We start from the raw sequence: 458,056 nt of genomic DNA, 5'->3' as shown, positions 1-458,056 counted from the left end.
CGGGCGAAGACCTCGCGGGCCAGGCCGTACCAGCTCGTCCGGCCGCTCGCCGTGCCGTGGTAGACCCCGGCCGGGGCGGCGTTGCGGAGTGCGGCGGCGCCGAGGTCGGCGAGCCGCTCCGCGAGCGCGTACGACCAGGTGGGCTGGCCGAGCTGGTCGTCGACCACGTCGAGGTGCGGACGTTCGGCCGCGAGCCGGAGCATGGTGCTGACGAAGTTGGGGCCGTGTGCGCCGTACAGCCACGCGGTGCGTACCAGGTAGCCCGTCCGGGGCAGTAGCCGGGCCACGGCGAGTTCGCCGGCCAGCTTGCTGCGCCCGTAGGCGTTCACCGGTGCGGTCGGTGCGTCCTCCGGGTAGGGCCGGTCGGCGTCCCCGGCGAAGACGTAGTCGGTGGAGACGTGCAGCAGCCGGGCGCCGGTCTCGGCGCAGGCCGCCGCCAGGTTCGCCGTCCCGGCGCCGTTGACCTCGGTGGCCGCCGCCTCGTGCCGCTCCGCCCCGTCCACATCGGTCCAGCCGGCCGCGTTGACCACGATCTGGTGCCCGGTCACCGCCGACCGGACCGCGGCCGGGTCGGTCAGGTCGACCTGCGCCCGGGGCGCGGCGGTGACCCGGCCCGGATGCCGGGCGGAAAGCACCGCCACCAGGTCCCGGCCGAGCATCCCGCCGGCCCCGGTAACCAGCCAGGCCGGCGGCTCGGCACCGCACCGACCGGTCACGGCACCGCCGGCCCGGGGCAGCCCTTCCCGGACCCCGCACGACACCGCCAAGCCCCCCGGTCCGCTCGCCGACGGCGACGCGCGCCGTTCACCGGCCGATCTCCGTGTCGTTGATCCGCGCCTTCAGCGGCGCCCACCAGTGCCGGTTTTCCCGGTACCAGGCGACGGTCTCGGCGAGTCCGCGGTCGAGGTCGACGCTGGGGGCGTACCCGAGTTCTTCGCTGATCTTCGTGATGTCGAGCGAGTAGCGGCGGTCGTGGCCCATCCGGTCGGCGACCGGCCGGACCCGGTCCCAGCTGGTGCCGCAGGCGGCGAGCAGCCGGCCGGTCAGCTCCCGGTTGGTCAGCTCGGTGCCGCCGCCGATGTGGTAGACCTCGCCCGGCCGCCCCTTGTCCTGCACCAGGGCGACCCCGACACAGTGGTCGTGCACGTGCAGCCAGTCCCGGACGTTGCCGCCGTCGCCGTAGAGCGGCACCGTGCCGCCGTCGAGCAGGTTGGTGACGAAGAGCGGGACCATCTTCTCCGGGAACTGGTACGGCCCGTAGTTGTTCGAGCAGCGGGTCAGCACCACGTCCATCCCGTAGGTGCGGTGGTAGGCCAACGCCAGCAGGTCGGAGCCGGCCTTGGCGGCCGAGTACGGCGAGTTCGGCGCCAGCGGCGTCGTCTCGGTCCAGGAGCCCTGCTCGATCGAGCCGTAGACCTCGTCGGTGGAGACGTGCACGAACCGGCCGGTACGGTGTCGCAGTGCCGACTCCAGCAGGGTCTGCGTGCCGAGCACGTTCGTGGTGACGAACGGCGCCGCCCGGTGGATGGAACGGTCGACGTGCGACTCGGCCGCGAAGTGCACGACCACGTCGTGCCCCGGGGTCACCTCGTCGACGACGGCCGGGTCGCAGATATCCCCGACCACCACCCGCAGCCGGGGATCGGTGCGTACCGGATCGAGATTGGCGAGGTTTCCGGAGTAGGTGAGCTTGTCGAGCACGGTGACCGCGCTCGGCGCGAGGCGGGGACCGGTGCCGGTCAGCAGCATGCGCACGTATTCAGAACCGATGAATCCGGCTCCACCGGTCACGAGAATCCTCATGAATCGGGAAGTCTACGCGCCGCTCGCCCGGCACGCCCGCGACGGCGAGTGTCAGTGAATTGACTACAAGACCCGGCCGCCCCCGGTAACCTGCGCGAATGCGCGGAATCCTGCTGGCCGGCGGCACCGGTTCGCGGCTGTGGCCGATCACCCAGGCGGTCTCGAAACAACTAATGCCCATTTTCGACAAACCGATGATCTATTACCCGCTCTCCACGTTGGTCATGGCGGGAATACGGGAAATCCTCATCATCACCACTCCGGGCGACCAGGCGCAGTTCCGGCAACTGCTGCGGGACGGCTCACAGTGGGGCCTCCGGCTGGAATTCGCCGTGCAGCCGTCCCCGGACGGAATCGCCCAGGCGTTCCTGCTCGGCGAGGAGTTTCTGGCCGGTGCCCCGGTCGCGCTGATCCTCGGCGACAACATCTTCTACGGCACCGGGCTGGGGCGGAGCCTGGCCCGCAACGGCAACCCGGACGGCGGCCGGATCTTCGCCTATCCGGTGGCGAACTGCGAGGGCTACGGAATCGTCGAGTTCGACCCGGACGGGCGGGCACTCTCGATCGAGGAGAAGCCGGAGAAACCCAAATCCCGGTACGCCGTCCCCGGCCTCTACTTCTACGCCAACGACGTGGTGGAGATCGCCAAGGGGCTGAAGCCGAGCGACCGGGGCGAGTTGGAGATCACCGCGGTGAACCAGACCTACCTGGCGGCGGGCCGGCTCCAGGTCACCGCCCTGGACCGGGGGACCGCCTGGCTGGACACCGGCACCTTCAACTCGCTGGTGCAGGCCGGCGAGTTCGTCCGGGTGGTGGAGGAGCGGCAGGGCCTCAAGGTGGGCTGCATCGAGGAGGTGGCCTGGCGCAGCGGCCTCATCTCCGACGACCAGCTCCGCGACCTGGCCCGCCCGCTGTGCCGCAGCGGCTACGGCGAGTACCTCTACGGCATCCTCGACGATCCCGGCCGCTGACCGGCCGGCGGCGGGTTCGTGGCGGTTCCGCGGACATCGCCGGGCCCCGACACTGACCAACCCGGGCTCCGGGCGACTAATCTCCAAGCATGGAGCGGCGAATCTTCGGCCTTGAAACCGAGTACGGTGTCACCTGCACCTACCGCGGCCAACGGCGGCTGTCCCCGGACGAGGTCGCCCGTTACCTCTTCCGCCGGGTGGTCTCCTGGGGGCGCTCGAGCAACGTGTTCCTGCGCAACGGTGCCCGGCTCTACCTCGACGTCGGATCCCACCCCGAGTACGCCACCCCCGAGTGCGACTCCGTCGCCGACCTGGTCGCGCACGACCGGGCCGGCGAGCGGATCCTGGAGGGTCTGCTGGTCGACGCCGAGAAGCGGCTGCACGACGAGGGCATCGCGGGCGAGATCTACCTGTTCAAGAACAACACCGACTCGGCCGGCAACTCGTACGGCTGCCACGAGAACTACCTGGTCTCCCGGCACGGGGAGTTCGGCCGGCTGGCCGACGTACTGATCCCGTTCCTGGTCACCCGGCAGCTCATCTGCGGTGCCGGCAAGGTGCTGCAGACCCCGCGTGGCGCCGTCTACTGCCTCTCCCAGCGGGCCGAGCACATCTGGGAGGGCGTCTCCTCGGCGACCACCCGGAGCCGGCCGATCATCAACACCCGGGACGAGCCGCACGCCGACGCCGAGCGCTACCGGCGACTGCACGTCATCGTCGGCGACTCCAACATGAACGAGGTCACCACCCTGCTCAAGGTCGGCAGCGCGGACATCGTGCTGCGCATGATCGAGGCCGGGGTGGTGATGCGCGACCTGTCGCTGGAGAACCCGATCCGGGCGATCCGGGAGGTGTCGCACGACGTCACCGGCCGGCGCAAGGTCCGGCTCGCCTCCAACAAGGAGATAAGCGCGCTGGAGATCCAGCAGGAATACCTGGCGAAGGCGACCGAGTTCGTCGAGCGGCGGGGCGGGGACCAGACCGCCAAGCGGGTGGTCGAACTCTGGGGCAGGGTGCTGAGCGCGGTCGAGAGCGGCAACCTGGACCCGGTCTCCCGGGAGATCGACTGGGTGACCAAGCTCCAGCTCATCGAGCGCTACCAGCGCAAGAACGACCTGCCGCTGTCGCACCCGAGGATCGCCCAGATGGATCTCGCCTACCACGACCTGCGCCGGGGACGCGGCCTCTACGGGCTGCTGGAGCGGCGCAAGCAGGTGGACCGGATCGCCACCGACCCGGAGATCTTCGAGGCGAAGGAAACCCCGCCGCAGACCACCCGGGCCCGGCTGCGCGGCGAGTTCATCCGGCACGCCCAGGAGAAGCGCCGGGACTTCACCGTCGACTGGGTACACCTGAAGCTGAACGACCAGGCCCAGCGCACGGTGCTCTGCAAGGACCCGTTCCGGGCGTACGACGAGCGGGTCGAGCGGCTGATCGCCAGCATGTGAGGCCGGGCGGTTAGGCTAGGCGCCGCTATGACGCATCCAGAGGGTCGCCACCACGACGACGAGCACCGCCGCCCCGAGTCGATCCGGCAGAACCGGTACGAGCGGCGGCGGGCGAAGATCCGGGAGGAGATCGAGCGCAACCGGCGGGGCGAGTACACCGTGCCCACCTGGGTGCTCACGCTCGCGCTCGTCCTGGTCGTGGCCGGCTGGCTGGCGCTGGTTTTCCTGAGCTGACCGCCGGCCGGACAGGATTCGGCAGGTCGGGCGCGGGCGGGGCCGGGGCGGCGGGGCGCGACGGGCGGGTTCAGCGCAGCCCGGCGGCGTACCGGCCGGCGGCGGCCGCGGCCAGGAAGTAGGCGTGCTCCTCGGCCAGCGCCCGGCCCATCGTCGACAATCGGACCGGACTGGCCCGCAGCGCCTCGTCGAGCCCGTGCACCGGCACCCGGACGAGCCGGTGCCGCCCGACCAGCCGGGCCAGCGCCGGTTCGACGAGCGCGGCCAGCTTCGCCGGCAACTCGGCCGGGAGGACCAGGTCGGCGGCGGCCAGCGCCACCCTGCCGTAAGCGGTCAGGCTGTGGTGCGACAGCCCCCGGTGCCGGTCCCGAGGGTCGGCGCCGGAGATCCGCAGCGAGCCGACCGGACGGCCGCCGAGCGCGGCGACCGCGTTGACCGCCTCGCCGACGGCGACCCCGGAGAAGCCCCACCGGGTACCGGTGCCCAGGTTTCCCGGTCCCTGCGCGACGATCGCCACGTCGGCCCGGAGCACGTGCCGGGCGGCGAGCAGCCCGCTGTGCAGGTTTGTCGCCTCCAGGTCGCCGCCGAACGCCTGCCCCACGGTGACCGTCCCGGCGAGCTGCCCGCGCAGCCCGTCGATGGTGCGGGAGAACCAGGCCGGCAGGGCACCGCCGTCGGTCATCAGGTAGCCGATCCGGGCGTCCGGCGCGTCGGCCCGGATCCCGGCCACGATCGCCGGCAGCGCGGAGTGCAGGTCGGCGGTGACCACCGGCAGCCCGCCGAGGTCGTCGGCGTCGACGAGCGCGGCCCGGTGCGGGGACGCCTCCTCGTCGACGCCGAGCAGGATCGGTTGCAGCGGCGTGTAGCGGGCCTTGACCAGGTGCCCGGCGTCCCGGCTGTCGACCGTCTCGGACGGGTCCGCCGGCAGCCGGTCCGGCAGCGCCACCACCAGGGCGTACCCGCCGGTGCCGAGTCCCATCAGCAGCGCGCCGACGTTCAGCAGCACCCGGTCGCCCGGCTCGGGGTCGCCGACCAGTGCCGGGTACGCCAGCGCGCGTGCCGGCGCGCCGTCGGCCTGCCGGACGTCGAGTTCGACGGCACCGTGCCAGCGCCGCCGGACCGCCGTGACCGTGCCGGACCGCCATCGCACCATGGCCGGCAGGGTAACCGGCTACGGCCGGCCGCTCCGGGTCGGGTCGAGAAAGACGTACCGGATCTGCGGGAAGCGGGCGACCAGCCGGCGCTCGACCTCCTCGGCGTCGGCCTCGATCTCGGCTCCGGGTCGAACCGGGGCACGGTGCCGCGCGGGTACCCGGTTCGTGATCCGACACTGCTAGCGTCTGTGTCGTGTCGCGGACCCGTACCGAACGCCTGGTCAACCTGGTGATCTGTCTGCTCTCCACCCGGCGGTTCCTGACCGCCGCCCAGATCGCCGCGACCGTGCCCGGCTACGAGCACGATCCGGACGATCCCCGGGACCACGAGGCCTTCCAGCGCAAGTTCGAGCGGGACAAGGCCGAGCTGCGCGAGCTGGGCGTACCGCTGGAGACCGGTACGGCCAGCGCCTTCGACGCGGAGCCGGGCTACCGGATCGCGCACCGGGAGTACGCGCTGCCGGACATCCCGCTGGAGCCCGACGAAGCGGCCGCGGTGGGAATCGCCGCCCGGCTCTGGCGGCACGCCGGGCTCGCCGCGGCGGCCTCGTCCGGGCTGGCCAAGCTGCGGGCCGCCGGAGTCGACGTCGACCCGCAGGCCACCCTCGGGGTGGAGCCGGTGGTCACCGTCGACCCGGCGTTCGGGCCGCTGACCGTCGCGGCCCGGGAGCGGCGCACGGTCGGCTTCGACTACCGGGTACCCGACGGGGACGCGCCCACCAGCCGCCGCCTGCAACCCTGGGGCGTGGTCTGCTGGCGGGCCCGGTGGTATGTCGTCGGTCACGACCTGGACCGGGACGCACCCCGCTGCTTCCGGCTCTCCCGGATCGTCGGCGGTGCGGTGAAGCTGACCGGCCGGCCCGGCGCCTTCGCGCCGCCGGTCGGGGTCGACCTGATCAGCCACGTCGCGAAGTGGTCCGGTCCGGTGGAACGCTCCGGCCGGGCCACCGTGCTCGTCGCACCGGGCCGGGCGGCCGGACTGCGCCGGTGGGCCCGGGAGGTGACGAGCGGACCTGACGGAGACCGCCTCGTGCTGCCGTACGCCGACGCCGAGTCGCTCGCCGGTAGGCTCGTCGGCTACGGTCCCGATGTCCGGGTGCTCGAACCGCCGGAGATTCGGGACGCCGTGATCCAGCGGCTCAAGGAGATCACCGCCCGGCACGACGAGCTGGCGACCGCCAGGTCGTCGGGGTGACCCGGAGCGGACCGGGGTAGGGGCCCGGGGGGAACTGACCAGAGGGGGGAGCCGGCGTGACTCGTCCGGCGCAACGGTCCGGCGCTGCGGCGCGGACCTCGGCCGACCGACTGGCCCGACTGCTGAACCTGGTGCCGTACCTGCTGGCCCGGCCGGGGATCGAGATGTCCGAGGCGGCGGCCGACCTCGGGGTGACCGAGCGGCAGCTCCGGGAGGACCTGGAACTGCTCTGGGTTTGCGGTCTGCCCGGGTACGGGCCCGGTGACCTGATCGACATGGCCTTCGACGGCGACCGGGTCACCATCACGTACGACGCGGGGATCGACCGCCCGCTGCGGCTCACCCCGGACGAGGCGCTGGCCCTGGTGGTGGCGCTGCGGATGCTGGCCGAGACGCCCGGGATGGCCAACCGGGACGCGATCGAACGCGCCCTCGCCAAGATCGAGAATGCCGCCGGTGAACTCGCCGACGCGCCGGTCGCGGTCCGGATGCCCGGGGACAGCGACCGGGTGGCCGCGCTGCACGGCGCGGTGCAGCGGGGCCGGGCACTGCGGATCACCTACTACGCCGCGACCCGGGACGAGACGACCGAACGCACCGTCGACCCGATCCGGGTGCTGATGGTCGGCGGGCTGGCCTACCTGGAGGCGTGGTGCCGGCGGGCGGAGTCGATGCGGCTGTTCCGGGCCGACCGGATCGACGCGCTCGACGAGCTGGACGAACCGGCCGCGCCGCCGCCGCAGGCCCGGCTGCACGACGTGAGCGCGGGCATCTTCCGGCCCGACGGGGACCTGCCGCTGGTGACCCTGCGGGTCGGCCGGTCCAGCCGGTGGATCACCGAGTACTACCCGTGCGAGCGGGTCGAGCCCGATCCGGGCAGTGCCGACGCCGACGGGGCCGGCCGGGAGTGGCTGGTCTCGCTCCGGGTCACCGACCTCGACTGGGCCCGTCGGCTGGTGCTCGGGCTCGGGCCGGACGTCACGGTGGTCGCCCCGATGGAACTCGCCGAACAGGTACGGGAGCGGGCCGCCGCCGCGCTCGACGCATACGCGACGCTGCCGTCGGCCGGCGCACCGCGAGCGGCTGCCCCGGAGCAGGTCGGCGCACCGGTCCCCGGCGCCAGTCCGGCGGCCACCGCCGGAAGCCACTAGGCTGGCCGCCGTGGTGAAGTGGATCGTGCTCGCGGCCGTCGTGGTCGGGCTCGTGGTGCTGGGCTTGGCGGTCCGCCGGGTGCTGACCCGGCTGCCCCGACTGCAACGGGCCGCGTTGCGCCTGCAAAAGCGGCAGGACCAGGTTGAGGATCTCCAGCGGGTCGCGCTGGCCGTGCAGGAGCGGGCCGAGACCATGCAGCAGCAGGTGGAGACGATCCAGGAGCGGGTCGTACTGATCCGCGCCAAGCGCGGCGCCGAGGAGTAGTCCGGCCCCGGCAGATGCCCGCGGAGCCGCCCGTCGATCCCTGCTCAGGGCTGTCGATCACGCGGTTGACGGATGACCGGCATTGGTCAAGACTTCACCCGCCGGCCGGAAAGCCACCAGCCTGGCGGGTGGCACTCCTCCCCGACGGACGTACGATGGGCCAGGACACACCCTTTGCTGGACAAACATCGAACTGGAGCTTCCATGGGCGCCCTCAAGCCGTGGCACATCTTCGTCCTCGTGGCTGTGCTGGTCCTGCTGTTCGGCGCGAAGCGGCTTCCGGACGCGGCCCGGTCACTCGGCCGCTCGCTGCGGATCATCAAGGCGGAGACGAAGAGCCTCTCCGAAGACGACAAGGACCTGGCCGAGAAGGCCGACGCGCAGGCAGGACGGCAGCCACTGCCCGGTGACCCGGTCCAGCCGACCAGCGTGCACCAGCCCGGTTACCAGCCGCCCGCGGCCCCGGTCAACGACCCGGTGCAGCGCGTCCGCGACAACTGACCGGGGCAGCCACCCGTGGCCTTCGCCCTGCTGCGCCGGCGCGGCCCGAGCAACTTCGAGCGAGCCGCCGACGGCTCGATGACGCTCATCGAGCACATCCGTGAGCTGCGTAACCGGCTGTTCAAGGCATCCCTGGGCATCGTGGTCGGCTTCGGGCTCGGCATCTGGCTGGCCCGGCCGGTCCGCCGGCTCCTTTCCGAGCCCTACTGCGAGCTTCCGGGTTCAAAGACCGCCGAAGGTGAGTGCAACTTCGTCCAGCTGGGCGTCCCTGACGTCTTCCTGCTCGATCTCAAGATCGCGCTATGGCTCGGGCTGATTCTCGCCGCGCCCGTCTGGCTCTATCAACTCTGGGCATTCATCGCCCCCGGGCTACACCGGCACGAGCGTCGATACGCCTACGTCTTCACCTCACTGGCGGCGCCGCTCTTCGCTGCCGGCGCGGTGTTGGCGTTCTTCGTCGTGTCGAAGGGTCTCGAGTTCCTGATCGAGCTCAGCGGCGACGACATCAACACCACGCTCGAGGTCACCCGCTACATCGGTTTTGTCACGAACATGATCCTGATGTTCGGGGTGGCGTTCGAGTTCCCGCTCATCGTCCTGATGCTCAACTTCGTGGGGCTGGTCAGCGGCCGGAAGATGCTCGGCTGGTGGCGGATCGCCGTCTTCGTCTTCTTCCTGTTCGCGGCGATCGTCACGCCCACCCCGGACCCGTTCGGGATGACCGCGCTGGCCATCTGTCTCTGTGCGCTCTACTTCGCGGCGGTCGGGGTGGCGATGCTCAACGACCGGCGCCGGGGACGCGGCAAGGAGATCTACGCCGGGCTGGACGACGACGAGGTCTCCCCGCTCGACCTGGCCTCGGAACCGGTCATCGCCGGCGAACGGGTCGAGGCCGTGACCCCGCTGGCCGCACCGGACCCGGTCGCCGCGCCGCGACCGATCGACCGGCGCTTCGACGACATGACCTGAGCCGACCTGCGCTGTCGCCCGGCGGCGAGGCAGGCGGTACGGTGCTCGCCGTGACCGCCGACGATCAGCCTTCCTGCCCTGCCGCCGGCCGGCTGGGCGACGGCCACCTCGCGGTACTGGCCAACCCGACCGCCGGGCGGGGCCGCTTCCGAGGGCTGCTGCCGGCCGTACTCGACCGGCTCGGCACGGTGGGGCGGCCGGTGCGGCTGCTCGAGGCCGGCAGTGTCGCGGAGGCGACCGCAGTCTGCCGGGCGGCGGTCGCGGAGGGCGCCGCCGCCCTGTTGACGGTCGGTGGCGACGGCACCGTCCACCTGGCGCTCCAGGCGGTCGCCGGTACCGAGGTCGCCTTCGGCCCGGTCCCGGCGGGCACCGGCAACGACTTCGCCGTCGGCACCGGTTACCCGGCCGACCCGCTCGGCGCGGTCGAGGTGATCGCCGCCGCGATCGCCGCCGGCCGGACCCGCCCGGCCGACCTGGCCCGGATGACCGGCCCGGACGGCACCCGGCGGTGGTACGGCGCGGTGCTGGCGGCCGGCTTCGACGCGCTGGTGAACGAGCGGGCCAACCGGATGTCCTGGCCTCGCGGTCCGCGCCGCTACGACCTCGCCATCCTGGTCGAGCTGGCCCGGCTGCGGCCCCGCCGCTACCTGCTCCGGCTGGACGGGGTGACCCGGGAACTGGACGGGGTGCTGGTGGCGGTCGGCAACTGCCCCAGCTACGGCGGGGGGATGCGGATCTGCCCGACGGCCGACCCGACCGACGGGCTGCTCGACGTGGTCTACGCCGGCCGGATCGGCCGGGCGACGCTGACCCGGATCAAACCCCGGGTCTACCGGGGCACCCACCTGGACCATCCGATGGTGCACACCCAGCGGGTCCGGACGGTCGAACTCGTCGCCGACGGCATCGTCGGGTACGCCGACGGCGAGCGCGCGTTGCCGCTCCCGGTGACCGTGACCGCTGTCCCCGGCGCCGTACGCCTGCTGCGCTGACCCCTCGCCAGCGGCGCTGCCGGCGGGTGCCGCTGGCCCGGGGGATAACCGCGCGAGAGACTGTCGAGCTGCCCCGCCTGTGCTACCGCCGTCGGTCCAGCCCGTTCTTGGCCGACCTCGGTGTGGCCGGATCCCGCGTCGGCCGGATCCCCGTCGGCCGGTGTCGGTGTTGACCGGCGCCCGGTCCGGCCTCGCACCGCCCGGGTCCGGCACCTGAACGGCCCTGCGGCACGCCCGGCGCGATGTTCACCGCCAGCCACAACCCGGCCGCCTACAACGGGCCCTGCGGCACGGCCCCGTCCAGCGGTCAACGGGCGTTCGTGACCGCCAGGTCCACCGCCGCGGTCAGCCCGTTGACCTGTCCCGGCTCGGCGGCCGGAAGCACCAGCACCGCGCAACCGGCGCGTACCGCTCCGGCGTCGGCGGGGGTGTCGCCGACCATCAGGGTCCGCTCCGGGTCGACGCCGAGCAGGCCGCAGGCCCGGTAGAAGATCGCCGGGTCCGGCTTGCAGCGCCCGACCTCGTAGGAGAGTACGAACGCGTCCACCAGTTCCGTCAGCTCCCAGGCCTGGAAGAGCGGCCGGAGGTCGAATCCGATGTTGCTGACCACCGCCACCGGCACCCCGGCGGTACGCAGTGCGCGCAGGGTCACCGCGGTGTCGGCGTACGGGAGCCAGCCGTCGGGCACCAGGAGGCGGTCGTAGAGGGCCTCGGCGAGCCCGCTGACGCCGCTGTCGACCGTGTCGGCCAGCCCCACGAAGGCGGCCCGGTGGGCGGGACCGTAGAGGTCACGTTCCGCCCACACCTCGGCCAGGTGCGGGGGTACCCGGTTCGGCAGTGGCCCGCCGGCCCGACCGGCGGTGACCAGGCGGTCGGCCAGTACGGTGGCCCGGCCCCGGTCGAGGGTCGTCCCGCAGGCCGCCGCGGCGGCCGTCACCCAGGCCACCGGCTCCTCCACCTGGGCCAGCGTGCCGTGGAAGTCGAAGAGCACCGCGTCCACCGGACGGCGCGGCGGGGCTCCGGGGGCGGGACCGTCGGTCCCGCTCGACGTACGGGGCTTGGGCGGTTCGGCATGATCCGGCACGTCGTGCACCCTACCGACCGGCTCCCGGGGGCCCGTCCTACGGCCTGCCGGCGTGCGACCTCCCGGTACGCACTAATCTTGGATTCATGTCGAGCCCCGCCGAGCGGTACGCCGCGGCGCGCCGCCGGGCCGCGCAGGCCAGCATGTTCCCCGCGCTTGACGAGTTCGCCCAGCAACTCGGGTTCGATCTCGACGACTTCCAGCGGGAGGCGTGCCAGGCGCTGGAGCGGGGCAGCGGGGTCCTGGTCTGCGCCCCGACCGGCGCCGGCAAGACGGTCGTCGGCGAGTTCGCCGTACACCTCGCGCTGCGTGCCGGGGAGGAACCGGACGCACCGACCCGGAAGTGCTTCTACACCACACCGATCAAGGCGCTGTCGAACCAGAAGTACCACGACCTGGTGGACCGGTACGGCTCAGCGCAGGTGGGGCTGCTGACCGGGGACAACGCGATCAACGGCGACGCGCCGGTGGTGGTGATGACCACCGAGGTGCTGCGCAACATGCTCTACGCGGGCTCGTCCAGCCTGACCGGGCTGGCGTACGTGGTGATGGACGAGGTGCACTATCTCGCCGACCGGTTCCGGGGCGGGGTCTGGGAAGAGGTGATCATCCACCTGCCGGAGTCGGTGACCCTGGTCTCGCTCTCCGCGACCGTCTCCAACGCCGAGGAGTTCGCCGACTGGCTGATCACGGTGCGCGGCGAGACCGAGGTGGTGGTCAGCGAACACCGCCCGGTGCCGCTCTGGCAGCACATGCTCGTCAACCGCCGGATGTTCGACCTGTTCCACGACGCCGACGCGGCCCGCAAGCACGACGTGCACCCGGAACTGCTCCGCTACACCCGGGAGATGCTGCGCCGGCTCGAACTCGGCGACGGGCGTACCCACGGGCCGGGATGGGGACGGGGCGGTCCCCGGGGGCCGCGCTGGCGCGGGCCGCTGCGGGCCGACATCGTCGAGCGACTGGACCGGGAGGGGCTGCTGCCGGCGATCCTGTTCATCTTCAGCCGGGCCGGCTGCGACGCGGCCGTGCAGCAGTGCCTGGCCGCCGGGCTGCGGCTGACCAGCCCGGACGAGCGGGCCGAGATCCGCCGGGTGGTGGAGAGCCGGATCACCAGCGTGCCCGGCGAGGACCTCGCCGTACTCGGCTACTGGGAGTGGCTCGACGGACTGGAGCGCGGGCTGGCCGCCCACCACGCCGGGATGCTGCCGGCGTTCAAAGAGGTGGTGGAGGAGCTGTTCGTGCGCGGGCTGGTGAAGGCGGTCTTCGCCACCGAGACGCTGGCGCTGGGCATCAACATGCCGGCCCGGTGCGTGGTGCTGGAACGGCTGGTGAAGTTCAACGGCGAGGCGCACGTCGACCTGACGCCGGGGGAGTACACCCAGCTCACCGGCCGGGCCGGGCGGCGGGGGATCGACGTCGAGGGGCACGCCGTCGTGGTCTGGTCGCCGGAGGTCGATCCCCGGCACGTGGCGGGGCTCGCGTCGACGCGTACCTATCCGCTGCGGTCGAGCTTCCGGCCGTCGTACAACATGGCGGTGAACCTGGTCGGGTCGGTGGGTGCGGCGCCCGCGCGGGAGCTGCTGGAGTCGTCGTTCGCGCAGTTCCAGGCGGACCGCTCGGTGGTCGGGCTGGCCCGGCAGGTGCAGCGCAACGTCGAGACCATCGAGGCGTACGGCGCCGAGGTGCGCTGCCACCACGGCGACTTCGACGAGTACTTCGGGCTGCGGCTGGCGATCGCCGACCGCGAGCAGGCGCTGGCCCGGCAGGGGCAGTCGCAGCGCCGGGCCGCCACCCTGGCCGCGCTGGAGCGGCTGCGGGTCGGTGACGTGATCCGGGTGCCGTCCGGCCGCCGGGCCGGGCTGGCGGTGGTGCTCGATCCCGGTGTCGGCGGCTTCGGCGAGCCCCGCCCGCTGGTGCTGACCCAGGACCGCTGGGCCGGCCGGATCACCCCCGGCGACTTCACCACCCCGGCCGAGGTGCTGGCCCGGATCCGGGTACCGAAGCACTTCAACCACCGCTCGCCGGCGGCCCGGCGGGACCTGGCGGCGGCGGTCAGCGGCACCGGCCTGGACCGGCACGCCCGGCGCGGCGGCCGGTCCCGGGGTGGTGCCGGCGAGGACGAGCGGCTAAGCCAGCTCCGGGCCGAACTGCGCCGGCATCCCTGCCACGGCTGCCCCGATCGGGAGGAGCACGCCCGCTGGGCGGAGCGCCGCCGTCGCCTGGAGCGGGACACCGCCGAGCTGCGGCAGCGGGTCTCCGGGCGTACCGGATCGTTGACCCGGACCTTCGACCGGGTCTGCGGCATCCTCACCGCCCGTGGCTACCTCTCGGAGACCGGCGAGGTGACCGACGCCGGGCGGATGCTCGGCCGGATCTGGACCGAGGCGGACCTGCTGGTGGCGGAGTGCCTGCGGCGCGGGGTCTGGGACGGCCTCTCCCCGGCCGAGCTGGCCGCCGCCGTCTCGGTGGTGGTCTACGAGGCGCGCCGGGACACCGACGAGCGGGCCTCGGTGCCCCGGGGGCCGGTCTCGGACGCGGTCGGCGAGACCCTGAAGATCTGGGCCGAGCTGGAGTCCGACGAGGCGGCGCGGGGGCTGGAGGTGACCCGGGAGCCGGATCTCGGCTTCGTCTGGCCGGTCTACCGGTGGGCCCGGGGCGAGGTGCTGGCGAAGGTGCTGGCCAGCGGGCACAACCTGGACGGCGACATGCCGGCCGGCGACTTCGTCCGGTGGTCCCGGCAGGTGGTGGACCTGCTCGGGCAGGTCGCGGACGCCACGGGCGCGTCGGTGGAGCTGCGCGGCACGGCGCGGCAGGCGATGGCGACCATCAACCGGGGCGTACTGGCCTACCACGGCGCTACCTGACCGGCGATCGGGCCGGGATCGGGTGTCTCGAACCGCCGTCGGGTGGCTCCGGGCCGGGACCGGGTGGCTTCGGGCCGGCGTCGGGTGATCGAGCCGGCGTCGGCTGTTCAGGCAGCCGGTCGCTCCGGTCAGCCCAACCGGCACTCCTCCGGTGATGATCTTTCCGGTCACCCTTCCCACGGCCGTCGGCCGGCAGATGCGCCCGAACGCACCGTTGTGGCTGCTCCGACCGCAAGTGATCATCATCCCGGCGCGGAACCGCCGTGCGACGGCGCGAGGAGACCACCGAGATGGCGAGCATCGACCACTTCCAGTACGGCTGGGTGACGCCCGTGCTGAGCTACGGCCTCGCCGTACTCGGTTCGTTCCTGGGACTGCTCTGCGCGGTACGGGTCCGCGAGGCGCGTACTCCCGGGCGCCGGGTCTGGTGGCTGGCGCTGGCCTCCTGGGCGATCGGCGGCACCGCGATCTGGACGATGCACTTCACCGCGATGCTCGGGTTCAGCGTGGCCGGCAACCCGATCCGGTACGACGTGCCGCTCACCGTGGCCAGCGCCCTGGTGGCGATCGGCACCGTCGGGCTCGGCCTGTTCGTGGCGGTGTACTCCGGACAGGTCGCCTGGCCCCGGATCCTGCTCGGCGGCATCTTCGCCGGCCTCGGGGTGGCCGCCATGCACTACTTGGGGATGACGGCGTTGCGGATGCGCGGCCGGGTCGACTACCAGACCTCGCTGGTGGTGGTGTCGGTGTTGATCGCGGTGGTCGCGGCGAGCGCCGCACTCTGGCTGGCCGTCACCGTACGCTCCACCCGGGCGGTGACCGGTGCCGCCTTCGTGATGGGCTGCGCGGTCAGCGGCATGCACTACACCGGGATGGCGGCGATGGCCGTGCACCACCAGCCGGCCGCGCCGGCACCGACCGGGGCCAGCGGGGCGAACCTGCTGCTGCCGATCATGCTGATCGTGGTCTTCGTGGCGTTCGTGCTCTTCTACGCGCTGCTGGCCAGCCCGACGGAGGAGGACCGGGCCGCCTCGGCGTACCTGGCCGACCGGGCCGCCGAGCGGCTCGCGGCCGACCGGGCTGCCGAGCTGCGTGCCCAGGGACTTCCCGCCGAGGGCGCTGTGCGGCGCTCCGCCCCGAGCACCGACCCGGGCCGGCCCTTCAGGACCCGCCAGCCCTTCTGAGCCGGCACCCGCCAGCCCGGCCAGGGCCGCGACGGCCGGTGCTCCAGACCCGGAACGCCCGCTCCAGCGCACCGCCGGCCGCGGTCCAGCGTCGCGACCGTCATTCGCCTCGTTCCTCCCGCCGGCGTCGGGCCACGGGGCGCCGGGACGGCTCCGAGACCCGGCGGACCGGGCGGGGACGTTCCGGCTCCTCGGGAGGCTGCGGGCGGCGGGCCCGTCCCGGCCGGCGTCGACGCGGCTCCTCCTCCGGCTCCTCCTCCTCGTCGTACTCGTCGTACTCGTCTTCCGGGTACTCGTCGTACTCCTCGTCGCGCGGGCGGCGGCGCTGCGCGGGTCGGCGGCGGCCGGCGGGCCGCTCCTCGCGTTCCTGCCCGGCCGGCTGCTCTTCCTCCTCCTCCCGCCGCTCCTGCTCGTCGCGCAGGGCCGTCTCGTGGTCCCGCACCACCTGGGAGTCCTCGATCTCGCCCCGCCAGCCCTCGACGGCGTCCGGGTCGAGGACCGTCTGCGTCATGACGTGCCGGACGAAGTGCTTCAGTTCCAGCCGCACCCGGCGGCCCTGGGCCCGCCAGAGGTTGCCGGTGTGCTCGAAGAACCCCTGCGGGTGGTACTCCAGCACGACCAGGATGCGGGTCAGGTCGGGGGTGAGCGCGTGGAAGCTGACGGTGCCGTCGACCGAGCCCTTCTCGCCCTTCGAACGCCAGTGGATCAGCCGGTCCGGGATCTGCCGGATTATCGTCGACTCCCAGGTCCGGTGCGACCACAACACCTGCGCCTTCCAGGTCAGCTTCTCGTCGCTGTCCGCGTCGACGGTCTCGACCTTCTTCATGAAGCTCGGGAAGTCGCCGAACTGCGTCCACTGGTTGTACGCGACCCGGACCGGTACGCCGACCTCGATCGACTCGACGATGTTGGTGACCTTGAGCTTCTTCGAGCCGCCCTTGCCGCCGCCCTTGCCGCTCCTGCCGAGAGCTGACATCACCCTCTCCTTACCGCCGGCCAGGCCGGCCTGGAACATGGCCTTCACCGGGTGCTGCCCCTCGGCGAGTTTCTGGGCGCCGGTGGCCGCGGCGACGAGGCCGGGGCCGCCGCCCTGCCGGGCGTACTCGTTGAGGCGCCCGGTCGCACCGGTGACCTTCTCCGTCAGGGCCGCCGCCGCGCGCTCACCGATCGCCGAGGCGAGGTTGCGCAGCTCACCCCCGAGCTGGTCACGGGCCCTGGTGGCGAGACCACCGGGCTTGACGTCCTCGGCCATGGTCACCGCCCCCGCCGGCTGCCGGCGTTCCCGCGTTCCGGCTCCGGCGCGGCTGCCTGCTGGTTCTCGTCCCGGCTCCGGGCGCTGCGCTGCGGCTGGTCCTGGCCTGACTCTTCGGGCTGGTCGCCGTCTGCGTCGGCGGCGGAGGAACGGCGGCGCAGGGCGTCCGCGCCGCCGCGCAACCGGCCGCTCAGGGCGTCGATGCGGCTTCCGGCGGCGGCAGTCGCGGCGGCCCGGCTGGCCGAGACGAGCGGGCTGCCGAGGCGGCTGAGGCCGCTCAACTGGGGGGACGACTGAAGGAGTTGCTGGCCCTGCTTCAGCAGGCCGCCCGGACCACGGCTGGCCCGCCCGGCCGCCACGGCGGTAGCCAGGACGAGAGCGCTCCGGAGCTTCTTCCGCCGACCGAGAAGATAACCGAAACCCACCGCGAGTCCGATTCGCACTCCGCTATTCATTCTTTCTCCTCAACTCCCCGGTAGGTGGTAACACCCCTTTTGGGGAGGCCGGGAACCGACTACCAGGGATCAGCGCGACAGCGGCCACCACCTGCGACGTTCCGCTCCGGTGGATTGGCGGGCAGTACCCTCGGACAATTCCGCGAAACGTCGGGGCGCAATTCCTGGGACAGGTCGCCGGCGCGGCGCCGAGGGATGCGCCCGAGGACGCGGGCGGAATCGTCGCCACGGGCACGTCGCCACCGGCTACCGAGCCGGGAGTGTCTCGGCGCGGACGGTCGTCGCCGACGATGTAAAACCGTGCGGGGCAGCTCAGGCGGGCACGCTGTTGCCGGCGAGGGCGTCCACCAGCCGGCGGCACGGTCCGGCGAGGTTCCACTGCTCGGCCAGCGCGAGCAACCTGTCGGTGTCGACCGGCGCGGTCGGCAGGGTCGGGGAAAGCGGCGGCAGTGGCACGTCCAGAGCCACCCGGACCACCTTCGGCGCGACCGCGAGGTAGTCCCGGGCCGCGTTCAGCTTGGTCCGCAGCCCGGGGGCGAAGCCGGACGAGGGGTCGTCCAGTGCGGCGAGGATGCCGTCCAGGTCGCCGTACCGCTCGACGAGCCGGGCGGCGGTCTTGTCACCGACCCCGGCCACCCCGGGCAGGCCGTCGCTCGGGTCGCCCCGCAACGCGGCGAAGTCGGCGTAACCGGCGGCCGGCACGCCGTACTTCGCCCGTACGGCGGCGTCGTCGCAGTCCTCCAGTTTCGCCACGCCCCGCCCGCAGTAGAGCAGCCGGACCGGACGGCTGTCGTCGACGAGCTGGAACAGGTCCCGGTCGCCGGAGACCACCTCCACCGGTGCCGGTGCCGTCGCGGCGAGCGTGCCGAGCACGTCGTCGGCCTCGTAGCCGTCCACCCCGATCGCCGGGATGCCGATCGCGGCGAGCAGCTCGACGATCAGCGGCACCTGTGGGGAGAGGGTGTCCGGCACCACCTCGCCGCCCTCCGGCGCCACCCGGTGCGCCTTGTACGACGGCAGCAGCGCCACCCGCCAGGCCGGGCGCCAGTCGTAGTCCAGCGCGCAGACCAGCCGGTCCGGCCGGCGGGTGCGGATCAGGGTCGCCAGCATGTCGAGGAAGCCCCGGACGGCGTTCACCGGGCTGCCGTCCGGCGCCTTCGCGGCCGACTCCGGGATGCCGAAGTAGGCCCGGAAGTAGAGGCTCGGGGCGTCGACGAGGAGCAGGGGGCGGCTGTCGGTCACCCGGACAGCCTGGCACAACCCCCGGACATCCCGGCGCAGCCCCACCCGCCCGGCCACGGTCCCGCGGCCGGGCGGGGTCATCGGGCAGCTCCCGCGGCGCGCCGCGGCCATCGGGCAGCTCCCGCTTCCGATGCGCTCCGGGGCGTGATTCCACCCGAACGACCGTTAAGCTATTCCGGTGGGTGACGAAGAACTCTATCCGCCGGACCGGCTGACGGCGGCCCAGCGGGCCACCGCGGACGCCGGGCTGGACGCCCTGCTCATTCCGCCCGGCTCCGACCTGCGCTACCTGACCGGCTACCACGCACACGCCCTGGAGCGGCTCACCTGCCTGGTGTTGCCGGCGACCGGTGCACCCACCCTGGTCGTGCCGACCCTGGAGCGTCCGGCCGCCGAGGCGTCCCCGGCACCCCGCGCCGGGGTGCGAATCGTGGACCATCCGGACGGCAGCGACCCGTACCCGCTGGTGGTGCGCGCCCTGGGCGGGCCGGTCGGTGCGGTCGGGCTCGGCGACCGGATGTGGGCCGAGCAGGTCCTCGCGCTCCGGGCTGCGCTGCCCGGAGGCACCCAGCGGCTGGCCGGCGAGGTGCTGCGCGGGCTGCGGCTGCGCAAGTCGCCGGCCGAGGTGGCGGCGCTGCGCTCCGCCGGCGCCGCGATCGACGCGGTACACGCCCGGATGGCGCAGTGGCTGCGTCCCGGCCGGACCGAGGCGCAGGTCGCCGCCGACATCTCGATGGCGATCCGGGAAACGGGCCACGCCAGCGCCGACTTCGCGATCGTCGCCGCCGGCCCGAACGGCGCCAGCCCGCACCACGGCACCTCCGACCGGACGATCGAGGTCGGCGAGCCGGTGGTGGTCGACATCGGCGGCACCATGCCGTCCGGCTACTGCTCCGACTCCACCCGCTGCTACGTGCTCGGCACACCGCCGCCGGAGTACGTCGACTACTACGAGGTGCTGCACGCCGCCCAGCGGGCCGCGGTCGGTGCGGTACGCCCCGGCGTCAGCGCGGCGGCGGTGGACGCGGTCGCCCGGGACGTCATCACCGAGGCCGGCTACGGCGCCGCCTTCCTGCACCGCACCGGGCACGGGATCGGGCTGGACGGACACGAGGACCCGTACCTGGTCGGCGGCAACGCGCTGCCGCTCGAACCGGGAATGGCGTTCTCGGTCGAGCCGGGGATCTATCTGGCCGGGCGGCACGGCGCCCGGATCGAGGACATCGTGGTCTGCACCCCGGACGGGGTAGAGCGGCTGAACACCATTCCCGGGGAGTTGGTGCGGCTATGACGGTCGACCGGATCCTGCCCAGCGACGAGGCGTACGAACTGCTCGACCTCGTCACCGAACTCGCCGACCGGGAAGTCGCACCCCGGGCGGCCGACTTCGAGCAGCGCGGCGAGTTCCCGCGCGAGCTGCTGCGTACCCTCGGCCGGGCCGGACTGCTCGGCCTGCCCTACCCGGAGGAGTACGGCGGCGCCGCCCAGCCGTACGAGGTCTACCTCCAGGTGCTGGAGGTCCTGGCGAGCCGCTGGCTGGCGGTGGCCGAGGCGGTGAGCGTGCACACCCTCTCCTGCTTCCCGGTGGCCGGCTACGGCGGCGAGCAGGTACGCAAGCTGCTGCCGGACATGCTCGGCGGCGAGCTGCTCGGCGCGTACTGCCTCTCCGAGCCGCAGGGCGGTTCCGACGCGGCGGCGCTGGCCACCCGGGCGCGGCGGGACGGCGACGACTACCTCGTCTCCGGCACCAAGGCGTGGATCACGCACGCCGGCAACGCCGACTTCTACAACGTCTTCTGCCGCACCGGCGGTCCCGGCGCCCGGGGCATCTCCTGCCTGCTCGCCGACGCCGGCACCGCCGGGATCGTGCCGCAGACCCCGGAGCGGACCATGGGGCTGCGCGCCTCGCCGATCGCCCAGATCGCCTTCGACGACGCCCGGGTCCCGGCCGAGCGGCTGGTCGGCGCCGAGGGGGAGGGGTTCCGGATCGCCATGTCGGCGCTGGACAGCGGTCGGCTGGGCATCGCCGCCTGTGCCGTCGGGCTGGCCCAGGCGGCACTGGACTACGCCGTCGGGTACGCCCGGCAGCGGGAGCAGTTCGGCCAGCCGGTCATCGACTTCCAGGGGCTGGGCTTCCTGCTGGCCGACCTGGCGACCCAGGTGTCGGCGGCCCGCTCGCTGACCCTGGCCGCGGCCCGGCTCCGGGACGCCGGCCGGCCGTACTCGATCGAGGCGGCCAAGGCGAAGCTCTTCGCCACCGACACCGCGATGCGGGTGACCACCGACGCCGTGCAGGTGCTCGGCGGCGCCGGCTACGTGGCCGACCACCCGGTCGAGCGGTACATGCGGGAGGCGAAGGTGTTGCAGATCGTCGAGGGGACCAACCAGATCCAACGCCTGGTGATAGCCCGCTCGCTGGCCCGCTGAGCGCTGTCGGGGCCGTCCGCCGGCGCGTCCGGCGGTGCCGCCGCCGGCTGTCGTGCCGGGGCCGCCAGCTGTCGACCTGATGACGTGCCGCGCCGACGCGACCGGTTCGGAGTCGTCCGGGCCGGGCTTTACCGGTAGGTTGCACGCCGTGGAGGAGACCGATCGGGCGATCGTGGCGGCGCTGGCCGCCGACGGCCGGCTGTCGTACACGGATCTGGCCGAGCGGGTGGGGCTGTCGGTCTCCGCGGTGCACCAGCGGGTCCGCCGGCTGGAGCAACGCGGTGTGATCAAGGGGTACGCGGCGCGGATCGCGTTCGAGGCGATCGACCTGCCGCTGAGCGCTTTCGTGGCGATCCGGCCGCTGGATCCGTCGCAGCCCGACGACGCGCCGGAGCGGCTGGCCCACCTGCCGGAGATCGACTCGTGCTACTCGGTGGCGGGGGAGGACTTCTACCTGCTGCTGGTCCGGGTGGCCAGTCCGGTGGACCTGGAACGGGTGCTCCAGGAGATCCGCACGGCGGCCAACGTCACCACCCGGACGACCGTGGTGCTCTCCATCCCGTACGAGAGCCGCCCGCCGAAGCTGCCGGCGACGTCGAAGGTCAGTTCGGACCCGGCGTCGACCCGGTTGCGGGCGTTGCCGCCCGACCCGGCGAGTTCCAGCGCAGGATGACCGGGCGGCCGTGCTCGTAGCCGAGCGTGGAGACCGTCGCGGTGTCCAGGCGCAGCCGGCCGCCGTCACCGGCCGGTAGCCCGATCCAGCGCGCCCCGGCCACCCGCAGGCTGTGCCCGTGCGCGACCAGAGCCACGTCACCGCTGTCCAGCAGCTCGGCGGCCCGGGCCAACACCCTGTCCAGCCGGGCACCGACCTGCTCCGGGGACTCCCCGCCGGGGCAGCCGTCGGTCCAGAGCAGCCAGTCCGGGCGGTCCCGGCGGATCTGCTGGGTGGTCAGCCCCTCGTATTCGCCGTAGTTCCACTCGCGGAGGTCGTCGGCCACCTCGCTGACGGTCAGCCCGGCGAGTTCCGCGGTGCGCAGCGCCCGCCGCCGGGGGCTGGCGAGCACGGCGGCGAAGGAACGCCCGCCGAGTTCTCCGGCGATCCCGCTGGCCTGCCGCTCGCCGTCCGGGGTCAGCTCCAGATCGGTGTACGAGGTGTGCCGGTGGCTGGCACTCCAGCTGGTCTCCCCGTGCCGGACGAGGACGATCTCCGCCATCGCCCGATCCTAGCCGTGCTCAGGACACCTCCGGTCTCACGACTGGGTCCGGGTCCACTGCTGGTTCGTCCCGCTGCCGCAGCTGTACTGGGTGACGTCGGTGCCGTCGGTGGTGCCGCCGCTGACCACGTCGAGGCACTTGCCGCTGTGCCGGGCCCGGAGCTGGTGGTAGCTGCCGGTGGCCACCCACTGCCACTGCTGGTTGCTGCCTGCGCCGCAGCCGTACTGGATGATGTTGGCGCCGTCGGCCGTCGAGGCGGCGGCGACGTCGAGGCACTTGCCGCTGTTCTGGTTGACGATCCGGAAGTATCCGCCGCCGGCGTCCTGGAACTCCCACCGCTGGTTCCCGCCGCCGTTCCAGGCGTACTGCTTGACCTCGGCGTTGTCGGCCGTGGAGTTGCTCACCACGTCGAGGACCTTCCCGCTGTGCCGGGCGGTGATCCGGTAGTAGGGCGGCGACTGGCCGGTGACGGTGCCGGTGGCGGTGTCGATCGTGATCGACGGATACCAGCTCAGGCTCATGCTGGTGCTGGACGGGAAGCTGATCGGCAGCCAGACGTACTGGGAGTCGTTCACCGGTCCGCCCCAGGCGCCCGCCCAGCGGTCGCCCAGGTAGAGGTAGCTGGTGGTGGAGCTGCCCTGGACCGGCAGCACGTAGGTCGGCTGGGACCGGAAGGTGGTCGAGTCGCCGACGTTGGTCCAGCCGCTCCACGGGCCGGTGATGCTGGCCGCGGTGGCGTACCTGGCCTGGTTGGGGTTCCAGCCGGTCGCCGCGGAGGTCAGCAGGAAGTAGGTGCTGCCGCGCCTGAACATCGCCGGTGCCTCGCGGTGGGCGTCGTTCCAGAAGTTGCCGACCAGGGTGGCGATGTTGAGGAAGTCCGGCGTGAGCCGGTAGATGTGCAGGTCGTAGTTCTCGTCGGCGGCCGAGATCATGTATGCGGTGCCGTTGTCGTTGTAGAGCGTGATGTCCCGGGACATGTGCTGGCCGAGCGGCCGGAAGCTGCCGTGGTAGGTGTAGTTGCCGTCCACGGTGGCGGCGGAGGCGACGGCGGCGCGGGCCTCGTTGTAGTTGGAGCCGTTCTCCTTGTGCATCCACATCACGTACCGGCCGGTGCTGGCGTTGTAGATCACCTTCGGCCGTTCGATGTTGGCGACCTGCAACTCGGCGGCCGACGCCTGGGTGAGTACGTTGTTGCGGAACTCCCAGTCGCGCAGGTTGGTGGAGCGGTACACGGAGACGGCCCGGAAGGTGTTGTCCGGGTTGCGGTTCTCGCCGAACCAGTAGTAGTGGTCACCGACCTTGAGCACCCCGCCGCCGTGCGCCTGGAGCAGGTTGCCGCCGGTGTCCCGGAACTGGGTGCCGTTGGTGATGGTGACCGGCGCCGCCTGGACGGGCGTCTGCGTCCCCGTCACCGCCACCAGGACGGCCGCCGCGCCGACGACCAGCGACATGCCGAGCGATCCGAGCCGGCTCTTCGTTCGCACCGCCGCCGTCCTTCCTGCCGGGGTGGACACCGTCTCATAGAAGTCAGTCGATGTCGAGCGCGCATGGAGTTTCCGCCCCTACAAGCTAGCGTCCTAGGATGCCGTACGCGATGTGCCCGCAGTGACAGCCAACCGAAGCGCTGCCGGCATCGAAGTGGGGCTGCCCGGAAGATCCGTTTAGCGGCGGTGCGCCTAGATTAGGCAGGTTTCATGGCAGCCCTGCCGGGCAAGCGACCTGCGAGCAGCCGCCGCGAGCGGAGGCATCGAGTGAGGAGTGCGACATGAGTGCCATGGACAAGATGCGCAACAAGGCGGAGGAGTTGAAGGGCGCCGCCAAGGAGCGGATGGGCGACCGGACCGACAACGAGCAGATGCGTGGCGAGGGCGCCTCCGAGCAGATGCGGGCCAAGGCGAAGCAGGCCGGCTCCAACGTGAAGGATGCCGGCCGCAACGCCAGGGAGACGTTCGACCGTTGAGGTCGTCCGTCGACCCGTCCTCAGTGATCCGTCTGAGCGCCGTGCCGGGCCCACCAGGCCCGGCCGGCCTCGGGCAGACTGTCGATCGGGTCGTAGTAGGCGTACCGCCGGTCGAGCGCGGCGAGGTCGTCGGACTCGATCGACGTACGGTAGTTCTTGGTCCAGTACGAGATGCCGCGTTCCCGGTCGTACTCGGTGACCATGTGCACCCAGCGCTTGCCGACGAACGGCACGTCACAGACGATCCGCGGGGTGGCGTAGCCGGGCAGGTAGCCCATCATGTCGTGCTGGAGCCGCTGGGCGTGCCAGACCGGCACCCGCCAGTGCTCCGCGTTCGGGATCATGTCGCACATGTAGAAGTAGTACGGCAGGATTCCCGCCTCCCCCTGGAGTGCGAAGCAGAGGTCGAGCAGGTCGGCGGCGGTCGCGTTGACGCCGCGCATCAGCACACCCTGGTTCCGGACGTCTCGGACGCCGACCTCCAGGGCGGTCTGCGCGGCGCGGGCGACCAGTGGGGTGAGCGACTGGACGTGGTTGACGTGGGTGTGGATGGCGAGGTTGACGCCGCGCCGGGCGGCGGTCCGGGCGACCCGTTCGAGTCCCTCCACCACCTCGGGCTGGAGCCAGTGCTGGGGTAGTCCGGCAAGCGCCTTGGTGGCCAGCCGGATGTCCCGGATCGTCTCGATCTGGAGCAGCCGCATCAGGTACGACTCCAGGTTCCGCCACGGCACGTTGGCCACGTCGCCGCCGGAGACGACCACGTCCCGTACGCCGGGGTGGGCGCGCAGGTAGTCGATGTGCGCGTCGTACCTGTCGACGGGCTTGAGGCTGAGCCGGAGCTTGTGCACGGTCGGGGTGGAGTTGCCGACCAGATCCATCCGGGTGCAGTGCCCGCAGTACTGGGGGCAGGTGGAGAGCAGTTCGGCGAGCACTTTGGTGGGGTAGCGGTGGGTGAGCCCCTCGGCGACCCACATGTCGTGTTCATGCAGCGAGTCGCGGGTGGCGTACGGGTGGGAGGGCCAGTCGGTGCGCCGGTCGCCGGCGAGCGGCAGCATGTACCGGCGGATCGGGTCGGCCCGGAAGGCGTCGGTGCCGACCGGGCCGTCCGGCATCATCGTGTTGAGCATCTGTGGCGGGACCAGCATCGACATGGTGGCCTGGGTGGCCTGGTCGGTGCCGAGGTCGGCGTAGCAGTCGTCGTCGACGCCGTCGCCGAGGACGGCACGGAGCTGTTTGACGTTCTTGACGCAGTTGGCCCGCTGCCACTGCGCGGACTCCCACTGTTCGCGGGTTACGTGCCGCCAGCCGGGGAAGCGGGTCCAGTCGGGCTCGACCAGGGCGCGGCGGCGGTATTCGTACGGCTGGCCGGTGCCGGGCCGCTCGGTCGGGTCCGGGTGCGCCGGTCCGGCGGGGTCGCGGGGGGCGAGCACGGCGGTTGCCGGTTCGACCTGGGTCACGGCGCCTCCTCCAGTCTTTCGGGTACCGGTCGTTCGGAGGCCGGTGGGGCCTCGATCTGACCTTGACCTCGAACGCTACTGGAAGATTTCCCGTCGAGGAAATATCCTGCCGTAAGTTTTCCCGTCACCGGTGGGTCTGAAGGGCTGATGCCCCGCCGCACGGGATGCCCCGCCCGAAGAAGATCGGGCGGGACGGGCGGGGCGTCGGGGGGAGGCGGGGTGCGGAGAACCCGGGAGAACGCGGCGGCGGCGACCTCGGCGGTCGGGCTGCACCGGGTCCGGGAGCCGGCCGGGGTGCTGCCCCAGGCGGCGTACCGGCTGGACGCCGGGGGCGAGATCGGCGCCGACGAGGTGCGGATCCGGATCGAGCGGCTGAACCTGGACGCGGCGAGCTTCCGGCAGTTGTCGGAGAAGCACGGCGGGGACGGCGCGGCGGTCCGGGCCGAGGTGCTGGGCATCATCCGCGAGCGCGGCAAGATGCACAATCCGGTCACCGGTTCCGGCGGCATGCTGGTCGGCACGGTCGCCGAGGTGGGGCCGGAGTCGCCGCTGCTGGTGAGGCCCGGTGACCGGGTCGCGACGCTTGTCTCGCTCACCCTGACCCCGCTGGCGGTCACCGACGAGCTGGCCGGCTGGGACGGCCGCTCCGAGCAGGTGCCGTGCGCCGGGCACGCGATCCTGTTCGCCCGTTCGATCGTGGCGGTACTCCCGGACGACCTCGACCCCCGGTTGAGCCTTTCGGTCTTCGACGTCTGCGGCGCGCCGGCGCTGACCGCCCGCACGGTGCGCGGATATCCGGCGCCCCGGGTGGCGGTGCTCGGCGGGGCCGGCAAGAGCGGCTCGCTGGCCCTGGCCGCCGCCCGGCAGGCGGGGGCCGCCCGGACGGTCGGGGTGGTGCCGGTGCCGGTCGAGCGGGACCGGCTGGTCGCCGCCGGCCTGGCCGACGAGGTGGTCCTCGCCGACGCCCGGGACCCGGTGGCGCTGGCGGCGGCGGTGACGGGTGCGCTGGGTGCTCCGGCGGACGTGACTGTGGTCTGCGTGGACGTGCCCGGCTGCGAGCACGGGGCGATCCTGGCCACCGCCGACGGCGGGACGGTGGTCTTCTTCTCGATGGCGACGAGTTTCGCCGCGGCGGCGCTCGGTGCCGAGGGGTTGGCCGCGGACGTGACGATGCTGATCGGCAACGGTTACCTGCCGGGGCACGCCGACTACGCGCTGTCGTTGCTGCGTACGGTGCCGGGCGTGCGGGCGCTGTTCGCCGACCGGCTGGCGGCAGACTGATGCCATGACGAACCCCTCGACTGCGGTGCCGAATCCCTCGACGCTCTACCGTGGCGGCCGGTTGTACTCCCCGGCGGATCCGCAGGCCACCGCGCTGCTGGTCCGGGACGGCCGGATCGACTGGCTCGGCGCGGACGCCGACGCCCCGGCCGCCGACCGGGTGCTGGACCTCGACGGCGCGCTGGTGACCCCGGCGTTCGTGGACGCGCACGTGCACGCCACCGACACCGGGCTGGCGCTGTCCGGGCTGGACCTGTCCGGGGCGCGTTCGGCGGCGGACGTCTGCGCGGCGGTCGCCGGGTTCGCGGCCGGGTTGCCGGTCGACGCGGTGGTGCTCGGGCACGGCTGGGACGAGTCGGCCTGGCCGGACCGGCGGGTGCCGGAGGCGGCGGAGCTGGACCGGGCGGCCGGCGGCCGGCGGGTGTACCTGTCCCAGGCGTCGATCCACTCGGCGCTCTGTTCGTCGGCGCTGCTGGCGGCGGTGCCGCGGGTTCCCGGGGTGCCGGGCTTCGACGCCTCGGGGTGGCTGCGCCGGGAGGCCCACCACGTGGTGCGGGAGTTGGCGCTCGGGTCGGTGACCGGTGCGCAGCGGCGGGCGGCGCAGCGGGTGGCGTTGCGCCGGGCGGCGTCGCTGGGGATCGCGGCGGTGCACGAGTGCGGTGGTCCGGAGATCTCCGGCGAGGCGGATTTCATGGCCGTACTGGGGTTGTCCGGTGTGGACGGCCCGGAGGTGTACGGCTACTGGGGTGAGCTGATGGGCGCGGCCCGGGCCCGGGAGCTGGGTGCGGTCGGCGCGGGTGGCGACCTGTTCGCGGACGGGGCGCTGGGTGCGCGTACGGCGTTCCTGTCGGTGCCGTACGAAGACGGTGCGCCGGGGGCGTGCGGGCACGGCTACCTGACCTCGGAGCAGGTGCGGGATCATCTGCTGGACTGTGCCGGGCACGGGATGCAGGGCGGGTTCCACGCGATCGGGGACGCGGCGGTCGACACGGTGCTGGCCGGGTTCGCGGCTGCGGCGCGGGTGCTCGGGGTGGAGCGGTTGCGGGCGGCCCGGCACCGGGTCGAGCATGCCGAGATCGTCGACAAGCGGATGATCGCCGGTTTCGTCGAGTACGGGATCGTGGCGAGCATGCAGCCGGCGTTCGACCGGTTGTGGGGTGGCGAGCGGCAGATGTACGCGTCCCGGCTGGGGGTGCGGCGGTCGCTGGAGTCGAATCCGATGGGTGCGATGCACGGGGTCGGGGTGACGCTGGCGTTCGGTTCGGATTCGCCGGTGACGCCGTTGGACCCGTGGGGTTCGGTGCGGGCGGCGATGGCGCATTTCAACCCGGCGCAGCGGATGGGCGCCCGGGCGGCGTTCGCGGCGCACACCCGGGGCGGCTGGCTGGCGGTGCCGGGGGATGCGGCGGGCCGGGATCCCCGGCTGACCGAGGGGTCGCTGGTGCCGGGCGCGGCGGCGACGTTCGCGGTCTGGTCGACGCCGGCCGGGGTGGACGGCGGGCTGCCGGTGCTGGTGTCGGCGAGCCCGGAGGAGCGCGGCCCGGAGGATCCGACGCCGCTGCCGACGTGTCGCCGGACGGTGCTGCGCGGCTCGGTCATCTACGGCGAGGAGGACGCGTCGTGACGCGACACTGGGGGTTGGTCGATGGCGTCGGTTAGCGCGGCGGCGGGCACGCGGGTGCCGGTTCGGGTTGCCGGGTCGGTGCCGGATCCGGTCGGCAAGCTGGCGCTGGATCCGGTGTTGGTGGCCCGGGCGCGGGAGCTGGCCCGCCGGGCCGGGCAGCCGGTGGTGGAGTTGGCCCGGTGCCACACGACGGTGTCGGTGGAGCGGGCGGTGCTGCGGCTGGCCGGGGTGACCGGTGCGGACCCGGACGGGATTCCGTGGGTGAACCGGCTGCTCGACGCGGTGGTGGTGGACGTCGGGCTGCGGCACGGGGTGGCGGTGCCGGTCTTCGACGCGCTGCTGCGGGAGCTCGGTTCGGCGCCGGCCACTGCGGACGTCGGTGCGGCGCTGACGTTGCTGGCCCAGAAGGCGGCGGCCGGGTCGGTCCGGTTCGAGGTGCCGGCGGGCCGGCGGGCCCGGTCGGCCCGGGCGGCGGCGCGCCGGGCGGTCGGCGCGGGTCTGGGCCGGATCGACCGCCGTCGGGTGGAACGGGACCGGATGGTACGCCGGCACGGCGATCCGGCCCAGCGGCCGTGGATCTATCTGATCGTGGCGACCGGGGACATCTACGAGGACATCCCGCAGGCGCAGGCGGCGGCGCGGGCCGGGGCGGACGTGATCGCGGTGATCCGGTCGACGGGGCAGTCCCTGCTGGACTACGTGCCGGAGGGGGCGACCCGGGAGGGTTTCGCGGGGACGTACGCGACGCAGCAGAACTTCCGGCTGATGCGGGCGGCCCTGGACGAGTCCTCCAGGGAGTTGGGCCGGTACGTCCGGTTGACCAACTACGCCTCCGGGTTGTGCATGCCGGAGATGGCGGTGCTGGCCGGCCTGGAGCGGCTGGACATGATGCTCAACGACTCGATGTACGGGATCCTGTTCCGGGACATCAACCCGGTGCGGACCTTCGTGGACCAGCGGTTCTCCCGGCAGGTGCACGCCCGGGCGGGGATCGTCATCAACACCGGTGAGGACAACTACCTGACCACGGCGGACGCGGTCGACGAGGCGCACACGGTGACGGTGTCGCAGCTGCTCAACGAGTACTTCGCGCACGAGGCGGGGTTGCCGGACGCGCAGTTGGGGCTGGGGCACGCGTTCGAGATCGACCCGGACCTGCCGGAGTCGTTCCGGCTGGAGCTGGCGCACGCGCTGCTGGCCCGGGAGCTGTTCCCGGACGCGCCGTTGAAGTGGATGCCGCCGACCCGGCACATGACCGGGGACGTGTTCCGGGGGAACCTGCTGGACGGCTTCTTCAACCTGGTGGGTGCGATGACCGGGCAGGGCATCCTGCTGGTCGGGATGATGACCGAGGCGGTGGTGACGCCGTGGTTGTCGGACCGGGACATCGCCCTGCAGAACGTCCGGTACGTGCTGGGGGCGGCCGGCGGGCTGCACGAGGACTTCGTGCCGGCGCCGGGCGGGTTCATCCAGCGGCGGGCGGCGACGGTGCTCGGCGAGGCGGTGACGTTGTTGGAGCGGATCGTCGACGGTGGGCTGTTGCCGGCGATCGCGGACGGCACGTTCGGGATCACGAAGCGGCCGGCGGACCGGGGGCGGGGCCTTTCCGGGGTGGCGGCGCACGCCGACGACTACTACAACCCGGCGACGGAGTTGCTGGAGGCGGGATCGTGAGCGCGGGCGGGTCCGGTGCCGAGGTGCCGTCCGACGGCGCGCGGCGGGGTGCCGGCGGTCCGGTGGTGCGGCCGTACGGGGACGCGACCGGGGACGGGATGGTGCAGGTGTCGTTCACCCTGCCGGTGCCGCACGACAAGCGGGCCGAGGGCGCGGCGCTGCAACTGGCGGCGAAGATGGGGCTGGAGCCGGCGATGCTGGTGCACGCCCGGCAGATGGGGGACGGCTTCACCTTCTTCGTCGTCTACGGCCGGGTGAACCATCTGGTGGACCTGGCGGCGGTGCGGGTGGTGGAGCGGGACTATCCGCTGTTGTCGGCGAAGGAGGTGAACGCGCTGGTCCGGCGGCGGCTGCGCCGCAAGTTGTCGGTGGTCGGGGCGTGCATCGGCACCGACGCGCACACCGTGGGGATCGACGCGATCCTGAACGTGAAGGGGATCGCCGGGGAGAAGGGCCTGGAGTACTACCGGGAGCTGCGGGTGACGAATCTCGGTGCCCAGGTGAGTGTGCCGGAGCTGGTGGCGGCGGCCCGGGCGGAGCGGGCGGACGCGGTGCTGGTGTCGCAGGTGGTGACGCAGCGGGACGCGCACCTGCACAACACCCGGGAGATGTCGGCGGCGTTCCGGGAGGCGATGCCGGCGGGCCGGCGGCCGCTGCTGGTGGTCGGGGGCCCGCGGTTCGACGAGTTGATGGCCGGTGAGCTGGGGGTGGACCGGATCTTCGGCCGGGGCACCACGCCGGGTGAGGTGGCCAGCTATCTGGTGCACCGGCTGGTGGGCGCCGCCGAGGATCGGCGGGCGTCCGGGGTGCCGGCCGGTGGTCGGGACCGGTCGGTGGGCCGGGAGACGGAAGGGGTGGCCGGATGACCGGGGTGGACGGGGTTCCGGATCCGCGGTTGGGGCTGACGGTGCTGCACCGGCGGTACGTGCCGTACTCGCACGCGCACTATGCCGGGAACCTGGTCGACGGGGCGTACGCGCTGGGGTTGTTCGGTGACGTGGCGACCGAGGTGTGTATCCGGACCGACGGTGACGAGGGGTTGTTCGCCGGGTACGCGGACGTGCGGTTCGCCGCGCCGATCCGGGCCGGTGACGTGCTGGAGGTGGCGGCGACGGTGGTCCGGGTCGGTAGCCGCAGCCGCACGTTGGAGCTGGAGTGCCGGGTGGTGTGCCGGGGGCGGCCGGACCGGGGCGGGTCGGCGGCCGAGGTGCTCGATCCGCCGGTGGTGGCGGTGACCGCCGTCGGGACGGTGGTGGTTCCGCCGGCCGGCGCGCCGGTCGAGGGCGGGCCCCGGTAGCGGTGGTCTCGTACGCGGTCTGCGCGGACGTCGGCTCCACCTGGACGAAGGTGGCGGTGCTGGACCTGGCCGACGGCACGCTGCTGGGCTCGGCCTCCGGTCGGACCACGGTCGGCACCGACGTGCTGCACGGCCTGGACGCGGCGGTGGCGCGGGCGACCGCCGGGCTTCCCGGTGCCGCCGCCGCGCCGTGGTACGTCTGCTCGTCGGCCGGGGGTGGGCTGCGGCTGGCGGTGCTCGGCTACGAGGAGCTGGTCACGGCGCGGGCCGGGCACCAGGTCGGGTTGTCGGCCGGGGCGCGGGTGGTGCACGTCGGTGCGGGTCGGCTCGACGGGGCCGGGTTGACGGCGCTGCGGGCGGCCCGGCCGGACGTGGTGCTGCTGGTCGGCGGGACCGACGGCGGCGACGCCGAGGTGCTGACCGCGAACGCGGGCCGGCTGGCCCGGGCCCGTTTCAGGGTGCCGGTGGTGGTGGCCGGGAACGCGGTCGCCGCCCCGGCGGTCGGTGAGCTGCTGGCCGGGCGGGGTGTGCCGGTGACAGTGGCCGGCAACGTGCTGCCGTCGATCGGCGTACTGGCGCCGCAGCCGGCCCGGGCGGCGATTCGGGAGGTGTTCCTGCGGCACGTCATCGGCGGCAAGCGGCTGTCCCGGGGGAACCGGTTCGCCGGGCTGGTCCGGGCGGCCACCCCGGACGCGGTGTTGACCGGGGTGGAGGTGCTGGCCGACCGGCTCGGCGGTGACCTGCTGGTCGTCGACGTCGGCGGTGCGACCACGGACGTGTACTCGGTGCTGGTGCCGGACGAGCGGGATTCGGGTCCGGGGCGGCCGGCGGCCGGGACGCTGTGGCGGGCCCGGACCGTGGAGGGTGATCTGGGGGTGCGGTGGAGCGCGCCCGGGGTGGTCCGGGCCGCGGCGGCGGAGCGGCTGCTGTCGCCGGGCGAGGAGGAGCCGTTGGCGGCGGTGGCGGGCACGCTGGCGGCCGATCCGGGTCGGCTGGTGGGTGGGGGACCGGAGCGGGTGGCGGAGCGGCGGATCGCGGCGCTGGCGGCCGTGCTGGCGGTGCGCCGGCACGCCCGGGGTGGTGGTGCGGCCGGGCAGCCGGGGCGGGACCTGCGTGAGGTGCGGCTGCTCGTCGGTTCCGGCGGGGTGTTCCGGCATGCCGGGTCGGGCGCGGCCGGGCTGCTGGACGGGTTGTTGACCGACTATCCGGGCGGCTGGGCGCTGCCCCGGTCGGCCCGTACGGTGGTCGACGTCACATACGTGCTGGCGGCGGCGGGGCTGTTGGCGGCGGCGCATCCGGGTGCCGCCGGCGGGTTGCTGCACCGGCACCTGCTGGCCGGTTGATCCGGCGGCCCGGGGGTTTCCGGCGGGCGAACGGAAGGCGAACCGGAGGTGGCCCGGCGCGGCGGCTCCGACACGCCGCATCCAACTCCGACGACTGGCCCGGGGGCGGTTGACAGTGCCCGGGGGGTACCACGTACCGTCTTTGAGTCCTACAACGGGAAGTGGCTGTTGTTCGCTTCGTCCCTTCGTCCGCTGGCCGAGCGGCATGTGAACGTGTCGTCGCAACGGCCAGGTCCAGCGGGCGGGGGTCGGCGGGGCGGCGCGAACCGGCTGCGGTTACCGGTGCTCGGGCAGGGTGGTGCAGACGGCCAGTAGACAACGGCCCGACGGGAACAGCCAGTTCACGTCCGGTCGGTCCGAAGGTCGAGCTGCGGGCCCTACCACACCGGCCGGGGAGGGCCTGGGAGCATCGGGGCGCGGCCTGTCGGCCGCGCCCCGATTTTCGTTTCCCGCCGAGCCTCGTCCCGTCCCGTCGATCTTCCTGGGTGCCGGCGGCGGTGTGGGTGCCGGTTCGGGTGGCCGGCCGGTAGCCTTCCGCAGGTGGTGTCAGCGGCGTCGGAGCCGGTGGCCTTCGAGGAAGACGTGAGGCGCGCGTGACGGTGACGGCCGAGCTGACGGAGAGCGCCGAGAGTGGCCGGCGGCCCGCCGGGCCGGCCGGGCGGCCGCTGCCGCTCTGGCTGGCGGTGCCGGCGGCGGTCGGCGCCGGGCTGGTGCTGCTGCTGGCGTTCCCGCCGTACGGGGCGTGGTGGCTGGCCCCGGTCGGGGTGGCGCTGCTGTCGGCGGCGGTGCACCGGCGGCGGTTGCGGGCCGGGTTCGGGCTCGGCACGCTGGCCGGGCTGGCGCTGTTCCTGCCGATGCTGAGCTGGACCAACCTGTACACCGGTAACGTGCCGTGGCTGCTGTTGTCCGGGTTGCAGGCGGCCTATCTGGGGCTGCTGGGGCTGGCGCTGGCGTTCACCGGGCCGCTGGTGGACCGGTTCCGCTGGTCGTGGCCGCTGGTGACCGGGGTGTCGTGGGTGGCGCAGGAGGCGCTGCGGGACCGGACTCCGTTCGGCGGCTTCCCGTGGGGGCGGCTGGCGTTCAGCCAGGGTGACTCGCCGCTGCTGCGGCTGGCCGCGTACGGGGGTGCTCCGCTCGTCACCTTCGCGGTGGCGTTGGCCGGTGGGCTGCTGGTGGCGGCGGTGTGGCGGCCGTGGCGGGGTTCGGCGCAGGACGGCACGCGGGTGTTGCCGTCGGCCGGCCGGGGGGTCGGGTTCGCCGCCGGGGCGGTCGCGCTGGTGGCCGGCGGGCTGCTGGTGCCGCTGGCCGGTACCGGGCCGGAGACCGCCGAGGTGGCGATCGTGCAGGGCAACGTGCCCCGGATGGGGCTGGACTTCAACGCGCAGCGGCGGGCGGTGCTGGACAACCACGTCGAGGCGACGATCGAGCTGGGCCGGCGGGTCGCGGCCGATGAGGCGCGGCGGCCGGACCTGGTGGTCTGGCCGGAGAACTCCAGCGACGTCGACCCGACCCGGGACGCGCGGGCGGGGCGGCGGATCTCGGAGGCGGCGGACGCGGTCGGCGCCCCGATCCTGGTCGGCGCGGTGCTGCTCGGCCCGGACGAGGGGCAGGTGCGCAACGCGGGGCTGGTGTGGCTGCCGGGTTCCGGCCTGGACGGGTCGCAGATGTATGTCAAGCGGCATCCGGTGCCGTTCGCCGAGTACGTGCCGTTGCGTGACGTGGCCCGGCTGGTCAGCAAGGAGGTCGACCGGGTACGCAACGACTTCGTCGCCGGCACCGAGCCGGGTGTGCTGCGGGTCGGCGGGGTGCGGCTCGGTGACGTGATCTGTTTCGAGGTCGCCTACGACGAGGTGGTCCGGGACACCGTGACCGGTGGGGCGCAGGTGCTCGTGGTGCAGACGAACAACGCCACCTTCGACGTCGCCGAGGCGGAGCAGCAGTTGGCGATGGTGCGGCTGCGGGCGGTGGAGCACGGCCGGGAGGCGTTGATGGCGTCGACGGTCGGTGTTTCCGGGTTCGTGGGGGCCGATGGGCGGGTAACCGGGGCGACCGGGTTCAACACCGCGGCGGTGGTGACCCGGCAGATGCACCTCGGGGAGACCCGTACGGTCGCCACCCGGGTCGGCCTGTGGCCGGAGGTGGCGCTGCTGGCCCTGGCGGCGGCGCTGGCCGGCGCGGCGCTGACCCGCCGGCGTCCGCTCCCCGGGGTCGGTGCGGCGACGGCCGGCGACCCGGCGGATGCGGAGGAGCGGTGAACGATGCGACGGACGGGCACGGGGGCGGCTATCCGGGCGTCGGCCGGGTGCTGGTGGTGGTCCCCACCTACAACGAGGCCGACAACGTCGGGGTGATCGTCGAGCGGGTGCACCGGGCGGCGCCGCAGGTGCGGGTGCTGATCGTCGACGACAACAGCCCGGACGGCACGGGCGCGGTCGCGGACCGGATGGCGGCGGCGGACTCCCGGGTGCACGTGCTGCACCGGCCCGGCAAGCAGGGCCTCGGCGCGGCGTACGTGGCCGGGTTCGGCTGGGCTGCCGAGCACGGGTACGACGCGGTGGTGGAGATGGACGCCGACGGTTCGCACGCCCCGGAGGAGCTGCCCCGGTTGTTGGACGCGGCCCGGGACGCGGACGTGGTGATCGGTTCCCGCTGGACGACGGGCGGCCAGGTGGTGGCCTGGCCGTGGCACCGGCAGCTGCTGTCCCGGGGCGGCAACCTCTACACCCGGGTGGCGTTGGGGATGCCGTTGTCGGACGCGACCGGCGGTTTCCGGGTGTACCGGGTGCCGGCGCTGGCCCGGCTGGACCTCGACTCGGTCGCCTCGCAGGGGTACTCGTTCCAGGTGGAGCTCGCCTGGCGGGCGCACCGGGCCGGGCTGCGTACGGTGGAGGTGCCGATCACGTTCGCCGAGCGGGAGCGGGGGGCGAGCAAGATGAGTCCGGTGATCGTCGGCGAGGCGTTGTGGCGGGTCACGCTCTGGTCGGTGACGGACCGCCGGGCGGCGTCGGGCCGGTCGGCGGAGGTCCGTGGCGACCAGCGGCTCCGCTGGCCCTGACCGGCGGCGTGTCATGCTGGACGTACGGGGTTGTGGGCCCGACATCCGGATGGGGTGACATGCGCCGAGGGTTGAGGTTCGTGCCGCTGGCACTGCTGCTGACCGGGATCGTGGAGGTCGCGGTCTTCGTGCTGCTCGGGCGGTGGATCGGGTTCGGTTGGGCGATCCTGCTGGTGCTCGCCGCCTCGCTGGCGGGGATGGTCCTGCTGCGCCGGGAGGGGCTGCGGGCCTGGCGGGGGTTCCGGGCCGCCGTCGAGGCGGGCCGGCCGCCGGGCAGCCAGGTCAGCGACGGGCTGGTCGGGTTGCTCGCCGGGTTGCTGCTGGTGATTCCGGGCCTGGTCACCGGGTTGGCCGGGGTGTTGCTGACGGTGCCGCTGGTGCGCCGGGCGGTGCGGGGGCAGGTGCAGGGGGTCGCCGAGCGGCGGGTTTCCGGCCAGGTCGCCGGGGACCTGTTCGGGCCGCGTCGGGTGCGGGTCCGGCGGGGTGAGCCGCGCCCGGACGCTGGTCCGCCGCCCGCCGAGCCAGGGCCGCCGCCACCGGCCGCCGCTGGTGGGGCGATCGAGGGCGAGATCGTCGAGCCGCGCCGCCCCTGAGGTCTCTGCCCCCGTCCGGGGCGCGTCAACAGAGACGGCACGCCCCCACGGCGTGCGGGCCGTGGGGGCGGTGGGCGTCGCGGGTGTGCTGTTCGGGTCAGGCCCGGCCGCGCCGGGTGCGGACCTCTTCGAGCCGTTCGGCGAGGATGCTCTCCAGTTCGGCGATGGAGCGGCGCTCCAGCAGCATGTCCCAGTGGGTACGCGGCGGCTTGGCCTTCTTCTGCTCAGGCTCGCTGCCGTCGACCAGCCGGGCGACGCTGCCGTCGAACTTGCATTCCCAGGTCATCGGCACTTCGGCATCGACGGCGAAGGGTACTTCGAACTGGTGGCCCTTGGCGCAGAGGTACTCTCGGGTCTGTCGCGGGGCAAGCTCGGTGTTGCGGTCGGATTCGTAGCTGACTGCTCCCAGACGGCTCCCGCGCAGCATGCGCTCGCCCATGATCGGCTTTCCCCTCGGTCGTGATGGTGGTTCTTATCGGTGTAACGACAGGTGCCGGGTGGGCGATTCCCGCCGCCGGCAGAAACGTACAAGTGGTCAAACGCTCCGAGCGTAGCCGGATCTCCTCGGTGGTGATCGAGATCACCCGCGTAGGTGGTGAATTGCCGCGATATGTCGTCTGACGTCCGCGCCGGCGTACGCCCGCCCGTCGGGTGGTCACGGTTCGGCGGGCGGTCCGCCGGTTGCCGGGCTGCCGGTCGAGCTGCCGGCGACGGTCCGGGCGCTCAGCCCGGCCAGCGCGGCGGCGAGGTCGCTGACCTGGGTGGAGAGCTGGGCGGCCCGTTCCCGGGCCGCGTCCCGGTCGGCCTGCGCCGCCGACAGGCGTACCGCCAGCTCGCCGAGCCGGGCCTCGGCGGCGGCCGTGGCGTCCCGGGCGGCCCGCAGGTCGGTCCGGGTGCGTTCCAGCTCAATGGTGGCGGTGGCGGCCGTGTCGCGGGCCTGTTCGGCGTCCGCCGCGGCCCGCTGCGCCTCGGCCCGGAAGCTGGCCGCCTCCGTCGCGGAGTTCCGGGCGGCGGTCCGGGCCTGCTCCGCCGCCGTCCGGAACCGGTCCGCCTGGTCGAGCGCCTCGGCGGCCGACCGGGTCGCCCGGGCCGACTCGGCGCGGGCCGCGTCGCGGTCCCGGGTCAGCTCGGCCAGTTCGCGGGTCAGTTCGGCCAGCCGGCGTCGGTCGGCCTCCGCCTCGGTGCGCAGCGCCCGCAGGTCGCGCCGGGCCGCGTCGCGGTCCTGCTCGGCCTGGGTACGCAGCGCGGTGGCGGCGCTTTCCGCCTGCTGGGCCGCGTCCCGGGCGGCGAGCGCGGCGGCGGTCTCGGCACCGGCCCGCTCGGCGGCCCGGGCGGCCCGTTCGGACTCCTCCCGGGCGGCGGTCCGGTCGGCGACGGCCGCGCTGGCGGCCTGCTGGGCCTGGTGCAGGGTGACCGCCGCCGCCTCGGCCTCCCGGCGGGCCTCGTCCCGTTCGGTCTGGGCCGCCGCGATCTGGCTGGCCGCCTCGGCCCGCACCTCGGCGAGTCGGCGTTCCACCCCCACCGGGGAGAGTTCGGCGTGCAGGGCCTCGGCGAGTGCCTCGGTGACCTGGTCGAGCCGGTCGACCACCTCCCAGGTGCGGGCCACCTGACCGGCCAGCCCCGGCGCGTTGCGGTGCCGCATCCGCTGGTTGCGGGAGGCCCGCTGGCAGGTGCCGTCGTTGTCCCGGCAGTACCGGAACGGCCGGCCCGCCGCCGCCCGCTGCGGCACCGGCCGTCCACAGTGGGCACAGGGCCGGGTCTCCGCCGGCGGCTCGGGGGTGGGGTTCCGCACGTCCATCGCCGGGGAAGTCTAGTGCGCGGCGCCTGCGGCAGCGGCGACCCACTCCTTCGGCCACCAGTGACCGCCGGGACCGACAGCGGACGCCTACAGCTGCGTCCGTGCCTCCTCCACCCAACGGAGGACGCCCTTGGCACCGCAGTCCTCGGCGACCGCGCCCGCCTCCTCGACCAGTGCCAACGCGTCGTCGCGGTGCCCCTCACCAGCGGTCAGGTAGGCCAGCGCAAGCAATCCCGCGGCGACGCCGGGTGCGAACCCGATCTCCCGGCGAAGCCGTACGGATTCCGTCAACCGCTCACGCGCCGCATCACCGGCGCCGGCGGCCATGTCCGCGAAGCCGAGGTGCCGAACGGCGTACGAGAGTGTCAACTTGTCACCGGCCCGCGTCGCCAGCTCGTACGACCGTGCGAGAGCCGGAACCGCGCCGTCGTTGTCCCCCCTGACCACCTGGTGGAACGTGCCGACCCAGAACAGTGCCTCGGCCTCGCCGCGCACGTCACCGAGCTGTTCGTACAGCTGCGCCGCACGCTCGAACAAGGCCAGCTCGTGCGGATCTTCGGTGCCGTCCTCAAGAAACCGCGCGTGAAGGATCCGGCCGCGGGCCAGGGCGAGATCTGCCTCGACTCCGTCCAGTTCCCGCTCGGCGATCCCCAGCGCGTCGGCGTCGCCGCCGAAAACGGCCCGTTCGTAGAGCAGCCGGGCGTGTTCGATCCGTTCTTCACCGCTCATCGCCGGCCGCTCCCTGCCCGACTGTGGATCGTGCCTCACCCGCGGGTCCTTGATGGTCACCTGTGCCACCGGAGCCTAGAGGGCCGGCGGCCATGCCGCAGGCCGGGGGTAAATGCGGTGCCCGGCGTGACCGGAGCGGTGATACTGGCGTCCCGGCCCGGTCCGCGATGCCGGCCGAAGCGGACGGTGCGACCCGGTGGAGGACGGATGACGCCGCAGCATCCCGACTGGTGGCTCTACGAGCTGGCGTACGCCGGCCCGGAGCACCTCGACCCGACCTACGTCGACGGCTACGACCGCAAGGCCGGCCACGACCCGCGGCCCGACCTGGAGATCCTGCGCCGCTATGGGCTGGACGGCGACGCCACTCTCGTCGACCTCGGCGCCGAGCCGTTCCAGGGTCCTGGTGAACCGGTTGATGGCCTGGCTTCGGTGGTTGAGCCGGTAGTTGCGGGCGGTGTGGAGCAGACCGGCGAGCATGACCGGGGTCCCGCCGAAGGAGATGGCGAGGAGTCGGCGGGCGTTGTGGCTTGCGGTCATCTGTTCGGCTCGGGTCATCGGCGCCGATGCCGGATCGTCCGGTGTCGCGTCGGGATGGCGGCAGCAGGTCGGGCGCGTCGAGTACCATGAGGACGTAGCCGCGCAGGACGGCCGCTTCCGGTGTGGCCGGCCCCAGCCCTATCGCCATACGGCGCCACCTGGATTCGGTCACGCCGTTCATCGTCGTTCCGGTGCGTCAGTGAAGTACTCATCGGGTCGGTACAGGGGATGGCCGGACCACGCCCGGCGGCAGGCGGGTCTCATCGTCAAAGCGCGTGGTGGTCAAAACCTCGTTTGTCAAGCCAATCGCATTCCACAAATTCGCGCCGCGTAGGTCTGCGCCACGCAAATCCGCGTCGCGTAGGTCCGCACCGCGCAGGTCCGTGTCGCGCAGGTCCGTGTCGCGCAGATCCGCGCCGGACAGGTCCGCGTAGCGCAGATCCGCGCGGGACAGACCCGCGTCGTGTAGGTCAGCGCGGGACAGGTCCGCGTAGCGCAGGTCTGCGTTGAACAGGTACGCGCGGGACAGGTCGGCTGCGGGCATGTGGATGCCCTGGAGCCCGAGGAGTGTGCCGGTCAAATCCAGGCGTACGTTTTCGGTGGCGTCTGGTTCGGGGCGCCGGGCCAGTACGGTTACCGCCGCACGGACATCTGGCCGCGACGGGAGCACCTCCCCTAAGGTCAGCGGTCGTGGCCGGGGGGCGGCGATGCGTACGAACGCGCACAGCACTTCGATCACTGCCGGCTCATCGGGCGGGGAGTCGCGCATCAGTCGCTCCAGGGCGTAGATGCCGCCCAGGCGAATGGCCAGCTTGTCGTCGCCGGCTTGGCCGAGTTGGTCGATGGCGCGGCTGAATCGCTCGGTGACCTGGCCGCGTTCGGCGAGGCGTACCTGTTCGCGGTTGGCGTTGGTCGCCTCGGCGGTGTAGTCGAGCGAGCGGGCGGTGAACAGCAGCGCGGCCACTGCGGTGATTGCCGTGACGCCTTGGAAGACGGTGTGTATGCCGTCGCGGATTTTGGCCCACCTGCCGGGTTGGTCGGCCCTGGCCGTTGGGGTGGGACGGATCTGGCGCCTGCCGGTGCCCTTGACTCGCCATCGGCGGGACGGCGGGTTGGGCGGATGCCAGGGGGAGGGGCGGCCAGATCTCCAGCCGGCACGGGCGGCGGCAAGCCGATCACGCAGGGTTGGCATGGCGTCCATTTGACCGCCCCGGTGCAACTCGCAGCCAACGGCCCCGGTGATTGCCGGGTTGGCCGCCGCCGGTCCCGTGCCGGCACGTCACGCGTGACAGACGCGTGAGTCACGGTACCCCTGCCCTACCCAACCCTGCCCCCTCCCTTCGGGAGGAGGGGGCAGGGTGGTGCCGGCTACTTGGCCAGCAGGACGGCTGCCGACACGATGTGCCGGGTGGCCGCCTCCACGTCCGCCCGTACCGCCCGTTCGTCGCTGTCGCCGTTGACCGCTTGGTGTAGGTGGCAGACGGCGGCGTGCATCCGTTGCCAGCCCAGCGCCCACACCGAGGCCGGCAGCCCGCCCCGGTTGGTGTCGGCTTCCGGGATCCCGGCCAATGCCCTGTAGAGGCCGATGAGGTGGCCCATGGCGTGAGTGTTGGGCGGGCGGCCGGCACCGACCCAGGAGGCGATGTCGAGCAGCCCTGGCCCGTTGTGGGCCATGGCCAGGTCAAGCAGCCGCGCGCCACGGCTGCCGATGTGGACCGCAGACGGGTGCAGTTGGCCGTGGCATACACCGAAGGGTGGGATGTCGGCGCCGCAGGCGCGGCGGGCCGCCACCGCCACCAGCGCGTTCAATGCCCGGTGGAGGATCGCGTGGTTGTCGAGCCGGTCGCGGTGGCGCAGATGGTCGACGAGTGTCAAGGCCCGGCCCGGCAGGGCTGCCAGCGTTGGCCGGTCCAGCACCGGCAGTCCGTGTGCCGGCCCGCCCTTGTGGAGCCTGGCCACCACTGTTGCCCCGTCCACCGGCCTTGCCGCCCGCAGCGTGCCGCCCAGGTCCTCCAGCAGGATGCCGAGTACACCGTTCCGGACGGTGGCCGCCTCCATACGCGGCACCGGCACTCCCCGGGCGGCGGCCAACGCCAGAGCCCGGTCCTCTCCGGGGAACGGGGGCCGGGGTCGGGTGTACTTGAGGATCCTGGTCCGCTGTCCGCCCAGGTACAGGCGCTCCACCCCCGACAACCGGTGGACCCGAACCGGCTCCCGACGGCGGGGCCGTGCAAGGCCGGCGACCGCGCACAGGTCCACGGCCAGCCCGTCTACCAGGAGTGGATCCCATCGGTGAGCGGTCACCGGCCGGCCCGCCGTCAGTACCTCAGCAGCAGACGGATGTCCGGTTTGTCAATGATCCTGGCCGCCTCTTCCGGCACCGCCATGCCGGCCGGGTAGGCGGCGACGTCGGGGTCAGCGTCACGGTCCCGGTCCCATGCGTGGATCTGGTCGACCACACGCCCGGCGAGTGTGTCAGCGGCGGGTCCGTGGCCGATCGCGCCGAGCTGCCACCGCCCCTGCTCGGTTTCGGAGCGGCGGATGGCCAGGTAGGCCAGCGAGCCGCCGTCGATGATGGCCGGGGACCGCACCGGGATCGCCGGTGTGCACAGGCCGGCGTCGACAGCGGCGCGGTCGGCCTGGATCCGGACGGTGCCGGCCTCGGCCACGCTCAGGTGAAGCCACACCCGGTCGAAGGACTCCTGGCCGTGCACGGTGACATCCGACCAGCGGGCCGAACGCTGCCCGTCCAGCACCCCGGAAAGGGCATCGACGTCGACGTTTTGGTCGATGTCGTAGTGCAGGGTCACCAGGCCGTCCGGGTCGATGGTGGTGTTGCGCTCACCGGTCTGGCCGAGCATCGGCACGAACCCGCACAGGAACATCCAGTCCGACTCCCACCGGTCCTCGCGTTTGATGAACGAGATCGCCCTGGTGGTGCCGCGCCAGCGCAGCGGCACGACGAGCCGGCCGCCGACGACAAGCTGATCCCACCAGGCCCGGGGCAAATCCCAGGCCCCGACTGTGACGATGATCCGGTCGTAGGGCCCGCCTTGGGCCGCCCCCCGCGCCCCGTCGCCGATAAGGACGGTGACCGCGTTGAACCCGGTGGAGTCCAGGTTCCGGCGGGCGTTCGCGGTCACATCGGCGTTGATGTCGATCGTGGTGACGTGGCCGTCCCGGCCGGTGAGGGTGGACAGCAGGGCGGCGTTGTAGCCGGTGCCGGCGCCAACCTCCATGATCTTCTGCCGTGGGCGCACCTGGAGGGCGTTGAGCATGGCGGAGACGATGTGCGGGTCGGAGGCGCAGCTCAGACTCGTGCCGTCCGGGAAGCGGTGGGTGATCACCGCCGACTCGTCGTAGGCCTCGGCGAGCGGGGCCTGCGGCACGTACCGGTGCCGCTCCACCGCCAGCATCGCGTCTACCACGGTCGGGGCCAGGGCCATCCGGGTGCGGAGACGGTCAACCATCCGGGCTCGCAGCACCTCGGGAGGGGTGTCGGTGGCGGTGTCGTTCATGATGTCCTCTCGTTTCGACAATCTTGAGTCTGGCGTTCACCTGTCGGTGGGCGGCGTTCAGATGAGCAGCAGGCAGCCATCCCAGGTGGTGTGTCCGCCGGGTGTCGTGGCGGTGGCCTCGGCGACCAGTTCGGCGCCGACCGCGCCGTCCAGGAATCCATCGGCGGGTGCGCCGTGGCCGCCCAGACGGTGCCCCAGCCTGCCGATCATGTCCCGGGCCGCGTCGGAAAGCTCGACGGTGCCGGAATCTGAGGCCATGCGGCGGGCTGTCTGGGCCAGTCCCGCCCAGCCGTGGCAGAGCCCCACCTCGGCGAGTTGGGAAAGCTGCTGCTCGTCGGCCAGGCAGCCAAGAAAGGCCTCCTGCGCGGACCGGGCCCGGCCGCTGTCACCGACAGCGATTGCGGCCAGTTGCAGGGCACGGGTGATGCCGGGAGTGCCGTAGCACCACGACGGCCGTCGCGGACCGGTGGCAGTGCAGACCCCGGCCCGCAGCTCCTCGCCGCTGATCGCCTCCGGCCACCAGGCGTTGCGTCCGTGGCCGGTACGCCACCGGTCCAGCCAGCCGCAGATCGTCAGGATGGCCTCAGTCTGTCCGTCAACGACGACGCCACCCCTCATCGTCACCGACAGTAGCGCCAGGGGGCCGGTGACACCGTGTGCCATGCCGAACCCGGCATGGCCGTCCGCCCAACGTGGCAACTGGCGTACGTCGGGGCTGCCGGACGCCCACCACCCCGGCACCTCCTGACCCCCGACTCTGACGGGCTGGGTGAGCCGGACCAGGTACGCGAGGACCTGCCGCAGCAGGTCGGGGTCCCGGCCACGGCGCATCAGGTAGACACCGAGGCCGGTGAGGCCGCCGATCAGGTCATACTCCCGTGCCGAAGGCGGCAGCCCCTGGTCTATGCGCCGGTGGGCGGCGTCCAGGCGAGCGTGGATCAGGGTGGTGACGGCCCGGTCGAGGGTGGCAAGTGCCGTCCGGTAACCGGGATGACCGGCGGCATGCAGCACGTACGCGACCGCCGGGGCCCCGTAGAACAGTCCGGCAACGTCAGGATGGGCCTGCACGGGCTCGCTGACCATGGCCCTCACCAGCTGGTGCGCCGGCTCCCAGCCGACCCCGCCGGCACGGGCACGTTCGATGAGCGGGAGGGCGGCACCAGGGGCGCCGTCGGCCAGAGACTGCCTCCACCCGGCCACCGGTCCGGCTGAAGCGCCTACAGCCAGGCCATCATTCGATAGGCCGTTCACCGACCACCACCCCCGCTCGCCTGCCGGGCCAGGCCAACCTGCCGGGCCAGACGCAGACACACCGCCTCGTCGCCGCGGTCGATGAGCCGGGCCCTGTTGTGGTGCATGTGCAGCAGCGCCGACAGCACCCGGTCGACGTCGGCGTCACCGGGCAGAGCCTGCCGGTACCGGGCCACCGCTCCACGGCGGCCCTCCCAGGCCGCCGCCAGCGGATCCGGCAGCATTCCGCCATCAGGGAGGCGGCCGCCCGCCGACCAGCCGGCAACCTGGCTTGCCACCAGCCGGTCAGCGGAGGCGGCGACCCGGGCGGCCAGCCGGTCGACAAGCCATCCCGCCGACCGGGCCGGATCGTCGTGAAACGCGTCCGCGATCTCCACCATCCCGACCGCCGCCAACGCGAGAGGGCTGATCACACGCGGGGGCAGGAGCCTCATCCCCAAGACCACCGCGGCGGAGTCGGCGGCGAAGACATCCTCGGCGGCACGCAACGCCCGCCCGTGGCCGTACCGGCCCACCTCCGGCCGGTACGTGTCCACAGCCAGACCGGAGGCCACACCCTGGTCGCAGAGGTGCTGCCCCCACCGGCCCACCGCGTTCACCGCCACGGCACGCTGGTGGCCGTCAGTCACCCGCAGCCGCAGCCGCAGATGGTCGGTCTCCTCAGGATTTCGGTAGCGGGCGAACCAGTACACCGGATCCTGGCCGAGGTCGGCAAGCAGCGCCGGCAGGTGGACGCCGATGATGTCATCCAGCCTCTCCGGGTGGGAGTACACCTGCACATACAGCCAGGACGCCAGTGGTGACCCCGGTATGTGGACACCACTGGTGTTGCTGACCAGTGGAAGCGACCCGGTGACGAGGTCAGGTGCCGGCCCGGCGGCGGCGAGGAACGGCATCACGATCTCGTGGGCACGCCCGCCCATCCACGCCGAATCCGCCCGTGACGGCGCCTGCGTCAGCACAGCGGTGCCCCGGGCGTGGAGGCGCTCCCGTAGCAGCGTCAAGTGGGCATCCACCGTCAGGTCCAGCCGCAGCGGACGGTCCTCGTCATGCAGGTCGACGGTGTCCGGGCATCGCCACCGCCGGCGCCAGGCGTTGAAGGCCAAGTTCCACCCCTGGCCCTCACCGGCAACCGTCACGTCCTGGGCGGTGACCTGCCACCGGGCCGGGGACAGGATCGCCCGCCGATACCGGACTCGGGGCAGGAACGGCAGCCCGGCCCCGTGCGGCCCCCATTCGAAGGCGGTGAGCGCGGCCCGGAAGCCACGCGTGAGGGTGGCCAGGAACCGGACGATGGGCGGCACCTGCTTCTCCAACGCCAGGGCGTGCAACACCTGCGGCTCGACGAGCCGACGCCGGGAGATGCTGACCAGGTGCAGCCCGTCGACCGCCGCCACGATCCCGAGATCGTTGAGCGTGATGACGGCCGGGTCATGGTCGGCGCGGTGCTCGCCGACCGACAGCACATCAGGCAGCCAGGCAGGCAGCCTGGAGACGTTCTCCGAGTGCGGGTACAGCGGCGGGCTCGACAGCTGCACACTCAACGCCCCGACGACACCGGCCGGGGTGGCCGCATAGACGCCGTGAAGGTTGGCCTGGGAGACCGTCGGACCGAACCGGGACGTGAGTGTGCCCAGGGACCAGGCCGGACGGACGGTGAACGTGTAGTCGCCGCCCTGCACCGCCTGAGCGCTGCCGGCGTGCACCGTGGCGGCGAGTTCCAGATGCGGCGGAATCCTTAGCGGGTCGACGCCGTCCCCTCCCACGATGTCGCCGATAATCTCGTCGGTGACGACGATCTCGTCCCGGCCGTCGTTGACCGCCTCCCACGCCAGCCGCAGCAGCTCGCCGTCCCGGCGGAGTACCCGCTCCTGACCGGTGGGGTAGACGCTGCCCGGGTAGCCGGCCGGGAATCCCAGACCGGCATCGGGGTGCACGGCCTGCAGCACAGGCACGACGGCGCCGATGCCGTACCTGTCACAGAACCGGCGGGACCAGTCATCCCAGACCGGGTTCGGCCCTGGCTGGCGGGTCAACCGGACCAGCGCACCGGCCGCGTACGCCATCTCCTGGACCAGCCCGGCGGGGACCGTCACCTGGCAGTCAAGGTGCAGGTCTCCGGCGAACACCGTCCGTCCCCCGGATGACACCTGCCTGCCCTGTTCGGTCACCGTCTGCCGGAGCCGGACCCGCTCGGCCGGGCCGGCGGCGTCGGCGTTGTGGGTCTGGACCGCCCGCGCCATCTCACCGAGTGCCTTGGTGATGTCGTCGACGAGGCCACGGTGGGGCTCCAACGCGGCTAGCAGGTAGCCGAGGGGGTCGGTGACTGTCATCGGTGCCCGCAGGCTGGTGATCAGCACACCGTGGGCGATCAGGGTCGTCAGGGTCTGGTCGATCACCGTGGCAGGGGCGGCCGGGAACGCCCCGGCGACCTTGGCGGCCAGCACGCTGACGGTGACCGGGCTGGCCGCCAGGTGGGCCGCCAGGCGGACGACGGCGGTGTTGCGTACCGTCACCCGTCCTGGCGGCCGGGGCACCTCGATGCGGGGGCCACGGTCCACCGCCAGGTCCGACCATGCCACGGCCAGGTGGGGGAGTAGGTCTGTCTTCCTCTCCAGCCGCCCGATGACGTCATCCAGCCACAGGGTGTCAGGCCTGATCATCAGCCGGTGGTCATCGCCCCACACCACCCGCGCACCGTCACCGACATGAATAGGGGCTACTCCGGCGAACAGTCCGAACGGGGTGGGGCGGCCCATGGCCCGCAGCAGGTAGCGGAGAACGGACAGCGCGGCCCGCCGTACCTTGCTGGGATCCTCCACCTGCCCGTGCACGACCCTGTCCACCAGGTCGGCGAACGGGACGCTGGCATGGCGGACCGCGTCGGCGAATCCCGGTAGCGCCCACACACGGCCCAGCCATGCCTGGCAGGAGTCGGGGTCGGGCAGGGCCGGCCAGTCGACGGCGGTGGGGTGCAAAGCGGCGGCGCGGAGCATGCCGCCACCGGCGTGCCGGTACAACACTGGTTCATTCCCGTCCACGGTCCACTCCTGTGCTCGGCTGCGCGGGAGGGCGGGGCGCCGGGGGCTCTGACCGGCACCCCGCCCTGGCTGCTGCTGGTCAGCTACTGGCGCAGGAGGAGGCGCAGGTGGAGGCGCAGCCGTCGTCGGTGGCGCAGGCCCGGCCCGTGTTGCCGTCGGCCACGTCGGTGGTCACCTGCACGTCCAGGTCGAAGTCCGAGAGGTCGTCCATGAGGGTCCTTCCTGTGTGGTGATGGTGTTGGGGACGCCGCTCACCCCACCACATGAACAACCACCCACGTAACCTCATCGAGGGGTCCCCATCACGGGGGGTTACCTGCTGTGGGTGTCGGCGCTATAGTCAGCCGACCGCCCGCGCGCCCAAGGGAAGCCTGTGGACACCTGGACTCCCCGCCCTCTTCCCCGCCCTCTTCCCCGCACGCTCCTGGCGGACCCCACACTGGTGCGTGCCCTTTCCACTCGCACCTTCAGCACCGTCTTCGCCGCCGCCAAGGCTGCCGGGCTCAGCTACAAAGCCATCGCCTCGGCCACCGGGATCAAGGCCGACAGGGTCAGCCAGATCGCACACGGCAACGCCTCCATAACCAGCATCGATATCATTGAGCGAGTAGCCGACGGCCTGCGCATCCCAGGCCACATGCTGGGGCTTGCTAAGCGATCCTGGGAGGGCAAGGCCACCACCGACCCGCCGACCGCGAAGGAGGCAGAGCCCATGCAACGCCGTCAACTCCTACGCGGCGCACTCACCGCCGGCCTGGCCGCCTCATCCCTCACACCGATCACCGACGTGCTGACAGCTGCCAGCCAGACCCTCACCGACACCGACGTGCCCGACCTGGCCCACCTGCAGGCAGTCACCGAGCAGCACAGCTACGGCTACGGCGGCCGTGCCCCCGCCGATGTCCTCGTCGACCTCGTCGCCGACTTCGCCGACGTCACCCCCCTCATGCGGCGCCCGCAGCGCACGGCCACCCGCACCGAACTGTGCCGGATCATGGGCCAGCTCGGAGGCATGGTCGGCGTCGTTCTGCATGACCTCAGCGACCGCCGCAACGCCTACGCCTGGTTCGACACCGCCGCCCGCGCCGCAGAGGAGGCCGGCGACCGCCACCTGCACACGTGGATCATCGCCCGCAAGGCGATGGTGCCCATCAACTTCGGCGCCCCAGTGGCGGCGGTCGACCTCGCCGAAAGGGCCAGACACACCGCAGGGACCGCCGACAGCGCCGCGGCCACCCTGGCCGCCGCGGTCGCCGCCCGTGCCTACGCCCTGGCCGGGCGCAGCGAGGACGCCCAGGACGCCCTACGCGACGCCGACCGCCTCGCCGACGCGCTGCCGGGCGAAGAACGCGCCGACACGTGGTTCGGTCACTGCGAGCAGAAGCACGGAGTGCATCTCTCCCACGCCCTGACCACCCTCGGACTGACCAGGCGTGCCAACGAGGTTCAGGAGCACGCCCTGAACCTGTCCAGTCCTACCAGCACACTCACCCGCACCCTCCTGCGCCTGGACGCGGCGGCCTGCCGACACCACGACGGCAACACCCTGGAGGCGTGCGAGGCGGCCGTTGACGCGCTTACCGACGCACCGGCACGCTTCCGTACCGGGTTGGCCCACCGCCGCGCCACCGATCTTCATAACCGGGTGCCCGCCAAGCTCCGCAACGCTCCGCCCGCGCGAGCCCTCGCGGCGGCTCTGGCTGTGTAAACCGCCCACGTACCCGTCGAGTCCACGACACCGTCACCGGCAGCCACCGACGTCCGCTCACGTATCCGACGATCAGCATGCGGCCGCAGTCCGCGCCCGATCGACACGCCACCTGTACAGGTCGGAGTGGCGGGCGGGGCGGTGGCAACCGAGACGGCGAGAGGCATGACCAGCACCCAGCCCCGCCGGTGACCGTCTATCAGCGCAGGCCAGCCGCCCAAGGTAGCGTGAGATCAACTTACGGACCTTTGCCTTCAAACCGGATCAATCCCTTCACAGCGAGGGCACCGGTCGTGGCGGATTCGCTAAGCCGGTCGCTGCTGCCGGCCCCGTAGCACGTGGGTGTCGAGATGCGCGATGATGCTCTCTGACGCGCCGGCTGTTGCAGAGTGTGCGCCGCCGCCTGCTCGACGTCACGGACGGGCTTGCGCGTCCAGCATCTGTCGTGAGTGATCGTCGTAAGGAGCCCTGTGAGCACCCTCGGTGGTTTCATCTGGTCGATCGCCGACCAGCTTCGGGGCCCCTACCGCCCCAACCAGTACGGCAACGTGATCCTCCCGCTCACAATCCTGCGACGCCTCGACTGCATCCTTGAGCCCGACCGGGAGACTGTGCGCGCGCTGGCGGCGAAGTACGACAACCCCGTCCGGCTCAAGATCGAGATCAAGAAGGCAACCGGCAGGCCGTTCTACAACACCTCGAACTACTCCTTCGCCAACCTGCTGGCTGACGCTGATGGGCTGGCCGACAACCTGGCCGATTACATCGACCGGTTCTCGCCCGATGTCGACGTGTTCCAATACTTCGACTTCAAGAAGGAAATTCTCGCCCTGGAGAAGGCGGAGCTGCTGCGCGAGGTCATCAAGTCCTTCCAGGCCATCGACCTGCACCCAGAGGTCGTCTCCAACGCCGACATGGGCGATGCGTTCGAGTACATCATCCGCAAGTTCAACGAGGCCGCGAACGAGACCTCCGGTGATCATTACACCCCACGGGACGCGATCCGGCTGCTGGTCGACCTGCTCTTCGCCGAGAAGGACGCCGAGCTGGCCGAGGCCGACATCGTCCGCTCGCTGTACGACCCCACAGCGGGCACCGGCGGCATGCTCGCCCTGGCCGAGGAGCACCTGCTCGCACACAACCCCGACGCAGGGCTGAGCCTGTACGGCCAGGAGTACAACCCGCAGTCGTACGCGATCTGCAAGTCCGACCTGCTGGCCAAGGGGCACGACGCGACCAACATCGCCTTCGGCAACACCCTCACCGACGACGCGTTCAAGGGCCGCCAGTTCGACTTCTGCATGTCCAACCCGCCGTACGGCGTCGACTGGAAGCAGTACGCCAAGGCGGTCACGAAGGAGCGCGACGAAGCCGGCCCCTACGGCCGGTTCGCTCCTGGCCTCCCGGCGACATCGGACGGGCAGATGCTCTTCCTGCTCCACCTGGCCCACAAGATGCGGAAGCCGGAGGACGGCGGCGGCCGAGCCGGCATCGTGATGAACGGCTCGCCGCTGTTCAACGGCGCCGCCGAGTCCGGCCCCTCCAACATCCGCAAGTGGCTGCTGGAGAACGACCTGGTCGATGCCATCGTCGCGCTGCCGACGAACATGTTCTTCAACACCGGCATCGTCACCTACATCTGGATCCTCGACAACGCCAAGCATCCCGACCGCAAGGGCCTGCTCCAGCTCATCGACGGCACGTCCTTCTGGACCAAGATGCGCAAGAACCTCGGCGCCAAGGGCCGCGAGATCAGCGACGCCGACCGCGCCAAGGTGGTGAAGTTGTACGCCGACTTCACCGACGCCGATCCGGACTACTCCAAGGTGCTGCGCACCGACGAGTTCGGCTACTGGGCCGTCACCGTCGAATGCCCCCTTCACGACGAGGACGGCAACCCCGTCGTCGACCGCAAGGGCAAGCCCAAATCGGACACCAAGAAGCGTGACACCGAGAACGTGCCGTTCACCTACGGCGGCTCGACCGCCGGTGCGGCCGGCAAGATCGAGGTCATCCGGGCCTACTTCGAGGCCGAGGTGAAGCCGCACGTTCCTGACGCCTGGATCGACTGGACAAAGGTCAAAACCGGCTACGAGATCCCCTTCACCCGCCACTTCTACAAGTACGTCCCACCCCGCCCCCTCGCCGAGATCGACGCCGACCTGGAGAAGCAGGTCGCCAAGATCCTCGACCTGCTGCGCGAGGTCGAGGGATGAGCAAGCGTTACACCGAGTACGTCGACTCGGGCGTGCCCTGGCTTGGCGATATTCCCACAGGCTGGACGATGAGGCCATTGTGGTCGATGTTCGAGCGGATCAAAGACACAGGGCACCCCGATGAACAGATGCTCTCGGTGTTCCGCGACTACGGTGTCGTTGCGAAGGACTCCAGGGACAACATCAACAAGACCGCCGAGAACCGGAACATCTATCAGCTCGTTCACCCCGGATGGCTGGTCACAAACCGGATGAAGGCTTGGCAAGGATCAGTCGGCATATCCGGGTTGCAAGGAATTGTTTCGGGACACTACATCTGCTTCGCTCCTCGACACGATGCAGACTCTCGATACCTGAATTGGCTCTTCCGGAGCCCCACCTACGCAGCCGGCTACGCCTTGCAGTCTCGGGGCGTTAGGATCGGCCAGGCCGAGATTGACAATGATCTCTACCGGGCCATGCCCGTTCTCCTTCCCCAGATCGAGGAGCAGCGCGCCATCGCCGATTACCTCGACCGCGAGACCGCCCGCATCGACACGCTCATCGAGGAGCAGCAGCGCCTGATCGAGATGCTCCGCGAGCGGCGGGTCGCGACGATCGCAGAGGCGTTGGACGGCTACGAAATGACCCGCCTCCGGCGGCTCGTCAACCACAAGAGGCCCATGACCTACGGGATTCTGCAGTGCGGCGAGCCGGTCGATGGAGGGGTTGCCTACGTCGGACCCTCGGACATCATCGGTGAGGGCGTATCACCGGAGCGGGATGCCCTACGGACGACAACGCCTGAGATCGCGAGCGCTTATCAGAGGTCAGTTCTCGCTGGCGGAGACGTTGTCGTTTCGATTGGACCGGCGTACGGGAAGGTCGCCGTTGTGTCGGACGACCTGACGGGTGCGAATCTGACGCAAGATACGGTGCGGGTGGCGCTACGGCCGGACCTGGTGGACACGCGGTTCGTTGTTTGGGCCCTGCTGTCACGGCAAACCTCCGAATACTGGGACTACCAGATTATGGGGGCGACGTTCCGCCGCCTGAATCTCGGCACGTTGGCACGGACGCCAATCCCACTACCGTCGATCGATGCGCAGCGAAGTATCGCTGCGTATCTCGACCAGCAGACTGCAAAAATCGACGTAACTAATCAGGTCGGTCGGTTCGGGCCGGTTTGATCTTGGCGGGGTTGTTGGGCAGGATGTCCGGGTGCCGGAGATGCCGTCCATCGTGGAGTTGCTGGAGCGGCTCGTCGCGTTGGAGAAGGCCGTCGCGGAGCGGGATGCCCGGATCGCGGTCCTGGAAGCGGAGAATGCCGAGTTGCGGCGTCGTCTGGGTCAGTCTCCGCGGAACTCGAACATGCCGCCCTCGGCGCAGGGGTTGGACAAGCCCGCGCCGAAGTCGTTGCGGGGCCGGTCCGGGCGCCGCTCGGGTGGCCAGGACGGCCATCCGGGTCGTACGTTGCGGCAGGTCGAGAGCCCGGACGAGACCGTTGTTCATGAGCCGGTCGCGTGTGGCGGGTGCGGCGGCGGGCTGGCCGGCGCGCCGCTGGCCGCGGTGACCCGCCGTCAGGTGTTCGAGATTCCCTCGGTCGTAGCCCGGGTCACCGAGCACCGGCTGAACATTCGCCGGTGCGGGTGTGGTGCGGTGACCTGCGCGGACGGCCCGGCCGGGGTGGACGCGCCGGTGCAGTACGGGCCGAGGCTGGCCGCGATCGTGGTGTATCTGCTGGTCGCGCAGTTCGGGGCGCAGAAACGCGTCGCCCAGGCCGTCGGGGATCTGTTCGGGGTGCCGATCTCGCAGGGCAGCGTCGCGGCGTTGACCGCCCGCGCCGCCCGCCGGCTCGAGGGTGACTTTCTGGCCGCGATCCGCACCGCGCTGACGGCGGCACCGCTGGTGCATTTCGACGAGACCGGGTTCCGGGTCGCAGGCAAACTGCACTGGGTTCACTCCGCATCGACAGGTAAGTACAGCCTGCTCTACGTGCACCCGAAACGCGGCCGGGACGCCATCGACGCCGGCGGGGTCCTGCCCGCTTTCACCGGGATCGCCGTGCACGACGCCTGGGCACCTTATGACTGCTACCCACAGGCCACCCACGCCCTGTGCTGCGCCCATCTGCTGCGGGAACTGGTAGCCGCCGCCGAGCTCGACCCGTCGGCAACCTGGGCCGCGCAAGGCATCGACGCCCTGCTGGCCCTCAAGAAGGCCACGGACGATGCTGTGGCAGCCGGCCACGATCGCATCGATCCCGAGATTCTGGCCGCGGGGGTCGCCTCGTTCCGCCACGCCGCTCTGGTCGGGGTCAAGGACCACACCGGCCAAACCACAGCGATCGGCAAGAAACTGGCCGCGCTGGCCCGCCGGATGACCGAACGCATCGACGACTACCTCCGATTCGCGCACCAGCCAGGACACTGCCCGTTCGACAACAACGCCGCCGAACGGGAAGTCCGCATGGTCAAAATCCGGCAGAAAATCTCCGGCGCGATGCGCACCCTGACCGGCGCGGAGCAGTTCTGCCACCTGCGCTCATATCTCGCCACCGCCGCCAAACACGGCATCAATCTCTACGACGCCCTCGTCCAGCTAACATCGGGCCGACCCTGGATCCCCGCAATCAACTGATGACCTGAGTAGTCACAAATCGACAATCTCATTGCGGAGACGGAGCTGTTCATCGAACTCTCCAAGGAGCGGCGGGCGGCGTTGATTACGGCGGCGGTGACGGGGCAGATCGACGTACGAGAGATGGTGTGATGGCCGACCACCACGAGGTCGTCTTCGAGTCCGAGATCTGCGCATACCTGGAAGCCCACGGGTGGCTGTACTCGGCGAGCGACACCGGCTACGACCGGGAGCGGGCGCTCTTCCCCGAGGACCTGTTCGCGTGGCTGGAGGCGACTCAGTCGGCGGCGTACGCGAAGGCTCTGAAGGCTGCGGGGTCGCAGGCGAAGTTCCTCGACGTGCTGACCACGGCGCTCGACAAGCCTCTCGAACACGGCGGCGGGACGCTGAACATCCTGCGCAACGGGGTGCAGTACATCAGTGGTGGCCGGTTGAAGATGGCGCAGTTCCGTCCCGAGACCAGCCTGAACGCGACCACCACCGAGCAGTACGCGGCGATGCGGGTGCGGGTGATGCGGCAGGTGCACTTCTCCACCGCCGACCGACGCAGCATCGACCTGGTCTTCTTCGTCAACGGGCTCCCGGTGGCCACCGTCGAGCTGAAGACCGACTTCACCCAGTCTCTCGACGAGGCGATCAACCAGTACCGCAAGCATCGGCATCCGCTGACCAACGGGCGGCCGGAGCCGCTGTTGTCGTTCGGGCATCGGGCGCTGGTGCACTTCGCGGTCTCCAACGATCGGGCCGCGATGACCACCAGGTTGGAGGGCGACAAGACGCAGTTCCTGCCCTTCGACATGGGGTACGAGAGTGGCGCGGGGAACCCGCCGGGTGAGGGCGGGCGGTCGGCGACGGCGTACCTGTGGGAGCGGGTCTGGGAGAAGGACGCCTGGCTCACCATCATCGGCCGGCTGATGATCGTGGAGACCAGGGAGGAGTGGGACGTCGCGACCGGGACATCGGTACGCCGTACGAGCATGCTCTTCCCTCGGTTCCACCAGTGGGAGGCCGTGACGAAGATCGTGGCAGCGGTGCGCGAGGAGGGGGTGGGACATCGCTACCTGATCGAGCACTCGGCAGGGTCGGGGAAGACGAACACCATCGCCTGGACCGCGCACCGACTGGCACGGCTGCACATCAACGACGAGAAGGTCTTCGACTCGGTGATCGTGGTGGTGGACCGCAACGTGCTCGACGGGCAGCTCCAGGAGGCGATCCGGCAGATCGACGGGTCGGGGAAGATCGTGGCCACGATCAGCCCGGAGGACGTCCGCAAGGCGGGAGCGAAGTCGAAATCCGGGCTGCTGGCGACCGCGTTGAAGAACGGCGAGCTGATCATCGCGGTGACGGTGCAGACCTTCCCGCACGCCCTCGACGAGATCCGGGCCAACAGGAGCCTGAAAGGTAAGCGGTTCGCGGTGATCGCCGACGAGGCGCACTCCTCGCAGTCCGGCCAGATCTCCGCCAAGCTGAGGGCCGTGCTGACCGCAGAGGAGATCAAGGAGATCGAGGACGGCGGCGAGGTCGACGTCGAGGCGATCCTGGCCGCGGAGATGACCGAGCGGGCCGAGTCGAAGCACATCTCCTACTTCGCGTTCACGGCGACGCCGAAGAACAAGACCCTGGAGCTGTTCGGCCGCAGGGGTCCTGACGGAACGCCGGTCGAGTTCCACCTCTACTCGATGCGGCAGGCGATCGAGGAGGGCTACATCCTCGACGTGCTCAGGGGCTACCAGTCCTACGACACCGCGTTGAAGATCGCCGGCCGAGCCGAGAGCGGCGACGGCGACGAGGTGGTGGAGGAGACCGCAGCGCGCAAGGGGCTGATGCGGTGGGTGAAGCTGCACCCGACCAACATCAGCCAGAAAGTGCAGATCATCGTCGAGCACTTCCATGCCAACGTCGCCCACCTGCTGGAGGGCAAGGCGAAGGCGATGGTCGTGACCGACTCGCGCAAGGCCGCGGTGAAGTACAAGAAGGCGATCGACGCCTACATCGCCAAGCGGGCCGCCAAGGACCCCTCGTACAGCTACCGCACCCTGGTCGTCTTCTCCAACTCGGTGACCATGGCCGAGGACGAGAAGTGGGCTTCGGACTGGGGGCCGCAGCCGAGCAAGGACGACGAGTTCACCGAGGCCAACCTCAACCCCGGCGCTGGCGCGGACCTGGCCGCCGCGTTCAAGGGCGGGACGTACAAGATCATGTTGGTCGCCAACAAGTTCCAGACAGGGTTCGACCAGCCGTTGCTCTCGGCGATGTACGTCGACAGAAAGCTGTCCGGGGTCACCGCCGTGCAGACGCTGTCCCGGCTCAACCGCACCCATCGCACTGCGGGTGGGGAGCAGAAGCACAAGACGTTCGTCATCGACTTCGTGAACAAGCCGGAGGACATCCGGACCGCGTTCGAGCCGTACTTCACAAACGCCACCCTGGAGACCGAGACCGACCCGTACATCGTCGTCCACCTCGCCAACAAGCTCGCCCAGGCCGGGATCTACACGCCTGAGCAGGTGCGCGAGGTCGCCGAACTGTGGTACGCCCGCAAAGGCAACAACGCGCTCTCGGCCGCGATCAGCCCGGCCAAGAACGACTTCGCCCGCCGGTACGCGGCGGCGATCGAGGCCGACGACAAGGTCGCCCTCAACACCCTCGACCTGTTCCGCAAGGACGTCTCCACCTACGTCCGGCTCTACGACTTCATGAGCCAGATAGTCGACTACGGCGACCCGTACATGGAGATGTTGTCGATCTTCCTGCGGCTCCTGGAGAAGGTCATCGCCGAATCCTCCTGGGCCGCGGAGGTCGACCTGTCCGACGTGGTCCTCGTCGGGGTCAAGCACACCAAGGCGACCGGAGTCGACATCTCGCTGACCGGTGACGGCCAGCTCAAGGGCATCGGCGCCGCCGGCACCGGCGCACGAAAGGAGCCGAAGTACGTCGCACTACAGGTCGTCATCGACAAGATGAACGACCTGTTCGGCGCCGAGTCGTTCGCCGAGTCCCAGGTCCGTGAGTTCGTGCAGGGACTGTTGCAGCGGCTGCTCGCCCACCCGGACCTGGTCAACCAGACCAAGGTGAACTCGAAGAAGCAGTTCATGGAGTCGCAGGACTTCCAGGCGGCGGTCACCGAGGCGGTCGTCGACAACCAGGAGGCCCACAACACCATGGCCGACTACTTCTTCAGCGACGGCCCTGGCATCAGCGCTGTCATCATGGCGCTCGCCGACGCCTTCTACGAGGCAGCGATCGATCAGCAGGAGGAGATGTGATCAGCCGGATCCCGTGGGGCCGAGCGGGGTGCAGGTTGGGCAGGTACAACAACCGCGTAACCGCCGCCGGCAGCGTCGGCGGGTGCCTTCCGTAATCAGATCGCCATGGACAGGTCAGGGCGACAGGATGGGTGGATGGCAGGCCCAAGAGATGCGGCGCTGGGGAACGAGAGCGGCTGGTTCGCGGTTCGATGCGTCTTCCGGGTGGGGGTTGACTCGGCGAGTCAGTTGTATGAGGAGCGCCTGACGTTGTGGCGAGCGCAGGGTTTCGACCAGGCCATTGCCTTGGCGGAGGACGAGGCGTTCGGGTACGCGGGTGAGCAGACCGGCATGGACTTTGTGGGACTTTCCCAGGCGTATCGGCTTTTTGATGAGCCGGGTCACGGGGCGGAGGTCTTTTCGTTGGTCCGGGCGAGCGAACTGGAGGCGCCGGCGTACCTGACGCGGTTCTTCGATACGGGCCAGGAGAGACAGGGCGACATTGTCGCCGGTGCGTGATTGGGCAGCGGGACAACTAGCGGATGATCGTGTCGCTTTCATTCCCTGCCAGCGTCCGTGAGAGGTCGTCGTTGAGCGGCGGTGCGGTAGACGACCCGGAGTTGCTGCGAAATAACGCCGAGGTACCGCCACACGTCGAGGCTGAACTGGCGCCGGAATGACCGTTGGGCTGAGGCCCCGGGTGCCAGGTTGGCGGTCACAGCTTTGTGAGACGGTCGCAGTTCGCCCAGGTCAGGTGTCGGGTGTCCGCGCCGGCATTGCGCGTCGCGCACAAAGGACGTGCGGCGTTGCGATCGCCGGGCGAGAACGTAACTTCATACCCCTGAGCGGGACAATTCCCGACCGACGCCACGGAGGAATTACATGTTTGACCCCAAGCACGTCATCGCCGAAATCGGCCGCGACCCGCAGAATGCCGGTCAGGTCATCGAGCGGCTGGAGTTGACCGACGGCAACCTGCGAAGCCTCAGTGACCGGCTCGGGATTCCCTCCCGGTCCCGGGCATCCCGGGGTGACTTGATGGCTGGGCTGTCCGCGTACTTCGACAGCCAGCAGCCGATGGACGCGCCGGTACTCGCAGAGCGGAATGCGGCATCGGCAAAGCAGGCCACGGACAGGGCTATTGCGTGTTTGGTCGAGTGGCCGTTGAACTGGGGATTCCCGGGGTGGGCGGACCCTTGCGGGGTTGAGGAAGGCGGGTGAGGCCTGTAGGTGATCATGGAGTTCTCGACGCTCCCGGACACCTTGAGGACCTCACCCGCGATGTCAGCATGCCCGATTCAGGTACTGTCCGCAGTTCGCACCCCCACCGACTCGCCACCGCGCCTTGTCACCGAGGGTGAAGAAGCTGGGCTCCAGCACTCGTTGGCCACCATCGCGGACCCCCGGTCCCCGCGTGGGGCGCGTTACCCGCTCGTCGGGCTACTGACCGTCGCGGTGTGCGCCGTGACCGCCGGCGCATCATCGTTCGCGGCCATCGCGGACTGGCTGCACGACCTCGATGACCTCGCCAGGGCCCGGCTCGGGTTCATCCGCGCCGTCCCGGCCGCGACCACGATCTGGCGGCTGCTGACCAGGTTGGACGCTGACCTGCTGGCCACCGTGCTCGCCGACTGGCTGCGTACCCGCGTCCCGCCTCCGGTCACGCCCCGACCTCGGCGGTACCGGATCGTCATCGCCATCGACGGCAAGACCATGCGCGGCGCCCGCCGCGCCGATGGCAGCCGGGTCCACCTGCTGTCCGCGCTGGACACCAGCACCGGCATCGTGCTCGCTCAGGTCACCGTGGCCGCGAAAAGCAACGAAATCCCCGCGTTCACCCCACTGCTGGACGCGGTCGAACAGGTTCTGGGTAGCCTGGACGGCCTCATCTTCGTGGCCGACGCCCTCCATACACAGACCAGCCACGCGACCGAGGTCGCCGCTCGCGGCGCCGACCTGCTCATCCCGGTCAAAGGTAACCAGCCGACCGTGTTTGCCCAGCTCAAGGCCTTGCCCTGGGCCCAGGTCCCGGTGGGTGACCGACGCCGCGAAACCGGTCACGGCCGGCGGGAGACCCGCACGGTCAAGGCGCTCACCGTAGCCACCCCCGGCGGTCTGCTGTTCCCTCACGCCGAGCAGGCCGTCCGGATCACCCGCACCCGCACCCTCAAGGGCAAGACCACCAGGGAAACCGCCTACTACACCATCTCCCTCCCCGCCGAGCACGCCCAACCCGCGGACCTGCAGTCCTGGGCCCGAAACGAGTGGCTGATCGAGAATCAGGTCCATCATGTCCGCGACGTCACGTTCCGTGAAGACCTCCACCAAGCCAGAACCGGCACCGGCCCCGCAATCATGGCGACGCTACGTAACACCGCGGCCAGTTACCACCGCACCAACGGCGATACCAACATCGCCCGCGCCACCAGACGCGCCGACCGTCGCCCGCACGACCTCATCACTGCAATGACCAGCAGCTACCCCAGAACGCAATGACCCTGAGGCCACGGAGGTGTCGTCCGGGAAGCCGGCCGGGCCATCCAGGCGGGCTGCCGCCAAGGCAACCAGGCCGGCCCGGACGACCGCCGCGAAGCCGGCCAAGACGGCCGGCGTGAAGGAGAACCCGTCGAGTAAGGCGACCATCGCCAAGGCCACCAACGGTATGCAGACCGCTCCGGCCAAGGCGACCGCTCCAACCAAGCGGGCCACTACGGCGACCAGCGGCAAGCAGGCGGCGCCCACCAGGGCCGGGGCCAGCACCGCCGACGCCGTCACGCTGACCCCGCCGGCAAGCGGTGACTACCTGCTGCTTGCCCCCGGCGTCGGGGCCACCAAGTCGATCCTGTTCCGGGTGGACACCGCCACCGTCAAGGTCGACGGGACCGTCAACGTCACCGGCAAGCAGTTCCTGATCAAGCATCGGTCCCTTTCCCACCGCCGCCGGGAGGTCGCCCTGGTCAAGCCCGACGACTTCCAGGTGGTCATCGCCGCAGGCGAGCCTGTCGACGGTGAAGCACTGGTGATCGCCGCCCGGCCGGAACGGTTCGGCCCCGGTGGCACCGAGGCCCGCAAGGGCAGCGGCGCCAAGGCCGACGCCACCACCACCGGCACCACCCTGGCCGGCAAGAGTTACGTCCTGGCCCGGTTCGGTGCCACCGTGGCTGTCATCGTTGACGGTCAGCGTCGGGAGGAACCGTTCGGCGACGAGCATCAGGCCCGGCGCGGGTACATCAACCTGCTCGGCACGCTGGAGAGCGACCTCGCCGTGGTGTAGGCGTCGAGTATCCCGGCACCCCGACCGGTGTGGTCGGGGTGCCGTTTCCGGCTCCACCCGCCTTACACCGTGACAGTCGGAGGGCCGATCCACAGGAGAGCACCATGCCTGAACGGTTACCCATGGCCGACTGTTCTCGCCGACTTGTTCGGGCCCCACTGCTCCATCGATTCCTGGACCCGCCACGTCGATTCCAGAAACCTGCGGCCCCACATGGGCGTCGATGGCTGGCGGCGTTATCGCGGCCCCACCGGTTCGCGTCGCTCAGCGCCGAGTTGCTGCCGCGCCGGTCTTCGACCGGCTTGCCACCGAATCGCCGCCCCAAGGCGTCGCTGGTCGGAGCGCAGCTCCACGGCGTTGGCGGGTTGGTGGCGGGTTGGTGGGGCTCCTCCGGCCGAAGTACGACCGTTCCGGCTTCTGGGACTGGTGGAGCCAACTGGAACTGGAGTTTCCATCGAGACATGGACACATTCCGTGGCTGGAGGGTCCAGAACTTGCTGGAGAGGTGGGGCCCGAAAGGCCCGGAGAGAACAGCCGACATCAGCCAGGGGAAGGGCTGAACAGGGCGACGATCAACACCTACCTGAAGCGGGCCCGCCGCAACCGCCGCGCCGGCCGCTCCCGACCGGATGACCTGCCCGATCCTGATGCCGCGTTGGGCCGCACACCGGGCTGGTACCGGGACACCTACCTGGCCTGGAAGGCTACCCGGCCCGGCCGGGGTTCCGGCGGTGGACGCCCGGCCAAGGGAGCGGGCAGCCGTCCCACTGACGGTCAGCGGTTGCACCTGGGCTACGTGTGAGGGCCGTCTGTCGGGGTACGGCCTGGAGTGCAGAGCTACGTACAGCTGATCTTGCAGAGGTGCGCACCGTTTGTCCGTCGTCAGCGGGTGACTGAGGGTGAGGCTGCTCGGGTCGTGATCGGACCGGCGTGGGGCGGCTGGCGGTGGGGGCGTTGGATGAACAGCGGTGGCTGGATGTGCGTCGGTTCCGGGCGTTGCACGAGGCTGGTGCGAATGTTTCGGAGATCGCTCGTGAGACGGGCCTGAACTGGCGGACGGTGAAGAAGTACCTGGCTGCTGGTGGCGGCGAGGTGGTGCCGCCGGTTGCGGCGAGGCCGGCTCGTGGGCAGCTGATCGATGTGTTCGCGCATGTGGTCGATGCGTGGTTGCGGGCGGAGTTGCTGCTCAAGGGCACGGTGATCCATGAACGTCTGGTCGAGCAGTACGGGTTCACCGGTAACTACCAGCGGGTGAAGTTGTATCTGCAGCAGGCCCGTCCGCGGATCGCGGCGGAGTTGGGGATCAGCCCGGATCAGCTGGCCGGGCTGCATCGGCGGTTCGAGGTCGTTCCGGGTGCGCAGGCCCAGGTGGACTGGGGCGACGAAGGCGACATCCTGGCTCACGTCGGGATCCCGAAGGTGTACTCGTTCCACATGGTGCTGTCGTACTCGCGGGATCCGTTCTGCTGCTTCACCACCAGCCAGGACCTGGCCGCGTTCTGGGAGTGTCACCGGCGGGCGTTCGCGCACTTCGGCGGGGTTCCCGGTGCGATCGTCTACGACCGGACCAAGACCGTGGTCCGCCGGCACGTCGCTCCGGGCCTGGCGGTGCCGCTGCACCCGGAAGCGGTCGCCTTCGCCGGGCACTACGACTTCGACATCGATGTGCTGGCCGCCTACCGGCCGACTGGCAAAGGGCGGGTCGAACGGCAGGTCACCATCGTCCGTGATCATGTCCTGGCCGGGCGGGCGTTCTCGTCGCTGGCCGAGCTCGACGCCACGTTCGTGGCCTGGGTTCCGCAGCGGCGGGCCGTGCGGCACCGCACCCACGGTGAGATCATCGGCGTGCGGGCGGTCCGGGACCACGCCGCGCTGCGACCGATCCCGGCCAGGGCGTATGTGGTCGCCGACCGGCATCTGCGGCACGTTGGCAAGGACTGCCTGGTCGCCTACGCCGGCAACCTCTACTCCGTGCCGGCCCGGCGGGTCCGCCACCGCCAGCTCGTGGAGATCCGGGCGACCGCCGCCACCATCGCCATCCACGCCACCGTCGACGGCCTGGACGGCGCCACGCTGCTGGCCACGCACCAGCGGGCCGTCGGCCGCGGCGCCCGCGTCGTCGACGAAACCCACTGGGACGGTCTTCCCGACGGGCACACCCGTGCCGTCACCACCGGCGACCCCGACGGCGGGCAGTCGACCACACGCCGACCGGCCCGCCACAACGGCGGCCAGGGACCGCTGCAAGCCCTACTCAACCGGGCCGCCGCCGCCCAGATCGCCGTCGAGGCCCGGCCGCTGTCGGTCTATGAGCAGATCGCTGCCGCCAGCCCGTTTACCCACCGCCCACACCTGAAGGACGCCTCGAAGTGAGTGAGCTGGTCACCAACCGCATCCACGCCAGCGCCACCAAGCTCGGCCTGCCTCACCTGGCCAAGACGCTGCGGGAACTCACCGGCCGAGCCGACACCGAGGCCATGGGCTACCTGGAGTTCCTCGACCTCGTACTGGAAGAGGAACTCGCCGTCCGCGACGAACGCCGCTTCCGCGCCGGGCTGCGCCTGTCGAAACTGCCGCACCACAAAACCCTCGACGACTACGACTTCAGCTTCCAACCCGACCTGGACCCCCGCAAAGTTCGTGACCTCGCGACCCTCGCGTTCGTGCAGGCCAAAGCCAACGTCGCTCTCCTCGGCCCACCCGGCGTCGGCAAGACCCACATCGCCGTGTCCCTCGCGGTCGCCGCCTGCCGAGCCGGATTCACCGTCTACTTCACCACCCTCGACGACATGGTCCGCCACCTCACCGCCGCCGACGCGATCGGCCGACTCGCCCGCAAGCTGCAAACCTACCTACGCCCCACCGTCCTGGTCATCGACGAAGTGGGCTACCAACCCCTCGAACGGCCCGAGGCCAACCTCGTCTTCCAGGTGATCTCCAAACGCTACGAGAAAGGCTCCACCCTGCTCACCTCGAACAAGGGCTTCGGCGAATGGGGCCAGGCCTTCGGCGACGAGGTCCTGGCCACCGCCATCCTCGACCGACTCCTGCACCACTGCGACGTCGTCCCGATCAACGGCCCCAGCTACCGACTCAAGAACCGCCTCACCGCCATCGAGAACGTCGCCTAATGCCCACCCCGGCCACCCCGAACGACCCCGCGGCCACCGGCGACACCCACCACCGCGACCTGCTACAACTCCTGCTCCAGATCTGCGAGGACTTCCTCGCCAACACCGGGCCGGCGACCCACCACGAGGTCGACACCCTCCTACGCGCCCGCGGCATCACCGGCGGACCCGGATGGCTGATCGACATGCTCGGCCTCACACGCCTGCGCCTGCAAGACGCAACCCACCGTGACGAACAAGGCGTCCACCACGACACCTGACCTCTGCAAGATCAGCCTACTCACCTCTGCACTCCAACGAGTACCCCGACAGGCCGTCGGGTGTGCCGTCGCGGCCCTCAACGGTTCGTCCGGACGCGCCTCCCACGTTAGCTGCGGAGGGTGACGGCGCGTACCGTCGATCTCACGCGCCGACCTCGTGCAGGAGGAGCAACCACATGCGACCGACAGTTGGACCGACGCTCGGCGAGAACGTGGCCCGGATCCGCCGCCAGCGACAACTCACCCAGGAACAGTTGGCCGCAGCCTCCGGCCTGAGCATGGACACGATTGGCAAGCTGGAGCGGGGTGCACGCACCACAGCCCGCATGAACACCATCGGCGCCCTGGCCAGAGCTCTCAAGGTGTCCACGTCCAGCCTCCTCGGGGACGGGTCGGCGGCGGTCACCCGCCGCGAACCCGGGTATGCCTCCCTGGGGCTGCTGGATCTACGCAGGGCGCTGACCCCGGTTGCCGGAGCCGACGGCAGGCTCCTCGACGAGCAGGCCGACAGCGGGCCGCCGAACCTGGAACGGGCACGACTGTCAGTGGAGGCGGCCAACGAGGCCTACCACCGCAACGACTTCGGCACCACCGCCGCCGCCCTGCCCGGCCTGCTGGCCGAGGTGCGGACGCTGGTCGCCGACACCGACGGCGACGACCAGCTGGCCGCCCACGTGGTGGCCTCGCAGGCCTACCACCTGGCCGGGCGGCTGCTCATCCAGTTGCGGGTCCACGACCTGGCCTACGTGGCGGTCACCGCCGCCCGGCAACAGGCCGCCCAGTCAGGTGACGTGCCGGCAGTCGCCGCCGCCGCGTGGCCGATGTGCTGGCTGCTGCTACGTCAGGGCCGGCTCGCCGAAGCGGAAGGGCTGGCAACGTCAACTGCCGATGAGGTGGAGCCCAGACACATCAGCCGCGCCTCCACCGCCGAGGTCGAAGCGTGGAGCTGGATGCTGCTTGAGGCGGCGGCGGCGATGTCCCGGGACGGCCGAGACGACGATGCTACCCGGGCACTGGACATGGCCTCGGTGGCCGCCACCCGCATCGACAACATCGACGGGCAAGGGGTTGGGGCGGCCAAGGTGGCCATGGCCCGGGTGGAGGCGGCGGCAATCGCCGGCGACCCGCGACGGGTCCTGCAGCTGTCGGAGCGGATCACCGTCGGCCGGCCGGCGTATGCGTCCTGCTGGCAGCGACACCGGCTGGATGTGGCCTGGGCCCACGCCGAGCTGGCCCAGTGGCCGGCCGCCACCGGGGTCCTGGTCGATCTCGGCGACCGGGCCCCGACGTGGCTTCGCCACCAGCGGTACGCCCAGGACATCGTTGGGAGGATCTCCACCGGCCGTAAGCGGGCCCACGGCGACAAGCTGGCCCAGTTGGCGACTCTGGTGGGTATGAAGTCCTGACCTCGGGAACCTGGACGCCACGTCCGAGATCCCGCTGATCGGCCCCATTTCCGTACGTCCTGCCTCTACAACTGTCTGCCGTTGGTCCGCAACGATCGGCAGTGAGGCGTTCGGTTGCGTGATCCATTCGTCACAGCCGGCCGTCTCACGGCCGGACCTCGCACGCCCGCCCCGGAGGTGCGGGGCCGGCCCAGGATCTGGGCGTCGCCCCCGACACGGTTTCCCGACGGTGGCGCCCATCGAACGGGCGCGGCCGGCGCCGGGGAGGGCCCGGCCGCCCCCTCGGCGGTGTGGAGGCGTGGACGTGGACGTGCGGTTGTGGTGGACGCTGTGGAGCGAGCCTTCGAGCGGACACTCCGTGACGCGGCTCCTGATCGCCCCGGTGCCGCCTTCCGTCGGCGTCGTCGTCACCGCCGGTAAGGCGGCTCGAGCCGGATGGGATGTCGCCACCCCCTGGCACGGAGAGCCGATCCTCACCGTCGGCCAGCTCAACGGCTACCACACCTTCCGGCTCCGCCAGCAGCCGTATCCGTCCAGACCCGCCACCGGCCCCTGTCAGGCATCGAACGGTGCGGGCCGGTCATGAACCGACCCTCCGGCCGTGGCAAGCGGGTGGGACAACACCTGCCCGGCTGGCTGCCGCGCACCGGGCTGAGGCCGGATTGTCCCGACTACGGCAGCGAACAGGGCCGGCGTCACCAGCCTCCAGATGTCCCTGTACCGGTATCGGATCGCCGCACAACCACCGGCTGCTCAACGGGGCCGTGCCGGCCGGTGGCAGCCACTCTCCGACTCCTGGCGGCCCAGGCTGCCTCAAGCCGGCGGTGACGGGGCGGATGTGGACCTGCCGCCGTCGATGACGGCGAAGCCTGCCTCTGCCGGTGGCCTGGGGGAACCCGAACCCCCGGGGCGCCACCGCCGCCATCCAGGGAGGACAACCCTTGCTCACGTTCCGTCTGGACTCGTCCGATCCGCCGACCGCTCCGGTCTGGAGCCATGACCGGTGGCGGATAGGCGAGCACGGCTTCGTCGAACCGCTGAACAACCCGGCCTTGGCCGACTTCGCCGTCCTCGCCGACGGCCAGGTGTTTTTCGGCGTCTTCGAACGCCACGGGCCGCCCCCACCGCAGAGCCCGTGCGCCATCGCCGACGTCCGCTGGTGGCTGTCCCTGGCCTGGGAGCAGGCCGTCGAGTACACGCTGGTGCAGGTCGGCTGGTCCGGGATCCGGGTGCAGGCCGGCCCGTTCGGCACCGCACCCGTCCATGTGGCCCGTGACGGCACCGTCCTCTACGGCTCCTGGGATGTGACCGCGCTGGGACCCCTGTGCCGGCCGGACCGGCTGTGCGACCGGCAGGTGACCCGTCTGTTGACGGGCCGGCACCGGTACACCGCCGAGACGGTGTTCGACGGGGTGCTGCGGGTGACCGAGCGGGCCGAGGTCGTCTTCGACGGCCAGCGTCTGAGCGTCAGCTACCCCCGTCCGGCGCCCAAACCCACGCCGGTCCTGCCGGGTGGACCGGGCGAGGACTCCGACGTCCTCGACGCCATGGACGAGCTACTGGCCCAGACGGTGACGCGGCGGGCGGTATCCGACAACGTCGGGGTGGAGTTGTCGGGCGGAATCTCCTCGGCGGTGGTGGCCGGGGCGGTGGCCCGGCCCTGGGGGCAGGTGATCTCCGTTGGTCTGGTGGTGCCGGGGGCGGCCGGGACAGCCCAGATTCAGCGGAGGCTCCGCTACGTCACCCGGTTCCGGCTGCGGGATCTGGGGTTGACCGCCGGTGACCATCGGCCGTTCCTGCCCGGGGGCCGCCGTGAGCGGGTGCATGATCCGGCCGGCCCGCGTGAGGTGGAGGCCTTGGCGGCGTTGGCGGGGCGGGCCAGCCAGTACGGGGTGAAGCTGCTGTATACCGGCACCGGCGGCAACGCACTGCTTGGCGCGGATGACGGGTTGGGCGGGGATGAGCCGCTGCCGGGGTGGCTGGGGTGGCGGGCCGGCCAGACGTTGGACGGGTTGGGGGAGGGGGTGGCCCCGCCGAGCATGGTGGCGGGGGCGGCGTTGATGGCCGCGGCTGCCCGTAACCCCGTCTGGCTGGCCGAGGGGATCTGGCCGGTGGCCCCGCTGGCCGACCCGCGTCTGCCGTCGTTCGTGCGCGGGTTGGCGCCCCGGTGGCGTGAGGACCGGTATCTGTTCCGGCAGCGGTTGTCGGCGTACGGGGTGCCGGGGGAAGGGCCGGATCCGGATGTCGGGGGAGTGTCCTCGGCGCTGGTGGGGGCCGGGATGTCGGGGTACTCGTTGGAGTGCAGAGGTGAGTACGGCTGATCTTGCAGAGGTCAGGTGTCGTGGTGGACGCCTTGTTCGTCACGGTGGGTTGCGTCTTGCAGGCGCAGGCGTGTGAGGCCGAGCATGTCGATCAGCCATCCGGGTCCGCCGGTGATGCCGCGGGCGCGTAGGAGGGTGTCGACCTCGTGGTGGGTCGCCGGCCCGGTGTTGGCGAGGAAGTCCTCGCAGATCTGGAGCAGGAGTTGTAGCAGGTCGCGGTGGTGGGTGTCGCCGGTGGCCGCGGGGTCGTTCGGGGTGGCCGGGGTGGGCATTAGGCGACGTTCTCGATGGCGGTGAGGCGGTTCTTGAGTCGGTAGCTGGGGCCGTTGATCGGGACGACGTCGCAGTGGTGCAGGAGTCGGTCGAGGATGGCGGTGGCCAGGACCTCGTCGCCGAAGGCCTGGCCCCATTCGCCGAAGCCCTTGTTCGAGGTGAGCAGGGTGGAGCCTTTCTCGTAGCGTTTGGAGATCACCTGGAAGACGAGGTTGGCCTCGGGCCGTTCGAGGGGTTGGTAGCCCACTTCGTCGATGACCAGGACGGTGGGGCGTAGGTAGGTTTGCAGCTTGCGGGCGAGTCGGCCGATCGCGTCGGCGGCGGTGAGGTGGCGGACCATGTCGTCGAGGGTGGTGAAGTAGACGGTGAATCCGGCTCGGCAGGCGGCGACCGCGAGGGACACGGCGATGTGGGTCTTGCCGACGCCGGGTGGGCCGAGGAGAGCGACGTTGGCTTTGGCCTGCACGAACGCGAGGGTCGCGAGGTCACGAACTTTGCGGGGGTCCAGGTCGGGTTGGAAGCTGAAGTCGTAGTCGTCGAGGGTTTTGTGGTGCGGCAGTTTCGACAGGCGCAGCCCGGCGCGGAAGCGGCGTTCGTCGCGGACGGCGAGTTCCTCTTCCAGTACGAGGTCGAGGAACTCCAGGTAGCCCATGGCCTCGGTGTCGGCTCGGCCGGTGAGTTCCCGCAGCGTCTTGGCCAGGTGAGGCAGGCCGAGCTTGGTGGCGCTGGCGTGGATGCGGTTGGTGACCAGCTCACTCACTTCGAGGCGTCCTTCAGGTGTGGGCGGTGGGTAAACGGGCTGGCGGCAGCGATCTGCTCATAGACCGACAGCGGCCGGGCCTCGACGGCGATCTGGGCGGCGGCGGCCCGGTTGAGTAGGGCTTGCAGCGGTCCCTGGCCGCCGTTGTGGCGGGCCGGTCGGCGTGTGGTCGACTGCCCGCCGTCGGGGTCGCCGGTGGTGACGGCACGGGTGTGCCCGTCGGGAAGACCGTCCCAGTGGGTTTCGTCGACGACGCGGGCGCCGCGGCCGACGGCCCGCTGGTGCGTGGCCAGCAGCGTGGCGCCGTCCAGGCCGTCGACGGTGGCGTGGATGGCGATGGTGGCGGCGGTCGCCCGGATCTCCACGAGCTGGCGGTGGCGGACCCGCCGGGCCGGCACGGAGTAGAGGTTGCCGGCGTAGGCGACCAGGCAGTCCTTGCCAACGTGCCGCAGATGCCGGTCGGCGACCACATACGCCCTGGCCGGGATCGGTCGCAGCGCGGCGTGGTCCCGGACCGCCCGCACGCCGATGATCTCACCGTGGGTGCGATGCCGCACGGCCCGCCGCTGCGGAACCCAGGCCACGAACGTGGCGTCGAGCTCGGCCAGCGACGAGAACGCCCGCCCGGCCAGGACATGATCACGGACGATGGTGACCTGCCGTTCGACCCGCCCTTTGCCAGTCGGCCGGTAGGCGGCCAGCACATCGATGTCGAAGTCGTAGTGCCCGGCGAAGGCGACCGCTTCCGGGTGCAGCGGCACCGCCAGGCCCGGAGCGACGTGCCGGCGGACCACGGTCTTGGTCCGGTCGTAGACGATCGCACCGGGAACCCCGCCGAAGTGCGCGAACGCCCGCCGGTGACACTCCCAGAACGCGGCCAGGTCCTGGCTGGTGGTGAAGCAGCAGAACGGATCCCGCGAGTACGACAGCACCATGTGGAACGAGTACACCTTCGGGATCCCGACGTGAGCCAGGATGTCGCCTTCGTCGCCCCAGTCCACCTGGGCCTGCGCACCCGGAACGACCTCGAACCGCCGATGCAGCCCGGCCAGCTGATCCGGGCTGATCCCCAACTCCGCCGCGATCCGCGGACGGGCCTGCTGCAGATACAACTTCACCCGCTGGTAGTTACCGGTGAACCCGTACTGCTCGACCAGACGTTCATGGATCACCGTGCCCTTGAGCAGCAACTCCGCCCGCAACCACGCATCGACCACATGCGCGAACACATCGATCAGCTGCCCACGAGCCGGCCTCGCCGCAACCGGCGGCACCACCTCGCCGCCACCAGCAGCCAGGTACTTCTTCACCGTCCGCCAGTTCAGGCCCGTCTCACGAGCGATCTCCGAAACATTCGCACCAGCCTCGTGCAACGCCCGGAACCGACGCACATCCAGCCACCGCTGTTCATCCAACGCCCCCACCGCCAGCCGCCCCACGCCGGTCCGATCACGACCCGAGCAGCCTCACCCTCAGTCACCCGCTGACGACGGACAAACGGTGCGCACCTCTGCAAGATCAGCTGTACGTAGCTCTGCACTCCAGGCCGTACCCCGACACCTACCACGTCAGCGACGCCGACACCGGCCGCTTCCACGTCCGGGAAGTGCGCCCTGCGGCGCGCGACACACCCGACGTGCCCCCGTTCGGACCCGTCAACCCCTGACCAGGACAAGGCCACGGCGCGGTAGTTGCACCAGCGTCGGGCCGCTACGGCCTGAGTCCATTCCCGTCCTCGTTGGAGGACGTCACTGTCCCCACCAGCATCATTTTGGCCAGGGCCACTCCACGGGCAGTGCGGCGGGCTCTGGTGGAAGTTGTGGTCCCGGTCGTTCCTCAACTCCAGCCGCGCCGGGTGATCCTCGAAGGCTCGCAGGGCGTGCCGCTGGCTGGTGGCCCGCACACCGCGCGGCGGCAGCGCGTACACGATGGCCACCATCCCGGGCGCGGCGAACGTGCCGTCCGGGGGCGGGGCCTGGGCGTGACGCCGTCGCCGGCGGCGAGGCGCCGTAGCGTGGACGGCCGGCCTTCCCGGGGGCCGGCACCCCCTGGTGCCGACGGTCCGGTCCGGCTCGGCAGTGGTGTCGACGACGTCCGCCGGCCCTCTCCTGGACAGGCCGGCGGCCACCTTGAGACAGTGCTCGGGGCGGCCGGTGTGGGACCGGCAACCGCCGCCAGGCCCAGCGGCAACGTACTGGCCCGCGTACGCGCACTCGGTGCAGAACCCTAGATCAGCGGCCCGGTCCACCGCAGGTGACACGTACGCGGACCGGGGCTCGGGCACGCGGACGTGGGTGCGTTCAGGTATTCTCACGGGGAGCTGCCCTCGCGTGCAGGCATGCGAGGGCTCCCCAGATGGGAACCGCTTCACGGCGGGCCTCTCTGGTGAAGGCGGCGGCTCCGGGATCAGATTGGCGTCGGTCCCCGGGGTCGCCGGTTTCGTTTCCGGCTCATCCTCAAAGTCTGCTAGTGATTGCTAGCTGCTGCCACCCTAACCGATCTGTCTACCCCACGGGGGAGCGGCACGGCCACAGACGCCGGGCCGCCACGCCGGACGGTTCGCACCAGCACCGATCGCCACAGCCCCGGAACCGATGACGGCCTGCCTCCGTGCCGGAGGACCGTTGACACGGGTCACCGCTGTCGGCGCATGTCCGCTGTGAGTTGCCGGCCCCGTGCCCGCCCGGCGGCGCGCGGCACCGACAGTTGCCCGACACGCCGGCCCCCGCAGGCGGGCCGCAGTTGGACCCCTACCCGCCGTCAGCGCTATCGTGGCAACCGCATCTCCGTTCATTCGTCTGGCGGGTTGCGCTGTGGTCCCAGGGAGGCAACTTCCTGGGTGCCTCACCCGGGGGTAGTGCCCCGGGGTGTCTGGAAGCCCGGACGGCCAGGAGTAGTGGCCCGGCCCCGGGACATGAAGCGGCCCCGTCCGAAACGCGTTCGGGAGGGGCCGCTTCACTGTCTCCGCGACCCGGCTCGTCTCGTTCACGACACCGCCCCAGCCCGACCGCCGCCACCGGCCAGCCCACCCAGTGCCCGGGGGCGTGGACGTCACACGCCAGGCCGCTACCCGTCCACGCCTGCACTCAGCGCCGCACCAACGTCAACACCCGCAGCTCACCCGTATCGCTCCCGGCGCAATGGGTGCCCGGGACGGCGGGCCCGCTGGTCGTGTGCGCCGTGGCCGTGGGAGGAAACTGACCGCACTGCCGATCACACCGGTGGCCCCGGCACTGCTGACGCTGCTGCCGGGCACCGGCCAGAACCCCCAGCCGGTAGGCCTCGGTCACCGGCCCGACCTTGCGCATCAGACCGGTCATCACCGCGGACGTGATCGCCGAGGCCAGAAAGATCCCGTACAGCTCAGGCAGGAGTTTCCAACCACTGGTGATAGCGCCGATGAGGTCAAGTCCGAGTCCGGTGATGGACACGGCAAGGACCGCTGGCCAGATCGTGGTCTGGGTGGGCCACCGCAGCAAGGCTCACTCTCCCCGTGTTGATGAACATGGGGGCCTGGGGACTGGTCGTGAGGGTGATCGGTGGCGTCGCGCGGACCGCCGAGGAGTGCCGCGCACGGTGCGGCCGACCCTCATGGCAGCAGCCATCCACCCCGACATGTCCCCCTGCCCCAAGCCACACCATGCGCGTCCCGGTCCACAGCGACCGACAACGCACCGTTTCGAGGAGTGAGCATACGGTGATCCACAATGACTCCGTCAACCACACTGGACGTTAAGTTTCCGAAACCGTCCAATCTGGTTGACGCCGGGGAAGGCATGCGAAAAGCTGGACGGCGATGTCGACGCCACCACCCCACACCTTCGCCCACCACCTCCGGGCACTGTTCGCCGAACGCACCAACCCCAGAACCGGCGAGCCCTACACCAACGCCGAGGTGGCCAAGAGTGCCGGGCTGTCCAAAACCCAGATCGGCAACCTCCTCAAGGGCGACGGCAACCCCACCTACACCACCATCCAGGCCCTGGCCACGTTCTTCGGCGTCAACCCCGACTACTTCTTCGGCGGCGACGCCGGCCCCGACCCGGAACTACGCGCCGCCATGCAGGACCTCGGCGTGCGCCGGATCGCCCACCGCTCCATCGGCATCTCCGAAGGCAGCCAAGAAATGGTCCTGGGAATCCTGGAACGGATACGGCAACTGGAACGAGGCCCCACCCCGGCCCCAGGGACCGACGCGGACTCCTGACACACCGGCAACCAACGCCCCAGAACACCCACGCATCGCCCCGTCGCCGGCCGCCCACTCCTGGCCCGACCCCCTGGACAACCCACAGCGGGAGCAGAAGCCGCACATGCCCATCGATGACCTCCGGCGGTCCATAAGCCCGCTGGTGGAGACGTTCGCGCTGCCGAGGCCCTGGGACCTCCTCGGCTTCCTTGACACGGTAGGCAAAGCCACCGGACGCCCGATCCTGCTCCTGCCCACCGACACCTCCGGCGGGATCTGCGGCATGTGGGTGGAAACCGAACAGGCCGACTACATCGCATACGAGGAACGCACATCACTGCCGCACCAGCAACAGATCATCCTCCACGAACTCGGACACATCCTGGGCCGGCACCCCGGCAAACCCCTGGACTCAAGCTGGGTGTCCGGCGGAAGACGAACCCCCTACAACGACTACCAGGAACAGTGGGCGGAAACCTTCGCCGACGAACTGCTGCTGCGCCTCGGCCGTGAACGCCCCGCCCCCGCCGACCCCGCCACGGCCCGCATCGTGGCCAGCCTCGACCCGGAGGATCCTGATGTTCAGCAGCATCGCGTTCGCCCTCATCGGCGCCGCTGGGCTCTACGTCACCTATGGTCTGGCCACACGCCCCGCTAGCCGCACACCCGCCCGCGCCTGGATGGCCGCCGCCCTGCTCCTGGCATTCACCGGCATCGTCGCCTGGTGGCTCTACGACCCGATCACCGACCTCACCGCAGTACCCAACCTCGCCCGGCTCCTGTTCCACCTCATCGCCGGCATCGCCTCCACCGGCGCCGCCATGTGCATGCTCCGCCACTGGGTATACCCGCCCGACACCGCGCGACGAGCCGTGCGCCGCCAACAGTGGATCTCCGGCACCCTCGCCATGATCATGGTCATCGCGTTCTTCACCAGCGTCGCCGACACCGAACACGAACCCGGTCCCTGGCAGGACCGGTACGGCCACCTGCCACTGGTCATCGTCTACATCATCACGTTCAACACCGCGCTCGGCTGGCTGCTCTTCGAACTCGGCCGCCTCTCCTGGCGATACGCCCAACAGATCCAAGGCCGTCGCCGCACACGTGTCAGTCTGCGCCTGTTCGCCCTCGCCGGCTGGATCGGCATGGTGTACGTGGTCACCCAGATCGCCAACGTCGCCGCCACCGCCATCGACAAACCACTACCGCAGACGATCTACCACACCACCGTCCTCATCTCCCAGAACGTGTGCGTCGTCCTCATCGCCGCCGCCGCCGTCATCCCCGGCATCGGCGCCGCCACCACCAGATCCCGCCGCGCCATCGCCGCCGCCCGCCTGGAACCCCTCTGGCAGGCATTCCGCAAAGTTTTCCCGTACCTGCTCAAGCCGCCACCGAAAAACCTCATCGACGCCATCTGGACCGGTCTGAGGGCAACCGACGACTACCCGCTGCACCGCATGATCATCGAAATCCGCGACGGATACCTCGAACTGCGCCCCTGGTATGACGAGGAGGTCTCCGCCATCAGCAGGCACCTGGCCGACCAGGCCGGGCTACGTGGTAGGAAGGCAGCCGCGGTCGTCGAAGCGGCAACGGTACTGGCGGCACTACAAGCCAAAGCCGCCGGCCGGCAGCCGGCCGGCACCGGGCAGGTAGAGGTCGGGGCCGAGGACATGAAAGGTGAGGCACGGTGGCTGTCACAGGTAGCTCGGGCGTGCGCGAAGTCGACGGTGGTACGGCAGGTCCTGGACGGACTCAACCAGCCATCATGGGTGGAAACCCAACTACAGGCACTGGGAATCAGCCGAACCGGCATCGCCTCCTGAGAGCCGCCCGGGTCGCCACCGAAGTCCTCGCACCCGCCGTCCTCGCGGCGGCCATGCCCGTCATCGTCGCCGTCACCGCCGCCCCGACACTGACCGCAGGCCTTGGCTGGGGAGCCCTGGCCGCCCTGTTCTCGGCGGTGATCCCGTTCGGTGCGATCCTCGTCGGAGTAAGGCGCGGCAAGCTCACCGACCACCACGTGGGCCGCCGCGAACAGCGGCGCACCCCGATGCTGATCGGGCTGGCGTCAGTACTGGCCAGCCTGATCCTGTTCGCCGTCACCGGAGCGCCACGGCAACTGACCGCCATGGTCTCGGTGATGCTGGCCGTCCTCCTCATGATCACCATGGTCAACCTGCGCTGGAAGCTCTCCGCGCACGCCGCCGTGTCCGCCGGCAGCGCCACCGTGCTAACGATCATCTTCGGCTGGGTCCTGGCCCCCGCGTGGCTGGCCGTCGCCGCCGTCAGCTGGTCCCGGGTACACCTGCACGACCACACCATTGCCCAGGTCATCGCCGGAGCGGCCATCGGCACCACCACCGCCGCGGCGGTCTTCCTCGCCCTCACCTAACGCAACCGGCGATGCCCGGCGGCGGCCCCCCGGCCGTACGATCACCGGAGGGCCCATCGGACGCCAGGCAGCGCGAAGGAGTCTGCCGTCCCAGGTGCTCGCTCAGCCAATGGCAAGACCTGGTCAGGAGCCTTGGGGGGGCCCGAGCGCGCGGAGCGCGGCCACGAGATCGGGCGGAACAGTGAAGTGCGTCGCCTTCACCCCGTGGTCGTAGCCTGTCTGGAACGGGTACTCCACTTCCTCGGGAACGTGGCCTTGCTCGATGAGAGAGGCCGTGATGCGGTTAGTGGGACGTGTCAGTCCGCGCAGCGTGCGATCCGGTGGGAACTCGGCGATCGCATACACCTGATCCCGCTCCAGCCGACCGTGCTGCTGCGCTGCGGTTCGGATCAGAGCCGCCCGCATCGGGTAAAGGTTGTCGAGCACCGTCATCAACCTCTGAGCCGCCCGCACCGACCAGCCTCGAACCTCGCCTGGCACCCGCTCAGACCGATCATCGGCCACGATCCGCACCTCGGGACGTTCCCGCCGCCGAGGTCGTGCCGGGAGGTTGCGTCGCAGGAAGGAGGTATCGGCCGCGTCAGTCCCCGCGCCGCCCTCAACCTGCTCCTCGCCCGAAGGCCGGGGTGGGGCTTGTACCGGTTGATACCGCAACTGGACCAGCCGGTCTTCCAGAAACAGGCTGATCGTCGGTAACAAGATCTCTCTCGCGTCGGCGGCACGTCGACGTTCCTGCTCGGGCACGGACAACAACCAGGCCTCGAGCGCGCCGGGGAGACCGAACGACAGCCGGAAAGCGTCAGGATCCGCCGTGGGGGTGATGGTCCAATCTCCACGATCCCCTTCTCGCCCGAAGCGAATGTCCACCGGGATGTAGGTGCCGTGCTCTGCGATGAAAGCCTCGAAGTCCTCCATGCTGTCGGGGCGCATGGCCAGGATGAACGGCGCTGCGGGGAAGCCCAGGATCAGCCCTTCACCGGTAGCGGAGTCCTGCAGCTCGGCGGTCACCCGGGCCGCCCAGGAGGCCAGGGTATCCGCGGGCAGGCCGCCGTCTCCACCTTGAGAGGGCTCTCCGGCCACAGTCATCTCGGCTCCTGCGCTGCTGAATGCGGTTCGCAGCGCCAGCCGTACCTGCCGGACGGGAAAAGTCGTGAGATTCGCGGCCAAAGCCTCGGCGAGGACCAGCCTCGCGGCCCTTTCCACGGTGGCGATGAGGGGTTCGAACGCGGGCCCGGATAGGTCGACGAGGGAGATCTGTTGGGCGAGCGCGTAACCTTGCGCCTCCCGCTTGAAACCGGCGGCCGAGAACAACGCGTACCGGTACTGGTACCGGCGTAACGGATGCCGGTACGTTGCCGACAGTTCGGTCGAGTACTGCTGGTTGACGTCGTCGATGACGCCGTGGGCGTTGCGCACCTCCGCCAGGCCGACCTTCGATCCCCGGTTCTTCGCCTCGACGAACAGCCGAACAGGGAGGGAGAACGGTGTCGGCATCAACAGATCACCCAACACGTCAGCCTGGTGATCGGCGCCTCGGCCCCGAACGAGCAGACCGTGTCCCGCCTGACGCAGGGCTTGTCCGTCAGCGTCCGAGTCCTGCAGGAGCCGGTATCCGTTCGCGCTGAGCAGGAAGGCGATCGCCTCCTCGAGAAGATACCCGGCCAAGGCATCGACAGAGATCAGTGCCATGAGCTGATCCTCGCATGTGGAGGTCGACGCGGGGGCGCCCGACCTCCTGGGCGGGCACCGTCGCGGCGACACCGACGCCGACTATGCCCGAAGGTCGGCGGCCGGTGCCGACGTCACCCTCAGCGGCATCCTCCTGAGGCAGGTCATCCCGTGCCGGAACCGGCCATTGGGGGCTGGCGAGTGACGGGCACGCCATTCCCTCACCCGCCAGTTCACGCCTGCCTGTCCACACGTTGCGGTGGCTGGTCCGCACGCCAGCCAACCTGGCGGGCTGGCAGACGCACGCGGTGTTCCCCGCCGACCTGCATAGGCATTCCTGGTCCGTCGGTGCGGGATCGGGGTTGCGACAGCTTGACCAGGTCAGGCACCCTGGACCCGCGATGTTGACGGACGGCTATGGATCACGTGCCCTGTGTTCCCGGCGCTGGTCCGAGTAGGCAGTGGCGGAAGGGGCGGTTCGTGCTTCGGATGTACGGGGATCCGGACGAGTTGGACCGGCTGGCGGGTCGGCTGCGTCAACGCGCGGGGGAGGTCCGTGAGCGGGCCGCCGATCATGAACGTCAGGGACACACGGCGCGGTGGGTGTCGGTGTCGGCGCAGGTGTACCGGGATCGGGTCACACAGGACCGGAGGCGGGCGGACCAGACCGCCGACGAACTGGACCGGGTCGCGGACGCCGTCGTGGCGCACGCGCAGGACGTCCGGGAGCTGATCGCCCGGATCGCGCGAATCGAGGAACAGGTCACCGGCTGGTTCGACTCCGCCGCCCAGCGACTCCGAGACCTGGCGCCGCTGGCGGGGGGCCCGTTACTCAAGGCGGCGGTGGAGGCGCCGTGGGCGGGCTGGTCGGTTCAGCCCGGCAACCTGCCCGCCTCGGGGGACCGGCGGTGGTTGGAGGTCGGCGAGTTCATGCGGGGCAAGGGCGTGCTCTGAGTGGATTCGGCCAACGAGGGGCCGCTGGCTCGCCGGCTGGTGTTGTCCGCGCAGGAGTGGTCACTGCTCATACGGCAGGCCGGGATGCGGCCCCCACCGGGACTGCCGGTCGTCGACCTCGATGACGCACAGGTGCCGCAGGTCGAGGCCCGCCTGGCCGCCAGGAACGTGGTGACGGCAGACGGGAGCGATCCGCCACTGTGGCGGCCCGTCGAGCCGGTCGCGGTCAACCTCGCGGCGTTCCTTGCCGCTCAGGCGCTGATCCAGGTGGAGGCGTCGGTCGCCGACCGGTGGACACGGGCGCTGTTCGCGGTAGCCGGCCACGCGGGCGCCGGCCTGGTCGCGTTAGCCGATGGCGCCGTTGAGCTGTCGATGTTCGAGGCGGTGACGCTCGGCCCGGAGTTGGTCCGGGTGGTGCCGGCGGTGCGCGACCTGGTCGGGGCGCAGTCGGCGCGGATCGGTCACGCGCTCGGCGGCGGCACGGTCGGATCGTCGGTGTCGGGGCGGTTGCCGGTGGAGGCGTTGCTGGAATACGGGCCAGCCGGTGAGTTGGCGGGAACGGCGGGCCGGCATCGGGTGGTGGGAGGCGCTGCAACTCACGGCGGCGCAGGCGCGGCTGGCCGAGCAGGTGACCAGCCGGGCCACGGGTGTGCTGCGGGTTGTGGTCTCCGGCCGCGTCGGCAACGGGGCCGGCCTGGCGCAGGTGGTGTGGCTGGCTACCGACCAGGGCTGGCTCGGGCTACGCCCGGACCCGGACGGTTCCGGACGGCGGATGGTGACGGTGCTGCCGGTGGCCCGGGAGGAGTTCGGAATGTGGCTGGCCCCGCACCTGGGACAACTGTTGGAGGGTGGCGATGGGTGACCCGGAGTTCCAGGTCAGCGGCGGCGCCGGTGGGACCGGCGCCCGGTATGAGGACATCGGCGTGCTCGCCGCCCACAGCGACGACCTGGCCCGGGACCTGGCCGGGATCAGCGTCCAGGGTCACAACATGCTCGTCGACCCGGACCTGGTCGCCTCTGCGGTCCTCAACCCCGGCGGGTTCGCGAAGATCGAGGCGGGGCTGCTCAACGCGCTGGACGGCCCGGACGGGCTGTCGGCGCTGTCGCTGGGCTTCGGCGAGCGGGCGATCGCACTGCGGACGGTCGTCACCTCCTACCAGGCCGTCGACGAGGCCCAGGCCCGGGCGATCGACACCCTGCGCTGGGCCGCCGGCTACGGCCTCGGCGGCGCACTCCAAGCCGGTGTGCTCGCGCCCGGACTGGCACTGCCGCTGGTCGCACCGCTCGGCGTCGCGGGTGCCGTGTTCGGCGACGACATCGACTGGGACCAGTTGATGACCGAGCATCCCGGCATCGTCGACAACCTCGTCGGCCTCGGCCCCGGACTGATCAGCAGCCTGCCCGGAACACCGATGGTCTCCGACGTACCGGGGGCGGCGGACCTGCTCGGGCAACTCTACGAAGACGGCACCCACCAGACCGTCGAGCGGGGCGTCGACGACACCCACGACTCGATGCGGTTCCCGCCACGGGACTTCGCGGACCTGATCGACGGCCTCGACTGGCGCAACCGCGAGGCCAACGCGGGCCAGCCCGACCAGATCGACGTCCGGGTGATCACGAACCCGGACGGCAGCCGGGCCTACGTCGTCGACATCCCCGGCACCAAGGAGTGGAACCACCCGTTCCAGCAGGGCTATTGCGTGTTTGGTCGAGTGGCCGTTGAACTGGGGATTCCCGGGGTGGGCGGACCCTTGCGGGGTTGAGGAAGGCGGGTGAGGCCTGTAGGTGATCATGGAGTTCTCGACGCTCCCGGACACCTTGAGGACCTCACCCGCGATGTCAGCATGCCCGATTCAGGTACTGTCCGCAGTTCGCACCCCCACCGACTCGCCACCGCGCCTTGTCACCGAGGGTGAAGAAGCTGGGCTCCAGCACTCGTTGGCCACCATCGCGGACCCCCGGTCCCCGCGTGGGGCGCGTTACCCGCTCGTCGGGCTACTGACCGTCGCGGTGTGCGCCGTGACCGCCGGCGCATCATCGTTCGCGGCCATCGCGGACTGGCTGCACGACCTCGATGACCTCGCCAGGGCCCGGCTCGGGTTCATCCGCGCCGTCCCGGCCGCGACCACGATCTGGCGGCTGCTGACCAGGTTGGACGCTGACCTGCTGGCCACCGTGCTCGCCGACTGGCTGCGTACCCGCGTCCCGCCTCCGGTCACGCCCCGACCTCGGCGGTACCGGATCGTCATCGCCATCGACGGCAAGACCATGCGCGGCGCCCGCCGCGCCGATGGCAGCCGGGTCCACCTGCTGTCCGCGCTGGACACCAGCACCGGCATCGTGCTCGCTCAGGTCACCGTGGCCGCGAAAAGCAACGAAATCCCCGCGTTCACCCCACTGCTGGACGCGGTCGAACAGGTTCTGGGTAGCCTGGACGGCCTCATCTTCGTGGCCGACGCCCTCCATACACAGACCAGCCACGCGACCGAGGTCGCCGCTCGCGGCGCCGACCTGCTCATCCCGGTCAAAGGTAACCAGCCGACCGTGTTTGCCCAGCTCAAGGCCTTGCCCTGGGCCCAGGTCCCGGTGGGTGACCGACGCCGCGAAACCGGTCACGGCCGGCGGGAGACCCGCACGGTCAAGGCGCTCACCGTAGCCACCCCCGGCGGTCTGCTGTTCCCTCACGCCGAGCAGGCCGTCCGGATCACCCGCACCCGCACCCTCAAGGGCAAGACCACCAGGGAAACCGCCTACTACACCATCTCCCTCCCCGCCGAGCACGCCCAACCCGCGGACCTGCAGTCCTGGGCCCGAAACGAGTGGCTGATCGAGAATCAGGTCCATCATGTCCGCGACGTCACGTTCCGTGAAGACCTCCACCAAGCCAGAACCGGCACCGGCCCCGCAATCATGGCGACGCTACGTAACACCGCGGCCAGTTACCACCGCACCAACGGCGATACCAACATCGCCCGCGCCACCAGACGCGCCGACCGTCGCCCGCACGACCTCATCACTGCAATGACCAGCAGCTACCCCAGAACGCAATGACCCTGCCCGTTCCAGGGCGACAGCCCCTACCTACACGACACCGGCACCAACGTCCACGTCCTCGGCGGCGACACCACCACCCGACAACACGCGATCGCCGACGCGCTACGGATGGCCGGCGCCAGCACCGACGACCCCGTCATGCTCGTCGGCCACAGTCAGGGCGGAATGGTCGCCGCCCAGGCTGCCCACGACACCGGTACCGGCGCCTTCCCGTACAACGTCACCCACGTCGTCACCGCCGGCTCACCCATCGGCGCCGTCGACGTATCGCCGAACGTGCAGGTCCTGTCATTGGAGAACGGCCACGACCTGGTGCCGCACCTGGACGCCCGCGACAACCCCGACCAGGCCAACCGCACCACGGTCACCTTCGACAGCCAACTCGGCTCCGCCGGAGCGAACCACAACACCCGCGAGGCGTACCTGCCGGCGGCCCAGGCACTGGACCACAGCAACGACCCGTCAGTGCAGGCCTTCCGCGACAGCGCGGGCGCGTTTCTCGGCGGCGACAGTGTCGAGTCGAAGGTGTATGAGTTGAACCGGATCCACTGACGCGGCCGGACAGTGAAGGAGCGGGCATGCGGCACACGACTACGCGATCGGCCAGACGTACCACCACAGCAATCCTGGCCGCGCTGGCGGTGCTGACACTCGGGTCAGGCTGCAACGTCAACGACTCACCCCAGGAACGGGAGGAGTCCAACGCCATCGCCGCCGACATTCAGGAGACGCTGGCGCAGCGACCCGACGTAGTACAAGTCAAGGTCAACTACCAGAACAACTTCAACGCCTCAGCCCAGGCCAGCGTCACGATCACCGTCACCCCCGGAAGTGACGTGGAGCCGGTGATCGAGGAAGCGACCCGCCTGATATGGCTCAGCAAACTCCACCCGCTCAGCATCATCAGCATCGCCGCCAACGAGGCCGAAGCCCAACAACGCGGCGTCGACCGGGACATCGACCCCAACGGCACCGACAAGGCCGAACTCGAAAGGAAATACGGGCCACGCCCGCCGCGGTAACGGCGGTTGGGGGAGAGCAGCGGGCGTCGCCGTCGCCGCTTGGTCCAGGCCTCGTCTGGTTGGATGGGATGGCTTTATCTGGCTGTGCTGGTGGTCTTGGAGATGACCAGGTCAACCGTCTCCCTGAAGGCCCGGTGCTGGCTGGTCCACATCCGCAGGAGGGCGACCTTGTCCGCGTCACCCAGGACCGTCGAATCCAGAATCTCCGCCACGTCCTGGTGCCCGTGGTGCTCTGCCGGCACCCCTGCCCGCTCAAGCAGACCGCTACTTCGAGATCGCCTCTTGCCGCGCCCGTCCGCGTCCTTCTCCTTGCCTGAGGGGCGGGTGCCGGTCCGGTAGAGGTGGTCCAGGGTGCCGACCGGCCATTCCAGTGCCTCATCCCATACGGGCCGTAGCCGGGCCGGGACGGCGGTGGAGCCACTCTCCACGTTGGTTACCGTGCGTGTGCTCACGGGTGCCGCTATCCGAGCGGCCAGCTCGCCCTGGGTGAGTCCCATTTCCTCGCGGCGGGCGGCGACCGCCGTGCCGGCGGCGATGAGGTTGCGGTGGGCGTGGGACTCCTCGGCCCCGGCAATCTCCTCTACGGGCTGGCTGGGCTGCTCTTCGTTGTCCGCCCATCCCAGGTCGTCTGTGGCGGTGGGGTCGATCTTGCCGGTGTGGTAGGCCCGGTTGATGGTGCCGGCGGGCCACTCCAGGGCTCTGTCCCAGGCCGGGCGCAGTCTGGGGAGGATGGCGGTGGCCCCGGTCTCGACGTTGGTGAGGGTGCGCGGGCTGACCGACGCTTCGATGCGCGCGGCGAGTTCCCCTTGGGTGAGGCCCAGTTCGGCGCGGCGGGCGGCGATTGCCAGGCCGACGCGGCGGGCGTACGGGGGCCGTTGGTTCGCCACTTCACTCTCCATCGATGCGTTCGCGGAAACGACTAGCAGTTAGACGCAGGGTAGCGGAAGGTCCGCCTCTGACTTGATATCTGTCTGGTCACGGCGAGGACGAGGACACCGCGCCGATTCCGAATGCTGCTGGTCGTTGCCAGTAGTGGGTTTCGACCTTTGCTAGTGTTTGCTAGTCTATTCCGCATGGACGCCACTACCAGGCAGGCCCGAAAGGGCCCGCAGGGGATCAGCGCCCGCACGGAGGAGATGGCAAACCTGCGTACCCGCGCCGGACTGTCACTGACCGACCTGGCCGACCGGGCCGGGATCTCCCTGGGACACATGAGCAACGTCGCCCACGGGCGGCGGCGCATCAGCCCCCGGGGAGCAGCCCGGGTGGCCACCGTGCTCAACGTCGACATCCCCGACGTGTTCCACACCTGACCGGGCCCAGACACCCGAGGCACGCCGGCCCCAGCGCCCACTACCGCCGGGGCCGGCACCACACCCAAGGAGCAACAACCCAGTGAGTACGACCCTGCCCGAAACCGTGGACGGCGCCACCCCGTGCGCCGCCCCCGGCTGCGGCGCCCCCCTCAACCAGCACCCACGCACACCGGTACCGGGCATCCCCACCACCGGCCCGTTCCGGGTCGCAGACCAGTACGCCGGCAACGTCACCTGCGCCTACCGGCTCCACCTGTACCAGCGCGGCACCACCACCGTCACCGTCGAACTCAAGGGCTGCGGCTGCCCACGCGGAGAAGCCTGCCCCTGCCTGGCACAGGAACTCGAAGCACGGCGGCAACTACGTGTTCTCTCCGGGCCTTTCGGGCCCCACCTCTCCAGCAAGTTCTGGACCCTCCAGCCACGGAATGTGTCCATGTCTCGATGGAAACTCCAGTTCCAGTTGGCTCCACCAGTCCCAGAAGCCGGAACGGTCGTACTTCGGCCGGAGGAGCCCCACCAACCCGCCACCAACCCGCCAACGCCGTGGAGCTGCGCTCCGACCAGCGACGCCTTGGGGCGGCGATTCGGTGGCAAGCCGGTCGAAGACCGGCGCGGCAGCAACTCGGCGCTGAGCGACGCGAACCGGTGGGGCCGCGATAACGCCGCCAGCCATCGACGCCCATGTGGGGCCGCAGGTTTCTGGAATCGACGTGGCGGGTCCAGGAATCGATGGAGCAGTGGGGCCCGAACAAGTCGGCGAGAACAACTACGGGCAGCCGGCCAGACCGGGACAGGACCACGACCCCTTGGCGGCCCCATCCTGCGGGGCCAGCGGTGACCCACTACGCCCCCGCCCGCCGGGAGCAGATGTTCGGCCGGATCGCCATCCAAGGTCCGCCCGGATCCGGCAAGACCCCGCTGGCCCTCACCCTGGCCACCGCCCTTGCCGGACAAGCCCCCGTGGCCGTCATCGACACCGACGGCCGGGCCGCCGAGTACGCCGACCGGTTCACATTCCTCCACACCACCCCGCTTGAGGCCGATCCCGCCGACCTGCCCACCCTGGTAGCCGAGGCCAACCACGCCGGCGCCGGCGCCCTGATCATCGACTCCTACTCCCTGTACTGGTCGGGGCCGGGCGGGGCGCTGGACCGGGTGGACCGCCACAGTGACCGCCGTACCGGCTGGGCCGAGTACCGGCCCATCGAAGCCGCCATCCGGATAGCGCTGCGGACCTTCCCAGGCCACGTGCTGGCCACCCTGCGGGTCAAGACCGAACACGTACCCGAGTACACCGCCACCGAGGCAGGCGACCGGGGCCGGGCCACCACCCGGCGGCTCGGCCTCAAACCCGACCACCGGGAAGGCGTCGAGCACGACTTCCTGACCGTCGGAGACCTGGACACCGACCACGTACTCACGATCACCAAATCCGCGTGCGAGGACCTGGCCGACCGCCGGTTCCACCGCCCCGGCCCGGAACTGGCCGACACCATGGCCGCCTGGCTGGGCCAGGGCATCCCGGTACCCGACCTGCGCGACATCCGCGCCGTGATCGAGAACCCGGCCACCGACACCGCCACCCTCAGGGCAATCCGCGACGACCCCGCCATGGCCGGGTGGATGCCCGCGCCACTCATCGACGAAGACGGCAACCCCCTAACCCTGCGCGACCTGATCAACCGGATCGGCAAACGACGGCTGGCCGAGGAACGAGAAGCACAGAAGGCCGCGCAGACCAGCACCGACCAGACGAACACCGACCCGGCGGCCACTACCCGCCAGACGGAGGAGACACCATGACCACCATCAACGACACCGACCGCGTCGCCAAGGTCGAACAGATCGCATGGCTTGAGGCGATGGCCGCTGAAGCCGGCCGCCGCGCCGAACTTCTCCGAGCCGAACTGGCCGCCGACGCCAAGTCCCTGCTGCTCGACACCGGCATGGCCAAAGTCTGGGACATCCCGGGCCTTGCCACCCTCACCACCGCCATCACCCGACCCAGCGCCACCCTGGACGACCCGAACGCCATGGTCGACTGGCTGATCCTGCGCCACCCCGACCAGGTGATCAAGGTCCCCAACCCCGACTACGTCAAGGCCGCCCGCCGCACCGCCCAACTCATCGACGGCAAGGTCTGCGGGCCGGACGGCAACCCGATCCCCGGACTGGCCTGGAAAGCCGGCGGCCAGTTCCACAACATCCAGATCAAGGTGGCCGCCCCCTTCCGGGAGGTCATGACCGCCCTGGCCATGGAAGCGCTCAACGCCACCGCCGTCAACCCGGCCGCCACCCCGACCACCGCCCAGGCCACCCGATGACCGCCCCAGAACAAGCCACCCCCCACCCGCAGATCGCCCGACAGATCCGCCAAATCGTGATCAGGGCCGCCAACGGCGACCAGCACGGGGCCATCAACGCCCTGGTCACCCTCAACAACGAGCACGGGCCAACAGCCGTCTACAACCTGTGCCGCACCCTGGCCGAGGCCACCCGACGCGTCACCTACGCAATCGCCGGCATCAGCGCCGACGGCGACGGATGCACCATGGTGGCAGTCCTCGGCCCCGACGACCACGTGATCGAACCCGACCAGGCACCCACCGAAGCACAACCCGTCATCTGGGCGGCCCGATTCCTGGCCGCCTACAGCAACGGCGACAACGCCACCGTGGCCGCCCTGTTCCACAGCAGCCGGGAAAGCAGCTTCACCGACACCGGCACCCTGGACCGCCACCTGACCGAAGTCGTCGCCCTACTCGACCTCGGCACGGGCGCCATCCAGGCAGGCTACGTCCACTTCACCGGCAACACCCCATGAACCGGGCCGCACCCACCCTCACCCGGGCCGCCGACCTCATCCGCACCCACGGCCACCACCCGGCCGGCATCGGCAACGGCGGCTACAGCATCCCCGCCGCGATCACCACGGCGGCCGCCGGCACCGACAACCCCCAGCAGGCCAACAACAGCGCCACCCGCTACGTGTTGACCGTCCTGGGCCACCACCCCGACCAGTACGGCCCTCACAGCGCCCGCCGACGCATCCACAGCGACGCGGCGCACCTCGGCGTCGACTGGGCGGTCGCCGTCTGCCAGCAGGCCGCCGCCCTGGCCACCACACAGGAACCCGACACCCCGGCCGCCACCACTACCGGCCGCCACTGACCGACACCCGGGCGGGCGCCACCCACGGCGCCCGCGCGGGCACCGCCAGACGACACAGGAGACACCCCGACATGGCAACACGCACGATCATCGCCGTACTCCTCTGGGCACTGCTCGCCTCGCTCCTGGGCCTCCTCTACGTGGCCCTGCTCGTCGACGGCGCCAGGACCCGCACCCGCAGCTCCCAGGAGCGGGAGGCCAAGGCCAACCAGCGGGCCGAGGACGCCACCGCCCACGCCATCCGGTCCAGCCAGCAAGCCGCCCAGGCAAGCCAGGCCCTGACCCAAGCCCTGGCCGTCATCGACGGCCACCTGCTCAACTGCCCCACCCACCTCGCCGAATGCCCAGACCACATGAACAAGGCGATCCGCCGCCTCATCACCGGCGACCCCCGATGACCGGTCTCAACTACGGCCGCCTGGTTCACCGTCTGCGCCGGGCACCCGCCCACGGCACCCCGATCCCCGGTCCCGACCTGGCCGCCATCGCCGACGAACTCGGCCGCCTGGCCGCACAGGCCCGCGCCAACCTCCCCCGTCACCACCGAGGGGCACACAGGCGCACTGCCGCCCACGCCACCCCCCGGCCGGCCACCGCCCCCGACACCCGAGGCACCTGGCGTGCCCGAGCACCACGCACCGCCGGCTGGGCCACCACACCAAGCGGTTGATCGGATCGTTGCCGGCGTAGCTGTAGCCGTTCCACTGCTGCGGATCCGACAGGTCCTGCACCGGTCGACGCTGATGAACCGACCGATCGTCGGGTCGTACTCGCGGACGCCGAGGTGCGTCAGACCTGTGGTGGAGTCCTGAGTGCCTGACAAACCCCTTCTCCGTCGGCCACCGCCCAGCCGGCGGCTGGGCACCCCGGGGTCCACCGAACGGTGTCGACCGACGATGCCTGATGCCACCCGCCCGTGCGCACACATGACTTTCCGGCTGATGGGCTGGGCAAGGCGGTGCCCTACGGGGTCTACTCAAAGGCCGTCTGATCGGACTGGCCATCCAAGTCTTTCGATAAGAAGAGCAGTCGGCCACCCCGACCCGGCCAGGCGCCATCAGGGATACCAACGTACACAGACGCTTCTATCCTAACCGAACCGTCCCGCAAAGCATCGAGCTCGAAAATCATCTCGTCTATGTCCTCATCGACACCCGCATTCTGCTCATGCACAGCGAAGTGCAGGGTAATTTTATCTTCATGAATTTGTACCGAGACAGCTCTTACGTATTCGGAAATCAAGCCAAGGGATGCCTGTAGCGCATCAAGCACCACCTCATTTTCATATTCGAGCCGAGACGCCATGACCCTCACTCCATCAGGAAGCCGACCAGTTTGGGTTTATAGGGACAACACTAGGACTCTTCGTCCCCTTAATCATGAAGATATTCGTTGGTTGGTCGGTATAGCCAGAGCGGGGGTTATTGTTGAATCCAGTCACTTCGTTATACCGGACCACGATATTGCCATTAGCGGTCCGACCAAGAACGGTGGCGCCACCGGAGTGGTATGCATCTAGAACCTCCTGCGCCTCGCCGTGCGTTCTAAAATATCCCCCTCCATTGTGCAATGGATCGCCCGCCACATGACGACTCTGCTTCTGTCGGCTAATAGTCGTCGATACGCCACAACCGCTCGGGTTCGTATTATGCACGAGGACGGGCGTGTTGCCGGCGAGCACATAGTACGTGTGGATGTCGTCGACCGTGAGGTTGTAGGCGGCCGCCAAGGTCGCGGTTGTGTTCAGCAGGCCGACGACGGGCACGGTTGCACCTGTGGCGGTCAGGAGCAGGTCGCCCTGGTCGAGGTGTTGGGCGTCTTGCCACTGTTGGTCGGTGTGGTTCCAGAAGGGGTGGTCTTCGGTGGTTGTGATCGTGGTGCCGTTGACCAGCTTGAGGTCTACGAGTTGGTCCCCGTGCACCCAGATGTGGGTTACTTCACGCGGCCCGTGCTCGCGGGTTTCTGGATCGGTTGCGAGGACGAGGTCGCCGACCTTGATGTCTTCGATACGTTTGGTGCTGCCGTCGGCCATGAGGATCTGGGTGTCTGCCGCGAAGCTGCGGAAGCAGCTGCCTCCTGGCCGGGAACGGCCGCGGCCCTTACCGCCGGCGGGAGCCGATTGCAGGCTCTCGAACAGGTTGAAGAACGGATCTGAGGCTACGCGTTGCTCGTAGTAGCCCAAGCCATCGATCTGCCCGACCCACTCCGTGTTTTCGAGAGCCCACTGCGAGCACCAGTCGGCGTGTTCCTGGCAAATCCTAAAGCCTACGTAGTATTCCTTGTCCCCAAGGCCAAGCCCGGCACCGTCGATGGACCACTTGTTGATCGCGTCCTCGAGTGCCTTGCGGTCCGGCGCCCCGATTACCTTGTCCCCGAGGATGATAGCCGGCTTCTTTTTCGGCGGCGGTTTCGGGGCAGTGGGCTTTTTCTTGGCTACGCCCCACTTATTGGTCTTCGGGTTCTTGGCGAGTTTGGTTCCCTTGCCGCCGCCGCTGCTCCAGTAGCGGTCCTCCTCGTAGCCGCCGTTGGTGGCGAGGGGTCGGTATCCGTCGGGGTCGCTGAGGGTGCTGGGGTTGTTGTTGGCGTAGCTGTAGCCGTGCATCTGTTGGGGGTCGGTCAGGTCCATGACCGGGTCGATGCTGATGAAGCGGCCGAGGGTGGGGTCGTATTCGCGGGCGCCGAGGTGGACCAGGCTGGTGTCGTCGTTGGTGCCGCCGACGAAGCCTTTCGTGCCGAGCCAGGGGGTTGGGGTGGTGCCGCGGTCTTCGCCGTAGGGCATGGTGCGGCGGCGTTGGCAGGCCAAGGTGCCGGCGTCGATCTGGAGCTGGCCGGTGCCCTGGTGGTTGTTGACGGTCCACTTGAGTCCGGTGACGTCGCGGACGGCGTAGCCGTTGTAGTAGCGGGTGCCGTCGGGTTGGCCGCTGCCGGTGGCGAGGGCGAGTTCGGTGCCGCCGAGGTAGAGGGTGGTCTTGCCTGGTGCCCGGGAGATGAGCCGGTTGCCGTCGGCGTCATACAGGTAGCTGGTGGTCTGCCCGTTTTCGGTCAGGGTGGCGAGGTGGCCCTCGGGGTCCCAGGTGAGGGTTTGGCTGTTGCCGGTCTCGGTGGTGCGGGTGAGGGTGTTACCGGCGGTGTCGTAGGTGAAGGCCCGGGTGGGAGTGCCGGCTTTGGGACCGGTCGCGGTCACGCCGGTGACGGTGTGCGGGCGGGGTTGTCCCGCTGCGGGGGTGGTGTAGGTCCAGGTGGTGTCGCCGGCGGGGTCCTTGTCGGTCTGGGTGAGCCGGTTGCCCACCTTGTCGAAGGTCCACTTCCGCCAGTACGGGTCCGCGCCCGCGCGTTGTGGGGTGGCGCAGGTCCAGGATGCTTCGGTCCACGCCTCGGTCAACCGTTGCAGGTGGTCGTAGGTGAAGCACTCGACCTGGTCGCGGGTGCCGTTGGTCTTGCCGGCGATGGCGGCGATCAGCCCGTTGTCCCGGTAGCCGTACTCGGTGGTGTACTTGTCGTCCCAGTTGCCGGGGCTGGTTTGGTTTTCCGTGTCGACCTGGATGTTGGTCAGGCGACGGTGTCCGGTGTCGTGCTGGGTGGTGACCCGGACCCGCTTGTCAGCGTTGCCGAGGTAGGTGCGGTACGCGAGGCCGTCGTAGGCGTATTCGACGTCAGCGAGGTAGGTCTGCTGGGCGGAGCTCATCGAGTCGAGCAGGCCCTGGTTGAGGTAGTTGTAGGTCAGAGTCTCGGCGGGCAGCCCTCCGACGCCGGGGTGGGTGACGGTCGCGACCGCACCGTTGACCTTGTAGGTCATTCCCGTGGTGTAGCTGCCGGCGAGGGCTCCGTTGCTGGTTGACGCGGGAATGGAGACCGTCGAGGACAGCGGCCGGTAGCCGTCGTCGTACGAGCCGACGCTGGTGGTGTAGGCCAGCCCGTCCGTGTCGTATCGGGTGGCGCTGCTCAGCTGGCCTTTGGCGGCGGTGTCGTAGGTCCACTGGGCCGCCAACCGTCCGGTGGGGCTGTCCTCCCGGATCTCGGTGTGGCGGTCGAGGTTGTCGTAGTGGTGGTAGTGCTTCTTGCCCCGCCCGTCCGTCGTCGCCTTCACGGTGCCGGTGCTGTGGTACTCGGTGAGTGTGGTGCCCGCGTCCGGGTCGGCCGCCTGGGTCTTGCGACCGAGCAGGTCGTAGTCGTAGCTCCAGGTGTTGCCGGCAGGATCGGTGACTGAGGTCAACTCGCCGCGCAGGTTGTAGTCATACCCGGTGTGGTCGTAATCACCGTCGAGGTCCGAGGTGTGGTACTGGCGCTTCTCCACGACCTGTCCGCGATCGTCGACGATCGCTCGGGTCGGGAACCCGCCCGCCGGTGGTACGACGGTGGTGGAATTCCAGGTGTAGGAGGTGGTGGTTTTCCAGGAGTACTGCCCCAGTGACCAACTTTCGGCCTCTGTCTGCCGACCACGGCCGTCATAGGTGTAGCGGGTCTGCCGCTCGATCGCCGAGTCTGCCGCCGTCACCAGGGTCGACGTCGGTCCGGAGTTGGTATTCCAGAAAGCGGACTCCTTCACCGTCAGGCCCCGCTCGTCGAACACCCGCTCGGTGATGATCCGCTTGCTATCCGCCGCGACCGTCTGGGTCTGGCGATGCTGCGACAGCCCGCCGTAGATGTCGTACGACTCGATCTGGTTCCCGTTCGGGCCCAACGCCCTCGTCCGGATCCAGGACGGCGCTGTCTGGGACACGGTGTATGTGTAGGCCGCATCCGGAGTGCCCGTGGTATTGCCCGGCCTGGTGACGGTCAACAACCGGCCCAACGGGTCGTAGGTACCGGTGGTCACTTTGGTGTTGGGGTCAGTCACCGTCAACGGCAGACCACGGGAGACATCGAGAGTGGTCGTCGTGGTGTGCAGGGCCGCGTTGGTGACCGCTACCTGGGTGTTCAGCCGGTCCGCGTTCTCGGTGTAGATGGTCGTGGTGGTTCGGTTCAGGGCATCGGTGGACGAGGTGATCTGACCATGCGGGTTGTAGACCACGTTTTGTGACGCGATCTGCCAACCACCATCGACGTAATTCTCGGTCTTGGTCACGTTGCCCCGGCCCGGCGCCCCACCATGGGCCAGACCGTCGTAGTAGTAGCGGGTGTCGCCCAGCAGGGCGCCCGGGGTCTCCGCGCAGCCCTCCGCCCGATCCGTCCGCTGCTTGACGAACTCGTACTTGTACCCGGTAGCGTTGTCGGCGTACGCGTACGTGGTACAGGTCTCGTCACCGTCGGCGGAATTGCCTTCGTCGGAGACCGTGAGGACCCGCCCGTACGTGGAGTCGAAGCCGGTATCGACCCGGGCTCGTTGCGACCAGGCGCCGTCGACCCACTCCCACCGGGTCTCGACCTTCGTCCGGGTGATGTATGACTTGTGGACGTTCGGCACCGCCCAATCCGTCGACAACGTCCGGGTGCCGGTGGTGACAGCCCACGGATCATGCTTGAGAATCTGCACCACGGTGCCGCCGGCACGATCGTAGATCCGCTCGTTGAGCAGATGTCCACGCCGATACTCGGTATCCCATGCCGCTCCGCCACCAACTACTGAGTCGAACGGAGTGACGCTCACCGAGCGGGTTCCGGTATCGATGACGTCACCATCCAGGCCGCGCAGATACAGGTAATCTGTCTGGGACCTGGTACCGGCGGTCGGGTTACCCTTCCTCACGGTGACGTTGGTGTAGCCCGCCCACTCCGACCAGGACCGCTTGGGCAACGACGCCCCCCACACCGCCGCGCCCTTCGACAGCCCCCACAGCACGCTGCTGGAGGAGTTCTCCGTCGAATAGCCGTATTCGGTGGTGATCGGCGGGGAGCCACCGACCAGGTCGGATTCGACGATCTTGGCCGTGATCCGCTTGTGCCACCATGACCAGCCGGTCTCACCCGACGGGTTGGTGTAGTACTGCGCGAAGCAGCGCTTGGAGTTCTGGTCGGGATCCGGGAACGTACCACCGAACGTGCACCCGGTGTCATTGCCCGCATAGGTGACGTCGACCTGGCCGCCCGTCTCCGTCTGCAGCCTTGTGATGCGGTACTTCTCGTGCGACTTCATCGTGCCGGCCGGATCGTAGTCCGCCCGGTTCTGGGTCTTCGTACCAAAGGCCAACAGCTTCGGCAGAGTCACCGACCCGCCACTCTTGCCGCTGTGTTCGATATTGGACAGCCACAGCACCGGCGACGGCGCCGTCGGGAAAGAGTGCCCTATCACCCACTCGTCCACCGGTGAGTACGTCCCACTCTTCAGCACCTGGGTCGTGACCTTCGACACCCGCTTGCTTGACCAGAACGTCGGCGCCAGGTTATTCGCGCACGGCGCGGTCAGGCATTCGAGATCCCACGGCGTATCCGGCCAGTTCGTCTCGTTCCGCGTACCACAGGAACTGGTCACACAGCGGTCGGAGTTGGTGAACACCACCCGCGCCGGCGCCGTCACAGACGAGCCATCAGAGGTATGGGTCCCGTATTCGATTCGATTCAGGTGCACCGCACGGTGGTAGGCCACCGTCGTCGACGCCGAGTTCATCAACCCGGTACGCACCGTATCCCGGTCGTACCAGTACGAGATCTCGTTGCCGTTACGGTCCACGACGTAGTCGAGCATCCACCGCCACGCCTGCTGACACCGAGACGCGGACGCCGACGACGAACTGAAACACGGCTCACCCGAATGGTTGGCGAACACCGGCACCACCGGAGCGGAGTTGGTGTTCCCCTTGCCGTTCGGCAGAGTCTGCCGACCGAACCAGTACTGCGTCCCGTCCGCCGTGGTGATTTTCCAGTGCTCACCGTTGTCATCGCCGTTCGAGGCACCGGTCAACAACTCGACCTTCGACCCGTCATCGTCGGCCAGCCGCCACTTGCCGTCACTGGCCAGCACGATCTCACCAACCGTGCCATTAAGCGTGACCTGCGCGTTCGGCTGCCGCCAACACAGGTCCGCCGTAGCGGCCAGCGCCGTCCAGTGCGGCGACAGTGCCGGCTCCGAATCGTCGGCGCACGGCCGGTAGGTCCGCTCGATGAAGCCAGGAGTGTAATTCCAACCCTCACCAAACGTCGACGGCTGGGTGTTCGATCCCGCCGTCTGCCCATCCACCGCCCCCGAGCTGTACGCCAGACCCACCTCCGGCACCAGACCACCCGGCACCGACGGCGCCGCCATCGGATACGAGTACGTGAAATCACCCGAGTTACCGCTGACCGCCCACGTCGAGGACTCCTCCAAGTCCGACTTCGAAAAGTCCCCCGTCTCAGTGGAAGAGCCACTGGCAGCCAACACCACCAGTCGATCAACGTCTCTGGCCGGTGCCCCGGCACCCGCCGTCTGGTCCTCTCCGGTCGCCGCGGCGGGCCTGGCAGGCAACTCGACCTCAGCGGTGATCACACCAGCCTCACCGTCATTGACGGAGTCAAGCCAACCGACCTGCCCACACTGCTCAACCTCTGGGCTGGCCAACACACACGCCGGCATCGTCGCCAGACGCAGCCGCCACGCCCAGTCACCCCCATACGCATGCGCGAAAGCCGAATAATCCACCCGAAGCTCCACCCGGCCACCGGTGCCGCCATCAACGCGCTCGACCTTCAACGCCAGCGGCACCCCCGCACGCCCGGCCACCTTTCGATCGAGAAGTTCGACCCGCACCCTGCCCGGCAACTCCGACGCGCCCGCCGCATCCGCCAACCCCCGACTCGACAGGACATCCAGATCGACATCGTCCACCGCCGTCACCGTCACCGGCAGACCACCCGGCTCCACCGACCCCGGCAGACGTCGCGACCGGTCAGATGACAGCGGCAGGTCCACCACCGCAGAGCCCCGGGACGGCCACTCCACCGACTCACCCTTGTAAACCGGCATCGCCGGCAACGGCTTCGGCTTCGTCGCCGCCGACGACACCCGCACCGGACGCTCCCGCCCACCCGGCTCCGCCGCCAACGCCGCCGGCACCGCCGGCACCACACCCACCAACGAAGCCAGCAACGACCCCACAAGCAACGACGACAGAAAACGGGCGCGACGGCGCGCAGAAGCCTTACGGTGCGTAGACACGCGAACCCCCGTGGGCCAGATGATCAGCAGGTTCCACGAGTATCGATGCGATCACAGTCCGTGTCAATATTCACAGGCAACGTTCAACGCTTGTTCAGGCCACTTTGGACAGCGGAGGGCGAGCGCGAGCTTCTGGCCGACGCGAAATCCATCGTTGAACGCGTGGATCACGTCCCAGACGTCGTCCTCGGGCACCTTCAGCAGGTGGCCGAGGCCCGGCCCCGGCTGGCCCTGGGCGGACATCAGCACCACGATGGCCCGCCGCAGCCTCACCGGTCCTTCCCGGCCCGAGTAATCCATGGCAACCGCTGCCCGTCGGCCAGCGACACCTGCCGGACGAACACCCCCGCTGCCGCCCGCTCGCACCGGTTTTCGAGGTCGCCTGGGCGGATTTCCCCGCTCGTCCGCACCCCTTCCGTATCCGGGTGCGCCTGCTTAAGAGGGTCTGTGGATCAGCGTCCTGATAGACCCCCTACACCTGTGCCGCCAGGGGAGCCACCAGCCCCGCGCGCAGGTCGACGTCACCCGTCCGCGCCGCCAACCCAATAAGGCCCCGGGGGAGGGCTGAAGCGGTACCCAGAGGATGCGGCTTCACGGCGGACCGGACCACGCGGGCCGCCGCCTCGGATCGCGTCATCGCCCAGTGATCCGACCGCAGGGTCCCGTCGACTGACCATCCACTGTGATCCTGCGGTCGGGTAGAGCCGCCGAGACCATCGATCGGGTCGAAGGCGATGACTTCAAGCTAGCGTCCTAGGATGCGCTACGCATTGTGCCAACAGCCTCATCAGGAAAGGCAGTCTCAGCACCAACCTGAAAAAAGGGGTCGAGATCGATCAACTCGGCGAACCAACGCAACGAGGAGCGGCTAGGCGGCAGAGACAAGCAAGCACCAGCAATGACTCGCAAACATAGGAGACGATAGGACACGATCACCATCAGCGAACACGGGGGATGTCGTGCGGGGAGAACTGCTGTTGACGGTGGGCCGACTGCGGGCCGGCTGGCGGGCGCTCTCCGGCGCCTCCACCTTGGACCGCCCAGGGCCGCGACCTGGGGCCACGATGTCGGATGAGCGGCGGGCGGCGCTAGACGCTCGGGCGGTGTATGAGCGGGGGCACAGGTATCGGTGGCTGCGCGACGGGCTGGCCCCGTCGGCGTCGATGCCGGCACCGGCATCGGTGGATCTGCTGGACGTGCGGACGACGCTGGACGCGTCGGTCACCCGGGCCGCCGATCAGGCAGTCCGGTCGGTATCGGGCAGGGGGTGGCCTGCCCCGGCCGGTGGGCTGGCGGTGCGGGTGGTGACCGGGCTGGGTGTGCTGGCGGGGGTGGCCCGGTCGGTGCCGGGAGCGTTGCCGGGGGCGGTGGTGGCCGGGCTGGTCGATGACCTAGCGCCGGTGCTCGGAGCAGTGGAGTTGGCAGCAGGGCTTACGCCGGTGTGGGTGCCGGTGTCAGTAGTGGAGTGTCCGGTGTGCGCGTTGCGGTCGCTGCGGGTGCGTCAGGAGTCCACGGAGGCCCGGGAGTGGGTGGCGGAGTGTGCGTCCCGGGAGTGTGTGTGTAGGGGAGTGGGGTGCCCGTGCGGGGTGCTGGCCCGGGTGCGGGGGCGGCGGCATGTCTGGGCGCGGGATGAGTGGTCGACGCTGGCGACGTTGACGGCGTAGGGGCCTCTCGTTACCTTCGTGACCACAGTGTGCGCTACCACTACAGCGCGCATCTATCGCCACACTGCGGGATTCACTACCCCGCGCCAGACGAACGGAGAGCACCACCCATGAGCAGCGACATCAGGTATGCCCGCAAGGCCAGCAGCCGCTCCCTCAACTTCCATGCGGTGGCCGGGTCCGACGGTGCCCCACACGCACGGTGCAAGCAGACGATCTTGCTGGATGCCTCCGATCTGCGCACCGATGTGCAGGTGGAGGCCAGCACCTACGCCCAGTTCTGTGCGAGCTGCCGGGCCCGGCTACGGGCCGACCGGCAGACGGCCGAGGCGGCTGAGGCTGTCTCCCGGGAGGCCGGCCGGCCGGCGGCGGCTGGTCGAGGACTGCCACGAGGAGGCCCTGGTCGAGGACGGCCGCCGGGCTTACCGGGAGTACGAAACGCGCCGGGCGGCGCTGCGGGCCGCTGACGGCTCCCCGACGTTCGAGCAGGCCCGGCTGATCGTGTCGGTGATCAACCGTGGCGGCAACTGGGTGGGTGCCGGGCCGTGGGACGTGGCCCGGCGGTGTGAGGCCGCCGGCTGGTTCGACGCGGACGGGGACGTGACCGACTCTGGTCGCCGTGCCGTTGGTGGGGAACGGACGGTCACGGTGGACGTTTCGGCGGGGGGACATGGTGGCGTTTCGTGTCTGTGGCTGCCGGGCTCGGGTGATGGACCCGGGCCTGCCGGTCTGGGGTTGCGGACAGGTGTTGCGGGTGGAGGCGACCGGGGTCTGTGACCTGTGTCGGCGGCTGAACCTGCGTGCCGTCGGCGAGGCCGAGGGGGTCGGGGCCTGGCGGATGGAGCGGTTGGAGTCTGGCTCGGGGACTGTCGTCACGGGGTGACCGGCGCAATCCCGCGCCCGACGAGCCGCCTCGTGGAGCGGGTTTGCGCTGGTCAGGGCGGATAACAGATTCGCCCTTGTGGTCGTAGCGACCACGAGTTACAGTAGTGACCACAGCGCGCGGGAGTCACTGCCCCGCACGGAAGCCAGACGAAACGAGATCGGAGAACCATGAGCACGTTCGGCACCACCCTGGCCGACATGAGCCCCCAGACCTTGTCCAGCGCCTACCACTGGGCCCTGGACAAGGTCCGGGGCGGGCACAGCCCGGCCGGCATCCTGCTGGCCCCGGAACTGGAGATCGCACGGCGGCTGGCCGACCTGGAGCCCCACGACCTCTACAGGATGGGGCAGCGGGGACAGCGAAGCCTGCCGGAGGTGGGCGACTATCCGGCAGAACTGGTACTGGCCGCCATCACCCGCCAGGGCGGCAGCGACGCACTGCTGCTCGGCCTGTGCACCGACCGGCTTGAGTACGGCGTGGTCTACCCCGGGCTGCCCGACCACGGCCCGTGCGCGCTGCCCCGGGTGGCCACGCTGCGCCTGCACCTGATCGACAGCAACGGCAAGGACCGGCCGGCGCCGTCGGCCCCCGAGGACGTACGTCACCTGTGCCGCCGCCACGCCTGAACCTGCGTCAGCGGCGCAACGGCTACGACCCGTACGACACGCTCTGACCCACCCGCGCCCCCGGGCCGGTCCGGCCGGCCCGGGGGCGCACCCCTGACACAGCAAAGGCCCGGCCCCACTGTGCCGAGCTCCCGGGCGTCCCGGGTCGGTTGGCTCCGGCACCCTGCCCTCACCAGCAATAAACCCATGGTCCCAAAGACCACCTCCTACAGTCGCGACCACAGCGAGCGGGAGTCACTGCCCCGCACACAAGCCAGACGAACGGAGCACCCGTGATCCAGGCAACCCCCATCAACCCGCCGGCAACCGCCATCGACCCCCACCTCTGCGGTATGAGCGCCACCTACCTGTGCCGGGCATACAACAGCCTCAACGCCCTGACCAAGGACGGGGTGCCCTACCTGGACCGGCCCTTCAACGCGGTCCGGGTGGAGATCTCCCGCCGCATGCGGGGGATGAACCCCGACACCCTGGAAAGCCTGCGCGCCCACGCCTTCTCCACCATCGAGCGGGGCCAGCAGGTGCCGGCCACCCACTACCCGCTGGAACTCATCGAGGACGAGATTTTCCGCCGTGCCGAGACGGACGCCAACGAAACCGGCCCCACCGACCAGGTGTTCCAGCCCGGCGCTAGCGTCATCGTCTACCGGGGTCAGGACGGCAACGCCCACCAGTTGACCGCCAACATCGTCCACCGGACCAGCCGGGCACTGACCGTACTCACCCCCCAGGGGTGGCGGATGCCTATCGGCACCGCCGACGTGATCACCGTGGACGGCGCCCCGCTGTCCTGACACCCGCGTCCCGGACCGGCCACTACCGGCCGGGGCGCCCACCAACATCACCCGGGCGGCCTCACTACCCGCCCGGTACCGCCAGACGAGCACAGGAGACACCATGAGCGAGCACCACAACCCGGACCGGGCCCGGGACTACCAGCGCGCCGCCGACCACGCCGCCCGCCGGGCCGGACGCCACCGGACGGGACCAGACGCGGAACTGGCCCGCTGGGCCGATGAGATCACCGCCGCCCTGCACCGCCGAAACGCCGAGATCTCCCAGGCCGGGGGAGTGGCCCCGTTTCCGGCCCTGTTCGACCTTGCCGGCAACCTGGTGGCGGCAAAACTGACCCCGGCAAGCCGCTACCCGGGGCGGTTCGCCTGGGCTCTACTTGCCGGCGACCACCCGCAGAGCGCGGTCACCGGATGGGTAGGTGCCCACCCCAAGCGGCCCACCACCCTGCCGAACAAGGGCTACCGGGAGGGTGTCGTCCTGGCCCCGGCACGGGCCAAGCTGTGGGCGCCCCCGGGGGCGCGGGGGCCGGAATCCGCCCACCTGGTCAGGGTGGTCGACGAGCGGACCGACGGCGGCTTCTCGCGCCGGGTGACGGTGATCAACCACGGGCTGGGACCCCTTGCCCCTCCAGTGCCGGCAGGCCAGAGCCTGCCGCCGGTGGAGGAGTTGACCGTCTGGGACGTAACCAGCCTGGCGGCGGCGATCCTGGCCCGTTACCCGGACGCCAGCGCCGAGGACATGAGGGGTGTCCGCGCGGCGGTGATCGTGACCGTGACCTACGCCGAGGGGCGGACGGTCCAGATCAGCGCCGGCCCCGGTCTGGTGTGGCCGGACCGCAGCGTAGCCACCGCCGAGCAGTGGCCGGAGATCATGGCCCCGCGCCTGCGGGAGGGGATCAATGCCTGGGAGACGGCCGAGCGTACGGCCCGCCGAGTGCTGGCCGACCGGGCCTCACGAACCGGTCTGCCGCTCTGGTTCGTCCGGCACTGACACACCCGCCCCGGGGCCGGCACCGTGCCGGCCCCGGGGCGGTCCCCCAAGGACCCAACTGGTCGTCCGACCCTTCACGGTTGTGGTGGGATCGACCACGGGTTATGTCATTGACCACAGTGATCGGGGATCACTACCCCGGACCAGACGAAAACGGAAGCATCATGAGCGACAACGTCACCAACGACACCGACCAGGCCCACAAGCACGAGAACTGCCCAGTGTGCGGCCGCCGCCTACCCGAGCCCGGCACGCTCTTCATGGGCGCCTGCGGCACCTGTCTGTGGGGCACCGAGGACGGGGGTGGAGTTCCGTGCCGAGACTGCGGAACCACCCTGGACCCGTCGGCCAGGGGGAACTGCTGCCGGGTCTGCGCACCGGACCTGACCATGCCCGAGGGGCGGGTCTACTGGATGACCGTGCAGCCCGGCTACGTGGTCCAGGGCCTGTATGAGTACCTGTCCGGGATGGCCGCCGACGACCACCCGGTGGACCCGGAGGAGATGGCGGCCATCAAGAAGGTGCTCTACATGCGAGACCTGATGCCGGTCGAGACCGACCCGGAAGAGGAAGTGCGGCGCTGGAGGTCGATGTCTCCCCGGCTCCACTGACCGCCCCGGGCGCCCCGGCCATCCGATCGGGGCACCCGCTTGTGGTCAAAAAGACCATCTGATACGGTATTGACCACATTGGGCGGGATCCACTACCCCGCGCGGACGCCAGACGAACGGAGCACCACCGGCATGAACACCCTGTTCAACATCCCCCCACCGACCGGCCAGAGCGACCTCCTGGACCTGCTCACCCCCGCCCCCACCTACTCCTGCAACGGCTGCGGACGCACGCTCCCCGAGCCCCCCACCATGTGGAACAACCGATGCGGCCGGTGCCACCGGGGCACCCCCGACCGCCAGCCCACCCCCTGCAAGCACTGCGGCCCACTCACCGGCACCCCCGACCCCTGCTGCCAGCGATCCCTGGCCACCGCCGAGGAGCCGTACGTCGAACAGGCCCGGACCAGCGCCAACCCGGCAACCGTGGCCCACCCAACCGAGATCACCACCACCGGCCGCTGGCAGCAACAGTTCCCCGAGTTCTACACCACCACCCCCACCGCCGACCTCATCGACATCCACGCCACCGCCGTCCGGGACGCCCACGACCTGGCCCGACGCGTCCCCGACGTGGAACCCGACCCCCACTCCACCGACCCCGCCAAGGTCTGGGCCCACAACGCCGGCCACCACATCACCCGCTGCAACCACCTGGCCGCCGTCGTCGCCGACGTGGCCACCGAACGGGACATCCACCTACCCAACCCGCCCACCAGCCAGTAATCCAACCCGCCCCGCGCCCGGCCACCACACCAGGTGGCCGGGCACCGGCTTCCAGGAAGGACAACCACCATGCCGAGCAACCCCATCGACAAAGACCCGGCCGTCATCGCCGCCCGGCAACAAGCCACCCACCGCGCCGAGACAGCAGCCCGGATCGACCAACTCACCACCGACATGGCCCACACCATCAGCCAGCTACCCGAGGCCACCACCGCCACCACCGACCCCGCCCAGGCCCTCCGGTTGGCATCCACCCTGGCCCAACTCGCCCGCACCGCCGCACAAGCCAGCGACCAAGCCCTCATCCTGGCCCGAGCCCTCCCAGAAGGGCAGCGGCCATCCTGGGAGGAACTGGCCCAAGCCGTCGGAGACTCCGACCGCCACAACACCCGCCGCCGATACGTACGACTCACCGATACCAACCAGCCACCACCCCGCAAACGCGCCACCCGATAACCACCACCGCACCCACGCCCGGCAACCAGCCGCGCACCACCCGCGCCCAGGCCCGGCACCCCACACGCGACGGCCCCGCCGACCCGACAGCAGCCCGCACAACCCCGCCACCACCAGACGCGGTTGGCCCGTCTCATGGGTTGGCACAACAACCACGACCCGCCTCCGGTGGAGAGCGGCCGACGCTGGCGGCGGTAAATCGGCTGTCCCCGCCCGGCCACGGCGGCGATACTGGCGCCTCGCCCCGGGCAGCAGGTACCGGACGGGCCGGGGCGCGGACGGAGGAGACGGATGGACGGGCGGCGCCCCGACTGGTGGCTCGACGAGCTGGCGTACGCCGGCCCGGAGCACCTCGACCCGACCTACGTCGACGGCTACGACCGCAAGGCCGGCCACGACCCGGGGTCCGACCTGGAGATCCTGCGCCGGCACGGGCTGCACGGCGACGCCACGCTCGTCGACCTCGGCGCCGGCACCGGCCGGCTCACCCTGGCCGCCGCGCCGCTGTGCCGGCGGGTGGTGGCGGTGGACGTCTCGGCGGCGATGCTGGCCCGGCTGCGGGCCGACGCCGCGCGCGCCGGCCTGGCCAACGTCGAGGTGGTCCGGGCCGGGTTCCTCGGCTACCACCACCAGGGACCACCGGCCGACCTGGTCTACAGCCGGCACGCGCTGCACCAGTTGCCGGACTTCTGGAAGGCGGTCGCGTTGACCCAGGTCGCCGACCTGCTCCGGCCGGGCGGGGTGCTGCTGCTGCGCGACCTCGTCTACACCTTCGAGCCGGGGCAGGTGGCGCAACAGTTCGAGACCTGGCTGGCCGGGGCGGCCGGGTCGAGTGCCGACGGCTGGACCCGGGCCGAACTGGCCACCCACATCCGCACCGAGTACAGCACCTTCAACTGGCTGCTGGAACCGATGCTGGAACGGGCCGGTTTCCGGATCGTCGAGGCGACGCCGAGCCGGGACCCGGCCACCTACGCCGGATACGTCTGCGTCCGGGACTGACGTCCGCCGGAGCGCCGGGCGGCGGTGCCGCCGAGTGGTGTCCGAGCTCGGCCGGGCGGGGTCACGACAGTACGGCGCCGCGGTTGGCCGCGAGCCAGGCCGTGCCGAAGTCCACCAGGGACCGCTGCGACATCAGCCGCCCGGTCGCCTCGCCGACCCGGCCGACCGACACCGCACCGGTCGCGTCGAACGCCGCGCCGAGCCGCGCGAAGTCGGTCTCGTCCGCGACCACCTCGTCCCAGGTCAGCCACTGGCGGACGCCGTACCGGCCGAGCACGGACGCCCCGGCGGTACTGCGTGGCGGTGCCTCCTGCCGCGTCTCGGCCAGGTGCAGCGAGGTGTTCGAGCCGTGATCGCAGCCGAGCAGGAGCACCCTGCCGTCAAGCCGGTTGACCGCACCGAGCGGTGACCGCTCGCCGTGCGGGTCGTCGAGCGGATGGGAGCCGACGATCTCGTCGGCGTGCCGGCCCAGCGCGGCGCAGGAGACCTGCGGGTGGCTGCTGCGCACCGCGTCGGGCCAGCTGCGCACCGTCTCGGCGACGACGCCCATCCACCGGCTCGGCGTACGGGCCGGGTCGAAGCCCGGCATCCGGTCCCGGATCTCCGCCCACCAGGCGGGCGGGACCGGCGGGTTGCGCCAGCCGGCGGGATCGCTGTTGTCCGGGGTGTGGGTGGGCACGACGAGCGTCCCGTCGGGGCCGAGCACGTCCAGCAACGCCTGCACGACCGCCTGCGGCCCGCCGGCGACGAACCCCAGGCTGCGCATCGACGAGTGCAGCAGGACGACGTCGCCCGCCGTGAGGCCGAGTCGGCGCAGGTCGGACGCGAGCGAGTGGACCGTGTGCGGCGACGTCTGCTCCACGCGGGCAGTGTAGACGCCGGCGGTTACGGCTCACTCGGGGCGCGGTCGTCGTCCGAGTGGACGGTCCCGCTCGTCGTCCGCCGCGACCGGGGCGGCGGCTCGCCGGACACACCGTGCGGCACCAGCCGGTCCCGCGACGGCTCACCCTTACGATCTGCGCCGACGACGGCTCCGGGGAGTTCCTGGACCGGCTCGCCGAAGAGGAGTCCGAGGTGGGCGTCGAGGACGGCGACCGCCTTCTCACCGGTGTAGTGCCGACCGAGGACGTGGATGCCGAGTCCGTCGACCAGGGCGAGCAGCGCGGTGGCGGCGTGGGCCGGATCGATCCGGGCCGCCCTGTCACTGCCGGCCTGCACCGCGCGGATCTGGTCGGCGACGAAGGCCCGCAGCTGGCCGGCGTTGCCGCGCAGCCCTTCGGCGATGGCCGGCTTGACGGCGGCGTAGGCGAGGAAGGCGAGCGTGACGTGGCCTTCGAGTCGGCGGGGCTCGTCCAGCGGCAGGATCTGGACCATCAGCGTCCGGACGAGTTCGGCGGGGCCGAGCGCCCGGCCGGCGGCGGACGCCTCGGCGGTGATCCGCCGCTCCGCGTCCCGCATCACCATCTCGAGGGCGAAGGTCATCATCTCGTCCTTGGTGCGGAAGTAGTGCTGCACCATGCCGGTGGAGACCCCGGCCTCAGCCGCCACGTGCCGGAGGCTGACCGCCTCCAGGCCCTGGCTGGCGGCGAGCCGCATCAGGGCGTCGGCGAGCTGCCGGCGGCGGGCGGCGTGGTCGGCTCTCCTGGGCACCCGGCCACTTTACATTGCAGTCGTATTGACGTGGGGTCCCCACTTCGGTTACATTGCAGTCGTATTGAAAAGGTGGAGGGGAGTCCTCGGGTGAACGTGATCACGCTGGCGGAGACCGCCGCCGGCCGGACGGAACTGGTCGGCGGCAAGGCGGCCGGGCTCGGCGAGCTGATCAGGAGCGGCGAGCGGGTGCCGGACGGCTTCTGCCTGACCACCACCGCCTACGAGCGGGGTGTGATCCCCGAGCGCGAGGTGGCCGAGGCGTACGCGGCGCTCGGCGGTGGAGCGGTCGCGGTGCGGTCCAGCGCCACCGCCGAGGACCTGCCGTTCGCGAGCTTCGCCGGAATGCAGGCGACCCTGCTCGACGTCACCGGCGTCGACGCGCTGCACGACGCCATCGGCAAGTGCTGGAACTCGCTGCACGGCGAGCGGGCCGTCGCGTACCGGAAAGCCAACGACGTCGACCAGGAGACCGTCCGGATGGCGGTGGTGGTGCAACGCATGGTCGACGCCGCCGTCGCCGGAGTGTTGTTCACCGCCAACCCGGTCACCGGCCGCCGCACCGAGATGGTGGTCGACGCCGCACCCGGGCCCGGCACCGGCGTGGTCGACGGCACCGCCGACGCTGACCACTACGTCCTCGACGGCAGCGGGTACGACGACCGGGGCTGTCTCACCCCGGCCCAGCTCGCCGAACTGCACCGGGCCGGCGAGCGGATCGCGGCCCATTTCGGCACCCCGCAGGACATCGAGTGGGCGTTCGACGGCGACGGCACACTCTGGCTGCTCCAGTCCCGGCCGATCACCACGCTCTTCCCGCTGCCACCGCCGACCGACCGGCCACAGCCCCGGATCTACCTGGAGTTCGGGCACGTGCAGGGGATGCTCCGCCCGGTCACCCCGATGGGGATGTCCGCGCTGCGGGTGATCCTGGCCGGCATCCTCGGCTCGTTCGGCATCCGCGCCGAACTGGTCGACATCGGCGGCCGCCTCTACGCCGACCTGACCGACCTGGTCCGCGACCCGGCGACCCGTAAGCGGCTGGTGAAACTGATGGCGGTGGACTTCGGCCCGCGTGCCCAGGCGGTCGTCACGCACATCCTGACCGATCCGCGGTTCGCACCCGTGCCCGGCCGCCGGTCCCGCTCCGGAGGGTTCGGCCCGGCGCTGCGCACCGCGCCGCGCGCCGTCGCCGGGATCGTCGCCGCGCTGGCCCGCCCCGAGGTGGCCCGGGTCCGGCTCTTCGCGGAGATCGACCAGCTCCGGCAGCGGGCCGCCGCCGGGCCGGCCGAGCTGCGTACTGCCGCCGAGCGGCTGGACTTCGTCGAGGCCCAGGACCCGTCGACCCGGTACGACCGGATCATCTGGCCGGTCGTCGCCGGCATCCTGACCGCCGCCCTGCCGGCGGAACTGCTGAAAGGCGTCGCCAGCCAGGCCGAACTGAACACGGTGCTCGGCGGAATGCCGCACAACGTCACCATCGAGATGGACCTGGCGCTGTGGCGCCTCGCCGAGCGGGCCGGCGCGCACCGCGAACTGCTCGGCACGACACCGCCGGCCGAACTCGCCGAACGGTACCGGGCCGGCACGCTGCCGGAGATCGGCCTGGCGGCGTTCCTCGACAGCTACGGGCACCGGGCCGCCGCCGAGGTCGACCTCGGGGTGCCCCGGTGGGCCGAGGACCCCACCCCGGTCTTCGCCGCGATCGCCAACTACCTGCGGGTCGCCGACCCCGAACAGGCCCCCGACCGGCGGTTCGCCCGGGCCGCCGCCGAAGCCGAGGCGACACTCGCCGAACTCGTCTCCCGGGCCCGTCGCCGCCGGCCCGTCCGGGGCCGGCTGGCCGGGTTCCTGCTGCGCCGGGCGCGGGTGCTGGCCGGGCTGCGCGAGGCGGGCAAGTTCGCCGGGCTGTACCCGCTGCGGGAGAGCCGGCGGCAACTGCTGCTGGCCGGTGCCGAACTCGTCGACGACGGGCGGCTCGACAGCGCCGACGACATCATGTTCCTGACCCTGGCCGAGGCGCGGGCCGCCGTACGGGACGGGGTCGACCAGCGGGCGCTGGTCGCGCGGCGCCGGGAGACGTACCGGCGGGAGCTGCGCCGCCGGCACGTGCCGGTCGCGCTGCTCTCCGACGGCACCGACGTGGAGGCGGCGCTCGCCCCGACCGCCGCGACCGCGGCCGACGCGCTGCGCGGGGTGGGTGCGGCGGCGGGCACCGTGACCGGCCCGGCCCGGGTGGTGCTCGACCCGGCGACCGCACGGGTCGAGCCGGGCGAGATCCTGGTCGCCCCGACCACCGACCCCGGCTGGAGCCGCTGTTCCTGACCGCCGGAGGGCTGGTGACCGAGACCGGGGCACCGATGGCGCACGGCCCGACGGTGGCCCGCGAGTACGGCATCCCCGCCGTCATCTGCGTCCCCGGCGCCACCGATACGATCAGGACCGGTCAGGTGATCACCGTCGACGGCGCCGCCGGAACGGTGACGGTGCACCGGGAAGGCTAGGCCGGACACCGTCGGTGTCCGGCAACCCGCCGCCGGCCGGTCCGGACGGCGGGCAGGTCGGGTCTGTGCGGGCAGGTCGGGTCCGGACGCGGGTGGGCGGCCCGCACCCGGGGGAGGGGGTCGACCCTGGACGAGGCGCCGACGACCGTGCGGCAACCGCAGCGCCCGACGCGGCGGTGGCGGGGCGTCGACCCGCGCGGCCGGTCGGCCTGGCGACGCGGGTGGCCCACCGCCGCCACGGCACTGCTGGTCGGCCTGCTGCTGACCGGTCACGCCCTGCTGCCCAACCGGTTCGGCCGGCTGGGCAGCCTGCTGGAGACGTTCCTGCCCTGGCTCGGCGTCGCCGTCCCGGCACTGCTGGTGCCGGCGCTGCTGCGCCGCTCGGCAGCCGCCCTGGTCGCGCTGGTGCTGCCCGGCGGCGCCTGGCTCGGGCTCTTCGGCGCCGGGCTGCTCCCCGCCGAGCGGGCCGGCGGGGACGTCACGGTGGTCCAGCACAACGTCGGCGACACCAACCCCGACCCGGCGGGCACGGCCGCCGCGCTACGCCGGATCCGGCCCGACCTGATCGGGATGCAGGAGCTGACCCCGGCGGCGCTGCCGGCGTACTCGGCCGTGCTGGATCCGGTCTATCCGTACCGGTCGGTGCACGGCACCGTCGCGCTCTGGTCCCGCCATCCACTGCTCGACGACCGGCCGGTGTGGATCAGACCGGCCGGATTCGACCCGAACTGGAACCGGGGACTGCGGGCCACCGTACGGCTGCCCGGTGGAGACGCCGCCGTGTACGTGGCACACCTGCCGTCGGTACGGCTCGGCCTGCCGGACGGGTTCGGCAGCGCGCCGCGCGACGAGAGCGTCCGGCTGCTGGCCGGGGCGCTCGCCGCCGAGCGACAGAGCACGGTGATCCTGCTCGGTGACCTGAACAGCACCGTGCACGACCGGGGGCTCGCGCCGGTCCGCGAGCTGCTGCCGTCGGCCGGCCCGGCCCTGCCGTTCAGTTGGCCGGCGGCGCTGCCGGTGGCCCGGATCGACCAGGTGATGTCCCGGTCGGCGACCGTGACCGGCCTGTGGACCCTGCCGGCCACCGGCAGCGACCACCTGCCGGTGGCCGCCCGTCTGCGGCTTTGACCACGACCGGTCGGGGTCAGCCGGCCCCGGGCCTGTAGCAGCAGGAGGACGGCGACGAGACGGTCGGCACGCATGCCAGCAGCCTGCCGGAAAAAGTGCGCAAGCGGTGAGCACTTTTGTGCGGAGCATGGGTGGGGTCAACCGATCGGAAGGAACCACCATGTTGCGTGGACTCAGCACCGTCAGCCTCTTCGCCGACGACGTCGTCGCCGCCCGGGACTGGTACGCGGAACTGCTCGGCGTCGAGGCGTACTTCGTGCGCCCGGTCGACGGGCCACCGGCGTACGTCGAGTTCCGGGTCGGCGACCACCAGCACGAACTCGGCATCGTCGACAGCCGGTACGCCCCGTACAGCCACCCGGACCGGTCCGGCGGTGCGGTGGCCTACTGGCACGTCGACGACGTGCGGGCCGGTTTCGACCGGCTGCTGTCACTCGGCGCCACCGTGCACGACAGGCCGGTCGAGCGCGGCCCCGGCTTCGTCACCGCCTCGGTGTTCGACCCGTTCGGCAACACCCTTGGGGTGATGTACAACCAGCACTACCTGGAGATGCTCCCACCCCGGACCGGCGACGACCGGTGACCGGGGGTGCCCCCCGGGATCACCGGTGAAGGCGTCGGACTCGGCCGCGACGGCGGGCCGGTTCAGTCCGACCAGCCGAGATGCCGGACCACCTCCCTGGCGATGTCGGGCACCGTCCGGCCGTCCGTGTCGACGCGCAGGTCGCCGACTGCCGCGCCCTCCAGGGCCTCGGCGTCGGCGGCCGCCTCGGCGGCGATCTGCCGCAGCCGGGCCGCCGACTGTCCCTTCAGGGCGTCACCGGGATCAGCGGGCCCTGCCCGCGCCCCCCGGAGGACGGCCCGCTCGGCCAGCGAGTTCCGGCCGGCGTGCAGCCGGCACACGGTGATCCGCACTCGCCCCCGAGGCGTGGGCGCCGCAGAAGGTGGAGTTCTGCCACCTGGTCGGCAAACCGGTCGAGGCCGCCGACGCGCTCGCGCAGGCCGACGACGAGCTGCACACCGTACTGGCCGACCTGGAGACCCATCTGGCCAAGGGCAACCCGGGCGAGGTCCGGCTCACCGACGACGGTGAGTTGATCATCCCGCCGCTGACCGCGGAGGAACGCGCTGACCAGCGCGATCAAGGAGTACGGGGCGCTGCCCCGCACCGTCTACGGCGCCCGGTATCTGGCCGACGAAACCTATCGGAGGCGCATCGCCCGGCAGCTGAACAAGGGCGAGTGCGTCGTGGAGCGCCGGCAAACGTGTCACCGGCCGCAAACGAGGGTGATCGCCCTAGTCAGCGTGCTGGCAGCCCGACGGTTGAGCCCGGCCCGCAGGTCCGGGTTGGGTACGGCACGATGCGCCGCACGCTACCCGCGCCGGTGGTAGGAGTTGGCGACGTTACTCAGGCTGGAGATGCCAGCGCCAGCACCCGCGATAAATGGATCTTGACGGAGCCGGCCGTCCGTTTCCGCTGTCGGTTGCCCGCTCATAGGAAGACCTTCGCGTCGGCAGGCAGCCCCAGCTCGCGAGCCACGGCGCTGGTGTGCCATTCCGGCGCTGCGAGCACCTGGCTGGCCAGCATTGCGGTCCGGGCCCACGCCACGTAATCCATCTGATGCGTGAGGCGGCCGGGTTCCTCGGTCGCGACCCGCACCTGCGCCATGTGTTGCGTGGTCTGTGTGAAGCGGGCAGCTTCTTCGGGCGAGACGAGATCCCGCCCGGGTACGCCGCGCCGCGCGGACTCGTGGCAGGCCAGGAGGAACAGCCCGCCGCACAGCCCCACGAGCGTGTCTACGACCGAGTACTCGTGCCAGGTCGTCGCGAACTGCGTGATGTCGTAGTCGTCCGTGGACGGCGTCATCTTCCGCTCTTCGTACAGGTCGAGCCCGGCGGTCAGTGCTGCCGCGCACAGGTTCGTCACCGCGGTGAAGGCTACAGCGAACGGGCGCGTCGACAGCAGGCCCACGCCGCGGCGCGCGTTGCCCGGGTACCTGCCGACGTTGGTCCCGAAGTAGCCTGCTACCGGGCCGATGGCGCGCGCGAGGGCGTCCACCAGCGCGAGCACCTCGTGCGGCGCACCTCGTCCCATGGCCGCGAGGTCGAACGCCGGGTCACGCAGCCGCTCGTACACGTCGGTGCCCTCGTATGCCTTCAGATTCCTGACGGGCAGCCAACCGACCGTGCCCTCGTCGAACCGCACCGACGCGAACTGCTGGCCGTGGTAGTCGGTCGTTTGGCTCTGTGGCGCCTCGTGGAGGGCGACCACGTGGCCGCGACCCCCTTCTCTGAAGGTGTAGAACTGCACGCGGGTGCCGGGGTGCACGGGCCTCGGCGGTTTGGGAGTGGACTGGAACCGCCGGATCGCCTCCTCAAACTCGTCGTCGGGTGGGGCGGAGGGATCGTGATCGGGATCGTTCTCATCGTCGGCGTAGACCGGCCAGTAGTGGGCGAACCCGTGGCGCATCGCCATACGCAGGTACTCCGCGATCGAATCCGCAACGTCGCCAGCATTCTGCCTGTCGTCGTCAGCGAAGACGATGCGTACGTCGTCGTCGCCGCTGCGCAGCAGCCACACCGTGCCCTCGGGCGTGATCTCGTCGAGTAACAGCGCCGTACAGTCCTCACCGAACTGCGTACTGTTCTCATCGTCGCCCCGGAAGCGGTCCCATTCCGAGGTCGGCGCGATGCGGATGCACCCTCCGCCCGGCGGCTCGATGAACTCCCACTCGACGTGCACCCCGTCCATCTCCGCATGGAAGGCGACCAGTTCCTCCGGGATGCCCTCCCCGGCCCGCAGCGCGGCGAGCTTCTCCGGCGCGGCCGGCCCCCCGACCTCCGCCACCTCGACGCGGATATCGGGGCGGCACTGAAGCTCCGTAATGAACTCGCGCAGCTCCACAACCGCATCCCTGACCGTCGGGGTCCCGCCGGCCGGTCCGCTATGCCCGCCGTACGGCGTCGAAGATTCCATGCGACTGCTCACCCCTCGGATATGGATGCTCCTCGCGAGCGCGAAGGAATGCGACCCTACCGCCTGAGCATGAAGCGCGGGGCCCTGTCTTCAACCTCCGACGCCACACCACCACACCTCGCGATGGGGAGGAGCCCGATCGCGCTCCTCCCCATCGGTCCAGACGAGAAGTCCGTGACGTGCCGTCGCTGGTCTGGTCCGTGGATCGCGCTCCCGCCGTGCTCCACACGCTGGCAACCACCGCTCACATCGCGTTCCTCGTCGGCTACCGCCGTCTCCTGGAAACGGACCGCCTAAGCCAGCGCCGTGTACCCCAGCCCGTCGTCCTCGCGGAGGTTCGGGTCGGCGCCGAATTTCAGCAGCACTCGAATCACGTCCAGATGTCATGCGCAGCGGCGGCGCACATTGGTAAGCCCTCCCCGCCCAGCGGTTGGTCCGGCGGCCGGTCGAGCGCACTCTCCACATCAGGTCGCGCGCCGGCCTTCAGTACCCTGAACCGATGCGTGGTACAGCGGCGTCGTGCCCTACCGGTCCGGCATTGCGGGGCTGGCCCGCGTCGAGATGCGGGTCGCGTTCCCCGCGCTGGTCAACCGGTTCCGCACGCTGCGCCTGGCCGTACCCCCGGAGGAGGTTGCCCTGCGGCCGGAGACCGCGGACATCTACGGGGTGAAGAGCCTCCCGGTCACCTGGGACGCGTGACCGATGCGGGTCACCGTGGACGCCGAACGCTGTATCGGCCCCGGCATGTGCGCCCTGACGGCCGGGGAGGTGTTCGACCAGCACCAGGAGGACGGCACGGCGATCGTGCTGCGACCCGAACCGCCCGCCGAGGTGCAGGACTCGGTCCGCGAGGCCGTCGGCCTGTGCCCGGCCGCCGCGATCATCTTGTCGCCCGATGGCGGCCGGTAGCCCGGTTCGACTTCCGCCGGTGGTCGACACGGTGCTGGCCGGGTTCGCGGCTCCGGCGCGGTGGAGCCGGCCGGGCCGCTTGGCCCGCCCGGCTCCACCCGCGCTACTCCCCGGCCAGCACCGTGAAGGTGAATCCGGTACTCATCGGGCGGCGCAACGGGATGTCGCACTTGACCCGGCGCAGTACCTCCGGCCTGCTGAGGCCGAGACCCTGCGCGATGAGCCGGTCCGGACGCACCGGCACCGGATCTTCGAAGACGACTTCCACCTGGACCGGCCACTCCTGGTCGAGCTGTGCCGACGGGGTGTCCAGCCGCCATGCCCCCGTCCAGTCCAGACTGAAGCGGCGGTGTCGGGCGAAGAACGGATCCAACAGCTTGGACGCCACCAGATCCGGATCGTTGAGGTGATATTTGTGCAGCTCCGTCGGATCGAGGGAGCGGACCGGCACCCGCTCGTGCACGGTGAGCTTGCTCGTCCGATCGCAGGTCACGCAGCGGACCAGCAGCCACACGTCCAGCAGCTTGCCGTTGGCGTTGACGCGGAACCTGCCCTCGCCGGCGGTGGCCGACGCCGAACGGCAGTCCACGCAGCGCAACGAAAGTAGCGGCAGCCCGGTCCGCCGAACGACCCAGGGCAGCACGATATGAGGTTGTGCAGACATGACCATCTCTCTGGGCCTGACACGAGGCCGATTACGCGCGGCCTTAAGCGCTGTACGACCGGGCGCACGACGGCAGCCCGGCGGGCCGACGGGGCGCGTCGGCTACAGCTGAGTGGAAGAAGGTGTCAGGTCTAGAGAGCAGGCGGGGTCACGCGGGTCTCGTCCTCTGTCTTCGCCGGGATGGACTTGGCGGCAACTTACCGGAGCGCTGAGCGAGGGCTCAACCAGGTTTTCGACCGGCGTCCCCCGGGGGACTGTACAAATAACGGCTGATCGACCGATCAAGGGAGAGACGCCAGATGACAACCGAGATCACCTCGGGGCAGGAGCCGGCCGCGAGGCCGGCGGATGCGGTCACGGATGAGCAGTTGATCGCGATGCTGGTCGATCGGGCTCGTGGTGACGGGCTGAAGCTGACCGGTGAGGGTGGGCTGTTGCAGCAGCTCACCAAGCGGGTCCTGGAGTCGGCGTTGGACGGTGAGATCACCGATCACGTCGGCTATGACAAGCACGACCCTGCTGGTCGTGGCAGTGGGAACACTCGTAACGGTAGCCGGACCAAGACCGTGCTCACCGACGTCGGGCCGGTCGAGGTCCGCGTTCCGCGAGACGCGGCGGGCACGTTCGAGCCGCAGATCGTGCGCAAACGGCAACGCCGCCTGACCGGCGTCGACGACATGGTCCTGTCGTTGTCGGCCAAGGGGTTGACCCACGGCGAAATTGCCGCGCACCTGGCCGAGGTTTACGGGGCTGAGGTGTCCAAGCAGACCATCTCCACCATCACCGACAAGGTCATGGACGGCATGGCCGAGTGGCAGAACCGGCCCCTCGACAGGGTCTACCCGGTCGTGTTCATCGACGCCATCAACGTCAAGATCCGCGATGGGCAGGGCGCGAACCGGCCGATCTACCTCGCGATGGCGGTCACCGTTGACGGACACCGCGACATCCTCGGTATCTGGGCCGGTGACGGCGGCGAGGGCGCCAAGCACTGGCTGCACGTGCTGACGGAGCTGAAGAACCGCGGCGTCGCCGACGTGCTGATGCTTGTCTGTGACGGGCTCGAGGGCCTGCCCGAGGCGGTGGAGACCGTGTGGCCGCGCACAATCGTGCAGACGTGCGTGGTGCATCTGCTGCGCAACTCGTTCCGCTACGCGGCGAGGCAGGACTGGGACAAGATCGCCAAAGCGCTCAAGCCCGTCTACACCGCGCCGACGGAGGACGCCGCGACCGAACGGTTCCTCGAGTTCGCCGAGGCGTGGGGCCGCAAGTATCCGGCGATCGTGAAGCTGTGGGAGAACGCCTGGGCCGAGTTCGTGCCCTTCCTCGCCTTCGACGTCGAGATCCGCAAGGTCATCTGCTCCACCAACGCGATCGAGTCGGTCAACGCCCGCATCCGCAAGGCCGTGCGAGCTCGCGGCCACTTCCCCAACGAGCAAGCCGCCTTGAAGTGTGTCTACATGGCCTTGATGAGCCTCGACCCGACCGGCACCGGGCGCCGGCGCTGGACCATGCGCTGGAAAGCACCCCTGAACGCCTTCCAGATCGCCTTCGAGGGCCGGCTCACCCCGGCCAACAACTGACCACCTCAACAACCAAGATCAGCCGTTCACTTGACACTCCCATGACCGCAATCAGACCACCACCGTGCGGGCCGCAATCGACGCGTTCCTCGCCTCACCCCGCTGCACGGCCCGCACCACCCGCCGCTCGTACGGCGGCACCCTCGACCGTTGCCGGCGAGCTCGGCGCCGACCGGCCGCTGTCGAGCACGACCGGCGACCAGTTCGGCGACGCGCTCACCGCCCTATGGGGCAACTCGGCGCCGTCCACTTGGAACCAGCGCCGCGCCGCGGTCGCCTCGTTCCTCGCCTGGGCGGCCCGCAACGGTTACCCCGCACCCGCGCTGCCGGCCGGCGTCGAGCGGCGCAGCGAAATCCACGACCACACCCGCGCCGTCGACCGGGCCGCGGTCGAGCGGCTGCTGACCCGCCGGGACATCCCGCTGCGGGAGAAGACGCTGTGGCGGATGCTCTACGAGACCGCCGGTCGCGCCATCGAGATCCTCGGCATCGACATCGAGGACCTGGAACTGGACGCCCGCCGCGCCAAGGTCACCTCCAAAGGCGGCGACACCGAGTATGTGTACTGGGCCTCCGGAACCGCGCACCTGCTGCCCCGGCTCATCCGCGGCCGCACTCGCGGCCCGGTCTTCCTCTCCGAACGCCGCCCCGGCCCCGCACGCCGTCCGCCGGCCAAGGACATCTGCCCGCACACCGGTCGGGCCCGGCTCGGCTACGACCGCGCCCGGATCCTGCTCGACCAGTACACCCGCGCCCCCACCACGCCGGGACTGGATCTCCACCAACTCCGGCACTCGGCGGCCACCCACCTCGGCGAGGTTAATACCACCCTGCACCTGATCATGGCCAAGGGTCGCTGGCGTAACCCGCGCACCGCCGCCCGCTACGTCAAACCCGGCGCCGTCGCGGTCGCCGAGGCAACCGAGCTACTCGACATCACCCCACCCCGCCGGTCATAACCGTAGGCACACGCCGATACCACAGTGCCCTCGCGTGAACCCGGTTCTAGATCAAATTTTTGATCCCTGGTCGCGCGTTCGTTAGCAACGCCCCCAGCCGGGGTGCTCGTAAGAAACGTGTCACGAGCCGCAAACGAGGGATGCTCGTCCTGGTCAGGACCGCTGAGAGCGCTTCGGTCGATGCCTCTCTGCGAGGTCCGGGTTGGGTGCGCGAGGATGTCCGGCCATGGCGCGATCGCTGGATCTCGATGACCTTGTCGAGTACTGGACGCTACTGCGAGTACTGAACGCTACTGGACGACGAGCGGGGACCTGATCGCGGGCAAGCGCGGGCCGCCCAGGCTCGGTTTGCGTTCTTCACCGACCGGCCCGCCGAGGCCGTGCCGAAGACAGCCAGCGCTGAGATCCCGCTGACTCATGAGTCACTCCGGACGCTGCCAGGCAGGCGAACAGATCCTCCAAGCCACCGCCCTGTTTGACAGGCCCGGCCTCGCTCCGCGGGCTACCCGGCCAGCTCGGCGGCGAGCCGGACCGCCTCCCGGCGCACTGTTCCGCACCGGGTTTGATGGAGACATCGAAACCTGGGAGAAGATTTAGCTATGCCCGCACCGAAGAAGTACAGCGATGAGCTGCGTGAGCGTGCTACCCGGTTGGCGGTCGAGGCCCGTCGGGATCCAGCCAGCGCGGTAGGGGCGATCCGGCGGATCGCTGGCCAGCTCGGGGTGCACCCGGAGGCGTTGCGTGGGTGGGTGAAGAAGGCCGAGACCGACGTCGGTGACCGTCCGGGCGTCACCAGCAGCGACGCGGAACGCCTCGCCGCTTTGGAACGAGAAGTGCGTGAGCTGCGGCGGGCCAACCAGATCCTGCGCTCCGCGGCGAGTTTCTTCGCGGCGGAGCTGGACCGTCCGTCGCGATGAGGGTCGACTTCGTCGACTCCCAGAAGGCCGAACACGGTGTCCAGCCGGTCCTGCGGGCGCTGCAAGGTACGCCAGCCGAGATCGCACCGTCGACCTACTACGCCGCCAAGACCCGCCCGGCCTCGGCCCGATCACGGCGTGACGAGGAGTTGACCGCGCTGATCGAGCAGGTCCACGCGGCCAACTACGGCGTGTACGGGGCTCGCAAGATCTGGCACGAGCTGCGGCGCCAGGGTGTCGAGGTGGCCCGGTGCACGGTCGAGCGGCTGATGCGCGAGTCCGGGCTACGTGGGCTGTTGCGCGACAAAGCACCGCGTACGACCCGACCGGCAGCCGAGACCGGCCGTCCGGGTGACCTGGTCAAGCGTGACTTCACCGCGCGACATCCGAACCAGCTGTGGGTCGCGGATCTGACCTACGTGCGCACCAGCGTGGGCTGGGTGTACGCCGCGTTCGTCCTCGACGTGTACTCCCGCATGATCGTCGGCTGGCAGGTGTCCACGTCGCTCTACACGGATCTGGCTCTCGACGCGCTGAAGATGGCGATCTGGCGCCGTGAGAGTCAGGGCGCTGACCTGCGTGAACTGGTCCACCATTCGGACCGGGGAGTCCAATATCGAGCGATTCGCTACACCCAACGACTCGCCGAGGCCGGCACTGTCGCCTCGGTCGGCTCCAAGGGCGACTCGTTCGACAACGCGATGGCCGAGGCGTTCAACTCCCTCTACAAGGCCGAACTCGTCCGCAACAAGGGCCCCTGGCGCGGCCTCGACGACCTGGAGATGGCCACCGTCGAGTACACCGACTGGTACAACAACCGCAGGCTCCACGGCGAACTCGGCCACATCCCACCCGCCGAACACGAAGCGCTACACGCGATGACCCACCCGGTCACCGCACCCCTGAAAACCAACTAACCAACTCTCCATCAAACCCGGGGCTTGACACACTCCTCGCTGCCGTCGGTCGTGGCGCGGTCGCGTAGCAGCCGAAGGGTCGCAGCATCGTCGGGCCAGCCGCTCTTGACCGCGGACAGCGCGGACTGTCGCACGTAGACGTCATCGTCCGTGGTGGCCAGCTCGTGTAGTAGGGCCGCCGCACGTGGGTCGGATGACCATTCCTCGCCAAGCTTCCATGCCACCATCATCCGGTCGACGTTCTCCGTGCTGTTGGTAGCGAGTTCCCGCAGCGCGGGCCAGGTCCGGGGATCGTCGCGCCAGCCGGCCAGCAGCGCCTCAACGGCGCCATTCCGCAAATGCCAGTCGTCACCAGTGGTGGCCAGCCGGTGCACCAGCGGCAAGCTGTCCGGGTCGGTGCTCCAGCCGTCAGCGATAGTCCGCAGTGCCGCTGTCCGGACCGACGTGTCCGGGTCGGTGTCGGCGACCTGGCGCAACCACGGCAACAACCGGGGATCTCCCGCCCATCCGAGGCCGATCGCCTCGATCGCGGCCTTCCGCACGTCGTTGGCCTCGTCGGCGGCGCGCTCACGCAGCCACGGCAAGGTGCCCGCGTCCTCCAGCCAGCCGGACGCGACCGCGAGCACCGCCGCGCTGCGAACCTCGGAGCTGCGGTCCTCGGCGCCTCGGGCACACAACCATGGCAGGGTGTCCGGATGGATGGCACCGGCCGTCGCGACAGCCTTGACCGCGGCCGACCGCACCCACATGACCTCGTCATGGATGGCACGGCGACGCAACAACGGCAGGGTGCGTGGGTCCGCAGGCCAGCGCTCCGCCAGGACCTCCACGGCAGTGGCCCGGACGACCCAGTTGCTGTCAACAGTCGCGGACTCACGCAGCCACGGCAGCGTCCGCGGGTCGTCGGACCACCCGTCGGCGACCGCTCGGACTGCATCACACTGTATGTCCTCGGATGGATCGCTGAGGACGCATCCGTAGACCAGCGGCAGCACGTCAGCGTCACCGGCCCACCCGGCCGCGAGCGCTTTCACCGCCGCCACTCGTACGTCCTCGTCGTCGTGCTCGACGAGCTGACCCAGCCACGGCAGAACCAGCGCGGCGTCCACCGGTGCCGGACCGGCGAGCTGCACCACTTCGTTCATCGCGTCGCACTGTTCCATGTGGATAGTATCGCCGAGGTTTGATCGCCGGGCTGTCCCGCTCGATCATTCAGCTATCGTGGCTCGATCTCATCGACAGCGCCCGAGGATATCCGATGACAACGATGTACCTGATCCACTTCGACGCCTGCCGTGGGAACACGCTCCAGGGCCGAATCCAGCTGATCAACCCGGACGCGTTCTTCTTTCCCGCCGGGCCCGAGTTCCCGCTGCAGCTGATCCTCGAAGCCTGGCAGAACATGAAGCACGGCTACTTCTGGGACGAGGACCAACTGTACGTCTCGCGTGAGGAGGGCGTCACGATCGCCGACCGGGTGACATTGACCGACGAGCTCACCGAGCTGTGGGAGCTCACCCTCGGCCGGAAAATCGACATCACCACAGAGGAGGACGAACAGCTGAGGTGCTCCTATGACCGATGCCAGCCGCTGATCGCAAGGAAATATCTCGTCCGCTTCAGCGCGTGGGGCAGCAGCGACGGGAAGCCGTACATCATGACCAAGCCAGATCCCGACGAGTTCTGCTGGCGCGCCGCACAGATCATTGCCTCCTACCAGCTCGGCGAGCCACAGCACCTGCCACCGGGTGTGGACCCTCGGTACATGCCGGAGGATGAGAAGCACCGCGCGCTAAGAGTGCCGTCGGAGCTTCAGCCCAACGCCGGATTCACCGTGACCGTCCACGATTCCCGCTACCTTGAGCACGTGGGCGCACCGATGCGGTTCGAGACCGCGTTCACCGGGTGGTGACTCGGATCCGCGCTCTACCCGCGACGCTGGCTGGCCGGGTTGACTGGCTCGCGGATCAGTCGAGGGTCGAACCGGTAGCGCCGCGAGGGGTCAACCGGGTTCTTGACGGTTCTTGACGCGGCTCGGGCATCGGGTTTGGTTCTCGTGCCCACACGATCCGGCTCCGCTGGCGCGTTCCAGTTCGGACAGCGGCGTAGATTGAGTCGGGGCTGACCGGAAAGGCCATCTCGTCGAGAGCCATCTGCCCCGTCCATCGATTAAGGCGAAGACTGTGACGGCACCCGCTGATGTCCCCGCCACCGAGCCGGCCCGCGCGCCACGGCGGCACGGCGCGGTCAGGCATCGACGACCTCAGCCCGCACGTCCTGCGGCACACCTTCGCCACCGACCTGCTGCGCGGTGACGCGGACCTCGTGCTCGTCTCCGAGTTGCTTGGGCACGCCTCGGTCAACACCACCCGGATCTACACGCTGTCCACCGAGGCCGACCGCGACCGGGCCGTCGAGCTGTTGCGCACCGACCGGTAACAGGCTCAGGATCGCGGTGAACCGCTGAGCGCGAGGCGGCTGGTCATGTCGAGCTTGACTTCCCCGTACGGGGCGACGTGGGTCCAGAACAGTGGGGTCAGGCCGCGCAGGTCGGCGTCGGTGAGCTGGGCGGCCCACTCGTCGTCAGCGAGGACGTCTTGGACCATGAGGGTGTTGATGTAGACCAGCGCGGCCTGCAGCACGCGCAGGCAAAGCACGGAGAGTTCCTGCTCGTCGCGGCGGTTGGTGGCGATGTCGCCGCCCTTGCCGTAGAAGATGACGCTGTTGGCCCGGTTCCACGACTCGACGACGTTGAGGCCCTCGTTGATCTCGCGTTGCAGGTCGCGGTTACGCAGGTAGCGGGCGACGAAGATGGTGCGCTGGGCGCGGCCGACCTCGATTATCGCCTGGTAGGTGGGGTGGATCGCGTTGGTCCGGGTGAAGCGGCGCAGGATCGCCTCCGTGGAAGCGGTGCCGGACCGGATCGCGGTCGCGGTCGCGTATTTGATCATCTGGTCGTACTGCTCGGCGATGATGTCCCACCGGATCGGCCGCGACAGCGCTGGCATGAGCCGTGGATAGGCGTCGGGTTCGCCGGCGGCCGGGCGGTAGAGCCGGACCTTGTTGATCCGCTTGATCCTGGGGAGCAGGTCGAAGCCGAGCAGGCGGGTGATGCCGAAACCGACCTCGGACTGGCCGTGGGAGTCGACGTAGTTGCCCTCGACCTCCATGGTCGTGCCGTGCCGCATCGCGCCCTCGACCATCGCGGCGACCTCAGACGCGGTGCAGGAGATGAGCTGGGAGCGGATGGCCATGCTCTTGCGCTCGACGTGCCAGTAGATGAGCACACCACGGCCGCCGTAGCGGGAGTGCCACTCGGTGAAGATGTTCTGGTCAAACGCGCCGAAGTGCGTCGAGTCGCTGGCCACGGCGGTGGAGCCGGCGCCCCAGACGGTCTTCACCCGGGCCGCGAAGGTGGCGTTGGCGATCTCGGTCGCGATCGTTCGGGCGACCTCGACGGTCAGGTACCGGCGCCGCACATAGCGGATGTCGTCCTCGCCGTGCCCGTGCTGGGCGCTCCCGGCGATCGCCCGGATCCCGGTATTGGTGCCGTACGCGTAGATCGCCAGCAACAACCGTTCCGCGAGCACCTCAGGCGCGAGTTCGCCGCGCCCGGCAGTGCCGGTCACACCGGCGAGGCAGCCGGTGCGCAGCACCGCTTCCTTGAGCATGTCGATCAGCGGAACCGTGCCCCACCGGGTGCGGACCTCGTTCTTGAGACGGCGCAGGTTTCGCGGTTCCGGCGCGGCGTCCAGATCGGTCAGCTTGATCGCCCCGTTCTTGCCCCGGTCGGCGATCTCCAGCCAGGCCAGCTTCGGCAGGCCGGCGTCGAGCGCGGCCAGCTCGTCGCGCATCTCCTCGCGCAACTGGTCGCTGAACGCGGTCGGGTCGAGCGGTTTGCGCAGGGCGGCGTAGCGGGCGTCACGGTGGGCCTCGAAGTCGTGCGGGAGGTCCTGGTCGGGGTTGCGCCACTTGTCGGCGCCGACGACCCAGATCTCCTTGCAGCGCAGTTGCTCGCGCAGCGCTTGGAAGGTGCAGATCTCGTACACGCTGCGGACCACCCGCCGGCCGGCCTTGCCTGCGTCCTTGAACACCAGGGTGGTCCAGTCGCCGAGCACGCCCTTGTGGGAGGGCACGCTCTCCCCGGCCGGGTAGTAGGTGAGCCGGGCGTCGGCGTGCCGTTTGACCAGGTCCAGGGCATCGAGGACCGGCCGGTGGGTGGCGTTGTTCGACCTGAACTCGAGCATCTCGAGCAGCTCGACAAGGCCGCGCCGGTAGTGGTTGGAGTAGGACGCCTTCAGCGTGGTCTGCACGGTCCGCCGGTAGACCGGGCCCTTGGTCTTGAACTCGTGGACCAACTCCCGCAGCGTCTGCTCGCCGCCGGATACCGCCGGGTAGACGACCTCGCGTACGGCGTCGTCGGGCCGGTCGAGCGATGCCTCGGCGATCGCGAACAGTAGGTTCTCCTTGCCCGTGACCCGCTTGAGCGCGTTGACCAGTTCCTCGGTGACCTTCCGGTCCGCGCGGGCGCCGATCCGGTGAACCGTGGAGATCAGCAGCTCGACCAGGATGTCGGTGATCTCCCGCAGCCGGGTATGCAGCAGCGCCGCGAGCAGGGTCAATGTCAGCGGCTCAGGGTGATCGCGCAGGTGCGACGGGGACTCCACCAACGCGCGGGCACGCCACGAGGCGAGCACCCGTGGGGCGACGTCGGCGAACAGGTCGCCCGGCAGGCCGATCGCCCGGGCCGCGCGCAGCTTGCGCATCTCGGTGAGCATCGACTCCAAGCTCACGTTGCCCGGCACCGACTTGATCAGCGCCAGCACCGACTCCTCGCCGGTGTCGTCGTCCGGGACCTCGACCGCAACCAGGGCGCGCAGCCGATCGGCGACGTCGGCGGGAAGCCTGGCCGCGATCCGCGCGGTCAGCGTTTGCTCGGCCCGGTGCAGCGCCGAGCGCACGATCCGGTCGATCCGCCCAGCCGCGGGCGGCTCAATCCGCTCCGTCCGGCACCGCCCGAGCAACTCGTCGCGGACCAACTCCGGGCGCCGCTCGGCCTCGCACACGTTCGAGGTGAGCCACTCAGTCAGCTTGTCCGCGTCAGCGACCACGCACTCCCGGAAGCCCAGATGGGCCCGGATCTGCGCCCGGTGGTACTCGATCGTGCGGCCCGACCACTCGTACAGCCCGAACACGCCCTTATCGACGCCAACCTGCCGAGCCACGAACTCGACCGCTTCGCCCGGCAGCTCGCTACGGCCGCGCGGAAACCGGCCGACCCGGATGTAGAACTTCAACACCAGCGCGAACCCGAGCCTCGTCGGCCCGCGCTTGCCCGCGATCAACTCTCGCTCGTCATCCAGCAACGTCCAGTGTTCGATCAGCTCATCGAGATCCAACGATCGCGCCATAGCCGGACATCATGTCGTACCAGGCCCCAGGCTCAGGGCCACCCCTCGGCGGGGCCGCACCCCACCCTCCTGACCAGCGCGATCACTCTCGTTTGCGGCTGGTGACACGTTTCTTACCAGCACCCCCAGCCGGCGCGCATCCCCGTCCCGCCGATCCGAGGAACCGGCCAGCTCCCCGCCGCTCTACCCGCACTTCTGCACCCGGACGTCCGTGCTCGAGGTTCTCCCGGGCTGACTGTCAGCACCGCAAGTCCGAATTATTACTGGATTGCCAATACTGGTAATTCAGTAATCGCCCGACACGAGAGTGGAGGAGCGCCGCGCCGCTTGTAAGCGGCGCGCACCATAATGACAGTTATGAGGCGTAACGAGTCAGCCTGGTGTAGCGCAGCCGTCCCGCGCCGACACCGGCCACTCGCGGTGGCCTGCCCGGGGTAGAGGCCCCGGCCGGCTCCGGCAGTGCCACCAGCCGGACCACGCGGCGCTGCGCGGCCTGCTGCACGCGGTCGCCCCCGGCAGCACGCTGCTCTTCGCCACCCACACCCGCGCCGATCTGGTCGCGCGCCCGGACAAGGGCTTCGACCCCGCCGACTACTACCAGGCCGAGGAGATCGCCCGACTACTCGGCCCCGCCTGGAAGGTGCTGGCCAACGAGACCCGCTCCCGCACGAGCCCGCCCCCGCCGGCACCCGGCACACCCGCGACAGCGTGCTGCGGGCACTGCGCCTGACCTGGGCTGCCGCACGCCCGTGCCGAACCGTCCGGGGGCGTCTTCGTCCGGCGAGCCGAACGTCAGTCCGTCGTGCGGCCGTACCGGGCGCGGCCCTCGGCGACCTGGCGGGCCTGCCGTTCGCGCCACCGCTTCTGCGTCTCGCTGTTGCACCGTCGGCAGACCTCGCGAAAGCGGCCGGTGCGGCTGTCGATCTCACGGTCGTGCCCGTTGCGGCACCGGGGCCGCTGCCTGCGGTCACGACAGTTCTCGGCATGGCTGAGCTGACGCAGGTGGGTCGGCTCGATACAGTCCGGCACACCGCAGACGCGGTCGACCTCCAGCCCGGGGTCGTAGTCACCGACGAATACGACGTACGCGGCGATGTGCGCCCATGCCCGGCCCGCGACCTTCTGCGGTACGCCCCGCCGGCTACCGTAGCCGCGTACGACGAGGCAGCCGCCCTCGGCGCGGGTCGAGCGGTCCAACAGGTACGCCCGGAGTGTTTCCTCGGTGAAGTGGCGGGACAGGCCGCGGACCTGGGAGAGCACGTCGGGAGGATAGCGGGCGCCGCCGACGGTGACGTGCTGGCGGGCGCGCCTCGACACGAACCCGCCTACCAGCTGGGAGTCTTCCGCACATGCCGTCTTCCGAGATCGTGCCCCGCCGGTCGGGCGGTCCCATGTCGGCAGCCGCGGGGTCCGCCGATTTCACCGAAGCCTGGCTGGACAACCGGCGGCTGTCCGCGCACACCCGCGACGCGTACCGGCGGGACGTCGCGGGCTGGCTGGGTTGGTGCGGGAACCGGGCGCTCGACCCGCTGCGGGCCACGTTCCTCGACGTCAACACGTACGCCCGCGAACTGGAGGAGACGCTGGGGCTGCGCAGTGGTCGCCCGCTCACCCCGAGTACCGTCGCCCGCCGGCTCTCCGCGCTGTCCAGCTGGTACGAGTTCCTGGTCAGGTTGCACGCGGTCGACGCCAATCCGGTGGCCGGCGCCGACCGCCCCCGGGTCGACCGGGACCATTCCGGCACCGTCGGGTTGACCTCCGACGAGGTCGATGCGCTGCTGGCGGCCGCCGGGGCCGACACCGGACCGACCGCCGTCCGGAACCGGGCCACCATCAGTCTGCTGGCCGACCTGGGGCTGCGGGTCGGCGAGTTGATCTCGTTGGACCTGGCCGACCTGGGTACCGAGCGTGGGCATCGCAGCATCCGCTTCGTCGGCAAGGGCGGCAAGATGCGCCGTCGCGCCCTCACCCCGGGCACGGCGTACGCGGTGGACGCCTACCTGGCTGCCCGGGCCGCCGCCCAGGGGCGGACCGTGCCGGAGTTGACCGGTCCACTGCTGGTCACCGCGACCGGCGCCCGACTGGACCGGAAATCGGTGTTCCGGCTGGTCCGCCGGCTCGCCCGGGTGGCCGGCATCCCCGCGTGGGCGCGACTGTCGCCGCACTCGCTGCGGCACGCGTTCGCCACCACCGCCCGGAGCGAGGGGGTGTCCCTGGAGGACGTGCAGGACGCGATGGGGCACGCCGACCCGCGGACCACCCGCCGGTACGACCGGGACCGGCACAACCTCGACCGCGATCCCGCGTACGTGATCTGGGCGGCCCGGTCCCGTCGGCGCCACTGACGCCGCCGGGACCGGCGCAGTAGGTTGATCACGTGGAACAGGAGATCCGACTCCGGTACGCGTCGTCGTTCGGTGCGGCCGCGACCGCGTACGCCGAGCACCGCCCGGACTACGCGCAGGCCGCGGTGCGCTGGGCGCTGGAGCCCGCGCCCGGCCGACGGGTGCTCGACCTGGGCGCCGGGACCGGCAAGCTCGCCGCCACGGTGTCGCCGGGCTGGCCCGGGTCAGCGGCAGCGCGGCGGTCGGCCCGCGTGACACGCCGGCCAGCTGGCGTGCCGAGACGGCCGGCATGCACCTGCCCAGGACGGGCGGGCCGGCGCGGTTCGGCGCACCGGAGCAGACCGGGTTCCCGCACGGGCAGCGCCGTACCGCCGACTCGCTCGTCGCGACGCTTGGCACCAGGGCGGGGATGCTGGTCATGCCGGAACGGCAGCGGACGGCAACGCTCGACCGGATCCGCACCTTCCTGGCGGCTACGCCGGAGACCGCGGCCGGCGAGTTCACCCTCCCCATGCTGACCTGTGTGCTGCGCGTCCGGCGGCTCTGAACGAGGCCGCACCGGCCGGGAGGCCGGTGAGCTGGGCGTAGCCCACCTGATCGGCGTTCACCCGCGGGCCGATCTCGGGGAAGTTGCCGGCGGGCGGCGGTCTACCGGTCGTCCGGGATCCGGGCGAGGAAGAACTTCCGGACGTCCTCGGCGAGCAGTTCCGGCACCTCCATCGCGGCGAAGTGGCCGCCCCGGTCGAATTCCGACCAGTGCCGGATGTCGAAGAGCCGCTCGGCCAGCGGCCGTACCGGCTGGGTGATGTCGTGGGCGAAGACCGCGACGCCGACCGGTACCGGGCACGGTTGCAGCCGGCGGGGTGTCTCGCGGTGCAGTCGGGCCGAGGAGGCGGCGGTGGCGGTCAGCCAGTAGAGCGAGACGTCGGTGAGCATCCGGTCGTCGCTGACCGGGGTGCGCGGGTCCGTCCACTGCGCGAAACGCTCGGCGATCCAGGCCAGTTGGCCGACCGGCGAGTCGGTGAGCGCGTAGCCGACGGTCTGCGGGGTGCTGGCCTGTAGGGCCTGGTACGGCGGGCGGTTCGCCATCAGCTGCCTGATCTTGTCCAGCCGGGCCTCGTCGGTCTCGGACAGGGCGAGGTCGGCGTCCGGGAGCGGCCGGGTCGGCAGGTAGTTGACGTGTACTCCGACGACCCGCTCGGGTGCCACCGCACCGAGCGCCGTCGAGATGCCCGAGCCGAAGTCGCCACCCTGTGCCCCGTACCGCTGGTAGCCGAGCCGGCGCATCAGCTCGGCCCAGGCCCGCGCGATCCGGCCGATGTCCCAGCCGCGTTCGTGGGTCGGCCCGGAGAATCCGTATCCCGGGATGGACGGGATGACCAGGTGGAAGTCGCGGGACAGCGGCTCGATCACGTCGAGGAACTCCAGGAACGAGCCGGGCCAGCCGTGGGTGAGGACCAGCGCGAGCGCGTCCGGCTTCGGGGACCGGACGTGGACGAAGTGGATGTTCTGGTTGTCGATCTCGGTGGTGAAGTGGGGGAGTGTGTTGAGTTCGGCCTCGTGCTCGCGCCAGTCGTAGCCGGTGCGCCAGTACTCGGCCAGGTCCTTGAGCCGGGCCAGTGGGAAGCCGTAGTCCCATCCGGCGTCGGCCACCTCGTTGGGCCAGCGGGTGCGGGCGAGCCGGTCGGCCAGGTCGTCGAGATCGGTCTGGGGGATGTGGACGCGAAACGGCTTGATCATGGTTGCGCTCCCGGAGGACAGGGCTACCGCCAAAAAACGTTAGGATGACTAACGTTAGACGTCCGAACGATATCATGCTCGTTGGTGCTGCCAACGATCTGTCGGGTTCCTCACCCGGCGGACCTGGTGCCCCGGGCACGGTCGGCCGACGACAGGACGTGCGCGTTGACCGCGGTCACGAGGTGACCCAGTTCGCCGATCTCGACCACGGCCACCCCGGCACCGCGCAGGGTCTCCACGCCGTCGCAGTCGGCGAAGAGCAGCGGCTCCCGCAGGGCCAGTACCACCCGCCCGATGCCGGCGTCGAGCAGCAGCTCGGTGCAGGGATCCGGCCGCGACCTGCGGACGGTGCAGGGCTCCATCGAGGTGTAGATCGTCGCCCGGTTCAGTTCCGGTCCGGTGCGGCCGGACAGCTTCGCCAGGGCGGCCTCCTCCGCGTGGTAGTGCGGGTCGGTCTCGCCGGTGTAACCGGTAGCCAGCGCGGTCCCGTGCCCGTCGACGATGATCGCACCGACGGCGTAGTGGCTGGGCGACGGCGGCGAGAGCCGGGACAGCGCGATGGCCGACCTCAACCATCGCCGGTCCTGTTCGGTGCCGCCGTCCATACCCCCGCCCCATCGCCCCGGTCCGGGCCACTCCGCCTCCGGTCACCTCCGCCCTCCGTACGCTACGGCTCGGCGGATCCGGACAGGCGAAGCGGTACGCCGCCGAGCCGGCGGGCCGCCAACCCATCCGGGTCATCGCGGACCTCCCCGGCTGCCGGGCATTGTCCGCGAGCACGGTCACCCTGGCGTCCGGTCGTACTTCCGGCCGGTGCGTCGGATCCGCGGACCGCCACCAGCCTGCGGTATTACGCCCGTGGACGGATGCCGGCCCGGCCGGCCGATGGCTAGTCTCGCCGCGTGGACGCCACCGCACACCCGCTCCGGCCACCGCTGCGACACCGCCTGCCGAGGGCGGTACGCACGGCGCTGGTCTGCTCCGCCCTCGTCGCGTTCCCGCTCGTCCTGCTACTCACCGTGACGTTCGTCTCAGGCGGTCCCCTAGCCTTCTACAGCGCGCTGGACACCGTTCCCCGGTACGCACTGCCGGCGCTGGCGATGGCACTGCCGGCCGTCCTGCTGCGGCGGGCACCACTTGTCACCCTCGCCCTGATGCTGCTCGGCTCGGTGACGATGACGTTGGCGATCCACTCGCACCCGGACTACCTGAGCGACCTGCGGTACCTGCAACTGCTGGCGGTCGACCTGGTCGTCGGGTTCGTCGCGGCGACCAGGTCGCGCCGGGGATCGGTGACCGTGGCGGTGCTGGCGCTCTGTGCCGAGATCCTGATCGGCTACCTCCGGCCAGTCGACGACAGCCCGGTCTTCCAACCGGAGATCCCGCTGCTGGCGATGCTGGCCAGCTGGATGATCGGGAACTCGGTCCGGGCCCGGCGGCGGTACGCCGAGGCGCTGCGGTCCCAGGCCACCGCCCAGGCGGTCACCGCCGAACGCCTGCGGATCGCCCGCGAACTGCACGACATGGTGGCGCACAGCATCGGCATCATCGCCATCCAGGCCGGGGTGGGCAGCCGGGTGATCCACTCACAGCCCGCCGAGGCCGGTGCCGCGCTCTCGGCGATCGAGACGACCAGCCGGGAAACCCTGGCCGGGCTGCGCCGGGTACTCGGCCGGCTGCGCCAGGCCGACCCGGCCGGGCCGGCGTCCCGGGAACCGGCGCCCGGACTCGCCGACCTCGACCGGCTGGCGACGGGAACGGCGGAGGCGGGGGTGCGGGTCGAGGTGTGCCGGCACGGAGAGCCACGCCCGCTGCCCGCCGAGATCGAGCTGTCGGCGTACCGGATCGTGCAGGAGGCGGTGACGAACGTCGTCCGGCACGCCGGTGTGCCGGACTGCCGGGTCACCCTCGACTACCGGGCCGAGGACCTCGTCGTCGAGGTGCTGGACGAGGGGCGGGGCGGGCCGGTCGCCGCCACCGGCTACGGGATCACCGGCATGCGGGAGCGGGTAGCGCTGCTGCACGGCGACTTCGAGGCCGGCCCGGTCGCCGGTGCTGGTTTCCGGGTGCTGGCCCGGCTGCCGCTGCCGGAGGCCGCGTCGACCCCGGCGGTGCCGGGATGAGCGTCCGGGTGGTGCTCGCCGACGACCAGCCGCTGGTCCGGTCGGGTCTGCGGGTGCTGATGGCGGACACCGGCGACCTGACCGTGGTCGGCGAGGCGGGCACCGGCGCCGAGGCGGTCGAGCTGGCCCGGGACGTCCGGCCGGACGTGGTGCTGATGGACATCCGGATGCCCGGCACGGACGGAATCGAGGCGACCCGGCAGATCGTCGCCGCCGGCGGGCCGACCCGGGTGCTGGTGTTGACCACCTTCGACGAGGACGAGCACGTCTACGGTGCGCTGCGGGCCGGTGCCAGCGGTTTCCTGGTCAAGGACATGGCGGTGGACGACATCCTCGGGGCGATCCGGGTCGTCGCCGCCGGTGACGCGCTGATCGCACCGGCCGTGACCCGCCGGCTGATCGGGGACTTCGTCGGGGCCGGCGCGCGGGCCGCCCGCCCGGTACGTCCGGTCGCCGGCATCACCGAGCGGGAGCGGGAGGTGCTGGTGCTGATCGGGCAGGGCCGGTCGAACAGCGAGATCGCCGACGAGCTGTTCATCACGATGGCGACCACCAAGTCGCACGTGGCCCGGCTGCTGACCAAGCTCGGCGCCCGGGACCGGGTCCAGCTCGTGATCATCGCGTACGAGTCCGGGCTGGTGGCGCCGGCCCGCTGACCGGCGTGTCGCGGCACCCGGGCGTACCATCGGCGGTTATGGCGGACAAGGTCACGCTGAGCCTGGACCCGGACACTCTCGCCCGGGCCCGTGCCGCGGCGGAGCGGGACGGGCTGGCCCTGGCGGCCTGGGTCGACCGTGCGGTCCGCAGGGAGGCGCTGCGCGCCGCCGCCCGGGAGCACGAGGCGTGGCTCGCGGCCCATCCGGAGGTGCGCGACGAGCTCGACGCCTTCGACCGGTACGCCGACCGGGTCGACGCGGGCTGGTCCGACCTGGCCGGCGCCGCGTGAACCGGGGCGAGATCTGGACCGTCGGCGACCGTACCCAGCAGGCGAGGCACCGGGTGGTGGTGCTTTCCGGCGAGGGGCACAACGACCGGCCGTCCGCCGCACCGTACTGCGCTCCTATCGTCCGGCAGCGCGGCAGCAGTGATCTGCCGCCGTTCGCGGTGCCGCTGGCCGAGACGGATCCGGTGGCCGGGGTCGTGGTGGTCAACCGGCTGCGCCGGATTCCGTCCTCGGTCGCGGTGGAGCGGGTCGGGATGGCGACCGGGGCGAGCATGTCCCGGATCAACGAGGCCCTGCGGGACCTGTTCGAACTCTGACGCGACGCGCGACTTGGAACCCTGAGGCGACGCCGTGTGGGCGGGCGGTCGTGGACGTGCCCGGCCCGGTCAGGGCGCCGGCGGTCGCTCGGCGACGAGCATGACCCGGCGCAGCAGGTCGGACAGGGTACGCCGCTCGTCGGCGGTGAGCGCGCCGAGCAGCCTGTACTCCTCGTGGCCGAGGATGTCCATCGCGCCGAGCCAGGCGCCCCGGCCCTGCTCGGTCAGCTCGATGTCGACCCGGCGGCGGTCGGTCTGTGACGGTGTCCGCCGGACGTAGCCGCGGGCGACCAGGGCGTCGATCCGGGCGGTGACCGAGGGCGGCGCCAGGTTGAGGTCGTCGGCGAGTTCGGAGGGGACTGCCCGGCCGTGCCGGCCGGCGAGCGCGTGCAGGGTGTCGAACTCGGAGCGCTGGAGGTCGAAGTCGACCAGCGACTTCTCCCGGACCCGGCGCAGATGGCTGGCCAGCAGCTTGGCTCGGGTGACCGCGCCTTCCACCTCTGGGTCGAGGTCGGGGAGCACGGGCCGCCAGCGGGCGACGTGTCCGTCGGTCCAGTCCTCCTGGTGCGCCACGTCGACGATCCTACGTCGAAGCGGAATTATTCGTTGACGAATAATTCGAGTCCAAAATAACATGCGGTCGTGCCACATCCCCTCCGGCTCCGCGCCTTCCAGTTGCTCTTCGTCGGCCGTACGCTCTCCGCGCTCGGCGACGCCGTCGTGCCGGCGGCGCTCGCCCTCGCCGTACTGCGGGCCACCGGTTCCAGTTCCGCGCTGGCCCTGGTGCTCGGTTGCGCGATGGTGCCGAAGCTGCTGCTGTTGCCGCTCGGCGGAGTGGCCGCCGACCGGTTCGACCCCCGGGTGGTGGCGCTCGGCGCCGACCTGCTCCGCTGCGTCGTGCAGCTCTTCGTCGGGGTCGAACTGCTCGGCGGCGATCCGAGCCTGCTCTCGATCGCCGTCGCATCGGCGATCGGCGGGGTGGCGTCCGCCTTCGGGATGCCGACCACCTCGCCGCTGGTCGCCGGAGTCGTCGAGGCGGCGGGCCGGCAGCGGGCCAACGCCGCGCTGGGCGCCGCCCGCAGCGCCACCGGCCTGGCCGGACCGGCGCTGGCCGGCGTCCTGATCTGGGCCGCCGGGCCCGGCTGGGCGTTCGTGCTCGACGGCGCCAGCTTCGCGGTCAGCGCCGCGCTGCTCGCCGTGCTCCGGGTACGCCGGATCGAGGTGGCCCGCCGCCCGCTCCTGGCCGACCTGCGGGAGGGCTGGTCCGAGGTCCGCTCCCGGGACTGGTACTGGAGCAGCCTGGTGGCGCACGCGGTCTGGAACGGGGTGGCGGCGATGCTGGCCACCCTCGGCCCGGTGGTGGCGGTGGCCCGGCTGGGCGGCGAGGGGGTCTGGGTGCTCGTCCTCCAGGCCGGTGCCGTCGGCCTGCTGGCCGGCTCCCTGCTGGCCGGACGGGCCCGGCCGCGCCGGCCGATCCTGGTGGCCAACCTCGGCCTGGCCACCTACGCGCTGCCCCTGGTGCTGTTCGCGGTGGCCGCTCCGGCCTGGACGGTGGTGCTGGGGTACGGCATCGCGCTGGCCGCCCTCGGCTTCCTCAACCCGGTCTGGGAGACCGTCGTCCAGACGGAGATCCCGCCGCACGTGCTCGCCCGGGTCACCTCCTACGACTGGCTGCTCTCGCTCGCCGCGATGCCCCTCGGGTACGCGCTCGCGCCGCTCGCCGCCGACGCCTGGTCCCCGGCGGTGCCGCTCGCACTCGGCGCCGTCGCGGTCGCGGTGGCCTGCCTCGGCACCGCCGCGTTCCCCGGAGTACGCCGCCTCGGCAGCGACAGCATCGGCGGCAGCAGCGGCAGTGAGGCCGTCGCCGGGTCGGAGGCCGTCCCAGGACCACGGGCCGTGCCGGGACCGGAGGCCATCCCGCCGTCCGGACCGGTCACCGCCGCCCGTTGAGCACGACCCGCCCACGCCAAGCCCGGCAGCCGGCCCGGGCTGCCGGGACGGGAGCCCAACGGCTGCCGAGGACCCCGAGGGCTGCCGAAAACTGGTGGACGTCGCGGCGAGACTGACCGGGTGGAAGAGATGCCGATCCGGGACTGGACGATCCGCCCCGAGCCCGTGCACAGCCCGGTGGCGGGTGCGTTGCTGCGGGACTACTACGCCGAGATCGTCAGCCGCTACCACCGCCGGCCCGTCGACGACACCGAGCTCGACCAGGTGCTGGCCGAGGAGTCGAGTGCCGACCTGGCGCCGCCGACCGGGCTGTTCCTGGTCGGCTGGTACGACGGGGAGCCGGCCGGTTGTGCCGGTGTGCGGCTGGGCGCCCTGCCGTACGCCGAGGTGACCCGGGTCTTCGTCCGGCCGGCCGCGCGACGGCGCGGGGGCGCGGTGCGGCTGCTCGCCGCACTGGAGGAGGTGGCCGCGGCGCACGGGGCGACCACGATGCGGCTGGACACCCGGACCGACCTGGTGGAGGCGCGTGCGCTGTACGCCCGGCAGGGCTACCGGGAGGTGCCGCCGTACACCGAGGACCCGTACGCCGACCACTGGTTCGAGAAGCACCTGCCGGCGGCGACCGGTGTGCGCGTCGACCCGGTCGACGTGCCGATCCCTCGGGGTTGACGACGGAGCCATCCGCGCGGTAATAAAGAAGAGAACTTGAGTCCCCAAGACTCAACTTGAACCTTCGGCGTTGGAGAACCGAGGAGGATTGAGGATGTTGATGCGTACCGACCCGTTCCGTGAGATCGACCGGATCGCCGAGCACTTCTTCGGCACCAGCAGCCGGCCGGCGGTCATGCACCTGGACGCCTACCGCGACGGCGACTACTTCTACGCCGCCTTCGACCTGCCCGGCGTCGACCCGGAGAGCATCGAGTGCACCGTGGAACGCAACGTGCTCACCGTCCGGGCCGAGCGGCGCCGGCCCACCGGCGACAAGGTCGAACTCGTCGCCGCGGAACGTCCGATGGGGGTCTTCACCCGCCAACTCTTCCTCGGCGACACGCTCGACACCGAGAAGCTGGAAGCGGGCTACGAGGCCGGGGTGCTGACCCTGCGCATCCCGGTGGCCGAGCGGGCCAAGCCGCGCCGGGTCGAGGTGACCGTCAGCGGAGCCGGCCCCCGGCAGATCAAGTCCTGACGCACCGATCCGCCACCCGTTCGACGCGCGCCCGGCTGCCCGACCCGGGGCGCGCGTCGAACGGGTGGCGAGACTTATCCCGGTTTTTCCGAGAGTTGGAGATCTCCGGCGCGTCTGTCGGGCCTCCGGCAACCGGTCTGAAAAACTCTCTCATGTGTCCCGATCCACCCTGGTTCGCCGGGCGGCGACCCGGCCGACGCAGCTCTCCGCCCCGGCCGACTTCACCGAGGCCTGGCTGCGCAACCGCCGGTTGTCCGAGCACACCCGGGCCGCCTACCGGCGGGACATCGCCGGCTGGCTCGGCTGGTGCGCCCAGCGCGACCTCGACCCGCTCGGCGCCACCTTCCTGGACGTCAACGGCTACGCCCGGGAGCTGGAGTCCAGCGTCGACCCGCGCAGCGCACGCCCACTCACCGCGGCCACCGTGGCCCGGAAGCTCTCCGCACTGTCCAGCTGGTACACCTTCCTCGGCAAACTCGGCGCGGTACCGGCCAACCCGGTCTCCGGCGCCGACCGCCCCCGGGTCGACCGCGACCACTCCGGCACCGTCGGCCTGACCTCGGACGAGGTCGACGCACTGCTCGCCGCGGCCGAGGCCGACGCCGGTCCCAACGCGCCGCGCAACCGGGTGGTGCTGGCCCTGCTGGCCGACCTCGGACTGCGGGTCGGCGAACTGGTCGCGCTCGACCTGACCGATCTGGGCCAGGAGCGGGGACACCGCAGCGTGCGCTTCGTCGGTAAGGGCGGCCGGGCCCGCCGCCGGGCCCTGACCCCCGGTTCGGCGTACGCGGTGGACGCCTACCTGGCCGCCCGCGCGGCCGGAGCAGGCCGGCCGGTGGAGCAGTTGACCGGAGCGCTGCTGGTCACCGCCACCGGCAACCGGCTCGACCGGCACGCCGTGTTCCGGCTGGTCCGGCGGCTGGCCCGGGTGGCCGGCATCCCGGCCTGGGAACGGCTCTCCCCGCACTCGCTGCGGCACGCCTTCGCCACCACCGCCCGCGCCGAGGGGGTGCCGCTGGAGGACGTGCAGGACGCGATGGGGCACGCCGACCCGCGCACCACCCGCCGGTACGACCGGGACCGGCACAACCTCGACCGCGATCCCGCGTACGCGATCTGGGCGGCCCGGGCCCGCCGCCGGGGCTGAGCCGGGAACACCGTCAGCAGAGCAGGTCCAGCTCGTGGTGCGCGTCCGCCGCGATGTCGGCGCCACGCAGCCAGCGCCGCGCCCAGAGCCGGGCGGCCACCTCCGCCGTCTCGTCGCCACCGGCCGCCTGCTCGACCAGCAGGGCGGTGGCCAGCGCGTACGCCATCCGCAGCGCCAGCCCGCGCGCCCCGGCGAATACCGCGACCGACTCCGGGGTCACCTCGACGAGCGAGGCACGCAGTTGCGTGGTCGTGTCGGCGAGCGCGTCGGCCAGTGCCGGGTGCAGCCGCCGGGCGGTGTCGGTGGCGGCGTCCAGCCGGGCCAGCAGCGGCGTACCGGCGTCGTCGCGCAGGACCGCCCGGAGCACGTCCAGGGCCAGCACGTTCGTGGTGCCCTCCCAGATCGGCAGCACCTGGGCGTCCCGCAGCAGCCGGGGGACACCGGTGTCCTCGACGTAGCCGGCGCCGCCGAAACACTCGACGTACTCGCTGGCCGAGGAGACCGCCAGCCGTCCGGTGGCGAGTTTGGCCAGCGGCGCCACGATGCGCAGCTCGGTCTCGGCCGCCGGATCCGCACCCACCTCGACCCGGCCGAGCAGTGCGAACGCGTGCCCGGCCAGGACGAACGCCCCGGCGGCGTCCACCGCCAGGGTGCCCAGGGTGGCCCGGTGCAGCGGAGTGTCGATCAGCCGACCACCGGCCACCCGACGTGCCTCGGCATACGCCCGGGCGTAGTCGAGTCCCCGGCGCATCCCGCCCGCCGCGGCGGCCGCGTTGTGCAGCCGGGTCACCACCACCAGGGTCATCGCCCGGCTCAACCCCGGCCCGGCCGGGTCACCCAGCGGCCAGGCGTACGCGTCGTGCAGGCCGATCTCGGCGGTCGGCAGCGCCCGGGTGCCGAGCTTCTCCTTCAGCCGGTGCACGGTGACCCCCGGGGCCGGGCGGTCCGGATCGGCGCCCGGCCCGGCCAGCGGCGAGCCGGCGGCGTAGCGGGGGACCAGGAACGGCACCAGCACCCGGCTGCCCCGGCCGGCACCCTCCGGGCGGGCCAGCGCGACCGCCAGCTCGGCGTCGGCGGCCGAGCAGAACCACTTCTCGCCGGTGAGCCGCCACGAACCGTCGGCGGCGGGGCGGCCGACGGTGGTGGACCGGGCCAGGTCGGAGCCGCCCTGCGACTCGGTCATCCACTGCCCGCTGTGCACGACCCGGGCCGGTTCGGTGGCGGTCAGCCGGGGCAGCCAGGCGTCCCGGACCGCCGGGTCGACCTCGGGGCGGGCGAGCAGCGCGGCGGCGCCGTCGCTCATCGCCACCGGGCAGGAGAAGGTGGCCGACTCCGGACCGTACAGGTGCAGCAGGGCGTGCTGGACGACCCGGGCCGCCGCTCCCCAGGTGCTCCGGGACCGCGGCAGGTAGGGGAGCGCCACCACGGCGTGCCGGGCCGCCGCCACGCGCTGCGCCTGCCAGCCGGCGGAGGTCTCGATCCGGTCGATCCGGTCCCCCCACGGGCCGCAGCGGACCAGGGTCGGCGGGTGCGCCTCGGCGTCGGCGTGCGCGGCCCGCAACAGCCCGGTGACGTCGGTGGCGAGCGCGGCCAGCCGGTCGGCGGCGGCGGCGTGCCCGTCCGGGCCGAGCTGGCGGTCCAGCCAGGACCGCAGCAGCCGGTCACCGAAGTACGGGTCGGCGGGGGCCGGAACCACCTGCACGTAACGCGACATCTTCGTCGTCCTCGGGGGCGGGGGGGCCGGCCGGTGGGCCGGCGGGGCTGGCGGATGGGACCGACCGTAGACCACGACGGCCGCTCCCATCGAGCCGATCCTGGCCGACCGGCCGGGGGCACAAGCGATCCTGGTGGCACGTATGACGGCACGGCCGAGCCTGGTGGCACGGCTGGCCGCGCGGCCGGGATTCCCAGGCCGGCCGGGAGCGCGGGCAGGGCCCGGCAGCCGGGTTCGCACCCGCCGGACGCGCCGGCTATCTACCGTCGGTGGCATGGGCTACGAGCTGCCCGGCGGACGCGGGGCTCGGCGACCGCGTCGGCTGCGGGGCGTGCTGTCGGTGGTCGCGGCCGGCCTCTTCGTCTGCTGCGTGGGCGCGGCCGGGCTGGGCGCCTGGAACTACCAGCACGTCCGGCAGTCCTCCGGGGCGGCCCGGGACGCGGCGGAGGCGTTCCTACAGGACGTGACGAGCGGTGACGCGGGTGGCGCCTACGACCGGCTCTGCGGCGACACCCGGGAGCGGTGGAGCCGGGAGGAATTCGAGCGGCGGCTCTCCGTGCCGCCGACGATCAGCCGGTACGCCGTCGACGACGTCCGGATCGCCAGCGACCAGGGCCGGCTCCGGGCGACCGCGACGGCGAAACTGACCCGGCGGTCCGGTGCGGTGGACCGCCGGGAGATGCCGATGGTCAAGGACGGCGACGAGTGGCGGATCTGCGGCGACCCGTTCTGACGCCCCCCGCGGGCACGGGCGCGGACCTCAGCGGTGCAGGCCCAGGTCGCCGGAGCGGAAGTGGCGCCGGCAGAGCACCTGGTAGCGCACCTCGGCCGCCTCGACGGTGTCCCCGATGACCACCTGTTCGCCCTGCCGGACCACCGTGCCGTCGACCACCCGGGCGTTGAGCTGGCCCGGACGGCCACACCAGCAGAGCACCTCGACCTGGATCCGGGTCACCTCGTCGGCGAGTTCGAACAGCCGCTGCGCGGCCGGGAAGAGACAGGACCGGAAGTCGCTGGCCAGACCGAACGCGAAGACGTCGACGTCGTAGCGGTCGACCAGTTCGGCCATCTGCTCCACGTGCCGCACCGTGTAGAAGCACGCCTCGTCGCAGATCAGGTAGTCGAGCCGGTCGCCCTCGGCCCACCTGCCCTTCACCAGGGCACAGAGGTCGAGTTCGTCGGTGACCTCGATCGCCTCGTGCGCCAGCCCGATCCGGGTGGTGATCTGCGGGCCGAGGGACCGGTCGATCCTGGTCAGCACCAGCCCGCGCCGGCCCTGCCGGGCGTGGTTGTAGTTCATCTGCAACGCCATCGTCGACTTGCCACAGTCCATCGGACCCCAGAAGAACTTGAGGGCGGCACCCTGACGCAACCGGCCGTCACCGGCGGCGAAACACGCCTGCGCGAGCGCGGAACCGTCGCCGGTCGAGGGGGTACGGCTGCTGCGGCTGTCGTCGGTCACGGTCGGGGAGCCTAGGCCACCAGGCGTTTCCGGTTCGACCCGCCGTGTCGTTGACCACTGTGTCGCCCCGCCCCGCGGCATCCGTCCGCCCCGCGACACCCATCCCGGCCGCGCCACCGCCCGACGCGTGGCGGCCCGGCCGTGCGGCTCGGTCCGGAGACCTACGTGCTGCTCAGCTCGGTCCGGGCTCGACGGCCGAAGGGCGGGCGGCGGCCCGGGTCCGCTCGTCGGCCGACAGCGCCGGCACGAGATGCCGCTCGACGAGGCTGCGCAGGTCGGCGGCGAGCGCCTGGTCGTGTTGCACCAGGTCGCGCCAGCGCTGCTGCCAGTCGCCGGCCAGGGAGCGCTCCAGGGCCGGGTCGTCGGCCTGACGGGCGGCGAGGACCTCGGCGCGTACCTCGGTCAGCTCGGTGGCCACGTCGTCGGCCTCGGCCGGCCGGATCCGGCGCCAGAACGCCACCACCTCGGCCCGGGCCGCCGGCCAGCCGGCACCGGCCATCGCGCCGACCAGGGCCGTACCGGCCGTCGTCTCGATCGGCTCCATCGGCGTACCTCCCGCGCGCAAGACTGCCCCGGGCCCCACCCTAGGACAGATCGGGCGCCCCGGAGGGTCACCGGCCGGGTACGCGCCGTCGAGGAGTCGGGACCGGACCGCGACGGCGTTCGCCCGGCGGCTTCCGCCCAGTACGAGCGGCCGACGGTCAGAGCCGTTCCGGCGGGGTGTTGCCGGCGGCCACGATCGCCCGGCGGATCGGCACCGACGCCAGCAGGACGAACCCGACCACGAAGAAGGCCAGCAGGGAGATGATCGCCACCCGGTAGCTCTCGGTCATCCCGTACGCCAGCCCGAACAGCAGCGGCCCGAGCCAACTGGTGCCCTTGTCGGAGATCTCGTACAGCCCGAAGTACTCGGCCTCCCTGCCCTTCGGGATCAGCTGGCTGAACAGCGACCGGCTCAGCGCCTGGCTGCCGCCGAGCACGATGCCGATCCCGCCGCCGAGCAGCACGAACGGCAGCGCCTGGTTGGCCGGCAGCCGGAACGCGACCGCCAGCACCACCGTCCAGAGCACCAGGCTGACCAGGATGGTCTTCCAGGCGCCGATCCGCTTCGCCAGCGCACCCATGCCGAGCGCGCCGAAGAAGGCGAGGAACTGCACCATCAGGATGGTCGGCACCAGTACGTCGTCGGAGAGCTTCAGCTCCTCGGTGCCGTAGACCGCCGACAGCGAGATCACCGTCTGGATGCCGTCGTTGTAGACCAGGTAGGCGACCAGGAACAACAACGTCAACGGGTACGCCTTGAGGCTGCGCAGGGTGTGCCAGAGCTGGCGGAACCCGTCGAGGAGCACCGGCCCCTGCGCCGGGCCGGCGACCGGCGGCCGGTTGCGCAGTCGGATCAGCGGGATCGTGGTGAACACCGCCCACCAGACGCCCGCCGAGACCATGCTGTACCGGGCCACCTCGCCGGTGTCCAGCCCGAGCGAGTCCTTGAACAGCACCGCCGCCACGTTTATCGCCAGCAGCAGGCCGCCGCCGATGTAGCCGATCGCCCAGCCGATGCTGGAGACGCTGTCCCGCTCCTCCGGCCCGGCGATCTGCGGCAGGAACGAGTAGTAGACGACGATGCTGGCCCCGTAGAAGATGTTGGCGACCACGAGCAGCGCGGCGCCGAGCAGGTAGCGGTCGCCGGTCAGGAACAGCAGCCCGATGGTGGCCGCCGAGCCGATGTAGGCGAAGAGGGCCAGCATCTCCTTCTTGCGCGACGACCGGTCGGCGACCGCACCGACCAGCGGGAGTACGAAGACGGTCAGGAAGACCGACAGCGACACCATGTACGGGAAGAGCGAGCCGGGTGCGATCTCGATGCCGAGCAGGCTGATCCGCTCGCCCCGGCACGGGTCGTCGGAGGCGCAGCCGGCGGCCGACTTCGCGATCGACGTCAGGTACGGGCCGAGGAAGACGGTGATCACCGTCGTGTAGAACGCCGAGTTCGCCCAGTCGTAGAAGTACCAGCCGACCCGCTCCTGCCGGGTGCTGGGTGGCGCGTCGGGCGCTGTCGCGGGGATCGTCTCGGCCATGTCGGTCCTCGTGTCAGGGGTCGGGCAGCCCGGGTCCGGCCGACCTACCGATCGGACGGCCAGTGGCCACGGCTCTGGTACGCCGCGCGCAGCACGTCGACGTGATCGGTCATGATGCCATCCACACCGAGGTCGAGTAACTCGTTCATTTCGGTGACGTCGTCGATGGTCCAGACGTGCACCTGGAGGCCGAGCCGGTGCACGTGGTCGACGAACCGCCGGTCGACCACCCTGACCCCCCGGTAGCGGACCGGCACCTGGGCGGCGACCACCGTCGGCGGCAGCACCAGCCGCCGGTTGGCCAGCGAGGCGAGCCGCAGCCGGGCCACCCCGCGCAGGCCGAGCGAGGTGGCGATCGTCGGCCCGGCCAGGAGCCGCAGCCGGGCCAGCCGGGCGTCGCTGAACGAGGCGAGCAGCACCCGGTCGCCGGCAGCCGACCGCTCGACGGTACGCACGGTCGCCGCGACCGCCCCGTCGGCCTTCACGTCGACGTTGAACCGGATCTGCGGCCAGGCGCCGAGCACCTCGTCGAGCCGGGGCACCGCCGCCGCCCCGCCGACCCGGATCGTCTTCAGGTCCGCCCAGCGCAGCCCGGCGATCCGGCCGTGTTCGCCGGTCATCCGGTGCAGGGTCGCGTCGTGGAAGACCACCGGCACCTCGTCGAGGGTGGCGTGCACGTCGGTCTCGACGTACCGGTAGCCGAGGCCGACCGCCCGGGCGAACGCCTCGGCGGTGTTCTCGTCCCCGCGCGCGGCCCCGCCCCGGTGGGCGAACGCCAGCGGTGTCGGCGCGTCGAGGTAGGCGAAGTTCCGGATCACGGTGCGAGTATGCCCGCCCCGGTTGACCGTCCGGTGACCGGTGGGCGGCGCCTTTCCCCGCCGGACGGGAACTCTTCCGGGCGGTCTTTCCCCGCCTGGAGGGAACCCGTCCGCGCAGTAGGGTGCTGGCCATGCGGCTGCTCGCCATCGACTTCGGCACCTCGAACACCGTCGCCGTGGCCCGGGGCGCCGACGGCCGGGCCCGGCCGCTGCTCTTCGACGGGACCCCGCTGCTGCCGTCGGCGGTCTGCCTCGATCCGGCCGGCACGCCACTGACCGGCCGGGACGCCTTCCGGGCGGCCCGGCTCGACCCGGCCCGGTTCGAGCCGGCACCGAAGCGGCGGATCGACGACGGGGCCGTGCTGCTCGGCGATCGGGAGATGCCGGTGACCGAGCTGGTCGGCGTGGTGCTGCGGCGGGTCGCGGTCGAGGCGTACCGGCAGCTCGGCGGGGTGGACGAGGTCCGGCTCACCCATCCGGCCCGGTGGGGGGAGCGCCGTCGCGGGGTGCTGGCCGACGCGGCGCGGGCCGCCGGACTGCCGCCGCCCCGGCTGGTCGCCGAGCCGGTCGCGGCCGCCGCCTACTATCCGGCGGTACTCGGCGCGGCGGTGCCGCCCGGCCGGGCGCTGGCCGTCTACGACCTGGGCGGCGGCACCTTCGACGCCGCCGTGGTCCGCCGCGGCACCGCCGGCTTCGACGTGCTGGCCGAGTCGGGCCTGACCGACCTCGGCGGGCTGGACTTCGACCAGGCGCTCGTCGAGCACCTCGGCCGGGGCTACGCCGGTGGCCGGACCGAGCTGTGGCAGGGCCTGCTGGGCCCGACCGACCCGGGGCGGCGCCGGGCCAGGGAACTGCTCTACGACGACGTCCGGGCCGCCAAGGAGCTGCTCTCCCGGGCCGCCAGCGCCGACCTGCACCTGCCGGCGCTGGACCTGCGGGCACACCTGACTCGGGACGAACTGGAGTCGCTGATCCGCCGGCAGCTCCAGCAGACCGTCGGCTGCCTGGCCGGCACGATCGCCGCGGCCCGGCTGGACCCGGCCGACCTGGCCGGGATCTTCCTGGTCGGCGGTTCCAGTCGGATCCCGCTGGCCGCCAGGCTGATCCACGCCGAGCTGGGCGTCGCGCCGACCACCCTGGAGCAGCCGGAGACGGTGGTCGCCGAGGGCGCCCTCCGGCTCGACGACCCGCCGGCACTGCCCGGCACGCCGGCACCGCCGCGGATCCGGGCGGTGCCGGTACCGGCCGCTCCGCTGCCCGCGCCGGCCGCCGCGCCGGTCGGGGCCGGTGCGGCGGCCCGAGTGGTACCGGCCCGGTCCGACAACCCCGCCCCGCTCCGGTCCGGTCCGGCGGCACCGGTCCGCCTCGGTCTGCCCGGGGCGGAACCGGCGGAACCGGCCGGCCGGTTCTGGACCGGCACGTCCGGGCTGGTCTGGACCTGGGCGCTCGCCCTGCTGGTGGTCGTCGCACTCGTCGTACTGGTCGCCGTGGTCGCCACCGGTCCCGGCTGACCTCGGGGCCCGGCCGGGATCCGGCTGACCGGGGTTCGGCCCGGGGCCGGCGCCCCGGCTCGGGTCGGCGGCCGGGAGCCGTCCGTGTGCCGGCCGGCCCCGGCCGCCGGCCGGGTCAGGCCGGGGACTCGGCGCGGTCGCCGGCCCACCGGGTGTGGAAGGACCCCTCGGCGTCGACCCGCTGGTAGGTGTGCGCCCCGAAGTTGTCCCGCAGGCCCTGGATCAGCGCGGCCGGCAGCCGGTTCCGGCGCAGGCCGTCGTAGTAGGACAGCGAGGAGCCGAAGGCCGGGGCGGGCACGCCGGCCTGGGCGGCGTAACTGACCACCCGCCGCCAGCTGGCGACGCTGTCCGCGACGCCTCGCACGAAGTACGGCGCCACCAGCAGGGTCGGCAGGTCCGGGTCGGCGTCGTACGCCTCCCGGATGCGGTTGAGGAACCGGGCCCGGATGATGCAGCCGCCCCGCCAGATGGTGGCCAGCGCCGCCGGGTCGACGTCCCAGCCGTACTCCTGGCTGCCGGCCCGGATCTGGTCGAAGCCCTGCGCGTACGCGACGATCTTCGACGCGTACAGCGCCTTGCGGACGTCCTCGACGAAGGCGTCCCGGTCGACGTCACCGGTCGGCGCCTCGCCACCCGCGTCCGCGTACGCCCGGGCCGCCGCGTCCCGCTGGTCGGCGTGCCCGGACAGCGAACGGGCGAACGTCGCCTCGGCGATCCCGGTGATCGGCACCCCCAGGTCGAGCGCGCTCTGCACCGTCCACCGGCCGGTGCCCTTCTGCTCGGCCCGGTCCTGCACGACGTCGACGAAAGCCCTGCCGGTGCGGGCGTCGACGTGTCCGAGCACGTCGGCGGTGATCTCGATCAGGAACGACTCCAGGTCGCCCTCGTTCCAGCCGGCGAAGATCTTGCCGATCTCGGCCGGAGTGGCGTCGAGCCGCTCCCGGAGCAGGTCGTACGCCTCGGCGATGAGCTGCATGTCGGCGTACTCGATGCCGTTGTGCACCATCTTGACGAAGTGCCCGGCGCCGTCCGGCCCGACGTGGGCGCAGCACGGCACCCCGTCCACCTGGGCGGCGATCGACTCGAAGATCGGCCCGAGCTTCCGGTACGCCTCGACGGAACCGCCCGGCATGATGCTCGGCCCGAGCAGCGCACCCTCCTCGCCGCCGGAGACGCCGGTGCCGACGAAGTGCAGCCCGTGCTCGCGCAGCGTCTCCTCCCGGCGCCGGGTGTCGGCGAAGTGCGCGTTGCCGGCGTCGATCACGATGTCGTCGGCTTCGAGCAGCGGGACCAGCTCGTCGATGACGGCGTCGGTGGGTGCGCCCGCCTTCACCATCACGATGACGGCACGGGGCCGCTCCAGGGATGCGACGAAGTCGGCCAGCGACTCGCTCGGCACGAACGTCCCCTCGTCACCGTGCTCGGCGACCAGGCTCCGGGTCCGCTCCGGCGACCGGTTGTGCACCGCCACCCGGTGACCGTGCCGGGCCAGGTTGCGGGCCAGGTTGCGGCCCATCACCGCGAGCCCGGTCACCCCGATCTGGGCCGTGGCGCGGGTGCCACCACTCGTCGTCTCCGCCATCTGTCGCTCACTTCCGTCTGGGCCTTGCGAAAGCTTCGGCCGGTGCCAGTTCCCGTGCCGGCGTCGGAGGAGCGCACGGACCGGCACAGCAGGGCGGCAGGCCGGGTGTTCCTCAGCGCTCGTCCGGCAACCAGAACCGGGCAAGCGTACTCGTCGCCGGGTCGTCGGAGGCGGTCAGCGCCGTCCAGGCGTCGCCGTCGGCCGGCAACTCCTCGCCGGCGTACCCGGCGAGCCCGGCCGGGTCGACACTTCCGGCGTCCGCTGCGGGCGGCGGTGGCACGGCGGCGTCGACCGGCTGGCCGAGCAGGGCCGGATCGGCCCACGGGAAGCCGTCGACCGGCTCCGGCGGTTCGCCGAACTCGGCCGGTTCGGCCGGTGCCCACCAGGCCGGCCCGCTCTCGGCGTACGGGTGCAGGTCCGGGTCGGCGCCGACCGGCGGGTCGGCCGCACCGAAACCGGCCTCGGCGGGCACCTCCGGATCGCCGGCCGGCCCGAACCCGGACTCCTGCGCCGGGTACGGGTCGGTCTCGGCGTACGGGTCGCCGGCCGGCCCGACGGGCAGGTCCTCGTAACCGAGCGGCAACGACGGGTCGCCGCCCGCCCCGGGCAGTCCGGGATCCGCCTCGCCGAACCCCGGTCCGGGGTCCGCGTCGCCGAATCCCTGCACCGGATAGTCGACGTCGGAGGAGCCCGGACCCGGCTCGCCGAGGTCCGTCTCGTCCGGGCCGCCGTCCCGCGGCCCGTCGAAGTCCGGCTGGTCGGCGGACCAGCCGCCCCAGTAGTCAGTCATCGTCCCGCCCTCGCGCACCGGTGGCCGGGGCCAGCGTCCGGGCCCGCACCAGCACCTCGTCGACCTGTTTGACCCGGGCCCGGACGGTCTCCCGGGCCGCCTGGGTGGCGGCCCGGCGCCGGGCCCGTACGGCGGTGTCCTCGGCCGCCGCCGCGTCGATTTCGGCGATCCGCTCGTCGAGTTGCCGCAGCCGCCGCTCGATCGCGTCGTCCAGGGCCAGGGTCAGGGCGTACTGGAGGTCGGTGAACCGGTTGGTGATCTCGTCCGACAGCGCGGCCCGGGCGTCGGCGACCACCTCCCGCAGCCAGATCCGGGCCTGCTGCCGGTCGGTCTGCACCCGGCGCCGGTACAGCACGAAGCCGCCTGCGGCGAGTCCCAGGCCGAGCCCGGCGAACGGTATCAGCAGGCTGCCGCCGACCAGCGCGCCCGCGCCGAGCGCCGACGCGCCGGCCATCGCGCTCCGGCCGGCCAGGAACGCCATCGACCCGGCCGACATGGCGATCATCATGTTGTCCGGCCCGCCGCCGTCCCGGCGGGGCTTGCCGGCCAGCGCGTGCCGCAGCGTCGCGTTCAGCCGGCCGAGCACGAACCGCAGCTCGTCGGGCTGGAACACCTCGGCGAGGACCCGGGCGCCCACCTGCCGGAACCGCACCTCCAGGTCGTCGGAGAGCCGGACCGACAGCGCGTGCAGCGCTTCGTCGACCCGCTGCGGCAGCCCCTTCAGCTCCTCGCCCCGGGCCCGGTCGATCCGGTTCAGGAACTCCGTCTGGAGGCCGCCGACATAGCCGCGCAGCAGCCCGGTCGCCTCCACCCGGGCCCGCTGCGTCTCGGTACTCAACGCCAGCGACCACTGCCGCGACTCGGTACGCTTGCGCGCCGCCAGCGCCGCCCGGTCCTGCTTGATCCGGTGCCTGTCGGCCGGGTCGGGGTCGGCGGCCCGCAGCCGGTCACCGAGTTCCAGGTCGTACCGGACCAGTTCGCTGCGTACCGTGCGCAGGAGGTTCGCCTGCCGCAGCAGGTGACCCCGGCCGGCGACCCCGATCAGGGCATGCTGCAACTGCGCGATCCGGGACTGCCGGATCAGTTCGCCGGCCGCCTCCGCCGGCATCGTCCGGGCCAGCTCCGCCAGCCGGGCCGAGACCGGGAACCACGACGCGCCGCCGAACCGGGGTGCGTGGGCCTGCAACTGTGCCCGGTTGTCGGCCAGGATCGTCCGCCAGCCCGGGTACGCGTCGGTCTTGGTCAGCGCGAAGACCACCAGGTTGACCCGCTTGCTCGCCTCGACGAGGAAGTCGAGTTCCGGCTGGGCGAACGGGGCGGCGGCGTCGACGACGAAGAGCAACGCGGTGGCCCGGGCCGCCGCGTCCAGGGCGATCTGGGCATGTGCCGGATCCAGCCCGCCGGTCCCCGGCGTGTCGACCAGACTCAGGTACTGCAACAGCGGCGCCGGGTGCGTCACCTCGATGTGCCGGGGCGGGCGCTGGTCGTCCGGCAGCCGGCCCAGCGGGGTGGCCCAGTCACGCAGGTCCGCCACCCGCAGCGGCACCGGCTCGGCCCGACCCGGCAGGAACGCCCGCGCACCCGGCTGCGGACCGGGCACCAGCTCCAGATAACAGCAGGTGGCGGCGGCGACGTCCACCGGCGACAGCCCCGGCACCCCGACCAGCGCGTTGACCAGGGAACTCTTGCCCCGCTTCGTCTCGCCGACCACCACCACCGAGGGGCGGGTCACCACCTGGCGGCGCAGCGTGTCGACCTCGGCGGCGGCGTCCGGGGCGACCTTGCGCAGGAACGCCAGCCCACCGTCGACGGCACCGGACAACGCCGCGCCGAGCGCCGCCTCCGGGTCCCCGCCGCCGCGTGCGGCCGGCGCGGCGGCCCCGCCGTCCCCGGCGGCGGTACGGCCGGCGGTCACCGGGGAAGCCCCTCGGCGCGTACCCGCTGGGAGAGCAGGAAGAAGCCGCGGTGGGCCACCTGCGCCACCCGGGACTGTGCCGGGCTCGCCCCGGCGACCGCGTACACCCGCCACCGGGTGGCGGCCTCCAGCGCGGCCCGGGTCAACTGCTCGGTGGCGGCGGCCGGCAGGCTCAGGATCCAGCGCGGGTCGGTGGAGAGCGCCAGCCGGGTCAGCTCCTGCTCCATCGGCTCCGGCAGCTCCACCGAGCCGGAACTGACCAGCTGGGCCACCTCCAGCAGCCGGAGACGGTGGTACTCCGGCTGCTGCAACACCTGCTCGATCGCGTCCCGCAGCAGCTCCCGCTCCTGCGGGTGCGGAGCGTGGCTGGCCAGCTTCTCCAGGGTGGAGAGTCCCCAGCCGGCCTTGATCGCGTCGGTGCGCCAGCGGAACGCCTGGTCGAGGGTGTTGCGCAGCCGGGGGAACCCGGACGCGGCGAAGAGCAGCCGCACCAGCTCACCGCTGGCCAGCTGCGGCCGGGTGGCGAACTGGGCGATCGCGAAACCGATGCCGTAGAGGTCGAGCAGCCGCAGCAGCCGCTCCCGCTGCTCGCGGGGAACCGGGCAGTCCCGGGAGGTGAACAGGTCCACCGAGGCGAGCAGCAGCACCCGTTCGGCGACCGGCAGCCCGGCCAGCGTCCGCAGCGCCTCGCAGTCGGCGGCGGTCAGCCGGCCGGCCTCGGTCGTCTCGGCCAGCAGCCCGACCACCGGCACCACCTCGGAGACCACCCGGCGCAACACCCCGGTCTGGTCGGCGGCCAGCGGGCCGGCCACCGGCCACGGGTCGGCCGCCCCGCCGACCAGCTTGTCCACCTTGTTGAACAGCCCCAACGAGTTGATCGGATTGCTGGCCAGCCGGGCCGAGACCGACCGGAACGCCTCCAGCGCGGCCACGTCGTCGTCCCGGACCGACTGGGTGAAGACGTAGACGATCGCCTCGGCGCCGGCGATCGCGCCGGCGGAGTCGTCGTCGATGTTGTCGTCGACCGGGGCGGTGGCGGCCTCGAAGAGCAGCCGGCGGGCACCCGCGCTGACCGAGGTGTTCGTCGAGGCGAGCCCGGGGGTGTCCAGTACGGTCAGCTCCCGCAGGTGGTCACTGGTGAGCGTGACGTCCACGTAGGAGATCTCGGCACGCGGCACGCCGAGCCGCTGCGGGATCATGCCGGAGTCGTCCAGCGGCAGGCTGAGCCGGCTGCCGTCCCGGCGGACCACGTCGACCCGGTCGGCGGTGCCGTAGCGGAACTGGGTGACGACCCGGGTGCACTCGCCGACCTCGGTCGGCGCCACCCGCCGGCCGATCAGCGCGTTGACGAGCGTCGACTTGCCGGCCTTGAGTCGTCCGGCGATCGCCACCCGCAGCGGCTCGTCGAGCCGGCGACGTACCCCCGACACCCGGGTCCCGGTCGCCGCACCGAGTCGCGGACCGACCTCGTCGCAGAGGCCGGCGACCCGGGCGCTGAGCGGACCTGCTCCCATCGCTCGTCAGCCGGCGGTGCGGTCGGCGACAATGGCAGGAACCCGGCGGTGGCGCACGCTCATCTCGTCTGCTTTCTTTCCGACACGACGGCGGGGCGGGCCGCCCCTGCCGGACATCACACTACGAATATCCTGCCGGCGCAGGATCCCATGTTCGTGCCACCGTCGGCGCACGGTGGTGCGGCGTCGACCCGGGCGGGGGAGGACCAGTGCGGCACGCGTCGGTCGGGGATCTGCCCGACCAGTTCCGGCCCGCGGGGCCGCCGGAGGCCCGGCGTGTCGAGGGCGGCGCCGACGTGCCCGCCCCGGGCACCGCCGGGGCAGACGTCGTCGCGGTCGGCTCCGGGCTGCTCACCAGCCCCGGCCTGGTGGTGCTGCACAGTGGACCCGGCGGCGGGCGGAGCACCGCGCTGCACCGGCTCGGCGCCGCCTTCCGGGGACCGGTCTTCGCCGGTGGCGGCCTGGCCAGCCTGCCCGGCGAGCCGGCGTTGGCGCTGGCCCGCGCGGTCCGGGTCCGGCTGCCCGGCCACGACCCAGCGCTGCTCGCCGAGGCGGTCCGCTCCCGGGTACGCGCCGGCCTGCTGCTCCTGGACGATCTCCAGTGGGTCGATCCGGCCACCCTCGCCGCCCTGGTGCCGCTGGCGGCGCACTGCCGGATCGCGGTCGCGCTGCGTACCCCGCACCGGCTGCCGGACGCGGCGGTGGCGGCGCTGCGCTCCGTCGCGTCCGGCTGGCTGGCGGTGCCGCCGCTGTCCCCGGCGTCGGCGACCGCGCTGGCCGGGCGGATCGGCCCTGGGCTCGGCCCGGCGACCGTCGCCGAGCTGGTCCGGCGGGCCGGCGGGGTCCCGCTGGCGGTGGTCACCCTGACCCGCCAGGCCGCCGCCCAGCGGCCCGCCCCGGCCTGGCCGGTGCCGCCGCCCCGACCCGGCGGTGCCGGGCAGCGGCGACCGGAGCCGGCGGACCGCGACGTCGAGCAGGTTGGCTACGCCGTGGCGGCGGTCCTGGCCGACCTCACCCGGCCGGCCCGGACGACGATGGCCGCGCTCGGGCTGCTCGGCCGGCCGGCACCGGCGAGCGTGCTCGGCACCGGGGTCGAGGAGCTGCACGCCGCCGGGCTGGTGACCGTCGGGCAGGGCGGCGCCGGGCTGGTCGCCCCGGTGTCGCCGTACGTCGCCGAGGTCGCCGCCGGGCTGCTCGACGAGGCCGGCCGGCAGGGACTGCACCGCCGGCTCGCCGAGCTGGTACCCGCCGACGAGGCGGTCCGGCACCTGGCGGCGGCCGGGGACGGCGCGGCGGCGTACCGGCAGGCGCTGGCGGTGGCGGCGGACGTCGACAGCGCCGGGGCCCGCGCCGACCTGCTGCTGCTGGCCTGCACGCTGCCCGGCGTCGAGCCGTCCCCGGCGGTCCGGCTCGACGCCGCCCGGGCGGCGTTGGCCTGCGGCCGGCCCCGGTCCGCGGCCCGGGTACTGACCACCGTCAGCCCGCTCGGCGTCGACGCGGAACTGCTCCGGGCGGAGGCGCTGGTGCAGCTCGGTGACCTGGCCGGCGCCAGCTCGACGGTGGCCCGGATCCCGGACTCGGCCACCGGTGACCAGCTCGCCGCCCGGGACCGGGTGGTGCTGCTCGCCCAGCTCGACGCCGATCCGGCCGGAGCGGCCCGTACCGCCGCCCGGATCACCGCCCGGCACGGTGCCGAACCGGCGCATCCGGGCCTGCGGGCCGCGCTGGCGGCGGTCGGCGCCGCGAACCGGGCGGCCGGCTGGGAACCGGCGCTCGCCTCGGCCGCCGCGACGGCGGGTGCGGCCGGTGACCCGCTCTCCGCCCGGTGGAGTGCCTGGCTGCTGGTCGAGACGCTGCTCGCCGACGGCCGGCTCGGCGAGGCCGGGCGGGCCGCCCGGGCAGCCGAGCTGGCCTGCGCGGCCGACCTCGCCTACAGCTGGCAGACCCGGTTCCTGGCCGCCCGGCTCTGGTGCGCGGCGCTGCGCGGCGGCCGGCCCAGCTCCGAATCCGACCAGCCCCTCGGCCCCGGCGAGCCCGCTTCCGGCCCCGACCAGTCCACCTCCGGCCAGGACCAGTCGCCGCAGCCCGATCGGCACCTCGACCCCGACCAGGTGTTCGGGTCCGACGAGGCGCTGCGCCGGGCCGGTGACCTGACCGACCGGACCCTGCCTGCCGTGGCCCGCGGCTACGCGGTCGCCGCCGCCAGCCTCGTCGAGGCCGACGGCGGCCTGCTCGGCCCGGCCCGGTCCCGGCTGGCGGCGACCACCACCGGTGGCTCCGCCGGAGCCGACGCGCTGCTCGACTGGGTCCGCCGGGAGGCGGCCTGGCTCGACGGCCAACCGGACCAGGCCGCCGGATCACCGACCGGCGGCCCGCCGCTGGTCGACGGGCTGCGGCAGATCACCGCCCGGTGGGCCGGCTACGACGGTGCCGGCGGTAGCGCCGGTTCGCCCGACGGGGCGGTGACCGCCGTCGGGTCCGGCCCGGCACCGGTGCGCCAGACGCTGGCCGCCTGGGACACCCCGGGCGGCGACCCGGCCGGTTTCACCCGGGCCGCCGACGGCTGGCGGGACCTGGCGGCCCGGGAGGAGGTGCGCTGCCTGCTCGCCGCCGGGCTGCACGAGCCGGACCCGGCCCGTGGCGTCCCGGCACTGCTGGCCGCCGAGGAACGCGCCGAGCGGGCCGGACTGGTGGTGCTGCTTGGCCGGATCCGTCGGGCGCTGCGCCGGCACGCCGTACGCCGCGACGTCCGGGGGGCCCGGGCGGACGGCGACCTCACCGACCGGGAACGTGAGGTGCTCCGGCTGGTCGCCGCCGGCGAGCCGACCCGACGCATCGCCGGCCGGCTGGGTATATCCGCCGAGACGGTGGAGACCCATGTCCGGTCCGGGATGCGCAAACTGGGCGCCCGCACCCGTACCGAGGCTGCGGCCCTCGCCCTGGAGGTGCTGTGACTGGTGCTGGAGGTGAGCGATGACCGACCCGCCGCGCTACGTCGTACCGTCGGCGACGGAGGCCACCACGGTGCTGCGCCGGTTGGCCCGGGACGGGTGGTCGACCCGGGAGGGCTTCGCCGTCGCCGAGCCGGGCTGGGACCTGGCCGCGGCCCGGCTGGTGCTGTTCGGGCGGGTGCCCGACGCCGAGACGGTCCGGCTCGCGGTGCTGGCCGCCGCCCGGGGCGCTGGACTGGTGGCCATCGTGGATTCGGCCGGCGAGCTGGGCCGGGCGCTGGTCGACGACCTGAGCCGGCTCGGTCCGGTGCACCGGGACCCCGACGACCTGCCGGAGTCCGACGCCGAGTCGGCGGTGGACCGGCTGATCCCGGAGCAGCGGGCGCTGCTGGAACGACTCGCCGACGGCGAGACCATCGCGGCCGCCGCGGCGGCGGAGTTCCTGTCGCTGCGTACCGCGAACCGGCGGATCGCCCAGGCCCGCGAGGCGCTCGGGGTGCGGACCACCCGCGAGGCGGTCCTCGCCTACCTGCGGCAACGCCGCTCCGCCGACTGACCCGACTGCGCGATTCCAGGCTGCCACCCAGCGGGCGGCGGGGGAGCTGCCGGGTTACCGTTACGGCATGTCCCAGGAGGCGTGGACTCTGATCCTGGTGCTGGGTGGCATCGTGGCGGTCGCCACGCTGGCCGGCGCCGTCGTACTCGTGATCAGGGTGCTGCGTACCCGCAAGCTGCTCGGCGAGCTGGGTGCCGGCGGCAAGGTGGCGTTCTACGGCGCGTTGGCCTACACGGTGCTGCCGGTCGACCTGCTGCCCGATCCGATCTACCTCGACGACATCGGCGTACTGACCGGTGCCCTGCTCTACCTGACCCGGCTGGTGCAGAAACGCCGGACGGCCCGCGCCGGGTCGGTGACCTCCGCCCCCGTTGGCGACGTGCGGCAGTTGCCTTCCGGTAGACCTGACGGGGCGGCTACCCGGCACTGACCTGACGGACCGTCGGCGGTCCGCGACCGGACGGTCGCGGTGTCAGGGGCGTCGAGCCGTCAGGACGTCGAGCCGTCGGGGCGGCTGCGCCGGTGCTGCCGGCGGGTCTCCGTCGGTCGGGTCGCGTCGACGTGCCGGGGCAGGCCGGGTTCGTCCGGGCGCAGCGGCACCAGGGCGACGGTGAGCGCCTCGATGATCTTCTCGGTGGCCCGGGCGGCGGCGCCGGGGCTGGTCGGGTCGATGCCGGCCAGGTCGACGGGCGGGCCGAAGTGCACCCGGATCACCGGTCGGCGCAGGATCGCCCTGGCGACCGCCCGGAGCATCCCGGCCGGTGCCGTGTACGGGAGGACCTCGTGGGCGCCCCACTGGGCGACCGGCACCACTGTGGCGCCGCTGGCGAAGGCGAGCCGGGCCGTGCCGGTCTTGCCCCGTTCGGGCCACATGCCGGGGTCGAGCCCTATCCGCCCCTCGGGATAGACGAGCACCACCGAGCCGCGGGTGACCGCCGCCGCGGCCTGCTCCAGGGCGACTCCGACGCTCGGGGTACGCCGGTCGACCCGGATGTGTCCGCTGGCCCGCATCGCGGCGCCGACGACCGGGGCCCGGAACACTCCGCCGGTGGCCATGATCCGGGGGGCGATCCGGCGTACCCGGCAGGCGGCGGTCAGCACCACCGGGTCGAACGGGTTGATGTGGTTGGCGGCCAGGATCAGCGGGCCGTGCCGCAGCTCGTCCGGCACGTCGCCGCTGACCCGCAGCCGGGCGAGCAGCCCGACCACGCCTCGGGCGAGTACCTGGAGGAAGAGCCAGAAGCGAGGGGCGCGCCAGGGTCGGGCGGTGGTGGTCTCCATCAGCGCTCGATCGTCGCACGGGCGGGCCGTCCCGGACGGCCGGGGCCGAGGGCGTGGCCGTCCGGGGACGTGATCCACCTCCCAGCGCGAGTGTCTACGACGGCAGGTAGTATTTACTACGTCCGGTAGTAAATACCTGGGGGGATTCCGTGGACGCGCTCGACGTCGCCCGATGGCAGTTCGGTGTCACCACCGTCTACCACTTCCTCTTCGTGCCGCTGACCATCGGGCTGTCGGTACTCGTCGCGATCCTGCAGACCCGCTGGCACCGTACGGGGGAGCAGCGCTACCTGCGGCTGACCAAGTTCTACGGCAAGCTCTTCCTGATCAACTTCGCCATGGGCGTGGTCACCGGCATCGTGCAGGAGTTCCAGTTCGGGATGAACTGGAGCGACTACTCCCGCTTCGTCGGCGACGTCTTCGGCGCCCCGCTGGCGATCGAGGCCCTGCTCGCGTTCTTCCTCGAATCCACCTTCCTCGGCCTCTGGATCTTCGGCTGGGACCGGCTGCCCCGGCGGATTCACCTGGCGACCATCTGGGCCGCCGCGCTCGGCTCGACCCTCAGCGCGTACTTCATCCTGGCCGCGAACTCCTGGATGCAGAACCCGGTCGGCTACCGGATCAACCCCGACACCGGCCGCGCCGAACTCACCGACATCGTCGCCGTACTCACCAACAAGGTCACCCTGGTCACCTTCCCGCACACCATCGCCGGCTGCTTCCTGGTCGCCGGGTCGCTGATGGTCGCGGTCGCCGTCTGGCACCTGCGCCGCCCCGCCGGAGAGGCCACCGCCGACGACACCGGCCGGGCCGGCGCGGCGGAGGACCGGGTCGACGCCGCGGCGGGGGAGGACCGCGCCGCGTTCCGGTTCGCCGCCCGGTTCGGCGCCTGGGTCACCCTCGCCGCCGCGGTCGCCGTAGTGATCACCGGCGACCTGCAAGGCAAGATCATGACGCAGGTGCAGCCGATGAAGATGGCCGCCGCCGAGGCGCTCTACGACACCGAGGCACCCGCCTCGCTCTCCGTGTTCACCGTCGGCAGCCTGGACGGCAGCCGGGAACTCTTCGCCCTCAAGATCCCGTACCTGCTCTCGGTGCTCGGCACCGGTGACCCGAACGGCGAGGTCCGGGGGATCAACGACCTCCAGGCCCAGTACGTCGCCGAGTACGGCCCCGGCAGCTACACCCCGGTCATCCCGGTCACCTACTGGAGCTTCCGATTCATGATCGGCTTCGGGTTGGCCGCCGCCGCGATCGCCGCCCTGGTGCTCTGGACGCACCGCCGCGACCGCACCCCGAACTCCCGCTGGCTGCTCCGGGCCGGCCTGGTCATGCCGGTCCTGCCACTGGCCGCGAACTGCTTCGGCTGGATCTTCACGGAGATGGGCCGGCAGCCGTGGGTCGTCTTCGGCGAGATGCTCACCCGCGACGGCGTCTCCCGCAGCGTCTCCCTGGCCGAGGTGCTCACCTCGTTCACCGCCTTCACCCTGGTCTACGCCACCCTCGCCGTCGTCGAGGTCCGGCTGTTGATCCGGTACGCCCGCGCCGGCCTGCCCGACACCAGCCCACCGCCGCAGCCCGAAGCCGACACCGACACCGACACCGACGACGAGAACCGCCCGCTCGCCTTCGCCTACTGACCCCTGCCGACAGCCAGCCAGCCGACAACCCACACCCGACCGGAGTCCACCGTGGACCTGCCCACCGTCTGGTTCCTGCTCATCGCCGTCCTCTTCACCGGCTACTTCGTCCTGGAGGGCTTCGACTTCGGCGTCGGCATCCTACTGCCGGTGCTCGGCCGCGACGACCGGGAACGCCGGGTGCTGATCAACACCATCGGGCCGGTCTGGGACGGCAACGAGGTCTGGCTGATCACCGCCGTCGGCGGCCTCTTCGCCGCCTTCCCGGCCTGGTACGCCAGCCTGCTCTCCGGCTTCTACCTGCCGTTCCTGCTCGTCCTGCTCGCCCTGATCTTCCGGGGGGTCGCCTTCGAGTACCGCCACAAGCGCCCCGAACCGCGCTGGAAGGCCCGCTGGGACCTCGCCATCTTCCTCGGCTCCCTGCTCCCGGCCGCCCTCTGGGGAGTGGTGCTCGGCAACCTGCTGCGCGGCGTACCGCTGGACGCCCGGGGCGACCACACCGGCGGGCTGCTCGACCTGCTCCACCCGTACGCGCTGCTCGGCGGGGCGACCACGACGGCGCTGTTCGTCACGCACGGCGCCGTCTTCCTGGCGCTGAAGACCACCGGTGAGATCCGGGTCCGGGCCGGCCGGCTCGCCGCCCGGGCCGCCGGGGTCACCGCCGCCGTCACCGCCGCGTTCCTGGCCGCCAGCCTCACCCTCCGGCACACCCCGGCCGCCGTCGCGCTCGCCGCCGCCGCCGGAATCGCCCTGGCCGGCACCCTGGCCGCCACCCGGGTACGCCGGGAGGGCTGGGCCTTCACCGGCACCGCCGCCGCGATCGGGCTGACCGTCGCCACCGCATTCGCCGCGCTCTTCCCGACCGTGCTGCCCTCCACCGCCGACCCGGCCGGCACCCTCACCATCCACAACGCCGCCTCCAGCCCCTACACCCTCACCATGATGACCTGGGTGGCCGCCCTGTTCACCCCCGTCGTCCTCGGCTACCAGGGCTGGACCTACGGGGTGTTCCGCAAGCGGATCGGGGTCGGCAACATCCCCCGCTGACCGGCACCCGCCGGCATCAGCCGGGACTTGAGACTTCCCGGGAACCAGAGCAGCCCCGCACAGGCGGCACCGTCACCAAAGCCTCACCGTGGACTTCAATGAAACAATTGAAGCGAAAGGCTCACACAGGGCATCGACTTCTGGTTACCCGCACGGAGGCCCCGATGGGACAGCTCCCGATCCGGATCATCCGGGTCGCCGACACCACCCGGATCACGCCACGGATGGCCCGGATCACCTTCACCGGCGACGACCTCGCCGACCTGCGCCTCGACGGCCCCGACCAACAGGTGAAGCTCTACTTCCCCAGACCCGGGCAACACCGCCCCCGGCTCCCCGAACCCGACCCCGACCTCTGGCGCTGGTACGCCGGCTTCGCCGAGATCCCCGAACCCGTGCGCCCGTGGACCCGCAGCTACACCATCCGGGCACACCACCCGCACGGCAACCTGATCGACATCGACTTCGCCCTGCACCGCAACGCCGGCCCGGCCACCCGCTGGGCCGCCTCCGCGGCCCCCGGCGACATCCTCGGCATGTTCGGCCCGTCGGCGGTCTTCGCCCGCCCGGTCCCGCTCGGCGGCACCGACTGGATGCTGCTGGCCGGCGACGAGTCGGCCCTGCCGGCGATCGGCACCATCGTCGAGGCGCTGCCCGCCGGCACCCGCGCGCACGCCTTCGTCGAGATCCCGGACCGGGCCGAAGAGCAGCACTTCGACACCCGGGCCGAGGTCACCGTGCACTGGTCGCACCGCGACGGGACGCCCACCGTCCGGCTGCTCGACGCCGTCCGGGCCGCCACCTTCCCGGCCGGCACGGTGCACGCCTGGCTGGCCGGCGAGGCCGGCACCGTACGCGCCCTGCGCCGGCACCTCGTCGACGACCGGGGACTGCCGAAACGGTCGGTCGACTTCACCGGCTACTGGCGGCGGAACCTGACCCAGGACGACGACCCGACCGAAGCCGACCTCGCCGAAGCCCGCGAACGCTCCTCCGGTGGCGCCGAAGCCGGAGCGGCTACGACGCCCGGCTGAACGGCCACCCCCGGCACTCCGAACCGGCAACGACGACGCCGGGCTGAACCAGTCGGCCCGTGTCCCGGCGTCGAACGCCGCCGCCGGCGGGTGCCGGCCCCACCCGGGCCGGCACCCGCCCACCCGGCACCCGGTCGGGATCAGCCCAGGTCGACCGTCGGATACAGCGGATGGTCCGCCAGCAGGTCGGCGGCCTGCCCGGCGACCCGCTTCGCCACCGCCTGATCCAGCACGTACCGCGCCTTGGACGGGGTGCCGTCCGGCCCGGTCCCCGGCCGGGTCTCGGTCAACACCGTGTGCAGCAGCCCGGCGATCTCGTCCATCTCCGCCGTGCCGAGCCCCCGGCTCGTCAACGCCGGAGTGCCGAGCCGGATCCCCGAGGTGTACCAGGCGCCGTTCGGGTCCCGGGGCACCGAGTTCCGGTTCGTCACGATGCCGGCGTCCAGCAGTGCCGCCTCCGCCTGCCGCCCGGTCAGCCCGTACGCCGACACGTCCAGCAGCAGCAGGTGGTTGTCGGTACCCCCGGTCACCAGCCGTACGCCCCGGCGCGACAGCCCCTCCGCCAACGCCACCGCGTTGGTCAAGGCCCTTGACGCCTGATCTTGTAAAAAACGGCGGTAGCCGGCTGCGCTCCTTGTCAACCGGCCCGGTAAGTGATCATGGGTGAGTTTGCGTATGTTTCCGTGGCATGTCGGAAGATGAGGAAGATTTCCTAACCGCCGCGCAGATCGAGCTCTACGGAAAGTTCGGCGCACCGCCGAGCGACATGGAGCTGGAGCGGTTCTTCTTCCTTGACGACGGGGACCGGAAGCTGGTCGCCAAGCGGCGTGACGATGCAACAAGGCTCGGGTTCGCGCTCCAGCTGACAACGGTTCGTTTCCTCGGTACCTTCCTGGCCAATCCCATCGACGTCCCGGTGGCGGTCATGGAGTACGTGGCCGCCCAGCTGGGGATTGAGGATGCGTCGGTGGCGAAGGCGTACCTCAGGCGGGACAAGACGCGCCTGGAGCACCGGTGGGAGATCCAGCATGTCGATGGCTGGCATGACTTCGCTGATTTTCGTGAGGCATTGAAGCTGCATGTGGATCGCCGGTCGTGGACGACCGGCGATGGCCGTAACACCATCTTCGACTGCGCGGTGGAGTGGCTGCGCAACCGGCAGGTGCTGCTCCCGGCGGTGAGCACCCTGGAAAGGCTGGTCGGTGAGGTGGTGACCGCGGTGGACAAGCGGCTGTTCGACACGCTGCTAGGTCTGATCACCGCTGAGCAGGCCAGGCTGCTGCTGAAGTTGCTCGACGTGCCCGAGGGTGAGCGGGTCTCGCCGCTGGAGCGGTTGCGGACCGGACAGAAGGACACCACGGCCAAGGCACTGGTCGCCGCGTTGTTGCGGGTCGCCGCGGTGGCCGGTATCGGACTGGGCGAGGTGGATCTATCGGTGGTGCCGCTGCGGCGGGTGATCGAGCTGTCCAGGTACGGGCGGGAGGCCACCGCGACCACCCTGCGGGACAAGACCTACGCCCGCAAGCTGGGCATTCTGCTGACGACGGTGGTGTGGCTGGAGGCCAAATCCACCGACGACGCCCTCGAACTGTTCGACGTCATCATGACCAACGAGTTGTTGGCGCGGGCCGAGCGGCAGTCAGCGGCGGAGAAGGTCAAGCGTTATCCGCGGGTCAGCAAAGACGCCAGCAAGCTGGCCGCCGCGGTCGCGGTGATGCTGGAGGCCGAGCAGGAGTCCCGGGTTCCACAGATCAGATGGTTGGCTAGTCCGCGAGAAGGCGGGTTGAGCTGGGGAAACGTGGGTTGGGCGGGTGGCGGGGCGTGTCACTAGGCCGGAGTGTTCGTGCTGGTCAGGAGGTTGCGGGGATGGCCTCGAAGACGCGGCGGGGCTCGGGCAGTCCGAGGGCGGTCAGGATCTTCCTCTGGCCGGTGGTGAGTTCGGTTCGCTGGCGGAAGGAGCCGGCCGGGCCGGTGAAGGTGCCCAGGTGTAGGCGTTGGAGTTCGCCGCGGACTTCGGGCCAGGTCTGTCCGGTGCGGGTCTCGGTGATGCGGATGAGCAGCAGGGCGAGCCAGCAGAGCAGGACGTGGGCGCGGATGCGGTCCTCGGCTCGGTGGTAGACCGGCCGCAGGTCGATGATCGACTTCATGTCCCGCCAACCGCGTTCCACTTCCAGTAGTTGCTTGTAGCCCAGAGCGATGTCCTCGGTCGACAGCTTCGGGTCGGAGCAGCGCAGCAGGAACTTGCCGTCCAGGTTGGCCTCGGCCTCGACGGCCTTCTTGTCGATGCGTAGCAGCCCGCCGGGGGTGGTGCGCAGGTAGCGCTTCAGGCCGGGCTTGGTGGAGATGACGCCGCGTAGTTCGGCGCGCTTGTCTCGGCCGAGCTTGTCGGAGCCGTCGATCATCTCGTTCAGGATCACGACCATGCGGGCCCTGATCGCGGCGTCGCGGACGGCGGCCTCGGGGTTGAAGCAGATCACGAACCGGTCGTCGGCCAGGTCACCGGACAGTCGCACTTCCTTGACCTGCAGGTTGTCCGCGACGTGTCGGTAGCGGCCCTGCCGCGACAGCGCGGCGTCGGCCTCGGGGGTGCCGCCGCGCAGCTTCTCCCCGAGGATGTAGTGCCCGCCGGCCTTTTGCAGGTAGCGCCGGTTCTGCTCGGAGGTGAAACCGCGGTCGGCGACCCACACGATCCGCGACAGCGACCAGTCGCGCATGTCGTCCTTCACCTGCCGTATCAGGGCGCTGTCTGACGTATTGCCAGGCCAGGCCCAACATCTGACCGGGATGCCGTTGCGGGTGACGGCCATCCCGACCACGATCTGCGGCAGGTCGCCCCGGGAGTCCTTCGACTTGCCCCAGGTCCGGAACCCGGTCTCCTTCACCGCCGGTTCGCCGTCGCCGACCGGCATGCCCCGCTCGTCGCGGGCCACCGGCACGTCGGCGTCGGCGGTCTCGAAGTAGGTGGAGGTGGTGTCGAAGAACAGCAGGTCCACCTCCAGGTTCAGCAGGTCGGCGGTGTTGTCGAACACGATCCGCCCCAGTACCGGCTCGGCGTTGATCAGCCAGTCCATCGCCCGGTAGCAGGACTCGTCGACCACGGGCAGGTCCAGGCCGTCGATCACCACGTCGTGCTCGATCCAGCGGGTCGCGGCCAGCTTGGACGACGGTGCGAGGGCGCGGTTGGCCACGAGCGCGAACAAGATCCGCTCAACCCGCGGCTCCATCCGCGTGTCGGTCAGCAGCCGCCGCACCGCCGCGTCGACCCCTAGAGCACGCCACAGTCCGTCCAACGCGTACGCCCCGCCCAACGCGCGGGAGTCGATGAACCGCAGGTCCGCCGAGGTGGTCGCCGCCAACGCCTGGCCCGGCTCCAACAGCCGGCACAGCGCCGCGACCAGCCGCCGGATCCCCGCGACGTCCAACTGGTCCTCTCGGCCGAAGGAGTACAGCACCTTCGTCCGCGACACCTTCGCCACCGGGTCCCACTCGTTGTGGGCCAGTTGCAGACAGCCCACCGCCTGACCGTCCGCCATCCGCCGGGTCGAACGCTTCACATACACGATCAGCGACCCTAGCGATCCGGCCGCTAGTAGATCAAAAGGAAGTCCCACGTCACAACAGATGATCACGCCAACCGTGTCACTAGGGATTTTCGGACTTTCCACTAGACCGCAACGCTCTGACCAGCGAGAGGACCGGCGGACGTGTCACAGGACCCCGATTATCTGTGGAACCCGGGTCGGTGGTGCGCGTCGATGATCTACTCTCGGGCTTTCGATCGCTACGAGCAGGACCGAGGTGGCATGAGTTACGCGGCGCTGATCCGGCCGGTGATCGACCGGGTGTACGTAGGGGTTCGGAGTACCGGGCGAGAGCGCATACAGGCGGTCTACGACCAGTATCAGGTTCGGCCCGGTTTTGAGAGCAGTTTCTACTTCGGGTTGCTGGCCAGGCCCATGGCCGCTGACAGTTTCGCAGCGGCAACCACCTACTCCGGGTCCGACATGACCGACGAGCTCGAACAGGGCATAGCAGAGGTCGATGCCAACGGCGCCTGGCGGCTGACCGAGCGCGGCCGAGATGTCGCGCTGGCGGTGCAGCGTGCCTACGGGGACTGGGCCGCGGAATTCTGGGATCGAAAGCTGATCGATACGATGCCCGGCCTGGCCGTGGTTCCCCGGCTAGCAGACCTCGTTGGTCGTCTCCTGAAAGCGGGCCGCGCAACCGGTGGCCCGGCCTTTCGAGCGATGGCTCCGGTGCACGAGCCAGCGAACGCCTCTGCCCCGCTGCGTCTGACCTCGCGGCTCGGCGCGCTGCGCCATCACCGGGGTGACGCGCACCGAGCGGCCTGGACCGCAGCCGGACTCACTCTCGCCCAGTTGCAGGCGATGCCCCCGAACGACCCGCGGCGGCAGACCATCGAGGACGAAACCAACCGGCGAGACGAACCCATCTACGAGGCACTGTCACCCCGGGAAAAAGACGAGTTACTCGCTGGACTGGGGGCCCTCCCCGGCTGACACGGCTACTCGCCGACGCACGGTACATCTTCCAATGCAGGCACTCGTCAACCGAGGTCAGGCGCGCACATCTGCCGCAATCCGCTCGTAACCCGCTGTCGAAGCTGGCGACTCTCCGTGTGTGTCCGAGGCCCGTTCAGTGGCCCGATCTTGATCGGGTCTTGGCCTGCAGCGCCGAGACGTCAACCTGATCTTGGCCAGAAACGAAGGAATTTGAGACGGTCGCCCGGCGATCACCAAGACCACCGAAACTGCGTCCACAACCCGTCTCACAACATCGGTCGTGACACTGGACTTGTGAGACGGGTTCTGCGACAGTAACCGCCGTAGCGAGCACCCATCACAACCTTGTCGGCCTGGCCCGCGTGTCCACCGACGGCCAAGACCTCCAACTCCAACGCGACGCCCTCTCCGAGGCCGGCTGCGGCCGCATCTTCGAGGAGAAAATCTCCACCCGCGCCACCGACCGCCCCGGCCTCGCCGCGGCACTGGACTACCTCCGACCCGGCGACACGCTATGCGTCTGGAAACTCGACCGCCTCGGCCGCTCGGTCAAAGACGTCCTGACCATCGCCGAGGACCTACACGAACGCGGCATCGGCGTGCGCATCCTCACCGGCACACTCGCCGGCAGCTACCACCCCACCGGGGAAGGCAAGTTCTTCTTCACCATGATGGCCGCCTTCGCCGAACTCGAACGACACATGATCCACCAACGGACCGTGGCCGGCCTGGCCGCCGCCCGCGCCCAAGGCCGCACCGGTGGCCGACCCATCGTCATGGACCCAGACAAGCTGGCCGCCGCCCGAGCCCGCCACGCCAACGGGGAAAGCCCCACCCAGATCGCCAAGGCCCTCGGCGTCTCCCGAGCCAGCGTGTACCGGCACCTGCCGCTCCAAGACAACGCCAGATGACCGACTACTCCTGACCTGCGGACAACGACACAGAGGGCTCAGGCTCACCAAACCGGCCCGGGGCTGGCTGACACCTGACACCACCGTCCAATCCTGATTCCAAGTCGTCCTCGGCCAGCAGCCGGTGAGGGTCGTCGCCGGGCAAGAGAAATGCGGTCAGCTACCGCCGTTTTTTACAAGATCAGGCGTCAAGGGCCGTCAACACCTGTTCCGCGTACGCGGCGAACTCCGGCCGCCGGGCCTCCGCCAACGCGACCGCCTTGCCCGCCATCACGTGCGGCAGCGGTCCACCGAGCACCATCGGGCAGCCCCGGTCGACCTGGCCGGCCAGCTCCGGCCCGCACAACACCATTCCGCCGCGCGGACCCCGCAGCGACTTGTGCGTCGTCGACGTCACCAGGTGGGCGTGCGGCACCGGGTCGAAGTCACCGGCGAACACCTTCCCGGCGACCAGGCCGGCGAAGTGCGCCATGTCGACCATCAGCGTCGCGCCGACCTCGTCGGCGATCTCCCGCATCAGCCGGAAGTTCACCCGCCGCGGATACGCCGAATACAGAGCTTGAAAGGCTGACGTTCGGGTCGTCACGGTGGTTCGGGGTCGAGGGTCATGCCGGTGTTGGCGAAGAAGCCGGCGAGGAGATCGGTCTGGTGCTGGCAGGCTCGTAGTCGTTGTCTGACCAGGTCGGCGAGGTGGTCGACGCCGTTGGCGGCGATGTTGGTCAGGCCGCGTTTCATCCAGCGCCAGACACCCTCGGTGGGGTTGAGGTCGGGTGCGTAGGCGGGTAGCCGGATCACGGTCAGCCAGGTCCGGGCGGCGATCAGGGCGTGCATGCGGCGGCTGACGTGCACGTTGAGGTTGTCCCAGATCAGCACGATCGGCGCCTGGAGGCGTCGGTGGGCCTGGTCGAGGAAGGCGATGTAGTCGTCCTTGCTGAAGCTGCCGCGTTCGCCGGCGCGGCCTCGGTGTAGCCGGGTGCGCCACATGAGCCGGCCTCGTTGTCCGGGCTTGAGGCAGACCAGGCCGGCGATCGAGATCCGGCCGGAGCCCTTGCCGGACACCTTGACGACGGGTGTGTGTCCGCGTCGGGCCCAGGTCCTGCTCACCGGTGGGCGGAGGACCTGTCCTGCCTCGTCCTGGAAGCAGATCCAGGCGCCGCGGGCTGCGGCTAATCTCTTACCGACGGCCACCGCCTACGGTGCCAGGTCGCGATCGCCTCCGGGTCACGTTCGACCGCCCGACGGGTCGGGACCTGCTGGCTGTAGCCCAGGCGGTGCAGTAGATAGGACACCCCGCGCAGGGTGTAGCCGACCGCGAAACGGCGTTCGATGACCTCGGCGACCCGGGCCAGCGTCCACCGGGCGTCGGGCCAGCCGTGGGCCAGAGGACCTTCATCGAGCATCTCCGTGAGTTCTTTGCGCTGCTCGGCGGAGAGTTTGCAGTCCGAGCCGCCCGGCCCGGTCGATGCCAGGGCGTTCGTTCCGCCGGCTACCCACCTACGTCGCCACTCACGGACGGACTTCTCGGAAACCCGCAGTTCAGAAGCGATCTTCGTCGTCGTTTTGGACTCCTCGAACATCGTCGCGGCCTGGATCCGGACCTTCTCACGCCGGACCCGGGCTGCCGCGTTCATGCCACCACCAGCCGGATACCTCATCACCCCGACCTACCCAAACCATCGACGCAGATCACGCGAACACGTCGAAGGACGTCAGCCTTTCAACCTCTGTAGCCGGCCATCAGGATCAGCGGCCGGAACTGGTGGGCGATCCGGCGCACCTCGGCGTAGTCCAGCAACCCGGGTCGGTGCCGTAACTGCGCTGGTCGAACATCTTGCCGGAGATGTTCGGCCGGAACCCGTGCGTCAGGTGCCCGCCCGCGTCCAACGACATGCCCAGCATCCGCTGGTCGCCCAGCTCCCGCCGGAGCACCGCCCAGTCGGCCTCGGTCAGCTCGTTGACCTGCCGGACCCCGGCCCGGCGCAGGGCCGGCGCCTCCACCCGGTCGGCGAGCACCGCCCAGAACGCCACCAGGTTCGCGTCGATCCCGGAGTGCGGCTGCACGTACGCGTGCGCCGCCCCGAACAGCTCCCGGGCATGTTCGGCCGCCACCGACTCCACCGTGTCGACGTTGCGGCAGCCGGCGTAGAACCGGCGCCCGACCGTGCCCTCGGCGTACTTGTCGCTGAACCAGTTGCCCATCGCCAGCAGTACCGCCGGGGAGGCGTACCGATCGCGTCGGCGATCCGGGGCTCCACCGCACGCACCACGTCGAGCGCCGCGCGGAACGCGACCGACTTGGTGCCGAGCGGGGACACCTGTGCCGAACCGGGCTGGGCAACGGGCTGGGACAGCTGATCTGCCATGCGAACCTCCTGGGCGGGAAAATCGGCCCAGGCGCACGGCACACGTCACTCGACGGGACCGCTTCCCGATGGTTGACCCCATCCCGAGCACGCCAGTCACGGTCCGGGCCGAGCGTACCAACCCGCCCGGTCCCGGGCGACCCGCCGCACCGGACCGGCGACGATCCGCCCCCGCGCCCCTCGCCGGATCGCGGCCGGCGGCCCGGCCCGCAGCCGCGGCCGGCTCCGCACCCCGGCCCGGGGCGCGGCTCAGCCCGCGTCGCGCAGTTCCGCCAGCCGCGCCTCGATCTCCGCCAGCTCGGCCCGCAGCTTCTCCGCCTGCTGCTCGGCCTCCCGCCGCTCCACCGCCATGATCTGCTCGACCGCCTCGTGCACCCCGGGTACGTCGATCAGCGCGATCATCTTCAACGCCTCGGCCGGCTTGATCATGTACGGCTTGGCCAGCGACTTCGTACCCTGAGCCGCCGCCAGCGTCCACTCGCCGTCGGCGTACGTCAACGTCACCGTCAGGCCGGCCGGACCCTTCGGTTTCGTCGCCTTGGCCGCCCGCCGGACCGGCTTCGGCTCGCCCTCGCCGCCCGCCGGGCTGGCCGGGGGCGTGTCCACTGCGGTCACTGCTGCCTCCTTGCGGGGTACCGGAACCGGCTCCCGGACAATCTTGAACTCTGGTTCGGCGACCGGCTCCGGCTCGGACCGGGCCGGCGCCCGCCGCCCCGTCGCACCCTTCGGCGCGATCGCCAGGTCGGTCGGGGAGAACGGCAACTCGTCGCGGCCGAACCGGACCACCACCCACTCCTCGGAGACCTCCGGATCGGTCAACTCCACCACCTGACCGAGCTGACCGGCGATCTGCCCAGCAGCCTCGGTGAACACCACCTTCGGCTTGCGACCGCCCGCCAACGCGTCCCTGATCTGCTGCAACTCCTCGGTGGACAACCCCTGGTCGGCGGTACGCGCGGCAGCCATCGAACCCCTCTTCCGTACACCTGTTTGATTTCTGACTTACTACCAGGCCGGCCCGACAACGTCGAGACGGACACACCGATCCGAGATCAACAGAACCGGGGGAGCGTACCGGCCGGCCCCGATCCGCCCCGACCGGCCCGCGCCTGGCAGGATCGCCTGCTACCGGACCCCCGGGGCACCGGACGGCCCGACGACGCGACGCGACGAGCGAGGGAGACGACGCGTGACTCCACTGACGGTGGTGACCGGCGGCAGCCGGGGGATCGGCGCCGCGACCGTGCGCCAGCTCGCCGCCGAAGGGCACGACCTGGTCTTCTGCTACCGAAGCGACGGCACCGCCGCCGACGAGGTGGTCCGGGACGTCACCGCCGCCGGACGCCGCTGCCTCGCCGTCCGCGCCGACACCACCGACCCCGACCAGGTGACCCGGCTCTTCGACCGGGCCGGCGAACTCGGCGAGCTGACCGGCCTGGTCAACAACGCCGGCGTCACCAGCCCGATCGGCCCGTTCACCGAGCTCACCGTCGACGACCTGCGGCACGTCGTCGACGTCAACCTGATCGGGTACGTCCTCTGCGCCCAACAGGCCGCCCGCCGGATGCGTCCCGGCGGCGCCATCGTCAACGTCTCCTCCGGCGCCGCCACCCTCGGCAGCCCCGGCGAGTACGTGCACTACGCCGCGGTCAAGGCCGCCACCGACACCCTGACCGTCGGCCTGGCCAAGGAACTCGGCCCGCGCGGCATCCGGGTCAACGCCGTCGCCCCCGGCATCATCCGCACCGAGATCCACGCCCGCTCCGGTCAACCGGACCGGCCGGACCAGGCCGCCGCCGCCATCCCGCTGGGCCGGGCCGGCGAACCCGACGAGGTCGCCGCCGCGATCACCTGGCTGCTCGGCCCCGGCGCCAGCTACACCACCGGCACCGTGCTCCGCGTCGCCGGTGGCCGCTGACCGGCCAGCCGGAATCCCGCGGTTCGGACAGAACGCGGAAACGGCACCGGACAGCAGGTCACAGGTACAAACCCGACGACCGGCAGCCGCCACCTGGGCAACCCCTGCCACGACATGGCACCATCGCCCAGGTGACCAGCACCTCCGCCGAACAGCACCTGCGGCACCTGGCCCGGCTGCGCCGCGTCCGCGACCGCATCGACCGGGAGCACGCACGGCCGCTGGACGTCGAGGCGCTGGCCCGGGGCGTGAACATGTCCGCCGGCCACCTCAGCCGCCAGTTCCGGCAGGCCTACGGGGAGTCGCCCTACTCGTACCTGATGACCCGGCGCATCGAGCGCGCGATGGCGCTGCTGCGCCGCGGCGACCTCAGCGTCACCGAAGTCTGTTTCACGGTCGGCTGCTCCTCCCTGGGCACCTTCAGCACCCGCTTCACCGAACTGGTCGGCATGCCGCCGAGCACCTACCGGGCCCGGGTGGCGGACGGGACCGGCGAATTGCCGTCCTGCCTGGCCAAACAGGTGACCAGACCGATCAGGAATCGAGAAGCGGGGCCCGTGCGGCCACAACTAGCGTGACCGGCATGGACATCACCATTCACTCGGCCTTCCTTCCGCAGACAGACCCGGACGCCGCCCTGGGCTTCTACCGCGACGTCCTCGGCTTCGAGGTCCGCAACGACGTCGGATACTCCGGAATGCGGTGGATCACCGTCGGCCCCGTCGAACAGCCGGGCACCTCCATCGTGCTGCACCCGCCGGCCGCCGACCCCGGCATCACCGACGACGAGCGGCGCACCATCCTCGAACTGATCGCCAAGGGCACCTACACTGCCATCACCCTGGCCACCCACGACCTCGACGGCGTCTTCGACCGGCTCCAGGCCAGCGGCGCCGACGTCGTCCAGGAGCCGACCGACCAGCCGTACGGCATCCGCGACTGCGCCTTCCGGGACCCCACCGGCAACCTGATCCGGATCAACCAGATCGGCTGACCGGGGCGTCCAGGACGACCACCACCGATCCCGACCGCAGAGCCCGATGGAGATTCGATAAGCATGGCCACCGAGACCGGGGCGTCGGCCCCGTACGCCGCCGACAGTCACGACCTGATCCGGGTACAGGGCGCCCGGGAGAACAACCTCAAGGACGTCGACGTCGAGATCCCGAAGCGCCGGCTGACGGTCTTCACCGGCGTCTCCGGCTCCGGCAAGAGCTCACTCGTGTTCGGCACCATCGCCGCCGAGTCACAGCGGCTGATCAACGAAACCTACAGCGCCTTCCTACAGGGCTTCATGCCGTCGCTGTCCCGACCCGAGGTCGACCTGCTCGACGGGCTGACGACGGCGATCATCGTCGACCAGGAACGGATGGGCGCCAACCCCCGCTCCACGGTCGGCACCGCGACCGACGCCAACGCCATGCTGCGGATCCTCTTCAGCCGGCTCGGGGACCCGCACATCGGCTCGCCGAACGCGTACTCGTTCAACGTCCCCTCGGTGAAGGCCAGCGGTGCGATCACCGTGGAACGCGGCGCCGGCAAGACCAAGACGGAGAAGGCGACCTTCACCCGGCTCGGCGGCATGTGCCCGCGCTGCGAGGGGATGGGCTCGGTCACCGACTTCGACCTGACCGCGCTCTACGACGACAGTCTCTCCCTCAACGAGGGCGCCCTCACCATCCCCGGCTACAGCATGGACGGCTGGTACGGCCGCATCTACCGCGGCTGCGGCTTCTTCGACCCGGACAAGCCAATCAGCAAGTACACCAAGCGGGAACTGCACGACCTGCTGCACAAGGAACCCACCAAGATCAAGGTGGACGGGATCAACCTGACCTACGAAGGACTGATCCCCAAGATCCAGAAGTCGTTCCTGTCCAAGGACGTCGACGCACTCCAACCGCACATCCGCGCCTTCGTCGACCGGGCGATCACCTTCACCACCTGCCCCGAATGCGCCGGCACCCGGCTGAGCAAGGAAGCCCGCTCCTCGAAGATCAAGGGTAAGAACATCGCCGACGTCTGCGCCATGCAGATCAGCGACCTGGCCGACTGGATCCGCGACCTCGACGAACCATCGGTCGCCCCGCTCCTCGCCGGCCTGCAACACCTGCTCGACTCCTTCGCCGAGATCGGACTCGGATACCTCTCCCTCGACCGCCCCTCCGGCACACTGTCCGGGGGAGAGGCGCAACGCACCAAGATGATCCGCCACCTCGGCAGCGCCCTCACCGACGTCACCTACGTCTTCGACGAACCGACGATCGGACTGCACCCGCACGACATCCAACGGATGAACGACCTACTGCTGCGCCTGCGGGACAAGGGCAACACCGTACTCGTCGTGGAACACAAACCCGAGACGATCGCCATCGCCGACCACGTCGTCGACCTCGGCCCCGGCGCCGGCACCAACGGCGGCACCGTCTGCTTCGAAGGCACCGTCGACGGACTACGCCGCAGCGACACCGTCACCGGCCGACACCTCGACGACCGCGCCACCCTCAAGAAAACCGTACGCACCCCCACCGGCAAACTGGAGATCCGCGGCGCCGCCACCCACAACCTGCGCGACGTCGACGTCGACATCCCGACCGGAGTGCTCTGCGTCGTCACCGGCGTCGCCGGCTCCGGCAAGAGCTCACTCATCCACGGCTCCGTCGCCGGCCGCGACGGGGTCATCTCGATCGACCAGGTCGCCATCCGCGGCTCACGGCGCAGCAACCCGGCCACCTACACCGGACTGCTAGACCCGATCCGCAAGGCGTTCGCCAAGACCAACGGCGTCAAGCCGGCCCTGTTCAGCGCCAACTCCGAAGGCGCCTGCCCCACCTGCAACGGCGCCGGGGTGATCTACACCGACCTCGGCGTCATGGCCACCGTCGAATCCACCTGCGAGGAATGCGAAGGCAGGCGGTTCCAGGCCTCCGTACTCGAATACACCCTCGGCGGCCGCAACATCGCCGAAGTACTCGCGATGTCGGTCACCGAAGCCGAGGAGTTCTTCGGCACCGGCGACGCGAAGACACCCGCCGCGCACAGCATCCTCGACCGGCTCGCCGACGTCGGACTCGGCTACCTCAGCCTCGGCCAACCCCTCACCACCCTCTCCGGCGGCGAGCGGCAGCGGCTCAAACTCGCCACCCACATGGGCAGCAAGGGCGGCACCTACATCCTCGACGAACCGACCACCGGCCTGCACCTCGCCGACGTCGAACAACTGCTCGGCCTGCTCGACCGGCTCGTCGACTCCGGCAAGTCGGTGATCGTCATCGAACACCACCAGGCGGTCATGGCGCACGCCGACTGGATCGTCGACCTCGGCCCCGGCGCCGGCCACGACGGCGGCCAGGTCGTCTTCGAAGGCACCCCCGCCGACCTGGTCGCCGCCCGTACCACCCTCACCGGCCAGCACCTCGCCGCCTACGTCGGCCGCTGACCGCCGTCACCCCGGACGATCCCCGTCCGGGCACCGCCGTTCGCGGTGCCCGGACGGGCCCCCGTCGCCGTGCCGGTCGCGGCCGGCACCGGCACCGGCACCGGCGGAGCCGACCGGGTGCGCAGCGAGTCATCCCCCTTCTGCCGACCGGTCCCCGTCCGCTGTCCCGTCCCCATCCGGGTCCCGGTCGCGCTGTACCGCCTCCGCGATGCGCCTGATCCGGCGCAGCCGGGCGTCCCAGGCGGTCCCCACCTCGGCGAGCTGGGCGACAGCACGGGCGAGCTGGGCCTGGTCGACCCGGAACTGCCGCTCCCGGCCGACGGTGCTGGCCCGCACCAGACCCACCCGGTCGAGGACGACCAGATGCTTCGCCACCGCCTGCCGGGTCACCGGCAACCGCTCGCTCAGGCTGGTCGCCGTCCCGCCGCCCGCACTGAGCAGCAGGTCGAGCATCCGACGCCGGATCGGGTCGCCGACCGCCGACCAGAGGTCGTCGTCCACCCTCACCGTCGGGCGCCCGCACCGACCCGTGCCGCGTACACCGGCAGTCGCGGCAGGTAGAAGTCCCAGCCGGTGACATGATCGGCGTACTCGGCGGCGGCCTTCGCCTCGTCCCAGCCGCGCTCCCGGAAGCCGCTCTCGGTCATCCGCAGCCGCGTCCCACCATCCGCCGGCTCCAGTTCGAAGACGACCAGCAGCGAATTGCCCGGCACGGCACGCTGCCCCTCGTCGTGCGTCCACCGGAAGGAGAAGAGCCGCGGCGGTACGGCGTCGACGACCGCGAACTGCACCCAGGTCCCGTCCGGCGAGAAGTCCCCGAAGCCGATCCGGCCCGCACCGCCGGGCACCGCCGGGTACTCCGCCTCGTCCGGCCACCACTCGCGCAGATGCTCGGGACTGCTGACCACGTCGAAGACGACCTCGGGTGCCGCGTCGACGTGGATCTCCCGCTCGATCGTTCCGAACTCCATGTCTGCCACCTTTCCGCAACGTTTGGTTGCACATCACGCTAGCCGATCCACTCAGCGACGCGCAACCGCCGGTTGCATAACAGGGCCGCACGAAAGCCACCGCCACAGGGGGGAGCACACGTGTTCGACGCCGAACGGCGCACCCATGAGGACCCTCGGCGGCACGCGGGACACGAGGCCACCGAGAGGCCGCCGGCAATCCCGACGGTGGTCGCCACTGGTCGGCGACGTGCGTCCAGGCGGCGCGACCGAAGCGACAGCGGCCGTCGAGTCGGAGGCTGTCGTCGGGGCGGCCGAGCCGCCGGGAAGCCCTCGCTCGACAGCGATAACGCGAGGTCGATAATGTACATTATGTCAACCTGCCAACTTCGGGCCGCCCCGACCGGGGCACGGCGGGCGGGAAATCGGTGGCGGCGCCGGATGGTCGGAGCGACGCTTCGCGGTATGGCCGAGACCTTCTTCGACGAGTGGATCGCGCAGCGGTACGAGACGCTCTGGCCGGAGCTGTTCGACCCCGCCGTCGTCGACCCGGCCGTCGATTTCCTGGCCGAGCTGGCCGGCACCGGTCCGGCGCTCGAATTCGGCGTCGGCACCGGGCGCCTCGCGGTGCCGCTTACCCGCCGGGGCGTGCCCGTGCACGGGATCGAGCTGTCCCGCGCCATGGTCGACCAGCTCCGGTCCCATCCCGGCGGCGGAGACGTCGGTGTCACCGTCGGCGACCTGGCCACCGCCCGGGTCGACGCGACGTTCCGCGTCGTGTACCTGGTGCGCAACACGATCACGAACCTGACCAGCCAGGACGAGCAGGTGGCGGCGTTCGGCAACGCCGCCCGGCACCTGGAGCCCAGCGGCTGTTTCGTGGTGGAGAACTACATCCCGGGGATTCGCCAGTTGCCTCCCGGTGAGACCGTACGGGTCTTCACCGCCACGCCGACCCACCTCGGTTTCGAGGAGTACGACCTGACGGCGCAGCTGGCGTACTCGCGCCACTACTGGGTGCTGGACGAGCGGCTGCGTACGTTCTCCTCGCCCCACCGCTACGTCTGGCCCGCCGAACTCGACCTGATGGCGAGGCTGGCCGGGTTGCGGCTGGTCGGGCGCTGGAGCGACTGGCACCGTACGCCGTTCACCGGCGAGAGTCGCGCGCACGTCTCGGTCTGGCAGAAGTCGCCCCACGATCGCCCCGACGACAGCCGCGCGCCGCTGGAGTGACCGCGCTCCGTACCGGCCGCAGCGACCCCGGGTGGGACACCCCCTCTCTCCCACCCGGAGATCGTCGCCCGTCGCGACCGATCAAGATCGCCTATCGCTCGATCGTCCTAAATCATGCATAATATTCGTTATGCAGGACAAAGAGGACTTTCTACTACTCCCCCTGGTCGAACAGTTCCTGATCTCCCGAGCCACCCGCAAGCCGTCCCCGCACACGCTGGCCGCGTACCGCCGGGATCTGCTGGCGGTCGCCCGGTTGGTCGCCGACGGCCTGGCCACTCCCCTCCCCCTGCCGGCGCTGCCGGTCAGTGCCCTGACCGCCCGGTCGCTGCGCGCGGCGTTCGCGAGGTTCGCCGCTCCCCGGGCCGCCGCGTCGATCTACCGGGCCTGGTCCACCTGGAACGGCTTCTTCGACTTCCTGGTGGCCGAGCAGGTGCTCGGCGGCAACCCGATGCCGGCCGTCGACAAGCCCCGGGTGCCTCCTGCCCCACCGAAACCGCTGCGCGGCGAACGCACGCCGGAGCAGTTGTTGGACGGGGTGGCCCGGCCCGACCGGCGGCAGCGTGATCCGTGGCCGGAGCGGGACCTCGCGGTGCTGGCCCTGGCACTCTGCGCCGGGCTGCGCCTGGCCGAGCTGCTGGCATTGCGCACGGGTTCGCTGGTCGGCCGGGACGGTGAGCGCCGGATCGAGGTGACCGGCAAGGGCAGCCGGTCCCGGCTGATTCCGGTGGAGCCGGAACTCGACCGGGTGGTCGTGGACTACCTGGAGAGCCGGCGTCGCCGGTTCGGCGCCCGTACCGTCGGGCCGGACTCGGTGCTGCTGGTGGACCGGCAGGGGGCGCCGCTGCGCCGAGGTGGCCTGCAGTATCTGGTGGAGTCCTGCTATCGGCGGGCCGGGATCACCGACCGGGTGCCGCCGGGAGCGCGGCTGCACGCGCTGCGGCACACCTTCGCGACCCGGTTGGCGGAGGACGGGGCGAGCGCGCCGGAGATCATGCGTCTGTTGGGGCATGCGAGTCTGGCGACGAGTCAGAGCTACATCGAGGTGACTGCCGAGCAGGAGCGGGCGGCGGTGCGGGCGAACCGGACCAACCGTTCGCTGGGTCGGCTGCTGTCGTCGCGGACGGCGTGAGCGGTTTCCGGATCGAGGTGGGGTTCACCCGGTCCGGTTCGGGAAGACCCGGGCGAGGCCGAAGGTGGCGATGCCGGCCACCACCACGGTGAGTAGGCCGACGCGCAGGCTGGTGAGGTCGGCGATGAAGCCGACCAGTGGTGGGGACAGCAGCAGGCCCACGCGCAGTAGCCAGCTGACGATGGTCAGGCCGGCCCCGTGGGGTATTCCCGGTAGTTCGTCGGCGGCGTGCATGGCGGCGGGCACGAGGGTGGCGAACCCGAGGCCGGCGAGGGCGAATCCGGCCAGCGCCGTGCCCACCGAGGGTACTGCGAGGGCGGCACCCATGCCGACGGCGGCGAGTGCCGCCCCGGCCCTGGCGACCGGGCGCTGCCCGAAGCGATCCACGATGCGGTCGCCCGCGAGGCGGCCGATCGTCATGGCGGCCTGGAAGACCACGACGGCGAGGCCGGCGACGGCGGCACTGGCGTGCAGGCTGGTGAGGAAGAGTGCGCCCCACGAGGCGCCGGAGTCCTCCACCAGGGCGCCGAACGCGGCCAGCGCGCTCAGCGCGGCGAGCATCCGTACGGTGGGTCCACCCCAGGAGCGCCAGCCGCCGGGGCGGGCCGGCGGGTCGCCCGGCTGGCCGTCCGCGGCGGCCAGGTCCCGGACTTCGGCTGTCCGTTCGGCGTCGTCCGGGCCGGGTAGCAGGAACCGGTAGGCGACCAGGGCGACGAGGCTCCACGTCGCCGCGGAGATGCCCAGGTGCACGGCGAGGGGCAGGTCGAGGCCGGCGGCGGCGGAGCCCATCAGACCGCCGAGGACCGCGCCGATGCTCCACACGCCGTGCAGCGAGTTGAGGATGGATCGGCCGTAGAGCCGCTGCACCCGCAGGCCGTGGGCGTTCTGGGCGACGTCGACGATCGCGTCGAGTGCGCCCACGAGGAGCAGCACGGCGCCGAAGGCGATCCAGGTCGGGGCGACGGGGACGGCAAGTGTCGCGATGGTGGTGGTGACGATCCCGAAGGCCGCCACCCGGGCGGAGCGGAACCGGCGGATGGCCGCGCCGGCGAGCAGGCCGGCTACCAGCGCGCCGATCGAGTACCCGGCGATGGCGGTGCCGAGCACGGCGTTGCTGATGCCGAGGTCGGCCTTGATCTGCGGGTAGCGCGGGACGACGCTGAAGAACACGGCCCCGTTGGTGAGGAACAGCGCGGCGACGGCGGCGCGGGCCTGGCGTGCCTGCCGGGTGGGCGCGGCCGTGGCGGCGGCGGTCAAGGTGTGCTCCGGGGCGGGTCGGGTGGGTGGCTCGGCCGGGGAACGGACCCGGCCAGGCTGGCGGTCAGGCGAGGTCGACGACGAGTGGCCGGTGGTCGGAGATGGTGGCGATCGGGGTGTCGACGGCGGTGACGGCGGGCAGTGGTTGTCCGTCGCGGGGGTCGGCGAGGATGTGGTCGAGTTGGACGCGGGGTTGCCCGGCCGGGTAGGTGGGGCGGCGGGCCAGGGAGCGCCAGCCGGAGACGAGGGTGGCGAGGCCGGCGGGCAGGTTGAGGTCGCCGAGCAGGATCCGGGGTGGTGGCAGGCTGCGCAGGGCGCGGACGACCTGGCGTAGTTGTCGGATGTTCCAGCCGGGTACGAACGAGAGGTGGGTGGCGGCGGCGGTGATCGGCCCGTACGGGGTGTCGAGGATGGCGGCGAGGACGACCCTGGGTTCGTCGCGGAGCAGGATGATGCCGCCGCCGGGGCCGGGGTCGATGACCGGGGAGCGTACGGGTACCGGGGAGAGCCGGGTGACCTGCCAGGAGCGGACCGGGTAGCGGCTGACCAGGCCGATGCCGTAGAGGGGTTCGCCGTGGCCGTCGTCGTCGTGGGTCAGTGGGCGGAACCGTTCGCCGGGGGTGCCGACGACGGCGGCGGCGAATCGGTGTTCGGGGGCGTTCATCGCCCGGGCGGCGACGGCGGTGAGGTCGAGGTGGTTGCTGCGGGACTGGTCGCGGTCGACTTCCTGGAGGGCCAGGATGTCGGCGTCGAGGGTGGCGACGGCGGCGGCGAGTCGGGTCTCGTCGACGAGGCCGTCGTGCGGGGATCGACCGTTCAGCAGGTTGAAGGTTGCCAGGCGCACCTGCACACCTTACGGCGGGATGTGCGACAGTTTCGGCGTGGTCTTCAAAGCGCTGTGTTGTTCCGCGCTGGTGTTCGTGGCGCTGGGCGCGGTCGGGGTCTGGTTGCGGCGCAGGCGGGGTCGCTGATCGGCTGGCGGGGTCGTGGTCGGCTGGGCGGGTGCGGTCAGCGTTCGGGGCTGGCGAACCGTCCGGCGCGGATTTCCCGTAGGGCGTGGCGGCGGGTGTCGCCGCGCAGGGTGTCGACGTAGAGGCGGCCGGCGAGGTGGTCGGTCTCGTGTTGCAGGGCGCGGGCGAGGAAGCCGCTGCCGGTGATGGTGCAGGGTTCGCCGTGCTGGTCGAAGCCGTGTGCGGTGGCGTGCATGGCGCGTGGGGTCGGGAAGTAGAGGCCGGGGATGGAGAGGCAGCCTTCGTCGTCGTCCTGCGTCTCGGCGGAGAGTTCGAGGGTGGGGTTGACGAGGTGGCCGCGCTCGCCGTCGGCGTCGTAGACGAAGACCTGGGCGCTGATGCCGATCTGCGGTGCGGCGACTCCGGCGCGGCCGGGTGCGCCGAGGAGGGTGTCCATCAGGTCGGTGACCAGGTCGCGTAGTTCGGTGTCGAAGCTGGTCACCGGCTCGCAGGGGGTGCGGAGCACGGGGTCTCCGATGATCCGGATGGGCCGCATCGTCATGACCGGAACCCTATCGGTTCGTTACCGTCCCGGGGTGTCCCGGTGCGCTGTGACGCCGCCGCTCCCCTGTGGCCGAGGTCGTGGGATGGCCCGGGCAGTTTTCCGTACGCTGTACAGTATAATGGCGCCGCTTGGTACGGGGGTGCCTCCGCCGATCACGGACACGGGCGGGCAGGCGGGCAGGCGGGCGAAGGGGACGACCGGAGATGCGACCGAAGACGACGGTGGAGCCCGCCGGACGGCCACTCCGGCCCGGCGACGATGCCGGGAACGACGCGGAGCAGCGCTGGGTGGCCGGCTGCGCCGTGGCGTTCGAGCCGGCCGATCCGCCCCGGGCCGGGATGCTGGTGTTCTGGCGCCCGGACGGCGACGAACTCCCGGGTGGTAGCGGGCTCCCGGGCGACGGTCGGCTCCCGGGCGACGGTGGGCGCCCGGTAGACGAGCCGGGCCGGGGCGGCGAGCTGACCGTGGTCGTACCGGAGGGGGCTGGCGTGCGTATCCGGGTGGTGCCGGCGCGTCGGCTGCCGGTCGGCGAGGCACTGCCGCTGCTGCTGGCGACTGCGGACCGGCCGGTCGAGCCGGCGCTGGCGTACTGGTCGGCGGCGGCGCGGCTGGCGCTGCACCTGGTGGCCCGGCGCCGGATCCTGCCGGCGGTGTCACCGGCCGGCGTCGACGCCTGGGCCGTCGGGGCGCTGGACGCGGCCGACGCGGACCGGATCCGGGAACTGGCGGCGGCGATGCCGACCCTGGCCCGGGCGAATCCGGTGCCGGCGGACCCGGACAGCGACCCGCCGGCCGGCCCGCTGCTGCCGGACCCGGCGGCCCTGTTGCGCGGTTTCCTCGACGCGGTCGCGGACATCCTGCCGCGCTCCCCCGCCGCCCGGCACGCCGCCGGCACCGACACGTTCGCCGCGATGGCGCCGCAGTCGGTGCCCCGGCTGCGCGGCTGGGCCGAGGAGGTCCGCGCCGGCCTCGACCCCGGGACCCGCGTCTCGGTACGGCTGGAGCCGGTCGACGGCGACCTCAGCCGGCCCGGGCTGCGGGCGGTGGTGCAGGTGCACAGCCTGCTGGACCCGGCGCTGGTGGCCGACGCGGCAGCGCTGTGGCACGGCGGCGCCGCCGGCTTCGGCCCCCGGGCCCGGCTGGACGCCACGGTGGCGATCCGGCGGGCAGCCGGCGTCTGGCCGCCGCTGGGGCACCTGCTCGACGCCGCCGTACCGGGTGAACTGCTGTTGACCGACGAGGAGGTCGGCGAGCTGGTCGCCGGCGCGGCCGGCCGGCTGGCGGCGGCCGGGATGGCGGTGCACTGGCCCCGGGAGCTGGTCGAGGGGCTTACCTCCCGGGCGGTACTCGGTGCCGTCGAGGAGCCGCCGTCGGATCTGCCCGCCTTCTTCGGCGGGGACGGGCTGCTCCGGGTCGATTGGCAGCTGACCCTCGGTGGGCGGCGGCTGACCGCCGCCGAACTGGACGTGCTCGCCGAGGCGCACCGGCCGGTGGTCCGGTTGCGTGACCGGTGGGTACTCGTCGACCCTGAGCTGGCCGCCCGGGCCCGTAAGCCGGGGCTGCCGCCGGTCGGCGCGATCGAGGCGCTCGGTGCCGCGTTGACCGGGACGATCGAACTCGACGGGCAGACCGTTCCGGTGGACACCACCGGTTGGCTGGACCGGCTGCGGCGCCGGATCGCCGACCCGGAGCCGACCGGTGGGGAGCCGGACCGGGATGACGAGCCGGACCGGGGCGCCGATCCCGGCCAGTCCGGTGGGCGGTCGCGGCGCGGTGGGCCGGAGCCGGTCGGGGCACCGGCCGGGCTGGCCGGCACCCTGCGGGACTACCAGCTGCGCGGGCTGCGCTGGCTGGCCCGGATGACGGAGTTGGGGCTGGGTGGCTGCCTCGCCGACGACATGGGGCTGGGCAAGACGATCACGTTGATCGCCCTGCACCTGCACCGGGGTGCCGATCCGGCGACCGCCGGCCCGACCCTGGTGGTCTGCCCCGCCTCGCTGCTGGGCAACTGGGAGCGGGAGATCGGCCGGTTCGCCCCCGGCGTCCCGGTGCGGCGCTTCCACGGCGGCCGGCGCAGCCTGGACGGGGTGACCGGCGGGTTCCTGCTGACGACGTACGGGACGATGCGGCGCGACGTCGAGCGGCTGGCCGGGGTGCGGTGGGGGCTGGTCGTCGCCGACGAGGCACAGCACGTGAAGAACCGTGCCTCGGGTACCGCCCGGGCGCTGCGCCGGATCCCGTCCGCCGCCCGGGTCGCCCTCACCGGTACCCCGGTGGAGAACAACCTGACCGAGCTGTGGGCGATCCTGGACTGGACCACGCCCGGCCTGCTCGGCCCGTTGTCCCGGTTCCGGGCCCGCTGGGCGGCGCCAGTCGAGTCCGGCCGGGATCCGGCGGCGGCGCGACGGCTGGCCCGGCTGGTCGCCCCGTTCCTGCTGCGCCGTCGCAAGTCGGATCCGGGCATCGCGCCGGAGCTGCCGCCGAAGACCGAAACCGATCATGCGGTCGCGTTGACCGGCGAGCAGGCCGGTCTCTACGAGGCGGTGGTCCGGGAGACGATGGCGCGGATCCGGGACAGCAGCGGGATTGCCCGCCGGGGTCTGGTGCTGGAGCTGCTGACCTCGTTGAAGCAGGTGTGCAACCATCCGGCGCACTACCTGCGGGAGACGCGGCCCCGGCTGGCCGGCCGGTCCGGCAAGCTGGAGCTGCTCGACGAGCTGGTCGACACGATTCTCGCCGAGGGCGGCGCGCTGCTGGTCTTCACCCAGTACGTCGCGATGGCCCGGCTGATCGAGCGGCACATGAGCGACCGGGGCGTACCGGCACAGCTGTTGCACGGCGGCACCCCGGTCGCCCGCCGCGACGAGCAGGTACGCCGGTTCCAGGCCGGTGAGGTGCCGGTCTTCCTGTTGTCGCTACGGGCGGCCGGCACGGGGTTGAACCTGACCCGGGCCGATCACGTGGTGCACTACGACCGGTGGTGGAACCCGGCCGTCGAGGAGCAGGCCACCGACCGGGCGTACCGGATCGGGCAGACCCGTCCGGTGCAGGTGCACCGGCTGGTCGCCGAGGGGACGGTCGAGGACCGGATCGCCGCCCTGCTCGTGGTCAAGCGGGAGCTCGCCGACGCGGTCCTGTCCGGTGGGGAGGCCGCGTTGACCGAGCTCTCCGACGCCGAGCTGGCGTCCCTGGTCGAGTTGCGGGGGCCGGCGTGAGTGGCGTGGTGCGGCGGGCCGGATGGAGGTCGTGGTGAGTGCTGGCGAGGACCGGGTCCGGGGCTTTCCGGCGTTTCCGGCGGGGCGGCGGGCCCGGCGGGGCCGCTCCTGGTGGAGCGACGCCTGGGTCCGGGCGCTGGAGGAGACGACGCTGGACGAGACCCTGCTGCGTCGGGGCCGGCGGGCCGCGTCGGCCGGGCAGGTCGGTCCGATCACGGTCAGCCCGGGCCGGATCGCCGCCGAGGTCTCCGACGGGGTGCGGGAGGTGCCGTACCGGACCCGGGTCTACGTCGAGCCGATGACCGGCGCGCAGTGGTCCCGGTTCCTGGACCAGCTGGTGGCGAGGGCCGGGCACGTCGCCGCGCTGCTGGACGGGGAGCTGCCCCGGGACCTGGCGTCGGCGGCCGACGACGCCGGGATCGGCCTGCTGCCCGGCCTCGGCGAGCTGCAACCGGAGTGCGACTGCCCGGAGTTGGTCGCGGCGGCCTGCCGGCACGCGGCGGCGCTCTGCTACCAGATGTCCTGGCTGCTCGACGCCGACCCGTTCCTGTTGCTGCTGATCCGGGGCCGGGGTACCCGGGAGCTGCTCGACGAGGTGCGGCGCCGGGGTGACCGGCCGGCGGCCGACGCCCCGGAGCCGGCGGCCGGGCCGGCGCTTCGGGTGCCGGCCGGCGGGTCGGCGCAGTCGGCGGCGCTGGCGTACGCCCGCCCGGACCCGCCGCTGCCGGACCCACCGCCGGCTCCGCGGGCGGGGGTACCGGGACCGGTGCTGCCGGCCGCGCCGGGGATACCGGCGGAGGCGCTGCACAGGCTGGTCGAGAACGCCGCCGGACGGGCCGCCGCGCTGCTCGGGGCCGCCCCGGACGGCGCCGCGGTTGCGCTGACGTTGCCGGAGCAGGTCGACGCGGTCCGGCTCGCCGTCGGGGCTGGCGGTCCCGTGCTGGCCCGGCTGCGGCAGGCCGGCGGCCGGACGGTTCGGGAGTTCGGCCGGGCGGTCCGGGCCTGGGAGTACGGCGGGCCGGGCGGGCTGGCGGTGCTGGACGAGCCGTGGACACCGCCGCCGGTACGGCTGGCCCGGGCCAGGGCCGAGCTGACCGCCGGCTGGGCCGGTGACGAGCCGCCGCGGCCGCAGGTGTGGCGTAACCGGTGGACGTTTCCCGGGTACCGGGTCCAGCTGCGGTACGGCCACGACGGGCGCTGGTACCCGTACCGGGAGCGGGCCGACGGGGACTGGTGGCCGGCCGGGCCGCCCCGACCCGATCCCGCCGACGCGCTGGCCGACCTGCTCGGTGACTGACGGACCGTCGGGCACCGCAGCCGGGACACGACGATCGGCGGAGCAGTCACGGGGCGGCGGAGCAGTCACGGGCCGGCGGGGTGGAGCGGGTCGGTCGGTGGGGTGGCGAGCGGCGCCGGTCAGTGTGCACGGCGGGCGGGGCCGGCCAGGGCGGCGCGGACCGGGCCGGACTTGGCGGCCGCCTCGGCGACCTCGGCGGCGGGGTCGCTGCCCCAGGTGATGCCGCCGCCGGCCCAGACGTGTATCCGGTCGGTGTCGGCGGCAGCGGTCCGGATGGTCAGCCCGAGGTCGAGCCGGTCCGGGCCGATCCAGCCGAGTCCGCCCATGCTGGCGCCCCGGCCGACGGGTTCGAGGGCGGCGATCCGGGCGAGTGCGGAGAGCTTGGGTGCGCCGGTGACCGAGCCGCCGGGGCAGACGGCGCGGAGCAGGTCGGCGAGGCCGCATCCGTCGGCGAGGGCGGCGGAGACGGTCGACTCGGCCTGCCACAGGTCGGACCAGCGCCGGATGGCGTAGAGCTGGTCGACGCGTACGGTGCCGGTGCGGGCGATCCGGGCCAGGTCGTTGCGTTCCAGGTCGACGATCATGACGTGTTCGGCGCGTTCCTTGGCGGATTCCAGCAGTTCCCGTCGGCCGGGACCGGTCGCCGGCCGGGTGCCCTTGATCGGGCGGGTGTGTACCCGGCCGTCGGTCACCTCGACGAGGGTTTCCGGTGAGGCGCAGCCGATGGCCCAGCCGGCGCCGCCGAGGGTGCCGCCGTAGCGGGCGCCGGGCAGCCGGGTCAGCCGGTGCAGGGCGGGGAGCGGGTCTCCGGCGTACCGGGCGGCGGCGTGTCCGACGATGTTGACCTGGTAGATGTCGCCGGCCGCGATGGCGTCCCGGGCCTGCCGGACGGCGTCGGCGTGTTGCCGCGGCGTCCAGCTCTCGGTCCAGGGGTCGAGCTGCCAGCCGGCCGGGTGCCGGTGTGCCGGGCCGGCGGGCGGTGTCGGGGTGTCGCCGTGCCGGTAGACCACGGCGACCAGGTCGGGGACGGCGGGTGCCGGGCTGGCCGGGCCGGCGGGTGCGCCGACCATCCGGGCTCCGGCGGCGGCGGAGACGAAGACGGCGGCGCCGCAGATGGTGCCGGTCGGTGCGTCCGGCGGGTGGGTGCCGGGTCTGGTCAGGTCGCGGACCGGCAGGCCGTGTCCGGCGAGGAACTCCTGTAGCAGCGTGGCGGGGTCGTCGGGGCCGTCGGCGCGGCATTGAAGCCGGTCGTGTTCGACGAGCCGGGGTACGCAGCTCGCCGGCGCTCCCGGTGGCGCGAATGGGAGCGCTTCCACGACGTACGGATGGATCTGCCTCATCCGAAAAGTGGATTTCCTCGGTCAGAGACGGATACCCGCTCGTCATCACTGGGCGTGAAGGGGTACCGTCCGTCACTGGTCATGTGAACCATGCCACAGTGCCCCCTTAGTCCGGAGAACCCGATGTGCCAGCACGAACCGTCCTGCCCCTCCGCTGAAGCGACCGACCGGGAAGCGGCCCGCGTCCTCGCCTGCTTCCGTGAGCAGGGCTGGAGCCTGCTCTGCAATGGCGTCATCCTCTTCGAGGACACCGGCGAGCTGCTGCCCGACGGCAGCACCATAGCGCCGCACCGTGGTCCGGCCCGGCACGCCCTGGTCGGCTAGCAAGTAACCGACAGTGACCGGCCGGCGCCTGAGGTGCCGACCGGTCACGCCGCTGCGGGTCGTCGACCGCAGCGACCGGCCGCCGGGTCAGTGCGCGAACGCCTCCGGCGGCGGGCAGGCGCAGACCAGGTTCCGGTCGCCGTACGCGCCGTCGATCCGGCGCACCGGCGGCCAGTACTTCGCCCGCCGGTCGACCCCGCCGGGATAGCCGGCCACCGAGCGCGGGTACGGGTGCGGCCACTCGTCGCCGCTGACCATCGCCGCGGTGTGCGGCGCGTTCGCCAGCGGGTTGTCCTGCTTCGGCCACTCCCCCGAGCCGACCTTGTCGATCTCCGCCCGGATGGCGATCATGGCGTCGCAGAACCTGTCGAGTTCGGTCAGGTCCTCGCTCTCGGTCGGTTCCACCATCAGGGTTCCGGCGACCGGGAACGACATCGTCGGTGCGTGGAAGCCGTAGTCGACCAGCCGCTTCGCCACGTCGTCCACGCTGACTCCGGTCGCCTTGGTCAGCGGCCGCAGGTCGAGGATGCACTCGTGCGCGACCAGGCCCTTGTTGCCGGCGTAGAGCACCGGGTAGTGGCCGCGCAGCCGGGCGGCGACGTAGTTGGCGGCCAGTACCGCCACCCCGGTCGCCCGGCGCAGCCCGTCCGGTCCCATCAGCCGCAGGTACGCCCACGGGATCGGCAGGATGCCGGCCGAGCCGTACCGGGCGGCCGAGACCGCCGGCCGGCCCGCCCCGTCGGCGCCGAACGGGTCACCGGGCAGGTACGGCGCCAGGTGTGCCCGGACCGCCACCGGCCCGACCCCGGGCCCGCCGCCGCCGTGCGGGATGCAGAACGTCTTGTGCAGGTTCAGGTGTGACACGTCGGCACCGAACCGGCCCGGCTTGGCGTATCCGAGCAGGGCGTTGAGGTTGGCGCCGTCGACGTACACCTGGCCGCCGGCGTCGTGCACCTTGGCGCAGAGGGCGGCGATGCCGCCCTCGTACACGCCGTGGGTGGACGGGTAGGTGACCATGATCGCGGCGAGGGTGTCCCGGTGCGCCTCGATCTTGCGGTCCAGGTCGGCGAGGTCGACGTCGCCGTCGGTGTCGCAGCCGACCACCACCACCCGCATCCCGGCCATCACCGCGCTGGCCGCGTTGGTGCCGTGCGCCGAGGACGGGATCAGGCAGACGTCCCGGTGTGCCTCGCCGCGGTCCCGGTGGTAGGCGCGGATCGCCAGCAGACCGGCGAGTTCGCCCTGTGAGCCGGCGTTCGGCTGCACGCTGACCGCGTCGTAGCCGGTCACCTCGGCGAGCCAGCCCTCCAGGGTGGCGACCAGGTCGCGGTAGCCGGCGGTCTGCTCGTCGGGGGCGAACGGGTGCACGTCGGCGAACTCCGGCCAGCTCACCGGTTCCATCTCGGTGGTGGCGTTCAGCTTCATGGTGCAGGAGCCGAGCGGGATCATGCCCCGGTCGAGGGCGTAGTCGAGGTCGGCGAGCCGGCGCAGGTAGCGCAGCATCGCCGTCTCGGAGTGGTGCGACCGGAAGACCGGGTGGGTCAGGTAGTCACCGGTCCGGGCGAGTCCGGCCGGCAGTGCCGACTCCGGCTCGCCGGTCGTCGGGGTGGGTGCCGCCTGCCCGGTGACGGCGCCGAAGGTGGCCAGCACGGTCGCCAGGTGCGCCTCGGTGGTGGTCTCGTCGCAGGCGATGCCGACCTGGTCGGCGTCGACCAGCCGCAGGTTGACGCCGTGCCGGCGGGCCTGGTCGACCACCTCGGCGGCCCGGCCGGGGAGGCGGGCCAGCACGGTGTCGAAGTACGCCTCGTGCACGATCTCGACGCCGTCGAGGGTGCGCAGCCCGGCGGCGAGGGCGGCGGCCCGCCGGTGGGTCCGTTCGGCGATCGCCCGCAGGCCGGCCGGGCCGTGGTAGACGGCGTACATGCTGGCCATCACGGCGAGCAGCACCTGGGCGGTGCAGATGTTGCTGGTCGCCTTCTCCCGGCGGATGTGCTGTTCCCGGGTCTGCAACGCCAGCCGGTAGGCGGGGTCGCCGGCCGCGTCCCGGGAGACCCCGACCAGCCGGCCGGGCAGCATCCGCTCCAGGCCGGCCCGGACCGCCAGGTAGCCGGCGTGCGGGCCGCCGAAGCCCATCGGTACGCCGAACCGCTGGGTGGTGCCGGCGGCGATGTCGGCGCCGATCTCGCCGGGCGGGCGGAGCAGGGTGAGCGCGAGCAGGTCGGCGGCGACGGTGACCAGGGCCCCGGCGGCGTGCGCGGCCTCGACCAGTCCGGCGTGGTCACGGACCGCGCCGGAGGCGCCCGGGTACTGCAGGTGCAGGCCGAAGTACTCCGCCGGCAGCGCCTCGGTGGTCAGGTCGAGTACGCGTACCTCGATGCCGAGCGGTTCGGCCCGGGTGGCCAGTACGGCGAGGGTCTGCGGGAGGGTGTCGGCGTCGACGACGTACACGTTGCTCTTGGTCCTGCCGGCGCGGCGCGCGAGGGTCATCGCCTCGGCGGCGGCGGTGCCCTCGTCGAGCATGGAGGCGTTCGCGGTGGCCAGCCCGGTCAGGTCGGTGACCATGGTCTGGAAGTTCAGCAGCGCTTCGAGGCGCCCCTGGCTGATCTCCGGCTGGTACGGCGTGTAGGCGGTGTACCAGGCCGGGTTCTCCAGCACGTTGCGGCGAATCACCGCCGGGGTGTGCGTGCCGGAGTAGCCGAGGCCGATCATGGAGACGGCGGGGGTGTTCCGGGCGGCGAGGGCGCGCAGTTCGGCGACGACCTCCTCCTCGGTGCCGGACGGCGGCAGGTCGAGCCGGCCGGTCCAGCGGATCGCCTCGGGGATCGCGGCGTCCATCAGGTCGTCGACGGAGGCGTAGCCGACGGTCTCCAGCATCCGGCGTGTCGCGTCGAGGTCGGGGCCGACGTGCCGGTCGGCGAACTGGCCGCCGTCGCGGGCGGAATACTGCGCTGTGGTCATGGGGGGCACTCCCGGGCGAGGTCGACGCGGCGGCCTCCCCCTCTGTCACGCTCCGCGGCGTCGCGGGCGCTCCACAGTCGCCTGCCCGCGGGCTCCTTTTGCCTGAGAGGTTCCGGGGAGGATTTGCCCCTTCGGCGCCGCCCGACCTGCCGGGCGGTCTCTCGCTCGCGAGTGTTGTCGGCGTTGGCAACGGTACCAGTGACCTCGTTTCCGTCTGGTTTCGGCCGTTCCCCGTAGATCATCGCCGGGCGGCGTCCGGGCCGTCCGCGGGCCGGCGGGTGTCACCCCGCGGGGGCCGGGACGGTCTGATCCGGACGCGCAGGTCCGGCCAGTTGGCAGAACCGGTTAAGTCCCTGCACTGACCGGCCGGCTCGCGCCCGTCCGACGGCCCCAGGGCGCAGGTCCGGGCCGACGCCGGGAATCGGGTTGCGATCGTCTGTCGTCTATTGACTCTGAACCGGTTCGGTGTTGTCATCGATGCTCACCGACCCGGACTCCGGGTGGCGACCGGTCCGAAATCTCCTTCCCCGGGAGGCATCATGCGCCCCACCCTCGCCCGCCGGCTGCTCGCCGGGCTGGCCACGGCGACGCTGGCGATCGGTGCCGCCGGCTGCGGAGACGACGGCGACCGGTCCACCGGTGCCGAGGGCAGGATCATCAACGTCTTCTCGGGGGCGAACGCCGGTTTCGTGCCGAACTTCAACCCGTTCTCCCAGAACAGCGTCGCCGGCACGATGAGCGTGCTCTACGAGCCGCTGCTCTACTTCAACGGCGCCCGGGTCGACGACGTGCAACCGCTGCTCGCCACGGAGTACAGCTTCGCCGACGACGGCCGCCGGCTCGACCTGACCATCCGGGAGGGGGTGAGGTGGAGCGACGGCAAGCCGTTCTCGGCCGAGGACGTGGCCTTCACCTTCAACCTGCTGCGGGACCATCCGAAGATCAACCAGAACGGGCTGCCGATCGTCGAGGCGGTCGCCGCCGACCCGACGCACGCCACGATCAGCTTCAGCCAGGGCGTCTACACCCAGCTCAACCTGATCGCCGGGCGGATCTGGATCGTGCCGAAGCACATCTGGTCGACAGTCGCCGACCCGGCCGCCTTCACCAACGACAAGCCGGTCGGCACCGGGGCGTTCACGCTGGCCTCGTTCAGCCAGCAGAACTACGTCTTCGAACGGAACCCGAACTACTGGGAGACCGGCAAGCCGAAGATCAGGGGGATGCGGTTCCACCAGTTCGCCAGCGCGGACAGCGCGATCGCGGCGCTCGCCGCCGGACAGCTCGACTGGGCCGGCTCGTTCATCGCCGACATCGACAAGCAGTACGTCAGCAAGGACCCGGAACACAACAGGTACATCAACGAGTCGCAGCTCTACCTGACCAACCTGATCCCGAACCTGGACCGGGCACCGTTCGACAGCGTCGCGGTCCGCCAGGCGACAAGCCTCGCCCTGGACCGTGCGCAGATCATCAAGCTGGCCTTCTCCGGGTACGGCAGGGAGGCCAGCCCGGCACAGCTGCCCCGGCCGCTCTGGGACGACTACATCAAACCGGAGTACAGGGACCGCCGGCTGGAGTTCGACCCGGCCCGGGCCGAGCAGACGCTGCGGGCCGACGGCTGGGCCAAGGGCGCCGACGGGATCTACGCCAAAGCCGGCCGGCGACTCTCCTTCACCGTCAAGGTGGTGCAGGGCTACAACGACTACATCTCCGCGCTCCAGATCATGACCCAGTCGCTGAAGGCGGTAGGGATCGAGATGAAGACCCAGGAGGTCTCCTTCACCGCCTTCTCCACCGACCAGCAGACCGGCGACTTCGACGTGATCATCACGAACCTGTACAGCGAGGGGACCGCGTACTCCTGGTACAGCCGGGCGTTCTCCAGCAAGCGGACCGCACCGCTGGGACAGCAGGCCGGCTCCAACTACGGCCGGTTCCGCGACCCGGCCGTCGACGCCGCCCTGGCGGCGATGGAGAGCACCCCGCCGGAGGCGCGGGACGCGATCCGGGAACAGCTGTTCAAGATCCAGGACGTGATCGTGGAGCGGCTGCCGTACATCCCGTTGCAGCAGTCCGCGTCGCTGATCGAGTACCGCACCGAGCACATCGGCAACTTCCCCACCGAGGAGAACCACTACGCGCTGACCACCCCGTACAACGGGCCGGACATGGGGATCGTGGCCAAGAACCTCACCCCGGCAGGCTGAGCCGCCCCGATGCGCTACCTGCGGCGCAAGGCGCTGTTCTACCTGGTCGCGGTCTGGGCGGCGGTCACCCTGAACTTCCTGATCCCCCGGCTGATCAAGGGCAACCCGGTCGACGCCGTACTGGCCAAGACCCAGAACATGACCCCGATGTCACCGGAGGCCCGGCACGCCCTGGAACTCCAGTTCGGGGTCAGCGACGACCCGCTGTGGCAGCAGTACCTCGGCTATCTCGGCAACCTGCTGCGCGGCGAGTTCGGGCTCTCGGTCGCCTACTACCCCACCCCGGTGTCGACGGTGCTGGGCCAGAGCCTGCCGTGGACGGTGGTGATGGTCGGCATCGCCACCGTGCTCAGCGTGCTGCTCGGGCTCACCCTCGGCACGCTCGCCGGCTGGCGGCGCGGCACCTGGCTGGACGCGCTGGTGCCGACCACCACCTTCCTGGCCGCCATCCCGTACTTCTGGCTCGCCCTGGTGCTGCTCTGGCTGCTCGCCGGGGTGCTCGGCTGGTTTCCGTTGAACAGCGGCTACAGCTACGAGACCACCATCGGCCTCAACTGGCCGTTCCTGCGTAGCGCGGTCTACCACGGCATCCTGCCGGCCGCCTCGATCGTGCTCGCCTCGGTCGCCGGCTGGCTGCTCGGGATGCGCAACATGATGGTCTCCACGATGGGCGAGGACTACGTGCTGACCGCCGAGGCCAAGGGGCTGCGCCCGCGCCGGATCATGCTCCAGTACGCGGCCCGCAACGCCGTACTGCCCAGCGTGGCCGGGTTCGCCATCACCCTCGGCTTCGTGGTCAGCGGCTCCATCGCCACCGAGATCGTCTTCTCCTACCCCGGCGTCGGGATGAACCTGGTCGCCGCCGTCGCCAACGCCGACTACCCGCTGCTACAGGGCATCTTCCTGGTCATCTCGCTGGCCGTGCTCGGCGCCAACTTCGTCGTCGACCTGCTCTACGCGGTGATCGACCCGCGTACCCGGCAGGCCGGCTGATGGCGACCGTCGAGACCCGGCACGACGTGACCGGGAACGTCGTGCCCGGGGTGGTGGTGCCGGCCCGGCGGCCCCGCTGGCGCGGCCTGCTGCGCTCCCGCAAGCTCGCCGCCGGGCTCGCCATCGTCGGCTTCTTCACAGTGGTCGCCGTACTCGGGCCGCTGCTCGTCGACGACCCGAACCGGGTCAGCGACGACCGGCTGCTCGCCCCCTCCGGCACGCACCCGCTCGGCACCACCACCACCGGCCAGGACGTCCTCCGGCAGCTCGTCGTCGCCACCCGCGCCTCGATGCTCGTCGGACTCGTCGTCGGGTTGCTCGCCACCGTCGTCTCGGTGCTCGTCGGCGTCCTCGGTGGCTACGCCGGCGGGCACGCCGACGAGTCTCTCTCCCTGGTCAGCAACGTCTTCCTGGTGCTGCCCGGCCTGCCGCTGGTGGTCCTGATCACCGACTACGTGCAGACCCGGGGAGCCCTCGCGATCGCCCTGATCGTCTCGATCACCGCCTGGGCCGGCTCGGCCCGGGTACTGCGCGCCCAGACCCTGTCGCTGCGTTCCCGCGACTACGTCGACGCCGCCCGGGTCAGCGGCGAACCCGGCTGGCGGATCGTCACCTTCGAGATCCTGCCGAACCTGCTGCCGCTGATCGCCGCCCAGTTCGTCTTCGCGGTCATCGGCGGCATCCTCACCGAGGCGGCCCTGGCCTTCCTCGGCCTCGGCGGCGCCGGCTCCTGGGGCACGATGCTCTACTTCGCGCAGAACTCGCAGGCGCTGTCCCAGGGCGCCTGGTGGTGGTTCTTGCCGCCCGGCCTCTGCATCGCGCTCGTCGGCGCCGGACTCGCCCTGATCAACTTCAGCCTGGACGAGCTGATCAATCCGAGGCTGCGGGTGCCCCGCCGCCCCCGACGGACCGGACCGGCATGACCTCCGAGCACAGCACCGCCAGCGGCACCGACGTGGTGCTGTCGGTCCGCGACCTCAGCGTCGTCTACGACGGTGCCGACCCGGTCCGGGCGGTCCGCGACGTCAGCTTCGACCTGGCCCGCGGCGAGGTGCTCGGGATCGCCGGCGAGAGCGGCTGCGGCAAGTCCAGCCTCGCCTACGCGATCACCCGGCTGCTCAGGCCACCCGGCCGGCTCGCCTCCGGACAGGTCGTCTTCCACCCCGCCGACGGTCCACCGGTCGACCTGTCGGCACTGCACGGCGAGGAGCTGCGCAGGTTCCGCTGGAACCGGGTCGCGATGGTCTTCCAGGGGGCGATGAACGCCCTCAACCCGGTGCTGTCGGTACGCCACCAGCTCGCCGACGTCTTCACCGCGCACCGCCCCGAACTGCGCCGCGTCGAACGGGACCGACGGTGCCGGAAACTGCTCGACCTGGTCGGGATCGGCCCGGAACGGCTCTCGGCCTATCCGCACGAACTCTCCGGCGGGATGCGCCAGCGGGTGCTGATCGCGATGGCGATGGCGCTGCGCCCCGACGTGGTGGTGCTCGACGAGCCGACCACCGCGCTGGACGTGGTGGTGCAGCGCGACATCCTGACCGAGATCGACCGGCTCCGGGCCCGGTTCGGCTTCGCCGTCGTCTTCATCACCCACGACCTGTCCCTGCTGCTGGAGGTCAGCGACCGGCTCGCCGTCATGTACGGGGGCCGGATCGTCGAGTACGGCCGCGCCGCCGACCTGCACACCTCGGCCACCCACCCGTACACGGTCGGGCTGCTGCGGTCCTTCCCCCGGCTGCGCGGCGAACGGACGGTGCTGCACGGCATCCCCGGCAGCCCGCCGGACCTGTCCCGGCCGATCACCGGCTGCACGTTCACCGCCCGCTGCCCGTACGTCTTCGACGCCTGCCACCGGGTCGACCCGCCGCTGCTGGCCGCTCCGGCCAGCCGGGCTGCCTGCCTGCACCACGACCCGACGCTGCGCCCGGCCGGCCCACCGGCAGCACTGCTGGCCGGCCGGTTCGAGCCGGCCGAGACGCCGGCCGGCCAGGTCGAGCCGGCCGACGCGGGCGCGCGGCCCGCCCCGGATACCGGCCTGCCGGCCGGTCCGGACGGCGGCGCCGGAGCACACCGCCGACCCGGAGCACCGCCGCCGGACACCGGACCGGACCCCGAGACAGGTGCCGGCCGATGACCACGCTGACGGTCAGCCACCTGAGCAGGCACTTCACGCTGCGGGACGGGCGGCACCGCCGCACCCTGCGGGCGGTCGACGACGTCTCCTTCGAACTGCGTTCCGGGCAGACGGTGGCACTCGTCGGCGAGAGCGGCAGCGGAAAGTCGACGATCGCCCGGATGCTGGTCCGGCTGACCCGGCCGACCGCCGGCGAGATCCGGCTCGACGGCATCCCGGTGAACGACGGCCGGCGGGCGGTCCGGCGCTACCGCCGGGACGTGCAGATGGTCTTCCAGGACCCGTTCGGGTCGCTGAACCCGGCACACACCGTCGAATACCACCTGCGTCGGCCGCTGCGCCTGCACGGGATCACCCGGACCGCCGCGCAGACCCGGACGGCCGTGCACGAGCTGCTGGCCCGGGTCAACCTCACCCCGGCCGAGCAGGTCGCCCGGCGGCTGCCGCACGAACTGTCCGGCGGGCAGCGGCAGCGGGTGGGGATCGCCCGCGCCCTGGCACCCCGGCCCCGGATCCTGCTCGCCGACGAGCCGGTGTCGATGCTCGACGTCTCCATCCGGCTGGAGATCCTCAACCTGGTCGACCGGCTCAAGCGAGAAGAGGAACTGGCCGTCCTGTACGTCACCCACGACCTCGCCACCGCCCGCTACTTCGCGACGTCGATCATGGTGTTGTACCGGGGCCAGGTGGTCGAGTCCGGCCCGGCCGACGAGGTGATCCTGCGCCCGGCGCACCCGTACACCCGGCTGCTGGCGTCGGCGGCGCCGGACCCGGGCCGCCCCCGCACCGCCGCGCCGGGCGGGCTGCGGGCACTACGCGGCGGGCAGCAGCCGGCCACCGACGACGCCGGCTGCCTGTTCCGGGACCGCTGCCCGGCCGCGATGGAGATCTGCCGTACCGAGGTGCCGGAGTTCCCGGTCGGCGCCGGGCAGACGGCCCGCTGCTGGCTGCACCGGCCCGACACCGGCCCGGCACCCGGGTGACGGCGCCGCCCCGCCGAGCCGGGCTCAGCCGCCCGGCACCCCGGGCGCCCCGCCGGTAGCTCAGTTGCCGGTCGGGGCCGCCCCGGGCACCGTCACCGACACCCGGCCGTCGGCCAGCTGGTAGAACATCCCGACCACGTCGCAGCGGCCAGCGGCGACCGCGTCGGCGAGTTCGGTGCCCGGCCGGGTGAGCTGGTCGACGGTGTGCCGGATGTGGATCGCGGTGATCCCGGCGTCGTCGGTGACCTGCCGCGCCTGGGCCTCCTCGATGCTCGGGTCGACCCGCTCGACGATCGCGCCCAGGTTCCGGCCGGGCAGCCGGGCACCGTCCCGGGCCGCCCGGGTCGCCTGGATCGCCCCGCAGCTGTCGTGGCCGAGGACGACGACGAGCGGCGCCCCGAGCACCACCACCCCGTACTCGATGCTCGCCGTCACCTCCGGGCCGACGATGTGCCCGGCGGTGCGGACCACGAACAGGTCGCCGAGACCCCGATCGAAGATGATCTCGGCGGCGAGGCGGGAGTCGGAACAGCCGAACACCACCGCGAACGGCCGCTGGGCGGCGGCCACCACCGCGCGGTGCTCGGCGTCCTGGTGCGGGTGGATCCGGGTACCGGCGACGAACCGCTCGTTGCCGGCGAGCAGCTCGCCGAGCGCCTCGCTGGGCGTGGCCGGCCGGTGGTCCAGGTATGCCATGACGTCCCCTTTGCGACGGCACCACCGCGGGTGGTGAAGCGAGGTCGGCGCCTTCGGCGACCCGGTTGCGTACCGATTCAGATACCACGGAACAGCCGCCCCGCCCCACCCGTACGGCGTCGGCAGTGATCGACGGAACACGCCGCCGACGCCCCGGACGGCCGGTGCGTCGGTGCACCGTCCAGGCTACGGGTCCACCGGCGCCCCGGCCGGGCGCGGCGCGGCCGCGAACGGCCCCCGCACCGGGTCGCGGTCGGCGGGTGTGCCGTCTCCGGCCGGGCGGCGGGAAGATCCAATAGGCTGGTGGTCGTGACCTACCTTGCCGCGGACGACCGCTACGACTCGATGACCTACCGCCGGGCGGGCCGCAGCGGCCTGCGGCTGCCCGCCGTCTCGCTCGGCCTGTGGCACAACTTCGGTGACGAGCGGCCGTCGCAGCGGCAGCGGGAGATCTGCCGTCGGGCGTTCGACCTCGGGGTCACGCACTTCGACCTGGCCAACAACTACGGCCCGCCACCCGGCTCGGCCGAGGCGAACTTCGGCCGGATCCTCACCGCCGACCTCGCTCCGTACCGCGACGAACTGGTCATCTCCACCAAGGCCGGCTACTACATGTGGCCCGGCCCGTACGGCGAGTGGGGGTCCCGCAAGTACCTGGTCTCGTCGCTGGACCAGTCGCTGCGCCGGATGGGCCTCGACCACGTCGACGTCTTCTACCACCACCGGCCCGACCCGGACACCCCGCTGGAAGAGACGATGGGGGCGCTCGACGCGGTCGTCCGGGCCGGCAAGGCTCTCTACGTCGGGCTGTCGAACTACAACTCGGAGCAGACCCGGCAGGCCGCCGCGATCCTGGAACGGCTCGGTACGCCGCTGCTGATCTCGCAGCCGTCGTACTCGATGCTCAACCGGTGGATCGAGGCGGACGGGCTGCTCGACACCCTCGACGAGGCCGGCGCCGGCTGCATCGCCTACAGCCCACTCGCCCAGGGTGTGCTCACCGACCGCTACCTCGACGGCATCCCGGCCGACTCCCGGGTCCGCACCAGCGTCTTCCTCGACGAGAGCGACCTCGACGAGTCCACCATGACGACCGTACGCGGACTGCACGCCGTCGCCGAACGGCGCGGCCAGTCGCTGGCCCAGCTCGCCCTCGCCTGGGCGCTCCGGGACCCCCGGATGACCAGCCTGATCATCGGCGCGAGCAGTGTCGCCCAGTTGGAGACGAACGTCGCCGCGCTGGACAACCTGACCCTCACCGACAGCGAACTCACCGAGATCGGCGAGCACCTCGACGCCAGCTGAGCAGACCGCCCCGGGACGGGGAGCCCCCGGGAGATCGTCGACGAGGCGACCACCGCAGATCGGTGGGCACCTCGTGATCCCTGGAACCTGCTAGAGGCCGAGTTGGATCGGTTCGTCCGGGGGCCCCGCTGTGGGCAGCGAGGTCAGGAGTGTGGTGAGGTCGCGGGGCGAGAACAGCCCAGGTCCCGGATGGCCGGCGATCTCCGACAGCCGTCATCAGCGGAACGCGGCCAGGTTCTCCGCTGCGGCGAGCTGGTCGTCCGTCAGCTCGCCGCAGGGCTGGAAGTTGTCCGCGCGGACGAAGAGCCAGGTTGCGAAGTTCCGGCATGCGTTCCTTGGCTGCTGGTGTCCGCCACGGCGGGCGGACACCAGCAGCGCGTGTACCGTCAGGCTGTCAGCCGCAGCACGTGGTGTGGGCGACCGAGTACGTGGCGAGGTCGAGGCTGATGGCGTAAGCGCCGGCGCCGACGGCAAGTCCCGCCAGGACCGCCCGGCGCAGTCCGACCGAGCGGGCCGGCTTGACCTCGATGTCGCCGACCGGGTGTCCGGCGTCGACGGCGTCTGGGCCGGCCACGTCAGACTGTGCGTTGTGGGTTCGTTCCTTCATCGTTCCTCCAGTGTTGTGCGTGGTGCTGGACTGGCAATACGGTGCCGCACGGTGTGTGCGGCGGTGGGGCCGGGTTCCAGGTGGAGCACTGACGGCACGCGTTCCGGTGCGGCGAGTCGCAGAAGGCGGTAGCCCGCGCCGGCGAGGCCGTTGATAAGGCCGGGTGTCTCGACGCCGGGTTCGACGCCCCACGGTTCCAGGAGCGGGGAGTCGTCCCATGATCGGATGGTGTCCGCAGCCCGGCGATAGAGCGGTGCGGGCACCGCGGCGGCGTACCGGCGCAACGCCCACGCGATGCCGGTCGGACCGTGCGCGAACCCGGTGGCGGTGACGGCGGCGCGGCTCGGCTCGTGGGGTTCGTCGGCCAGACCGGCGATGAGCCGCGCACATGTGGCCGCGAGCGCGGCGGCAGGCGCGTGATCCAGCTCGGCATGCACGGCCATCATCGCGGCCAGGCAGCCCGCGCGGCCGTCAGCAACCCCCGGCGGTCCGTCTGCGGCGACCGCGGTACCGGCGATCTGAACCGACTCGCAGGCCCACTCGCGTGCCTCGCTGTCGCTGGTCAGGTTGGCGATCCGGGCGAGAGCGTAGCCGATGCCGCCGAACCCGTCGTAGCCGCCGCAGCCGACGGAGTCGATCAGGTCCGCCCGGCCGGCGACCGCCGAGAGTAGCTGTGGAATACCGCGTACGGCGAGCCGCGCGGTCTCGGCATAGCGGGCCTCGCCGTCGAGGCTGGCGAGCTGAGCCAGGAATAGGGCGACCCCGGTATAGCCGTACGCCAGAGCGGCACCCATCGGCATGAGTGCCAAGCGGTCGCCGGCGGGTTCGAGACCGAGCCAGTTCGCCCGGGCGCCGTCGGTCGCCGCCCGGTCGCAGAGGTTGTCGGCGATTACACGCGCGGCGGCCAGCCGATCGCCGGGTGGCGCCTCGTGGTGCCGGCGATCGGCGGGCGGGCGCCGGGTGGCCAGCGCCGCCCGGACGATCCATTCCTGGGTACGCCGGTCCGCCGCACCCATCGCGCGTACTTTGCCGGCAGCGCACCACCGGCCACCGGCGTCGAGGACGGCGCGGATCCGCGTCCCGGTCGAAGCCGTCAGGTCGGTCGAGTCCGGATGACCGAGGAAGATCGGCACGTCGCCGTGCCACAGGTCGATGATCTCGTGTGGTACGGAGCGGGTTAGCGGCAGCGCGTCGCCAGCGGTGGTCGACAGCAGGTCGAACAGCTCGTCCCGGGCGGTCGAATCGCGGAGCAGATCTGGATGCGTCGACTCGTCCAACAGCCTCCGGTACACGTGGGTGGGACGCAGCACCACCCTGGTCCCGTCGACGTTGGCTGCGTGCTCGATCGCGCTGAGGAACGACTCTCGGCCCGCGGCGATCGCGTCGTAGCCGATCTGGAAGCCGTCGACCAAGGCGTCCTCGTGGTCGGCGGGCTCCAACTCACGGCCGTCCACGATGGGGCGATTAGCACCGCCAGCGAAGAGCCGCGGACGCCGGACCAGCCGCATCTGGTCGGTCGCCGGTGCCAGCCAGTCGATCCCGTCGGTCGGTTCGAGATGTCCACGGTCGCCGCCGAGGGCCGAGACGTCCAGCGCGCCGATGTCACCGAGCAGGAAGGTGGGAAGTACGCCCGTGCGGTGCACTGACGAGCCGAGCAGCCGCGCCGCCGGGTCGCTCGCCACGTTGACGGGCAGCACGTCGGGATGGAACACGGTCTCCAGATCGATGACCACGGGCTGGTCGCCGCACGCGATGAGGTTCCCGTAGTGCACGTCGGAGGCGTGCACCGCGTACAGCAGCGCCAGTAGCGCGCCCTGCCGCCGGTAGAACCACTGAGCACCGACGGCATCGGCGCACGGCGCCTGGCGGATGTATTCCTGCCAGCCGTAGTCCCCCCGCTCCAGCGAGCGTACGACCCGAAGCTCAAACATCGGCACCTGCTTGTTCAGCCACTGCACTAGCACCCCGAAACCGGCGCAAGCTGCTAGGGAGCGCGGCTTGTACACCACCCGTTGGCCGCCGGCAAATTCGAGTATCGACACTGACCGGCCGCGTCGGTGCCGGTCGCCGAGCTGGCTGTGCATCGCGACCGGCTCACCCGGGTCGGCGCCGCCGAGGAAGTGGTCGGCGATCGCGGCCCGGTCCGCCGCGAACCGCGTCAGCGTTTCCGCGTACGCCTCGGCAGCGAACCGGGACGCCTGCAGGAGGAGCCGCGCGAGCACCGGATACCGTTCGAAGAGTCTGGTAAGCTCGCTCGGCCGGGAGACCCACCGGATGAAGTCCGCGAACCGCTCGTGGCCGTCGGCGCCGGCGAGCGTACCCGCAACCCGTCGCTGATGCAGCTCCAGGGTAAGCGTCCGTGCGGCCAGGTGCACCAGATCCGCCTGCAGCCGCGTCGCGAACGACGGGATACACGGGTGGGCGGGCACCCGGTCGACCGCCCACTCCACCAACGGTCGTACCACCTCGGCGTACCCGTCCTGCCAGGAGGAGTACCTGGCAGGACCCGGCCGAGTGGCGACGGCTCCGGCGAGCGCCTGTTCCGCGTCGACCGCCCAGCGGGGTGGCGGCGTGGTAGACCGTTCGCGGAGGGTCAGCCCGCGTCGCCACCACCCCGCCGCGAACGCCGAGTCAGCCAGCACAGCAGCAGACTAGAGAATCGCGGCTTCCCTTCGACTTCACCTACCGCGACCCTGCTACATAGGCGGGTGAGTATGGCGGGTCGGTGCCAGAGCCGGTAGCGCAGGGGTGTCGGGTTCGGCGTGTCGGAGGCCGGGTTGGTCGTGCAGGCCGAGTAGGCGGGTCCAGGCGTCGAGGGTCGGCGGCTAGGTTCGCGGTGAGGACCCGGCCGCGGTAGACGGTCCTGGACTGCAAGGGCGGGTTGCGCAGGCCCATGGCCTTGTTGGTGCGGACTCGGTCTTCGACTGTGGCGTGGCTTCGGTGCGGCACGTCGATCCACTGTGGTTGGTGTGAGCCCGGGTGGGCGTCGACTGACGCTGCCGTCGACGTGGCACTGCTGCTCCTGGCAGCGTGGCACCGCTGCTCCTGGCTGCCAGGGTGGTGACCGCCCACGGCGGGCGGTCACCACCGGCCCGCCCGGTCACGCCGACGGACCGGGCCAGACCGACACCCCGCTAGCGACGCGGCTGCTCCGGACGCGGCGCCAGCGCCTGCCGGACCACACCCCCCGACGCCGTGGCGCCGTTACCGTTCCCCGGACCCACCTCCCGGGCGATCCGGTCCATGGTGCGGGCCAGATGCTCACTGCCGTCGTCGAGATGCCGGGCCGCCGCCTGCATGTGCGAGATCATCATCTCGCCGAAGATCCGCAACGCCTCCCGGGTCGCGACCGTGTCGTCGAAACTCGACCCGGCCGACGCCCGGTACTCCTGCACCGCCCGCTCCGCCTCGCTGCGGGCCTCCTCGGCCGCCGCCCGCAGATAGTTCTCGTACTGCACCCGGGCGTACTCGGCGACCCGGCGGGCGTAGTCGTGCGCCTGGGCGATGATCTGCTCCGCCTCCCGCTGCGCCGCCGACAGCAGGTTGACCTCCTTCGCTCCCGGCAACTGCGGCCGGTTGCCGGCACTGGGCAGCACCCCGTGCCGGTGCAGCTCCACATGGTCGTTCAGCCGCTGGTTCTCCGCCCGCAGATCCGCCACCTGCGTCGCCAACAGATCCAACTCGTCGGCCACCTGGTGCCGGAACCGGTCGACGTCCCGCTCGTCGAAACCACGCCGGGTGAACGACGCCGCCGAGAACTCCCACCGCCGGACCCGGTCCGAGGTGATCCGCACCCGGGGACTCGGACCCGACAGCGCCGTGGCGCGGTCGTACTCGCTGATCGGGCTCGCGCTCACTGGGTACCTCCGTCTGCCGGCCGCTGCTCCTGCAGCCCGCCGATCCGCCGACCGGGCGAATACCATTGCCCGCCCGGCGCCTCGTAGTGCAGCTGCCCGGCGTGGTAGCCCGCCTGCGCCAGCGTGCCGACCGCCCCCGACACCATCGGATCGGACCCGCAGACGTAGACGTGCCGGTTGCGCCAGTCACCGTCGGCGAGGGCGCGATCCACCACCTGGACGAACTCTCCGGGACGTGCCGGGTCGGCGTTGACCACGTACGTCACCCGCAACCATGGGTACGACGCCACCAGCTTCTCGGTCGCGTCGACGTCGTAGAACTCCGTCCGGGACCGGGCACCGACGTACGCGTCGACCCGCCGGCCGCCGCCCTCGGCCGCCACCTGCTCCACCAGCGCCTTCAACGGCGCCCAGCCGGTCCCGTTCGCCAGCAGCAGCAGGTCCCCGCCGCCGGACGCCTGCCGCAACGTCAGCTGCTCCCCCACCGGGGCCGCCAGATGCACCTGGTCACCGACACTCGTGCCGTACACCAGCCGGGAACTCACCGCCCCGCCCGGCGCCGCCCGCACGTGCAACTCGATCGTGCCGTCGGTCCGGGGTGCGTTGCCGGGTGAGTAGTACCGCCACGCCCGGGTGGCCGGGCTCGACACCCCGACCGACTGCCCCGCCTCGAACGGCAACAGATACTGCGGACGCAGCGTCAGCACCGCGATGTCGAACGTCCGCGGCTCGTGCGCGACGATCTCGCCGACCCACCACGGCGGGCTGACGTTCTCCGCCGCCGACGCGCCGTCCGTCATCACCTTGGCGACCAGCCCGTACGCCGCCGTCCAGTCCTGGGCCAGCTCCTCGGTCCACTGCTCACCGAGGAAGTGCGCCAGGGTGGCCAGCAGCGCCTCCCCGACCGCCGGATAGTGCTCCGGCCGGACCGCGAACTTGCGGTGGTCGGCGCCGAGCGAGGTGAGGAACCCGACCAGGTGCTCCACCTGGTCCACGTTGGACACGATGTGACCGAGCGCGGTGACCAGCCGGTCCCGCTGGCCGGCCATGTTCGTCGGGAACATCTGCCGGACGTCCGGATGCGCCAGGAAGAGGGTCGAGTAGAAGTAGAGCGGCACCTGGTCGCCGTGCGCGGCGACCAGGTGCCAACTCTGCTTGAGACGAGCGACGTCCACGGTCAGACGCCCGCCGAGGTGCCGCTCGACACCACCTGGTCACGCACCGCGCCCAGCGTCGCCCGTACGTCGTCCAGGATGTCCTCCGGCACGCCGAGCCCGACCAGGGTGTCGACCAGATGCGCACCGACCCGGGCGTAGTGCTCGCCCGGGATGTTCAACGGCTGGTGCGCCTCGGCCAGGCCCCGACCGGCGTAGTTGTTCGGTCCGCCGAGCACCACGGTCAGCATCAGCACCATGTGCCGGCGCTGCTCCTCCATGTTCACCGAGGTGAAGTAGCCGGCCAGCTCGGGGTCGGCGAGCACCCGGTCGTAGAACAGCCGCACGGCCGCCCTGACCGACTCCGCCCCGCCGATCCGCTCGTAGTGCGAAGGGCTGGGAGTCGACCCGTTGGCCGTGGCGCCGTCCGCGGGGGACGACCCGGCGCTGTCATGTGGATCCGTCACGGTCTTCCTTCCGGCGCGAGGGGGATCGCGCGGCGTGAGGGGGCGAAACACCGACGGTGCCGCCCGGCGGGCGGACGGCCGCCGGGTGACACTGGGTGGGGACACTACCGCGCCCAGCCGTTCCGTGTCATCCAACCCGAATCGGTGTCATCCATACCCAACCGGCCCGACAATCATCGAGCCCGATTCGATCCGGACCATCATCCCCATCGGACGCCACCCCGGCCACCCCGGTCACGCTGAGCCACCGCCGACACCCGGCAACGCAACTCGTCAACTCGTCAACGCGTCCCGGATCCCCGGCTCCGGCGGGCCCAGGAACACCGGATCCCGCCCACTGAACACGTCGTAGACCGCCTTCACCGCCGCGAAGTGCTCCCGGAAGCCACCCCACCGCCAAGCCCGCTCGAACCGGCGTACCGAATCGTCACCGACACCGACCGCGTCGAGACCGACCCGCCGGCACACCGTCACCGCCCGCTCGATGTGGAAGCTCTGGGTGACCACAATGGTCCGCTCGACCCCGAAGACCCGACGGGCCCGCGAACACGAGTCGTAGGTGTCGAACCCGGCGTGGTCCTGGACCACCAGCCGGGCCGGCACACCCTGCCGTACCAGCCAGCGACTCATCGCCCCCGGCTCGTCGTACGCCCAGCTCCCGTGGTCGCCGGAAACCAGGATCGCCCGGACCTTCCCCGCGTCCAGCAGCTCCTTGGCCAACCCGAGCCGGGCGGCCAGGAAAGGCGACGGGGTACCGTCCGGATACACCTGGGCGCCGAGCACCAGCGCCACCGGCGCCGCCGGGACGTCGGCCACCGAAAAAACGTGCTCCCGCGCCGACTGCCGCACCCAGAGCACACTGCCGAGCACCGACACCGGCACCAGCAGCAGCCCGACCAGCGCCCCGGCCAGAACTCCGAACAGCAGACGACGACGCCCGCGACGCGCGGCGAACCAACCCGGCTGCGGGGTCCCGGACGACTGCGGTGACGGACCAGACGGCATGCCGCCCATTATGCGACAAGGATCACGAGCCCCCGCCTACGGCGACCGCGACACCGGCCCGCAGGGCGGGACGGCCCCGCAGTGTGGTGCCGGACCGCGCTTTCCGAGGACTCAGCCCGCGCGGCGGCGGGCCCGACGGGCCGCCAACTCGTCGCCGGCCCGCACACCGGTGGGCTCCGGATCTTCCCCGGCCAGCGGAGTCTCCCCGGCCGGCTCTGCCGGCAGATGCGACAGCGAGCCCTGGACCTCCTTGAACGCCCCGCCGATCGCGATCCCGAACACCCCCTGACCGCCCTGCAACAGGTCGACGACCTCCTCCGGAGACCGGCACTCGTACACCGTCGTCCCGTCCGAGATCAACGTGATGCCGGCCAGGTCCGCCACCCCACGCGAACGCAGCGCGTCGATCGCCCGCCGGATGTTCTGCAACGAGACCCCGGCATCCAGCAGCCGCTTGACCACCTTCAGCACCACCAGGTCCCGGAACGAGTAGAGCCGCTGCGTCCCCGACCCCGAGGCGTCCCGCACACTCGGCACCACCAGCGAGGTACGCGCCCAGTAGTCCAACTGCCGGTAGCTGATCCCGACCGCGTGGCAGGCCGTCACACCCCGGTAGCCGACCGAACCGTCCTGCACCGACGCCCCGTCGACCGGGTCGTCCTCCGGCACCCGAGCAGGCCCGTTGACGTGCGGCTGACCCGTACCCTGGAGACTCGACGTACCCGGATCAGGGTCCTGGAGCTCATGCATCGGACAACCTCCCCGCCCGTGCGGTGACACGCCGTTTCCGCCGACGTTCACCCCTCGACAGGCCAACCCTATAGCCCGGCTGAAGGGTTACCCCGCAGGAAATGCCGCGACACGCCGCACTCGGGGATCACCGCAGGGTTACCCCACGGCCCATCGATCGTTAGCCGACTACCCGACGACCGGCGCGGCCGGGCCGCCAGCCCGCACCCCAGCACCTCAGCCGGCGAAGTCCTCTGGGCGGACCTGCTCCAGGAACTCCCGGAACTTCTCCACCTCGTCCTCCTGCTCGTCCGGGATGATGATCCCGGCCTCGGTGAGCACCTGCTCCGCACAACGGATCGGCGCACCCACCCGCAACGCCAACGCGATCGAGTCCGACGGCCGGGCCGACACCCGCAGACCGTCCCCGATCAGCAGGTCGGCATAGAAGACGTTCTCCTTCAACTCCACGATCTCCACCGCCCGCAGCGGCGCCTGCACCGCGGCGAGGATGTCCCGGAGCAGGTCGTGGGTCAACGGCCGGGCCGGCTTGACCCCCTGCTGCTCGTAGGCGATCGCGGTAGCCTCCACCGCCCCGATCCAGATCGGCAGATAACGGTCGCCCTCGACCTCTCTGAGCAGGACGATCGGTTGGTTCGTGGGAAGCTCCACCCGAACCCCGACCACGCTCAGCTCGCGCACCGCCGCCTCCGTGTCGCCGTCGTCTTCGCCACCACCGTCCCTGCGGCGGCCGATGCTACCCGCCGCCGGGGGCGGTATGCCCCTTCCCTGCACGGTACACGGGCTCGGATAACCCCGTCCCACCCGCGCCGCCCACATCCGCACCACACGGGTTACCCCGGGAAGCCTACGCCACGCCCGCCGCCGCAGATCTTCTGCACACGGCGCCCCGGCCCGCCACCCGGACCCGCCCGGTGCGGCCGGTCAGCACCGCCGCACCGGACAACCCCACCGAAGAACACCCAGCACCGCCCGGGACGGGACGCACGCCCGCCCGGCGGCTCACCGGCCCAACGTTCCGCGCAACCCCACCCGGACCAGCGCACCGTGCAGCCGCTGCGACAGGCCCACCAGCTCCCGCGCCGCCTCCGCCGCCCGCGCCCGGGCCGCCGGATCGCTCTGCCGGGCCAACGGCGCCACCAACTGCGCGAACAGCCCCACCTCGCGATCCGCCGCCGTCCGGTAACCGCGCAGATGCCGCGGCTCCAACCCGTACGCCGCCAAACCGGCCACCGCCTGCGCGATCACCAGCGCGTCCGCGTCATACCAGCCGGGTGGCTGCGACACCAACAGGCCCATCCGCTCCAACTCCGCGAGCAACCCCTCGGCGAGGCCACTGCGGGACAACAACTCGGTCCGGTCCAACCGGGTCTCCGCCGGCTCACCAACCGGGGCCGCCACATCCCGACCCGGCACCGCACCATCCGGACCGACCGCCACCAGCGACGGTCGAGGCCGCTCCGGACCCGGCAGCCCGTCCCGGTCCGCCTCCGCCAACTGCTCCCGGATCACCCGCAACGGCAGGTACTGGTCACGCTGGGCGGTCAACACGAACCGCAGCCGCGCCACGTCATCCCAGCTGTACTTGCGGTAACCCGCCGGTGTGCGCTGCGGCTCGACCAGACCCTCGGACTCCAGAAAACGCAGCTTCGAGATCGTGGTGTCGGGAAACTCCACCCGAAGCTGCGCCAGCACCTCGCCGATACTCATCAACGGCTGGTTCCGAGCGGCCGCCCCCGGGCCGGGAACAGCCGCCGCCGCACGCTCGCTCACCCCCGGACGGCCCCCTCCTCCGGACGCGGACCGGCGATGAAGACCAGCCGGAACTTGCCGACCTGGACCTCGTCGCCGTTGCTCAGCGTCGCTGCCTCGACCCGCTCCCGGTTCACGTACGTCCCGTTCAGGCTGCCCACGTCCCGGACCGTGAACGTGCCACCGTCCCGGTGGAACTCGGCGTGCCGACGGGACACCGTGACGTCGTCCAGGAAGATGTCACTGTCCGGGTGCCGGCCGCTCGTCGTCACATCGTGGTCCAACAGGAACCGGGCGCCGGCGTTCGGACCCCGCCGGACCACCAGCAACGCCATCCCCGGCGGCAGCGAGCCGGACATCCGGCTCGGAACGACGTCGGTCTCGGGCCCCTCCAACATCTCGTCGAGAGAACCGAGGTTCAGCGTCGATGTGACGTCGAGCGGGGGGAACTCGTCGTCTGGGCGCGTCATTGGGACCACCTCACGGATCTGTTCGGTCGGCGTCGGGTGTTACGGGTCTGGCCGCCGGGCGCCCTAGCGGCCCAGCGGCTGGCTCCCCCGTGCCCGGGAAGGCAAATTCCGCAACGCGCAACTATTGGTTCTCGGTCGACTGGGCGAGCCTAGCCAGCGCCGAAATACAGGGCAACCAGACGCGCGGACACAACCACGCGACGGCGTCACCACGATCAGCTCTCGGTCAGTTCCCGATAGGCCCCGGCGGACAGCAGACCCGCCACCGCCGACGCGTCGGCAGGCGCGATCTCGACCAGCCACCCCGACCCGTACGGATCGGTGTTGATCACCTCGGGGGTGTCCGTGAGCTGCTCGTTACGGGCCACCACCGTACCGGTCAACGGTGCGTAGATCTCCGAGACGCTCTTGGTCGACTCGACCTCACCAAACGATTCGCCGGCCTGCACCGTCACACCCTCGTCGGGCAGCTGGACATACACGATGTCGCCCAAAGCGTCCTGCGCGAAGTGGGTGATGCCCACCCGCACCGGACCGCTGCCGTCGCCGGCCACCCACTCGTGCTCCGCGGTGTACCGCAGGTCCTCAGGAATCACAGACGCGTCCTTCTCCGTCACACCAGCCAGATATCCGGGACGCCGAGCCGCCGCCCCGACCGCACCCGGTCAGGAGACCGGACGCGCATGTTGCAGGTCCTTCGGCGAGCTGACGGCCGACACGTCGACCATCTCCCGCTCCTGGATCGCCACGTTACCGCCGTCCCCGCTGACCGATGCCACCACCCCGCCCGGGATGTTCAGTGCGGTTTGCATCGTCTTCGGATCACCGATCACGGTGATCATGTACGGTCCGGTCAACCGCCGTCCACTCACCGAGATCCCGCCGTCCGCGTCGAGGAAGTACGTCGACGCGACGATCCGCACCGTGGCACCGTCGGCACCGGAGATCTGCATCGCCTCCGCCCCGGCACCACGCAGCTCCTGCACCGCGTCCAACACCCGGGATGCCGCGATCGGCTTGCTCACCGGCATGAACCCGACCGTCAACCCCGGCCCACGAGCCGGCAACGTCCCCGCCAGGATGCCCAGTTCGTCGGCCCGCCGGGTCGCCTCGTCCAACGCCGCCTGCCGGCCCTCCGCACCGGAGTTCAACTGCCGCTGACTCTCCTCCAGGCCCGCGATGTCCTGCCGGACCCGCTCCTCCTGCGCCTCCAGATCCGACAGGATCCGCACCAGGTCCTCCTGGCGGGCCGTCTCCAGCGACGCGTCCGTGGAGTTGGTCCGCAACTGCACCACGAGGGTGAAACCCAGCAACGCCAGCAACACCGCGATCATCGCGTTCGCCGCCGTCAACCGGCGCAGCAGCCGACGCACCGGCGCGACCGGCCCGGCAGCCGACACCCCGCTCCGGATCGGCACCGTCTCGGCACCGACCGACACCATCTCGTCCCGGCCCGGCAACGGCACCGTCGGGCCGTCCTCGCCCGCCAGCGACTCGGCCGCCAACCGCTGCGGCGGGCCGTCGCCCCTCGACAACCGCTCCGTCGGGCCGTCCTCGTCCGGCACGGTGCCCGGGTCCGCGCCCGACACCTCGGCACCGGCCGACCCCGGCCCACCCGGATACTCCGACCCGGCACCCGGCGCCGCCGACACGGCCGACACGTCGTCCCCCGCCGGCCGCCCGTCCGGCGCCGCCCGCCCGACCACCTCGGCCGACTCGGCCGACTCGTTCCGCTCGCTCGCTTCCGCCATCGCCGTCGAACCTACGCCCGGAACAGGTGCCGACGTATGGCCGCCACGTTGCCGAAGATCCGGACACCCAGGACGACCACGACACCGGTGGACAACTGCCCACCGACACCGAGCTGGTCACCCAGATAGACGATGAGCCCGGCGACCAGCACGTTCGAGATGAACGAGATCACGAACTGCTTGTCGTCGAAAATCCCGTCGAGCTTGGCCCGCACCCCGCCGAACACCGCGTCCAGCGCCGCCACCACGGCGATCGGCAGGTACGGCTGGAGCGCCGACGGCACCGTCGGATCCAGCCAGACGCCGAGCAGCACCCCGGCGAACAACGCGAGCACAGCGATCATCGGCCGCCTCCAAGCGGACTCGGGGACCCTCCGCCACCCGCCGACGAGCCGGACGGCACCGGCGTCGCCTCGGGCGAAGGTGTGGCATAGCGCAGCCGCGGCTCCGTCGCGGCCGGCAGGGTCAGGTCGTCGACCCGACGGAACTCGAACGACATCCCGTACTCCTCGGAGACGCTGTCCAGCAACCGCGCCGCCTCGCTGTCCCGGAACCGCCGCTCCAACTGGCCCGGACCGATCGCGGACACCTCGTACGGTCCGACCACCGGCTTGAAGTCGACCAGGATCGCCCCGCCCGCCGCCCGGATCGTCGAGGTGGCGGTCAGCCGCTGCCCGTTTATCGAGACCGCCTCCGCCCCGCCGCTCCACAACGCGTTCGCGATGTCCTGCAGATCCCGGTCCAGCACCCGACCGAGATTCGGGCCACCGGCCGCGGTGACCCCGTCCGACTTCTCCGGCGCGTCCGCGACCCGCACCACCAGCCCGTCGCCGCGGACCCGGCCCAGCCCGGTCGCCGCCTCGAGGTTCCGCAGTCTCGCGGCCGCGCTCCCGGAGAGCGCCGCGTCCCGCTGCCGGAGCACCTCCGCACGCAACCGGTCGGCCCGCCCGGTCAGCTCGGCGTTCTCCGCCTCCCGCTGCTTGATCTGGGTCACCAGCCCGGCCCGTGCCTTGCTCCGGCTCGGCTCCGCCGCCATCGTCTGCCGGTACGCCATCGCCAGCAGCAGCCCCAGCACCACCAGGGTCACCAGGGTCACCGCCCGGGGCGTGGACCGGCGCCACCCGGTGACCGGCCCGCCGCGCCGACGTCGTTCGGCCGCGTCGGCGTACCCGGGGTCGAGGGGGTTCTGGAACAGTTCGGTCAGGAAATCGGCCGCGTACGTCCGCTTGCCCTGCTCGGTCATCCCACCTCCGCCCGCGCCGAGCGGGCCGCCCGGACCAGCCGCCCCGTCTGGCCCAGGTAGAGCCCGCCGGCCAGCCAGTACAGGCCCAGTCCCCACAGTGCCAGCCCCCAGCCGATCGCCCCGGCGACGGTAGCCGCCCCGGGCACCGTAGCCGCGAGCAGCAGCACCGGAAAAGCGGCCAGCAGGACGAACGTCGCGGTCTTGCCGAGATAGTGCACCGGCGGCGGACGGTAGCCGTACCAGCGCAGCACGGCGAGGTTGGCCGTCATCACCACGTCCCGGGCGAGCAGCGCGACGGTGAACTGCCACGGCACCACGTCGCGGACGGTCAGCGCGACCAGGGTGGCCAGGATGTAGAGCCGGTCGGCGACCGGGTCGAGCAGCTCGCCGAGCCGGCTGACCTGGCGCAGCCGCCGGGCGACGAAGCCGTCCACCCAGTCGCTCATGCCGCCGACGGCGAGTACGACCACGGCGGCCACGTCCGCACCGGCGACCAGGAACAGGTAGAGGAAGAGGGGTACGCCGAGCAGCCGGACGAAGCTGATCAGGTTGGGGACGGTGAGGATCCGCCACGCTGGGCCGACGGGCCCGGCGGCGGCGTCAGCGGTTGGCTGGGGGTCACCCGCCCGCGCCGGCCGACGCGACACCGAACCTCCCTCCAACGCCACGGCCCGGCGTCCGCGCTGTGGCGGAGGGCGGTCCAGAAACCGGTGCGTACTCCGACCGGCCTCTGCCCCGACAACGCCTGCTGCATTCCGGACGAACACCGGCATCTGACGCAGCCACGGTTACGGCGCATTCGGCTCCCGTGGCTGCTCAATTGCCGTGCCACTATATCCGCCCCGATTTCGGACCGGCCGTCCGTGTCCGGTCTCTTGTTGTTTCGCCCGTTCCGGTGTGACCGGTGCCACTTCCCGTAAAGCATCCTAGGACGCTAGCTCGCAATTTCGGGTCCGGCCGCCCACGGGCGAGCTGGTGGAAGAGTTGGCCGGTCGCCTTGAGTCAGCCGCTCAGGCCGGCGCGGCCGAAGAGGGTGGCATACCCGGACGGGAGCTGGGTCAGCACGTCGTTGAGCTCACCGCCGGAGATGGCCTCCGCCACGGTGCACAGCACGGCGCTGGCGTCCCACTCGGCGGTCCGGGCGGTCGCGCCCGCCCCGGTCGCGATCCGGCCGAGGAACTCCCGGGACCCGAAGGCGCCCGCCGCGCCCTGACCGGCCGAGATCAGGGTCGCGGCCAGCGGTCCGGGCAACTGCGCGGCCAGGTCCTCCGCCTCGTCCGGGGACAACCGCTGGGCGAGGATTCCGAGCACCAGATGGGTCACCCGTTCCGCCTCCGCCGGATCGGCGTACTCGCCCCGGTCGCGCACCTTGGCGACGAACTCGTCGTACCGCACTCCCCCACCCCCGTAACCGGCTCCGGTACGCCGATACCCGCCGGCCCGCCGATGATGCGTGGACCGGCGGGTGGCGCCGGGCGGGGGTCAGACCCGGGTGACCCGGACGGCGTCGGCGACCACGTACCCGGCGGCGCCGCTCCACCGGCTCACCCCGACCACGTTCCGGTCCCCGGCGGTCAGCGTGAAGGTGCCCAGCGAGCGCCACGCCCCGCCACCGGTGCTCTGGTCGACGACCACCGTCTGGTTCCCGCCCTTGGCCAGCACGACGTACGGGGTGGCGGTGTTGTAGCCGGCGATGCCCGGATACCAGGCGTCGATCCGGTAGGTCCCCTCGGCCGGGATGTTCACCTGGTAGTAGGCCACGTCACTGGTCGCGGCCGGGTCGGCGTACCGGTAGTCGGCGCCGTAGCGTTCGGTGGAGTACGTCGAGGTGCGCCAGTTCGCGCTGGCGGTGAACCGGCCGGTGGTGGTGTTGTCGACGATCGCGCTGAACGCCGGCGGCGGGGTGCCGCCCCCGGCCAGCGCGTCGGCGACGTCGGCCCGCAACTGCGGGAGCATGCCGTAGAGCACGTTGCCGGGGCAGGCGGTGGCGACGTAGTCCCGGTGCCCGTAGATCCGGGACGCGGCGATGCCGTACTGGTCGCAGACGTACGCGCAGAACGCCACCAGGCTGTCCCAGAGCGCGGCCGGCGGGGTGGCACTGGTGTAGGTGCCCTCGTTCTCGATGCCGATGCCCTTGTCGTTCTGGCCCGGGCAGTGCGCCCCGACCACCATGCCGCTGCCGGCGCGCAGCCGGGAAAGGCTGTTGTGCCGGCCCTCCATGACGTAGCCGCCCCGGCTGATGGTGAAGTGCTGCCCGGAGTCGGACCAGCCGTTGCCGTCCATGTGGAAGTTCTGGATGCTGCGGGCCATCGCGAAGGCCTGCGCCTGGGTGTAGTTGGTGGTGTTCGAACCGGCGGTGTGGTGGATCACGATCTTGTCGGGCGAGGACGAGATCACGCTGAGCGAACCCGGTGACCGGGCACCCCAGGTGGCGCAGCTGGCGATGGTGGGAACGGGGACGGCGAGCGCGGCCGCCTCGTCGGGCGCCGCCAGCGCGGGCGGTGCGCCGGCGATCGACAGGCCGCCGGTGGCGGCGCCGACGCCGAGGAACACCGCGCCGCGTACGACGTCACGGCGGGACAGGGGGATGCCGGTCACGGTGGACCTCCAGAAACGGAGGATGAAGGTTTCTTTGATGACGGCGGAGGAGATTGAAGGAATTCTTACCAGAGGATCGACGTCCACCGCTAGACCGGGCTGGGCGGGAGTTCCACGGCGCGCAGACCCGGATCGGCCCCGCCGGGACCCGGCGCGGGTCAGCCGACCGGCGCCGCACCCTCCGGCGCGGGCGTCTCGTGGTGGATCCGGCCGGCCGTCTCCGACAGCGGGCGGCCGGTACCGCCCCACCGGCCGGCGACGATCTCGGCGGCGATGCTGACGGCGGTCTCCTCCGGGGTGTGCGCCCCCAGGTCCAGCCCGAGCGGAGAGGCGAGTCGCCCCAGCTCGTCGGCGTCGAGGCCGGCCGCCCGCAGCCGGGCCAACCGGTCGTCGTGGGTGCGCCGCGAACCCATCGCCCCGACGTAACCGAGCGGCAGCCGCAGCGCCACCTCCAGCACCGGCACGTCGAACTTGGGATCGTGGGTCAGTACGCAGACCACGGTGCGCCCGTCCACCCGCCCGGCCTCCGCCTCGGCCCGTAGGTAGCGGTGTGGCCAGTCGACCACCACCTCGTGCGCGTCCGGCAGCCGGCGCGGGGTGGCGAACACCGGGCGGGCATCACAGACCGTGACGCGGTAGCCGAGGAACGCGCCGACCCGGGCCAGCGCGGCGGCGAAATCGATCGCGCCGAACACGATCATCCGGGGCGGCGCGGCGTACGAGGCGGCGAAGAGCAGCAGGTCGTCGCCGCGGCGCTGGCCGTGGTAGCCGTACCGGAGGATGCCGGTACGGCCGACGGCGAGCAGGCCCCGCCCGTCGTCGGCGGCCGCCGCGTCCAGCCGGTCGGTGCCGAGGGAGCCGGCGGTGCGGTCCGGCCAGATCACCAGCCGCCGGCCGAGCCGCCCGTCCGGATCCGCCCCGCCGGTCGACACGCAGGTCAGCACGGCCACCGGCTCGCCAACCCGGATCGACGCCGCCACCTCGGCGAACTCCCCGAAGCCGGCCGGGTCGACCCGTTCGACGTACACGTCCAGAACCCCACCGCAGGTCAGGCCCACCGCGAACGCGTCGTCGTCGGAGACGCCGTACCGGTGCAGGGCCGGCCGGCCGGTGGCGGTGACCTGCCGGGTCAGGTCGTAGACCGCGCCCTCGACGCAGCCGCCCGAGACGCTGCCGACCGCCGCGCCGTCCGGGCCGACCAACATGGTGGCCCCGGCCTGCCGGGGCGCCGAACGCCAGGTCGCGACGACGGTCGCCATCCCGACCGGCTCGCCCGCCCGCCACCAACGGTCCAGTTCGTCCAGCACGTCCCGCATGACCCGCTCACCCGTACCCGTTCCCGGCTGTCACCGTCGGCCGGTTGCGACTCCCCCGCGCTGCCCGCCCCCGCTGCCGGCCGATCTGCGCCATCCGCCGATGGTCCCATATGTCCGATCATCCGTTCCGGCCCATCCCGGAGCGCACTGCGAGATTACGCCCGGCGGCATCGGGCGACCCCAAGGCCGTCACGCTGCGTGAATGGCCCGGACCCGGGCGGGTAGACCAGCCGGGACGGCGCCGACACGACGGGGAGGCAGCCATGCCAGGACCACGACCGGGCAGCAACGCGTACGACGTGGAGCGCGCCCGGCTGCGCAAGCACATCGACGACTCCGGCCGCCGGGCCAACGACAGCAAGGCCGACGACACCGCGAACCGGTACCTCCGGGAGGACCGCGGCCGACCCGGCTTCGTACGCGGCGAACGGGGACTCGGGCCGAAGGGCGAACGCGGCCCGGGAGAGCCCAAGTGATTGGCCGGGGTGCCGTCACCGGCCTGCTGGACCGGCCGGCACCGGGCGGTCCGCTCACCGAGGCGGTGGACGGGGCGATCGCGGGCGCGGTCGGCAGCGTGGCCCTGAACGTGGTCACCTACCTCGACATGGCCCTGCGGGCACGACCGGCCAGCAACACCCCGGAGGAGAGCGCGCAGCGGCTCGCCGAGATGCTGCACGTCGGTCTGGGGCCCGAGGACCGGGCGGCGAACCGCCGCTCGGGCCTCGGGCCCCTGCTCGGCTACGCGACCGGTGTGCTGTCCGGGGCGGCGCTCACCCTCACCGGGTCGCGCCGGCTCCCCGGGCCGGTGGCAGCCGGGCTCTTCGGTGCCGTCGCGATGCTCGCCTCCGACGGCACCCTCACCGCCCTGGGCGTCACCGACCCGCGCCGGTGGAGCCGTACGGACTGGCTCACCGACATCGTCCCGCACCTGGCGTACGGGGTGGCCGCGGTGGCGACGCTCGGACAGCTGAGCCGAGGCCGGCACCGCCGGTGACACCCGGCCGGAAGCCGTCCCGGTCAGTCGATCCGGCGCGCGTCGGCACGGCCGGCGGCGTTCCGGTCCGGATCCTCGGCGACCCGTCGGGCCGACGGGCCGTACGGGGAGACCTGGTCCGGCGGGATCCGCCGGCCACCGCCGCCACGGACCCGGGTCGGCTCGTCCGGGCGGGGTCCCTTGCTGTCCTGCACCGTCGGGTTCAGTTCGTTGCGGCGCATCTCCGGCTGCTGCACGTTCGTCATCGCCGTCCCCTTCCGAGGTCGTCGTACCAGTCGGCGGCGTCAGGTCTGCGCGCCGCCCACCGTGGGCGCCGGCCGGCGGTGGTCCGCCGACCGGCAGGGTGCCCCGGGGGTTCGCGACCGTCCGGTTCGCCGAGCGCGCCACGTACACCCGGGTACCCGCCATGGGGATACCCGGTGCCGGTGCGGCCATTCGGTCGGCCGGCCGGCCGAGGTCGCCGAGATCGCCCGCCTCGCCGGCGGCCAGCGGCCCGGGGCTGCCGGGCCCAGGTCGCGGCCCGATGGTGGCGGGAGGCCGAACGCACGTTGTCCGGTCGGCCTCCCGGTGCACGGACCGGCTCCGCCGGGGTAATCGGATCGAATGAACCGAGACCGAGCGATCGTGCGGGTGCTGCTGGACCGGCAGGGCCGTACGTACGCCGACGAGGCCGGCATCCGGCTGGCCGACCGGCCGGGCCCGCTCTACCAGCTGCTGCTGCTGACGACGCTGCTCAGCACCCGGATCCGGGCCGGCGTGGCGGTGGCCGCGGCCCGGGAACTCTTCGCGGCCGGCTGCCGTACCCCGCAGGGCACCGACTCGCGCAGCTGGCAGGAGTTGGTGGACGCCCTGGGCCGGGGACACTACCGGCGCTACGACGAGCGGACCGCGACGATGCTGGGCAACGGGGCACGACTGTGCCTGGAACGCTGGAACGGCGACCTGCGCCGGCTGCACCGGGAGGCGGGTGGGGACCCGTCCGCGCTGCGGCGCGAGTTGACCCGGTTTCCGGGTATCGGACCGACCGGTGCGGACATCTTCCTCCGGGAGGTCCAGGCGGTCTGGCCGGACGTCCGGCCGTACGCCGACGCCAGGGCCGTCAAGGCAGCCGGCCGGCTCGGTCTGCCGTCCACATCGGACAAACTGGCCGGGCTGGTCGACGGGGTCGATTTTCCCCGATTGGCCTCCGCGCTGGTCCGCGTCTCGCTCGGTCAGCAGTCGATCGCCGAACTGGACAGGGCGGCCGTCGCCGCCGCCCGGTGAACGGGCCGGTGGGCGGGCCGTGTGAGGAGGCCGGTCGGCCCGCAGGCGGTGCCGTGTGAGGAGGCCGGGCGGTGCGATGCGCGGTCAGCTCACCGGTTTGCCCGAGGCGGGCCGGGTCAGGTACCAGACGATCAGGCCGGCGGCGACGGCCAGCAGCAGGACGGTGTTGGTGACCCCGCCCTCGCCTCCCTCCGCACCGGTGGTGCCGAAGTAGATGACGGCGAGCGCGGCACCGATCGACAGCAGGGTCCGCAGTCCCTTGTTTTTCACTCGGATCATGCTAATTGCCGCATACAGTCTGTTTTACCGGAATAACGCAATCGTCTCCGATTCGGTGACCGGCCGCCGGGCGGGTCCCGACGGGCGGCTCGGGCCGGCGGTGGTCTGCGCTGGCCTGCGTCGGTGGCTCGGTAGGGCCGACGGGCCCGCGGTGCCGGATGGCCGTACAGTTCCGCCGTGACCGAAATCCGGACCAGCGTCGAACTGCGCCATCCCCCGGAACGGGTCTGGCGGGCGCTCACCGATCGCGAGCTGCTGCCGAAGTGGTTCGCCTCGATCGCACCACGGCCCTCGTCGATCAGCCGGTTCGAGCTGCGCCCGGTCGACCTGCCCGAACTCGACGAGCTGATCGTCGTCGAGCTGGTCGAGGTGGACCGGCCACACCGGATCGTGCTGCGCTGGCCCGACGAGGGACAACAGACCCGGCTGGAGTGCGAGCTGACCCCCACCGCGGAGGGATGCCGGCTCACCGTCGTGCAGGGCGACGACGAGGAGCCCTGGCTGCCCGCCGAACCCGGACGGCGCGCGGAGTGCCACCGGGGACTGCTCGACACCCGGCTGCCCGCCGTACTCGACTGGCTGGCGTTCCGCGAGGTGGAACTGCCGGCGCCCACCCAGGTGCTCAGCGCCGTGCCGGCCGGCGGGCCCGACCCGGGCCGGCGGTCCAGGCGGCGGCTCGGTGCCGCGCTGGCGGTGCTGGCCCTGGCGGTCGGCGCGACGGTCGTGGCCACCGGTCTGGTCTTGGGCCAGGACGACGACCGGGCCGGCGGACCGACGGCCACCGCCGCCAGCGCCACGCCGAGCACCCCGGCGGGTACGCCCGCGCCGAGCGCCCGGACCCCGACCGGCGCCGCCAGCACGGTCCCGCCCAGCCGGCCGGCCCGGCCCGGCAGCACGCCCCGCCGCACCTCGTCGCCGGCCGCCGCGAACCCGCCGAGGGCGGGCCAGCCGAACCTGGCCGCCCGGTACAGCACGGTGCGGAGCCGGCTGCTGGGCTACGAGGGCGAGGTGGTGGTGACCAACGACGGCGACGCGGCCGCCCCGAGCTGGACCCTGGTGCTCACCCTCTCCGGTGGCGCGCGGCTGGCCGATGCCACCGGAGCGGAGAGCTACCGGCAGGAGGAGCAGCAGGTCACCTTCACCGGCGCCCCGCTCGCGGCGAAGCGCTCGGTGACGATCTGGTTCGAGGTGGACCGGGACACCACGCTCACCCAGAAGCGGCCGACCAGCTGCGCGGTCGGGGACCAGCCGTGCGAAGGGCTGTGACCGCCGGTCAGTAGGGCGGGTACGGTTCGTCGGTCAGTAGGGCCGGCGCGCCGTCGGTCAGTAGAGCAGGTAGGGCCGGCGCCGCCGGTCGAACTCGGCCAACTCGGCCGACCAGGCACCGACCACGTCCGGCACGTCGGCCCCGGCGTCGATCATCGTGCGCAGCCGGGTGGAGCCGGTGAGCTTGTCGATCCAGTACGGCCGGGCGGCGTCCCAGCTGTCCGCCCGCCAGGCGAACGCGGGGTACTTCCGGGCCTCGACCAGCAGCGCGACGCCGGTACGCACCGGGTCGAACCGGGCCGGGTCGGTGACCCGTACCTCGACGCCGGCGCAGAGCTTGTTGAGCAGGTCCGGCTTCTGTCCGGCGGCGGTCGGCGAGAAGTACGCCTCCCGGAACTCGACCCCGGGCAGTTCCCGGGCGGCGACCCGGTCCACCAGGTGGTAGTCGAAGTCGTCGGCCAGGCCGCCGACCAGCTCGAACGGCCGGGTGGTCCCCCGTCCCTCGGTCATCGAGGCGACCCCCTCGAACATGCAGGTGCCGGGATAGACGAGCGCGGTGTCCGGGGTCGGCATGTTCGGGCTGGGCAGCACCCACGGCACGCCGGCGTCGGCGGCGAAGTCGCCGCGCCGCCAACCCCGGCACCTGATCACGGTGAGGTCGACCGGCCGGCCCGCCTCGGCCGGCAGGAACTCGCCGTTGTAGAACCGGGCCAGCTCGCCGACGGTCATGCCGTGCTGCTGCACGATCTCCTTCTTGCCGACGCCCGAGGTGAACGGCGTGGTCATCATCGGCCCGTACGCCCGGCCGCCGATCGGGTTCGGCCGGTCGAGTACGACGTACCGGATGCCGAGCCGGGCGGCGGCGACCATCGAGTCGTAGAGGGTCCAGATGTAGGTGTAGAAGCGGGCGCCCACGTCCTGGATGTCGAAGACGACGGTGTCGACCCCGGCCTGGGCGATCAGTTCTCCCCACTTCGCCTGCGAGGCGCCGTACGCGTCGTAGACGGTGACGCCGGTCCGGGCGTCGATCCCGGTCCCCTCGCTGCCGCCGGCCTGGGCCGAGCCCCGGAAGCCGTGCTCCGGTCCGAACGCGGCGGTCAGCCGCACCCGGCCGGAGCCGTGCATCAGGTCGACCAGGTGGCGGTAGCGGGCGTCCACCCCGGTCGGGTTGGAAAGCACGCCCACCCGCTGACCGGCCAGCGCGGCGAACCGGGACTCGACGAGTACGTCCAGGCCGGTGCCGACCCGCCGGCCGTGCCCGCCGTGCCCGTCCGGGCCGAAGCGGTCGGTGTCCGGGGCCGCGGAGGCGGTGGCACCGCCGAGGGTGCCCGCCGTGGCGCCGAGGGCGCTGGCTGCGGCGGTGCTGGCGAGGAACTTTCTGCGTCGCACGACGGCCTCCCGGGGGCGGGGCTGCGGGCACGGAAACGTGTCCCGGAAGTTACCTACAACACATGAGCTGGTCAAGAAGGAAAACTACGCGACGGGTCGGCGGCCGGGGGAACGTCCCGCCGCTCCGAGGGTCACAGGTCCTCCGCCACCAGGTCGCCCAGTTCGATGTTCTGGATCATCAGCCACCGGGCCAGCGCCGGCATGCCGTATAGCCAGAGCGGGGCGGATTCGGTGGTGCCGTTGGTGGCGTAGATGGCGAACCGCAGGTCGGGAGCGCGGATCGCCTCGATCCGCCAGCGATGGTTCTTGTCCCGCCAGATGGCGGATGGGTCCATGCTCCTCACCGTAATCCCGGCACCGGTGACGCCCGCCGGGTTTTGTCGTACGCCCACGGTTGGCTGTCGTCGGTTACGGTCGACACTTCACGGGGACGGGGACGGCATGGGCGACCACGACTGGCTCGACGACGAGTACGACTGGCTCGACGACACGAACCTCCGCGAGGCGTTCTGTCTGACGTTCGTCCGGAACCCCGACGAGTCGGCGGTGCTGCGCCGGTTCGGCGCCGACCCGGCCAGCCTCCGGTCACTGGCCGGTGCCGACCAGGCCACCCCGTCGCCGCTCACGCCCCTCGTGCTGGCCGGCCGGCTCGACGGCTGGGTCTTCGTGCTGGAGGAGAACGGCTACGAGGGCAGCCGGAACGAGGTGCTGCGGGCCGTCTCGGGCGGCGCCGAGGCACTGTCGGTGTACACGAACGTCAACGGCAACCAGCGGTTCGCGCACGCGGTGGACGGCGTGCTGCGCACCGGGTTCGACCCGAGTTCCCCGGTCCGGCGCTGGGGCGAGGCGCCGGACGCCCTGGTGCCGCTGATGCGCCGGGTCGGCCTGCCCGACCAGGGTGACCCCGGCTGGTCCGGCGCCGGCCTCGAGGCCGCACTGCGGCTGGCCGACCTGGTCACCGGTGTGCACCTCGACGCCGACCGGCTGGCCGGGCCGCTTACCACCGGTCAGCTGGTGCCGCTGCTGTCGGATCCACCCGAGCTGCCGACCTGGATGCTGCGCGACGACGAGGAGTTGCTGACCGCGATCACCGCCGCCCCGCCCGACCTGCTGCGCCGGGTGGTGGCCGCCGAGGCGCGGCGACGTGCCGTCGAGGCGGGGATCGCCGCCGAGCCGGTGCTGGCCGACGCGCTGGCCGAACTGGACCGGGCCGAGCGGCGGACCGTGCCGGACGACTCGGCGCTCGGCCTGCTGCTGCGCGAACTGGCCTGCCAGGCCGACCTCGCCGGCACCTCGCTGGCGCTGCCGACCCAGCGCGGCCGGATGACCGACGCGGAACGCCAGCGGGCGTTCCAGCGCCACTCCGCCGGGCTGGCGGTGCAGGCGGCACTCTTCCCCGACCAGGTGCGGGCGGCCTACCAGGTGCTCGGTTGGGTGGCTCCGCCCCGGGACCCGGCCCGGGTCGCCCACCGGGCCCGGTTACTCGCCGAACTACGGGCCTGAGTTACTCGCCGGACTACGGAGCTGAGCCCACCCCGCTCCGAGGGGCACGGGCCGGCCCGGCCGTCGCCCGCACCGGGCCGGGCCGGGCGTCCGGGAGGCCAACCCGGAGGCACCCACCGGCTCCGGTGGGTGGCCGCCGACCGTCCCGTCCAGCGAAGCCGCAGACCGTCCCGTCCAGCGAAGCCGCAGATCGGACCACCCCGTCGTGGTACGACTGCTTCGACAGGGGCGAGCGGTGCGTTCGTGCAGGTCAGAAGGCTGACCGGCAGCTCGTTCGGCGCGGCGGCGAGAGAACGGGCGGCGGATGGCGAGGGAACGGCACTCCACGCTGATCCGCGACCCGGACACCCCGATGCGGGCCACCCCGGTGGAACTCTTCTACGATCTCGTCTTCGTCTTCATCCTGGCCCGGCTCGCCGAGTCGCTGGTCAGCAAGCTGACCCCGCTCGGCGCCTACGAGACGCTCCTGCTGCTGCTGGCCGTCTGGTGGGTGTGGTCGTACACCAACCTGGCCACCGACACCCTGGACTCGCGGCGCCCCGCCGTGCAACTGGTGATCATCACGATCATGCTCGGCAGCCTGCTGATGTCCACCTCGCTGCCCGAGGCGTTCAACGGCCGAGCCCTGCTCTTCGCCTCGACGTACGTCGGGATCCACCTGTTCCGCAGTACGACCCTGGCGGTGATCCTGCGTGGTCACCGGCTGCGCAACCGGCCGCTGCGCGGCATCTTCTGGTTCAGCCTCTCCGGAGTGCTCTGGTTCGGCGGGGTCTACGTCTCCGGATCGCTGCGGATGGTGCTCTGGACGGCAGCCCTGGCCCTGGAATACCTGGGGCCGGTGCTGCGCTGGCCCACCCCGAGGATCGGCCGCTCACCAGCCTGGGAGTGGAACACCGCCGGTCAGCACCTGGCCGAGCGGTACCGCCAGTTCATCATCATCGCGCTCGGCGAAACCGTCATCATCACAGCCCGTACGGTGCGCGGCACCGAGTACGGCCCGGTCCAGGCCCTCGCCGTGCTGATCTCGTTCCTCACCACCGTGCTGCTCTGGTGGATCTACTTCTACCGGGCCCGGGAGAAGCTCGGCAGCGCCATCACCGGCTCGGCCGACCCGGGCCGGGAGACCAAGTGGGCGGGCTACGCTCATCTGATCATGGTGGCCGGCGTCGTACTGGTCTCGGTCGGCGACGAGCTGATCATCCGTCATCCCGCCGAGGACACCCCCGGCGGCTGGGTCGCGGTGCTCGTCGGTGGCCCGGTGCTCTTCCTCGCCGGCCGGATCCTGCTCGGGCACGAGGTCTTCGTCCGGGTGGCCGGTCCCTGGCCGATCGGGATCGCCGTGCTGGTCCTGATGGCACCGGCGATGGTCCTACTGCCCCCGCTGGCCGTGGCGGCGACCGTGATGGTGGTGCTGCTGGGCGTCGTCGTCGCCGCCGCACTCACCCTCCGGGAGCCCAGCGGCACACCCGGCGCTGTCTAGGCGGCACTGCCGGGTCGCCGCCGCGCTCACCCTCCGGGAGCCCGGCGACACACCCGGTGCTGTCGAGGGGTCCGGCCTGGCACGGGCGGCGCCCGGCGCCGACCAGGGAGACTACCGGGAGCCGTTTGCCGGGACAGCCGGCGGTTCGCCGGCTCCGGCCAACACGATCCGGGCGTCGTCCGGCAACCGGCGGGTGGCGCCACGCCGGTCCAGCAACTCCAGCAGCGGCACGGCGACCCGCCTGGTCGTCCCGAGCGCCTGCCGGGCGGTACTCAGGGTGAACGGCTGCGGCAGGTCGGCGAGTACCTGGATCGCCCGTTCCGGGGCGTCCGGCAGGAGTACCACGTTGTCGGCGAGCCTGAGCAGCACGCCGGCCCGTACCGCCGCGCCGATCTCCCGGTGCCCGAGCCCGAACTCGGCGAGCCGGGCCGCCTCCGGGGCACCGAACGGCCGGCCGGCCAGCTCCGCGCCGACCCGGCGTACCGCCCGGGCGACCGGCTCCGGCAGCGTGCCGGTCGCACCGCCCGGGGCGATCCGGCCGCCCCGGTTCACCAGCGGAGCGGCGACCAGCGCCTCGACCAGCGCCCGGTCCGGCAGTTCCAGCAACCGGCGGGCGGTCTCGACCGGCATCCCCGGTTCCAGCGGATGCGCCCGCGCCCACCGGGTCACCTCGTCGACCAGCCGCCGTCCCAGGTCCCGCCAGTGCCCTGGGTCGGCGTGCCAGCCGCCGGCCACCGGCGCGGTCGTCACGCTCACGCCCATCCGCTCCAGGTCGGCCCGCCGGACCAGGCCGCGCCGGGCCAGCTCGGCGGACTCGTCGGGCCGGCCGTCCAGCCCGGCCAGCACCGTCGCCCGGACGGCCGCCGCACCACGACGACGCAACTCCGGCGGTACGACGTCGAGCACCGTCACCCCGCCGGCCACGTGCCGCCGGCCGGGGTCGCGCAGCAGTGCCCGGTCACCGATCCGCAGCGGCAGCTGGCGGTCCAGCCGCAGCCGGGCGGTGTCGACGCCGAGCGGGCGTACCCGGGCGGTCACCGCGGCCGAGCCGACGTGCAGGGTGACCTCGGCCGGCAGCTCGGCCACCGGGTCGCCGTGCAGCCGCACGTCGAGCACGTCGGTCCGCTCGAACCGGCCGGGGGTGAGCAGCGCGTCGCCCCGGCCGACCTGCTCGCGGGCCACCCCGCGCAGGTTGACCGCGACCCGGGCCACCCCGGCGACCTGGGAGACCGGGTTGCCGAGAGCCTGCAGACCGCGGAGCCGGACCCGCTGCCCACCGCCGGACTTTCCGCTGCCGGTCAGCTCCAGTTCGTCACCGATCCGCAGCGTCCCCGCCCCCAGGGTGCCGGTCAGCACGGTGCCGCTGCCCCTGACGGTGAAGGCCCGGTCCACCCAGAGCCGCACCGCGGCGGCCGGGTCGGGCACCGGCAGCCGGGCGGCGAGCCGGTCGAGCGCGGCCCGCAGTTCCGGCAGCCCGGCGCCGGTGGTCCCGCTGACCGCGACCGTCTCGACCGGACCGAGCGAGCTGGCCGCGATCTCGGTCCGGGCCTGTGCGGTGGCGGCAGTCGGGTCGGCCAGGTCGGTCCGGGTCACCACCAGCAGCCCGTGCCGGACGCCGAGCGCGTCCAGCGCGGCCAGGTGCTCGGCGGACTGCGGCATCCAGCCCTCGTCCGCGGCCACCACCAGCAGCGCGGCCGGCACCGGGCCGATCCCGGCGAGCATGTTGGGCACGAACCGCTCGTGCCCGGGTACGTCGACGAACGCGAGCACCTGCCCGGAGGGCAGCCGGGTCCAGGCGAAGCCGAGGTCGATGGTCATGCCCCGGCGCCGCTCCTCCGGAATGCGGTCCGGCTCCATCCCGGTCAGCGCCCGGACCAGCGTGGACTTGCCGTGGTCGACGTGTCCGGCGGTGGCGACGACCTGCACGTCAGTGCTCCCGCCAGGGCCGGGGAACCCGGGCGACGGCGGCCCGCACCGCCTCGTCCCGCTCGGCGGGTACGCAGCGCAGGTCGAGCAGCAGCCGGCCCCGCTCCAGCCGGCCGACGATCGCCGGGTCGCCGAGGCGCAGCGGTTCGGCGTACTCCTGCGGGAGGGCGAGGGCCCACGAGCCGAGGGTGACCTCCGGCGCCCCGCCGCCACCGACGACGGCGTCGTGCGCGACCACCTCGGCCTTCAGGCCGTCGGCGGCGAGCTGGTCGCGGAGCCGTTCGGTGCGCAGCCGCAGCGCGGTCGGGGCGACCCGCAGCGCCCGCCAGGTCGGGGTCTGCCCTCCGGTCAGGGTCGCCTCCAGGGCGGCCAGGGTGAGCTTGTCCACCCGCAGCGCCCGGGCCAGCGGATGCCGGCGCAGCAGTTCCACCAGTCCGGCGTCGCCGAGCAGCAACCCGGCCTGCGGCCCGCCGAGCAGCTTGTCGCCGCTGGCCGTGACCAGGGCCGCGCCGGCCCGCAGCGCGCTGGCGGCGTCCGGCTCGTCCGGCAGCAGCGGGTCGGGCGCCAGCAGCCCGGAGCCGATGTCCACCACCACCGGCACGCCGAGGGTGGCCAGCTCCCGCACCGGTACGGCGGCGGTGAACCCCCGGACGACGAAGTTCGACGGATGCACCTTGAGGACGAAGGCGGTGCGCGGCCCGACCGCCGCCGCGTAGTCGGCCAGGGTGCTCCGGTTGGTGGTGCCCACCTCGCGCAGCGTCGCACCGGTGCTGGCCAGCAGGTCCGGCAGCCGGAACCCGTCGCCGATCTCCACCAGCTCGCCCCGGCTGACCACGATCTCCCGGCCGGCCGGACCGATGCCGGCAGCACTGCCCGGACCGATGCCGGCAGCACTGCCCGGACCGACGCGGGGAAGCCCCGGCGGACCGGCGCCCGCACATCCCGCCGGATCCGCGCCGGCCGGTGCTGGTCCGGTCGGCGCTTCCGGCCCCGTGCCTGCTGACCGGGCTGTCCGGTGTGCTGCGGTGAGCGCGGTCGCGACCAGGGCGAGCGCGGCGGCACCGTTGTTGAGCACGTGGACCGCTCCGGCTGTCGGCACCGCGGCGGCGAGTGCGGCCAGCGCGCCCCTGCCCCGCCGGGCCCGTCGCCCGGTCCGCAGGTCGAGCTCCACGTCGGTGTGCCCGGCCGCGGCCACCACCGCGTCGACGGCCGCCGCCGACAGCGGTGCCCGGCCCAGGTTGGTGTGCAGGACCACCCCGGTCGCGTTGAGCACCGGACGCGGCCCGGCGGTCACCGGCAGCGCGGCCAGGGTCGCCGGGACGACCTCCTCCGGCGGGATCTCGCCGCGCCGGACCCGATCCTGCGCGGTACCGAGTACGGCCTTGAGCCGGTCCCGTCCCAGGGCGGCCCCGGCGGCCGCCAACCGGGGGTCGGCGAGCAGCACGTCGGTGCGCGGCACCCGCCGCCGAGGATCGACCGCCCCGTCCATCTCCACCTCGCTCCGAGACCCCTCCACCGGCACTTAACCACACCTGATCTCCACCTGCCCGGGAAGTCCATCGGCCGGCCGCGACCGCGCAGGGGTGGGACAGTGGTCGGGTGACCACGATGGAACGGCACCGGCTGACCCGGTACGCGCGCGGCGGCGGGTGCGCCTGCAAGATCCCGCCCGGGGAGTTGGCCGAGGTGGTCGCCGGGCTGGTCGGCACCGCCGCGCCGGACGGGCCGGGCGAACTGCTGGTCGGCCTCGACGACGGCGACGACGCGGCCGTCGTACGCCTGGGGTCCGGCACCGCCGTCGTCGCCACCGCCGACTTCTTCACCCCGGTGGTCGACGACCCGTACGACTGGGGCCGGATCGCCGCCGCCAACGCCCTCTCCGACGTCTACGCGATGGGCGGTACCCCGGTGGTGGCGGTGAACCTGCTGGCCTGGCCCCGCGAGGTACTGCCGCTGGCGCTCGCCGCCGAGGTGCTGCGCGGCGGGCTGGACGTGGCCCGGCAGGCGGGCTGCCACGTGGCGGGCGGGCACAGCGTGGACGACCCCGAGCCGAAGTACGGGATGGCGGTGACCGGCGTCGCCGACCCGGAGCGGCTGATGCGCAACGACGCCGGGCGACCCGGGTTGCCGCTGACCCTGACCAAGCCGCTCGGTGTCGGGGTGCTGAACAGCCGACACAAGCAGACCGGCGAGGTGTTCGGCCAGGCGGTGGCGGTGATGACCGAGCTGAACCGGGCCGCGGCGACGGCGGCGCTGTCGGCCGGGATCCGCTGCGCCACCGACGTGACCGGGTTCGGGCTGCTCGGCCACCTGCACAAGCTGGCCCGGGCCTCCGGGGTGACCGCCCGGGTGGACACGTCGGCCGTACCGTATCTGGACGGTGCGCGGGCGGCGCTGGCCGACGGTTTCGTCAGCGGCGGCACCCGGCGCAACCTCGACTGGGTGCGACCGCACGCCGAGACGGCCGGGGTCGCCGAGGACGAGTTGCTGCTGCTGGCCGACGCGCAGACCTCCGGCGGGCTGCTGGTCGCCGGTGAGCTGCCGGGCCACCCGGTGATCGGCGAGCTGCTGCCGGCCCGGGAGGACGGCCGCACCCTGCTGGTGACCGCCTGACGACACGTCCCCGGCGCTGGCGGTAACGCGGAACGGGTCCCCGGGATCGACGATCCCGGGGACCCGGACGGTGCAACCCGCGCTACCTGCTACTGGTGCTGCCTACTTGGCGCCGGCGGTGATCGGGGCCAGCTTCGGGTCGTTGGCGTACGCCTCGACCACGTTCTTCTTGGTGACGATCAGCGGCTCCAGCAGGTTGGCCGGGACCACCTTGGCACCGTTGTCGTAGGACTCGGTGTCGTTGGTCTTCGCCTCGTTACCGGCCTGGAGGGCCTTGACCATCTCGATGGTCTCCTTCACCAGGTTCCGGGTGTCCTTGTTGATCGTCGAGTACTGCTCGCCAGCCACGATCGACTTGACCGACTCCACCTCGGAGTCCTGCCCGGTGACCACCGGCAGCGGCTTGCCGGCGCCCTTGACCGAGGTCAGGATCGCCCGGGCCAGGGTGTCGTTCGGGGAGAGGACGCCGTCCAGGGTCTTGCTGGTGTAGGTCGAGGTGAGCAGCGAGTCCATCCGCCGCTGGGCGTTCTCCGCCTTCCAGCCGTCGGTGGCGGTCTGCTTGATGTCGGTCTGGCCCGAGCCGACCACCACGTTGCCGGCGTCGATCTCCTTCTTCAGCACGTCCATCGCGCCCTCGAAGAAGACCCCGGAGTTGTTGTCGTCCGGCGAGCCGGAGAAGAGCTCGATGTTGTACGGGCCGTTCGGCTTCTTCGCCTTCATGCCCTCCAGCAGCGCCTGGCCCTGGAGCTGGCCGACCTTGAAGTTGTCGTACGCCACGTAGTAGTCGACGTTCTCGGTGTTCTTGATCAGCCGGTCGTAGGCGATGACGTACGCGCCCGCCTGCTTGGCGGCGTTGACCTGGGTGGTCAGCTGCGCGGCGTCGGTCGCACCGATGACGATCACCTTGGCGCCCTTGGTGACCATCGCCGAGATCTGCGCCTGCTGGTCGGCGACCGTGCTGGTGGCACCGGCGTACTGCACGTCGGAGGTGAAGCCGGCCTCCTTGAGCCCGTTGGTGAACAGGTCACCGGCGAGCACCCAGTTCTCGGAGGTCTTGGCGGGCAGCGCCACGCCGATCAGCGAGTTGGCGGCGAAGCCCTTCTCGGAGCCCGCCTCGCCTCCGCCGTCATCGGAACGCTCGGAGCAGGCCGTGAGGGCCAACAGGGCGATGGCGCCGGCGGCGACACCCCTGGTTAGGAATCTACGCATTGCAGGTTGCCCTTCTTTGCAGGGTGGTGGGGGTGGGGCGGGGGTTTTCCCCGCCCCACCGGCGGTGACCGTCAGCCGGCCACCGGAGTCTTGGCGGGCTCCTGACCCGTCTCGACGCTGGACGCCGGCCCGGCGGGTGGCGCCTCCCGGCGGAACGGGCGGGTCACCGATCCGATGATCGAGAAACGCCCTCGGTTCTTGTTGTAGACATCCAGGGCGACGGCCAGCAGCAGCACCAACCCCTTGATGATCTGGACCCGGTCCGAGCCGACACCCATCAGCTGTAGACCGTTGTTGAGCACCGCCATCACCAGGCCGCCGACGATCGACCCGCTGATGGTGCCGAGGCCGCCGGAGACGGCCGCGCCGCCGATGAAGACCGCGGCGATGGCGTCCAGCTCCCAGCCGATGCCGTCCTGCGGGCCGGAGGCGGCCGACCGGGCGACGAAGATCATGCCGGCCAGCGCGGCCAGGATCGACATGTTCATCATGACCAGGAAGTTGACCCGCTTGAGCTTGACGCCGGAGAGCTCGGCGGCCCGCGCGTTGCCGCCGACCGCGTAGATGTGCCGGCCACCGGCGGTGTTCCGGGTGATGAAGGAGTAGGCCACCACAAGTACGCCGAGGATGATGCCGGAGATCGGGAAGCTGGTGCCGACCCGGCCGCCGGCGAACCGGAAGGCCGCGTAGACCACGACGGCGACCGGGAGCGCGACCCGGATCAACGAGATCCACATCGGGGCGACGTCGGCGTCCATCTCCCGCCGGGTACGCCGCAGCTTCCACTCCCGCAGCACGATGGCCGCCGCGACGAGCAGCCCGAGCAGCAGCGTCAGGTTGTTGTAGCCGGTGTTCGGACCGACCTCCGGCAGGAAGCCGGCGCCGATCTGCCGGAAGCCCTCCGGCACCGGGATCGTGTCGGCGCTGCCGATGAACTGGTTGCCGCCGCGGAACAGCATCATGCCGGCCAGGGTGACGATGAACGCCGGTACCCCGATGTAGGCCACCCAGAAGCCCTGCCAGGCGCCGATCGCGGCGCCGACGAGCAGGCCGAACAGGATCGCCGCCGGCCAGGGCAGCGACCACTCCTGCATCGACTGGGCCACCACGATGCCGACGAAGGCGGCGATCGAGCCGACCGACAGGTCGATGTGGCCGGCGACGATCACCATCAGCATCCCGATGGCCAGGATCAGGATGTACGAGTACTGGCTGACCAGCGAGATCAGGTTGCTCGAGTTCAGCGTCAGCCCGTCGGTCAGGATCTGGAAGAGCAGGACGATCGCCAGCAGCGTGAAGATCATCCCGAACTGCCGGGCGTTGGACGTCGTCCCCGCGAACAGGGACTTCTGGAGTTCCTTTATGCGACTCACCGGATCTGCGCCTTCTTCGCTGAGGTCATCTGCTTCATGAGGAGTTCCGGATCGGCGTCCCGCCGCTCGATGTTGCCGGTGATGGTGCCCTCGAAGACCGTGTAGATGCGGTCGCAGAGGCCGATCAGCTCCGGCAGCTCGGAGGAGATGACGATGACGCCCTTCCCCTGGTCGGCGAGCTGCTGGATGATGCCGTAGATCTCGTACTTGGCGCCGACGTCGATGCCCCGGGTCGGCTCGTCGAGGATCAGCAGGTCAGGGTCGGTGAACATCCACTTGGCCAGTACCACCTTCTGCTGGTTGCCGCCGGAGAGCTTGGTGACGCCCTCGTCGACGTTCGGGGCCTTGACCCGCAGGCTCTTGCGGTAGCTCTCGGCCGCCTGGTATTCGCGTACCGGGTCGACCACCCCGCGATCGGCGATCTTGGAGAGCTTGGCGGAGACCACCGAGGTCTTGATGTCGTCGAGCAGGTTCAGCCCGAGCGACTTGCGGTCCTCGCTGACGTAGGCCAGGCCGTGTGCGATGGCGTCGGCCACCGACTTCAGCACGACCTCCCGGCCGTCCTTGAAGATCTGGCCGCCCTGGTAGACCCCGTACGACCGGCCGAAGATGCTCATCGCCAGCTCGGTACGCCCGGCCCCCATCAGCCCGGCGAAGCCGACGATCTCGCCCCGCCGGACGGTGAAGCTGGAGCCCTTGGCCACCATCCGGTCGGCCGAGATGGGGTGCCGGACGGTCCAGTCCCGCACCTCGAAGAAAACCTCGCCGATCTTGGGCGTGTGGTCGGGGAACCGGCTGGAGAGTTCCCGGCCGACCATCCCCCGGACGATCCGGTCCTCGTCCACCCCGTCCGCCTTGACGTCCAGGGTCTCGATCGTCCGGCCGTCCCGCAGGATGGTGATCGAGTCGGCGATCTGGGCGATCTCGTTCAGCTTGTGCGAGATGATGATCGAGGTGATGCCGCGCTGCTTGAAGCCGCGCAGCAGGTCCAGCAGGTGCTGCGAGTCGGACTCGTTGAGCGCGGCGGTCGGCTCGTCCAGGATGAGCAGCTTGACGTCCTTGGCGAAGGCTTTCGCGATCTCGACGAGCTGCTGCTTTCCGACGCCGATGTCCTTGATCAGCGTGTCCGGGTCCTCCCGCAGCCCGACCCGGGCCATCAGCTCCAGGGCCTGCCGGTTGGCGCTCTTCCAGTCGATCGCGCCGCCGCGCCGGGGCTCGTTGCCGAGGAAGATGTTCTCGGTGATCGACATCCCGGGCACCAGGGCGAGTTCCTGGTGGATGATCACGATGCCGGCCTGCTCGCTGGCCCGGATGTCGGAGAACCGGCTCTCCTCGCCCCGGTACACGATCTGGCCCGAGTAGCTGCCGTACGGGTAGACCCCGCTGAGCACCTTCATCAGGGTCGACTTGCCGGCGCCGTTCTCGCCGGCGATCGCGTGGATCTCGGCGCGCCGGACCACCAGGTTCACGTCGGAGAGCGCCTTGACCCCCGGGAACTCCTTGGTGATCCCACGCATCTCCAGCAACACGGGAGCGTCACTCATCGCCGACGCTCCTCGCTCCGGGCCGGTACGGCCGACCGGCGGGGACGGCCGGGACCGGCCACCCGGTGTCGGGGCGCCAGAGGGAACCGCGCGCGTCCAGCGGCTGGTCGCCGCGCCGCGTCATCAACATCATTGTTGCCTCCGGGCAGGTAGTCAGACCGGCTGACATACTTTTGTTGCCTGGAGGAACTTATTTGAAAGCGAGGAAGTTTCGCAAGATTTCGTGACCTGGTCTTGACAAACTCACAGGATCCCGGCTCATCGGCCGGCACCCGGAGTGCCTGCGGGCATCGACCGTCCGTAACCGGGAACAATCACGAGGTTCGACCGGAGCATACGGAAAAGCGCTGGCTGAAGCCGGAAAGCCCCGCTCGTCCGTTCCCTCCCGCAACCGTCCGCACCGGCCCCGACACGTCCCGAAGTCCGGTCGCCGCCCGCCACGCGCCAACCGGTCACCATCACCCGCTGCCCGCCAGCCGGTGACCGCCGCCGGCCAGCCGGTGACCGCCGGTTCGCGGAGCCCGCCAGGCCCGGATGGTCTCCGATCTCGCCATCCCGCACCGGCCCGGTGTCGGTACGGAGCCGGCCGGTGTAGAGCGCGCCCACGATACGCCCGGCTCCGCCGGAGGCCGCCGCACCGGGGCGCCGCAACGTGCCGCCGGTCACGGCCCACCACCTGCCCGTTCGTGACCGGCAGGGTGTGGTCGTGCGCAGCGGCCCGTCGACCTCGCCATCACCTCCGGGCCTCCATCGTCGCCCGGTCGACCGCGCGCGGGGCGGGCTTCCCCGGTCCCGGCTCGTCGGCGGCAGCCGCTCGGGGCCACGGGCCGGCACCGGGGCTACGGGCCGGCACCGGCCTCCCGCCTCGCCCGCCGCTCCCGCTGCGGCAGCACCGTGTACCTCGGATCCCGGGCGGACGCCACCCCGGCCTCGAAGACCCCGAACCGGGTCAGCAGCGAGGCGGCCAGCAGGGCCGCTCCCGAGAGCGCGGAGAGCGCCCGGTTGCCCCGGGCCAGCAGCGCGCCGGCCGTACCGACGGCCAGCAGCAGCCGCCCGCCCCGGATCAGCCGGGCCGGCCGGCCCGTCCGGTACGGCTCGCCGGTCAACCCCATCCGGTCGATCCGGCGCTCGGCGACCGTCTCGACCAGCGCGCCGGCCACCGCCAGCCGGACCGCCGGGCTGGTCTGGGTGACCGGCGCGGCCACCAGCCCGGCGCCGGCACCGGCGACCAGCGCGCTGCCGGCGAACAGGAACGGCAGATCCGGGTACGCGTCGTGCCAGGCCGGCATCGCGGTGTCGGCGAGCAGCACCCCGGTGTACGTGGCCAGGGCCGGCGCCGTGGCGGCGGCGGCCAGCCCGGCGATCCGGCCGGCCGGTGGCAGCAGCCGGCGGGCCAGCCCGAGCGGACCGTGCCGGGGCAGCGCGGCGGCCACTTCGCTCACCCCGGCCAGTCCGGCCGCCGGCGCGAACGCGGCCAGGATCCAGGTGCCGACCGACATCGGCGAGGTCGGCTTGGCGACCCGCAGCATGTGGTGGAACCGGGCCGGCCGGCCGAGGTCGTTGACCAGCAAGAAGGTGCTCGCCCCGACCGCGCCGAGCGAGACGAGCCGGCCGGCCCGACGCAGTGCCGCCCGCCCGGACAGGTCCGCACCGGCGGCCAGCAGCGCCGATCCGGCGGCCAGTCCGCCGGTGAACAGGTACGCCGGGATGTCCCGTCGCCACACGGGTGCCTTGACCACCGGCCGCCCGTAGTACGAGCTGAACTCCGCCGGCGGGACGACCACCGGTTGCCCGGCGACGACGCCCGGCCCCGCCCCGTTTCCCCGTCCGGCGCCGCGTCGCGGCCCGCCGTCCCACGGCCGTTCGCCGTTGTCTCCCGGCCGCGTCATGCCGTCTCCCCGGGGCGCTCGTCGTGCCCACCCGGCACGCCGGACCGGCCGCCCCCCGGCCCGGTCATGACGGCCGCCCGACGAACGCGGCCACCACGGCGGCGGTCATGGTGAGTGCGGCCAGCCCGGCCCGGCGCCACATCCGCGGCAGGTCGCGGGTGGTCACCACCGGGTCCGGCGGCAGCCCGTACACCTCCGGTTCGTCGAGCAGCAGGAAGAACGCGCCGTCCCCGCCCACCCCGTCGTCCGGGCTGTGGCCGTAGAGCCGGGCCTCGGACACCCCGTCGGCGTGCAGCCGCGCCACCCGGGCACGGGCCCGCTCGCGCAGCTCGTCGAGTTCGCCGTACTGGATCGACTCGGTCGGGCAGGCCTGGGCGCAGGCCGGCATCCGGCCGGCACCGATCCGGTCGTAACACAGGGTGCACTTCCAGGCCCGGCCGTCGTCCCTGCGCTGGTCGATGACGCCGTACGGGCAGGCCGGGATGCAGTAGCCGCAGCCGTTGCAGATGTCCTCCTGCACCACCACGGTGCCGAACTCGGTACGGAACAGCGAACCGGTCGGGCAGACGTCCAGGCAGGCCGCGTGCGTGCAGTGCTTGCAGACGTCCGACATCATCAACCAGCGCAGTTCGGTGCGCCCGCCCCGGTCCTCCTCCCGGCCGGGCAGGTCGGTGCCGGGCATGCCGAGGAACCGCACCCCGTCGGCCATCCGGCCCGCCGGGGCAGGGTCCGGAGCCGGCGCCACACCCGGTTTCGTCCCCTGGTCGGTGCTGGTGCCACCGCCCGCCTCGGCGGTGGCCGGGGCGATCGGCGGCCCGTTCGGGGTACCGGCCATCGGTGCCGACGACTGCCAGCCGACCGGCCGGGGCTGCTCGACGAAGGCGACGTGCCGCCACGAGTTCGCGGTCAGCGCCCCGGTGTTGTCGTACGACATGCCGAGCAGGTCGAGGCCGCTCTCCGGTACCAGGTTCCACTCCTTGCAGGCCACCTCGCAGGCTTTGCAGCCGATGCAGACGCTGGTGTCGGTGAAGAAACCCATCCGGGGCGGCGGGTCGAGGTGACCGGCCTGCTCGGCGGGGTTGACCGGCACCTCCGGGCGTCGCTGGTCGACCATGCTCATCCCTCCGGTCCCGTGTCGCGGCCGCGGCTGTCGTCACCGCTGCCGTCGCGGTTGCCCTCACCGCTGTCGACGCCGCTGTCGTCGTGTCGCGGGGCGGCGGTGGCGACCGGCGGATGGTGCCCGTCCAGACCGGCCCGCCGCCGGTAGTCGGCGAGGTAGTCGAGCAGTTCCGGTCCCCTCGGGCGCCGGCCGGGCCGGATGTCGCAGGTGCCGACCTTGCTCTCCTGGATCAGCACGTTCGGGTCGAGGGTGGCCCCGAACAGGTCGTTCGCCGGCTCGCCCCGGACCAGCCCGACACCGCCGAAGTGGTACGGCAGCCAGAGCTGGTGGATCGTCCGGCCGTCGACGCGCAGCGGGGTCAGCCGGTCGGTCACCATCACCCGGGCCTCGATCAGCCCCCGGCTGGTGACCAGGTGTGCCCAGCCCAGGTGGGTCAACCCACGCTCGACGGCCAACTCCGGCCCGACCTCGACGAACATCTCCGGCTGGAGTTCGGCCAGGTAGCGGACGTTGCGGCTCATCCCGCCCGCCGTGTGGTGCTCGGTGAGCCGGCTGACCGTGAAGACGTACGGGAAGACGTCCGTGTGCGCGTCCGGCGGGCTCGGGTTGGTCGGGTTGTCCGGCCGCTCGTACGTCTTGCGGGTCGGGTTGGACTGCTGGCCGTAGAGCGGGTTGCGGACCGGGGACTCGACCGGTTCGTAGTGGGTCGGCAGCGGCCCGTCCAGCAGCCCGACCGGGGCGTAGAGCCAACCCTTCCCGTCGCCCTGCATGATGAACGGGTCGTCGCCGGCCAGCGCCGCCACCCCGGTCGCGTCCGGGTCGGGCCGGTACGACGGCGGCTTGGTCTTCTCGAAGTCCGGTACGTCGTACCCGGTCCACTCCCCGCGCTCCGGGTCCCACCAGACGTACCGCTTCCGCTCGCTCCACGGGCGGCCCTCCCGGTCGGCGGAGGCCCGGTTGTAGAGGGTCCGCCGGTTGAGCGGCCAGGCCCAGCCCCACTCGGCGGCGACCCAGTTCTGCTCCCCGCCAGGCTTGCGCCGGGCTGCCTGGTTGATCCCCCCGGCGAAGACCCCGGAGTAGATCCAGCAGCCGCCGAGGGTGGAGCCGTCGTCCTTCATCTCCAGGAAGGAGGCGAGCGGCCGGCGGGTCGCCACCTCGTACCCGTTGATCTCCCGCAGCACCGCCTCGGCCTCCGGCTCGGCGTGCGGCCCCTCGGTGGGGTAGTCCCAGGCGAGGTCGAGCAGGGCCCGGTCGCGCGCCCGGGTGGAGCCGGCCAGCTTGCTCCGGACGATCCGGCCCAGGTGGTAGAAGAACCAGAGTTCCGAGCGGCAGTCCCCGGGCGCCTCGACGGCCTTCTCCCGCCACTGCAACAGCCGCTGCGTCTGGGTGAAGCTGCCGGCCTTCTCCACGTGCGAGGCGGCCGGCAGGAAGAAGACCTCGGTACGGCACCGTTCCGGGGCGATCTCGCCGGTCTCCACCTCCCGGCTGTCCTTCCAGAACGTCGCACTCTCGATCATGAAGAGGTCGCGTACCACCAGCCAGTCCAGGTTGGCCAGGCCGAGCCGCTGTGCGCGGGCGTGCGCCGAGCCGACGGCCGGGTTCTGGCCGAGCAGGAAGTAACCCTTGACCTTGCCGTCGATCATGTTGAAGACGGTCTGGTACGTGCCGTGGTCGCCGGTCATCCGCGGCAGGTAGTCGTAGCAGAAGTCGTTGTCCGGGGTGGCCGCCGCACCCCAGTACGCCTTGAGCAGGTTGGCCGCGTACGCCCGGGCGTTGCCCCAGAAGCCCTTCTGACCGGGGTGCTTGATGCTGTCGCACCACTTCTCGAAGGTCGGGTGCTGGGCGTGGTTCGGCATCGGCAGATAGCCGGGGAGCAGATTGAACAGGGTGGGGATGTCGGTCGACCCCTGGATGCTGGCGTGCCCGCGCAGCGCGAGTACGCCGCCGCCGGGCCGGCCCATGTTGCCGAGCAGGAGCTGGATGATCGCCCCGGTCCGGATGTACTGCACCCCGACGGTGTGCTGGGTCCAGCCGACCGAGTAGACGAGCATCGTGGTCCGGTCCCGGTTGGAGTTCGCCACCCAGGCCCGGGCCACCTCCTCGAACTTCTCCCGGGGCACCCCGCAGACCCGCTCGACCAGCTCCGGGGTGTAGCGGGCGTAGTGCCGCCGGAGGATCTGGTAGACGCAGCGCGGGTGCCGGAGGGTCTCGTCCCGTTCGGTCCGGCCGCCGACCGGTGCGCCGTGCGACTCGTGCCGCAGCCCGGCGGCGGTCTCCCGCTCGATGGCGGTGTCGTTCCCGCCCTCGGGCTCGTGCCCGGCGTACTGCCAGCTCGTCTGGTCGTAGCTGGTCCGGTCGGCGTCGTACCCGGAGAAGAGCCCGTCGAGGTCCTCGGTGTCCCGGAAGTCCTCGCTGACGATGGTGGCCGCGTTGGTGTAGGCGACCACGTACTCCCGGAAGTCCAGCTCGTTGTCGAGGATGTACCGGACGATGCCGCCGAGGAAGGCGATGTCGCTGCCGGCCCGGATCGGGACGTAGCTGTCGGCGAGCGCACTGGTCCGGGTGAACCGGGGGTCGACGTGGAAGACCTTGGCGCCGCGCCGCTTCGCCTCCATCACCCACTGGAAGCCGACCGGGTGCGCCTCGGCCATGTTCGAGCCCTGGATGATCACGCAGTCACTGTTGACCAGATCCTGCTGGAAGACCGTCGCGCCACCGCGACCGAAGCTGGTCCCCAGACCGGGGACGGTGGCGGAGTGTCAAATCCGGGCCTGGTTCTCGATCTGGATCGCCCCCATCGCGGTGAACAGCTTCTTGATGAGGTAGTTCTCCTCGTTGTCCAGGGTGGCCCCGCCCAGGCTGGCGATCCCGAGGGTACGGTTCAGCGGCCGGCCCTGGTCGTCGACGTCCTCCCAGGTGGCGTCCCGGGCGGCGAGCACCCGGTCGGCGATCATGTCCATCGCGGTCGGCAGGTCCAGCTCTTCCCACTCGGTGCCGTACGGCCGGCGGTAGAGCACCCGCTGCTGGCGCAGCTCGCTGGTGACCAGGTTCTTGCTGGCGGCGCCCTTGGGGCAGAGCCGACCCCGGGAGATCGGACTGTCCGGGTCTCCCTCGATCTGGCTGACCTTGCCGCCCGCGACGTAGACCCGCTGCCCGCAGCCGACGGCGCAGTACGGGCAGACGGACCGGGCGACCGAGTCGGCGGTGTCGGTCCGCGGGGTCAGCTCGGCGGACCTGCCGGACTTCGCGGCGGCACCCCGGCCGAGCGGGTCGGAACCGGTGAGCTGGCGGTAGACCGGCCAGCCCTCGACGAAGGTGCGGATGCCCATGAGCTGCGCACCTCCTCCAGCTGACGACGTCGGTGCCCGACCCGAGGGTAGGGCAGCCAGACGGTGCCCGGCAGGACAGCGCCGAAACCCGGCCGGGCCGGAAATCCGCCGAGAATCTTTTTTGCCGCCGGGCCGGTGCCGATGGTCGGGCCTCCGGGCTGCGGAAACAGGACGAAGAGTCACAAAAGCCAGGACTCAAAGAGGGATGATCATGACAGCGGAGGGCGATCAGGGCAGTACCCTAACGCGATGTCTGTCGATCAATCCACCGAGACCGGATCGGATTCCATCCCCCGGATCGACTTCGACCACCACTCCCCCGAGTACCGCGCCAACTGGCGGACCCTTTCCGACGACCATCTCGCCCGCTGCCCGGTCGCCCGGAGCGACGCGTACGGCGGCTTCTGGGTGGTCTCCGACCATGCCGCCGTCAGCCAGGTGATGCGGGACGACGCCACGTTCAGTTCGGGTAGGAACACCGAGGACCCGTCCGACCCGAAGCAGGGCATCGTCATCCCGCCCAACCCGATCCGCCAGATTCCGCTGGAGCTGGACCCGCCGGAGTACAACCCGTACCGGCGCGTCCTCAGCCCGTACTTCTCCCCGACCTCGGCCCGCGACTCGCTACCCTTCGCCGAACAGGCCGCCGACGCCCTGCTCGACCGGGTCTGCGCGAGCGGCCGGATCGACCTCGTCCTGGACTACGGCAACCCGCTGCCGGCGCTGGCCACGATGAAGCTGATCGGGCTGCCGCTCGACGACTGGCAGACGTACGCCGGGCCGATGCACCGGGTGGCGGCGTCACCGCCCAGCGACCCCGACTACCAGCACAACCTCCAGATCATGGGCCAGCTCGGTGGCGCCATCGCCGCCGAGGTGCCGAGGCTGCGCACGGAGCCGGGTGACGGGCTGCTCAGCGGGCTGGCCAAGGCCACCATCGACGGCGAACCGATGCCGGTCGAGGACGTGGTGACCACCGCGCTGCTGGTGATCCAGGGCGGCCTGCACACCACCACCGCACTCTTCGCGCACACCATGCTGTGGCTGGCCGACCACCCGGAGCACCGGGAGATGCTGCTGGCCGACCCGTCGCTGTGGGAGCACGCGACCGAGGAGTTCCTCCGGGTCTTCCCACCCGCGATGGGCTTCGCCCGGACGGTCACCCGGGACGTGGTGGTCGGCGGCCAGCAGATGCGGGCCGGCGACCGGGTGATGATGTCGTTCGCGGCCGCCAACCGCGACCCGGCGGTCTTCCCCGACCCCGACGAGGTACGGCTGGACCGCTCCCCCAACCGGCACACCAGCTTCGGGCTCGGCATCCACCGCTGCATCGGGCTGAACCACGCCCGGGGCTGGTTCCCGGCGATGGTCCGCCGGGTGTACGAGCGGATGCCGGACATCACGATCGACCGGGACGCCACGAAGCAGAACGAGAGCGTCGGCGTGATCAACGGCTTCGTCAGCATGCCGGCGACCTTCACGCCCAGCGAACCACTCGGCGCGGCCATGCCGGACTGACCCACGACCACGCCGAGATCGTCGGCGAATGGGAGGGGACACCGACGAACGTCGCCCCGGATGAGCATGACGAGATCCGCTGGTTCCGGCCGGAGGAGCTGCCTACGCTCGCCCACGAACCCGTAGGCACGGCGTTGGTGAAAGCCATGCGGGGCGCTCGCGCCTGAACGTCGGCGCGTCGTCTCGTCGGCGGGTCCGGACGCCGCCGGACGGGGTTCGAGGAACCAGCACCGCGGCAGTCGCCCTCGGCCTACGGTCAGGGGCGTGCACGACGTGACGGCGAGCCGATGAGCAACACCCGGATGTACCGGGACGGAGCCCTCGTCGACCAGGGATTCCCGGTGCACGAGGTCGGCGACCGGCTGGCCGCCGACGAGCGGGTGGTGGTCTGGCTCGACATCTGCCCGCCGACCGAGGACGACCTGCGGCTGCTCGCCGAGGAACTCGGGATGCACGAGCTGGCGCTCGAGGACGTCGTCCAGCAGGCGCAGCGGGCGAAGCTCGACAGGTACGACACGCATCTGTTCCTGAACACCTACATGGTGCGGCTGGACGCGGCCGGCGGGCTGACCGACGACGAGGTGTCGGCGTTCGTCAAACCCCGGGCCCTGGTGACGGTCCGCTACACCGACCGGTTCGACCTCCGGCCGCTGCTCACCCGCTGGGACGAGAGCGTCGAACTCGCCCGACACGGCGTCGCGTTCCTGCTCTACGGCCTGCTCGACACCCTGATCGACGGCCACTTCTCCGCGGTGCAGCAGCTCGACGCCACCCTGGAGCGGGTGCAGGGCGCGATGTTCGAGCCCGGTGGGATGCACCGTAACGAGGTGCAGCGACTGATCTTCCTCGCCCGGCGTGACCTGGTCCGGCTGCGCCAGGTCACGCTGCCGATGCGCGAGGTGGTGAACGCCCTGATGCGCCCCACCATGCACACCGTCGACCAGGAGATGCTGCCGTACTACCAGAACCTCTACGACCACGTGCTGCGGGTGATCGAGTGGAGCGACTCGCTGCGCGACCTGAACGCGACGATGCTCGAGACGAACCTGATGTTGCAGAACAACCAGCTCAACCTGATCGTCAAGCAGGTGACGGCGTGGGCGGCGGTGATCGCCGTACCGACGGCGGTGACCGGGTTCTTCGGGCAGAACCTCGCCTTCCCGTGGCGGCACACCCCCGGAGAGTTCATCGTCTCGCTGGTAGTGACGTTCGGGCTGGCGATCGCCCTGTACGTGGTGTTCCACCGGAAGAGCTGGATCTGATCCACCTCGGGGAGCGGAGGCCGGCGGGTGGCCGGACCTCCCCTCCCCGACGCGGCTGTCGCGGTCGCGCGGACCAGGTCAGCGGGACGACCAGAGGTCCTGCACGATGTCGGCGGCCTGGTCCTCCCACTGCGCGTACGCGTACGGGTACGCCGACACCTGCACCGCCTGGGCGGCGTCGGTCAGCGGCAGCTTCCACCAGCTGTCGACCTGCCGGAGCCCGTTGAAGAACGCGGCGGAGGAGTAGTCGGGATCCCGGATCTGGTCCGGCGATCCCCAACCGGACGACGGCCGCTGCTGGAACAGCCCGAGCGAGTCGTGGTCGTTCCACTGGCCCAGGTGGCCGAGGTTGCGCAGCTTCGACTCCTGGAGCGAGGTGGCCACGCCGATCACCGCGCCCCGCTGGCCCATGTCCAGCTTCCGGGCCGCCCGGACGATCTCCCGGGCGTTCTCCCGCTGCTCGTCGTCGAGGTCGATCCGCGACTGGTAGCCCTGCACGCCGTACGGGACCAGCTTGTCCCGGGACGCCTTGTCGGCGGAGTTACCGCTGTCGGCGGGGCGGTTACGCTGCTGCGAGTCGTCGCTCCCCGTCGACTGGGCGGCGGCCGTCGGCTGCACGCCCGGGTCGCCGAAGGCGGCGACCGTGCCGGCCGGGCCGGCCACGGCCGCGCAGGCGGCCGCGCAGGTGAGGCCCGCCACGGCCAACGCGGACCTGCGGGCGATCGGGGTCTCCGCGACGGCCGGCAGCCGACGCGTCAACGGATGTGCGGCGACGGCGGGAAGCCACCGCGTGCGAGCGGTCTCCACGACGGCGGGAAGCCGTCGTCCGAAGATCGGATTCATGGTTGCCCTTTCGTCTGGATTCCGGGAGGCACCGCACGGTTCCGGGACGCTCGCCCCGGCGCGCGGAGAGGTACGCCCGCGGTCCAGGGGGCTGAGCCCGCAGGCGTACCGAGATGAACAACCAGCCGGACCCTTCCGGCATTCCGGATTTGCCGGCTAGCTGAGTGGTGAAATCGGGTACGGACGATCCGTACCGGTCGACTTCCGGCTACCCTGAGCGCATGCAGTACGCCGCAGCGGTCGGAACCGGCGTGGTCCACCTGGCCCGCCCGGGCCGGCCTGCCGTGGTGACGCCGACCGTGGCCGAGCTGACCGGCCCGACCCGGGGCACTGTGATACTGCCGCTAAGGCTGATGTGGGGCCCGGAGCGCGACTTCGACCTGGACGACCCGGACCAGCTGCTCTGGATGTACGAGAACGTCCTGCGCGAAGCCGTCCGCTCCGACGACCTGCGCCGCTTCCTCAACGGCTCGATGCTCCGCCGGCTCTGGCCGGCGCTGAACCTGCCGCGCGGGGTGCGGGCGGCATGGGAACGGCGGCACCCGTCGCTGGCCGCCGCCGATCGCCGGGCGGCATGACCACCACCCATCTCGACGACTTCTACCGCCAGGTCGCCCGGGTAGCCCTCTCCGTCGCCGACAAGCACGGCTTCGTGCTCGGCGGCGGGGTGGCCTGGGCGGCGCACGGGCTGGTCTCCCGGCCGACCGAGGACGTCGACCTCTTCGCCGACACCGACGGCGCGGCGGCCAGCGCCGAGGCCGAGGTCCGGGCCGCCCTGGAGACCGCCGGGTTCAGCGTCGTCGACGAGGACCCGTCCGGCGACCTGGCCGGGCTGTTCAGCGGCTTCGAGCTGGACATGAAGGACTTCCTGGTCGGTCGCGGCGGGCGTCGGCTGCGGCTGAGCCTCGGCCGGTTGGACCGGCACCGCAGCCCGGTGGTGATGGACCTCGGGCCGGTGATGCACGTCCAGGACCTGGTGGCCAGCAAGACGGCCGCGCTGGTCACCCGCCGCGAGGTCCGTGACTACATCGACGTCGCGGCGGCACTCGACCGGTACGCCGTGGCCGACCTGATCCGGCTAGCCGTCGAGTACGACCCGGCGATCGAGCCGGACGACATCGCCGCGGCCGGCCGCTACCTGGATCGGCTCCCCGACCAGCGGTTCGCCCGGTACGGACGGGACGCGGGGCAGGTCCGGGCAATCCGCGTCAAGCTGGCCGGCTGGCCCCGCTGAAGCACCCGCGTGCCGGCCTCGGCGTGGGCAGCTGCGTCGACCTGCCCGGCAAGACCACGCCGACGGCCGGACCCTCGGGGGATCCGGCCGTCGGTTGCGTGCTGTTTAGCTGTTGTTCCAGGCTTCGGCGACGAGGTCGGCTGCCTGGTCCTCCCACTGCGCGTACGCCTGCGGGAACGCCGACACCTGTACCTTCTGCGCCGCCACGGTCAACGGCAGATCCCGCCAACCATCAACCTGCGCCAGACCCTTCAGGAACGCGGTCGTCGCATACTCCGGATCGGTGATCTGCTCCACCGAACCCCAACCCGACGACGGACGCTGCTGGAACAGCCCCTGCGAGTCATGGTCGTTGCGGTCACCCAGATGACCCAGGTTCTCCAACTTCGACTCCTGCAGCGAGGTACCCACCGCGATCACCGCGGCACGCTCGTCCATCCCCGCCTTCTTCGTCGCCTTGACAATCGCCCGCACGTTGTCAGCCTGCTCGGCCGACAGCGGAATCCGCGACTGCTCACCGGACACACCATGCGGCACGAGGCGGTCCCGCGACGGCTTACCCTTACGATCCTTCTTCCTGTCACCCTTGTCGCTCTTCTTGTCACCCTTGTCGCCCTTGTGGTCCTTGTCGTTCTTGTGGTCCTTGTCGGCCAGTACCGACTGCGACACCGGCGAACCCACATGCTCCGGGCTGGCCTGCGCGGCCACGGCCGGGCCGGCAACAGCACCACCGACGAACGCCAGACCAGCAACACCGAGGGCACCCTTACGAACGATCGACGTCTTCTCGACGGCCGGAAGCCACCGGCTGAACAGCATCGTGTTCATGATGGTCGTCCTTCCAATCGGGGATGAGACACCCGCCAAAGGGGGGACGGCAGGCGCCATCGGAAAAACAGAACTCAAGACTTGGCTCGGCCGGGCTACCAGCACCCGCGGGGGACACGGCGCGGTCCGCACTCAGCCGAACACCGTATGTAACGACCGGGGGGCCGGGATCATTCCCGCCAGCCCAGCTATCTGCCCAGGTCACGGGCGGTACTACTCGGCCGTACGCGTAATGTAACGACCGACCCCCCGCCAACATTCCACCCCGGCCAAGCCGATCACGGGCCGGTCGACTGGAGCGACGATTGTCCGGTTTCGGCCGCGACAGCCGCAGTCAGGGTGGCGACCGTCGCGGATCCGCCGTCGCGAGGTCGCAACAGTTCCGTCCGGTGCACCAGACGCGGGGCGGTCAGCGGCACCGGCGCCACACGGGCCCGGTCGGGCACGGCCGACCAGGGCAGTACCGCCAGGCCGTGCCCGGCGGCGACCAGGGCCACCAGCGCGGCGACATCGGTGCCTTCGTAACGGACCGACGGCCGTGGGGCGTCCGACCGGGCGACGGCGCGCAGGTCCGGCAGCGGGGCGGCCACGCCGGGTGCGTCGATCCACCTGGCATCGAGGAGATCGTCCAGCGGAAGCCCGGTGCGTCGGGCCAGCGGATGGCCGTCCGGCAGCACGACGACGAGCGGCTGCTCGGTGATCCCGACGCCGCCGAGGACCTCCGGCCCGTAGCCGAGCGCGCCCGATTCGAGCAGGCGTAACGGATCGCTGGGCGCGACCACTCCGTCGACCAGCACGGCGGCGTACTCGCCGGTGGCGAAGCCGGCGACCACCGAGTCCCGGTCGGCCACCCGCACGGTCACGTCCAGGCCGGGTCGGGCCCGGCGGACGACGGCGAGCGCGTCCGCCACCCGGACGGTCGCGGCCAGCGGGGTCATGCCGAGGCGCAGGGGCGCCGCCGGATCCAGGGCGGCACGCCGTACGTCGTCGCGGGCCAGGTCGAGTCGCAGCAGGATCGGGCCGGCGTGTTCGAGCAGCCGCTCCCCCGCCTCTGTCGGTGCCACCGGCCGACGGTGTAGCAGGGTGGTGCCGAGGTCACCCTCCAACGCGGCGACGTGCTGCGAGACGGCGGACTGGGTGTAGCCGAGCCGCCGGGCGGCCGCCGAGAACGAGCGACAGTCGGCGACCGCCACGAAGGTGCGCAGGAGGTGCGGGTCCACGCATCAGTATTGCTTATCGGACCGACACTGATCATCGTTGGTGCTGTTCGGGTTCGGTGGTCACGATGAGGGCATGCCCGAGACCGGTACCGCCTTCACCGCCCGGGTCGCCGAAGGCGGCGACCGTTCTCCACACGTCCGCGCGCACGCCCGCATTCCCGCCCTCCTCGACGCGCTGCGGCTGCGGGACCGGCTCGACCTGGACCTGTACTGGATCCCGACGCCCGACGGGGCGGACCCCGCCGTACTGGCTGGCTTCGACGGGATCTGGCTCACCCCGGACAGCCCCTACCGGAGTGAGACCGGTGCGCTCGCCGCCGTCCGTACCGCCCGGGAGCACGGCATTCCGTTCCTCGGTACCTGTGGCGGGTTCCAGCACGCCCTGCTCGAGTACGCACGCAACGTCTGCGGGCTGTCCCGGGCGGCACACGCCGAGAACAGCCCGGGAGCGACCGGCGAGCTGCTGATCGAGCCGCTGGCCTGCTCGCTCGCCGGGCGGGAGGGGGCGGTGCGGATCGCTCCCGGCTCGCTTGCCGAACGGGTACTCGGTGCCGGTCGCACTGTCGAGCGTTACCAGTGCTCCTACGGGTTGAATCCGTCCTATCTGGAGGTGCTGCGGCAGCACGGCCTGCGGCTGACCGGCTTCGACGACTCCGGCGACGTACGCGTCGCCGAGCTGCCGGAGCACCCGTTCTTCCTCTGCACCCTGTTCCAACCCGAACTCGCCGGGGACGGCACCGTCGCGCACCCGGTGATCCGCGCCTTCGCCACCGCCGCCGCCGCACCCGCCGGGCGGCACTCCCCGGTCTCTGCGCCCTGACTCGACGGTCCGGGACCGGGCGGGGCGGCGGTGGCGGCTACCGGCGGGCGGGTCGGACGACCCCGGCCGCCCCACCGCCGCGACGTACGGGTTCCGCCGACGCCACGACGCCGTGCCGTCCGGTGAACTCGATCGCCGTTGCCGCGCCCAACTCGGCGGTGGCCGTGAACGCCGGATGGCCGAGCGCACCGAGAGTGCTGCCGTAGGCGCTGACGAAGGCCGGTTCCGCCTGTGCCGCGGCGCTGTTGCGCTGTGAGGCGCGGGGTGCGGCCATCGCCTCCGGCAGCGTCATCCCGAGGTCGATCCGGTTCACCAGGATCTGTAGCACGGTGGTGATGATGGTGGCGCCGCCCGGGGTGCCGAGCGCCAGGAACGGGCGGCCGTCGTCGAGCACGATCGTCGGCGACATCGAGCTGCGTGGCCGCTTGCCCGGCGCCGGCAGGTTCGGGTCGGGTGCCGCACCCGGGGTCTGGGCGAAGCTGAAGTCGGTCAGCTCGTTGTTGAGCAGGAAACCGCGTCCCGGCACCACCATCGCGTTGCCGCCGGTCTGCTCGATCGTCAGGGTGTACTCGACGACGTTGCCCCACCGGTCGGCGACGGTCAGGTTGGTGGTGCTCTGTCCGGGGTTGCCGTCGGCACCGGCCGCACCGGTCGCGCAGTCGCCGTACCGGCCGTCGGGGTCGCCGGGCGGTACCGGCTTCGGGGCGGCCCGGTCGGGGTCGAGCCGGCAGGCGCGCTCGGCGGCGTACCGGTCGTCGAGCAGCTCGGCGAGGATCCGCCGGGAGGTGCCGTCGGCGACGTACCGGTTCCGGTCGGCGCAGGCGAGCGCACTCGCCTCCAGGTAGTGGTGCAGCGCCTCCGGAACGGTCAGCTCGGACAGGTCGAAGCGCTCCAGGATGTTCAGCGCCTCGCCGACCGCGACCCCGCCGCTGGACGGCGTCGACATGCCGTACACCTGGTAACCCCGGTAGTCGGACCGGGTCGGCGCGGGGAAGCGCAGCTCGTAGCCGGCGAGGTCGGCCCCGGTCATCCCGCCCGGCAGGATCGGGAACTGCCACGGCACGGCGGGGTCGGCGGCGACCGGTGGGCGGCGGACCGCCGCGACCAGGTCCGCGCCGATCGGCCCGGCGTAGAAGGTCCCGATTCCCCGCCGGGCGATCTGCCGGTAGGTGTCGGCCAGGTCCCGGTTGCGCAGGGTCGAGCCGACCGCCGGCGGCTGGCCGCCGGGCAGGTAGAGCTTGCGGGTCGCGTCGAACTGGGCGAACGCGGCGGCGTTGTCGGCGACCTGCTGCCGGAACGTGGCGTCGACCGGGAAGCCCCCGCTCGGCCACCTCGGCGGCCGGGGCGAGCGCCGCCGACAGCGGCCGGCTCCCCCACCGCCGCAGCGCTTCGTGCCAGTTCAGCAGGGTCCCGGGTACGCCGACCGAGAGGCCGCTGACCCGGGCCTGCTGGAACGGGTACGCCGTGCCGGTGGCCGGGTCGACGAAGGAGTCCTCGCGCATCGAGGCCGGCGCCGACTCCCGGCCGTCGATGGTGTGCACCCGTCGGCTGCCCGCGTCGTAGTAGACGAGAAAGCCGCCACCGCCGATGCCGGCCGAGAACGGTTCGGTCACGCCCAGCGTGGCGGCCGCGGCCACCGCCGCGTCGACCGCGTTGCCGCCGCGACGCAGTACGTCCAGGCCGACGGCGGTCGCAGTCGGGTCGACGGTGGACACCGCACCGCCGTACCCGTGTGCGGTGGGCGTCTTTAGTGGTTCGCCGGGCCGGCCGGCGGCGGCCGGCCCGGCGCTGGCCGGTGCCGACGTGGCAACCAGGGTGACGGCCACGACGGCGGCCATCCGGGACGTTGTTCCCGCTGTGAGCCTCACTGCCCCTCCAGGTCAGGTTGCGTCCTTGATAAGCCCTGTCGGGCCGCACGGCAACCGGAGGCCGGGCGGCTGGGCGCCCGGCGGCTCTCGGCTGATCGGTGGCCGGTGGCGGTGTGCTCGGCAACTGTGGTGTGTGGGCGCACGTCGCGTAGGGCATCCTAGGACGATAGGCTGCGACGGGTCGGAGTGGTCCGGCCCCGGTCGGGCTCAGCTGGTCGACTGGGCGACGGGTGGCCGGCCCAGCCGCCGGACAGCCAGCTCGGCGAGAAGCGCGGCGCCGTCAGCCAGCACACTGTCGTCGTAGAGCGCCCGGGGTGAGTGGTTGCCCGGCGCCGTCTCCGGATCGCCCGTCGCGCAGGCGCCGAGGAACACGAAGGCCCCGGGCACCCGCTCAAGCACCCGGGAGAAGTCCTCCGAACCGGTCAGCGGGTGGCGCAGTTCGGCGACACGTTCCGCGCCGAACAGCTCCCGGGCTGTCGAGGCGGCGAACTCGTGTTCGTCGGGATCGTTCACCGTGACCGGGTACTCCGGCTCGTACCGCACCTCGGCGCGCAGGCCGTGCGCCGCCGCGATCTGCTCGCACAACCGGACGGCGTGCCGGCCGAGTTCCGCGTGCACGCTCGGGTCGAAGGCCCGGACCGTCGCCTCGAAACTCGCCTCGTCCGGGATCACGTTGCGCCGGGTGCCGGCGTGGAAGGTGCCGACGGTGAGCACCACCGGCTCGAACGCGTCGAACCGTCGGGTGATCATCGTCTGCAACGCGGTGACCATCTCGCAGGCCGGCGGCACCGGGTCCAGGGTCGCGTGCGGTCGGGAGCCGTGCCCGCCCGCACCGACGACGGTGACGAAGAGGCCGGCCGAACCGGCCATCAGCGGGCCGGGACGGGAGGCGAAGACTCCACGGTCCAGGATGGACGAGAGCACGTGCAGGCCGTACGCGGCCTCGACGGGGCGCCCGGCGGCGGTCAGTACGCCCTCGTCGATCATCCGTCCGGCGCCGTCGTAGCCCTCCTCACCGGGCTGGAACATGAAGACCACGTCCCCGGCGAGGTCGGCGCGGCGGGCGGAGAGCAGCCGGGCGGCGCCGACCAGGCCGGCGGTGTGCAGGTCGTGGCCACAGGCGTGCATCATCCCGTCGTGCCGGGACTGGTAGTCGACGCCGCTGCTCTCGGTGACCGGCAGAGCGTCCATGTCGCCCCGGAGCAGCACCACCGGTCCGGGCGCACCGCCGCGCAGCACCGCCGTGACCGAGGAGAGCCCCGCTCCGGTGCGCACCCCCAGCGGCAACGGTTCGAGAGCGGTCAGCATCCGCTGCTGGGTACGCGGCAGGTGCAGGCCCTCCTCCGGGACCTGGTGCAGCTCCCGGCGCAGCCCGGCCAGCTCGTCCTGGATCTCCGCCGCATCCTCGCGCAGGCCCACCCGTCTCCCCCGCTCCCTGGTCGTCCTGGCCACCGTCGCCGCCGGGTCCGGGTGGCGGAAGTCTCGGCGAAGCCGGTCCGCGCCCGACCCCGGGGGACATCCGAGATCCTACGGAGCCGCCCCGGGCGAGCAAGCCTCATGATCACGCACTCGGGGTCCGGCGTGACGACCGGGCGGTGAGCAGCGGCGGCCGAGCAGCGAGCAGCTGCGGCGGGCGGTGCGCGGGGAGCGGCAGAGCAGGGAGCAGCGGCGTTTAGCGGTCGGTGCCCGGGGGAGACAGCTTCCCCGGTGATCCGCGTGCCCGGACGAGCGCCCGCGCGCCGCGGCGCCGCTCGCGGTGGCAGTGCGGGCTCGGTGAAGGGCGGATCGAGGGAACCCGCCGACGAGGAGGAGCCGACGTGGCCGACGCACGACGAGCAGGTCCGATCCGATCCACCGCCAGCCAGGGGCGACGGCCGGCGGACGGCCGGGGTGGCAGTAAGCGGACCGTCACCAGACCTGCCGCCGCCCGCAAGGCCACCGGTGCGAAGAAGGCCCCGGCGAAGAGCAGTACGAGGGCGAAGAAGGTCGCCACCGCCACTCGACGGGCCACCGGGGCGACGGCGGCCAAGACCCCGGCGAAGCGGCCGGCGACCGTGGCCAGGGCGGCGAAGAAGGCCGCTCCGGCAAAGCGGACCGCACCGTCGAAGCGGGCGCCGGCGAAGAAGGCGACCACGGGCAAGGCGACCACGAAGGCGACCACGAAGAGGGCCACCGCGAGGACCACCGCGCAGAAGGGTACGGCGAGGAAGGCTCCCGCCAAGAAGGCCGGTGCGACGAAGGCCCCGGCCCGAAAGGCCTCCGCGCGGAAGGCCGGTGCGCGGAAGGCCGGTGCGCGGAAGAGCGCGGCGGCGAAGCGCGGTGGCACGAGTACGGCCAGGCGGAACCCGGTTCGACCGGCGGGCGGGTCGCGGTAGCGGGTGGTGGAGTCAGATCTTCGGGATGACCGCGGCGATGGCGGTCGCGGCGAGCGGGCCGACGATCACCAGGCCGGACTGCAACTCGCTGATGGTGGTCCGGTTGACGCCGAGGATCTCCTCCAGCCTGATCCGGTCCTCGGCGGCGGAGATCAACTCGGCCTTCGCCACGTGGGCGAGGTCGGAGAACTCGTCGATGTAGACCTGGCAGCGTCGCCGCAACAGGGTGGCCGTCGGCACGTGCATCAGTGCGATCAGGATCGAGCCGGCTGCACCGATCACGAACGCGGTCGACTGGGGAATCTTCTCCGAACTGCCCCAACCGACGGCCGCGGCGCAGACCAGCACCATCACCAGCAGCAACGAGCCCATCATCTGCAACACCCGGGACAGCATCCGGCGCAGCCGCATCAGTGCGGCCAGCTGCTCGCCGGGGGTGCCGGAGAGACCGCGCATCGCGACGCTCCGGACACCGGCCAGCGTCGCCCCGGCCGGCAACGCCCCGAGCACCACGAGCGAGACGAAAGCGACCGCCCGCCAGGTGAGGCCACTGCCGAGAATGGCGTGCGCGGTGACGACGCTGCCGGCCACCAGTACCAGGAAGGCGAACATCGACGGGAGGACCCGGCGTACCGACACCCGGTGGATCTGTTGCAGATCGTGCCACCGGGCCACTCCGGACCCGATGGTCGACCCGCTGAGTGCGCCGAGCAGGCCCGCGACAGCCGCCCAGAGCAGCCACTCGGTGCGGAACTCCGGCAACCGCCGGTCGGGATTGGAGAAGGCCACCCCGATCGCGGCAGCCGCGCCGGCCATCATCATCAGGGTACGGACCACGCGCGGCCAACCGGCCAGGCCAAGGGGGCGCGGGCTGCTCCGTTCCGGCGCCACTGCCGGCATCGGGGCGGTGGGTGTCGGTGCGGCCGGCGACACGTCCAGGGCGGTCATGACAACGGACTCTAGAGCCGGCGCCTCCCCACCGGCCGGTGAGGGTCCAGCCAGGACGCCGGAGACGACGGGAACCGGGTGCGTGCCGGCCACCTGGTCAGCCGGGGGTGCGCCGCAGGGCTGCGCCGAGTCGATCGAGGTGCTGGGCGACCGGACCAGCGGTGAGCATGCCGCTGCCGGCTCCGGCCAGTTCGTGGGCCGCCGGTGCGAGGGCGGCGTGGGCTCGCTCCAGTACCGGACGGTCCTCCAGCATGATCGCGGCCTGGCCGGTGAGGCACCAGAGCGCCTCGAAGAGCAGGTCGGGCGGCGGCTCCGGGCTCTGGCGCAGCGCCCCGGCCGCGTCGGCCGGACGGCCCTGCGCCAGCAGGACGAGGGGACGGGCCCAGGGTGCGTACGGGCCCCAGTCGGGATGTTCGTCGGGGTCCGCCGGTCGGCCGTGCCAGACCTGGAGGCAGAGCAGGGCCAGCGGCAGGAGACCCCGTTCGACGCCGGGCATGCCGGTGCCGGTGAGCTGCGCCGCCGCGCTCCGGTAGGCGGCCTCGACCTCCGGCACCGCCGCTCCGGTCGCGGCCAGCCGCAGTGCCCGGTACCAGCGGGTGAAGACGGCGACCAGTGGCCGTTCGTGTCGCTCGGCGACCCCGTCCGCGGCGGCGGCGTGCCGGTCCGCCCCGGCGAAGTCGCCGAGTGCACTGCGGGCCTGGAGGCGGATCAGGTGTCCGAGTACCTGATAGGTCGGCAGACCGTGCCGGGTGGCCAGCGCGACGATCTCCGTGCCGATCGCGTCGCGTTCCGGAGCGAGCCCGGCGACCTGGAAGCTCTGCATGAACACGCCGTTGAGGGCGAACGCCAGCAGGACCGGGTCGGCCAGGCCACGGGCGATCCGTTCCGCCTCCCGAGCTGCCTCGGGGCCGCGGGCGGCCCGGATGCCCCGGGACTCCACGGCGATCGTGCCGAGCAGCCGGGCCCGGGTGGCGGCGGACGAGTCGGGGTGCAGCGCGGCCAGGGCGCGTTCGGCGGCCGCCACGATCCGGGCGGCCTGCTCCGGGTCGTCGGAACGGGTCCAGATCGCCGGTACGTCGTAGCCGCCGATCACCCGGGCCGCCAGTTCGGGATCACCAAGCTGCTCGGCGGCGGCGATGGTCGCGAACCGCTGCCTCCGGGCAGCCTCCAGCCCGGCTCCACCGGTCAGCGCGAGACTGCGCAGCAGGCCGACTGTCGACTCGATCCGGGCCCGGGCACCGGACGCCACCGTCTGGTCGTAGGCTGCCGCGGTCTCCGCCCAGACCCGATCCGCCGACATCTCCGCCAGCACCCCGTCCCCGGGCGGCCCGGGGTCGCCGGCGGTGTCCGCCGGCTCGGCCTGCCGGAGGATGTCGGTCTCCAGCCGACGCAGCCGGGGGCCCGGGTCGATCCCGAGCTGGTCGACGAGAAGGTCCCGGGCCCGGCGCAGCACGGCCAGCGCGTCCCCCTGCCGGTCCGTGCGGTAGAGGGCCAGGGCCAGCAGCCGCCACGCCTCCTCCCGCCAGGGATGCTCGGCCACGTGGGCGTCGAGGTCCGCCACGGACTCGGCGGCGCGGCCGAGCGCCAGCAGCGCCCCGGCCCGCGACTCGACCGCGTACAGCCGGAGCTGTTCGAGCCGACCGCGCTCCGGACGGGCCCACGACTCGTCGTCGAACCCGGCGTACGCGGGGCCGCGCCACCAGCCGAGGGCCCGGTCGAGCCGGTCCAGGGTCCGTTGCGCCGGTTCGTCGGGACTGCCGGCGACGGCCGCCTCGAACCGCCAGGCGTCCACCGCGTCCCGGGCTGCCCGCAGCGCGTACCCCGGTCCCTCGGTGACCAGCAGTCGGGCGGGCTGTCGGGGCGGCCGATGCGGCTCCAGCGCGCGCCGCAGTGCCGCCACGAAGGTGCGGACCGCACCCACGGCGCCCGGCGGAGGCGCTGCCCAGAGGTCGTCGACGAGCCGGTCGACGGGTACGACCCGACCGCGCGCGACGATCAGCCGGGCCAGTACGGCGCGATGTTTCGGCCCCTTCACGTCGATCGGTTCCCCGGTGCCGTCCCAGACCGCCACCGGCCCGAGCACCCCGAAGCTGACCTGCACCGATCCACCCTTCCGCGCGGTCCTCCGTTCCACCGCGACGCGCCGGGGCGGGCGGAGGCGACCAACGTACCGCGCCACCCGGCCGGTTGTCGGTCGCTCATCGGTTGCTCATCCGTGCCCGGCACGCTGGACGGGCCCACCCGGGCAGGACCTACCAGGAGAGGAACATCCATGACCACCGCGATCCCAGGCTTCGACTACCGCCGGGTCACCGTCGCCGACGACGTGACGCTCTCCGTGGCGGTGGGCGGCTCGGGCAGCCCGCTCGTGCTGCTGCACGGCTTCCCGCAGACCCATCTGATGTGGCGGCACGTCGCCGTCGACCTGGCCGCCGAGCACACCGTGATCTGCCCCGACCTGCGCGGCTACGGTGCGAGCGACAAGCCTGCCGCCCGCGACGCCGGGACGTACGCCAAGCGGACCATGGCGGCCGACATCGTCACCCTGGCCCGGGAACTGGGCCATCCGCGCTTCGCGCTCGCCGGCCACGACCGGGGTGCCCTGGTCGCGGTCCGCGCCGGCCTCGACCACCCGGAGGCGGTCTCCCAGCTCGCGGCGTTCGACGTGCTGCCGACCCTCGACATGTGGGACGTCCTGCACGGGGCCGGCGCGGCGGTCGCGTTCCACCTCTATCTGATGGCCCAGCCGCCGGGCCTGCCGGAGCAGCTGATCTCGGGCAGCCCGGACGCCTTCTTCGGCTACTTCCTGGACGCCTGGACCCGGGATCAGGCAGCCATCCCGCCGACGGTCCGGGCCGAGTACCTGCGGGCGTCCCGCGAGGCGGTTCCGTCGATCGTCGCCGACTACCGCGCCTCCGCCGGAATCGACGTCACGCACGACGAGGCGGACCGGGCCGCCGGCCGCCGGTTGGCGATGCCGGTCACCGTCGTCCAGCAGGACTGGGGCGCGGCGCTCGGCTACGACGCCGCCGCGCTGTGGCGGGCCTGGGCCCCGGACCTGGTCCACCACACCACCTCGGCCGGCCACTTCATGGCGGAGGAGGCACCGGAGGAGATCGCCGGGGTACTGCGCACGCTCGTCACGCGCTGACCCGCCGAGTCGGCGGGCTGACCCCGCCGACCCGGCGGCGGGACGTGGCAGCGGCGCCGGCGGTCCGCGGGTGATCCGGCGGTCCGGGGTCGGGGCCTGAGGGGCGAGCACGGCCGCGACCGGCCGGCCGCGGTCACCGGCCCGGCGTACGCAGGGCGCTGGCGATGGCCGTGGTCACCAGGCGGTGCACGGCCGCGCTGTCGGGTCGGTCGCCGGTGCGGTCGGCGAACAGCAGGTGCCCGGCCCCGATCAGGGTGTAGCCGAGGGTCTCGACGTCGGCGTCGGCCGCGATCCGCCCCAGCGCACGCTCCTCGCCGAGGTACTCGCCGAACATGACGGCAGCCTCGGTCAGCACCGGTACGCCGGCCGGCCAGGTCTGGCGGAGCCGGGCCCGTAACTCGTCCCGGAACGTCACGAGGGCGACGATGGCCACCGCGACCGACCCGAACAGGGCCGCCAGGGCGGTCGCGAGGTTGTCGGCGACGGTGCCGGTGCCGGCGGACCGGCGCAGGGCGGCGGCCTGGGAGTCGAGCCGGTCGATGCGGTCCAGCACGTACCCGGCGAGGAAGTCGTCGAAGTCGTCGAAGTGCCGGTGCAGCACGCCCTTGGCGCAACCCGCCTCGGTGGTGACCGCTCGGCTGGTCAGCGCGCTCGGCCCGTCCCGGAGCAGGATGCGGTCGGCGGCGTCGAACAGTTGGGTTCGGACGTCGCGGATTGCCACTCCGGTCGGCACCGGCGCCAGCTCCCTTCCTCGCTGGGACGACCGGTCCATTCCAGCACGACCAGCGGCCGGAGCGCCCGGCAGAGGGTCGGCGGGATCCTCGGATTGACGAGTGGGCGCTCGCCCACTAGCGTGGGCACATGCCCACTTCAACGTCGGAACAGCCAGGTCCGGTCGAACCACACCGCCATCGCCAGGTGGCGGAGTCGTTCGGCACGGACCCGGAACGCTACGACCGGACCCGGCCGAGCTATCCCCCGGCGCTGCTGGCGCGGATCGTCGCCGCCAGCCCCGGCCCGGACGTCGTCGACGTCGGCTGCGGCACCGGCACGGCGAGCCGGCAACTGCGGGCGGCCGGCTGCACCGTCCTCGGCGTCGAACCCGACGCGCGGATGGCCGAGTTCGCCCGGCGTACCGGGATCGAGGTCGAGGTGGCGACCTTCGAAACCTGGGATCCGGCCGGCCGGCGGTTCGACGCCGTCGTCGCCGGCACCGCCTGGCACTGGGTCGACCTGGTCGCCGGCCCGGCCCGGGCCAGCCGGGTACTGCGTCCGGGCGGCCTGCTGGCACCGTTCTGGCACGCGTTCCAGCTTCCGCCCGAGTTGGCGGACGCCTTCGCCGGGGCCTACCGGCAGGTCGCCCCCGACGCGCCGTTCCGGATCCCGGCGGCGTGGCCGGGACTCGACTCCTACCAGCCGATGTTCGACGCCGCAGCCGACGGGATCCGCCGGGCCGGCGGGTTCACCGAGCCGGAACAGTGGCGATTCGACTGGGAACGCGGCTACACCCGCGACGAGTGGCTGGACCAGCTACCCACCTCCGGCGCGGCGACCCGACTGCCCCCGGACGCCCTGGCCGAACTCTGCGCGGCCGTCGGGGCGGCCGTTGACACGCTGGGCGGCAGCTTCACCATGCGGTACAGCACCGTGGCGGTGGCCGCCACCCGTACCGGCGCCAGCGACTGACCTGGGGTCAGCCGCGACGGTGCCGGGATGCGCCCGAGGGCGTCCCCCGGTCGGGAGGGACGCCCTCGGCGGAACTTGTCGTTCGGTCGTACCGGCCCGTCAGTCGTCGTCCTGCACCGTCAACATGCCGTACGCGTCACCCACCGAGACACCCTGCACCGCCTTCACCGCGACCACGTACCGCCGGCCGTCCCCGGGCTGGGTGTTGCCGGTCACCGGGACCGGAACGGCGATCGTCGTACTGCCGGACGTGACGTTGACCAGGCTGGCCGTGGCGAGCCCGGTCACCGGGTCCACCACGAAGACCCGCACCTGCCCGGTGCCGCTGCCACTGCCGGAGACCTGCGCCGGCACCTGGTAGGTGACCGTGCCGGAGTTGCCCTCCTGGACCGTCCGCTCGCCCAGGTCGACCCGGGGCATCGACACCGGCTGTGGCGCCGGGGTGCCGGACCGCCAGCCCCAGGCGTCGATCAGCCAGATCCGGGCCCAGGTCTCGCCGGCCCGCGGCACCAGCACCAGGGTGGTCACCTGGTTGAGGTTCAGCCCGGCCGACCTGGCGTTGGTCAACGGCATCCGCACCTCCTGCGCCCAGTCGTCGGCGGTCTGCGTCGGCGCCGGCAACGGTTCGAGGGTGGCGGTGCCGAGCGTGGCCTGCCGGCCCGCCGAGTCGGCGACGGCGATGTCGAACTGGGTACCCGGGGAGCCGCTCGGAACCGCCACCCGCAACGCCACCGCCTCCGCGCTGGAGAGCGAGACCGCCGCGGGCGGCCGGAGGTTGACCGGGGTGCCGGGCGACCGCCAGTCCACCTCGATCGCGTACCGGCCGGCCTCCGGGACGATCGGGTCGAAGGTCGCGAAGTGCGGGGAGTTCGAGTTGGCGCACCAGGCCGGATTGCTGCCGGCGGCGACCTGCTCGCAGAGCCGGGCGGCGGCACCGTTGACCACGGTGGAGCTGTCCGGGACGAGGAAGCGGGTCCGGTTGCCGCCGACCGCGTGGCTGAGCACGGTCGCCGGGTCCGTCGAAGGCGCCCGGAAGCCGGAGCCGTCCAGCAGCGGGCGCACCTGGTCGTTGCCGGCCACGAAGGTGGCCGCGGCGGCGGCGACGTAGCTGGCGCCGACGTTCTGCTGCTGCACCGGGGTCAGCCGGCTCGGCGACGCGCTACGGCAGACCGGGTCGTAGGGGCTGGGGTAGTCGTCCCAGGACTTCGCGGCGGAGAGCCCGGGAGTCCACTCGGTGTTGAAGTAGTTGTGGTTGGCGCCGACGGCGTAGACGACGCCGTGCAGGGCGAATCCTCGCCCGACACCCCGGGTGGCGTCCGCGTAGAGCTGCCCCTCCAGGTCGGACAGGTCACCGTCGCAGCTCGGCAGGATCGTCACCGACGGTACGTCCGGAGCCGGGTTGTGGCTGTAGATGGACGGGGCGATCAGCGCCAACCCGCGGATCTGCCAGCGCACCGTCCCGGGGTAGCCGTCCTGGGCGGCGGGCGGCCGGCTGAGACTGTCGACGGCGGCCCGGCTCACCCCCTCGCCACCTCGGGAGTGGCCGACCAGCAGCACGTTGGACATGTTCGGCACCGGAGCCGAGCGGACCACGTCCGGCGCGGTGGAGCGGCCCGAGCCGGCCCAGTCCGCCCAGCGGCCCAGGTGCAACCGGACCAGGGAGGAGCGGGCCTGCGCACCGGCGTCCTGCGGCGGTAGGCCGGCACCGTCCTGCGCGTTGATCGAGTTCGCCGCGACGGAGACGGTGACGTACCCCTGCGAGGCGAGGAGTTGCTGGATCCGCTCGTACCCGCGATGGCTGGGCAGCGTGTTCCAGCCGCTCGGGCAGGGCCAGACCGTGGTCGGCTCGGCGGTGCCCTGGTAGCAGGTGGGGTGCCGGCCGTGCAGGATCAGCAGCAGCGGACGCTGCCCCGAGGTGCCCTGCGGCGCGACGACGTAGCCGCGCATCTCCACCGGTACGGCGAAGCCCGGCAACTGCACGTCCGGCAGCGCGTACTCGCCGCTGGTCGTCGAGTACGGGCCGGGCAGGCCCGGGTCCACCGGGTTCGCCGGAAGTTGGGCCGCGGCCAGTGCCGGTGGCGCAGCACTGCCGCGTGGCACCGTCTCCTCGACCGGCGCGTCGAGGCGCCGCCCGCTGGCGCGTACCCGCAGGTCCGTCAGGTTCCGGGCGGTGACGTCGTCGATGAGCAGTCGGAACGTGCGCTGGTCGCCCGCCGCGCCGGGTCGGCCGAGCAGCCGGTCACCGGCGTAGAACTCGACCGCCGCGTCGCCGGTCCGGACCGGTTGGCCCGATCGCCAGCCGAGCTCGAACCCGGAGGCGGTCGGGGTAAGCGTCCAGCCCTCCGGCAGGGACGTCCGGGCGGCCACACCCGGCCGACCGCCCGGCTCCGCCGGGCTGGCCCAGGCGGCGCCGCCACCGCCGAGCGCCATGGTCAACGACATTGCGGCAGCCGTCACCGCTGTGCCGACGTGCATAGACGTCCTCCCCCGTGCGTATTCCGTTGTCGGCCCGGGAACGCCAACTCCTTCGGGAGCGCTCCCAGGCCGGTGCGCCACCAATCCTAGAGCGCGCCAGGCACCACGATCAATGTCTCATCTACATAGGACGGAGCGCGGTGGCCACGACCACGGACGGCACATTTCACGAACCCCCGTGCTGCACGGTGAGCAGGTCGCCGGGTTGACAGTCCAACTCGCGGCAGAGCGCGGTCAGGGTGCTGAACCGGATCGCCCTGGCCCGCCCGTTCTTCAACACCGAGAGATTGGCCAGGGTGAGACCCACCCGGTCGGCCAGCTCGGTCAGGGTCAGGCCGCGTTCGGCCAGCAGCCTGTCCAGGTGGACCTCGATCCGGTGCTCGTCCTCGGGCGGCATCAGATGACCGTCTCCAGCTCCGCCCGCATCGCGACACCCCGCCGCACGATCTCGGCCATCGCGAAGAACCCGAACCCCAGCAGCAGCAACAGCCCGCTACGCGTCAGGTCGACAGTGGTGGTCGCCGCGCCGTCCGCGGTGACCCGACCGGTCAGCTCGAACGAGGCGACCACCTGGAGGAGCTGGGCCAGCAGACCACCGCCGAGGCCGACCCAGCCGATCGACCGCAGCCGCCGGACGGTGGCGGCGGAGAACGGATCCTCCCGGCGGGCTCGGCGCAGCGCGAGCCAGAGCAGCGCCAGCACCGCTCCGCCGACGAGGAGCGCCGGCAGCCCGGTCAGGTGGTAGGCCACCAGTTCGCCGGGACCGGGGTCCGCGACCCGCACCTCGACGTCGCCGCCGACGACCACGCCGGAGCGCAGGCCGGCGGTGGCACCGTCGACGCCCGGCAGCGCCTCCGCCGGCACCCTGGCGACGACCGGCCCGCCGCGGAGCAGGGAGACGAGCTGGAAGACGATGGTCCCGGCCACCACGAGCAGGGCCAGTGCCACGACTCCCTGTAGTTCGGCCAGCCAGTCCGGCTTGCGCAGTCCCATGCCACACCTCCACCTTATCGATTAGCGATATCTCGATAATCGATAAGAGGCGGCTCGTTGTCAACCCACGCCCGCCGGACCGAGCCGGCGCACGGTCCGCTCAGGAGCGGGCCGGCACGGGGGCGTACTCGGAGACGTGCGCGCTGACGATCCGCCAGCCGACGGGCAGGCGTACCCAGGTCTGGGTCTGCCGGCCGGTCGCGGCGCCGCCGGGATAGTCGAAGAAGGTGTTCACCACCGCCGTGTCGGTGCCGAAGGTGCTGATCAGCGTGCCGTACAGGCGGCGGCCCGGTGGCAGCGGCGGCTGCGCCGACCGCCACCGCCGCTGCTCCTCGATGCCGATCTGGTGGTCGGCGACGCCGAACCGGACCGTCCGGGCCGACGCCCAGAAGTACCCGACGATCGCGTCCACCTCCCCGGCCACCAGCGCCGCCTCGTAACCGGCGAACTCGGCCGCGACCTCGGCGACCACCTCGGGCCGGTCAACGTCCACCGGTGTTGGCCTCCGCTCCGGCGGCCGACGGCGAGGCGACCGGCTCGTCCTCGGTGTCGGCCTTCACAGCGCCGGCCGACGGCGAGGCGACCGGCTCGTCCTTTCCGGCCGCGGGGGTCACCGGCGACGGCGTACCAGGCTCCGCCGGCCGGGCGCCCCCGGCGCCGTGCTGGCGGTCCAGCTCCAGCTCCTCCGCGTCCGGCTCCCGAGGTGGGATCTTCGCCAGCGCGAAGAGGCCGCAGAGCACCGCCACGAAGAGGTAGCCGAGCGCGACCTGCCCGTTGGCGTTCCACTCGATCCGTTCGCCGTGGATGAGCCCGACGAAGGAGAGCACCGCGCCCACCCCGGCGAAGACGGCCGCCCGGCCGAACCGTTTGTCGATGATGAACACCACCACCGCGCCGAGGACCAGACCGGCCAGGATCGCACCCTGGCCGAGCACCAGCAGCCCGTCGTAGACGACACCGGCCCCGGCCAGCGCCGAGTCGCCGACCTCGGCGGCGGTGGTGCCGGCGGCGGCGAGCGCGTTGTCCATCTGCCCGGTCGCCCAGGCCGCGATGTTCGGCACCAGCGCGGCGACCACCGCCGCACCGTGGATCCGGGGCGTCGCCTGGAACGCCTGCGCGCCGATCAGCAGGCCGATGTAGAGCAGGATCGGCACGATCGCGGCGGTCGGGAAGATCGTCGCCAGCAGCCCGAACATGCCGAGGAAGCAGAGTACGGCGATGACCACGCCGGTCGCCATCGAGTACCCGCTGCGGCCACCGGCCGCCTTCCAGCCCGGATGCCCGACGTAGACGGCCGGCGGGAACGGGGAGCCGAGCGCCGAACCGATCACCGCACCGGCCCCGTCGGCCAGCAGTACGCTGCGCAGGTTGTAGCTGTCCCCGGCGGTCGCCGCGCTCTCCACGTTCGTCATCCCCTCGGTGAAGTTGTAGACACCGAGCGGGATCGCCGTGGCGAGCAGTGGAGCCATCTCGGCGAGGCCGTCGAAGAGCAGCCCGAACTGCAACGACGGCAGTCCGAGCGCGATGTCGCCGGCCGCCGCCGAGACGTCGGGCACGGACATCGCGCCGCCGAGCCAGCCGATCGCGGTACCGACCAGCAGGGCGACCAGGCCGATCGGCAGGTTGCCGGGCAGGCGTACGTCGGTGAGCAGCCCGATCAGCAGCAACGCGAAGACCGGCAGGGCGACCCAGGCCATCCGCCACATCTGGCCGGCCGGGTTCATCGAGATGAACGTGATCGAGATCCCGGCGAGCGTGCCGAGCAGCGCGGCCCGGGGCGCGTACTGCCGGATGTAGGGTCCGACGAACGCGCCGACCAGCACGATGACGCCGATGATGAACGCCCAGGCCACCCCGGCCTGCCAGGCCTGCCGCGGGTCCTGGGTACGCAGGTAGATCGGGAGCATGATTACGAAGATCACGATGAACATGTGCGGCACGCTGGGCCCGTACGGCAGCGCGGTGACGTCGGTGCGGTTCTCCCGGCGGGCCAGCCGGCGGGCCAGCACGGTGTAGTAGACGTTGCCGGCGACCAGGGCGATGCCCAGCGCCGGCAGGATGGTGCCGAAGACGTCGCCGGAGGAGAGCCGGACGACACCGAGACAGAGAGCGGTCAGGGTCAACACGTTGACCAGGACGTTGACGCCGAAGCCGAAGAAGGCGTTGGTGTCACCGCGTACCCACAGCGGCAGGCTCGCGGCGGCGCGTTCGGTGCTTCTTGCCATGACGGGCACTCCTCGCGATCAGGAGGGTTGCAGGACGGACGGGGCGGGCTGACCGGCAGCCGCGGTGCGCAGGGCGGCGGTCAGCGCGGTCGAGTCGGCGACCCAGCCGAAGATGCCGCCCTGCGCGGCGATCATGTCGAGGCCGACCCGCTGGAACTCGGGAAAGTAGGAGCCGACGCAGTCCGCCAGCACCAGGCACTCGTAACCGCGGTCGTTCGCCTCCCGCACCGTCGTGTGCACGCAGACCTCGGTCGTCACGCCGGTGACCAGCAGGCTGCTGATGCCACGATCGGCGAGCAGGGCGTCGAGCCCGGTGGCGTAGAAGGCACCCTTGCCGGGCTTGTCGACCACCGGCTCACCGTCGACCGGGGCCAGCTCGTCGACGATGTCGTGGCCGTACTCCCCCCGGATCAGGATCCGGCCGTTGGGGCCGGGGTCGCCGATCCGCATGCTGGGGGCACCCCGGTCCCGCTTGGCCGGCGGGCAGTCGGAGAGGTCCGGCAGGTGGCCCTCCCGGGTGTGTACCACCGGCAGCCCGGCCTGCCGGGCCACCGCGAGCAGCGCGGCCAGCGGGTCGATGGTGCGGCGCAGCTCGGCGACGTCGTTGCCGAGGCTCTCGCCGAAGCCGCCGGGTTCGAGGAAGTCCCGCTGCATGTCGATGACCAGCAACGCGGTCGTGGCCAGGTCGAAGGTGTACGGGTGGGGACGCGCGTCGACGATCGGCATGGGTCGTCCTTGGGTAAAAGGGTTCCGTGGGGAGGAGATCCGGCGGGAGGGAAGCCGGCGGGTGCGGCGAGAACTCAGTCCTCGGTGATCGCGGCGAGGACGTCGGCGGAGTTGGCGACGCAGCCGAACACCCCGCCCTGCATGGTGACCATGTGCAGGGCGGCCGCGTGGTTGGTCGGGTCGGTCGCCCCGGTGCAGTCGGAGAGGATCAGGCACTCGTAGCCCCGGTCGTTCGCCTCCCGCATCGTCGTGTGCACGCAGACGTCGGTGGTGATGCCGGTCAGGATCAGGTGGGTGATGCCCCTGGTCCGCAGTACCAGGTCCAGGTTGGTGGCGTAGAAGGCACCCTTGCCGGGCTTGTCCACGACCACCTCGCCGGCGACCGGGACGACCTCGGGCACGATCTCCCAGCCGGGTTCGCCCCGGACCAGGATCCGGCCGCAGGGACCGGCGGCACCGATCTCGGCGCCGATCCGGGCGGATCGCCAGCGTTTGTTGGCCGGCAGGTCGGACAGTTCCGGGTCGTGGCCCTCCCGGGTGTGCACCACCAGCAGGCCGATCTCCCGGGCCCGGGCAAGCAGCCGGGCGGTGGCCGGCAGGCCGGCCCGGGTCAGCCCGATGTCGTAGCCCATGCTGTCGACGTAGCCGCCGGGGCCGCAGAAGTCGACCTGCCAGTCGATGCAGAGCAGTGCGGTGCGTTCGGCGGGTGCCGAACCGTCGTACGGCCAGAGGTAGGGGTCGGCTTTGACGGGGCCGATGCGGGGCATGGGGGCTGCTCCCTTCGGACGGGCGTGGTCAACCGGTACGCGTGCCCTGCCGGTAGGCTCGCCAGCCCCCGGCGGCGCTGATGTCCTCGGCGGTCGCGACGGCGGTCGCGTACGCCTCGGCGAGGAACCCGAGCACCTCCCGGCCGTCGTGCAGGCGCAGCCAGCCGAGGGAGAGTGGCGCGGGCACTCCGCGCAGCAGCCCACCGATCGCGTCGACCGGCAGCCGCCACAGTTCGATCTCGATGGCCGCGCCCCGCCCCGGGCCGACCCGGACCAGGCTCGGCAGGCCGACACCGTCGTCGGAGGGCAGCCGGTACAGCCGGTAGAGCGGCGCGGTCCGGGCGAGGCCGGCGAGGGTCGCGCCCCGCTCGACGAGCTCGGAGTTGCGGGACTCGCCACGCAGGTGCCGGCCGACGACCGCGAGCAGCACCCGCGGGTCGCCGTCCGGCGGCGGTTCGGGGCAGTTGCCGGCCCGGTCCGCGAGCGGATCCGGCCGGCCGGTCAGCGCGGCGGCGAGCCTCGTCAGGGTGCCGTCGCTGAAGGCCGGCCCGAGCAGGGTCAGGCTGGCCGGCCGGCCGGCCGCGGTGAACCCGTTGGCTACGCTCACCGCCGCCAGGTCCAGCAGATTGGCGAACTGGGTGTACCTGCCGAGCATCAGGTTCCGCCCGATCGGGTCCTCGCCGATCTCCGCGAGCGTGAACGTGGTGCCAACGGTCGGCACCACCAGTACGTCGATCCGCTGCCACAACCGGTCCGCCCAGGCGCGCAGTTCCCGGAGCCGGTGCCACGCCCGGAACAGGTCGGTGGCGTCGTGGCGCCGACCTTTCTCCAGCACCTCCCGGGTCACCGGCAGTACGGCGTCCGGCCGGCGTTGGAGGAAGTCGCCGAGGTCGGCCAGCCGCTCCGCCACCCACGGCCCCTGATAGAGCAGGTCACCGGCCTCGAAGAGCGGCCCGATGCCGACCGTTTCGGTGCCGCCGACCAGGTTGCCGAGCCGGTCCCGCCCAGCGGCGAACCGGTCCCGCTGGCCGAGGTCGCCGAAGAAGTCCAGGTCCTCCGTTCGCGGTACGCCGAGCCGCACCGCCGACGGCTCCCGCCCGGCGACGTACCCGGCCGGCAGTGCCCGGCTCCAGGGGTCGTCCGGGTCGACGCCGGTGGCCACCGCGAACACCGCCGCCGCGTCGTCGACACTGCGGGAGAAGATCGAGACACAGTCGAGCGACCGGCAGGCCGGAACCACGCCGAGGGTGCTGAGCAGCCCTCGGGTCGGCTTCAGCCCGACGATCCCGTTGCAGGCGGCAGGCACCCGCCCGGAGCCGGCCGTGTCGGTGCCCAGCGCGAACGCGACCGTGCCGGCGGCGACCGCGACCGCCGAACCGGAGCTGGAACCACCGGAGATCAGACCGCCGCCGAAGACGCTCTGCACCGCTCCGTACGGCGAACGGGCTCCGGTCAGCCCGGTGGCGAACTGGTCGAGGTTGGTCTTGCCGACCAGCATCGCCCCGGCGTCGAGCAGCCGGGTGACCACCGGAGCCGTCCGCTCCGGACGGTACGCGAACTCCGGGCAGCCGGCGGTGGTCGGCAGCCCGGCGACGTCGATGTTGTCCTTGACCGCGAACGGCACCCCGTACAGCGGCAGGCTGGCCAGTTCGGTCCGGCGCCGATGCAGCTCCGCCGCCCGGTGGCGGAGCTGCCCGGCCGGAACGGTGCTGATCCACACCGCGTCCCCGGCGGGCTCGGGAAGGGCGGCGAGGACCCGTTCGGCGACCTCCATGGTGGTCAGTTCGCCGGTCGAGTACCCGGACCGCAGCTCCGTCGCGGTGCCGATCGGCTCTGGCATACAAACGATTGTCGACAGTTCTGTTTCGACGGAACGCCACCGAGGTAACGACGATGTGTCGCGGCCGGCGGCCGGCGCCGTACGCTCCCGCCCGGGGCGGGCCGGTCAACCCGGGTAGGACAGGAGGGCAGTCAGCCGAGGTAGGACCGGGCGCCGTGTGAGGCGAGCACCTCGATCACCGACTCCGGGTCGCCGTCCGCGACCGCCGCGAGCAGTCGCTCGTGCCGGTGCAGACCGTCGCCGGGCTGCGCCACCTCCGCCTCCCGGCGCAGGTTGAGCGCCATGTAGAGCTGCAACTTCAGCAGGATCGCCTCGTAGACGGCGGAGAGCTGCCGGTTGCCGGCGAGCGCCACCAGTTCGACGTGGAAAGCCCGGTGCGCCTCGGCCACACCGAGCCGGTCGCCGGCCTCGATCGCCTCGCGCATCCCACCCAACGCCGCCCGCAGCCCGGCCAGCTCCGTCACCACACGGATCGGCAGGGCGGCACGCACCGCGTGCCGTTCGAGGACGTCGCGCACCGCGTACAGTTCCTGGACGTCCCGGTCGGAGAGGGTGGCCACCCGGGCACCCCGCCGGGGTACGTGTTCGACCAGTCCCTGCTGGGCGAGCAGCCGCAACGCCTCGCGCAGCGGGGCCCGACTGATCCCCAACCGTCTGGTGAGCTGCTCCTCGACCAGCCGCTCCCCCGGCCGGGTCTTGCCGCTCAGGATCTCGCGACGCAGCCGGAGTACGGCAAGCTCGACGAGACTCGCACTCTCCAGCTCGCCGTCCACGGCCGGTCCGGCACTGCGGTACGACGAGACCGGCCCGCGCTGTCCGGCCGGGTCACGAGCGGCGTCATCGCCGAGACTGACGGCCCGCTCGGTTGACTCGGTCACGCCAAGAGTCTGCCACCCACCCCGACCGACTCGGTCCCGGGCCGACAGGTGGCCGGGTACGCCGCTGGCCGGGTCCCCTGTGGTGGGGACCCGGCCAGCGGGTGGTTCTCGGTAGCTGGTTAGCTGTTGTTCCAGGCTTCGGCGACGAGGTCGGCTGCCTGGTCCTCCCACTGCGCGTACGCCTGCGGGAAGGCCGACACCTGTACCTTCTGCGCCGCCACGGTCAACGGCAGATCCCGCCAACCATCAACCTGCGCCAGACCCTTCAGGAACGCGGTCGTCGCATACTCCGGATCGGTGATCTGCTCCACCGAACCCCAACCCGACGACGGACGCTGCTGGAACAGCCCCTGCGAGTCATGGTCGTTGCGGTCACCCAGATGACCCAGGTTCTCCAACTTCGACTCCTGCAGCGAGGTACCCACCGCGATCACCGCGGCACGCTCGTCCATCCCCGCCTTCTTCGTCGCCTTGACAATCGCCCGCACGTTGTCAGCCTGCTCGGCCGACAGCGGAATCCGCGACTGCTCACCGGACACACCATGCGGCACGAGGCGGTCCCGCGACGGCACACCCTTACGATCCCTCTTCCTGTCACCCTTGTCGCTCTTCTTGTCACCCTTGTCGCCCTTGTGGTCCTTGTCGTTCTTGTGGTCCTTGTCGGCCAGTACCGACTGCGACACCGGCGAACCCACATGCTCCGGGCTGGCCTGCGCGGCCACGGCCGGGCCGGCAACAGCACCACCGACGAACGCCAGACCAGCAACACCGAGGGCACCCTTACGAACGATCGACGTCTTCTCGACGGCCGGAAGCCACCGGCTGAACAGCATCGTGTTCATGATGGTCGTCCTTCCAATCGGGGATGAGACACCCGCCAAAGGGGGGACGGCAGGCGCCATCGGAAAAACAGAACTCAAGACTTGGCTCGGCCGGGCTACCAGCACCCGCGGGGGACACGGCGCGGTCCGCACTCAGCCGAACACCGTATGTAACGACCGGGGGGCCGGGATCATTCCCGCCAGCCCAGCTATCTGCCCAGGTCACGGGCGGTACTACTCGACCGTACGCGTAATGTAACGACCGACCCCCCGCCAACATTCCGCCGGACCGACTCGATCACGAACCCGAACCGGACATCCGACCCGTTTCGTCGCGGTCAACGCGCGGCCAGACGGCACCCCGGACGGAGACTGTCGAGCTGCCCCGCCCGTGCGCCCACCACCCCGCGACAACGCCCGAAATGTCGCGCCCCGTCCATGCACCCAGCTCGACAGTCCGCACGCGAGGTATCCCCCAGCGGCAAGGTAGCCGTCGGCAGGTAGCCGTCGGCTTTACCGATCAGGCTGCGCTGAGCCGGACGACGAACCGGCAGCCCTCGGCGGTGTTCTGCACGTCGACGTGCCCACCGTGCGCTTCGACCAGTCCGTGCACGATGGCGAGGCCGAGGCCACCCGAGGCACCCCCGCCGGCACCGACCCCCGGGCCGGGGGTACGGGCCGGTTCCCCCCGGAACGCCACGTCGAAGAGCCTGGGCAGGTCAGCTGGGGGGATGCCGCCACAGGTGTCCGCTACCGCGAGCCAGGCAGCGTCACGTTCCCGGCCCGCCTCGACGCGTACCGTGCCGTCCTCGGGGGTGTACCGGACGGCGTTGAGCAGCAGGTTGCCGACCACCCGGGCGAGCTCCGGTTCGCTGGCCACCACGGTGGGCCAGCCGGACTCGGCCGCGACGAGCCGGATCCGCCGGGCCGCCGCCAGCGGCGCGGTACTCGCCAACGCGTCCGAGACCACCTCACCCAGCGGTACGGCGGTCAGCGACAGACGCAGTGCCCCCGCGTTGATCCGGGACAGTTCGAACAGGTCGTCGACGAGCCGGGTCATCCGGTCGGTCTCGGTCCGGATGCGGCGGTGGTACTCGCCGACGGTCTCCGGGTCGTGCACCACCCCGTCCTCCAGCGCCTCGGCCATCGCCCGCAGCCCGGCCAGCGGGGTACGCAGATCGTGCGAGACCCAGGCGACCAGGTCCCGACGCCCCTTCTCCAACCGCCGCTCCCGCTCACGGGCCTGGGCCGTCCAGACCGCCGCCGCCGCGAGTCGCCGCCCGAAGTGCCCGCCGACGGCGAGGCTGACCACCGCGGCCGCCGCGACCGTGATCAACACGACCTCCAGGTCGTGCGGGGACAGGAACATCGCCTCGGCGACCACGGCCACGCCGCCGACCACCGCCAGTACGGTCACGGCGAGCAGCACGTACAGGTGCACGGTGATCGAGGTTCGCCGCAGCCGCCGCAGCAGCAGCGCCCCGGCCAGACCGACGGCCAGGGCTGCGGCGAGCGCGATCGAGAAGATGAACGCCAGGTCACGCATGGGCCGGCTCGTACCGGTAGCCGACGCCCCAGACCGTCACGATCCGGCGTGGCTCGGCCGGGTCGTGTTCGATCTTCTCCCGCAGCCGCCGGACGTGCACGGTCACGGTCGAGTGGTCGCCGAAGTTCCAACCCCAAACCTGTTCCAGGAGTTCGGCCCGGGTGAACGCCCGGGACGGATGCCGCATCAGGTGCACCAGCAGATCGAACTCCCGCAGCGTCAGCGCGAGTTCGGCGCCGCGCAGTATCGCCAGCCGGGGACCGGTGCGGACCTCGAGGTCGCCGTCGGCGAGCCGGTCGGGCCGGTCCGGTGCCGGCTCACCGGCGACCCGGCGGAGCACCGAGCGGACCCGCAGCACCAGTTCGCGGGGCGAGAACGGCTTGCTCAGGTAGTCGTCGGCGCCCAACTCCAGGCCGAGGATCCGGTCCGCCTCGTCGCCCCGCGCGGTCAACATCACGATCGGGATGCCGTCCGGCCGCCTGCGCAGCTCCCGGCAGACCTGTAGGCCGCTCATCGTCGGCAACATCAGATCGAGTACGACGAGATGGGGCGCCCGACGCGCGACGGCGGCCAGCGCCTCCGCGCCGTCGTCGACGTGACTCACCTGGTAGCCGGCGTGCCGCAGATAGCGGCAGACCACGTCGCTGACGGTCCGGTCGTCGTCGACCACCAGCACCCGCTGCGTCACCACCCACCTCCCACCGGTCCCACCCGGCCAGCGTAGCCACGCCGCCGGCCGAAGCCGGTCGGCCGAGATCTTGCGGGAGTCTTACGGCCGGGCCGGGACCGGCGGCGCGGGCATCGGCAGACCATACGGTGACCGGAATGCGGATACTCGTCACCGGAGCCGCCGGTTTCATCGGCTCACACGTCGCGGACCTGCTCGTCGACAACGGGCACGAGGTGGTGGCGGTGGACGCGCTGCTGCCGCAGGTGCACGGCGCGGCCGCACCGGAGTGGGCGCACCGGCACCGCCCGGTCGTCGGTGACGTCCGCGACCTCGACCTGCTGACTGGACTGCTGCGCGGCGTCGACGCCGTCTGCCACCAGGCGGCCATGGTCGGCCACGGTCTCGACCCGGCCGACGCTCCCGACTACGCCGGGCACAACGACCTCGGCACCGCGACCCTGCTGGCGGCGATGCACAGCGCGAAGGTACGCCGGCTCGTGCTGGCCAGCTCGATGGTGGTGTACGGCGAGGGGCGCTACCGCTGCGCCCAGCACCAGGTGGTGCGGCCGTCCGAGCGGCGGCCCGCCGACCTGGCCGCCGGCCGCTACGAGCCGCGCTGTCCCCGCTGCGCCGCCCCGCTGGCTCCCGGCCTGGTGCCCGAGGACGCCTCGCTGGAGCCGCGCAGCACGTACGCCGCGACGAAGCTGGCCCAGGAACACCTGGCCGGGGCGTGGGCCCGGCAGACCGGCGGACAGGTCTGGGCGCTGCGCTACCACAACGTCTACGGCCCGCGGATGCCCCGGGACACCCCGTACGCCGGGGTCGCCTCGATCTTCCGGTCGGCGCTGGCCGCCGGCCGGCCGCCGCAGGTGTTGGAGGACGGGCGGCAGCGGCGCGACTTCGTCGCCGTCGGCGACGTCGCCCGGGCCAACCTGCTGGCGTTGCACACCGCCCCGCCGGAGCCGATCGTGGCGGTGAACATCTGCTCCGGCGAGCCGCACACCGTCGGCGAGCTGGCCCGCGAGCTGGCCACCGCGACGGGCGGCCCCGAGCCGGTGGTGGTCGGCGGCGGACGGGCAGCCGACGTCCGGCACGTGGTCGCCGATCCCGCCCGGGCGGGCCGGCTGCTGGGCTTCGCCGCCCGGACCTCGTTCGCCGAGGGTGTCGCGGAGTTCGCCGCCGCGCCGCTGCGCGCACCGGCGACCTCGGGAGACCGGCGACAGTAGGCGGCTGCCCGACAGGCCGACCCACAGGTCTCAGGAGACGGTCCACAGCAGGTGGTTCACCGCCAGCGCGGTCAGCGCCTGCGCCGCCAGCCACCGGGACCGGTGCCGGGCCGGCAGGTGCGCGGTGGCGACCAGTAGCCAGACGCCGAACGGCAGCCAGATCCGCTCGACCTCCGCCTTGCTCAACCCGGACAGGTCCGCCACCAGCACCGTCACCGCTGCGGCGATCGGCAGCCAGACCGCCGGCCCGCCCGAGCCGGCCAGCCGACTGCCCGGCCGGACTCCCACCCGGTCGGCCGAGGGGCGGGCAGCGTCGCGGACGGTTCGGCGCGACCGCCGGTCCGCACGCCCGGCCCCGCCCCCGTCGCGCGGCACGGCCGCCAGGCCGGTCCAGCCGGCGAGCACGGCGCGGCGGAGTGCCGGCCCGAGCACCGGGCCGACGGCGAGCAGCAGGGCGGCCAGGTTCGCCCAGATCCAGTACCCGTACGGGCGGTCCGCCGCCCAGCCCTGGTAGTAGCGCCGTACCACCAGGTGGTAGCCGTCCCACCACCAGAAGCCGGCGGCGGTGAACCCGGCGACGACGACGGCCACCGCCAGCACGGCGGCCAGAAAGGCACCGGCCCGGTCCCGGGTACGCAGCACCAGGACGGTCAGCGCGAGCAGGCCGACGAGCACGAACCCGTACGACAGGTACAGCGCGAAGCCGAGCAGCAGGCCGCCGAGCGCCGCCCGGCCCCGCCCGCCGACGGCCAACAGGGCCAGCCCGGCGGCGACCACCCCGGCGAAGATCCCGTCCGCCGAGGCGCCGACCCAGACCGCACCGGGGAACAGCAGCAGGAACGGCCATCCGGCCCGGGCGGCGCGCTCGTCGCCGAGCGCCCGGAGAGTCACCGGAACCGACACCGACACGGTCGCCCCGACCAGCACACAGGCCAGCCCGGCCAGGGCGCCGCCGCCGAGGCCGACCCGGTCCAGCAAAACGAAGATCAGCAGGGCGCCCGGCGGATGCCCGGCGGTGTGCGTGGACCAGGAATCCGGCTGGAAGTCGAGGATCCGCCCGGTGAACCCCGCCAGCATCGCGCCGATGTCGGTCACCCGGGGCACCTCGTGCAGGTACTCGGCCTGCACCGTCAACCGGTCGGCCAAGCCGGCGGACCAGCCGTCGACCAGGGCCAGCGAGATCGTCCAGGCCAGCGCGCCGAGGTAGCCGACGGCCAGCAGCCGGGGCCACGAGGCGGCCAGGGCGAAGCGGTGGCCGTACCCGACCACCAGCACGGCGACCAGCAGCGCGACCGGGGTGCCGGGACCGACGTGCGGTCGCCAGCTGGCGTAGAGCGGGGCGGCGTCGGCGTACAGGTCGGCGCCTCGGGCGTTGAGCAGCGCGCCGACCGCGATCGCGGCGGCCAGCAGCACCGCCTCGACCGTGACGACGACCGCGTCGGCGTGCCGGGGTCGTACCGGCCGGGTGCGGATGGTCATGGCGACGGCGACGGTACGAGGCGCGGGCACCGGAACCCCAGGGCGACGGGCCGGACGTCAGCGAATCGTAAGACCCGTTGCGGCGTAAGGGTTCCGTAAGCCCGCGAGTTGTCCTCCACCAGCGGTGCCCCGCCTAGCGTCTCCGGACATGAGCGCAACGATCGACGTGCTGCTGCCGTGTCTGGACGAAGCGGCCGCACTCCCGGGCGTACTCGCCGCACTGCCGCCCGGCTACCGGGCCGTGGTGGTGGACAACGGCTCCACGGACGGGTCGCCGGAGATCGCCGCCGCGCACGGGGCGCGGGTGGTCACCGAGCCCCGGCGCGGCTACGGCGCGGCGGTGCACGCCGGCCTGCTGGCGGCCGAGACGGAACTGGTCTGTGTCCTCGACGCGGACGGCTCGTTCGATCCGGGCGAGCTGCCCCGGCTGGTCGCCCCGGTGCTCGCCGACCGCGCCGACCTCGCGGTGGGCCGCCGCCGGCCGGTCTCGGCGACGGCGTGGCCGTGGCACGCCCGGGCGGGCAACGCGCTTGTCGCCGCGCTGCTGCGGCGCCGGGGCGTACCCGTGCACGACGTCAGTCCGGTCCGGGCCGCGCGCCGCACGGCGCTGCTGCGGCTCGGGGTGGCGGACCGGGCCTTCGGCTATCCGCTGGAACTGCTGCTCCGGGCGGCGGCCGCCGGGTGGCGGATCGTCGAGCTGGACACGGCGTACGCGCCCCGGGCGGCGGGCACCACCTCGAAGGTCTCCGGTTCGGTACGCGGCACGCTGCGCGCCGCCCGGGACTTCGCCGGAGTGCTCCGCTCGGATCTCGGAGCCGGCCGGTGAACGTGCTGCTCGTGGTCGCCAAGGCTCCGGTGGCGGGACTGGCGAAGACCCGGCTCTGCCCGCCGGCTACCCCCCGCCAGGCGGCCCGGATCGCGGCGGCGGCCCTGCTGGACACCCTCGCGGCGGTACGCGACACCGGCGCGACCGTGCCGGTACTGGCGCACACCGGCCGGTTCGCCGACGCGGAACACCGTGCCGAACTGGCCACCGCGCTCGCCGGCTGGCACCTGCTGCGCCAGCACGGGGAGACCTTCGCCGACCGGCTCGCCCACGCCCACGCCGAGATCGGCACGGCCTTTCCCGGCCTGCCGGTGTTGCAGATCGGCATGGACACCCCGCAGGTTCGCCCCGACACCCTCGCCGACGCACTGCACCGGCTGACCGGCACCGACGCGGTACTCGGGCCGGCCGTCGACGGTGGCTGGTGGGCCCTCGGACTACGTGACCCGGCGCACGCGGCCGTACTCCGGCGGGTGCCGACGTCCACCGCCGACACCGGGCGGCTGACCCTGGCCGCGCTGCGGGACCGGGGCGTACGCGTCGCCGCCCTGCCGGTGCTGCGCGACGTGGACGACTGGCCCGCCGCACTGGCGGTGGCGGACCGACTGCCCGGCAGCCGGTTCAGCCGGGCCGTCGACGCGGTAGGCGTCCCGGCGCCCGGAGACGGGGCAGGCCGATGAGTGTCCGTGGTGCGTTCCGGGGTGAATCCCTCGGCGGCTTCGACGGTCCGCTCGCTCCGACGGTCGGGGCGACCGGGCGATCCGACCGGTCCGGTCGGCTGGCCGGGGCGGGTGTACCGAGCGGATCCGGCCGCGCCGAGCACTGGCTGGTGCACGCCGACGCGCCGCCGTACCCGTTGCCGGTCCGCCGCTGGCACGGGCCACCGGAACCGGCGGTCATCCCGGTGGTGGCCCGCTGCCTCGGCCCCACCATCGACCTCGGTTGCGGGCCCGGCCGGCTTACCGCGGTGCTGGCCCGGCGCGGCGTCGTGGCGCTCGGCGTCGACATCTCGGCCCGGGCGGTTCAACTGACCCGGGCCCGGGGTGCCGCCGCGGTGCGCCGCGACATCTTCGCCCCGCTGCCGGGCGCGGGACGCTGGGCACACGCCCTGCTGGTCGACGGGAACATCGGCATCGGCGGCGACCCGGTGGCGCTGCTGCGCCGATGCGCCGCGCTGCTCGCTCCGGACGGCAGCGTGCTGGCCGAGGTGGAGCGGCCCGGCACCGGGCTGTGGCAGGGGCTGGCGCACGTCGTCTCGATCGGACCGGACCGCCGGCCGCGACGTGGACCCGCGTTCCGCTGGGCCCGGGTCGGGTTGGAGGCGGTGGAGCACCCTGCCGCCGGTGCCGGGCTGCGGGTGGCCGGGCTGCTGCGCTCCGGTGACCGCTGGTTCGCCGAACTGGTCCGCCGATGACCCGCCGGTCGCAGGTCCGCCGGGCCGGTCGGTTCGTCGTCCGCCGGCCGCGGGCGCCGCGCCCGGAGGACTTCACCGGGCCGGCGCACTCGGCGCCGGTGGCGGCCCGGCTCGGACTATGGCTCGGGGTGGCGTTCGGGCTCTGTTTCGTCACCGGGTTACTCAGCCACGCCGCCGCGCAACCGCCGGTCTGGTTCGGCTGGCCGAGCCGCCCGGTGCACCTCTACCGGATAACCCAGGGCGTGCACGTGCTCGCCGGGATCGCGGCGATCCCGCTGCTGCTGGCGAAGTTGTGGAGTGTCTATCCCCGGCTGTTCGTCCGGCCACCCCGCCGGCCGGGCCGGCTGGCCGGGCACCTACTCGAACGGCTCTCCATCCTGGTGCTGGTCTGCGCCGCCTTCTTCGAGCTGGTCACCGGGGTGTTCAACGTCGCGCAGTCGTACCCGTGGCGGTTCTTCTTCCCGGCCGCGCACTACGCGGTGGCCTGGCTGGCGGTCGGCGCCCTGCTGGTGCACGTCGGCGTCAAGCTGCCGGTGACCCGGGCCGCGCTGGCCGGCCGGCTCGACCGGGAGCCGGTGCCCGGCCGCCGGGCCTTCCTGCGCACCGCCGCCGGCACGGCCACGGTCGCGGTCCTGGCCACCGCCGGCAGCACGGTTCCGTGGCTGCGCCGCGTCTCCGCGCTGGCCTGGAGTTCGGGCACCGGACCGCAGGGGGTGCCGGTGAACCGCACCGCGACCGCGGCCGGCATCGTCGTACCGGCCGACTGGCACCTGGAGGTCGTTTGGCCCGGCGGCCGGCACCGGCTCGACCTCGCCGACCTGACGGCCCTGCCGCAGCGGACCGGACGGCTGCCGATCGCCTGCGTGGAGGGTTGGAGTGCGGTGGCGGACTGGACCGGGGTGCCGGTGGCCGACCTGCTCGCCGCCGTCGGTGCGCCGACCGGCCGTCCGGTGCGGGTCTCCTCGCTGGAGTCCGCCGGCCTGTACGCGACCAGCACACTGCCGGCGGCGCACGTCGGCGACCCGTTGACCCTGCTCGCCCTGCGGGTCAACGGGGAGGTGCTGGCACCGGACCACGGATATCCGTGCCGGATCATCGCCCCGAGCCGCCCTGGAGTGCTACAGACGAAGTGGGTCTCCCGGCTGGAGGTGCTGGGATGACGCCGGACGCCGGGGAGGACGGTGGCACGGGAACCATCCGGGTCGCCCGGACCGTCCTGATCGGACTGGGCCTCGCGGCGGCGGCGTACGGCGTGACCGTGCTGCCCCGCCCCGGGCCGCTACTTCCCTGGCTGCTCGCCGGTCCGCTCCTGCACGACCTGCTGGTCGCCCCGCTGGTCGGCCTGGTCGGACTCGCCCTCGGCCGGCTGGTTCCCGACCGGGCGACCCGCGCCCGGATCGGCACCGGGCTGGCGGTCACGGCGACCCTGCTCCTGATCGCGGTGCCGCTGCTCTGGCGGCCGGCCCCCGGGCCGGCCAATCCGGGGCTCCAGGACCGGAACTACCTGCTACAGCTCGGCATCTGGCTGGCCGTGCTCTGGGGCGGACTCGCGATCGGCCACCGGCTCCGCCGGGGTGCGGCCCGGACCGGCCGGAACGGGAGGGCGGCACCGGCGGACGGGGACCGTGGGTGATCGAGGTTCGGTCCAGGAACGACAGAGGAGAGATCGCTACCTTTTCGTCCATACCGCTGCCCGGACCCCGGATGCGGACTACCGGCCGGCGGAAGGAAAGCGCCGTGACCAGTACCCACCTGGGTCCCGCCCCCGGCGGAACCGGAGAGCCACCGCCGCGAGACCGGCCGGGCCCGAGCCTCCCGGTGGCGCCCGCGCCGGCCCGGCCGCGCCTCCGGCGGGCGTACCCGACCGGCGGTCTCGTGCTGCTCCCGCTGCTCGTCGGAGCCGCCGCGGCGGCGGTTCACCAGGGCACCGGACGTTTCTGGGGCGACCTGGCGACGTACCACGCGGGAGTCTCCGCCGCCGCCTCCGGGGACGGCGGGCTCTACCAGGCCAGTCACCGCGGCACCGACGGCATCGCGCTGGGCTTCACCTATCCGCCGTTCGCGGCGCTGCTGCTCCGGCCGCTGGCGTCGCTCGGCATGACGGCCGTCGTGGCACTGTGGATGGTCGCCTCGGTCCTCGCGCTGCTGGCGGCGGTCCGGGTGACGCTCCGGGCGGCCGGGGTGGCAGCGGAGCACCGGGCGACGGCGACGCTGGCCGGCGGGCTTGCCGCACTGCCGACGTTCGCGGTCTCCGGGCACCTCCAGGCCGGTCAGATCGGGCTCTTCCTGATGCTGCTGGTGCTGGTCGACCTGACCGGCGATCCCCGGCGTCGCTGGTCCGGCCTCGGGGTGGGGATCGCCGCCGGGATCAAACTCACTCCGCTCGTGTTCGTGGTGTACCTGCTGGCCACCGGCCGGTTCCGGGCGGCGGGCACCGCTGCGGTCGGCTTCGCCGGCACCGTCGCGCTCGGCTTCGCCTGGCGACCGGAGGACTCGGTGCGGTTCTGGACCGGCGCGCTGCTCGACACCTCACGGGTCACCGCCGACCCCCGGACGGTGCTGAACCAGTCGCTGGCCGGTGCGCTGGCCCGGCTGACCGACTCCGCCGACCCGGGTACGGTCTGGTTCCCGGTGGCCGCCCTGGTCGGGCTGCTCGGGATCGCGGTGGCGGCGTACTGCGCCCGGCGCGGCGAGGCGCTGCTCGGCGTGTTCGCCTGCGCGACGACCGGCGTGCTGGTCTCACCCGTCTCCTGGCACCACCACTGGGTCTGGTGCGTACCCGCGCTGGTGCTGCTCGCCGTACGGTCCTGGCGGGGCCGCAGCCGACTCGGGTTCGTCGCCGCCGGCCTCACCTGGCTGGTCTTCGTCGCCGGCACCAGCTGGGTACTCGCCGACCTGCACGGCTGGGACCGGCACTTCCGGGGCTGGGGCCTGCTCTACGGCAACCTCTGGGTGCTGGTCGGCCTCGCCTGGCTCGGGTTCCTTCCGGTGCACCTGCGCCGGGCCGGCCGGCGGCGCGACCCGACGCTGGCCCGGATGTGCGATCCTCGGCGGAGTCCCTGGCGAGGAGGAACCCCTTGACGGCCCTGCACGACCGGCTGACCGAGACGCTCCGGGCCGGGCAGCTCGACGGGCTGCACACGGCGGTCGCGGTCCGCGCCGGCGAAACCGTGCTGGAGTACTACGGCAGCGGCGAGGACAGCAGTTGGAACATCCGGCTCGGCGTCGTCGAGTTCGGACCGCACACCCTGCACGACCTCCGGTCGGTCACCAAGAGCGTGACCGCGCTGCTGTACGGCATCGCGCTGGGCGACGGTCTGGTCCCCGAACCCTCGACGCCGCTGCTGCGGCACTTCCCGGCGTACTCCGACCTGGCGGCCGATCCGGCTCGGGCCCGGCTCACCGTCGAGCACGCGCTGACGATGTCGCTCGGGCTGGAATGGCGGGAGGACCTGCCGTACGACAACCCGGCGAACGCCGAGATCGCCATGGAACTCGCCCCGTACCGGTACCGGTACGTCCTGGAGCGGCCCGTCGTCGAGCCACCCGGTGTCCGCTGGAGCTACTGCGGTGGCGCGACGGCGCTGCTCGCCGGACTGATCGCGGACGGGACCGGCAAGCCGCTGGCCGAGTACGCCCGATCGGTGCTGTTCAGGCCGCTGGAGATCGACAACCTGGCGTGGATGTGCGGGTCGGACGGGGTGGCGTCGGCGGCCTCCGGGCTGCGGCTCACGTCCCGGGACCTGGCCAGGATCGGCGAGCTGGTGCTCGGTGCCGGGTCGTGGAATGGCCGACGGATCGTCCCCGCCGAGTGGATTGACGTCATGCTCCGCCCCCGTCTGGCGACCAGCTGGGGCGGCCGGTACGGCTACCACTGGTACGTCGAGAAGGTCGCGGAACAGCGGACGCTGGCCGCGATGGGCAACGGCGGCCAACGCCTGTACGTCCTGCCGGACCTGGATCTCGTCGTGGCCGTCACGGCTGGCGGCTACAACGATCCGGAACAGTGGCGGACGCCGTCGACGGTGCTGGAGCGGGTCGTCCTGCCTGCGATGAGCTGACCCGCCGACACGTCGGCCGGCGGCACGTCGACCACCGGCGCCCTGCGGTCGGCGCTGCGCGGCGACACCGTGCGAGCGACACCGCGACCGGCGCGCTGCGGTCGACACGCTGCGGTCGACACGGTCCGGGCGGCACCGGGCGGCCGGCACCGGCACCGGGGCCTTGGGACGGTACGGTCGGAGCGTGGACCAGGCCGAGGAGGGCGCCCGGATCGGCGCCGCGCTGTCCGGCTGGCTGGGCCGGTTGACGTTCACCGACCAGACTGGTGACGAGGTCACCGTGCTGCTGATCGACTCGGTGGCGGCCTGGGCGGGGGCGCAGGGCTGGCGGGTGTACCGGCGGGCCGCCAGCGTGATGCCGCTGCCGCCGCCGTACGAGCACCGGCATTCCATAGTGGACGTCGGATGTGCGCGGCCGGACGGCGCGCCGGTGGTGGTCGAGGTCGACCACTCCGACCGGCGGCGTTCCGTGGAGAAGCTCCGGCTGGAGGCGGCGGCCGGCCGGCTCGCCCTCTGGCTGCGCTGGGGAGAGCGCAGGTTCGACCCGCCGCCGGCCCCGATCACGATGGTGCCGTTCCGGGTCACCTCGCGGCCGGATCCACAGCAGGGCTCCGGGCGGCGGTACTCGCGACTGCCGGCGACCGACCGGCCGCCGCCGGCCCACCTGGCCGGCGAGGTGGAACTCGGCGAGCAGGTCGACCTCTTCCCGGACCCGGGCCCGGGTGACCGGACCGACCCGGCCCGGGACTGACGGGCAGCCGTCTAGGAAACCGGCGGATGGCCGTCCGGACCGACGGGCGGCCGACGGACAGCAGTCCGGGACTGCCGCCCGGCGGGTCAGCCCCGCTTCATCAGGCGGCCGACCGCGGCCATCATCTCGGTGGCCATCTCGTCGGCCCGTCCCTCGGCGGCACCCTCGTGCATGCAGTGCCGGGCGTGCCCGTCGAGCAGTCCGAGCGCGACCTTGTCCAGGGCTGCCTGGATGGCGGAGATCTGGGTCAGTACGTCGATGCAGTAGCGGTCGTCCTCGACCATCCGCTCGATCCCCCGGACCTGCCCCTCCACCCGGCGCAGCCGCGCGAGCAACTGGTCCTTGCTGGCGGTGTAGCCGCGGGTCGGGGTTTCCGACGGTGTCGTCATGCCGTCAAGCATAGCTAACCCCCCAGGGGTATGCTACGGTCCTGGTGTACAGATACCCCCGAGGGGTAACGTACGCATCGCATACCCCCCTAGGGTATAGGGTCGGAACGGGAAGGGAGCACTGTAATGATCACCGAGAGCTACCAGGTCAAGGGAATGACCTGCGGCCACTGCGCCAGCGCGGTAAGCACCGAGGTCGGCGCGATCCCGGGCGTGACCGAGGTGAGCGTCGACCTGTCCGCCGGTGCGGTCACCGTCACCAGTGACGCCCCGGTCGACCCGGAGCAACTCCGCGCCGCCGTCGACGAGGCCGGTTACGAACTCGTCCGTCCCTGACCACCGAAGCCCCCGGAGGAGACGAGAGCACGATGAACATCGCGACCAAGCTGAGTGCCTGCACGCTCGGGCTCGTGACGGTGTTCGGCGCGGCGTACGGGGTCGGTCAGCTCGCCGGCCCGGTACGCACCGCCGACTCCGCCAGCTCGACCGACGCCGCCCACTCGGCCGGGCACGACACCGGCAGCGGCGCGACCGACACGCCCCGGCTGCCGGGTGGCCTGCTCGTCTCCGACTGGGGCTACACCCTGACCGGCGTACCGGCTCCGGCCGGCGAGTTCGCGTTCCGGATCATCGGACCGGACGGGCAGCCGGTGACCCGCTTCGACGTGGCACACGACAAGCGGATGCACCTGATCGTGGCCCGGCGGGACCTGTCCGGCTTCCGGCACGTACACCCGGAGATGGCCGCCGACGGCACCTGGCGGGTCGCCTCGCCGCTGAGCGGTCCCGGGAGCTGGCGGGCGTTCGCCGACTTCACGCCCAGCGGCGCGGCGGCGCTCACCCTCGGGCTCGACGTCGCGGTACCCGGCGACTTCCGGCCCCGAGCCCTGCCGGCACCCGCCCCGACCGCCGAGGTCGACGACTACCGGGTACGCCTCGACGGCACCCTGACCCCGGGCCGGACCAGTGAACTGACCCTGACCGTCGACCGGAACGGGCAACCGGTCACCGACCTCGCCCCCTACCTCGGCGCGTACGGGCACCTGGTCGCGCTCCGGGCGGGTGACCTGGCGTACCTGCACGTGCACCCGGACGGTGAGCCCGGCGACGGGCGGACCCCCGCCGGTCCGGAGATCACCTTCTACGCCGACGTCCCCTCGGCCGGCACCTACCGGCTCTACCTCGACTTCCAGCACGGCGGGGCGGTGCGCACCGCCGAGTTCACCCTGACCGCCGGTCCGCCCACCGGACCCGCGCCGGCCGGTACGCCGGGCGGCGGCGCGACACCCGACCAGCCGGCGCCGACGGCCACCGCCGGTGCGGAGCCGCCGGGGCACGGCGAGCCCGGCCACGGACACGACTGACGCAGCCAACGGACCCAACCGGTGCAGTCAACGGAGACGACCGACACGGCCGCGGACACCTACCCGGCCACGGACACAGATTCAGCAGTTACGGCACGAGCGACGCGGGAGGCAGCAATGGCACCGGCCGCCGGGCGACCACCTATGGCGCCCAACCGGATCGAATTGAAGATCGGCGGGATGACCTGTGCCTCCTGCGCCAGCCGGATCGAGAAGAAGCTCAACCGGCTGGACGGGGTGACCGCGACCGTCAACTACGCCACCGAGAGGGCGACGGTCGACTACGACGACTCCCGCACCCCGGACGAACTCGTCGCCACGGTGCGGAAGACCGGCTACACCGCGGAACTGCCACCACCGCCCCGCCCGGCCGGCGAACCCGGAACGGAGGCGGTGCCGCCGGTCGACGAGCTGCTGGCACTGCGTACCCGGCTGCTGGTGTCGCTGGTGCTGACCGTACCGGTGATCGTGCTGGCGATGGTGCCGGCCTGGCAGTTCGACTACTGGCAGTGGCTCTCGCTCACCCTCGCCGCCCCGGTCGTGGCGTACGGCGGGCTGCCGTTCCACCGAGCCGCCTGGACCAACCTGCGGCACGGCGCCGCCACCATGGACACCCTGATCTCGCTCGGCACCCTCGCCGCGCTCGGCTGGTCGGTCTGGGCGCTCTTCCTCGGCACCGCCGGTACGCCCGGGATGACCCACCCGTTCAGCCTCGACATCGGGCGCAGCGACGGGGCCGGCAACATCTACCTGGAGACGGCGGCCGGAGTCACCCTCTTCATCCTCGCCGGCCGCTACTTCGAGGTCCGGTCCAAGCGCCGGGCCGGTGCCGCCCTGCGGGCGCTGCTCGAACTCGGCGCGAAAGAGGTGACGGTGCTGCGCGACGGCACCGAGGTCCGGATCGCCGTCGACCAGCTCGGGGTCGGTGACCGCTTCGTGGTCCGGCCCGGCGAGAAGATCGCCACCGACGGTGTGGTCGAGGACGGCTCCTCGGCGGTCGACGCCAGCATGCTTACCGGAGAGTCGGTGCCGGTGGAGGTCGGCCCCGGCGACCAGGTGGTCGGGGCGACCGTGAACGCCGGAGGCCGGCTCGTCGTCCGGGCCACCCGGGTCGGCGCCGAGACCCAGCTCGCCCAGATGGCGACCCTTGTCGAACGGGCACAGACCGGCAAGGCGCAGGTGCAGCGGCTGGCGGACCGGATCTCCGGCGTCTTCGTACCGATCGTGATCGCCCTCGCCATCGGCACCCTCGGCTTCTGGCTCGGCTCCGGGGACGGCGTGACCGCGGCCTTCACCGCCGCCGTCGCCGTCCTGATCATCGCCTGCCCCTGCGCGCTCGGGCTCGCCACCCCGACGGCGCTGCTGGTCGGCACCGGCCGGGGTGCCCAGCTCGGCATCCTGATCAAGGGACCGGAGGTGCTGGAGTCGACCCGCCGGGTCGGGACGGTGGTGCTGGACAAGACCGGCACCGTCACCACCGGCCGGATGACGCTCACCGAGATCCTGCCGGCCGACGGGCAGGACGCCGACGAGCTGCTGCGGCTGGCCGGCGCCCTGGAGAACGCCAGCGAACATCCGATCGCCCGGGCGATCGCCACCGCCGCCGCCGAGCGGACCGGGCCGCATCCCGAGGTCGTCGGCTTCGCCAACGTCGAGGGACTCGGCGTCACCGGTGCGGTCGACGGCCGGGCGGCCACGGTGGGCCGGGCCCGGCTGCTGGCCGAGCGTGGCCTCGAACCGGCCGGCGCGCTCGGCGCGGCGGTCGCGGAGGCCGAGGCCGCCGGCCGGACGGTGGTGCTGGCCGGCTGGGACGGCCGGGTCCGGGGGGCGTTCGTGGTGGCCGACGCGGTCAAGCCGACCAGCCGCGAGGCGGTCGCCGGGCTGCGCCGGCTCGGCCTCACCCCGGTGCTGCTCACCGGGGACAACGAGGCGGTCGCCCGGTCCGTCGCCGCCGAGGTCGGCATCGACGAGGTGATCGCCGAGGTACTGCCGGCGGACAAGCTCGACGTGGTCAAGCGGCTCCAGACCGAGGGCCGGGTGGTGGCCATGGTCGGCGACGGCGTCAACGACGCCGCCGCGCTCGCCCAGGCGGATCTCGGGCTGGCCATGGGCACGGGTACGGACGTCGCCATCGAGGCCGCCGACCTGACCCTGGTACGCGGTGACCTGACCGCCGCCGTCGACGCGATCCGGCTCTCCAGGGCGACGCTCCGGGTGATCCGGGGCAACCTGTTCTGGGCGTTCGCCTACAACGTCGCCGCGCTGCCGCTGGCCGCGATCGGGATGCTCAACCCGATGATCGCCGGTGCGGCGATGGCCTTCTCCTCGGTCTTCGTGGTCGGCAACTCGCTGCGGCTGCGCCGGTTCACGGCATACCGGGAGGCTCCGGTAGGCAGCCCGTCGGCGGCCATCCCGGGCGGGTGACGTTACGGCGCCCCGCCCAGCAGGGCGAGTGCCGCGCGTACCCGGCGGCGTTCCAGGGCGCGGTCGAAACTGGTCTCGCCCCGGCAGAAGGCGGTGAACATCCGCCAGCCGGGTGGAGTGGCCAGGGCGGAGTGGAAGATCCCGGGATGCCGGGAGAACGCGGCGAGGATCCGGTGTCCGGCCCGCATCGGCGGGACGAGTTGGTCGTGCACCGCCCGGACGTACCCGTCGAGGTCGCCGCCGGCCGCCGCCGTGCCGGCGAGCGCACCGGAGCGCAACGCGAAGCTGATCCCCTCCCGGGTCCACGGCTCCAACAGGCCGGCCGCGTCACCGGCGACCAGCAGCCGACCCCGGCGCAGCGGGGAGTCGTCGGCACGGCACCGGGTCAGGTGCCCGGAGTCGTGCGCCGGCTCCAGGCCGGACAGGCCCAGCCGGTCGACGAAGCCCCGCAGGTAGCGCCGGGTCCGCTCCCCCTCGCCCCGGGCGGCGATCACGCCGACGGTGAGCCGGTCGCCCTTCGGGAAGACCCAGGCGTACGACCCGGGCAGCGGGCCCCAGTCCAGCAGCAGCCGGCCGCGCCAGCGTTCCTGAAGCGGGACCGGGACCGGGATCTCCAGTTCCAGCCCGAGGTCGACCTGTGCGTACTCCACCCCGACCTGCCGGGCGGTCACCCCGGCGGAACCGTCGGCGCCGACCGCCACCCGGGTGCGCAGTTCGGTGCCGTCGGCGAGCCGGACGCGTACGGTGTCGGGGTCCTGTTCGATGCCGCGCACCGCGACCCGCTCCCGGATCTCGACGCCGGCGGCCACGGCGGCGCCGCGCAGCCGGTCGTCGAACTCCTCCCGGCGCACCATGGTGAGCAACTGCCCGGCACGGTGCCGGCGGGTGAACTCGCGCCGGCCGTCGGCGGTGAAGGTCACCCGGTCCACCTGGTCGTCGGCGGGCACCTCGATCCGGGTGGCGGCGACCGCCAGCGAGGTGCCGATCAGCCCGCCCCCGCAGGTCTTGTAGCGCGGGTGTGCGGACTTCTCCAGCACCACCGTGCGCGCTCCGGCCCGCGCGGCGGTGAACGCGGCGGAGAGTCCGGCCGGCCCGGCCCCGATCACGGCCACGTCCCAGATCACGGGTAGCAGCCTAGGCGACCGGCCGGGCCGGGCTGGAAAGGGACACCGGCGGCGGGACCGGAAAGGGACACCGGCCGACGATCGGTGGCGGAGCCGGTGCCCGGACGCATCAACGCCGTTGCCGTGGGTAATCGCGATCTCGCGAACTGTCCGCGCGCTGTGCGCGGGCGAGGAGGTCACCATGCAACAGCTACATCTCACCGAGATCGAGCAGCGGGTCTACCAGGCGGTCACCACCCTGGAGGCCCGGGGACAGGTGCCGTTTCCGGAGGCCATCGCCGAAGAGGTCGGGCTGCCGCCGGACCAGCTGGCGACGCCGCTGCACGTGCTCGGCGAGAAGAACCTGCTGCACCGCGAGGACTCCCCGCTGGAGGGTCTGGACTTCGGTCCACGCTGGTGCTCGCAGCAGCTCGCCTGAACGCGTACCGCCGCCAGGCCGAGCGGCGGCGGCACGGCGTGCCGCCGGTAGGTCGTTGACCAGGCGTAAGGGCATTTTGCGGTAGTCTGTCCCCGGCAGTCACCGTTCGCGGCGACCCGGCGGCGGCACAGTCAGCGAGGCTCGATGAGCGCGGCACACGGCGGTCCACCGGATCGTGGCGGATCACCCGGGCACACCGGCCGGGGTCGACCAGCCGAGCCGGAACCGGACCCGCTGGCCGGGCTGGACGAGCGGACCGCCGCCCGACGACGCCGGCAGGCCCTGACCATCGGCCTGGTCGCCGCGTTCATGACACTGCTGGACGTCAGCATCGTCAACGTCGCGATCCCCTCGATCGAGCAGGCGGTACGCGCCGACCCGAGCGACCTGCAGTGGATCCTCTCCGGCTACGCGCTCACCTTCGGCCTGCTGCTCGTGCCGGCGGGGCGGTTCGGCGACGTCCGGGGCCGGCGCAACGTCTTCATCCTCGGCCTCGCGCTGTTCACCCTGACCAGCGCCGCGGCGGGGCTGGCCGAGTCGGCGACCTGGCTGATCGCTGCCCGACTGTTGCAGGGCGCGGCGGCCGGACTGGTGAACCCGCAGGTGATCGGGCTGATCCAGCAGCTCTACCGGGGTGCGGCCCGGAGCCGACCGTTCGGGCTGCTCGGCGCCACCATCGGGATCTCCACCGGCATCGGCCCGCTGCTGGGCGGCGGGCTCATCGAAATCGGCGGACAGCACCTCGGCTGGCGGCTGGTCTTCTTCGTCAACGTACCGGTCGGCATCGTGACGATCGTCTTCGCCTGGCGACTGCTGCCGACCGCCGGCGGGCGGCGGAGCGGACAGCGCAGCCTCGACCCGTTCGGCGTACTGCTGCTCGGGCTCGGTGTGCTGCTGCTCCTGCTCCCGCTGGTGCAACGGCAGCAGTGGCAGGGGCCGCTCAAGTGGCTGCTGATCCCGGCCGGCCTGCTGGTGCTGCTCGGCTTCGTAGGCTGGGAACTGCGGTACCGGCGCCGCCGGGAGCCGCTGTTCGACCTGGCCCTGTTCCGGCTCCGGTCGTACTCGCTCGGCACCCTGATCGGGCTGCTCTACTTCGGCGGCTTCGTGGCGATCTTCTTCCTGTTCACCCTCTACCTACAGAACGGCCTGCGCTACACCGCCCTGCAGGCCGGCCTGGCGATCACGCCGTTCGCGGCCGGCTCGGCGGTCACCGCGGCCCTCGGCGGCCGGATCGTGGACCGGCTCGGCCGGCCGCTGGTCGCGATCGGCCTGGCCACCGTCGCGATCGGGCTCGGCGGCGTGATCCTGGCCCTACACTTCGTGCCGGGGCGCGGCGCGCCACTGGCGACCGCCCTGCCACTGCTGCTCGCCGGCCTCGGCAGCGGACTGGTGATCACCCCCAACCAGAACCTCACGCTCTCCGAGGTGCCGGTCGCCCAGGCCGGCAGCGCGGCAGGCATGTTGCAGACCGCTCAGCGGATCGGTGCCGCCACCGGGATCGCCGGGGTCGGGGCGATCTTCTTCAGCAGTCTGGCGGCCACCGGGGACGGCTGGTCGCGGGCATTCCGGGACGCTCTGCTGGCGACCATCGGGTTCGTGCTGATCGCCCTGGTCGCGGCGATCGTGGACAGCCGGACCGAGCGCCCCGGGACCCCGGCCGGAGCCGGCCGCACCGACACCGCCGGCCGGACCGGCTGACCCGCCCGCCGACTCCCCGGCACCGGACACGTCAGGCCGTCTCGCCCGGGGTGAGCCAGCGGTAGCAACCGCCGGTCTCCTCGGCGAGCCACCCGTGCACGCTCTGCAACCCCCTGTCGTTGACCTGAGCGTCGTGGATGCCGTACGCCCGCTCGGGTGCGAGGGCCCGGACGAAGTCGATCGCCTCGGCGGTCTTCAGCCACGACCCCTGGACCGGCACCAGCAGGGTCCGCACCGGCACGTCCGGCCGGTACACCGAGTCGCCGGGGTGGTAGACCTCCCCCTCGACCAGATATCCCAGGTTCGGGCAGTCCGGCTGGCCGCCGTAGATGGTCGCGTGCCGGCCGCCGAAGGCGCGTACCCGCAGGCGGGCGGCGGTGAACTCCTCCCCCGGTGCGACCGGGTGCACGTCGAGGTCGGGGATCCGCGCCCCGGCCGGTGCGTAGACGGGGACGCCGAGACCGGCCAGCCGCAGTACGTCGACGTGGTCGGTGTGCTCGTGCGTCACCAGGACCGCGTCGGCGCCGCGCAGTGCGGCCGGTTCGCTCCAGACGCCCGGGTCGACGACCAGGACCCGGCCGTCGTGTTCGAGCCGTACACAGGCGTGGGTGTACTTGGTGAGCCGCACCGGGTCACGGTACCCGGCACGCCCCCGACGACGATCAATCCACGGAAAGTGACGCAGATCACACATGTCGTACGTCCGGCGGGGTTCGACTTCTCCCCCAGCGTGTAAGCCACTCCCGACCTGCCGCACCGGACCGGGGAGGAACCCATGTCACGCCAACAGTTCGGTTTCATCGCCGGTTTCCTCATCGCGGCGGTCTGGGCCGTCGCCGGCTTCGGAGCGGCGGCGGGTGCGGTGCTCGCCGGGCTGGCCGGCTGGCTCGCGGCACGGGTGATCGACGGCGAACTCGACGTCGCCGGCCTGGCCGAGCGGGCGGGCGCCTCCCGACGGCGATGACGGGCGCCTTCCGGACGGCGTCGACCGGGGCCTCCCGAAGGCGTGCAGCGATGGCCGCGCGGCGTACCGGACCAGATCGGCCGGATCGGCAGGAGATGGGGGCAGGCCAGGAGATGGAGGCAGGCGATGGCTGAGAGCAGCAGCAGTACCGCGACCAGGGGCGACAACCGGCAGAAGACCGGGATGCCGGGTCCGCTGGCGACGCCGGACGGCGGACCGGCCCGGGCCGAGTTGACCACCGAGTCCGGTAAGACCCGCATCGCGGACGGCGTGGTGGCCAAGATCGCCGGTTTCGCGGCCCGGGAGATCCCCGGCGTGCACTCGATGGGCACCGGCCTGGCCCGGCGGGTCGGGCAGCTCCGGAACATCGTCCCGGGCGTCAGCGAGACCGCCGAGCAGGGTGTGTCGGTGCAGGTCGGCGAACGCGAGACGGCGATCGACCTGGACATCGTCACGTTCTACGGCCAGAGCATCGTCGACGTCTCCGACGCGGTACGCCGCAACGTGATGGACCGGGTGCGGGCGATGACCGGCCTCGACGTCGTCGGGGTGAACATCAACGTCGACGACGTCTACGTCGAGGGCGACCAGGACGGCGACGACCGCCAGCAGCGGGCACGATGAGCAGCCGGGCCACCAGCGGCGGCAGCGGCCGCAACGGCCGGGTCGCCACCGAGCCCGGCCGCGCGAAGGTCGCCACCGAGCCCGGCCGCGCGAAGCCGTCCACCGCCCGGGCCGGTGCCCGGGTCGGCAGAGGATCCGGGCAGGCGCCGAACAGCCGCGCGGACCGCTCCGCCGCGCAGACCGGCGGCACCCGGGTCGCCGGAGAGTCCGGGCGGGCCACGAACAGCCGCGACACCGGGAACCGCCGTACCTCGGCACGTACCGGGCGGGCGAGGCCGGAGACCGATCGGACAGGTGTCCGACCTGCTCAGGAAGCCGGTCCGGGCGAGATCGCCGGGCGGCTCCGGGACGCCGTACTCGCCGTACCGGGCGTGACCCGGCTGACCTCTGGCGTCGGCGTGGAGGTGGCCACCCTGTTCCCCGGCGGCAAGATCGTCGGCATCCGGCTCGGCGACCCGGTCGAGGTGCACGTCCAGGTCGGTCCGGTGCCGATCGCCCCGCTGGCCGAAGAGATCCGGGTGGCGGTCCGGGACGTGCTCGCCGAGTTCGGCCGGCAGTCGTCGGTGGAGGTGGTCGTCGACGACATCGACCTGCCGGTCCCGGTCGGCCCGGCCGGAAGGAGCTGACGTGCGCCTGGTGAACCGGCTCGGCACACTGCTGCTCGGCTGCGCGCTGCTGGCCGGCGGACTGCTGCTGATCATGGAAGTCCTCACGGTGGCGCTCGGCCGCCAGTCGGTGCTGGTCGACCGGGCCGCCTGGTACGACACGCTGACCGGTACCCGGTTGGCGGATCCCTGGACGCGGACCGGGATCGTCGCCGCCGGGGTACTCGGACTGCTGCTCCTGACCGGACAGTTGGTTCGCTGGAAGCCCGACCGGTTGCCCACCCAGCTGGCCGACGGCTGGCACCTGCAACGGCGCTCGGTGGAACGGCAGCTGGCGGCGGCCGCGACCGCGGTGACCGGGGTCGACTCGGCGAGTGCCCGGGTCCGCCGCAGGGGTGTCGGCTGGTGGGTCCAGGTGCGGGCGGCCGGTGACGCCGACGTCGCCCCGGCGGTCGAGTCGGCGATCCGGCGCGAACTGGGACGGCTCGGCGCTTCGCCGCACGATCATGTCGGCGTGCGGATGTCCGCCCGGCCGGTCCGTCAGCTGCCGGCGCTGCCCGGCTGGCGGACCGGTGCGACGGGCTGGGAGGCCGGCCTGAGTGACGGCGCGATCCGGGTGCTCTGGACGGTGCTCGGCATCGCGCTCACCGCGATCGGGGTCGTCGGGTTGATCGCCAGTCTCGGCGCCCTGGCCGGCATCGACAACGGGGCGCCGCTGCTCTGGTCGGGCCTGCTGCGCACCTGGCGCGCCATCGACCCGTGGGGGCTGGTCATCCTCGGCGTGGTAGGGCTGTTCCTGGCCTGGCTGGGATCGAACCTGCTGGGCCGGGTCCTCCAGGTGCGCCGGCACCCGGTGCAGGGCGACCTCGACCTGCGGGCCTTCGCCGGGCAGGCCACGGCGGACGGCACGGCATCGCCCGGCACCACCAGGGTGCAGGGGGCCCGGCTGGCCCGCGGCTTCGAACGGGACCTCGCCCGCGACCCGCAGGTGCGTCGGGCCTCGGTAACCCTGGTCGGTACGGCACCCCAGCCGGACCTGCGAATCCAGCTGCGGCTCAACTCCCGGGCCGGGCTCACCGCCGTCCGGGACCACGTGTCGGCGGCGGTAGAGCGGTTCCGGACCACATCCGGCCTGGCGCCGCGTCGGCTGGACGTGACCGCCCGGATCGACGCCGCCGAGCCCGTCCAGGTGAGGTGAGCGCTGAACCGCAGCGGTCCAGGTGCGTCGAGTGCTGGAGCAGAGCCGGAGCCGGCCGGCTACCAGAGTGGGCGCAATGGCGGCGGCGAGTCGCCGGCCAGCTGCCGGACCAGCCGACTCAGCTCGGTGCGCAGCTCGGCCAGTCGGTCGGCACCGATTCCGGCGGCCAGTTCCGCCTCCAGGGTGTGCAGCACCCGGCCGGCGACCTGGAGGTGTTCCTCGGCGCGCCCGGTCAGTACGACCAGCCGGCGCCGCCCGCCGCCGGGATGCGGCTCGCGACGCAGGTAACCACGCCGCTCCAGGTCGTCGACGATCTGACCGGCGGCCTGCTTGGTCACGCCGAGCCGATCCGCCAGCTCGGTGCCGGTGGCGCCACCGCCCCGGAGCGCCTGGAACACCAGACCGTGCACCGGGCGCAGGTCCGGGTAGCCGGCCTCGGCCACCCGCCGGACGAACTCGGCGAGCACCAGTTGGAAGCCCATCCCGAGCAGGAAGGTCAGCTCGGTGCGGGCCAGCGGGTCGTCGGTCACAGCTCATCTTGACACACCTGAATCAAGTTGCTTTACTCAGCCCGACAAGCAAGTAAAGCTGCTTTATTCAACAGGAGGATCTGCATGATCGTGGTGACCGAGAGCGAGAGCCGGACGATCCGAACCCCCGCCGCCGTGATGTCCGGGCTCGCCGCACCCAGTCAGGGCAGTGCCGAGCTGGCCACCTGGCGGGTCCGGATGGCCCCGGACACCGCCGGGCCGGCACACGCCGTCGACCGGGAACAGGTCTGGATGCCGGTGGCCGGGTCGTTCGCCGTCACGGTGGACGGCCAGACCCGGGTGGTCGGCGCGGGGCAGGCGGCGATCCTGCCCGGCGGGGTGGTCCGGCAGTTCCGTTCCGGACCGGCGGCGAGCCCGCCGAGGCGCTGGTCTGCATGCCGGTCGGCGGCACCGCCACCGTCCCGGACAGCCCGGAACCCCGGGAACTGCCCTGGGCCCGCTGAACGAAGCTCGACAGCATCCGGGCAGCGGCGGCGGTCAGCCGGCCGCGACCACCGGGACAGGTCGGGGCGGTCGGCTGGCGAGGTCGACCACCCGGGCGGTACCGACCGGGGCGTCCAGCGGCACGGTCGTGCTCGCCACCCGGGCCGAGTTCGGCACCGCCTCGGTCGGGCCGGGGGCGCGTTCCCGGACCCAGACGAGCAGGCCCAACTGCTCGCCGTCGCGCCGCTGCTCGATCCGGTCGATGCCGTCGGCCAGCGCCGACATCCCGACCCGCAGCCGCAGCTCCCGGTCGGCCGGGCGGGGGCCGCGCTCCAGGGCGAGACTCAGCGCCGGAACCAGCCGGGGCGTGGCCGGCCCGCCGCCCGGGTCGGCACCGGCGCACGCCGCCGGTGCCGCCACCACGGTCGAGAGCACGACCATGGCGGCGACCCGGCGGCGTACTGAGCGCATCAGCTCAGGTTACGCACCGCAGCGTAGAGGTTCGACACCCCGTCACCGAAGTACGGCCCGTAGATCTGGGTCAGGTCGTTGCCGACGTGGTAGCTGTTCACGCTTATCGTGTAGCCCGAGTCGCCGTTGAAGTCGGCCAACCAGGCGCCACCACTGCCGCCACCCTGGATGGTGCAGGCCAGCTTCAAGTCATCGGGGCGCGACGTCGGGCCGTCACAGGTGATCAGGTCCTCACCGTCGTACGGGGAGTTCAGCGGGAACCCGAAGTGCCACACCGACGGGGTGGCCGGCCCGTTGATCCGGATGCCCTGGCTCCCGGTGACGTCGGCGAGCCGGCGCCCCGCGTTCAGGTGCATCACCGCCACCCCGACGTCGTACGCCCGGTCGCCGTTGTTGATCCAGCCGTTGAGCGACCAGAGTTCCCGGGCGACCCAGGTGCCGAGCGGACGGTCACCGTAGTAGTAGTCCGGGATGAAGGTCCAGTTGGTGTTCTGCCAGCCGCCGCCCGGACCGCCGTGCACGCAGTGCCCGGCGGTGAAGACGGTGTTCCGGGCCTCGGTGCTGACCACCACACCCGAGCAGTGCCAGAGCCCTCCGTTGTGCTGGTAGAGCACCTTGCCGTTGGTCAACGACACGAAGTCGTGCCGCCACGGCCAGGAGGTGCCGGTGGCACCCGCCATGACGGACGCGTCGCCGCGAGCCGCCTTGGTCGGGCCGGTGTCGGACTTCCCCGCGCGGCCCGTCACGGCGACGCGCGGCGGCAGTCCGGCCACGACTGTCTCGCCGAGTACCGAACTCTGCGCGGTCTTGCGGAGTTCGGCGACCGAGACTCCGTTGTCGGCCGGCCTGGCCGCGGCGATCCGCTCCTTCGTCCAGAACCGGGCGAGGGCGGCCTCCGGAGTGCTGCCCAGTGCGGCCGCCTCGGGGCTGAGCATGACCTTGGCCGAGCTGACCCCGGCCGGATCGGCGGCGGGTGCGGCCGAGGCGCCCGCCACCGTCAGCGTCGACGACAACAGTGTGGCGGCCAGGGTGACGATCGTCGCGGTGGTGGTCCGAAGAGATGGTCGTAGTCGCATGGATGTCCCATCTGATGCGAGGCAATTCAGGACCGGCTCTCGAGTGCCGCACCGAAGATATCGAAGGACGTTCATATTGTTCTGTCGCCTGGACGGCAGTGTCTGAAAACTCCCCGGGGTGGGTGGTCCTATTTCGGGGCAGGCGGGGATTTGGCTCCGGCACTATTGCCGCCACGCGACACGATCGCCACGCTGCTGGACGCGGATGAAGGTCGTCGATGCGAGGGCCGCCCCACCGGGTGGTGCCGGCGGCCACCGCACCCCGCGCCCGCCGACCGGCGACGCCCGGGTGGATCAGATCCCTGACCCTGGGAGGACACGTGAACCGACGTCTGCTCCGCTGGCTCACCGGCGCCCTGCTGGCCGCCGCCGCCAGCCTGGTCGTACCCGCCGGGGGCCCCCGGCCGGGGCCGGACAACCCGACCCGGCGGCAGCCGGTCGCCCCGCCCCGGCCGGACGCCAGTCCTCCGGCTCGACCGAGAACTTCCCGCCCGGGACGTTCGCCGCGCCGGACATCCCGCTGGCGGGCGTACGGGCGCATCTGACCCAGTTCCAGTCCATCGCGACGACCAACGGCGGCAACCGCGCACACGGCCGCCCCGGCTACCTCGCCTCGGTCAACTACGTGCGGGGCCAGCTCGACGCCGTCGGCTACCGCACCACGGTGCAGTCGTTCACCTACAACGGCGCCACCGGCTACAACCTGATCGCCGACTGGCCGGGCGGCGACCCCGACGACGTACTGGTGACCGGGGCGCACCTGGACAGCGTGGCCGCCGGGCCGGGCATCAACGACAACGCCTCCGGGTCGGCGGCGATCCTGGAGGTGGCGCTGGCGGTCGCCCGTACCGGGCTGGCACCGCGAAGGCAGCCGCGGTTCGCCTGGTGGGGCGCGGAGGAGGCGGGACTGCGCGGCTCGCAGTACTACGTCAACAGCCTGTCGACCGCCGACCGGGACCGGATCGCCGGTTACCTGAACTTCGACATGGTCGGCTCGCCGAACGCCGGCTACTTCGTCTACGACGGGGACAACTCCGACGGTGTCGGCTCCGGCCCCGGACCCGCCGGCTCGGCGCAGATCGAGCAGACCATCCAGGCGTACTTCAGCTCGATCGGGGTGCCGACCCGGGGCACCGACTTCGACGGCCGCAGCGACTACGGGCCGTTCATCCGGGTGGGGATCCCGGCCGGCGGCACCTTCACCGGTGCCGAGGGGGTCAAGTCGAGCAGCCAGGCCGCGCTCTGGGGCGGCACGGCGGGCACCGCCTTCGACCCGTGTTACCACCGGGCCTGCGACACCATCGGCAACATCGACGACACCGCGCTGGACCGGAACGCCGACGCGATCGGCTACGCCGTCTGGACGCTGGCCGGGACCCCGGCACCGCCGGGCAGCACCGTGTACGAGGACACCTTCGAGACGGCGACCGGCTGGACCGTCGACCCGGCGGGCAGCGACACGGCGACCGCCGGCCGGTGGAGCCGGGCCGATCCGGCGGCCACCAGTTCGGGGGTGGCCACCCAGCTCGGCACGACCGTCAGCGGCAGCTTCGACCTGGTCACCGGCCCGCTCGCCGGTAGCACCGCAGGTGAGCACGATGTGGACGGCGGAGTGACGAGCATCGGGTCGCCGCCGGTCAGCCTGCCGGCCGACGGCACGCTGACGTTGGAGTTCGCCTGGTACCTGGCGCACCTCAGCAATGCCAGCAGTGCCGACTACCTGCGGGTGCGAATGGTCGGCGGCAGCACCCGCACGCTGCTCGAGGTGGTCGGCGCGGCCAGCAACCGGGCCGCCGCCTGGCAGACCGCCAGCGCGGACGTCTCGGCGTTCGCCGGCCAGAGCGTCCGGATCGTGGTCGAGGCGGCCGACGCCGGCGGCGCGAGTCTGGTCGAGGCGGCAGTGGACGACCTGCGGATCACCCGCAGCTGAACCGACCTGCGCACCGCCCGTAGCTGAACCGACCTGCGGATCACCCGCGGCGGTTCGACCCGCGGCTGCACCGGGCGGCGCTGGCCCGCTCGCCTCAGGGCTTGCGGGCCACGCCGCCGTAGGCGTCGATGTGCTCGGCGTCGGAGTCGTCCGGGCACCACCGTGGTGATCCGCACCAGGCCGAGCACGCCCATGAACATCACCGCCACCGGCTGCCGGAAGTCGAGCGACTCCGCCGCCTCGTCGAGGATCCTCGCGGGGTCGTGGTGGTCGGCGTGCACGTACGTGGTCACCGTGGACCGACCACCGGGAGCGGCGGGCGATCCCGGGCCAGGGTTACCTCGGCCGCGGCAATCCGCCGCCGAACCGGCCGGGACGGCCGCAGTCTCGACGGTACGTAGCCGGCGCCGCCCCACCTGCGTGCGCACCGCCCCGACCTGCCGGTACGACGGGAGTAGCCATGTCCACCGCCTGCACCGCCACCACGCCGCCACTGGAGATCCTCGCCACCGCACTTGCCGCGCTCCGGGGCCGGATGGAGGCGGTGAGCCTCGCCATCCACCGCCGACCGGAGCTGAAGTTCGGCGAGTTCCACGCCCACGAGCTGCTGACCGGATGGCTCGCCGAGTCGGGGTTCACGGTCCGCACGCCACCGGGCGGGATGGCGACGGCGTTCGTGGCCGTGCACGAGGGCAGCCGCCCCGGACCGTACGTCGCCATCCTCGCCGAGTACGACGCGCTGCCCGGCGTCGGACACGGCTGCGGGCACAACCTGATCGCGGCCGGTGCCGCAGCGGCGGCGATCGGACTCGTCCGGGTGCTGCCCGACCATCCGGGCACCCTCGCCGTGTTCGGGACTCCGGCCGAGGAGATGGGCGGAGCCGGCAAGGTACGGCTGGCCGAGGCCGGCGTCTTCGACGGCGTCGACGTGGCACTGATGTTCCATCCGGGGGACCGTTCGCTGACCGCCCGCCCCGGCCTGGCCGCCGCACACCTGCGGATCGCCTTCGCCGGGACCAGCGCGCACGCCTCGATCTCCCCGTGGCTGGGCCGCAGCGCACTCGCCGGTGCCCAGCTGTTCCTCCAGGCGGTCGACGCGATGCGCCAGTTCGTGCCGCCAACGGTCCGGCTGCACGGGATCGTCTCGGACGGCGGGGCGGCCCCGAACGTCGTGCCGGCGTACGCCGCGGTGGACCTGTACGTCCGGGACCGCACGAGGACCTCCGTCGAGGCGCTGGTCGAACGGGTCCGGGACGCCGCCCAGGGCGCCGCGCTCGCCACCGGAACCGCGGCGGTGGTCCGGGAGACCGGCCCCACGTACGCCGAGCGCCGCAACAACACCGTGCTCGCCGAACGGTTCGGGGCGGCGGTAGGCGCCCTCGGGGTCGAGATCCAGTCCGGTGACCCGGACAGCCCGGCCGGCTCCTCGGACATCGGCAACCTCTCGCTGCTGCTGCCGGTCATCCACCCGTACGTCCAGATCGCCGAGACCGGTACGCCGAGCCACTCGGCGGCGATGCGCGAGGCCGCCGCCACACCCTTCGCGCACGACCGTACCCAGGTCGCGGCGACCGGACTGGCCCGGGTGGCCGCCGAGCTGCTCACCGGACCCGAGCTGCTGGCGGCGGCACGGGCGGAGTTCGCCGCCCAGGCCGAGACGCGGCCCTGACCGGTCGCCGACCCTACACTCACGGTCATGGCGGTGGTGGTCCTGCTGGCCGGGGTGGGCCCCGACCGGTTTTCCGTCGCCGTGTCACCGCTGGCGGAGCTGGCCGCGAGCCTGCACGTGCTGACCGGTCACCTGCACCACCCCGAGCACGCGTCCTGGGCGGCCGACGTCTCCCGGACCGCACCGCCGGCCTTCCGGGCCGGGCTCTCGCGGTTCGCACCGCTGTGGACGGCCCTGCGCTGGCGGGCCTTCTATCCGGGGCTCGACCCGACCACCACCGGCCCGGACAGCACGGCCGGTGCCGGCCCGGGCGTGACAGTCAGTGCCGGCCCGGGCGTGACGGCCGGCCCGGGGCTCCGTGTCCGTCGCCCCGGGCTCGGCAGCTGTGCACCGGTGGCCGGCCTGCGACGGCTTTCGCTGCGCCGGTTCGCCGAACTCACCGCGTTCACCTGCGCCAGCGGCTACCACGGCTTCGACTTCGGTCGGGTACTGCACGACCCGGCGCAGGCCGACGCGCTGCGACAGGCCGCGTCCCGGCTGCCGGAGCCGCACCTGGACCTCGCCGAGGAGCTGCTGCGCGACCCGGCGGCGCTCCGCGACGACCTGCTGGACTTCCTCGACCTGTGCGGCCGGGTCTACTTCGACGACCTCTGGGCCGAGACCGAGCCCGTGCTGGCCAGGGCCGCGCACCGGCTGCGGCAGCGGCTGGCCGACGAGGGGCCGGCGGCGGCGCTGGTCGGGCTCAGTCCGTCGACCGCGCGCCTGGTAACCGCGTCGTCGGGGCCGGCCCGGGTCGTCTTCGACAAGGTGCACCACGCGGTGATCAGCCCGTCCCGGACGCCGGTGCTGCTCATGCCGACCCGGTACGGTGCCCCGCATCTGCTGGTGAAGAACGAGCCGGGGCTGCCGCCGGTGGTGCACTTCCCGGTGGCGGCCCCGGACGTCGGCGTCACCCTGGCCCGCAGCCGCCTGCTGGCGCTCACCGACCCGCGCCGGGTACGCCTGTGCCGGCTGATCGCCCGGCAGTCGATGACCACCGCCGACCTGGCCGACCGGTTGTCGATGACCCGGCCGCAGGTCTCCCGGCACCTGCGGGTGCTCCGCGACCTGGCGCTGGTACGGGTCGAACGACACGGCCGCTACGTGCTCTACGGACTCGACCTGGCGGCGGTGGAGCGCATCGGCCGGGAGGTGGCGACGGCGTTGCAGTACTGAGACACCCGGGCCTGCATCGACGACCCACTTCTACCGAACGTGACGATACTCACGGGCGTCCCCCAGGTCAGGGCTGAGACGCCAACCCTCTGACTACTCTGTGGAACCGGTGAGCGGCAAGATCACCACATCGGCAGCATTTCCGGGGGGAAGCACCAGCATGACCGGTACCGCCACACGCTCCTGGCAGGGCATGACGATCCCGGCGCCCGGCACGTACCTGCTCGATCCCGCGCACAAGCGGGTCGGCTTCGTCGCCCGACACATGATGGTCAGCCCGGTAGGCGGCGAGTTCGGCGAGGCGACCGCGCAGATCGTCGTCGAGCCGGACCCGCTGGACTCCTCGGTGACCGCGACGATCCGGGCGGCCAGTATCAGCACCGGCAGCGCCAACCGGGACGCGCACCTGAGCAGCGCCGACTTCCTCGACGTGGTCCGGCATCCCACGCTGGAGTACCGCAGTACCGGCATCAGGTGGCAGCCCGACCCGAACGAGTCGATCTTCTACTGGGCCCGGTTGCGCAGCCAGCGCCCCGGTCGACGCGGCGAGGTCGCCGTGCCGGAGCGGGCCGGGAAGACGTCGGGCCGGTTCGTCCTGACCGGAGAGCTGACCGTCAAGGGCGTCACCCGACCGGTCGACCTCCAGGTCGAGTTCGGCGGCGCCCGACGCGACCCGTACGGCCAGGACATCTTCGGGTTCAGCGCGACCGCCGAGATCGAGCGGGAGGACTACGGGCTGGTCTGGAACGTTGCACTGGAGAGCGGCGGCGTACTGGTCGGCAGGAGCGTACGGATCGAGATCGCCGGCGAGGCGGTCCGGCAGCCCTGACCGACCGGGCACGGGCCGGACCCGCGACGGAGGGATCCGCCGCGGGCCCGTACCCGGGTGGGTGGGTCGGGTCAGTTCGGGGCGTGTACCCCGGTGGCGTTCCAGTCGCGGGTGGCACCACGGACGTACATGGTCGACGACTGGTTGCCGGAGAAGTACTGCCGGATCGAGCCGGCGAACGGCGTACTGGAGGCGTTGCGGCCGTACACGTCGGTGTGGACCGTTGTCGAGCCGCTGTTCTGCACCTGGAAGGTGCCCGGCCGGAACTCCCGCAGGGTGCCCTTGAACGGCGAGCGGGTGTCGTCCCAGGGGATGTTCTGGCCGGCCTGCCGGGCCTGGTTGCAGTAGTCCCCGCCGGCAAGGTTGGTGTAGCACAGGTCGATGATCCGGCCCAGGCTGTTCGGCTTGGTCGGATCGTAGTAGCGCGACGGGTTCACCACGTAGAACAGCGGTGCGAGCCGGAAGTTCAGCCCGCTGCCCGTCACCGAGTGGTCGGAGAACCAGAAGTCGTCCATGTCGGAGACGGTGAACGGCACCGGGCTCGGATAGAGCGGGTCGTAGTGCGTACGACCCTCGCGGATCGCCTGCACACAGCCCGGCTCGGTGATCAGCCGGCCCAGCGACCGGGTGTCCGACGGCGAGTCTCCCGGCACCGGCGGCGCCACGTTGATGAACGCGCCGCCGAAGCCCGGGCATTCGCTCGGGCTGAAGCCGCCGGCCCGGCCGAGCGGGATCATCGCGCTGTAGCGGGCCTCGGTGACCTGGCCACCGTTGCTCGCGGTGCAGCGCTGGTTGAAGAGCAACTCGTGGACGTTGTTGCTGAACGCGTCCGGCGAGTGGGTGCCCTGGTGGAACTTGAGCAGGGTGTCACAGACCGCGATCGTGGTGCCCTGCGGCGGGAAGAAGCTGCTGCCGTTGTCACCCTGGATCACGTTGGTGTTGTTGACGGCCAGCACCTTGTGCCCGACGTGGTCCTCGTGCCGGTGACTGTGCTCGGGCATGTTGTCCAGCATCACCTCGCTGGTGTAGCCGAACGCCGGCCAGCCGACGGTGCTGTACAGGTCGGACGGCCGGGGGTCGTCACCGTGCTCGTGGCCGAAGTAGCAGCCACTGGAGTCCCGGGTCGGGTGCCAGGTCGGGTAGACCTTGCCGTCGGGGCCGTACGTCCAGTAACGGGCGTGGATCTCGACGGAGCACTCGCCGGACCTCGGCAGGTATCCCTTCTCGTTGGCGGTCGCGATCAACTGGTACGCCCGGCTCAGCTGGGCGCCGGCCGGCGGCACGGCGGTGCCCCAGGTCGGGTTGCCGGGCGGCGCGGTGGTCGGCGGCGCGGTGGGCTGCGTCGTCGGCTGGGACGTCGGTCCGGTCGTGGGGTTGGGGCCCGGAGCTCCGGTGCAGGTGGTGCCGTTCACGGCGAAGCTGGTCGGCGCCGGATTGCTGCCGTTCCATGATCCGTTGAAGCCGAAGGAGACGCTCGCTCCGGTGGCGATGCTGCCGTTGTAGCTGGCGTTCCTGGCGCTGATCTGGCTGCCGCTCTGCGTCACGGTGGCGTTCCAGGCCTGGGTGACCCGCTGGCCCGCCTCGTAGCTCCAGGTCAACGTCCAGGAGCTGACCGGGTCACCGACGTTGGTGACGGTGACCGCCGCGGTGAAGCCGCCTGACCACTGCGAGCCGACCGTGTAGGTGACGCCGCAGCCCGCGGCTGCGGCCGCGGGCCCGGCGAGGGTGACAGCCGCGCCGCTGGCGACGACCACGGCTGCCACGGTCACGGCTGACCACAACCGGGACCGGGGACGATGTAAGTGCATTGCTGGTCCTCCGAACGATGGTGGGTTGATCGACAGAGAACGTGGCCCCCGGCAAACGCTTGCCGGACAGCGGGGACCAGGGCTGCTCACCCGGTGGCGGGCACAAGCCGCACGGCCGCCGGAGCGGCCGGGCGGACCCCGGCGGGGCGCCGACGTCGCCATCGATTGATTGGTATCTATGTTAAGGGCGAGTTTACGACTGTCAACGCCGACCGCTCCAGCCCCCCGAACAGGTCCGCGGAACCGCCGGAACCATTGGTCTTTACCAGCGGGGTGGGCGTTTACCGGTGCGTTCGGCGGGAACGGCTACCGCCATGGACGTTCGGATGGGTGCCGGTGATCGGGCCGACCGGGCCGGCGGGGTCGACCGGGCCGGCGGGGTCGACCGGGCCGGCGGGGTCGACCGGTGACGCCCGCGCAGGGTGGCACCGGCTCGGGCCTGCGGGTGGTGGTGGTCGGCGCGACAGGCAACGTCGGGACGAGTGTCGTCGAGGCCCTCGGCCAGGACCCGGCGGTCGGCACCATCGTCGGGGTTTCCCGGCGCCCGCCCCGATGGCGGGCGCCGAAGACCGAGTGGGCCGAGGCGGACATCGTCTCCGCCGACCTCGTCGAGATCTTCGACGGCGCCGACGTCGTGGTACACCTCGCCTGGCTCTTCCAGCCCACGCACCGACCGCTGACCACCTGGCGGGTCAATGCCGTCGGCGGGCGGCGGGTATTCGCCGCCGCGGCCCGGGCCGGCGTGCCGGCGCTGGTCTACGCCTCGTCGGTCGGGGCGTACTCGCCTGGGCCGAAGGACCGGCCGGTGGACGAGAACTGGCCGACCGACGGCTGGCCGATCGCCGGATACACCAGGGAGAAGGCGTACCTGGAGCGGGTGCTCGACGCCTTCGAGCAGCGCAATCCACAGATGCGGGTGGTACGGCTGCGGCCCGGCTTCATCTTCAAGCGGGAGTCGGCGAGCCAGCAGCGTCGGCTCTTCACCGGCCCGCTGCTGCCGGGTCGGCTGGTGCGGCCCGGGACCGTACCGGTGCTCCCCGACCTGCCGGGGTTGCGGTTCCAGGCCCTGCACTCGACGGACGCCGCCGAGGCGTACCGGCTGGCGGTGCTACGTGACGTGCGCGGGGCGTTCAACGTGGCCGCCGAGCCGGTCGTCGACGGGCGGCTGCTCGCCGAGGTCCTGCGGGCCCGCCGGGTACGCCTGCCGGTCGGCCCGGTCCGGGCCGCCCTCGCCCTGGCCTGGCACCTGCACCTGGTGCCCGCCTCCCCGCACCTGTTCGACGCGGTGCTCCGGGTGCCGATCATGGACACCACCCGGGCCAGGACGGAACTGGGCTGGACACCCCGGCACACCGCCCGGGAGGCGATCGAGGAGTTCCTGCACGGCCTGCGGGACGCCGGTGGGATGCCGACGGCACCGTTGACGCCCCGACTGCGCGGCGGCCGGTTCGCCGAGGCCGCCACCGGCGTGGGCGAGCGCCCGTGAGCCGCCACCTCCGGCATCGACGGGAGCGCGGAGCGCTCCGGTCTCAGACCCGGGTGACCCGGACGGCGTCGGCGACGACGTAACCGGTCCCGCTGGTCCACCGGCTCACCCCCACCCGGTCGCCGTCACCGGCTGCCAGTGGGAAGACGCCGAGCGACACCCACCGGCCACCGGTGAGCCGCTGGTTCACCCGTACCGTCTGGGTGCCGCCGGTGGTGGCGACGACGAACGGGGTCGAGTCGTTGTACCCGGCGTCGGCCGGGTACCAGACCGAGACCTCGTAGCTGGCGGTGGCCGGGACGTTCACCCGGAACCAGGCGACGTCGCTGGCCAGCACCGGGTCGGCGAAGCGGTAGTCGGCGCCGTACCGCTGGGTGGAGTAGGACGACGTTCCCCAGTTGGCGCTGGCGGCGAACCGGCCGGCGGTGCCGTTGTCGACGACGCTGCTCCACACCGGCGGCGGGTCGCCTCCGCCGTCGGCCGAGACGTCGAGGTAGTTGCGGTCGATCCGGATCTGCACGCCGCCCCAGGTCTCGTAGACGTCGCCGGCGTACTGGTGCAGCCGCTGTGAGTCCGCCCAGTACGCCGCCGGGGCGTACGGGCCGGCGTCGGTGTCCGCCACCCCGTTCCACCAGGCGAACCAGATGTGGTCCACCCGGCTGTACGCGGGATCGTCGTAGGCGCTGGCCACGTCGGCGATGCCGGACGAGCCGCTGGAGTACATCCCGGCAAGGTAGCCGAGCGCGTGCAGCCGGTCGGTCCAGCCGGAGAGGTACGACAGCACCGCGGCCCTGCAGGACGGGTTCGACGGGTAGTGCTCGATGTCGTTGTAGATGGCGCTGCCGGCCGGGATGCCGAGCGCCTGGGCCGCGTTCACGGCGCCGGTCGCGGCGGTCGCGCCCTGGGACCGCGCCGTCGCCCGGTCGGTGGAGATCAGCAGGGTGTAGCGGGTGGAGCAGGGTGCCTGCCGGCCGAGTTCGATCGGGATCAGCCGCCAGCCGTTCGTGGTCTGGTTGGTCACCCAGCTCGCGGTGAGGTTCGGCTGTGCGCAGGAGCGGTTGGCCCCGCTGATGTAGATCCCGACCGCCCGGTACGGCGAACTGGCCCGCCAGGCGTTCATGGTGGACTGGGCCGGGGCGGTGCAGGTGTCGAAGCCCCGGCCGAGGAAGGTGCCGGGCTGTGGGCCGGCCGCGGCCAGCGGGGCGGCCGGTGCGGCGGGTCGGGTCCACGCCGGGATCGCGGACGGCGACAGCGGCACCGCCTCCGGGCCGAGGCTCGCGGTGTCGAGGATCCGCCGGACGAGTCCCTCGGTCACCGGGGTGTGCACGGCCGTGACGAGCACACCCGCGTCCCGCACCGCGAGTTGGATCGCGTCGTCCCGGGACGGGGGCGCGGGCACGGTCGCCGCGCCGGGGGCACTGGTGAGGGTCGCGGCCGGTAGGCGCTCGGCCGAGTGGGCGTCGATCGGTTCGAGGAGCAGCCCGGCGGTCCGCCCGACGAGCCGGGACGGGCATTCGGACTGGTCACCCGGATGTCCGAGGTAGACGGCGGGCCGGTCGAACCGGACGCAGGCGTGCGGCCGGGCGGCCAGGTCCACGACCGGCCAGCTCGCCGGCACCTCGACCCGGTAGCCCTGGTAGCTCACCGTGCGACTGCGCTCCGACCCAGGGTCGCCGACCGGATCGTCGGCCAGACCGGCCCGCGCCGGAAGCACCGCCATCGTCGAGCCGGCGGCCACGGCGAGGAGACCGGTCAGGCCCGCCACGGTTCGCTTCATCCGAGCCTCCTTGGAGGAATCCTTACTCAGCACCGCCATGCTTGAAGAATTCCTACCAGACATCGACGCCGGGCGGTAGAGTCGCGCCACCGGTCCGCGCCGGTACCCGTGACTGAGCGACAACACCGCAGAGATCGTCGCCGCCGAGACACCTTCCGACAGGAGCCCCGCATTGGCCGCTTCCGCACGCCGGCCGTACCGGCTTCACCGCGACGTGCAGCCGTCGGCCGTCGACCACACAGTGGCCGGCACCAGGTCCAACCACCTGGCCCTGTACGGCTTCATCACCTACTGAGCATTCCGGGACCGGTGCCGTCGGCGGACGTACCACCGACGGCACCGGGCCGGCTCGTCCCCTTCACGGCCGGTCCCCTGCCGTCGTCCCGGCGAGCCCGTCGGGGACGCCCGCGGTCGAACAGTGGATCAGCCGGGACCTGCCGGGACCGGGTCAGTGCCGCAGCGGGTGGACCGCCTGGAACAACGAGATCCACTGCTCCGGCCAGACGTACCCGACCAGGATGTCGGCGGAGATCCGGTTGGCCCGCAGCGCGGCGTCGACCCGGCGGTCCGGATAGCCCCGGTGCAGCGAGGCCCGCAGCGAGCCGCCCACCCCGCTGAAGCCGAGCGCGACGAACCGCTGGTAGTCGGCGAGCTGGCCGGGCGGCAGCAGCTGCACCGGCCGGCGTTCCAGCCGGAGGATCCCGGAGTCGACCCGGGGCATCGGCCGGAACCGCTCCCGAGGGATCCGGCCGGCCAGCCGCCAGTCCAGCCAGGGCCAGGTCCGCACGGTCCGCTGCGTCCACCGGCCGTAGTCGCCGGAGCGCTTGCGGGCGTACTCGAGCTGGGTGACCAGGGTCGCGGTGGTCAGTTGGGGGGCGTCGACGCACCAGTCGACGATCCGGCTTGTCGAGGCGTACGGGATGTTGCCGACCACCGCGAACGGTTCGGTGGGCGGCCGGGCCGCGACGAAGTCGCCGGGCACGAGCCGGAGCCCCGGCTCGGCCCGGAACTCCTCGTCGAGCCGGGCGAGCAGGGTCGGGTCGATCTCGTACGCGACAACCCGCCGGCAGCGCCGGACCAGTTCCCTGGTCAGCGCCCCCTGCCCGGCGCCGACCTCCAGGATCAGCCCGTCCGGGTCCGGGCGGGCCGCCGTGACGATCTGCGCGATGGTCCGCGCGTCGCGCAGGAAGTTCTGCCCGAGCACCCGACGCGCCCGGTCCGGCCCGGTACGCCGCACCGCCGGTTCCCCCGCCCGGTCGGGTTGGCTACGGGCGGATGGCTGGCTACCTGGGGATGCCTGGCTACCGCCGGCCGGGTCGCCCCGTCGGGCCTCCGGACGGTTCTCCCGGTTCGGCTGGTGATGCGGAAGGCTTTCCCGGTGCGGTCGGTGATGCGGACGGTTCTCCCGGTTCGGTCGGTGATGCGGATGGTGCTCTCGGTTCGGTCGGTGATGCGGCACAGCCGTGTCCTCCCGCCCGGGCGTTCCGGGCCGGTCTGCGGACAGGCGGGCACCACGGCCACGACCTGTCCCGGATGGATCAGGACTCGGATGACCCTGGACGTGCGGAGATGTCAGCGGCTCACACCGCGCACACCGGCTTCCGGACATTGACCTGCCGCGCCGTGCCGACGGCTGCGTCGGGCGGTCGGGTGAGGTCACGGCGCGATGTGCCGCCGGAGAGACGGGTCCGGAGCCCGCCGCATCCGCGTCAGCGGCTTCGGCGGTCGGACCTGGGCTCGGTCGCTCTCAGCCAGCCAGGGCGGCGTGGCCGACGCGGTGCCGGAGCAGGAGCTGGATCGCCTGGTCAGCGGTGCACGTCCCGGTCAGGGACCCGCGGATCAGGGCGTGGAAGGTGCCGGACATCTGACCACCGTAGCCCAGTGCGCCGGGGCCGGACCAACCGGTTTTCCGCCCGCATCCGCGATCATCGGGGGCGCCGCGGTCGTGGTGTCGTCTACCTGCCACGACACTCCAGCGGGTGGACGTGATCACGGTCCGGGGCCGGCGTTAAGGTACCCGGATGGAAAAGCCCACCGTGGGTCTGGTCGACGGTCCGCCGCCGACCGACCTTGTCATCGAGGACATTACGATCGGCACGGGCCAGGAGGTCCAACCGGGCCAATGGGCCGTGGTCCACTACGTCGGGGTCTCGTTCGACACCGGCGACGAGTTCGACGCGTCGTGGAACCGCGGTTCGCCGTTCAGCTTTCCGGTCGGTGGCGGCAAGGTCATCGAGGGTTGGGACCAGGGCGTACTCGGGATGCGGGTCGGCGGCCGGCGCAAGCTGGTGATCCCGCCGCAGCTCGGCTACGGCAACCAGGGCGTCGGCAACCGGATCAAGCCGGGCGCGACCCTCGTCTTCGTGGTCGACCTGGTGGACGTCAAGTTCTGACCCGGCCCGACCTCTGGCCTGCTCCGACCTTTGACCTGCTCCGACTTCAGATCCGCTCCGAACCGACCGGGGTACGTCCGCCCCGGCCGACGGGCCCGGGACGCTTCCGTCGTCCCGGGCCCGTCTTCTCAGCGGCCGGCGCCTCAGAAGCCGAGCGCGCCCCGGCCACCCACCACCGGCAGCGTCAGGGTGCTCGACTTCGGCAGTACGGTCAGCTGGGTGCCGGGCAGCGGCAGCAGCGTGTACTCCTGGTCACTGGAGAAGACCACCAGGCCGATCCGGCGCCCGGCCCGGAACACGTAGTCCTTCGGTTCCATCTCCCAGCGGTAGTCGGCCGCCCGGCCCGGCCGCAGCGGGCGGCCGTGTGCCTCGCCGGTCCGGTTCTGCGGGTCCAGCCAGCCCCGGGTCACCACCACCGGCGCCTCGGTGGATCGGGCCGGTCCGTAGTCGACCAGGTAGCCGGTCAGGTTGGCGGCCGTCCGGTTGTCGACGGAGAGGCGTACCCGCAGCTCCGGCCGGCCGGAGATGCGCACGTCCCGGGCCAGCCCCGGGGAGGTGTAGACCAGCCGGTGCGGGTTGCCGGCGTCCGGCCCGGCCACCAGGTCGGCCGGCGGGATCGTCCGGCCCGAGTCGACCAGGCTCTGCGCGACCCGGCCCCGCGCACCGTGCCCGACCAGCCGGCCGGGTGCGCTCGGGTCGTCCGCCGAGAGCCCCAACGACACCTCCCGGGTCGCCGGGTCCGGCCAGTCCCGGTAGCTGGCGTAGACCCGGTCCTCGCGCTGCACCACGGCCCTCGGCTCGGCCATGACGTCGTTGTCCACACCCCACAACCAGTAGTCGAACCAGCGGTTCTCGGTCTGCTTGTAGGTCCAGGTCCGCCCGTCCGGCAGGGTCACCGTGGCGGTGTTCCCCGGTCCGCTGTGGCCGCCCTGGTGCAGCCACAGCTTGCGCGGCACCCCGTACCGGTCGAGCTGGTCCCACCAGTCGGCGAACTGCCCGGTCTTGACGTTCCAGTCGTTCAGGCCGTGCACCACGAAGACACTGGCCCGGACCTTGCCGGCCCCGGGCAGATAGTCCCGGTCCCGCCAGAACCGGTTGTAGTCGCCGGTGACCCGGTCCTGCTCCTCGGTGATCTCGGCGATCTCGTCGGCACAGCTTCCCTCGGACCGGGCCTGCCCGGCCGTGTACATGGTGAGGATGTCCGCGTCCTCGCCCTGGTATCCGCCGGGTGCCACCACCAGGCCGTTGGCCCGGTAGTAGTCGTACCAGTTGCTGATCGCGGCGATCGGGACGATCGTCTTCAGCCCCTCGACGCCGGTGGTCGCCACCATGTTCGGCAGGGTCCCGTTGTAGGAGCCGCCGGTCATCCCGACCGCCCCGGTGGTCCAGCCGGCCCGCACCGGTGCGCCACTCGCGTCGTACGCCCGGGCCCGCCCGTTCAGCCAGTCGATGATCGCCTTGGTGCCCAGGATCTCGGCCGCGTCACCGGTGGTCGGGCAGCCGTCGGAGTCGCCGGTACCGATGCTCTGCCCGAGCACCACCGCGTAGCCGCGCGGCACGTAGTAGTCGTCGAGCTGGCCGGGCAGGTTCACCTTGGCCCGCAGGACGCCAGGGTCTTCCGCCCGCCGGGCCGAGGCACCGGCCGACCTGCTCTGCGGTAGCTCGTCGACCAGGACGCTCGGATAGGGAACGTCGTTCCAGGTGTCCTTCCGGTACGGCGAGTGCTCGAAGATCACCGGCACCCGCAGGCCGGCGGTGGCGGTCTCCCGGGGGCGGGAGATGTCGGCCACCACCCGGTCGCGTCGACCGTCGTGGTCGGTGTCGAGCGGGGTCTCCACCCAGACCCGCTCCTCGACCGCGTCCGCCAACGAGAAGACCGGCTGGGTCATGCCGTCCTGCACGACGATGCCCGGTGGTGGCGTGTTCGGGGCGGCGTGGGCCGGGACCGGTGCCACGACCAGGGCCAGGCCGATCGCGTACGCCCCGAGAATCCTGCCGGGACCTGCTGTTGGCATGCGCTTGCTCCTTTCGGCCGGTCCTCGCGGGCTGGCGCCCGGCGCCACGCACGCCGTCGGCGGACCGGTGGTCACGGTCGCCGAACGAAACTGTCCGATTCGGACGGTGTGGCGCGTTCCGGGGTTGCCGGAACGGCCGGGCGGGCGGGCCGAGGACGGCTGGCTTCGACGGAAAGAGTTTGCCGATGACGGGGGACGGTGCCGGCCTATCCTAGATAGGCCAGGCGCATCCGTCGATCGGTGGCCCGATACCGCCACTCGGTCGTCGGCTCGGATCGTCGATCGGGGCGACGCCCGTCGCTCAGCCGTCGGCTCGGATCGTCAACCGGGTCCAGGCACCGAGGTAGACCCGGTCACCGTCGCCGAGCGGGACCGGCGTGGCGGCGACGATCGGTGGCGTCGAGGGGTCGTTCAGGTAGGTGCCGTTGGCGGATCCCAGGTCCACCACCGCCCAGCCGTCGGGCTGCGGGACCAGCAGCGCATGCAGGTGGGAGACGCCCGGGTCCTCGGGCGGCCCGGTCAGGTCGATGTCGGGACGTACGCCCCGGGAGCGGCTGCGGCGGCCGACCAGCATCTGCCGGGGTTCCAGGGTGAACCGCCGTGCCACCACGAAGCGTGGGAAGGCCAGGCTCCCCGCCTCCGCCCCGCCGAACGACCTGACCAGGTCGAAGTAGCCGGCGTCCGCGTCCACCACCAGTTGCCAGCTCCGCTCCGCAGCGGCGGCCGTCGGGGCGGCAGGGGTCGGGGCAGCGGGGGCCGGGGCGGCAGGGGTCGGGGCAGCGGGGGCCGGGGCGCCAGGGGTCGGGGCAGCGGGGGCCGGGGCGCCAGGGGTCGGGGCGGCGGGGGTCGGGGCGCCAGGGGTCGGGGCGGCGGGGGTCGGCGGGGTCAGCAGGAAGTCGTAGCCGTCCTCCTCGCAGAACCGGCCCACCCGCGCGGTACCGCAGACCGGACACGGAACTGCCACCCCGGCCTCCGGGCCCGGGTGCGCTCCCCCGGCTTCCTTCGACCCGGACCCGGCACGGTCACCCTGCATCGGTACGCCGCAGACGTCGCAGTAGTCCGTTGTGGACGACTCGTGCCCCCGGGAGCAGGTCACCGGCTCACTCCTGCTCCTTCTTCACCCGTACCGTCTTCACCGACCGCACGTCGGTCAGCTCGGCGTCCAGCGCCGACACCTGCCGCTTCAGCCGTACCGTTCCGGTCGGGGCGTCGATGACGTCGACGACCCGGCCGAGCAGCATCGCGGTCTCGTCGTGTCCCGACTCGGCCGCCAACTGCACGGCCCGGCCGAGCCGGGCGGTCGCGGTCTCCTCGTCGCCGGCCTCCCGGGCCCGCAGCCCTTCCTGGATCGCGGCGGCGAGTTCGGCCTGCCCGGTGTAGTGCGCCACCTGCGGACTGATCCGGGTGGAGAGCGCGGTGTCGTCGGTCCACCTGGCCGGGATCAGCCGCTCGGTCAGGACCTGACCGGCGCTGACCAGGCTGACCCGGGCAGCCAGCACCTCCTCACCGACCGCGTCGGGGCGCAGGACCACACCGATGTGGAATTCGCGCGTCTCGGCACCCCAGGCGCCGGTCGGATAGTCCCCGATCCGGGCACTGACCGTCGAGCGGCGGCCGGTGAGTTCCGCCACGTGCGGAAAGACCTGCTTGACCATCCGTACCGTCGCACCGGCCGGAGTCCAGATCCGCAGCGCGACGTCGGCGACCCGCTTGCCCATCGCGGCCGCCGTCATCGCCTGGAAGGCGGCCGGCAACTGCGCCGGGTGTTCCAGACCGTCGGCCGTGCCGAGCAGGGCCGAGGCGATGGTACGCAGTTCGCCGGCCACCCATCCGTTGCCGATGCCCCGGCTGTCGCAGACGAACCGCCCCTCGCAGGCGGCGAGCACCCGGCGCAGATCCTCGGGTCGCTCGTGCTCGTTGCGTCCGTCGGTGAGCAGGATTGCGTGTCGGACCTCGGTGGGACAACTGGCGAAGAGCCAGTTCGCCAAGTCCAGCCAGCGGCCGATGGCGGTGCCGCCGTCGGCCCAGAGCCCGGCGACCGCCGCCTTCGCCGCCGCCCGGGTCTGCGCGTTCGCCGGCACCATCGCCGGATGTGCCGGGTACACCATCCGGGCGACCGCGGTGCCGGAGACCACCGCGAAGGCCACACCCTCGCGCAGCGTGTCGATGGCGACCGCGGTGGCCCGTTTCGCCTCGGCGAGCTTCGTCGGTGGCATCGCCATCGAACCCGAGGTGTCGATCATGATCACCTGTGCCGCCGTCGGGGCGGCGGCCGGATCGCGCAGGTCGGGCCCGGACGCCGTCACCGTCAGGATCGCGTCCACCACCTGACCGCCGGCCGGCAGGTACTCGTTGTGGTCCACCTCGGCGACGAACCGTGCCATCCCGGCCATCCGCCCGCTCCCGGCGATCATCCGGCCGGTGGGAACGGCAGCACCGCGACGGCGATGTTGTCGTGCCCGCCGGCCTCCACAGCGAACCTGGTCAGATCCTTGGCGATCGCGATCGGCGTGGCACCGCCCGGTCCCGGCACCCGCGCCGCCAGCGCCCCGGCGTTGGGCAGGTAGTGCGAGAGCCCGTCCGAACAGATCACCAGCCGCCCCGACCGGCCCGGCTGGAACGTCACCACCTGCGGATCGGCGTCGCCGGAGTCGGCGCCGAGCCACCGGATCAGCGCCTTGGACGTCGGATCCTGCTCGGCACCGGGTGGCACCGGCCGGCCCGCCCGGATCTGGCCGACCACCGAGTCGTCCACGGTGAGGCAAACCGCCTCGTGCACCGCACCGTCCGGACCGAGCCAGTAGGCGCGGCTGTCACCGATCCAGCCGACCGTGACCGAGTCGGCGCTGACGACCGCGGCCACGAAGGTGCAGCTGGGTGGAACCTGCCCGTCGTCGTGCAGCGCGGTCGCCCGGGCGGCGGTGGCCGCCGCCCGGCCGGAGGAGAGCACGGCGTCCGGGCCGGTGGCGCCGTTGCCGAGTGCGGAGAGCAGTGCGGCCAGTCCCGCCTCCGCCGCCGCGTGCGCCGCGAGGTCGGCGCGGAGCGATGTCGACACCCCGTCACAGACCACCGCCGCGATGCCCCGGCCGAACCGGCCGACCGTGACCGCGTCCTCGTTGCGGCGCCGCCGAGCCCGGTCGGTGACGGCGGCGACGGCCCCCAGGTCCAGATCGGCGCGGTCCCGACCCACCGACGACCGTTGTCCACAGTGGTCACAATGGCCGGAGCTGCCGGACGGCGAGGCGCCGCACCCCGGACAGGGCTGGCCCACCGCACGCGACGAGAGCCAGGGACCGGGCGGGGCGACCGGACCGGACGGATTCACCGGTCCGGCGCCGACGACCGCACCGCTGGTCGACACGGCCGCATGCCACCCCCCGGCCGGCCCCGCCGGCGCAGGCGGAGCCGACGGTACCGGCGGACCGCTCCAGCCCGGCGGGCCGGACGGTACGGGCGGAGCCGACGGTACCGGCGGACCGCTCCAGCCCGGCGGGCCGGACGGTACGGGCGGAGCCGACGGTACCGGCGGACCGCTCCAGCCCGGCGGGCCGGACGGTACGGGCGGAGCCGACGGTACCGACGGGCCGCTCCAGCCCGGCGGGCCGGACGGTACGGGCGAGCCGTGCCATCCCGGTGGGCCGGAGGTTGCCGGCGGCCCGGTCCAGCCGGAGGAGGCCGGCACGGCTGGCGGGCCGGCCCGACCGGTCGAGGCGGGTGGTGCCGGCGGCGGCATCCAGTTGGCCGAGCCGGGCGGTGCGGAGGGCTGCGGCCAACCGGGCGATGCGGCCGGAGGCGGGCCGGACGAATCGGCGGAGCCGGCGAGTGCCTCCAACCGGGACAGCGCGGTCGGCCCCGACAGGTCGGCCAGCCGCAGCAGCTCGGTCGACTCCGGCAGGTCCACGGCGGCAGGCGTCTCGACCCGGGCGGAGCCGGCGGCGGTAGCCGCCCTCGACGGGTCCACCGGAGTTCGCGTACCGGACGCCCCGGACGGCCCGGCCGGATCCGCCATCGGCAGGCGTTCCAACTCCCGACCGCAGAACTCGCAGTACCGGTGTGCCGGGTCGTCGGGTGCGCCGTGTTCCGGACACGGCTTCGGCAGGCTGCCGGCGGCGCCGGCTCCGACGGCGGTCACACCAACGTCCTCGGCCGGACCGCGTTGGCGTGGTCGACGAGCGCGATCCGCAACTCCGGGTCACGGGAGAGCTGGGCCAGCGTCCGGTACGCCCGCTCCAGCCCGAACCGCAACCCGCGCTCGGAGAGTTCGTGCCCCAGCAACCGTGCTGCGGAGGTCGCTGCCGACCGGCTCCGTACCCAGGCCAGGGCGACCTCCAGCACCTCGATGGTGAGCCGGGTCTGCCGCTCGACGTCGAGGCCGAGCCGCTCCAGCCGGGCGGACGCCCGCAGCAGGTCGTCCGGCCCGGTCGTGCCGGCCGCCAGTCCCGGCAGGCTGGCCCGGACGGCGGCGACCTGCGCCGCCACGTGCTGACTCGAACTGTCCGGCACCTGGTCGAGTACGGCCAGCGCACCCACCCGGTCGCCGATCAGGAACCGGATCCGGGCCAGCCCGAACGCGGCACTCAGATAGCTGTGGTCGACCCGCCACACCCGGTCGTAGAGCCGGGTCGCCAGCTCCCGGTCGCCGGTGCACTCCGCGCTGACCGCCAGCGCCAGCCGGGCGGCCGGCTCGCCCGGCAGGGCGTCGTAGACGGCGTCGAAGGCGACCCGGGCGTCACCGGGACGGTTCGCGGTCAGCGCAGCCAGGCCCCGGTACCAGTCCACCCGCCAGTCGAACGGGTCGGCCGCGGCCAGCCGGTCCAGGTCGGCGGCGGCTCCGGCCAGGTCACCGGCCTCGATCCGGGCCCGGGCCAGCCGCAGCGCCACCTCGACACTGCGTACCGGTGCGGCGGTGAGCTGCCGGACCAGTTCGGCCGGGTCGGTCGCGCCGAGCGAGGCGAGGAAGCCGGCGCCCGGATCGAGCACGTCGACCTGCGGCAGCGGCAGCGCGGCGGCGACCACCTGCGGCGCCGGTGCGGTCGCCCCGGGCGGTATCCCGCCGCCCGCGCCCCAGGCCCGGCCCGCCACCGCCCGGCCGACCTCGCCGGCCTCGGTGCCGAAAGCACGCCGTTCCGGGGTGAACTGCCGGGACACCGCCGGTCGGGGTACCCCGTCGGCGGCGGAGAGCACCTCGCGCAGTACGCCGAGCAGTTGCTCGCTCATCTCCGCGGCACTGGCGAAGCGGCGGTCCGGATCGGGGTGGGTGGCCCGGCGCAGCAGCCGGTGGTACGACATCTCGGCGGCGAACAGCGGCACCTCGGCCGGCTCCGGCAACCGGTTGGCGTACGTGCTGGAGAAGCCGCGGAAGTCGATGCTGAGCACGGCCAGCGCCCGGCCAACGGTGTAGATGTCGGAGGCGACCGAGGGGCCGAGCGTGCCGATCTCCGGCGCCTGGTAGCCGGGTGTGCCGAAGATCGCGCTCGCGCTGTCGTCGACGTGCCGTACCGCGCCCAGGTCGATGAGTTTGAGCTGCTCCTCGGCGTGGATGACGTTGTCCGGCTTGAAGTCGCAGAAGAGCAGGTTGCGGTCGTGCAGGTAGTCGAGTGCGGGCAGGATCTCGACCCCGTAGGCGATCACCTCGGGCAGCGGCAGGGCACGCTGGCCCGTCTCCCGGCGCCGGGCCATCAGCATGTCCCGCAGCGACTGGCCGCCGACGTACTCCATCACGATGTAGCCGACGGGGGTGCCGGTGCGCGGGTCGGGATGCTCGACGAAGTCGTGGATCTTGACGATGTTGGGGTGGTCCAGCTCGACCAGGAACCGGCGCTCGGCGACGGCCGAGGCCATCGCGTCCTCGTCGGAGGTGTTGATCAATCCTTTGAGTACCACCCAGCGGTCGCTGACCGTGTCACTGACGTTGCGGTCCCGGGCCAGGTAGATCCAGCCGAGTCCGCCGTAGGCGAGGGCGCCGAGGATCTCGTACCGCCGGTTGATCAGGTCGCCGGGTTGGAGCCGGGGCAGGAAGGAGAACGGGGTACCGCAGTGCGGGCAGAAGCCCTCGGCCAGGCCCGGCCGGTCGTCCCGGCTCCGCCCCACCGGCTTTTCACAGCGCACGCAGTACCGTCGGGACTCGGCGACCCTCGGCTCGGCCATCACCGCCGTCCCCGGATCGCGCAGCGGCACCCGGGCGATGTCGACCAGCCCGGCGCCGAGACCGCCCCGGGAGGCACTCCGGGACCGGCTGGAACCCCGGGAGGAACTCGTCGTCCCCCGGCTGGGCATGGTGCCGACCCCGGTCGACGCGCCACCGCGTCCGGTACCGGTCGACGCCGGAGCCTGTCCGGTCGAGGTCGGCCCCGGGCCCTGTCCGGTACCGGACGACGCCGGTCCCGCCCCCGGTGCGGACGGAACCGGCGGCTGGCTGCCCGGCGTACCGCCCTGGGCGGGCACCGAGGCCCGGCCGGTTCCGGTCGGCACCGAGGCCCGCCCCGTACCGGTGGGCGCCCCGGCCCGGCCGGTCCCACCGGTAGGCCCGACCGAACCCGTGCCCGTACCCGCCGACGTGCCCGGGTCGGTAGCCGTCGAGCCGGTGTTCCCGGGCACCGCCGTCGAGCCGGCCGGGGCCCGCCGACCACACTCGTCGCAGTAGCCGTCGGGCAGGTAGGAGCCTGGGCAACCGGGCCGCAGGCAGCGGGTGCTCATGCTGGGGCTCCCTTCGCACCGGGCGCGGGCCGCCCGGTGAGGTCGTTGAGATGACGCTGGTACGCGACCACCGCCCGGGTCGCCGCCGGCAGGTCGCACGGGCTGGTGTAGAGCAGGTCGCGGGCCAGGCGGTGTCGGGCGGACAGTTCGGTGTGCTCGATCAGGCCGAGTCGACCCGCCTTGGCCCGGTACGCGTCGAGCCGACCTCGAAGCTCGGCACGGCGGCGCAACAGCCCGTCCGCCGCCTCGTGCGACTCCGCCAGCCGCTGCCGGGCGGACACGACGCCACGTTCGAGCGCGGCCAGCTCGGTGCCGACCTGACTCCACCGGTGCTCCCGGTGCAGCTGGCCGAGTTGGGCGAGCTGGGCCCGCAACGCCGGAGTCGGATTCGGCGGCAGTTCGGGCAGCCCGGAGTTGGCGATCTTGACCTGCGCGAGTCCGTGCACGCGGGAGGTCTCGGCCGCCGCCGCAGCGAGCTCGTCCAGGTCGGCCGCCAGTCGCGCCGTCCGCCCGGGGTAGCCGGTGCGCAGTGCGACCAGTTCGGCAAGCTCGGAGGTCAGGGCGGCGACCTCGGCCTCGAAACGCCGCAGCCGGTCCCGGACGGCGGTTGCGACCGGTCCGTTCCCGGCCGCGCCGAGCGGATCGGCGAGCGCATCCGTGTACGCCTCCTCGACCGCCCCAGCAAGCCGGCCGAGCCGATCGGGTTCGCCGGGTGGGTCGAGCCCGTCAGACCGGTCGAGCCGGTCAGACCCGTCGAACCCGTCAGACCCGTCGAGTCCCTCGACCCCGTCGAGCCCGTCCGTCCGCAGCCGTCGCAGCGCCTCGGTGAGCCGTCCGAACTGTCCGGCCAGTCGGGCCCGCGCGGCTTCCAGCTCGCCGAGCGTGCCGGCGAGCGCGTTCGCCTCCGCCTCGATCCGCCGGGCCAGCTCGGTCAACCCGATCCGCTCGGCCGGAACGGCGGCCAGACTGCCCGGTACCGACCCGCCACCGGCCGAACCTCCCGGCATCGACCCGCGGACAGCCCGGCCATCCAGCACCGACCCGCCGACGCCTGGAAGCTCCAGCGCCGACCCGCCGACGGCGGGATCGTCCAGCACCGATCCGTCGGCGTCGAGCGCGACCACTCCGTCGGCGTCGAGCGCGACCACCGGCGCACCGAGCAGGTGGGCGAGTTCGGCGAGTTCGGTGTCGCCGGGGCGGGCACGGCGGGCACGAACCTCGCGGGCCTGGCCGAGCAGGGCTCCGAAGGCGGCGAACTGGGACCAGAGCGCCCCGGTCCGGGCGTGAGTGACGGCGGCGAACCGGGCGGTCTCGCCGGTGAGCCGGGTGGCCCGCAGCAGGGCAGACTCGGGCCGACTGTCCAGGGCGTACATTGCCGCCGAGGCGCGGTTGTGCGCCGCACCGAGCGCGTCGAGCACCCGGTCGACCTCGGCTCGACCCATTGGTGGCGGCGACGGGAAGGTCATCGACGCGGCTGGCCGGAGCCCGGACCGTCGGCCGGCGCCGAACGCTGGCCGCCGGTGTTCCGCCACTGCGCCGGAAGGTCCACGAGACACGCTAGTCCCGGTAACGCGCGGCCGGTGGCGCCGGCGCCGGGCCCAGCGACGTCAGCCATCGGCTGTAGAGCCGGGTCCAGGTCCCGTCGGAACGGATCTTGGCCAGTACGCCGTTGACGAACCGGACCAGCTCCGGCGAGTCGCGGGAGATCGCCACCCCGTACGGCTCGTCGCTGAACCGCGGGCCGACGACCTCGGTGTTCGGGTCCTGGGCGGCGAGCCCGACCAGGATGCTGTCGTCGGTCGAGACCGCGACGACCTGGTTCTGCTGCAACAGCACGAGGCAGTCGGTCCAGTTGACCACCGAGACCGGCACCGTCCCCCTCTCCGCGATGTTCCGGATCGAGGTGCTGCCGGCCGCGGCGCAGACCTTCTTGCCGCGCAGGTCGTCGATGTCCTGCACCCCGGAACCCCGGGTGACCAGCACCCGCTGCCCAGCGTTGAAGTACTCGGTGGAGAAGTTGACCTCCTGCCAGCGTTCGCAGTTCATCGTCATGGTCCGGACCACCATGTCGACGGTGCCGTCCTTGACCACCTTGATCCGGTCGGCCGAGCTGATCGCCCGGAACTGGATCCGGCCCGGGTCGCCGAAGAGGCCCCGGGCGATCTCCCGGGCGATGTCGACGTCGAAGCCGGTGAGCTGGCCGGTCAACGGATCACGGAAGCCGAACTGGTAGTTGTTCTGGTCGACCCCGACGATCAACCGTCCGCGTTGGACGATCCTGGCCATCGCGCTGCCGGACGGCATCTGCCGGGGCCGCGGCAGCGTCGCGGGTGGCCGCAGGCTGGCCCGGGGGTTGCACGAGCCGGACGAGGCGGCCGGACCGGTCGGGACGACGGCCGGATCCTGCATGCCGACCGGCCGGGGCGGGTCGGCGGCCATCTGGTTGTCGGGAAGCGCCTGCTCGTCCGTGCCGCAGCCGGCGAGAGCCAGCGTGGCCACCGCCGCCACCGCGAGTGCGCCGGCAAGGACCCGGCCGGCGAGATGCCGGTGTCTCATCGATACTCCACAATCCGCCGCTGCATGCCCACCGTTGCCCCGACCAGCAGGACGAGGCTCAGTCCGACGATACCGACGTCGACGCCGGTCAGGGCCCGGCCCGCGCCGACCGCCTCGCGTTCGAACCGCTCTCCGTTGTGCGCGATGGCCAGGGCGAGCGCCTCGTCGAACTGGTTGAAGATGGCGGCGGTGGTCTGCTCCCCGGTGCCCACCGTGGCGGCCACCGCCTTGGCGTACTCGCCGCTGTCGTCGAGGGTCCGCACGTTGCGGTGCGCGGCCGACCACTCCTTGCTGCGTGCGATGGCGGCCTCGACCGCCTGCCGCGTGGTGTCGTCCGGAGCCGCCGCCCGGGCCTGCGCCAGCAGCCCGCCCGAGCCGTCCGCGCCGGCGAGCCGCTCCATCACGACGCCGTAGTTCTCCTCGAACGCCGCGCCGTTGCCCCGGGCGACCAGGGTCAGCGCCTCGTCGGCGCGGGCCTGCAACCCGGCGATCCGCGCCTCGGCCAGCAGGTTGACCTGGGCGGATCCGGAGTCCCGGCTGTCCCGCAGGTCGCCGGCGGCGACGAGTGCCGAACCGGTCAGCCAGGCCACCAGCAGCACCGTCGCGCCGGTGGCGACCAGCAGCCCGACGTTCAGCAGCCGGTTGGTACGCCGGGTCAGGTGCAACTGGGTGAGCACCAGCGCCGCCAGGGTCAGCACGGCCAGCAGCACCGCGACCCACGGGAAGCCGGCCGCCCGGTCCCGCGCCTCGTCCAGTTCGGTCGACGCCGTCGCGTAGAGCTCCTGCGCCGCGGGCAGCAACTCGTCGCGCATCAGGCCGGAGGCCTCCTGGAGGTAGGCGACGCCGAGTGGCAGACCCTGCCGGTTGTAGGTCCGGGCGGTCTCCACCAGGCCGCTGTAGACCGGCAGCCGGGCGGTGATCCGGGCCACCGCCGCCGCGCCTCGGCTGTCGTCGGAGACCGCCGCCGAGACGACCGTCAGCGCCGAGGCGGCGTCGGCGAGGTCGCGCTGGTAGCGGTCCCGCAGCGCGGGCGGTTCGAGACCGTTGGAGAGGAAGGCGCTCGCGGCGGTGGCGTCGGCGTCGGAGAGCGCCCGGTAGAGGCTCTGCGCCGCCACCGCCAACTCGCCACTGCGGGCGGTGACGCCGCGCACCAGGTCGGCCCGCTGGCGTACGCCGACGAACGCGACGATGCCGGTGAGCAGTCCGAGCACGACCACACCGGCCAGGATGGCGGTGAACCGGCCGGGCGTGCGTCGCAGCGGTGTGGTCATCCGGCGCAGCATGTCCGGCGGGCGGGGTTGCGGCGGAACGGTCAACCGGCCTGGCGGGACAGCCAGCGCCGACCCGTGCGAACCCACCCGAAACCTCCCCAACACCACCGGGAACCGTGACGACCGGACCCGAGCCGGCGCCAGATCTTGGACGACCGGGTTCAAGGTAACCAATCGGCTCAACCGGTGGGGGGCGGCCCGCCGGTGTCGGCGAGCCTACGGGCGGGCACCGACACCGGTCCCCGACCGACCGCGCTGTCGGCTCCCGGACACCGTCGTCGGCGCCCGCCGTGGGCCGCGCCGGTGGGTACGGCGCGGCCCGCCGTACTCAGCTGGTGGTCCAGACGTACGTGCCGGTCACGGCCGCCGCCGGAGCTCCGGAGTACGCGGCGGCGAGGCCGCCGGCGAAGAGCTGGTCGACCTGGGCCGCCTCGGCCGCGCTCGGGTACGCGTTGCGGCAGGAGACCGGTGCGCTGCTGCCGGACATCAGATCCGAACAGAGGCCGGTACGCCGGTCCGGCAGCCCGAGGATGTGCCCGAGTTCGTGGGTCGCGATCCGGGTACGGTCGTAGCCCTGGTTCACGGCCTGCCAACCCATGTAGACCCGGCCGGAGCCGAGGCCGGTGACGTACGCCCGGGGCCAGCCGCTGTCGACGTGGATGGTCACCGACGCCGGCGTACCGGCCACCAGCCGCACGTTGCCGACCCTGCTGTTCCAGATCTGTGCGGCCTGGGTGAAGTTGGTGGTGAACTCCCCGGCCCGGCTCGCGTCGTAGTAGACCGTGCGCACCGCGGGCGCTGCGGTGGCCGCAGCGGTGGCGACCTGGACCCCGACCAGCGAGGTGGCCAGGGTCAGCAGGCCGAGCGCGGCCCGGAGCAGGTGACGTCTGAGCATGGCGACTCCTAATGGAGAGCGGGGAGGACGAGGACCGACACCATCGATCGGTATCCATTAATCTAGGCGCCCAGGTCGGCGGCCGGCGCATAGCGGTTGCCTCATACCGGGCACCGGACGGCGGGGCCGAGCGGCAGGCGGGACCGACCGAAGACGCACCGACCGGCGGCGTCCGGGGCGCGGAACAGCCGGACGGACCGAAAACGTAATCTGGTCGAACGCGTGCCGTCGCGACCGCCGACCAGGGTGGTGGGGCTAACCTGGATCGAACGTCCGGCGTCGCCGGCGGGGGCGGAAGGCGGTTGGGCATCGTGCTGGCGAAGGAGAACCGGGTGACCACGCCGTCGCGCGCCAGGCGCCCGGCGGTGATGACCGACGTGGCCCGGCTCGCCGGGGTGTCACACCAGACGGTGTCCCGGGTGATCAACGGTCATCCACGGGTCCGGCCGGAGACCCGGGACCGGGTGGTCCGGGCGATGGCCGAGCTGAGTTACCGGCCGAACGCGATGGCCCGGGCCCTGGCCAGTCGCCGTTCCCGGGTGCTCGGGGTGGTGAGCTTCGACACCATCCTCTTCGGTCCGGCCTCGACGTTGCTCGGCATCGAGCGCGCCGCCCGGGCCGCCGGTTACGGGGTCAGCATCGTCACCCTGGAGAAGGTCGACCGCCGTGGCGTACTCAGCGCGGTCGAGGCGCTGGACGGCCAGGGCGTGGACGGGGTCATCATCATCGCGCCGCAGATGGCCGCCGCCGCAGCGCTGCACAGCCTGCCGCACGGGATGGCGGCGGTGGCGGTCGAGGCCGGCCAGGACAGCGGGCTCCCCTCGGTCTCGGTGGACCAGGTGGCCGGTGCCCGGCTCGCCGTCCGGCACCTGCTCGACCTCGGGCACCGGACCGTGTGGCACGTCTCCGGGCCGAGCGACTGGCTGGAGGCGGGCGACCGGATCAGCGGCTGGCGGCAGACCCTGGAGGAGGCCGGTGCCGCCGTACCGCCGATCATCTCCGGGGACTGGAGCGCCCGGTCGGGCTACGCGGCCGGTACGGCGCTGGCCGGCAACCCGGACGTCACCGCGGTCTTCGTCGCCAACGACCAGATGGCGCTCGGTCTGCTGCGCGCCCTGCACGAGCGGGGCGTCCGGGTGCCGGCCGACATCAGCGTGGTCGCCTTCGACGACATCCCGGAGGCGGAGTTCATGCTGCCGCCGCTGACCACCGTGCGGCAGGACTTCGACGAGGTGGGCCGGCGCGGCATGGCGACGCTGCTGCAACTGCTCGACGCCACCGGCCGGGCGGGCGGGCCGGTTCCCGTGCTGCCCAGCGCCACACCGATCGAGCCGACCCTGGTGATCCGGGAGAGCACCGCCACGCCCTCGGCCGGCCGGAGCTGACCGGACGCGATCACGTGCCTGAGCGCTGTCGACTCGGGATGGCGGCCGCCGGGCCGCCCGGAGACGTCAGGCCCACGGGGTAGTCGGGCGGAACGAACTGTCCGCCCGGAAGGTGGCGTTGTCGGCATACCAGTCGATTCGGAGTTCGTAGTTGTAGTGCCGCAGGTACCGGCCCGGATGGTTGTAAGACTCCAGGGCGACCGAACCGGCCACCGAACCGGGTCGGGCGCAGAAGGTGGCGTCGCCGCGGAAGGTCGCCGTGCCGTCGCTCGGGTCCAAGCGCAGCCTGTAGTCGTAGTGCCGCAGGTAGCGGCCGCCGGCCCCGGTGAAGGAGTAGCAGTTCGGGTCGGCCAGGCCGGCGACAACGGTGAAGGTGGCGTCCTGCCTGGTCTGCGCCGGGCTCGCCCCGGAGACCGGCTCGACGTATCCGAGGTAGTCGCGGTGCCGGACGTACCGGTCCGGAAAGTTCACCGACTGGAACGACCGGATGGCGTTGACCGGGAGGGTAACCCCGCCGGACACCGTCTCCTTGAGCACGGTGAAATGTCGGGCAAAGCCGGAGAGCCCGGGTAGCTGGGTCGGGGCGGTCCAGGTGTTGAAGCCGTCGTAGCTGTCGCTGAACAGGTACTGGCCGGCGGTGTAGCCGTCGAAGAAGATCCGCCAGCCGCCGTTGTCCAACTGCACCAGCGCCTGACCCTCGCGCGGGCCGCCCCAGCCGGCCCAGTTGCCGGTGCGCCGCACCGTGTACGGCCCTGTCAGGCTGGTCGCCGTCGCGTACTCGACGAACTTGGTCGTCTCCTGCTTGGTGAACGCGTGGTATGTCCCGCTGGTCTTGACGATGAACGTGTCGATGTAGTTCGGCCCGATCCCGCTCAGCACGGTCGGTGCGCTGAACGCGGTGAGCGCGGCGTTTGTCGCCCGGAGCCGGTACGGCTTGAAGTCCGCCCCATTGGTGGAAAGCGAGACGATGACGTTGACGCTGCCGTCGGTGTCGACAAACCACTCCGGCGCCCAGGTGTTCTGCACCGTCAACGGGATGGTGTGGTTGCGCAGAAACGTCCAGTTGACCCGGTCGGTGCTGGTGGCGAAGCCGATGGTGTTCCCGGTCCAGTTGGTGGTGTAGACGATGTGGTACCGACCGTCGGTGTGCCGGATGATGCTCGGGTCCCGGATCAGCCCGGACGGTGGGGTGTAGGCCGGGCCGCGCAGCAGGCGGAAGCCGGTGGCGTCCGGCGACTCGTAGACGTACATGTTGGATTCGCTGCTGTTGGTGAACGCGGTCATGGTGTAGCGGGTGGTCTGGCCGGGCGGCGGTGCGGCGGCCTCGGCCGGAGCCGCCGGTACGACCGACCCGGCCAGCAGCAGCGCGGCGGAGGCTGATGACAGCCATCGGAATCGGTTGCGTGCTCGGTTCATCATCGCCACCTCCGGCGGGATGCGGGCCTGCCGCCACGGCAGGACGTGTGAGCGCTAACATATATGGATCGCCGCCACCCGCTCAATAGAAGTCAGCCAATCACGAGGCCCAGCAGCACGTGCAGAGTGCGCGGCCGCCGGCCCCGGCGATTCGCCGATCGCGGTGACCCGCGAGGGCTCCCCGAGAATCACCAACTGCGTTCGACCGGGCGTTGCCTGCTGATGTCGGGGTCGACCGTGAGCGCGTGGCGAAGGTGCGGTCGCGGATCCGCCAGCGGGGTGCCGATCCAGGCCGGCGCCTCGTGGGCTCCGGACAGACTGCCGGAGGCAGTCGAGGACTTCCGGAGGTACGTCCCCAGGCTCGCTCATTGCGACGACGCTACCGACGTCCCCCGACACTCCTGCTACCCTCGCCCCATGCCGGAGATCAACCCGATGCCCGAGATCGGCCTGCGTCCCGCCACCGCGGACGACGCAGAGTCGGTCGCGGCAATCTGGGCGACCGGCTGGCGCGACGGGCACCTGGGGCACGTGCCGGAGGCTCTCGTCGCGGCACGTACCCCGGAGTCGTTCCGGACGCGGGCCGCACAGCGTGTCGGCGACACCGTCGTGGCGGTCGTCGGCCCCGACCGGCAGGTCGTCGGCTTCGTCATGATGGTCGGCGAGGAGGTCGAGCAGGTATACGTAGCCCTGTCCCATCGTGGCACCGGTGTCGCCGGTTCGCTGCTCGCGGAGGCCGAGCGGCTGGTGGCCGCCGGTGGTCACCGGCGGGCCTGGCTGGCCGTCGTCCCCGGGAACACCCGGGCCCGCCGCTTCTACCGGCGGTCCGGCTGGGTCGACGAGGGGCTGTTCGACTATCCGGCGGTGGTCGAGGGCGACACGGTTCCGGTGCGCTGCCACCGGTACGTCAAACCGCTCTGAGTCGGCACCCGTCCGCCTGCCGCGCGGATACCGGCGGATGACCACCCGCTCCGCCGTGGCTGCGTTGCGGGGGCACACGGAATCCCAGCCTGCTCGGCAAGGCGCCGCACGGTCACCAACGCCGCCGGAGCTCGACTCAACCGACGGCCGGCCGCTGCCACTGCTGATTGGTGCCGCCGGTGCAGGTCCACTGGATGATCCGGGCCCGGTCGGCGGTGGAACTCCCGTCGACGTCCAGGCACAGCCCGCTGTGCCGGGCGGTCACCCGGTGATAACCCGAGCCGAGGTCGGCGAACTGCCACTGCTGGTCAGTCCGTTCCACCTGGCAGGGGAACCGCTGCACCTGCACGGCGCCGGCCGTCGACCCGTTCGGCACGGTCAGGCACTTGCTGCTGGGCCGGGCCACCAGCTGGTGGTATCCGGAGCCGAGGTCGAGCAGTTGCCAGTGCTGGTTGCCGCCGTTGTTGCAGGCGAACTGGACGATGCTGGCGGCGTCCGCGGTCGACTGGCCGAGCACCTCCAGGCACCGTCCGCTGTGCCGGGGGCGCATCGTCGCGTACGCCGGCCCCGAGCCGACTCCGCTGACCTGGCCGGTCGCGGTGTCGATGGAAATCCGGGGATACCAGCTCATCGTCGCCGACATGTTGCTGGGGAAGGAGAACGGCAGCCAGACGTACCGGGACTCGTTGGCCCGGCCACCCCAGGCGCCGGCCCAGCGGTCGCCCAGATAGAGGTAGGACGTGGTCGCGCTCCCCTGCACCGGGATGACGTACGCCGACTGGGAGCCGTAGGTGATGCTGTCGCCGAGGTTCGTCAGCCCGCTCCAGGTGCCGTTGCTGGATGAGGTGCCATCGGCTGACCACGGTGGTCATCGCCATGTCGCGCAGGAACCCGCTCTGGGCGAGATCCTCGGTATCCCAGTCAACGCCTGAGGGTGACCATCGGGCGTCCGCAGCAATGTCGGATGCTGCAGATGCTCCTTACACTCGGCACCATGGCGACAGCACCCGCTGTCGTTCGAGATCTTTCCAACGAGCTGAAAGAACTCGGATGGGTCAGCGACTTGATGGTGGCAGGATCGTTAGCCACCGGCGACTACGTGCCTCGCATCAGCGACATCGACCTGGTTGCGCTCGTCGACGGAGCCATCGACACCGATCGGCAGGCGGCACTTGCAGCCATCCACCGGCACCTCGATAGCGGAAGCGGTGCGGGATTCAAACTCGGGTGCGCATACGTCGATGCCACGACCATCTCCTCTATCGAGATGCAGCATCCGACCTGGACTCACGGCCAACTCGTTCATCGCATTCTCTCCAGGGTCACGAGAGCAGAACTGGTGCGGCACGGATACGGAGTCCTCGGGCGCTCGCCACGCGACGTCTTCCCCGAAGTCTCGGCCGAGGACATACGAGCGGCAGCCCACTATCATTACGCCGACGCCAACCAGCGTCAGGTGACGAACCGTTCGAATGATCGGGGAACCTCTCGGTCTTGCATCTGCCGAGCTGTGTGGAGGGGAGTCGGGTCTTGGCCACGGGTGACGAGCGACCGGATGAGGAGACGGGCAGCGGTGGCCCGACCGGACAAGCCGTCTGCATCGTTGATGGTGCCTTCAAGGGCTTGCCGGGCACGCTGGCCGGTTTCGACGGCGACGAGATCCTGGTGGACCTAGATATTTTCGGTCGTACGACAAGGGTCCGGATGTATCAACACCAGGTGTCCCTGTCGACGACAACGAGGCAGCGCACGATCGACCCCGCCGACTACCTGCCGCCGGCGAGGGTGCAGGTGTTTGGAATGCGCGCCACGAGGCCCTTGCCGGTGGACCCGGTCCGGTTCCTGCCGGAGTTGGCGTCGATGGCCCGGACGACGATCCGGCTGCACCCGCACCGGGGAGAGCCGGAGGCAGGGGACAGTTCGGTGGGCGGGCCGTTGCTGTGGCCGGTCACCGAAGAGTGGCCGACGTGCTCGGTGCCGTACGTGGATCCGGGTGACTTCGAGGTCGATCTCGAACACCGGCGACCGGTCCCGCTGGTACCGGTCCTCCAGCTGTATCAGCGGGACGTCGCGGCGTTGCCCTTTCCGGACGGGAAGGACGTGTTGCAGGTGCTCTGGTGCCCGTTCGACCATCGGGACGACCGTGGTGGTACGTGGCCGAGGCCGGAGCTCTACTGGCGGAACGAGGCAGCGACGCGGGCGGAGGGGATCGGCTTGACGCCGAACCCTCCGCAGGACATTCCGTCTGGGAAGGTGCCTCAACCGTGCTTCGTCGACCCCGAGCAGGTGACCGAGTACCCGTACGAGGACGAGGACGAGCTGCGTTGCCTCGGCGACGACCGCCGCCTCCGGCTGGAAGACATCAAGGAGCAGACCGGCTGGTCGTACCAATCCCACCTGTCCGTGGCCCCGGGGGTGAAGGTCGGCGGCTGGCCGGGCTGGACGCAGTGGCCGGACTGGCCGACCTGCCGGTGCGGTCGCCGGATGGACCACCTGCTCACCGTCTCCAGTGACGAGTACGACGTCGAGAGCGGATTGCGCTGGGCGCCGGTCGTGATGGTCCGCGCCGACATCGATCCGCGTACCGACTCGATCAGCCGTGGCTTCAGCCCGACCGACCTCCGGATCGGTGACATGGGTGGGATGTACCTCTTCATCTGTCCGAAATGCCCGGACGCACCGTGGGCATCCCGCTTCGACTGTTGCTGAAGTTCGTTGCGTGGCGATGTCCATGCCGGGCCTGTCGAGTGGAATCCCCGGCCGCGCCGGTTACGCCGGGGCAAAGTAACTCGTCGCCCGGCTGCTGGTCTTCGCCCCGCCGGTCGGCCGCCCGCCGGGCCTCCGCCTGCCCGGTAGGCGATGCAGACCATCACCCCGGTCATGGGGATCAGCGTTGCGATGATGCTGTTCGGCTCGCCCACCGCGGTTAACCTGGCGACATGTTGAAAGCCCGCAGGGTGAGCGTATGGCGTAGCCGATACGAGATCAGGGTCCGGGGCCGGTTCGTGACGACCTGGGACAGCGCCTTTTGGCGCAGCGGCGGTGACTTCGAACTGGACGGCCAGCGGTACCAGGTGCGCGGCAACGCCTGGGGAAGCCGCTTCACCCTGCTCGACGCGGCGGGCAGGGCGGTCGCCTCGGCGGACCGGGTCGGCCGCAAACGGTGGACGGTCGAGGCCGGCGACCAGACGTACCACTTCCAGCGCGCCTCGCTGTTCGGCAGCGAGCAGGAACTGCACGCCGCCGGGCGCCGGGTCGGCTCGGTGAGGCGGACCAGCCTATGGCGTGGTGACGTCGCCGCCGACCTGCCCGGCCTGCCGCTAGCGGTGCAGGTTTTCGTCCTCGGCGTCGTGATCACGATGTGGCATGAGCAGGCGGCCGCGGCCTCCAGCTGAGCCGGCCGTCACGCCGGCTGATGCGGTTGCAGGCCCTGGTGGAAATGCCTATCCCGCTTGCGCGAAGAACGAAAAGGTTCTCGGCCCGACCGCCTAGATCGCAGGGCCGTCAGCAGCTCGGAGCGACCGTGGTGAAGCAGCTCTTCGCCGCGCTGGACGGCGAACGGGCGTCCGGGGTGATCCGGCAGCCCTGCCGACTCGTCGTCCGGGAGTCGACCGGCCCGGTCGCCTCCCGCGGTGCCGCCCGTACGGTCGCCCGGACAGAGGCGGTTACCCAGGGCGACCGCGGATAATCCCGCCGCACCCGGCCGACCGGCAAAAATCGATAACAGGAGACCCTCCCGCACCCCTCGGGGCATGCTCAGGTGGTGGACGCGGAAGGGAGTACGGCGTGAGGAACCACGACGACGTCTGGACCGAGGACCAGCGCGCGCTGTACGACGAGTGCTACGACCTTGGCGAAGCCTGGGCCGCTGATCCGGAGACCGACACCGACCAGCTCCAGGACGTGATCAACCTCGCCGAGGCCGACGACGACGAACTCGCCGACGTCGAGCTGGACTATCCCCCGCTGGTCGACGCGGTTGCCGAAGCGACCGGGGAACAGGTGGCCAGCGTGACCGCCGACCGGGACGACCCGGCGTTCCGGGGCTTCGTCGACGGTGTCCGGGAAGGCGCCGAGGAGGACGTCTTCGGCCTCTGAACCGACGGGTCAGCGCAGCAGCCGGGCCGGTACGCCGATCATCGCCGTCGCTCGCTGGTAGCGCCGGTACGCCTCGTCCGCCTCGCCGTACCGACCGTCCGTGCTCAGCACCGAGATCAGCTCCTGGTGGGTGCGCTCGTCGGACGGGTCGATGTCGAGAGCCCCGCCGCAACTGGTACCCCCGCCTGCTCCGGGTCGCCCCGGTGCCGGGCCAGCTCGGCCAGTGGCCGGACCACTCGCAGGTAGAGCCGGCGCATCTCCTCCCGAACCGGCACCGCCCAGTCGTCGTACGGGTCGTCGACCAGGAAGTCCCCCTGATAGCGCTGCTCGGCCAGTGCCAGCACGTCCTGCGCCGGGGCTCGCTCCCCGCGTTCGAACCGGCGCAGCCCGAGCAGCGCCTCGGCCTGGAACATCTGCCGAGCGCGCACCGGGCCGGGCCGCCGTCCGGCCCCGGCACCAGCCGGAGGGCCCGTTCGGCGAGGGCGGTGGCGCGGGCCGGATCCGTCTCGGCGGTGACCCGGGCCAGCCCGGCCAACGCCGGCACCAGCGCGAACAGGTTCCCGGTCGGCTCGCTTACCTGCACCGCCTCCTGATAGGCGGCCCGGGCCAGACTGTCCCGGCCACACAGCAGGTGCACCCGGCCGAGCCCAGCCATCGGCACCGCCGCATACGCCGAGCCGAGCCGATGGTGCAGGGCCGCCGAGCGCTCGTAGTCGGCGACCGCCTCGACGAGCCGGCCGAGCCGGACCAGCCCATCGCCCCGGACCGCCAGCGCCAGCGCCAGCGCCAGCATCGCCGGATACTCGGCGTCCTCGGCCAGCTCTACGGCCTCGCCCGCTACCGTCACCGCCTCCCGGTAGCGTGCCGCGCCGGATTGGGCCACCGCCAGGTACAGCCTCGCCCAGGCGGCCAGGCGCAGATCGCCCGCGGCGTCGGCCAGCCGCACCGCCCCAGCGAGCTGTCCGGCCCCGGTTGTCCGGTCGCCGGCCAGCCGCGCGGTCAGGCCGGCGGTCACCACCGCCTGCGCCGTGTACAGCTCCGCCCCCGCCGGCAGGTTCGGCCCGGACGGCGGCATCGCGCCGGGTGGTGACGGCGGCCGGGCCGGTGCCGATTCGGCCAGCCGACCCGCGCCCGGTATGGCCGACGCTGCCGCCCACGCCCGCCGGGCCCGCTCCCGACCCGTCGCCAGGTCACCCGAGAGCGCACACGCAGAGGCGGCCCAGGCCAGCAGCAGCGCCTCGTCGGGGGGCCGGCCCGTCCCGGCGGTCGCACGGTCGAACACCGCGATCGCGGTCAGCGGCTCGCCCCGCAGCAGGTAGACCAGGCCGTACCGCCAGGCCAGCGCCGGGGGCAGGGCGCCATGCCGGGCTGCCTGCGACCGGTACACCTCGATCGCCGACTCCGCCGCGCCGGCGACCCGCGGCGCGTCGCCGTGCAACTGGCGCAGCGATGCTGGGCACCGAGCCGCCGGCAGCGTCTCGACGGCGGCGCTGACCAGGGCGGACTCACCGTCGGCCAACAACCGCGCGCCGTACCGGCGGAGCAGCCGGGCGGTCGGGTCGACTTGTCCGGCCGCCCGGTAGCCGCGCAGGGCCGATGCCGGCAGGCCGCGCCCGGCGTACCAGCTGGCCGCCCGGTCGTACAGGGCGGCGGCCTGGACGGGTGAGAGCGGGAGGTGCCGGTGCGCCGCGTCGATCACCAGCGGAATCGCGGGATGTCCGGCCCCGTCCGGCCGCTCCGGACCGAGGAGGCCGGCAGCGGCCAGCCACCGCAGCAGGCGACCGGCCCGGCGCCGGTCCGATCCGCCGACGAGTTCGGCGTGCGCCGGGTCGACGCGGGCCGCTTGGCGGAGCACCCGGCCGACATCGACGGGAAGCCCCCTGAACACCTCGCCGGCCAGGTACGCCACGGCCTCGGCACGTGCGGCGGCGAGTCTCACCGGCCCGGCCTCCCGGTCACCGAGGTCCCGCAGCGCCCGGGCGAGCAGGTGCACCAGCACCGGCCAGCCGGCGGTGTCCCGGTGCACCACCCGGGCCAGCACCGGATCCGGCAGGTCGTAGCGGTCCCGCAACAGCACGGCCACGTCCGGGCGGGACAGGGTGAGGTCCACCGGCCCGAGCAGGCCCAGGTCGCCACGGCGGAGCCCACCGGCGACCAGAGCCGGCGCGGGCGGGCGGCGGGTGATCACCACCAGCCGGACCCGGTCGGGTAACCGGTACGCCGCCGCCAGCAGTTCCCGCAGTCGGGCGGAGGCAGCGGGTTCACGCCGTCGAACACCAGCCACCGGTCGTCGCCGGTTGGCCCATCGGGGTACCCCGGCAGCCTGCTCAGGTCGATCTGTTCGGCCTGACGCGATCCGCTGCCGGGCTGTACCTCCGCCGTCCTCCGGCCGCTGGCCGGAGGGCGGCGGCCCACAGGTCCGGCCGCCGGGTTGTCGGGGGACGGGACATAATCCGGGGTCGCCGCTGTGCGGCGGACGGTGCCGGGCGGCGAGGGTCAGGGCGCTGCCTCAACGCTCGACGGAATCCCGGAACTCCCGCAGCTCCGGGTGAGCGGCCGGTCGACCGCGCGGTTCAGGCTGGGTCGGTCATCGCGCGCCCGGCGACCAGCGACGCCGAAAACTCCGCCCGGCTGACGCGGACCGGCAGGCTGGAGAGCACCGCGACGGCAGCGGTGTAGTCCGGACCGGCGTCGAGGTCGTGCAACTGCACCGGGCTGTCGAGGGGACGTTCGGCGGCCCAGTCGACAAGCCGGGCCGGCTCGTCCGGTGGCGACAGCGTGATCCGGTTCATCGGCACGGCGAGCCCGTGGCCGGTCGCCTTCAGCAGCGCCTCCTTGCGAGCCCAGTATCCGAAGAACGCCCGACGGGCGGACTCCGCCGGCTGCCCGTTCCACCAGCGCAGTTCGGTCGGCGACAGCACGCTACTGCTCAACGCGCCCACGTCGGTGCCGTCGGTCAACTCCTGCACGTCCAGGCCGACCGGGTCGGCGGCCACCGCCACGGCGACCCACTCGCCCGAGTGGGTGAGCGAGAAGTCGAGCTTGGTGGCGGGTTCTTCGACCACCGGTTTGCCGTGCCCGGCGCCGCAGTGCCGGCAGTGCCGGGAGAAGCTGAGCTGCTTGCCCGGCACGCCGAGATAGTGCCCGAGCAGCATCCGTACCCCGACGTGGGCGGCCTGGTAGCGGTCCCGGTCGGCGACCTTCCGGAACCGGACGTGCCGTTGCCGCTCCTCCTCGTCGAGCACGTCGAGTCCGGCCCAGTGCATTGGACCGATCGGGAGCCGCCACACCTGGCACTCGCCCGGCACCGGCAGTACCGGGATGCCCGCGCCGGCACGCGTCGGCACGTCGGCCTCCGGCAGGTGGTCGGGCGGGCGACGGGATCCGGTCAACAGGCACCACCAGGGGTCGCGGGTGGACGGCGGACACGGTCGCCCGCCCCGAGGACTTCTGGCGCGAGCATGCCAGCCCGGCGGCCGGCGCACCAGCCCGGAGACCACCGCGCCGGCCGTCGAACCGCCCCGGCCTCCGCCGCCGGCCCGGACGTCAGCGCTGGCCGTAGACCCCCTGGTAGCGCTCGTGGAGGGCGTCGATGTGGCGGGGATCGATCGGCACCAGCGGGCCGCCGGCCCGGGCGAGGTGCACGGTACGCGCGACGTCCTCGCACATCACCGCCGCCTTCACCGCCGCCTTGGCGCTGGCCCCGATGGTGAAGACCCCGTGGTTGCGCATCAGCACCGCCGGGGAGCGGTGCCCGTCCAGGGTGGCGACGATGCCCTTGCCGATGTCGTCGCCGCCGATCAGCGCGAACGGACCCACCGGGATCTCCCCGCCGAACTCGTCGGCCATCGCGGTGAGCACGCACGGGATCGCCTCGTCCCGGGCCGCCCAGGCGGTGGCGTACGGGCTGTGCGTGTGCACGACGCCGTTGACCTGGGGCATGTGCCGGTAGACGTACGCGTGCGCGTCGGTGTCGCTGGACGGCGAGTGGTTGCCGTCGACGACGTCCCCGTGCAGCGTCGTCACCACCATCGACTCCGGGGTCAGGTCGTCGTACGACACGCCGCTGGGCTTGATCACCATCAGGTCGGCGCCGGGCACCCGGGCACTGATGTTGCCGCTGGTCCAGGTGACCAGCTCCCACCTGGTGAGCTGCTCGTGCAGCCGGCACACCTCCTGGCGGATCCGGGCGACCGCCTCGCTGATCGTGCCGGTGGGTTCGCCGCTGGTCATCGCCGGGCCTCCTCGCGTAGCGCGTGCAGCCGGTGCAGCACGTCGTTGCCGCCCCGGCCGAAGTAGTCGTGCAGTCGCTCGTACTCGGCGTAGAGCCGGTCGTAGACGTCGGCGCTGGCCGGGTCGGGCTGGTAGACGCCGTGCCGGACCTTGCCCATCGCGCCGGCCGCGGCCGTGATGTCCGGGTACGCCCCGGCGGCCACCGCCGCGTGGATCGCCGAGCCCAGCGCCGGCCCCTGCTCGGAGTCGATCACCGACAGCGGCCGGCGCAGCACGTCGGCGTAGACCTGCATCAGGAACGCGTTCCTGAGCAGCCCGCCGGCCACGATGAACTCGGTCACCGGCACCCCGGCGTCCTCGAAGGCGGCCACGATGGTCCGGGTGCCGAAGGCGGTCGCCTCGATCAGCGCCCGGTACTGGTCCTCGGGGCGGGTGGCCAGGGTCTGCCCGACGACCACGCCGGAGAGGTCGTGGTCGACGAGTACCGAGCGGTTGCCGTTGTGCCAGTCGAGCGCGACCAGCCCGTGCTGGCCGGGGCGTTGCGCGGCGGCCAGCTCGGTCAGGTACTCGTGCACCCCGAGGCCGCGCCGCTCCGCCTCCCGGGCGTAGTCGGCGGGTACGCAGTGCTCGACGAACCAGCCGAAGATGTCCCCGACGCCGCTCTGGCCCGCCTCGTAGCCGAGCCGGCCGGGCACGATGCCGTCGGAGACCACGCCGCACATCCCGGGTACCTCGGCGAGGGTGTCCGCGACCATCACGTGGCAGGTCGAGGTGCCCATGATGGCGAGCAGTTGACCGGGCTCGACGGCGTTCGCGGCGGCGGCGGTGACGTGCGCGTCGACGTTGCCGACCGCGACCGCGATCCCGGCCGGCAGCCCGGTGACGGCGGCGGCCTCCGGGGTGAGCCGCCCGGCCAGCCCGCCGAGCGGGGCGAGCGGGTGGTCCAGCCGGGTCCGCACGAAGTCGGCGAAGTCGGGGTGCAACGCGGCCAGGTATTCCTCGGAGGGGTACTGCCCGTCCTGGTGGATGCCCTTGTAGCCGGCGGTGCAGACGTTGCGGGTCTCCGCGCCGCAGAGCTGCCAGATGATCCAGTCCGCCGCCTCGATCCACCGCTCGGTCCGGGCGTAGACCTCGGGGTCCTCGGTGAGCACCTGGAGCGCCTTGGCGAACTGCCACTCGGCGGAGATCCGGCCGCCGTAGCGGGGCAGCCACGCCTCGCCGCGCTGTGCGGCCAGCTCGTTGATCCGGTCGGCGTGCCGCTGCGCGGCGTGGTGCTTCCAGAGCTTCGGGTACGCGTGCGGCCGGTCGGCGAGCCCGGGGACCTCGTTCAGCGGGGTGCCGTCGGCCAGGGTGGGCAGCACGGTGCAGGCGGTGAAGTCGGTGCCGATCCCGATCACCGCCTCGGCCGGTACGGAGGCTGCCGAGAGTGCCTTCGGCACCGCCTCGCGGAGTACCGCCCGCCAGTCCTCGGGCATCTGCAAGGCCCAGCCGCTGGGCAGTTTCGCCCCGGTCTCCGGCAGCCGGTCGTCGATCACCCCGTGCTGGTACTCGTGCACCGCCGAGCCGAGTTCGGCGCCGTCCGAGACCCGGACCACCACCGCCCGGCCGGAGAGCGTGCCGAAGTCGATGCCCACCACGTACCGGTCCGCACCGTTAGCGCTCACTCGTGTCCCTCCTGGACGTTCCTGTTCCCTGGCCGGCCCGCACCGCCGGGCCGGCTTCCCGGGGCGGGCGGCGACCACGACACGTGTGCCACCGCCCCCCGTCAGCCAACCATGGTGTTAGCGCTACCACCAGGCCGGGGGACGCCTCCGAGCGCCGAGCCACTGCCGACCGACACCTATGGTTGTCGCTTCGTCACGGTGCGTTGCAGCACGATGAACACGAAGAGCAATACGCCGATCACGATCTTCGTCCACCAGGAACTGAGGTTGCCCTGGAAGGTGACGATCGTCTGGATCAGCCCGAGCACCAGCACCCCAAGCACGGTGCCGACCAGATAGCCTGAGCCACCGGTCAGCAGGGTGCCGCCGATCACCACCGCGGCGATCGCGTCGAGTTCGAGGCCGACCGCGTGGCCGTTGTTGCCGGAGAGCATGTAGAAGCTGAGCAGCACCCCGCCGAGCGCCGAGCAGAACCCGCTGATGGTGTAGACGGCGATCCGGGTACGCCCCACCGGCAGCCCCATCAGCAGCGCCGACTGCGGGTTGCCGCCGATCGCGTACGTGTTGCGACCCAGCCTGGTGTAGCCGAGCACATAGATGCCGATCGCCACCACCAGCAGCGCGATGACCACGCTGGCGGAGATGAAGAAGCCGCCGAACCGGATCCGGTGCTGCGCGATCGAGGTCCAGAACGGGTCGTCGATGGTGATCGAGGAGGTGCTGATGGTGTAGCAGAGCCCCCGGGCCAGGAACATCCCGGCCAGCGTGACGATGAACGGCTGGATCTCGAAGTAGTGGATGATGCAGCCCATCGCGAAGCCGAGCAGGGCGCCGATCAGCAGCACCAGCGGCAGCACCAGGTACGGCGACCAGCCCCGTTCCTCGAGCAGCGAGGCGGAGAGCATGGTGGTCAGCGCCACCACCGAGCCGACCGACAGGTCGATGCCGCCGGTCAGGATCACGAACGTCATGCCGACGGCGACCACCAGCAGGAACGCGTTGTCGACGAAGACGTTCAGCACGACCTGGGTGTCGGAGAAGCCGTCGTAGCGCAGCACCCCGGCGACGTACATCAGGACCAGCAGGGCGGAGGTGGCGAAGATCGGCAGGTACTTCTGCTGCGGCCGCAGCGCCCGCGCCCGCCCGTTGCGCGCCGTCCCGGGAACCGCGGTCATGCCGGCACCTCCACCTTCGACTGCCGTTCGGGCTCGGGCGCGGGCGGCGGCGGGGGTTTGCGGCGCCGCCCGAAGACCTTGGCCCGGAAGGCGGGCGACTGGAGCAGGCAGACGATCGTCACGACCAGCGCCTTGAACAGCAGCGTGGTCTCCGGCGGGATGCCGATGCTGTAGATGGTGGTGGTGAGCGTCTGGATGATCAGCGCGCCGAGCACCGTACCGCCGAGCGAGAACCGCCCGCCGGCCAGTGACGTACCGCCGATCACCACCGCCAGGATGGCGTCCAGCTCGATCCAGAGGCCGGCGTTGTTGCCGTCCGCGCTGGAGACGTTGGAGCTGATCATCAGTCCGGCGACCCCGGCGCAGAACGCGGCGAAGACGTACCCGGTGAAGATGATCCGCCGGGCGTGGATGCCGGCCAGCCGGCTCGCCTCGGCGTTGCCGCCCACCGACTCGATGAGCAGGCCGAGCGCGGTGCGCCGGGTCAGCAGCAGCGCCAGCCCGAAGACCAGCAGCGCGATCAGGATCGAGAACGGCACGGTCAGCCAGTAGCCGCCGCCGATCAGCTTGTAGGGCGAGCTGTTGATCGTGATGATCTGACCATCGGTGATGAGCTGGGCCAGCCCTCGCCCGGCGACCATCAGGATCAGGGTGGCGATGATCGGCTGGATGCCGACCTGGGCGACGAGCAGGCCGTTCCAGGCGCCGAGCAGCAGGGCCAGCCCGAGGGCGAGCCCCACCGCCATCAGTACCCCGACCACGCTGTTCTGGTCGCCCAGCTCACTGATCCGCAGGCAGGCCAGCGCGCCGCAGATGGCGACCACCGAGCCGACCGAGAGGTCGATGCCGCCGGTGGCGATCACCAGGGTCATGCCGAGCGAGACCAGGATCAGCGGTGCCCCGAACCGGACGATGTCGATCAGGCTGCCGTAGAGGTGCCCCTGCCGGACGTCGACGGCGAAGAAGTCGGGGGTGAAGAACAGGTTGCTGACCAGCAGCACCACCAGGGTCAGCAGCGGCCAGAAGAACCGGTGCCGGACAAGGTTGGCCATCACGCCTCCTCCCGGACGACGGCGACGTCCGGATCGTGCGGTTGCGGTGTCGCGTCCGGTGCCGCCGCGCCGTTGCCGCTGGCGATGACCGCCAGGATCCGGTCGGCGGTCACCTCGTCGTCGTTGGCCAGCTCGTCGACCATCCGGCGGTCCCGGAGTACGGCGATCTTGTGGCTGAGCCGGAGCACCTCCTCCAGTTCGGCGGAGATGAACAGCACCGCCATCCCGCCGTCCGAGAGGGTGACCACCAGGCGCTGGATCTCGGCCTTGGCACCGACGTCGATGCCCCGGGTCGGCTCGTCCAGGATCAGCAGCCGCGGTTCGGTGATCAGCCAGCGGGCCAGCAGCACCTTCTGCTGGTTGCCGCCGCTGAGCTGGCCGACCAGCGCCTCGGGGTTGGCCGGCACGATGCGCAGCGCCTTGACGTACTTGTCGACGAGTTCGTCCTGGCGGCGCCGGGGCAGCGGCCGGGACCAGCCCCGGGCGGCCTGAAGGGCCAGGATGATGTTCTCCCGGACGGTGAGTTCGGCGACCAGTCCCTCGGTGCGCCGGTTCTCCGAGCAGAAGGCGATGTCCCGGGCCATCGCGGTGCGCGGGCCCCGCACGGCCACCGGTTCGCCGTCCACCCTCAGCTCTCCGGCGTCGGCCCGATCCGCGCCGAAGAGCAGCCGGGCCACCTCGGTACGCCCCGAGCCGAGCAGTCCGGCCAGCCCGACCACCTCACCGCGGTGGATGGTGAGGCTGAACGGGGCGATCGCCCCGGCGCGGCCCAGCCCGGCGGCCTCGACCACCGGCTGGTCCCGTTCCAGCGCCGCCAGCGAGCGCCGGGGCTGCTCCTCCAACTCCTCCAGCGCCGCGAGTTCCTTGCCGATCATCGCGCTGACCAGGTCGAGCTGGCTCAGCTCCCGGGTGGCGTACTCGCCGACCCGGCGCCCGTTGCGCAGCACGGTCATCCGGTCGGAGATCTCGTAGACCTGGTCGAGGAAGTGGCTGACGAAGAGGATCGCCATCCCCTCGCCCTTGAGCTGGCGCATCACCCGGAAGAGTTGCCCGACCTCGTCGGCGTCCAGACTGGAGGTCGGCTCGTCCAAGATCAGCACCTTGGCCGAGATGTCGATCGCCCGGGCGATCGCCACCATCTGCTGCAGCGCCAGCGAGAGGCTGCCGAGCGGGGCCGAGACGTCGACGTCCAGGCCCAGCCCGTCGAGCAGCAGCCGGGAGCGTCGCCGCAGCTCGCTCCAGTGGATCGCGCCGAAGCGGCGCGGCTCCCGGCCGATGTAGATGTTCTCCGCGACGGAGAGGTTGGCGCAGAGGTTGACCTCCTGGTAGACGGTGCTGATCCCGGCCTGCTGCGCCTGCAACGGGCCGGTGAAGCTGACCGGGGTGCCGCCGAGGACTATCTCGCCCTCGTCCACGTCGTACACCCCGGTCAGCACTTTGATCAGCGTCGACTTGCCGGCACCGTTCTCGCCCATCAGCGCGTGCACCTCGCCGGGGAAGAGCCGGAAGTCGACCTCGTCGAGTGCCCGTACGCCGGGGAACCGTTTGCCGATGCCGGCCATGGTCAGGATCGCCCGGGGCTCCCCCGCCGTCTCCATCCGCTCTCCTCCTCCGTCGCGGTCGTTGCGCTGTGGCGCGGTCGCCGCGCCGGCGTCGTCGCGTCAGCTCGTACTGCCGGCGTAGTGGCCGCGCCCGCCTCGGCTAGTACTGCCGGGTCGGCAGTGCCGCCTTGGCCTGTTCCTGGTTGAACGTGGTCTCCTCGGTGACCACCCGCTCCGGCACCGTTTCACCGGCGACGACCTTCTTCACCAGGTCCATCAGCTGTGGGCCGAGCAGCGGGCTGCACTCGACGATAAAGTTGATCTTGCCGTCGGCGAGCGCCTGCATGCCGTCCTTCACCGCGTCGACAGTGATGATCTTGATGTCGACCCCGGGCTTCAGGCCGGCACCCTCGATCGCCTCGATCGCACCCAGACCCATGTCGTCGTTGTGCGCGTAGAGCACGTCGATGTCCTTGTTGGCCTTGAGGAAGGCGTCCATGACCTCCTTGCCCTTGGCCCGGGTGAACTCGCCGGTCTGCGAGGCGATCACCTTGAACTTCGGGTCCGCCTTGATGACGTCCGCGAAGCCGGACTTGCGGTCGTTGGCCGGCGCCGAACCCGTGCTGCCCTGCAGCTCCACGATGTTCACCGGCTCACTCTTGCCCTGGTATTCGGTGACCAGCCACTCACCGGCCTTCTTCCCCTCGAGCACGAAGTCGGACCCGATGAAGGACTTGTACAGCGTCTTGTCCGGGGAGTCGATCGCCCGGTCGGTCAGGATGACCGGGATCTTGGCGTCCTTCGCCTCGCGGAGCACCGTGTCCCAACCGGACTCCACCACCGGCGAGAAGGCGATCACGTCGACCTTCTGGGTGATGTACGACCGGATCGCCTTGATCTGGTTCTCCTGCTTCTGCTGCGCGTCGGAGAACTGGAGGGTGATCCCAGCCTCCTTGGCCGAGTCCTGGATGGACTTGGTGTTCGCGGTACGCCACCCACTCTCCGCGCCCACCTGCGCGAAGCCCAGCGTGATCTTGCCATCGTCGGTACCGGAGCCGCTGCCCTCGCCGCCGTCGCCTCCGCAGGCGGCCAACGCGGTCACCATCAGTCCGCCGAGTACAACGGCGGAGATCTTTTTCAGCACCGTTTCCTCCTCGCCTGGGAACATCGTTGTCTGTCGTAGTTACCGTTCACACGCACGGCCGACCGACACCCCTGGTCATCACCCACGTGATGCCGGAGGATCGCGGATCCGGCCTAGTCTGCCACCAAGAACGCCGACCCTCGGGGCACGCCGGACGATCTACAGGGCTTCCTGTTTCGTGAGTGTTAACGTTCTCATGCCGGCCGTCAAGGGGTACTTCCGGCGACGGTATGGATCCGTGATGATCGAAGTCCGGCGGACCCGCACCGACACGGCCGCCGAGACGAAGGAGCGCGGCGTTGACTGCTGACCGTATCGACGCCGGCAACCAGCCGGCCGGCCCGCCGCCCCGGACCCGGGGCTCGGTGATGCGCGATGTCGCGCGCCTGGCCGGGGTCTCCCACCAGACGGTCTCCCGGGTGCTGAACGACCACCCGAACGTCCGGCCGGATACCCGCGAGCGGGTACTCGCCGCGATGCGGGCGCTGAACTACCGGCGCAACTCGGCGGCCCGGACCCTGGTGACCCGCCGGTCCCGCACGCTGGGACTGATCGCCTACGAGACCACGCTCTTCGGCCCGGCCTCCACTCTGTACGGTCTCGAACAGGCCGCCCGGGCCGCCGGCTACTTCGTCAGCGTGGCGACCGTACGGGCGTTGGAGCGGGAGTCGGTGCTGGACGCGGTCGGCCGGCTCTGCGAGCAGTCGGTCGAGGGCATCGTGGCGATCGCGCCGCAGAGCAGTGTGGGTACCGCGCTGGCCCAGGCGCCGCCCGGACTCGCCGTGGTCGGCGTCGGCGGCGGCGGCGAACACGTGCCGACGGTCTGCATCGACAACGCCACCGGAGCGGCGATGGCCACCCGGCACCTGCTCGGGCTCGGGCACACCACGGTGCAGCACATCGCCGGTCCGCCGGACTGGCCGGAGGCACGGGACCGGATCGACGGCTGGCGGGAGGCGCTACACGCCGCCGGTGCCCCGGTGCCGGCGCCCCGGCTCGGCGACTGGAGTGCCCGGGCCGGTTACGAGCACGGCCGGGCCCTCGCCGCCGACCCGACGGTCACCGCCATCTTCTGCGGCAACGACCAGATTGCGCTCGGTGCGCTGCGCGCCCTGCACGAGGCCGGCCGCCGGGTGCCCGAGGAGGTCAGCGTGGTGGGCTTCGACGACGTACCGGAGTCGGGCTACTTCCTGCCGCCGCTGACCACCGTCCGGCAGGACTTCGCCGAACTGGGCCGGCGCAGCCTGGACCTGCTGATCGAGCAGCTGGAAAGCGGCAGCACCCGGACCGACCGCCGGGTCGCGCTGACCCCTCGGTTCGTCGTCCGGACCAGTTCCGGTCCGGCGCCTTCCACACGGACGTCTTCCGGTCCGGCGCCTTCTGCTCCCGCATCTTCCGGTCCGGCGCCTTCCGGTCCGGCCTCGGGCTGACCGCCGCGTCCGGCCGGCCGGTGCGTACCCGGAATGCGCGGCGGCGGATTAATCGGGATAGCGCGGAGCGGGCGGCAATGACACCGCGCACCCGCGTGCCGCGCGCACGGCATACCACGGAAGCCTTACTCGTGGCGGGAAACCCCGCGCGCCAAGGGCGCGGAACGGAACTGCCGGAGGCGCCGCGACGCGCGGGAAATGCCCAATGGCTTGCAGAATTGGCACACGATCAGTCAAACTCGACTCCTGGCAATAAATGCTCACGAGGAGTAATCGACCATGGCGAAGCAGGTAATCACACTTCTGACCGACGACCTCGACGGCGGCGAGGCCGACCGCACTGTCGAGTTCGGCCTGGACGGCGTCAACTACACCATTGACCTGTCCGATAAGAACGCCGGCAAGCTCCGCAAGGCGCTGGACGTTTACATCCACGCGGGCAGCCGGGTGGGACGCGGCCCGGTCGAAAGCCGTCGGTCGGGTCGGCGCGGTGGCGCCACGAGCCCGACCCGCAGTGACCGCGACCTGAACCGCGCCATCCGGGAATGGGCCGTGCAGAACGGCTACGAGGTTTCCGAGCGGGGTCGTATTCCGTCGAACGTGGTGCAGGCGTACAACAGCCGGTGAGCCGGTGGGGACACGCGCGGGCGTACCCGATTTCCACCGGCACGCCCGCCCGGTGAGACCACCACCCGCGACCGCCAGGTGCCACCGGCGACGCCTCGTCGCCGGTGGCACGCGCGTGTGCCGGCCACCTATCGCCGGGCCGTCACCGGCCACCGGGGCTCGACGACGACCTCGGCGCCGCCGGCTTCTCGGCGGCCGGCGGGCCGCCGCTGGCCGGTGCGCCCGGCGTCGGCGTCGCCGGTTTGATGTCGGCGGGCACCGGCAGGGCGCTGCCCTTGACGAACTCGTCCCAGCCCACGTTCCAGGCGGTCCAGCCGTTGCCCTGGTCGAGGGTGACCTCGGTGCCCTTGACGGTCACGAGGTCGCCGATCCTGGTCGTCTCCATCAGCCACTCCGAGTTCTCGTCCGAGACGTTGGTGCAGCCGTGCGAGACGTTGCGTTCGCCCTGGTCGCCGACGGACCACGGCGCGGCGTGGATGAACTCGCCGCCCCAGGTCAGCCGCTGTGCGTTGGAGACGGTGACCACGTAGGGGTCCGGGGATCCCGTGGTGTCGAAGACCGTGGTCTCGTGCTTCTCCATGATCACCATCTTGCCGCTCGACGTCGGGGTACTGCTCTTGCCGAGGCTGACCGGGATCTTCCTGACCAGCACGTCGTCCTTGAACACCGACATCTGCTTGGTGGAGTTGTCGATCTCCAGGAACTGCCGGTTGCCGATCTTCGCCGTACCGGCCCGGTCGGTGTCGCCGTAGCTGCCGCCGCCCATCGGCACCCCGTCCAGTGCCGCCCGGACGCCGATCGTCGTGCCGGGCCGCCAGAAATCAGGAGCCCGGTAGGAGACCTGGCGACCGTTCCCGTCCCACGACCAGACCCCCGGCTGCGGCGGGTCGGTGCTGACCAGCAGCCGCCGCTGGATCCCCGCCCGCGCCTCGGCGGGGATGTCGGAGTCGAATGACACCGTTATCGGCATCGCCACGCCGTAGGTCTGGTCACTCTGCAGATTAAGGTTGGTCACGGTGCGCTTAGCCGGTTTGTCCATGGTGCTGAAGGTCGTCTTCTGGGTCACCGCCTTCCCGGCGGCATTCTTCGCCGTTACCTCCGCGGTATAGGTCTGCTTGTTCGCCAGCGCCCTGGTCGGCATCCAGCTCGTGCCATCGGCCCGCATCGCGCCATCGACCCGGGCGCCGCCGGCATCGGTCAGCACCACGTCGGTGACCTTCCCGTCCGTCACCGCCGTACCGATCTCGACACTGGTCGGCAGATCCCGGCTATCCGGTGCGGGGGTAATCGCCAACTTCGCCGGTGGCGGCGCCGGCCGGCCGGCACGCTTGAGCGGATTGCCCGTACAGCCCGCCAGAACCAGTGGTATGGCGGTCATCACGAGCATCATCAACAACACCGCTCGACGCCTCAGTACCATGCTCCCCCACCCCATTCCCTCCGCTCCCGGCCGCAGCCTTTCGCGCGCTGGATGGTTCCGCCGCGGCGCGGCGAGAACCGCCATTACCCGGGGAATCGCCGCTCAACCAGGCGGTAAACCCCGGATGGACCGGTGTTTTTCTCCCATTCCGTCGCCGACGGGTGCCCGCGGCCACGTGGTTTCTGGCATCCTGCTCGGATGCAGCAGATCGATCTCGGCCTCCCGACCCCGCTGGAGTGGGCGGTCGCGCCGCCCGACTGGGCCCGCGACGGCAGCGCCGGGCTGACCGTGAGCGCGCCGGCCGAGACCGACATCTTCGTGGACCCGGCCGGCGGCGAGCCGGTGCTGTCGGCGCCCCGTCTGCTGACCCCGGCGCCGGAGAGCGACTTCCAGTTCTCGGCCCGGGTCAGGGTCGACTTCGCCGCCAGCTACGACGCCGGCTGCCTGATCCTCTGGTCGGGCCCCCGGCACTGGGCCAAGCTCGCCTACGAACGCTCGCCGCAGGGTGCCCCGATGGTGGTCTCGGTGATCACCCGGGACGTCTCCGACGACGCCAACGGCTTCGTGGTCGCCGACGGTGCCCCGCTCTGGCTGCGGATCTCCCGGCTCGGCCCGGCCTGGGCGTTCCACGCCAGCACCGACGGGGCACGCTGGGAGTTCGTCCGGCACTTCCGGCTCGACCCGGCCGCGACTCCGGTGCAGTTCGGCCTCTCCGCGCAGTCGCCGACCGGTGCCGGCTGCGCGGTTTGGTTCGACCGGATCAGCTTCTCGGCCAGCCCGCTGGGAGATCTGCGCGACGGCCGGTAGCCCCGCCGCCCACTCGACGTCGCCGCGCTCAGCGTCGCTGTCCGCCGTGCAGGTCCTCCTCGATCCGCCTGGCGGTGGCGAGCAGCGGCGGCAACAGCTCCTTGCGGATCGCATCGGAACTGCCCCGGCTGGCGCGCGCGGAGACGTTCAACGCCGCGATCACCGCACCGTCGGCGTCCCGGATCGGGGCGGCCAGCGACCGCAGTCCCTCCTCGAGCTCCTGGTCGACTATGGCGAAACCCTGGTTGCCGATCCGGGTCAGGATGGTCCGCAGCCGCGCCGGGTCGGTGACCGTACGCCTGGTGAGTGCACGCAACTCGGCGGTGCCGAGGTAGTCGTCGAGCCATGGTGTCGGCTGGGCGGCCAGCAGCACCCGCCCCATCGAGGTGGCGTACGCCGGGAAGCGGGTACCGACGCTTATCGCGACCGTCATGATCCGTTTCGTCGGCACCCGTGCCACGTAGACCACCTCGTCGCCGTCGAGCACCGACATCGAGCAGGACTCGTGCACCTGCGCGACCAGGCTCTCCATGTGCGGCTGGGCGACCTCCGGCAGGCTCAGGCTGGACAGGTAGGCGTAGCCGAGTTCGAGGATGCGGGCGCGCAGCGAGAAGAGCCGCCCGTCGGTACGCATGTAGCCGAGCTCGACCAGGGTGAGCAGGAACCGCCGGGCGGCGGCCCGGGTCAACCCGGTGGACCGGGCCACCTCGCTGAGCGTCAACTGCGGATGGTCGGCGTCGAACGCCCGGATGACCGCGAGCCCTCGCTCCAGCGACTGGACGAACTCGCCAGCCCGGGTCGTCTCCCCGGTCACCTCGGTCACCCGTCCTCCTGCCGCAGCACCTCCTGGGCGACCTTGAACGCCCGGTTCCCCGCTGGAACGCCAGCGTAGACGCTCACCTGGAGCAGGACCTCCCGCACCTCCTCGCGGGTCAGCCCGTTGCGCAGCGCGGCCCGGACGTGCATCGCCAACTCCTCGTCGTGGTGCAGGGTGGCCAGCACGGCGAGCGTGACGCAGCTGCGAATACGCCGGTCCAGTCCGGGGCGTGTCCAGATCTCGCCCCAGGCGTACCGGGTGATCAGGTCCTGGAAGTCCGCGGTGAAGTCGTCGGTGCCGGCTACGGCACGGTCCACGTGCGCGTCGCCGAGCACCTCACGCCGGACCTCCATCCCGGCGGCGTGCCGATCCCGGTCATCCATCCACCCGCTCCTCCCGTCCGCCCCGCTCCTTTCGTCCGCCCCTCTCCTCCCGTCCGCCCCGTCGACCCCGGCCGGCATCGGCCGCACCGTCGCCGGGGCCGGCGGCAGCGGCGGTGACGGAATCCGCGCCGGCGGGGTCGGGAGCGGCGGCGGCGAGGTGGGCGAGGATCAGCCGGCCGACCCGGTCGGGCTGCTCCACACTGGCCAGGTGGGCGGCGCCGTCGATGATGCCCAGGCCGGCACCGGGAATCCGGTCGGCCAGCAACCGGGCGTGCTCGACCGGGACAGCCGGGTCGTCGGCACCCGCCAGCACCAGGGTCGGCGCGGCGATCCGGGCCAGGTCGTCCCGCAGGTCCATCGCGGCGATCGCCTCGCAGCAGCCGGCGTACCCCTCGGGCGGCGTGGCGGTGAGCATCGACCGGTACGCGGCGACCAGCTCCGGCCGGCGCACGGCGAAATCCGGGGTGAACCAGCGCCCCAGCACCGCGTCGGCGACCGTCTCCATCCCGCCGGTCCGGGTGGCGGCGGCCCGGTCCCGCCAGCCTGCGGCCGGACCGAGCCACGCCGAGGTGCAGAGCAGCACCAGCCGGTCGATCCGCTCGGGGGCGTTGGCGGCGAGCCACATCCCGACCATCCCGCCGAGGGAGAGTCCGGCGTACGAGACCCGGGGCAGGTCGAGGTCGTCCAGCAGCCCGAGTACGGCCCGGCCCAGCTCCGCGATCGTGTACGGCCCGGCCGGCACGTCGGAGTCGCCGTGCCCGAGGTGGTCGTACCGGATCACCCGGTACCGCCGGGTCAGCGCCGGCAACTGCGGCAGCCACATCGCCCCGGAGGTGCCGAGCGAGCTGCCGAGCACCAGCGCGGGTGCTCCGGACGGCCCGTCGACACAGGCGTGCAGCCGGGCGCTCACGACTGCTCCCCCGCATCCCGGTACGCCCCGGACGCCCGGCACGCCCCGGACGCCCGGTAGTCCGCCAACGCCCGGTCCACGAAGGTGCCGGCCGAGCCGAGCCAGTTGGCCGGATCGAGTACCCGGTCCAGTTCCTCCTCGGCCAGCTCGGCCCGGACGGCCGGGTCGGCCAGCAGCGCGGCCCGGAAGTCCGGTGCGGCGGCTGCCCGGGCCACCGTCTCGTGCGCGCCGCCCCGGCCGAGTGCCGGGGCGAGCCGGGCGGCGACCGCCTCCGCGAGGGTCAGGCCGCCCAGCGCGTCGAGGTTGTGCCGCATCCGCTCCGGACGCACCTCCAGCCGGGTGAGCAACCGGGCGGTCCGGCCGGCCGCCCCGCCGGCCAGCCGGAGCAGGTCGAGCAGTGGCTCCCACTCGGCGTGCCAGCCGCCGGCAGCCCGTTCCTGCTCCTGGACGGCGGCGGCGAAGAGGGTGCCGACCAGGTGTGGCCCGCGCCGGGCCGCCGCGCCGAGCAGGACCGCGTCCACCGGGTTGCGCTTGTGCGGCATCGCGGACGAGCCGCCCCGGCCCGGACCGCCGCCCTCGGCGACCTCGGCCAGCTCGGTCTGGGCCAGCAACCCGACGTCCAGGCCGATCTTGCCGGTGGTCGCGAGCAGGCTGCCGAGCCCGGCGGCCAGGTCGAGCAGGGGTTGCCGCCGGGTGTGCCAGGGCAGCCGGGGCGCGGCGAGGCCGAGTCGGGCGGCGAGCCGGTCGACGATCTCCGGTCCGGCCGGGCCGAGCGCGGCCAGCGTGCCGACCGGACCGCCGAGCTGCACCGGCAGCGCGGACCGGGCGGCGACCAGCCGACTCCGGGCGTCCAGCAGGCCGAGCAGCCAGCCGGCGGCCTTCAGTCCGAAGGTGGTGGGCGCGGCTGCCTGGCCGAGGGTACGGGCCAGCAGCACCGTCTCCCGATGCCGGTCGGCGAGCCCGGCGGCGGCACGGGTCGCGGCATCGAGGTGGCGCAGCAGCGGCCCGCCGGCCCGGACCGCCAGCAGGGCCAACGCGCTGTCCAGCACGTCCTGGCTGGTCGCGCCGTGGTGCACCCAGGGCCGGGCGGCGGCCGGCACCGCCTCGGTGAGCCGGCGGACCAGCGGCACCACCGGGTTGCCGGCGGCGTCAACTCCCTCGGCGAGCGCGGCGAGGTCGAACAGCTCCGGCCGGCAGTGCCGGGCAATCTCCGCGGCGGCCGGCTCCGGCAGTACCCCGCACTCGGCGCCCGCCTCGGCGAGTGCCCGCTCGACGTCGAGCATCGCGGTCAGCAGCGCCCGGTCGGTCAGTTCGGCGTCCACCTCGGCGGCGCCGCTGAGCCCGCTGAGCAGCCCGCCGGTTGTCCGGGCGGCCGTGCCGTCGGCGATGTCGCCCGTGCCGAGGCCCGCGACGTCGGGGCCGTCGACGTCGGTCCTGCTGTTCGTGCCGATGCCGTCGACGGCGGACGCCGGGTCAGAGCGCGAAGAAGACGGTCTCATCCGGACCCTGTAGGTGGATGTCGAGCCGGAACCCGTCCGGGGCCGGCCGGGCGACCAGGGTGGCGCGGCGGGCCGGGTCGATCGACCCGAGCACCGGGTCGGCGAGGTTCGCCGCCGCCTCGTCCGGGAAGTAGAGCCGGGTCACCAGCCGGTGCAGCAGCCCACGGGCGAAGACCGACAGATTCAGGTGCGGCGCCTCGGTCGCACCGTCCGGGCCGGGCAGCGCGCCGGGCTTCAGGGTACGGATCGCGTACCGGCCCTCGGCGTCGGTGGCGCTGCGACCGAAGCCGCGGAACCCGGGCATCGTCGGCGGGCGGGCGCCCCGGGGATCGTCCGGATGGTCGAACCGGCCCTCCGGGTCGGCCTGCCAGCTCTCCACGAGCGCGTCCGGCACCGCCGCCCCGGCACCGTCGAAGATCTGGCCGCGGATCCAGATCGCGCCCTGGGTGCCCTCCGGCACCACGTCCGGACCGTCCGGCCAGAGCAGCCCGATGTGCAGGTACGGCCCCACCGTCTGCGATGGTGTCGAGCCGAGTGACGGCGTCGGGCCGAATGCAGGGGTGCCGGCCGGTGGCGGCGCGGTGTCGACGGCCGGGCCGCTGCCGAAGGCCGGGGCCAGGTCGGGGTGTCGGGTCGGCTCGGGCTGCCCGACCGGTTCGGGGTGCTCAGTCTCGGGGTGCTCAGTCATCGTCGTCGCCGTCCTCGAAGGGGGTCGCGTCCCGGCCGCGCAGCACCACGTCGAACTCGAAGCCGAGCGCCCACTCCGGCTCGGTGACCGAGTGGTCGTAGCGGGAGATCAGCCGGTCCCGGGCCAGCGGGTCGCGGACCGAGTTGAAGATCGGGTCCTGGAAGAAGAGCGGGTCGCCCGGGAAGTACATCTGGGTGACCAGCCGCTGGGTGAAGGCCCTGCCGAAGAGGGAGAAGTGGATGTGCGCCGGCCGCCAGGCGTTGGGGTGGTTGCGCCAGGGATAGGCGCCCGGCTGCACGGTGACGAACCGGTAGCGCCCGTCGGCGTCGGTCAGGGTCCGGCCCACGCCGGTGAAGTTCGGGTCCAGCGGCGCCGGCCAGTTGTCGAGCGCGTGCCGGTACCGGCCGGCGGCGTTCGGCTGCCAGATCTCCACCAGGGTGTCCGGCACCGGCCGGCCGTTGCCGTCCAGCACCCGGCCGTGCACGATGATCCGCTGACCCAGCGGTTCTCCGGCATGCTGCCGGGTCAGGTCGTGGTCCAGGTCGCCGAGCCGACCCTCGCCGAGCAGTGGTCCGGTCACCTCGGTCAGCCGCTGTGGCAGCAGGGCCAGCGGCTGCTTCGGGGCGCGCAGGCTGGTCGAGCCGTAGTCGGGGAAGAGCATCGGCGGATGGGTGTCCGGGTCGTCGTGCCGGTAGCGGGGCAGCGCCAGCCCGCCGGACCGGGCCGGCGGATCCGCCGGCAGGTCGGGACCGGCACTGCGGATGTGGTCGGTGGTCATCGCCGTCCTCCCGTCGAGCTTCCACTTCGGCCCTCGAACCGTCTCCGGTACGGCCCTCGGACCCTCCGGCACGACCCGTCGGGCCTCAGGCTTCCAGTACGACGGCCAGGCCCTGACCGACGCCGATGCAGATGGCGGCGAGGCCCAGCCCGCCGCCGCGGCGGTGCAGTTGCCAGGCCAGTGAGCCGAGGATGCGCGACCCGGAGGAGCCGAGCGGGTGGCCGAGGGCGATCGCCCCACCCTGCGGGTTCACGATCTGCGGGTCGAGTTCGTTCCACTGTGCCAGGCAGGCCAGCGACTGGGCGGCGAACGCCTCGTTGAGTTCCACCACGGCCAGGTCCGACCAGTCGACGCCGGCCCGGCGCAGCGCCTGCTCGGCGGCGCGTACCGGGCCGATGCCGAACAGTTGCGGGTCGACGCCGACGACCGCACGGGAGACGATCCGGGCCAGCGGGGTGCGGCCGGCCGCCTCCGCACCGGCCCGGTCGGCGAGCAGCAGCGCGCTCGCCCCGTCGTTGAGCGGGGAGGAGTTGCCGGCGGTCACCGTGCCGTCCGGCCGGAACACCGGCTTGAGCCGGGCCAGCGCCTCGGTCGTGGTGCCCGGCCGGATGCTCTCGTCGGACTCCAGGTCCGTGCCGGGGACCGTGCTGACCTCGTCGGCGTACGCCCCGGCGGCCCACGCCCCGGCGGCGAGCCGCTGGCTGCGTACGGCGAAGGCGTCCTGCTCGTCGCGGGAGATCCCGTACCGCTCGGCGAGGATCTCGGTGCACTCGCCGAGCGAGGCGGTCCACCCGGCCGGCATCGCCGGGTTCACCATGCGCCAGCCGAGGGTGGTGGAGTGCAGGGTCTCGTGGCCGCGCGGGAAGCCGTGCTCGGGCTTGGGCAGCACCCAGGGTGCCCGGGTCATCGACTCGACTCCCCCGGCGACACAGATCGAGGCGTCGCCGACCGCGATCGCCCGGCTCGCCCCGATCACCGCCTCCAGGCCGGAGCCGCAGAGCCGGTTGACCGTCGCACCGGGCACCGTCGGTGGCAGGCCGGCGAGCAGCACGGCCATCCGGGCCACGTCCCGGTTCTCCTCACCGGCTCCGTTGGCGTTGCCGAGGAGTACGTCGTCGATCCGGGCCGGGTCGAGGTCGGGGCTGCGCCGGAGGAGTTCCCGTAGCACGTGCGCGGCGAGGTCGTCGGGGCGTACCTGCGCGAGCGCGCCGCCGTACCGCCCGATCGGGGTCCGTACGGCGTCGAGCACGTACACGTCGTTGGCCACCTTGTCTCCCCCTCGTCACCGCCGTTCCCGCAGCTCAAGAAGCGTTCGACATACGCACTTCCGTGCTCTTGACGAACGTAGTCCCACGCTGGCGATCCGTCAACGAGCCCCCGTCACCCCGGCCGCCGAACCCTTGGCACCGCTGTCGACCAGCCCTCGGCACCACTCGGCGCAGGGGTCCGGTCGATCACCGGAGAAGTTGCCGGACGCTTGTTGACGTGAATCGCCCACTGTGCCAACGTTCCGCTTGAGAACACTCGTTCGGCTAGCGACCACCCCCCCTCGGCTCCCCCGGGAGCCGTCCAGCCCGGTCCCGTCGGGACCGCCGGACGCCGGGAGACCCCGATGCGCCGTCTCGCCGCCACCGCCGCCGCGATCGCCGTCCTGCTCACCGCCGCCGCCTGCGGCTCCTCCGACGACCCGTCGGGCGCGGGCTCCGGCGGCGTGGACCGGGTGAAGGTCGGTGCGATCCCGATCGTCGACGTCGCCCCGCTGCACCTCGGCATCGCCAAGGGCTTCTTCCGGGAACAGAACATCGAAGTCGAGGTGGTGAACACCACCGGCGGCTCCATCGCGGTGACCGGCGTGGTCAGCCGCCAGTTCGACTTCGCGTTCGGCAACGTCGTCTCGCTGATCACCGCCCGCTCGCAGAAAATCCCGGTCAAGGCGATCACGGTGGGCAACGCCTCGACCGGCAAGCCCGGCGCGGACTTCGGCGGCGTGGTGGTGCCACCGGACAGCCCGATCACCAACGCGGCCGGCCTGGCCGGGAAGAACATCGCGATCAACAACCTGAACAACATCACCGACACCACCACCCGGGCCTCGGTCCGCAAGGCCGGTGGCGACCCGTCGAACATCAAGTGGACCGAGCTGCCCTTCCCGGAGATGCCGGCGGCGGTGCTGGCCAAGCGGGTCGACGCGGCGATGCTCGTCGAGCCCTTCTTCACCATCGCGCAGAACCAGGGCGCCCGGGTGGTCGCCTACAACTTCGCCGAGGCGATCCCGGACATGACCGTCGCGGCGTACTTCTCCACCGAGCAGACCATCACGCAGCGGGCCGACCTGACCGGGCGGTTCAGGGCGGCGATGGCGAAGTCCCTGAAGTACGCCCAGGAGCACCCGGACGAGGCGCGTCAGGTGCTCCAGACGTACACCCAGATCGACCCGGCGGTGGCCGCGAAGATCACCCTGCCGGCCTGGCCTGCCGAGATCAACCGCGCCTCGGTGCAGACCCTGGCCGACCTGATGCTCGGCGACGGGCTGCTCAAGGAGAAGGTCGACGTCGCGGAACTGCTGCCGTGACCCGGGCCGCCGTCGCGGCGCCGCCCGCCGGGACCGCACCGGCTCCGGCCGGGCGCTCCGGCGGGACCGGCCGACCGCGCGGCGGCACCGCACTGTTCGGGCTGGCCGGCTTCGCCACCTTCCTGCTCGGCCTGGAGGTGGCGCCCAGGCTCGGGCTGGTCCCGGCGGACTACCTGCCGCCGACCAGCGAGATCGCGGTCGCCCTCGGCGAACTGCTCGGCGAGGGCCGGTTCTGGGCGGCGGTCGCCGACACGCTGCGCGGCTGGTTCCTCGGCCTGGCCGTCGCGGTCGCCCTCGGCGTCGTCGTCGGCTTCGTCCTCGGCACCGTGCCGGTGCTGCGCGAGTTCACCGCCTCGACCGTCGAGTTCCTCCGGCCGATCCCCTCGGTCGCGCTGATCCCGCTCGCCGTGCTGCTCTTCGGCACCGACCTGCGCTCGGTACTGCTGCTGGTGGTCTACGCGGCGTTCTGGCAGGTCCTCGTCCAGGTGCTGTACGGCGTCCGGGACGTCGACCCGGTCGCCCGGGACACCGCGCACAGCTTCCGGCTCGGCCGGTGGGCCCGGATCCGGCACCTGCTCTGGCCGACCGCGCTGCCGTACCTGCTGACCGGGGTGCGGCTCGCCGCCGCCGTGGCGCTGATCCTGGCCATCACCGCCGAGCTGATCATCGGTTCCCCGGGGCTGGGCAACGAGATCAACCGGGCCCAGTCCGGCGGCGCGGTCGACTCGATGTACGCCCTGATCGTCGTCACCGGCCTGCTCGGGGTGGCGCTGAACGTGCTGGCCCGGCAACTCGAACGCGCGGTGCTGCACTGGCACCCCTCGGTACGCGGCGAGGACGCCGGATGAGTCGGTCGACGGCACCGGTGGACGTACCCGCCGACGTGTCCCGGCAGCGGCCCGGTGCCCGGCGGCGGAGCCTGGCCGCCGCCGGCCGGGTCCTGTGGTGGGTCGTCTCCGTCCTCGGCCTGCCGGTCGGGCTGCTCGCCCTCTGGTGGGTGCTCTCGGCGGACAGCCAGACCTACTACCTCCCGCCGCTGTCGGAGATCCTGGCCAGCTTCGACGACGTCTGGCTGCACGGCGACCGGCTCCGCGCGGACGTGCTGCCGAGCCTGCTGCGGCTGACCGCCGGCTTCCTGCTCGCGGTCGTCGTCGGCGTCGGGCTCGGCGTCCTGGTCGGCTCCTTCCGGCGGGTCCGCGCGTTCTGCGAACCGGTACTGGAGTTCCTCCGGGCCGTCCCGCCGCCGGTGCTGGTGCCGGTGCTGATGCTCCTGGCCGGCTTCGGCGACACCATGAAGGTGCTGGTGGTCTTCTCCGGCTGCCTCTGGCCGGTCCTGCTCAACACCGTGGAGGGGGTGCGGGCGGTCGACGAGGTGCTCACCGAGACCTGCCGCTGCTACGGCATCCGCGGCCCCGCCCGGCTCTGGCACCTGGTGATCCGGTCCGCCTCACCGCAGATCTTCGCCGGCCTGCGCCAGGCGCTCTCGGTCGGCATCATCCTGATGGTGATCAGCGAGATGTTCGCCGCGAACAACGGGCTGGGCTTCACCATCGTGCAGTTCCAGCGGAACTTCGCGGTCACCGACATGTGGACCGGCATCCTGCTGCTGGGCCTGCTCGGCTTCCTGCTCGCCATGCTGCTGCGGCTGGTCGAGCGGTCCGCCCTGCACTGGTATTCCGGCCTGCGGCAGTCCCGACGAGACGATGGGCCCCGATGAACCCGACAGACGACCACCACCGGGGCGGCGACGCCGGAGCGCTGCTCGACGTCCGCGCGCTGCACAAGGTCTACACCGGGCGCGGCCGGTCGGTCGAGGCGATCCGGGACCTCACCTTCTCGGTCGGCGCCGGAGAACTCGTCTGCGTGGTCGGCCCGTCCGGCGCCGGCAAGACCACGCTGCTCAAGTGCATCGCCGGCCTGCTGCCACCGACCTCCGGCGAAATGGTCCTGGAGGGCGCGCCGGTGCAGGGCCCGCCGCCCGGCATGGCCGTGGTCTTCCAGGAGTACGGCCGCAGCCTCTTCCCGTGGATGACAGTGGCCCGCAACGTCGAGCTGCCGTTGCGGCAGAAGAAGACGCTGACCCGGTCCCGCCGCCGGCAACTCGTCGCCGAGGCGCTCGACGCGGTCGGTCTCGGCGACGTGCCGGACGCCTATCCGTGGCAGCTCTCCGGCGGCATGCAGCAGCGGGTGGCGCTGGCCCGCGCGGTCGCGTACGAGCCGCACATCCTGCTGATGGACGAGCCGTTCGCCGCCGTGGACGCGCAGACCCGGGCGGACCTGGAGGACCTGGTCCGGTCGCTGTGGCAGCGGCTCGGCGTGACAGTCCTGTTCGTCACGCACGACATCGACGAGGCGGTCTACCTCGGCCAGCGGGTCCTGGTGCTCTCCGGGGCGCCGACCGTGGTGCTCGACGACGTGCCGATCGACCTGCCGGCCGAGCGGGACCAGCTCGGCACCCGCTCGTCGGCCCGGTTCGGGCAGCTCCGGGCCCAGGTGTTCGGCCAGATCCAGCGGGCCAAGGGCGCCGCCCCCGCCCCGGCCGACGCCGCCCCCGACACCCGGGGCGACACCCCGAGCGACACCCCGAGTGACGCTCCGGCCGCCACCCCGGACGGCGCCCCGCGCAGCGCTTCGAGCGGTGCGGCAGCCGGATGACTACCGTCCGGGATGCCACCCTGGCGGTACTGCGCCGGTACGGCGTACGCCGGGTCTTCGGCAATCCCGGCTCGACCGAGCTGGCGTTCCTCGCCGACTTCCCCGACGACCTGGAGTTCGTCCTCGCCCTGCACGAGGGTTCGGTGGTCGGGATGGCCACCGGATACGCGCTGGCGACCGGGCGGCCGGCGGTGGTGAACCTGCACACCACGGCGGGACTCGGCAACGCCGTCGGCGCACTGGCCACCGCCCGGGTCAACCGGGCTCCCCTGGTGGTGCTCGTCGGGCAGCAGGACCGCCGGCACCTGGCTGCCGAACCGTTCCTCGCCGGCCGGCTCGACCGGCTCGCCGAGCCGTACCCGGTCCGGGTGGAGCAGCCGGTGCTGGCCCAGGACGTGCCGGCGGCCGTCCGGCGGGCCTGGCACGAGGCTGCCCTCCGGCGCGGGCCGGCCCTGGTGGTCGTGCCGACGGACGACTGGACCGCCGAGGTGGACCCGTCGCTGGGCCGGGCCGCCCCGGAGCTGGTCGCCACGGCGGCTACCGGACCCGGGCCGGCGCTCGACGAGTTGGCCCGACTGGTCGACGCGGCCTCCGCCCCGGTGCTGGTGGTCGGGGCCGGTGCGGACCAGCGGGCGGCCTGGGACGCGCTGGCCGCGCTCGCGGACCGGATCGGGGCGCCGGTCTGGCAGGAGGCGTTCGGCGCCCGGGCCGGCTTCCCGCAGCACCACCCCCGGTTCGCCGGCCACCTGCCGGCCACCCGCTCCCGGCTGCGCGCCACCCTCGCCGGGCACGACCTGGCCCTGGTGGTCGGCACCGCCGCGTTCCGGCAGTACGTCTTCGAACCCGGCCCGCTGCTGCCGCCCGGGTTGACCGTCGCGGTGGTCTCGGCCGACCCGGACGAGTTGCACCGCAGCGAGGCCGACCTCGCGGTGCTGGCCGACCCGGCGCTGACCTGCGCCGCGCTGGCCGCCCGGGTGGCACCCCGGGACCGTCCCGCCCCCGCCCGAGCAGGACCGGCTCCGGTGCCGCCACCGGCACCGGGCGAACCGCTGCGAGCGTCACACGTCTTCGCCGCCCTCGCCCGGCGCCTGCCGGCCGACGTGGTGCTGGTCGAGGAGACCCCGTCGACCCGGCCCGAGTTGCACCGGATGCTGCCGGCCAGGCAGCCGGGCGGCTTCGTCAGCGCGGCGATGGGCGGCCTCGGCTTCGGGCTGCCGGCGGCGGCCGGGCTCCGGCTCGGCGACCCGACCCGGCCGGTGCTGGCGGTACTCGGGGACGGCTCGTCGCTCTACGCGATCCAGGGACTCTGGAGCGCCGCGCGATACAACTGCGGCGTGCTCTACCTGGTCCTGTCCAACGGCCGGTACGCGGTGCTGGACCAGCTCGCCGAACAGCACGGTGGCAAGCCGCCCTGGCCGGCCTTCGGCGAGGTGGACGTGGCCGGCCTGGCCCGGTCGTTCGGCTGCCCCGCCCGGCGGATCCGCAGCCACCCGGAACTACTCGAGGTGCTGGACGAGGTGCTGCCGGATCTCGCCACCCGGACCGGGCCGCTGTTGCTGGACGTCGCCGTGCACCCGGAGCCGCACCTCGCGCCCTGACCCTTCCGCCTCGCCGAGGCGGCACACCGCTCCCCCACCCACAAGGAGGTTCCCGTGACTCTTCTCGACCCGGCTAAGTGGCACGGCCGGATATGCAGCGACGGTTGGGTAACCGCGGACGGCGGCGACGCGGCCGTGCGGGAACCGGCGACCGGCGACGAGATCGGGCGTACCGGGATCGCCGACGCCGCCGACGTGGCCCGGGCCGCCGCCCGCGCCGCCCAGGCCCAGCGCGGCTGGGCCGCCACCCCCTACCACGAACGGGCCGCCGTGCTGCGCCGGGCCGGGCTGCTCTGGGAGGAGCACGCCGCCGAGATCGGCGACTGGATCGTCCGGGAGACGGGTTCGGTGCCGCCGAAGGCGACCCTGGAAACCGACACCGCCGCCCAGGAGTGCTACGAGGCGGCGGCGCTCGCCTCGCACCCGCTCGGCGAGATCATCCAGAGTGCGCAGCCCCGGCTCAGCCTGGCCCGGCGGCTGCCGGTCGGGGTGGTCGGGGTGATCTCCCCGTTCAACGTGCCGATCATCCTCGGGATCCGCTCGGTCGCCCCGGCGCTGGCCCTGGGCAACGCGGTGGTGCTCAAGCCCGATCCGCGCACCGCCGTGACCGGCGGGGTGGCGATCGCCCGGATCTTCGAGGAGGCGGGGCTGCCGCCGGGGGTGTTGCACGTGCTGCCGGGCGGGCCGGAGGCGGGCGAGGCGCTGGTCGCCGACCCGCACGTGCGGCTGATCAGCTTCACCGGCTCGACCGCCGCCGGCCGCCAGGTCGGGCAGACCGCCGCCCGGCACCTCAAGCGGGTGTTGCTGGAACTCGGCGGCAACTCGGCGCTCGTGGTGCTCGACGACGCCGACCTGGACCTGGCGGTCTCCGCCGGCGCCTGGGGCTCGTTCCTGCACCAGGGGCAGATCTGCATGACCACCGGCCGGCACCTGGTGCACGAATCGCTCGTCGACGAGTACGTCGGCCGGCTGGCCGAGAAGGCGGCACACCTGCCGGTCGGCAACCCGGCCCGGGACCACGTGGCCCTCGGCCCGATCATCGACGAACGGCAACGGGACAAGATCCACTCTCTGGTCACCGGCAGCGTCGACGCGGGAGCGACCCTGGTCACCGGCGGGACGTACGAGAACCTCTTCTACCGGCCGACGGTGCTGACCGACGTCACCCCGGCCACCCCGGCGTACGCGCACGAGGTTTTCGGCCCGGTCGCCCCGGTACTGCGCTTCGGCGACCTGGACGAGGCCGCCAAGCTCGCCGCCGACAGCGAGTACGGCCTCTCCCTCGGCATCCTCAGCCGGGACGTGACGAAGGCGCTGGCCTTCGCCGAGCGGGTGCCCAGCGGCATCGTGCACATCAACGACCAGACGGTCAGCGACGAGGCGGTCGCCCCGTTCGGCGGGGTCGCCGCCTCGGGCAACGGCCCCCGGCTGGGCGGGCCGGCGGCCAACCTCGCCGCGTTCACCGAGACGCAGTGGGTGACCGTGCAGGGCGAGATCACGAGGTATCCCTTCTGAGCCGCGAATCCGAACCGCCGCCGCGCGACGACGGGTCCGCGGCGGCGGGTTCCCGGACGGCCGACGGCCGGCCAGCGGACCGGCACGGGGCGCTCGGGTTGGGCCGGCGCGGCTGGTTCACCCTGCTCGGCCTCGTACTGCTGGCGCTGAACCTGCGGGCGGCGATCGTGGCGGTCCCACCGCTGCTCCCCGAACTCCAGGTCGACCTCGACCTGGACCGGAGCGCCGCCGGGCTGCTCACCGCGCTGCCGGTGCTCTGCTTCGGGCTGCTCGCCCCGTTCGCAGCGCTGTTCGGCCGCCGGGTCGGCGTCGAACTGGCGCTGTTCGCCGCGATGCTCGGCATCGTGCTGGGCAGTTTGACCCGGACCCTGCCGCACGCCGGTTGGCTGCTGGTCGGCACCGCGATCATCGGTGCCGGGATCACCGTCGGCAACGTGCTGCTGCCCAGCGCCGTGAAGCAGCACTTCCCGGGCCGGCCGGGCCTGGCCACCGGGTTGAGCACCGCCGCGATGACCACCGGGGCGACGGTGGCGGCGGCGGTGAGCGCGCCGCTGGCGTACACGATGGGGTTGGGGTGGCGGGGTTCGCTGCTGGCGCTGGGCGGGTTTGCCGGCGTCGCGGCGCTCGGTTGGCTTCCGCAGGTGCGCCGCCGGCACCGCGTGCCCGCCCCGCCGCCGCAGCAGCGGTCGGGCGGCGGGATCCTGCGCTCGCCGGTCACCTGGCAGCTGGCCGTCTTCATGGGCACCCAGTCGATGCTCTATTACACGGTGCTCACCTGGCTGCCGAGCATGCTGCGGGACCAGGGCGTCGCGCCGACCCGGGCGGGCGCGGCACTGGCGGTGCTCAACCTGCTCGGGATCGGCACCGCGCTGGTGGTGCCGACCCTGGCGGTCCGCCGGCCCGACCAGCGCGGGCTGGCACTTGTCGTCGCCGTCGGCTGGGCGGCGGCGGTGCTCGGTCTGCTGGCCCTGCCGACCTGGTATCTGCTCTGGACGGTGCTGGCCGGGCTGGCCCAGGGCGCCGCGCTCGGTCTCGCCCTGACCCTGCTGGTGCTCCGGGCCCGGACGCCCGGGTCGGCCCGGCAGCTCTCCGGGGCGGTGCAGTCGGTCGGCTACCTGCTCAGCGCCGCCGGGCCGGTGCTGGTCGGCGCGCTGCGGGACGTCACCGCAGGCTGGCGGGTGCCGCTGGCCGCCATGGCGGCGGTGACCGCGGTGATGGCGACGAGCGCGCTCGGCGCCGGCCGGGACCGGCAGGTGTAAGACGTGCCGCCCGGTGGAACGGATCAGTCGTGGAAGGTCAGGGAGGCGAGAATGCGTACCCAGGTCGGGATCGTCGGGGCGGGGCCGGCTGGTCTGCTGCTGTCACACCTGCTGCACCGGGCCGGCATCGGGTCGGTGGTGCTGGAGTGCCGGAGCCGGGAGTACGTCGAGCACCGGGTCCGGGCCGGCGTGCTGGAGCAGGGCTCGGTGGACCTGCTCCGGCGCAGCGGGCTCGGTGAGCGGCTGGACCGGGAGGGGCTCCGGCACGAGGGCATCGAGCTGCGCTTCGGCGGCGCCGCGCACCGGATCGCGATGACCGAGCTGACCGGGCGGGCGATCACCGTCTACGGCCAGCAGGAGGTGGTGAAGGACCTGATCGCGGCGCGTACGGCCGCCGGTGGCGAGCTCCGCTTCGAGGTCTCCGACGTACGCCTCGACGGGCTGGACTCCGACGCACCGGTGATCCGGTTCCGGCACCAGGGGCGGGACGAGGAGCTGCACTGCGACTTCGTCGCCGGCTGCGACGGCTCGCACGGGGTGAGCCGGGCCAGCGTGCCGGCCGGCGAGCTGACCGAGTACGACCGCAGCTACCCCTTCGCCTGGCTCGGGATCCTCGCCGCCGCCGCACCGGCGACCGAGGAGCTGATCTACGCCCACCACGACCGGGGCTTCGCCCTCTACAGCATGCGCTCCCCGGAGATCTCCCGGCTCTATCTCCAGGTGGAGCCGGAGGCCGACCTCGCGGACTGGCCGGACGAGCGGATCTGGGCGGAACTGCGCACCCGGCTGGAGACCGTACCCGGGTGGACGCTGAACACCGGACCGATCCTGGAGAAGAGCGTCACCGGGATGCGCAGCCTGGTGGTGGAGCCGATGCGCTGGCGGCGGCTCTTCCTGGCCGGCGACGCGGTGCACATCGTCCCGCCGACCGGCGCCAAGGGGATGAACCTGGCGCTGGCCGACGTGACGCTGCTCGGTGACGCCTTCGCCGCCTGGTACCGCGACGGGCGGGACGACCTGTTGGACTCCTATTCGGACACCGCGCTGCGCCGGGTGTGGCGGGCCCAGCACTTCTCCTGGTGGATGACCTCGCTGCTGCACAGGCTGAACACCGACGACCCGTACGAGGCGAGGTTGCAGCTTTCGACGCTGCGCTACCTCGCCTCGTCCCGGGCGTACGCCACCAGCCTGGCGGAGAACTACGTCGGTCTGCCAGAGGTCTGATCAGTTCATCACGGAGAACTGCTCCGGAGGACGCCGAGAACTGATCGGTTGGTGGGTGGTCCGGTCAGGAGCCGGTGGTGGCGGCGACCGGGCTGGGCTGCTCCGCCACCGCACGGCCCCGCCGACGGCCGAGCGCGGCGTCCAGCGACCACCGTCCCGCGCCGAGGGCGGCGACCAGCAGGAAGGACCAGCAGAACAGGGCGGCCAGCTCACCGCCGTTGTTCAGCGGCAGCAGCCCGTCGGGCTGGTGCACCACGAAGTACGCGTACGCCATCGAGCCGGAGCAGACGATCGCGGCGGCCCGGGTGCTCAGGCCGACCAGGACCAGTACTCCGCCGACGAACTGGATGACGGCCGCGTACCATCCCGGCCAGGTGCCGAACGGGATCGCCTCGCCGCTGCCCCGGTTGCCGCCGAAGATCCCGAAGAGGGAGGCCGCCCCGTGCAGGGCGAACAGCAGGCCGAGTACCATCCGGAACAGGGTGGTCACGATGTCGGTGATTCGTGGGTTGGACATGGGACACTCCTTGCGACTGACAGCAACAACTGTTGGGTCCCACGGCAAGGCAACGTTAACCATTTACATTGAATGCTGTCAATAGCTATCAGTTGAACCCTTATTCGCTTTCCCGGCCGGTCCACGACGGCCGGCAGGTGAAAGGCGAGGCGAACACCGCCGCGCTGTTCAAATTGGAACAGTTCCATTTCAGGAAATCGCCCGTGCGGGACCCGTCAGGAAGTTGTACCTCCGGCAACCGTACCCCCGCCCCTGGTCACGTGGACGGTTACCTCGAACCGACGCGCCGGGTTCTCCCCCGGCGTCCAGCCGCGCACCAGCACCAACCGCAGCCCGGTCCGCCCGGCCCCGGTCGCGGTGAAGCGCAGCTGCCTGGTCCCGGTGCCGCCCAACCCCTCGCGCTGCGGCCGGAACGAGTCGCCGGACGGGGCGAGGACCGCGGCATCCACCCCGTCGAGGTGCCACCGGTAGCCGGAACTGGGCGTCTCGGGAAGCTGGACCACCACCAGGTCCCCCGGCGCCGCGGGATACGACCGGCCGCCGTCCGCCTCGGTCAGGTCAAGCCGGGCCACGCCAGACTCCGCTTCCGGGCCACGCCGGACTCCGCTCCCCGGACCACACGGGACTCCGCTCGCGGGGTCCGGGGGACGAGCCGCCCTCCGCCGCTAGTGCGGCAACTCCACCGCACAGCACGCCTCTCCCTGTTCCTGAAGCAGGCCGGCGAAGTCGCCGCGCTTCATCTTGAACCGGCCACCCCAGCCCCACGCCTCACCCCAGGAGTTCTGGAAGAGGTACGCGTCCTCGGACTCGATCCGGTCGAGCATCAGATAGCAGTGCCCGCCGGAAGCGTTACCGGTCGGCTTGACGAATCCGTCCTCGTCCGGATTGAACATGTCCTTGGTCCACGCGGTGCCGACCACGACCGAGCCCTGGTTGTCTATCCACTCGTCGATCTCGGCCGTGCTCTGCGCGAACGCGAAGGCGGCGAGCCGGCCCCGTTCCCGGACGGCGAGTGCCCCGGACCGGACTGTCGAGCCGTTCTCCTTGCCGGGCTCGCCGTCGATCACCTTCGCCTCGTAGTAGAGGGCGTGACCGTCGGCGTTCTGGTAGGTGCCGGCGACCGGCATCGCGTCCACCCAGCCGGCCCAGCCGAACCCGACACAGTGGCCGGTCTGCCCCTGGTCGAGCTGGACGGTCAACTCCCAGGCCGGCGCCCGGTCCCGCACGACGGCCGGTGCCGCCGGTGGCTGTCGCTGGGTCCGCAGCCACCGCCAGAAGACCAGGTACGCCCGCCAGTCCGAGAAGTACGGCGTCTCGGCGAGCACCTGCTCCACGGTCATCTGCCGGATCGACTCGGCGGGTTCGGCGATCTCCAGCAGCCGGGGGATGTCCCAGTCCCGGGGATCCGGCCGGTAGAGCCGGCCGAGCAGTTGCGGACCGGGGCTGCTGTTCGCACTCGTCTCCGGCGGATCCACCGCGAAACGCTTCTGCTGCTCCATCGACTCGCCTCCGGCCGGGCCCTGACGGGCGGTGCGCATCCACGGCGCCAGGTCCGGCCCGGACTTCACCGCAGAATCCGTCCCGTAGCCGCCGCGGCACCCATTGTGCGCCCTCGGCGCAATCCCACGGGTCCGATCCGGCTACCTGCCGTCCTCGTCATCCGGTCCGGCGCACGCCCGCCCGCGCGGCCCCGGAGGGCTGAGCGCCGTCGCGGTGCCGAGCGGGAGGCCCAGGGCGGCGCCATGCCCCTGGACCCGGCTACCGGGCGCGGGCGGCGGCGAAGGTGCGGCGGATCAGCGTACGGGCGTCCGAGCGGTCGAGTCCGGTGGCCCGGAGCAGGTCGTGGGCCATCGTGCGCAGCTGGGCGACGGCGGCCGTACCGTGGAATCCGAGCCCCGCCTCCGTGGCCCGGGCGGCCTCGGTGACCACCCACAGCGTCTCCTCCCGGGTCCGGTCGGGTTCCCGTCCGGCGCTCAGGTCCCGGTGCAGCAGCCGGAGCGCCGAGCAGAGCCGCCCGACGGCGCCCGGCAGCGCGTCCGGCACCGGCTCACCGTCCCGGATCAGGCTGGCGATCCGGCGGACCAGCCCCCGGCTGTCCCGGAAGGCCCGCTCCATGTGCTCGGCACCCTCCTCGTACTGGATCAGGGTGCCCCGCCGGTTCCACCGGAACGGCGAGTACGTGACCACCTCCCGGGCCGCCTGGAGGGCCTCGTGGAGCTGCCGGAGCTGCGTGTCCTGCGTCAGCGCACGCAGGGCGTCCTGGGCCTGCCGCGCGTCCCGGTTCCGCAGCGCCCGGGTGGTCGCGGCGAGCTGGCTGGTGAAGAGCTCGAACAGCGGGTTGGCACGCCGTCGTACCAGACGTAGCGGGTGGAGCGGAAGCAGCAGCAGGGCGACCGACAGGCCCACCGCACCACCGATCCCGGCGTTCACGAACCGGGGCACCTCCAGGTCCTGGGTCGTCGGGGTGAGCGAGGCGATCAGCACCGCCGTACCACCGGCCTGGGTGATCAGCGAGGAGCTTCCGCGCAGCAGGATCGCCACCATGATGGCGAGGGCAACGATCACGCCGATCTGCCAGGGCCCCGTACCGGTGCCCGCGATCAGCAGGTCACCGACCCCAATCCCGACGGTCACCCCCACCAGAAGTTCGACGCTGCGGCGCAGCCGCCGGTCGATCGAGGTGGCGATCACCGCCACCGCGATGACCGGGGCGAAGACCGGTTCCGAGGTGCGGAGGAGTTCGTGCGAGATCAGCCAGGCCAGCGCGGCGGCCAGGCCGGCCTGCACGGCGAGCACCAGATAGGTCCGCAACCGGCGCAACCGGGCAGCAGCGCTGCGCTGCCCCCGGCGGCCCAGCTCTGCCAGCGCGGCACTGATCCGGCGGCCGTCGGCATCGGTGGCGGGCGCGGCATGCCGCCGGAGGGCCCGGAGGACCCCCATGGGCCTGACTACCCGGCTCACCGCCGCCGAACCCCGCCGCACCGCCGAATCCCGCCGGGCCGCCAAGTCCCGCCGGGCCGCCGGGCCGCCGGGCCGCCGGGCCGCCGGGCCGCCGGGCCGCCGGGCCGCCGGGCCGCCGGGCCGCCGGGCCGCCGGGCCGCCGGGCCGCCGGGCCGCCGGGCCGCCGGGCCGCCGGGCCGCCGGGCCGCCGGGCCGCCGGGCCGCCGGGCCGCCGGCTGAGCCTGCCGAACGCCGCGTCGCCGTCGCGGAATGCCGCGGTCGCGGTGTGAACTGCGTTACTGCCGGTCATGGGGTGCCGGGCCGTCTCGTCTGTTGTTGCTGAGCACCGCCGCCGTCGGTGCCACGCGACGAACGGAGACGTGATGAGGATTTTTCTCGCCGGGGCGTCCGGCGCGATCGGCAGGCATATCGTCGGCCAACTCGTGGCGCGCGGCCACGAGGTCGTCGGCACGACCCGCTCGGCCGGCCGGACCGACGCACTGCGCGCGCTCGGCGCCGAACCGGCTGTCGTCGACGCGCTCGACCCGGACTCGGTGGCCGAAGCGGTGGCGAAGGCCGAGCCCGAGGTGGTCGTCCACCAGCTCACCGCGTTGAGCGGTCCGATGGACTTCCGGAACGTGCGGCGGATGGTGGCGGCCACCAACCGGCTGCGTACCGAGGCCACCGACCACCTGCTGGCCGCCGCCCGCGCCGCCGGGACACGCAGGTTCGTGGCACAGAGCAACGCGATGTGGTTGGAGCGCACCGGCGGGCCGGCCGCCGACGAGAGCGCCCGGATCGAACCGAATCCGCCGTCCGACACCGAGGCGGCAGTGGCCGCGCTGCGCCATCTGGAGGCCGCGGTGACCGGCATCGGCTGGGCCGAGGGCATCGCGCTCCGCTACGGTGGCTTCTACGGCCCGGGGACCGACATCAGCACTGCGCCGAACGCGGTCCTGGCGCGGCGGATCCGCGCGCGGAGGTTCCCTATCGTCGGCGGTGGGGCGGGGGTGTGGTCGCTGGTGCACGTCACCGATGCCGCTTCGGCCACGGTCGCGGCCGTCGAACGCGGCAGGCCGGGGATCTACCATGTGGCCGACGACGATCCCGCACCGGTACGCGAATGGCTGCCGGAACTGGCGCGGGCGCTCGGCGCCGGACCGCCGCGCCGGTTACCGGCCTGGCTCGTCCGGCTGCTGGCCGGCGAGAGCGTGGTGGACATGATGACGCGGGCCCGTGGGATCTCCAGCGAAAAAGCCAAACGCGACCTGGGGTGGACGCTGCGGTACCCGTCCTGGCGTACCGGCTTCGTCGACGGGCTCGGCTGACGTGTCCACCGACGAGCTGTACGGCGAACTGCGTCCCCGGGCGTTTGCCATCGCCTACCAGATGCTCGGCAGCGTCGGCGAGGCCGAGGACGTCGTGCAGGAGGCGTTCCTGCGGCTGCACCGGACGCTGCGCCGGGAGGAGCCGATCACCTCACCCCGGGCCTATCTGACCACCCTGGTCACCCGGCTGGCCATCGACCAGCTGCGGTCGGCCCGGGTGCGCCGGGAGCGGTACGTCGGCGAGTGGCTGCCGGAGCCGCTGGTCACCGGGCCGACGCCGGCCGAACAGGCCGAGACCGCCGACTCGCTGTCGCTGGCGTTCCTGGTGCTGCTGGAGAGCCTCTCGCCGCAGCAGCGGGCGGCGTTCCTGTTGCGCGAGGTGTTCGAGTACCCGTACCCGGAGGTCGCCGAGATCGTCGGCACCGACGTGGACTCCACCCGGCACCTGGTGGCACGGGCCCGCAGCCACGTCCGGGAGCGCCGGCCGCGCTACCACGCCTCCCGCCGGCAGCGGGAGGAGTTGGCGCAGCGCTTCTTCGCCGCCGTGCGGTCCGGCGACCTGGCGGCGCTGGAGGCGCTGCTGGCCCAGGACGTCGCGCTGCACGGCGACGGCGGCGGCCGGGTGCCCGCGCTGACCCGACCGGTCGACGGCCGGGAGCGGGTGGCCCGGATCCTGGTCGCCGCGATGGCCACGCTCCCCCGCCTCGGGGTGCGCTTCCGGGCCACCGAGGTGAACGGCCAGCCGGGCGGGCTGGCGCTCGACGCCCAGGACCGGCTGGTCGCGGTCGTCGGGCTCGACGTCGCCGACGGCCGAATCCGGGCGATCCACTCCGTCGTCAACCCGGACAAGCTCGGACACCTCGACCGGGTCGGCGACCTGGCCGCCCTGGTACGCGCCGACCGGCGCCGCCCCCGGCCGCAGCCGGACGACCAGCCCAGCTAACCCCATCACGGGTACGCCGCCAGCCGCTCGACACCACCCACGGCCGCCGGCCGCCCGCACACCTCCTCGCCGCTGTCGTGACCTCGCCGGGCGACCGACCCGATGTCCGGGACGCCCGCCACTACCTCGAAGGAATCCCATGAACCTCGCACTGTGGATCGTCACCGGAATCCTGGCCACGGTCCTGCTGATCAGCACCTCGAAGATGTTCGTGCCCAGGGAACGGATGGCGGCGACGAGTCACGCCGCGGAATGGGTACTGGACTTCAGCCCAACTGCGCTCAGGGTCATCGGGACACTCGAAATCCTCGCCGTGGCGGGCCTGATCCTGCCCGCCGTACTCGACATCGCTCCGGTCCTGGTGCCGATAACCGCCACCTGCGTGGCACTGTTGTTCGCCGGCGCGGCGACCATGCGCCTCCGGCGTGGTGAGAAGGCGACGGTACTGCCCGATCTGGTCTATCTCGGCATGGCCGTCTTCGTGGCCTGGGGCCGTTTCGGCCCCGAGTCCTTCACCGGCTGACCTGGTCGTCGTCGGGCCGGCGGGAGAATCCAGCTGCGGTCCGAGACGGCAACGGGCACGATGATCGCCGTGAACGCCGAATGGATCACCGTCGCTGCCTACCCGAACACCTCCGGTTGTCCTCAGCCGCTGGCCGCCGCGCGCAGTTGACTGCGGGACCGGGGCATCGACTGGATGCCCTTCGAGGCCCGCGAGATCCGTTGGAGTCTGGCCTGCGGGATCGGCCCGGGCGGTCGTTGGCAAGGCTGGATCGAGGTCCGTGTGCAGGCTGCCGCGCTGCGCCGTCTCGGGCTGCATCCCGACCAGCCGACCTCGACGATCACCGGGCCGAGCCGCCCGGCTGGTGGCACGCGGACGCCGAACGCCAGGCGCGGTGCGCCCGGTCAGGACCCCGATCTGTCCAAACTCACACGACGTTGTGACGACGCCCCGTCCGCGCATCGGGGTAGAAACACCACGCATCCTCGTGATCGCCCAGCGCTGGCGAGGTCATGGAAGTACCTTGGCGGTGATCTCCGCTGGGGTGAGCGTCGCATCGACAGACACCAGTTTACCGAGTGCCCGGTAGTGGTCGAGCACGACCGCGGAGGCCGGGCGATAGGAGCCCAGTCCTGTGGTGATCCGTTCAGGGCTGTCGTCGTCACGCCGGAAGAGTTCGCCGCCGCAGCCGTCGCAGGCACCCGGGCGGGTCGGGGCGGCGAACTCGGTGTGCCACAGCCTGCCGCAGCGGCGACAGGTGCGGCGGCCGGCCAGTCGGCGGAGGACCTCGGCGTCTGCCAGAACGAGGTCGATCACGCCGTCGACAGCAACGCCGAGGTCGGACAGTACCGCGTCGAGCGTCGCCCCTTGGACGCTGCGGTTGGGAAGGCCGTCCAGGACGAAGCCCGGGGCGACGTCGGGTTGGCTGAGCCGGCTGCGAATCATGCCGAGAAGCACATGCTCCGGGACGAGTTCACCAACGCGCATGTGCCGCAGTGCCTGCGTCGCGGCCGGGCTGTCCGCTCGGACCTCGGCCTGCACGATGCCAGCCAGGCTGACGACGGGTACGCCGAGCCGTGCGGCAAGGGCGTCGGCGACCTGCTCCCGTTCGGAGCCCGGTGGCCCGAGGACTGCCAACCGCATCCGGTCACCCTATCCCCGAGCCGGCGGTGCGGCTGTGGTCACGAGGTCGCAGGCTGACGTCACCGAACCGTCATGGACACTCGATCCACTTCGGCGTCCGGCGCTGCCGTTCTGCGTCCACCAGCGTCGGGGCTTTCCTGCTGCCGTTCAGCCGGGTGACGGGGATTCCGGGGCACTCGGGTCGGGCACGGCGATCCGGGCGGTCAGTGCGACGTGGTCGGAGACGTACAGCCGGTCGTCGTCGGGCAGGGCCAGCGGCTCGGTGAACAGCCGCCCGGTGTGCAGGACCGGGAACTCCGCCGCCGACCCGGAGACCAGCAGGTAGTCGATCCGGCGTGCCGGGAAGCCGGGCGGCAGGAACTCGGCGTGGAAGGTGACCGGGTCGTCCGCCGCGAACGGGTCGCGCCAGGCGCCGCCGTCGACGATCCGGGAGTACAGCGGGCTGTCACTGGCGATGTTGAAGTCGCCGGTCAGCACGGTCGGCCCGGCCCCGGCACCAACCGAGCGGCGGGCCGACTCCCGGGCGTGGTGCAGCACCTCGACCTGCGCCCGCTGGAACGGGTGGTAGCGGTTGCCGGCGGACCAGTCGCCGTCCTTGTTAGCGCTCAGGTGCGTGTTGACCACTGTCGCCAGTCCCGGCAGCGGCACCGTGAGCACACCCTGCAACAGGCCGTTGAGCATCCGTTTGGCACTGAACCGCAGACTGTCGCTGGCGGGCCGGGTGCCCCGGAAGGACCGGTACGACACCGGGCCGACCGGGCGGCGGGAGAAGGTGACCAGCCCACCGGCGGGCTGGCCGGCGAGACCACGCCGCCAGGCCAGGTAGGGGTACGACGGCAGCCCGGCCCTGATCGCCGCCAACGTCGACGGGGTCCACACCTCCTGGAGGTTCACCACGTCGACACCCGACGCCTCGATCTCCCGACAGAAGTGCCCGGCCCGCTCGGCGACTGGCCGCAGCCGCGACGGCAGGCCGCAGACGTTGAACGTCAGTACGTCGAGGGTGTTCGTCACCCCTGGTCGAAGTCCCACACGAAGCAGAACGGCTTGCCGGCCGGATCGGCGTACACCCGCCAGTTGTCGCCCTCGCCCGGCAGCCGGGTGGCACCGAGCGCGAGCGCGGCCGGCTCGGCTGCCGCCACGTCGTCGACCCGGACGTCGAGGTGGAACTGCTGCGGGTGGGCCGGATCGGGCCAACGCGGCGGCGAGTAGTCGGCCACCTGTTGGAACAGCAGCGGCTGGGCGCCGTCGTCGCCGATCATCGCCATGCCGTCGCCCTCGTAGGTCACCGGCTTGCCGAGCAGTTCCGCGTAGAACAGGCTCAGCGCCTTGGCGTCCGGGCAGTCCAGCATCACGCCCATCAGGGTGGTGCGCGGGTCGTCGGGATTCAGGCACAGGTCGAACGGGTGCCCGGCCGGGTCGGCCAGAGTGTGCCAGCGCTCGTTACGCCGCAGCAACGTCGCGCCCAACTCCTGGGCCCGGGCGGTGGCCAATTCGAGGTCGGGCACCCGCAGGTCGAGATGGGCCTGCTGGGGATGGCCGGGATCCGGCCACCGGGGTGCCACGTGGTCCGGCGCGGGCTGCACCGCCACCCGCCAGCCGTCCCCGGTGGCCATCGTGATCCAGTCGTCCTCGGCATGGATCTGCGTCCAGCCGGCCAGCTCCTGGTAGAACCTGGCCAGGCCGACCAGGTCACGGGCGTCCAGGACGACGGTCCGCAAGGTCCCGATCATCGTCTCTCCCTCCGTCGGGCGTCGCGACACATGATTGCCCTCGGCTACGACAGGATCGGGGACAGCCCGGCCGCCGCCTGCGGTCAGCTCCCTCTTACCCGGAACTCGTTGCCGCCGGGGTCGGCCAGCATCACGGCACCGTCCGCACCGACCTCGACCCGGGTGGCCCCGAGGGCGAGCAACCGCTCGACCTCGGCCTGCTGCTCCCCGGCGGCCGGCGCGAGGTCGAAGCGCTGCCGGTTCCTCGCCTCCTTCGGGGCGACCGGCGGGCCACCCCACGCGACCTTGGTGCCGCCGTGCGGTGACTGGATCGCGGTCTCCTCGTCCTGGTCCCAGACCAGCGGCCAGCCCAGCGCCTCGCTCCAGAAGAGGCCGACCTCCCGGCTGCCGTCGCAGGCGACCTCGCCGAGCAGGCCGCACCCGGCGAGGAAGTTGTTGCCGGGCGGGATCACGCAGAACGCGTTGCCCTCCGGATCGGCCAGTACGACGTGCTTCTCCTCGGGGCGCTGCCCGACGTCCAGGTGCGCGGCGCCGAGCTTCAGCGCGGTCTCCACCCGGTGCTGTTGGTCGGCAGGGTCGTCGCTGGTCAGGTGCAGGTGCAGGTGCTCCTCTCCGGCCTTCGCCGCGCGGCTCGGGGCGAAGCGGAGACCGACCTGGGTGTCGTCGCCGGGCAGGAGCACGGCCGGGCCGTCGTCGACGACCTCCCGGCCGAGCATGCCGGCCCAGAATCCGGCCAGCCGGGCCGGATCGTGCGCGTCGAAGGTCACCGCCAGCAGTCCCGAAAGCATCGCCCCACGGTAGACACGGGCCGGCGGGACGACAAGACGTTTTCGGCGAACCGGGTTCCGGCTGTCAACTGCACCATTTCTGATATCTCTCTGAGCCCACACCGGTACGTTCTCGGCATTTGCGTGCTCGTCATTCGCAGGCGGCGGTTCGGTCGACGACGGACGGGCTGTCAGCCGCCCGGCGAACGAACCTGGGGAGGAACTGATGTCACGATCGACCTTCGGTGTCGCTCGACTGGCCGTCGGGCTGGTCACCGCACTGGCGCTGGTGCTGGTCGGCAGCCAGCCGGCCACGGCGACGGGCAGCACGCCACCGCCCGGGAGCTGGCAGCTGACGAACATCGGGCAGCGCATCTGCATCCCGGCCGACGAGTCCTGGTGGACGTACTTCTGGATCACCATCGACGGCGAGTGGTCGACCCCGATCGAGGTCGGGGCGCGGGGCCTGCCCGCCGGCACGACCACCAGCCTGCCGCACGCGCCGATCCCACCCGGATCGAGCGACGGTAGCCGTGCCCTCAACCTGATCGCGATGACCCTGCCGCCCCTGCCGTTCGGGGTGTACCAGCCGGAGCTGACCGCCTCCGACGGGGTGGTGACGCAGAGCGTCCCGGTCACGATCAAGGTGCAGGAGCGCTGGGGCTGCTGACCTCCAGCGGCAAACCGGTCGTGCGCCGCGCCGGTCCGGTGCTCCCGGTCCGGTTCGGCGCACCCGGTGGTGGCGTCCGTCGGTGGTGGCGTCAGTCGGTGGCGAGATCGGCGCAGCTCTTCTCGTCCGGCAGCAGCGGTCGGAGGGCGACCTGCCAGCGCTCGCCCCCGGAGGTCCACGGAGTACGGCTGTTCGCCTTGGCGGCGGCGCCGAGCAGCGCGGTCGCCTCGGCTCCGCGTACCTCGACGCAGCCCTGGTCGAAGCCGGACGATGGCGGTGACCCGGGCAGGGCAGGACCGGGCCAGGCGACCTCCGGCGGGGCGTCCGGTCCGTTGTCGCCCGGACGCCACGGAATCGCCACCGCCGCGATCGTCTCCGCCTGGTAGGGCTTCACCTCGCCGGCCTTCTCCTGGCTCAGCGGAAGCTCGGTGAGCGTGCTGACCAGCTTCTGCAGCTCTGCCCGGGTGGCCCGCTGCTCCTCGGTCAGGCCGGAGACGTTCTCCCCGCTCTCGGCGAGCGCGTAGACCTCCAGCACGTCCGTTCCGCCGCTGGCGGACGACACGGTGAACCGGGTTGACGGGACGTCCGCGACCGGTGGCCGGCCGAGATCGGTGGCGGTGCCGACACCGGCGGCACGGGCCTGCTCGACCAGCCGGTCGACCTGCTCCGAGGTGAGGCGCTGCTGCTGAAGGTTCGGCAGCGCCGGCCCGGGATAGATGGCGAGCTGGGGGCCCTCGGTGATCAGCCGCCCGTCCGCGTAGATCGTCACCCTCGGTACCCGGGTCAGCCGGGCGGCCGGCGAGACGAAGCCGCCGACGTCCTCCACGCGGAGCACCACCGCGTTCGGGTCGGCGGGACCGGCGTCGCCGCCCGATCCTCCGCCCGGTCCGTCGCCGGTCGACCCGGCACCGTCGCGGGCACAGGCCGCAGCCAGCAGAAGCAGCGCGCCGACACAGGTTATCCGGACACCTCGCCACGTTCTCATGCCAATCAGACGGGCCGGTACCCCGGTCGGTTCCACACCATCCGACCGTCGCATGATCAAATTCCGATCGGCGTCGAATCACCCGACGTACCCACCCTGATCCGGGCCGGCCGGCGTGTGGGCGGTTGGAGGGAAGGTGGAGATGGACGCCGAGGAGGCATTCAACGCGTACCTGGCCGGCGGGTTGGCCAGGTGGTCACGCATCGCGTTCCTGCTGACCGGCGACCGGCACCTCGCCGAGGACCTGGTCCAGATCACCTTCGAGCGGGTCGCCCGACACTGGGAGCGGGTGGTGGCCGGCGGCGACCCCGACCCGTACGTACGGCGGATCATGCACACCCAGCACGTCTCGCTCTGGCGGCGGCGCTGGCGCAGCGTGGAGCTGTGGTCCCGCCCGCCCGAGACGCCGGTCGACGACCCCACCGCCGCGACCGACCGGGCGGTCGTCGTCCGCCAGGCGCTGGCCCGGCTCGCGCCCCGGCAGCGCGCCGTGCTGGTACTGCGGTACTTCGAGGATCTGACCGAGGCGGAGGCGGCGAAGGTACTCGACTGTTCGGTGAACACGGTGAAGAGCCAGACCCGGGACGCCCTCGCCCGGCTGCGGGTTCTTGCCCCGGAGCTGGGCGAGTTGGTCGGTGGAGGGGAGCTGAGATGACGGGCCAGCTACGCGAGGTACTCGGCGAGGTCGGCGACGCGATGCCACCGGCCCGGCTGACCCCGGACGTCTGGCGGCGCGGCCGGCGGGCCCGGCGACGGTCCCGGCTGCTCCGCACCGGTACGGCCGCCGTGCTGGTGCTGCTGGTGGCGCTGGCGCTGCCCTGGGCGCTGAGCCGGCCGTACCCGTCGTCGTCGACCGTCGGGGACGGCGGCCCGGCCGTGCCGGCGCGGCTGTCGCTGCCGTGGATGTGGCAGGCGACGGTGCAGATGGATCCGCCCGGACCGGCGTCGGTGCTCTTCGGCGGCGACTCGATCGGCCTGCGCGGCACCGACATCTTCGACAGCGAGGGCAAGCTGGCCGTGGTCGGCCGGGACGGCGACTACCGGATGCTGCTCTACGCCGGCTGGGACTCGGTCGCCGCCGGGGAGAACGCCCTGCTCTCTCCGGACGGCACCCGGGTCGCACAGTCCTTTCTGGAGGGCTCGGGGTTCGAGGCGGACGGCGGCGTCACGATCGTCGACCTCACGACCGGCCGGAGCACCCAGTACGGCGTAGGGCAGGGTCTGGAGTGCTGCGCGCCGGTGGCCTGGGCGCCGGACGGCTCGTCGTTGCTGGTCGCGGTCTCCGGCTCCGACGAGGTCGTCGACGAGCGGACCGGGATGGTCCGGCGGCCGGAGCGGCTGGCACTGCTCGACCTGGCCACCGACACCCTGCTGCCGCTGCGGGACTTCACCCCCGCGCAGGCGATCCGGACCGCGTCGCGGGCGGCGTTCGCCCCGGACGGGCAGACGATCGCGGTGACCGAGGGCGAGACGGTACGCCTGGTCGAGCGCTCCGGCCGGGTGCGCTGGTCCGCCGAACTGGGCGACCGGACGTACCTGGCCGGGGTGGGTGCGTTCAGCCCGGACGGTACCCGGATCGCGACCGTCACCCTGGACGGCTGCCTCGACGAGTGCGACGAGGCGGCGTTGGCGGCCCGGCGGTGGAGCGTCGGCTTACTCGACGCCGCGACCGGCCGCCCGCTGCCCGGCCCGGGTTTCCCCGTCGTGACCGGCTCGGCCGTGCGGGCGTTGGGCTGGGCCGGTGGCCGTGACCTGGTGGTGCTGCGCTACGAGCCGGAGTACGGCGTGCAGAAGACCCGGGACCGGGAGTGGAACGACACCGGCTGGTACGAGACCGGCCACGTCACCCTGCTCGCCCTGGCCCCGGACGGCTCGATCCGCACGTTGATCGACCCGCCGGACGACGTGCTCACGATGGACGTCGCGCAGGACCTGCTGACCGCGGACCGGTTCGGCGGGCCGTCGTCGACCGCCGCGATGTTCCCGGCCCGGGACATCATCTGGGTGGCGGCGGTCCCGGCAGCCTGCCTCGCCGTGGTGATCGGCCTCGTGACCCTGGCTGTCGTACGCGCGATTCGGCGGCGGCGCCGTGTCCGGTGGGATATTGCGTAGCCGGAGAAAGAGTGCCCAGCCGGAGGAAGGCTGCCTAGCGTCGGTGGGCGGCGAGGCTGACGAAGGCACGCCACGCCGCCGGCCGGAAGGCCAGCACCGGACCCGCCGGGTCCTTGCTGTCCCGTACGGCGACCACCCCGGGCAGGTTGTCGGCCACCTCGACGCACCCGCCACCGTTGGTGCCGCTGCGGGTCGACTTCCGCCACCGGGCGTCAGTGAGGCGCATGCTGGCTCTCCACTTCCTTCAACAGGGCGAGCGACAAGCTCTCTGGCAAGGCTACGCTGCGCACACCCTCCCACCGGGTAAGCAGCGTAGCGATGCCCTCCTCGTCGTCTACGACGAAATCGGTGAGTTGGTTCTCGATGTTTCCCACCCAGTTGCCGTCGGCGGACCTGGCCAGGGAGAGCTGCCCGGAGAGGCCGACGTGCAGCCCGGCGTCAGCCGGAATCAGGTGCAACTGGACATGGGGCAGCTCGGCCATCCGCAGCAGGTGCCGGAGCTGCTCGGCCATGATGGCGTCCCGGACGCGCAGCGCCGACTCGTCGATGACTGCGATCAGCAGGGGCGGCTGGTCGCGGGTCAGGATCGCCTGCCGATCGAGCCGGGACGCGACCAGCTTCTCCAGCTCCGCCTCAGACCGGGTGGGTTCGAGGCGGAGCACCGCACGGGCGTAGTTCTCGGTCTGGAGCAGACCAGGGATCAGGGTCGGGTGGTAGTTCCGGAGCTGGGTCGCGGTGCGCTCGGCGTCCAGCCAGCGCTTGAACCAGGTGGGCTCAGTGTCCCGCTGCGCCGCCTTGAGCAGCGACACGAACAGGCCACCGGTCTCCAGGACCTCGTCGGCCCGGGTGGCGTACGGCATGTCGACCGGTCGGGTACCGGTCTCCACGGCGGAGATCGTCGAGGCCGAATAGTTCGTCCGCTTGCCGAACTCCTCCTGCGGCATGCCGCGCAGGGCTCGCTGCCTGCGGAGCTGGTCTCGGATGAACGCGAACGCGTCCTCGTGTTCCATCGGACCTCCAGAGGGTTGTTCCAGATCACCATGAGTTCGCCAGTCGCCGCCGCCGGCTCACCAGATCTGCGCCGTGAGCTGCTCGATCGCCTTCCGAGCCTAGTCTCGTCCACAGCAGAGTGTCACCCAGCGGAACTGCTCGGTGACCGCCAGGCGCCCGGGTGGAACCGTTCCGGGAGTCGGCCTCTCCCCCACTGAGGCCGGCTCCCCTCCAACTCCCGAGGAGGTTGCGATGAAGAGGCTGTTCCGGCACCTGACCGCAGCACGGCCCCACCACCGCCGGGACTGGCGCCGGTTCTGGCGGTACTGCCGCTGCGGCTGGCGGTGGCGTTGCCCGGAATCGAGGGAGCTGGTGCCCACGCCCTACCAGCCGCCGCCTCCCGTCGAGCTGACCGAGGTGGAGCGGACCGAGATCCGTACCCTCTCGGCCGTGCCGGCGCCCGACACACCGGACGCGTCCCCGCCGCCGGCCGGGGACCGGATGCGCAATCGGCGACCCTGGTGGGACGCGCCCACCCGGTCACACCTGGCGAACGGCCGGACGGGCGGACTGATGCCCGGCCAGGAGTACCGCGCCCGGCGTGGCGCGCGGGTGTGACAGGTGATCGGCCCGCAGGAGCGCTGGCGTAAGCACATCCCGGCACACCCGTCGTACCGGTGCCGCAGGTGCGCCGCCCCCTGGCCCTGCCGGCCGGCCCGGCTGGCGCTGGCGACCGCCTACCGTCACGACCGGGTGGGCCTGATGGTGTACCTCGGCGCGCACCTCGCCCGCGCGCTGCGCGAGCAGCCCGACACGCATCCCGCACTGCTCGCCGGGCAGATCCTCTACTGGGTACCCCGCCGCCGCTGACCACCGCGCCACCCGAACCGGCCCGCTGGTCGCTGACGGTCGGTGCTCCGCCGAACCCGGGCGCACAGGCGGGGCAGCTCGACAGGCTGCGCAACAGCGCCTCGGTCCGGAGCGCCTCCCCTCCCTGCGGATGGACGTGGTGGTCCGGCCGTCGACCGTAGCGCTCCGGCCGACCGCCGGTGGACCACTGGCACTCAACCGCCGCCAGACCCGGAAAGCGCCGCCCGCAAACTGACCGTCGCCGTCGACAGCGGCCACTCCAGTGCTGTTTCAAGAGGTTCCCCGCCGATGATCTGGTCGAGGAGCTGCCACCCGAGCCAGTAACCGCAGCGTCCGGGCAGTTCGCCGGGCCGGTCGATGGCACCGCTGAACCACTGCTCCGACACGTCGGTACGGACCAGCTCCCGCAGCGCCCGGTTCCGCAGCACGTCCGCCCGCTCGGCACAGCGGTCGAGCCAGACCCCTGCGTCGGAACGGAACCAGAGGTGTCCACTCCGCGAGACCTCGGGCATCAGCCGACCGGTGGCGTGCACCGCCAGCCCTTCCCGGAACAGGTCGGCGTCGAGGCGGTCGCTCGGCCAGTCCCGGGCAGAACGGCGCTGGTGCACGAGATGGATCAGCTCGTGCAGAGCCAGTACGACGTCGAACGGTGGCTCGGGAAGCTGCTCCACCGCGAGGAAGAGCGTCGGTTCAACCCGTACCGGTGCGACCCAGCCGTTCGCCTGGCGGAGGCCGACCATGACGACGGCCCGGATCGGCTGTTCGCCGTCGAGCAGGTCGGCCAGCAGTGTCGCCGCTTTCCGGACCGCCGCCTTCGCCTGCCCGGCCCGGGCACGCAGGTTCGCCCGCTGGCCGATCAGACCCGGAATCCGGTCCGGAGCCGCACCCGGATCGACCCACGAACGGACGGCCGTGAAGATCTCGGCATCGGGTTCGACGACCTCGCGATGCCACCGGTCGACGAGGTCACCCTCCAGTCCCCCGGCCGCGAACTCGTCGAACCCGACCACCAGGTCCAGGACAGTCACCATGACTTCATCATGTAGTGCCGCCAAACAATGCAGTGCCGCCGACCAGGTCCGGAGCCGCACGATTCGGCGTGTGCAAGGTCCCTCGCCCGAGCCGGGACGCGGCGGGACTTGCCCCGCAGACAATGATCGGCTTTGTTGGACGGGATTCTCTTCCGCAGATGCACGGGGGCGTCTGGTCGGACGAGTCGTGGCGTGGCGTGGCCGCGTGCCGTGACGCCTGCTGTCGCTCCCGTGCGGTCGAACGCAAGGAGCCTGCATGAACAAGCGCGTGGGCGCGGCTCTCGCCGTGCTCAGCCTGGGTCTCGCGACGGTGGCGGTGGCCCCGCCGGTGTCCGCGGCACCCACCCCGCCGGGAACTCCGCCCGCCACGCTCATCGTCCCCGGAGACAACTTCCATCCGGAGAGCGTCACCGCCGCCGGCTGGGACGTCTACGCCGCCAGCATCGTCACCGGCGCCGTCGTGCGGTTCCGGCAGGGTGTCTGGACCGCAGAGGAGTTCGTTCCGGCCGGGGTCAACCTCGGCACCGCGGGCATCCTGGCCGACCGCGCCCGCGACGTACTGTGGACCTGCGGCATCGACCTGAGCTTCCAGACGCCGACGGTGCTGCGGGCGTTCAGCCTGACCACCAAGTCGATCGTCGCCACCTACACCGTGCCCGACCGGGGCGTCTGCGCCGACATCGCGCTGGTGGGCGGTGACGTGTTCATCACCGACACGGTCGACCCCACCCAGTCGCCCGCGTTGCCCGGCCGGATCCTGAAGCTGACCACACCCAGCCCGTACTCCGCCGTCGGTGGCACGCTGAGCGTCTGGTCGGCCGACCCGGCCTTCAGCCAGCCGACGGGCGGACTACAGATCAACGGCATCGCGTACGACGGCAGGTCCAGCCTCTACACCACCAACTACAGCGGCGGCCGGCTGGTCCGGGTCGACATCGCCGCAGACGGTTCCGCCAGGCCGGCCGTGGTGGTGCCGGTGTCGCGCCCGTTGCAGAACCCTGACGGCATCCGCATGCTCGACACCAACCGGCTGGTGGTCACCGAGAACGCGGGCCCGGTCACCGTGATCGACGTCCGTACCGGTGCGGTCACCGACTACGCCACCGTCGACCAGCCGCCTTCGGTCGTCCGGGTCGGCGACTGGTTGTGGGTCGCCGAGGGACAGATCCTCCGCCTACAGACCGGTCAGCAGCCGAACCTGCCCTTCAAGATCCGCCGGTTGCCGGTCGAGCCGACCGCATAGCCCACCAGGAGTACAGCGGGGTCGCACCGGCACGGAACCGATGTGCAGACCTGGGGCCTGGTCTACGTCACCGCCCGGTGCGCCCCGCGCTCCTACCTCCTCGACCTCCTCGTCTCCGTCAGCGGACCAGTTCGCGGCCACCGGCCACGGACAGTGCCTGCCCGTTGACGTGGCCGTTGGCCGCCGACGCCAGGAACGTGACGGCCTGTGCCACGTCGTCGGGCGTGCAGATCCGCCCGGTGGGAGTCTTGGCCGACTCGGCGGCGACCGCCTCCGGTCCGAGAAATGGCGCGTTCAGGGCCTTGTCGGTGAGGGTGAAGCCGGGACGGACGACGTTTGTCAGGATGCCGTGCCGGGCCTCCCGGACGGCGAGTACCCGAGCGGCGGTCTCGATCGCTCCCTTGGCGGTGGCGTAGGCGAGCGGCCCGGCCATGGGCTGTTCGACGATGTCCGTGGAGACGACGACGATCCGTCCCCAGCCGGCGGCCCGCATCAATGGCAGGGCGGCATGGATCAACGCCACCGGGCCGATGGTGTTGGCGTCCAGGGACGTGGTCAGGCCCTGGATCTCGTCGTCGTCGAAGGACGGCCACCGCACGGCGTTGGCGACCAGGATCGTGACCGGTCCGAGGTGCTCGCCGACCTCGGCCAGGACGTCGTTCGCAGCTTCGGTGCGCAGGTGGTCCAGCCGCACGGCGTGCGCGGTGCCGCCCGCCTTGGTTATGTCATCGACGACCTCCGTCGCGCCGTCCCTGTTGTCGTGCCAGGTCACGCCCACCCGGGCGCCTTCGGCGGCGAGTCGCAACGCCGTGGCTCGTCCGATCGCTCCGGATCCACCCGTCACCAGAGCAGTCCTGTCGGTGATACCGGTATCCATGCCAACTCCTTAGCCAGCTATATGTTAGCCGACTATGCAATGGCGTTGCCCATCGTGTCAACTCGTAGACTGCCGTCGTGGAACTCGAGGAAGTCCTGGCCACCAACAAGGCGCTGGTCAAGGTGGCCAAGCTCTATCGGACCGCACAGGCCGACCTACTCGGCGCCCTGGACCTGCATCCCGGTCAGGACGTCCTTCTCTGGACTCTCGGTGCAAAGCCGGACGGCATGCTCATCACGGAGATCGCCGCACAACTGGGCGTAGAGCAGCCGACCGTGACCCGCAGCCTCAGTCGCCTAGACCGGGGTGGCTGGTTCGTCCGGGAGCCGGTGCCCGGAGACCGGCGGGCCACCCTCGTCAAACTGACCGACAAAGGTCGTTCGACCATCCCGGCCATCGAGGCGACCTGGCGTCGGCTGGCCGAGACGGCCACCGCAGGGATGGACGAGAACCAGCAGACAGCCTTGATAGCGGCGCTCAACCGGGTACGCCTGAACCTCCTGGCCCTGGCTGCCGAGACCGAATAGGTTCTCGGACGGCATTGACTCCCGTCCACCGCTCACGCTGGAGTACTCCGCCGGCGAGGCGCAGAGTTCCGGTGGTCGGTAGGTTGGCGATCGTGACGCTCGTAGAGGGGACCGGGGACCCGCTGGCGAAGGTTCTCGACGAGATCGGTCAACGTCGACAGTGTCGACTACTACCACCTGCCGGTCCGCCGCTCGTGCCGGTGGGACTGCCCGTACCGGATGACCTGCGGCTGCTGTACGAGCGTTGCGGTGGGGCGATTCTGTTCGAGGGAAGTCCGTTCGCCTGGCGGGTCAGTGGTCCCCGTAAGCTGGTGGCGGCGAGCCCGAGGCTCCTCAGTCACGAGTTGGCTGACGAGATCGCCATCGACGACCCGACGGATGTGACCACCGGTTGCCATGTCATCGCCGACGGCGGCACCGGCGCCAGCACCGAGCCGCACATCGTGGTGGATCTCCACCCTGACCGATCCGGTCGCTGTTATGCGACAGGCTGGGACACCTACGGCCTCGTTGGCGACATGCCGGTCGTAGCGCGCGACATCACAGAGCTACTGCAACGGCTGCTGGACACCGACGGCGTCCAGAGCAACCTTCCGGGTCGCGACTACGGCGACGCGTACGATTAGTCATGCCTTCGGCGCGCTGATCCGGCCAGACCGGTGCGGGCATCGAGCGTTGTAGCGAGAGCCGTATCAGTACGGGTTGCGGAAGTCCCCTGTCCCACCCTCACCGTCGTGGATCTGCACCCGGTAGTGTGCCGTGCCCTGTGCGCCGTCACGTGTGTACTGTGCTGGGCCTGCGATGTGTGCCGGGGAGTCGAACCCCTGCGCCTGCCCTCGGCGCGCCAGGAGTGAGCCGGAATACCCGCCGGCTCTCGGGTCCGTGCACGCCTCCACGTCGGCTACCTGCTCCGCAACCTGTCAGTCCAGCAGTTCGACCTCCCAGTTCGTCCGCTGAATCAACGTGTCGACCTCACGGAGTTGCCGGGCAAGGTCGTCGGCCTGGCTGCGCAGTTGCGCCACCGGTAGCGCCGGAATCATCTTCAGCTCCGACCTCAACTGTCGAAACCCGCGCTGACCCTCCCCGACGGCGGCATCGGCGGCAGAGGTGACCATGCCGTGCCGCATGCGAAGGACGTCGCGGCGGGCCAGAGCGTCGGTGAGTGTGCCATGGTCAACTTCGGTGGCAGCGTTGGTCCTGTTGATTCGTCGGATCAGCGCCTCCAGCTCACCGAGCACCTCGCCGACCTCCGCCAGGAGGGCCACAGCGTCCTCAGCGGGCGTCTCACCCTCCTGATATCGAGCGCTGGCGACGATGCGGGCACGGAGTTGTTCGGCGCGACGCGCCGCATCTACGCGCAGCGCAAGAGCCTCAGCAAGCTTCATGGGCGCCAGTATGGCCCAGTGAAGATCACTACCGCCTCCCAATTATGCCGGCCACCAGAAGAAGGCAGCAGGGGCGGTACGCGGGTTGCGGCAGATGGGTTCGGCCGCGTCTCCTCCTGATCGGTTCGCTGCGGGCCGGACACCTGGCCTGGGCGGAGACGCAGCCGGCCGAGGTGTGCTCAGCGGCCCTGCGGGTCTTCTGCGGCAGGTGCGGTAACGACCTCGCTGTCCCGGTGGTGAACATCGATGCCGTACCGCGAAACCATGGTTCGGACGGCTTCGTCCACAACCGCGGTCGTGCGGGCAGGGGTCACCGTCCAGTCCGGGAGCAGAAGACTCGGCCAGAACAGGTAGTTGGAGATCATCCCAAGGAACTGCGTAGCGGCCATCTCCGGGTCAGCGATGTCTGCGGCTCCCGCGTCGCGCTCGGCCAGGAGATAGATCCGGACGGACTCGAAGTACGGCAGTTTGCCCTGTGCGAAGTGTGCCCTGGCCAGTTCGGGAAAGCGTGGCAGTTCGGCGATGACGATGCGGAACAGGTCAGTCATCTCCGGCTGGCTCAACAGCGTCGCGTAGCGCCGTCCCAGAATCGTCAGGCCGGCCGTCAGGTCACCGGCGGGCGGCACGTCGGTGACGTCGTTCTCGGTCCACGAGTCGATGACGATGGCATCGAACAATGCCGCCTTCGTCGGAAACTGCTTGAACAGCGTTGCTTTCGACACGCCAGCACGGTCGGCAACACGCGCCAGTGATGCCCGGTCGTAGCCCAACTCGAGGAAAAGCTCGGTAGCGGCCTGCACGATGAGCGCGCGCTTCTCCGCCGCCACGCGCTGGTGATAGGCCGACGGCGCTGGGGTCATGCGCCCATCATAGCGAGGTGAGTGGGTTGACTCACCACTCGAGAGGGCGTAGCTTCGACGTGGTGAGTCGCTCGACTCGCCACCCGGTCTCGGGTTTCCGTCCCTCGTACGTACCTGGAGGATGGGCGTCCCGGGGCGGCCAGCCCAGCGGACCCCGACCACGCTCCGGATGGCTCGCGTTGGCGTCCCACCCCAGTTGGCGAAGCCGGAACGCCTGGGCGGCCACGGACTGGTTCCCGTCGACATTCTCAACGGCGTGGATGTTGTCGAGCACGGCATCGATGGTCAGCCACTGCGCGACGCCTACGTGCGCCACAGCACCCCTCACGCTCCGGTCGTTCCTCGTGCCGCGCTGTCCAACCAGCCTGCTGACGAGGCTGGCAGGCAACGCCGACACGGTACAGGCTCAATACCTCCTGAGTGAATGCGAGCGCGGACGTGGATCCGCCTTGCGGCTAAGCGGGCGCTACGCGCCGGCCGCATGTCGCCACGCTCCGTGGCCGGCCGGCAGCTCGTTGCCGCGCCGTTCTTCGGCTATGAGAGTTGCATGCTGTCTGCCGGCAAGAGCTGGTAGGCAATACGCTTGACCATGAGCACGGCTTCCTCCGGGACGTCAAACGCTCGGGCTCGATCGGTCCGCGCTCGCTGCTCGACTCGAGAGGTACGCCCATGCCCGGTACATCGGAACCCGTCACGTACCTCATCGTGGACGGGGAGAACATCGATGCCACTCTCGGCAACAGTGTTCTGGAGCGCCGGCCGGCGCCAGCGGAGCGACCCCGGTGGGAGCGTCTGCGGGAATTCGCGCGGGACACGTGGCAGCGGCCGGTGAAGGGCCTGTTCTTCCTCAACGCCTCGGGTGGCAACCTGCCGATGCCCTTCGTCCGGGCGCTCCTGAGTATGGAGTACCGGCCCATCCCGCTCGCTGGATCGTCGGATCAGAAGGTGGTGGACATCGGCATCCAGCGGACGTTGGAGGCTATCGCCCGGCGCTCGGGCAATGTGATGCTCGCCAGCCACGACGGCGACTTCCTGCCACAGGTCAGCGAGCTCCTGCAAGGTGATCATCAGGTCGCGATCGTCGGATTCAAGGAGTTCCTCAACGCCGGCTTCGCCGACCTGCCGGGCCTGCAGGTATTCGACATCGAGGAGGACGCGGGCTGCTTCACCAACGCCCTTCCTCGGGTTCGCATCATCGATCTCGAAACCTTCGACCCTGAACGCTTCTTGTAGGCCGGCCAGCATCCCCCCGGACCGGCGCAAGGGGCGGTGGTCGCCGTGCCCACCCTGGCTCAACATTGATCGGAGACACAGATCAGATGCCCCCGGCGCCTGCGCCAACGCCTCGTCGCCGCTGGGCTGTCGGCTCCGCCTGAAAAGTTCAGCCGGCGTTGACATGGCCAACGCTGCGGTACGTGAAAGCGACGACTGGTCGACGACGCTGGGTTCCATGCTGGACCCCGCCGATGAGTACCACGCTTGGTTCGCTGGAACCATTGCCACGCGGCCGCGACAGCGGGCACGGGCATTCGAGGGGTTCGAGGCATCTGCGGAGGGCGAGCCCGACCAGTGAGGACGTACCGGTGGCGGCACAGTCGAGCAGCACCTGACCATCCGACGGCACCCGCTTCTCGGATCCGCACGTCAAGGGATCGTGCGATCACCAGCCCTCACGCAACGCCACCAAGAATGACCGCCGCCGGGTCGAGGGGCCGAGTCGCCGCGCGTAGGTCGAGATCGGCGCTGTGCGGTCGCAGCCGTAACTACCCGGGCGGCTACGGGTCAGGCGGCCGCCGCGGGCTCCTCGCCGGAGTCGACCGAGCTGGTGTCGCGGGTCGGGCGGCGGGTCAGGACCCGGGGGCCGTCCGCGGTGATGGCTACCGTGTGCTCGGAGTGGGCGGTGCGGGAGCCGTCGGCGGAGCGGATCGTCCAGCCGTCCTTGTCGTATTTGATCTTGTTCGTCGATCGGCAGAACCAGGGCTCGATGGCGAGGGTGAGACCGGGGTCGAGCCGCAAGCCACGGCGGGCACGGCCGTCGTTGGCCACGTGCGGGGCCTCGTGCATGGTGCGGCCGATGCCGTGGCCGCCGAACTCCCCGTTGACGCCGTAGCCGTAGGAGCGGGCGACCTCGCCTATCGCGCCGGAGATGTCACCGAGCCGGCCGCCTGGCTGGGCGGCGACGATCGCGGCCTCCAGGGCGACCTCGGTAGCCTCGATCAGCTTCAGGTCGGCCGGGTCGGGGGTGCCGACGACGACGGAGAGCGCGGAGTCGGCGTTCCAGCCGTCGATGCCGACCGCCATGTCGATACTGAGCAGGTCACCGTCGCGCAGGACGTAGTCGTGCGGCAGGCCGTGCAGCACCGCGTCGTTCACCGACAGGCACAGCACGTTGCGGAACGGGCCCCGGCCGAACGAGGGAGCGTAGTCCCAGTAGCAGGACTCGGCGCCGCGTTCGGAGATCCGGCGGCGGGCGAGGTGTTCGAGATCCATCAGGTTGACCCCGACCGCGGCCACGCCGCTCAGCTCGGCGAGCAACTCGCCGACGAATCGGCCAGCCACCGCCATCCGGCCGATCTCCTCGGCGGACTTGAACTCGATCACGAAAGCCTCCTCTGCTCTGCGGTATTTTTATACCACGTCGGCTCGGCGGCGTTCCGGGGGATATCCTGCTGGGATGGTGCGCCAACCACTCACCGCCGAACAGATCGCCGCGGGCCAGCGACTCGGGACCGCCCTGCGGGCCGCGCGGGCCGGCCGCAGCCTCGTCGAGGTGGCCGTGGCGGCCGGCATCTCCCCGGAGACGCTGCGCAAGATCGAGGCGGGCCGGCTGCCCGCACCGGCGTTCGGCACGGTGGTCTGCCTCAGCCATGCCCTTGATGTCCCCCTCGGCGACCTGGCCGACGTCTGGCTGGCCGACATGTCCGTCCGCCAGGCGTCCTAGCGGATCCGCGAGCCAGCCGACCGGACCGCCTGCCAAACCGCACCGCCGGCCAGCCGACCGGACCGGCGGCCACGCGACCGGACCGCCGGACCTCTGGCCAGCCGACCGCACCGCCGGCCAGGCCACCGGACCACCTGCCAGCCGACCACAACCACCCGCCAGGCGACCGCGACCACCGAACCCGGCCTGACGGGTTGGTGGTCCGGCGGTCGACCGTAGCGCTCCGGTCGACCGCCGGACCGGCCAGTCGGGTCGGCGGGTGGCGCGGCGGCCCGCCGCTGGGGAGGAAACGGCCGCCTTCGGCCCCCGCCCCACCGCCCGCTGGCGCGGGGAGATGGTCAGTTCACGGTGCCCGGACCCGGCCGCCGGCCCCGGGTGGAGACGAACTGGTACGACAGCGACGCGAACGCCGGATCCTTGGCGAGTTCCCGGAACCCCTCCAACTGGGTCGGCGAGAGTCCGGTGGCGAGCAGCCGGGGTTCGAGCTGCCGGGAGTTCGTCTCGTGCAGCGAGGCCCCGGTCGAGCCGCCCGGCCAGCTCTGCGAGTGGGTGATGGTGTCCACGTCGGTCAGTCCGGCCAGCACCATCTCGGTGTGTACGTCCTGCGCCCAGGCCAGGTCGGCGCCCCGGTCCTGGAGGATGTCCAGGGTCGCCTCCATCACCTGCTGGAAGAGTTTCGCCGCGTCGTCGGTCGGGGCGGCCAGCACCCGCAACCCGGCGGTGCAGTCGAACTCCTCGACCACCAGCCAGCCGCCCGGGGCGAGCGCACCGATCAGCTCGGTGAGCACCCGGCGCCGCTCCGGGAGGTGCAGCAGGACGAGTCGGGCGTGGATGACGTCGAACGGGCCGCCCTCGGGCGCACCGGTCCGCACGTCGTGCTGGCGTACCAGGAGATTCTCCGCCGGCTCCAGCCGGGACGGTTCGATGTCGGTGGCGACAACCAGGCCGGTCGGGCCGACGACCCGGGCCATGTGCCGGGCGATCGAACCACCGCCGGCACCCAGCTCCCAGCACCTCGCGCCGGGCCGCAACACCGGGGCGAGCCGCTCCGCCGTTATCGGGTCGAGGAACGACTCCAGCGCGCGCATCTGCGCCTCGGCCTCCGGAGAGCGGTTGTCGAACGCGTAGCTGCTCTTGACAGGGGTGGCAGTCACGATCGGTACCTCCTTCGTGATGATCTGTCACGACGGCCCGCCCAGCCGTCATCGCGCGTCGGCACCGGAGGAACGTGGGGGTACCGGTGCGGACACGGAGTCGGCGGTGCGCGGGGCGTCGGAATCCGACGGTTTCTCAGGGTGCGGATGAGGAAGCGGATGAGGAAGAGGACGTGGTCGTGGCGGAACTGGAAGAGCTGGAAGAGCTGGAAGCCGCCGAGGAGTCGGAACCAGGAACGAGCGCGTCCGGGCCTCCCGTTGACCCGGAGCGGGCGGAGTCGGGTCCGGTCGGGACCGGCGACTCCTGGCCGGGCAGGACCGGTCCGGTCCCGCCCGGCGTGGCCGCGCCCGCCACGCTGAGTACCGCCTCCACCGGGGCGGGGTCGGCGCGCACTGCGGCCGTCGAGTCCGCGAAGACCAGCCGGCCGTAGTCCAGCACCGCGATCCGGTCGGCGACCTCGACCGCGTGCTGGAGCTGTTGTTCGACGAGCAGGATGCACAACCCGGCCCTGGCCAGCCGGGTCACGAGTTCCCGGACCCGGGCCGCCAGGTCCGGGGCGAGCCCCTCGCCCGGTTCGTCGAGGAGCAGCACCCGGGGCTGGGTGAGCAACGCCCGGCCGATGGCGAGCATCTGCTGCTCCCCGCCGGAGAGCTGGTTGCCCCGGTGGCCCAACCGCTCGGCCAGCCGGGGCAGCAGTTCCAGCACCCCGTCGACCGTCCAGTTCGGACCGGAACGCGACCCGCCCCGGCGGCGCAGCGAGGAGGCCAGCGTCAGGTGCTCGGACACGGTCAGCCGGGGAAAGACCCGGCGGCCCTGCGGCACCAGCCCGACGCCGGCCCGGGCCACCCGGTGCGCCGGCCGGCCGGCCAGGTCCACGCCGTCCACCGCGACGACTCCCCGGTACGGCCGCAGCAGCCCGGCGACGGCGTGCACCAGGGTGCTCTTGCCGGCACCGTTACGGCCGACGAGCGCCTGCACCGTACCCGCCGACACCTCGAGGTCGACGTCGTGCAGCACGGTGCCGCCGTCGTAGCCGGCGTGCAGGCCCTGGATCCGCAGCATCACCGCACCGCCTCGGCGTACGCCCGGCGGACGGCGGGGGCGGTGCGGACCTCGTCCGGCTCGCCGGTGGCGACCAGCCGGCCGTCGTGCAGCACGGTGACCGTGTCGGCCAGCGCGTACACCAGATCCAGCCGGTGCTCCACCAGCAGCACCGACACCTCCCTGGGCAGTCCGGTCAGCAACTCAGCCAACCGGTGCACCTCCAGGTGGGACAGTCCGGCGGCCGGCTCGTCCAGCAGCAGCAGGCGGGGACGGCCGGCCAGGGCCATCGCGATCTCCAACTGGCGCCGCTGTCCGTGCGACAGGTGACCGGCCGGAATTGCCGAGACGACGGCGAGCCCGACCCGGTCGAGCAGCGCCTCGGCGGTCTCGCGCAGCCGCCGCCGGCTCCGGCCGCCCATCGCCCGGAACCCGCCGGCCCGGTGCCAGCCGGCGATCTCGACGTTCTCCCGGGCGGTCAGCGACGACCACACGGCCGGACGCTGGTGGATCCGGCCGATCCCGATCCGGGCCCTGCGGGCCGGACCGAGCCGGGTGACGTCCCGGCCGGCGAAGACTATCCGCCCGCCGTCGACCGGGGTCGCCCCGCCGATCAGGTCGAGCAGCGTCGTCTTGCCGGCACCGTTCGGCCCGATCAGGGCGTGCCGCTCCCCGTCGGCGACCCGCAGGTCCACCCGGTCCACCGCGACCAGCGAGCCGTACCGGCGGACCACCGCCTCGGCCGTCAGCAGTGCCGTCATCGCGGCTCCTCGCCCGCTGGCCCGCCGCTGCCCACCCGGGCGGCGGCGACGGGGTCGCCCCGGGACGGGCGGCCCTGGATTCCCGTCCCGGGGCGGTCCCCCGGCCCGGCCCGGCCCCGCGAACGGGACCTGACCAGATCGGCGAGTTCGGTCGAGAAACCGGCCACGCCCCGGGGGAAGAGATAGGCGGTGAGCACGAACAGGGCGCCGAGCAGCAGCGGGGCGTACCCGGGCAGCAGGCCGGAGAGCCAGTCCCGTACCGCGATCACCAGCGCGGTGCCGACGATCGCGCCACCGATCGACGTCGCACCACCGATCACCACGCCGAGCAGCAGCAACGCGGCGACGTCGAAGCCGAAGTCGGCCGGCGAGACGAACTGCTGTGCGGTGATCAGCAGCGATCCGGCGACCCCCGCCACCGCACCCGCCCCGACGAAGGTCACCGCCAGGTAGCCGGTGACCCGGTGTCCGGAGGCCCGCATCCGGGCCTCGTCGTCCCGGCTCGCCCGCAGCAGCAGCCCGGCCGGAGTACGCAGCAACATCACCATGGCCGCGATCACCACCCCGACGACGACCAGTGTGTACAGATAGCGTGCCCGGTCGCTGGCCAGCGGAGCCATGCCCCAGACGGGCCGGATCGCCGGGATTCCGGCGAGCCCGTCCGTCCCTCCGGTGACCGAGCTCCACCGAGTGGCGGCGGTCACCGTCAGTTCACCGATGGCCAGGGTAATCATCAGGACCACCACCCCTCGGGCGTACACCACCAGAGGGACGGTGAGCAGCGCGAAGAGTGCCCCGGTCGCCGCCCCGGCGAGCACCTGCACCACGCCGACCGGCGAGACGTGCATGGCCACCAGGGCAGCCGCGTAGGCACCTGCGGCGTACGGGCCGGTCTGGCCGAGCGTGGGCAGCCCGGCCAACCCGGTCAGCAGCGCCACGCTCACCCCGACCAGCCCCAGCACCAGGGTGCGGGCGGCCAGCGAGGTGGTGTAGGGGTCCACCGACCAGGGCACCGCGACGGCGACGAGCAGCAGTCCGGCTCCCCCGGCCCGGGTCAGCCAGCGCCGGGCGGCGGCCGGGCTCACGCCGTACCCCCGGGTCAGCCAACCCCGGGCGGTTGCCGGGCTCACGTCGTACCCCCGGGGCGGAGCCGGAGGAACCGGCCGGGCAGCCCGCGCGCCCGGACGGCGAGCACCACGGCCATCGCCGCGAAGAGCAGGAACGGCGCGGCGGTCGGCGCCAGCGCGACGCCGAGACTCTGGATCTCGCCGACCGCGAGGGCGGCCAGCAAGGTCCCCTGGACCGAACCGAGACCGCCGAGCACCACCACGACCAGCGAGAGCAGCAGCACGGTGTCGCCGGTGGTCGGCGCCGGACCGATGATCGGGGCGCCGAGCACCCCGGCGGCCCCGGCCAGCGCGCCGGCCGCGCCGAGCACGCCGAGCCGGATCCGGGCCGGATTCACCCCGAGACAGGCGACCATGTCGGCGTCGTCGACCGCCGCCCGGACCAGCATCCCGGCCCGGGTCCGGGCCACCGTCAGCCAGAGCAGCACCGCGATCAGCGCCGCCACCCCGATGAAGACCAGCCGGTACGCCGCATAGCGGTAGCCGAGCACCTCCACCGGACGGTCCAGCGCGGCCGGGATGTGCACCGGCAGGCTGTCCGGGCCGAACGCGGTGACCAGCAGCGCTCCCCCGGCCAACGCCACCCCGAAGGTGAGCAGCGCCTGGGTCAGGTGGTCCCGCCGGGCGACCGGGGCGAGCAGTCCGGCCAGCACACCACCGGCGCCGGCCGCCGCCACCGTCCCGACGCCCAGGGCGAGCAGCAGGCTGCCCCAGCCACCGTCCGTCAGCGCCGCGGCCAGGTACGCGCCGATCGCGTAGAGCAGCCCGTGCGCCAGGTTGAGGATGTTCGCCACCCCGAAGCAGAAGACCAGCCCGGAGGCGGCGACGAAGAGCAGCAACCCGTACGCGACTCCGTCCAGAGCCGGGATCACGTACGGGTCGACCGGGCCGAGGACCGGCGCCGCCCGGGCCGTCATCCGCCCACGGTCGCCAGGTCGCCGACGACCGTGTTGGACAGCGCCCGGCCGTCCTGCCGGACCTGCCGCAGATACCACTTCTGCACCGGCGAGTGCGTCGTCTTGGAGAACTGCCAGGTGCCGCGCGGGCTGTCGATCTGGCCGAGCCCGGCGATCGCCTCGTTGATCGCGTCCGGGGTGGGGTTGTCGCCGGCCGCCCCGATCGCCTTGTCCAGCACCGCCGCCGCGTCGTAGGAGGCCATCGCGTAGGTGGTCGGCGAACCGTCGTGGTTCTCCTTCCAGGCCGCCACGAACGAGCGGTTCTCGGCGTTGTCGAGGTCGGGCGAGTAGTTGAGCACGGAGTAGATGTTCCGGGCCGCCTCGCCCTGTGCGTTCAGCACACCGCCCTCGGTGAGGAAGCCGGCGGCGTAGAGCGGCAGGTCCTTGATCTCCGACTGGGCGTACTGCTTGACGAAGTCCACCGCGGCGGTGCCGGCGTAGAAGGTGTAGACCGCCGCCGCACCCGACTCCTTGATCTTCGCGAAGTACGGCAGGAAGTTCGTGGTCTGCGGGAACGGCGTCCAGAGCGTCTTGCCGTCCGGGTTGGCCAGCTTGCCGCCGACCTCGGTGAACGTCTCGGTGAAGCCGCGCAGCTGGTCGTGCCCGCCCTGGTAGTTCGGGCCGATCGCGAAGACCTCTCCCTTGACGTTGTCCCGGACGTACTCGGCGATCGCCGCGCCGGTCTCGTCCGACAGATAGGAGGTGAACCAGGACCGGGAGTTGTCCTTCAGCCCGGGGTTGCCGTTGGAGCCGACGAACGGGATCTTGCCCTCGGCGAGCACCGGGGCGACCCCGGCCACCGAGCCGCCGCCGACGATGCCGGTGAGCACCTGCACCCGGTCCTGTTTGATCAGCTTCGTCGCGGCCGGTACGGCGGTCTGCGCCCCGTTGCCCTCGTCCGCCACCACCAGGTCGACCTTGTGGCCGCCGAGCTTGCCGTCGTGCATCCGCAGGTACAGCTCGAAGCCGTCGCGGATCTCGGTGCCGACGGCCTCGTAGGTGCCGGAGAGTGAGGCGAGCAGACCGATCTTTATCGTGCCCGGCGTGCCGCCGGCGTCGTCGGCGCTGTTGCAGGCGCTGCCGGCCACGGTCAACCCGAGGGCGAGCAGCGCGCCGGTCAGGACGCGACGCCGGCTCGTACCGGTGGGGAAAGGCATGACTTCTCCAGTCGAGGGGGGCGGAAGGTTGTGGGGAGGTGCGGGTCGTGGTGCTGGCCGCCGGGGAAGCGGAGGCGGCCGGGGATGGTACGGCGGTCTGGCGGGGCCCGGCCACTGGGAGGGTGGGCGCCGGACCGTGCGGCAACACCGGTACGGCAACGCTGTTGCGGCGACACCCGGTGTGGCGACACCGGTGTGGTGCAGCGGGCGCCCGGTCGGGCCGGGGCCGTCGGGCGCCGTCAGCGTCCGTGCGCCACCGCGGCGCGGGCCGCTGGCGTCAGTACGTCTCCAATCCGGTTCGCCAGTTCCGTCATCTCGTAGGAGACCTTGCCGACGTCGCAGTTCGGCGCCGCCAGGACCAGCAGCGAGGCACCGTCGTTGAACGCCATCGAGAACATGAAGCCGCCTTCGAGCTGCGTGACGTTGGAGATCACCGCGCCCGCCTCGAAGAAGCCGGCGGCACCCCGCAGCAGGCTGACCAGGCCGCTGCCGGTGGCCGCGAGCTGGTCGGCCCGATCCGGCGGCAGGTTCCGGGTCGACGCCACCATCAGGCCGTCGCTGGAGATGGCGATCGCGTGGCTGACCTCCGGGGCCCGCTCGACGAAACTGTCCAGCATCCAGCCGAGATCTCGTTGGTTCACGTGGTACTCCCTGTCGCGTCGCTTGTCGCCGAGGCGTTCACCAGCTTGGGACGGCGGGCGGCCACCCCCCGGGCGTAGGCGGCCATCGCGTTCGCCACCTCGGCCGGGTCGCGGTGCTCCGAAACCGGCTGCTGTTCGGGTGGCAGGGTGACGCCGCCCGGCACGAGGTGCCGCTGCGGTTGACGGATCGGGAGCCCGGACGAGGTGGTGGCGTTGATGTCCGGGGTGACCAGCCCGGTGGCCGCCCGCCATCCGGCGTCGCCCCGGGTCTGCCAGACCGTCGGGGCACGGCCGCCGTTGGATCCGCCGGTTCCGTCGGGCGGGCCGGCCGGCGGGCCGGCGGGTACCGGAGCGGCTTCCGCCGGGGCGCCCGCGCCGTTGCCCGGCTCCGTGCCGTTGCCCGGGTGCGTGCCGTTGCCCGGGTGCGTGCCGAACGGGGTGCCCGAGCGGTCGGTGCGGAACCAGTTGTTGACCTGCTCGAAGATGACCAGTTCCTGGGTCGGCTCGTCGCCCCGGCCGGTCCGCTGCGCCGGTGGCCGGAAGACCGAGGCGGCGGGCAGCACCCGCTCCCCGGATGGCCGCCGGGCCGGATTGTTTTGGGCGGCCGTCGACACGGCGGCCGGCGTGGCGCTGCCCCGGGCCCGGCCCTCCGGCATCGCGGCGAGGCGGCCGGGGGCCAGCAGTTGGGTCTCCGGCGGGACGGGGCGGATCAGCGTCGCCGGCAGCGACACCTCGGCGATGGTGCCGAGCTTGGGGCCGGGGCGCAGCTCGACCGCGACCCCGAGCCGGCCGGCGAGCTGGCCGACCACCACCAGACCCATCGCCCGGACCGCCGCCACGTCGGTCGCCGGTGGCCGGGCCAGCAGGTCGTTGAGCTGTGCCAGCCGTTGCAGCGAGAGCCCCACACCCTCGTCGCTGACCTGCACGATGACCCGGTCGCCGAGACTGCGCGCGGTCACCCACGCCTCGGTCTCCGGCGGCGAGTAGCTGGTCGCGTTGTCCATCAGCTCGGCGAGCAGGTGCACCACCTCGTCGACCTTGTCGGCCGCGACCGCCACGTCCGGGTCGACGATGCCGATCCGCACCCGGGTGTAGTGCTCGATCTGGGAGAGCGCCGCCTGGACGACCTTCTGCATCGGTACGTCCTCGTGGCGTACCCGGCCGACGCCCACGCCACCGAGCACGAGCAGGCTGGCGTTGATCCGTCCCATCCGGGTGGCCAGGCTGTCCAGGGTGTAGAGCTGCTGTAGCCGCTCCGGGTCGGTCTCGTCCTGTTCGACCTTGTCCACCTGGGCCAGTACGGCGTCCACCAGCCGCTGCTCGCGGCGGCTCAGGTGCACGAAGATGTCGGCGGTGTTGGCCCGCATCACCGCCTGCTCGGCGGCGGTCCGCACGGCTGCCTGGTGCACGGCGGCGAACGCCTCGCCGACCTCGCCGATCTCGTCGCCGGTGGACGCTTCCAGGGTGCTGGCGGAGGCTCGGACCAGCGCCTCGGGATGGATGCCGGTGCTGTCCAGGCTGCGCAGTTCGGCGACCATCGCCGGCAGCTCGCTGTACGCGACGGCGTGTGCCGCGTCCCGCAGCCGCCGCAGCCGCCGGGTGATCTGCCGGGCGACCGCCCAGGTGACAAGTACGGTCAGCAGCAGCGCGACCGCCATCGCGGCGCCCTCGGCGACGGCCCGCCAGCGCTGCTCGACCCGGGCCGCGTCCACCTCGGCCAGCACTGCGGAGTCGACCCGCTGCTGCACCTCGAAGAGCCGGGCGGCCCAGCCCTGGGTGGCTCCGATCCAGGCGTTGGTGTCGACCTCCAGCGGAGCGCCGATCTCGGCCCGGGAGACCTGGTCCTGGAGGCGTTGCAGGGCGAGCATCTCCTTGCCGCTCCCGGCCTGCTCCCACCAGACCTGCCACGGCCCGGGGGCGAGGCCGAGGAAGGCGAGGCTGGATTCGGTGAAGCCGGTCCGGGCGGCGGTGATGTCCTGTTGCATCGCCGGGGTGAGCTGGCCGGCGGCGATCGCCCGGAGCACCGCGACCTGCTGCTGGCCGAGCGACTCCGCGGTCTTCGACAGCGCGGCGGCGGCCCGGATGCCGTCGGCGACCTCGGCGGAGACGATGCCCTGGGCGATCGACTCCCGGTAGGCGAGCAGGTCGGCGATGATGATCCGGTAGCTGAACGTGGTGGCCGAGACGGCCGCGTGCGCGGCGGTCCGCACCTGGGTACGCAACGGCGGCAGGTCGGCCAGCGCGTTGTCGATCCGGGCCAGTACGCTGCCGGGCCCGGCGGCCGGCTCGGGGGCGAGCGCGCGTTGCCGCTGGTAGCGGGCGACGATCTCGTCGGTGTCGGCGGCCTGCCGGGCGTAGGCGTCCTGCTGGCGGGGGGTGGCGGCGGTCAACAGGTCGGCGGCGGCCGCCCGTTCCCGCTGGAGCTGGTAGGCCAGCCGGCCGGCCTCGGCGCCCAGTTCGGCCAGTACGCCGAGGTCGCTGGCCTGCTCGGCCTGCCGGGCGCTGTCGGCAAGCGCCAGTCCGGCGAACCCGACCACCGCGACCAGCGGCGCGGCCACGATGATGCGCATCCGGGAGGCGATCTTCCACCCGCGCCGGCGTGCGGGCTGGGGTCGGGCCGCGTGGGATCGGGTGGTCGAGGCCAAGACTCACTCCCACGGCTCGTCATCGAGGGGATCTGCACCTTGCAGTTAGCAAGTCCCATTGCGCCGGACCGGCGGGGCCGGCAACAGGGTTAACCGTGGTACAAACAGCTCGTACCACTATCTGTACCCATGACCGGACGGGTAGTTACTTCCGCAGGTAGCGATGCCCGTCGAGGCCGGTGGGCAGGCCCACCGGCCGGTCCGCGTACTGGTTCGCGACTCAGTGAACTCGGCACCTGAGCCGTCCGCCGGGTCTCCCCGACCTCCCCGTCCCGCGGTCGCGACGGACCGCGACAGGGGCGGGACAGAGGTTCAGCGCCGGTGGCGTGACGCGCCCACCCGGTCCCGCCGATGGGACTCGACATGGGACCGGCGGCCGTCGCCGGCCGGCCGGCGCGACTCCGCCGTCGACGGCCGGGGCTCGCCCGCCGGCAGCGGATCGACCGGGGGGTCGGCGTCGTCGCTGTTCAGCCGGTGCACCTGCGCCGCGAGCCGGTGCGCCTCCTCGGTCAGCCGGTGCGCCTCCGCCGGCTGCTGCGCGGACCCGCCCGGGAAGTGCGTCCGCAACATCTGGTCGATCAGGTCCCGCAGGCCGTCGATGGCGTCCACCACGGACTGCGGATCCCCGACCGCCGGCTCCGGCTCGACCGGGCCCGGCTCCGGGCGGCCGGCGGCGGCGCCGCGCGGCCCGCGCCGCCCGTCGGCCGCGATCTGCTCGACCGCCACCTGAGGCCAGAGCGAGGTGAGCCGCCCTCCGGTCCCGAGAACGTCGTCACAGCGCACGGCGAGCTCGTGGCTGCCGTACCGGCGGCCCGCCTCCACCGCCGCCACCGTCTCCCGGCTGAACCGCACGCGGTCGGCGAGGGCGCGCTGGGTCAACCCCTTGCGGGTACGCCAGCGGCGCAGTTCGCGCTGGAACTCTCGGGTGGCCATCGATTCTGCGGTACCTGACGACGCAGCGTCCATTTGCTCACCTTCGTTGGTCAGCGATCCGATCACCAGCACCAGATCATGAGACGCGCCGAACAGATCATGACCCGGTATTTGCCGGGGCCAATTCTTACCCTCGAAGCCACGGGTGTGAAGCCTTACGCGCCACCCGTCGTTGACGGTAAGTGAAAAACCTCGCAGGCCGAGCTACTTGACGGTAGGAAAATGATCTACGGATGGACGTGGCGACACCGGTTGCCCGGAAACATCCCTTCCGCCGCGACCGGCGAATGGCGACAGTCCGCAATCACCGGTCAAAGAGCCTGCGCCCGGGCCGTCCGCCGATACCACGACGTCGGTCGGTTCCTTTGCCGTCGTTGACAGAGCGTGACCCGGGTCGACCGAGCCGTCCGTCCCGGACGGGCGTAGGCGTCGATGTCATCCGTCCGGAGTCGTCACCGGCCGACTTCGACCCGGGTCGGCCACAACGGACCGAAAGAGCCGGTCGGCAAGGGATCGGCTATGCGGCCCGGATACCGAACCCGTCGGGTGGATCTTCGTGCCGTTCCCCCGGCGCGGCGGAGATATCGACGACGGCCGGAAGGGACCGGTGTGCACGGAACGCCACATTGGGCTTGTAGACGCTTACGTGGCCCGGCGCCAGACGCAGCCCCGGAATTGCCTCCGCGAGCCGCACGAGCGCGATCCGGGCCTCCAACCGGGCCAGTGCCGCCCCGATGCAGAAATGCGGACCGTAACCGAAGGAGAGATGATCCTTGACGTCGTCCCGGCCCGGATCGAACCGATCCGGACCGGTGAACGTCGCCGGGTCGCGGTTCGCCGCACCGATCAGGAGCAGGCACCGCTGCCCGGCGGGGATGGTGACGCCGCCGATGCTGACCGGCCGCAGGGTGAACCGGAGCCAGCCGTCGATGGCCGGGCCGAACCGCAGCGCCTCCTCCAGGAAGGCCGGCACGGCGGTCGGGTCCTCGGCGATGCGCTGCCAGCGGCCCGGCACCGACAGCGCCTGCTCCAGGCCGTGCGCGAGGAGCCCGGCGGTGGTCTCGTGCCCGGCGACGAGCAGGTTGAACGCCATGGAGGCGACCTCGGCGACGGTGAGCACCTCGTCGTCGCCGTCCCGGTAACGCAGTGCCCGGGAGACGAAGTCGTCGCCGTCGAGGTCACCGGCGGCCCGCCGGTCGACCAGTTCCTGGCAGTAGTGCCAGAAGTCGAGCAGCCCCTGGGCCAGGCGTACCTGCTCGGCGGGGTCGGGCCGCCCCCAGACCAGAGCGATCTGGCCGTCCGCCCACTGCCGGATCCGGGCGGTGTCCCGGTCGGGTACGCCGAGGATGTCCAGCACCACGAGCAGCGGCAGCAGGGCGGTGAACTCTCCGATCAGGTCCACCACCTCGCCCGGGCGGGCGGCGATCCGGTCCACCAGCTCGTCGACCCGGCGCCGCACGATCGGCCCGTACTGGGCGGCGACCCGGGGCGCGGTGTTGGCGAAGGTGGCCCGCAGCGCCCGCCGGGTACGGGTGTGCACCGGCGAGTCGGCCGCGGCGGTCGTCGGCGGCACGTCCAGGCGCATGACGATGGCGAGCGCCTCCGGACACATCTCGTAGACCGGGGCCAACGTGAGGGCGTTGCCGAAACTGTCCGCGTCCCCGAACGCCTGCCGGACGTGTTCGTGACGACTGATCAGCCACATGCCCAGGTCCTGGGCATAGTGCACGCTCTCCGGACGGTCCAGCAGATCCCGCCACACGGCGGCCGGATCGGTCAGATAGGTACCAGTGAACGGGCTGAGTTCCACGGCCGCCTCCTGGCGCACGCTCGGCGCGCTGTCGCTGGGTTTCGATGGCAATAGCTCACCCACGGGGAATGAGTTGCCCGCAACTTCCAACGACATCTGGGAATCTCACGATGCGCTGCGGCAGACGCTAAGTCAAGGTATTGGTTTGTGCCATTGTATTGATGCTTGTGGACGTGCGTCCGAGCTGCCCGGCCGACGGCGACCCAACCCTCCCGTGCAAATTGCGCGATGCACGATGCCGCCTGTAACGCCGACCGGCCGGCGTCACCCCGAGTCACCGCAACCGGCCGGGCCCGACCCGTACATCCCGGTGGCGGAGCCCCGCTTCGAGCAATCGTCAAGACTTGTGGACGAGGGGTCTGGTTAGCGTTGGGTGAGGTGCCGGTGGGTGCGATGAGGGTTAGCCTCGATATGGGCGCCGGGGTGCGGACGTTCCCGTCGGACGATGACTCGCATCCCGGCCGGCCAGCCGGGCAGGTGCAGCAGGCCGGTCAGTTCGGCGACGGCGGCGCCGTCGCGCACACCGCCGTCGGCGTCGATCGCCGCGGTCCAGGCCGAGGCGGGTAGGGCGGTGATGGCGGCGCGTTCGGCCTCGCCGATCGACCAACCGAGGGAGTACTCCACGCGCCGGCCGCGTTTGCTGTCCTGCTCGGTGAGCCAGTCGAGCACGGCGTGGGTGGACGCGGCGGAGTCACCGCGGATGAGCAGACGCCGGCGGTGCGGTGCGGGGACCTGCGCGACCGCTTGGGCGAGTACGTCGAGGTGATCGGCGGCCGTGTTCGCGGCATCGAGATGGTGGAGCCGCTCGGCATCCGTAGCGCCGGGGCGGCCCGGCTGGACGTCGTCGCGATCGGCCTGAAGACGGACCAGGCCGGCAGCGACGTGACCACACTGGTACCTGCCGCGCCCCGCGACGTGATCCTCGCCGCCGCGGAGTCGGTGATCGGCCCGCTCGGCGGCACGGCACTGGCCGGCCATCCGCGTACCGCCCGGACCCGCCGACTGCGCTGGGCCGGCACGGCTGTGCTCGCGCTCGCCGCCGCGGTGGCCCTGCCACATCTGCTGTGGCCGGTGCCGACGTTCTTGAGCACGGTCATCGTCGTCGCGGCAGCCATGCTGGCCGTCGGCGCCGGTTGGCTGGCCGTCAACGCCTACGGCGCCCTCGGGCACACCCTGAACCGGGACCGTCTGGTCACCCGACGGGGCAGCGGCCGTTCCTCCATCGGCCGGACGGGTCACCCGGGCTGCCCTCGGACCATCGCGGTGCGGTGTCAACATCCGAGGACGACCGGCGGCGACAGTGATCCACACCACACCATGGTCCTATTCTCCCTGGTCAGCAGCGACCGTAGATTCCCGGTATGTACGCCACCCCTGCATGGGCACGCGGCGTAACCGCAGCGCCCGGGACGACCCGGCACGGGTCGACCAGGGACCGGACCGAGACCAGGGCCGCCCCAGCTGTCCCCTACTGGTGCCCGTTCCCCTCCGAGATCCATCCGTTTCGCATAGAGATGGAGAAACGCGCGGTCGCCTGGATCGACCGGTTCGGGCTGTACGCCTCGTCTGCCGAGCGGGCAACCCTGCTCGGCAGCGCCAGTGCCGACTTCTACAGCCGGTTCGCCCCACACGCGGACCGTGATGGACTGCTGATCGCCACGCGTTGGGTGTACTGGGGATTCGCCTTCGACGACCGATACTGCGACGCGGGGCCGATGAGCGAGCAGCCTGACGAGTTCGCCAGGCTGGCCGACCGCCTTCAAGAGGTCCTGGAATCGCCGTCGTCGCGGCCCCCGACAGACCCCTTCGGCGCGGCCCTGCACGATATCGCCAGGTCGATGCGTGAACTCGCATCGCCGGCCGTAAACGAACGGTTTTACCGTGCCCACCGCTCGTGGCTGTCCGGCGTGGTCCAGCAGATCGCTCACCGCGCGAACGGCGTCCTACCGGAACTCGACACTTACCTCGAGATGCGGATCCGGGCGGCCGGTGGGTTCCCCACATTCGCACTGCTGGAGGTCGCGAACGGGCTGCCCGACATCCCCGAGGCGGAGATGTCCGCGCCCGCCGTGCGCACCCTCACCGAGCTGGCGAGCATGATCGCGGCCCTGGACAACGACCGGTACTCCCATTCTCGCGAGGTCGATCTCGCCCACACCGACCAGAACATCTACCAGGTCATCCGGGCGGCCACCGGGGACTCGCCGCCGGAGGCGACGCTGCGGGCGGCGAACTTCCGGGACCGGCTGCTAGAGCGCTTCCTCGAGGTACGTCACCAGGTGTTCCCGCCGGCTGGTGAGTCCCTGCGGCGTTACCTCCTCGATCTGGGCCACGGGTTGCGCGGCAACGTCGAATGGGGGCTGCGGGCAGCTCGCTACGCCAGGCCGGCCCCCACCGTCACCGCCCGACCGATGCCACCGGTGCTGCACCGACGCCCGCGACGCTCACCGGAGCCCTCGGTCGACCCGCTCGCCCTGCCACACGTCGCCCGGTGGTGGGATCCGTTGCCCCTGCAAGCTGCGCGCCCGTGACCGCGCGGACGCTGGCGGACGTGCCGACGGTACCCGGGCGGGCGCCGCTGGTCGGGCATGCGCTGGCGATGTGGCGGGATCCGCTCCGGGTGCTGTGTTCGCTCGGCGCGGCCGGACCGGTGGTACGTGTCGACCTCGGCATCCGACCCGCCTACTTTCTCACCGAGCCCGGCGACGTGCACGACCTGCTGGTCACTCACGGCGACAGCATGGCCAAGGGCCGGCTGTTCGAACGAGCCCGGGATTTCGTCGGCAACGGTCTCGCCACCTCCGACGGCCGCCTGCACCGGCGGATGCGTGGGTTGATGCAGCCGGCGTTCGGCCACGCCCGGCTAACCGGCTACGCGGAGATCATGGCCGACACCGTACTCCGGGCCGCGTCGTCCTGGCGGCATGGCGACACGATCGAGTTCGACCGCGAGATGTACGCGCTCACCGTCACCACGGTCTCCCGGGCGATGTTCTCTTCGACCGCCACGGCGCCGGTCGTCGCCGAGGTCCAAGAACTGCTGCCGCTGGTGGCCGACGGCCTGTACGCCCGCACGCTGCTGCCCAAACCGCTGACCAGGGTGCCGCTGCCGGCCAACCGCCGGTTCGACGCGGCGGTCGCCCGACTCCGCGAACTCGTCCGGGTGGTGATCGCCGACCACGAGGCGGTTGGCGCCGACCGGAACGACCTTCTCTCGATCCTGCTGCGGTCGGCGGAGCCGCTCGCACCCGGAGGGATGAGCCGTACGCAGCTCCGCGACGAGGTCATCACCATCATGATGTCCGGCACCGAGACCACGGCGATCACACTGGCGTGGGCGTTTCACGAGTTGGCCCGCTGGCCCGACGTCGCGGCCCGGCTGCACGCCGAGGTCGACACCGTGATCGGGGAACGTCCCGTGTGCCGCGACGACGTCGACCGGCTGCCCTACACCAACCGGTTCCTCAACGAGGTCATGCGGCTGCATGCCGTCCCGGTGATCATGCGCCGCGCCACCGCACCCCTGCACCTCGCCGGGGTGACCTTCCCCAAGGACACCGATCTCTGCTACAGCCCCTATGCGGTGCACCGCGACGCCCGGTTCTTTCCAAGGCCGGAGCGCCTCGATCCCGACCGATGGTCGGAGGAGTCTGATGCTCGGCTTCCGCGGGGTGCCTTCACGCCGTTCGGTGCCGGCCGGCGCAAATGCATCGGATCCAGCTTCGCCTGGAAGGAGTTGGTGATCGCGGTCGCCGCGATAGCAGCCCGCTGGTACCTCGAACCGGCAGGCCCGACGCCTCGTGAGGTGATGTCGGCGTCGATACCACGGCCACACGCACTGCCGATGAGGCTGGTGGACCGTCGGGACACGGCCCTCCCGGCGTAGGGGCCGAACCGCGCCGGGCTCACGGCAGCCACGGCCCGGTCAGCCCGATTCGGCGGTTCGGAACGGATCACGCGAAGCCTTGCGACCGCGGCGGCGGCGGATGCTACCGCCGTACCGACGTTCAGGGCCCGGCCGGCTACCGCCGGGAGGAGATCTGCTGCCCCCCAGCCGTTGCCGTCCGGGTCGCTGAAGAAGACGAATCCGACGTTGTACGATGCGCACCCCGGGTGTCGTGGTCGACGTGGAAGCCGAGCCGGTCGGCGTAGAAGGTCTTGGCCCGGTCCACGTCGGAGACAGGGACCACCACCACTTCCAGGGTCCAGTTCATGGTGAATGCCTCTCCGTGTGTATCGACCGTCCAGAAAGGATCCGGGAGGGGGTCGGCTTCCAGTCGCCACCGCTGCGGCCAACCGCTCCGGCGGGGCTGCCGGCGAGGCGTCATCGGCGTTCGTCAAGCCGCGCTTCCGGGTGCTTTGATTGGTGCCATGGCGAATCCGGTGATCTTGACGGTCGACGACGACCCGGCGGTGTCGCGTGCGGTGGCCCGGGACGTACGGCGGCGCTACGGTGACCGGTACCGGGTGGTCCGCGCCTCCTCCGGCGCCGAGGCGCTGACCGCGCTGCGCGAGATCAAGCTCCGTGGCGACCTGGTGGCGGTGCTGCTCGCAGACTACCGGATGCCGCAGATGAACGGCATCGAGTTCCTCGAAGCGGCGATGGACCTCTTCCCGACCGCCCGCCGGGTGCTGCTGACCGCCTACGCGGACACCAACGCGGCGATCGACGCGATAAACGTCGTCGACCTGGACCACTATCTGCTCAAGCCCTGGCACCCGCCGGAGGAGAAGCTCTATCCGGTGCTGGACAGCCTGCTGGAGGCGTGGGCCGCGACCCCGGAGGCCGCACCGGACGAGGTACGGGTGATCGGCCACCGCTGGTCCGCGCCGTCGTTCGAGGTCCGCGACTTCCTCGCCCGCAACCTGGTGCCGTACCGCTGGCTGCTGGCCGACGAGCCGGAGGGCGGCCGGCTGCTCTCCGCCGCCGGAGCCGACCCGGCCGACGTGCCGGTGGTGATCACCGCCGACGGCAGCGCGCTGGTGAAGCCGACCGAGGCGGAGCTGGCCGACCGGTGCGGGCTCTTCACCACCCCGGCCGCCGACTTCTACGACCTGGTGGTGGTCGGCGGCGGCCCGGCCGGGCTCGGCGCGGCCGTCTACGGCGCCTCCGAGGGACTGCGCACCGTACTCGTCGAGCGGCAGGCGACCGGCGGCCAGGCGGGACAGAGCAGCCGGATCGAGAACTACCTCGGCTTCCCGGACGGCGTCTCCGGTTCGCAGCTCGCCGACCGGGCCCGCCGGCAGGCGTTGAAGTTCGGCGCCGAGCTGCTGACCGCCCGGGACGTGGTCGGGCTGGAGGCGGCCGGCACCACCCGGCTGCTCCGGTTCAGCGACGGCAGCTCGATCGCCGCGCACACGGTGGTACTGGCGACCGGCGTGTCCTACCGGCAGCTCACCGCGCCCGGCCTGGCCGACCTGACCGGCCGGGGCGTCTTCTACGGCTCGGCCTCGACCGAGGCGGCGAACTGCGTCGGGCAGGACGTCTACATCGTCGGCGGGGCCAACTCGGCGGGGCAGGCGGCGGTCTACTTCGCCCGGCACGCCCGCCGGGTGCACCTGCTGGTACGCGGACCCGACCTGCACCGCTCGATGTCGCACTACCTGATCGAGCAGATCGAACGGGTCGACAACATCGAGGTGCACCCGCGCTCCGAGGTGGTCGGCGGGGAGGGCGACGACCACCTGGAGCAGCTCACCATCTGCGACAACCGGCTCGGTCAGCGGCGCACCGTCAAGGCCTCCTGGCTCTTCGTCTTCATCGGCGCCGAGCCGCGCACCGACTGGCTGGCCGAGGTGGTGGCCCGGGACGCCCGGGGGTACGTGCTGACCGGGCTGGACCTGAGCAGCGACGGCCGGCGACCGGCGGGCTGGCCGCTGCCCCGCGACCCGTACCCGCTGGAGTCGAGCCTGCCCGGCGTCTTCGCGGCCGGCGACGTACGGGCCGACTCGATCAAGCGGGTCGCCTCGGCCGTCGGCGAGGGTGCCATGGTGGTCTCGCTGGCCCACCAATACCTGGCGGCGCAGTGAGACTGCTCTGCGCCGGAGATGGTTCACGGACACGGATCGGGTGACACGATGACCGGATCGGACGAGCGGCTGGCGATCGGGGAACTGCGTACGCTGTTCCTGTTCGAGGCGCTGGACGAGGAGAAACTCGGCTACATCCACGAGCACGGCCGGGTGCAACGGCTGCCGGCCGGAGCCGACGTCTACGTCGAGGGCGCCGAGGCGGAGTGCTTCTTCGTGCTGCTCGACGGGACGGTCTCGCTGACCCGGCTGGTGCAGGGCGACCGGGTGGAGATCATCCGCACCGAGCAGCGCGGCGCGTACGCCGGGGCGACCCAGCCGTACCTGGACGAGGCCCGGGTGCGCACGTACCCGAACGGGATGCGGGCGGTCACCGACGCGACGTTCTTCGTGCTGCCGGCCGAGGTGATCGGCACGGCCATGCGCCGCTGGTTCCCGATGGCGATGCACCTGCTGGACGGGCTCTTCCTCGGCATGCGGACCACCCAGACCGTGGTGGGCGAGCGGGAGCGGCTGCTGGCCCTCGGTTCGCTCTCGGCCGGGCTGACCCACGAGCTGAACAACCCGGCCGCCGCCGCCGTCCGGGCCACCTCGGTGCTGCGGGACCGGGTCGCCGGGATGCGGCACAAGCTGGCCATGATCGCCGACGGGCGGTTGGACGGCGAGCGGCTGCAACGGCTTGTCGAACTCCAGGAGAAGGCGGTCAAGCTGGCCGCCACCGCACCCGCGCTCTCCCCGCTGGAGACCAGCGACGCGGAGGACGCCCTGGCCGACTGGCTGGACGAGCACGACGTGACGGCCGGCTGGGACATCGCCCCGACGCTCACCGCCGGCGGCGTCGACGTGGCCTGGCTGGAGCAGGTGAGCGCGGCGGTACGCGCCGACGACCTGGAGCCGGCGATCCGCTGGCTCACCTACACTGTCGAGACCGAGCTGCTGCTCGGCGAGATCGACGACGCGCTCAGCCGGATCACCGGGCTGGTCGGCGCGGCGAAGCAGTACTCGCAACTGGATCGGGCACCGCACCGGACGGTCGACGTGCACGACCTGCTCGACGCGACGCTGGCGATGTTCAACTCCAAGCTGAAGCCCGGTGTCCGGGTGGTGAAGGAGTACGACCGCGCTCTGCCGCCGATCCCGGTCTACGCCGCCGAACTCAACCAGGTGTGGACGAACCTGGTCGACAACGCGCTCTACGCGATCGGCGCGGAGGGGGTGCTGACCGTACGCACCGGGCGGGACGACGACCGGATCGTGGTGGAGGTCGTCGACACCGGACCGGGCATCCCGGCCGACGTCCGGTCGCGGATCTTCGAGCCGTTCTTCACCACCAAGCCGATCGGCGACGGGACCGGGCTGGGGCTGGACATCTCGTACCGGATCGTGGTCAACAAGCACCACGGGGACATCCGGGTGGAGTCCGAGCCGGGGCGTACCGTCTTCCGGGTCTGCCTGCCGATCTCCGGGCCGGCGCCCGGCGCCGCCGAGACCGCCCTGTCCTGATCCGGATGCCCCCTCGCCGCCCCGGCGGGCGGGGTCGGTCAGCTCGTCGAGCGGAGCCGGCGGCCGGAGCCGTCCGCCCGCATCGCCGCGACCAGGTCCTCCCGGGCCCGGGCCACCCGGGACCGGATGGTGCCGACCGGGCAGTCGCAGACCTCGGCCGCCTCGGCGTAGCTGAGCCCGGCGACCTGGGTGGCGACGAACGCCTCCCGGCGGTCCGGTGGCAGGTCGGCCAGCAGCCGGGTCAGTTCCACGGCGCCCTCGAAGCCGCTGCTCTCCCGGGCCAGCTCGGCATCGGCGGCGAGCTGCCAGTCCGGCAGCGAGGCGACCCGGGGACGCCGCATGGCCGTCCGGACGTGGTCGACGCAGGCCCGCCGGGCGATCGAGAGCAGCCACGTCTTCGCCGACGACCTGGCCGCGAAGCGGGGCAGCGCGCGCATGGCCCGCAGGTAGGTCTCCTGGGCCAGGTCCTCCGCCTCACCGGCGCCGACCAGGTGGGAGACGAACCGCTGCACGTCGTGCTGGGTCGCCCGGATGAAGGCCGCTGCCGCCGATCGGTCGCCGGCCTTCGCGGCCAGCGCCAACCTGGTGATCTCGTCGCTGTCGACGCCGGGGGGAGGCATGCCCCAAAGCTACCCGTACCGGCCTCCACCGCGAATACCCCCGGTGGGCATACGATCGCCTTACGGGTCGATCATGGCCGCTGTCGACCGGCTCCGGTCACCCGAACGGGGAGATCGGCGGCGCAATGCTTACCCCCGAGGGAACCGACGGGACGCCGGGTCCGACTATGGATATGTGCGGTGCGAAGAGTCTCGAGAAGCCCTGTCGGCCCGACTGGACGGCGAGGACCACCCGGCCGAGCGGGCCGGCGTGGACCGCCACCTCGCCGGCTGCGCGAAATGCCGGAGCTGGCTGGAGAGCGCGACGGCGCTGAACAGGCTGGCCCGGACCAGCGTGGTGGGGCCACCGGCGGAGATCGACGACCGGATCCTCGCGGCCGTTCCCGGGCCGGGCCTGCTGGCCCGGCTGGCCGGTCCGCTGCGGATCGCGCTCGGGGTGGTGGGCGTGGCCCAGTTCCTGCTCGGTGCCGCCCAGATCGCCGGCATCGGCTCGACCGGCCATCCGCACGGCCTGGAGGTCGTCCTCGGCGGCGGCCCGGACCACCTGTGGCACGAGTCGGCCGCCTGGAACGTCGCGCTCGGTGCCGGATTTGCCTGGATCGCGCTGCGCCGCACCCGGCCGCTGGGGCTGGTGCCCACGCTCACCGCCTTCGTCGCTGTGCTGAGCCTGCTCTCGGTGAACGACGCGATCGCCGGCCGGGTCGATCCGTTCCGGATCCTCAGCCACGGGCTGATCCTGGCGGGCTATCTGATCATTCTCGGTCTGTCCCGGCCGGCGATCGAGTCGGGTGAGCCGCCGACCCGGCACGGCCAGCGGACCGGCTCGGGGTGGCGGGCGACCTTCGAGGAGGAGCCGGCGCCTGCGCCGGCGCCACGCCTGCGACTGGTCCGGGCCCGGCCCGGGACGGCCCAGGCGCACAGCGACCACCGGGCGGCCTGACCGCGCCTCCCGACCTCGACAGCCCTCCCTTCCAGCGGTTTCTCATGGCTTCCTCCTGATCATGACGCGGTGGACACCGGCGACTTCTACGGCGCGGGGCACAACGAGATGCTGCTCGGCCGCGCGCTGCGCGAACGCGAGCGCGACCAGGTCGCGATCAGTGTCAAGTTCGGCGCGCTCCGCGACCCGGACGGCGGCTGGCACGGCACCGACGGCCGCCCCGAAGCGGTACGGAACTTCCTCGCGTACACCCTGCGCCGGCTCGACACCGACTACGTGGACGTGTACCGGCTCAGCCGGCTCGACCCCGCGGTGCCGATCGAGGAGACCGTCGGCGCGGTCGCCGAGCAGGTGGCCGCCGGCCGGGTACGCCACATCGGCCTCTCCGAGGTCGGCGCGGCGACGATCCGCCGGGCCCAGGCCGTACACCCGATCGCCGACCTACAGATCGAGCTGGCTGGACCGGGTGCACGCGGGCCTGCCGGCGGTGAGCGCCAGCACGGCGCCGGCCCCTGAGCGGCTGCGATCCTGGCTGCACACGCTGCACGGGGCGAAGCGCGGAACGGCGCTCGACGACCCGGAACTCTTCGCCACCTACGTCGTGCTGGTCGGCGAGGCCAGTACGGTGATCGCCGCGTCGCTGGACGGAATGGTCGGGCAGCTCTCCCGGATCATCGCGGACGGGGTCGCCGACGGCGGCTTCGCCGTGCCGGACGTGCCACGGGCCGCCCGGGCGGTGCTGCACGCGACCGCCCGGTTCCACGATCCGGCCCACCGCGCCCACTGGGCCGAGCCGGACATCGGGGAACAGCTCGACGCTGTCTGCGACCTGCTGCTCGACGGCCTCCGGCCGCGCTGAACCGCCGCCCGGCCCGGCACCTTCCTGGTCCGGCACCCGTGGGGCCGAGCCCTTCCCGAGCCGGCACCTGCCGAGCCGGCACCGCCGGCCCGGCGCCCGAACACCTCTCGCGCATACTGTCGAGCTGCCCCGTCCATGCGCCCACCACGGGCAGGCCCGCGGACCGCGCACTCGTTCCCGGTCATCCGAACAGCGCATTGACTTTGTTAGTTAACTTTCCTAATGTTTCAGCAACTCAGCGACGTCGATCCCGATCCGCTTCGCCCGGTGCCGGCGCCGGAGTTTCCGCTGCCGCCGCACCGGCGCTGCGGCGACCCCACCCCCAGGTCGAATCGGGCCGCTGAGGCGTCTGCGACAGAAGGGAACGTGGATGTCACCCACCATGAGCGCCGAACGGGTACCCCCGGCGGAACGCCGCCCCCGCGTCCGGTCCAGGTTGTTCACCGGTGCGCTCGCACTCGCCACCGCCGCCACCGGGACGGCCGTCGCGCTCGCGCCGCTCTCCCCCGCCGAAGCCGTCGTACTGCCCAACAACTTCAAGAGCGTCGGCTATGCCGAGCTGGGCCGGCGACGTCAACGCCATCCAGTACGACAAGCTGACCCACGTCAACTACGCGTTCGTACTGCCGAACGCCAACGGCACGCTGCGGGCGGTGGAGAACCCGAGCAAGCTCTCCGCGCTGGTGTCGCGGGCGCACAGCAGCAACGTCAAGGTGTCGATCGCGATCGGCGGCTGGAACAACGGGGACGACTCGGCCTTCGAGGCGCTGGCCGGCAACGCCGCCAGCCGGACCACCTTCGTGAACAACGTGGTCAGCTTCGTGACGCAGTACAACCTGGACGGTGTCGACATGGACTGGGAGTACCCGGACCCCGGCACCTCGGCGAACAACTTCACCGCGCTGATGCAGCAACTCAGCGGCCAGCTCCGCAGCCGGGGCAAGCTGCTCACCGCCGCCGTGGTCTCCGAGGGCGGGAGTGTCAACGGCGTGCAGCCGGCCGTCTTCGGCTACGTCGACTGGCTGAACATCATGGCGTACGACGGCGGCAGCCCGCACGCCAACTACGACTGGTCGATAAACGCGGTGAACGGCTGGAAGGCGCGCGGCCTGCCGGCCGGCAAGGCGGTGCTCGGCGTACCCTTCTACAGCCGGCCCGGCTACTACACCTACTCGGCGCTTGTCGCGATGGACCCGGCCAACGCCAACCGGGACTGCACCACGGCCGGCGGCGCACAGCAGTGCTACAACGGCATCCCGACGGTGAAGCGCAAGACCCAGTGGGCGATGGCCAACGCCGGCGGCATGATGAACTGGGAGTTGTCCCAGGACACCAACAACTCGACCTCGCTGGTCAGCGCAATCTACGACACGGTGACCGCTGGCGGCACCCCGCCGCCGAGCGGCCGGACCGGCCAGATCACCGGCATCGCCGGCAAGTGCGTCGACGTCGCGGCGGCCTCCACCGCGAACGGGGCGGCGATCCAGCTCTACACCTGCAACGGCAGCAACGCCCAGCGCTGGACGGTCGGCACCGACGGCACGCTGCGCGCACTCGGCAAGTGCGCCGACATCACCGCCGCCTCGACCGCGAACGGCGCCAAGGTGCAGCTCTACGACTGCAACGGCACCGGCGCGCAGGTCTGGCAGGCGCAGAGCAACGGGACCCTGCGCAACCCCACCTCGAACAAGTGCCTGGACGCCACCGACAACAGCTCGGTCGACGGCACCCGGCTACAGATCTGGGACTGCTTCGGCGGCGCCAACCAGGTCTGGCGACTCCCGGCCTGATCCCGGGCACCGCATCCGGCCCGGTCGCCACAAGCGGCCGGGCCGGATGGCATCCGGCTGGCGCTGGTCCGGCTCGGGCACTCGGAGCGTCCGGTCAGGGTAGTCGGGCGAAGCGGCGAGCCCGTGGTCAGCGCGTCGGCAGGCTCCGGACGAAACCGCGCCACGCCGCCGGCTCGAACACCAGCGCCGGGCCCTGCCGGTCCTTGCTGTCCCGCACCCCGACCACCCCGGGCAGGTTGCGCGCCACCTCCACGCAGTTGCCACCGTTGTTGCCGCTGCGGGTGCTCTTGCGCCAGAGGGCGCCGGTCAGCTCCATGACGTCGCTACCTTCTTGATCAGCTCTAGTGACTGGTCGACCGGGAGCGCGTAGCCCCGGATCCGCTCCCACCTGCCGACGAGGGTAGCAATCTCGTCGGCACCGTCGACAATTCGCGCGGCGAGCTGGTTGTCCGCGTGCCCCGCCCGCCGGTTCTCCGGCAGGTCGGCCAGGGTGAAGGGTCCGCCGTAGCCGGGATACATTCCGGCCCGGGTCGGCACCACCTGGAGCTGCACGTTGGGCAACTGCGCGCAGGCGACGATCCGGGCCAGCTGCTCGGCCATCATCGGCCGGGCCTCCTCGGCGCCCCGCTCGATCACCGCCTGGTCGAGGACGGCGATGATCATCGGCGGGCGTTCCCTGGTGAGGATGGCCTGCCGGTCCAGCCGGGCGGCGACGAGCTGGTCCACCTCGTGCGGGGTGAGCCGCTCGCCGGCCAGGGTGGCGCGGGCGTACGCCTCGGTCTGTAGCAGGCCGGGCACGTAGGCGGTTTCGAACCAGCGGAGCGCGAGGGCGCGGCGTTCGATCTCCAGCCAGTCGCGGAACCAGGCCGGTGCGGTGCCGTCGCGGACCAGCTCCTCCCACATCTCGACGAGCAGCCCGCCCGCGCCGAGTTCGGCGTCGACCGCCCGCAGGTAGTCGGGCTTGAGCGGCTTGCTGCCGGTCTCGACCGCACTCACGTGCGTGTCGGAGAAATGCAACCGTTCTCCGAGTGCCGTCTGGGTCAGGCCGGCGGACACCCGACGGCGGCGCAATTCGTGGAGCAAGAATTCCAATGGTGACATTCCCACGATTCCCCCAGGATCCCCGATCGGAGCGCGCGGTTCCCGGCAGGTTGCCGGCCGCACCCCGATTCATCGACGCGCCTACCGAGGGTAGGGCCTGGTCGTCCAGGGTGGAAGGAGGGCGCACCCGTCCGGATCCGCAAAGGCGAAAGTAAATTGAAAGGACGGGCGGGTGTTGCCGACGGGGGCGGTGTCGGGGGGTAATGGAAGTTCCACCGCACCGCCCCCGTCTCCAATTCTGGCGACAGGAGACGACGTGAAAAGATCACAACGGATCAGAGCCCGGCATCGGCGGGACTGGCGGCGGCTGTGGCAGTACTGCCGCTGCGGCTACCGCTGGCGCTGCCCCGACTCGCCGGAACTGGTGCCGATGCCGTACGCGCCGACGGTGCCGCCGCTGGACCGCGCGGCGTACCAGGAACCGGTCCGGGCGTCGACGGTGGCGCTGGTGGTGGTACCGCCGGTCCCGGGCCGGACGGCCAACCAGCGGCCGGCGGCGCGAACCTCGGGCCGGAACAGCTGGCCGGCGGCGGGGACGGCGGCCGGGCGGACGCGGCATGCCGGACGCGTCCCGAGCTGAGCCCGCGCCGCCCGGCGCCGACGACGGGCGGCGTCCGACACCCGCGAACGGTACGCCGGCAGGCCCTTCCGGGCCGGAGCGGTACGTGACGTTGCGCCCGTACGGCGGATTCCGGGCGCACACCCACACCCGGCCGCTGTTCCGGTGCCGGGCCTGCGGAGCGCTCTGGCCGTGCGGGCGGGCCCGGCTGGTGCTGATCGCCATGTACCGCGGCAACCCGGCCGGGCTGCGCGAGCACCTGACCGCCCGGCTCGCCCTCGCGCTGGCCGACCAGCCGGACGCCGACCCGGCGGCGCTGACCGCCCGATTCCTCGGCTGGATACCGCCAGACCGTTGAGGCGCGCGCGGATACCGAGAGACGGATGATCGTGTGGATCTCGACGGTCCGTCGACCCTCGCGGATCCCGACGGTCCGTCGACCCTCGCGGATTCCGACGATCCGGTGACCGCGTGACGGACGACGACCCACCTGCCCCGGGATCGCTGCCCGGGGCAGGTGGGTCGGGTCGAGACGCCAGCGGTCGCGATCGACACGGGCCGAACGGGGGCGGTCGGCCCGGTGCGGCGCCTCAGGGGGCGGTCAGCGGGCGACGCAGCTCGGCGTGAGACCGGCCGCGCTGCCGGTGCCCTGGAAGCCGAACTCCGTCGACTGCCCGGCGGCGATCCGTCCGTTGTAGCTCACGTTCGTGAAGTCGACGGCTCCACTGCTGCCACTGCGCTGGGTGTTCCAGGCGTTGGTGATCGTCGTACCGGACGGCAGGGTGGCGCTGACGGTCCACCCGGTGGTGCCGGCGGAGCCGGCGGTGACCCGGACCGTGGCGACGAAACCGCCGGTCCAGGAGTTGAGCGAGGCCGTGGCGGTGCAGCCGGCCGGCGGGTTCGTGGGCGGGTTGGTCGGGCCGGTGGTCGGCGGCGTGCTGGGAGTGACGGTCGGGGTTGGGGTTGGGGTCGGGGTGGTGCCGTCGGTGAGGCTGCCGGGCACCGCTTGCAGGGCGTTGTACCAGGTCGTGGCCATCTTGCTGTAGCCGGTCGCGTTCGGGTGCACCCCGTCGGCCAGGTCGGCGGCGGTGAGCGCGTTGTACATGTTGACCAGGTAGACCGGCCGTCCGGCGTTCGCCCGGGTCTGCACGATCTGCGGGATCGCGGCGTTGAAGCTGCGCACCTGGGCGTCGGTACTCGCCGAGCCGGCCGGGACGATCGTCGCCACGAAGATCTTCGTCTCCGGTGCGGTGGCGGTGATCCGGTCGATCAGCGCGGCCAGCCGGTTCGGAGCGTTCGGCAGGTCCCGGTTCTGGAAGATGTCGTTGGTGCCGATGTGCAGCAGGATGGTGCGCGGCTGGAACGTGTTGAGCCAGCCGACGATGTTGGCGTCGAGCTGGTCGATCCGCCAGCCGGAGTGGCCCTCGTGGTTGCGGTCGCCGAGACTGGCCGGCCCGTTGGTCAGCGAGCCGACGAAGTCGACGCTGTAGCCGCCGGCCACCACCTTCTGCCACAGGTCGACCCGGTAACCGCCGGGCACGTTGAAGCCGTCGGTGATCGAGTCGCCGAGCGGCATTACCCGGACGGCGGCCGCCGCCTCCACCCGGTGTCCGGTGTGCAGCAGAACGGCCACGGTCGCCAGTACGGCCGCCAGCAGCGCCCCGGCACACCGCCGCATGGTCGTCGACATGGGCCACCCACCTTCCTGCACATCCACATGTATCTATCGGTTCCATTGAATGTCCCGGTTTCGGTCCTCGGGCGACCGTGGGCGAGACCGAGCGGCGAACGCGCCGTCAGCTGCGCCGAGCGGGCCAGCGGCCGTCATCGACGTAGTCAACCGAGGCGGAAGTCGACCACCCGGATCGGCGAGGGCGTGCTGCCGGTGGAGGCACGCTGGTAGAGGATGGACAGAACGTTGTCACTCTCCACCCGGGTCCGGTCCACGATCACCTCGCCGAAGGCGTTCAGCCCGGCGCCGTCGAAGCGGAGCGTCCAGTCCGTGTAGCCGCTCGCCCGGCTGGCGGCGACGATCCGGCCGTACGGCAGCACGACGTAGGCGTTGTCGGCGGCGTCCAGCACGATCTGGGACCGGCCGGTCGCGTTCAACGGCACCGGAAGCTCGACCTTGCGCCACCCGCCCGACGAGTTGCGGAACAGGTGGAAGGCGCGGCCGTTGGCCCGGCGCGCCGAGGCGTACGAGGTTACGCAGGAGGTGAACCGGCCGGGTACGTAACTGATCACGACGTGCGGGTAGCCGGTCGAGTCGACGTCCTGGCTCTCCTGGTTGATCAGCCCGTAGTTCGGCGGTAGCGGGTCGACCACCAGCCCCGGACTGGAGATCGAGACCAGGTTGCCCGAGTTGGTGGCGCCGACCAGCGTCCCGGCGTTGTCGCGCCAGGTCCGGCCCTGGTCGTCACTGTGCACGTAGCCGGTGTCGTGGTTGGTCAGCCCGCCGCTGTTGCAGGTGACCGCCGAGTTTCCCTCCCGCCAGGTGAACGCGGCGTGCAGCCGGCCGCCGGGACCGTAGGTGAGGCCGTGCAGGTACATGTTCCGGGTGGTGCTGGTGGCGCCGTTCGCGCTGTACGAGCCGGTCGCCGACGACCATCGGCCGAGCCGGCGCCAGGTGGAGCCGTCGTACTCGGCGAGTTCGTTCGTGCCGTTGCCCGAGCGCCCGGTCCGGTAACTGAGCTGGAGCCGGTTGCCGGGGGCGGTCCGGAACTGCGGGTACGTGATCGCGCCCAGCCCGACGGAGTCCAGGCTGCGCTGCACCGCGCCGAACCGGCCCGCCTCCCAGCTCCGCGACCAGGGGGCGGAGACCAACCCGGCCTCGGATTTGACGTAGTGGATCTCGCTGTCGTGGGTGTCCATCGCGACGTGCAGCCGACCGTCGCCCGGCGAGATGCCGAGCGCGATCGAGTTGTGCGAGTCGTCGACGCTCAACCGGTGCGGCAACCGGAGGAGCTGCCACGGCCCGGACGGCAGTTGCCGGCGGGCCAGTACGGCGTCCCGGGTCGAGGTGTACCAGGCGGCGTACTGGTGGCCGGCGTGGCTGACGATGCCGTCGCCGTAGGAGTTGTTGTTGACCAGGCCGTCGTAGGAGACGAAGTAGAGCGCGGCGGAGTCGAGCTGGGTGTCGCCGAGCCGGGTCACCCCGGGCGCCGCCGCGACCGCCCGGCCGGGTTGCACCACCATCCCGGCGAGTACGCCGAGGACCAGGGAGGCCGCCAACGCGGCCCGGCGGGACGACGGGACGGGCATGAGTTCTCTCCCTCGCGGCACGGGCGCTCCCGGCGTTCTCCCGGACTGAGCAGGCTGGGCGGATTCAAGTTACATCCACAGCTGTCAATCTGAAAGCCGCCGCGGGTCGTCCCACCGCAGGGGCGTCGCCGTCAGGGGCTACCCACCGAACTCTCCCGGCGGGCCGAGCTCTCCCGGCGGGCCGAGGTCTCCGCGCGGACCACGAAGCGGATCGACCTGGCCTCGGTGATGCAGGCGCGCAGCGGCGCCGCGAGTTCCCGGTGCCCCGGGCTGCGTTCCCACGCCTCGAAGTCGGCAAGCGACGCCCACTCGCTGGTGATCACCCACTGCTCGGGATCGCCCGACGCCTGGCAGACCTGGTCCACCAGGTGCCCCGGCACCCCCTCGGCGACCTCGTAACGGATCTGCTCGTACGCCTTCAGGAAGTCCTCGGTGCGCTCGCGTGGCACCCTGATCAGGAACAGCACCCTGGCCTTCGACATCCGGTCCTCCTCTGCACTCCCCCGGCCTACGCCGGAACCCCCGGCCTACGCCGGGGCGCGCCGCACCACCACGGCGCTGTTGAAACCGTCGAACCCGCGCGCCCCGACCAGCGCCACGTCCACCCGGCGCGGCCCGGAGTCCCGGACGAAGTCCAGCTCGCAGCCGGGCGCCGGGCGGTCCGGACCGGCCGTCGGCGGCAGCATCCCGTGCCGGATGCCGAGCAGCGCGGTCGCCACGTCCAGCGCCGAACCGCCCTGGTGCGCCCGCCCGGTCAGCGGCTTCTGCGTGGTCACCGGGGGCGGGCCCGCCCCGAACACCGCCCGCAGCGCCTCGGCCTCGGTACGGTCGTAGCGGGGCACGCCGAGCGCGTCCGGGAAGACCACGTCGACCTCGGCCGGATCGACCCCGGCCCGGTCCAGGGCAAGCCGCATCGCCCGGGCGTACTGCACCGGGTCCCCGGCGGCGAGCCGGCCGGTGTGCCGGGCGTCGTGACTGGCCCCCCAGCCGGCCACCTCGGCATAGCCGCGAACCCCCCGGGCGCGGGCGTGCGCCAGGTCCTCCACCACAAAGACCGCCCCACCCTCGGCCGGTACGTAGCCACTGGCCGCCACGTCGAACGGCCGGTACGCCGACGCCGGCTCCGGACAGCTGCTCAGCAGGCCACCGCGCAGCTGGCAGGTGAGCGCGTACGGGCTCAGCGGGCACTCGGTGCCGCCGGCCAGCACCACCGGAGTACCGCGCCGGATCATCCGTACCGCGTGCGCCAGGCTGTCCAGCCCACCGGCGGACTCGGCGGCCAACACCCCGCACGGCCCCTTGAACTGGTGCCGGATCGAAAGCTGGCCCACACTCGCCGCATAGAACCAGGCGATCGACTGGTACACCCCGACGGTCCGGGCCGGGCCACGCCAGAGCCGTTGCAGTTCCCGCTGACCGAAGAGGTTGCCGCCGGAGGAACTGGCCAGGGTCACCGCGTACCCGTAGGGATCCTCCGCCGTCTCCGGCAGGCCGGCGTCGACGAGAGCGAGCCGGGCCGCCGCGAAGCCGAGATGCGTCCACCTGTCGGTCTGCACCAGCTGCCGGTTGTCGGCGTAGTGCAGCGCGTCGAAGCCGGCCACCTCACCGGCCAGCCGGCAGGGATAGCGCTCGGGGTCGAAGAGGGTGATCCGGCCGATCCGGTTCTCCCCGGCCAGCACACACTTCCAGTGCGCCTCCGCGCCGATCCCGCTCGGCGCGACCACGCCGATCCCGGTGATCACCGCCCGACGCCGAGGCTCGTCCGCGACACCGCCGGCCGGCGTAGCGGTGCCGTCCGCCGCGCCGGTCACCGGTTCGGCCCACCGAACCGGGTGAAGACCATGGCCGACTGGAAGCCACCGAAGCCGCTGCCGACCGAGAGCGCCACCCGCACCGGCAGCTCCCGGGCGGTGTTCGGCGTGTAGTCCAGGTCGCACTCGGCGTCCCGGTTGGCCCAGTTGGCGGTCGGCGGCACCACACCGTGCTCGATGGCCAGCGCGCAGGCCGCCATCTCGATCGCCCCGATCGCGCCGAGCGAGTGCCCGACCATGGACTTGATCGAGCTGATCGGCACCTGGTACGCCGCCGCGCCGAGAGCCCGCTTGAAGGCGGCCGTCTCGTGCCGGTCGTTCTGCCGGGTGCCCGAGCCGTGCGCGCTGACGTACGACACGTCCGACGGGTCACACCGGGCCTGCGCCATCGCGTCGTCGATGGCCAACGCCATCTCCACCCCGTCGGGGCGCAGGCCGGTCATGTGGTAGCCGTTGCTCCGGTTGGCGTATCCGGCGGCCTCACAGTAGACCCGCGCACCGCGCCGCCGGGCGTGTGCCGCCTCCTCCAGGACGAGTACGGCGGCCCCCTCGGCGAGTACGAAGCCGTGCCGGTCCCGGTCGAACGGCCGGGAGGCGTGCGCCGGATCGTCGTTGTCCGGAGTCGTCGCCTTGATCGCGTCGAACGAGGCGACGGTGACCGGGGAGATCGGGCTGTCCGAGGCGCCGGCCAGCACCACGTCCGCCTCGTCGTCGGCGATGAGCTGCTGACCGTAGCCGATCGCGTCGATGCCCGAGGTGCAGCCGGTGGAGACCACCTGGGCCGGGCCGTGCAGCCCGTGCCGGCACGCGACGTCGGCGGCGAGACTGCTCGGCATCAACGCCTGGTAGAGGAACGGACCCGCCCGGTCCGGGTCCACCAGCCAGTCCGCACCGGAGTCGCTCACCTGCACGTACTCCCGTTCCAGCAGCATGGTGCCGCCCACCGCCGAGCCGAGCACCACTCCGGTGCGCTCCCGCGTCGGATCGGTCAACTCCAGACCACTGTCCGCGAGTGCCTCGATCGACGCGGCCAGCGCGAACTGGACGTACCGGTCGGCGCGCTGACGCTCGGCGACGCCGAGGCCGGCGCGGACCGGGTCGAAGTCGCACTCGGCGGCCACCTGGGACCGGAACGGCGACGGGTCGAAGAAGCTGATCCGGCGGGTCGCGGTACGACCGGCGGTGATGGTCGCCCAGAACTCGTCCCGGGTGGCGCCGCCGGGCGCGACCACCCCGATCCCGGTCACCACGCTGCGGCGCCGGCTCACGGCCCGGCCTCCGGTCCGCCCGCCACGACCGCCGCCGCCTGCGCCCGGTCCGCGCTGTCCGTGCGGTGTGCGCCGCCCGGCCGGTCCGGGCGGGACGCTTCGGCGGCCCGGTGCGCGCCAGGGGATTCCAGCTCGGACGGCTCGGTGTCGACGTGCCCGAGTTCCGGGCGCGGGGCCAGCGGACCTAGCTGGAAAATCACCTCGGCGGGCACGTCGGCCACGTTGCGCAGCCGGTGCCGCACGTTCACGGCCACGTACAGCGCCTCCCCGGTCCCGACCGGCACCGGCTCGTCGTTCAGGTCCACCACGATCGCGCCCCGCGCGACGTAGAGGAACTCCTCGCTGTACGGGTGGTAGTGCTCGGCGATCCGCTCGCCGGGAGCCAGGTTCGCCACCCCCATGAAACCCGACCCGCTGCCGACGGTGCGCGGACCGAGCAGTACCCGGATCTCGGCACCGCGACGGCGGTCCGGAGCGATGTCGCGGGCGGCCACCAACCGGCGGCCCGGCTCACTCATCGTCGGCCCCGGCGGTCCCGGCTACCGCTGCCTGCGCCTGCGTCTGCGTCTGCGACGGGGTCGGCGTCGGCGTCGGCGTCAGCACCGGCGCCGGGACCGCGGCCTGCGCCGGTACCTGTGTCGGGTCCGTCGCCGCCGGTTCGGCGGCGATCCGCTCGATCTTGTCCCGGATGATGTCCAGCTGGATCCGGCTGTTCGCGTTGATCCGGTCGGTCATCTGGGCGGTGGTCACCGGCGCCGTCGGTCGCATCTCGAAGTCCTGGGTCCAGGTCATCCGGGTACCGCCCGGCACCTCGGCATAGCGCCAGTGGATCCGCATGTACTCGAACGGCCCGGTCTCCACCCGATGCGCCCGCACCTCGCGCCGCACCGGATCGGCGGTGCGTTCGCTGACCCAACTCCAGGTGACCCCGTTCTCGTCGGGATACATGGTCAGCCGGAACCGTACGGTGTCGCCGCCGCGCTCGATGATCTCGACCGACTGGTACTCGGTGAACAGCCCGGTCCAGCCCGCGACGTCGTTCGTCACGTCCCAGACCAGCGGCAACGGGGCGGCGATCAGCACGCTGTTCTCGGTGTGACCCGGTCGGCCCGGCCCACTGGCGGAGGCGGCGGCGACCGGCTCCCCGTGCCGGGCGACCAGCTCGGCTATCTCCGCGATGCTGAGTCGCCCCGCCTCCTCCGGAAGCTGGACCCGGTAGCGGTCCGCCACCACCGCCTGTAGTTCGAGCAGCGCCAGCGAGTCCATGCCGAGTTCCTCCAGGGAGGCGTCCGGCGCGGCGTCCGCGGCGGCGGCGTCCAGTCCGCAGTGCCGGACCAGGATCGCGGTGATCTCCGACGCCGTCGCCGGTGACGGAACCGGCTCCCGCTGGATGGGTCCGGTCAACGCCGGATCCTCGTGCCTGACGGTCATCTGGTCCTCCTCGAATGGTTGGCGGTAGTGGGTGGGCCACCCGGCGACGCAGCCATTGCCGCCGTCGGGACGGCCGATATGGCCGGACTAGCCGGACTCGCCACGGCGGCCGGAACGGGCGCAGTGCCCGGCGCGGTCGGCGCGGGCGGAGCGGTCGGCGCGGCCGGCGCGGCCGGCGCGGCCGGCGCGGCCGGAGCGGCCGGAGCGGCCGGAGCGGCCGGAGCGGCCGGAGCGGCCGGAGCGGTCGGCGCGGGCGGGGTGTCGGCGGCGCGGAGCAGCCGGTCGACCAGGCCGGTCGAGTACCGTCCCTTGCGGAACCCGGCGTCGTCGAGGACCCGGCGCAGGAACGGGATCGTGGTCCGCACCCCCGGCCCGTCCACGTCGAACTCGTGCAGCGCCCGCTCCATCCGGCCGAGCGCCAGATCCCGGTCGGGCGCCCAGACCACCACCTTGGCCAGCAGCGAGTCGTAGTACGGGCCCACCAGGTAGCCGGGATAGCCGTGCGTGTCGACCCTGGTGAACGGCCCGCCCGGCGGGGAGAACCGGCTCAGCCGACCGGGGGTCGGCGCGAACCCCCGGTCGGGGTCCTCGACGTTGACCCGGCACTCCACCGCGACACCCGCGATCCGGACGTCCGCCTGGCGCAACCGCAGCGGTACCCCGGCCGCGATGTGCAACTGCTCGTGCACGAGATCCACACCGGTGATCATCTCGGTGACCGGATGCTCGACCTGGATCCGGCAGTTGACCTCCATGAAGGAGAACCGTTCGGCCTCGTCGACCAGGAACTCGAAGGTCGCCGCCCCGGTGTAGCCGGCCCGCAGCGCACCACGCAGCGCGGCCTTGGCGAGCGCGTCGAGGGTACCGACCGACAGCCCGGGTGCCGGTCCCTCCTCGACCAGCTTCTGGTGCCGCCGCTGCACCGAGCAGTCCCGGGTGCCCAGGTGGACGCCGTTGCCGTACCCGTCGCAGAGCAGCTGCACCTCGACGTGCCGCGCCTGCACGAGGTACCGCTCCAGGTAGACCCGGTCGTCGCCGAAGACGGCCTGGGCGGCGATCCTGGTCCGCTCGTACGCCGGCCCGAGTTCGTCGGCCGAGCGGACCACCGTCATCCCGCGCCCGCCGCCACCGGCCGCACACTTGATGATCACGGGATATCCGATCTCGTCGGCGATCTCCCGTGCCCTGGCCGCCGTACCGACGGTGGCCAGGCTGCCGGCCGGCAACGGCAGGCCGGCGTCCCGCATCAGCGACCGGGCCCGTGCCTTGTCGCCGAGCGCGGCCATCACCTCCGGCGACGGGCCGATGAAGACGAGACCGTTGTCGGCACAGATCTCGGCGAAGTCGGCATCCTCGGCGAGGAATCCATAACCCGGGTGTACGGCCTGCGCCCCGGTCCGCCGGGCCGCCTCGACGATCGCGGCGGCGTTGCGGTAGCTCTGCCGGCTCTCCGGCGGCCCGATGCAGACCGCCTCGTCGGCCAGCCGGACGACGGCCGAGTCCCGGTCCGCGACCGAGTACACCGCCACGGTCCGTACGCCCAGCTCCCGGCAGGCCCGGGCCACCCGGAGCGCGATCTCGCCACGATTGGCGATCAGGATCTTCTCGAACACCGCCGCACCGTCCTGGAAGTCACGCGGGTAGCAGGGCGACAAGTGGCTGCCCGAACTCGACCGGCTCGCCGTCCCGGACGAGCACCTCGGCGACCCGGCCACCCTGGTCGGCGACCACCTCGTTCATCAGCTTCATCGCCTCGACGATGCCGACCACCTGGCCGGGTTCCACCTTGTCGCCGACCTCGACGAACGGGGCGCCGCCGGGCTCGGCGGCCTGGTAGTAGGTGCCGACCATCGGCGCGAGGACCGTCCGGCGCGCGTCACCGCCGCCCAGCGCGCCGCCGGAGCCGGCCGAGCCGGCAAGGGCGACGGCGCCAGCCGGCAGGTGCTCGGGTGCGCCCGTCGAGAAGTGGCCGGACGCGCCGGCCGGCGGGGGGCCGGCTGCGCCAGCCGGCTCGGCCGGAGCAGCCGGAACGTGCCACTCGATCTCCAGCACGGTGTCGCCCCGGCGCAGGTGGATCCGACGTACCGGCCCGGCCGTCTCGGCCAGCAGCCGGCCCGCCTGCCGGCGCAGCTCGGCGAGTTCCATCTCTCCGCCCAACGCCTCGGCGGGCTTCTCCGTCCGGTCCGACGCCTCGGCAAGCTCCTCCCGGCTGAGCGCCTCGGCGGGCTTCTCCGCCCGGCCCGACGCCTCGGCAAGCTCCTCCCGGCTGAGCGCCTCGGCGGGCTTCTCCGCCCGGCCCGACGCCTCGGCAGGCTTCTTCCCCCCGCCCACCGCCTTGGCGGGCTGACCCGCCGGACCCGGCTGTCCGGGGATCGACGCGGCGCTCACTCGGGGCCCGCTTCCGACGGCAGCACGCTGGCCGCCGCACCGTACCGACGGAAGCGCCGACGGCGACGCCGGACCAGCTCCCCCGCGGGTACGTCGAGCAGCGGCGCCAGGTTCTCCAGCAGGGCGCGGCGGAGCAGCAGGGCCGCCCCCGCGGGATCGCGGTGTGCCCCCTCGGGCGGTTCGGCGACGATCTCGTCGGCTACTCCCAGCCGCAGCAGGTCGGGTGCGGTGAGCCGGAGCGCTTCGGCGGCCCGGGGCACCGCCGCCCGGTCGTTCCAGAGAATCGCGGCGCAGCCCTCGGGACTGATCACCGAGTAGACAGCGTTGCGCAGCATCAGCACCCGGTCGGCCACGGCCAGCGCGAGCGCGCCGCCGCTGCCACCCTCGCCGATGATCACCGATACGACCGGGGTCGGCAGCCCGGTCATCGCCAGGATGCTCTCGGCGATCGCGGCGGCCTGACCGTGCTGCTCCGCCTCCACTCCCGGATACGCGCCCGGGGTGTCGATCAGGGTCACCACCGGCAGGCGCAGGTTGGCCGCCAGCCGCATGACCCGGATCGCCTTGCGGTAGCCGGCCGGCCCGGCCATGCCGAAGTTGCGGGACCTCAGCTCCCTCGGCCGGTGTCCCTTCTGGTGCCCGATCACGGCGACGTACCGGTCGCCGAGCCGGGCCAGTCCGGCGACGATCGCCGGGCAGTCGACGCCGAGCCGGTCGCCGTGCAGCTCGACGAAGCCGTCGAAGGCGGCGGCCAGGTAGTCGAGTGTGGTCGGCCGGCCGGCGTGCCGGGCGGACCGGACGACCTGCCAGGCGTCGCTCGGATCCGGCACCGCCGCCGCGACCGCGACCGCCACCAGCGACGGCAACGGCGACGGCACCAGCGACGGCGACGGCGACGACGACGGCGACGACGGCAACGGCACCAGCGACGACGACACCAGCGACGACGACGGACCGGTCGCGGCCGACGACGTTCCGGGCCGGCGGGCCGGTGCCGGGGCGACGGCGGAGAGCAGCCAGCGCAGCCTGGGGCGTAGTGCCCGCCGCTCCACCACCATGTCGACCTGGCCGTGCCGGAGCAGGAAGTCGGTGGTCTGGAAGTCGGCCGGGAGCGCCTGCCGGATGGTCTGCCGGATCACCCGGGGACCGGCGAAGCCGAGCCGGGAACCGGTCTCGGCCAGCACGATGTCGGTGCAGGTCGCGAAGGAGGCGGCCACCCCGCCGTAGGTGGGATCGGTGACCAGGCTGACGGTCAGCAGCCCCGCCTCGCGCAGCGCGGCGATCGCCTGGCTGATGGTGGCCATCTGCATCAGCGCGAGTACGCCCTCCTGCATCCGGGCGCCCCCGGAGGCGGTGACCAGGAGCAGCGGCCGGCGCTCGGCGAGGGCGTGCTCGGCCGCCCGGGTGATCAGCTCACCGGTGACCGAGCCCAGGCTGCCGCCGAGAAAACGGAAGTCCATCACGGCCAGCACCAGGCCGTGCCCGCCGATCGTCGCCGTACCGCAGAGCACCGCCTCGGCCAGGCCGGTCGCCGCACGGGCTGCGGCGAGCCGCTGCGGGTACGGCATCGAGTCGACGAACCCGATCGGATCGACCTGGGCCGCCGGTCCGGGCAACGGGCGGAACGTGTCCCGGTCGACGAGTTGGGCGATCCGTTCGGGCGCGTCCAGCCGGCGATGGTCACCGCACTCGGGACAGACGTCGAGGTTGCGCCGCAGTCGCTTGCGGTAGAGCAGCGCCGGGCAGGAGCGGCAGCGGGTCCACGGCTGCTGGGCCAGGTCGGCGTACCCACGGTCGGCGTACCCGCTCCGGCCGGGCGAGACGGTGCCGGTGGACGTGCCGGCGGTCATCGCCGTACCTCGCTCGGGTCGGCGGGGGCGTCCCAGCGGTAGAAGCAGCGTGCCATGGCGTCCGCCGGCACCCGCCAGTTCGCCAGGTACGGCGTGACGTGCGGGGCGAGCCGCTCGCTGACCCGGACGAACTCGGGGTGCCGGCGGGCGTTCTCCACCGCGGCGGAACCCGGGCTCTCCGTCTCGATCAGGTGTACGTACAGGTCGTGCAGCCGGTACAGCGAGCGGTGCCGTACGCCGACCAGCCGGGGCAGCTCGGTCCGGTCCGACTCGGCGAAGATCTGTGCGACCTGTCCCTCGGCGGCCGGTACGACCTTCGCGACGATCAGTGAGCGATCCATCGTGCAGCCTCCCTGGGCGATTCCCGCGCTCCGGATGGGTGACACCGGTACCGGGCCGCGACAAGGGCCTTCCCCCCGACTGCGACTCGTCCGAACGACTGGTGACCACCCTGCCGACCCGGTGTCAACGCGGTGTCACCCGATCGCGTACTCCGTCCCCCTGTCGCGGTGACGCTCCGGTGACGGCAGAGCGGCAGAATGCCCGCACGCGAGCTGTCAGGAGGCACCTGATCCGCTCCCCGAGCAACGGCCGCAACCGCCTTATGCCCAGCTCAGAGCATCTGCGGCAGCAACCGAACGGGTACGTCGGAATGCCGACCGGCGGATTGACCGAGCGTAACGGCGATTGATAACCTTCGTCACACTTTGCGGTGCAAGCGGCCCGATCGGGCGGAGCGCGCGGAGCGGCATCGGCGAGCTGGACGGGGCGGTCCGGGCAGAGCGGACCTCGGGACACGGGTTCCGGGTGCAGGAGGGTGGGGCCGTGACTCCTGAGGAGAGCGCGCCGCACGACGGGCGCCGGACACCGGCCCAGCAGCCCGAGCACCAGTCCGGCCGCACCGTCCAGCTGTTCCTGCTGGACGGGTTCAGCCTGCTGCACGACGGGATACCGGTGGTAGTGCCGCGTGGACTGCAACGGATCATCGCGCTGGTCGGGCTGCGCCCGGGTGCGACCCGGGCGCACCTGGCCGGTCTGCTCTGGCCGGACACCCCCGAGGAGCGGGCGATGTCCTCGCTGCGCACCGCGCTGTGGCGGTTGCGTCAGGAGGGTAGTTGTCCGCTGCTCACCAGCGGGGACACGGTCCGGCTCGACCCGGTGGTACGGCTGGACATCGACGACCTCGTCCGGGCCGCCGAGCGGGTGCGCGACGGCGGCGACCCGCGCTGGGCGGCGCGGGTCCGGGGCGCCGGCCGGCACGACCTGCTGCCCGGCTGGTACGACGACTGGGTACTGCTGGAACGTGAACGGCTGCGCCAGCTCCGGCTGCACATGCTGGAGGACATCGCCCGGGGTCACCTGCGGGCCGGGCGGCACGGCGAGGCGTTGCAGGCCGCCCTCGAGGCGGTCCGCGCCGAGCCGCTGCGGGAGACGCCGCACCGGCTGATCGTCGAGATCCACCTTGACGAGGGCAACGCCTACGAGGCGCTACAGGCCTTCTACGTCTACCGGGACCTGCTGCTCCGCGAGCTGCAACTGGAGCCGTCCGAGACGATGTGTGCCCTGCTCAGTGATCTGCTCGCACCCATACCCCGGCCCACGGCGACACACCGGCCGGGTGCCCGCCCGTCGGCGGCGCGTGCCGAGGCGTACCCGGGCCGGCCGTCCCTGCCGGCGATGCCGGTCCGCCGCTGACCCGCCGTCCCAGCCCGTTCGCCACCCTGACGTCCGCGGCGTCAACCTGGCGTCACCGGAGGAGGACAGCGACCCCGGGCGGCGGTGACGGCATGGTGACGTCACTGCCGGCATGGTGATCGAGCCCGACCGGATGGCCGGAAGGTTGTCCGGGCCGCACCGGGTCCGGACGCCCGCCGGACCCGGTCGGACCCGGTCCGGATACGGACCGGATCGGGCCCGACTATCCAGTGGGGAGACGAGATGAATCGCGTGTTGATCGTCGGCAGGATCGTCCCAGGTACCGAGGATGAGATCGCCAAGATCCTCGCGGAGTCCGACAACACGGACCTGCACACGGTCACCGGGGTACGGCACCGCTCGCTCTACCAGCTCGACGACCTCTGCCTGCACCTGATGGAGACCGACGACTCGGCTCCGTCCCGGCTGGAGCAGGCCAACCGGCATCCGCTCTTCGTCGACGTGACGGAGCGGCTGCGTACCTACATCTCGCCGTACTCGCCGACCTGGCGCTCGCCGCGTGACGCGATGGCGCGGTGCTTCTACCGCTGGGACGGCCCGGAGACGACGGCATAGTACCACCGACCAAGCCCGGCCGGAAGGGGTCCGATGTCCACCAGACCAATGCACGTGCTCGTCGTCGGTGCCGGTACCGGCGGTATGTGCCTGGCGCACGGCCTTCGGCGGGCCGGCATCGGGGTCAGCGTCTACGAGCGCTACCGCGACCGGGGCGACGGCCTGCTCGGCTACCGGGTGGGGATCAACCCGACCGGCTGTAGGGCGCTGCGCGAGTGCCTGCCGCCGGAGCTGTTCACCACGTTCCTCGCCACCTGTGCCCGGGCGCCGCAGTACTTCAACGTGCTGACCGAGCAGCTGCACCGCACCGCCTCCTTCGCGCTGCGCCCCGAGGCCGACCCGACCAGCATCGACCAGTCGGTCTCCCGGATGACCCTGCGCCAGGTGCTGCTGACCGGCATGGACGACCTGGTGCACTTCGGCAAGACGTTCACGCACTACACCCGAACCGACGACGGCCGGGTCACCGCGCACTTCGCCGACGGCAGCACCGCCACCGGCGACCTGCTGGTCGGTGCCGACGGTACGCACTCCGCGGTACGCCGCCAGCACCTGCCGAACGCCGAGGTCCGGGACGCCGGGAGCATCAACATCGCCAGCAAGATCCCGTTGACCCCGCAGACCCGGAGCCTGCTCACCGAGGAGATGCACCGGGGCATCTCGCTGATCTTCGGTGCCGGCGGCGTGATGGGCGTACTGCACGTGATGGAGTTCAAGTGGGACCAGCGCGGTTCGGTCAAGCCCGGCGTCGGCGTCACCGATGCCCGGCTGATCGGGCAGTGGCCGGGTCTGCTCTTCGACAACACCCGGGACTGCATCAACCTGATCATCTGGAGTGCCGCCGACCGGTTCCCGCCGGACGTGATGCGACTGCGCGGCGAGCCGCTCGCCGAGGTGGCCCGGAAGCTGACCCGGAACTGGCATCCGCACCTGCGCGAGCTGCTCCGGCACAGCGACCCCGGCAGTGTCATCCCGATCAAGGTCGCCACGTCGGTACCGGTCGACCCCTGGCCGAGCAGCAACGTGACCCTGCTGGGCGACGCCATCCACACCATGACGCCGGGACGTGGAGTCGGGGCGAACACCGCGCTGCGGGACGCCGCACTGCTGCACCGCCAGTTGGTCGCGGTGGCGGCCGGCGCCAAGCCGCTGCTCGGAGCCGTCGCGGACTACGAGACGGAGATGATCCGGTACGGCTTCGCCCGGGTCGCCGACTCGCTGCGGACCAACGGCACCAACGGGGACGACCCGATCTACAAGCCGGTCATCGGCCGGTTGGCGATGCTGGCGGCCCGGGGCTACTTCAGCGTGACCAGCCGGCTTCCGCCACTGCGCCGCAGGTTCGTCGACGAGCTGTACAACTACCGGGGCGCGGAGGAGCTGAGGACCGAAGTCAAAGCTTGACGCCTCCGGCTCAGCCTGCTGATCCCTGGGCACGGCCCAGGGCGGGGGTGCTGTCCCGGACCACCACCTCGGCCCGGATCCGGCGCAGCCTGGGCCGCTCGGAGCGGGGCTGCATCACGAGTTCCAGCGCAGCCACGCCGACCTCCTCCAGCGGCAACCGCACCGTGGTGAGCGACGGCGTGACGTCCCGGAGCGTCACGATGTCGTCGAAGCCGGCCACCGCCATCCCGCCGGGCAGCGGCACCCCGTGGTCGCGCAGCGCCGAAATGGCACCGACCGCCATCACGTCGTTGACCGCGAAGACGCAACCGGCCCGCAGGTCGCGGGTCAGCAGGTCGCGCATGGTGAGGTAGCCGCCGTCCCGGGTGAAGTCGCCGTACGCCACCTGCGTCTGTGACATCCCGACGCCGAGGTCGGCGAGTCCGGCCTGGAATCCGGCGAGTCGGTCCCGGGCGGTGAGCAGGTGCCGTGGCCCGGCGAGTACGGCGAACCGCCGGTGTCCCAGCTCGACAAGCCGGCGGGCGAGCAGCCGCGCCCCTTCCCGGTTCTCCAGCAGCACCGTGTCGACAGGCAGGACGTGCTGGCTGATCAGCGCGACCCGGGCACCCGCCTCCTCGAGGATGCGCAACTGGGTGCCGAGCCGGTCCCGCAGTGCCCGGTCGGCGGTCCGGCTGCCGGCCACGATGACGGCGCGGGGCCGCTGGCCGCGCAGGGTCGCGAGGTAGTCGAGTTCGCGCTCCGGCCGGCCGGTGCTGTACATCATCACGATGCTGCGGTGCTGTTCGGCGGCGCGCATCACACCGGCCGCGATGGACGAGAAGAACGGGTCGGCGGTGTCGTGGACGAGCAGCCCGACCACGTTCGTACGGCCCCGGGCCATTGCCTGGGCCGGCGCGTTGGCGGAGTAGTCCAGCGCGGCCGCGGCGGCCAGCACCCGGTCCGTCAGGTCCGCCCGCACCTGGCGGGCGCCGTTGCCGTTGAGCACCCGTGACGCGGTCGCCACCGACACCCCGGCCTCCTGGGCCACGTCCATCAGGGTGATGGTGCCGGACGAACGCTTGGTCATGTGGCGGCCCCCGGGAAAGGTGTCGGCGGTGGCGTCCGGGCCGGCGACCCCGCCCGGCATCCGCACCCTACCGCCGGTCCGCCGCACCGCAGTCGCGGGAGAAGAGGAGGACGGCTCGCCTTGGTTTCCACGCGCCGGGCTGGACCGGATCAGTTCACAGTGCACTTTCGAGCCTGGACGGTGCGGCAGATGGCCCGGACTTCCCGGCTCGTCTTGCTCCGACCGGTCCGGGTGCCATACGATCCGATTATTGTGTCGATCGATACAGAAACGGGGAAACGTCATGGGACCACTCGCCGGCAAGGTCGCGCTGGTGACCGGAGGAAGTCGGGGCATCGGTGCCGCGATCGCCTGCACGCTGGCCCGGGACGGCGCGGACGTGGCCCTGACGTACCTGCGGGCGGAGCAGCGGGCCGAGGCCGTCGTCCGGGACGTCGCCGCTGGGCCGACGCGGGCTGGTACTGGCCGCCGACAACACCGACCCGGACGCGGTCACCGGCGCCGTGCAGCGCAACGCCGCCGAGTTCGGCCGGCTCGACATCCTGGTCAACAACGCCGGCATCTTCCGGTACGGGCCGATCGAGGAGATTTCCCTGGGCGACCTCGACCACACCCTCGCGGTACACGTCCGGGGTGTCTACGTCGCGATCAGGGCGGCGGTGCCGCACCTGGCCGACGGCGGGCGGGTGATCAGCATCGGCAGCTGCCTCGCCGAGCGGGTGCCGTACCCCGGGGTCGCGCTCTACGCGATGAGCAAGAGCGCGCTGGTCGGCCTGACCCGGGGGCTCGCCCGCGACCTCGGCGGGCGGGGCATCACCGTAAACGTGGTGCACCCGGGGTCGACCGACACCGAGATGAACCCGGCCGACGGCGAGACGGCGGAGGCCGAGCGCGGTCACATCGCGCTCGGCCGGTACGCGGACCCGGTCGAGATCGCGGCCACGGTGAGCCACCTCGCCGGGCCGGGCGGCCGGTACATCACCGGCACCTCGATCAGCGTGGACGGCGGCTTCGCCGCATGAGCGGGAGGAGCGGCGTGAGCGGGAGGAGCGGGGCCAGCCGGGTGGGCGGGGCGAGCGAGGTGGGCGGGGCGTCATGGCCTGGCTGCTGCTGATCGTCGCCGGGCTGCTGGAGGTCGTCTGGGCACTGGCGCTCAAGCAGACCGAGGGCTTCACCCGGCTCTGGCCCTCCCTGCTGGCCTGTTCCACCGCGCTGCTCAGCTTCGTACTGCTCTCGCTGGCACTGCGCGACCTGCCGGTTGGCACCGGCTACGCGGTCTGGGTGGGTGTCGGCGCGGTCGGGGTGACCCTGGCCGGTATCGTCGCCCTCGGTGAGAGCCTCAGCCCGGCCCGCCTGGTCTTCGTGGCGCTGATCGCGGTCGGCATCGTCGGGCTGAAGGTCTCCGGGACCTGACGGCCGCACACCTGGCCGGCGGGCGGCGACGCGCGGCGGTGCGGAAGGACGGTGGTCGGTGGGCGGGCGGGGTCGGCCGCGCGGGTTCGACCGCACCGAGGCGCTGGAACGGGCCATGGAGGTGTTCTGGCGGCACGGCTACGAGGGCGCCTCGATGACCGACCTGACCACCGCGATGGGCATCAACTCCCCCAGCCTGTACGCCGCGTTCGGCTGCAAGGAGGCGCTGTTCCGGGAGGCGGTGGCGCGCTACGACGAGATGGCGGGGCAGGTCCCACGGCAGGTGCTGCGGGACCTGCTCACCACCCGGGAGGCGTTCACCGCCCTGTTCCGGCACTACGCGCGCAGCTATGTGGACCCGGGGCGCCCGACCGGCTGCATGGTGGCTCTGGCGGCAACCACGATCAGCGCCGGCAACGACGGGGTGCGGGTGTTCCTGGCCGAGTGCCGGCAGGCCGACATCGCCCAGCTCAGGGCACGGCTCGACCAGGGGGTACGGGACGGCGACGTGCCCGCCGGCACCGACACCGGAGCGGCGGCGGAGTTCTTCTACGCGCTCTCCCTGGGCATGGCGCTGCGGGCTCGGGACGGCGCGACCGAGCAGACGCTGCTCACCCTCGCCGAGGCGGCGGTCGCCGGCTGGGACGAGATCCTGGCCTCGACCGCCCCGGCCCGGGGTTGACGACGGGCCGAGGGGGTTCGGGCCGAGGAGTTCGGGCCGAGCTGGATCTTGACGTTGCAGGTGGAACGGGGTTAGCTCGGGAAAGCGGTTACCCATCACGCCACCGAAGGGCCTTCTCGCTTCCATGACCTCCAGGGACCACGGCACCGGGCGGATCATCGTCACCCACGAGCACGGCCGTCGGGTCGTCGTCGACGCGAACGGTGTGAAGATCGCGACCTACGCGTACGACCCTCCGGTGCCGGCCTTCGAGGGGCCCAAGCCCTACCTGCACCCGCTGCGTACCCTCGACGGAGCCCTGGTCTCGGCGTACCGGCCGAACGACCACCGGTGGCACAAGGGGCTCCAGATGACCATCTCGCACCTCTCCGGGCAGAACTTCTGGGGCGGCAACTCGTACGTGCACGGCGAGGGCTACCGCGCCCGGGACAACGTCGGCCGGATGCGGCACGACGGCTTCGACCTGGTCGACGTGACCCCGACCGAGCTGACCCTGCGCGAGTCGCTGACCTGGATCACCTCCACCGGCGAGCACTGGGTCGCCGAGCGGCGGGAGCTGCGGTTCCACGGGGTGGACCCCGGACGCGGCAGCTGGATGCTGGACTTCGGCACCGAACTGCGCAACACCCGGAGCGCGGAACTCCGGGTCGGCAGCCCGACCACGCACGGCCGGCCGAACGCCGGCTACACCGGGTTCTTCTGGCGGGGTCCGCGCGGCTGGACGGACGGCCGGATCATCACCGCCGACGGTGGCGGCGGGCCGGAGACGATGGGCCGGCGGTCGCCCTGGCTGGCGTACACCGGGGAGCACGACGAGGTCGACGGCGGCGGCACCGTACTCGTCTTCGCCGGCACCTCCAGCGCGGCGGTCCCGCTGAGGTGGTTCGTCCGCAACACCCCGTTCCCGGCCGTCAACCCCTCCCCCGCCTTCGACGAGGAGGTGGTCCTCGCGCCCGACGAGAGCCTGCGGTTGCGACACCGGGTGGTCTTCGCCGACCGGGCCTGGGAGCGGAGCGAGATCGAGGCGTTCGCGGCGGAGCACGCACCGTGACCGAGGACCGGGACCTTTCCACGCCGGCGCCGCCGTTCCCCGGTGCCGTCGGCATCACCAACCTGCGGGTCTATCCCTGGCAGACCGACGACGGCCTGCACGGCGGCACGCCGCACGTGCACCTGTGCTGCACCGAGTGCTACATCGTGGTCGGCGGCCGGGGGCGGTTGCAGACGCTCACCCGACAGGGCTTCGAGGAGTCCACACTCGCCCCCGGCGACGTGCTCTGGTTCACCCCCGGCACCATCCACCGGGCGGTGAACGACGACGGGGCACTCCAGGTCGTCGTGGTCATGCAGAACAGCGGGCTGCCCGAGGCCGGCGACGCCGTGCTCACCCTGCCGCCGGGGCAGCTCACCGATCCGGCGACGTACCGGCGGGCGGTGTCGCTGACCGGGCCGGACGGCTCCGGCCGGCCCTCGGCGGAGCGGGCGCGGGCCCGCCGCGACCTCGCCATCGAGGGCTTCGCCGAACTCCGCCGCCGCAACGCCGCCGGGGACACGGGAGCGCTCGACGACTTCTACGCGGCCGCCGCCGCCCTGGTACGCCCGCAACTCGACGCCTGGCAGGCCCGCTGGGAACAGGGGGCGGCGGCGGTGAGCCGGCAGACCGGGGAGCAGCTCGACGCCCTGCGGCGCGGCGACCACCGCCACCTCGCCGAGGCCACCGTCACCCGGATCGTCCAACCCGAACAGACGACCCTCGGCATGTGCGGCTTCCTCTCCCCGTACGACCCGCCGCACGCCCGGCGTGACTGACCGCGCCCGGCACCCCTCGCGCTAAGGAGCAGTTGTGGAACCCATCCACGCCGCCGTGGTCGGGACCGGAAACATCGCCGGCCTGCACGCCGAGGCGCTGCGGCGGCTCGGCGACGAGGTACGCCTGGTCGGTGCCGTCGACACCGACGCCGGCCGGCTGTCGGCGTTCTGCGACCGGTACGACGTACCGGCCCGGCACCCCGACCTGGCCAGCCTGCTGGCGAAGGAGCGCCCGGAGCTGGTGCACGTCTGCACCCCGCCCGGCTCGCACCACGAGCTGGCCCTCGGCTGCCTGCGAGCCGGCGTCAACGTGCTGGTCGAGAAGCCACCGACGCTGAACCTCGGCGAGCTGGACGAGCTGGCCGAGGCGGAGCGGCGGCACGGGGCGGCTCTGGCCACCGTCTTCCAGCACCGGTTCGGCTCCGGCGCGCTGCGGCTGCGCGCCATGCTCGACGCCGGCGTGCTGGGCCGGCCGCTGCTGGCGGTCTGCCACACCACCTGGTTCCGCCCGCAGTCCTATTTCGACGTGGAGTGGCGCGGGCGCTGGGCCACCGAGGGCGGCGGCCCGACGATGGGCCACGGCATCCACCAGATGGACCTGCTCTGCGCGGTGCTCGGCGACTGGACCGAGGTCTCCGCCCTGGCCCGCCGGCAGGCCCGGCGCTCCGAGACCGAGGACCTGAGCATGGCCCAGGTCAGCTTCGCCAACGGCGCGGTGGCCAGCGTGGTGAACAGTCTGGTCTCGGTGCGGGAGGAGAGCTACCTGCGGTTCGACTTCGAACGGGCCACTGTCGAACTGACCCACCTGTACGGCTACGGCGACGACGACTGGCGGATCACCCCGGCACCCGAGTACGCCGAGCAGGTGCTCGCCGCCTGGCGCACCGGCCCGGCCGGAGTCCGCAGCAGTCACCAGGCGCAGTTCGCCGAGGTGCTCCGGAGCCTGCGCGGCGGCACCCCGCCCCCGGTCACCTCGGCGGAGGCCCGCCGCACGATGCGACTGGTCGCCGGGGTGTACGCGTCGGCCTTCACCCGCCGGCCGGTCCGGCCGGACGAGCTGGGTGCGGACTCGCCCTTCTACCGGCGGATGCAGGGGGACGGGCCGCGATGGTGAGTAGGCACCGAACACACCGGACGGTGTCGTCGGGACCGACTGGTTCGGACGGGCCGGGCTCGGCTGGTTCGGACGGGCCGGGCTCGGCTGGTTCGGACGGGCCGGGCTCGACGGGACCAGGCAACTCCGCGAGGGCAACTGTCGAGCTGCCCCGCTGATGCGCCCACCGAGCCCGGCTGCGGCTCAGCCTGCCGAAAGTACCTCGTGCAACCTGGCGGCGAAGGCTTCGGCCCGGTCGCCGAATCCTCCGTGGTCGCCGGGGAAGACCACCGGCGGCTCGCCCAGCCGCTCGGCCACCGCCACGGCCGCCCGGTACGGCGGTTGTCCCGTCGACGCCTCGCCCACCGCAGGCCGGACCTGGACGGACCCGTTGCGCAGGCCGTCGAGGTCCGGGAGGTGACCGCCGAACGGCGGCACCTCGTAGCCGACGAAGAACTCCATGTTCCGGCCGATCCGGGCGAGCATCGCGGCGGTCTCCGGATCCGGCTCTCCGGCCGGAGCCTCCGCCCCGCCGGGAATGCGCTCCGGCGCGGCGACGGCGGAAACCGGCGCGGACTGTCCGGCCACGGGCCCCGACCCGGCCGACCCGGCCACGGCCCCCGGCGCGGACCCGCCGGCGGCGGACCCCGGTCCCGGTTGCCGGTTGGCGGTGGGTGACGCTGCCCGCGTCTCGGCGGCGAAGGCGGCGGCGAGGACCTGGTTCGCCGCCTCGGCACCCGCTTTGGCGAAGGCCGCCGCCACGTCGCGCAGCAAGGCACGCCAGTGATCCCGGTCGGGCAGCAGTTCGAACACCGGCGGCTCGTGGGCGACCAGCACCCGGACCAGCTCCGGGTGCCGGGCGGCGAGGCCCAGGCCGATCATCGCTCCGGAACTGTTGCCGAAGACGTACGCCGGCTCCGCCGGTGTCACCCCCAGCGCGGTGAGCAGCCGGTACGCGTCGTCGGCGTGCGCCTCGATCCGCTGCGGACGGGGCGGACCGTCCAGCGGACTGCGCGAGTTGCCGCGCCGGTCGTAGGTCACCACCGTGTACCGGTCGGCGAGCAGCTCGGCCAACGCGGTGTACCCGGCGGCGTCGTACACGCCGCCGCAGATCAGCAGCAGGACCGGGCCGCTGCCGCGCACCTCGTGGTACAGCGTCGCGCCGGGTACGTCCAGGGTGTCGATCCTGGTCATCTCGTCGTACTCCTCGATGGATGGTTGTCGGGGGTGCCGGTCAGTTGGCAAGCCGGTAGCTCAGGTGGGCGACCCGTTCGGCGGCCTCGACCCGCAGCCCGGCAGCTCCGGGGATGCCGTCGAAGAGCCGCACGCCCCCACCGAGCAGTACCGGTGCCAGGTCGATGTCGAACTCGTCGACCAGCCCGGCCGCCAGGTACTGCTGGATCAGGTTGGCACCACCGGAGATCCGTACGTCCCGGTCCCCGGCCGCCGCCCGCGCCTGCGCCAGGGCGCTCTCGATGCCGTCGGTGACGAAGTGGAAGGTGGTGCCGCCCTTGCGGACCCATGGCTCGCGGGGTCGGTTGGTGACCACGAAGACCGGGCACCGGAACGGCGCCTCCTCGGGCCAGCTGACCTCGCCCTCGTCGAACATCCGCCGGCCCAGCACACTCGCTCCGGTCCGCTCGAAGGTCTGCCGGATCCGGTCGTCGTCGGGGCCGGTCTCGCCGCCACCGCCGCCGTACCGCAGCCGCTGCCGGAAGGTCGCGGTGCGGTAGACCCACCCGTGGATCCGGCTACCGCCGTCGCCGAGCGGATTCTCCGGTCCGGCGTTCGGTCCGGCGAGGTAGCCGTCCAGGGAAACACCGACCGTGAAGAACACCTTGCTCATCGTCATCTCCTGTCCTGTGGTGCCGTGAAGTGCCGGCAAAGACGGACGGAGCCGCCGGACGGCATTCGACATCCGCCCCGGACGCGCACTCCGAGAGCGGGCAGTGCAGCCCCGAGAACGGACAGCGCGGGACACACGAGCGGAAATCACGGTCGGCGGTTGTTCCGCTCGGCCGGTCGAACCTGTTGACTGGCCGGAGGAACGACCACGGACGGGGAGGCGGCGAGTTGCGGGTCATCGGGGTGGGCTTCGGCCGTACCGGCACCAGGTCGACGAAGGAGGCGCTCGAACTGCTCGGCTTCGGCCCGTGTCACCACATGGCCGAACTGTTCGCGCAGCCGGCCAGCATCGCCGACTGGCTGCGGGCCGCCCGGGGCGGGCCGGTGGACTGGTCCCGGCTGCTGGGTGGCTACCGCAGCACCGTGGACTGGCCGAGCGTGTACTTCTGGCGGGAGCTGATCGAGGTCTATCCCCAGGCCAGGGTGCTGTTGACGGTACGCGACCCGCAGCGCTGGTACGACAGTGTCCACGACACCATCTACCGGGCCCGGACCATCGACCCGGAGGCGGCGCCACCAGGGCTGCGCGAGGCGGTGCGGGAGCACCCGGAGCTGCTGGACCAGCCGAAGCTGACGGACGCGCTGGTCTGGCGGGGCACCTTCGGCGGGCGGTTCGACGACCGGGAGCACGCCCTGCGGGTCTACGCGGACCACAACGCGGAGGTACGCGCCACCGTGCCGGCCGACCGGCTACTCGAGTTCGACGTGGCGCAGGGCTGGGAGCCGCTCTGCGCCTTTCTCGGCGTCGACCTGCCGGCCGAGCCGTTTCCGCTGCTCAACACGACGGCCTCGTTCCAGGAGCGGCTCGCGGAGCCGGCCGGTCCACGCCTCGACCTCTGACCGCTGGCCGGCCGCCCGGCGATCGGGGTCCGGCCACCGGTTCGCGGATGCGCCGGGACGGGTCGTGCTCCGCCGGGCGGGCGGAGCACGACCCGCCCGCACTCAGCGGTCCATCAGGGCGAAGACGCCCCAGCCGAGATACTCCCGCTGGTATCTGACGTGCCGTACCGGAGCCGTGTCGAGTTCCGCGCGCAGTTCGTCGTGCAGTTCGTCGTCGGGGTTCCGGTCGAGCCAGCGCCGCAGGTTGAGCCACTGGGCCGCGACGTAGCGGTCCCAGCTGCCCTGGTCGGCGAGGACCATCTCGACCACGTCGGTGCCGAGTTCGGCGAATCGTTCCAGCGTCTCGGGCAGCGGCAGGAAGTCGTCCCGGGTGGTCGCGTGGCACGCCTCGACGACCGTCTGGTCGGTCGGCTCGCGGCGCCAGTACGGCTCGCCGACCAGCATGATCCCGCCGGGGCGGAGGCTGCGCCGCAGCAGCGCCACGGTGCCCGGAACCCCGTCACCGATCCAGGTGGCACCGACACAGGCGGCGACGTCGACCGGGGTGTCGGCGACGTGGCCGGACGCGTCGCCGTGCACGAACTCGACCCGGTCGGTGACGCCGAGTTCGGCGGCCCGTGTCTCGGCCTGCCGAAGGAAGACCGTGCTGATGTCCACCCCGGTACCGGTCACCCGGTGGTCCCGGGCCCAGGTGCAGAGCATCTCGCCGGAGCCGCAGGCGAGGTCGAGGAGCCGGGCGCCGGGCGGCAGCCGCAGTGCCGCCCCCAGGGTGGCGAGCTTGCCGCTGTCGAACGGGTTGTGGATGCGGTGGCCGCGCTCCCGGATGGTGAAGTTACGTGGTAGGTCCACTTCTGGAAGTCCTTAGGTGTGAAGAGGTCGTGGGCATCAGCGTGGTCGTCCCGAGTTGACGGTCGGAACGGACTCGACACGCATAAAATGCACCTCTTCACACGTCGGGATCGACACTGACGCGGCCGACGCTAGGCCGGCCGGCCTACCCTGTCCACCGTTTTACCGCCGCGAACCGTCCCGGGGCGCGGCGGCGGAGTGCGCCTCAGCGGGCGAAGATCTGGGACTCGTCACGGAACGCCTTGAACTCCAGGGCGTTGCCGGCGGGGTCGCGGAAGAACATCGTCCACTGCTCCCCCGGCTCACCCGCGAACCGCAGGTACGGCTCGATCACGAACTCGCCGCCGCCGGCCCGGATCCGGTCCGCGAGGGCGTGGAAGTCGTCGACCGAGAGGATCAGCCCGAAGTGCGGCACCGGTACGTCGTGCCCGTCCACCGGATTGCGTCCGGCGTCGGCCTGGCCGATCCCCGGTACGGCGTGGGTCACCACCTGGTGACCGTAGAAGTCCCAGTCGACCCAGGTCTCCGCCGAACGTCCCTCGGCAAGGCCGAGTACGCCGCCGTAGAAGGCCCGGGCCCGGGCCAGGTCGTCGACCGGGATCGCCAGGTGGAAGCCGGGACGGGTGGCCACGGTCATCGTTCGCTCCTCTCCGCCGGGCGTTCCCGGCCGCTCCTCCCATCCAAGCATGATCTTTTTGCCGGGCCGTGACCAGTTCACCGTCCGACTCACCGGCCGTTCACCGGCCGAGGCCCTCGCCGGTGCGGCTGCCGAGACCCGCGCCGGTGCACCGGCCGGGCTCGACGACCTGGAAGCGGACCGGGCTTCCCGGAGCGGCCTGGGCGACCTGCGGAAGGTCGTCGGGGTGCAGCACGCCGATCACCGGATAGCCGCCCATGGTCGGATGGTCGGCCAGGAAGACCACCGGGGAGCCGGCCGCCGGCACCTGCACCGCGCCGAGTACCACGCCCTCGCTGCGCAGTTCCCCGCCGATCCGGCGGGGCAGCGCGGGGCCGTCGAGGCGTACCCCGATCCGGTTGCTGTGCACGGAGACCCGGTAGCACTCGGCGCCGAGGATGCGTACCGCGTCGTCGGTGAACCAGTCGGCCCGGGGGCCGGGCAGGACCCGCAGGGTCAGCTCCTCGACCAGGGTGCCGGTCGGTGCGACGTCGACCGGGGCCGGTGGCCCGGAGACCTCTCCCAGCGGCAGCCGGTCCCCGACGGCGAGTGGCGCGGGGCCGAGCCCGGAGAGCAGGTCGGTGGCGCGACTGCCGAGTACCGCCGGCACCGCGATCCCACCGGCGAGGGCGAGATAGTTGCGCAGCCCACGCCGGGCGGGGTGCACCTCGACGCGGGCGCCGGCCGGTACCGACACCGGAGCCGACCAGCTCGCCGGCCGGCCGTCCACGGTGACCGGTGCCCAGGCTCCGGTGACCGCGACGGTGCCGGCCCGGCCGAACCGCACCGCGACGCCGGTGACGGTCGTCTCGATCGTCGCCGCGCCGGGCGGGTTGCCGACCAGCCGGTTCGCCAGCAGGTGCGCGGGCAGGTCGAGGGCGCCCGAGTGCGGTACCCCGAGATGCGCGTGACCGGGCCGGCCGAGATCCTGCACGGTGCTGAGCGCGCCGGACCGGACGACCTCGACGAAGCGTCCACCGGTCACGCCGGTGCCCCGCCCGGCCCGGTCATCCGTCGACGTCCCGGCGGTCGACCTCCCGGCGGCCCGCGTCCCGAAGGCCCGCGTCCCGGAGCCCCGCGTCCCGAAGGTCCGCGTCCCGAAGGCCCGCGTTGTCAGGGTCGACGTCCCGGAACCGGACCCGGGTGCCGGGGGTGAGCAGGGCGACCGGGTCCCGGTCCGGGTCGAAGAGGACCAGGTCGGTGCTGCCGACCAGTTGCCAGCCGCCGGGCGAGTCCCGGGGGTAGATGCCGGCGTAGCCGCCGGCCAGCGCCACCGCGCCGGCCGGCACCCGGGTCCGGGGCACCGCCCGGCGGGGCAGGTGGTAGCGCTCCGGCAGCCCGGTCAGGTAGCCGAAGCCGGGGGCGAAGCCGCAGAACGCGACCCGGTATTCCGGAGCGCCGTGGATCCGCCGCACCTCCCGCTCCGCGACACCCCAGTGCCGGGCCACCTCGGCCAGGTCGGCGCCGTCATAGCGGACGGGCACCTCGACCAGCGGCCCGTCCGGGGGCCGGGCCGAGGTCGGCCGCCAGCCGTCGAGCCGCCCGGCCAGCGCCGCCGGATCGTCCACCCCGTCGACCAGCACGGTCACCTCACCGGGTACGACATCCCGCGCGCCACCGAGTTCGCCCCGGTCCCGCCGCCGGTGCAGTTCGGCGACAAGTGCGGCGGTCTGCCCCGGCTCGGCGACCTCCAGCAGCAACGCACGCAGCCCCACCGGGATGATCCGCACCCTCGCACCCTTCCCGTCGTACCCGCTCACAGCCCGAGGTACGAGCGGCGTACCTCGTCGGAGGCGGCCAGCTCGCCGGCCGGGCCGGACATCACCACCTCGCCGGTCTGCAACACGTACGCCCGGTCGGCCAGCTCCAGCGCCGCCCGCAGGTTCTGCTCGACCAGCAGCATGGTGGTGCCGGACCGACGGATCTCGGCCAGCACCTCGAAGATCATCCTGGTGAACTTCGGCGAGATGCCGAGCGAGGGCTCGTCCAGCATCAGCAGCTTCGGCCGGCTCATCAGCGCCCGGCCGAGCGCCACCATCTGCTGCTCGCCGCCGGAGAGCGTACCGGCGCGCTGGCCGGAGCGCTCGGCCAGCACCGGGAAGAGGTCGTAGACCCGGGCCAGGTCGCTCTCCCGCTCGGCGGCGCTGCTGTGGTAGCCGCCGAGCAGCAGGTTCTGCGACACCGTCTGGTGGCCGAAGAGCCGCCGCCCCTCCGGCACCAGCACCGCACCCCGGCGGGCGATCCGGTACGCCGGCAGCCCGCTCACCTCCTCGTCGAGGAAGGTCACCGTGCCGCGTACCGGCCGGTGCAGCCCGGAGACGGCCGCCAGCAGGGTGCTCTTGCCGGCCCCGTTCGCGCCGACCAGCGCCACCAGTTCGCCCGCCTCGACCCGCAGGTCGACGCCGCGCAGCGCGACGACACCGGCGTAGTCCACGTGGAGATCCCGAACGGTCAGCATCTACAACGCCTTCCCCAGGTACGCCTCGACCACCGCCGGATCGTGCGCGACCTGCTCCGGTGTACCCTCGCTGATCTTCTGCCCGTAGTGCAGCACCACCACCCGGTGGCAGAGCGGCATGATTACCTCCATCACGTGTTCCACCATCAGGATGGTGACGCCGTTCCGGTTGATGGTGCGGACGATCTCGACCGCCTCGCGCGCCTCGGTCGGCGTCAGCCCGGAGAGCACCTCGTCGAGCAGCAGCAGTTTCGGCCCGGTTGCCAGCGCCCGCCCCATCTCCAGACGCTTCTTCCAGGCGGCGGTGAGCGACGCGGCCGGTGCGTCCAGGACCGGGCCGAGTCCGGTCAGCTCGGCGACCTCGCCGGCCCGCCGTCGGGCGTCCCGGAGCCGGGGGTGCCGGGCGAAGGCCGCCGTGCTGAGGTTCTCCAGCACGCTCATCGAGCCGAAGACCCGCATCAGCTGGAAGGTGCGCCCCACGCCGGCCCGGGCGGCGCGGTGCGGTGCCCAGCCGGTGACGTCCCGGCCGTCGAACTCCAACCGACCGGAGGTGGGACGCTGGGCGCCGGCCACCATCGAGAAGAGCGTGCTCTTGCCGGCGCCGTTCGGCCCGATCAGCCCGACGATCGCCCCCGGTGCCACCTCGAAACTGACGTCGCGGTTGGCCCAGAGGCCGCCGAACCGGCAGGAGAGGTTGTCGATCCTCAGCAGCGTCCCGGTCATCGCTCCACCTCAGCAGATCCGGCCGGCCCCGGGGCATCGTCCCGCGGTCCCGCGGTCGCTCCGGGCGGTCCCGAGCCGTCTTCGGCCGGTCGGCCGCGGCCCAGCCGCCGGGCGACCGGGGCCCAGAGCCGCTGCCCGATGGCGAGCAGGCCGCCCGGCTCGGTGATCGAGATCAGCACGATCAGTGCGCCGTAGAGCAGCAGGTCGATCGAGCGGCCGCTGCCGGAGAACTCCTGCCGGGTGGCGTCCTGGACGAAGACCAGCACCCAGGCGCCGAGCAGCGGCCCCCAGAACCGGCCGACCCCACCGAGCACCGCCATCAGGGTGAACGACACCGACAGGTCGAGGCCGAGCCCGGAGGGCGGGTCGACGAAGAGCACGTACATCACGTAGTAGCCGCCGGCCAGCGCGGTGATCGCGCCGGAGAGCGCGGCGGCGGCGAGCTTGTAACGGTGTACGTCGATGCCGACCGCCGCCGCGGCCTCCTGGTCGTCCCGGATCGCCCGGACGTAGTTGCCGGCCCGGCCGCGCAGGAACGCCCAGACCGCCAGCGCGGCGAGGCCGAAGAAGCCGAGCGCGACGTAGTAGTACGGTCGCTTGTCCAGCAGCGAGAACTGGAGGTTGGCCAGCGAGGGCTCGACCACCGGCAACTCCCAGCCGTTCGCCTGGCCGAGTCCGGGCAGGTTGGTGACCAGGATGAAGACGATCTCGGCGACCGCGATCGTGGCGATCGAGTAGTAGTGGTGCCGCAGCCGGAAGCACGGCCAGCCGACGGCGGCGGCCAGCAGCGCGGCCAGTGGCAGCGAGAGCGCGATCGCCAGCCACGGCGACCAGCCCTGCCGGACCAGCAGCGCGGTGGTGTAGGCGCCGGTGCCGAAGTAGAGCGCGTGCCCGAAGGAGATCTGCCCGGTGTAGCCGCCGAGCAGGTTCCAACCGGTGGCCGCGATCCCGAAGGTCAACGCCAGGATGCCGATGTTGTGTGCCGCCGAGCCGGTGAAGACCAGCGGATAGGCGGCCAGCACCGCCAGGATCAACGCGGCGGTGCTGAACGCCGGCAGTCGACGGGCCGGCGGAGTGCCGGGCCGGGTCGGTGCCGGCCGGCGTGGCAGGGTCAGGGCGCTCGTCGCCCCAGCTTGATCGTGTCCGGTCATCGGGTCCCCAGGAGTCCCTGCGGTCGCACCAGGACGACCACCAGATAGAGGGCGAGCGCGGCGGCCAGGGTGTAGCTCGGGGCGTACAGCCCGACGACGCCCTGGGCGACTCCGACGAGCAGGCCGGCCAGGGCCGCCCCGGTGATGCTGCCGAAGCCGCCGAACGCGACCACCACGAAGGCCATCAGCACGAAGCTGACCCCGGCGGTCGGCGCGGCGGAGTAGGAGTTCATCAGCAGCGCCCCGGCGACGCCGGTGGCCAGGCCGGCGATCACCCAGCAGAGCGCGTACATCTTGCGGGGGTCGATGCCCATCAGCGACGCCGCCGCCGGGTCCTCCCCGGCGGCCCGTACGGCGCCACCGAGGCGGGTCCGGTTCATGAAGTACGCGACCGCGCCGGTGGCCAGCAGTGCGCCGGCCGCCATCACGACCTGCGGTCCGCCGACCACCACCGGGCCGATCTCCCAGCGCAGCCCGGCGGCCCAGGGCCGGGGCACGGTCCGGGTGTTCGGGGTCCAGAGGAACTGTGCCAGCCCGCGCAGGAACACCTGGAGTCCGAAGGTGACGATCACCTGGGCCAGCGGGGACCTGCCGAGCACCCGGCCGACCGCGCCGACGTACATCAGCGCGCCGGTGAGCGCGATCGAGACCCCGGCGAGCGGGATCGACAGCAGCGGGTCGAGGCCGAGCAGCGACCAGGCGAAGAAGGAGGTGTACATGCCGAGCATGACCATCTCGCCGTGTGCGAAGTTGACGATGTCCATCACGCCGTAGATGAGCGTCAGCCCGACCGCGACCAGCGCGAAGACGGCGCCGATCAGCAGGCCGTTGACCACCGACTGGAGCAGGTCGGTCATGGCGTCTCCCTGCCGGGTGCTCCGGTCCGCCGGTTCACCGCCGGGCCCTGTCCATCGGCCAGACCGGCGCCACCGTGGCCAGGTCGGCCGGGTGGACCACCCGGTACCTGCCGTCGATCATCTGCTCGACCACCCCGGCCGCGCCGGTGTTCTGTCCCTTGTCGTCGAAGCTGATCCCGGTCCACGGCATGATCGTCTTTTCGCCCGGGATGTCCAGCCCGCGCAACGCGTCCCTGATCTTCGCCGGTTCGACCGACTTCGCAGTGTCGATCGCCTGGGCCAGGGCGAGTACGGCGGTGAAGGCCCGCGCCGAGTTCTCGGTCATCGGTGCGCCGTAGCGCTGCTGGAAGAGGTCGGCGACGGTCTTCGCGGCCGGCCGCTTCGCGGCGATCTCACCGGACCAGGCCGCCCGGGTCGACGCCCCGTCGGCCAGCGCGCCGAGCCCGGTGGCGAAGGCGGGATCGGCGAACCCGGTGCCGTAGGCGAGCAGCGCCGGCGGGTAGTAGTCCAACTGGTCCAGCGTCTTCATCAGCTTGATGGCCGCGTCGGTGTAGGCGAGCACGAAGAGCACGTCCGGGTTCCTGCCGCGTACCTGCGCCACCTGGGAGCCGAGGTCGGCGGCGGTGGGGTCGAAGCCGACGTTGACGGTGACCGGCAGCCCGGCCTCGGCGGCGACCTTCTCGGTAACCCCGGCGCCGTCGTTGCCGAACTGGTCGTTGCTGTGGAAGACGCCGACCGAGCGGATCTGGGCGCCGGCCGCCTGCCGGGCCCGGAGGTAGTCGAACATCGACCGGGCGAAGGTCTCGTCGGTCGGCCCGGTCCGGAAGAACCACTTGAGGCCGCGCTCGGTCAGCGCCACCGACGAGGAGGCCTCGTTGACGAACGGTACGCCGAGCCGCTCGGCGCGCTGGCTGGCGGTGAGCGTCACCCCGGACTGGTACGAGCCGATCACCGCGGCGACCTTCTCGCCGGTGACCAGCCGGTCCACCTCGCCGGCACCCACCTCGGGCTTGCCCTGGGTGTCGCCGGTGATCAGTTTGACCGGGGCGCCGCCCAGTCCCGGCAGTCCCCGGCCGGGGCCGAGCGGCAGGTCCAGCCCGGGGTGGTCGTTGTTGACGACGTCCACGGCGAGTTCGGCGCCGTGCAGCACGTCGGTGCCCTGGGTGGCGTTCGGGCCGCTGAGCGGCCAGAGTCCGGCGAGTTTCACCTCGTCGGTGCTGCCGGCACCGTCGGATCCTCCGCAACCCGCGAGCGCGGCGGCGAGGACGAGAGCGGCCGTGATGCTTGTGGTTCTGCGCATGGTCACGCCTTTCTACGGCGGAGACGATGGTCTGCGGCGAAGACGGTGGGCTGCGGCGAAGACGGTGGGCTGCGGCGAAGACGGTGGCGAGGGGCCGGCGGCGTCGACCCCGGCCGGGCCCGGGAGTTGCCGGTCTCCCGGGCCCGGCGGGCGGTTCAGGCGACGGCCGCGCCGGCGGCCTTCACCAGGGCGACGGTCTGCTCGATGGTCTGCGCCCGGTCGGCGGCGAACGGCGGGTCGATGACGTCCAGCGGGTTCTGCGGATAGACGAGCGAGGAGATGTGCAGGTGCCCGCCGGGAACGTCGGTGGCGCCGAGGGCCAGCCGGAGCCGGTTCGACCGGTACATGCTCTCGTTGGAGAGGTAGTTGCCGCCCCCACCCGCCTGGGCCTGCGCGTCCGGGGAAGGGCCGTTGTCGTGGCAGGAGACCCTGGTCGGGTCCGGCCGGGTGTTGCCGGTCCATTCGCAGATGCGCGGGTTGAGCGCCGTCGGCCACGGCGTCGTGCCGGCGTCGATCATCTGCTGGTACGGCAGGGTGGTCTCGATGAACTCCGGGTCGGTTTCCGGCTGCGGCCAGTTCGTGACCTGGGGGACCAGTTCGGCGGTGCCCTCGTTGTTGTTGTCCGGGCTGCCGCCGCGCCAGGCGCCGGCCCACTGCTCGACGGCCATCCGGGCCCGGCCGCCCTGGCTGATCGTCATGATCAGGTCGGCGCGTTCCCGGCTGTTCCGGGTCAGGTGCGGTCCGAAGGCGTCCTCGACGTAGCCGAGGTCGAAGCCGCTCCAGGTCACCGGCAGCGACACCGCCTGGATCTGCACCAGCCGGTCGCCGACCCGGTACTCCTGCCCGTCGAGTTGCAGCGCCGACGCGCCCGACGGGTTCGACCGGCGGATCTCCCCGTTCAGCTGGTACGGGTCGAAGCCGCTGACCAGCACCCGGGTCACCGTACGGCCGGCGGAGAAGTCGGTGGCGGAGATGCCCCGGGAGGCGTACTCGAAGGTCTTCAGCAGGGCCGCCCGAGCGCTGTCGGTGAGCCGGAACGGGGGCGTCCACTGTCGCAGGTCCCGGGTGGCGGTCAGCCGCGACCAGTAGAGCGGGCGGTCGTCGTACCGTTCGATGCTGCCCATCCAACGCTTGCCCTGGGCCCGCTCGACGGCGGTACGCCACAGCTCGGCGCCGCGCGCCTTGAGCAGCCGGTCGGCGTCACCGGTCGACCGCACCTGGCACAGCTCGGCGGTGAACCGGGTGACGAACGGGGTGAAGCCGCCGACCTCGATCAGCGTGGTCGGCACCTGCACCCCGCCCGGCTGGGCGGGGGTGTCGATCCGGGTCTCCTCGTAGGTCGACGGGCGGCCGCGGTCGTAGCAGTCCCCGGCGGCGGTGGCGGCCCCGGCCGGCTGCGCCCCGGCAGCGCCCGGGGCGGCCAGCAGGGCCGCGCCGATGCCGGCGGCGGTGAGCAGCCTCAGTCGGCCACGTACACTCTCGGTCAACTTCTGCACATCCAAGGTGATCTTCTGCCTTTCCTCGGTAGCGCACCGGTTCCGCGTCTGGCGGCTCGAGGCGGAGGTACGGAGCCGGTGCGTGGGGTTGTGGCGGGCCGCCCGTGGCAGCGGGCTGCGCGTTCGGGTGCGGGAGCCGGTGCCCGTCGCTACGGTGGCAGCCGGGTCGACGGGCACCGGTCCAGCGGGTCCGGTGCTGCTGGCGGTGCCAGCAGGTCAGACGAACGAGGCGAGGGTGACGCCCGCGTCCTGCAACGCGGTGCGCACCTGGCGGGCCAGCTCGACCGCGCCCGGGGTGTCGCCGTGCACACAGATCGACCGGGCCCGCACCGACACCGGGGCACCGTCGACGGCTGTCACCTGTCCGGTGGTGGCCATCTTCACGCAGCGCCGGGCGACCGCCTCCGGATCGGTGACCAGCGCGTCGGGGCTGCCTCGGCTGGCCAGGCTGCCGTCGGCCCGGTAACCCCGGTCGGCGAACGCCTCCCGGACCGTCTTCAGTCCCACCTCGGCGGCCTGGCGCAGCAGTTGCGAGCCGGGCAGCCCGAGGATCGGCAGGCTCGGGTCGTACGCGGAGGCGGCGGTGACCACCGCGGCGGCCTGGGCCTGGTCGGTGACGGTGCGGTTGTAGAGCGCGCCGTGCGGCTTGACGTACCGGACCCGTCCGCCCTCGCTGCGGGCGATGCCGTCCAGCGCGGCGAGCTGGTAGAGCACGTCGTCGGAGAGCCGGTCGGGTTCGATGTCCATGGCCCGGCGGCCGAAGCCGGCCAGGTCCCGGTAGCCGACGTGGGCGCCAATGGAGACGTCCCGGCTGATCGCCTCGGCGCAGACCCGACGCATGATCGTCGGGTCGCCGCCGTGGAAGCCGCAGGCGACGTTGGCACTGGTCACGACGGAGAGCAGGGCCATGTCGTCGCCCAGCTGCCAGACCCCGAAGCCTTCGCCGAGGTCGCTGTTCAGATCGAGGATGACCGTCATGGCACCTCCTGGACTGCGGTGAACGCCGTCGATTTAGGTTGGCAGACTGTTGAACAATCCGTCAATGGTCATGTTGACTTGTAACCTCGTCGTAGCATGCACCTTCGCACGATTGTGGGCCCGACGGCATGAAGGACAATGACCGCGTGACGTGGCTGGCGAAGCTCCAGGACGACCGCTCGTTGATCACCCGGGCGAGTACCGCGCAACGGGTGGCGGAGATCCTGCGGGCACGGATCACCGAGGGAGCGCTGCTGCCCGGCACCCGGCTCTCCGAGGAGATGATCGGGGCGGCGCTCGGCGTCTCCCGCAACACGCTGCGGGAGTCGTTCCGGCTGCTGATGCACGAGCGGCTCGTCGTGCACGAACTCAACCGGGGCGTCTTTGTCCGGGTGCTCGACGTGCAGGACGTGATCGACATCTACCGGGTACGCCGGGTGCTGGAGTGCGCGGCCGTCGGCAACGCCCGACACAGTTCCGGCGAGGCGCTGGACGCGCTCGAGGCCGCCCTGGTCGAGGGCGAGCAGGCGGCGGCGGAGCAGCGGTGGTTCGACGTCGGCACCGCCAACATGCAGTTCCACCAGGCCATCGCCGGGCTGGCCGGCAGCCCCCGGATCGAGGAGATCATGCGGCAGGCGCTGGCCGAGATCCGCCTGGCGTTCCACGTGATGGCCGCACCGCAGACCTTCCATCAGCCCTACCTGGTGCGGCACCGGGAGCTGCTGGCACTGATCCGGGGCGGCGAGGTGGAACGGGCGCACGCGGTGCTCGACGACTACCTGCGGACCGCCGAGCGGCAACTGGTCGAGGCGTACGCCGAGCGGGTGCCGGAGGGCGTGCCCGCGCCCCGCTGACCAGGCTCTCGTCCGGCGGCGGCTCTCGCAGCCAGGCGCGCGACAGCGCCGCGACCCGGACCCCGCGTCAGACGGTGTGCAGGGTGTACACCCCGGCGTCGGTGCCGGTGCCGGACGCGCCGCCAAGAGCCGCCCAGGCGCTGCCGTTCCAGCCGGCCACGTGGTTCACTGCCACCCCACCGGCCCCGGCGAAGAAGCCACCGGCGATCAATCGTCCGTTGTGGACGCTCAGCGCCAGCACGATGTCCTCGGTGCCGGACCCCAGCGCGGACCAGCCGGAACCGTCCCACCGGGCGACGTAGTTCGCGGCCGCCCCGCCCGCCCGGGTGAACGTGCCGCCGACCACCAGCGCCGTGCCGAAGACGGCGAGGGCCCGCCCTTCGGCGTTCAGCCCCGCACCGAGCGCAGCCCAGGCGTTCCCGGTCCACCGGGCCAGGTAGCCGGCAGCGGTCCCGCCGGCCTGGGTGAACCCGCCGGTGGCCACCAGCGCGCCGTCGAAGACGGTGAGCGCCAGCACGTCGCCGTTGAAGCCGGTGCCGAGGGTCGACCAGGCGCTGCCGGTCCACCGGGCGATCCGGTTGGCGGCCGTACCGCCGGCCTGGCTGAAGCCGCCGCCGACGACCAGCGCGCCGTCGTGCACGGCCAGGTCCCAGACCGACGGTACGTCCACGCCGGTGCCGGCGGGACCGGTCAGCGGCCACCACTCGGTGCCGTCCCACCGGGCGATGTGGTTGACCGTCACTCCCCCGGCCCGGAGGAACTGCCCGCCGACGATCAGGTCCCCGTCGAAGACCGTCAGCGCGTCGACGAAGTCGAGGGGGTTGGTCATCACTCCGGTACCGGACGATCCGGTCAACGGCGCCCAGGCGGTGCCGTCCCAGCGGGCGATGCCGTTGACGCGTACCCCGCCGGCGTTGAGGAAGCTGCCGCCGGCGATCAGGTCGCCCTGGTAGACGACGAGAGCGGTGACCGAGCCGTCCGGTCCGCCGCCCGACGCCCCGGCCAGCCCGGACCAGGCGGCGCCGTTCCAGCTGGCGAGGCGGTCGACGGCGACCCCACCGGCCCGGGTGAAGGTGCCACCGGCGTACAGGCCGGGCGCGGCGTCGGAAACCGCCGAGCGGGCCGGATCGGCCGGGAGCGCCCGTGCGGTGGCCGAGGCCGGCGGCGCGACGGTCCAGGCACAGAGCATCGCCGCTGCGATCACGGAGAGTCCCCGCCGTAGGGTGGATGTGCCGGATCCGGACATGTGCGCTCCCCTCCGCCGGGTCCGTCCGAATTCGGCCGGATCCTGCCAGGAAAAATATACCAGCATCAATGTCCGGGCAAATCGACCATCCTCCCGGCGTGCCGCTGGTCAGGGGCGGGCGGATCGGCTGGCGAGCAGGCGGAACCCGCCCGCCCCGCCGGCACGTCCACCTGCCGCCGAGGCCCGGCGCACCGACAGCTCGCGGGCAGCTACCCGCGACGCAGGGTCAGCAGGGTGATCTCGCTCGGCGCGAAAACCCGGAACGGCGGCCCCCAGAAGCCGGTGCCGGCACTCGTGTAGAGCCGGGTCCGCTCGCCGTGCCGGGTCAACCCCCGCACCGTCGGCTGGTCGAGCCGGACCAGGAAGTTGAACGGCCAAATCTGCCCGCCGTGGGTGTGCCCGGACAGTTGCAGGTCGACGCCGTGCGCGACCGCCGCACCGACCTGCTTCGGCTGGTGCGCCAGGAGCACCACCGGCAGCTCCGGGTCGGCACCGGCCAGCGCGGCGGCGTGGTCGGGGCGGTGCCCGGGACGGCCGGACGCCCCGGCGGTCGCGTCGTCGACCCCGGCGAGTACCAGGCGGGACCCGTTCCGCTCGACCACCAGATGCCGGTTGTGCAACGGCTCCCAGCCGAGTTCACGCATGTGGTCGAGCCAGCCCTGCGCCTCGGCGAAGTACTCGTGGTTGCCGGTCACGTACGCCCGGGCGAGCCGGGCCCGCACCTCGCCCAGCGGCGCCGCCTGGGCACGCCGTTGCCCGACGGTGCCGTCGGCGATGTCACCGGTGTGGCAGACGATGTCGGCGTCGAGGTCGTTGACCGCCGCCACGACCCGGGCCGACCACCCGGCCCGGTCGATCGGCCCGTAGTGGGTGTCGGTGAGCAGGGCGATCCGCAGGCCGTCCAGCCCGGGACCGAGCCGACCGATCGGCACCTCGACCCGGCGGACCCGGGGCAGCCGCATCGCCTCGACGTACCCCCAGACCAGCAGGACCACCGAGACGACCGCGACCACGGCGGCGGTGATCCGCGAGCGGGCCGGATCGGCGACGCCGCCGACCGCCAGCCCGGCCCGCAGGACGTTGCCGAGCAGCGCCCAGGCGAAGAGCACCCAGACCACGCCCAACAGCGTGTCGCCGGTCCGGGCCGCCCAGTCCCGGCCCCGGCCGTGCCCGAGGTACATCAACACCGGGAACGTGGCGAGGGCCATCGCGAACAGGGTCGTGCCACCGGCGAAGACCGGGGTGGGCCAGTGCGCGCCCGCAGCGAGCAGGGTCCACCAGGGTACGCCGAAGAGCAGCGCCAGCACGGCGGTCAGGGTCAGGCCGAAAAGCAGTGGTCGCAGCAGCCGCCGGGCGGGCGCGACCGGTACCGCGGAAGCGGTTTCGCTGGCTGACACGGGCGGGGACTCCTTCGTCGGCTGCGCTCCGGGGCCGGGGGGCGAGGTCCGGCGCCCCGGTGGGTGCAGCATGGCACGGGCCGGGCGACATCGACCACGTTGCTGAGCCGGCTCTCAGCCAACGGCGGGTGTCGGAGCCGATTTAGACTGGATCGCGGAGTACGCGGAGCGGACGGGCCGGGAGGGATGATCGATGCCGAGCGGACACGAGTCCCGGGTCGAGCGGCAGATCCGCGAGGCCCAGGAGCGGGGCGAGTTCGACAACCTCCCCGGAGCCGGCAGCCCGCTACCCGGACACGGCGGCACGTACGACGAGAACTGGTGGATCCGGGACTGGGTACGCCGGGAGAACCTGACCGGCGTCGGACCTGCCTCGCTGATGATCCGCAAGGAGGCGGAACAAATGCCGGAGCGGCTGGACCGGGAGTCGTCGGAGGCAGCCGTCCGGGACGTGGTGACCGCGCTCAACGAACGGATCGTGCTGGCCCGACGCGGCCTCGTCGACGGGCCGCCGGTGCTGCTGCCGGTCTTCGACGTCGAGCGGGTCGTCGAGACCTGGCGCCGGCGGCGGAACGCCTGACCCGCCGGCGGCGGGACAGCTGACCATTGCACCGGCCAGCCGTTCCGGTTCACAAAGGACCGTCCGGAGCCCGGTGGGAGGTCGGCCAGGATCCCCCTTCCGGACGAACCGGACGCCGCCCGCAGCCGAGCCGGGACGGCCGTCCCCCGACCCGTCGAAAGGCTCGCTACTCTACTGCTCGCCATCCCCCATCCCCTCCTGTCGCTGGAGCCTCAGTGGAACGCGCCCTCGACGACCCGGCCGCCGGCGACTCCGGCCAGCCGGTGACGACCCTCGCCGACCGAGACCATCGGAACATTGGGCCGGACGGTCCCGACGCCCGGCGTGAACGGCCCCAGGACGACAGCGCCGGGCCGGACGGTTCCGACGCCCGGCGTGAACGGCCCGACGGCAGCGCCGGGCCGGACCACGACCCCGACGCGGTGCGCGGCGGCACGCCGTCCGACGCCGCCCACGACCGGGGCGGCCGGTCCGGGTCGCGGCTCCACCGTGGCCTCGTGGCGCTCCGGCCGCTGCTCTTCGCCGCCGCCGTGGCGGTCGTCGTGCTGGCGATCCAGGCGCTGGGGATAGCCGCCGGGTACAGCCCGTTCTCCGGGCGGGTCCAGTACGGGATGCGGGCCGCCCCGATCGTGGTGGCCGCACTGGCGGCGGCAGCCGTCTGGTGGGCCAGGCGGCGCGGGCGGTCCTGGGACGCCGACCTGATCCCGGCACTGTTCGGCGGGCTCGGCGCGCTGACCGTCCTCACCGGCCTGCACGGCACCCCGTTCGACCTGTACGCCCTGGACGGGGACCAGTTGTTCCGGACCGCCGCGGTGACCCGGTTCGCCGACTCCTGGTGGGGCGGCGACTACACCTACCGCGACCTGCCGGCCTACTACGCGCCGACCTACTTCTGGCTGCTGGGTCGGGTCGCCGACCTCGCCGGGACGGCACCGTGGCACATGCTCAAGTACGGCACGGTCGCGGTGAGCTTCCTCACGCCGATCGTGTCGTACCTGCTGTGGCGCCGGGTGGTGCCGCCCCGGGTCGCCGCACTGGTCTCCGCCGTACCGCTGATCGTCCCCGGGCTCGCCGAGACGTACGCCTGGATCGTCCTGGTCGCCTTCGTGCCGTGGTGGCTCCAGGTGGGGCACGACCTGACCCGGCCCGGCCTGCGGCGGTGGTCCCCGCTGGTGCTGGGCGCGATCGGCGCGGTGCTGTTCACCGTCTACTACTACTTCTTCTTCGTCATCCCGATCGTCCTGCTCCTCCAGATCGCCTGGGCCCGCCGACAGGGCCGGGTCGACTGGCGGGAGATCGGCCGGCCGCTCGGCATCCTCGGTATCTCCGCCCTCGGCTCGTCGCCGTACTGGGCACCGCTGGCCTGGAACTTCCTCACCGGGCCACACTTCGAATCGCTGAACAACCGGTGGATCACCCTCAACTCCGGCAAGCTCGCCCTGCCGATGCTCGAACCGTCGGTGCTCGGCGCGCTCTGCCTGCTCGGCCTGGTCTTCCTGGTGCTGACCGCCCGGGAGGCGCTGTCCCGGGCCCTGCTGACCCTGCTCGTCGCGGTGTACGCCTGGCACGTGCTGGGCTTCCTCTTCCTGGTCGCCGGCACGCCGCTGATGTCGTTCCGGATGCGCGAACTGGTGCCGGTCGTACTGCTCGCCGGGGCGGCGCTCGGACTGGTCCGGGTGGCCCGGCTCGCGGCCCGCAGGTTCTCCGCCGAACACGTCCGGCGGCTCGCCGCGACCGTCGCGGTGCTGCTCGCCGTCTTCGCCGGTGACCGGTTCGTCAACGTGGTGCTGGCGGAGATCGACAACGCGCACAACCGGACCCTGCCGAACGGCCAACTGCCGCCCTTCCACTCCCCCGACGCGAAGGCGTGGGGGTCACCCCCGGCCGAGCTGAGCGCGATCATCGACGCCCGGTACCGGGGCGAGGGGCGGCCGGTCGTACTGACCGGGCACTCCGACCTGATGGCGCTCCACCCGTACTACGGATTCGTGCAGTGGAACGCCAACTACAGCCATCCGACCGGCCAGTTCAGGAACCGGATCGAGTTCCTGACGGAGTTGTCCCGGGCAGCGACCCCGGCCGAGTTCGCCGGCCGGCTCCGGGACAACCCGTACGACCGGATCGACGTACTGGTGCTGCACCGCGACGCCGACCGGCTCGTCTTCAAGTTCCGGGACGACGCCTTCCCGTTCGGCACCACCAGGCGGGAGATCAGCTTCCCGAGCAGGCTGGTCGGGCCGGAGCACTTCGAGGTGTCGACGGTCGACGACACGCTCGTGGCGGTGCTGCGCCGGTAGGCCAGGGCGGTCGACGACACGCTCGTCGCGGTGCCGCGCCGGCAGGGACGGGACCGGTCGGCGGTATCGTCGTCCGGTGCGTGCCGACGGCGTCGGTCGGAGCCCGGTCGGCCGGTACCGGACCTCCGCGCGGACCGACTCACCCAACCGGACCGGCTCCGGTGACCAGGCCGGCTCCAGCGACCGGAACGGCTCCAGCGACCGGAACGGCTCCGGCGACCCGGCCGGTCGGTCCGGTACGGGCCGTCGGACCGGTCGGAGCGGCCCGAGCGGGTCGACCCGGTCCGCCGGTGCGGGGCGGACGCTGCGGGTCACCACCCGGAACGCCAGCTTCCAGCAGTGGTCGGCGCTGTTGACCAATCGCGGCAAGCGGCAGCGGGCCGGCGAGTTCCTGGTGCAGGGCGTCCGGCCGATCAGCCTGGCGGTGCGGCAGGGCTGGCCGGTGCACGCGCTGCTGCACCCGGACGGCGTACCGCTGTCCCGGTGGGCCACCGAACTGCTCGACCAGACCACCGGCACCCGGGTGGCGGTCTCCCCCGACCTGTTGCGGGAACTCGGCGGCAAGGAGGAGGACCAGCCGGAGCTGGTCGCCGTGCTGGAGCTGCCGGCGGACCGGCTGGAGCGGATCCCGACCGGGCCGGACGCGCTGGTGGTGGTCCTCGACCGGCCGACCGCACCGGGCAACATCGGCACCCTGGTCCGCTCCGCCGACGCTTTCGGCGCCGCCGGGGTGGTGGTGGTCGGGCACGCCGCCGACCCGTACGACCCGAGGGCGGTCCGGGCCAGCACCGGATCGCTGTTCGCGGTACCGGTGGTCCGCACCGGATCGCACCGCGACGTGCTGGACTGGCTCGGGAGCCTGCGCGGGGGCGGACTGCCGGTGCAGCTGCTCGGCACCGACGAGGCCGGCGAGGTGGAAATCGCCGAGCACGACCTCACCGGGCCCACGGTGCTGCTGGTCGGCAACGAGACGCACGGGCTCAGCGCCGCGTGGCGGCAGTCCTGCGATCGGATGCTGCGGATCCCGATCACCGGTTCGGCGAGTTCGCTGAACGCCGCCGCCGCCGGCACCGTCGCGCTCTACGAGGCGGCCCGGCAGCGGCGGAGCCGGCCGGCACCGCCCGGTGCCTCCGTGCGCCCGTGACAGCGGGCCGGCGGACAGGTCGGGGCCGATAGAGCGGATGGACCGGCAGCCGGCCGTCGGGCTGACCGCGCCGCTTGTCGACATGGAGTTCACCGAGGCGGAGCGGGTGTGCCGGGCCGGGGCCGGGCCAGCGTAGGGCCGGGGTGCCGGGCAGGGGGCCGGCGGACGTGAAGGTGGTCGTAGCACCACCGATCCGGGCCGGGCGGTCGACCAGAATGGCGGGATGGACTCCGCGACCGCCGACCGGCCACCGCCGTGGCGCCGGCTACCACCGTGGCTGGGGCGCCGGCTCGGCCGGGCCGGCCAGGCGCTGCTGTTGGCTGTGCTCTCCGTGACCGCCAACATCGTCCTGCTGGTGCTCTCGGTGCTCTCCCTCGGCTTCACCGTGCTGGGTGTGGGAGTGTTCGCCTTTCCGGTGGTGACCGCCGCGGTGCGCGGGGTCGCCGACCTCAACCGCCGGTTCGCCGGCCGCTGGACCGGCCGGGAGGTCGCCAGCCCGTACCGGCCGAAGCCGGCGCGGATGACAATCTGGCGCCGGTACCGGTGGACGGTGACCGACCCGGCCACCTGGCGGGACCTGCTCTGGCTGCTGCTGTCCGTCCCGGTCGGGCTGGTGCTCGGCCTGCTGCCGGCCTGCCTGCTGGCCTACGGCCTGGAGGGGCTGCTCGGGGTGCCGGTGCTGCTCTGGGCGCTGGACGTCTGGTACGGCTACGGCCTGCTCTGGCCGGTCGACAGTTTCGGCAAGGCCCTGCTGGTGGCGCCGCAGGCGGCCGTCTTCCTGGCCCTCGGCGGCGTGGCCGGCGACCTGGTCCACCGGCTGCACGCCGAATTCGTCCGGGCCCTGCTGTCGCCGACCTCGAAGGCGGCGCTGCGCCAGCGGGTACGCCAGCTCACCGAGACCCGGGCGGGGACCGTCGACGCGCAGGCCGCCGAGCTGCGCCGGATCGAGCGGGACCTGCACGACGGGGCCCAGGCCCGGCTGGTGGCGCTGAGCATGAGCATCGGGCTGGCCGAGGAGCTGATGAGCCGGGATCCGGCGGCAGCGCGACCGTTGATGGCCGAGGCCCGCCAGGCCAGCGGGCAGGCCCTCGGTGAGCTGCGGGACCTGGTCCGGGGCATGCATCCGCCGGTACTCGCCGAACGCGGGCTGGCCGGCGGGGTCCGGGCGCTCGCCCTGAAGCTGCCGCTGCCGGTCGAGGTCGACGTCGACCTGCCGGGCCGGCCACCGGCGCCGGTGGAGTCGGCGGTCTACTTCACCGCGGCCGAGCTGCTGACGAACGTCGCCAGGCACAGTGCGGCGCGGAGTGGCTGGCTGCGGCTGCGGCACGGCGACGGCCGGCTGCTGATGGTGGTCGGCGACGACGGTGTCGGCGGTGCCGACCCGGCCGGCGGGACCGGACTGCGGGGCATCGAACGACGGCTCGCCGCCTTCGATGGCACGATATGCGTGGCCAGCCCGCCCGGCGGGCCCACGACCGTGACCATGGAGCTGCCGTGCGAGTTGTCATCGCCGAGGACCTCGCCCTGCTCAGGGACGGCCTGACCCGGCTGTTCCGGGCGTTCGAGTTCGAGGTCGTCGCCGCGGTCGACAACGGGCCGGCGCTGCTGCCGGCCCTGCTCGACCACCGGCCCGACGTGGCGGTGGTGGACGTACGCCTGCCGCCGACCTTCACCGACGAGGGACTCCAGGCGGCGATCGAGGCCCGTACCCGGATTCCGGGTCTGCCGGTGCTGATCCTCTCCCAGCACGTGGAGCAGCTCTACGCCCGGGAGCTGCTGGCCGACCGGAGCGGGGCGATCGGCTACCTGCTCAAGGACCGGGTCTCCGACGTCGGCCAGTTCGTCGACGCGGTGCGGCGGGTGGCGGCCGGCGGCACCGTGATGGATCCGGAGGTGATCGCGGAGCTGCTGACCAACCGCTCCGGCAAGGAACCGCTGCACGCGCTCACCGCCCGGGAGCGCGAGGTGCTCGGCCTGATGGCGGAGGGCCGGTCGAACGCGGCGATCGCGGGCCGGCTCTTCGTCACCGAGAAGGCGGTCAGCAAGCACATAAACAACATCTTCAGCAAACTCGGCATTGCGCCGTCGGAGGACGACAACCGGCGGGTACTGGCCGTGCTGGCATACCTGAACGCCTGAATTGGCCGTCGGCGGAACTGGACTGGCCGTCGGCGGGACCGGATCGGCCGTCGGCAGGGGCACCCTCCACTGTGACCGATGGAATTGATCAGTGTAGTTCGCTACTATCCGCCATCAGTGCCTTACCCGGCGCCAAGGGTCCGGTCGCACCGATCACCAATGGTCAAGCCGATCGTCACGGACCGTCGCGCCGACCGTGCCCGCTCGACGGAGGGATCCGAGATGACGGACAGCCGGCAGGTGACCGCCCACCCGTACCCGTTCGCCGCCCCCGACCGGCTCAACCTCCACCCGCAGTACGCGCGGCTGCGTCGCGAGGAGCCACTGATCCGGGTGCAACTGCCGTTCGGCGAGGAGTCCTGGCTCGCCACCCGCCACGCCGACGTCCGGGTCGTACTCGGCGACGCCCGGTTCAGCCGGGCCGCCGGGGTCGGACGTGACCAGCCGCGCACCATGCCCCGGCAGCCGGACCAGGGCATGCTCGGGATGGATCCGCCGGACCACACCCGGTTGCGCCGGCTGGTGGCGAAGGCCTTCACCGCACGCCGGGTGGAGCTGCTCCGCGCCCGCGCCCAGGAGATCGCCGACGGGCTGGTCGACGAGATGGTCAAGGCCGGTCCCCCGATCGACCTGGTCGAGCACTTCGCCACCCCGTTGCCGATCCAGGTCATCTGCGAGCTGCTCGGCGTTCCGTTCGCCGATCGGGACAAGTTCCACACCTGGTCGGAGGCGATCGTCTCGACGACCTCGCTGCCTCCCGAGCAGATCCAGGCATACCTGGAGAGCCTCTGGGGCTACATCGGTGAGCTGGTGGCGATCCGGCGCCGTGAGCCGATCGACGACCTGCTCGGTGCGATGGTGCGGGCACGGGACGAGAACGAGGACCGGCTCACCGAGCAGGAGCTGGTGCAGCTCGCCGCCGGCCTGCTGGCCGCCGGGCACGAGACGACGGTGACCCAGATCCCGAACTTCGTCTACGTGCTGCTGGAGCACCCGTCCGAGCTGGCCCGGCTGCGGTCCGATTCCGCGCTGATCCCGAACGCCGTCGAGGAGCTGATGCGCTACGTACCGCTCGGGGCGGCCTCGGCCTTCCCCCGGTACGCGACGGAGGACATCGAGCTCGGCGGGGTACTCGTCCGGGCCGGCGAACCGGTGCTGCCGGCGGTCGGCTCGGCGAACCGGGACGAGTCGGTATTCGCCGACCCGGACCGGCTGGACCTGGGCCGGGAGGTCAATCCACACGTCGGCTTCGGTCACGGTGTGCACCACTGCGTCGGCGCGCAGCTCGCCCGGATGGAGTTGCGGGTGGCCATCGGTACCCTGGTCGGCCGCCTGCCCGGACTGCGGCTGGCGGTGCCGGAGCCGGAGATCCCGTGGAAGAGCGGCCTGCTGGTGCGCGGACCGCTCGCGCTGCCGGTGACCTGGTGAGCAGCACCGCCTGGCGGGTCAGCGTCGACCCGCAACGCTGTATCGGCTCGGGCATCTGCGCCGGCACGGCGCCGGAGCACTTCCGGCTCGTCGACGGGCTCGCCACCCCGCTGGCCGGGACGGTCGACCCGGCCGATCCGGTGGTCGACGCGGCCGAGTCCTGCCCGGTCGAGGCGATCCTGGTCCGGGACGCGAGCGACCAGCGACTCATCGCACCCGAGGGCTGACCCGGACCTGTCAGCCCGAAAAACCTGGACCGTCAGCCCGAACCTGGACCGTCAGCCCGAACCTGGACCGGGCGGCGCCGTCGCGCCGCCGGGTCCGGGTTCGGGTCCGCTCAGAGCAGTGCGTCGACCGGGGTCCTGATGAAGTCCAGCAACGCCTGGTTGACCTCGTCGGCATGGGTCCACGGGATGCCGTGCGGCGCACCCTTCAGGGTGACGAGCTGGCTGTTCGGCATCGCAGCGTGCATCCGCTGCCCGCACACCGGATAGGGCAGTACCCGGTCCGCGTCGCCCTGGATGATCAACGCCGGTACGTCGATCCGGGGCAGATCCTGCCGGAAATCGGTGAGCCAGGCGGGAATGGACGCCAGCGTGCCGATCGGCGAGGCGCTCACCGCCACGTTCCAGTTCATCCGGACCACCTCGTCGCTGACCCGCTTGCCGAGGTTCTCGTCGAGATTGTAGAAGTCGTGCAGGAACGACGACTGGTATTTTGCCCGGTCGGTGATCACATTCTGCATGAACCCGTCGAAGAGGCTCTGGTCGACGCCCTCCGGGTTGTCCTCGGTCTTCAGCAGGAACGGCGGGATCGGCGAGATGAAGACCGCCCGGTTCACCCTGGCGGAGCCGTAGTTGGAGATGTACCGCGCCACCTCGCCGGTGCCCATCGAGTGCCCGACCAGGATCACGTCGGTGAGGTCCAGCTCGTTCATCAGGATGCTGAGGTCGGCGGCGAAGGTGTCGTAGTCGTACCCCACGGCCGGCTGGCTCGACATGCCGAATCCTCGGCGGTCGTAGCTGATGGTCCGGTAGCCGGCGTTCAGCAGCGGGTTGATCTGTTTCTCCCACGCCGACCCGCTGAGCGGAAAGCCGTGGATGAGCACCACCGGCTGCCCGGCGCCATGATCCTCGTAGTGCAGATCGATGGGCGCGGAGTTCTCCACGCCGACAGTCAGATAGGGCACCCGTCTCTTCCCTTCCCCCGTGTCCGCCCGCAGTTGCCGGCGGGTGGCGTCGACCGACGCGCGTCGGCGAGTACCCCGTCCTCGCCGATAGATGCACGAATTGTCGATTTTGTCGTCCCAGATCAGCCTAGCCAGCCGCTCCGGACCGGGCCGACGGGATGGCGATATTCGCTGGTGACCTCAGATCGGGGAACCTAGGGTCTCCGGTGATGACGCTCTGCCATGATGTCGACGGATCCGGCCCCGCCGTTCTCCTGCTGCACTCCTCGGTCTGTGATCGCCGGATGTGGGACCAGCAGTGGCTCCCCCTGCGCGACGCCGGATACCAGGTGATCCGCTGCGACTTCCGGGGCTTCGGCGAGACTCCGCTGCCGGACCAGCCATACTCCGAGGTCACGGACGTGCTCGACCTGCTGGACACGCTCGGCGTGCGGCGGGTGGCCCTGGTGGCGGCCTCCTTCGGCGGTCGGGTCGGGCTGGAGTTCGCCGCCCGCTGGCCGGACCGGGTGAGCGGCATGGCACTGCTCTGTCCCGGCATGCCGGGACACCAGCCGGGCCCGGAGCTGGCGGCTTTCGGCAAGCGCGAGGACGAGTTGCTCGAGGCGGGCGACCTCGCGGGCGCCGTCGAGCTCAACGTGGCGACCTGGCTGGGGCCGGAAACCGACGAGCCGACCCGGGAACGGGTCCGAGACATGCAGCGGCACGCCTTCCAGGTGCAGCTCGCCGCCGTCGAGGACGTACCGCGTCTCGATCTCGGCGAGCCCGACCTCGGAGAGATCACCGCGCCCTGCCTCGTCGTCTCCGGCCGGCACGACCTGGCGGACTTCCGGCAGATCGCCGAACGGCTGCCCGGACTGCTGCCGAACGCCCGGCACCGCGAACTCCCCTGGGCCGGCCACCTGCCCAGCCTGGAACGACCAGCCGAGGTCACCGCCCTGCTCGTCGACTTCCTCCGCGAGACCCTGCCGCGCCACGAGACGCCCTGACCTGCCCCGGAGCCGCCACGCCTTTGGCCCGCCCCGCCACGCTCTGACCCGCCACGATCCGACCGACCGACCGACCGGTCGGCCGGTCGGCCGGCACGGCACGGCGGAGGACCTACCGCGAGGGCCTACTGCGAGGGCCGCCCGGCGAGCCACGCCGCGGGCCAGACCAGCAGCAGGACGAACGGGTACGCGAACAGCGTGTCGACCGCCACCCGGCTGAGCGGCGGCCGGGAGGACCAGTCGAGGACCAGGAGCAGTAGCGGACTCGGCAGCATGCCGGCGGCGACGACGACGGCCAGGGCCAGGCCGCGGCTGGCCAGCCGCGCGGTCACGGCGAGTGCCGCCTCGGTGGCGAGACCGGCGACGAGGCAGCCACCGACCAGCGCCACGAACCACAGATCCGGGTTGTGGTCCCAGAAGTAGAAGTGTTCCGGAGTACCCCACGGCAGGCGGAAGATGTTCCGGTCGGCCCGCTCGACCGCGAGCCCGACGATCCCGGCGACCACCCCGGCGACCGCCTGGGCGGCGAGTGCCGCGCCACGCCGACGGGTCCACAGCCCGGCCAGCACACCCGCCACTGGCAGCAGCTGCCAGGCGTACCGGTCCGTCCAGTATGGAATCGGCCCGTCGTACGTCGCGACGAGCGGGTATGCCGTCATCGTCGCACCCAGCACGGCGCCGAGCAGCAGCACGGCGGCGACGGCAGCCATTGGCCGGCGTGCCGCTGCCGTCGGCGACACAGGCACGGCTGCCGGCACCCCCGGTGCTGTCACCCGCGACAAGGGCGCTCCCGACGGTCCTCCCGGTGCTGTCACCGGCGGCCTGAGGGCTCCCGCCGGCACTTCCGGTGCTGTCACCGGCGGTCCCGGCGCCCCCGACGGTGGTGGCCCTGGTGCGGCGCTGGCCGGTTCGGGCATTGTGCGGAGGCTGCCGTGCGCGACGACCAGTTCGGGCTGGTCGATGACCGTCGGCGGCACCCCGAGCATCCGGTGCAGCATGGTGGCGACCAGCGGTATCCGACTGGACCCGCCGACCAGGAAGACCCCGGCCAGCCGGTCGGCTGCGACGCCGCCGGCAGCGAGTGTCGACGTGGTCAGCGCCACGGTCCGGTCCAGCAGCGGCCGGGCCAGCCGCTCGAACTCCTCCCGGGTCAGGTGGATGTCACGATCCAGTCCAGGTAGGACCATCGACGCCGAGGCGACCCGGCTGAGCTGCTCCTTCGCGGCCCGCGCCTCCTGACGCACGAGCTGCCACCAGCGCAGCGCGACGAGCGCGGTGTCGCGCGCGGGAACCTCGACCGCTTGATGCGCGATGATCCAGTCGACGATCGCGGCATCGACGTCGACCCCGCCGACGTCGTCCAGCCCGGCCGTGGCCAGTACCGCCCAGCCGCCGTCGGTCCTCCGTCGCACCGCGCTGACGTCGAACGTTCCGCCCCCGAGGTCGTACACCACGAGGGTGTCGCCCGGCCGCACCCGGTGCCCGAGCACCTCGGTGAAGTACATCGCCGCGGCGACCGGCTCGGCCACCAGGCCGGGGCTGCCCAGCCCCGCCCCGGTCGCGGCCTCGGCGAGCACGGTACGACGCCGCACACCCCAGCTCGCCGGATGGGTCAGCACCACCGGCCGGGGTACGACGCCGAGCGCACGCTGCGCCGTCTCGGCCACCCGGGCGAGCACCGCTCGGACGGCCTCTCCGACCGGTGTCTCGACCTCGCCGAGCAGCAGCGTCCCGTCGTCGATCCGGCGCTTGGGATTCGGCTCCAGCCGGCCCGGGTCGAGCCGTGCGCCGCGCAGCGCGTCGTGACCGACCAGCAGGTGACCGTCCGGCTGCGCCAACACCGCCGACGGGAGTAGCGGCGACGCGTCGAAGAGCAGCGACTCGATCCGGTCGCCCGGCATCCGCAGTGCGGCCACGGTGTGCGAGGTGCCGAAGTCGATGCCGAGGGCGGGTGGGGTCGCTGCCACGAACGGACGGTATCAATGGCGGCAAGCCCCATCCGGGCACGGACCGCGTCGCGGACCGCCACATCCGCCCGGACGCACCCGAGGGCGCGACCAGAGGCGCGACCGAGGGACTCCATCGCGGACCGCCACGTCCGCCCGGACCCACCGAAGGGCGCGGCCAGAGGCGCGACCGAGGGTGCCACCGAGGCTCGGCAGGGTCGGCCAAGGCGCACGCGGCGGCTCAGCAGGCGCCGAAGGCGCGGGCCAGGCGGCGGACCGCCTCGTCCATCAGATCGGGCGGGGCACTGGCATAGCTGAGGCGCAGGTGCGGGGCGGGGGGTTCGGCCGCGTACCAGGGGCGGCCGGGGAAGACGACGACCCCCTCGGCCGCCGCGGCGGCGGCCAGCGCGACGTCGTCGCTACCGTCCGGAAGCCGGACCCACAGGTGCATGCCGCCACGCGGGACCGGCTGCCCGGCGAGGTCCGGAAGGTGCCGGTGGAGCGCGGTGAGCAGCGCCTCGCGGCGAGCCCGCAGGGCTGTGCGCAGGGTACGGCGGTGCCGGGTCCACGCCAGGGTGCTGACGAACTCGATCGTGGCCTGTTGCAGTGGACCGGCCACGAAGAGGTCGTCACGCAGCCGGGCCGTACGCAGCCGGGCGCCGGCCGGGCCACGGGCACCGACGGCGGCGACGCGCAGCCCGGGAGCCGTCGACTTGGTAAGCGAACGGAGGTAGACGACGTGCCCGTCCGGGTCGTCGGCGGCAAGTGGCGGCGGGGGTTCACCGTCGATCGTGAGGTCGCGGGCGTAGTCGTCCTCGATCAGGAACGCCCCGGCGTCGCGTACGGCGGCGGTGACCCGGACCCGGCGGTTCCCGGCCAGCGTCGCGCCGTGCGGGTTGGCGTGCAGCGGCTGGCAGTAGAAGAGCCGGGCGCCGGTACGGGCGAACGCGGCGGCGAGTTGATCGGGGCGTACGCCGTCGCCGTCGACGGGCACCGGCACCACCCGCAGCCCGGCCGCCCGGGCGGTGGCCAGCGCGCCCAGGTAGGTCGGCGACTCGACGAGCAGGGTGTCACCGGGGACGGCGAGTGCGCGCAGTGCCGTCGACAACGCCGCCTGGCCACCGGGGCAGATGACCATGTCGTCGGCGCGCAGCCCGGACCCGGCCTCGCGGGCGAACCAGGCGCGCAGGTCCTCCCGCCCCTGCGCCGGGCCGCGCTGCCAGGTCGCCGGTTGCCGGGCGGCACGGCCGAGCGCGACGCCGAGCGCGGTGGCCGGTTGCAGCTCCGGTTCGAGGTAGCCGCCGGAGAGCGGGATCGCTCCGGCCGGCGGTATCGCCAGGAGCGCCTGCATCTCCTCCTCCCCCGGCCGGCCCGGACCGAGCGCGACGGTCTGCCAGGAAAGGTCGGGAGCGGCTCGCGGCCGCGGCGGTACGGCCACGAAGGTGCCCCGGCCGGGCCGCGCCTCGACCAGGCCCTCGGCCACCAGTTGCCGGATCGCCCCGGCGATCGTGACCGGTGAGGCGCGGTGCCGGGCGGTCAGCTCGCGGACCGAGGGCAGCCGCGTGCCGGGCGCCGCGACGGCCGCCAGGCCGCGCAGATCTTGGATAACGCGCTCTCGGGCGTTACCGTTGTCCATGAGGGATGAGAGTAGCGCTACTGCGCATCGGACGGTAACGGCGGGCCGGGCGTTCGGCCTCGCCCTCGGCGCACTCGGCGTACTCGCCTTCAGCATGTCGCTGCCGGCGACCCGGGTCGCGGTGCAGCAGCTCGACCCGTGGTTCATCGCCTTCGGCCGGGCCGTCGGCGCCACACTGCTGGCCTTCGCGTACCTGCGGATCACCGGGGCGCCCCGCCCCACCGGCGACCAGTGGCGGCGGCTGTCGGTCGTCGCGCTCGGCGTCGTCGTCGGGTTCCCGCTCTTCACCTCGCTGGCGCTGCTCACCCAGACCTCGGCACACGGCGCGGTCGTGATCACCGTGCTGCCCGCGATGACCGCCGTCTTCGCGGTAATACGGGCCGGCGAGCGTCCGCCGCCGCTGTTCTGGGTAGCGAGCGCCGCCGGGCTGCTGGCTGTGCTCGCCTTCCTCGCCGCCAGCGGTGCGGTGCACGGTGGGTTCTCCGTGGCCGACCTGTTCCTGCTCGCGGCGGTACTGCTCTGCGGCCTCGGGTACGCCGAGGGCGGCGTACTCGCCCGGGAGCTCGGCGGCGCCCGGACGATCTGCTGGGCCCTGCTGCTCTCGCTGCCGGTCACCCTGCCGGTCACGATCGTCGCCGCCGTGGCGGCCCCGCCGCGCGCCGACGCCGTCACCTGGTCGGCGTTCGGCTACCTCACCCTGGTCTCCATGTTCCTGGGCTTCTTCGCCTGGTACGCCGGCCTGGCCCGGGGCGGCATCGCCCAGGTCGGCCAGGTCCAGCTCGCGCAGCCGGTGCTCACCCTGGCCTGGTCGGCGCTGCTGCTCGGCGAGGCCGTCACCCCGGCGTCGATCGGGGCGGCGCTTGTGGTGCTGGCCTGCGTCGTCCTGATCCAGCGCACCCGGTCCCGGCCGACGCTGCCGGCAGATCGGGTGCGGCGGACCCGGGTGCGACGCCGCACCCCGGCCGGCGGCCACCGCGTCGGGCGGGCGGTGCCGACAGATCGGGTACGGCGGGCGGACGGAGCTGACGAGGCACGGTCGCCGGCACTTCGATGAGCGGGTCGACACCGGCACTCAGCTGAGCGGCCCGACGCCGACGGGATGGCCGGCGCCCGGCCATCCCGTCCGAGTCCCCGGTCAGGGACGGCGCCCGTAGACGCCGGCAACCAGACCGACGCCGACGGCCGCGAGACCGATCTGGAGGAAGAGTTCGATCCAGTCGATGCCGGGGGTCTTGGCCACGCCGAAGGCGGCGGCGAGAACCGTGCCGAGCAGTGCGGCGATGATGCCGATCGCCAGGGTCAGCCAGATCGGGAGGTTCTGCTTGCCTGGTACGACGAGCCGGCCGAGAGCGCCGATGATCAGACCGATGACGAGGGCACCGAAAATGCCGCTGATCTCCATGCTGAGTCTCCTTCGCGTGTTGTCGACCCGGGACGCAGTGCCCGTTGGCCTGCGGCGAGAAACCTTCGACCGGCCGTCGTGACGCCGCGCACCCGTCGACCGGGCGTCGTGACGCCGCGCACTCAACGACCGGTCGTCGTGGGATCCGGCCGCGGCGGTGCGATCCGTATGCTGGCCGGATGCGAATCGCCTTCGGCGCCGACGACGAGAACGAGGCGACCAGAGCGGTGCTGGGCTACCTGTCCGGACTCGGTGAGGTGCAGCGCGTCGGTAGCGGCGACCAGTGGCCGGAGATCGGTGCCGGGGTGGGCCGGGCGGTGGCCGACGGACGGGCCGACTTCGGCGTGCTGATGTGCTGGACGGGTACCGGCACCGCGATCGCGGCGAACAAGGTGCCCGGAGTACGCGCCGCACTCGCCTGGGAGCCGTGGATCGCCACCGGTGCCCGGCTCTGGAACGACGCGAACGTGCTCGCGCTGAGCCTGAAGCGGCTCGCCCCGGACGTGGCCGTCGAGGTCACCCGGGCGTTCCTCGAAACACCCCGGCCCGATCCAGACGAGGCGGAGAACATCGCCCGGCTCGCGGACCTGGAGCCGGAACGGCCCGCGCCGCGCTGACCATCGCCTCGGCCGGGCGCGCCGTCGCCGTCCGCGGCGACACAGTGGACCGGCCGGCCGACCGTATCCAAAGAAGGGTGAGATCCGATGCCGGTACGGGGGTACGACGTCATCGTCGTCGGCAGCCGGGTGGCCGGTGCGGCAACCGCCATGCTGCTGGCCCGCCGGGGCCTGCGGGTGCTGGCGGTGGACCGGGCACGCTTTCCCAGTGACACCCTCTCGACACACCAGATCCAGGTGCCGGGGATCGCCCGACTGCTCCGCTGGGGCCTGCTGGACCGGCTGGCGGCAACCGGCGCTCCGGCCACCCGGGAGGTCCGGCTCGACACCGGCTTCGGCGTCGTACTCGCCGGCCGCTACCCGGGACACGAGGGCGCCGACGCCCTCTACAGTCCACGGCGTACCCGGCTGGACGCACTGCTTGTCGACGCGGCCCGGGAGGCGGGTGCCGAGGTACGGGAGGGGTTCGACGTCGACGAGCTGGTCCGGGACGGGGACCGGGTGGTGGGGTTGCGCGGGCGGCAGCGCGGCGGCGCGGCGGTGACCGAGACCGCCTCGCTGGTGGTCGGCGCCGACGGCAAGCGGTCCACCGTCGCCGCCGCGGTACAGGCGACCGCCTACCGGGAGCAGCCGCCCCGCACGTTCGCCTGCTACACGTACTGGTCCGGGGTGGCGATGTCCGGCGGCGAGCTCTACCAGCGCCCCGGGCGTACGGTGGCCGTCTTCCCCACCGACGACGGCCTGACCATCGCCTACGTCGCCGGACCGGCCGGCGAGTTCCCGGCGTTCCGGGCCGACGTCGAGGCCCGCTACCTCGACACCCTCGACGACTGCGGCGATCTCGGCGCCCGGGTACGCGCCGGCCAGCGGGCCGAACGGTTCCGGCTCACCCCGGACCTGCCGAGCACGTTCCGGATGCCGCACGGCCCCGGCTGGGCGCTTGTCGGCGACGCCGGGCTGGTGCTGGACCCGATCACCGGACAGGGCATCGGGAACGCCTTCCGGGACGCCGAACTGCTTGTCGACGCCGTCGCCGCCGGGCTGGACAGCGGCGGCCGGCTCGACGACGAACTGGCCGGGTACCTGGCCCGCCGGGACGCCGCCGCGACACCGATGTACGACCTCACCCTCGAACTGGCCGCCTTCCGGCCGCCCGGCGCGGTGGACCGGGAACTCTTCACCGCGCTGGCCGCCCGGCCGACCGCCGTCGACCAGTTCCTCGGCGTACTCTCCGGAGCCGTTCCGATGTCCCGGTTCCGTTCCCCGGGCAACCTGCTGGGCCTGGTCGGCCCCCGGGCGCTGGCCCGGATCGCCGCCGCCCGGCTGCTGGGCGGTCGTCGCCGCACGGCTCCCCGGTTGCTGGGAGCGCCGGCTCAACGGTAGGAGCGTGCCTGGATGGCGTACAACTCGGCGTAGAATCCGCCGGCGGCCATCAGCTGGTCGTGGTCGCCGGCCTCCACGAGCCGGCCGCCGGACAGCACCAGGATGAGGTCCGCCATCCGCACCGTCGAGAAGCGGTGTGAGACCAGCACCGTGATCGCACCGGTGCTCGCGGCGGCCCGTCCGGCACTGGCCGCGTAGCGGGCGAAGAGCCGGTGTTCGGCCTCGGCGTCCAGGGCCGCCGTCGGCTCGTCGAGGACCAGCAGCAGCGGGGCCGGCCGCATCATCGCCCGGCCCAGCGCGATCTTCTGCCACTGCCCGCCGGAGAGCTGGCGCCCGTTGCGGTTCGAGAGGCCGAGCGGGGTGTCCAGCCCCCGGTCCAACTCCTCGACCAGCTCCGCCGCCTCCGCGCGGTCCAGCGCCGCCAGCACTGCCTCTTCGGAGTCGACAAGCGGCAGGTCGCCGACACCGACCGCCTGCCGCGCGGCGAGTTCCAACCGGACGAAGTCCTGGAAGCCGACCGCGATCCGGGCCCGCCAGTCGTCGAGCGGGAACCGCGCGATGTCCACCCCGTCAGCCTCGATCCGGCCCCGGTCCGGCTCGTACATCCGGCACAACAGCTTGACCAGCGTCGTCTTGCCGGCACCGTTCTCACCGACCAGGGCCACGGTCGCACCGGCCGGCAGCAGCACGTCCACACCGTCGGCGACGGTACGGTCGGTGCCCGGGTAGTCGAACCCGACCTCGCGCAGCCGGATCCCGTCCCGCAGCCGGGCCGGTACGGCGGCGTCCGGCGCCGGGCGCGGCGCCCGGGTGACCAGCTCCCGCAGCCAGCGGAAGCCGGCCAGGGCCAGCGACACCCGTTGCAGGTCCCGCAGCAGCCCGACCATGGCGCTCACCTGCTGGTTGACCAGCGCTGCCAGCGCGATGACCAGGACCACGTCCCCGACGCTGCGCCGGCCCGCCACCGCGTCCCGGAGCACCAGCAGCGCCGCCCCGGCGTAACCCAGGGCGAAGCAGGTCTGGCCGGCCACCCGCAACAGCGCCGCCCTCACCTCGGCCGGCCACAGCCGGCCGACGGTCGAACGCCACAGCGTGTCGTGCCGGCGGCGGAGTTCGGCGGTCATTCCGGAGACCCGCAGTTCCTTGGCCGCACCGGGGTCGGTGGCCAGGTCGAAGAGGTGCCGCGCCCGCCGGGCGCTCTCG

General features: G+C 72.1%; 418 protein-coding genes, 17 pseudogenes and 2 riboswitches (2 of these 437 running past the window's edge). Of the genes and pseudogenes, 216 read left to right on the top strand and 219 right to left on the bottom strand.

Annotation, left to right across the window (positions count from 1 at the left end):
• Window positions 1–716, bottom strand: partial view of a dTDP-4-dehydrorhamnose reductase gene (rfbD, locus tag O7626_RS14840; protein ID WP_278066166.1) — the 5' portion only. It extends 265 nt beyond the left edge of the window; only the first 716 of its 981 coding nucleotides appear in the window; it begins with the start codon at window positions 714–716; its stop codon lies beyond the left edge, outside the window.
• Window positions 717–804: 88 nt separating this feature from the next.
• Entirely contained in the window at window positions 805–1,803 is a 999-nt protein-coding gene (gene rfbB, locus O7626_RS14835) for a dTDP-glucose 4,6-dehydratase (protein ID WP_278061749.1), read from the bottom strand.
• Window positions 1,804–1,901: 98 nt separating this feature from the next.
• On the opposite strand from rfbB, the gene rfbA reads away from it, so the two are divergent.
• The 3 genes from rfbA (at window position 1,902) to O7626_RS14820 (ending at window position 4,456) form a co-directional block, all read left to right on the top strand.
• Entirely contained in the window at window positions 1,902–2,774 is an 873-nt protein-coding gene (rfbA, locus tag O7626_RS14830; RefSeq protein WP_278061748.1) for a glucose-1-phosphate thymidylyltransferase RfbA, read from the top strand.
• 89 nt (window positions 2,775–2,863) lie between these two features.
• Window positions 2,864–4,222, top strand: coding sequence for a Pup--protein ligase (gene pafA, locus O7626_RS14825; RefSeq protein ID WP_278061747.1), 1,359 nt, complete (start codon window positions 2,864–2,866; stop codon window positions 4,220–4,222).
• Between the two features lie 27 nt (window positions 4,223–4,249).
• Complete coding sequence (locus O7626_RS14820; RefSeq protein WP_278061746.1) at window positions 4,250–4,456, top strand: hypothetical protein; 207 nt, start codon at window positions 4,250–4,252, stop codon at window positions 4,454–4,456.
• A gap of 70 nt (window positions 4,457–4,526) precedes the next feature.
• Here the strand turns inward: O7626_RS14820 and O7626_RS14815 are convergent, their stop codons facing one another.
• Entirely contained in the window at window positions 4,527–5,609 is a 1,083-nt protein-coding gene (locus O7626_RS14815; RefSeq protein WP_278061745.1) for a DUF3866 family protein, read from the bottom strand.
• A gap of 194 nt (window positions 5,610–5,803) precedes the next feature.
• On the opposite strand from O7626_RS14815, the gene O7626_RS14810 reads away from it, so the two are divergent.
• From O7626_RS14810 to O7626_RS14785, 6 genes are all read left to right on the top strand, one after another.
• A complete protein-coding gene (locus O7626_RS14810) occupies window positions 5,804–6,805 on the top strand; it encodes a WYL domain-containing protein (RefSeq protein ID WP_278061744.1) in 1,002 nt (333 codons plus the stop codon).
• Window positions 6,806–6,861: 56 nt separating this feature from the next.
• The gene (locus tag O7626_RS14805) at window positions 6,862–7,956 is read left to right on the top strand and encodes a YafY family protein (RefSeq protein WP_278061743.1); all 1,095 of its coding nucleotides are present in this window, start codon (window positions 6,862–6,864) and stop codon (window positions 7,954–7,956) included.
• A gap of 10 nt (window positions 7,957–7,966) precedes the next feature.
• A complete protein-coding gene (locus O7626_RS14800; RefSeq protein ID WP_278061742.1) occupies window positions 7,967–8,221 on the top strand; it encodes a hypothetical protein in 255 nt (84 codons plus the stop codon).
• 204 nt (window positions 8,222–8,425) lie between these two features.
• The gene (gene tatA, locus O7626_RS14795) at window positions 8,426–8,722 is read left to right on the top strand and encodes a Sec-independent protein translocase subunit TatA (RefSeq protein WP_278061741.1); all 297 of its coding nucleotides are present in this window, start codon (window positions 8,426–8,428) and stop codon (window positions 8,720–8,722) included.
• 15 nt (window positions 8,723–8,737) lie between these two features.
• Window positions 8,738–9,691: a twin-arginine translocase subunit TatC gene (gene tatC / locus O7626_RS14790; RefSeq protein ID WP_278061740.1), complete on the top strand. Its 954-nt coding sequence runs from the start codon at window positions 8,738–8,740 to the stop codon at window positions 9,689–9,691.
• A 50-nt stretch (window positions 9,692–9,741) separates the two neighbouring features.
• Window positions 9,742–10,683, top strand: coding sequence for a diacylglycerol kinase family protein (locus tag O7626_RS14785; protein ID WP_278061739.1), 942 nt, complete (start codon window positions 9,742–9,744; stop codon window positions 10,681–10,683).
• A gap of 307 nt (window positions 10,684–10,990) precedes the next feature.
• Here O7626_RS14785 and O7626_RS14780 read toward each other — a convergent pair whose 3' ends face one another.
• Window positions 10,991–11,683, bottom strand: a complete 693-nt coding sequence (locus O7626_RS14780) for an HAD-IA family hydrolase (RefSeq protein ID WP_278066165.1) — start codon at window positions 11,681–11,683, stop codon at window positions 10,991–10,993.
• A 170-nt stretch (window positions 11,684–11,853) separates the two neighbouring features.
• Here O7626_RS14780 and O7626_RS14775 point away from each other — a divergent pair, with 170 nt between their 5' ends.
• Both O7626_RS14775 and O7626_RS14770 read left to right on the top strand, forming a co-directional pair.
• A complete protein-coding gene (locus O7626_RS14775; protein WP_278061738.1) occupies window positions 11,854–14,634 on the top strand; it encodes a DEAD/DEAH box helicase in 2,781 nt (926 codons plus the stop codon).
• 263 nt (window positions 14,635–14,897) lie between these two features.
• On the top strand, window positions 14,898–15,818 hold the full coding sequence (locus O7626_RS14770) for an MHYT domain-containing protein (protein WP_278061737.1): 921 nt from the start codon (window positions 14,898–14,900) through the stop codon (window positions 15,816–15,818).
• 100 nt (window positions 15,819–15,918) lie between these two features.
• On the opposite strand, the gene O7626_RS14765 is transcribed toward O7626_RS14770, so the two are convergent.
• The 3 genes from O7626_RS14765 to O7626_RS14755 form a co-directional block, all read right to left on the bottom strand.
• On the bottom strand, window positions 15,919–17,070 hold the full coding sequence (locus O7626_RS14765) for an SRPBCC family protein (RefSeq protein ID WP_278061736.1): 1,152 nt from the start codon (window positions 17,068–17,070) through the stop codon (window positions 15,919–15,921).
• 2 nt (window positions 17,071–17,072) lie between these two features.
• The gene (locus O7626_RS14760) at window positions 17,073–17,525 is read right to left on the bottom strand and encodes a hypothetical protein (RefSeq protein WP_278061735.1); all 453 of its coding nucleotides are present in this window, start codon (window positions 17,523–17,525) and stop codon (window positions 17,073–17,075) included.
• A gap of 312 nt (window positions 17,526–17,837) precedes the next feature.
• Entirely contained in the window at window positions 17,838–18,767 is a 930-nt protein-coding gene (locus O7626_RS14755) for a 5'-3' exonuclease (RefSeq protein ID WP_278066164.1), read from the bottom strand.
• Window positions 18,768–18,939: 172 nt separating this feature from the next.
• On the opposite strand from O7626_RS14755, the gene O7626_RS14750 reads away from it, so the two are divergent.
• From O7626_RS14750 to O7626_RS14740, 3 genes are all read left to right on the top strand, one after another.
• The gene (locus O7626_RS14750; RefSeq protein WP_278066163.1) at window positions 18,940–20,058 is read left to right on the top strand and encodes a Xaa-Pro peptidase family protein; all 1,119 of its coding nucleotides are present in this window, start codon (window positions 18,940–18,942) and stop codon (window positions 20,056–20,058) included.
• Window positions 20,055–21,194 (top strand): acyl-CoA dehydrogenase family protein, encoded by a 1,140-nt coding sequence (locus O7626_RS14745; protein ID WP_278061734.1) that lies wholly within the window; start codon window positions 20,055–20,057, stop codon window positions 21,192–21,194. Before O7626_RS14750 ends, O7626_RS14745 begins: the two co-directional genes overlap by 4 nt.
• Window positions 21,195–21,342: 148 nt before the next feature.
• Window positions 21,343–21,867: an Lrp/AsnC family transcriptional regulator gene (locus O7626_RS14740; RefSeq protein ID WP_278061733.1), complete on the top strand. Its 525-nt coding sequence runs from the start codon at window positions 21,343–21,345 to the stop codon at window positions 21,865–21,867.
• Here O7626_RS14740 and O7626_RS14735 read toward each other — a convergent pair.
• The gene (locus O7626_RS14735) at window positions 21,797–22,408 is read right to left on the bottom strand and encodes a histidine phosphatase family protein (RefSeq protein WP_278061732.1); all 612 of its coding nucleotides are present in this window, start codon (window positions 22,406–22,408) and stop codon (window positions 21,797–21,799) included. The two genes, O7626_RS14740 and O7626_RS14735, sit on opposite strands and share 71 nt — an antisense overlap.
• A 36-nt stretch (window positions 22,409–22,444) precedes the next feature.
• The gene (locus O7626_RS14730; protein ID WP_278061731.1) at window positions 22,445–23,893 is read right to left on the bottom strand and encodes an RICIN domain-containing protein; all 1,449 of its coding nucleotides are present in this window, start codon (window positions 23,891–23,893) and stop codon (window positions 22,445–22,447) included.
• A gap of 281 nt (window positions 23,894–24,174) precedes the next feature.
• On the opposite strand from O7626_RS14730, the gene O7626_RS14725 reads away from it, so the two are divergent.
• Window positions 24,175–24,369, top strand: coding sequence for a CsbD family protein (locus O7626_RS14725; RefSeq protein WP_278061730.1), 195 nt, complete (start codon window positions 24,175–24,177; stop codon window positions 24,367–24,369).
• A gap of 20 nt (window positions 24,370–24,389) precedes the next feature.
• Here the strand turns inward: O7626_RS14725 and O7626_RS14720 are convergent, their stop codons facing one another.
• Window positions 24,390–25,799 carry a lysine 2,3-aminomutase gene (locus O7626_RS14720; protein WP_278066162.1) on the bottom strand — a complete coding sequence of 470 codons (1,410 nt, stop codon included), beginning with the start codon at window positions 25,797–25,799 and terminating at the stop codon, window positions 24,390–24,392.
• A 321-nt stretch (window positions 25,800–26,120) separates the two neighbouring features.
• Between O7626_RS14720 and O7626_RS14715 the strand changes: the two genes are divergently transcribed.
• The 9 genes and pseudogenes from O7626_RS14715 to O7626_RS14675 all read left to right on the top strand — a co-directional run bounded on the left by O7626_RS14715 (window position 26,121) and on the right by O7626_RS14675 (window position 36,693).
• Window positions 26,121–27,107: a zinc-binding alcohol dehydrogenase gene (locus O7626_RS14715; RefSeq protein WP_278066161.1), complete on the top strand. Its 987-nt coding sequence runs from the start codon at window positions 26,121–26,123 to the stop codon at window positions 27,105–27,107.
• A 25-nt stretch (window positions 27,108–27,132) separates the two neighbouring features.
• A complete protein-coding gene (locus O7626_RS14710) occupies window positions 27,133–28,731 on the top strand; it encodes an amidohydrolase family protein (protein ID WP_278066160.1) in 1,599 nt (532 codons plus the stop codon).
• A gap of 21 nt (window positions 28,732–28,752) precedes the next feature.
• Window positions 28,753–30,405: a lysine 5,6-aminomutase subunit alpha gene (locus tag O7626_RS14705; protein WP_278061729.1), complete on the top strand. Its 1,653-nt coding sequence runs from the start codon at window positions 28,753–28,755 to the stop codon at window positions 30,403–30,405.
• 62 nt (window positions 30,406–30,467) lie between these two features.
• Window positions 30,468–31,181: pseudogene (locus O7626_RS14700) on the top strand (OAM dimerization domain-containing protein); the annotation flags it as partial.
• 86 nt (window positions 31,182–31,267) lie between these two features.
• Window positions 31,268–31,702: a hotdog fold domain-containing protein gene (locus O7626_RS14695; RefSeq protein WP_278061728.1), complete on the top strand. Its 435-nt coding sequence runs from the start codon at window positions 31,268–31,270 to the stop codon at window positions 31,700–31,702.
• Window positions 31,703–31,704: 2 nt separating this feature from the next.
• Window positions 31,705–33,045 carry a glutamate mutase L gene (locus O7626_RS14690; protein ID WP_278061727.1) on the top strand — a complete coding sequence of 447 codons (1,341 nt, stop codon included), beginning with the start codon at window positions 31,705–31,707 and terminating at the stop codon, window positions 33,043–33,045.
• Window positions 33,046–33,644: 599 nt separating this feature from the next.
• Complete coding sequence (gene lnt / locus O7626_RS14685; RefSeq protein ID WP_278066159.1) at window positions 33,645–35,300, top strand: apolipoprotein N-acyltransferase; 1,656 nt, start codon at window positions 33,645–33,647, stop codon at window positions 35,298–35,300.
• Entirely contained in the window at window positions 35,297–36,100 is an 804-nt protein-coding gene (locus O7626_RS14680; RefSeq protein ID WP_278061726.1) for a polyprenol monophosphomannose synthase, read from the top strand. Before lnt ends, O7626_RS14680 begins: the two co-directional genes overlap by 4 nt.
• A 59-nt stretch (window positions 36,101–36,159) precedes the next feature.
• Entirely contained in the window at window positions 36,160–36,693 is a 534-nt protein-coding gene (locus tag O7626_RS14675; protein ID WP_278061725.1) for an FxsA family protein, read from the top strand.
• 97 nt (window positions 36,694–36,790) lie between these two features.
• On the opposite strand, the gene O7626_RS14670 is transcribed toward O7626_RS14675, so the two are convergent.
• From O7626_RS14670 to O7626_RS14660, 3 genes are all read right to left on the bottom strand, one after another.
• Complete coding sequence (locus O7626_RS14670) at window positions 36,791–37,132, bottom strand: RNA polymerase-binding protein RbpA (protein ID WP_101366032.1); 342 nt, start codon at window positions 37,130–37,132, stop codon at window positions 36,791–36,793.
• A 216-nt stretch (window positions 37,133–37,348) separates the two neighbouring features.
• Window positions 37,349–38,491, bottom strand: a complete 1,143-nt coding sequence (locus tag O7626_RS14665) for a hypothetical protein (protein ID WP_278061724.1) — start codon at window positions 38,489–38,491, stop codon at window positions 37,349–37,351.
• An 87-nt stretch (window positions 38,492–38,578) separates the two neighbouring features.
• A complete protein-coding gene (locus O7626_RS14660; protein WP_347404786.1) occupies window positions 38,579–39,280 on the bottom strand; it encodes a tetratricopeptide repeat protein in 702 nt (233 codons plus the stop codon).
• 147 nt (window positions 39,281–39,427) lie between these two features.
• Here O7626_RS14660 and O7626_RS14655 point away from each other — a divergent pair, with 147 nt between their 5' ends.
• Window positions 39,428–39,850, top strand: a complete 423-nt coding sequence (locus O7626_RS14655) for a hypothetical protein (RefSeq protein ID WP_278061723.1) — start codon at window positions 39,428–39,430, stop codon at window positions 39,848–39,850.
• A gap of 118 nt (window positions 39,851–39,968) precedes the next feature.
• Here O7626_RS14655 and O7626_RS14650 read toward each other — a convergent pair whose 3' ends face one another.
• From O7626_RS14650 to fxlA, 6 genes are all read right to left on the bottom strand, one after another.
• Window positions 39,969–40,724 carry a pentapeptide repeat-containing protein gene (locus O7626_RS14650; protein WP_278061722.1) on the bottom strand — a complete coding sequence of 252 codons (756 nt, stop codon included), beginning with the start codon at window positions 40,722–40,724 and terminating at the stop codon, window positions 39,969–39,971.
• A 404-nt stretch (window positions 40,725–41,128) separates the two neighbouring features.
• Window positions 41,129–41,944, bottom strand: a complete 816-nt coding sequence (locus O7626_RS14645) for a phosphotransferase (protein ID WP_278061721.1) — start codon at window positions 41,942–41,944, stop codon at window positions 41,129–41,131.
• Window positions 41,945–42,078: 134 nt separating this feature from the next.
• The gene (gene fxlM / locus O7626_RS14640) at window positions 42,079–43,278 is read right to left on the bottom strand and encodes a methyltransferase, FxLD system (protein WP_278061720.1); all 1,200 of its coding nucleotides are present in this window, start codon (window positions 43,276–43,278) and stop codon (window positions 42,079–42,081) included.
• Between the two features lie 57 nt (window positions 43,279–43,335).
• Window positions 43,336–44,478, bottom strand: a complete 1,143-nt coding sequence (locus tag O7626_RS14635) for a lanthionine synthetase C family protein (RefSeq protein ID WP_278061719.1) — start codon at window positions 44,476–44,478, stop codon at window positions 43,336–43,338.
• A 47-nt stretch (window positions 44,479–44,525) separates the two neighbouring features.
• Entirely contained in the window at window positions 44,526–47,570 is a 3,045-nt protein-coding gene (locus O7626_RS14630; RefSeq protein ID WP_278061718.1) for a lantibiotic dehydratase, read from the bottom strand.
• Window positions 47,571–47,649: 79 nt separating this feature from the next.
• Entirely contained in the window at window positions 47,650–47,781 is a 132-nt protein-coding gene (gene fxlA / locus O7626_RS14625) for an FxLD family lanthipeptide (protein WP_278061717.1), read from the bottom strand.
• Between the two features lie 231 nt (window positions 47,782–48,012).
• On the opposite strand from fxlA, the gene O7626_RS14620 reads away from it, so the two are divergent.
• From O7626_RS14620 to O7626_RS14550, 15 genes are all read left to right on the top strand, one after another.
• Window positions 48,013–49,278: a helix-turn-helix transcriptional regulator gene (locus O7626_RS14620; RefSeq protein WP_278061716.1), complete on the top strand. Its 1,266-nt coding sequence runs from the start codon at window positions 48,013–48,015 to the stop codon at window positions 49,276–49,278.
• A gap of 470 nt (window positions 49,279–49,748) precedes the next feature.
• Window positions 49,749–51,494: a class I SAM-dependent DNA methyltransferase gene (locus tag O7626_RS14615; RefSeq protein ID WP_278061715.1), complete on the top strand. Its 1,746-nt coding sequence runs from the start codon at window positions 49,749–49,751 to the stop codon at window positions 51,492–51,494.
• The gene (locus tag O7626_RS14610; RefSeq protein WP_278061714.1) at window positions 51,491–52,663 is read left to right on the top strand and encodes a restriction endonuclease subunit S; all 1,173 of its coding nucleotides are present in this window, start codon (window positions 51,491–51,493) and stop codon (window positions 52,661–52,663) included. Before O7626_RS14615 ends, O7626_RS14610 begins: the two co-directional genes overlap by 4 nt.
• A gap of 40 nt (window positions 52,664–52,703) precedes the next feature.
• Window positions 52,704–54,113 carry an IS66 family transposase gene (locus O7626_RS14605; RefSeq protein ID WP_278061713.1) on the top strand — a complete coding sequence of 470 codons (1,410 nt, stop codon included), beginning with the start codon at window positions 52,704–52,706 and terminating at the stop codon, window positions 54,111–54,113.
• A 131-nt stretch (window positions 54,114–54,244) separates the two neighbouring features.
• Entirely contained in the window at window positions 54,245–57,382 is a 3,138-nt protein-coding gene (locus O7626_RS14600) for a DEAD/DEAH box helicase family protein (protein WP_278061712.1), read from the top strand.
• Window positions 57,383–57,517: 135 nt separating this feature from the next.
• On the top strand, window positions 57,518–57,880 hold the full coding sequence (locus tag O7626_RS14595) for a hypothetical protein (RefSeq protein WP_278061711.1): 363 nt from the start codon (window positions 57,518–57,520) through the stop codon (window positions 57,878–57,880).
• Window positions 57,881–58,243: 363 nt separating this feature from the next.
• Window positions 58,244–58,582, top strand: a complete 339-nt coding sequence (locus tag O7626_RS14590; protein WP_278061710.1) for a hypothetical protein — start codon at window positions 58,244–58,246, stop codon at window positions 58,580–58,582.
• 162 nt (window positions 58,583–58,744) lie between these two features.
• Window positions 58,745–59,857 carry an ISAs1 family transposase gene (locus O7626_RS14585; protein ID WP_278060713.1) on the top strand — a complete coding sequence of 371 codons (1,113 nt, stop codon included), beginning with the start codon at window positions 58,745–58,747 and terminating at the stop codon, window positions 59,855–59,857.
• 115 nt (window positions 59,858–59,972) lie between these two features.
• The gene (locus O7626_RS14580; RefSeq protein WP_278061709.1) at window positions 59,973–60,635 is read left to right on the top strand and encodes a hypothetical protein; all 663 of its coding nucleotides are present in this window, start codon (window positions 59,973–59,975) and stop codon (window positions 60,633–60,635) included.
• Window positions 60,636–61,565: 930 nt separating this feature from the next.
• Window positions 61,566–63,008, top strand: coding sequence for an IS21 family transposase (gene istA / locus O7626_RS14575; protein WP_278061708.1), 1,443 nt, complete (start codon window positions 61,566–61,568; stop codon window positions 63,006–63,008).
• Window positions 63,005–63,766, top strand: a complete 762-nt coding sequence (gene istB, locus O7626_RS14570) for an IS21-like element helper ATPase IstB (RefSeq protein WP_278061703.1) — start codon at window positions 63,005–63,007, stop codon at window positions 63,764–63,766. Before istA (O7626_RS14575) ends, istB (O7626_RS14570) begins: the two co-directional genes overlap by 4 nt.
• Window positions 63,766–64,026 (top strand): hypothetical protein, encoded by a 261-nt coding sequence (locus O7626_RS14565; protein WP_278061704.1) that lies wholly within the window; start codon window positions 63,766–63,768, stop codon window positions 64,024–64,026. The genes istB (O7626_RS14570) and O7626_RS14565 overlap by 1 nt, the downstream gene beginning before the upstream one ends.
• Before the next feature lie 176 nt (window positions 64,027–64,202).
• Entirely contained in the window at window positions 64,203–65,432 is a 1,230-nt protein-coding gene (locus O7626_RS14560) for a helix-turn-helix transcriptional regulator (protein ID WP_278061707.1), read from the top strand.
• A 298-nt stretch (window positions 65,433–65,730) separates the two neighbouring features.
• Entirely contained in the window at window positions 65,731–66,018 is a 288-nt protein-coding gene (locus O7626_RS14555; RefSeq protein ID WP_278061706.1) for a hypothetical protein, read from the top strand.
• Window positions 66,019–66,373: 355 nt separating this feature from the next.
• The gene (locus O7626_RS14550; protein WP_278061705.1) at window positions 66,374–67,753 is read left to right on the top strand and encodes an asparagine synthase-related protein; all 1,380 of its coding nucleotides are present in this window, start codon (window positions 66,374–66,376) and stop codon (window positions 67,751–67,753) included.
• 11 nt (window positions 67,754–67,764) lie between these two features.
• On the opposite strand, the gene O7626_RS14545 is transcribed toward O7626_RS14550, so the two are convergent.
• The 4 genes from O7626_RS14545 to O7626_RS14530 all read right to left on the bottom strand — a co-directional run bounded on the left by O7626_RS14545 (window position 67,765) and on the right by O7626_RS14530 (window position 72,217).
• Window positions 67,765–68,025, bottom strand: coding sequence for a hypothetical protein (locus O7626_RS14545; protein ID WP_278061704.1), 261 nt, complete (start codon window positions 68,023–68,025; stop codon window positions 67,765–67,767).
• The gene (istB, locus tag O7626_RS14540; RefSeq protein ID WP_278061703.1) at window positions 68,025–68,786 is read right to left on the bottom strand and encodes an IS21-like element helper ATPase IstB; all 762 of its coding nucleotides are present in this window, start codon (window positions 68,784–68,786) and stop codon (window positions 68,025–68,027) included. Before istB (O7626_RS14540) ends, O7626_RS14545 begins: the two co-directional genes overlap by 1 nt.
• Window positions 68,783–70,177 (bottom strand): IS21 family transposase, encoded by a 1,395-nt coding sequence (gene istA, locus O7626_RS14535; RefSeq protein WP_278066157.1) that lies wholly within the window; start codon window positions 70,175–70,177, stop codon window positions 68,783–68,785. The genes istB (O7626_RS14540) and istA (O7626_RS14535) overlap by 4 nt, the downstream gene beginning before the upstream one ends.
• 1,695 nt (window positions 70,178–71,872) lie before the next feature.
• The gene (locus O7626_RS14530; protein WP_278061702.1) at window positions 71,873–72,217 is read right to left on the bottom strand and encodes a hypothetical protein; all 345 of its coding nucleotides are present in this window, start codon (window positions 72,215–72,217) and stop codon (window positions 71,873–71,875) included.
• Between the two features lie 365 nt (window positions 72,218–72,582).
• Here O7626_RS14530 and O7626_RS14525 point away from each other — a divergent pair, with 365 nt between their 5' ends.
• From O7626_RS14525 to O7626_RS14510, 4 genes are all read left to right on the top strand, one after another.
• Complete coding sequence (locus O7626_RS14525; protein WP_278061701.1) at window positions 72,583–72,993, top strand: helix-turn-helix domain-containing protein; 411 nt, start codon at window positions 72,583–72,585, stop codon at window positions 72,991–72,993.
• A gap of 106 nt (window positions 72,994–73,099) precedes the next feature.
• Entirely contained in the window at window positions 73,100–73,633 is a 534-nt protein-coding gene (locus tag O7626_RS14520) for an ImmA/IrrE family metallo-endopeptidase (protein ID WP_278061700.1), read from the top strand.
• The gene (locus O7626_RS14515; protein ID WP_278061699.1) at window positions 73,554–74,807 is read left to right on the top strand and encodes an MAB_1171c family putative transporter; all 1,254 of its coding nucleotides are present in this window, start codon (window positions 73,554–73,556) and stop codon (window positions 74,805–74,807) included. Before O7626_RS14520 ends, O7626_RS14515 begins: the two co-directional genes overlap by 80 nt.
• A gap of 53 nt (window positions 74,808–74,860) precedes the next feature.
• Window positions 74,861–75,376: a hypothetical protein gene (locus O7626_RS14510; RefSeq protein ID WP_278061698.1), complete on the top strand. Its 516-nt coding sequence runs from the start codon at window positions 74,861–74,863 to the stop codon at window positions 75,374–75,376.
• Window positions 75,377–75,499: 123 nt separating this feature from the next.
• Here the strand turns inward: O7626_RS14510 and O7626_RS14505 are convergent, their stop codons facing one another.
• The gene (locus O7626_RS14505) at window positions 75,500–77,065 is read right to left on the bottom strand and encodes a restriction endonuclease (RefSeq protein WP_278061697.1); all 1,566 of its coding nucleotides are present in this window, start codon (window positions 77,063–77,065) and stop codon (window positions 75,500–75,502) included.
• A gap of 459 nt (window positions 77,066–77,524) precedes the next feature.
• Between O7626_RS14505 and O7626_RS14500 the strand changes: the two genes are divergently transcribed.
• Window positions 77,525–77,998 (top strand): hypothetical protein, encoded by a 474-nt coding sequence (locus O7626_RS14500; RefSeq protein ID WP_278061696.1) that lies wholly within the window; start codon window positions 77,525–77,527, stop codon window positions 77,996–77,998.
• 60 nt (window positions 77,999–78,058) lie between these two features.
• Here the strand turns inward: O7626_RS14500 and O7626_RS14495 are convergent, their stop codons facing one another.
• Window positions 78,059–78,322, bottom strand: coding sequence for a hypothetical protein (locus O7626_RS14495; protein ID WP_278061695.1), 264 nt, complete (start codon window positions 78,320–78,322; stop codon window positions 78,059–78,061).
• Between the two features lie 220 nt (window positions 78,323–78,542).
• On the opposite strand from O7626_RS14495, the gene O7626_RS14490 reads away from it, so the two are divergent.
• From O7626_RS14490 to O7626_RS14470, 5 genes and pseudogenes are all read left to right on the top strand, one after another.
• Complete coding sequence (locus O7626_RS14490) at window positions 78,543–78,860, top strand: hypothetical protein (protein ID WP_278061694.1); 318 nt, start codon at window positions 78,543–78,545, stop codon at window positions 78,858–78,860.
• Complete coding sequence (locus O7626_RS14485; RefSeq protein WP_278061693.1) at window positions 78,853–79,764, top strand: hypothetical protein; 912 nt, start codon at window positions 78,853–78,855, stop codon at window positions 79,762–79,764. The genes O7626_RS14490 and O7626_RS14485 overlap by 8 nt, the downstream gene beginning before the upstream one ends.
• A 175-nt stretch (window positions 79,765–79,939) precedes the next feature.
• Entirely contained in the window at window positions 79,940–81,052 is a 1,113-nt protein-coding gene (locus tag O7626_RS14480) for an ISAs1 family transposase (protein WP_278060713.1), read from the top strand.
• Between the two features lie 84 nt (window positions 81,053–81,136).
• Window positions 81,137–81,607: pseudogene (locus O7626_RS14475) on the top strand (hypothetical protein); the annotation flags it as partial.
• A 26-nt stretch (window positions 81,608–81,633) separates the two neighbouring features.
• A complete protein-coding gene (locus O7626_RS14470; RefSeq protein ID WP_278061692.1) occupies window positions 81,634–82,077 on the top strand; it encodes a hypothetical protein in 444 nt (147 codons plus the stop codon).
• Window positions 82,078–82,151: 74 nt separating this feature from the next.
• Here O7626_RS14470 and O7626_RS14465 read toward each other — a convergent pair whose 3' ends face one another.
• The gene (locus O7626_RS14465) at window positions 82,152–82,964 is read right to left on the bottom strand and encodes a helix-turn-helix domain-containing protein (RefSeq protein ID WP_278061691.1); all 813 of its coding nucleotides are present in this window, start codon (window positions 82,962–82,964) and stop codon (window positions 82,152–82,154) included.
• 186 nt (window positions 82,965–83,150) lie between these two features.
• Here O7626_RS14465 and O7626_RS14460 point away from each other — a divergent pair, with 186 nt between their 5' ends.
• From O7626_RS14460 to O7626_RS14435, 6 genes are all read left to right on the top strand, one after another.
• Window positions 83,151–83,390: a helix-turn-helix transcriptional regulator gene (locus tag O7626_RS14460; RefSeq protein WP_278061690.1), complete on the top strand. Its 240-nt coding sequence runs from the start codon at window positions 83,151–83,153 to the stop codon at window positions 83,388–83,390.
• An 840-nt stretch (window positions 83,391–84,230) separates the two neighbouring features.
• On the top strand, window positions 84,231–85,199 hold the full coding sequence (locus O7626_RS14455; RefSeq protein WP_278061689.1) for an AAA family ATPase: 969 nt from the start codon (window positions 84,231–84,233) through the stop codon (window positions 85,197–85,199).
• Window positions 85,196–85,720 (top strand): hypothetical protein, encoded by a 525-nt coding sequence (locus O7626_RS14450; RefSeq protein ID WP_278061688.1) that lies wholly within the window; start codon window positions 85,196–85,198, stop codon window positions 85,718–85,720. The genes O7626_RS14455 and O7626_RS14450 overlap by 4 nt, the downstream gene beginning before the upstream one ends.
• On the top strand, window positions 85,717–86,220 hold the full coding sequence (locus tag O7626_RS14445) for a hypothetical protein (RefSeq protein ID WP_278061687.1): 504 nt from the start codon (window positions 85,717–85,719) through the stop codon (window positions 86,218–86,220). Before O7626_RS14450 ends, O7626_RS14445 begins: the two co-directional genes overlap by 4 nt.
• Entirely contained in the window at window positions 86,217–86,567 is a 351-nt protein-coding gene (locus O7626_RS14440; protein WP_278061686.1) for a hypothetical protein, read from the top strand. Before O7626_RS14445 ends, O7626_RS14440 begins: the two co-directional genes overlap by 4 nt.
• Before the next feature lie 71 nt (window positions 86,568–86,638).
• The gene (locus O7626_RS14435; protein WP_278061685.1) at window positions 86,639–86,965 is read left to right on the top strand and encodes a hypothetical protein; all 327 of its coding nucleotides are present in this window, start codon (window positions 86,639–86,641) and stop codon (window positions 86,963–86,965) included.
• A gap of 574 nt (window positions 86,966–87,539) precedes the next feature.
• Here the strand turns inward: O7626_RS14435 and O7626_RS14430 are convergent.
• From O7626_RS14430 to O7626_RS14420, 3 genes are all read right to left on the bottom strand, one after another.
• Window positions 87,540–87,872, bottom strand: coding sequence for a hypothetical protein (locus O7626_RS14430; RefSeq protein WP_278061684.1), 333 nt, complete (start codon window positions 87,870–87,872; stop codon window positions 87,540–87,542).
• A 13-nt stretch (window positions 87,873–87,885) separates the two neighbouring features.
• On the bottom strand, window positions 87,886–94,638 hold the full coding sequence (locus tag O7626_RS14425) for a polymorphic toxin-type HINT domain-containing protein (RefSeq protein ID WP_278061683.1): 6,753 nt from the start codon (window positions 94,636–94,638) through the stop codon (window positions 87,886–87,888).
• Between the two features lie 63 nt (window positions 94,639–94,701).
• On the bottom strand, window positions 94,702–94,911 hold the full coding sequence (locus O7626_RS14420) for a hypothetical protein (protein ID WP_278061682.1): 210 nt from the start codon (window positions 94,909–94,911) through the stop codon (window positions 94,702–94,704).
• Between the two features lie 830 nt (window positions 94,912–95,741).
• Here O7626_RS14420 and O7626_RS14415 point away from each other — a divergent pair.
• The 8 genes from O7626_RS14415 to O7626_RS14380 all read left to right on the top strand — a co-directional run bounded on the left by O7626_RS14415 (window position 95,742) and on the right by O7626_RS14380 (window position 102,394).
• Window positions 95,742–96,302, top strand: coding sequence for a hypothetical protein (locus tag O7626_RS14415; protein ID WP_278061681.1), 561 nt, complete (start codon window positions 95,742–95,744; stop codon window positions 96,300–96,302).
• Window positions 96,303–97,355: 1,053 nt separating this feature from the next.
• On the top strand, window positions 97,356–97,814 hold the full coding sequence (locus tag O7626_RS14410) for a hypothetical protein (protein WP_278061680.1): 459 nt from the start codon (window positions 97,356–97,358) through the stop codon (window positions 97,812–97,814).
• A gap of 272 nt (window positions 97,815–98,086) precedes the next feature.
• Window positions 98,087–98,608: a hypothetical protein gene (locus tag O7626_RS14405; RefSeq protein WP_278061679.1), complete on the top strand. Its 522-nt coding sequence runs from the start codon at window positions 98,087–98,089 to the stop codon at window positions 98,606–98,608.
• Window positions 98,609–98,711: 103 nt separating this feature from the next.
• Window positions 98,712–99,599, top strand: coding sequence for a hypothetical protein (locus O7626_RS14400; protein ID WP_278061678.1), 888 nt, complete (start codon window positions 98,712–98,714; stop codon window positions 99,597–99,599).
• Window positions 99,600–99,763: 164 nt separating this feature from the next.
• Complete coding sequence (locus tag O7626_RS14395) at window positions 99,764–100,210, top strand: hypothetical protein (protein WP_278061677.1); 447 nt, start codon at window positions 99,764–99,766, stop codon at window positions 100,208–100,210.
• A gap of 132 nt (window positions 100,211–100,342) precedes the next feature.
• Window positions 100,343–100,936, top strand: coding sequence for a hypothetical protein (locus O7626_RS14390; protein ID WP_278061676.1), 594 nt, complete (start codon window positions 100,343–100,345; stop codon window positions 100,934–100,936).
• Between the two features lie 69 nt (window positions 100,937–101,005).
• A complete protein-coding gene (locus O7626_RS14385) occupies window positions 101,006–101,392 on the top strand; it encodes a hypothetical protein (protein ID WP_278061675.1) in 387 nt (128 codons plus the stop codon).
• Between the two features lie 291 nt (window positions 101,393–101,683).
• A complete protein-coding gene (locus O7626_RS14380; protein WP_278061674.1) occupies window positions 101,684–102,394 on the top strand; it encodes a class I SAM-dependent methyltransferase in 711 nt (236 codons plus the stop codon).
• A gap of 61 nt (window positions 102,395–102,455) precedes the next feature.
• On the opposite strand, the gene O7626_RS14375 is transcribed toward O7626_RS14380, so the two are convergent.
• Together O7626_RS14375 and O7626_RS14370 are read right to left on the bottom strand one after the other, a co-directional pair.
• On the bottom strand, window positions 102,456–103,256 hold the full coding sequence (locus O7626_RS14375) for an AAC(3) family N-acetyltransferase (protein ID WP_278061673.1): 801 nt from the start codon (window positions 103,254–103,256) through the stop codon (window positions 102,456–102,458).
• A 23-nt stretch (window positions 103,257–103,279) separates the two neighbouring features.
• Complete coding sequence (locus tag O7626_RS14370) at window positions 103,280–104,044, bottom strand: TetR/AcrR family transcriptional regulator (RefSeq protein WP_278061672.1); 765 nt, start codon at window positions 104,042–104,044, stop codon at window positions 103,280–103,282.
• A 90-nt stretch (window positions 104,045–104,134) separates the two neighbouring features.
• Here O7626_RS14370 and O7626_RS14365 point away from each other — a divergent pair, with 90 nt between their 5' ends.
• The 4 genes from O7626_RS14365 (at window position 104,135) to O7626_RS14350 (ending at window position 108,259) form a co-directional block, all read left to right on the top strand.
• A complete protein-coding gene (locus tag O7626_RS14365) occupies window positions 104,135–106,369 on the top strand; it encodes a PEP/pyruvate-binding domain-containing protein (RefSeq protein WP_278061671.1) in 2,235 nt (744 codons plus the stop codon).
• Window positions 106,370–106,383: 14 nt separating this feature from the next.
• Complete coding sequence (locus O7626_RS14360; protein WP_278061670.1) at window positions 106,384–106,548, top strand: PEP-utilizing enzyme; 165 nt, start codon at window positions 106,384–106,386, stop codon at window positions 106,546–106,548.
• A gap of 147 nt (window positions 106,549–106,695) precedes the next feature.
• On the top strand, window positions 106,696–107,676 hold the full coding sequence (locus O7626_RS14355; RefSeq protein ID WP_278061669.1) for an endonuclease/exonuclease/phosphatase family protein: 981 nt from the start codon (window positions 106,696–106,698) through the stop codon (window positions 107,674–107,676).
• Window positions 107,677–107,836: 160 nt separating this feature from the next.
• A complete protein-coding gene (locus O7626_RS14350; RefSeq protein ID WP_278061668.1) occupies window positions 107,837–108,259 on the top strand; it encodes a VOC family protein in 423 nt (140 codons plus the stop codon).
• Window positions 108,260–108,321: 62 nt separating this feature from the next.
• On the opposite strand, the gene O7626_RS14345 is transcribed toward O7626_RS14350, so the two are convergent.
• Complete coding sequence (locus tag O7626_RS14345) at window positions 108,322–108,591, bottom strand: hypothetical protein (RefSeq protein ID WP_278061667.1); 270 nt, start codon at window positions 108,589–108,591, stop codon at window positions 108,322–108,324.
• 5 nt (window positions 108,592–108,596) lie between these two features.
• Here O7626_RS14345 and O7626_RS41535 point away from each other — a divergent pair.
• Window positions 108,597–108,800: pseudogene (locus O7626_RS41535) on the top strand (hypothetical protein); the annotation flags it as partial.
• Between the two features lie 368 nt (window positions 108,801–109,168).
• On the opposite strand, the gene O7626_RS14340 reads toward O7626_RS41535, so the two are convergent.
• On the bottom strand, window positions 109,169–110,581 hold the full coding sequence (locus O7626_RS14340) for a hypothetical protein (protein WP_278061666.1): 1,413 nt from the start codon (window positions 110,579–110,581) through the stop codon (window positions 109,169–109,171).
• Between the two features lie 591 nt (window positions 110,582–111,172).
• Here O7626_RS14340 and O7626_RS14335 point away from each other — a divergent pair.
• Together O7626_RS14335 and O7626_RS14330 are read left to right on the top strand one after the other, a co-directional pair.
• Complete coding sequence (locus O7626_RS14335; protein ID WP_278061665.1) at window positions 111,173–111,352, top strand: hypothetical protein; 180 nt, start codon at window positions 111,173–111,175, stop codon at window positions 111,350–111,352.
• A 3-nt stretch (window positions 111,353–111,355) separates the two neighbouring features.
• Window positions 111,356–111,562 (top strand): ferredoxin, encoded by a 207-nt coding sequence (locus tag O7626_RS14330; protein ID WP_278061664.1) that lies wholly within the window; start codon window positions 111,356–111,358, stop codon window positions 111,560–111,562.
• A 103-nt stretch (window positions 111,563–111,665) separates the two neighbouring features.
• Here the strand turns inward: O7626_RS14330 and O7626_RS14325 are convergent, their stop codons facing one another.
• On the bottom strand, window positions 111,666–112,151 hold the full coding sequence (locus tag O7626_RS14325) for a DUF1062 domain-containing protein (RefSeq protein WP_278061663.1): 486 nt from the start codon (window positions 112,149–112,151) through the stop codon (window positions 111,666–111,668).
• A 452-nt stretch (window positions 112,152–112,603) separates the two neighbouring features.
• Between O7626_RS14325 and O7626_RS14320 the strand changes: the two genes are divergently transcribed.
• The 3 genes and pseudogenes from O7626_RS14320 (at window position 112,604) to O7626_RS14310 (ending at window position 116,602) form a co-directional block, all read left to right on the top strand.
• Complete coding sequence (locus O7626_RS14320; protein ID WP_278066155.1) at window positions 112,604–113,809, top strand: IS256 family transposase; 1,206 nt, start codon at window positions 112,604–112,606, stop codon at window positions 113,807–113,809.
• A 41-nt stretch (window positions 113,810–113,850) separates the two neighbouring features.
• Window positions 113,851–114,768 carry a site-specific integrase gene (locus O7626_RS14315; RefSeq protein WP_278061662.1) on the top strand — a complete coding sequence of 306 codons (918 nt, stop codon included), beginning with the start codon at window positions 113,851–113,853 and terminating at the stop codon, window positions 114,766–114,768.
• A 599-nt stretch (window positions 114,769–115,367) separates the two neighbouring features.
• A pseudogene (locus O7626_RS14310) lies at window positions 115,368–116,602 on the top strand (IS3 family transposase).
• A gap of 11 nt (window positions 116,603–116,613) precedes the next feature.
• Here O7626_RS14310 and O7626_RS14305 read toward each other — a convergent pair.
• A complete protein-coding gene (locus O7626_RS14305) occupies window positions 116,614–117,765 on the bottom strand; it encodes a HEAT repeat domain-containing protein (protein WP_278061661.1) in 1,152 nt (383 codons plus the stop codon).
• Window positions 117,766–117,860: 95 nt separating this feature from the next.
• On the opposite strand from O7626_RS14305, the gene O7626_RS14300 reads away from it, so the two are divergent.
• Window positions 117,861–118,514, top strand: a complete 654-nt coding sequence (locus O7626_RS14300) for a hypothetical protein (RefSeq protein ID WP_278061660.1) — start codon at window positions 117,861–117,863, stop codon at window positions 118,512–118,514.
• Window positions 118,515–118,852: 338 nt separating this feature from the next.
• Window positions 118,853–119,041: pseudogene (locus O7626_RS14295) on the top strand (tyrosine-type recombinase/integrase); the annotation flags it as partial.
• Between the two features lie 5 nt (window positions 119,042–119,046).
• Here the strand turns inward: O7626_RS14295 and O7626_RS14290 are convergent.
• Together O7626_RS14290 and O7626_RS14285 are read right to left on the bottom strand one after the other, a co-directional pair.
• Entirely contained in the window at window positions 119,047–122,013 is a 2,967-nt protein-coding gene (locus O7626_RS14290) for a Tn3 family transposase (protein WP_278061659.1), read from the bottom strand.
• A 792-nt stretch (window positions 122,014–122,805) separates the two neighbouring features.
• Entirely contained in the window at window positions 122,806–123,330 is a 525-nt protein-coding gene (locus tag O7626_RS14285) for an HNH endonuclease (RefSeq protein ID WP_278061658.1), read from the bottom strand.
• Between the two features lie 32 nt (window positions 123,331–123,362).
• Between O7626_RS14285 and O7626_RS14280 the strand changes: the two genes are divergently transcribed.
• Window positions 123,363–124,358 (top strand): tyrosine-type recombinase/integrase, encoded by a 996-nt coding sequence (locus tag O7626_RS14280; protein ID WP_278061657.1) that lies wholly within the window; start codon window positions 123,363–123,365, stop codon window positions 124,356–124,358.
• 289 nt (window positions 124,359–124,647) lie between these two features.
• Complete coding sequence (locus O7626_RS14275; RefSeq protein WP_278061656.1) at window positions 124,648–124,905, top strand: hypothetical protein; 258 nt, start codon at window positions 124,648–124,650, stop codon at window positions 124,903–124,905.
• Between the two features lie 101 nt (window positions 124,906–125,006).
• Here O7626_RS14275 and O7626_RS14270 read toward each other — a convergent pair whose 3' ends face one another.
• Complete coding sequence (locus O7626_RS14270; protein ID WP_278061655.1) at window positions 125,007–126,098, bottom strand: epoxide hydrolase family protein; 1,092 nt, start codon at window positions 126,096–126,098, stop codon at window positions 125,007–125,009.
• Window positions 126,099–126,208: 110 nt separating this feature from the next.
• Entirely contained in the window at window positions 126,209–126,703 is a 495-nt protein-coding gene (locus O7626_RS14265) for a deaminase (protein ID WP_278061654.1), read from the bottom strand.
• A 297-nt stretch (window positions 126,704–127,000) separates the two neighbouring features.
• Between O7626_RS14265 and O7626_RS14260 the strand changes: the two genes are divergently transcribed.
• Genes O7626_RS14260 through O7626_RS14245 form a run of 4 tightly spaced genes read left to right on the top strand, consistent with a single transcriptional unit; the run spans window position 127,001 to window position 129,481 of the window.
• Window positions 127,001–128,221, top strand: a complete 1,221-nt coding sequence (locus O7626_RS14260; protein ID WP_278061653.1) for a sensor histidine kinase — start codon at window positions 127,001–127,003, stop codon at window positions 128,219–128,221.
• Entirely contained in the window at window positions 128,218–128,877 is a 660-nt protein-coding gene (locus O7626_RS14255) for a response regulator transcription factor (protein ID WP_278061652.1), read from the top strand. The genes O7626_RS14260 and O7626_RS14255 overlap by 4 nt, the downstream gene beginning before the upstream one ends.
• A 38-nt stretch (window positions 128,878–128,915) precedes the next feature.
• Entirely contained in the window at window positions 128,916–129,167 is a 252-nt protein-coding gene (locus O7626_RS14250; protein ID WP_278061651.1) for a hypothetical protein, read from the top strand.
• Window positions 129,164–129,481 carry a type II toxin-antitoxin system PemK/MazF family toxin gene (locus O7626_RS14245; RefSeq protein ID WP_278061650.1) on the top strand — a complete coding sequence of 106 codons (318 nt, stop codon included), beginning with the start codon at window positions 129,164–129,166 and terminating at the stop codon, window positions 129,479–129,481. Before O7626_RS14250 ends, O7626_RS14245 begins: the two co-directional genes overlap by 4 nt.
• Before the next feature lie 69 nt (window positions 129,482–129,550).
• On the opposite strand, the gene O7626_RS14240 is transcribed toward O7626_RS14245, so the two are convergent.
• Window positions 129,551–130,054, bottom strand: coding sequence for a MarR family transcriptional regulator (locus tag O7626_RS14240; RefSeq protein WP_278061649.1), 504 nt, complete (start codon window positions 130,052–130,054; stop codon window positions 129,551–129,553).
• 69 nt (window positions 130,055–130,123) lie between these two features.
• Between O7626_RS14240 and O7626_RS14235 the strand changes: the two genes are divergently transcribed.
• The 4 genes from O7626_RS14235 (at window position 130,124) to O7626_RS14220 (ending at window position 133,767) form a co-directional block, all read left to right on the top strand.
• Window positions 130,124–131,431: an MFS transporter gene (locus O7626_RS14235; protein ID WP_278061648.1), complete on the top strand. Its 1,308-nt coding sequence runs from the start codon at window positions 130,124–130,126 to the stop codon at window positions 131,429–131,431.
• Window positions 131,432–131,560: 129 nt separating this feature from the next.
• Window positions 131,561–132,100: a GNAT family N-acetyltransferase gene (locus O7626_RS14230; RefSeq protein WP_278066154.1), complete on the top strand. Its 540-nt coding sequence runs from the start codon at window positions 131,561–131,563 to the stop codon at window positions 132,098–132,100.
• 94 nt (window positions 132,101–132,194) lie between these two features.
• Window positions 132,195–132,620, top strand: a complete 426-nt coding sequence (locus O7626_RS14225; protein ID WP_278061647.1) for an Hsp20/alpha crystallin family protein — start codon at window positions 132,195–132,197, stop codon at window positions 132,618–132,620.
• 154 nt (window positions 132,621–132,774) lie between these two features.
• Window positions 132,775–133,767, top strand: a complete 993-nt coding sequence (locus O7626_RS14220; RefSeq protein ID WP_278061646.1) for a tyrosine-type recombinase/integrase — start codon at window positions 132,775–132,777, stop codon at window positions 133,765–133,767.
• A gap of 13 nt (window positions 133,768–133,780) precedes the next feature.
• Here O7626_RS14220 and O7626_RS14215 read toward each other — a convergent pair whose 3' ends face one another.
• Window positions 133,781–135,481, bottom strand: coding sequence for an acyl-CoA dehydrogenase family protein (locus O7626_RS14215; RefSeq protein WP_278061645.1), 1,701 nt, complete (start codon window positions 135,479–135,481; stop codon window positions 133,781–133,783).
• 274 nt (window positions 135,482–135,755) lie between these two features.
• Between O7626_RS14215 and O7626_RS14210 the strand changes: the two genes are divergently transcribed.
• Window positions 135,756–136,214, top strand: coding sequence for a DUF4878 domain-containing protein (locus O7626_RS14210; protein WP_278061644.1), 459 nt, complete (start codon window positions 135,756–135,758; stop codon window positions 136,212–136,214).
• Between the two features lie 27 nt (window positions 136,215–136,241).
• On the opposite strand, the gene O7626_RS14205 is transcribed toward O7626_RS14210, so the two are convergent.
• The 4 genes from O7626_RS14205 to O7626_RS14190 form a co-directional block, all read right to left on the bottom strand.
• Window positions 136,242–136,853, bottom strand: a complete 612-nt coding sequence (locus tag O7626_RS14205; protein WP_278066153.1) for a thymidine kinase — start codon at window positions 136,851–136,853, stop codon at window positions 136,242–136,244.
• Between the two features lie 262 nt (window positions 136,854–137,115).
• Window positions 137,116–137,487, bottom strand: a complete 372-nt coding sequence (locus O7626_RS14200) for a hypothetical protein (RefSeq protein ID WP_278061643.1) — start codon at window positions 137,485–137,487, stop codon at window positions 137,116–137,118.
• A gap of 157 nt (window positions 137,488–137,644) precedes the next feature.
• On the bottom strand, window positions 137,645–139,021 hold the full coding sequence (locus O7626_RS14195) for an MFS transporter (protein ID WP_278061642.1): 1,377 nt from the start codon (window positions 139,019–139,021) through the stop codon (window positions 137,645–137,647).
• A gap of 44 nt (window positions 139,022–139,065) precedes the next feature.
• Window positions 139,066–139,839, bottom strand: a complete 774-nt coding sequence (locus O7626_RS14190; RefSeq protein WP_278061641.1) for a glycerophosphodiester phosphodiesterase family protein — start codon at window positions 139,837–139,839, stop codon at window positions 139,066–139,068.
• Between the two features lie 131 nt (window positions 139,840–139,970).
• Here O7626_RS14190 and O7626_RS14185 point away from each other — a divergent pair, with 131 nt between their 5' ends.
• Window positions 139,971–141,350 (top strand): Hsp70 family protein, encoded by a 1,380-nt coding sequence (locus tag O7626_RS14185; RefSeq protein ID WP_278061640.1) that lies wholly within the window; start codon window positions 139,971–139,973, stop codon window positions 141,348–141,350.
• 115 nt (window positions 141,351–141,465) lie between these two features.
• Here the strand turns inward: O7626_RS14185 and gndA are convergent, their stop codons facing one another.
• The 4 genes from gndA to O7626_RS14165 form a co-directional block, all read right to left on the bottom strand.
• Window positions 141,466–142,932 (bottom strand): NADP-dependent phosphogluconate dehydrogenase, encoded by a 1,467-nt coding sequence (gene gndA, locus O7626_RS14180; protein WP_278061639.1) that lies wholly within the window; start codon window positions 142,930–142,932, stop codon window positions 141,466–141,468.
• 112 nt (window positions 142,933–143,044) lie between these two features.
• Window positions 143,045–143,722, bottom strand: a complete 678-nt coding sequence (locus O7626_RS14175; protein WP_278061638.1) for a hypothetical protein — start codon at window positions 143,720–143,722, stop codon at window positions 143,045–143,047.
• On the bottom strand, window positions 143,715–145,637 hold the full coding sequence (locus O7626_RS14170; protein WP_278061637.1) for a dynamin family protein: 1,923 nt from the start codon (window positions 145,635–145,637) through the stop codon (window positions 143,715–143,717). Before O7626_RS14170 ends, O7626_RS14175 begins: the two co-directional genes overlap by 8 nt.
• Window positions 145,634–147,151 (bottom strand): dynamin family protein, encoded by a 1,518-nt coding sequence (locus O7626_RS14165; RefSeq protein ID WP_278061636.1) that lies wholly within the window; start codon window positions 147,149–147,151, stop codon window positions 145,634–145,636. Before O7626_RS14165 ends, O7626_RS14170 begins: the two co-directional genes overlap by 4 nt.
• A gap of 209 nt (window positions 147,152–147,360) precedes the next feature.
• Between O7626_RS14165 and O7626_RS14160 the strand changes: the two genes are divergently transcribed.
• The 3 genes from O7626_RS14160 (at window position 147,361) to O7626_RS14150 (ending at window position 151,088) form a co-directional block, all read left to right on the top strand.
• Window positions 147,361–150,105 carry a LuxR family transcriptional regulator gene (locus O7626_RS14160; RefSeq protein WP_278061635.1) on the top strand — a complete coding sequence of 915 codons (2,745 nt, stop codon included), beginning with the start codon at window positions 147,361–147,363 and terminating at the stop codon, window positions 150,103–150,105.
• Between the two features lie 19 nt (window positions 150,106–150,124).
• Complete coding sequence (locus O7626_RS14155; protein WP_278061634.1) at window positions 150,125–150,658, top strand: LuxR family transcriptional regulator; 534 nt, start codon at window positions 150,125–150,127, stop codon at window positions 150,656–150,658.
• A 67-nt stretch (window positions 150,659–150,725) separates the two neighbouring features.
• The gene (locus tag O7626_RS14150; protein ID WP_278061633.1) at window positions 150,726–151,088 is read left to right on the top strand and encodes a YkvA family protein; all 363 of its coding nucleotides are present in this window, start codon (window positions 150,726–150,728) and stop codon (window positions 151,086–151,088) included.
• A 59-nt stretch (window positions 151,089–151,147) separates the two neighbouring features.
• Here the strand turns inward: O7626_RS14150 and O7626_RS14145 are convergent, their stop codons facing one another.
• Window positions 151,148–151,939, bottom strand: coding sequence for a lysophospholipid acyltransferase family protein (locus O7626_RS14145; protein WP_278061632.1), 792 nt, complete (start codon window positions 151,937–151,939; stop codon window positions 151,148–151,150).
• A 149-nt stretch (window positions 151,940–152,088) separates the two neighbouring features.
• On the opposite strand from O7626_RS14145, the gene O7626_RS14140 reads away from it, so the two are divergent.
• The 3 genes from O7626_RS14140 to O7626_RS14130 all read left to right on the top strand — a co-directional run bounded on the left by O7626_RS14140 (window position 152,089) and on the right by O7626_RS14130 (window position 155,660).
• Entirely contained in the window at window positions 152,089–153,579 is a 1,491-nt protein-coding gene (locus O7626_RS14140; protein WP_278061631.1) for a cytochrome ubiquinol oxidase subunit I, read from the top strand.
• A gap of 51 nt (window positions 153,580–153,630) precedes the next feature.
• Complete coding sequence (gene cydB, locus O7626_RS14135; RefSeq protein WP_278061630.1) at window positions 153,631–154,626, top strand: cytochrome d ubiquinol oxidase subunit II; 996 nt, start codon at window positions 153,631–153,633, stop codon at window positions 154,624–154,626.
• Window positions 154,627–154,790: 164 nt separating this feature from the next.
• A complete protein-coding gene (locus O7626_RS14130) occupies window positions 154,791–155,660 on the top strand; it encodes a siderophore-interacting protein (protein WP_278061629.1) in 870 nt (289 codons plus the stop codon).
• 140 nt (window positions 155,661–155,800) lie between these two features.
• Here the strand turns inward: O7626_RS14130 and O7626_RS14125 are convergent.
• A pseudogene (locus O7626_RS14125) lies at window positions 155,801–156,262 on the bottom strand (glycine hydroxymethyltransferase); the annotation flags it as partial.
• An 86-nt stretch (window positions 156,263–156,348) separates the two neighbouring features.
• Between O7626_RS14125 and O7626_RS14120 the strand changes: the two are divergent.
• Window positions 156,349–157,491 (top strand): DUF4158 domain-containing protein, encoded by a 1,143-nt coding sequence (locus O7626_RS14120; protein ID WP_278061628.1) that lies wholly within the window; start codon window positions 156,349–156,351, stop codon window positions 157,489–157,491.
• A 19-nt stretch (window positions 157,492–157,510) separates the two neighbouring features.
• On the opposite strand, the gene O7626_RS14115 is transcribed toward O7626_RS14120, so the two are convergent.
• A complete protein-coding gene (locus O7626_RS14115; RefSeq protein WP_278061627.1) occupies window positions 157,511–159,220 on the bottom strand; it encodes an IS1634 family transposase in 1,710 nt (569 codons plus the stop codon).
• Between the two features lie 144 nt (window positions 159,221–159,364).
• Here O7626_RS14115 and O7626_RS14110 point away from each other — a divergent pair, with 144 nt between their 5' ends.
• Together O7626_RS14110 and O7626_RS14105 are read left to right on the top strand one after the other, a co-directional pair.
• Window positions 159,365–160,180 carry a hypothetical protein gene (locus O7626_RS14110; RefSeq protein ID WP_278061626.1) on the top strand — a complete coding sequence of 272 codons (816 nt, stop codon included), beginning with the start codon at window positions 159,365–159,367 and terminating at the stop codon, window positions 160,178–160,180.
• A 356-nt stretch (window positions 160,181–160,536) separates the two neighbouring features.
• Entirely contained in the window at window positions 160,537–161,094 is a 558-nt protein-coding gene (locus O7626_RS14105) for a recombinase family protein (RefSeq protein WP_278066152.1), read from the top strand.
• Between the two features lie 199 nt (window positions 161,095–161,293).
• Here the strand turns inward: O7626_RS14105 and O7626_RS14100 are convergent.
• From O7626_RS14100 to O7626_RS14080, 5 genes and pseudogenes are all read right to left on the bottom strand, one after another.
• Window positions 161,294–161,647: pseudogene (locus O7626_RS14100) on the bottom strand (glycine hydroxymethyltransferase); the annotation flags it as partial.
• A gap of 29 nt (window positions 161,648–161,676) precedes the next feature.
• Window positions 161,677–162,282: a transposase gene (locus O7626_RS14095; protein ID WP_278061625.1), complete on the bottom strand. Its 606-nt coding sequence runs from the start codon at window positions 162,280–162,282 to the stop codon at window positions 161,677–161,679.
• Window positions 162,261–162,725, bottom strand: coding sequence for a winged helix-turn-helix domain-containing protein (locus tag O7626_RS14090; protein ID WP_278061624.1), 465 nt, complete (start codon window positions 162,723–162,725; stop codon window positions 162,261–162,263). The genes O7626_RS14095 and O7626_RS14090 overlap by 22 nt, the downstream gene beginning before the upstream one ends.
• 95 nt (window positions 162,726–162,820) lie before the next feature.
• Window positions 162,821–163,409: pseudogene (locus O7626_RS14085) on the bottom strand (glycine hydroxymethyltransferase); the annotation flags it as partial.
• 66 nt (window positions 163,410–163,475) lie between these two features.
• Window positions 163,476–163,567: riboswitch (ZMP/ZTP riboswitch) on the bottom strand.
• A 139-nt stretch (window positions 163,568–163,706) separates the two neighbouring features.
• Window positions 163,707–164,423 (bottom strand): hypothetical protein, encoded by a 717-nt coding sequence (locus O7626_RS14080; protein WP_278061623.1) that lies wholly within the window; start codon window positions 164,421–164,423, stop codon window positions 163,707–163,709.
• 223 nt (window positions 164,424–164,646) lie between these two features.
• Between O7626_RS14080 and O7626_RS14075 the strand changes: the two genes are divergently transcribed.
• From O7626_RS14075 to O7626_RS14060, 4 genes are all read left to right on the top strand, one after another.
• Window positions 164,647–165,375 (top strand): SDR family oxidoreductase, encoded by a 729-nt coding sequence (locus O7626_RS14075; RefSeq protein WP_278061622.1) that lies wholly within the window; start codon window positions 164,647–164,649, stop codon window positions 165,373–165,375.
• A 131-nt stretch (window positions 165,376–165,506) separates the two neighbouring features.
• Entirely contained in the window at window positions 165,507–165,953 is a 447-nt protein-coding gene (locus tag O7626_RS14070; RefSeq protein WP_278061621.1) for a helix-turn-helix transcriptional regulator, read from the top strand.
• A gap of 5 nt (window positions 165,954–165,958) precedes the next feature.
• On the top strand, window positions 165,959–166,369 hold the full coding sequence (locus O7626_RS14065; protein WP_278061620.1) for a VOC family protein: 411 nt from the start codon (window positions 165,959–165,961) through the stop codon (window positions 166,367–166,369).
• Between the two features lie 63 nt (window positions 166,370–166,432).
• Window positions 166,433–168,814, top strand: coding sequence for an excinuclease ABC subunit UvrA (locus tag O7626_RS14060; RefSeq protein ID WP_278061619.1), 2,382 nt, complete (start codon window positions 166,433–166,435; stop codon window positions 168,812–168,814).
• Window positions 168,815–168,943: 129 nt separating this feature from the next.
• Here O7626_RS14060 and O7626_RS14055 read toward each other — a convergent pair whose 3' ends face one another.
• Together O7626_RS14055 and O7626_RS14050 are read right to left on the bottom strand one after the other, a co-directional pair.
• Window positions 168,944–169,321, bottom strand: coding sequence for a winged helix-turn-helix domain-containing protein (locus tag O7626_RS14055; RefSeq protein WP_278061618.1), 378 nt, complete (start codon window positions 169,319–169,321; stop codon window positions 168,944–168,946).
• Complete coding sequence (locus tag O7626_RS14050; protein ID WP_278061617.1) at window positions 169,318–169,785, bottom strand: SRPBCC domain-containing protein; 468 nt, start codon at window positions 169,783–169,785, stop codon at window positions 169,318–169,320. Before O7626_RS14050 ends, O7626_RS14055 begins: the two co-directional genes overlap by 4 nt.
• Window positions 169,786–170,229: 444 nt before the next feature.
• Between O7626_RS14050 and O7626_RS14045 the strand changes: the two genes are divergently transcribed.
• Together O7626_RS14045 and O7626_RS14040 are read left to right on the top strand one after the other, a co-directional pair.
• Window positions 170,230–170,997, top strand: a complete 768-nt coding sequence (locus O7626_RS14045; RefSeq protein ID WP_278061616.1) for a class I SAM-dependent methyltransferase — start codon at window positions 170,230–170,232, stop codon at window positions 170,995–170,997.
• 130 nt (window positions 170,998–171,127) lie between these two features.
• Window positions 171,128–172,129 carry a tyrosine-type recombinase/integrase gene (locus O7626_RS14040; RefSeq protein WP_278061615.1) on the top strand — a complete coding sequence of 334 codons (1,002 nt, stop codon included), beginning with the start codon at window positions 171,128–171,130 and terminating at the stop codon, window positions 172,127–172,129.
• Window positions 172,130–172,153: 24 nt separating this feature from the next.
• On the opposite strand, the gene O7626_RS14035 is transcribed toward O7626_RS14040, so the two are convergent.
• The 3 genes from O7626_RS14035 to def form a co-directional block, all read right to left on the bottom strand.
• Complete coding sequence (locus tag O7626_RS14035; RefSeq protein WP_278061614.1) at window positions 172,154–173,386, bottom strand: MFS transporter; 1,233 nt, start codon at window positions 173,384–173,386, stop codon at window positions 172,154–172,156.
• A 64-nt stretch (window positions 173,387–173,450) separates the two neighbouring features.
• Complete coding sequence (locus O7626_RS14030) at window positions 173,451–174,230, bottom strand: endonuclease/exonuclease/phosphatase family protein (protein ID WP_278061613.1); 780 nt, start codon at window positions 174,228–174,230, stop codon at window positions 173,451–173,453.
• A 164-nt stretch (window positions 174,231–174,394) separates the two neighbouring features.
• Window positions 174,395–174,898, bottom strand: coding sequence for a peptide deformylase (def, locus tag O7626_RS14025; protein ID WP_278061612.1), 504 nt, complete (start codon window positions 174,896–174,898; stop codon window positions 174,395–174,397).
• A gap of 206 nt (window positions 174,899–175,104) precedes the next feature.
• Here def and O7626_RS14020 point away from each other — a divergent pair, with 206 nt between their 5' ends.
• Both O7626_RS14020 and O7626_RS14015 read left to right on the top strand, forming a co-directional pair.
• Window positions 175,105–178,116: an SNF2-related protein gene (locus O7626_RS14020; RefSeq protein WP_278061611.1), complete on the top strand. Its 3,012-nt coding sequence runs from the start codon at window positions 175,105–175,107 to the stop codon at window positions 178,114–178,116.
• Window positions 178,117–178,150: 34 nt separating this feature from the next.
• Complete coding sequence (locus tag O7626_RS14015) at window positions 178,151–179,413, top strand: hypothetical protein (protein ID WP_278061610.1); 1,263 nt, start codon at window positions 178,151–178,153, stop codon at window positions 179,411–179,413.
• 119 nt (window positions 179,414–179,532) lie between these two features.
• Here the strand turns inward: O7626_RS14015 and O7626_RS14010 are convergent, their stop codons facing one another.
• The gene (locus O7626_RS14010) at window positions 179,533–180,753 is read right to left on the bottom strand and encodes a chorismate-binding protein (RefSeq protein WP_278061609.1); all 1,221 of its coding nucleotides are present in this window, start codon (window positions 180,751–180,753) and stop codon (window positions 179,533–179,535) included.
• A gap of 123 nt (window positions 180,754–180,876) precedes the next feature.
• Here O7626_RS14010 and O7626_RS14005 point away from each other — a divergent pair, with 123 nt between their 5' ends.
• The gene (locus tag O7626_RS14005) at window positions 180,877–181,077 is read left to right on the top strand and encodes a DUF5999 family protein (RefSeq protein WP_278061608.1); all 201 of its coding nucleotides are present in this window, start codon (window positions 180,877–180,879) and stop codon (window positions 181,075–181,077) included.
• Between the two features lie 87 nt (window positions 181,078–181,164).
• On the opposite strand, the gene gcvP is transcribed toward O7626_RS14005, so the two are convergent.
• The gene (gene gcvP, locus O7626_RS14000; RefSeq protein WP_278061607.1) at window positions 181,165–184,035 is read right to left on the bottom strand and encodes an aminomethyl-transferring glycine dehydrogenase; all 2,871 of its coding nucleotides are present in this window, start codon (window positions 184,033–184,035) and stop codon (window positions 181,165–181,167) included.
• 80 nt (window positions 184,036–184,115) lie between these two features.
• Window positions 184,116–184,211: riboswitch (glycine riboswitch) on the bottom strand.
• A gap of 363 nt (window positions 184,212–184,574) precedes the next feature.
• Between gcvP and O7626_RS13995 the strand changes: the two genes are divergently transcribed.
• Genes O7626_RS13995 through O7626_RS13975 form a run of 5 tightly spaced genes read left to right on the top strand, consistent with a single transcriptional unit; the run spans window position 184,575 to window position 190,358 of the window.
• Window positions 184,575–186,245 carry an ABC transporter substrate-binding protein gene (locus tag O7626_RS13995; RefSeq protein WP_278061606.1) on the top strand — a complete coding sequence of 557 codons (1,671 nt, stop codon included), beginning with the start codon at window positions 184,575–184,577 and terminating at the stop codon, window positions 186,243–186,245.
• A 9-nt stretch (window positions 186,246–186,254) separates the two neighbouring features.
• Complete coding sequence (locus tag O7626_RS13990) at window positions 186,255–187,238, top strand: ABC transporter permease (RefSeq protein ID WP_278061605.1); 984 nt, start codon at window positions 186,255–186,257, stop codon at window positions 187,236–187,238.
• Window positions 187,238–188,161, top strand: coding sequence for an ABC transporter permease (locus O7626_RS13985; RefSeq protein ID WP_278061604.1), 924 nt, complete (start codon window positions 187,238–187,240; stop codon window positions 188,159–188,161). Before O7626_RS13990 ends, O7626_RS13985 begins: the two co-directional genes overlap by 1 nt.
• Window positions 188,158–189,375, top strand: a complete 1,218-nt coding sequence (locus tag O7626_RS13980; RefSeq protein WP_278061603.1) for an oligopeptide/dipeptide ABC transporter ATP-binding protein — start codon at window positions 188,158–188,160, stop codon at window positions 189,373–189,375. The genes O7626_RS13985 and O7626_RS13980 overlap by 4 nt, the downstream gene beginning before the upstream one ends.
• Window positions 189,372–190,358: an ABC transporter ATP-binding protein gene (locus tag O7626_RS13975; RefSeq protein ID WP_278061602.1), complete on the top strand. Its 987-nt coding sequence runs from the start codon at window positions 189,372–189,374 to the stop codon at window positions 190,356–190,358. Before O7626_RS13980 ends, O7626_RS13975 begins: the two co-directional genes overlap by 4 nt.
• A 60-nt stretch (window positions 190,359–190,418) precedes the next feature.
• On the opposite strand, the gene O7626_RS13970 is transcribed toward O7626_RS13975, so the two are convergent.
• Window positions 190,419–191,054 carry a carbonic anhydrase gene (locus O7626_RS13970; protein ID WP_278061601.1) on the bottom strand — a complete coding sequence of 212 codons (636 nt, stop codon included), beginning with the start codon at window positions 191,052–191,054 and terminating at the stop codon, window positions 190,419–190,421.
• Window positions 191,055–191,357: 303 nt separating this feature from the next.
• Between O7626_RS13970 and mgrA the strand changes: the two genes are divergently transcribed.
• Entirely contained in the window at window positions 191,358–192,359 is a 1,002-nt protein-coding gene (gene mgrA / locus O7626_RS13965) for an L-glyceraldehyde 3-phosphate reductase (RefSeq protein ID WP_278061600.1), read from the top strand.
• A gap of 216 nt (window positions 192,360–192,575) precedes the next feature.
• On the opposite strand, the gene O7626_RS13960 is transcribed toward mgrA, so the two are convergent.
• The 19 genes from O7626_RS13960 to O7626_RS13870 all read right to left on the bottom strand — a co-directional run bounded on the left by O7626_RS13960 (window position 192,576) and on the right by O7626_RS13870 (window position 209,329).
• Window positions 192,576–192,728: a hypothetical protein gene (locus O7626_RS13960; protein ID WP_278061599.1), complete on the bottom strand. Its 153-nt coding sequence runs from the start codon at window positions 192,726–192,728 to the stop codon at window positions 192,576–192,578.
• Window positions 192,729–192,753: 25 nt separating this feature from the next.
• Complete coding sequence (locus O7626_RS13955) at window positions 192,754–192,966, bottom strand: hypothetical protein (protein WP_278061598.1); 213 nt, start codon at window positions 192,964–192,966, stop codon at window positions 192,754–192,756.
• Window positions 192,963–195,608, bottom strand: a complete 2,646-nt coding sequence (locus tag O7626_RS13950; protein WP_278061597.1) for a type 2 lanthipeptide synthetase LanM family protein — start codon at window positions 195,606–195,608, stop codon at window positions 192,963–192,965. Before O7626_RS13950 ends, O7626_RS13955 begins: the two co-directional genes overlap by 4 nt.
• Window positions 195,609–196,100: 492 nt before the next feature.
• Entirely contained in the window at window positions 196,101–196,823 is a 723-nt protein-coding gene (locus O7626_RS13945) for a cell division protein DivIVA (protein WP_278061596.1), read from the bottom strand.
• Window positions 196,820–197,998: a globin domain-containing protein gene (locus O7626_RS13940; protein ID WP_278061595.1), complete on the bottom strand. Its 1,179-nt coding sequence runs from the start codon at window positions 197,996–197,998 to the stop codon at window positions 196,820–196,822. The genes O7626_RS13945 and O7626_RS13940 overlap by 4 nt, the downstream gene beginning before the upstream one ends.
• A gap of 2 nt (window positions 197,999–198,000) precedes the next feature.
• The gene (locus tag O7626_RS13935) at window positions 198,001–198,444 is read right to left on the bottom strand and encodes a group 1 truncated hemoglobin (protein ID WP_278061594.1); all 444 of its coding nucleotides are present in this window, start codon (window positions 198,442–198,444) and stop codon (window positions 198,001–198,003) included.
• Between the two features lie 273 nt (window positions 198,445–198,717).
• A complete protein-coding gene (locus tag O7626_RS13930) occupies window positions 198,718–199,449 on the bottom strand; it encodes an ElyC/SanA/YdcF family protein (RefSeq protein WP_278061593.1) in 732 nt (243 codons plus the stop codon).
• A 111-nt stretch (window positions 199,450–199,560) separates the two neighbouring features.
• Window positions 199,561–200,199 carry a MerR family transcriptional regulator gene (locus O7626_RS13925; protein WP_278061592.1) on the bottom strand — a complete coding sequence of 213 codons (639 nt, stop codon included), beginning with the start codon at window positions 200,197–200,199 and terminating at the stop codon, window positions 199,561–199,563.
• A gap of 216 nt (window positions 200,200–200,415) precedes the next feature.
• On the bottom strand, window positions 200,416–200,880 hold the full coding sequence (locus tag O7626_RS13920) for a bifunctional nuclease family protein (RefSeq protein ID WP_278061591.1): 465 nt from the start codon (window positions 200,878–200,880) through the stop codon (window positions 200,416–200,418).
• Window positions 200,881–201,201: 321 nt separating this feature from the next.
• The gene (locus O7626_RS13915; RefSeq protein ID WP_278061590.1) at window positions 201,202–201,972 is read right to left on the bottom strand and encodes a MerR family transcriptional regulator; all 771 of its coding nucleotides are present in this window, start codon (window positions 201,970–201,972) and stop codon (window positions 201,202–201,204) included.
• On the bottom strand, window positions 201,969–202,421 hold the full coding sequence (locus O7626_RS13910; RefSeq protein WP_101365931.1) for an FHA domain-containing protein: 453 nt from the start codon (window positions 202,419–202,421) through the stop codon (window positions 201,969–201,971). The genes O7626_RS13915 and O7626_RS13910 overlap by 4 nt, the downstream gene beginning before the upstream one ends.
• A 215-nt stretch (window positions 202,422–202,636) precedes the next feature.
• The gene (gene gcvH, locus O7626_RS13905; RefSeq protein ID WP_278066151.1) at window positions 202,637–203,017 is read right to left on the bottom strand and encodes a glycine cleavage system protein GcvH; all 381 of its coding nucleotides are present in this window, start codon (window positions 203,015–203,017) and stop codon (window positions 202,637–202,639) included.
• Window positions 203,018–203,086: 69 nt separating this feature from the next.
• Window positions 203,087–204,172 (bottom strand): DUF881 domain-containing protein, encoded by a 1,086-nt coding sequence (locus O7626_RS13900; protein WP_278061589.1) that lies wholly within the window; start codon window positions 204,170–204,172, stop codon window positions 203,087–203,089.
• An 11-nt stretch (window positions 204,173–204,183) separates the two neighbouring features.
• Window positions 204,184–204,516, bottom strand: a complete 333-nt coding sequence (locus tag O7626_RS13895; RefSeq protein ID WP_278061588.1) for a small basic family protein — start codon at window positions 204,514–204,516, stop codon at window positions 204,184–204,186.
• Complete coding sequence (locus O7626_RS13890; protein ID WP_278061587.1) at window positions 204,513–205,415, bottom strand: DUF881 domain-containing protein; 903 nt, start codon at window positions 205,413–205,415, stop codon at window positions 204,513–204,515. Before O7626_RS13890 ends, O7626_RS13895 begins: the two co-directional genes overlap by 4 nt.
• A complete protein-coding gene (locus tag O7626_RS13885) occupies window positions 205,412–206,062 on the bottom strand; it encodes a CDP-alcohol phosphatidyltransferase family protein (protein WP_278061586.1) in 651 nt (216 codons plus the stop codon). The genes O7626_RS13890 and O7626_RS13885 overlap by 4 nt, the downstream gene beginning before the upstream one ends.
• A gap of 355 nt (window positions 206,063–206,417) precedes the next feature.
• Window positions 206,418–206,810, bottom strand: coding sequence for a DUF2267 domain-containing protein (locus O7626_RS13880; protein ID WP_278061585.1), 393 nt, complete (start codon window positions 206,808–206,810; stop codon window positions 206,418–206,420).
• A gap of 87 nt (window positions 206,811–206,897) precedes the next feature.
• On the bottom strand, window positions 206,898–208,004 hold the full coding sequence (locus tag O7626_RS13875; protein WP_278066150.1) for an N-acetylmuramoyl-L-alanine amidase: 1,107 nt from the start codon (window positions 208,002–208,004) through the stop codon (window positions 206,898–206,900).
• A 167-nt stretch (window positions 208,005–208,171) separates the two neighbouring features.
• Window positions 208,172–209,329, bottom strand: a complete 1,158-nt coding sequence (locus tag O7626_RS13870) for an XdhC/CoxI family protein (protein WP_278061584.1) — start codon at window positions 209,327–209,329, stop codon at window positions 208,172–208,174.
• Between the two features lie 263 nt (window positions 209,330–209,592).
• Here O7626_RS13870 and O7626_RS13865 point away from each other — a divergent pair, with 263 nt between their 5' ends.
• A complete protein-coding gene (locus O7626_RS13865; RefSeq protein WP_278061583.1) occupies window positions 209,593–209,805 on the top strand; it encodes a phosphatidylethanolamine-binding protein in 213 nt (70 codons plus the stop codon).
• Window positions 209,806–209,870: 65 nt separating this feature from the next.
• Window positions 209,871–210,323, top strand: coding sequence for a hypothetical protein (locus tag O7626_RS13860; RefSeq protein WP_278066149.1), 453 nt, complete (start codon window positions 209,871–209,873; stop codon window positions 210,321–210,323).
• Between the two features lie 23 nt (window positions 210,324–210,346).
• Here the strand turns inward: O7626_RS13860 and O7626_RS13855 are convergent, their stop codons facing one another.
• On the bottom strand, window positions 210,347–210,568 hold the full coding sequence (locus O7626_RS13855) for a hypothetical protein (RefSeq protein ID WP_278061582.1): 222 nt from the start codon (window positions 210,566–210,568) through the stop codon (window positions 210,347–210,349).
• A 358-nt stretch (window positions 210,569–210,926) separates the two neighbouring features.
• Here O7626_RS13855 and O7626_RS13850 point away from each other — a divergent pair, with 358 nt between their 5' ends.
• Window positions 210,927–211,586 (top strand): hypothetical protein, encoded by a 660-nt coding sequence (locus O7626_RS13850; protein WP_278061581.1) that lies wholly within the window; start codon window positions 210,927–210,929, stop codon window positions 211,584–211,586.
• An 84-nt stretch (window positions 211,587–211,670) separates the two neighbouring features.
• On the opposite strand, the gene O7626_RS13845 is transcribed toward O7626_RS13850, so the two are convergent.
• Window positions 211,671–211,865: a hypothetical protein gene (locus tag O7626_RS13845; protein WP_278061580.1), complete on the bottom strand. Its 195-nt coding sequence runs from the start codon at window positions 211,863–211,865 to the stop codon at window positions 211,671–211,673.
• Window positions 211,866–212,042: 177 nt separating this feature from the next.
• On the opposite strand from O7626_RS13845, the gene O7626_RS13840 reads away from it, so the two are divergent.
• On the top strand, window positions 212,043–213,131 hold the full coding sequence (locus O7626_RS13840) for an SRPBCC domain-containing protein (protein WP_278061579.1): 1,089 nt from the start codon (window positions 212,043–212,045) through the stop codon (window positions 213,129–213,131).
• A gap of 57 nt (window positions 213,132–213,188) precedes the next feature.
• Here the strand turns inward: O7626_RS13840 and O7626_RS13835 are convergent, their stop codons facing one another.
• Both O7626_RS13835 and O7626_RS13830 read right to left on the bottom strand, forming a co-directional pair.
• The gene (locus O7626_RS13835; RefSeq protein ID WP_278061578.1) at window positions 213,189–214,520 is read right to left on the bottom strand and encodes a DUF1343 domain-containing protein; all 1,332 of its coding nucleotides are present in this window, start codon (window positions 214,518–214,520) and stop codon (window positions 213,189–213,191) included.
• A gap of 131 nt (window positions 214,521–214,651) precedes the next feature.
• Window positions 214,652–214,855, bottom strand: a complete 204-nt coding sequence (locus O7626_RS13830) for a hypothetical protein (RefSeq protein WP_278061577.1) — start codon at window positions 214,853–214,855, stop codon at window positions 214,652–214,654.
• A 106-nt stretch (window positions 214,856–214,961) separates the two neighbouring features.
• Here O7626_RS13830 and O7626_RS13825 point away from each other — a divergent pair, with 106 nt between their 5' ends.
• Complete coding sequence (locus O7626_RS13825) at window positions 214,962–216,023, top strand: DUF6461 domain-containing protein (protein ID WP_278061576.1); 1,062 nt, start codon at window positions 214,962–214,964, stop codon at window positions 216,021–216,023.
• Between the two features lie 304 nt (window positions 216,024–216,327).
• Window positions 216,328–217,503 carry a low temperature requirement protein A gene (locus O7626_RS13820; protein WP_278061575.1) on the top strand — a complete coding sequence of 392 codons (1,176 nt, stop codon included), beginning with the start codon at window positions 216,328–216,330 and terminating at the stop codon, window positions 217,501–217,503.
• A 111-nt stretch (window positions 217,504–217,614) separates the two neighbouring features.
• On the opposite strand, the gene selB is transcribed toward O7626_RS13820, so the two are convergent.
• Both selB and selA read right to left on the bottom strand, forming a co-directional pair.
• Window positions 217,615–219,429, bottom strand: coding sequence for a selenocysteine-specific translation elongation factor (selB, locus tag O7626_RS13815; RefSeq protein ID WP_278061574.1), 1,815 nt, complete (start codon window positions 219,427–219,429; stop codon window positions 217,615–217,617).
• A 1-nt stretch (window position 219,430) separates the two neighbouring features.
• Window positions 219,431–220,918 carry an L-seryl-tRNA(Sec) selenium transferase gene (gene selA, locus O7626_RS13810; protein ID WP_347404858.1) on the bottom strand — a complete coding sequence of 496 codons (1,488 nt, stop codon included), beginning with the start codon at window positions 220,916–220,918 and terminating at the stop codon, window positions 219,431–219,433.
• Between the two features lie 119 nt (window positions 220,919–221,037).
• On the opposite strand from selA, the gene selD reads away from it, so the two are divergent.
• Window positions 221,038–222,042, top strand: a complete 1,005-nt coding sequence (selD, locus tag O7626_RS13805; RefSeq protein WP_278066148.1) for a selenide, water dikinase SelD — start codon at window positions 221,038–221,040, stop codon at window positions 222,040–222,042.
• Window positions 222,043–222,144: 102 nt separating this feature from the next.
• Here the strand turns inward: selD and O7626_RS13800 are convergent, their stop codons facing one another.
• The 6 genes from O7626_RS13800 to fdh all read right to left on the bottom strand — a co-directional run bounded on the left by O7626_RS13800 (window position 222,145) and on the right by fdh (window position 232,506).
• Window positions 222,145–223,251, bottom strand: a complete 1,107-nt coding sequence (locus O7626_RS13800; RefSeq protein WP_278061572.1) for a sugar-binding protein — start codon at window positions 223,249–223,251, stop codon at window positions 222,145–222,147.
• 71 nt (window positions 223,252–223,322) lie between these two features.
• Window positions 223,323–224,624 carry a multiple monosaccharide ABC transporter permease gene (gene mmsB, locus O7626_RS13795; RefSeq protein ID WP_278061571.1) on the bottom strand — a complete coding sequence of 434 codons (1,302 nt, stop codon included), beginning with the start codon at window positions 224,622–224,624 and terminating at the stop codon, window positions 223,323–223,325.
• Entirely contained in the window at window positions 224,621–226,168 is a 1,548-nt protein-coding gene (mmsA, locus tag O7626_RS13790; protein WP_278061570.1) for a multiple monosaccharide ABC transporter ATP-binding protein, read from the bottom strand. The genes mmsB and mmsA overlap by 4 nt, the downstream gene beginning before the upstream one ends.
• An 839-nt stretch (window positions 226,169–227,007) precedes the next feature.
• Window positions 227,008–228,057, bottom strand: a complete 1,050-nt coding sequence (gene nrfD, locus O7626_RS13785) for an NrfD/PsrC family molybdoenzyme membrane anchor subunit (RefSeq protein WP_278061569.1) — start codon at window positions 228,055–228,057, stop codon at window positions 227,008–227,010.
• A 64-nt stretch (window positions 228,058–228,121) separates the two neighbouring features.
• On the bottom strand, window positions 228,122–229,171 hold the full coding sequence (locus O7626_RS13780) for a 4Fe-4S dicluster domain-containing protein (protein ID WP_278066147.1): 1,050 nt from the start codon (window positions 229,169–229,171) through the stop codon (window positions 228,122–228,124).
• A 2-nt stretch (window positions 229,172–229,173) separates the two neighbouring features.
• A complete protein-coding gene (gene fdh, locus O7626_RS13775; RefSeq protein ID WP_278061568.1) occupies window positions 229,174–232,506 on the bottom strand; it encodes a formate dehydrogenase in 3,333 nt (1,110 codons plus the stop codon).
• Window positions 232,507–232,755: 249 nt separating this feature from the next.
• Here fdh and O7626_RS13770 point away from each other — a divergent pair, with 249 nt between their 5' ends.
• Window positions 232,756–234,024, top strand: a complete 1,269-nt coding sequence (locus tag O7626_RS13770) for a cytochrome P450 (RefSeq protein WP_278061567.1) — start codon at window positions 232,756–232,758, stop codon at window positions 234,022–234,024.
• A gap of 287 nt (window positions 234,025–234,311) precedes the next feature.
• Complete coding sequence (locus O7626_RS13765; RefSeq protein WP_278061566.1) at window positions 234,312–235,286, top strand: magnesium transporter CorA family protein; 975 nt, start codon at window positions 234,312–234,314, stop codon at window positions 235,284–235,286.
• A 78-nt stretch (window positions 235,287–235,364) separates the two neighbouring features.
• Here the strand turns inward: O7626_RS13765 and O7626_RS13760 are convergent, their stop codons facing one another.
• Window positions 235,365–236,093: a hypothetical protein gene (locus O7626_RS13760; RefSeq protein WP_347404857.1), complete on the bottom strand. Its 729-nt coding sequence runs from the start codon at window positions 236,091–236,093 to the stop codon at window positions 235,365–235,367.
• Window positions 236,094–236,350: 257 nt separating this feature from the next.
• On the opposite strand from O7626_RS13760, the gene O7626_RS13755 reads away from it, so the two are divergent.
• Together O7626_RS13755 and O7626_RS13750 are read left to right on the top strand one after the other, a co-directional pair.
• Entirely contained in the window at window positions 236,351–236,707 is a 357-nt protein-coding gene (locus tag O7626_RS13755) for a hypothetical protein (RefSeq protein ID WP_278061564.1), read from the top strand.
• Window positions 236,704–237,363 (top strand): nucleotidyl transferase AbiEii/AbiGii toxin family protein, encoded by a 660-nt coding sequence (locus O7626_RS13750; RefSeq protein WP_278061563.1) that lies wholly within the window; start codon window positions 236,704–236,706, stop codon window positions 237,361–237,363. The genes O7626_RS13755 and O7626_RS13750 overlap by 4 nt, the downstream gene beginning before the upstream one ends.
• A gap of 105 nt (window positions 237,364–237,468) precedes the next feature.
• On the opposite strand, the gene O7626_RS13745 is transcribed toward O7626_RS13750, so the two are convergent.
• Together O7626_RS13745 and O7626_RS13740 are read right to left on the bottom strand one after the other, a co-directional pair.
• Window positions 237,469–238,191, bottom strand: coding sequence for a hypothetical protein (locus O7626_RS13745; protein WP_278061562.1), 723 nt, complete (start codon window positions 238,189–238,191; stop codon window positions 237,469–237,471).
• A 278-nt stretch (window positions 238,192–238,469) separates the two neighbouring features.
• The gene (locus O7626_RS13740) at window positions 238,470–239,411 is read right to left on the bottom strand and encodes a LysR family transcriptional regulator (protein WP_278061561.1); all 942 of its coding nucleotides are present in this window, start codon (window positions 239,409–239,411) and stop codon (window positions 238,470–238,472) included.
• Between the two features lie 73 nt (window positions 239,412–239,484).
• Here O7626_RS13740 and O7626_RS13735 point away from each other — a divergent pair, with 73 nt between their 5' ends.
• Window positions 239,485–240,231, top strand: coding sequence for a hypothetical protein (locus O7626_RS13735; protein ID WP_278061560.1), 747 nt, complete (start codon window positions 239,485–239,487; stop codon window positions 240,229–240,231).
• Between the two features lie 37 nt (window positions 240,232–240,268).
• Here O7626_RS13735 and ggt read toward each other — a convergent pair.
• The 5 genes and pseudogenes from ggt to O7626_RS13710 all read right to left on the bottom strand — a co-directional run bounded on the left by ggt (window position 240,269) and on the right by O7626_RS13710 (window position 247,523).
• Window positions 240,269–242,069: pseudogene (gene ggt, locus O7626_RS13730) on the bottom strand (gamma-glutamyltransferase).
• Window positions 242,070–242,306: 237 nt separating this feature from the next.
• Window positions 242,307–243,518 carry a M20 family metallopeptidase gene (locus O7626_RS13725; protein WP_278061559.1) on the bottom strand — a complete coding sequence of 404 codons (1,212 nt, stop codon included), beginning with the start codon at window positions 243,516–243,518 and terminating at the stop codon, window positions 242,307–242,309.
• Window positions 243,519–243,771: 253 nt separating this feature from the next.
• Window positions 243,772–244,425, bottom strand: coding sequence for a hypothetical protein (locus O7626_RS13720; RefSeq protein ID WP_278061558.1), 654 nt, complete (start codon window positions 244,423–244,425; stop codon window positions 243,772–243,774).
• A 61-nt stretch (window positions 244,426–244,486) separates the two neighbouring features.
• Window positions 244,487–245,422, bottom strand: coding sequence for a hypothetical protein (locus tag O7626_RS13715; protein ID WP_278061557.1), 936 nt, complete (start codon window positions 245,420–245,422; stop codon window positions 244,487–244,489).
• 97 nt (window positions 245,423–245,519) lie between these two features.
• Window positions 245,520–247,523: a BTAD domain-containing putative transcriptional regulator gene (locus tag O7626_RS13710; RefSeq protein ID WP_278061556.1), complete on the bottom strand. Its 2,004-nt coding sequence runs from the start codon at window positions 247,521–247,523 to the stop codon at window positions 245,520–245,522.
• Between the two features lie 171 nt (window positions 247,524–247,694).
• On the opposite strand from O7626_RS13710, the gene O7626_RS13705 reads away from it, so the two are divergent.
• The gene (locus O7626_RS13705) at window positions 247,695–248,573 is read left to right on the top strand and encodes an alpha/beta fold hydrolase (protein ID WP_278061555.1); all 879 of its coding nucleotides are present in this window, start codon (window positions 247,695–247,697) and stop codon (window positions 248,571–248,573) included.
• Between the two features lie 133 nt (window positions 248,574–248,706).
• Here O7626_RS13705 and O7626_RS13700 read toward each other — a convergent pair whose 3' ends face one another.
• Complete coding sequence (locus O7626_RS13700; protein ID WP_278061554.1) at window positions 248,707–249,306, bottom strand: TetR/AcrR family transcriptional regulator; 600 nt, start codon at window positions 249,304–249,306, stop codon at window positions 248,707–248,709.
• Between the two features lie 185 nt (window positions 249,307–249,491).
• Between O7626_RS13700 and O7626_RS13695 the strand changes: the two genes are divergently transcribed.
• Complete coding sequence (locus O7626_RS13695; protein ID WP_278061553.1) at window positions 249,492–250,259, top strand: class I SAM-dependent methyltransferase; 768 nt, start codon at window positions 249,492–249,494, stop codon at window positions 250,257–250,259.
• 99 nt (window positions 250,260–250,358) lie between these two features.
• On the opposite strand, the gene O7626_RS13690 is transcribed toward O7626_RS13695, so the two are convergent.
• The 12 genes from O7626_RS13690 to O7626_RS13635 form a co-directional block, all read right to left on the bottom strand.
• The gene (locus tag O7626_RS13690; protein ID WP_278061552.1) at window positions 250,359–252,734 is read right to left on the bottom strand and encodes a hypothetical protein; all 2,376 of its coding nucleotides are present in this window, start codon (window positions 252,732–252,734) and stop codon (window positions 250,359–250,361) included.
• Between the two features lie 166 nt (window positions 252,735–252,900).
• Window positions 252,901–253,131, bottom strand: coding sequence for a helix-turn-helix transcriptional regulator (locus O7626_RS13685; RefSeq protein WP_278061551.1), 231 nt, complete (start codon window positions 253,129–253,131; stop codon window positions 252,901–252,903).
• The gene (locus O7626_RS13680; protein ID WP_278061550.1) at window positions 253,131–253,727 is read right to left on the bottom strand and encodes a DUF2975 domain-containing protein; all 597 of its coding nucleotides are present in this window, start codon (window positions 253,725–253,727) and stop codon (window positions 253,131–253,133) included. The genes O7626_RS13685 and O7626_RS13680 overlap by 1 nt, the downstream gene beginning before the upstream one ends.
• Before the next feature lie 100 nt (window positions 253,728–253,827).
• On the bottom strand, window positions 253,828–254,220 hold the full coding sequence (locus tag O7626_RS13675) for an AtzH-like domain-containing protein (RefSeq protein WP_278061549.1): 393 nt from the start codon (window positions 254,218–254,220) through the stop codon (window positions 253,828–253,830).
• Window positions 254,210–255,952 (bottom strand): regulator, encoded by a 1,743-nt coding sequence (locus O7626_RS13670; protein WP_278061548.1) that lies wholly within the window; start codon window positions 255,950–255,952, stop codon window positions 254,210–254,212. The genes O7626_RS13675 and O7626_RS13670 overlap by 11 nt, the downstream gene beginning before the upstream one ends.
• A gap of 18 nt (window positions 255,953–255,970) precedes the next feature.
• On the bottom strand, window positions 255,971–256,678 hold the full coding sequence (locus tag O7626_RS13665; RefSeq protein ID WP_278061547.1) for a cysteine hydrolase: 708 nt from the start codon (window positions 256,676–256,678) through the stop codon (window positions 255,971–255,973).
• Window positions 256,679–256,752: 74 nt separating this feature from the next.
• Complete coding sequence (locus tag O7626_RS13660) at window positions 256,753–257,445, bottom strand: isochorismatase family cysteine hydrolase (RefSeq protein ID WP_278061546.1); 693 nt, start codon at window positions 257,443–257,445, stop codon at window positions 256,753–256,755.
• A gap of 28 nt (window positions 257,446–257,473) precedes the next feature.
• Window positions 257,474–259,285, bottom strand: a complete 1,812-nt coding sequence (gene atzF, locus O7626_RS13655) for an allophanate hydrolase (protein ID WP_278061545.1) — start codon at window positions 259,283–259,285, stop codon at window positions 257,474–257,476.
• A gap of 131 nt (window positions 259,286–259,416) precedes the next feature.
• A complete protein-coding gene (locus tag O7626_RS13650) occupies window positions 259,417–260,163 on the bottom strand; it encodes a GntR family transcriptional regulator (protein WP_278061544.1) in 747 nt (248 codons plus the stop codon).
• A 119-nt stretch (window positions 260,164–260,282) separates the two neighbouring features.
• On the bottom strand, window positions 260,283–261,005 hold the full coding sequence (locus tag O7626_RS13645; protein ID WP_278061543.1) for a hypothetical protein: 723 nt from the start codon (window positions 261,003–261,005) through the stop codon (window positions 260,283–260,285).
• Between the two features lie 499 nt (window positions 261,006–261,504).
• On the bottom strand, window positions 261,505–262,530 hold the full coding sequence (locus O7626_RS13640) for an ATP-binding protein (RefSeq protein WP_278061542.1): 1,026 nt from the start codon (window positions 262,528–262,530) through the stop codon (window positions 261,505–261,507).
• The gene (locus O7626_RS13635; RefSeq protein WP_278061541.1) at window positions 262,523–263,218 is read right to left on the bottom strand and encodes a response regulator transcription factor; all 696 of its coding nucleotides are present in this window, start codon (window positions 263,216–263,218) and stop codon (window positions 262,523–262,525) included. Before O7626_RS13635 ends, O7626_RS13640 begins: the two co-directional genes overlap by 8 nt.
• 137 nt (window positions 263,219–263,355) lie before the next feature.
• Here O7626_RS13635 and O7626_RS13630 point away from each other — a divergent pair, with 137 nt between their 5' ends.
• Window positions 263,356–264,426 (top strand): NAD-dependent epimerase/dehydratase family protein, encoded by a 1,071-nt coding sequence (locus O7626_RS13630; RefSeq protein WP_278061540.1) that lies wholly within the window; start codon window positions 263,356–263,358, stop codon window positions 264,424–264,426.
• 30 nt (window positions 264,427–264,456) lie between these two features.
• On the opposite strand, the gene O7626_RS13625 is transcribed toward O7626_RS13630, so the two are convergent.
• Complete coding sequence (locus O7626_RS13625; protein ID WP_278061539.1) at window positions 264,457–265,905, bottom strand: hypothetical protein; 1,449 nt, start codon at window positions 265,903–265,905, stop codon at window positions 264,457–264,459.
• A 148-nt stretch (window positions 265,906–266,053) separates the two neighbouring features.
• Here O7626_RS13625 and O7626_RS13620 point away from each other — a divergent pair, with 148 nt between their 5' ends.
• The 8 genes from O7626_RS13620 to O7626_RS13585 all read left to right on the top strand — a co-directional run bounded on the left by O7626_RS13620 (window position 266,054) and on the right by O7626_RS13585 (window position 272,957).
• Window positions 266,054–266,731 (top strand): glycosyltransferase family 2 protein, encoded by a 678-nt coding sequence (locus O7626_RS13620; RefSeq protein WP_278061538.1) that lies wholly within the window; start codon window positions 266,054–266,056, stop codon window positions 266,729–266,731.
• Complete coding sequence (locus O7626_RS13615; RefSeq protein WP_278061537.1) at window positions 266,728–267,411, top strand: DUF2064 domain-containing protein; 684 nt, start codon at window positions 266,728–266,730, stop codon at window positions 267,409–267,411. The genes O7626_RS13620 and O7626_RS13615 overlap by 4 nt, the downstream gene beginning before the upstream one ends.
• Complete coding sequence (locus O7626_RS13610) at window positions 267,408–268,145, top strand: methyltransferase domain-containing protein (protein WP_278061536.1); 738 nt, start codon at window positions 267,408–267,410, stop codon at window positions 268,143–268,145. The genes O7626_RS13615 and O7626_RS13610 overlap by 4 nt, the downstream gene beginning before the upstream one ends.
• Entirely contained in the window at window positions 268,142–269,305 is a 1,164-nt protein-coding gene (locus tag O7626_RS13605) for a molybdopterin-dependent oxidoreductase (protein WP_278061535.1), read from the top strand. The genes O7626_RS13610 and O7626_RS13605 overlap by 4 nt, the downstream gene beginning before the upstream one ends.
• Entirely contained in the window at window positions 269,302–269,778 is a 477-nt protein-coding gene (locus tag O7626_RS13600) for a hypothetical protein (protein WP_278061534.1), read from the top strand. The genes O7626_RS13605 and O7626_RS13600 overlap by 4 nt, the downstream gene beginning before the upstream one ends.
• A 104-nt stretch (window positions 269,779–269,882) precedes the next feature.
• Window positions 269,883–271,226 carry a glycosyltransferase 87 family protein gene (locus tag O7626_RS13595; RefSeq protein ID WP_278061533.1) on the top strand — a complete coding sequence of 448 codons (1,344 nt, stop codon included), beginning with the start codon at window positions 269,883–269,885 and terminating at the stop codon, window positions 271,224–271,226.
• On the top strand, window positions 271,223–272,206 hold the full coding sequence (locus O7626_RS13590; protein ID WP_278061532.1) for a serine hydrolase: 984 nt from the start codon (window positions 271,223–271,225) through the stop codon (window positions 272,204–272,206). Before O7626_RS13595 ends, O7626_RS13590 begins: the two co-directional genes overlap by 4 nt.
• Window positions 272,207–272,390: 184 nt before the next feature.
• Window positions 272,391–272,957: a hypothetical protein gene (locus tag O7626_RS13585; protein WP_278061531.1), complete on the top strand. Its 567-nt coding sequence runs from the start codon at window positions 272,391–272,393 to the stop codon at window positions 272,955–272,957.
• An 86-nt stretch (window positions 272,958–273,043) separates the two neighbouring features.
• Here the strand turns inward: O7626_RS13585 and O7626_RS13580 are convergent, their stop codons facing one another.
• A complete protein-coding gene (locus tag O7626_RS13580) occupies window positions 273,044–273,346 on the bottom strand; it encodes a metal-sensitive transcriptional regulator (RefSeq protein WP_278061530.1) in 303 nt (100 codons plus the stop codon).
• A 126-nt stretch (window positions 273,347–273,472) separates the two neighbouring features.
• Here O7626_RS13580 and O7626_RS13575 point away from each other — a divergent pair, with 126 nt between their 5' ends.
• From O7626_RS13575 to O7626_RS13565, 3 genes are all read left to right on the top strand, one after another.
• Window positions 273,473–273,682 carry a heavy-metal-associated domain-containing protein gene (locus O7626_RS13575; protein ID WP_278061529.1) on the top strand — a complete coding sequence of 70 codons (210 nt, stop codon included), beginning with the start codon at window positions 273,473–273,475 and terminating at the stop codon, window positions 273,680–273,682.
• Window positions 273,683–273,714: 32 nt separating this feature from the next.
• Complete coding sequence (locus O7626_RS13570) at window positions 273,715–274,710, top strand: hypothetical protein (protein WP_278061528.1); 996 nt, start codon at window positions 273,715–273,717, stop codon at window positions 274,708–274,710.
• Window positions 274,711–274,827: 117 nt separating this feature from the next.
• The gene (locus O7626_RS13565; RefSeq protein ID WP_278061527.1) at window positions 274,828–277,134 is read left to right on the top strand and encodes a heavy metal translocating P-type ATPase; all 2,307 of its coding nucleotides are present in this window, start codon (window positions 274,828–274,830) and stop codon (window positions 277,132–277,134) included.
• 2 nt (window positions 277,135–277,136) lie between these two features.
• On the opposite strand, the gene O7626_RS13560 is transcribed toward O7626_RS13565, so the two are convergent.
• The gene (locus tag O7626_RS13560; protein WP_278061526.1) at window positions 277,137–278,258 is read right to left on the bottom strand and encodes a geranylgeranyl reductase family protein; all 1,122 of its coding nucleotides are present in this window, start codon (window positions 278,256–278,258) and stop codon (window positions 277,137–277,139) included.
• A 181-nt stretch (window positions 278,259–278,439) separates the two neighbouring features.
• Here O7626_RS13560 and O7626_RS13555 point away from each other — a divergent pair, with 181 nt between their 5' ends.
• Both O7626_RS13555 and O7626_RS13550 read left to right on the top strand, forming a co-directional pair.
• A complete protein-coding gene (locus O7626_RS13555) occupies window positions 278,440–278,676 on the top strand; it encodes a hypothetical protein (protein ID WP_278061525.1) in 237 nt (78 codons plus the stop codon).
• A gap of 144 nt (window positions 278,677–278,820) precedes the next feature.
• Window positions 278,821–280,374, top strand: a complete 1,554-nt coding sequence (locus tag O7626_RS13550) for an MFS transporter (protein WP_278061524.1) — start codon at window positions 278,821–278,823, stop codon at window positions 280,372–280,374.
• A gap of 31 nt (window positions 280,375–280,405) precedes the next feature.
• Here the strand turns inward: O7626_RS13550 and O7626_RS13545 are convergent, their stop codons facing one another.
• Complete coding sequence (locus O7626_RS13545) at window positions 280,406–281,002, bottom strand: MBL fold metallo-hydrolase (protein WP_278061523.1); 597 nt, start codon at window positions 281,000–281,002, stop codon at window positions 280,406–280,408.
• Between the two features lie 147 nt (window positions 281,003–281,149).
• On the opposite strand from O7626_RS13545, the gene O7626_RS13540 reads away from it, so the two are divergent.
• From O7626_RS13540 to O7626_RS13525, 4 genes are all read left to right on the top strand, one after another.
• A complete protein-coding gene (locus O7626_RS13540) occupies window positions 281,150–281,338 on the top strand; it encodes a hypothetical protein (protein ID WP_278061522.1) in 189 nt (62 codons plus the stop codon).
• A gap of 126 nt (window positions 281,339–281,464) precedes the next feature.
• Complete coding sequence (locus O7626_RS13535; protein ID WP_278061521.1) at window positions 281,465–281,962, top strand: Asp23/Gls24 family envelope stress response protein; 498 nt, start codon at window positions 281,465–281,467, stop codon at window positions 281,960–281,962.
• Window positions 281,959–282,588, top strand: a complete 630-nt coding sequence (locus O7626_RS13530; RefSeq protein ID WP_278061520.1) for a hypothetical protein — start codon at window positions 281,959–281,961, stop codon at window positions 282,586–282,588. The genes O7626_RS13535 and O7626_RS13530 overlap by 4 nt, the downstream gene beginning before the upstream one ends.
• Before the next feature lies 1 nt (window position 282,589).
• The gene (locus tag O7626_RS13525) at window positions 282,590–283,765 is read left to right on the top strand and encodes a DUF6286 domain-containing protein (protein WP_278061519.1); all 1,176 of its coding nucleotides are present in this window, start codon (window positions 282,590–282,592) and stop codon (window positions 283,763–283,765) included.
• Between the two features lie 59 nt (window positions 283,766–283,824).
• Here the strand turns inward: O7626_RS13525 and O7626_RS13520 are convergent, their stop codons facing one another.
• The 3 genes from O7626_RS13520 to O7626_RS13510 form a co-directional block, all read right to left on the bottom strand.
• Window positions 283,825–284,295 carry a MarR family transcriptional regulator gene (locus tag O7626_RS13520; protein WP_278061518.1) on the bottom strand — a complete coding sequence of 157 codons (471 nt, stop codon included), beginning with the start codon at window positions 284,293–284,295 and terminating at the stop codon, window positions 283,825–283,827.
• Window positions 284,296–284,793: 498 nt separating this feature from the next.
• A complete protein-coding gene (locus tag O7626_RS13515) occupies window positions 284,794–285,210 on the bottom strand; it encodes a hypothetical protein (protein WP_278061517.1) in 417 nt (138 codons plus the stop codon).
• The gene (locus tag O7626_RS13510) at window positions 285,210–286,286 is read right to left on the bottom strand and encodes a hypothetical protein (protein ID WP_278061516.1); all 1,077 of its coding nucleotides are present in this window, start codon (window positions 286,284–286,286) and stop codon (window positions 285,210–285,212) included. The genes O7626_RS13515 and O7626_RS13510 overlap by 1 nt, the downstream gene beginning before the upstream one ends.
• A 205-nt stretch (window positions 286,287–286,491) precedes the next feature.
• Between O7626_RS13510 and O7626_RS13505 the strand changes: the two genes are divergently transcribed.
• Complete coding sequence (locus O7626_RS13505) at window positions 286,492–288,216, top strand: M28 family metallopeptidase (protein WP_347404785.1); 1,725 nt, start codon at window positions 286,492–286,494, stop codon at window positions 288,214–288,216.
• Between the two features lie 230 nt (window positions 288,217–288,446).
• Here the strand turns inward: O7626_RS13505 and O7626_RS13500 are convergent.
• A pseudogene (locus tag O7626_RS13500) lies at window positions 288,447–288,497 on the bottom strand (hypothetical protein); the annotation flags it as partial.
• 179 nt (window positions 288,498–288,676) lie between these two features.
• On the opposite strand from O7626_RS13500, the gene O7626_RS13495 reads away from it, so the two are divergent.
• From O7626_RS13495 to O7626_RS13485, 3 genes are all read left to right on the top strand, one after another.
• Window positions 288,677–289,885 carry a M20 family metallopeptidase gene (locus O7626_RS13495; RefSeq protein WP_278061515.1) on the top strand — a complete coding sequence of 403 codons (1,209 nt, stop codon included), beginning with the start codon at window positions 288,677–288,679 and terminating at the stop codon, window positions 289,883–289,885.
• Window positions 289,886–289,912: 27 nt separating this feature from the next.
• Window positions 289,913–291,100: a DUF5937 family protein gene (locus O7626_RS13490; protein ID WP_278061514.1), complete on the top strand. Its 1,188-nt coding sequence runs from the start codon at window positions 289,913–289,915 to the stop codon at window positions 291,098–291,100.
• A gap of 160 nt (window positions 291,101–291,260) precedes the next feature.
• Entirely contained in the window at window positions 291,261–291,929 is a 669-nt protein-coding gene (locus tag O7626_RS13485; protein WP_278061513.1) for a YceI family protein, read from the top strand.
• 71 nt (window positions 291,930–292,000) lie between these two features.
• Here O7626_RS13485 and O7626_RS13480 read toward each other — a convergent pair whose 3' ends face one another.
• Window positions 292,001–293,698: a cellulose-binding domain-containing protein gene (locus O7626_RS13480; protein ID WP_278061512.1), complete on the bottom strand. Its 1,698-nt coding sequence runs from the start codon at window positions 293,696–293,698 to the stop codon at window positions 292,001–292,003.
• Window positions 293,699–294,143: 445 nt separating this feature from the next.
• On the opposite strand from O7626_RS13480, the gene O7626_RS13475 reads away from it, so the two are divergent.
• On the top strand, window positions 294,144–295,223 hold the full coding sequence (locus tag O7626_RS13475) for an NAD-dependent epimerase/dehydratase family protein (RefSeq protein WP_278061511.1): 1,080 nt from the start codon (window positions 294,144–294,146) through the stop codon (window positions 295,221–295,223).
• Between the two features lie 43 nt (window positions 295,224–295,266).
• On the opposite strand, the pseudogene O7626_RS13470 reads toward O7626_RS13475, so the two are convergent.
• Window positions 295,267–296,445 (bottom strand): annotated as a pseudogene (locus tag O7626_RS13470) (glycoside hydrolase domain-containing protein); the annotation flags it as partial.
• Between the two features lie 727 nt (window positions 296,446–297,172).
• On the opposite strand from O7626_RS13470, the gene O7626_RS13465 reads away from it, so the two are divergent.
• Window positions 297,173–297,295, top strand: coding sequence for a hypothetical protein (locus O7626_RS13465; RefSeq protein ID WP_278061510.1), 123 nt, complete (start codon window positions 297,173–297,175; stop codon window positions 297,293–297,295).
• Between the two features lie 153 nt (window positions 297,296–297,448).
• On the opposite strand, the gene erm is transcribed toward O7626_RS13465, so the two are convergent.
• Entirely contained in the window at window positions 297,449–298,237 is a 789-nt protein-coding gene (gene erm / locus O7626_RS13460; protein WP_278061509.1) for an ErmE/ErmH/ErmO/ErmR family 23S rRNA (adenine(2058)-N(6))-methyltransferase, read from the bottom strand.
• A gap of 784 nt (window positions 298,238–299,021) precedes the next feature.
• Between erm and O7626_RS13455 the strand changes: the two genes are divergently transcribed.
• Window positions 299,022–299,393 (top strand): FKBP-type peptidyl-prolyl cis-trans isomerase, encoded by a 372-nt coding sequence (locus O7626_RS13455; protein ID WP_278061508.1) that lies wholly within the window; start codon window positions 299,022–299,024, stop codon window positions 299,391–299,393.
• A 143-nt stretch (window positions 299,394–299,536) separates the two neighbouring features.
• Here O7626_RS13455 and O7626_RS13450 read toward each other — a convergent pair whose 3' ends face one another.
• The 10 genes from O7626_RS13450 to O7626_RS13405 form a co-directional block, all read right to left on the bottom strand.
• The gene (locus O7626_RS13450; protein WP_278061507.1) at window positions 299,537–301,408 is read right to left on the bottom strand and encodes a Xaa-Pro dipeptidyl-peptidase; all 1,872 of its coding nucleotides are present in this window, start codon (window positions 301,406–301,408) and stop codon (window positions 299,537–299,539) included.
• 301 nt (window positions 301,409–301,709) lie between these two features.
• The gene (locus O7626_RS13445; RefSeq protein WP_278061506.1) at window positions 301,710–302,372 is read right to left on the bottom strand and encodes an FHA domain-containing protein; all 663 of its coding nucleotides are present in this window, start codon (window positions 302,370–302,372) and stop codon (window positions 301,710–301,712) included.
• A gap of 136 nt (window positions 302,373–302,508) precedes the next feature.
• A complete protein-coding gene (locus O7626_RS13440; protein ID WP_278061505.1) occupies window positions 302,509–303,801 on the bottom strand; it encodes a VWA domain-containing protein in 1,293 nt (430 codons plus the stop codon).
• A gap of 17 nt (window positions 303,802–303,818) precedes the next feature.
• Window positions 303,819–304,598 carry a protein phosphatase 2C domain-containing protein gene (locus tag O7626_RS13435; RefSeq protein WP_278061504.1) on the bottom strand — a complete coding sequence of 260 codons (780 nt, stop codon included), beginning with the start codon at window positions 304,596–304,598 and terminating at the stop codon, window positions 303,819–303,821.
• Between the two features lie 22 nt (window positions 304,599–304,620).
• On the bottom strand, window positions 304,621–305,181 hold the full coding sequence (locus O7626_RS13430; RefSeq protein ID WP_278061503.1) for a hypothetical protein: 561 nt from the start codon (window positions 305,179–305,181) through the stop codon (window positions 304,621–304,623).
• A 355-nt stretch (window positions 305,182–305,536) separates the two neighbouring features.
• Entirely contained in the window at window positions 305,537–308,104 is a 2,568-nt protein-coding gene (locus O7626_RS13425; protein ID WP_278061502.1) for a tetratricopeptide repeat protein, read from the bottom strand.
• Complete coding sequence (locus O7626_RS13420) at window positions 308,101–309,546, bottom strand: hypothetical protein (protein WP_278061501.1); 1,446 nt, start codon at window positions 309,544–309,546, stop codon at window positions 308,101–308,103. Before O7626_RS13420 ends, O7626_RS13425 begins: the two co-directional genes overlap by 4 nt.
• 115 nt (window positions 309,547–309,661) lie before the next feature.
• A complete protein-coding gene (locus tag O7626_RS13415; protein ID WP_278061500.1) occupies window positions 309,662–310,660 on the bottom strand; it encodes a glutamate ABC transporter substrate-binding protein in 999 nt (332 codons plus the stop codon).
• Complete coding sequence (locus tag O7626_RS13410; protein ID WP_278061499.1) at window positions 310,657–311,931, bottom strand: hypothetical protein; 1,275 nt, start codon at window positions 311,929–311,931, stop codon at window positions 310,657–310,659. Before O7626_RS13410 ends, O7626_RS13415 begins: the two co-directional genes overlap by 4 nt.
• A 328-nt stretch (window positions 311,932–312,259) precedes the next feature.
• Window positions 312,260–312,826 carry a snapalysin family zinc-dependent metalloprotease gene (locus tag O7626_RS13405; protein WP_278061498.1) on the bottom strand — a complete coding sequence of 189 codons (567 nt, stop codon included), beginning with the start codon at window positions 312,824–312,826 and terminating at the stop codon, window positions 312,260–312,262.
• Window positions 312,827–313,158: 332 nt separating this feature from the next.
• On the opposite strand from O7626_RS13405, the gene O7626_RS13400 reads away from it, so the two are divergent.
• Window positions 313,159–314,211: a LacI family DNA-binding transcriptional regulator gene (locus O7626_RS13400; protein ID WP_347404784.1), complete on the top strand. Its 1,053-nt coding sequence runs from the start codon at window positions 313,159–313,161 to the stop codon at window positions 314,209–314,211.
• Window positions 314,212–314,277: 66 nt separating this feature from the next.
• Here the strand turns inward: O7626_RS13400 and O7626_RS13395 are convergent, their stop codons facing one another.
• Complete coding sequence (locus O7626_RS13395) at window positions 314,278–315,627, bottom strand: glycoside hydrolase family 43 protein (RefSeq protein ID WP_278061497.1); 1,350 nt, start codon at window positions 315,625–315,627, stop codon at window positions 314,278–314,280.
• A 417-nt stretch (window positions 315,628–316,044) separates the two neighbouring features.
• On the opposite strand from O7626_RS13395, the gene O7626_RS13390 reads away from it, so the two are divergent.
• Window positions 316,045–316,548, top strand: a complete 504-nt coding sequence (locus O7626_RS13390) for a GNAT family N-acetyltransferase (RefSeq protein WP_278061496.1) — start codon at window positions 316,045–316,047, stop codon at window positions 316,546–316,548.
• 136 nt (window positions 316,549–316,684) lie between these two features.
• On the opposite strand, the gene O7626_RS13385 is transcribed toward O7626_RS13390, so the two are convergent.
• On the bottom strand, window positions 316,685–317,308 hold the full coding sequence (locus O7626_RS13385) for an RICIN domain-containing protein (RefSeq protein ID WP_278061495.1): 624 nt from the start codon (window positions 317,306–317,308) through the stop codon (window positions 316,685–316,687).
• Window positions 317,309–317,339: 31 nt separating this feature from the next.
• On the opposite strand from O7626_RS13385, the gene O7626_RS13380 reads away from it, so the two are divergent.
• The 6 genes and pseudogenes from O7626_RS13380 (at window position 317,340) to O7626_RS13355 (ending at window position 320,646) form a co-directional block, all read left to right on the top strand.
• Window positions 317,340–317,480, top strand: coding sequence for a hypothetical protein (locus O7626_RS13380; protein WP_278061494.1), 141 nt, complete (start codon window positions 317,340–317,342; stop codon window positions 317,478–317,480).
• Window positions 317,481–317,542: 62 nt separating this feature from the next.
• Window positions 317,543–317,971: pseudogene (locus tag O7626_RS13375) on the top strand (nucleotidyltransferase domain-containing protein); the annotation flags it as partial.
• A 107-nt stretch (window positions 317,972–318,078) separates the two neighbouring features.
• Entirely contained in the window at window positions 318,079–319,257 is a 1,179-nt protein-coding gene (locus tag O7626_RS13370) for a hypothetical protein (protein ID WP_278066527.1), read from the top strand.
• A gap of 230 nt (window positions 319,258–319,487) precedes the next feature.
• Complete coding sequence (locus tag O7626_RS13365) at window positions 319,488–319,943, top strand: hypothetical protein (RefSeq protein WP_278061493.1); 456 nt, start codon at window positions 319,488–319,490, stop codon at window positions 319,941–319,943.
• A 128-nt stretch (window positions 319,944–320,071) separates the two neighbouring features.
• Window positions 320,072–320,236, top strand: coding sequence for a hypothetical protein (locus O7626_RS13360; protein ID WP_278061492.1), 165 nt, complete (start codon window positions 320,072–320,074; stop codon window positions 320,234–320,236).
• A 98-nt stretch (window positions 320,237–320,334) separates the two neighbouring features.
• Window positions 320,335–320,646 carry a hypothetical protein gene (locus tag O7626_RS13355; protein WP_278061491.1) on the top strand — a complete coding sequence of 104 codons (312 nt, stop codon included), beginning with the start codon at window positions 320,335–320,337 and terminating at the stop codon, window positions 320,644–320,646.
• 116 nt (window positions 320,647–320,762) lie between these two features.
• Here O7626_RS13355 and O7626_RS13350 read toward each other — a convergent pair whose 3' ends face one another.
• On the bottom strand, window positions 320,763–321,074 hold the full coding sequence (locus tag O7626_RS13350) for a bacterial transcriptional activator domain-containing protein (RefSeq protein ID WP_278061490.1): 312 nt from the start codon (window positions 321,072–321,074) through the stop codon (window positions 320,763–320,765).
• A 1,286-nt stretch (window positions 321,075–322,360) separates the two neighbouring features.
• On the opposite strand from O7626_RS13350, the gene O7626_RS13345 reads away from it, so the two are divergent.
• A complete protein-coding gene (locus tag O7626_RS13345; RefSeq protein ID WP_278061489.1) occupies window positions 322,361–322,858 on the top strand; it encodes a hypothetical protein in 498 nt (165 codons plus the stop codon).
• Window positions 322,859–323,219: 361 nt separating this feature from the next.
• Here O7626_RS13345 and O7626_RS13340 read toward each other — a convergent pair whose 3' ends face one another.
• The 7 genes from O7626_RS13340 to O7626_RS13310 all read right to left on the bottom strand — a co-directional run bounded on the left by O7626_RS13340 (window position 323,220) and on the right by O7626_RS13310 (window position 331,416).
• On the bottom strand, window positions 323,220–324,038 hold the full coding sequence (locus O7626_RS13340; RefSeq protein ID WP_278061488.1) for a 4'-phosphopantetheinyl transferase superfamily protein: 819 nt from the start codon (window positions 324,036–324,038) through the stop codon (window positions 323,220–323,222).
• A gap of 154 nt (window positions 324,039–324,192) precedes the next feature.
• Window positions 324,193–324,879 carry an L-ribulose-5-phosphate 4-epimerase gene (locus O7626_RS13335; protein WP_278061487.1) on the bottom strand — a complete coding sequence of 229 codons (687 nt, stop codon included), beginning with the start codon at window positions 324,877–324,879 and terminating at the stop codon, window positions 324,193–324,195.
• Complete coding sequence (araB, locus tag O7626_RS13330) at window positions 324,876–326,543, bottom strand: ribulokinase (RefSeq protein ID WP_278061486.1); 1,668 nt, start codon at window positions 326,541–326,543, stop codon at window positions 324,876–324,878. Before araB ends, O7626_RS13335 begins: the two co-directional genes overlap by 4 nt.
• A 176-nt stretch (window positions 326,544–326,719) precedes the next feature.
• Window positions 326,720–327,718 carry a galactofuranose ABC transporter, permease protein YjfF gene (yjfF, locus tag O7626_RS13325; protein ID WP_278061485.1) on the bottom strand — a complete coding sequence of 333 codons (999 nt, stop codon included), beginning with the start codon at window positions 327,716–327,718 and terminating at the stop codon, window positions 326,720–326,722.
• Entirely contained in the window at window positions 327,715–328,770 is a 1,056-nt protein-coding gene (locus O7626_RS13320; protein ID WP_278061484.1) for an ABC transporter permease, read from the bottom strand. The genes yjfF and O7626_RS13320 overlap by 4 nt, the downstream gene beginning before the upstream one ends.
• Entirely contained in the window at window positions 328,770–330,368 is a 1,599-nt protein-coding gene (locus O7626_RS13315) for a sugar ABC transporter ATP-binding protein (RefSeq protein WP_278061483.1), read from the bottom strand. Before O7626_RS13315 ends, O7626_RS13320 begins: the two co-directional genes overlap by 1 nt.
• Before the next feature lie 103 nt (window positions 330,369–330,471).
• Complete coding sequence (locus O7626_RS13310) at window positions 330,472–331,416, bottom strand: ABC transporter substrate-binding protein (RefSeq protein WP_278066145.1); 945 nt, start codon at window positions 331,414–331,416, stop codon at window positions 330,472–330,474.
• A gap of 338 nt (window positions 331,417–331,754) precedes the next feature.
• On the opposite strand from O7626_RS13310, the gene O7626_RS13305 reads away from it, so the two are divergent.
• Together O7626_RS13305 and O7626_RS13300 are read left to right on the top strand one after the other, a co-directional pair.
• Window positions 331,755–332,885 carry a LacI family DNA-binding transcriptional regulator gene (locus O7626_RS13305; RefSeq protein WP_278061482.1) on the top strand — a complete coding sequence of 377 codons (1,131 nt, stop codon included), beginning with the start codon at window positions 331,755–331,757 and terminating at the stop codon, window positions 332,883–332,885.
• A gap of 279 nt (window positions 332,886–333,164) precedes the next feature.
• Window positions 333,165–333,512, top strand: coding sequence for an Lsr2 family protein (locus tag O7626_RS13300; RefSeq protein ID WP_278061481.1), 348 nt, complete (start codon window positions 333,165–333,167; stop codon window positions 333,510–333,512).
• Window positions 333,513–333,654: 142 nt separating this feature from the next.
• Here O7626_RS13300 and O7626_RS13295 read toward each other — a convergent pair whose 3' ends face one another.
• Window positions 333,655–334,932, bottom strand: a complete 1,278-nt coding sequence (locus tag O7626_RS13295; RefSeq protein WP_278061480.1) for an Ig-like domain-containing protein — start codon at window positions 334,930–334,932, stop codon at window positions 333,655–333,657.
• A gap of 198 nt (window positions 334,933–335,130) precedes the next feature.
• On the opposite strand from O7626_RS13295, the gene O7626_RS13290 reads away from it, so the two are divergent.
• The gene (locus O7626_RS13290; protein ID WP_278061479.1) at window positions 335,131–335,739 is read left to right on the top strand and encodes a DUF1349 domain-containing protein; all 609 of its coding nucleotides are present in this window, start codon (window positions 335,131–335,133) and stop codon (window positions 335,737–335,739) included.
• Window positions 335,740–335,767: 28 nt separating this feature from the next.
• On the opposite strand, the gene O7626_RS13285 is transcribed toward O7626_RS13290, so the two are convergent.
• From O7626_RS13285 to O7626_RS13255, 7 genes are all read right to left on the bottom strand, one after another.
• Entirely contained in the window at window positions 335,768–336,562 is a 795-nt protein-coding gene (locus O7626_RS13285) for an IclR family transcriptional regulator (RefSeq protein ID WP_278061478.1), read from the bottom strand.
• The gene (pcaC, locus tag O7626_RS13280) at window positions 336,559–336,939 is read right to left on the bottom strand and encodes a 4-carboxymuconolactone decarboxylase (RefSeq protein ID WP_278061477.1); all 381 of its coding nucleotides are present in this window, start codon (window positions 336,937–336,939) and stop codon (window positions 336,559–336,561) included. Before pcaC ends, O7626_RS13285 begins: the two co-directional genes overlap by 4 nt.
• Window positions 336,932–337,849 (bottom strand): 3-oxoadipate enol-lactonase, encoded by a 918-nt coding sequence (gene pcaD, locus O7626_RS13275; protein WP_278061476.1) that lies wholly within the window; start codon window positions 337,847–337,849, stop codon window positions 336,932–336,934. Before pcaD ends, pcaC begins: the two co-directional genes overlap by 8 nt.
• Window positions 337,846–339,348 (bottom strand): 3-carboxy-cis,cis-muconate cycloisomerase, encoded by a 1,503-nt coding sequence (gene pcaB, locus O7626_RS13270; RefSeq protein ID WP_278061475.1) that lies wholly within the window; start codon window positions 339,346–339,348, stop codon window positions 337,846–337,848. The genes pcaD and pcaB overlap by 4 nt, the downstream gene beginning before the upstream one ends.
• Window positions 339,323–340,036, bottom strand: coding sequence for a protocatechuate 3,4-dioxygenase subunit alpha (gene pcaG / locus O7626_RS13265; RefSeq protein WP_278061474.1), 714 nt, complete (start codon window positions 340,034–340,036; stop codon window positions 339,323–339,325). The genes pcaB and pcaG overlap by 26 nt, the downstream gene beginning before the upstream one ends.
• Complete coding sequence (gene pcaH, locus O7626_RS13260; protein WP_278061473.1) at window positions 340,029–340,814, bottom strand: protocatechuate 3,4-dioxygenase subunit beta; 786 nt, start codon at window positions 340,812–340,814, stop codon at window positions 340,029–340,031. The genes pcaG and pcaH overlap by 8 nt, the downstream gene beginning before the upstream one ends.
• Window positions 340,815–340,899: 85 nt before the next feature.
• Complete coding sequence (locus O7626_RS13255; protein WP_278061472.1) at window positions 340,900–342,081, bottom strand: thiolase family protein; 1,182 nt, start codon at window positions 342,079–342,081, stop codon at window positions 340,900–340,902.
• 345 nt (window positions 342,082–342,426) lie between these two features.
• Between O7626_RS13255 and O7626_RS13250 the strand changes: the two genes are divergently transcribed.
• From O7626_RS13250 to O7626_RS13215, 8 genes are all read left to right on the top strand, one after another.
• The gene (locus tag O7626_RS13250) at window positions 342,427–343,386 is read left to right on the top strand and encodes an ABC transporter substrate-binding protein (RefSeq protein WP_278061471.1); all 960 of its coding nucleotides are present in this window, start codon (window positions 342,427–342,429) and stop codon (window positions 343,384–343,386) included.
• Window positions 343,383–344,234 carry an ABC transporter permease gene (locus tag O7626_RS13245; protein WP_278061470.1) on the top strand — a complete coding sequence of 284 codons (852 nt, stop codon included), beginning with the start codon at window positions 343,383–343,385 and terminating at the stop codon, window positions 344,232–344,234. Before O7626_RS13250 ends, O7626_RS13245 begins: the two co-directional genes overlap by 4 nt.
• Window positions 344,231–345,103 carry an ABC transporter permease subunit gene (locus O7626_RS13240; RefSeq protein ID WP_278061469.1) on the top strand — a complete coding sequence of 291 codons (873 nt, stop codon included), beginning with the start codon at window positions 344,231–344,233 and terminating at the stop codon, window positions 345,101–345,103. Before O7626_RS13245 ends, O7626_RS13240 begins: the two co-directional genes overlap by 4 nt.
• Window positions 345,100–346,041 carry an ABC transporter ATP-binding protein gene (locus O7626_RS13235; RefSeq protein WP_278061468.1) on the top strand — a complete coding sequence of 314 codons (942 nt, stop codon included), beginning with the start codon at window positions 345,100–345,102 and terminating at the stop codon, window positions 346,039–346,041. The genes O7626_RS13240 and O7626_RS13235 overlap by 4 nt, the downstream gene beginning before the upstream one ends.
• A complete protein-coding gene (locus O7626_RS13230; protein WP_278061467.1) occupies window positions 346,038–347,639 on the top strand; it encodes a thiamine pyrophosphate-binding protein in 1,602 nt (533 codons plus the stop codon). The genes O7626_RS13235 and O7626_RS13230 overlap by 4 nt, the downstream gene beginning before the upstream one ends.
• 54 nt (window positions 347,640–347,693) lie before the next feature.
• A complete protein-coding gene (locus O7626_RS13225; RefSeq protein WP_278061466.1) occupies window positions 347,694–349,154 on the top strand; it encodes a benzaldehyde dehydrogenase in 1,461 nt (486 codons plus the stop codon).
• 98 nt (window positions 349,155–349,252) lie between these two features.
• Window positions 349,253–350,413, top strand: coding sequence for an MFS transporter (locus O7626_RS13220; RefSeq protein ID WP_278061465.1), 1,161 nt, complete (start codon window positions 349,253–349,255; stop codon window positions 350,411–350,413).
• A 51-nt stretch (window positions 350,414–350,464) separates the two neighbouring features.
• Window positions 350,465–351,637, top strand: coding sequence for a 4-hydroxybenzoate 3-monooxygenase (locus tag O7626_RS13215; RefSeq protein ID WP_278061464.1), 1,173 nt, complete (start codon window positions 350,465–350,467; stop codon window positions 351,635–351,637).
• Window positions 351,638–351,701: 64 nt separating this feature from the next.
• Here O7626_RS13215 and O7626_RS13210 read toward each other — a convergent pair whose 3' ends face one another.
• The 4 genes from O7626_RS13210 to O7626_RS13195 form a co-directional block, all read right to left on the bottom strand.
• Window positions 351,702–352,154, bottom strand: coding sequence for a DoxX family protein (locus tag O7626_RS13210; protein WP_278061463.1), 453 nt, complete (start codon window positions 352,152–352,154; stop codon window positions 351,702–351,704).
• A gap of 215 nt (window positions 352,155–352,369) precedes the next feature.
• Window positions 352,370–352,726, bottom strand: coding sequence for a protease inhibitor I42 family protein (locus O7626_RS13205; RefSeq protein WP_278061462.1), 357 nt, complete (start codon window positions 352,724–352,726; stop codon window positions 352,370–352,372).
• 93 nt (window positions 352,727–352,819) lie between these two features.
• Window positions 352,820–353,722, bottom strand: coding sequence for a C1 family peptidase (locus O7626_RS13200; protein WP_278061461.1), 903 nt, complete (start codon window positions 353,720–353,722; stop codon window positions 352,820–352,822).
• Between the two features lie 190 nt (window positions 353,723–353,912).
• Entirely contained in the window at window positions 353,913–355,094 is a 1,182-nt protein-coding gene (locus O7626_RS13195; protein WP_278061460.1) for an FUSC family protein, read from the bottom strand.
• A gap of 383 nt (window positions 355,095–355,477) precedes the next feature.
• Between O7626_RS13195 and O7626_RS13190 the strand changes: the two genes are divergently transcribed.
• The 3 genes from O7626_RS13190 to O7626_RS13180 all read left to right on the top strand — a co-directional run bounded on the left by O7626_RS13190 (window position 355,478) and on the right by O7626_RS13180 (window position 357,888).
• Window positions 355,478–356,422, top strand: a complete 945-nt coding sequence (locus O7626_RS13190) for an NAD(P)-dependent oxidoreductase (protein ID WP_278061459.1) — start codon at window positions 355,478–355,480, stop codon at window positions 356,420–356,422.
• A gap of 1 nt (window position 356,423) precedes the next feature.
• Complete coding sequence (locus O7626_RS13185) at window positions 356,424–357,365, top strand: RNA polymerase sigma-70 factor (RefSeq protein ID WP_278061458.1); 942 nt, start codon at window positions 356,424–356,426, stop codon at window positions 357,363–357,365.
• Between the two features lie 139 nt (window positions 357,366–357,504).
• Window positions 357,505–357,888 (top strand): DoxX family protein, encoded by a 384-nt coding sequence (locus O7626_RS13180; RefSeq protein ID WP_278061457.1) that lies wholly within the window; start codon window positions 357,505–357,507, stop codon window positions 357,886–357,888.
• Between the two features lie 489 nt (window positions 357,889–358,377).
• Here O7626_RS13180 and O7626_RS13175 read toward each other — a convergent pair whose 3' ends face one another.
• The 4 genes from O7626_RS13175 to O7626_RS13160 form a co-directional block, all read right to left on the bottom strand.
• Window positions 358,378–359,010 (bottom strand): nucleoside monophosphate kinase, encoded by a 633-nt coding sequence (locus O7626_RS13175; RefSeq protein WP_278061456.1) that lies wholly within the window; start codon window positions 359,008–359,010, stop codon window positions 358,378–358,380.
• A 147-nt stretch (window positions 359,011–359,157) separates the two neighbouring features.
• Window positions 359,158–360,024 carry an endonuclease/exonuclease/phosphatase family protein gene (locus tag O7626_RS13170; protein ID WP_278061455.1) on the bottom strand — a complete coding sequence of 289 codons (867 nt, stop codon included), beginning with the start codon at window positions 360,022–360,024 and terminating at the stop codon, window positions 359,158–359,160.
• Entirely contained in the window at window positions 360,021–360,743 is a 723-nt protein-coding gene (locus tag O7626_RS13165) for a VOC family protein (RefSeq protein ID WP_278061454.1), read from the bottom strand. Before O7626_RS13165 ends, O7626_RS13170 begins: the two co-directional genes overlap by 4 nt.
• A gap of 83 nt (window positions 360,744–360,826) precedes the next feature.
• Window positions 360,827–361,531 (bottom strand): VOC family protein, encoded by a 705-nt coding sequence (locus O7626_RS13160; RefSeq protein WP_278061453.1) that lies wholly within the window; start codon window positions 361,529–361,531, stop codon window positions 360,827–360,829.
• Between the two features lie 205 nt (window positions 361,532–361,736).
• Here O7626_RS13160 and O7626_RS13155 point away from each other — a divergent pair, with 205 nt between their 5' ends.
• The gene (locus O7626_RS13155; protein WP_278061452.1) at window positions 361,737–362,180 is read left to right on the top strand and encodes a DUF5980 family protein; all 444 of its coding nucleotides are present in this window, start codon (window positions 361,737–361,739) and stop codon (window positions 362,178–362,180) included.
• 91 nt (window positions 362,181–362,271) lie between these two features.
• On the opposite strand, the gene O7626_RS13150 is transcribed toward O7626_RS13155, so the two are convergent.
• The gene (locus O7626_RS13150) at window positions 362,272–363,165 is read right to left on the bottom strand and encodes a hypothetical protein (protein WP_278061451.1); all 894 of its coding nucleotides are present in this window, start codon (window positions 363,163–363,165) and stop codon (window positions 362,272–362,274) included.
• Between the two features lie 142 nt (window positions 363,166–363,307).
• On the opposite strand from O7626_RS13150, the gene O7626_RS13145 reads away from it, so the two are divergent.
• Entirely contained in the window at window positions 363,308–363,820 is a 513-nt protein-coding gene (locus tag O7626_RS13145; protein ID WP_278066144.1) for a SigE family RNA polymerase sigma factor, read from the top strand.
• Window positions 363,817–365,277, top strand: a complete 1,461-nt coding sequence (locus O7626_RS13140; RefSeq protein ID WP_278061450.1) for a hypothetical protein — start codon at window positions 363,817–363,819, stop codon at window positions 365,275–365,277. Before O7626_RS13145 ends, O7626_RS13140 begins: the two co-directional genes overlap by 4 nt.
• Before the next feature lie 34 nt (window positions 365,278–365,311).
• On the opposite strand, the gene O7626_RS13135 is transcribed toward O7626_RS13140, so the two are convergent.
• Together O7626_RS13135 and O7626_RS13130 are read right to left on the bottom strand one after the other, a co-directional pair.
• On the bottom strand, window positions 365,312–365,503 hold the full coding sequence (locus O7626_RS13135; protein WP_278061449.1) for a DUF397 domain-containing protein: 192 nt from the start codon (window positions 365,501–365,503) through the stop codon (window positions 365,312–365,314).
• Window positions 365,490–366,287, bottom strand: a complete 798-nt coding sequence (locus O7626_RS13130; protein ID WP_278061448.1) for a helix-turn-helix transcriptional regulator — start codon at window positions 366,285–366,287, stop codon at window positions 365,490–365,492. Before O7626_RS13130 ends, O7626_RS13135 begins: the two co-directional genes overlap by 14 nt.
• 232 nt (window positions 366,288–366,519) lie before the next feature.
• Here O7626_RS13130 and O7626_RS13125 point away from each other — a divergent pair, with 232 nt between their 5' ends.
• Both O7626_RS13125 and O7626_RS13120 read left to right on the top strand, forming a co-directional pair.
• A complete protein-coding gene (locus O7626_RS13125) occupies window positions 366,520–366,885 on the top strand; it encodes a hypothetical protein (protein WP_278061447.1) in 366 nt (121 codons plus the stop codon).
• A gap of 3 nt (window positions 366,886–366,888) precedes the next feature.
• Window positions 366,889–367,137 (top strand): hypothetical protein, encoded by a 249-nt coding sequence (locus O7626_RS13120; RefSeq protein ID WP_278061446.1) that lies wholly within the window; start codon window positions 366,889–366,891, stop codon window positions 367,135–367,137.
• A 194-nt stretch (window positions 367,138–367,331) separates the two neighbouring features.
• On the opposite strand, the gene O7626_RS13115 is transcribed toward O7626_RS13120, so the two are convergent.
• Window positions 367,332–368,168, bottom strand: a complete 837-nt coding sequence (locus O7626_RS13115) for a hypothetical protein (RefSeq protein ID WP_278061445.1) — start codon at window positions 368,166–368,168, stop codon at window positions 367,332–367,334.
• A 256-nt stretch (window positions 368,169–368,424) separates the two neighbouring features.
• On the opposite strand from O7626_RS13115, the gene O7626_RS13110 reads away from it, so the two are divergent.
• Complete coding sequence (locus O7626_RS13110; RefSeq protein WP_278061444.1) at window positions 368,425–369,411, top strand: hypothetical protein; 987 nt, start codon at window positions 368,425–368,427, stop codon at window positions 369,409–369,411.
• A gap of 118 nt (window positions 369,412–369,529) precedes the next feature.
• On the opposite strand, the gene O7626_RS13105 is transcribed toward O7626_RS13110, so the two are convergent.
• Window positions 369,530–370,288 (bottom strand): SDR family oxidoreductase, encoded by a 759-nt coding sequence (locus O7626_RS13105; protein ID WP_278061443.1) that lies wholly within the window; start codon window positions 370,286–370,288, stop codon window positions 369,530–369,532.
• A 77-nt stretch (window positions 370,289–370,365) separates the two neighbouring features.
• Here O7626_RS13105 and O7626_RS13100 point away from each other — a divergent pair, with 77 nt between their 5' ends.
• Complete coding sequence (locus tag O7626_RS13100) at window positions 370,366–370,815, top strand: MarR family transcriptional regulator (protein WP_278061442.1); 450 nt, start codon at window positions 370,366–370,368, stop codon at window positions 370,813–370,815.
• 92 nt (window positions 370,816–370,907) lie between these two features.
• Window positions 370,908–371,441, top strand: a complete 534-nt coding sequence (locus O7626_RS13095) for a hypothetical protein (protein ID WP_278061441.1) — start codon at window positions 370,908–370,910, stop codon at window positions 371,439–371,441.
• A 294-nt stretch (window positions 371,442–371,735) separates the two neighbouring features.
• Here the strand turns inward: O7626_RS13095 and O7626_RS13090 are convergent, their stop codons facing one another.
• Window positions 371,736–372,200 carry a DIP1984 family protein gene (locus O7626_RS13090; protein WP_278061440.1) on the bottom strand — a complete coding sequence of 155 codons (465 nt, stop codon included), beginning with the start codon at window positions 372,198–372,200 and terminating at the stop codon, window positions 371,736–371,738.
• A gap of 179 nt (window positions 372,201–372,379) precedes the next feature.
• Entirely contained in the window at window positions 372,380–373,060 is a 681-nt protein-coding gene (locus tag O7626_RS13085; protein WP_278061439.1) for a TetR/AcrR family transcriptional regulator, read from the bottom strand.
• 705 nt (window positions 373,061–373,765) lie between these two features.
• Here O7626_RS13085 and O7626_RS13080 point away from each other — a divergent pair.
• Window positions 373,766–374,293: an NYN domain-containing protein gene (locus O7626_RS13080; protein WP_278061438.1), complete on the top strand. Its 528-nt coding sequence runs from the start codon at window positions 373,766–373,768 to the stop codon at window positions 374,291–374,293.
• A gap of 549 nt (window positions 374,294–374,842) precedes the next feature.
• Here O7626_RS13080 and map read toward each other — a convergent pair.
• Complete coding sequence (gene map / locus O7626_RS13075; protein WP_278061437.1) at window positions 374,843–375,661, bottom strand: type I methionyl aminopeptidase; 819 nt, start codon at window positions 375,659–375,661, stop codon at window positions 374,843–374,845.
• A 73-nt stretch (window positions 375,662–375,734) separates the two neighbouring features.
• Between map and O7626_RS13070 the strand changes: the two genes are divergently transcribed.
• Window positions 375,735–376,001 (top strand): helix-turn-helix transcriptional regulator, encoded by a 267-nt coding sequence (locus O7626_RS13070; protein ID WP_278061436.1) that lies wholly within the window; start codon window positions 375,735–375,737, stop codon window positions 375,999–376,001.
• Between the two features lie 338 nt (window positions 376,002–376,339).
• Here O7626_RS13070 and O7626_RS13065 read toward each other — a convergent pair whose 3' ends face one another.
• From O7626_RS13065 to O7626_RS13015, 11 genes are all read right to left on the bottom strand, one after another.
• On the bottom strand, window positions 376,340–377,155 hold the full coding sequence (locus O7626_RS13065; RefSeq protein ID WP_278061435.1) for a class I SAM-dependent methyltransferase: 816 nt from the start codon (window positions 377,153–377,155) through the stop codon (window positions 376,340–376,342).
• A 136-nt stretch (window positions 377,156–377,291) separates the two neighbouring features.
• Window positions 377,292–378,218 (bottom strand): ABC transporter ATP-binding protein, encoded by a 927-nt coding sequence (locus O7626_RS13060; protein WP_278066143.1) that lies wholly within the window; start codon window positions 378,216–378,218, stop codon window positions 377,292–377,294.
• On the bottom strand, window positions 378,218–378,958 hold the full coding sequence (locus O7626_RS13055) for an ABC transporter ATP-binding protein (protein WP_278061434.1): 741 nt from the start codon (window positions 378,956–378,958) through the stop codon (window positions 378,218–378,220). The genes O7626_RS13060 and O7626_RS13055 overlap by 1 nt, the downstream gene beginning before the upstream one ends.
• Window positions 378,955–380,088 carry a branched-chain amino acid ABC transporter permease gene (locus O7626_RS13050; protein ID WP_278061433.1) on the bottom strand — a complete coding sequence of 378 codons (1,134 nt, stop codon included), beginning with the start codon at window positions 380,086–380,088 and terminating at the stop codon, window positions 378,955–378,957. The genes O7626_RS13055 and O7626_RS13050 overlap by 4 nt, the downstream gene beginning before the upstream one ends.
• Entirely contained in the window at window positions 380,085–381,002 is a 918-nt protein-coding gene (locus tag O7626_RS13045) for a branched-chain amino acid ABC transporter permease (RefSeq protein WP_278061432.1), read from the bottom strand. Before O7626_RS13045 ends, O7626_RS13050 begins: the two co-directional genes overlap by 4 nt.
• Window positions 380,999–382,198, bottom strand: coding sequence for an ABC transporter substrate-binding protein (locus tag O7626_RS13040; RefSeq protein ID WP_278061431.1), 1,200 nt, complete (start codon window positions 382,196–382,198; stop codon window positions 380,999–381,001). Before O7626_RS13040 ends, O7626_RS13045 begins: the two co-directional genes overlap by 4 nt.
• Window positions 382,199–382,437: 239 nt before the next feature.
• The gene (locus O7626_RS13035) at window positions 382,438–382,815 is read right to left on the bottom strand and encodes a roadblock/LC7 domain-containing protein (RefSeq protein WP_278066142.1); all 378 of its coding nucleotides are present in this window, start codon (window positions 382,813–382,815) and stop codon (window positions 382,438–382,440) included.
• 20 nt (window positions 382,816–382,835) lie between these two features.
• Window positions 382,836–385,409 carry a nitrate- and nitrite sensing domain-containing protein gene (locus O7626_RS13030; RefSeq protein ID WP_278061430.1) on the bottom strand — a complete coding sequence of 858 codons (2,574 nt, stop codon included), beginning with the start codon at window positions 385,407–385,409 and terminating at the stop codon, window positions 382,836–382,838.
• A gap of 387 nt (window positions 385,410–385,796) precedes the next feature.
• Window positions 385,797–386,417 carry a helix-turn-helix transcriptional regulator gene (locus O7626_RS13025; RefSeq protein WP_278061429.1) on the bottom strand — a complete coding sequence of 207 codons (621 nt, stop codon included), beginning with the start codon at window positions 386,415–386,417 and terminating at the stop codon, window positions 385,797–385,799.
• A gap of 517 nt (window positions 386,418–386,934) precedes the next feature.
• Window positions 386,935–388,227: a cytochrome P450 gene (locus O7626_RS13020; protein ID WP_278061428.1), complete on the bottom strand. Its 1,293-nt coding sequence runs from the start codon at window positions 388,225–388,227 to the stop codon at window positions 386,935–386,937.
• 363 nt (window positions 388,228–388,590) lie between these two features.
• A complete protein-coding gene (locus O7626_RS13015) occupies window positions 388,591–389,205 on the bottom strand; it encodes a transposase (RefSeq protein ID WP_278066141.1) in 615 nt (204 codons plus the stop codon).
• 536 nt (window positions 389,206–389,741) lie between these two features.
• On the opposite strand from O7626_RS13015, the gene O7626_RS13010 reads away from it, so the two are divergent.
• Complete coding sequence (locus tag O7626_RS13010; RefSeq protein WP_278061427.1) at window positions 389,742–390,758, top strand: hypothetical protein; 1,017 nt, start codon at window positions 389,742–389,744, stop codon at window positions 390,756–390,758.
• Window positions 390,755–392,113, top strand: a complete 1,359-nt coding sequence (locus O7626_RS13005; RefSeq protein WP_278061426.1) for a cytochrome P450 — start codon at window positions 390,755–390,757, stop codon at window positions 392,111–392,113. The genes O7626_RS13010 and O7626_RS13005 overlap by 4 nt, the downstream gene beginning before the upstream one ends.
• A gap of 220 nt (window positions 392,114–392,333) precedes the next feature.
• Here the strand turns inward: O7626_RS13005 and O7626_RS13000 are convergent.
• Window positions 392,334–392,441, bottom strand: a pseudogene (locus tag O7626_RS13000) (VOC family protein); the annotation flags it as partial.
• A gap of 157 nt (window positions 392,442–392,598) precedes the next feature.
• On the opposite strand from O7626_RS13000, the gene O7626_RS12995 reads away from it, so the two are divergent.
• Both O7626_RS12995 and O7626_RS12990 read left to right on the top strand, forming a co-directional pair.
• Window positions 392,599–394,257, top strand: a complete 1,659-nt coding sequence (locus O7626_RS12995) for an FAD-dependent oxidoreductase (RefSeq protein ID WP_278061425.1) — start codon at window positions 392,599–392,601, stop codon at window positions 394,255–394,257.
• A gap of 48 nt (window positions 394,258–394,305) precedes the next feature.
• Entirely contained in the window at window positions 394,306–395,760 is a 1,455-nt protein-coding gene (locus tag O7626_RS12990) for an ATP-binding protein (RefSeq protein WP_278061424.1), read from the top strand.
• A 38-nt stretch (window positions 395,761–395,798) separates the two neighbouring features.
• On the opposite strand, the gene O7626_RS12985 is transcribed toward O7626_RS12990, so the two are convergent.
• On the bottom strand, window positions 395,799–396,380 hold the full coding sequence (locus tag O7626_RS12985; RefSeq protein WP_278061423.1) for a sigma-70 family RNA polymerase sigma factor: 582 nt from the start codon (window positions 396,378–396,380) through the stop codon (window positions 395,799–395,801).
• A 175-nt stretch (window positions 396,381–396,555) separates the two neighbouring features.
• Here O7626_RS12985 and O7626_RS12980 point away from each other — a divergent pair, with 175 nt between their 5' ends.
• The 4 genes from O7626_RS12980 (at window position 396,556) to O7626_RS12965 (ending at window position 399,969) form a co-directional block, all read left to right on the top strand.
• On the top strand, window positions 396,556–397,320 hold the full coding sequence (locus O7626_RS12980) for a zf-HC2 domain-containing protein (protein ID WP_278061422.1): 765 nt from the start codon (window positions 396,556–396,558) through the stop codon (window positions 397,318–397,320).
• 69 nt (window positions 397,321–397,389) lie between these two features.
• Window positions 397,390–397,836, top strand: a complete 447-nt coding sequence (locus tag O7626_RS12975; RefSeq protein ID WP_278061421.1) for an aldo/keto reductase — start codon at window positions 397,390–397,392, stop codon at window positions 397,834–397,836.
• Complete coding sequence (locus O7626_RS12970; RefSeq protein WP_278061420.1) at window positions 397,808–398,179, top strand: hypothetical protein; 372 nt, start codon at window positions 397,808–397,810, stop codon at window positions 398,177–398,179. The genes O7626_RS12975 and O7626_RS12970 overlap by 29 nt, the downstream gene beginning before the upstream one ends.
• 551 nt (window positions 398,180–398,730) lie before the next feature.
• Window positions 398,731–399,969 carry a glycosyl hydrolase family 18 protein gene (locus tag O7626_RS12965; protein ID WP_278061419.1) on the top strand — a complete coding sequence of 413 codons (1,239 nt, stop codon included), beginning with the start codon at window positions 398,731–398,733 and terminating at the stop codon, window positions 399,967–399,969.
• Between the two features lie 127 nt (window positions 399,970–400,096).
• Here the strand turns inward: O7626_RS12965 and O7626_RS12960 are convergent, their stop codons facing one another.
• Together O7626_RS12960 and O7626_RS12955 are read right to left on the bottom strand one after the other, a co-directional pair.
• The gene (locus tag O7626_RS12960) at window positions 400,097–400,285 is read right to left on the bottom strand and encodes a DUF397 domain-containing protein (protein WP_278061418.1); all 189 of its coding nucleotides are present in this window, start codon (window positions 400,283–400,285) and stop codon (window positions 400,097–400,099) included.
• Entirely contained in the window at window positions 400,276–401,070 is a 795-nt protein-coding gene (locus O7626_RS12955) for a helix-turn-helix transcriptional regulator (RefSeq protein WP_278061417.1), read from the bottom strand. The genes O7626_RS12960 and O7626_RS12955 overlap by 10 nt, the downstream gene beginning before the upstream one ends.
• Window positions 401,071–401,326: 256 nt before the next feature.
• Between O7626_RS12955 and O7626_RS12950 the strand changes: the two genes are divergently transcribed.
• On the top strand, window positions 401,327–401,650 hold the full coding sequence (locus O7626_RS12950; protein WP_278061416.1) for a hypothetical protein: 324 nt from the start codon (window positions 401,327–401,329) through the stop codon (window positions 401,648–401,650).
• An 85-nt stretch (window positions 401,651–401,735) separates the two neighbouring features.
• The gene (locus O7626_RS12945; RefSeq protein WP_278061415.1) at window positions 401,736–401,987 is read left to right on the top strand and encodes a hypothetical protein; all 252 of its coding nucleotides are present in this window, start codon (window positions 401,736–401,738) and stop codon (window positions 401,985–401,987) included.
• Window positions 401,988–402,230: 243 nt separating this feature from the next.
• On the opposite strand, the gene O7626_RS12940 is transcribed toward O7626_RS12945, so the two are convergent.
• The 11 genes and pseudogenes from O7626_RS12940 to O7626_RS12890 form a co-directional block, all read right to left on the bottom strand.
• Window positions 402,231–403,319, bottom strand: a complete 1,089-nt coding sequence (locus tag O7626_RS12940; protein ID WP_278061414.1) for a GDSL-type esterase/lipase family protein — start codon at window positions 403,317–403,319, stop codon at window positions 402,231–402,233.
• 146 nt (window positions 403,320–403,465) lie between these two features.
• A complete protein-coding gene (locus O7626_RS12935) occupies window positions 403,466–404,890 on the bottom strand; it encodes a BNR repeat-containing protein (protein ID WP_278061413.1) in 1,425 nt (474 codons plus the stop codon).
• A gap of 131 nt (window positions 404,891–405,021) precedes the next feature.
• Window positions 405,022–405,372, bottom strand: coding sequence for an antibiotic biosynthesis monooxygenase family protein (locus tag O7626_RS12930; RefSeq protein ID WP_278061412.1), 351 nt, complete (start codon window positions 405,370–405,372; stop codon window positions 405,022–405,024).
• A 45-nt stretch (window positions 405,373–405,417) separates the two neighbouring features.
• On the bottom strand, window positions 405,418–406,632 hold the full coding sequence (locus O7626_RS12925; RefSeq protein WP_278066140.1) for a beta-ketoacyl synthase N-terminal-like domain-containing protein: 1,215 nt from the start codon (window positions 406,630–406,632) through the stop codon (window positions 405,418–405,420).
• Between the two features lie 65 nt (window positions 406,633–406,697).
• Entirely contained in the window at window positions 406,698–407,969 is a 1,272-nt protein-coding gene (locus O7626_RS12920) for a beta-ketoacyl-[acyl-carrier-protein] synthase family protein (RefSeq protein ID WP_278061411.1), read from the bottom strand.
• A gap of 140 nt (window positions 407,970–408,109) precedes the next feature.
• A pseudogene (locus tag O7626_RS12915) lies at window positions 408,110–408,487 on the bottom strand (cupin domain-containing protein); the annotation flags it as partial.
• A 139-nt stretch (window positions 408,488–408,626) separates the two neighbouring features.
• Window positions 408,627–409,361: pseudogene (locus O7626_RS12910) on the bottom strand (SRPBCC family protein); the annotation flags it as partial.
• A gap of 293 nt (window positions 409,362–409,654) precedes the next feature.
• Window positions 409,655–411,013 (bottom strand): annotated as a pseudogene (locus O7626_RS12905) (acetyl-CoA carboxylase biotin carboxylase subunit); the annotation flags it as partial.
• Between the two features lie 19 nt (window positions 411,014–411,032).
• The gene (locus O7626_RS12900) at window positions 411,033–411,788 is read right to left on the bottom strand and encodes a biotin/lipoyl-containing protein (RefSeq protein WP_278061410.1); all 756 of its coding nucleotides are present in this window, start codon (window positions 411,786–411,788) and stop codon (window positions 411,033–411,035) included.
• Window positions 411,785–413,638, bottom strand: coding sequence for an acetyl-CoA carboxylase carboxyltransferase subunit alpha (locus O7626_RS12895; RefSeq protein ID WP_278061409.1), 1,854 nt, complete (start codon window positions 413,636–413,638; stop codon window positions 411,785–411,787). Before O7626_RS12895 ends, O7626_RS12900 begins: the two co-directional genes overlap by 4 nt.
• Window positions 413,635–413,979, bottom strand: coding sequence for a TcmI family type II polyketide cyclase (locus tag O7626_RS12890; protein ID WP_278061408.1), 345 nt, complete (start codon window positions 413,977–413,979; stop codon window positions 413,635–413,637). Before O7626_RS12890 ends, O7626_RS12895 begins: the two co-directional genes overlap by 4 nt.
• Before the next feature lie 568 nt (window positions 413,980–414,547).
• Here O7626_RS12890 and O7626_RS12885 point away from each other — a divergent pair.
• The 3 genes from O7626_RS12885 to O7626_RS12875 all read left to right on the top strand — a co-directional run bounded on the left by O7626_RS12885 (window position 414,548) and on the right by O7626_RS12875 (window position 417,313).
• Window positions 414,548–415,333, top strand: coding sequence for a BTAD domain-containing putative transcriptional regulator (locus O7626_RS12885; protein ID WP_278066139.1), 786 nt, complete (start codon window positions 414,548–414,550; stop codon window positions 415,331–415,333).
• A gap of 243 nt (window positions 415,334–415,576) precedes the next feature.
• Entirely contained in the window at window positions 415,577–415,909 is a 333-nt protein-coding gene (locus O7626_RS12880) for a TcmI family type II polyketide cyclase (RefSeq protein WP_278061407.1), read from the top strand.
• Window positions 415,910–415,942: 33 nt separating this feature from the next.
• A complete protein-coding gene (locus O7626_RS12875) occupies window positions 415,943–417,313 on the top strand; it encodes an NAD(P)/FAD-dependent oxidoreductase (protein WP_278061406.1) in 1,371 nt (456 codons plus the stop codon).
• A 10-nt stretch (window positions 417,314–417,323) separates the two neighbouring features.
• Here O7626_RS12875 and O7626_RS12870 read toward each other — a convergent pair whose 3' ends face one another.
• The gene (locus O7626_RS12870; protein WP_278061405.1) at window positions 417,324–418,439 is read right to left on the bottom strand and encodes a LacI family DNA-binding transcriptional regulator; all 1,116 of its coding nucleotides are present in this window, start codon (window positions 418,437–418,439) and stop codon (window positions 417,324–417,326) included.
• A 223-nt stretch (window positions 418,440–418,662) separates the two neighbouring features.
• Between O7626_RS12870 and O7626_RS12865 the strand changes: the two are divergent.
• From O7626_RS12865 to O7626_RS12840, 6 genes and pseudogenes are all read left to right on the top strand, one after another.
• Window positions 418,663–419,401, top strand: a pseudogene (locus O7626_RS12865) (3-oxoacyl-ACP reductase family protein).
• 73 nt (window positions 419,402–419,474) lie between these two features.
• Entirely contained in the window at window positions 419,475–419,792 is a 318-nt protein-coding gene (locus tag O7626_RS12860) for a multidrug efflux SMR transporter (protein WP_278061404.1), read from the top strand.
• A 58-nt stretch (window positions 419,793–419,850) separates the two neighbouring features.
• Complete coding sequence (locus O7626_RS12855; RefSeq protein WP_278061403.1) at window positions 419,851–420,474, top strand: TetR/AcrR family transcriptional regulator; 624 nt, start codon at window positions 419,851–419,853, stop codon at window positions 420,472–420,474.
• A gap of 124 nt (window positions 420,475–420,598) precedes the next feature.
• Window positions 420,599–421,525 (top strand): PmoA family protein, encoded by a 927-nt coding sequence (locus O7626_RS12850; RefSeq protein WP_278061402.1) that lies wholly within the window; start codon window positions 420,599–420,601, stop codon window positions 421,523–421,525.
• Entirely contained in the window at window positions 421,522–422,283 is a 762-nt protein-coding gene (locus O7626_RS12845) for a cupin domain-containing protein (RefSeq protein ID WP_278061401.1), read from the top strand. Before O7626_RS12850 ends, O7626_RS12845 begins: the two co-directional genes overlap by 4 nt.
• 34 nt (window positions 422,284–422,317) lie before the next feature.
• Window positions 422,318–423,397 (top strand): Gfo/Idh/MocA family oxidoreductase, encoded by a 1,080-nt coding sequence (locus tag O7626_RS12840; protein WP_278061400.1) that lies wholly within the window; start codon window positions 422,318–422,320, stop codon window positions 423,395–423,397.
• Window positions 423,398–423,580: 183 nt separating this feature from the next.
• On the opposite strand, the gene O7626_RS12835 is transcribed toward O7626_RS12840, so the two are convergent.
• A complete protein-coding gene (locus O7626_RS12835; protein WP_278061399.1) occupies window positions 423,581–424,570 on the bottom strand; it encodes an alpha/beta fold hydrolase in 990 nt (329 codons plus the stop codon).
• A 40-nt stretch (window positions 424,571–424,610) separates the two neighbouring features.
• Window positions 424,611–425,228 carry a dihydrofolate reductase family protein gene (locus O7626_RS12830; RefSeq protein ID WP_278061398.1) on the bottom strand — a complete coding sequence of 206 codons (618 nt, stop codon included), beginning with the start codon at window positions 425,226–425,228 and terminating at the stop codon, window positions 424,611–424,613.
• A 221-nt stretch (window positions 425,229–425,449) separates the two neighbouring features.
• Here O7626_RS12830 and O7626_RS12825 point away from each other — a divergent pair, with 221 nt between their 5' ends.
• On the top strand, window positions 425,450–426,121 hold the full coding sequence (locus tag O7626_RS12825) for a sulfotransferase family protein (protein ID WP_278061397.1): 672 nt from the start codon (window positions 425,450–425,452) through the stop codon (window positions 426,119–426,121).
• 102 nt (window positions 426,122–426,223) lie between these two features.
• Here the strand turns inward: O7626_RS12825 and O7626_RS12820 are convergent, their stop codons facing one another.
• From O7626_RS12820 to O7626_RS12770, 11 genes are all read right to left on the bottom strand, one after another.
• Complete coding sequence (locus tag O7626_RS12820) at window positions 426,224–426,970, bottom strand: class I SAM-dependent methyltransferase (protein ID WP_278061396.1); 747 nt, start codon at window positions 426,968–426,970, stop codon at window positions 426,224–426,226.
• Window positions 426,971–427,175: 205 nt separating this feature from the next.
• Window positions 427,176–427,607: a VOC family protein gene (locus O7626_RS12815; RefSeq protein ID WP_278061395.1), complete on the bottom strand. Its 432-nt coding sequence runs from the start codon at window positions 427,605–427,607 to the stop codon at window positions 427,176–427,178.
• A gap of 100 nt (window positions 427,608–427,707) precedes the next feature.
• Complete coding sequence (locus tag O7626_RS12810) at window positions 427,708–428,631, bottom strand: biotin-dependent carboxyltransferase family protein (RefSeq protein ID WP_278061394.1); 924 nt, start codon at window positions 428,629–428,631, stop codon at window positions 427,708–427,710.
• A 22-nt stretch (window positions 428,632–428,653) separates the two neighbouring features.
• Window positions 428,654–429,376 (bottom strand): allophanate hydrolase subunit 1, encoded by a 723-nt coding sequence (locus O7626_RS12805; RefSeq protein ID WP_347404783.1) that lies wholly within the window; start codon window positions 429,374–429,376, stop codon window positions 428,654–428,656.
• A 26-nt stretch (window positions 429,377–429,402) separates the two neighbouring features.
• On the bottom strand, window positions 429,403–430,104 hold the full coding sequence (locus tag O7626_RS12800) for an ABC transporter ATP-binding protein (RefSeq protein WP_278061393.1): 702 nt from the start codon (window positions 430,102–430,104) through the stop codon (window positions 429,403–429,405).
• Complete coding sequence (locus O7626_RS12795) at window positions 430,105–430,827, bottom strand: ABC transporter ATP-binding protein (protein WP_278061392.1); 723 nt, start codon at window positions 430,825–430,827, stop codon at window positions 430,105–430,107. It lies immediately after the preceding gene.
• The gene (locus O7626_RS12790) at window positions 430,824–431,978 is read right to left on the bottom strand and encodes a branched-chain amino acid ABC transporter permease (RefSeq protein ID WP_278061391.1); all 1,155 of its coding nucleotides are present in this window, start codon (window positions 431,976–431,978) and stop codon (window positions 430,824–430,826) included. Before O7626_RS12790 ends, O7626_RS12795 begins: the two co-directional genes overlap by 4 nt.
• Window positions 431,975–432,835 (bottom strand): branched-chain amino acid ABC transporter permease, encoded by an 861-nt coding sequence (locus O7626_RS12785; protein WP_278061390.1) that lies wholly within the window; start codon window positions 432,833–432,835, stop codon window positions 431,975–431,977. The genes O7626_RS12790 and O7626_RS12785 overlap by 4 nt, the downstream gene beginning before the upstream one ends.
• Before the next feature lie 34 nt (window positions 432,836–432,869).
• The gene (locus O7626_RS12780; protein ID WP_278061389.1) at window positions 432,870–434,135 is read right to left on the bottom strand and encodes an ABC transporter substrate-binding protein; all 1,266 of its coding nucleotides are present in this window, start codon (window positions 434,133–434,135) and stop codon (window positions 432,870–432,872) included.
• Between the two features lie 155 nt (window positions 434,136–434,290).
• Complete coding sequence (locus tag O7626_RS12775; protein ID WP_278061388.1) at window positions 434,291–435,622, bottom strand: hypothetical protein; 1,332 nt, start codon at window positions 435,620–435,622, stop codon at window positions 434,291–434,293.
• 225 nt (window positions 435,623–435,847) lie between these two features.
• Window positions 435,848–436,609 (bottom strand): 5-oxoprolinase subunit PxpA, encoded by a 762-nt coding sequence (locus tag O7626_RS12770; RefSeq protein WP_278061387.1) that lies wholly within the window; start codon window positions 436,607–436,609, stop codon window positions 435,848–435,850.
• A 146-nt stretch (window positions 436,610–436,755) separates the two neighbouring features.
• On the opposite strand from O7626_RS12770, the gene O7626_RS12765 reads away from it, so the two are divergent.
• Window positions 436,756–437,463: a GntR family transcriptional regulator gene (locus tag O7626_RS12765; RefSeq protein WP_278061386.1), complete on the top strand. Its 708-nt coding sequence runs from the start codon at window positions 436,756–436,758 to the stop codon at window positions 437,461–437,463.
• A 67-nt stretch (window positions 437,464–437,530) separates the two neighbouring features.
• Here the strand turns inward: O7626_RS12765 and O7626_RS12760 are convergent, their stop codons facing one another.
• Entirely contained in the window at window positions 437,531–438,667 is a 1,137-nt protein-coding gene (locus O7626_RS12760) for a hypothetical protein (protein WP_278061385.1), read from the bottom strand.
• A gap of 251 nt (window positions 438,668–438,918) precedes the next feature.
• Window positions 438,919–440,106, bottom strand: a complete 1,188-nt coding sequence (locus O7626_RS12755) for a metallophosphoesterase (protein ID WP_278061384.1) — start codon at window positions 440,104–440,106, stop codon at window positions 438,919–438,921.
• Window positions 440,107–440,299: 193 nt separating this feature from the next.
• On the opposite strand from O7626_RS12755, the gene O7626_RS12750 reads away from it, so the two are divergent.
• From O7626_RS12750 to O7626_RS12720, 7 genes are all read left to right on the top strand, one after another.
• Window positions 440,300–440,686, top strand: a complete 387-nt coding sequence (locus tag O7626_RS12750; protein ID WP_278061383.1) for a DUF1992 domain-containing protein — start codon at window positions 440,300–440,302, stop codon at window positions 440,684–440,686.
• Between the two features lie 215 nt (window positions 440,687–440,901).
• Complete coding sequence (locus O7626_RS12745; protein ID WP_278061382.1) at window positions 440,902–442,983, top strand: arabinofuranosyltransferase; 2,082 nt, start codon at window positions 440,902–440,904, stop codon at window positions 442,981–442,983.
• A 304-nt stretch (window positions 442,984–443,287) separates the two neighbouring features.
• A complete protein-coding gene (locus tag O7626_RS12740; protein WP_278066138.1) occupies window positions 443,288–444,127 on the top strand; it encodes a TrmH family RNA methyltransferase in 840 nt (279 codons plus the stop codon).
• Window positions 444,128–444,350: 223 nt separating this feature from the next.
• Complete coding sequence (locus O7626_RS12735; RefSeq protein WP_278061381.1) at window positions 444,351–445,670, top strand: sensor histidine kinase; 1,320 nt, start codon at window positions 444,351–444,353, stop codon at window positions 445,668–445,670.
• Complete coding sequence (locus tag O7626_RS12730) at window positions 445,622–446,266, top strand: response regulator transcription factor (protein WP_278061380.1); 645 nt, start codon at window positions 445,622–445,624, stop codon at window positions 446,264–446,266. Before O7626_RS12735 ends, O7626_RS12730 begins: the two co-directional genes overlap by 49 nt.
• A gap of 222 nt (window positions 446,267–446,488) precedes the next feature.
• Window positions 446,489–447,694, top strand: coding sequence for a cytochrome P450 (locus tag O7626_RS12725; RefSeq protein ID WP_278061379.1), 1,206 nt, complete (start codon window positions 446,489–446,491; stop codon window positions 447,692–447,694).
• Window positions 447,691–447,921 carry a ferredoxin gene (locus O7626_RS12720; RefSeq protein ID WP_278061378.1) on the top strand — a complete coding sequence of 77 codons (231 nt, stop codon included), beginning with the start codon at window positions 447,691–447,693 and terminating at the stop codon, window positions 447,919–447,921. Before O7626_RS12725 ends, O7626_RS12720 begins: the two co-directional genes overlap by 4 nt.
• A gap of 110 nt (window positions 447,922–448,031) precedes the next feature.
• On the opposite strand, the gene O7626_RS12715 is transcribed toward O7626_RS12720, so the two are convergent.
• On the bottom strand, window positions 448,032–448,883 hold the full coding sequence (locus O7626_RS12715) for an alpha/beta hydrolase (protein WP_278061377.1): 852 nt from the start codon (window positions 448,881–448,883) through the stop codon (window positions 448,032–448,034).
• A 209-nt stretch (window positions 448,884–449,092) separates the two neighbouring features.
• Here O7626_RS12715 and O7626_RS12710 point away from each other — a divergent pair, with 209 nt between their 5' ends.
• Window positions 449,093–449,869 (top strand): alpha/beta hydrolase, encoded by a 777-nt coding sequence (locus O7626_RS12710; protein ID WP_347404782.1) that lies wholly within the window; start codon window positions 449,093–449,095, stop codon window positions 449,867–449,869.
• Window positions 449,870–449,994: 125 nt separating this feature from the next.
• Here the strand turns inward: O7626_RS12710 and O7626_RS12705 are convergent, their stop codons facing one another.
• On the bottom strand, window positions 449,995–451,836 hold the full coding sequence (locus tag O7626_RS12705) for an Hsp70 family protein (RefSeq protein WP_278061375.1): 1,842 nt from the start codon (window positions 451,834–451,836) through the stop codon (window positions 449,995–449,997).
• A gap of 220 nt (window positions 451,837–452,056) precedes the next feature.
• On the bottom strand, window positions 452,057–453,451 hold the full coding sequence (locus O7626_RS12700; RefSeq protein ID WP_278061374.1) for a PLP-dependent aminotransferase family protein: 1,395 nt from the start codon (window positions 453,449–453,451) through the stop codon (window positions 452,057–452,059).
• Between O7626_RS12700 and O7626_RS12695 the strand changes: the two genes are divergently transcribed.
• Entirely contained in the window at window positions 453,450–454,505 is a 1,056-nt protein-coding gene (locus O7626_RS12695) for a DMT family transporter (protein WP_278061373.1), read from the top strand. The genes O7626_RS12700 and O7626_RS12695 overlap by 2 nt on opposite strands.
• An 81-nt stretch (window positions 454,506–454,586) precedes the next feature.
• Here the strand turns inward: O7626_RS12695 and O7626_RS12690 are convergent, their stop codons facing one another.
• A complete protein-coding gene (locus tag O7626_RS12690) occupies window positions 454,587–454,853 on the bottom strand; it encodes a GlsB/YeaQ/YmgE family stress response membrane protein (protein ID WP_278061372.1) in 267 nt (88 codons plus the stop codon).
• 179 nt (window positions 454,854–455,032) lie between these two features.
• Here O7626_RS12690 and O7626_RS12685 point away from each other — a divergent pair, with 179 nt between their 5' ends.
• Window positions 455,033–455,470 carry an RpiB/LacA/LacB family sugar-phosphate isomerase gene (locus O7626_RS12685; RefSeq protein WP_278061371.1) on the top strand — a complete coding sequence of 146 codons (438 nt, stop codon included), beginning with the start codon at window positions 455,033–455,035 and terminating at the stop codon, window positions 455,468–455,470.
• 87 nt (window positions 455,471–455,557) lie between these two features.
• Window positions 455,558–456,853: an NAD(P)/FAD-dependent oxidoreductase gene (locus O7626_RS12680; RefSeq protein WP_278061370.1), complete on the top strand. Its 1,296-nt coding sequence runs from the start codon at window positions 455,558–455,560 to the stop codon at window positions 456,851–456,853.
• Here the strand turns inward: O7626_RS12680 and O7626_RS12675 are convergent.
• Window positions 456,844–458,056: the 3' portion of an ABC transporter ATP-binding protein gene (locus tag O7626_RS12675; protein WP_278061369.1), read on the bottom strand. 575 nt of this gene lie beyond the right edge of the window; the window shows 1,213 of its 1,788 coding nt (coding positions 576–1,788); its start codon lies beyond the right edge, outside the window — the gene reads right to left on this strand; its stop codon occupies window positions 456,844–456,846. The genes O7626_RS12680 and O7626_RS12675 overlap by 10 nt on opposite strands.

Origin of the sequence: Micromonospora sp. WMMD1102 (assembly GCF_029626265.1) — a bacterium.
Lineage (GTDB): Bacteria > Actinomycetota > Actinomycetes > Mycobacteriales > Micromonosporaceae > Plantactinospora.
This window is presented reverse-complemented; position numbering and strand designations above follow the sequence as displayed.

Coding starts and splice junctions, on each gene's coding strand:
- O7626_RS14395 (WP_278061677.1), top strand. CDS start 99,764: ATGAGCGACAACGTCACCAACGACACCGACCAGGCCCACAAGCACGAG.
- O7626_RS14665 (WP_278061724.1), bottom strand. CDS start 38,491: ATGGACGTGCGGAACCCCACCCCCGAGCCGCCGGCGGAGACCCGGCCC.
- O7626_RS14745 (WP_278061734.1), top strand. CDS start 20,055: ATGACGGTCGACCGGATCCTGCCCAGCGACGAGGCGTACGAACTGCTC.
- O7626_RS13670 (WP_278061548.1), bottom strand. CDS start 255,952: ATGGCAAGAAGCACCGAACGCGCCGCCGCGAGCCTGCCGCTGTGGGTA.
- O7626_RS13630 (WP_278061540.1), top strand. CDS start 263,356: ATGCGGATACTCGTCACCGGAGCCGCCGGTTTCATCGGCTCACACGTC.
- O7626_RS14150 (WP_278061633.1), top strand. CDS start 150,726: ATGTCCCAGGAGGCGTGGACTCTGATCCTGGTGCTGGGTGGCATCGTG.
- O7626_RS13040 (WP_278061431.1), bottom strand. CDS start 382,198: ATGCCTTTCCCCACCGGTACGAGCCGGCGTCGCGTCCTGACCGGCGCG.
- O7626_RS13440 (WP_278061505.1), bottom strand. CDS start 303,801: ATGGCCGGGATGGCACGGTTCGTCGCCGAGGTGGACCACAACGAGTAC.
- O7626_RS13685 (WP_278061551.1), bottom strand. CDS start 253,131: ATGCCGCCCGAGGACGAGCACCGGATCGAGGTCCACCTGGACAGGCTG.
- O7626_RS13780 (WP_278066147.1), bottom strand. CDS start 229,171: ATGGTCGACCAGCGACGCCCGGAGGTGCCGGTCAACCCCGCCGAGCAG.
- O7626_RS12695 (WP_278061373.1), top strand. CDS start 453,450: ATGAGGGATGAGAGTAGCGCTACTGCGCATCGGACGGTAACGGCGGGC.
- O7626_RS14525 (WP_278061701.1), top strand. CDS start 72,583: ATGTCGACGCCACCACCCCACACCTTCGCCCACCACCTCCGGGCACTG.
- O7626_RS14765 (WP_278061736.1), bottom strand. CDS start 17,070: ATGGCCGAGGACGTCAAGCCCGGTGGTCTCGCCACCAGGGCCCGTGAC.
- O7626_RS12685 (WP_278061371.1), top strand. CDS start 455,033: ATGCGAATCGCCTTCGGCGCCGACGACGAGAACGAGGCGACCAGAGCG.
- O7626_RS14410 (WP_278061680.1), top strand. CDS start 97,356: ATGAGCACGTTCGGCACCACCCTGGCCGACATGAGCCCCCAGACCTTG.
- O7626_RS13985 (WP_278061604.1), top strand. CDS start 187,238: ATGGCGACCGTCGAGACCCGGCACGACGTGACCGGGAACGTCGTGCCC.
- O7626_RS12930 (WP_278061412.1), bottom strand. CDS start 405,372: ATGTCGAAGGCCAGGGTGCTGTTCCTGATCAGGGTGCCACGCGAGCGC.
- O7626_RS13180 (WP_278061457.1), top strand. CDS start 357,505: ATGAACCTCGCACTGTGGATCGTCACCGGAATCCTGGCCACGGTCCTG.
- O7626_RS13290 (WP_278061479.1), top strand. CDS start 335,131: ATGCAGCAGATCGATCTCGGCCTCCCGACCCCGCTGGAGTGGGCGGTC.
- O7626_RS13925 (WP_278061592.1), bottom strand. CDS start 200,199: ATGCATGAGCTCCAGGACCCTGATCCGGGTACGTCGAGTCTCCAGGGT.
- O7626_RS13770 (WP_278061567.1), top strand. CDS start 232,756: ATGTCTGTCGATCAATCCACCGAGACCGGATCGGATTCCATCCCCCGG.
- O7626_RS13680 (WP_278061550.1), bottom strand. CDS start 253,727: ATGGGACTGCGCAAGCCGGACTGGCTGGCCGAACTACAGGGAGTCGTG.
- O7626_RS13715 (WP_278061557.1), bottom strand. CDS start 245,422: ATGACCGCCCTGGACGTGTCGCCGGCCGCACCGACACCCACCGCCCCG.
- O7626_RS13690 (WP_278061552.1), bottom strand. CDS start 252,734: ATGCACGTCGGCACAGCGGTGACGGCTGCCGCAATGTCGTTGACCATG.
- O7626_RS14760 (WP_278061735.1), bottom strand. CDS start 17,525: ATGAATAGCGGAGTGCGAATCGGACTCGCGGTGGGTTTCGGTTATCTT.
- O7626_RS13210 (WP_278061463.1), bottom strand. CDS start 352,154: ATGTCCAACCCACGAATCACCGACATCGTGACCACCCTGTTCCGGATG.
- O7626_RS13425 (WP_278061502.1), bottom strand. CDS start 308,104: ATGAGCACCCGCTGCCTGCGGCCCGGTTGCCCAGGCTCCTACCTGCCC.
- O7626_RS13830 (WP_278061577.1), bottom strand. CDS start 214,855: ATGGACCCATCCGCCATCTGGCGGGACAAGAACCATCGCTGGCGGATC.
- O7626_RS13130 (WP_278061448.1), bottom strand. CDS start 366,287: ATGGAACACGAGGACGCGTTCGCGTTCATCCGAGACCAGCTCCGCAGG.
- O7626_RS13105 (WP_278061443.1), bottom strand. CDS start 370,288: ATGGATACCGGTATCACCGACAGGACTGCTCTGGTGACGGGTGGATCC.
- O7626_RS13115 (WP_278061445.1), bottom strand. CDS start 368,168: ATGGTGACTGTCCTGGACCTGGTGGTCGGGTTCGACGAGTTCGCGGCC.
- O7626_RS13395 (WP_278061497.1), bottom strand. CDS start 315,627: ATGAACCGAGCACGCAACCGATTCCGATGGCTGTCATCAGCCTCCGCC.
- O7626_RS13315 (WP_278061483.1), bottom strand. CDS start 330,368: ATGGAGACGGCGGGGGAGCCCCGGGCGATCCTGACCATGGCCGGCATC.
- O7626_RS13420 (WP_278061501.1), bottom strand. CDS start 309,546: ATGGGTCGAGCCGAGGTCGACCGGGTGCTCGACGCGCTCGGTGCGGCG.
- O7626_RS14390 (WP_278061676.1), top strand. CDS start 100,343: ATGAACACCCTGTTCAACATCCCCCCACCGACCGGCCAGAGCGACCTC.
- mmsA (WP_278061570.1), bottom strand. CDS start 226,168: ATGAGTGACGCTCCCGTGTTGCTGGAGATGCGTGGGATCACCAAGGAG.
- O7626_RS13620 (WP_278061538.1), top strand. CDS start 266,054: ATGAGCGCAACGATCGACGTGCTGCTGCCGTGTCTGGACGAAGCGGCC.
- O7626_RS13570 (WP_278061528.1), top strand. CDS start 273,715: ATGAACATCGCGACCAAGCTGAGTGCCTGCACGCTCGGGCTCGTGACG.
- O7626_RS12835 (WP_278061399.1), bottom strand. CDS start 424,570: ATGACCAGGATCGACACCCTGGACGTACCCGGCGCGACGCTGTACCAC.
- pcaC (WP_278061477.1), bottom strand. CDS start 336,939: ATGGATGACCGGGATCGGCACGCCGCCGGGATGGAGGTCCGGCGTGAG.
- O7626_RS13530 (WP_278061520.1), top strand. CDS start 281,959: ATGAGCAGCCGGGCCACCAGCGGCGGCAGCGGCCGCAACGGCCGGGTC.
- O7626_RS14280 (WP_278061657.1), top strand. CDS start 123,363: ATGCCGTCTTCCGAGATCGTGCCCCGCCGGTCGGGCGGTCCCATGTCG.
- O7626_RS13645 (WP_278061543.1), bottom strand. CDS start 261,005: ATGAACACGATGCTGTTCAGCCGGTGGCTTCCGGCCGTCGAGAAGACG.
- O7626_RS13240 (WP_278061469.1), top strand. CDS start 344,231: ATGAGTCGGTCGACGGCACCGGTGGACGTACCCGCCGACGTGTCCCGG.
- pcaG (WP_278061474.1), bottom strand. CDS start 340,036: ATGACTGAGCACCCCGAGACTGAGCACCCCGAACCGGTCGGGCAGCCC.
- fxlM (WP_278061720.1), bottom strand. CDS start 43,278: ATGAACGACACCGCCACCGACACCCCTCCCGAGGTGCTGCGAGCCCGG.
- yjfF (WP_278061485.1), bottom strand. CDS start 327,718: ATGACCGCGGTTCCCGGGACGGCGCGCAACGGGCGGGCGCGGGCGCTG.
- nrfD (WP_278061569.1), bottom strand. CDS start 228,057: ATGACGCGGCCGGGAGACAACGGCGAACGGCCGTGGGACGGCGGGCCG.
- O7626_RS14670 (WP_101366032.1), bottom strand. CDS start 37,132: ATGGGCGAGCGCATGCTGCGCGGGAGCCGTCTGGGAGCAGTCAGCTAC.
- O7626_RS12935 (WP_278061413.1), bottom strand. CDS start 404,890: ATGCCCGTCCCGTCGTCCCGCCGGGCCGCGTTGGCGGCCTCCCTGGTC.
- O7626_RS13565 (WP_278061527.1), top strand. CDS start 274,828: ATGGCACCGGCCGCCGGGCGACCACCTATGGCGCCCAACCGGATCGAA.
- tatA (WP_278061741.1), top strand. CDS start 8,426: ATGGGCGCCCTCAAGCCGTGGCACATCTTCGTCCTCGTGGCTGTGCTG.
- O7626_RS12830 (WP_278061398.1), bottom strand. CDS start 425,228: ATGACGATGAGCAAGGTGTTCTTCACGGTCGGTGTTTCCCTGGACGGC.
- O7626_RS13515 (WP_278061517.1), bottom strand. CDS start 285,210: ATGCGCTCAGTACGCCGCCGGGTCGCCGCCATGGTCGTGCTCTCGACC.
- O7626_RS13300 (WP_278061481.1), top strand. CDS start 333,165: ATGGCGAAGCAGGTAATCACACTTCTGACCGACGACCTCGACGGCGGC.
- O7626_RS13090 (WP_278061440.1), bottom strand. CDS start 372,200: ATGAAGCTTGCTGAGGCTCTTGCGCTGCGCGTAGATGCGGCGCGTCGC.
- O7626_RS13955 (WP_278061598.1), bottom strand. CDS start 192,966: ATGAAGGAACGAACCCACAACGCACAGTCTGACGTGGCCGGCCCAGAC.
- O7626_RS12725 (WP_278061379.1), top strand. CDS start 446,489: ATGACGGACAGCCGGCAGGTGACCGCCCACCCGTACCCGTTCGCCGCC.
- O7626_RS13870 (WP_278061584.1), bottom strand. CDS start 209,329: ATGCGGGACGTGCTGGACGAACTGGACCGTTGGTGGCGGGCGGGCGAG.
- O7626_RS14315 (WP_278061662.1), top strand. CDS start 113,851: ATGACCGCAATCAGACCACCACCGTGCGGGCCGCAATCGACGCGTTCC.
- O7626_RS12710 (WP_347404782.1), top strand. CDS start 449,093: ATGACGCTCTGCCATGATGTCGACGGATCCGGCCCCGCCGTTCTCCTG.
- O7626_RS14250 (WP_278061651.1), top strand. CDS start 128,916: ATGGCGGACAAGGTCACGCTGAGCCTGGACCCGGACACTCTCGCCCGG.
- O7626_RS14510 (WP_278061698.1), top strand. CDS start 74,861: ATGCCCGTCATCGTCGCCGTCACCGCCGCCCCGACACTGACCGCAGGC.
- O7626_RS14435 (WP_278061685.1), top strand. CDS start 86,639: ATGGCAACACGCACGATCATCGCCGTACTCCTCTGGGCACTGCTCGCC.
- O7626_RS14430 (WP_278061684.1), bottom strand. CDS start 87,872: ATGGCGTCTCGGCTCGAATATGAAAATGAGGTGGTGCTTGATGCGCTA.
- O7626_RS14305 (WP_278061661.1), bottom strand. CDS start 117,765: ATGGAACAGTGCGACGCGATGAACGAAGTGGTGCAGCTCGCCGGTCCG.
- O7626_RS14130 (WP_278061629.1), top strand. CDS start 154,791: ATGGGACAGCTCCCGATCCGGATCATCCGGGTCGCCGACACCACCCGG.
- gcvP (WP_278061607.1), bottom strand. CDS start 184,035: ATGACCACAGCGCAGTATTCCGCCCGCGACGGCGGCCAGTTCGCCGAC.
- O7626_RS12785 (WP_278061390.1), bottom strand. CDS start 432,835: ATGACCGACCTGCTCCAGTCGGTGGTCAACGGCCTGCTGATCGGCGCC.
- pcaB (WP_278061475.1), bottom strand. CDS start 339,348: ATGAGACCGTCTTCTTCGCGCTCTGACCCGGCGTCCGCCGTCGACGGC.
- O7626_RS14815 (WP_278061745.1), bottom strand. CDS start 5,609: ATGGTGCGATGGCGGTCCGGCACGGTCACGGCGGTCCGGCGGCGCTGG.
- O7626_RS12965 (WP_278061419.1), top strand. CDS start 398,731: ATGCCGAGCTGGGCCGGCGACGTCAACGCCATCCAGTACGACAAGCTG.
- O7626_RS14300 (WP_278061660.1), top strand. CDS start 117,861: ATGACAACGATGTACCTGATCCACTTCGACGCCTGCCGTGGGAACACG.
- O7626_RS14060 (WP_278061619.1), top strand. CDS start 166,433: ATGGCCACCGAGACCGGGGCGTCGGCCCCGTACGCCGCCGACAGTCAC.
- O7626_RS14460 (WP_278061690.1), top strand. CDS start 83,151: ATGGACGCCACTACCAGGCAGGCCCGAAAGGGCCCGCAGGGGATCAGC.
- O7626_RS14045 (WP_278061616.1), top strand. CDS start 170,230: ATGGCCGAGACCTTCTTCGACGAGTGGATCGCGCAGCGGTACGAGACG.
- O7626_RS14695 (WP_278061728.1), top strand. CDS start 31,268: ATGACCGGGGTGGACGGGGTTCCGGATCCGCGGTTGGGGCTGACGGTG.
- O7626_RS13150 (WP_278061451.1), bottom strand. CDS start 363,165: ATGAGAACGTGGCGAGGTGTCCGGATAACCTGTGTCGGCGCGCTGCTT.
- pafA (WP_278061747.1), top strand. CDS start 2,864: ATGGAGCGGCGAATCTTCGGCCTTGAAACCGAGTACGGTGTCACCTGC.
- O7626_RS14320 (WP_278066155.1), top strand. CDS start 112,604: ATGCTGGTCGATCGGGCTCGTGGTGACGGGCTGAAGCTGACCGGTGAG.
- O7626_RS13665 (WP_278061547.1), bottom strand. CDS start 256,678: ATGCCGATCGTCGACGCGCGTCCCCACCCGTACACCTTCGACCTGGCC.
- O7626_RS14380 (WP_278061674.1), top strand. CDS start 101,684: ATGGACGGGCGGCGCCCCGACTGGTGGCTCGACGAGCTGGCGTACGCC.
- O7626_RS12990 (WP_278061424.1), top strand. CDS start 394,306: ATGACCGGATCGGACGAGCGGCTGGCGATCGGGGAACTGCGTACGCTG.
- O7626_RS13930 (WP_278061593.1), bottom strand. CDS start 199,449: ATGCCGTCTGGTCCGTCACCGCAGTCGTCCGGGACCCCGCAGCCGGGT.
- O7626_RS13505 (WP_347404785.1), top strand. CDS start 286,492: ATGAAGGTCGTCGATGCGAGGGCCGCCCCACCGGGTGGTGCCGGCGGC.
- O7626_RS14675 (WP_278061725.1), top strand. CDS start 36,160: ATGCGCCGAGGGTTGAGGTTCGTGCCGCTGGCACTGCTGCTGACCGGG.
- O7626_RS12815 (WP_278061395.1), bottom strand. CDS start 427,607: ATGACCGTGGCCACCCGTCCCGGCTTCCACCTGGCGATCCCGGTCGAC.
- O7626_RS14705 (WP_278061729.1), top strand. CDS start 28,753: ATGGCGTCGGTTAGCGCGGCGGCGGGCACGCGGGTGCCGGTTCGGGTT.
- rfbB (WP_278061749.1), bottom strand. CDS start 1,803: ATGAGGATTCTCGTGACCGGTGGAGCCGGATTCATCGGTTCTGAATAC.
- O7626_RS12985 (WP_278061423.1), bottom strand. CDS start 396,380: ATGCCTCCCCCCGGCGTCGACAGCGACGAGATCACCAGGTTGGCGCTG.
- O7626_RS12895 (WP_278061409.1), bottom strand. CDS start 413,638: ATGACCGCCGGCACGTCCACCGGCACCGTCTCGCCCGGCCGGAGCGGG.
- O7626_RS13055 (WP_278061434.1), bottom strand. CDS start 378,958: ATGACGGCACTGCTGACGGCCGAGGCGGTGGTCCGCCGGTACGGCTCG.
- O7626_RS14350 (WP_278061668.1), top strand. CDS start 107,837: ATGTTGCGTGGACTCAGCACCGTCAGCCTCTTCGCCGACGACGTCGTC.
- O7626_RS13750 (WP_278061563.1), top strand. CDS start 236,704: ATGACCACCACCCATCTCGACGACTTCTACCGCCAGGTCGCCCGGGTA.
- O7626_RS13015 (WP_278066141.1), bottom strand. CDS start 389,205: ATGGCCGGCCAGTGCCGTGCCGCCGAGCGGGCCGATCACCGACTCCGC.
- O7626_RS14505 (WP_278061697.1), bottom strand. CDS start 77,065: ATGGCACTGATCTCTGTCGATGCCTTGGCCGGGTATCTTCTCGAGGAG.
- O7626_RS13890 (WP_278061587.1), bottom strand. CDS start 205,415: ATGACCGAGCAGGGCAAGCGGACGTACGCGGCCGATTTCCTGACCGAA.
- O7626_RS13010 (WP_278061427.1), top strand. CDS start 389,742: ATGGAGAAACGCGCGGTCGCCTGGATCGACCGGTTCGGGCTGTACGCC.
- rfbA (WP_278061748.1), top strand. CDS start 1,902: ATGCGCGGAATCCTGCTGGCCGGCGGCACCGGTTCGCGGCTGTGGCCG.
- O7626_RS13335 (WP_278061487.1), bottom strand. CDS start 324,879: ATGACCAGCGGCGAACCCACCGGCACGATCAGCGAGGCGGTCGCCCGG.
- O7626_RS14230 (WP_278066154.1), top strand. CDS start 131,561: ATGCCGATCCGGGACTGGACGATCCGCCCCGAGCCCGTGCACAGCCCG.
- O7626_RS13825 (WP_278061576.1), top strand. CDS start 214,962: ATGGGCGACCACGACTGGCTCGACGACGAGTACGACTGGCTCGACGAC.
- fxlA (WP_278061717.1), bottom strand. CDS start 47,781: ATGGACGACCTCTCGGACTTCGACCTGGACGTGCAGGTGACCACCGAC.
- O7626_RS13030 (WP_278061430.1), bottom strand. CDS start 385,409: ATGCGCATCATCGTGGCCGCGCCGCTGGTCGCGGTGGTCGGGTTCGCC.
- O7626_RS13110 (WP_278061444.1), top strand. CDS start 368,425: ATGAACAAGCGCGTGGGCGCGGCTCTCGCCGTGCTCAGCCTGGGTCTC.
- O7626_RS13820 (WP_278061575.1), top strand. CDS start 216,328: ATGGCGAGGGAACGGCACTCCACGCTGATCCGCGACCCGGACACCCCG.
- O7626_RS14595 (WP_278061711.1), top strand. CDS start 57,518: ATGGCAGGCCCAAGAGATGCGGCGCTGGGGAACGAGAGCGGCTGGTTC.
- O7626_RS14020 (WP_278061611.1), top strand. CDS start 175,105: ATGCGACCGAAGACGACGGTGGAGCCCGCCGGACGGCCACTCCGGCCC.
- O7626_RS13390 (WP_278061496.1), top strand. CDS start 316,045: ATGCCGGAGATCAACCCGATGCCCGAGATCGGCCTGCGTCCCGCCACC.
- O7626_RS14470 (WP_278061692.1), top strand. CDS start 81,634: ATGCGGCACACGACTACGCGATCGGCCAGACGTACCACCACAGCAATC.
- O7626_RS13845 (WP_278061580.1), bottom strand. CDS start 211,865: ATGATCCGAGTGAAAAACAAGGGACTGCGGACCCTGCTGTCGATCGGT.
- O7626_RS13165 (WP_278061454.1), bottom strand. CDS start 360,743: ATGATCGGGACCTTGCGGACCGTCGTCCTGGACGCCCGTGACCTGGTC.
- O7626_RS14270 (WP_278061655.1), bottom strand. CDS start 126,098: ATGATCAAGCCGTTTCGCGTCCACATCCCCCAGACCGATCTCGACGAC.
- gndA (WP_278061639.1), bottom strand. CDS start 142,932: ATGGCGGAGACGACGAGTGGTGGCACCCGCGCCACGGCCCAGATCGGG.
- O7626_RS13035 (WP_278066142.1), bottom strand. CDS start 382,815: ATGCTGGACAGTTTCGTCGAGCGGGCCCCGGAGGTCAGCCACGCGATC.
- O7626_RS12735 (WP_278061381.1), top strand. CDS start 444,351: ATGGACTCCGCGACCGCCGACCGGCCACCGCCGTGGCGCCGGCTACCA.
- O7626_RS14215 (WP_278061645.1), bottom strand. CDS start 135,481: ATGTCGCGTTACGTGCAGGTGGTTCCGGCCCCCGCCGACCCGTACTTC.
- O7626_RS13625 (WP_278061539.1), bottom strand. CDS start 265,905: ATGACCATCCGCACCCGGCCGGTACGACCCCGGCACGCCGACGCGGTC.
- O7626_RS14005 (WP_278061608.1), top strand. CDS start 180,877: ATGTGCCAGCACGAACCGTCCTGCCCCTCCGCTGAAGCGACCGACCGG.
- O7626_RS14050 (WP_278061617.1), bottom strand. CDS start 169,785: ATGGAGTTCGGAACGATCGAGCGGGAGATCCACGTCGACGCGGCACCC.
- selA (WP_347404858.1), bottom strand. CDS start 220,918: ATGGACGGGGCGGTCGATCCTCGGCGGCGGGTGCCGCGCACCGACGTG.
- O7626_RS13215 (WP_278061464.1), top strand. CDS start 350,465: ATGCGTACCCAGGTCGGGATCGTCGGGGCGGGGCCGGCTGGTCTGCTG.
- O7626_RS12890 (WP_278061408.1), bottom strand. CDS start 413,979: ATGGATCGCTCACTGATCGTCGCGAAGGTCGTACCGGCCGCCGAGGGA.
- O7626_RS14090 (WP_278061624.1), bottom strand. CDS start 162,725: ATGAACGCGGCAGCCCGGGTCCGGCGTGAGAAGGTCCGGATCCAGGCC.
- O7626_RS14725 (WP_278061730.1), top strand. CDS start 24,175: ATGAGTGCCATGGACAAGATGCGCAACAAGGCGGAGGAGTTGAAGGGC.
- O7626_RS14065 (WP_278061620.1), top strand. CDS start 165,959: ATGGACATCACCATTCACTCGGCCTTCCTTCCGCAGACAGACCCGGAC.
- O7626_RS13490 (WP_278061514.1), top strand. CDS start 289,913: ATGGCGGTGGTGGTCCTGCTGGCCGGGGTGGGCCCCGACCGGTTTTCC.
- O7626_RS14120 (WP_278061628.1), top strand. CDS start 156,349: ATGTCGGAAGATGAGGAAGATTTCCTAACCGCCGCGCAGATCGAGCTC.
- O7626_RS14445 (WP_278061687.1), top strand. CDS start 85,717: ATGACCGCCCCAGAACAAGCCACCCCCCACCCGCAGATCGCCCGACAG.
- O7626_RS13765 (WP_278061566.1), top strand. CDS start 234,312: ATGAGCAACACCCGGATGTACCGGGACGGAGCCCTCGTCGACCAGGGA.
- O7626_RS12940 (WP_278061414.1), bottom strand. CDS start 403,319: ATGTCGACGACCATGCGGCGGTGTGCCGGGGCGCTGCTGGCGGCCGTA.
- O7626_RS13235 (WP_278061468.1), top strand. CDS start 345,100: ATGAACCCGACAGACGACCACCACCGGGGCGGCGACGCCGGAGCGCTG.
- O7626_RS13980 (WP_278061603.1), top strand. CDS start 188,158: ATGACCTCCGAGCACAGCACCGCCAGCGGCACCGACGTGGTGCTGTCG.
- O7626_RS12780 (WP_278061389.1), bottom strand. CDS start 434,135: ATGCGCAGAACCACAAGCATCACGGCCGCTCTCGTCCTCGCCGCCGCG.
- selD (WP_278066148.1), top strand. CDS start 221,038: ATGGAACGGCACCGGCTGACCCGGTACGCGCGCGGCGGCGGGTGCGCC.
- O7626_RS13365 (WP_278061493.1), top strand. CDS start 319,488: ATGTTGAAAGCCCGCAGGGTGAGCGTATGGCGTAGCCGATACGAGATC.
- O7626_RS13085 (WP_278061439.1), bottom strand. CDS start 373,060: ATGACCCCAGCGCCGTCGGCCTATCACCAGCGCGTGGCGGCGGAGAAG.
- O7626_RS14185 (WP_278061640.1), top strand. CDS start 139,971: ATGCGGCTGCTCGCCATCGACTTCGGCACCTCGAACACCGTCGCCGTG.
- O7626_RS13045 (WP_278061432.1), bottom strand. CDS start 381,002: ATGACGGCCCGGGCGGCGCCGGTCCTCGGCCCGGTCGACCCGTACGTG.
- O7626_RS13640 (WP_278061542.1), bottom strand. CDS start 262,530: ATGCGTGACCTGGCGTTCATCTTCTCGATCGCGCTCGCCGCAGCCCTG.
- O7626_RS14255 (WP_278061652.1), top strand. CDS start 128,218: ATGAGCGTCCGGGTGGTGCTCGCCGACGACCAGCCGCTGGTCCGGTCG.
- O7626_RS13970 (WP_278061601.1), bottom strand. CDS start 191,054: ATGGCATACCTGGACCACCGGCCGGCCACGCCCAGCGAGGCGCTCGGC.
- O7626_RS13745 (WP_278061562.1), bottom strand. CDS start 238,191: ATGAACACGATGCTGTTCAGCCGGTGGCTTCCGGCCGTCGAGAAGACG.
- O7626_RS13855 (WP_278061582.1), bottom strand. CDS start 210,568: ATGACGAACGTGCAGCAGCCGGAGATGCGCCGCAACGAACTGAACCCG.
- O7626_RS13250 (WP_278061471.1), top strand. CDS start 342,427: ATGCGCCGTCTCGCCGCCACCGCCGCCGCGATCGCCGTCCTGCTCACC.
- def (WP_278061612.1), bottom strand. CDS start 174,898: ATGACGATGCGGCCCATCCGGATCATCGGAGACCCCGTGCTCCGCACC.
- O7626_RS14565 (WP_278061704.1), top strand. CDS start 63,766: ATGCCCACCCCGGCCACCCCGAACGACCCCGCGGCCACCGGCGACACC.
- pcaH (WP_278061473.1), bottom strand. CDS start 340,814: ATGACCACCGACCACATCCGCAGTGCCGGTCCCGACCTGCCGGCGGAT.
- O7626_RS13310 (WP_278066145.1), bottom strand. CDS start 331,416: ATGGTGACCGCGTTGGCCGCCTGCGGAGGCGACGGCGGCGAGGGCAGC.
- O7626_RS13495 (WP_278061515.1), top strand. CDS start 288,677: ATGTCCACCGCCTGCACCGCCACCACGCCGCCACTGGAGATCCTCGCC.
- O7626_RS13600 (WP_278061534.1), top strand. CDS start 269,302: ATGACGCCGGACGCCGGGGAGGACGGTGGCACGGGAACCATCCGGGTC.
- O7626_RS13575 (WP_278061529.1), top strand. CDS start 273,473: ATGATCACCGAGAGCTACCAGGTCAAGGGAATGACCTGCGGCCACTGC.
- O7626_RS13345 (WP_278061489.1), top strand. CDS start 322,361: ATGTCCGGCCCCGTCCGGCCGCTCCGGACCGAGGAGGCCGGCAGCGGC.
- O7626_RS14330 (WP_278061664.1), top strand. CDS start 111,356: ATGCGGGTCACCGTGGACGCCGAACGCTGTATCGGCCCCGGCATGTGC.
- O7626_RS12875 (WP_278061406.1), top strand. CDS start 415,943: ATGTCCACCAGACCAATGCACGTGCTCGTCGTCGGTGCCGGTACCGGC.
- O7626_RS13060 (WP_278066143.1), bottom strand. CDS start 378,218: ATGCTGCGGATCCAGGGCCTGCACGCCGGCTACGACGGCGGCACCGTG.
- O7626_RS12955 (WP_278061417.1), bottom strand. CDS start 401,070: ATGTCACCATTGGAATTCTTGCTCCACGAATTGCGCCGCCGTCGGGTG.
- O7626_RS14145 (WP_278061632.1), bottom strand. CDS start 151,939: ATGGAGACCACCACCGCCCGACCCTGGCGCGCCCCTCGCTTCTGGCTC.
- O7626_RS13070 (WP_278061436.1), top strand. CDS start 375,735: ATGGTGCGCCAACCACTCACCGCCGAACAGATCGCCGCGGGCCAGCGA.
- atzF (WP_278061545.1), bottom strand. CDS start 259,285: ATGCCAGAGCCGATCGGCACCGCGACGGAGCTGCGGTCCGGGTACTCG.
- O7626_RS13900 (WP_278061589.1), bottom strand. CDS start 204,172: ATGGCGGAAGCGAGCGAGCGGAACGAGTCGGCCGAGTCGGCCGAGGTG.
- O7626_RS14600 (WP_278061712.1), top strand. CDS start 54,245: ATGGCCGACCACCACGAGGTCGTCTTCGAGTCCGAGATCTGCGCATAC.
- O7626_RS12860 (WP_278061404.1), top strand. CDS start 419,475: ATGGCCTGGCTGCTGCTGATCGTCGCCGGGCTGCTGGAGGTCGTCTGG.
- O7626_RS14400 (WP_278061678.1), top strand. CDS start 98,712: ATGAGCGAGCACCACAACCCGGACCGGGCCCGGGACTACCAGCGCGCC.
- O7626_RS13160 (WP_278061453.1), bottom strand. CDS start 361,531: ATGCTTTCGGGACTGCTGGCGGTGACCTTCGACGCGCACGATCCGGCC.
- O7626_RS12700 (WP_278061374.1), bottom strand. CDS start 453,451: ATGGACAACGGTAACGCCCGAGAGCGCGTTATCCAAGATCTGCGCGGC.
- O7626_RS13450 (WP_278061507.1), bottom strand. CDS start 301,408: ATGCCAACAGCAGGTCCCGGCAGGATTCTCGGGGCGTACGCGATCGGC.
- O7626_RS13865 (WP_278061583.1), top strand. CDS start 209,593: ATGCCAGGACCACGACCGGGCAGCAACGCGTACGACGTGGAGCGCGCC.
- O7626_RS12680 (WP_278061370.1), top strand. CDS start 455,558: ATGCCGGTACGGGGGTACGACGTCATCGTCGTCGGCAGCCGGGTGGCC.
- O7626_RS13550 (WP_278061524.1), top strand. CDS start 278,821: ATGAGCGCGGCACACGGCGGTCCACCGGATCGTGGCGGATCACCCGGG.
- O7626_RS12870 (WP_278061405.1), bottom strand. CDS start 418,439: ATGCCGGGCGGGGTCGCCGGCCCGGACGCCACCGCCGACACCTTTCCC.
- O7626_RS14520 (WP_278061700.1), top strand. CDS start 73,100: ATGCCCATCGATGACCTCCGGCGGTCCATAAGCCCGCTGGTGGAGACG.
- O7626_RS12960 (WP_278061418.1), bottom strand. CDS start 400,285: ATGGAGCTGACCGGCGCCCTCTGGCGCAAGAGCACCCGCAGCGGCAAC.
- O7626_RS13455 (WP_278061508.1), top strand. CDS start 299,022: ATGGAAAAGCCCACCGTGGGTCTGGTCGACGGTCCGCCGCCGACCGAC.
- O7626_RS13705 (WP_278061555.1), top strand. CDS start 247,695: ATGACCACCGCGATCCCAGGCTTCGACTACCGCCGGGTCACCGTCGCC.
- O7626_RS13755 (WP_278061564.1), top strand. CDS start 236,351: ATGCAGTACGCCGCAGCGGTCGGAACCGGCGTGGTCCACCTGGCCCGC.
- O7626_RS13295 (WP_278061480.1), bottom strand. CDS start 334,932: ATGGTACTGAGGCGTCGAGCGGTGTTGTTGATGATGCTCGTGATGACC.
- O7626_RS14275 (WP_278061656.1), top strand. CDS start 124,648: ATGCACCTGCCCAGGACGGGCGGGCCGGCGCGGTTCGGCGCACCGGAG.
- O7626_RS13540 (WP_278061522.1), top strand. CDS start 281,150: ATGTCACGCCAACAGTTCGGTTTCATCGCCGGTTTCCTCATCGCGGCG.
- O7626_RS13850 (WP_278061581.1), top strand. CDS start 210,927: ATGAACCGAGACCGAGCGATCGTGCGGGTGCTGCTGGACCGGCAGGGC.
- O7626_RS13995 (WP_278061606.1), top strand. CDS start 184,575: ATGCGCCCCACCCTCGCCCGCCGGCTGCTCGCCGGGCTGGCCACGGCG.
- O7626_RS13610 (WP_278061536.1), top strand. CDS start 267,408: ATGAGTGTCCGTGGTGCGTTCCGGGGTGAATCCCTCGGCGGCTTCGAC.
- O7626_RS12850 (WP_278061402.1), top strand. CDS start 420,599: ATGACCTCCAGGGACCACGGCACCGGGCGGATCATCGTCACCCACGAG.
- O7626_RS14200 (WP_278061643.1), bottom strand. CDS start 137,487: ATGGAGCCGATCGAGACGACGGCCGGTACGGCCCTGGTCGGCGCGATG.
- O7626_RS14165 (WP_278061636.1), bottom strand. CDS start 147,151: ATGGGAGCAGGTCCGCTCAGCGCCCGGGTCGCCGGCCTCTGCGACGAG.
- O7626_RS14385 (WP_278061675.1), top strand. CDS start 101,006: ATGCCGAGCAACCCCATCGACAAAGACCCGGCCGTCATCGCCGCCCGG.
- O7626_RS13660 (WP_278061546.1), bottom strand. CDS start 257,445: ATGCCCCGCATCGGCCCCGTCAAAGCCGACCCCTACCTCTGGCCGTAC.
- O7626_RS14545 (WP_278061704.1), bottom strand. CDS start 68,025: ATGCCCACCCCGGCCACCCCGAACGACCCCGCGGCCACCGGCGACACC.
- O7626_RS14775 (WP_278061738.1), top strand. CDS start 11,854: ATGTCGAGCCCCGCCGAGCGGTACGCCGCGGCGCGCCGCCGGGCCGCG.
- O7626_RS13800 (WP_278061572.1), bottom strand. CDS start 223,251: ATGCGTAGATTCCTAACCAGGGGTGTCGCCGCCGGCGCCATCGCCCTG.
- O7626_RS14560 (WP_278061707.1), top strand. CDS start 64,203: ATGCGACCGACAGTTGGACCGACGCTCGGCGAGAACGTGGCCCGGATC.
- O7626_RS14485 (WP_278061693.1), top strand. CDS start 78,853: ATGGGTGACCCGGAGTTCCAGGTCAGCGGCGGCGCCGGTGGGACCGGC.
- O7626_RS13155 (WP_278061452.1), top strand. CDS start 361,737: ATGTCACGATCGACCTTCGGTGTCGCTCGACTGGCCGTCGGGCTGGTC.
- O7626_RS13320 (WP_278061484.1), bottom strand. CDS start 328,770: ATGGCCAACCTTGTCCGGCACCGGTTCTTCTGGCCGCTGCTGACCCTG.
- O7626_RS13485 (WP_278061513.1), top strand. CDS start 291,261: ATGACCGGTACCGCCACACGCTCCTGGCAGGGCATGACGATCCCGGCG.
- O7626_RS13975 (WP_278061602.1), top strand. CDS start 189,372: ATGACCACGCTGACGGTCAGCCACCTGAGCAGGCACTTCACGCTGCGG.
- O7626_RS13140 (WP_278061450.1), top strand. CDS start 363,817: ATGACGGGCCAGCTACGCGAGGTACTCGGCGAGGTCGGCGACGCGATG.
- O7626_RS14195 (WP_278061642.1), bottom strand. CDS start 139,021: ATGGCCGAGACGATCCCCGCGACAGCGCCCGACGCGCCACCCAGCACC.
- O7626_RS14605 (WP_278061713.1), top strand. CDS start 52,704: ATGCCGTCCATCGTGGAGTTGCTGGAGCGGCTCGTCGCGTTGGAGAAG.
- O7626_RS14265 (WP_278061654.1), bottom strand. CDS start 126,703: ATGGACGGCGGCACCGAACAGGACCGGCGATGGTTGAGGTCGGCCATC.
- O7626_RS14450 (WP_278061688.1), top strand. CDS start 85,196: ATGACCACCATCAACGACACCGACCGCGTCGCCAAGGTCGAACAGATC.
- O7626_RS14225 (WP_278061647.1), top strand. CDS start 132,195: ATGTTGATGCGTACCGACCCGTTCCGTGAGATCGACCGGATCGCCGAG.
- O7626_RS13135 (WP_278061449.1), bottom strand. CDS start 365,503: ATGCGCCTCACTGACGCCCGGTGGCGGAAGTCGACCCGCAGCGGCACC.
- O7626_RS14590 (WP_278061710.1), top strand. CDS start 58,244: ATGTTTGACCCCAAGCACGTCATCGCCGAAATCGGCCGCGACCCGCAG.
- O7626_RS14155 (WP_278061634.1), top strand. CDS start 150,125: ATGACCGACCCGCCGCGCTACGTCGTACCGTCGGCGACGGAGGCCACC.
- O7626_RS14655 (WP_278061723.1), top strand. CDS start 39,428: ATGACGCCGCAGCATCCCGACTGGTGGCTCTACGAGCTGGCGTACGCC.
- O7626_RS12750 (WP_278061383.1), top strand. CDS start 440,300: ATGCCGAGCGGACACGAGTCCCGGGTCGAGCGGCAGATCCGCGAGGCC.
- O7626_RS12800 (WP_278061393.1), bottom strand. CDS start 430,104: ATGCTGACCGTTCGGGATCTCCACGTGGACTACGCCGGTGTCGTCGCG.
- O7626_RS12995 (WP_278061425.1), top strand. CDS start 392,599: ATGGCGAATCCGGTGATCTTGACGGTCGACGACGACCCGGCGGTGTCG.
- O7626_RS14610 (WP_278061714.1), top strand. CDS start 51,491: ATGAGCAAGCGTTACACCGAGTACGTCGACTCGGGCGTGCCCTGGCTT.
- O7626_RS13145 (WP_278066144.1), top strand. CDS start 363,308: ATGGACGCCGAGGAGGCATTCAACGCGTACCTGGCCGGCGGGTTGGCC.
- O7626_RS14820 (WP_278061746.1), top strand. CDS start 4,250: ATGACGCATCCAGAGGGTCGCCACCACGACGACGAGCACCGCCGCCCC.
- O7626_RS14735 (WP_278061732.1), bottom strand. CDS start 22,408: ATGGCGGAGATCGTCCTCGTCCGGCACGGGGAGACCAGCTGGAGTGCC.
- O7626_RS13230 (WP_278061467.1), top strand. CDS start 346,038: ATGACTACCGTCCGGGATGCCACCCTGGCGGTACTGCGCCGGTACGGC.
- O7626_RS13125 (WP_278061447.1), top strand. CDS start 366,520: ATGAAGAGGCTGTTCCGGCACCTGACCGCAGCACGGCCCCACCACCGC.
- O7626_RS14040 (WP_278061615.1), top strand. CDS start 171,128: ATGCAGGACAAAGAGGACTTTCTACTACTCCCCCTGGTCGAACAGTTC.
- O7626_RS13605 (WP_278061535.1), top strand. CDS start 268,142: ATGACCCGCCGGTCGCAGGTCCGCCGGGCCGGTCGGTTCGTCGTCCGC.
- O7626_RS13410 (WP_278061499.1), bottom strand. CDS start 311,931: ATGACCACACCGCTGCGACGCACGCCCGGCCGGTTCACCGCCATCCTG.
- O7626_RS13415 (WP_278061500.1), bottom strand. CDS start 310,660: ATGAGACACCGGCATCTCGCCGGCCGGGTCCTTGCCGGCGCACTCGCG.
- O7626_RS13535 (WP_278061521.1), top strand. CDS start 281,465: ATGGCTGAGAGCAGCAGCAGTACCGCGACCAGGGGCGACAACCGGCAG.
- O7626_RS14080 (WP_278061623.1), bottom strand. CDS start 164,423: ATGGCTGCCGCGCGTACCGCCGACCAGGGGTTGTCCACCGAGGAGTTG.
- O7626_RS12795 (WP_278061392.1), bottom strand. CDS start 430,827: ATGACCGGGACGCTGCTGAGGATCGACAACCTCTCCTGCCGGTTCGGC.
- O7626_RS13175 (WP_278061456.1), bottom strand. CDS start 359,010: ATGCGGTTGGCAGTCCTCGGGCCACCGGGCTCCGAACGGGAGCAGGTC.
- O7626_RS13990 (WP_278061605.1), top strand. CDS start 186,255: ATGCGCTACCTGCGGCGCAAGGCGCTGTTCTACCTGGTCGCGGTCTGG.
- O7626_RS13190 (WP_278061459.1), top strand. CDS start 355,478: ATGAGGATTTTTCTCGCCGGGGCGTCCGGCGCGATCGGCAGGCATATC.
- O7626_RS14440 (WP_278061686.1), top strand. CDS start 86,217: ATGAACCGGGCCGCACCCACCCTCACCCGGGCCGCCGACCTCATCCGC.
- O7626_RS14175 (WP_278061638.1), bottom strand. CDS start 143,722: ATGACTGACTACTGGGGCGGCTGGTCCGCCGACCAGCCGGACTTCGAC.
- O7626_RS14290 (WP_278061659.1), bottom strand. CDS start 122,013: ATGGCGCGATCGTTGGATCTCGATGAGCTGATCGAACACTGGACGTTG.
- O7626_RS12790 (WP_278061391.1), bottom strand. CDS start 431,978: ATGACCGGACACGATCAAGCTGGGGCGACGAGCGCCCTGACCCTGCCA.
- O7626_RS13405 (WP_278061498.1), bottom strand. CDS start 312,826: ATGCTCAGACGTCACCTGCTCCGGGCCGCGCTCGGCCTGCTGACCCTG.
- O7626_RS13910 (WP_101365931.1), bottom strand. CDS start 202,421: ATGACGCGCCCAGACGACGAGTTCCCCCCGCTCGACGTCACATCGACG.
- O7626_RS14010 (WP_278061609.1), bottom strand. CDS start 180,753: ATGAGGCAGATCCATCCGTACGTCGTGGAAGCGCTCCCATTCGCGCCA.
- O7626_RS13510 (WP_278061516.1), bottom strand. CDS start 286,286: ATGCGACTACGACCATCTCTTCGGACCACCACCGCGACGATCGTCACC.
- O7626_RS14210 (WP_278061644.1), top strand. CDS start 135,756: ATGGGCTACGAGCTGCCCGGCGGACGCGGGGCTCGGCGACCGCGTCGG.
- O7626_RS13025 (WP_278061429.1), bottom strand. CDS start 386,417: ATGGCCACCCGAGAGTTCCAGCGCGAACTGCGCCGCTGGCGTACCCGC.
- O7626_RS12690 (WP_278061372.1), bottom strand. CDS start 454,853: ATGGAGATCAGCGGCATTTTCGGTGCCCTCGTCATCGGTCTGATCATC.
- O7626_RS13895 (WP_278061588.1), bottom strand. CDS start 204,516: ATGATCGCTGTGCTCGCGTTGTTCGCCGGGGTGCTGCTCGGCGTCTGG.
- O7626_RS12880 (WP_278061407.1), top strand. CDS start 415,577: ATGAATCGCGTGTTGATCGTCGGCAGGATCGTCCCAGGTACCGAGGAT.
- O7626_RS13555 (WP_278061525.1), top strand. CDS start 278,440: ATGCAACAGCTACATCTCACCGAGATCGAGCAGCGGGTCTACCAGGCG.
- O7626_RS14515 (WP_278061699.1), top strand. CDS start 73,554: ATGTTCAGCAGCATCGCGTTCGCCCTCATCGGCGCCGCTGGGCTCTAC.
- O7626_RS13195 (WP_278061460.1), bottom strand. CDS start 355,094: ATGGGGGTCCTCCGGGCCCTCCGGCGGCATGCCGCGCCCGCCACCGAT.
- O7626_RS13735 (WP_278061560.1), top strand. CDS start 239,485: ATGCCCGAGACCGGTACCGCCTTCACCGCCCGGGTCGCCGAAGGCGGC.
- O7626_RS12770 (WP_278061387.1), bottom strand. CDS start 436,609: ATGACGGTCATCCTCGATCTGAACAGCGACCTCGGCGAAGGCTTCGGG.
- O7626_RS13580 (WP_278061530.1), bottom strand. CDS start 273,346: ATGACGACACCGTCGGAAACCCCGACCCGCGGCTACACCGCCAGCAAG.